The following is a 340,570-nucleotide window of genomic DNA, read 5'->3' as shown; positions in this document are numbered from 1 at the left end:
ATCCTGTTACCGATCTAACTAATCTAGGTACCCTCACCTTTGAAACTTCTCGCGATACCGTTAACGGTACATTGGAAGCTATTTCTGATTTAGCAAGTGCTGATATTGGTGGTACTGCGGGTTCACTGACTGGTGTAGTCGGTACATTAATTAGCAACGGTTCAACTGCTTCTGGTCTGGTTCAGCATATTGCTGGTGACCTCACTGATGTTGGTGGCCTCATCGGCGGTGTGACTGGTGGAATCGGTGGTGGTGAAGGTGGCCCTCTTGGCGCAATCACTGGCATCATCGGTGGTATCACTGGCGGTATTGGCGGTGGTGAAGGCGGTCCTTTAGGTGCAATCACAGGAATCATTGGCGGCATTACTGGCGGAATCGGTGGTGGTGAAGGTGGCCCTCTTGGCGCAATCACTGGCATCCTTGGTGGCATTACTGGCGGTATCGGCGGTGGTGAAGGCGGTCCTTTGGGCTCAATCTCTGACATCCTTGGTGGTATTACTGGCGGCATCGGTGGTGGCGAAGGTGGTCCTTTAGGCTCAATCTCTGGGATTATCGGTGGAATCACTGGCGGTATCGGTGGTGAAGGTGGTCCTTTAGGCTCAATCTCTGGGATTATCGGTGGCATTACTGGCGGTATTGGTGGTGAAGGTGGTCTAAGTGTGATTACAGATATTCTTGGAACCATTAATAATGGTGCAAATAGCGGAGACGTTATCGCAGGAATTGCTCAACCGATTCAAACTGTCATTAGCAATGGCAACATTGCAGTAGACACATTACAAGATCATGTCAGTACCCTATTCAGCGATGGTTCATTAGAGAGCATCAATAATCTAATTAGCGTCAGTGTTGGAAATGGAGATTACAGTCTTCATGGCAGCGTAGACGGAATTTTAGATGCATTGACTGGAACCGTCACTTCTGGCATCGCTGTGGGTGAACCAAATCCAAATGGTGGTTCTTTAACAGATCTTGTATCTCTTCAATCGCCACTCAGCAGTCTTACAGATCATCTATTCAGTTCAGTGAATCACTTCTAAATAGATCAACTAAAAAGCCGCTGATATGAGCGGCTTTTTTTATATTTATTATTTAATTCATATTCGATCAAAAAATCAGGCACAAAAAAACCGCAATTAAGCGGTTTCTTCTATTAAGTTGGTGCGCTCAGAGAGATTCGAACTCCCGACCCCTTAGTTCGTAGCCAAGTGCTCTATCCAGCTGAGCTATGAGCGCATTACTTATGTGCCTATTTAGGCGTGTGTTACTTTAAATCTTTACTTGGTGCGCTCAGAGAGATTCGAACTCCCGACCCCTTAGTTCGTAGCCAAGTGCTCTATCCAGCTGAGCTATGAGCGCTTTAAGTAAAGTGGCGGTGAGAGAGGGATTCGAACCCTCGGTACAGTTACCCGTACGCATCCTTAGCAGGGATGTGGTTTCAGCCACTCACCCATCTCACCGTAACACGAGCGCAATAATACAAACTAAAACCACATTACACAAGGGATGTTCCTGTTTTTTTCTGCTTTTTAAGCTCAATCAAATGTTTTTTAACCAATTTCCACATTTTTTCAGCATTTTTTGGTTCAACGCTTGTTAATATAGTGTTCTCTCCTTTATTCAGATCGGAGCAATAAACAGAATCTTGCAATCTTTGACGTGCAGTTAGAGTTTGAATGACTTATGCTAAACCGATCTGCCAGATGTGAATTGAAACGATATGACTAAAAATTGGGCCGATCCCGAAGCAAAAGCAGAAGCGCAACGTTACGATAATCCTATTCCTAGCCGAACTCTTATTCTCACTACATTAGAACAATTACAAACTGCACAGTCCCATGCAGAGCTGGTTGACCACTTTAATATCCCCGATCAAAAAAGCATTGATGCCTTGAATCACCGTTTAAGCGCCATGGTTCGTGATGGTCAACTTATGAAGGATGGTTTTAAATACCAACCTGCAACCGATCTGCCAACTCATGAAGCAACGGTCTATATCAATAGTAAAGGTCTAGGTACTGCCAATATTGCAGGTCAGGACGATATCCTTTTACCTGAACGTGAACTTCGCCTAGTTTTTAATGGCGACCGCGTTAAAGTGCGTCAGACCTCAGTTGATCGTAAAGGTAAACCTTGGGGCTTTATTAGCGAAGTGGTACAACACCGCGTTAAACAAATTATTGGTAAATTGTCTGAACATGAGGGTGAATACTTTATTCAACCAGCCAATCCAAACCAGCATCAACCTATTACTTTAGAAAAAGAATTGATTGAGCATGCCAATGCTAAAGTTGGTGATATGCTCCGTGTTGCAATTGATGACTATCCAACACGCGAAGAACTGGCGACAGGCCATATCGTTCAATCAATGGCGGATAAAGCAGATACTGAAATCATCATTCCACAAACGATTCTAGAATTTGGTCTGCCTTACGAATTTCCAGAAGCTGTGGTGAAAGAAGCAGAAAGCTTTAAAGAACCATCCGCAAAAGATCTTAAAGGGCGTGTTGATCTACGTGATCTACCATTGGTTACTATTGATGGTGAAGATGCACGTGACTTTGACGATGCCGTATTTGCAGAAAAACGTGCAGGTGGTGGTTATCGTGTTGTCGTTGCAATTGCGGATGTTAGCCATTATGTACGTTTAGACTCTCCATTAAATGAAGAAGCAGAAGAACGTGGTACATCGGTTTATTTCCCGCACTTTGTATTGCCTATGCTGCCAGAAGCGCTATCAAATGGCTTATGTTCTTTAAATCCACATGTTGATCGTCTGTGTATGGTCTGTGATTTAAAACTTTCTCGTGCAGGTAAAGTCACAGGATATGAGTTCTACCCTGCGGTGATGCATTCCAAAGCTCGTCTGACTTATACCCAAGTAGGACAATATTTTGAGGGGGCAACCAATGCGATCCCTGAAGATAAGAGCATTCATAAGTCACTTAATACGCTCTTCCAGCTTTATCAAACACTAAAAGGCTTACGTGCTGAACGTCATGCAATGGAATTTGAAACCGTTGAAACCTACATGACCTTTGATGAGTTAGGCGGAATCAAGGAAATTTTGCCACGTACACGTAATGATGCGCATAAACTCATTGAAGAATGTATGCTGCTGGCCAACGTTGCTGCAGCAGAATATGCTTTAGAGCATGATATTCCGATGTTGTATCGTGTGCACGAAGCACCAGAGTTTTCACGTATTCAGAAAGTGCGTGACTTTGTGAAATTGCTTGGTCTGCCATTCCCTGAACAGCCAACTCAAGCAGATTATCAAGCCGTCATTGAAGCAACCAAAGATCGTTTAGATGCGCCAAGTATCCACGCGGTGCTATTACGTTCGATGATGCAAGCCTACTATGGTGCGAAGAATGCAGGACACTATGGTTTGGCATATGAAGCCTATACCCACTTCACGTCACCGATTCGTCGTTATCCAGACTTATTATTACACCGTGCAATCAAAGCGTATTTAGACAAAAAAGTGTATCCACTGTCAGGTGCAGCATTAGATGATGCGGGTGAGCATTTCTCCAAGACAGAACGTCGTGCTGATGAAGCATCACGTAGCGTCACCATGTGGTTGAAATGCCACTATATGCAACAGCATATCGGTGATGAGTTTGTCGGGGTTATCAGTGCAGTCACTGAGTTTGGACTATTCGTGACTCTGAAAGACCTCTATGTCGACGGCATGATTCATGTCAGTCAGTTAGGTGATGACTTCTTCATTTATGATCAGGCCAGTCAAAGCTTAGTCGGTCAAAATCGTGGACAGTCATTCAGCCTTGGTGATGAAGTGAAGATTCAAGTTGCGGGTGTGAACTTGGAAGAACGTAAAATTGACTTCCAACTGGTACAACAGCTGACACATTTGGGTCGTGTAATTCGTCAAAAAGCACCACGTACTGCGAATCCTTCTAGCTCGAAGCGTGCTTCAACAACTGAAGAAGTATTTGGCAAACAGCCCTCTACTCAATCTAAAGTTAGTGAAGATGGTGAAAAGCCTGTACGCAAGAAAAAGGACAAGAACAAACCAAGTTCTTATACCAAGAAGCCTGCAAAAAAAGCGTCTGCCAAGCCTGAAAGCAAAGACAAGGCCAAGAAAAAAGTGAAAAAGAAAAAGTCGAATGCGAAAGCAAAGGCTGAGTAATTGATAAAAGATAAGGGAGCTTCGGCTCTCTTATTTTTTGTTATATAATGAATAGATAGACTATTTTTAAATATAAATAAAATCCAAATGACTTACGCCCGCATCACCAAATATTATTACCACCATTACTTTTCTATTCTCTTTTTCTTTCTCACAATCGGTGCTGCTATTTCTGTATTTTGGAGTGATTTTTCACCTAGCTTTACAGTAGAAATTGTCGCCTTAATCATTGCATGTTTTCTCTATGCCTTACTCCTCATTTATTTTCTCTACTTGAAAAAAAGACAGGAATGGGTGATTCCTAGACAATGGCAGAAAGTACGAAAACAGCCTAAACATTATGCTTTATTTATTTTCCCTTTATTCATTATTCCCGTACTCTGGCTCAACTTAGCCGGTACGCTTCCAATGATCTGGACATATACGCTAGGAAAACCCCAAATCATAGAAATATCAGCACAAGCAGTAAAAAAACGCTCTAAAAATACCGATTTTTATTCTTTTCAAACAATATATTCAGGGATCCCTATTTTCAGAATTACATCAAAACAATATGCAATGTATAGGGATCATCAACTCAAATTAAAGCTATCTACCCGTCACAGCACATTCGGTACATATGTAATGTCGATTGATGAAATCCAGGTCGCAACGCAAAACCCAACGAATAAATAATCAATCAACCTTGATTTCTCCCCTCCGAAGCCCTACATCTATAACTATGTTTAAAGATGAATATGGCAAAAATACAATGACACTCCAGCAAGCAACACTTCCTGTTCCTCAATTTGATCAAATTCAACTTGCCGATTTAAAACAACAGATCGAACAAACCATTCAAAACGGTCAAAATTTCTTAAATCAACTCAATGAAGTCCCGCAGGGCTCTGAAGCCCAACTGGCAACATTGACTGAAGTTGATCAACTTGAAAATAACATGAGTGAAGCATGGGGAATTTTGTCGCATCTCAATGCTGTGATGAACAATGCGGAAACCCGTGAAGTGTATCAAGCTCTATTACCGAGTTTAAGTGAGTACTATACCCAGCTTGGTCAACATACGCCGCTGTACCAAACATATCAACAGATCCATGATAGTGCTGTATTTCAAACGCTGAGCGAAGCACAACAAAGTGCGATTAAACTGGCTTTACGTGATTTCAAACTGTCAGGTGTTGCACTCGAAGGCGAAGCTAAAAAACGTTATGCCGAAATCTCAGCACGTTTATCTCAACTTTCTTCTGACTTCTCCAACCATGTACTCGATGCTACCCAAGCTTACTTCAAGCCGCTAACAGAAGCGCAACTTAAAGGCTTACCGCAAAGCAGTGTTGAACTGTTAAAACAATACGGACAACAACGAGAGCTTGAGCAAGCGGTTGCCACACTCGACTTCCCTGCTTATTTTGCCATTTTGACCTATGCAGAAGATCGTGAGTTGAGAGAAGAGCTGTATAAGGCTTACGTTACCCGTGCCTCAGAACAATCCGACCAAACTGAATTTGATAATACCCCAGTGATGGAAGAAATCCTGAGCTTACGTCAGGAAATGGCTCAGTTGCTAGGTTTCAACAATTATGCAGAATACTCACTTGCAAGCAAGATGGCACCAGATGTTGAAACAGTAAATCAATTCTTAGTCGATTTGGCAGAACATGCGCGTACACCAGCGCTCGCCGAAATTGAAGAGCTCAAAAGCATTGCACAACAAGAGGGTATCGAGGAACTCAAACCTTGGGATGCAACCTACTATTCTGAAAAGCTGAAACAACAACAGTTCAATCTTTCTCAAGAAGCACTAAAACCGTATTTCCCTGCACCGAAAGTGGTTCAAGGTTTATTCCAGATCGTACAACGCCTTTACGGGATCCAGATCATCGAACGTCAGGCTCCTGTGTGGCAGAATGATGTGCGTTATTTTGAAATTGAAGATCAAGGCCAAGTAGTCGGTGGTTTCTATTTTGATTTATATGCCCGTAATGGCAAACGCGGCGGTGCATGGATGAGCGGTTTCCGTTCTCGTGTTCAAACAGCCAATGGCCTGCAAAAACCAATTTGCTATATGGTATGTAACTTCACCCCACCAATTGGCAATCAACCTGCGCTGCTGACCCATGATGAAGTGATTACGTTATTCCATGAGTTTGGTCATGGCTTACATCATATGCTCACAGAAGTAGATAACATCTCGGTTGCAGGTACTCATGGTGTGGCGTGGGATGCAGTAGAGTTACCAAGTCAATTTATGGAATTCTGGGCGTGGGACAATGAAAGTTTAGATGTACTCAGCGAGCACACTGAAACCAAACAAACATTACCGCAAGAATTGCTATCTGCATTGTTGAATGCTCGTTTCTTCCAATCAGGCATGCAAACCTTGCGTCAGATTGAATTTGCATTGTTTGACCTGAGCATTCACCGCCAAGCACCAGCCTTAAACAGTCAGCAAATCCAAGCTACACTGGACGATATTCGCGATAAATTTGCCGTGGTTCCCGCTGTAGCTTATAACCGTTTCCAACACAGCTTCAGCCACATTTTTGCAGGCGGTTATGCTGCTGGTTACTACTCGTATAAATGGGCAGAAGTTTTAGCCAGTGATGCATTTGATCGTTTCGAAAGCGAAGGTATTTTTAATACCGAGACTGGAAAAGAGTTTAGAAAGTTTATTCTAGCAGTTGGCGGAAAAGATACGGCGCTTGATGCGTTTCGCAATTTCCGAAAAAGAGAACCAAAAATAGATGCATTATTACGTCATCAAGGTTGGACGAACACCGATAAAACCGCTTAAACTACGTCATTATTGTTCACAGGGTGTAATTAACTGACATGAAAAGACAGTTCATCGCGGGCGCAAAATGCCCGAAATGCGGGGCCTTAGATCGTGTCGTTAAGATCATCACTGTGGATGACGAGTGGATTGAATGTATCGAATGTGCTTATAGTGAAAAACGCCCAACCCATGTGGAACAAGCGCAACCCGCTGAGCCAGATGAAATTGGGGTGATACAATTCAAACCTCGTCATTTTGACTAGAAGGTTAAAAGTGATGTCCACATACCAAACAGAAAATTCCAAATTATTATGGATGATAATTGGTGGAATTAGTATTGTCGTGGTGCTGTTCCTTGCGGTCCAATGGTTCTTAGCTCAAAAAGATCAGCAAGCCACAACATCCGCACCGACTCAGCCTGTGGCTGAAAAAACCGTTGCCCCAGTAGCAACTGAAGCAACGGCAACCGTTGATGAAGTAACAACGGCGAGCAGTGATGTCGCTGCACCGATCCAATTGGTTGAAGAATCGATTGTAAAAGCGCCACTCCCTGTAAATGACAGTTTGGCAAAAGAAGAAATTGCCAAACTGGATGATATTCATCAACAACTTCAAGACCAGCAACATGATTTGAAACAGCAGAATAGCGATGTGGATACTTTGCTCAAGCTCAAAGAAGATCAAATCAAACTTTTAGAAGCCCAGATTGCAGCTCAAAATCATTCTTAAACTTTAAAAAGCTTTAACCTCGGTTAAAGCTTTTTTATTGCCAGCATCTTTAATCCAGAACCTGTTTGGACGCTGATCTTAGTTGAATTGGTTTCTGAAGGGTTTGAGCAATCAAAATCCCCAGCAAGGTTAAACCACCGCCAATATAATGGAACATCTGTAAATGTTCTCCCAGCAAAGCCACCGCAATCAATGCCGTAAATAAGGGCAATAGATTCATAAAAATACTATTTCGATTCGGTCCTAAATGTCTCACCCCCTCTATCCATAAATACGACAACAATACTGAGGAGAAAATACTGGCGTAGACAATCAGTGGAATGGTCTGTTGGTTCAGTTGCATCTGCGAAGCGGGCAAAAATATAAAAAATGGCAAGACATAAACAATCGCAAAACTGGATTGCACAAAATTCGATTGCCAGGCAGGGATTGGCATTTTCCAACGTTTCAGTAACACACCATATAAGGCATAGCCTGCTGCCGCAATGAGCATCAAACCATCACCCAAATGTACGCCTTGCTTCCAGATATCGGTAATTGAACCATGGCTCAGCAAATACAAGATGCCATAAAAAGATAAAGCGCCTCCAAACAACATGCCATAGCTCAGCCGGTCTTTCAGCATCGCACTACTTAAAATCATGGTGAGTAAAGGAATCAAGGCGGTGACAATCGCCATATTGGTGGCTGTGGTGGTGGATGCTGCCTGATAAGACAAGAACTGGAATAGAGACACGGACAGAAAACCTCCCAATGCCAACTGTTTCCAATACTGTTTGATGGTGTGTCGATTGTTCCAGACTGGAATCAGCACAAAGGTACTCATCACGGCGAGTGCCAACACCAGACGATAAAACGTAATCGCGACAGGCGAAATGGCATGACTGGCCATTTTAGACACCACCACATTGCCCGCCCAAAATAAAATCGCGAATAAGGGATAAAAATAAGCTTTCTGAAACATAGGCTAGACCTCTACATTGCGGTATCGATCATGCTAAAAAATAATCAATTTATTGTTTCTCGACAATAAGACGACTACTATCGAGAAATAGACAACTTATTTTTGGACATTGCACACATGGGGAAAAACTTTGAACATGGATTTGTAGATTATCCAGTCTATGCATTTTCAGAAAACTACCCCCATGGCCATATTGAGGACTGGCATAGCCATGATCGAATCCAGTTGATTCATACCCTATCAGGCGTGATTCGAGTACAAACCCACGAAGGCATCTGGATTACCCCACCTGGACGTGGCGTGTGGATTCCTGCACATAAACCGCATGCCTTACTCAGTAGCGGTGATGTCAAAGCCCGAGGGATTTTTATAGAAACCTCAGCACAACCCCATCTGAGCTCCGAATGTCGTGTTGTTGCCATTCCTGCTTTACTACGGGAGCTGATGAGTAGCGCAATGCAGATCAAAACAGCCATCCAGCCTGAAAGTCGCGATGAAAGACTACTGCAATTGATCTTAGACGAAGTTCGGGTATTACCTGCCCTTGCCTTTAATTTGCCAGACCCTCAAAACCCACGCCTGCAACAGCTCTGTCAGCAAATCAAAGACAATCTTAGTTTCAACTGGAATCTGGAAGATACAGCTGAACAACTGCATATCAGCAGTAAAACGTTAGCGCGACATTTTCAAAAAGAGACTGGACTGCATTTTTCCCATTGGGTTCGTCAAGCCAAACTGATGCAGGCCATGATTGATTTGGCCCTGAACAAACCGGTTTTAAATGTGGCCTTAGACTTGGGCTATGACAGCCCCAGTGCCTTTAGTGCCATGTTTAAACGTGAAACCAGCATGACACCGAGTGATTATCTTAAACAATTCTCTGACACACTCAGTTGAGTGTCCCGAGCATAGATTGAGTGAAGAATCTCATTCCTTTCATCCTCACAGCAGCATAAAATAAGCGCAATCTCCCAATACCCGAATCGCTATGGATGCTCAACCCACCAATCGCAACCTGATGATGGCGATTGGTTGCCTTACTCTTTCTGCGCTGCTTTTTTCTGTGATGGGGATTTGTATCCGTTATGCTTCACATACAGTCGATAACTACACCATTGTGTTTTTCCGCAATGTAGTGGGCCTGATCCTGTTTTTACCTTTTATCTTCAAGCAAGGAACTCGCTTTGTAAAAACAGAAAAACTATGGATGCATACCTGGCGTAGTGTTGTTGGGCTTGCTGCCATGTATGGTTTTTTCTATGCCATTGCGCATTTAAAACTTTCCAATGCAATGGTCTTTACCTACTCCTCTCCGATTTTTATTCCTCTGATTGCATGGTTATTTCTCAAAGAAAAAATCACCACTGCAATGCTCTGTGCTGCGGGTCTTGGCTTTATTGGAGTGTTCTGTGTGGCTAAGCCTGATCAAGGTTTATTGAACTGGATTTCAATCGTTGGCATCAGTTCGAGTTTATTGGCATCGATGGCCTTTGTCACCGTGCGTGCACTGACTCAAACCGAGCCACCTGAACGGATCGTGTTCTATTTCTGTTTTATTGGTTCATTGCTTTCCGTGATTCCGATGTTTTGGGTATGGCGACCTTATCATTTACAGGAATTATTGTTTTTGATCGGTGCAGGTGTACTGGCCAATGTCAGCCAGATTTTTATGTCTCATGCTTATCGTCTTGCCCCTGCTGGGCAGATTGCACCCGTCAACTATATCGCAATTATTTTTGCAGGACTTTGGGGCTTTTTACTGTGGAATGAAGTACCTGATTTATACAGTGTGATTGGTTTTGGCATTATTCTCTCAGCAATTTTATTATGTAGTCCTCTGACACAAAGAGATAAGAAATGGCGCTTCAAAGGTTAAGAATACGTTCACTCTTTTCGATAAACTCATAACAATCGCAATGCGGACAATTCAAATCGATGAACATAACAAATACTATTTTTGCAAATGAATCCCCTGCAATGATCTTAGCCTTCGAAAGAGCTCAACAGACCTTTAAATACTTTTGGCGGGAGCTGTATTGGGAATATCGCAGAATTGTTCCTGCTTTTGATCTTGCTTATGTTAAATGTGCCTTTACACAAGAACAGATTGATTCGCCCGACTCACCCCGAGTTGAGTATATGTGGATCGACCAAATTGATTTTGATGGAACGACTATTTCGGGTCAGTTGATGAATCAACCAAACGAGATCAATAATGTACAAGCAGGTGAAAATGTAGCACGGCCCTTTGAAGCTATCGTGGATTGGATGTTTCTCACTCAAGATCAAGTCTATGGAGGCTTTACAATTCAAGAATATCGTAAGCAATTAAATGATGCTGAGCGAAAAGAATATGATGAGGCTTGGGGAATAAATTTTGGCGATCCCAATAAAATCTTATATGTCTATGATCAAGAGGCACACCCAGAGAACTTAATTGAACACCCCATGTGTGGGAAAATGTTGGATAGTTTCTTAAACTTTATCCAAAGCAACCCAACCGTACTTCATGAAAAAGATGAATGCGGTAATCAACTATTACACCGCGAAGCCATTGCGGGTAATTTCTTATTCATTCAAGCATTACTCGAACTGAAACTAGATACATCAACTCTAAATAACCAATCTATGACCGCCTTAGACCTCGCGCATAAAATGGGATGGGAAAATATTACACACGTATTAGAATAGCTTGCATCTCCATATAACAACTGCTGTTTAATATACAGAAATAAAAAAAAGCAGCCTAAGCTGCTTTTTTTTGGTTTCAATAATTAGTGCTTATACCAACCAAACATCTGGAAGATATACGGTGCATAGGTCACCAACACCAACGATGAGAACAAGACGATAATCGGCAACAACCAACGCTCATAGCGGAAGTAGAAACTGGTGTATTTCTCTTTCGCTTCCTTATCGGCGGCCGAGACCTCTTCATCCCCGACGGAGAGTCGCGTCAGCAAGTGGTTCAAGGCAACAGGCGGTGTTACATAACCCAATTCGAATGCCACCAATACGATCATCCAGAAGTGAATCGGATGGATACCATTCTCGTAAGCAACAGGTGCAACCGTTGCAGCAACTAAGATCACCGCACCGAATGGATCTGTTGTCATCCCAATAATCGCAAGTAACAACGCAATAAAGGCAAGTGAAATATAGATATTGCCCAAGTGCGCTGGCAATAACTCAACCACTTCTGCACGTTCGATTAAGCCACCGACACTTGCAGACAATGCCATTAATAGAATTAATGCACCGATATGCCCAACTGTTTCTGAGGTTGCAAAACGTAATGCTCCACCAAAACCAAAGCTCTTACTACTGTGTGGATCATGTGATTTCAAGAACTCAGATTTTTTCTCATGCTCACGAACCAATGCTTCATGCTTCGCATCCACCACTGGTGCAGGTGCAAGTTTTGAGGCAAATAACTTGTCAAACAAGATCATTGCAATCAACACCAACGGCAAAATCATTGGCGCAGTAAATTCATTGATTGACGTATCTAAAGCAAGCTTATAGAACATCACCACAGCAAAACCAATGATGATATATGGGATCACAGGCACACATGCACGTAACATCCCTGGCACAGCGATTTTAGGTGAGTTCACACGGAACTTTTCCTCTGCAAGAATCAGAGAAACACCCAAGAATATGAAGGCTGTTAACCAGAAGACATAGATACCGTGATCAAATAATTCAGTCGATGTCACATGACGGCTGTCGAGCATCGAGATCAAGATAACCAATAGACATGGACGAATCACCACACCTAAAGAACCCGACATTGCCGATACAGCTAAGGCATATTGACGACGAGCACCCGAGTTCCAGACTTCTTTATAGATGATTGCACCCGCTGCAATAACGAAAATACCCGAAGCACCTGTGTATGCTGTTGGAATCGCTGCTGCAATCAAGATTAACCAAGTTAAGGTTTCTGGCGCCAAGTTCCACGGACGTAAGATATTTAAGAATAAATCCATCACACGTGTTTGGGTCAGTAACATACCTGCCCAAATGAACAAGGCCAGATTTAAGAAAATACCAGAGAACTCAACCAAGATACCCAAGTAAATCCCTTGCCCCATTGGATAATCCATGAAGAAGGTAAATACAATTCCTGTCACCAAAGACATAAACGCATACAGAGGAACACTCAGTAGCGCTAAACCAAAGTTACCCTTCGGTTGTGCTGTTTTTGGAATAAAGATGAATTGGAAAATACTGATAATGGTCAGTGACACAAATAGTGCAATCCACAACCAATACAAAACTGCCGTTTTACCCGCAACCTCAACCCCAGAGTTCAATACTGAATGGTATTGGCTAATTACCGAATAACTGAGTAAAGCATTACCCGCAACCATCAATGCCGAATAGACACGGAAGTCGATTCTAGTTTTTGGTGCACGTAAACCAATGTGGTGATAACGCAAAGATGCTGTAATTGAAGCAAACAACACCATGATTAATAAAATAACAGTTTGGTTTTCAGAACCTAATTTAAAGATCCCGAAGAAAGTGGTTTCAACTTTACGATAAGTACGAATACTTGGATGCGCTTCCAAGTGCTTCATTGCTTTATCATAGAATTGGTATTTTTCTTCACACTGCTGCTGTGCGGCCAATAAAGACGCACGAACATCAGCTTCAGAAGCCGCACCAAACATACTTGCAAATTCATCGGCAGCATTGACTTTCATCTGCTCTTGAACTTGTGCATCAATGTTTGGATGTCGATCACAAGATGGTTTTTCAGGTTCCGCACGTAAAAACGAATATTGCATCCCTGTTGTTTGATCACCGTAAAGACGCTCCCCCATACGAAGCATCTGACCGTGAATCATTTCGCCTGTACCAATAAGCAACGTCATTAGCAACAAAGCAAGAATAATGAAGGTTGATATCCAATCATTCCAGATATAGCCTAATCGGGCTAATCCAGTCTTATTCTCTTGATCATTTTGCATGTCTATTCCAATTTATTGTTATCAACATCCATCCAAAGATGTTGAATCATGCGCTGTCCTTGGTTGATAGATAAATGAATTTACCCTTTGAATCACCAATCCCTTTTAAACCGCTTAAATTTGCAGCAAACTTTTATAAAAAAGAATGACTGCAATCACTTTTTTGTTGGTTGTTTTTATCAATTTATCTGTTCTCTCGAGCGCTCTCCATTTTTATCACTCTGCTGATTACAAATTTCGCGCCCCAAATTGCCTTTTTACAGCTGCCCTTTAGAAAGATGAATCCGATCTTAAAGCAGGCTACTCCATCTTTTCCGTCTATTTATAGCATAACTGGTTCGATCTCAAAATGTTATTTTAATCACATAATAATCAACGCTAGTCTAAATTCACCTATAGTTATTGGTTCACTCGATATTCACTACTATAACCAGAGTTCAATAGTATTTACTTCTGCACAAAATAAGCACCCTAAGGTGCTTATTTTTTCTTTAAGCTTCGCTAGCTATACCAGCCAAATAATTTAAAGCTATAAGGGACATAGGCAATGATCAGAATTGCAGGCACCATCACCAGTAACGGTAAAATCCAGCGTTCATAGCGATAGAAAAAGGACAGATGACGAACTTCTGCATCTGCTTCGGCCACTTCTGCATCCCCTATCGATTGTCTCGCCAATAAATGATTCAATGCAACTGGCGGCGTTACATAACCTAGCTCAAATCCAATCAATGCAATCATCCAGAAGTGCACAGGATCAATGCCATATTGATAAGCTACTGGTGCAACAGTTGCAGTAATAAGAATAACCGCCCCAAATGGGTCCATAATCATCCCCACAAAAATCATCAACAGCACGATCAGCGTGATCACCACATAGGTGCTGTTAATATCTTGCGGGAAAGTTTCCATGATATGAATCTGTTCAAGGAAACCACCGACACTCACCGAAAGTGCCATGAGGATCACCAAAGCCCCAATATGTCCAACGGTCTCACTGGTCGATGCATGTAATGCTTTACCGAAAGAAACACGGCGCACAGGATTCCGCGGATCATCTGCAGGGTTGATCGGCGCAGCAGGTTGAGAACCATCCGCAGGAATGATGTAACTGTTCAAAGTACTATCCCAATGCCCAACGGGTGCTAAGGGTGCAGGTTCTTTGCGCAACTTATCAAAAAGCACCATCAATAATAAAATCACTGGCATCATTACAGGTGCAGTAAATTCATTTAGATCTGTGGCCAAAGCATGTTTATAGAACAGCCAGATCAAAATAAAAATCACGATATAAGGTGATACTGGCACAAAAGCACGTAACGACTTAGGTAAGGCGATTTTGAGTGGTGCAACTCTAAATTTCTGTTCGGCAAAAAACAGCGCAATCACCAAGAATAAAGTTGAGGTTAACAGGAAGGTATACATGCCATATTTATACAGCAGGTCAGTGGTCACTTCTTTATTTAATGACGCCACAACCACGATCAATAGACATGGACGAAGCACCACCCCAAGCGAACCTGACAGTGCAGTTGCAGCCAAAGCAAATTGGCGACGCCCACCTGCATTCCAGACTTCTTTATAAATAATTGCACCTGCTGCAATGACGAAAATACCTGATGCACCCGTGTAGGCGGTCGGCAAAGCCGCAGCAATTAAGATTAACCAAGTTAATGTTTCAGGGGCGAGATTCCAAGGTCGCAGAATATTTAAGAATAAATCCACAATCCGGGTTTGTTTTAACAACATCCCCGCCCAAATAAACAAGGCTAGATTTAAGAAAATATTCGAGAACTCAACCAACTGCCCTAAGTAAATCCCTTGCCCCATTGGATAGGCCATAAAGAAGGTAAAGGCAACTCCAGTGATAATCGCCATATAGGCATAAAGTGGCACGCTTAGGAAGGCTAGACCAACACTCCCCCCTTCTCGAGTTGGTGTAGGGGACTTAATCAACTGATACAGACTAATCAGGGTCAGTACCGCAAATAAAATCATCCATAACCAATAAATCAGCGTCATTTCAGGGCTGATCGGAACACCAGAGTTCATCACAGATCGATATTGACTCATCACCGATGAAGTCAATAAACCATTTCCAATCAGCATCGCAATGCTGTAGATACGGAAATCAATTTTCGTCGCTGGGCTGCGCAAACCAATATGATGGGTCTTTAATGTGGCACTGATGGCCGCAAACACCACCATAATCACCAAGAATAAAGCACGGTTTTCTGTACCAAACTTAAAGATGCCAAAGAAGCTGGTTTCAATCTGACGATAGGTCCGCACACTCGGATGTGCCTCGATATGCGTCATTGCCTTATCATAAAATTGATATTTTTCATCACATTGCTGCTGTGCAGCGATCAAGGAAGCGCGTACATCTGATTCCGAAGCCACGCCAAACATACTGGCAAATTCATCGGCTGCATTAATCCGCATCTGCTCTTGAACTTGTGCATCGATATTGGGATTTCGGTCACATGTGGGTTTTTCTGGTTCGGCACGAAGGAATGAATACTGCATTCCAATCGCAGGATCACCATATAAACGTTCGCCCATACGTAATAACTGACCATGGATCATCTCTCCAGTACCAATAATCAGTGTCATGAGTAATAAGAAAAGGATAACAAAGGTTGATATCCACTCGGTCCAAATATAACTCAATAGACCTAATCCAGTTTTTTTCTGTTGATTATGCTGCATATCTATTCCAGTTTATTGTGATCAACACCCCTCCGAAGATGCTGAATCTTGCAATGTACATGGTTGATAGAGAATACATTTATTCCCTGTATAACCAATCCCTCTGTACCCACTGAATTATTATTAAGCGTCTTAATCAAATGATCATGTTGTTGTCGTTTTTATCTTTTTTATCAGTAAATAACCTAAACCACAGAGCAGTCCACCAATCGCACCAATCAAATGTGCTTCGGTGAGGACTGGACTGCCAATTAATTGAGCAGTCCCTGTTTGCCCAAAGGTATTCTCCCAAATCAGTTTTGCCGCAATCAAGGCTAAGACCAAAATTGCAAATTTTCGCTCATTCTTATATTGCAGATACACCACACCGACTGCAGCATAAAGACCATGCAAGACCCCTGAAAGCCCAGCATAAGCATCAATATAAGGTAGGTAGAAATAAAAAATTAAACTAATAAAGGGAGGTAACACGAGCAATAATGCACCTAAATGCCAATTGCGAACATGAGGAAAAATAAAAGGTAAACAGGCAAAAGCCATCATATTCAGTAGAAAGTGAACCCATCCTACATGAACCCAATGCGCAGTCCATAAGCGCCAAAACTCGGTGAGTAAACTTGGACGCCAATAAATAAAATGATCAGCAAAAACTTGTAGACAAGCCGATATGGAAATACATATCGCAATCAAAATAATTTTACTTACCCATATTTGATCTTTCATAGGCTGACCGCCTCCTAAAAAAACAGACCTTTTACAAGTTTAGATAGTTCATCTGTAAAAGGTCGTTTAATTCAGGTTACTCCGCTGGAGTTTCTTGTGCTGGTGCCGCCTGGTCTGATGCTGGTGCAGCTTGATCCTGCGCAGGTGCTGCTTCACCGCCGTCAAACAATGAATCCAACTCAGCTGAGCTTTCTTGTTTGTCATCCCAGAATGAAGTTAAGCCTTCGTCACTGGCTCTTACACCTGTATTTTCAGTCCAATAACGATCTGCGATACCACGAACCATCAAACCGGCCATTTTATCAATCAATCGGAACTGTGGATTTGCTGGTTTATCTTCACCTGTTGCCGCAGCATATGAACGGAAAGCATCGCGTAGCTTGGCATCATCACCACTGGCCTGTGCGGCAACGGCATATAAAGCATGTGCTAAACGAACACCCTTCTTCTCACCAATGGCCATAGACTGCTTCATGGTTGCATAAGGTTCCGGCTTACCGTCACCTGCACCTGGTAATAAGGTCCAGATGACTGCACGGGTTGCCATTGGTGCACCCCAGAATTTCTCATTGTCTAAACACGCCATACCACGTTCAACAATACCTGCAATATCTTTAGGTACATTGATCGCACCACCAGAGTTAATATCGTTGGTCATGGCTTGTAAACCACTCACCATACCAAGTAAATAAACAGTTTGGTCTAGATCATTACGCATGGTTGGGCATGAGTCACCCAATTTATATTTGTATTTAGTTTCCCAACGATTCGCAAACAGTTGATAGCCTGCATATTGACGCTCAGCAGCAATTCCTGCCCAACGTTTCTGTTCAATACGTGCATCTTGTGCTTCTGAAACCTGACCTGCTTTAGACGCACGTAAGTAACGCAACTCTGCTTCTAAAGCTTGATTCTCAGCACAAACGCCCGCTGCGGTATATAACAATACCGCCATGCGGGTTGGGTCAGCACCCATATCTTTGGTTGACATCACGGCAGGGGTTAAAGCATTCCCTGAGTTACACACCATTTCAGCGTCATCCATTGCTAAAATTGGTGGAACAATATGGTTTTCACCAAAACCAAGTGCGACATTCGCACCCGTTTTAATCACATATGAACATCCTGATAGCATTGATGTTGCCAATACAGCAACCGCCACACCTTGTCCAATTTTTTGGAGTTTAGACATACTTCCTGTCCCTCTAATAATTTGTTTTTTCCTTTTAGCTGTACATTATCAGATGCATAACCTGAATTAAAGAGTAATTGCTCTAATTTTAACCTAGACATTTTGACACAAATCACAGAGGAATGAATTGACACTTAAGCGGCTGAACAGAAATTTCAGGCAAAAAAAAGTAGCATTGCGACGGTTCAGCACATGCTACTTATTAACTGGTAAAATCGTGAAACTCTTTATATTTTAGTTTTGTTGAAAATAATCCTTGAGTAACGTTCCAGCTCTTCCTACAACAATCGCCATAACGATTGCAATTACTAGAAACATCCACATTGAAATCTCCATAGAGACCTCCTACACTTACGTATCTACTTTTGATAGATACTAGATTGGCGTTCACCATCGATATTCACGGGAGAGTGATATATTGATGACACTTTCAATCTCTTTCTCTTGGTCACGACAACTTGACGTGATTCAAGAAATTCCCTGAGTAAAGTTCCTGCTCTTCCTACTACAATCGCAAAAATGATTGCGACCACCAGAAACGACCATGTTGGAATTTCCATTTAGGACCTCCACCACCCTTTACGTTGGTGTTTGTACTTTAACGAAAATAAATCGGACTTGATCGCCAGATTGTCTGACAATCATAATTTTCACCATTTTTTAGAGTATTTAATCTAACAATTTAAACAAGGCAAACCTTAATTTTAATTAAATCATTGAAATTTATATTCTTATTAATTTTATACAGTTGTAGAATTGTCGAACAATCATCCCAGTTTTGCGCGTAATTTTAGCTTTTTCCATTGCGAATGTGACAATTGATCCCACCAAATAATACAATTTTTATGCTTTTTCTGAGAAAAATAGAGCGCGATATAAAGTTGGTGATCTAGTATTTTAATGATCTGTCTACGCTGGATCTTTAATTGGGGGTCATAAAATTCGAACGAACATTCTTGATGATCCAAGTATTCAAAACGTCTAATTTGAGGTCGTTTCAAAAAGAAAAACCAAGCAAAGCCCATCATGCCAAAGCACAGTAGCCAAATCCATAAGACAAGTAAGGAATAGGTTAAACTAAGAATGGCAATGAAAATCAAGAGCTGCAATATCATCGCAAAACGACTGCGTTGCAGCTCGAAAACACCATTAGCCATGGACATAGTGTTTTAATTTTAAAATAAAATCTTTTAATTCTGCACGAGGTGGTTCCCCTACCTCCATAAACCAATCCAATAAATCTGGATCTTCTTGATCGACTAACTCGGCAAATAATGCCTTTTCAGCAATATCAGCTATCAGGTAGTGGTTTTTAACATAAGGATCAAAATACACATCGATTTCTTTTAAACCGCGACGCGCACGATACACAACCTTACGCTCTTCCAGTGTCATTTCATCAGACATTATTGGCTCCGCAATGCAACAATTTTCCCATAGTGTACCCGATCTCCCCAATGAAGTTCTGAGAGATTTTTCTCAAGTGACCAAATACATCAATCAAATTGAGCATTGATCACATTGTTCACTATTTTCAATTTCTTGTATGGTGATGAAGATGATTTAAATCCAACACACTAGGGAAAAATAACAAATGCAATCAGGTGCTATTCGTCCAATTCCAAACATGCTGCCACGCAAACTGTTTACATCAGACCACGAAGCATTCCGTGAAACCGTGCGTAAATTCTATGAGAAAGAAGTTGTTCCAAATATTGAAAAATATGAGAAACAACAACATGTAGATCGTGACTTATGGAATAAGGCAGGTGCACTTGGCTTACTTTGCACGACCATGCCAGAGCAATATGGTGGTTCAGGTGTCGATCGTCTCTACAGTATGATTCTGATCGAAGAACAAGCCTATGCCATGGATTCAAGCACGGGCTTCTCTTTGCATTCAGATATTGTTGCCAACTATATCAACAACTTCGGCAATGAAGAGCAAAAGCAACACTGGTTACCGAAAATGGCAACAGGCGAAGCTGTCACAGCGATTGCGATGACTGAACCTGGTACAGGTTCTGACCTACAAGCAGTTCGCACGACAGCCGTATTGGATGGCGATGAATATGTCATCAATGGTTCTAAAATCTTTATTACCAATGGCTATCTTTGTGACATGGCAATTGTGGTGTGTAAAACAGGCAACAATGAAAAAGGCTCAGCCAATTTATCTTTGCTGATTGTAGAAGCGGATCGTGCTGGTTTTAGCAAAGGCAAACCTTTGAATAAAATTGGGATGAAAGGTCAAGATACCTGCGAATTGTTCTTTGATAATGTCCGTGTACCGAAAGAAAATTTACTAGGTATGGAAGGCATGGGCTTTATCATGTTAATGAAAGAGCTCGCTTGGGAACGTATGCTGGTCGCAATTATCTGTCAAGCAGGTGCTGAAGCAGCCTTTGCACATACCGTGCAATACACCAAAGATCGTAAAGCATTCGGCAAAGCAATTAGTACCTTCCAGAATACTCGCTTTAAACTGGCGGAATTGCGCACTGAAATTGATTTCTGTCGTACCTATCTCGATCGCTGTATGGAACTACAGCTTGAAGAAAACTTAGGTGTGGATGCGGCTGCAGCTGCGAAATACAAAATTTCCGACATGTTCTCAAAAGTTGTAGATGACTGCTTACAACTACATGGTGGTTATGGTTATATGCTGGAATATCCAATTGCCCGTGCTTATATCGACAACCGTGCCAATCGTATTTATGCAGGTACCAATGAAATTATGAAAGAACTCATTTCCCGCACGCTCTAAATATCAATACAACAAAGCGATCGTGCCCGATGCACGATCGCTTTGTTATTTATTTCGATTCAGGTTTTTCAGCCGTTTGAACAGGCTGCGGATTCATCCTTGCCATTAGCTGCTTAACTTTAGGGTTCTCAATGTATTGTTGCATGGTGGTATTCAGTGCAGTACGTGCATTTTGTGTGGTGAAATGTGCGACTTCACTGCCAACTTCACTGGCTTTCTTTGCCCAAGCCTTGCCTTCTACAGATTGATAAAAGGTCAATGCAGCTTGTAACTCTTTCTGGCTAAAACTTTCCACATAACGTTGCACGATAAATTGCTTACGCTGTTCACTATTCAGATTTTTGCTCAAATCGGTATAAAAACTTTCGGGTAAGTCTTTTGGCAAACGCATACGAATTTGCTCTAAAATCATTTTATCGGTGTTTTGTAGTCCTTGCTCGGTACCATCAACGGATACCAGTTTTTGCGCAATCGCTTCTTTTTGTTTTACGTCATCGGCAAACACCAATGTACTGAATAATAATGTCCCTAAGATGATGATTTTTTTCATCGTATTATCCCTAATCAAAATTTTCTAATGTGCTCAATATACGCGATATTGATCGAATTTAAAGCCTGATTGCAAATAAAAAACCCCATGCTTATGCATAGGGTTTTTCAAGAAACTCAATAAATAATTACGACACTAGCTTTGGCTTACGATCGACTTGCTCACCACGTTTATGGAATTGTAGAACGACATCGTTGAATGATGCATCTTTTAATTCTTTACGATCTGCAAGGTAGTTATTGGTGATTTTCCACGGTGCTTTTTTACCTTGTTTTGGCATCACATCTGCTGCACGAGCAATATAACCAGAAGACATTTTACCCATAATGGTATCTTGTTCACGCAATGCTGGATCTGCATGGGCAATGACTTCATCATAGCCATTTTTATCCATATGGTTCAGCAAACGACAGATATAATCCGCAGCAATATCAACTTTCAATGTCCAAGATGCATTGATATAGCCAATGATCATCGCCATATTAGGTACATCACTGACCATCACACCTTGATACAGCATGTGTTGTGAGGTATCCATTGGCTTGCCATCAATTGTACCTTTTACGCCACCCAAGATTTGGATTTCCAAACCTGTCGCTGAAATCACAATATCAGCTTCAAGGTGTTTACCAGACTTCAACTGGATACCATTGGCAGTGAACTTCTCAATTTGATCTGTTTCAACATTTGCCTGACCTTCACGTAACGCCTTGAATAAGTCACCATCTGGCACGACACATAAACGTTGATCCCAAGGATTATAGCTTGGTGTAAAGTGTTTCATATCTACTTTACCCTTCAACTGTAATTCAATACCTTTCAACAATAAGCGACGAACTGTTTTCGGATACTTTTGCGCTAATGCATAAATACCACGTTGCATACCAATATTACGTGCACGGGTAAATTTATAAGCGGTTTCCTCAGACATAAATTTACGGGTTTTTTCATAAATAAAGTCAATTGAAGGAATCGTCGCAATATAAGAAGGAGAACGCTGTAACATGGTCACATGCCCTGCACCACCTTTCACCATTGAAGGAACAAGGGTAATTGCGGTTGCACCACTACCAATAATAACGACTTTCTTACCTGTATAATCTAGGTTTTCAGGCCAGTGTTGTGGGTGGATCAATTGGCCTTTGAAATCTTCTTGTTTTGGAAATTTCGGCGCATAACCTTGATCATAGTTGTAGTAGCCTGTACAACCCATCACAAAATTTGCTGACCAAGTTTGCTTTTTCTTGTTGCTGTCTTCAATTTCAACAGCCCATTTTTTCTTTGCAGAATCGTAGTTTGCAGAAAGGACACGATGACCAAAATGAATTTTATCTTTTAACTGATTTTCACTGATCACATCGCTTAAATAGCCCTTGATCTCGGCACCGCTTGCCAATACTTTGTCTTTTGCCCATGGTTTAAAATTAAAACCAAATGTTGACATATCCGAGTCAGAACGAATACCAGGGTAACGGAATAAATCCCAAGTCCCACCGAAGCTATCACGACGTTCTAAGATTTCGAATTTACGTTGTGGACAGTTCTTTGAGAGATGCACAGCTAGCCCAATCCCAGAGATACCTGCACCAATAATTAATACATCAACTTGCTTTTCCATTTTTTTTATACCCTGTATAAACCATGACTTTATTAAAGCACAAATTTGACAATACGCAATGTCAAGTTTGGTCATTCATCGGTTTTTTCATATCACTTCGGGACATTTTTAGAAAAAAGAGCGCTAAAAAATCCTGAGATTTCTGCTTGGATTTCGTTCAGTATAGGGTTTGCTTTCATAGATGAATAAAATTATCTGTACTCACTGAATACTTATAAACATGCTTTATTCAATATCTACAGGGAGACAACTTTTAAGGAAAAAGCTCAGGATAAGAGATGATGTAGAAATAGATGTATTAGCAATTTTAGATCGTAGCTTTAATTTCAAATAGAAAATGCCATTTATATCCTAGAATAAAAATAGCTTCATCAAAAGCTCATCTATATATTCTACGTTATTTTTCAAGGCTTTTGATTCCACCCCATAAGGTTGAAAACCAAACTTTTGATAAAGCTTAATTGCTGGCTGATTATCATCAGCGACAATAAGTAAAATTTGTTCTAGATATTTTTTACTATGTTCAATAACAGTCGTGAGTAATCTATCTGCCACTCCCTGTCTTTGAAATTCCGGTTCAATAAATACACTTGATAAATAAGCCTTATGAGCAAGCTTTGTTGCGACCTCTCGGGTTAAAGTCGCTAAGCCAATAATTTTATCATTGTAGTAAACGCCAAAAACTGTTGAACTAGATAAGCAATTTTCAAAGAAACTTAAGGGCTTCACCACTTCTATACTATAAGTAGAACCAAACATTTCAGGGGCTTTTGCTAAAGCTGAAAGCCTGATCGCTCTAAAGTCATTCAGCTCATTCACACTTAGAATTTTAATCTCAATATTTAACATACTTGTCTATTTGAATTTTTATAAGAACGCGACTTAATTTAGCATATCAACCAATTGGCCAAACCCAAATTAATTAAAATGATAAATAAAAAAGGCCGGTTATTACACCGGCCTTTTTTGGAACAACTGACTGTTCTACACGTAGAAGTATTATTTTACTTCACGGTCAACGAGTTCAACGTAAGCCATCGGTGCAGCATCACCTGCACGGAAGCCCGCTTTAAGAACACGAAGATAGCCGCCGTTACGTTCTTTGTAACGAGGGCCAAGAACGGTAAATAATTTACCAACAGTTGCTGCAGAACGAGTACGAGCAAACGCTAAACGACGGTTTGCTACTGTATCGTTTTTAGCTAAAGTGATTAAAGGCTCAGCAACGCGGCGAAGTTCTTTCGCTTTAGGTAAAGTTGTTTTAATTAACTCGTGCTCAACTAAAGCATTTGTTAAATTTTGGAACAACGCCTTACGGTGGCTGCTGGTACGGCCTAATTTCACACCACTATTACGATGACGCATGGTGATAGTCCTACTTAATTAACGGCTACGATAGGCAAAACGGTCATCCATACGGAGACTAGCTGGTGGCCAGTTCTCTAAACGCATGCCGAGTTGTAAACCTTTCGAAGCCAAAACATCTTTGATCTCTGTTAACGATTTTTTACCTAAGTTAGGAGTTTTTAACAACTCAACTTCAGTACGTTGAACAAGATCACCAATGTAGTAAATATTTTCTGCCTTCAAACAGTTAGCAGAACGAACAGTTAGCTCGAGATCATCTACTGGACGAAGCAAGATTGGGTCAACTTCTTCGCGAGGCTCTTGAGCAACAGGAGTTTGATCTTTCTGAAGATCAACAAAAATTGCAATTTGTTGTTGCAAGATTGTTGCCGCTTTGCGGATTGCTTCTTCTGGATCAACAGTTCCGTTAGTCTCAAGATCAATCACTAACTTATCAAGATCGGTACGTTGTTCAACACGAGCATTTTCTACTGTGTATGAAACACGCTTGATTGGACTATAAGAAGCATCTAACTGTAAACGACCTACAGGACGTGTTTCACCTTCAGGGAAACGTGAGTCAGATGTTTCATAACCACGACCTTGAGAAACTTTAAGGCGCATTTTCAATGAACCTGTAGAACTCAAAGTACCGATTAAATGATCAGGGTTAACCACTTCAACATTATGAGGTAAACGAAGGTCAGCTGCAGTTACGTCACCCGCCCCTTGTTTCTCTAATGTCAAATATGCTTCGTTTTGATCGAACAGCTTAATAGACAATCCTTTTAGGTTCAGCAAGAGCTCGACGATGTCCTGCTGCAAGCCTTCTAAAGTACTGTACTCGTGCTCGACACCTTCTATTTCTACTTCAACCACAGCAGCGCCAGGTAAAGAAGACAATAGAATGCGACGTAAAGCATTACCTAGAGTATGACCAAAGCCACGCTCTAAAGGTTCCAGAATCACTTTTGCCGAGGTCCCGCTCACCGCTTCGACCTTGATCGCTTGCGGAGTTAGAAACTCGTTTGCAGTACGCGTCATTTATTGCTACCTCAAGGATTATTTAGAATACAATTCTACAATCAAGCTTTCGTTGATTTCAGCAGGTAAATCAGAACGATCTGGTGCAGCTTTAAACGTACCTTCTAACTTAGAATGGTCAATTTCCATCCAAGCAGGGATACCACGTTGAGCAGCTAATTCAATTGCGTTTTTAATACGTAATTGTTGTTTAGCGCCTTCGTGTACTGCAATTACATCACCAGCTTTAACTTGGATAGATGCAATGTTAACACGACGACCGTTCAAAGTGATGCTACGGTGAGATACTAACTGACGAGCTTCTGCACGTGTAGAACCAAAACCCATGCGATAAACAACGTTATCAAGACGGCTTTCAAGCAATTTCAACAAGTTTTCACCTGTTGCGCCTTTCACACGAGCAGCTTCTTTGTAGTAGTTACTAAATTGACGCTCTAACACACCGTACATACGACGTACTTTTTGTTTTTCACGTAATTGTAGTGAGTACTCTGATTGTTTGCTACCACGAGCTCCGCCATGTTGGCCAGGAGCTTTAGCATGTTTTTTAGTCTTAACGTCAAACGGTTTAACGCCAGATTTTAATTGCAGGTCTGTCCCTTCGCGGCGAGAGAGTTTGCATTTTGGACCAATATAACGAGCCATGAATGTTTCTCCTTACACGCGACGTTTTTTAGGTGGACGGCAACCGTTGTGCGGAATTGGAGTCACATCGGTAATGCTGTTAATTTTATAACCCACTGCACCTAATGCACGAACCGCAGATTCACGACCAGGACCAGGACCTTTTACAAGGACGTCCAAGTTTTTCAAACCGTAATCTAAAGCAGCTTTACCAGCAACTTCAGCAGCTACCTGAGCAGCAAACGGCGTTGATTTACGTGATCCACGGAAGCCTTGTCCACCTGAGGTAGCCCAAGCCAATGCATTACCTTGACGATCGGTAATCGTAACAATGGTGTTATTAAAAGAAGCGTGAATGTGTGCGACACCTTCAGAGACGGTACGAGTGACCTTCTTGCGTGCGCGAGTATCTTTAGCCATCTTTTAGCTTCCAGAAATCTTATTTCTTAATCGGTTTGCGCGGACCTTTACGGGTACGTGCGTTAGTTTTGGTGCGTTGTCCACGGACAGGCAAGCTGCGACGATGACGAAGACCGCGGTAGCAGCCTAAATCCATTAAACGTTTAATGTTCATGGAAATTTCGCGACGTAAATCACCTTCGGTCGGAACCTTAGCAACTTCTGCACGAATCGCATCAAGCTGAGCATCATCTAATTCACGGATTTTTGTAGTTTCAGCAATACCAACAGCAGCTAAGATATTCTTAGAAGTGTGGCGACCTACACCAAAAATATACGTGAGAGAGATAACAGCATGCTTGTTATCCGGAATGTTTACACCGGCAATACGAGCCATTCAATTTTCTCCAAAAAGGCAGTCAAGATAATCAACCGCCCCACAAAAATCTTGAGGGGCGGATAATAACCTAATTAGCCTACTGAAATCAACAGGTCTTAATTAAATTAACCTTGACGCTGCTTATGACGAGGTTCTGCGCTACAAATTACGCGAATAACCCCATTACGACGGATAACTTTACAGCTACCACAAATTTTCTTTACAGAAGCTTGTACTTTCATGATGAAACCTTCTAAGTGCGCTTATCCCTTAGGATGAGCAGTCGTTTTTCTCATTAACGTTTGATTATCATATTGATGCGAAGTAAGGTGCGCTTGGAGTTGCGCCATAAAGTCCATTACGACTACGACGACAATCAATAAAGATGTTCCACCCAAATGGAATGGAATACCAAACGAACTTTGCAATACCATAGGCATTAAACACACTACAGTAATGTAAATTGCACCAATGAAGGTCAAACGGTTAAGAATATGATCTAAATAACGAGCCGTTTGCTCACCTGGGCGGATACCAGGCACATATGCCCCGCTACGCTTTAAATTCTCTGAAACTTCTTTCGGGCTAAAAACTAGCGCAGTATAGAAATAACAGAAGAAGATAATTAACGCGCCAAAGAGCATTAAATACAACGGCTGTCCAGGCGATAACACCAATGCCAGATCTTGTAGGCTGCGCTTCACAATCCCTGCATTTGGATCAGCACTTCCTAACCATTGTCCCAAGCTCGCTGGAAATAATAACAATGAGCTTGCAAAAATCGCTGGAATTACACCTGCCATGTTAATTTTTAACGGCAAATGTGTTTGCTGTGCAGTAAATACACGACGACCTTGCTGTTTTTGTGCGTAGTTCACTGGGATACGACGTTGTGCTTTTTCAATAAACACGATCGCAGCTAAAACGGCTAATGAGAGTAAACCGAATACAGCTAAACCAATTAAGCTACCCTGACCATTCTGTACAGACGTAAACGACTGAATCACAAGATTTGGCAAACCTGCCACAATACCTGCGAAAATGATCATCGAGATACCATTACCAACACCACGTTCAGTAATTTGCTCGCCCAACCACATCAAGAACATCGTCCCAGCAACTAACGAAGTTACTGCTGGAACGTAGAATGCTAGGCCTGACGTTAAGGTAATACCTTGACTAATCAAGCCAGCACACATCCCTACACCTTGCACGAGTGCAAGAAATAAGGTGCCGTAACGCGTATATTGATTGATCTTACGTTTGCCTTGCTCGCCTTCTTTTTTCAAAGCTTCTAGCGAAGGAACTACCGTAGACATTAACTGCACGATAATCGATGCAGAAATGTACGGCATAATCCCCAACGCCAGAATCGACATGCGTTCTAATGCACCACCAGAGAACATGTTAAATAAACCTAAGAAGGTACCTTCATTAGCTTTAAAAAACTGTGCTAGCGCTACATTATCAATCCCCGGCAACGGAATATGCGCTCCTAGTCGAAAGACCAATAACGCGCCAATCAAAAACATTAATCGACGAATAATTTCACGGTATTTCACATGAAATGGTTGGCCTTTCATCATGTTTACATGACCTGAAGAACTAGGAGTCATAGACACTCGAGATTACTCCTCGACTTTACCGCCAGCAGCTTCAACAGCAGCTTTAGCGCCTTTAGTCAACACAACACCTTTAACAGTGAATGCGCGAGTGATTTCACCAGAAAGAACGATGCGAGCACGAATTTGGTCACGACGAACAACATTCGCAGCTTTTAAAGTTTCAAGGCTAACAACATCACCTTCAACTTTATTCAACTCAGACAAACGTACTTCAGCAGTTTTCAAAGCGATTTGGCTAGTGAAACCGAATTTAGGCAAACGACGATATAACGCAGTTTGACCGCCTTCAAAGCCTGGACGAGTACCACCACTTTTACGTGAGTTTTGACCTTTGACACCACGGCCACCAGTCTTACCAACGCCAGAACCGATACCACGGCCTAAACGACGGTTATCACGCTTAGCACCTTCTGCAGGTGCAAGTTCATTTAAACGCAGAGTCATGGCTTATTCCTCTACACTAACCATATAGTAAACTTTGTTGACCATACCACGGTTAGAAGGCGTATCTTGCACTTCTACAGTATGACCAATACGACGCAGACCTAAACCCTTAAGGCAAAGTTTATGATTTTTTAAACGATGCGAAGAAGATTTAGTCTGGGTAACTTTAATCGTTTTCATGATTGATTACCCTTGAATTTGTTCTACTGAAAGACCACGTTTCGCAGCGACTTTCTCAGGAGAAGTCATATCACGCAAACCTTTGAAAGTTGCGTTTACTACGTTAGCAGCATTTGTAGAACCATAACATTTAGCAAGTACGTTATGTACACCTGCAGCTTCAAGAACAGCACGCATAGCGCCACCAGCAATTACGCCAGTACCTTCTGAAGCAGGTTGCATGTATACACGGCTTGCGCCATGACGAGCATTCACAGGGTGTTGTAAAGTAGTACCCGCAAGGTCTACAGTAATCATGTTACGACGAGCAGCTTCAAGTGCTTTAGAAATAGCAGCTGGAACTTCACGTGCTTTACCACGACCAAAACCTACGCGACCATTACCATCGCCCACAACAGTTAATGCTGTGAAAGAGAAGATACGACCACCTTTAACAACCTTGGCTACACGATCAACGGCAACCAGCTTTTCAACGAGACCTTCGTTTTGTTCAACTTTCGCCATGATTAGAACTCCAAGCCGCCTTCACGAGCAGCATCAGCCAAGGCTTTGATACGACCATGATATTTAAAACCAGAACGGTCAAATGCAACTTTGGTAACACCAGCTGCTTTAGCACGTTCTGCGATCAAAGCACCAACTTTCGTAGCTGCATCTACATTACCTGTAGTACCGCTACGTAAAGATGCATCTAAAGTTGAAGCTTGCGCTAAAACTTTTCCACCATCTGCTGAAATAACTTGCGCATAGATGTGACGCGGCGTGCGGTTTACACACAAACGAGTCGCACCCAATGCACGAATGTGCAAGCGTGTGCTTTTCGCACGACGCAAACGGGTTTGTTTCTTTTCGTTCATAAGAACCTCGCGCCTTATTTCTTCTTAGCTTCTTTACGAAGAATAACTTCATCCGAATAACGAACACCTTTACCTTTATATGGTTCAGGAGAACGGTATGCACGGATTTCCGCTGCCACTTGACCTAACAACTGCTTGTTTGCTGACTTCAAAATGATTTCAGTCGCAGTTGGAGTTTCCGCTGTTACACCTTCAGGTAAAGCGTAGTCAATCGGGTGTGAGTAACCAAGGTTAAGGTTTACAGAAGTACCCTTAACCGCAGCTTTATAACCAACACCAACAAGCTGTAACTTACGTTCGAAGCCTTCGCTAACACCTTTTACAAGGTTGTTCAATACAGCGCGAGCAGTACCAGCCTGCATCCAAGCGTCTTTCGACTCTTTAGCTGGAGCAAGTTGAAGTTTACCTTCTTCCTGTTTTAGCTCGACCAGCGCATGCAGGTTGAAAGACAATGTACCTTTGCTGCCTTTCACTTCGACCTGCCGGCCGTTCTGAGTAACTGTTACACCATTAGGTACAGTTACTGGGGCTTTAGCCACACGAGACATGAGGAATCACCTATTAAGAAACAAAAGCAATAACTTCACCACCAACGCCCGCAGCACGTGCAGCGCGATCAGTCATGATGCCTTTGCTTGTAGAAACAATTGCAATACCTAAACCTTGCTTAACGCTAGGAATTTTATCTTTACCGCGATATTGACGTAGACCTGGACGGCTTACACGCTTAACGGTTTCGATAACTGGTTTGCCTTCGGAATATTTTAAAGTAATTGTCAAAGTAGATTTTGTTTCTTCAGAAGCAACTTCTACATTTGAAATATAACCTTCTTGTTGAAGTACGTTTGCAATAGCAACTTTCAACTTAGAAGAAGGCATAGAAACAGTTTGTTTCTTAGCCATTTGTGCGTTACGAACACGTGTTAGCATGTCGGCAACGGTATCTTGCATACTCATTTAGTCGCTCCTTACCAGCTTGCCTTAACAACGCCTGGTACATCACCCTGCATTACTGTGTCACGTAATTTGTTACGGCTTAAACCGAACTTACGGAAGTAACCATGAGGACGACCAGTTAAACCACAACGGTTACGAAGACGTACTGGAGATGCGTTACGTGGCAATGCCTGTAACTTTAATGTCGCTTCGAAACGTTCTTCGTCACTTGCATTTACATTAGCAATCGTTGCTTTTAATTCAGCACGTTTTGCAGCGTATTTAGCAACTGTCTTTTCGCGTTTCAATTCGCGATTAATCATACCTTTCTTAGCCATATCGACCTCTTATTTGAACGGGAAGCCGAATGCACGCATAAGCGCACGGCCTTCGTCATCGCTACGAGCAGTTGTCGTAATAGTGATGTCTAAACCACGGATACGATCAATCTTGTCAAAATCGATTTCAGGGAAAACGATTTGCTCTTTTAAACCCATAGAGTAGTTACCACGACCATCAAATGATTTCGAAGAGAAACCACGGAAGTCACGGATACGAGGGATTGCGATCGAGATCAAACGATCCAAGAATTCGTACATTTGGTCGCCGCGTAAAGTAACTTTACAACCGATCGGCCAACCATCACGGATTTTGAAACCAGCGATTGATTTACGAGCAAGTGTCACAACTGGTTTTTGACCAGCAATGAGTTGCATATCAGCAACAGCGCCATCTAATAATTTCTTATCAGTCGCAGCTGCGCCTACACCCATGTTAAGGGTGATTTTTGTGATGCGAGGAATATCCATCACATTCTTAACGCTAAGTTCTTCTTGTAACTTTGCTTTAAGTTCGTCGTTGTAACGTGCTTTAAGTCTGGCCATTGCCTTTTCAACCTATTACTTCGCTACCGCCACTGATTCACCATTTGATTTATAAACACGAGTTTTCGCGCCATCAATCACTTGGTAACCAATACGGTCAGCCTTTTGGGTTGTAGCATTAAAAATTGCCACGTTTGAAATATGAAGCGTAGCCTCTTGAGTAACGATGCCGCCTTCAGCGCCAGTTACACGGTTTGGCTTTTGATGCTTCTTCACTAAGTTAAGGCCTTCGACCTTAACTCGATCTTCAGAAACTGACAAAACGATACCTTGTTTGCCTTTTTCTTTACCTGCGATCACAATTACTTGATCGCCTTTTTTAATCTTAGCCATGATTGCCTCTTATAGAACTTCAGGAGCCAATGAAATGATTTTCATGAACTGTTCAGTACGAAGTTCACGAGTCACTGGTCCGAAGATACGAGTAGCAATCGGAGCTTTGTTGTTGTTCAAAATAACAGCTGCGTTATCGTCGAAACGAATAACTGAACCATCTGGACGACGGATGCCGAACTTTGTACGAACAACTACAGCATTCATCACGTCACCTTTTTTAACACGTGCGCGTGGAATTGCTTCTTTTACAGTAACTTTAATAATATCGCCAACTGAAGCATAACGACGGTGTGAACCACCAAGTACTTTAATACATTGTACGCGGCGTGCACCACTATTGTCTGCTACGTCGAGCATACTTTCGGTTTGAATCATTGCCCTACTCCAAAACCGAGCATCACCGGTCACAATTTCGAAAGGCTCAAAGAGTACTCGAAATTGTCCGATGATGCAACAAGAACGTCTAATTACTCAGCAGCAGCTTCAACTACTTCCACTAAAGTCCAAGCTTTAGTTTTAGAAATTGGGCGGCTTTCTTTGATGGTTACCAAGTCGCCTAATTTAGCAACATTGTTCTCATCATGAGCGTGTAATTTAGTTGAACGGCGGATTGATTTGCCGTACAACGGGTGTTGAACGCGGCGTTCAATAAGCACAACAATAGACTTGTCCATTTTGTCGCTTACGACTTTGCCGGTTAACGTGCGGACTGTTTTTTCACTCATTGTCCGTTCCCCTGTTTTTCGGTAAGGAGTGTCTTAATACGAGCAATTGTCTTACGAGCAATTTGCACTTCATGCGATTTGCCTAGTTGACCAGTTGCTTTCGCCATACGAAGACGGAATTGGTTAAGCTGTTGCTCATCAAGCAAAGCTTTCAACTCTTCTACCGACTTTTCACGTAGATCTTTAGTTTTCATTACATCACCGTCCGAGTCACTATAGTGGTTTTAAACGGGAGTTTAGCAGCAGCTAAAGCAAAAGCTTCACGCGCTAACTCATCGCTAACACCTTCAATTTCGTACAGGATCTTACCTGGCTGGATCTGACAAACCCAGTATTCCACGCTACCCTTACCTTTACCCATACGTACTTCTAATGGTTTTTCGGTAATTGGTTTGTCTGGGAATACGCGGATGAAGATTTTACCACCACGTTTGATACGACGGCTAATGGTACGACGTGCAGCTTCAATCTGACGCGCAGTCATACGACCACGTTCAGTTGCTTTAATTGCAATCGAACCAAATGATACTGTACTACCACGATGCGCTAGACCAGTGTTACGGCCTTTGTGCACTTTACGGAATTTGGTACGTTTAGGTTGCAACATGGATTATTCTCCCTTGTCAGCAGCACGGTCACCGCGACGACCACGACGCTCTTGACCTTCACCACGACCACGACCACGTTTAGCTGGACGCTCTTCAGCAGGAGCAGGGTTCATGACTTGTTTCATGCCACCTAAGATCTCGCCACGGAAAATCCAAACTTTAACACCGATCGTACCGTATGTTGTTTCTGCGCGCATAGTTGCATAGTCGATGTCAGCACGAAGCGTATGCAAAGGTACACGACCTTCACGATACCACTCAGTACGAGCAATCTCTGCACCACCTAAACGGCCAGAAACTTCAACTTTGATACCTTTAGCGCCAGCACGCATTGTGTTTTGAACCGCACGCTTCATAGCACGACGGAACATAACACGCTTTTCTAATTGAGAAGCAATCGCTTCAGCAACTAAACGTGCGTCCAAGTCAGGGCGATCAATTTCATTGATGCTAACTTGAGCTGGAACACCCATAATGTTGGTGAGTTCGCGCTGTAATTTCTCAATATCTTCGCCTTTTTTACCGATAACGATACCAGGACGAGCAGTGCTAATTGTTACTTTAGCAGCGCCTGTAGGACGTTCGATAAGAATATTGCTGATCATCGCGTTTTTAAGTTTTTTAGTTAAAAACTCACGAACTTGAAGATCTTTAAGCAAGTATTCAGCGTATTGTTTCGGACTCGCATACCAGTTAGCGTTATGACGTTTCACAACACCTAGGCGGATACCGATTGGATGAACCTTCTGACCCATATCAAACCCCTACCTTAACGGTGATGTGACAAGTACGCTTAGTAATACGATCTGCACGGCCTTTAGCACGTGGCATGATACGTTTAAGGCTCATGCCTTCATCAACGTAAATCGTAGTTACTTTAAGGTCATCAACATCTAAGCTGTTGTTGTGTTCAGCATTCGCGATTGCAGATTCAAGTGCTTTTTTAACGAGCACAGCTGCTTTCTTGTTGCTGAAGTTCAAAATGTCTATCGCACGTGCAACCGACTTACCACGGATCAAATCAGCAACTAAACGTGCTTTTTGTGCCGAGATAGCGGCACCGCGTAATTTAGCAGTTACTTCCATCATAGCACCTATTAACGTTTAGACTTCTTATCAACACCGTGACCACGATAGGTACGAGTTGGCGCGAATTCACCCAATTTATGACCAACCATGTGTTCAGTAACAATTACTGGAACGTGGTTACGGCCATTGTGAACAGAAATTGTTAAACCAACAAAGTCTGGAAGGATCATTGAACGACGTGACCAAGTTTTGATCGGCTTACGGTTGTTAGCAGCAATCGCAGCTTCAACCTTAGCGAACAAATGCGCGTCGACGAATGGACCTTTTTTTAATGAACGAGGCATTATTCAGATTCCCTTACTTGACGCGACGGTCGCGAATAATCATCTTAGTCGTACGCTTATTGGTACGTGTCTTGTACCCTTTAGCTTTTTGACCCCATGGACTTACAGGTTGAATACCTTTACTACGTCCTTCACCACCACCGTGTGGATGGTCTACTGGGTTCATCGCCATACCACGAACGGTAGGACGAATACCACGCCAGCGCGCAGCACCAGCTTTACCCAATGAACGAAGGTTGCTTTCTTGGTTAGAAACTTCACCAATTACAGCACGACATTCAACATGGACTTTACGCATTTCACCAGAACGTAAACGAACGATAGCGTAAGAACCATCACGACCCAACAACTGAACTGAAGTACCAGCAGAACGTGCTAATTGAGCACCTTTACCGATTTTAAGTTCAAGGTTATGCAGGGTAGAACCGATTGGCATGTTACGAAGTGGTAAGCAGTTACCTGGACGAATTGGAGCATCGTTACCAGATTGAACTTTATCACCAGCACGTAGGCCTTTAGGCGCAATGATGTAACGACGTTCACCGTCAGCATATTTCAATAAAGCAATATGAGCTGTACGGTTAGGATCGTATTCAATACGCTCTACAGTCGCAGGAATACTGTCTTTGTTACGTTTAAAGTCAACAATACGGTAGTTTTGCTTATGACCACCACCCACGTGACGTGTAGTGATGTGACCATTGTTATTACGACCACCAGTACGTTTTTTAGCTTCTACCAACGGTGCATAAGGAGCGCCTTTGTGAAGATGGTCATGAACCACTTTCTCTACAAAGCGACGTCCTGGAGACGTTGGCTTACATTTTTGAATTGGCATAATTCTCGTCCTTATTCCGCTGCGTTTTCAGCGGTATCGCCCAAGTCAGCCATTTCTACATCTTGGCCAGCTTTCAGGGTGACGTATGCTTTTTTCACATCAGAACGACGTCCTAATGTTTTACCAAAGCGTTTTGTTTTACCTTTAGTGATCGTTGTATTGATTTTTACAACTTCAACACCAAAGAGCTGCTCAACTGCTTTCTTGATTTCAAGTTTGTTTGCATTTAATGCAACTTTGAACACTTGAACACCAGCAGTATCACCTAAAACTTGTGCTTTTTCTGAGAATACTGGTCCTAATAGGACTTGATAGATACGTTCGTTGTTCATCCGAGTTCTACCTCAATTTTCTTAGCAGCAGCTACAGACATTACAACTTTATCAAATGCGATCAAGCTAACAGGATCAATAGCAGTAGCATCAACCACATCAACGTGTGGAAGGTTGCGAGCTGCGAGATACAAGTTCTCATCTACAGCATCTGTAATGATCAATGCGCGAGTTGCATTCAAGTCTGTAAGTTTTGCAAGCAAGTCTTTAGTTTTTGGAGCTGCAACAGCAAACTCTTCAACTAATACAAGACGATCTTGGCGAACAAGTTCAGCTAAGATACATTGCATTGCACCGCGGTACATCTTACGGTTTACTTTTTGAGACCAATCTTGTGGGCGAGCAGCAAAAGTTTTACCACCACCAACCCAGATTGGGCTACGAATAGAACCCGCACGAGCGCGACCAGTACCTTTTTGACGGAATGGCTTTTTACCACCGCCAGAAACATCTGCACGTGATTTGTGAGCACGAGTACCTTGACGACCACCAGCCAAGTAAGCTGTAACAACTTGGTGTACAAGAGCTTCGTTAAATTCACGTCCGAAAGCAACTTCAGACAATTCAACAGCAGAGCCGGAAACAGTTTTTAAATTCACAGTATTTCCCCTCAGGCCTTGATGGTAGGACGTACAACAACGTCACCGCCAGTTGAACCAGGAATAGCACCCTTAACAACTAAAACAGAACGTTCAGCGTCAATAGATACAATTTCAAGACCTTGAACTGTTACGCGTTCGTCACCTAAGTGACCAGCCATTTTCTTGCCTTTGAACACGCGACCAGGTGTCTGGTTTTGACCTGTAGAACCTAATACACGGTGAGATACAGAGTTACCATGAGTAGCATCTTGCGTACGGAAATTCCAACGTTTAACACCACCTTGGAAACCTTTACCTTTTGACTGACCAGTTACGTCAACAATTTGACCAACTGTGAACAGATCAACACCGATAGAAGCACCCACTTCACGGCCTTCAAGCTCAGCTTCAGTAACACGGAACTCTTTAACTAAACGACCAGCAGCAACACCCGCTTTCGCGAAGTGACCTTTCTGAGCGTTAGTTACGCGCGATTCGCGACGTTCACCAGTAGTTACTTGAATTGCTTGATAACCATCAGTTTCAAGTGTTTTGATTTGCGTAATGCGGTTTGGATCGACTTCGATAACTGTAACAGGTACAGATACACCAGCATCTGTAAAGACGCGAGTCATACCACATTTGCGACCGACTAAACCAATAGCCATGTGCATAAACCTCTAAAAAAGCGGCCTAATTAACTTAGAAAGTTAATCAACCGAAAGCCTTAACCCAAAGCGATCTGAACATCAACACCAGCAGCAAGATCTAACTTCATCAATGCATCAACAGTTTTATCTGTTGGTTGAACGATGTCGATCAAACGCTTATAAGTGCGGATTTCGTACTGATCACGAGCGTCTTTGTTGACGTGTGGTGAAGTAAGAACGTTGAAGCGTTCGATGCGAGTAGGCATCGGAATTGGACCACACACTTGTGCGCCAGTACGCTTAGCGGTTTCTACGATCTCTTGAGCAGATTGATCAATCAGACGATGATCAAAAGACTTCAAACGGATACGAATTCTCTGGTTAGACATACCAGTAAACTCCAAGCCAAATATATAAAGAATCACCCATGACGCACCTCACCATTCTGGTAAGTGTCAAGGGCAGTGAAAATCACTAAGGTCATGATCGATGCCACGACTGTAATGCGTTAACTACTTTCTTCGTAGTAAACGCCCTCCATTTGAGGGTCGCTCATTATAACGATTGTTTAAGTCTTATGCAATTCTTCTTTTCATTTTTTAAGCAATCAATCCAGCTATGCACTCACAACATAATCGATTGCCTGATTCAGCAAACGATTGCCCTGTTCAAATTTACTTTTGATGGTTCTTTTTAATTCAGATATCGGTTGTACATATTCACCATTAAAAACCGCCATATCCTCTTCATTCTCAATCAGCAGCGCCAAGGTCTGTGGTGTCATTTCTGGATGAAACTGAAACCCAAGAACATTACGTCCGATCTGATACATTTGATTTCGGCAGACTTTATTCTCGGCTAAACGCACCCCACCCTTTGGAATTTCAAAAGTTTCGCTATGCCATTGCAAAATATTCAATTGCTCTGGAATTTGAAAGTAATCCTCAGGCACATGCGAGGCACGCCCCACATCCATCCAGCCTAATTCTTGGTACGGATTACGACTCACGGCTGCCCCCAAGGCATTGGCAATTAACTGACCACCCAAGCACAACCCAATCGCAGGTTTACCCGCAGCCAAATAACGTCGTAACCATCTTTTTTCGAGCTTCAACCAAGGATAATTTGCTTCATCATTCACACTCATGGTTCCCCCCATAATAATCAGCAGATCAACTTCATCTACTCGCGGTAAGGCTTCCAACTCCAAGGGTAAATCGACGGGTAATGCAAAAAACTCAGTTGCGGTAATTTTTGCTTTATGTGCTTTTAAAAAGTCATAGCAACTGCCAAAACCTTCACCAGCAATGTGCTGAAAATAATGCACTCTTAAATGCGACTTCATGCGCTAGAACCTATTTATCGTTAGAATGATAATTAGTCTTAGCAAAAATAAAGCCAGTTTTGAGCAATCGTATTAATCCGTACCGATTCTGTACAAAAGCAGCGCAACACTAGCGGCTTGGTTGATTTTCTCTTAACCTAAGTCATTATATTTATTTAGCCCATGCCCCATGACAACACACAATAAAGCACAAACCAATCTGATTCATGCACCACGCCAAGCCCCTCAATACATTGAAACCGTTCAGCCTCCCTTATTTCGTGCATCCACCATTATTTTTAAAAGCACGGCGCACCTTTTTGACCGCCATTGGACCGATGCTTATGACTATAGTTATGGCACACACGGCACCCCGACGACGTTTACATTAGGGGACAATATTGCGCAAATTGAAGGCGGACGTTATTGCTTGCTTGCACCAAGCGGTTTATCAGCGATTAATCTCGTGAATAGTGCCATTTTAAGTTCAGGGGATGAGGTTTGGGTTGCCGATAATATTTATGGCCCTAATCTTGAGCATTTAAATCATCTGCAAGATCGTTATGGCATCACCGTTAAAATTTATAATCCAATTGATGCCAATAGTTTTCAACCGACTGAAAAAGCGAAACTGATTTGGCTCGAAGCAGCAGGATCAGTCACTTTAGAATTCCCCGACTTAAAGAGCTTGGTTAAAAAAGCACAACAGGCCAATGTACTCACCGCACTGGATAATACATGGGGTGCAGGACTGGCTTTCAATGCTTTTGATTTCTCAGATGAGCATCTCACTGTTGATATTACAGTTCATGCACTGACCAAATACCCAAGCGGTGGTGGCGATATCTTAATGGGTTCTGTGGTCACGAATGACCAAGCACTTCATCACAAACTCTATCGTATGCATGCCATCCAAGGAATTTCAGTTTCAGGTGATGATACGGCACAGATCCAACGCAGCTTGGCACATATGTCTTTACGCTATGAACAGCAAGCGCAAAGTGCACTCACCTTGTTAAATTGGTTAAAACAACAACCACAATTTAGCCAAGTCCTGCATCCAAGCGATCCAGATGCAGCAGGCCATCAATTCTGGACAGAAATTTGCAGCACTGGCAAAAGTGCAGGCTTGGTCAGTGTTATTTTCAAACCAGAATATGATCTGGCCGCAATCCGAAAGTTCTGCGACAGCCTAACGCTGTTTAAACTCGGATTTAGTTGGGGCGGTCCTGTCAGTCTGGCAATGTTGTATGACTTAAAACAAATGCGTACTTTGGAAAATACACATTTACAACAAGGTTTATTGGTTCGCTTCTGTATAGGACTAGAACATCCAGAAGATTTAATTCAAGATATTCAAAACGCATTAAAACAGCTCGATTGAGATTAAAAACAGGTGAAGAATGAGTACACCAATCGTTATTGCAAAAAAAACCACTGATACAACACAAGATATTGTTTTACATTCTAAATTTGCAAACCGACATGGTTTGATTGCAGGTGCGACAGGAACCGGTAAAACCGTAACCCTTAAGGTGATGGCCGAAAGCTTCTCTCGTATTGGCGTACCAGTATTTCTTGCCGATGCCAAAGGTGATGTATCTAGTCTTGCCAAAGCAGGCAGCAGCAATCCTAAATTTGATGAGCGTCTAAAAAGCTTACAACTAGATGCAATTCCTTTTGCAGCATCTCCCGTTATCTTTTGGGATTTATTCGGTCAGCAAGGCCATCCAATTCGTACCACCATTTCAGAGATTGGTCCCTTATTACTGGCACAAATGCTGAATCTGAATGACACCCAAGAAGGTGTACTTTCAGCGGTGTTTCGTGTTGCTGATGATCAAGGTCTTTTACTGATCGATTTTAAAGATCTGAAAGCCATGCTGACTTATGTCAGTGAAAATGCTGCCAGCCTCAAAGCCGAATATGGCAACCTTTCCCCTGCCAGTCTAGGGGCAATTCAACGTAATCTACTGGCTTTAGGTGATCAAGGCGGTGAACAGTTCTTTGGTGAGCCAAGCCTTAATATTCTCGATTTCATTCAAACTGACACCAATGGTCATGGCTATATCAACATCTTGGCTGCAGATAAGTTGATGAACACCCCGAAGTTATATGCCACTTTCCTGCTTTGGATGATGTCTGAACTATTTGAGCAGTTACCTGAAGTAGGCGATATGGACAAGCCCAAATTGGTATTCTTCTTTGATGAAGCGCATTTACTATTTGATAATGCCAGTCCTGCTTTGCAACAAAAGATTGAACAAGTGGTACGTTTGATCCGCTCTAAGGGTGTGGGGATTTATTTCATTACCCAAAATCCACTGGATTTACCAGAAAGTGTTTTAGGGCAACTAGGTAACCGTGTACAACATGCCTTACGTGCATTTACCCCTAAAGACCAAAAGGCAGTCAAAACCGCAGCAGATACTTTCCGTGCCAATCCAGAGTTTAAAGTCGATCAAGCCATTACTGAACTTGCAGTCGGTGAAGCATTGATTAGTTGCCTAGATGAACAAGGGACGCCACAAATTGTGGAGCGCGGTTGGGTGATGCCTCCTTACTCCTCCTTTACCCCGATCACGCCTGAAGAACGTCAAGTCATTATTGGGCAAAGTATCGTGGCGGGTGTCTACGACCAAGCCATTGACCGGGACAGTGCTTATGAAATGCTGCAAAAGAAAGTATTACAACAATCCCAAGAAAAAGAGGCAGATGAGTTAGCCAAACAGCAAAGCAAGGAACAAGATGCTTTGGCCAAGCAACAAGCCAAAGAGCAAGAACGTTTTGCCCGTGAGCAACAAAAAGCCGCAGAAAAGTCACAGCGTGATCGCGAGAAGCTCACCCAAGATATCGTCGGTACTTTTGCCAAGAGTGCCGCGCGTAGTTTAGGTGGGACAACTGGACAAAAAATTGTTCGTGGCTTACTCGGTTCATTATTCGGTAAAAAATAAATCCATATTCATTTGTAAATTAAGGGATAATAAATTATCCCTTAATTTTTTTATGGCTTTTATTTAAATATGCATTGCAAATACACCTTATAAGATGTATTTTAAATACATCTTATAAATGATAGCCAAGAGAGATCAAGCATGACTCCACAGCAAATTGACCTAGTAAAAGCCACTGTTCCTGTCCTACGCGAAAATGGTGTTGCACTGACTGGATACTTTTATAACCGCATGTTAGGTAATCATCCCGAATTAAAAGAAACCTTTAACATGGGACACCAACGTAGTGGGGCTCAAGCACAGGCACTTGCGGGTGCAGTTTTGGCGTATGCAGAAAATATTGAAGACCCTTCTGTGCTTTTGCCTGTGGTTGAAATGATTGCGCATAAACACGTGAGCTTGAATATTCAATCCCCTGACTACGGCATTGTCGGTGAAAACCTTTTGCACTCGATTAGTGAAGTCCTCAATATTTCAATGGAAGATCCATTGATTGCTGCATGGGCTGCCGCTTATGGTCAATTAGCTGATCTATTTATCAGTACTGAAAAAGCCATTTATGATCAACACCAACAAACCCAAGGCAGTTGGTTAGGCTGGCGTAATTTCAAAATCGCCAAAAAAGTGGTGGAAAGTGATGAGATTACCTCGTTCTACCTTGCCCCTGTAGACGGCGGCGCATTACCGCATTATAAAGCAGGCCAATATATTTCAGTCCGCGTGTTTGTCCCTGAACTCAACTTAAGACAACCGCGTCAATATACGCTTTCGACTAGCCCACAGGCAGATTATTTGCGTATCTCAGTGAAACGTGAAGATGAAAAAGGTGAACTCGCTGGTGGTTGGGTATCCAGCACATTACATGGTCTAGCTGAAGGTTCTGAAATTGAAGTGTCTGCACCAACTGGTAATTTCTATTTGATCGATAGCAGCAAGCGTAATGTCTTTATCAGTGGTGGTGTAGGATTAACCCCAATGATTGCGATGCTAAATCAGTTAGTGACATTGGATATGCCGCAACCCGTGAATTTCATTCATGCCTGCCGCAGCAGCCAAGTGCATGCCATGAAGCAGCATATCCAAGAGCTTAAAACCAATTATCCACGTTTAAGTACATTTACAGCATATGAGTTTCCACACGAAAATGACAGCCTTGGTGAAGACTACGATGTTGCTGGACGTTTAGATTTAAGCAGCATCGATGCGGCACTATTACCCGCCAATGCCGATTATTATTTATGTGGGCCAATGCCATTTATGGTAGCGCAACATCAGGCACTGGTTGCTCGTGGTATTCCTGCTGCCAACATTCACAGCGAAGCCTTTGGCACAGGTGGCGTTAAACTCAGCTAAGCCACACTACATTTTGCATGGGGCTAGTCTATGTTAGACTAGCCCTTTCTATTTCTTGCACTAGATTGAGTGAAACCACATGCAACTCAATAAGTTTACTGATTATGCACTCAGAATTTTGATGTATGTCGCTCGTCCGAGTGATGTACCTTATACGATTGCAGATATCGCAGAAGACTTACATGTGTCGCAAAACCACTTGGTTAAAGTCGTGCACTTCATGGGTAAACAACATTGGATTGTGACCATTCGCGGCAAAGGCGGTGGCCTGCGCCTCAATCCGGAAGCCAAGAATCTGAAATTAGGTGCGATTGTTCGAACCTTACAAGGAAATCATCAAATTGTTGAATGTAATACCCCTCCTTGTGTACTTCGAGCCAACTGCGGACTAAAAGGAATTTTAGATCAAGCCTTAGAATGCTTCTATCAAAGCCTAGATCAATATACGCTTGGCGAAGTCGTCCAACAGGGTATTATCCCCTCTTCCACACGCTCAAATATCGACTTTTTAGAGCTTATTCAGAAAGCTTAAAATCACATACAGATGAAGGATTCGCACGAACGCCTCACATCCTTTATAATGGTCGTTGCTATTTCTATTCAAAAGTAAGCTTCTATGCGTCGCAGTGAAAAATCGAAAGATACCAAAGCCAGACTCGCACCTAAACAAAAAATCAGTTATGAAAAAAAGGCTGACCCTGCATTAACTGAATATGCAGTACAGTCTTTAACTTGGTTACGCCAAGCTGAATTTTTGATGAGTGCGCCGAAACTGGCTTTATGCGTAGAAGACACAGGTTATGAAATCGCATTTGCTGGCCGTTCCAATGCAGGTAAATCAAGTGCAATCAACACTTTAACCAATCAAAAGCAATTGGCACGTGCTTCAAAAAGACCGGGGCGCACCCAAATGATCAACTTTTTCAGCTTGGGCAATCCAGATCAGCGCTTGGTCGATTTACCTGGCTATGGTTATGCAGCGGTTCCTGAAGCAATGAAAATCGTTTGGCAGAAAGAACTCGAAAATTATCTAATCCACCGTAAAAGCTTACAAGGCTTGGTGCTATTGATGGATATTCGCCATCCTTTACAGCACTTTGACTTGATGATGCTAGAATGGGCGCATTCACGTCATTTATTTGTACATATCCTGCTGACCAAGGCAGATAAGTTGAACCGCGGCCCTGCCAATGAAGTTTTATTTGATGTAAAACAGCAATTGAAGAAAATGAAACTCGATTTCTCAATTCAACTGTTCTCATCGCTCAATCGCATTGGCTTAGAAGAACTGGCAACTGTCATGGCAGGTCGTTTGAATTACACCCTTGATCAACCAGCAGAATTTGACCTCAGCCAAATCCCAGAAGCCTCAGAAACCGACATTCAAGAATAAAAAGTGCATTTTATGCATCAAGTTGCATAAAATAATTTTTAATTGTCCCGAATTGCTAAACACAAACACTAGGTAGTTTTCATATACTGCTTAGTGTTGGTTCATTGCACTATCGATTAGGACTAAACGATGAAATTACTATCATTTGTGAAGAACAAAGTTCTTGGTTCTTCGATTGACTATAAAATCCTCCCACGCAAAGTAAAGTTTGACTGGGAAAATACGCCAGTGGATTGGATTCCAAACCAGCCTTTTGCCAGCTATTTTATTAATGAAATTAACAATATTTTACCTGCTGGTGAGTTTTGGTTTTGCCGTTTATATAACAAAGTCCTTCCAAAAATTACCGATGAAAAATTAAAGCAAGACGTCCAAGCCTTTATTCGTCAGGAAGCAATGCATGCCGTTGCACATACCTCTGCCAATAAAGAATATTTGACGCAACGCAATATTGATATTCAGCGCAACCTCGACATCATGGATTTCTTATTCACCAAGGTCTTGGCTGACAAGCCTTTCGATAAAGAAATTCCAAAAGCACTCGAGCATCAGTGGGATTTATTCCGTCTCGGTGTGATTGCGACTGTTGAACACATGACCTGTGTACTGGGCAAATATGCACTGTACAACAAGCGTTGGGAAGAACTCGGTGCAGATCCAGAAATGATCGATCTGATCAAATGGCATGGCTCTGAAGAAATTGAACACCGTACTGTTGCATTTGATCTCTATCGCCATTTGGGCGGTGGTTACATCGCACGTTACTACATGAGTGTTGCCGTTATTATCGGTGTACTTGGTCTATGGGTCGATGGTGCAGCACATATCATGAGCCAAGACCCTCGTTTTTCTGACAAGAAACCAAGCTTATTTAAACCATGGATCTGGATCGAATGGTCGAAAATCGCATTAAAAGACGCTAAAATCTTGCCAGGTCCTGCATGGTTGGTTGCACAACAGATTGATTACCTCATGCCTTGGTATGACCCGGTCAAAGAAGGCAATACCCAAGACGCTGTGAATTATCTGAATAATTCGCCTGCCGCAAAGCGTGCCTTGCAACAAGCCGCTTAAAATTTAAAAATAAAAAAAGCAGGAACTCTCTCCTGCTTTTTTTATGCCTATAAAATTAACTAGACTCAGCTTCCGCCTGTTTCGCATAACGATCAACCACCACACTGATCATCATGTCACCTTGCACATTGACTACCGTACGCACGGTGTCTAAGACACGGTCAATCGGCAATAAAATCGCAATCGCTTCGGCAGGTAAACCAACTGACTGTAACACCATGATCATGGTGACCATCCCTGCACTTGGAATCCCCGGCGCACCTAAGGATGCAATCATAGCAGTCAAACAAACAATCAACTGTTGGGTCAGGCTCAAATCCAGCCCCATCAAGTTGGCAATAAATAAAGCCGCTGCTGCTTCATAGAGTGCCGTACCATCCATATTCAGTTGTGTACCCAATGGGATCACAAAGCCAGCCGTTTGCGGACGCACACCCAAATTTTCCTGCGCACACTTCATACTCAGCGGCATGGTGGCAGAACTAGAACTGGTGGCAAAAGCTGTGACTAAGGCTGTTCTCGCTCCTCTAAAAAAGGTGATTGGATTCATCCGCCCAAAAATCCATAACAAAGCAGGTAACACCACCGCTCCATGGAAAATGGTCGTACCGGTCACTACCGCAGCAAACTCAACCAAACGGCTGAGTACCGACAAATCTTCGGTGGCAATCAACTTTGCCAAGAGTGCAAAAATCCCAATCGGCGCAAGCTTCATCACCCAACCGACCAACATCATCATGATGTCAAAAAATTGCTGACTGATGTTACGAACCAAGGCGAAGCGCTCGCCACCTTTAACCAAAGCCACGCCCAGAAATAAGGCAAATACCACCACCGCCAACACATTGCCTTCACTAAATGCCTTAAATGGATTGATTAAGGTATTTTGAATAAAAGTGCTAAAGAAACTCGATGGGGTTAAGGTATCAGGGGTTTGATGACTATCCATCGCAGCTTGGAATAATTGAATATCCACCCCTTTACCCACCTCAAACAGATGCGCACAGCTAATCCCTAGAATTAAAGCCAAGGTGGTGGTGGTCAAACAGCTCAATGCGGTAATTTTCCAGACTCGACCAAATTGACCGCCCGCCTGTAAATTGGAAACCCCAACTACAATCGAGCTAAAAATCAGTGGAATCAGCAACATTTTCAACAAACCAATGAAAATGCTACTTAAAATACCCAGTCCATAAAGGCTGTGTTCAACAAATACCGTCTGCGGATAGGCCAGCAACAGAAAACCAAAGGCCACACCAAGCACAGCTGCAATTAAAATTTGTGTATTTAGATTCATTGTGAATGGATAAAACATTTTAACTTAGCCGTACTATGGCATGCTCATGTTGAAGAATCGAGCAATTTTTTGTCACATGCTTATGATAAAAAAAGCCATCAGAATGATGGCTTTAGTGTTGATTCATTTTTCACTGGGTTTCGATTTCTCTGAGCCGAATCAAACCTTCTTGCACAGTGCTACACACCAGCTGTCCATTTTGCCACATCCGCCCAAAGTTCAAGCCACGGGAACTGGCACTGATAGTCGCTTCCATATCATAAAGCATCCACTCATCTGCACGCAGCGGACGATGGAAGTAAATAGTGTGGTCGATACTGGCACACTGTAAATTCGGAGAAATCCAAGACAAACCATGTGGACGTAACGCCGTGGTCATTAAGGTAAAATCTGAGTAAAATGCCACAATCGCCTGATGCAGCGAGATTTCATCTAAATTCGCTGGAATCGCATCATGGGTCCGAATGTAATGTGCATAGAACGGCGCTTCTGGCTGCGGTTGAAACGGATTAATCAACTGCGTCGGTCTGATTTCCACATGACGCTCACGCATAAAACTGGCGCGTACATTCTCTGGGACAAAATTAATCAGGCTTTCTTTCAGCTCGTTCTCAGACTTTAAGGTCTCTGGTTCAGGATACTCTGGCTCTTTATGTTGATAATTCAAGCCTTCTTCGGGATTGGCAAAAGAGACCATCGCAGAGAAAATGGTGCGACCATGCTGGATTGCCCGAACTTGGCGACTGGCAAAACTTTTACCATCTCTGAGTGGATCAACTTCATAAATGATCGGTGCATTAACATCGCCACCATACAAGAAATAGGCATGTAAAGAATGTGCAGGACGATCCGTGGTATATGACGCGGCTCTTAATGCTTGTCCAAGCACTTGCCCACCGAACACTCGCTTGCCTACCAAATTGCGGCTATTGCCTCGGAAAATATGTTCTTCTAACTTTTCCAGAGTCAACAGTTCTACCAATTCTTGAGTTAACGCATTCATGTAATAGCCTTCCAACATCAATGAGGAGAGATCAACCAATCCATTCAGGGTTGATAATTTTGATTGTGCCACAAATTCAAATGACAATGGTTAGGATAAAATGATTCATGCGTCACGATAATGATGTATTGATTATCTTAATATGTATTTATAGCGGCTAAAAATACGATTTTTAACGATAAAATCTACCAAATACGCTATATTTTGTCAGAAAATAACATACCGTTTCATGTAAGAATATCGCAGAATGTCGTGTTCATCATGACTCGATGTCAGGATTATTATTTAGGAGTTTGTAATGTCCAAGACTGGATTTGGTCAAATGTATCGCCAACTTTCGAGTAAGTTACTTGACCTTGTGGTAACCCCACATGTTCTTGGTGAAGTTCCTACAGAATCCACCACAACAGAGCAAAACACAACCGATTCAAATAAGTTAGTTTGCTATGTTTTACAAAATTATTCACGTAGTAATGCATTGGTGGTTGATGGTGAAACCCGTCGTCTCAATTTAAAACCAGCCTTAGACCCATTGAGTTTTGGGAGCTATCAAGAAAAAAATTCAGTCTTGTTTTTACATCATAACGAAAACAATTTTTTTAATACTCAAACTTTCCCACCTCGCTTGTTACAACTGGTTGAAGCCTTAGAACAACAAACTGATATTGATATTCAGCTTGTACCTGTGACCGTACTTTGGGGCCGTTCGCCAGACAAAGAAGACTCTTGGTTCAAATTATTATTTTCAGATACTTGGGCAACACCAGGGACAGTTAAACAACTGATGAATATTGGCTTGCATGGTCGCCAGTCTTATTTAGAGTTCCATGAGCCTCAATCTTTGCGTGAGTTGGTAGATTATGCCAAGACCAACCATCCAAATATCTCGCCTGCAACCTATATTGCAAGTTCTTTAGATACCTATTTAGATCAACAACGTGAAGTGGTGCTTGGTCCTGACTTATCAGACCGTCGCAATGTGATGCAATCGGTAGTGAAGTCAGCTGAGGTACAAGATGCCATTCGTCGTGAAAGTATTCAGCATAAAATCAGTATGCTCGAAGCTGAACGTCGTGCCATTGGCTATGTCAATGAAATCGTGTCTGACTATTCGGCATCTGCAGTACGTTTTGCCGATATGGCCTTAACCCGTTTATGGACACAGCTTTATGACGGCGTAGAGGTACATAATTTCAGTACCGTACGTGAGCTCGCAAAAGACTACGAAATCGTTTACACCCCATGTCACCGTAGCCATATCGACTATTTACTATTGTCTTATGTGATTTATAAACGTGGCTTGATGATTCCGTATATTGCCGCAGGTGATAACCTCAATCTACCATTTGTGGGTCAGTTATTACGTGGTGGTGGTGCATTCTTTATTCGCCGTTCTTTCCGCGGCAATGCACTTTATACTTCTGTATTTAAAGAATATTTATACAGCATTTTATCGCGCAATACGCCCATCGAATACTTTATTGAAGGTGGTCGCTCACGTACAGGTCGCTTACTCCCACCTAAAACTGGGATGCTAGCGATGACCATTCAAGGTCATTTACGTGGTCCTGCAAAGCCGATCGTCTTTGTACCGACCTATATTGGTTATGAGCGCCTGATGGAAGGCTCAACCTATGTTGGCGAAATGCAAGGTCAACCGAAAGAAGCGGAATCCATTTTTGGTATCGTGAAAACCTTACGTAAAATTGAACGTATCTTCGGTAAAGTGCATGTCAACTTTGGCGAACCTGTATTTCTGAATGATATTTTAAAACAACAAGGTGCAGAGAATATTCAGGCGGATACCGCAAGCACCACAGAGATTTCCAATGTCGTTGCAAGCTCAGCCAATCTGATTTTAGAAAACATCAACCGCGCTGTCGTCATCAACCCTGTGTCATTACTGTCGTTAATTCTATTGGCAACACCAAAGCACACTTTAGATGAAGAAATCTGTGCTAAACAGCTTGATATCTACCGTGACTTGGCAACACAACGACCATATGATGAGCGCACGCAAGTGACCTCATTGTCAGGTAAAGAGATTATTGCTTATGGTCTCAAACTCAAGTTAATCAAACGTGTACAACATGTGTTAGGCGATATTATTGCGATTGAAGATAATCAAGCGATATTGCTGACTTACTTCCGCAACAATATTTTGCATGCCTTTGTATTACCGTCATTGGTGGCTTCGCTGGTTGAGCACAATGGTAAAATTCACAAGAATGATTTAAGTAATGTGATCCGTACCTTGTATCCGTTCTTAAAAGCTGAATTATTCATGAAATGGGAAGCTGCTGATCTACAAAAGCAGATTGATAATTATATCGATGCCTTGGTTCAGATTGGTTTGATTTTCCAAGATCATGACGGCAATTTATTCAGTCCAACGCCAAATAGTGAAGAACATCAAAAGCTTGTCACTTTAGCTCTACCAGTAAAGCAAAGTTTAGAACGCTATTACATGACACTGGCACTGATTACTCAGCGCGGTTCAGGCAACATTTCAACCAAGCAAGTTGAAGAGCTGAGTCACCTCTTAGGTCAACGCTTATCTGTGCTGTATGAATTCAACTCACCAGAATTCTTTGATAAAGCCTTATTCCAAAGCTTTATTAAGGTCCTCACTCAACAAAATTATATTCGTAATAATGAGCAAGGTTTCATTGAATATGATGATAACTTCAGTGAAATGGCCGCAGGTGCACAGTTGGTCTTAGATGAGACAACGCTACAAATGTTGCAGCACATCACTACATTTAGTGATGAGGAATTGGCTGAAGCATTAGAGGCTATGGCATCTCAACAAGCCAAACGCCGCTTAAAACGCAAAAAAGCTTAAAAGCAGAATAAATCCTCCCCAACCCTCCTTTTTCAAAGGAGGGGGTTTCAGAAATCTAAAATCATCTGAGATTCTCAATAATTCCCCTCTTTTTAAAGAGGTGTTAGGGGAGACTTTAAATCAGTCATCACAGAATTATTATTCACTGATCAATATTACAAACTTCGGTTGCCTTTTTTAATACGCTAACGACACTCTAAATACTTCGGATCATCCAAACATCTAAGGCGTTTAATCAGCGAAACAAAATACGCATCATAATAACCAGAGTCGACATAACGATTCCGAATTTTGACCACCATCGCGTCATAGCCCTGTTTCTCATAACCAGAGATATCAGCCCAGTAATAGGCTGGTAAATGATTTTCCCATTGAATGGCTTGTGCAGCAAGCACATTGCTGTTGCGTACAAACCAAGATCGTATTTGATGACCAAAGCCTGCTGGGTAGACTTGTGGTCGAATCACGATATTCATCGCAAAATATGCCATAGGAAAGTTAACGACCTGCGTGTCTGCACCAAACTCTTTTTTCAAGTTATACGGCAATATCCCATAGGCAGGTGCAGCCAAAATATCAATTTTTTTCTGTTTGAAGGATTCCACCGCATTGGAAAAATCGACATAGACAGGTTTAGCACCTACACTTTGCACCAAGGCTTGCTGTGGTGGATTATTCTCCAAAATACCAATAGTTTTATTTTTTAATTGAGACACCTTATTGATCTGTTGCGTATTCATGATCATATAAGCTGTACCGATCGGGATCATACCCAGCATTTCATAATCTGCCCCGACCATACGCTTTTCCACATTGCTATTATTTAAAAGCTGTAAAAAGACTCTGGCAACACGATTATTGGGAATCAAACCAATCCCCCCCGTTGTCCCCATAAAACGATTATAGCGATAGGTATTAAAGTTGGATGCCACCAAGCCTGAACATTTACGTTGGTCAAAAGCTTGTATCGCCTCATTTTCATTCTTAAAAGTTTGAAAATTTAATTGAACTTGATTCTGTAGCGCATACAAACGGATATCTTGTAGACGACGACTGATATCACCCTTTGTACTTAAAGGATCAAATACGCACCAAGATTGCTCAACAGCCCAGCTAGTGGTTGTGATCAACCCGAATAAGATCATGCAAATTATTTTTCTCATGTATCACCTTTACGCCTCGCCGCAAACCCATGTGCTTAATTTAGGCGGTTCCTTTCAGGAATCTATTGGTATTTATAATTCAAAATACATACCAACTCTTTAAACTTTCTTTACAGTCTAATCTAATTATTTTTCATTACTATGTACCAATAAAGCCGCTGCATAGTCATTAAAGCAAATCAAATGGTCAAATTTAAAATCAATCTCAACTAATCGTGTCGCGTAAATTCGCTTGCCAGTGTGTTGTTCTGATACTAGTTTTAAGGGTTTTACATGAAGTTGCTGTTGAAACCACCATAATATTTCGTGCATTGGTAGTGGTGTATTATTGCTAATGATATAACTTGCTTCAACTTTAGCTAAATTAACTAATAGCGCTAAAAACTTTGCTAAATCATCAATATGAATGCGATTACTAAAATGGATTGCGGGATAAGTTAGACTCTGTTCTGCCATTTTTTTGAGCCGGGCGATTGAAGTCCCGTAAATACCAGTCGGGCGAACAATAATACTCTGCTGCGGATAATGCGCTTGCCAAAGTAATTCCATCTCCCGAAGAATGCGCCCTTGCTCATCAGCAGGCTGTATCAGCGATTCATCATCAATTCGCTCTCCTGCATTTTCGCCATACACCCGAGTCGAGGACACCACGACAATACGTTTTACGGGATGTCCTTTGAGTGCGTTAACAATGGGCAGTACACTGTCGAGATAGGTTTGCTGATAGGCCGCTATACCACTCTGTGCAGGGGCCAATATCACATACACCATATCAACAGGTGGCAGTTTACTTAAATCCAGCTGATGAATATCCTGAATATAATGCGTCGCGTAACAATCTGTTTTTTCACTGCGACTAATTGTGCTAATGTGGTGACCTTGCTCAAATAAGTGTTTAGCGACACGCTGAGATGTTTTACCATAACCAATAAATAAAATATGCATACACACCTTTGAGCAGAGATGACATCAGTTCAGCAATTACAAGGCGTTGGTGCTGCCGCAGCGACCCTCTTAGAAAAGCTTCATATTTTTAGCACGGATGATTTGTTATTCCATCTTCCCCGTGACTATGAAGATCGTAGCACTATTATTCCAATGAATCAGCTGATCGTTGGACGAAGTTACTTGCTTGAAGGTGAAGTCCGTTCTGTCGATTTCCCTCCAGGAAAAAAGAAATCCCTCGCAGCTCTGCTACAAGATGATTTTGGCAAGGTAACCTTGCGCTTTTACCATATTTATAAAGCTCTGACTGATCGCATCCAAATGGGGCAACGATTACGGATTTTTGGTGAAGTTCGCGTTGGTGCACGGGGTTTGGAGTTGTATCATCCTGAAATTCAAGTAATCCAGCAACATACTGCTTTACCCAAGACACAACTCACTGCGATTTACCCCAGCACTGAAGGTTTAACTCAACCCAAGCTGCGTGAATACGTCCGCCAAGCCTTGCAGCATCATAGTGATGACTTACCTGAATTACTGCCCAGCAAATACAGCAATGGCTATGAGCTTAAACAAGCGCTCCATTACATCCACGAGCCGCCGCTTAATGCCAATATGCTGCAACTCAATCAAGGTTCGCATCCTGCACAACAACGCCTGATTTTTGAAGAACTGGTTGCCCACCAAATCAGTTTACTCACCCGACGTGCCTATATTCGGCAAATTTCTGCACCTCGCTTTAGCAGCAGTAAAGTGCTGGCAAAGAAGCTCTTGGAAGGCTTGCCCTTCCAAATGACCAATGCACAAAAGCGGGTGTCCAAAGAAATTTTACAAGATCTGAAACAAGATCAGCCGATGTTACGCTTGGTTCAAGGCGATGTCGGTGCAGGCAAAACCTTGGTAGCAGCAGTAGCAGCCTGTCATGCGCTAGAAGCGGATTGGCAAGTGGCGCTTATGGCACCGACTGAGATTTTAGCTGAACAGCATTATTTAAACTTTAAACGCTGGTTTGAGCCTTTAGGTATTCAAGTCGCATGGCTGTCAGGCAAACAAAAAGGCAAAGCCCGAACCCAAGCTGAACAACAGATTAAAGAAGGTCATGCCCAACTAATTGTGGGTACCCATGCCTTGTTCCAAGATACCGTGGGATTCTCCAAACTCGGCTTGGTCATTATCGATGAGCAGCATCGTTTTGGCGTCGACCAGCGTCTTGCCTTAAGAAATAAAGGTGCCGATCAATTTACCCCGCATCAATTGGTCATGACCGCAACACCGATTCCTCGTACTTTAGCCATGAGCGCATATGGGGATTTAGACACCTCGATTATTGATGAGTTACCCCCTGGGCGAACCCCGATTCAAACCGTAACCATTCCCCTAGAGCGTCGTGAACAGGTATTGCAACGCATCGCCAGCAATTGTCGTGAAGGTAAACAAGCTTATTGGGTCTGTACTTTGGTAGAGCAATCCGAAACGCTAGATGCGCAAGCGGCTGAAGCCACCTATCAAGAAATTAAAGAACGCTTTCCAGACATCAACATTGGTTTGGTTCACGGCAAAATGAAGGCCGATGAAAAACAAGCGGTGATGCAAGCGTTTAAAGACAATCAATCCCAACTGTTAATTGCCACCACCGTGATTGAAGTCGGGGTCGATGTCCCTAATGCGTCGATCATGGTGATTGAAAATGCCGAGCGCTTGGGCCTTTCCCAATTACATCAATTACGTGGACGGGTTGGGCGTGGTGCAACCGCCAGTTTTTGTGCACTACTGTATAAAACCCCATTATCGCAGAATGGGCAGGAACGGCTTTCGATTTTACGCGAGAGCAATGATGGCTTTGTGATCGCAGAAAAGGATTTGGAAATTCGAGGTCCGGGAGAATTACTCGGCACCAAACAAACCGGAGATATTGGCTTTCGCGTGGCACGTTTAGAACGTGATGATCATTTGCTTACTCAAGCACATTATGTGGCAGAGCAAATTCTAAAGGACTATCCACAACATGCCGAAGGACTACTCAAGCGCTGGCTGCCTGAGGCCCCAAGATATGCCTATGTTTAAACGACTTGGCACATCAGCACAGCAGCTTTTTGATTATTTTACGCCTTGTAATCTTTGTGATATCGGCATGAAGCGTCAGTTTGGTGTATGCCACAGTTGCTGGCAACAACTGCCTTGGTTGAAGCAAAGCATTGAACGTAACCAGCAACAAGTCTTGGTTGCTTGCCATTATCAATATCCAATTGATCGCTTGATTCAACAATTCAAATACGAGCAGAAACTGCATCATCAGAGAATATTAGATGGCCTGCTATTACAACTCAGACTTCCTAAAGTACATGCGATTGTACCGATGCCTATTTCGATTGATCGCCTAACAGAACGTGGTTTTAATCAAGCCCTGCTATTGGCCAAGACACTAAGCGCTCACCTGAATGTTCCCGTGTGGCAGCCAGTACAACGCTTGGCTCAACACTCACAAAAAGGCTTGTCACGCTTAGAGCGTATGGAAGATATTGAGCAACAATTTGTGGCAGCACCGCCTAACTCAATTCGTTATCGCAAAGTCCTTATTCTCGATGATGTCCTGACCACAGGCAGTTCAATTCGTGCTTTATCTAAGGTACTGACCCAACTCGGCTGCCAACAAATCTATAGTGCCTGCATAGCAGCCGCACAAGTACAACAAACTAATTCATTTGATTTTGCTGACACCACGGAATCACAATTTCTTTCGTTAAGGGCGCAAGTAAAGTAAATTGATCATCTAAATCAATCCATTTCATTTCTGCGATTTCGGCTGCAATTTGCGGTGGCTGTTTTAATTCAACGGCATACACATAACTTACCAAAACATGATCGGGTTCATTGGCTGCAGCTGTTTCGAAACGACCAATGAATTGTTTCAGCTCACATTCACAACCAATTTCCTCCAAAATCTCACGTTGCATCGTGATTTCAGGTGCTTCATCCATTTCCAATTTGCCGCCCACTTGCATAAATGCATGTGTGTTTTGCTTGCGTACTAATAACAATTGATTTTGTTCATTCAAAATCACGGCAGCCGCGACGGTGATAATTTTCACTCATTGATCCTCAAGCCTGAATTTCAGCAGTCGACATCCATTTCGGTGTCGCTGGCTGATAATTTGAAAATGCCGTAAGAATATCCTCAATTTGTTCCGCCACAATCAACTTATCGACAAAACGTTCCTGACTAAAGCCGCGCTCAACAGAGCCCTGAATCATCTGGATCAAACCATCATAGAAGCCGTCAACATTTAAAAATGCGCATGGTTTCTGATGGATTCCTAACTGACTCCAGGTCCATTGCTCAAAAATTTCTTCCAGTGTTCCAGCACCACCCGGTAAAGCCACAAAGGCATCGGATAGCTCAGCCATTTTAGTTTTACGCTCATGCATATTTTTAACGATATGCAATTCAGTTAAGCCCGTATGTGCTAGTTCTCGATCGACCAAAGCATCGGGAATCACCCCGATAACTCGCCCACCTGCCTGTAATGCACTATTGGCGACCACTCCCATTAGACCAGAACGGCCACCACCGTAAACCAAGGTTTGACCTTGTGCCGCAATTGCCTGACCCGTTGCCTGCGCCATTTGCTGATAAATGGGATCATTACCGAGAGAAGAACCACAGAAAACACATATAGAATTCATACAATTAAAACCGTTTTATATAACTGTCATGCTGATAAAGTAGGCTATGTAACAAGATTTTTGAGAAAATAACGTTTAGGCAAGTGTTTTTCGTTTCATCCTTGTCTAAAATACACCCTGCTTTTCGGTAAACGACCGAAAACATTACACCGACTGCGCGAGGAAAAAAGACATGCTTGAAGCCTTTTATGCCACAGAGCGCGGTAGTCTAGAAGATGCAACCATCAACGGAGGTTTCGATCTCCACCCCGAACTGGTCTGGATTGATCTCATCGCCCCTTCCCAAGAAGAACAACAATGGGTTCTGGATGCGTATGACCGAAACTTACCGACCCTAAAGTCGCTTGAAGATATTTCCTCATCTGCACGATTTTACCGTGATGATGATGGAATTTTGCATATCAGTACCTATTTTTTAACAAAGAATAAAAACTTTCAAGTCGATGGTGATACTGACGACTCCTTACCCATGTTAGCAATGGTACAAACGGTTGCATTTATTTTGCATAAAGATCGCTTATTTACCATGCGTGGTGAAAAGTTGGTTGCCTTCCGTGCCTTTCGTGCCCGCGCGCGTCGTAATGACTATGATATGGATTATAAAGATCCCACATGGATATTGCTTGGCCTACTTGAAGCGAAACTAGATGAGCTTGCGGATATCTTGGAAGATATCCACAAGGACTTAGAACGATATTCCACGGAAGTTCTGAATAATCATCATCGCGAGAAAATTTTAGACCTTGATGACATGATTACGCGCTTAGCCCAGCAAGAAGATATGCTGGGAAAGGCGCAGCTGTGTTTAATTGATTTACGTCGTGTCTTGACCTTTTTAGCACGTCCACGTGCATTAGGCAGTCACATTTATGATGCCGACATTCGCGAGTTGAGTGAAGACGTTCGCTCTCTAGTCGAACATGATGCATTCTTATTCCAAAAAGTAAGATTCTTACTGGATACCACTTCTGGATTCATTAATACTGAGCAGAACGACACGATTCGTCGATTCTCGATTTTACCCAGTATGCTTGCGCCCCCAATGCTGATCGCGAGTATTTATGGGATGAACACCGATGTGCTACCCTTTGCGCATGGCAGCCTCAGTTTTTGGATTGTGATTGGTATTCTGATGGCCTTCCTCGTCTTGCCAATGTTTTACTTCCGTTGGAAAAAATGGATTTAATAAAAAAGCACCTGACGGTGCTTTTTTATTTCGACAAGATTTTGATCAAATTAATTTTAAATCATCTTGTAAATGGCAAGCTTGGATGATTTTCAACATCTTCTCAGACACATTTTTAAAGTGCAGACCTTTATTTTCAGGGGTTTGACGCAACCATTGCACCAACACCGCCAAAGATAAAGTATTGCCTTGTTCAAGCTGGGCCAAATCAACAACCAAAGGAAAATTCTGATGTTGCTGAATATGCTTTAAACCAGCCTGATAGATCTGTTCTGCATTTTCAAAATTAATTGTCTTCGACACAATTAATTGCTGATCAATATATTGAATCACCCGTCACCTACTTATTTTTTGCTAACAGCAGCATCTGCATCTGGTTTAAATGTTGCAATCGCTTTATTGATGTCACCACCATTACGTTGAACCGTTGCCGCAAACTGATTACGGAATTGCAAACCAAGGTCAATACCAGACACATTGATATTACGTACCTTCCATTGATCACCTTTGTCGGTTAACTGGAACGATACTGGAATTTTTTCACCATTGTGCAAGAAGTCTAAAGTAACCACAGGGTTTTTACTGTTGGTCGATTTAAACGGACGCATCGTGTAGCTTTCGTTGGTATATTTAGCGAAAGCACCACCATAGTTCTCAATAATGACCGCACGGAAGTTTTGTTCAAACTGAGCACGTTGAGCAGCATTGGTGTATTGGTTATTCGCATACGTCCCTAACACAATACGGGTAAATGCTTGTGAGTCCACATATGGGTCAAGATTCTGACGAATAATCGTTCTGACCAGAGCTGGATTATTCTGTAATTTTGCATTATCTGCTTTTAAACGAGTAATCAAGCCATCAGCTACGCGCTTAACAAAATCAGGTGGGGTCTCTGTTGGTGCTGCAAATGCTGCACTTGCAAGCATTGTTGATAATACGCTTGCTGTTAGAGTTTGTTTCAATAATGTGTTCACTTCAATCTCCTAACCTGAATTACTCAACAAAAGAGGGTTCTGCTTCAGTCGCCGCTGGCTTTGAAGCTGGACTTTCTGTCGCTGTTGAGCTCGATGTGGCTTTACCAGCACCACCAGTAATAAACTTACTGATTAAATCTTCTAAATCCATTGTACCTTGGGTATTTGAAACTACATCACCACGTTTTAAGTAGTTCACACCACCACCTGGGACAACTTTCAAATATTTCTCACCCAATAGACCATTGGTTGCAACCATAATATAAGCATCTTCATCAAGGCTGGTGATGGAGGTCATGTTAGCAATAAGTTGCTGTTCCATTTCTTTTTGTTTCGCAGCATCAGCTTGTTGATAATCAGCGCTATAGCGCAATTCTTCAAGTGCATTCTTTTGCACTTCTTTCAGTTGCTCTGGGCTAAAACTGGTCAACTTACCATCTAAATCAAATTTTACAGTTGCCAAACGTGTCACTGGATCAAGGGTAATCGATTCAACACGGCCAATGGTTACACCACTCATGGTGACTTTCGCGCGTGCTTTTAAACCGTTTACGTTATCAAACTGCGCTGTCATGCTGTAGCTATCACGTAAATTAGTACCGACTAAACCACTGACTTTCATCGCAAGAAAAAATAGAGCGATACCGAAGATAATGACAAAAATACCTACGGCCAGCTCACTAGTACGTGATTTCATTAAATCCCTCCGAACATGACCGCAGTCAACACGAAATCAAAACCTAATACACAAAGTGAAGAATATACGACCGTTCTGGTCATTGCAGTCGCGATACCTTCTGGCGTCGGATCACAAGCATAACCTTGATAGACCGCTACCCATGTACAAATTAAAGCAAATACAATACTTTTGACGATGGTGCCGTTAAAAACATCATGCCAGAATTGTACGCTACTTTGCATACCGCCCCAGAATGAGCCTTCATCCGCACCCAAGAAATCAACACCCACCATCTTGCCACCAATAATACCAATGGTTGCAAAGATCACAGTCAGCATCGGAAGACTGACAATTCCCGCCCATAAACGTGGCGACACGATTTGTCTGAGCGGATCAACTCCGATCATTTCCATGCTGGCAAGTTGTTCACTTTGTTTCATGGAACCAATTTCAGCAGTTAATGCTGAACCGGCACGACCTGCGAAGAGCAATGCAGCAACCACGGAAGCCAATTCACGCAATAGTGTCAATGAAATCGCAGTACCTAGCATTGCCTCACTACCAAAGGTGACCAGAATGCTATACATCTGCAAACCAAGAACAGCACCAATAAACAAGCCAGAAACAGCGATAATCAGCAGGGACATCACCCCGACACGATACATTTGGTAAATAAAGCGCTGAAATCCACCTTTCGATGGCATGGAAAATAAAACTTGCAGAAGCATCAGTGCCGCAGCACCAATCCCCTTTATCCGCTCAATAACGAGTCTACCTAACCAGGCAATCGCATTCATGGACGAACCTCGTTATCTAAATATGCTTGGTGAGTAAATTGATATTCGACAGGTCCCTCAATCGAACCTGTTAAAAACTGGCGTACAAATGGTGATGCATGATTTTTTAATTGTTCAGGCGAACCTTCACCCTGAATTTTGCCTTCAGCAACCACATAAATATAATCAGCAATCGATAAGGTTTCTGCAACATCATGCGAGACGATAATCGTGGTTAAATCTAAAGCATCACGCAAAGAACGGATTAAGCGGGTTAAAACCCCCATCACGATCGGATCTTGGCCTGCAAATGGCTCATCGTACATAATCAATTCAGGGTCTAACGCAATCGCACGTGCCAAAGCAACACGACGGTTCATCCCGCCTGAAAGCTCTGATGGCATTAACTGCTCAGCTCCACGCAAACCCACAGATTCGAGTTTTAACGCAACTAACTCTGCAATAATATGTTCAGGTAATTTGGTATGTGCGCGGATGGGAAAAGCGACATTTTCATAGGTCGACATATCGGTAAATAATGCACCGCTCTGGAATAGCATTCCCATACGTGCACGTGCAGCGAATAATTCTTGACGCGACATTGTCGCAATATCTTTACCGTCGAGCAGCACTTCACCATGATCAGGAAGTAATTGGCCACCAATCAAACGTAATAAAGTCGTCTTACCCGTACCAGACGGTCCCATAATTGCAGTAATTTGACCACGTCGAATTTTAAGACTGATATCGTCATAAATGACGCGTTCTCCTCGATTAAAGCTCAAGTTTTTAACTTCAATTAAGGCTTCGGTATCGAGAGGAGATTTGTTATTCATAATGGCATTCATTCCTGCACTTTTTATGCACGCATACTATACACTGAAACATTAAACGCTTGTTTTTATTTTGATAACCGATGGTACGAAGATTATTTAATTTATGTAGTTATTCTTCGAATCAGTTTGGCTAGTGGTATGTTGAGAATTGACATTAAAAGCATCAGAGTGACTGGTATCAAAAAGTGCATAGGCAAAGAACAAGCCATTACAAAGCATCAGAATGACGAATAGACACGGCAGTCCTTCACTACACATGAAAGACCACATTTGACTCAAAAGACTTTTATTTTGCTTAACCCTATTCATTTCTTATATAAAATTTGAATTAGTACACATTTTTTAGATTTTACATGACTAACACAAAATAAAAAAGCCAGTTTTTCAACTGGCTTCTTGTTTTCATCGGTTTTTAACGATTAAAAATCGTTTTTGCGACGACGGTCACCACCGAAAGTTTCTTCACGTGTACCGCGTGCTGGGCTATCTTCACCAAACTTACGTTTTGGACGATCTTCACCACCGAAGCTGCGTTTTGGACGATCTTCACCACCGAAGCTACGCTTTGGACGGTCATCACCACCGAAGCTACGCTTACGGTCGCCAAAACCACCTTCACGTTGAGCAGGACGATCACCAAAATCACGTTTTGGACGGTCGCCGAAGCTACCTTCACGACGTGGTTTGTAATCTACACGATTGCCACGGTTGTCATCATTCGAATCAAAACGCGGTTTATCATTGAAACCACCTTCACGACGTGGGCGATCAGAGTTGAACTCGCGACGTGGACGGTCTTCACCACCAAAACTACGCTTTGGACGGTCTTCGAAACCACCTTCACGACGTGGACGATCAGAGTTGAACTCGCGGCGTGGACGGTCTTCAAAACCACCTTCACGGCGTGGGCGATCTGAATTGAATTCGCGGCGTGGACGGTCTTCGAAACCACCTTCACGGCGTGGACGATCTGAATTGAATTCGCGACGTGGACGATCTTCACCACCAAATGATGGACGTTCGCCACGAGGCTTGTCATCGAAGCTACGACGTGGACGGTCATCACCACCTTCACGGCGTTTGAAATTGCTTTCGCCTTCAAAACGACGACCACCGCCGAAACCGCCACGACCGCCATCACGGCCGCCACGACCACGACCACCGCCATCACGGCCACGACCACCACCATCACGACCTGAACGCGCAGGAGGTGGAGATGGCTCAAGACCTTCAATTTCAGATACATTTAAACGTGCATCTAAGTAATCTTCTAACGCACGGATTTTACCACGCTCGCGGTAAGTCGCTAAAGTAACGGCTTGACCTGTACGACCAGCACGACCTGTACGACCGATACGGTGTACATAGTCTTCGTTTTTCATCGGTAAACCGAAGTTAATTACGTGTGAAATTGTTGGTACGTCTAAACCACGTGCTGCAACATCAGTCGCAACTAAGATTTTTGCACGACCTTCACGAATGCTACGTAAACGACGGTTACGAACGGTTTGTGGCATTGCACCGTGCAACGCAACAACTGAGTGACCAGCTTCAGCTAATTCTTCAGCAAGCATATCTGTATCTTCTTGCGTGCTTGCGAATACAACAGCTTGATCTACTGATTCGTCAGACAACCAATGCGTAAGTAATTTTTTCTTGTGTTCGAAACCATCAGTCCAATGCAATGTTTGCGTTACATCAGTATTGGTACTGTGACCAGTTTCAATTGCAATACGTTGTGGATCATTCATCATGCGTTCAGCAAGACGGATAATACGATCCGCAAATGTTGCAGAGAACATTAATGTTTGTTTACGGTTTGCTGCTAATTCACCAATTGCCTCTAGATCTTCAGAGAAACCTAGATCAAGCATACGGTCAGCTTCATCAACAATTAATGATTCAACTTTATCAAGTTTAATTTGACGACGGTTTACAAGATCAAGTAAACGACCTGGAGTCGCAACGACAACTTGTGCACCTTTAAGCTGTTGAATTTGCTTACCAAAAGGCATACCACCCATGATTGCAGCAATACGAACACCTTTCATGTGACGTACAAATGCAATTGCGTCTTGGCTCACTTGTTGAGCCAATTCACGCGTAGGAGAAATAACTAAAATTGTAGGCTGAGTGACTGCTTTCATACGGTCTTTAAAAGAAACAAATGCTTCTTCGCCCGCTAACGCATTTAACGTAGGTAATAAAAATGCGGCAGTTTTACCTGAACCAGTTTGGCTCGAAACTAATAAATCTTTCCCTTCTAATGCAGCGGGAATTGCTTGTTCTTGCACAGGAGTTGGTGTAGTAAAACCTAAACCTTCAAGCGCTTGTTGTAAGGTTTCGTGTAAAGAAAATTCGGCAAAAGTTTTGCTCATAGAGAGTTTCACCCTAATGGGTGCTCCATTTTAATAAATGCTAAAAAATAGACATCGGCAACAAGCGGCAAAGCGACTCAAGCTGAAAAATAGATGAAGTTCAGCGGCGATCCGAATAACGACGATGTGGACTTAACGCACGCTTGATTACTGCTTCAACCTGAAGAATCGCTAAGCGATTTGGGCGCAAGATGTGGTCCTCTCTACGGACAGCGTGCGCTAATAATGAATAGAACTGAATGTTCAGGTAATGAACTGGAATTTAAGTGCGTGGGCGGATTATAGCAGAATAATTTTAAAAGTCACCCTTTTTAATAGGTTTTTCTATTTCATCCTCTTTATTATTTGTATCCAGACGATAATAACGACCTCAAAACAACATATTTAAAATAATTTATATTTCAATATAAACATAATTATCAGCAAGTTGAAAACTTATTATGCCTTACTCTTTGGTTAACATTCTTATTGTACAGTTAAACTAAGATTGATAGATCCCTGCTTTACTTTATTAAGAGTATCCAGTATTTGTTTCACATTTGCAGCAACTTGATCAGGAATCTGATCCGTCAAAAGTACCCGACACTTCAAATTCGAATAAAGCTGAAATCGCTGCCTAATCTTTAATTCTTCTTTTGCTCGAACAGGATTCAAGTAAGCTCGATTCATTTGCCTTGCTACAATTTCTTGAACACATGTTTCCAATGCGAGTGAAGGTAACATTAAAAAAGTAAAAATATGGCTCTCTATTTCATCTTTGATTTTCATATAGTCTTGTTGAATATCATGGGGATAGGCCATAAATCCAGAGGAACATACAATGATCATTATTTTATTCAAATCGTATTTTATTTGAAGCTGCATAAAAAGCTGAATGTTACGCGCTGCATATTCTTTTTAACCATGTTGAATAATGTACTGAGTAATATCTCCTTCACTTTGCATAAAATATTCATCTAAATCATAGTAGTCAAAACCAAACTCCGCCGAGAGCAACTTGGCTGCAGCAGTCTTACCAGCACCACCTGGACCAATAAAATAGATAAGCAATTGATTTTACCTTATTTCGAATAACGCATAAAAAAGCCCTCAAATATTGAGGGCTTTTTTAGAATTCGGCAAATTATTTTGCAGCATCGCCCCAAGCAGGAACTACGGTTTGCATCAATGGCTTTAACATCTTGAGTGAACAAGCAATAACTTGACCATTATCCAATGAATCATTGCCACCACGAGCATCAACAATAACACCGCCCGCTTCTTTCACAATCAACTCACCTGCAGCGATATCCCATGGCTTTAAACCAAGCTCAAAGAAACCATCAAAACGACCTGCAGCAACATAAGCCAAATCAAGTGCAGCTGAACCACCACGACGGATTTGTGCGCCAGATTTAGTCACTGCCAATAATGAAGCAAAATGTTGTTCAGCATAAGAAACGATTTCGCCATTACGCTTTGCACGGTATGGATGACCAACAGCAAGGAAAGTGTTTTCTAAGCTTTCTTTTACATTGACACGGATACGGCGTTGGTTCATCACTGCACCGCGACCGCGGCTTGCAGAGAATAATTCATCACGCACAGGATCATAGATCACACCGTGTTGAGTAACACCTTTGTGCTGTACAGCAATAGAAATACAAAAATGTGGGAAACCATTAATAAAGTTTTGTGTGCCATCTAAAGGATCAATCACCCAGCACCAATCTGCATCGTGACCTTTACCTTCTTGCATACCAAACTCTTCGCCAAGGAAGCTGTGGTTTTTATAACTTTTACGGAGGGTATCAATTGTAAGTTGTTCCAAGTAACGATCGACACGCGTTACTGGACCATCGATGCCTTTTTCTTCAACTTGCAAATCGAGTTTATGACGATTTTGATGTGCCTTTAAAAGCTCTTGACCAACTGTTTGAGCCGCACGCGCAGCCATAACCACCATAGGTTCCATTGAACACCCACTACAAATTTGAAGATTTTGACAAAGAATAATGCATAAAAGCGCGTATATTCTAGCAAATATAAGCGCTTTTAGGGGAAAAATGTTGCGAAAAATTATTTTCGCTTTTACATGAGCTTATAGATTAAAACCAAGCCTGCTCAATTGAAGTTAAAATTCCCTGACTATCTAAACCACAATCTTGCAACATTTGCTGATGCGTTGCCTGATGTAAGAAGCTATCTGGCAAACCAATATTCAAAATTGGCTTAAGAATCTTCGCATGTGCTAAGAACTCATTCACAGCACTCCCCGCACCAGCCATCACGGCATGTTCTTCTACCGTTACAAACAGTTGGGTCTTTGGAGCCAAATCACGAAGCATTTGCTCATCTAAAGGCTTCACAAAGCGCATATTCACCACACGCACACCCATCGAGTGTTTGTTCGCAAATTGCTGAGCGGCTTCTACCGATGCTGCAACACGACTACCAAAAGCAAGGACACTGATCTGCTGTTCAGCATCCATATTAAATTCAGCAACGATTTCAGCTTTACCAATTTCCATCGCTGTCATTTGCTGTTGAATCTCAACGCCTGTACCCACCCCACGTGGATAGCGCACTGCCGTTGGCCCTTTGTAGAGATAAGCGGTATGCAGCATTTGGCGGCATTCGTTTTCGTCTTTCGGTGCCATGATCACCATGTTAGGTACGGTACGCATATAGGCGTAATCATAAGCACCAGCATGGGTTGGGCCATCTTCACCCACTAAACCAGCTCGATCAATACCAAAGGTGACATCCAGATTTTGCAAGGCAACATCATGAATCAATTGATCATAACCACGTTGCAAGAAAGTTGAATAAATCGCAACAACAGGTTTAAGACCTTCACATGCCATACCTGCAGCTAAAGTCACTGCATGCTGTTCTGCAATGGCAACATCAAAGAAACGCTCAGGATATTGCTGCGCAAATTGAACCATGCCAGAGCCTTCACACATCGCTGGGGTAATCGCGAGTAAACGATCATCTTGCGCTGCTTCATCACATAACCATTGCCCAAAGACATCTGAGTACTTAGGAGGCGATTTTTTTACGGGTGCTGCTGCTGGAGCAATCTTGGTAATGGCATGATAGGTAATCGGATCGGCTTCCGCTGGCGCAAATCCTTTCCCTTTTTTCGTATAAATATGAACCAGACGTGGACCTTTACGCTTTTTAAGCGCATGGAAAACTTGCGCCAACTGATCCACATCATGACCATCAAATGGCCCAAAATAATCAAAACCAATTGCTTTAAATAAATTATCAGCTGCATCTGTCGCAGATTGGTGTAAACGAGAGTTATATGTCCACTTCGGATGCGGTTGAACATAGGCTTCGCCTTGTTCATTTACATTGACCAATTGACCTGTTTCCCAAATCGCGGCCAAGTGTTTCGCAAAACCACCTGTACTACAAGAGATCGACATATCATTGTCATTTAAGACGACGATCAAGTCTGCATCATGCGCAACCGCATCATTCATGGCTTCAAAAGCCATGCCCGCTGTCATTGCACCATCGCCCACAATTGCCACAACATCGCACGGATCGTTCTGATAACGACGCGCTAAGGCCATACCCAGACCTGCCGAAATTGCAGTCGAAGAATGTCCAACACCAAAGGTATCAAACTCAGATTCTTCACGCGCTGGAAATGCAGCTAAACCATCTTTACTACGAATCGTGGTAATTCGATCACGACGACCTGTCAGCACTTTATGAGGATAAGCTTGATGGCCCACATCCCACACTAAACGGTCATCTGGTGTATTAAAGCAATAATGCAGCGCAACAGTCAGTTCGACTACACCTAAATTTGCACCAAAGTGACCGCCACTTTGCCCTGCTGCATACAAAATATATTGACGTAACTCATCTGCAACTTGTACAAGTTGGCTTTGCTCGAGCTGACGTAATTGTTGCGGATGATCAATTCCATCTAACAATGGCGTAACAGGGCGTTGAGTTGGAATTTCGGTATACAACATAATGTGGCAAAGCCTTTTTAAGCCTGGCAAGTCCGAAGCTGGGTTTTAAATGGGGGCAATCATACAATTAAATACGATCTACCTTCAATCAGCCACACGTGCGAATGATGTAGTGCTGAACATTCTCATGCAAATTTTAAAGAATGACCCTTAGATTATCCTGAATTATGTCACTGTTTATCAACCATTATTGTGTGCTTTGTATGAAAAAGAAAAAGTTATGTGAAAAATCAGAAATTCCAGTTCACGCAATCTTCAAACATTAGGCTATACTCGAACTGTTTTTATTATCATAGTGAGCTCTCTGTGCCGATTGAATTTATTGCAACATCAAAGCTCCCCACCGCTTTTGGTGACTTCAATATTTCCGTGTTTCAAGACCCTGCAACAGGTGAAGAACATGTGGCGCTATCTAAAGGTTTAGAAACAGCTCCAGACCAGCCTGTACTCGTGCGCATCCATTCAGAATGCTTAACAGGCGATGCTTTCGCTTCACTCAAATGTGATTGTGGACCGCAACTACAAGCCACACAAAGCTTGATCAATGAAGCTGGTCAAGGCGTGATTCTTTATCTTCGTCAAGAAGGCCGTGGTATCGGTTTAACCAATAAAATTCGTGCTTATGCCTTGCAAGATCAAGGACATGATACGGTTGATGCGAACCTGTTATTGAACTTGCCTGCTGATGCGCGTCGATATGATATGTGCAGCATTATGTTGGATCACCTTCAGATTAAAGAAGTGAAACTACTGACCAATAACCCGCTTAAATTAAAAGCCTTGACTGATCTCGGCATCAATGTGGTTGAGCGTGTTCCATTAACGGTAGGTCGCAATCCTTTCAATGAACAATATTTAAAAACCAAACGTGAGCGTATGGATCATCTCTATAAAAAAGATGACTTTTAATTCATTTTTCAAAACGTTTAAAAATAAATCAGTTAAAGGGTTTTTATTGTAAAAAATAAAAAACCCTTACTTTTTTTATGGGTTTTATGTTTTGATATAAGCAATCCCTAGATCACTTTCAGAGGATCATCATGCAGCATCCAACTTCAGTTGATATTCAACGTGTTCGCGAATTTTTACTCGATCTACAGGCACGGATTTGTGCAGGACTAGAGCAACAGGAACGTGCAGGCGGTGGTACCGCGGAATTTATCATTGATGATTGGCAACGAGCCGAAGGTGGCGGCGGTCGCTCTCGTGTTTTGCAAAATGGTGAAGTGATTGAAAAAGGTGGGGTCATGTTCTCCCACATCAATATCAGTAAACTTCCTGCCTCTGCGACGGAACGTCATCCACAAATTGCTGGGGCGAAAGCACAGGCACTGGGCGTGTCTTTGGTAATTCATCCGAAAAATCCAAATATCCCAACCTCACATGCCAATGTTCGCCTATTTGTGGCTGAGCCTGAAGGTCAAGATCCAGTGTGGTGGTTTGGTGGTGGTTTTGACTTAACCCCATTTTATCCAGATGAGCAAGATGTTCAAAACTGGCATCAAACCGCGTATGACTTATGTCAGCCTTTTGGCGAAAATGTCTATGCTGAACACAAACAATGGTGTGATGATTATTTCTACCTAAAGCATCGTGATGAACAACGTGGTGTCGGTGGTTTATTCTTTGATGATTTAAATCAGTGGGACTTTGAAACCTGCTTTAAATATATCCAAGCAGTGGGCAATGGCTATTTAGCAGCGATCTTGCCGATTTTTGAAAAGCACCGTGAGCAGCCGTATACCGAAGCGCAGCGTGAATTCCAACTGTATCGTCGTGGTCGTTATGTTGAATATAACTTGGTTTATGACCGCGGTACCTTGTTTGGCTTACAAACTGGTGGTCGTATCGAATCAATCTTGGTGAGTTTGCCAAATCTTGCAGGTTGGTCGTATCGCCCTGAGTGGGATGAGGACTCAGCAGAGAAACGTCTCACTGATTATTATCTAAAACCTAGAGATTGGTTAGGTTTGAATGCCTAACTATCTAAAAGCCAAAGCAACCATCTGCTTTGGCTTTTTTCTTAATCTAAATGCATCCGATACTCAATAATCCCTGGCCTTTCTGCAATCCAGTCATAGAGTTTCTGTGCCGTATGATTCGTTTCCTGTGTATGCCAGTATAAGCGATCACACTGATGTTCCCTCGCTTGTTGCTGCACATATTCGATTAATTGCTTTCCGATCAACTGCCCCCTTTGTGCTGGTGAAACAAATAAATCTTCTAAATAACAATAGTTATTTTTCGCCCAAGTTGAACGATGAATAACGTAATGTACAAAACCTAAAAGCTGATCTCCTTGTTTTGCAACTGCACAATAGACAGGCTCAGTTTGGTCAAAAAAACGTTGCCATGTGGTTTGTGTGACGGCAATAGATAGTTCCACCTTGTAAAAATTCTGATAGGCCAGCCAAAAGGGTATCCACTGTTGATAGTCATCTTGTTGCACAGGAATCACTTGGATGTCTCGATGCTGCATGAAGTTTTCCTCAAATTTTATAGTCTTGGAAATGAGAGTTCGTAGTGTAGTTTTGATTGTGGATGGTTTATAAGGTACAGTTTTGATCTATTTGACAGTACCAGTTTACTCGAAATGAAAAGTTCATCTGTTGCTCATTTCCCCCATCTCGTCTTAGCACAAGGCAACATTAAAGACGCCTTATATACGGCCTTACATACGGCCATTCTAGATGGCAGGCTGCATGCTGGAGCAAAGCTTCCTTCAAGTCGTGCTTTAGCAGAAATGATGTCCATCTCTCGTAATTCCGTTTTAGCAGCATTAGAGCGCTTATTAGATGAAGGTTATCTCATCACCAAACCGAGTTCTGGAACCTATGTCAGTGCAGTCATCCCCGACCAATTCATTCAAGCACAAGCTCAACCTACCATTCATTCTTCAATAACAGCTCAAAACTTAGATATTAATCAAGATCTGGCACAACATCTTAAAACTTGGCAATTACAACAAGCATCACAAGAAAAAAGAGTGTTTCATGTAGGAGTCGGATGTGTTGATCTTTTCCCACACCGACTTTGGGGGAAACTCCTAGGCCGAGCTTGGCGGCAGTCATACCATCAATTGGGGCAAACGCATGACCCTCGTGGTTACTTGGCTCTACGACAGGCAATTTGCAACTATGTTCGTTCAACACGCGGCTTGAATTGCACAACACAACAAATTTTGATTGTGAACGGCACCCAACAAGCGATCCATTTAACCGCTTTCGCCTTATTGCAGAAGCAGGATCAGGTCTGCATGGATGAACCTGGTTATGATGCAGCTTTAGCAGTTTTTCAGAGTTTTGGGGCAAAAACACAACCTATTTTAAGTGATGATGAAGGGATGAATATTCCAGACATCATTCAAAATCATGCACAAAGTAAATTGATTTATACAACACCCTCACACCATTTTCCATTAGGCGGTACATTAAGTTTAAAGCGCCGTTTAATGCTGTTGGAGTGGGCTGCGCAACAGCAAAAATGGATTTTTGAAGATGACTATAATAGTGAGTTTCGTTACGGCTCTCGTGCTATTCAAGCCCTACAAGGATTAGATCATCAGCAACGTGTGATTTACTCAGGAACATTTTCCAAAATGATGTTCCCCGAGTTTCGCTTAGGCTTTATGGTGATACCAGAGGCATTAATCGAGCTATTTAGTCTTGCAAAGAAGCAAATCGACAGCCAATGTTCTTATTTAGAACAAGTTGCTTTAAGCCTTTTTATCCAAGAAGGCCATTACGCACGGCATGTTCGCAAAATTCGTAAAGCATGTTATGAACGTCAACAGGTCTTGATTCACGCGATCCAGACCTATCTTGCAGATATTTTAACGATTCAGCCTACAGACTCTGGCATTCATTTACTCTGTTGGTTAAATCCAGATTGGACGGAACAAGAATTTATTGCTTACTGCTTAAATGTTGATTTGGCGGTTCAACCCCTTTCTCGATATTGCCAAACTGATGCTTCCCAAAGCGCAGTCTTATTTGGTTATGCGGCGCATCAACCTGATGAAATTTGGCGCAATATCCAAAAGCTGGCTGAAGCCATCAAAGTATCCATGATCTGATTGCGATCAGATCAATAACTTTATACACTTCAGCTATTTTCTTCAGTTAATCGTCGCACAATGACCAAACAATTTGCTGTAATTGGAAATCCGATTGAACAATCCCGCTCACCTGAACTTCACCATGCATTCGCAGCAAAAACTGGGGTCGATCTACACTATAAAAAAATCCTTGCACCCTTAGATGGCTTTGAAAGTGTTGCCAAAGATTTCTTTGCACACAATGGTGTAGGTATGAATGTGACTGTACCGTTTAAAGAACAAGCCTTTGTTCTTTGCGACCAATTGACTGAACGCGCCAAGATCGCCAAAGCTGTCAATACGTTGTGGATGCAGGACGGCAAACTGTATGGCGATAATACCGATGGTCAAGGCTTAGTTGCAGCAATTCAGGCATTGGGCTGGGAACTAAAAGAGAGTCGTATTTTAATTTTAGGGGCTGGCGGTGCAACCCGCGGTGTCATCTACCCTTTGGTACAGGCAGGCGCAAAACTGATTATGATCGCTAATCGTACCCTTACCCGTGCTGAGCAACTCGTTGACGATTTAAAAGATGCTGTGCCGCACGCAGAACTTAAAGTAACAGGCTTAGACCAACTCGCTGGTGAGTTTGATGTTGTGATTAATGCGACATCTGCGAGCTTAACAGGTGATGTCCTACAACTGCCTGAAAGTTTAGTGTTCCATCACGCTTATGAAATGGCTTATGGCAAACCATCTAGCTTTCTAGATCAGGCCAAACAACGCCAAATTCCATCTACTGATGGTTTCGGTATGCTGGTCGGTCAAGCGATTGAAGCATTCTCGATCTGGAATGGGGTAAAACCAGAACTAAAAGACTTTTTATAATCGCCAAAGCCCAAAATAAAAAACCTGCACTTTGCAGGTTTTTTATTGGGATAAAGAAATTATTTAACTGTCAGCATCTTCTGATACACCTCTTTGAAAATCTCATAATCAATAAATTCGTTATGCTCGATTTTTAAAGACTGAATTGATTTTTCAGACAATTTATTCTTACGGGCATCCACATACACTTGCCCTAAGATATTTGCGGTTTGTCCAAGTAAGACTTTTTCCTCACTTGAAGCGCCATTCTCTTGTTCGAACTGGATTTGATATTGTTTGGCAAATAACTGCTGTGGCTGCTTATACTGCGCTTGTAGCTTTTTCCACGCTTGGCGATCTGTATCACCACGCATAGCATCCAATACAATACGATTCACTGCTTGACCCAATTTGTCATCAAACTGATCTTCATTTTCAAGATGATGTTTCTTCTGCAAAGCTTCTATGCTTTGCAGGGCTTTCCCTTTTGGATTATAAACCTCTTCATTGGCATACCAGTATGCATATACAGTGGCAATTTCTTGCAGCTCCTGGCTTGAAGAACGCTGTACAACCTGTGGTGTGCTTTCCGTTAGTTTGGCAATAAATACCGCTTTATAGGTTTGATCATAGGCATGCGTTGCATCATAGCGTTGTTCCGCAATGACTTTGAGTTGATCTTCCAAAGTCATGGTATATGGTTCTGCTGAACGTTCTTGAACCCCTGCTTGACCTAATTTCTCAGAGAAGCTATTCACTGCTTGTTCCAACATCGAGCCTTTGCTTGCTTCTGACCAACTCTTCGCGCGTTTCAATTGTGCCTGATCAATTGGGGTGGCTTTGCCATAATTTGAAATCAACATATCGGCTTTGACACTAAAACGTGACTTCAATTCAGATAAGCCATAGTTCAAATCATAATCGAGTTTAACCGCACGACCTTGGGCATCCAAGCCGACATCCATAACAAATGGATTGCGTTTTTCAACTGGTGGCAAAGCTTTTGCAATATCCGCTTGGTGCTTGATCCAAAGCGCTTTAAAGGCCTGATCATCAATAAATTGATTTTGATCATATGCAGCAAACTGTTTTTCGACCGCTTGTAATTTAGTGATATAACTCAAGAAACCAGATTCTGCTTTCTGCTCACCAAAGACATCAATGTCATACATACTTTGGCAATACTGCGCATCGCCATATGTGGTTTTTGGCGTATTTTGCAGGGCTGTACATTGCTCCTCGGTTAAACCTGCCTGCTCGTCTTCAGCGACTGTGGCATCGACCGTACTATCCGCAGCAGCCTCGGCATAGGCCTTCTGCGCTGCTTGTGTTACATCTTCCGCCGCATCTGCGCTCTCATCGGCATAATCTTCTTCGGCATCCTCCACACCAAAATGTTTATTCACCAACCGATACAGTTCTTGGCTAACCACACTGGCATCATCAGCCGAATCTTTTTTATCCAACAATGAAGCGGTTTTTCCTGATTTAGATGAACTTGCAGCATCAACTTCATTGGCAATCAGTTTTTCAAGATTCTCTTCTTTAATATTGAGAACACTTTGCATGAAGTATTTTTCATTGACTTTGCTATACAAATTCGCTTGTAAAATCAGCTCTTCAATCGAGCTTTTTAACCGAATCTTCTCGACCACACCGGCTGCTTGATCAGCAGAAGAAACTGGTAAGGCTTGAATGTTATTTTGATCTGCAAGACGATAATAGACGGCGCCAGAAGCTTTCACATATTCAGCAAATTTCTTGTAATCGACTTGCTTGAACATATCCTGATACTTGGAAAAATCTAAATACGCCAGATTATTTTGACTATCTTTATTGACCAAATACGGCATCAAAGCAAAGTAATTGATATAAAACTTATAGTTATTTAAATCTAATACCATCGGCACTTTAGCTTGAACCAATAAAGTTGGTTTTTCATAACGTGCGGTTAAATTAAATGAACCCATTTTCTGACGATAATGCACTGAACCATCATATTCAAATTGCATGTCATTCAGAACATTGGCCACGATTTGGGTGAACTTATCCACCTTGGTCTGACCATAGCTTTTTTGTTCTTGTGCAAGCGCAACATACAGCGCCTGTTTCTGTTTACTGTTTAAATTGACCTTTTGATCTCGTAAATATTGATCAACCTTTTGCTTGAGCGCTGCATCTAAAGGTGCATTGTCTGCTTTGGTATTTGTGTTATTTTGCTGTGGTTCAACATGAATATTAAATTTGCCACGGTAATCATAGCTTGGATATTCATACATCGCATTAATACTATTGATTGCCTTCTGTTCCAGATTGGTCGAAGCTGTATTGGTTTTAATGACATGTTGTGAACATGCCGAAAGACTCAGACCCATTAAGCATAAAGTTAAATATTTTATACGCATAGCTTTACCAAACACCTTTATATCATTATATTTTCAAGTATAAAATTGAGTACTTTTCACGTTTAAAATCAGTTTTGAGACCAATAGAAAAGTGATTTTTTTACAAATCTTCCTTTTAGGAAATTCGCTTTTCTGACATTCTTTTCCCTAGTGGTTATCAATGTATTTTTATCACCATTGTGAATAATCAAAGTATCGAAACAGATAATCCAAAATGATTCAAATACAGGATTAAGATTATGCCAGCTTATAAAGCCCCGCTCCGTGACATTCGTTTCTTAATGAACGAAATGTTAGATTATCCAGCACATTACCAAACTTTGACAAGTGGTCAAAATGCGGATGCTGAAACGGTTGATATGATTCTTGAAGGTGCAGCAGATTATTGCGAAAACGTACTTTCTCCGCTCAATCAATCAGGTGATGAAGAAGGTTGTACCTTTAACAACGGCGAAGTGACAACACCAAAAGGTTTTAAAGAAGCTTATGACCAATTCGTCATGGGTGGTTGGCAAGGTCTTTCTTATCCAGAAGAGTTTGGTGGTCAAGGCTTACCAATGTCTTTAAACCTGATCAAATCTGAGATGATGGGGACAGCTAACTGGTCATTCACCATGTATCCGGGTTTAAGTACTGGCTGTATGAACACGATCATGCAGTTTGGTACAGATGAGCAAAAAAATACCTATATGCCTAAATTGGTTGAAGGGACTTGGTCAGGCACGATGTGCTTAACTGAACCGCAATGTGGTACAGACTTGGGGCAAGTTAAAACTAAAGCAGAACCTGCTGCTGATGGTACATACAAAATTTCTGGTACTAAAATCTTCATCTCTGCAGGTGAGCACGATTTAACAGATAACATTATTCACATCGTACTTGCGCGTCTTCCAGATGCACCAGCAGGTACTCGTGGTATCTCTTTATTCATCGTACCTAAATTCATTCCAACTGCGGATGGTGGTGTAGGTGAACGTAATACTGTTTCTTGTGGTTCAATCGAACACAAGATGGGGATCAAAGCTTCTGCAACTGCAGTGCTTAACTTTGACAATGCAACAGGTTATCTGATCGGTGAAATCAACAAGGGTTTACATGCAATGTTTACCTTTATGAACACTGCGCGTATCGGTACAGCAGTTCAAGGTATTGCACATGCTGAACTTTCTTTCCAAGGTGCTTTACCTTATGCGAAAGATCGTATGTCTATGCGTGCCCTTTCTGGTAAAAAAGAACCTGAGCGCGTCGGTGATGCGATTATTCATCACGCTGATGTTCGTCGTATGTTGTTAACGCAAAAAGCAATTGCTGAAGGCGGTCGTTCAATGATCTATCATGCTGCTAAACTTGCAGACAAAATGACAGATGCATTGGTAAGTGGCGATCAAGCAGCGTATGAAGCTTATGATGACAAACTTGGTTTCTATACACCGATTCTTAAAGGCTTCTTAACTGAACTTGGCTTAGAAGCTGCAAACCACGGTATGCAAGTATACGGCGGTCATGGCTATATCCGTGAATGGGGTATGGAACAAATCGCACGTGATGCGCGTATCTCAACCTTGTATGAAGGTACGACAGGCATTCAAGCACTGGACTTGATTGGCCGTAAAGTACTTTTAAGCTCAAAAGGTAAAGTCGTTCGTGACTATACTGCTGAAATCTTGAAGTTCTGTGCTGCACATGCACGTAACAAGTACCTTCGTCGTTTTGCTTGGGACTTAACTAAGCTTTGCGCACAATGGAATACCCTAACTGTCCGTATCATGCTTGCTGCACGTAAAGACCGTGACATCGTTTCTTCAGCGTCGGTTGATTTCTTGATGTTCTCTGGCTATGTGATGATGGCTTATTTCTGGGCGCAACAAGCAGTGGTTGCTTCTGAGAAATTAGAAGCGGGTGACGGAATCGAAACACCTGAATTCTATAAAGCAAAAATCAAAGTTGCAGATTTCTACTTCGACCGTCTATTGCCACGTGCGCAAGGTCATGCAGAATCTATGGTATCAACCTCTCGCACTTTGACTTCACTTGCACCTGAACACTTCAGCTTCGATTACTAATCGGAACTGCAATAAAAAAGAGCGCTAAATGCGCTCTTTTTTATTTTGAATACAGATTATTTAATCAACTTTCTTAAATACATAGGCTTGTTCTGGGAATGGATACTCTTTAAAGAACTTACGATTCCGCCCATTATCGCCATTCCAGATCTTATCCAGATCCATCACCAAGTCTTGATTCGGACTCACTTGATAATACAAGTTAACATCCGCAGCATCACAGCGAATCATAATTTCATTCAGTTCTTTATGCACATGCCACTGTACTTGCTTACAGGTCTGCTCAATCTTGGCAATATTACGTGACGGATCTGAGCCAAGGCGGCTAAAACTGGTATTGGTCCAGAACACAGAACCATCATCCATTAAATTCAGGATATATTCTGCTTCTTTCTCATTATTGACACAGCCTGCAAAGGCATCACTACAAGGGATACGTGCATGATAACGACCCGCATACACCAAATCGGCTTCTGAAGGTTTACTCAAATTATTTTTACGGTCCGCAGAATACGGCAATGTTGCTTGGCCTGCTACTTGGGTTAGCGATAGCCCTTGCGCGTCAGATGCAAGCTGTTCTTCTTGTTCATCTGCAAGCACTTCACTCGTTTCACCACTCGGTTGCGTCTGGGGTTGTTGCTTTACTGGTTCTGGATGATGGCTATCACAAGCACTCAAACCCAAAATCAATAGAAGTCCTACACTAACATGCTGTAAGAATAACCTGAACTGCATATCCTAAATCTCTAACATCAACATCATTATCGCGTGCTTTTCATGAACTCGTCCTAAACTTCGGAAAATATAGGGATCATTTAAATGTTCGTCTATTCCCCAAAAGGGTAATAGCCAATGCGATAGGACTGAAATAGTAAATTGACAAAGCAGGATGCTTTAATTCGGTGCATTTTAGGCGATGCTGTCGGTTTTTCCATCAATGATTTACACAACTTAACTAATCTCCCATCTGTTTAAACTTTAAAAAGAGCAGTTCGCCCCTATTTCTTAATTAACAGCAGCTCAAACTAACACTATTTATTATTTTCACTGTTGTTTCATGAATTTAAGGAGAAAAACTCGATGGCCAACTCTGGTTTATATCGCTCAAACCAACAAAGCATGATCGCTGGTGTAATGGGCGGTATTGCGGAACGATTTGGTTGGAACGCAAATTTATTACGTCTGATCTTTGTTGTGATCTCACTCATGAGTGCAGCCTTCCCGGGTATTTTGGTGTATCTGATTTTATGGCTGGTCATTCCGAAACAGCAGCAAGCGCGTATTGATCACGTACAAGGCTATTCACAACCTGTAAAAACAGTGTATGAAGACCAAGGCATAAAACGTTAATTTTCGGTTACCTTTTTGGTCGCTACGGTTGAAATTACCCCTAATCCAACCGTAGCTTTTTTTTATCTAAATTCAGACCTGTCGATTCAACTGCTGTTGCAAGGCCGCAATCATATCGGCACGACTGATAATCCCGATTAAACGATGTTCCTCAACTACAGGAATATAGTTAAATGATTTCTCGACAAAATACGGCACCAAATCCTGAATCGGTTGTAACGGACTTACTGTCACAACTTTATGGCTCATAATCTGTCTGACATAGTGCTGCCAAGAGTTTCGTGGATCTGTTGCACCTTTAAACCACTCCACCACTTCATATAAGGCCAATGTCCCAACCAAATGCTCATCGGCATTGACGACTGGTAAACTCATTAAATTCACGGCTTTAAACTTATCTAAGGCCTGATGAATATCATCATGCTCATGCAGTTTAATCACATCTCGGCTCATAATATCTTGGCAAACGAATGAGTTAATCAAGCGCTCGTTGGCATGCGATTGTGCTTCTAAAATGATTTTTTCTAAATCGTACTGACTAATATCCAATAGCTCAGTGTGATGCTCAAGCGCATATTCAATATCTTTTGGTTGAATTGAGACTTTCTGGGTGGGTGTCGGGTCTTTAGATCGCTCATTTACATGTGCTGTGATTGGATAATGACGGCCAATCAAACGATTAAAAAACACTGCAAACACAAGCAATAAAATCGAATTAAGCAGAACTGGATACAAGATAAAATGAAAACCTAAGCGGTGTACAGCTTCGCCTCCTAAGACAGCAGTAATCGCAACTGCGCCACTTGGTGGATGCAAGGAGTCTGTGGTCATCATCACAAAAATTGCCAATCCAACAGCAACACTAAAAGCACTGGTCAGATCAGGCAGATATTGCGTACAGGCAACACCAATGAATCCTGCCAGTGTATTCCCCACAATAACATTCCAAGGCTGCGCCAACGGACTGTTGGGGACTGCAAATAGCAGCACAGAAGATGCACCCATCGGGGCGATATACCACGCATTCATGCCACCTAGGACATACCAGCTAATCAAGGAGGAAATCGCCAAACCACATAAAGCCCCGAGACCAGAGAGCATCCTCTCTTTTAAAGGCAGGACTTTATAATTCGGTTTTAGAAAATTTAGCCAGTCTGATTGGGTCAAGCTCACAATGCACCTTGCTGGATTTGCGTGGTTCTACTCGATGCAGCAGTATACGCCTACTCAGGCTTAAGGTGTATTTAAATTACAGTTTTAAATCATGATAAAAGCTGCTCAAGCTCAATTTAAATATTCTTTTAGCTGCTCCAATCGCTCTGCATATTTTTGCATCGGGCAGAACTCATACATCGGTGAGCCGATATAAGCACCTGCATTACGGCACTCTTGATCCACAAAATTTTTCCAGAGTTGCTGCGATTTCATAATGTCGTTATATCGTTCAGGCTGCTTATATTGCATGCTCTGAATTTTAATTTGATCCAGCAATTGTACGATCTGTTTGGTATAGAGTGTTTTAGCCCTTGTACTACAGATTTCCACCACTGCATTATTGATGTTACCCAACTTTAATTCTTGAATGGTTTCGTCAACACATTGGCTATAGGGATCAGTGGTTTTATCCTGTACTTTGGCAAAAGCATGAGCGCTCAAACACGTCATTGCAAACACTACAACGGTGAACATTAATTTAGTCATGGATCTGCTCTTTTGTTGTTCTCATATTTTTTATCATAATCAAAAAATCACGCTCATACTGATTTTTATGCTCCCATACTCTACGAATATTGGTCACCATGACATCCATTTTTCAAAAAACAGAAATCACCTCAAATGAATTTTTCATTGAGATAACGCCAATAACGTTTCGGCAGATATTGCACATGTAATTTGATATTTTGGCGTGCTTTAATATTGATACTATTAAAATAATCTTTCCAAAGCTGATCGTATAAAACTTCCTGCTCATCAAGCTGCAACTGGAAGTTTTGGCTACCGCCATTTTGAATATTGCGATCGATCTCATTTGCATCCATATAGACTTCATGGACATCGAGCAGATCATAATAGAGTCCATATTTACGTTGCTCATCATAAATCAGCCAACGTTGATCCTGATAACGACGCCTAAAATGCGGCTGAATCAAAGGCAATACATTAAAATCGGGACGAACTAAACTTAAAAATAGCCCATCTGTGGTTTTCTTAAACCGTACAAAAGCCTCCATCCGATGCTTTTCACGCCCTACTTTTTTGGTCCATTGAGAAATGGCCAACACACTCGGATGTAAATAGTCTTTTTCTATAGAATGCTGCTGTTGAAAGACATAAATACAGTAATTAAATACATGCTGGTAGGCATCAAGTGACTCAGATAGAAAAGCAAAATAAATCTGCTTTAATGCAGCTTTAGACAGTTTTCGTTGTAAAGCAGACCAAACCCGTTGTGCATATTGCTCATGACTCGGAACCTCAATGACTTCAGAAAACAAGCCATGTTGTGCGCCATCCAATAAACTGAGCTGCACCTGAAACTCTTTAAACTGAAAGGCACGAAATACGCAGCTTAGCAAGCCTGCCATTGAACCATCAAAATAATAGCTCAGTTGCTTATTCAACATTGTTAAAACCCTAAACTCAACTGAGGTGAAAGCGGCTTGATATATTTAGATGAGCCTTGGGTCAAAATCTGCTGACGAATAAAGCCAGCTGAAAGTTCTTTCTGAAAGCGAGGACTGTCTTCACAACGAATAAAATATTGTGCACGAGAATAAGCGACACCTAACTGTTTTAACAGGTCGATGTGGATTTTGCCAAAACGACGCGCCTGTACAATTTTCTTGGCTGATTTCACCCCGATACCCGGCACACGCAAAATCATGGCGTAATCAGCACGATTTAAATCCACAGGAAAATGCTCTGGATGCCGCAATGCCCAACTGAGTTTCGGGTCGACATCCAAATCCAAATGTGGGAATCGCTCATTCACAATTTCATTGACCTGAAAACCATAAAAACGCATCAACCAATCACTTTGATAAAGCCGATTTTCTCGTAGCAACGGTGGTGCAGAGCCAACCGCAGGCAAATAATTATTCTCGGTATTAATCGGAATATAGCCTGAGAAATAGACCCGTTTTAATTTAAATTCTTTGTAATGTCGATCTGCCATAAACAGCACATCTTGATCCGTTTCCTGATGCGCTCCCACCACCATCTGCGTAGTCTGCCCTGCGGGGACATATTTCGGCACATGCTTGATAATCTGACGTTCATCTTTAAGCTGAATCAAGCGATCTCGAACCAGCCCCAAATCTTTTTGTACTTCTTGATGCGACTTTTCAGGGGCAAAGGCTTTTAAACCGACCTCGGTTGGCATTTCCAGATTGATGCTCATTCGGTCGGCATACAGACCCGCTTCATGAATCAATTCAGGTGAAGCTCCCGGAATGGTTTTAAGATGAATATAACCATTAAAATTTTCTTCCAGGCGTAGTTTCTTGACCACCTGCAGCATGCGCTCCATAGTGTGGTCGGCTGACTTGAAAATACCTGAGCTCAGAAATAGCCCTTCGATATAATTACGGCGATAGAAATTAATGGTCAGGTCAACCACTTCCTGTACAGTAAATGCAGCCCGTTTCACATCATTGGAACGGCGCGACACACAATAGGCGCAATCAAAAATACAGACATTGCTAAATAGAATTTTCAGCAAGGAAACACAGCGTCCATCCTCGGTATAGCTATGACAAATCCCTGCCCGACTTGCATCACCTAGACCTTTGTCTTTATTTTTACGGTCACTGCCACTAGAGGAACAGGACACATCATATTTGGCAGCGTCCGCAAGAATCTGGAGTTTTTCACGAATGCGATCAGACATTTCAAACGACCTGAAGAAAACAGAGAATATCGTTTAAAAATTAACATTTCAAAGTTGTGAAATTAAGAGCATGTGAGATGCAATACGTCATGAGCTGACGTATAGTTGTGAATCGAGGATTTGTTATGATCAAAAATTAAGATCATTCAATGCAATAGCTTGATTAACTCTACAACCTAAATATAAGCAATTGAAATAAATAAAGATTAAAACAGAATGAACCCCATACTTCAAAAACTTGCGCAACCATTCATTCAAAAACTTATTGTCAGCAAAGCACAAATTTGGCGCTGTTTGATCCAAACACCCTTCTATGCAGGTATTCCCATCTATTTTATATTGGTCGTTTTTTTTGCACCTGATCATTACTTTTCCATAGAAATATTCAAAGTATTCTATGAGATACTCTTGGTTGTCCTGTACATTGCATTGATCTATTTCATTCTTGTTTTTCTTCCAACCTATTTTGTGCAGCTGTTACTACGAAAATACCAAGTGCTGCATTTCTTTTCCATTATGGCTTATGCCCTTTTATTTACTGTTGTTGTCCCTAGCCTAATCATCATTTTAAACACAGCCCAAATCAATATTGTCCCATTCAGATTCTTTGTTCTTCTCTGTTTTTTCTCTCTTTCATTTGCTGTGACGAATTGGATGCTATTAGTCAGAACAGCAAATAAATCTAAAAGCTGTTCAAAGCTGAAATTCCCCAACTAGCCTTTGCCACTCCTCTACAAAATCCTTATACTTAAGCACAATTTTTGTTTGATTCCAGTGGATGCACCATGAGTCGTGCTATATCGCATATTGATACATTTCAGGGCTTAATTCTTGCCCTACAAAACTATTGGGCGGAGCAAGGCTGCGTCGTATTACAACCATATGATATGGAAATGGGTGCAGGTACTTTCCACACTGCAACCTTCTTACGTGCATTGGGGCCAGAAACTTGGAACGCGGCTTATGTTCAACCATCACGTCGTCCGAAAGATGGTCGTTATGGTGAAAACCCGAACCGTTTACAACACTACTATCAGTTCCAAGTAGTACTTAAACCAAACCCAGACAATATCCAGCAGCTTTATCTCGATTCATTAAAAGCAATCGGGATTGATACCCTAACTCACGATATTCGTTTCGTGGAAGATAACTGGGAATCTCCAACGCTTGGCGCATGGGGCTTAGGTTGGGAAGTTTGGTTAAATGGTATGGAGGTGACTCAGTTCACTTACTTCCAGCAAGTTGGTGGTATTGAATGTTACCCAGTGACAGGTGAGATCACTTACGGCTTAGAACGTCTGGCGATGTACCTTCAAGGTGTAGACTCAGTTTACGATCTGGTTTGGACCAAAGGTCAATTCGGTACCGTAACCTATGGTGATGTATTCCATCAAAACGAAGTTGAGCAATCAACCTATAACTTTGAATACGCGCCAGTCGACAAAATGTTTGAATTGTTTGACTTCTATGAAGCAGAAGCGTCTCGTTTAATCGAAGCTGAATTGCCACTTCCTGCTTACGAGCAAGTGATCAAAGCATCACATTGCTTTAACTTGTTGGATGCACGTGGTGCAATTTCGGTAACTGAACGTCAACGTTATATTTTACGTGTCCGTACTTTGGCGCGTTCAATTGCACAAAGTTATGTGGCTGCCCGCGCGAAACTTGGTTTCCCAATGGCAGAACCACATTTGCGTGATGAAGTATTGGCTCAACTTAAAGCACAAGTTGAAGCAGAAGCAGCCCAAGCTGAAAAAGCGAAGGAGAATAAATAATGACAAAGCATACTGTTTTATTCGAACTTGGCTGTGAAGAACTTCCACCAAAAAGCTTAAAAACATTGCGTGATGCACTCAAAGCAGAAACCGAAAAAGGCTTAAAAGATGCTGGCTTAAACTTCGCTGCTATCGAAGCCTATGCTGCACCACGTCGTTTAGCATTGAAAATTGTTGATATCGATGCTGCTCAAGCAGACACGCAAAAACGTTTTGATGGCCCTGCTGTACAAGCGGCTTATGATGCTGAAGGCAAACCGACCAAAGCACTTGATGGCTTTATGCGCGGTCAAGGCATTACGGTTGACCAGCTTTCGACTTTCCAAGCAGGTAAAGTTGAAAAAGTTTGCTTCTTGAAAGATGTCAAAGGTCAAAGTCTTGATGCTTTGCTTCCACAAATTTTACAAACTGCATTGGATAACTTACCAATCGCAAAACGTATGCGTTCAGCGGCAAGCCGTACTGAATTCGTACGTCCAGTAAAATGGGTGGTGTTACTGAAAGATGATCAAGTGGTTGAAGCAACCATTCAAGATCACAAAGCAGGAAATGTGACTTATGGTCATCGTTTCCATGCACCTGAAGCCGTGACTTTGGCGCATGCAAATGACTACTTGGCAACTTTAGAACAAGCCTATGTAGTTGCGAACTTCGAAAAGCGTCAAGCGACGATTCAAGCACAAGTCAAAACATTGGCAGATGAAGTCAATGCGACTGCAATTGTGCCAGCAGACTTGCTTGATGAAGTAACCAGTCTGGTTGAATGGCCTGTTGCTTTACGTGCGACCTTTGAGGAGCGTTATCTGGCTGTTCCTCAAGAAGCTTTGATTACCACCATGCAGGATAACCAGAAGTATTTCTGCTTAATCAATGCACAAGGTAAATTGCAGCCTTACTTCATTACCATTTCAAATATTGAGTCGAAAGATCCGATTCAAATTATTGAAGGGAATGAGAAAGTTGTACGCCCTCGTTTGTCTGATGCGGAATTCTTCTTCTTACAAGATCAAAAGCAACCGCTTGCGTCGCGTAAAGAAAAATTAGCCAATATGGTGTTCCAAGCACAATTGGGCACACTTTGGGATAAATCTCAACGTATTGCTAAATTAGCGGTGGCCTTGTCTCCAATGACGGGTGCAAATGTGGCTGATGCTGAGAAAGCAGCGTTACTTGCGAAATGTGACTTAACCTCTGAACTTGTAGGTGAATTCCCAGAACTTCAAGGGATTGCAGGCACGTACTATGCACGCCTTGAAGGTGAGAATAACGAAGTTGCCGAAGCTTTAGGTGAACAGTATTTACCGAAATTTGCTGGTGATGTATTACCGCAAACCAAGACGGGTACAACCATTGCCCTTGCGGATCGTTTAGACACATTAGTGGGTATTTTCGGTATTGGTCAAGCACCAACAGGTTCTAAAGATCCATTTGCATTACGTCGTTCTGCAATCGGTATCTTGCGTTTAATCATCGAAAATGAACTTGATGTGACCATCGAAGAGCTGGTGAATTTTGCCTTGCAAGGTTATGGCGACGTTGTTAAAGATCACGATAAAACCCGTGCGGATGCTGTTGCATTCCTTGAAGGTCGCTACCGTGCCAAGTATGAAGACCAAGGCGTTGCGGTTGATGTGATTCAAGCGGTTCAAGCACTTGCACCAAAATCTCCTCTTGATTTTGACAAGCGTGTGACTGCGGTCAATCATTTCCGTACCTTACCAGAAGCGGCTGCATTGGCTGCGGCAAATAAACGTGTTGCCAATATTCTTGCTAAAGAAGCGTCACCAGAAGGTGCTGTAGTTGAAGCCAATCTGGTTGAAGCTGCTGAAAAAGCACTTTATGCAGAACTTCAAGCATTGACGCCTGTGGTTCAGCCTTTACTTGCTGCGCGTAACTACACAGAAGCATTGTCTAAGCTTGCTGCGCTTCGTGCACCAATTGATGCCTTCTTTGAAGGTGTAATGGTGATGGCAGATGATGCAGAGTTAAAAGCGAACCGTTTACGTTTATTGGCTCAGTTGCGTGATTTATTCACGGCAATTGCAGATGTAAGTGTGCTGCAGGGTTAAGCTCTAAGCATATCTTCAATAAAGGGATCTTTGATAGATCCCTTTATTTTTACTTTAATTCACTTACACAAGTGCTTTAATCTCATCCAAACACTTTGAAGGTTCAAATAGTAAGAAATCATAATCTGCAATTTCCTGAATATAAAATGGGTCATTTTTTATTATTTCTTTAGCTTCTCGTATAGATGAACCCAATATTAAAATTACACCACCCACCCTATTCTCACGGCGTCCAGATGCTAAAAATTTCTTTCGCTCATAATTATCCTGTAAAAATTGAACATGCTCATTTAGAAAGGAATCAACCTCGTTCAATGGTTTCTTATAAGTTAAAGTCACAACAATCATTTTTTCTGCTAAACCCCAATTAATTATTTCTTTCCATCATACTCTTTAGGATTATCGAATCTCATTATTTATACATAACTGTATCAATTTCATATCATCCCCACTCTTTTCTTCATTCCAACGATAAGATATAAAATCTCGATTGCGACAATATCGCGGAAAGGACAGACAAGATGATGAATAAAGTACAACTATTATGTGTTACGACTGCGCTAGTGGCATCGTCTTCGCTTTGGGCAGCAGACACAACTAGCACCACAAGCAATGCTTCTAATGCTGTCCCTGAAAAAGCCATGCCCTATGGCGACAATCCAAGCTTAGGTCGTATCTTGTTATATAAAACAGGTAAAGGCATGCAGAATTTGGGCGACTCAATCCAAGGTGCATCTGATAACACCTCACAAAAGATCAGTGAAAGATGGCAAGACACCAAGAAATATACAGAAGAACAATCTGAAGTTGTTCAAGCACAAACTGAAAAAGCCAAGCAATACACAGCCAAGAAATGGCAGGACACCAAAGATGCGGTGGTGGGCACCAATGAAGGCAATGTCCCGATCGAGCGTGCTGAACTGAGTCAGTCTTCAAAAAATTAAACCCAAAAACCTCTACACCGTAGAGGTTTTTTATTTCTTCAAATACATCTAGCCTGATCATCTGAAATATCATTTTCTAAAGACTGCGCTGTTATAGTGATTTGAAAAATAGGCGTTAAATTTACAGTGTACGCTCAAAACATTCATTGAACTTCACGGGTTTTGCCGACACACTAAATCGCATAAATTCATCGGACTGGAATTTTGCACATGACGCAACGCACTTTCAAAATAATTCTTCTTTCCTGCATCAGTGCACTCAGCTTTACTGCTTGCTCAGCACTTTCTACACAGAAAAATGGCACACAAACATTACAGCAAGTGAAGAACATTGGTGCCACACCATCCACTGAAGGTAATATTGCAAAATTGATCAAACAAGACCAACACTGCAACATCGAATTCACGGGATATTTTGATGGCGGTCAGGCGGTTGAACATTGGAGCTTTAACCAAAATGGTTTAATTTCAGCAAGCTCTACCACTCAACACTATAAAGATAAAACGCTTGCTCAACCAACAACCGCAACCGCCTTTGATGTGCAAGATGCCACTGTTCAAGCCAATTTTCACAAACTACAAAGTAACTTTAGTGCGGATAAGCTAGCACAATGTCATTAAGCCTATAAAAAACTCGTTGCATCTATCTCTAGCTGCAACGAGTCATGGCTTTTTAAACTATTTTTGGATCGATCTTTAAACTATAAAATCATCTTAATTTGAACTGAGTCCGCTGGTTGCAGACAGTAAATCAATACGTGGGAACACCAAACCAGTTCGCGTATCGGTAATTGGCTTACCTGTTACTTTCAAACGATTTACGGTTTGATCGATAGTCTCTGATGGTGTCACGCCATTGGCACGTAATAATGCGATTGCCCCTGCAACATGAGGTGCTGCCTGTGAAGTTCCACCTTGAGTTTCCCCACCCGCAGTAATCATTGCGCCTGGTGCCAATAAAGTCACCAATGAGCCACCATTACTAAAGCATGTGATTTTATCTGCTGCTGTGGTTGGATCAGAGCATTTCAAAGGATTGCCCCAAGACACACCACCAATATTACTGTCATACACCGCGCCTACGCGTACTGCACCTTTCACACAGGCAGGCGAAGAAATCCCATCAGCGAAGGCATCATTACCCGAAGCGACTACAGGTACAACACCTGCTGCACGCGCATTGGCAAAAGCCGTACTATAGCTGCTATTGCTACATTCAGAGGTATATTTGACCCCAGGTACACCCAAGCTTAAATTAATCGCTTTAATGTTATAGGTTTGTGCATTATTTACCGCCCAGTTAATGCCTGCCAGAATATCACTGTCATAAGCGGTACTTGCCCATTGCCCTTGTGATCGAACTTTTCTAAACACATCAATCCCAATAATTTTGGTTTTAGATGCAACTTTGGCAACAATCCCAGAAACGTTACTGCCATGTCCATCATCATCCAAGCTATTGTCATCAGGTGCGCTATCAAAGGCATAGACCACACGACATGTTGAAGCTGGGGTATTGACTGCGGTACAGCCAAAGTCAGCATGTTTATAATTTACCCCAGTATCAATCACCACTACACTCGAACCCTCCCCTGTAAAGCCATTTGTGACCGCTTGAGGTTGATTAATTAAAGGTAGACTTTCCATTGTGGTCGGGACATTTTTACGGTTTGGATAAACACCCTTTACCGTCGGATCATTTAACACTTGCGCTAAGGTTTCACGATTTTGAATACGATATAACCCTAAAGGCAAGCCATTAAACTCACGCAAGGTCTGAAAACCTGCTGCGTTGCTAAATTTATTTTTAAACTGGCTTTTACCATCCGCAATCAGGCTACGTTTTTCTCGCCCTAAAGTGGTGCTTGTTGCACTGCTATCGTATTCAATCAGTAAATCATTTGAATCATTGTCGACTAAGGCATCAATATTAATTTTGCCATTCGACACTTTATTTAATGCTGCGGTGCTGAGTCGTTGTTTGAGTTGGACAGCATCGAGCGCTGCGGCAGAGGTTGTGGTGGTATAAAAAGCACACAAGCTTAAAAGTAGTAAGGTTTTATTGTTCACTATTGATCTCCATCGTTCTTGGATAAAGAACGGTTCTTAATATCTGTTTTTCTTGGATAAAAGAAGCCCAGACGATTTAAAGTTTTTTAATTTCATTGGCTGGATCAGTGTCAGGATCAATCGGTTGTATCGAAGGATCGCTTTTGGTGTCATAAAATTGGGTATCTTTTTGAGTTGTCTCCAATTTTTTCAACATATGTGATGTGGTATGTTCGGTTGTGTTCACCTCCTGTTTGCTTAAAACGGTTGAAATATTCCCTGAATGATCAGGGCTGATCTGATAAATTGCGGTATCATCCGTTGAACTGGTTGGTTCAGCAGGTTCAAAGTAGAAAACCACCACGCCCAGTGCAATCAATACAATTAAAAATGCTGCAATCTGTTTCATTCATATTCTCCAGCGCTTTATTTACTGGCCATTACTTGGTTTTCAATTCTTTTTCTATAAATAATGCGAATACAATTTAAGATTCACTTTATATTTCACATATATCTTTAAATAAAATACGATCTGAATCGTGGGTTTATCAAAAAATATAGCGGCATCATGGTGTTTAATCTTGTGCTTCCTGGTGCAAAATTTCTACGCGCAGCAAACACGATGAAAAAAGTGAAATAACTAAAAAAGTGCAATCACAATTTCATATAGTTATACCAAGCAATAAAAATGCCATTTTTTTGATCTTTTTTGAATCGGTTTAAAGCTATTTATTTATTCATAATTTTCATATTCATTTTGCTAAAACATAACCAGAAGAGTAGCTATATTATTACCATTACTTTTCTCAAAATTGATTTACTACAATAATTTATATTAATTAAAAAACTATACTTTTCACGTGCTTATCAGTATAAATGATCTCCACAATTTCTCTCCAGATTGTTTTCAAGCTGTAATCTGGTTGTAACGTTTGATGAAAATCACACATTTCTGTTTTTTTGCTCGCTATGATGCAGTTGCGTTAATGAAGTACCCCAATACGGTACATCGCTTAAGGAAATCGCAATGAAAAAAATGATCAAAACAGCTATCGTGACAACTTCTATCCTTGCTTCTGCTTCAGTTTTTGCACAGAACGTAGGCGCAAATGCCAGTGGCTCAGCTCAAGTCAATGTACAATCAGGTGGCCTACTTAAAGGCGTCACAGGTGCAGTGAAAGGCACAGCACAAGGCGTCGGTCAAGTGGCTCAAGGTGTTGGTCATACTGCACATAATGTCGGTCATGCTGCTGTAAATACAGGTGTTGCAGCTACGCATCAAACAGTTAATGCGGCAACAAATGTTGGCTCTAAAGTCGCGAATAAAACAGGCGAAGTCGTAAAAAATACCAAAGACTATGCTGTAGACAAGGCAGTTGATGGTAAAGAATTCGCTGCAGATACGACTGCAAATGTAAAACAGCGTATTGCGGATAAACAGGCAACTTCAAAATCTAAATCATTGAATTTGGAAGCACAAACCAATGCCAAAGCACAATTGAATGGCAAAGCAGCTGGTGTAAATGCTCAAACAGGTTTGAATGCTGATAAAAAGAACCTGCAAACAGGTGCAAATGTAGGTGTTAAAGTGTTAGGCGTAAATGCCAACGTCAATACCAATGCAAAAATTGGTGCGAATTAATAGTCAGTAAGATATAAAAAAGCCCTTTGAACATTCAAAGGGCTTTTTTATTGTCATCGCAATGTTCAGCAAAGTTGTAGCTTGGTTTGCTCGTCCGCATTATTCTCAACGAATTGAGTAAAGCCAGATGCATCACAACTTAAAGTCAGTTGTTTATAGCTCAAACTATAAAAATCTGCATAGTGTTTAAATACCAACGGCGATTGATCCAGTGCAAAGGGTTCACCCTCTTTGACCAATTTATGAATTCCACGATCATTCATACTCAATAAATAATATTCATCATTCAATCTGAGCTTCACCAAGCTATTGGCAGTTAGGTTTAATGGCAATAGATAGGTTGGATTGGCCACAATAATCTCAGCGTTATAACTTTCTAATTTCAAGCTTGCCAAATTAAAGACCAAAAACTGATTCTGCACATTCACCACATTGGCAGCTTGTGTCTCGGCATGTTGTGCAAAATGCAGATGTACGCCCAGCTTATTTAAATTCTGTTCAGTGCCTTGTTTTAGCTTAAACAGCTGCTGTACCAGTTTTTGTTTAAGTACCGCATCAAAATAACGCTCATCTAAAGCAATGTCGTTCTGTTGCAGTATTTTTAATAAAGCTTGATGATGGCGCGGCAACAAAGCATCCAACACATGTCGATAATAGAACTTGCTTTGCTTTTTAACCTCTCGAACCCGCTGATAGAAATAAGTGATTTCAAATGGTTTAACCACAAAATCATTCAGCAACTGAGAGCTTGCTAAAACAGAAAGTGCTTCATGGCCTGTAAATGGCAAATGAATCACATGCATTTTAGGCAATAAAGGTTGGATCTTTAAAAAATGCTCTTTGTCTTCTGCATAGTACGGATCGTAGACAATGATGTACTCACGCGATGAATCGACTTCATCGGCCTGAATTTGCATATCTTGATGGATAGACGCATCAAAAAACTCAGCATAACGGCGATCCTGTACCACATCAGGGTCAATAGAATACTGCGGTACAAAAGCCACGATCTTTTGCATATTCAATAAATTTGAATACTTGATCGCAGCATAGCCACCCATTGAGCCGCCATAGCCGACAATGCCTTTAAATTGCTGCAAAATCGGTTGAATCTGCTGCTGCATCTGCAACATGCTACTTTTCGGAAACCATGATTTTTGCTTCGGCATAATGCCGATCACATTGTATTGATATTTTATTAAGGATTTTTCAGCATTAATTGACATGCCTTTAGCACGACTAATCAAGTCGCCAAACGAAATCACTAAAGTGTCACTTGAACCTTTTAAAAAAATAACGCGAATGTGCTCATCTTCAAATATTATTTGCTTATCCATGCTCACACTGAAAAGTTGATCCTAGGTCTGTAGCAAAAAGTCACCAAATGATGGCTTTGCCAAACCATAATTGCGGAGTATCTTATTTTATAGAGATAAGACAGATTAAAAAGCGCAAAAAATGACACAATCCTTACATCCTGCTGCTCAAAAAGGCTTTAGTTTAGGGGCTGAACTGTACCAGCAGGTTCGTCCCAGTTACCCGCAAGAAATAGCGGTTTGGCTGCAAGATCGGCTCCAAATAGATGAAAGTTCCACTGTTGTTGACCTCGGTGCTGGGACTGGCAAATTCTTACCCTACTTGATTCAGACCCAGGCAAAAGTGATCGCGGTCGAGCCTGTCACTGAAATGTTACAGCAGCTTCAACAAGCCTATCCGACAGTCGATTGTCTGCAAGCATTCAGTAGCGAACTACCATTCGCCGATGCGTCAATTGATGCCATTCTCTGTGCGCAATCGTTCCATTGGTTTGCCAATATCGAAACACTCAATGAAATGCATCGGATACTTAAGCCATCAGGTCATCTAGGGCTGATCTGGAATCAACGCGATACTACTGTCGATTGGGTCAAAGCCTTGGCTGATGAAATTGCCCCTTTGGAAGGAGATACCCCGCGTTATCATAGTGAATTATGGAAACAGGCCTTCGAAGGACAATCCTTATTTAAATTGGATGGATTAACCACCTTTCAGCAAGTGCATCAGGGCACTGTCGAACAAGTGGTGAGTAAACGCTTGCTGTCCACCAGTTTTATCGCCGCGATGCCCTCCACAGAGCAACAACAGTTAAAAGCAAAGTTTGAACAAATTGTATTTGATTTTACAGGCTTAACTGCGCAAGATCAGATTAGTTTCCCCTATACCACTTTTGCCTACCATTTTCAGAAAATACCCAACTAATTCTTGAACGAGCTCTGCTATGCCTAACCTAAAAACCACATTTGCCATCACCTATGTACTCAGTTCAGTACTGATGCTCAGTGCTTGTAATAAGGACAAAGAGCCAACTGTAAAGCAACAACAGCAAAGCAGCGCAAGTAATGATGCAATTGGTCAACTGAATCAAACCCCGATCAAGCAATTCCCTGCCACAGCAGATGATGGACATGATATTGCGGTATTGGATGACTATGATCATCGCTTTACTGACATGAGCGACAGTATGGAAATGGAGTTGGCCAAGATGAAAGAAGCCAATAGCCTCACCCCTGAATTCGAGCAGCAACGTCAAAAAGATAATGTAAACTCAGCCTTAAAAATGCTCAAAGAACTGGAACTCAAAACTGAACAGGGGCGCTATATTCAAGGTTTACTTTATGATTATTGGGAACATCAAGCCCAAGTCTTGGAACACGCCAATACTGCTCAAACGACAGATGCAAATCAGCAGGTCAATCAGCTAAATGAATATCTACACGCACAAAGCCAATTGCATCATTGGAGAAATGCGCAAACAGCTGAAAGCAAAATGCAAGCTGAATAATTGAAATAAATAAAAAGGGGCTGATGCCCCTTTTTCATTGCAAATTTATTGTTAAATATTCTGTTTTTCAATCCAGTGAATGGAACTCACACGAAATAACTCACATGCGCCATCACCCACTCCACCTGGGGTTAAAGACGATTTCCATACCAAGTCCTTATCTCGGACCTCGACCAACTCACCTTTGAGTTGAACCAAGTCACCACGTTTCACTTGCTTGATTTGTTTGGCAATCTCTGGATTGGCAGGAATAATATGCATATTGGACACCAGTTTGATCGCTTGATCGGGTGGCACAGGCAGTGTATTCATTTTCCAATTCAAATAACGGTCATATTGACGTACATCAATCGTCCGTGCGATCGCAGGATCAGTAAACAGCCCCAAACTCACCGCATAATCGATCGGAGAAAATTTGGCTTGCTCATCGTCATGATAGACTTTTGAACCGAGAATACGGAAATTACCATCAAAAGGTTTTAACACCGAAATCGATTGATATTCCACAACAGGCGCTAAGCCATTGGCAATGTTATATTCTGCCTGACCGGTTGATGCATGTGTTTGCCCAATTGCAGCCACCATGCATAAACTCATCCATAGACGTTTTTTCATGGCTCGATTATCCTCGAAAATATTAGAAAAGCCTTTCTCTTGATAGTATGCTGAGATGGTGAAAAAAAGTGCTTTTTTTGGTAACAGTCAAACTCACTTTAGTCATATTTTTGTGCTGTTAGTAAATTATCCTTTTTATTAAAACCAACGAATGGATCTCTATGATTTACCAATTTTACCAACGTCACATCTTTCCCCATTTGCTCAATCAGGTCATGCAAACCGCCAGCTTGATGGACCGACGTCGTGAATTATTACTTCCACTCGAAGGTGAAGTACTCGAAATTGGTTTTGGTACAGGGCTCAATATTCCGTTTTATGGCAATGTTGATTCAGTGTACGCCTTAGAGCCCAATCCTGATATTTATCAATTGGCCGTTGACCGGGTACAACATGCACCTTTCTTTATTAAGCATGTGCAATCCAGTGCAGAGAAATTGCCTTTCGCAGATGCATCTTTAGATCATATTGTGTCGACGTGGACACTGTGTAGCATTGCTGATCTTGAACAGGCCTTAGCCGAAATACATCGGGTACTCAAACCAACAGGCACCTTTCATCTGGTTGAGCATGTCAAACATCCAAACTCGACAAAAATCCAATCTTTGCAAACGCTGCTGACTCCAATTCAAAAACGTATTGCCGATGGTTGTCATCTAAACCGAGACATTGAACGCCAGCTCTTGCAAGCCAAATTTAAATTCAGCGAAAAACAATATTTTGATGCAGAAGGTATTCCTACCATCGCACAAACAATGCTGTTAGCGCGTGTACAAAAATTTGAAATACCTCATTGACCTTCAAAATCGATTCGCAAGGTCTCAAAACGAATACGCCCTTCTGTGACCGCTTGAGCAATCGCTTGCTGCCCTTTGCTTAAGCGTGCACCACCGCTTTTAATATCCAGTAAAATCACTTCAATATCTTCGGCTGTGCCATCGCCATCTCGAAAGTCGGTATAACCATCAAAAATAACGTAGTCGACAGGATCACCTAAAAACTTGGCATCGCTGGGTAAATAACGAAACTCTGGTAGGATCGGTGCAAACTGCTCCGCCATTTTGCCTTTCAATACCGCACGGCTGGTATTCACACTGCGCTTCTGCGCATCAAGCAAAGCCTGCTTATGTTCTAACTCTAGTTCAGCAATATATTTTTCATACTCAGCCTGAATCCGACCATTACGGGTGCTGGATAAAATAATCGTGGTGATCACGACACCAATACAACCACCAATCAGCATCGCCAACCAAACCGACATAGCAACTTTCCTATTCTTGAATGCAGCTATTTAACTGCAACATTAAACTTTTGTCATGTGTAACACACTTGACCGAAAAAGATGCTAAGGTATAAACGAATACGAGAGCCTAGTTAATAAATCTAATTTCATGAAAACCATATTAATCGCAAATCAAAAAGGTGGCTGTGGCAAGACCATGACAGCTATTACATTAGCTGCAGCACTATCTCAAAAAGGGTATAAGGTTGCGCTGGCTGACGCTGACAACCAAAAATCGTCTTTGCAATGGCTCAAGCAACGTCCTGAAACCGTCACAGGCATTCAGAGTCTGGATTGGCGACATGAAAAATCGATCGGTGAAGCGCCAAAGAATTTAGATTATTTAATTATCGATGCACCTGGTGCACTTTCAGGTGAACATGCAGAGCAATTGGTCAGCGAAGCGCATGCGATTGTGACACCGTTGCAACCATCGTTCTTTGATATTGACAGTACCCGTCGCTTCTTAAAACATTTACAAGACATTAAACGTATTCGTAAAGGCAAAGTGCAAATCCTATTGATTGCCAATCGTGTCAAACCGAACAGTGCCAGTTCCAAAGATATTCAGGACTTCTTTAGCAAGATTGAGCAAGATCCTGTGGCATGGATTTCAGAACGAAGCGCCTACGGTACATTGGCAATGCAAGGGCTGAGTGTGTTTGATAAAACCCAGAAAAATTTTGTCAGTATCCAAAGCCAATGGCAGCCTGTTTTAAACCAGTTGGTCGATGATCCAAGCGAGTGGTTCTAAGGCTTTGCAAAGAAACGTAATCTTTTGATATCAGATATTAAAACAGGGAAATGAAAATTTCCCTCGCCTACTTTTTCAGTTAAGATGGTTTTATTCAATTTCTAGCACTTGAGAAATACTATCGTGCAACAATACGCTCCCATATTACAACGCGTTTTGCTGTTTGGACTGTTCTTTGTCCTGCTCTTTTTGGGATTCAGTATTCTCAAATACTTTATTGTCCCTGTTCTTTGGGCCGCAATTATTGCCTATATGACTTGGCCCTTATATCTATGGGTACAGCGTCGTTTCTTTGGTGAAAACCGACCTACACTGAATGCCACCCTGATGATTAGTTTGGTCATTATCGTGATTGGTGTGCCATTTATCTGTGCAATCTTTATGTTGCAGCTTGAAGGTCGTAATTTATATTTTAATTTACAGCGACAACTGTTTTCAGGTCATGTTCAAGTTCCTGAATTTATCAAAAATCTACCAATTATTGGCAAAGACATCAGTCGTACTGTCAATGAACTGAGTAGTGATCCGAACAGTATTACCAAGAATATTGCTGAATGGATTCAGAGCCATCTCAGCTATGGGCGTTTTGTGTTGAGCGAGATTAGCCGTAATTTGGTCAAACTCACATTTGCACTGATGACTTTGTTCTTCTTCTACCGTGATGGACAAATGATTTTGGCACAAGTGAGTCGTGCCTTGGAAATGGTGATTGGTCCACGTGTGCATCATTATTTAGATACCATTTCGGAAACGACTCGTGCTGTCGTATACGGCGTTGGTTTAACTGCAGTTGCACAAGCCCTATTAGCTGGCCTCAGCTATTTTGTTGCAGGCGTTCCAAATCCAATGCTGTTGACCATGGTCACCTTTATCTTGGCGCTAATTCCTTTTGGAACACCTGTTTCATATCTTGGGGTAGGCCTGTGGTTATTTGCTCAAGGGCAAACCATGGAAGCCATTGGTGTTGTGGTTTGGGGTGTGGTGATTGTGAGTAGCTCGGACAATGTGATTCGCCCATTGGTAATTTCAGGCGCGACCCAGATTCCATTTATCTTGATCATGTTCGGGGTATTAGGTGGTATTGCCAGCTTTGGTCTGGTCGGCCTATTCATTGGCCCAGTGATTTTAGCCATTCTGTTGGCGATCTGGCGTGAATGGCTGCATGAAAACGTCGATGAGCCTGTTGCGGCTTTGGAAGCTCCTCCCGAAACCAAGTAGGTTTGTTTTGTTTAATTTTTTGTCATGAATTGATTAATGTTGCTTGCGAGATATCGCTTACTTTGTTTGAATCGTCAAATAAAGATAATTTATAAGGATATCTTCGCAATGACTTCAATGCTTCAAAAAATGTCTCTGCTCGGCTGTCTGAGTTTCAGTCTCGCAGCCTGTTCTTCAGTTTCTCTCGATAACAATGCGGCTAAAATCCAGACCAAGACCAGCACAACGGATCAAAAGCAATTGATCCAAGTCTATCAAGTCGATGCCAATGGTATTGGTGCTTCAATCGGAACGGTTGCTTTTCAACAAACGCCTAAAGGTTTATTAATTACCCCTGCGCTTTGGAAACTTTCTCCTGGCGAACATGGTTTCCACATCCATGAGAACCCATCCTGTGAAGCTGCATTAAAAGATGGAAAAATGGGGGCAGCCTTGGCAGCAGGCAGTCATTTAAATCCTGAAAAAGTCGCGCATCATGGTACGCCTGAAACGGGCCACTTAGGTGATTTACCGGTATTGGTGGTGAATGAAAAAGGCTTTGCAACCACACCTGTGATTGCGCCACGTTTAAAACTGGCTGATATTCAAAATCGTGCGATCATGATCCATGTTGGTGGAGACAATTATTCGGATACACCAAAACCATTAGGTGGTGGTGGTGACCGTATTGCCTGTGGTGTGATTAAGTAATCTAAATACTGTGGGTATCTCTCAAGTTATCCACAGTTGCTTTGCTTTTAGTCATTTTTTATATGTTCTTTAATAATCTCATCATAACAAAATACAACTGAGCACGAATTTTGCATCTTATCTATTATTTGAAAAATCATGCAAATATTGATGCTAAAAAATAGTGCTACTTGTTGGTTAACAATGCTTTCCTTTGGGAAATTTATTTGTATGATGAATCCAGAACATATTAAAGAATAAGAATCGTGAAAAATTTATCCCGCCTGTTCAATCGCTTTCGCTCCAACTCAATTGTTCTTTATTGCCTACAAATCTTGATTGTACTTTGCGGTACAACATTAGGCTTATATCAGCTTGGATTCGGGCAACTGATTGTTCCTGTCACCTTAGGCGCAATTGCGACCGCACTGACCGACTTTGATGATCGTCTCAGTATCCGTTTACGCAATCTGATCTATGTCTGCGTGCTGTTCTTTACGGTCAGTACTATTTTAGAGTTTCTCGCCCCCTATAAATTTTGGTTCATCGTCTATCTCAGCCTCTCCAGTGCAGCGCTGGTCATGATGGGTGCACTTGGGCAACGCTATGCCACCATTTCCTTTGGTACGATTTTACTGTCGATCTATACCATGTTCGGTCTAGGTGAATATCCAGCTTGGTATCAGCAACCGAGTTATTTTGTATTGGGTGCCTTGTGGTATGGACTAACTTCAATCTTATTTTTTGTTATTCGCCCAACCTTACCTTTACAAGAAAAGATCTCTACTATTTTTCAGGATATTGCTGAATTACTTCAAGCCAAATCACGTTTATTCGACCCAGATAATATTGATAATGTCGAAACACTGCTATTCGAACTTTCTCAAAAAAATAGCCAAGTGGTCAGTAGCCTGAATCAAGCCAAAAACTCCTTACTGACGCGCTTAAAAGCGTCTCGGGTTAACAACACCAGTATTTATTGGCTGAACTTATATTATTTTGCCCAAGACATGCATGAACAGGTCACGTCCAGCTATCTGCATTATGAAAAAATTCATCAGAATTTTAGCCGCAGTGATTTAATTTTCCGTATTCAAAAAAATATGCAGCTTCAAGCCTTGGCGTGTCATGATTTAAGCCAAGCAATCTTACATCATCAAAGCTATCAGCCCCGTGAATCTGCCAGTAAGGCATTAGAAAATCTAGAATCGTCAATGCATGATTGGGTGCAACAACATCCCCATAATCTTGAAGTTAAAAATCTGGAATTGATCCTCAATAATTTAAAAAGTGTGCACGAGCAGTTTGCTCAACTGAAACTCAATCAAAATATTGAACAGCTTTCACCGCAGCAACATCAGGATCATTTGAACTTACTCGATGATGATATTCAGGGCGTTCAAGATCTGATGTTAAAAATCAAACAACAACTCAGCCCGCAATCGGCGCTGTTCCGCCATGCCGTCCGTTTGGCTGTGATCTTTGCAGTAGGTTATGCCATTTCCTTATTGCCTTTTGCCCAAAATGGCTACTGGATTTTACTCACCAGTTTATTTGTTTGCCAAATCACCTACTTTGCCACCAAAAGCCGTCTCAAGCTCAGAACCATCGGCACTTTACTCGGGGTGTTATTAGGTATCCCCATTCTTTATTTGGTACCAAGTATTGAAGGTCAATTGCTATTAACCGTCATCTGTGGGGTCTCATTCTTCTATTTAAGACAAAAGAAATATGCACTTGCCACGGTTATGGCTACTTTGATGGTGTTATTGATTTTTAATTTAAAAGGTGCAGGTTTTAGTATTATTCTGCCACGCATTATTGACACTTTTATTGGCTGTGCGATTGCTTGGCTGGCGGTCAATTTCATTTGGCCCGATTGGAATTTTCGCAATATCTCCAGCAACATTAAGAAAAATAATCAAACCACCTTCGATTATTTTCATGTAGTGGTACAGCAGTATCATCAAGGACGTGAACTCGATCTGGAATACCGAACCACTCGACGTGCAGCACATAATGCCCAGATCGAGCTGTCGAATATGATCTCAAGTCTAAGTACCGAACCTCAGCCTAATCAAGAACTCATTCAGCATGCCTTTCGCTATTTGGTCTATAGCCATAGCCAACTCAGTTATGTCTCAGCCTTGGGACATCAACGGGAAAAAATTGAAGATCAGGCGTTGTTAGAACTACTGGATAAAATTGAGAATTTGCTCAAGCAAAGTCTGATCGAACAAGCCGCTATTCCGCAACAGCAAGTAGAACGCTTACTCGAAGATATTGATATCCTCAATCAACAGCATCAGGTCTCCGCAAAGCACCCGTTGCTGTTAAAACAAATGAGTCTGTTACTCGAAACTTTGCCTGAGTTAGTCCTATTAAAAAATAAACTGCTCGCCTTAGAAATTAAGTAAGCAGTCAGTGGGATAAAGTTAATTCAACCCGTCTTGCTGACGTGCCCGCATATGTTGTTTCAAGGCATGACGTGGTGAACTAAACCAGAATAAAATCAAGATCAGACTTGCTAAAGCAAAGGCCCAAATATGGAAATGCGTATACAGCACACGAACCAATTCAATCACGACAAAATAACTGATCATCATCAACATTGAGACTGCCGCTGCGACTGTTCCTTTTGATACTTCAGATGACATCAATGCAAAACGGTACATCACCGAGAAGCTAATCCCCTCACCCAAACTGATTAAGGTCATACCAATCAATAAACAAGGCACCAAATAGCTTTGCCAAATAACACCGAGCAGCAAGAATGCAGTACCCAATAACATGATCGGCAAACCAAACAGAATGGTTTTACCTAGCGGGAAACGATCAATAATCTTGATCAGGATGATATTGCCTGCAATTAAGCCAAAGAACACAGGAAACTGTGCCAAACCATATTGCACACTGCTCAATTTCAGCTCATCTACCAAAATGATTGGCGATAAAGCAATCCATAACATCAACGGCATCCCCACCATCGGTAAGGCAATGCTTAGACCCAAGAAACGACGGTTACTCAATACCTTTTTAAAGTCATCAAAGATATAGCTAAAAGGCTGCTTCGGCTGTTTACGGCTTTCCTGTGTAGCTGGCATAAATTTTTTTAAGCCAAACCAACTTATAAAGGACACCGCAGCAATGGCAACGAAACCCCAATGCCATGACACATAATCAATCAGAAATGCCCCCAATACTGGACCAAGTAAAGGTGCCAATAGGGAAATATTCGCCATTAGTGCCATAACTTTGATCGCATCACGCTCTTCAAAAGTTTCTTGAATGGCTGCATAACCGACCGCAGAAATGACGCTCAGCCCCATTCCCTGCAAGAAACGCAGCGTTAGGAATTGTTCAATATTGTGCGTCAATAAAATCAGCAAACAACACAGTGTAAAAAATGCCACACCGGCCAAGAGCACTTTTTTACGCCCGAGACGATCCGAAAGCGGTCCCAACAGCCATGCGACACTGGCACCACCCAACAAATAAAATGACATTGACGACGGTGCCCACGTTGCACTGACTGCAAATTGTTCTGTAATCGACAACATCGCAGGTTGAATCAAGTCATTACCGATATAAACTGAAAATTCGAATAGCACTAAAGCTAAAGGAAACATGAGCGTTATACGGTTTAACGTCATGTTCTGATTATTCGTCATCATGTTTTATTCACAAAAATAACCAACTCGTGTTCGTCCCATTTTTCAAAACGAAAAAGGGATCATCACCACAAGATTTTATGGCTTAGATTTAAATTAAATTTTGATTTCATGCTGTGAGAAAGCATGTGATAAATGTGAAAACACCGTATTCACTAGGTGTATATAAGAAAAACAATTTATTTACGTGAGATTGGTAAATATTTTACCGTTTGGCTAAATTGCCACGCGCAACTGTAGCACTTTTTCAAAATGACCGCAATTTAAACAGCCGATAACGCTCATATTGAGATGTGCATAACCAAAAAGTTATCCACATCTTTGCCGATATTTTATTCACTGTTTGATGGTGCATCGAATTATGGGCATAACTCGAATTGGAAAGTTTCGGTATTCTCTCCTCGGGCACATTGATAGCTTTGCTTTTTATTGACCACTTTCCAAACATCTTGATTTCGTTTCAATTGGTATTCTGTCCGTACCGCGATCACAGAATCATCTAATTGTGCTTGCTCAACCGTGACCTGTGCATCGGTTGGATTCTCGGCACTATTGAATTGCTGATCTATTTTTAAATTACTGTCTGCATGAAATAGGTCGGGCTGATCCGATAAGATCGCATGCATCACCGTACTCTTTTGCACGGCTGCTTGTTGCTGCGATGGTGCTGTTGGTTGATTACATGCTGTCAGGAATAAAGCAGATCCCAAGATCATCGCAATTTTATACATTTTGTACCCATCCAATCCATTTAGCTCATTTATGCTACTATGCAAAACTGAATGGCCGCGCAACAAAATGTATGTGGCGTGCATTATATTTGTTGTCATCATTCAAGATGATGATCATAACAAATGATTAAAAAAACACAGTTTATAACATCAAAATCACCTTACTTTGGACATGCCGATATGTCAGATTTAGCGAAAAATTTAAGCATTATTTTAATCTTGGGCAGTACGTTGGCTGCTTGTTCCAAACATCCAGAAGGTGCAGCAAGCGATGCAGCTGTGGCAACTGAAAGTGCTGCAATGGACAGCACTGCTGTTCAAGAAAATGCCGTTCAAAATCCAGAACAACTGGTTAGCAATCAACAGAGTGCTTTGGAACAAAATCGTCAATTGGTCAAAAGCGCACAATTGCAATTTGAAGTAAAAGATGTGTTAAAAACCACATCAGCACTAGAACAGCAGTTATTGCAATACAATGGTTATATCGAAGAAAAACAGATTAATTATCAAGTCAGTGACCGATCTGAGCGTGATCGTATTGATGGCAGTGTCGATATTTATGAAAAGATCACCCCCACAGTCCAGCTCACAGTACGTATTCCCAATGCGCAGGTAACTACCTTCTTAAATAATTTATTACCACTCATGCTGAACTTTAATAGCCAGAGCTATGAAGCCAAGCGTTATGAATTAAAATTGCTCGAAGAAAAACTGAATACTGCCAATCAAAGTAACAGTGGATCAAATGCGGTGAACAATCAGCTACAGCAACTGACCAATTTAGAAGTTAAAGACCGCTTGGCTTATAGCACCATTCGACTGGAATTCTTCCAGCAGTCACAAGTGCGTAAAACGCATGATCTGAATATCAATCGTATAGCCACCTTAGACAGTGATCCGTTATTCAGTCGGATTTGGGAAGCGATTAAAGTGGGCTTGTACGGCTTTAGAGAAACCATCATTTGGCTGGTGATGCTGTGGCCGCTGTATGTAGCGATTGCGATTTTATGGGGCATTCGTCGTTGGTATAAGACTAAAAAATCTAAAGCTGAATAGTACAATTATTGATTTTTGATCAATAGTATTTTGCTCATTTATGCATTTTTACTCATGAATAGATTTTCTAAAATGCTTTCCAGTTTTTAGAGATTTATTTTTGAGTAATCGCATGAGCAATATTTTAATTATTAATGGCGCCAAACAATTTGAACATTCGAATGGTGAGTTGAACGACACCCTGACCGAGTTTTCTCAAGCACATCTAAGCACCTTAGGCCATCAGGTACAAGTCACCCGAACGGACAGTGACTATGACATTCAAGCCGAAATTGCCAAATACCTATGGGCAGATGTGGTGATTTACCAAATGCCAGGTTGGTGGATGGGTGCACCGTGGACCATGAAAAAATATATCGATGATATCTTCACCATCGGACATGGCTCGCTTTATGCCAGCGATGGCCGTAGTCGTTCAGATGCCTCTAAAAAATATGGCTCGGGTGGTTTAATCCAAGGTAAAAAATACATGTTGTCTTTGACATGGAACGCACCGATGGAAGCCTTTACCGATCCAGACCAGTTCTTCCACGGTGTTGGCGTGGATGGCGTTTACCTACCTTTCCATAAAGCCAATCAATTCTTGGGTATGGACTCACTACCAACATTTATTGTGAATGATGTGATCAAGGCGCCAAATGTGCCAAGTTATATCGAAGCGTACAAAGCACATTTAGACCAACTTTTTGCAGCAAGCCATTAAGTGAGAAAATAAGATGCTAACCATTATTGCTGAAATTTATACACATGCAGGTGCTGAACATCGCCAAGCGGTATTAGATGCATTTGAAAAAATCATTCCAACGGTACTGGCAGAAGATGGTTGTCATGGCTATGAGCCTTTGATTGATCATCTTCCTGCAATTGAGATGCAAGCAATGAATGAGAATACGATTGTCATGTTAGAGAAATGGCAGAGTACTGCTCATTTAGAAGCCCATATGCAAACTGCCCATATGCAGCAACATTTTGAAGCGACCAAAGACCATGTTGCCGATGTGAAAATCCGTATTCTCAACAGTGGGATTTAACAGATAACCCCATACAGCTGAGTCCGACAAAATATGAAATCATTAAATATTTAAGTCGAACCCAGCGGATGAATAAATGCATGGTTCTACTGATAGTAATGCTGTTTTAAATGACGGCTATAATCTGTTAAATACGCTTCCAAACTGGTACGACGATCCACCTTCTGCATCGATTTTTCTGCCAATTGCTCTATCTTGCTTTGCAACAGTTGAAGAATCGCAGCTTGTTCCGCTTGGGGTAGCTGTGCTTTTTCTTGCTGCTGCTTTTTAATCGCCAGATAATCTTCTGCCCAATGACGTAATGAATCATTTACATCCACTTGCGCAAACAAATCGGTAATCAATAATTCAGGCATCTGTTCTTGGGTCGCCAATTCAGCTGACATCAAGCCACGAATCGAATAAAACACTTTTTTATAAGTAAAGTTATCTGCTGTTTGCATCACTTTCATGCCACCATTCGCCAATGATAAATAGTGGTGATACAGCGCGCTATAGTCGATTCGCTCAAGTAACCCATCACGGAAGACCTGCCATTCTGGGAAGACATTAAAATAGACAATATGTGCTCTGACCCACTCCAAAACAGTAGGATTACTTTTTGCCAATAACCCAAACATTTTATCGAGGTCATAAGAGACAAAATCAAAATCGCCATCCATGATCTCGATCAAGTCACGATGCTTTTTATAATCAAAATATTGGTCTTTACTCGGTAGATGAAAACCGCGTACATCGTAGTCACTATCAGGACTGGCCATGCCCCATAAACGGCTGCCACTTTCAATATAAAATAATGGGATATCTTGGCGTTGTTGAAATAGTTTTTCGATTTCGTGATGGATATTCATTGCAATGACTACATTATTTAAAAATTTATACTTGTGAGAGACAATACTATTTTTTATCGTACTCATTCATTTGATTTTAAAAAAATTATCGTTTGATAAAATCAAGCTCTATTCAATATAACAAATAGGACCATGCATGCAACTGACTTATGCGGGACAGGTTTTCTTGGTGGTGGTTGCGATCTTGTGTGTTTGGTCTTTTGTACTGACAAAGTTTTGGCTAAAACGTTTAGCTAAGAATCGTGACAGCAGTAAGTTTGAATTTGCTTATTTATTTGTGGTGGTGTTTAGCATCAGCTCCCTATTTTTCTCTTTTACTTATTGGGTGTCGCAAGCTGTATATGGCTTAGCAACCAAACCGAGCTATGATGCAACCATCGTGAGCTATAGCTCTGAATGGGTCGATACCGAACGTACGGATTCCAATGGGCGTAAATACAAAACCAAAACCTTAATGCATACGGCTCAGGTTCAATTCAAAGATGATCAAAACAGAACATTAGTCTTGGATAATTCAGTCCGTTCAGGTGATGTGCCTGTAGTCGGAGATCATATTCAGGTCGTTTATGAGGCAGGTGATCATTCTGCTCAGGAAAAGAGTTGGCGCACAGGTCTACTGTTTGCCGCTACCCTATTTATGCTGTTTATTATGGGCTATATCTTGGTCATGATTATTGCCTATGCTTTGAATCGAAACATGGATCCTTATAAAGCCTTTGCTAACGTCTTAATTTTTAGAATTACCCTTCCACTCGGCACAATGGCGATGTTTGGGATGCTGTCTTATTCGGTTTTTGCTTATTTCTTTTTAGGCAATCCACAGAATATACCTGTCTGGGCTGCTGCGATTTGTGGCTTCTTTTCACTCTGTCTTTTACCGCTGATTTATCATATTTTGACAGGTTGGAAAGCGTATAAAAAATAAAAAAAATGAATATCGTTCAAATAAAGGAATGGAAAAGGAAATAGATCACTCCCAACCTAAACAAGATTGAGGCATGAGTTTTGGGATGTAGCCCCAAAGTTAAGAAAGATTGGGGGGGGGAATAGAGAATTTACTTTAAAGTTGAGCAAGGAACATCAAATATTCTTTTATCTTGACGGGATAATAAACTTTCCCATTTTTGTTGTTTTTTACTAAGCCAACCATAGAATTCTGTATAAACATCCCCTTTTAAGTTCAATGCATCTTTATATTTATCTGAAAGTAAGAATTTTCCCATTACACATAGGGAATTAATTTGGGTGATCCCTATATCTTTTTCGAAGTCATCATTTTCACCAGAATCATTTAAAAGCCTTTTAAAAAACATTGCTTTGGATATTGAGGAATCATAAATACTTTTTGTTAAGTCAGATGGTTGTTGTTGTAATGCTTTCGCATAAACAACACTATCAAAACCAATTAAAATAGGAAGCAATGGTATTTGCAATGCAAGTTGTTCTTTTGGAGGTGTTTTATTACTACAACCACTAGAAAGTAATAAAAGACATATGAGTATAATTTTTTTAGCAGCTAACATATTACTTGAACCTGTATCAGTACCTGAGGGTATAAATAATTGATTTAAAAATCACTCGCAAACCTCTACAAAATTCTTAGCAGTCTTATCTTTCCTATCACGCAGTTTGATAATTTTTTGTCTTTCATTATAAAGATTATGAACATCATTTAAGGTTTCATCTTTAAGATCTTTTTTGTATTGCCCTTCAATATTGTTTACATAGTTTTCCATGAAAACAGTCATCCAACACACAGTGTTAAGATCTCCATAGTCATAACCATTTTTCTCCAAACCTTCAATCCAATCAGGATACTCTTCGTTTAAAAGACTTCGAGCCGTTTCTAACTTAACATATGTATTGTTAAACAAGGAGTTTTTCAATGCTGGCTCAGTATTTACGTTTTTATTGGCTTCAATAAACAACCTATAATTGTCTGTTGCATAATTTTTTAAATCTACTTTCACATAATTATCAATATCTTCTTTATCTGTCGATGCCTTACATGAAGTTAAAAAGATACAGGAAAGTACCAATATTGGTAGTAAAGTAATTTTCATAGTGAGAAGCGGTTTTTAGGTGGTGTGTATAGGTAACTCTGAATATATTGAGATACTGTTGCTCTATCATATGGGCGACCAAAGACATTTTGATACATGTATTCGTTGATTCCATATGGTCCATTGTTAGTAAAGGTCGCCAAAGCATTGGCTGCCAATACTGGTTTACTGGCATTGGATAGTGCTATATCTATAACTTTACCAAAACTCTTTTTAGCAATTGCCATACGAGCAGTAAAACTATCTTTTGCTAATTCTGTAATCATCTTAGCCCCCTTATTCCTTGAGTGTTTCTGAGCATAAAGTGTGAACTTTAAATACATCATTGTATGGAATGAATAACGTTCTAATACTGCATCTGTAAATTGACGTAGATCATACTCAAGGCCGAAACGAATAGCCAAATCATGTTCAAAAGGATAATTTTTCTTTACCCAATCCCATTGGGCTTGGTTCATCATAAAGGTGTAAGGCACTGTAGTATGGTAGTTAATTACTTTAACAATGCTATTGCATAATAATGGGTCTAGTAGTTCATCAGCATGACATACCTTAATTTCATTATCTAGAGATGGAATTAGAGTTGGTGAAAAAACTTTATCTTGTGACATTTTTGGCCCTTACTATAGTGATGGTAGCGGCTGAGATGCATCAATTGTTTGAAACTCCACTTCATCAGGGCTATTTGCATTGATTATATGGGTTTTACCTTCTTTATCTGTCCATCCTGTTTCAACTTCACCAGTACTTTTATAAATAATAGAGTATGGAATATCATCAAATATTTCCTGTGTTTGTTCATCTTTTAATTGGAATTGAATTCCATATTTTGTTGAACTATCTTCTACAAAATTATTTTGTAATGCTGCTATTGTTTTTACTGAGGAATATGATGAACTAGAATAATTAGCTCCTTGGCTTTCCCCTACAACATGAGATTGTTTCGGTAAAATTTTAGCACCACAAGTAAGCTGATCACCGACATAAGCAACAGCTTTGCCATCAAGAATAATATGATCATGACTTTTAATAATCTTTGACCAACATTTACATTTAGGGCAAAAATGACCATCACCTGCTACCAAAAATAAGTTACCCATTTGAGAGGTTCTCATTTGGGTTGCAGAAATGATACCACCATGATTTGTCATCGAGTTATGAATTGCAAAGCCTACAGCCATGATTGTCTCCTAAGAAATTTAGTCATGACTGAGAAAACCTTGAGGAATTTCTTGATCAGCATACAAACGATACTCAAATACAGATTGTAGGCTTTCGATGATTTCATCACCATTTTCTAAACGGCTACCAACAAGTGCAATGTCATATCCTTCAATTGACCCTGCCTCGCCAGCACCCGAAATAATTTTAGAAGTTGTTCCATCCTCATAAATGGCTTCATCACCAACAACAGCAATAAGATGACCTTGTACTTTAATTTTTTGATTAATCATCGCTCTGATTAATCCACCATTTTTTGTTTTAGAACCATGTGTCGCTGCAAAGAACTTTTTATGCTTCTGTTTATTCATAAACTCTTGTTCAGCAGCAATACGTTCATGAATTTCCTCTATAGATAAATTGGATACTTCATCTTGAGATAAATGTTTTTTAGGATTCACTTATATATCCTCATTCTTATTTAATTGAACAATTAATATTAAATACATTATTTTTCTTTATTTATTCAATAAAAACCATATACAACACTTATAATTGGCATGTAATGTCAACAAATAATGATAATTAAGTTTATATATTTACATTTTGTATTATAAGAAAAAGTACAGCATTAACTTTTGATTTACAGAAAATAAAAAAGCGCATCTTTCGATACGCTTTTAGCAAAACTTCTTTTATCTAATCAAGCATTAAAGATCAAATAATTTGCCTGGGTTCATAATCCCATTCGGGTCAAATGCCAACTTCAATGCTTTCATATATTCAATTTCTTCAGGCGAACGTGAATACTCTAAATATGGCTTCTTAGTCATACCAACACCATGCTCGGCAGAGATCGAACCATCATATTTTTTCACGGTATCAAATACGTATTTATTCACCACCTGGCACTTGGCAAAGAATTCATCTTTGGTCAGATTTTCAGGTTTTAAGATATTTAAATGCAAGTTACCATCACCAATATGACCAAACCAGCAAATCTCAAAGTCTGGATAATTGTCAGCAACAATCGCATCAATTTCCGCAATAAATGCAGGTACATGGGTAATTAATACAGAGATATCGTTTTTGTATGGAATAAACGGCGCAATCGACTCTGAGATATCTTCACGCAAACGCCATAAGCTTTGAGCTTGTTCTAGACTTTGGCTCATCACGCCATCAATTACCCAGCCTTGTTCCATACAATGCTCAAAAATCTGCATTGCCTTGTCCATGATTGGTTCATATGGTGCTTCAAATTCCAATAACACATAGAACGGACATTGCGTTTCAAATGGACGCTGTACATGACCGCGATCCAACACTTTCTGCATTGCCAATTCACCAAAGAATTCAAAAGCAGTCAGGTCAATTGCGTTTTGGAAGGCATGTAATACAGGCATCACTGCTTCAAAGTCAGGCACACCCAAGACCATGACTTGTAAGTTTTGTGGCTGACGCTCAAGCTTGATTTCAGCTTCAGTGACTAAACCAAGTGTACCTTCACCACCAATAAACAAGTGTTGCAGCGAATAACCTGTCGCATTCTTAATCATGCCTTTGTTTAAACGCAGCACATCACCTTTACCTGTCACCACGGTTAAACCGAGTACCCAGTTACGGGTCATGCCGTACTTGATGACTTTAATACCGCCCGCATTGGTACCAATATTGCCGCCAATCTGGCTTGAACCTGCTGAAGCAAAATCGACTGGATAATACATGCCTTGTTCTTCGGCATAATTCTGTAATTGCTCAGTCACCACACCTGCTTGAACACGGACCATACGATCTGCTGGGAAGAACTCAAGAATCTGGTTCATCTTGTCAAAGCTAATCACGATCTCGCCATTGGTTGCCACAGCACCAGCAGAAAGGCCTGTACGACCACCTGATGGGGTAATTGCGACATTAAATTGATTGGCTAGTTTGACAATGGCCTGAACTTGTTCAGTGCTTGAAGGGAAAGCGATGACTGATGGGTTCGGATCAAAATGTTTGGTATGATCTCGCCCCCAATTTTCCAAACTGTCGGCATCGGTTTTAATTCGGTTTTCACCCACAATTGCCGTTAATTGGGTCAATAACTCAGGTGTTAAAGCGACTGAAGCATTCATCGTTTACAGGCCTAGCAAGAAGTAAAGATAGAGCATTTGAATAACAACACAATATTTTTCAATATCTTAAAATGCAGTATTCAACATATAGAAACTCGGCAGAACAGCGCAAACCTGATGTTTTCAGATTTGACTATCAGATCTCTGCATTTTACATAGAAGCAGGCATGGGATAAAGCTTAGGATAAAGATACTGTAATAACAAAATGTGTATAACCAATAAAATTCAGCTTCAACTGAAAAATTATCAATAATTCTGCTGTGCTAATTTTAAACCAAATATTTATATCTCAAAGCTCTATGCTATAGTACTGCAACTAAATTTTGGCCTTTGTAGCGGAGCCGTAATGAGCCAACATCTATCACTACCTAAAGACAAAATCCGTTTCCTTCTGTTAGAAGGTGTGCATCAAAATGCCATCGATACTTTAAATGCAGCGGGTTATACCAACATCGATTATCACAAAACTGCGCTTGAAGGCGAAGCTTTAAAAGAAGCAGTTAAAGATGCTCACTTCATTGGTATTCGTTCCCGTACGCAATTAACTGAAGAAATCTTTGAAGCTGCGAACAAATTGATCGCAGTCGGTTGCTTCTGTATTGGTACAAACCAAGTCGATTTAAAAGCGGCGATGTCTCGTGGTATCCCTGTATTCAACGCACCGTATTCAAATACACGTTCGGTTGCAGAATTAGTTCTTGCTGAAACAATTCTGTTGCTTCGTCGTGTACCTGAAAAATCGAAAGATACACATGCGGGCGGTTGGAATAAAGCTGCGGTGGGTTCATTTGAAACTCGTGGTAAGACTCTAGGTATCGTCGGTTACGGCTCGATCGGTTCACAACTTTCTGTATTGGCAGAAAGCTTAGGTATGAAAGTGATCTATTTTGATGCTGTGACTAAATTACCTTTAGGTAATGCACGTCAAGTTGGCTCTTTAGATGAACTTTTAGCAACTGCGGATGTGGTAACGCTACACGTTCCAGATGTTCCGTCTACGCGTAACTTCTTCAAGAAAGAACAATTCGCGAAAATGAAAAAAGGCTCAATCTTCTTGAACGCAGCACGTGGTACATGTGTGGTAATTGAAGATTTAGCAGATGCAATCAAATCAGGTCACATCGCGGGTGCAGCGGTTGACGTATTCCCGAAAGAACCAAAAGCCAATGGTGAAGAGTTCCTATCTCCACTTCGTGGTTTAGACAACGTGATCTTAACCCCACACGTGGGTGGTTCGACCATGGAAGCGCAAGCAAACATCGGTTTAGAAGTAGCTGAAAAATTCGTTGCGTATTCAGATAAAGGTATGACTCTTTCTGCGGTAAACTTCCCAGAAATCGCATTACCACTTTCTGATGGTCAGCACCGTTTGCTGCATATCCACAAAAACGTTCCAGGTGTGTTATCGAAGATCAACACATTGTTCGCTGAACAAGGCATCAACATCTCTGGTCAGTCATTAATGACTAAAGGTGATATTGGTTACTTGGTGATGGATGTTGACGCATCTGCATCTCAAGAAGCACTGGACACATTGAACCACGTTGAAGGCACGATCCGCGTTCGCGTATTGTTCTAAGCAATATTTAGAATAATGTCGAAAAAGCCACAGTTGATGCTGTGGCTTTTTTATGGGCGTTTGACTTATTATGTGAATATTATACCAACTGTTAAATAATAAAATGTCTACCCCAATGCTGAAAACACCACTGCATGCTTTATTGCTGTTGATGATTGCCATGTTGTGTGTGCAAGGCAGTGGTTCCTTGGCCAAAATTCTATTTCAAAGCTTTCCTGTATTAACCGTTTCCGCTATGCGCCTATTTTTTGGTGCGATCATATTGGCGGTGATTTTTAAAATCTGGACCATCAATTTTAAAGTGGTGCGCTGGAAAGCCATTCTCACTTATGGGATGGCACTTGCAGGCATGAATGCGCTGTTCTATTTATCACTAGAACGCTTACCGCTAGGCCTTGCCGTTGCCTTTGAATTTATTGGTCCCTTAAGTGTCGCGCTGTATCATGCTCGACAGAAATATGACTTCATCTGGGTTGGCTGTGCCATTCTGGGCTTAATGCTGCTCTTTCCTTTGCAACAGGCACAACAAGGTCTCGACATGCTTGGTGTATTCTTTGCTGTGAGTGCGGGTGCGTGTTGGGCCCTATATATTATTGCGGGGCAAAAACCGTCAGGCATCTCAGGCAATCATACCGTTTGCTTAGGCATGTCGATTGGTATGCTCTGCTTGCTGCCTTTTGCGCTATTTTCAGGCGCCATCGATCGGGTGTTTGAACTACCAAATTTATACTATTTTATCGGGCTTGCGATATTAGCCAGTGCCTTACCCTTTACCTTAGAAATGATTGCGCTGCGTAGTTTAACCCCGCTGAGTTTTGGCACCTTGATGAGCTTAGAACCTGCGGTTGCTGCCCTTTCAGGCTTTATCTTCCTTGGTGAAATGCTGCTTTGGAATCAATGGTTAGCGTTGGGCACCATTATTATTGCTTCGATTGGTTGTACCTTTACGACACAACAGGCTCGACAGCAAAAAGAGGCAAAATAAAAGATGTTGTCTCAAAATCAGAAAAAAACTCTCGCTTATCTTGGAGATCTTAGATGAAAAATCTCCAACTGGTCGCCGTGCTGTACATGGTATTGTCCATGCTGTCTTATCAGATCAGTGCATCCTTTGCCAAGCAATTGATTGCCACGCTTGATCCATTGACGGTGACAATTTTAAGACTGTGTTTTGCAACCATTCTGGTCGCGATCATGTTCCGTTCATGGAAAATCATTTCCAAATTGAAAGAACTGAAATGGCGAGATCTCCTCTGTTATAGCGCAGCATTGGGCTGTATGAATATTCTGTTCTATACCTCTTTGGGTAAGTTACCTCAAGGGATTGCGGTGGGCTTAGAATTTATCGGTCCACTCGGCTTAGCATTGCTGTCAATTAAACAGCGCAGTGATTATATTTGGGTGGCATTTGCGATTTTAGGCATTGCTTTAATGGTGCCTTGGCACGATGCTCATGCACAGCACTTTTCCTATATTGGCGCAGCCTGTGCACTAGGTGCAGGATTCTTCTGGGCCTTATATATTTATTATGGACATCGGGTCGTACAGCAAAATATTGGCATGCATGCCTTGACCATTGCCATCGGTTTATCTGCACTGACCTTACTTCCTTTTGGTCTATGGAATAACGCGCCTGTACTGCTAGATACCCAGTATTGGGGCAAAGCCCTCGTGATTGCCCTAATGGCAACTGCAATTCCTTATGCCTTGGACTTAATGGCACTCAAACGGCTGACCAAACTGAGCTATGGGACACTTTCCAGCCTTGCGCCTGCATTGGCGGCCTTAGCTGGTCTGGTGCTGTTACATGAGCGCATTAGCTTGATTCAATGGGTGGCATTGGCCTGTATTATGGTGGCTTCGATTGGTGTTACCTTACGCGGAGGGAAAGCATAATTTTTTAAGGAAAGTCATTAGTAACGGAAGATTGATATGGAAATTGATGAAGAACTCACTCTAAAAAAAATACAAATATTCTTGGCTTTTATGCGCTGTGGAAATCTTTCCAAAACAGCAACTGAAATGCAGCTCAGTAATGTCAGTATTCATAAAGCCTTACACTCCTTGGAAAGTGCTCTACGTTGCCCACTTTTTAAAAATGAAGGTCGTAATTTAATTCCGTTAAAAAGTGCTTATGTATTTGAGGAACGTGCGCAAAAAATCGTACAGGACATTTTTATTACGGTGAATAAAACCAGAGAAGCTGCGGGCTTTGCAGCAAAAGTTCTACATTTAGGTTCTCTTTACTCTTTAACCGTAAAAACGATTCCCAATGTGATTAGCGGACTTAAATTAAGACGTAGTGAGCTCGATATTCAATTACTTCTTAGCTCCAATCAGGATCTGGTTAAAAAGCTTAAAACGACAGAGCTTGATGCCATTATTGTGGCACTCAATGAAACAACGCAAGACGATGACTTTGAAATTTTGCCTATGTTCTGTGATGATATTTTTTTAGCGGTAAATAAAGACTCTAAATATGTTGATTTTGAGGAGATTGATCTCAGTCTACTCAAAGAAGAAACTTTTTTAACTTTAACGCAAGGCTTTGCCACCCATAATGACAGTGATTTCATTTTTAAAAAGGCTGGTTTTTCACCTAAGGTTGCCTTACAGCTTAATGATATCTTTACTTTAATTAGTATGGTCAGTTCAGGCGTTGGTTTTGCACTTTTGCCCGGTCGTATTTCTGCGGTATATGAAAGCTCAGTTAAACTTATCCCCTTGAAACAGCAATATCATCTGCAACAGGACATTGGGTTGGTCTTTCTAAAAAGTAAGGAACGTGACCCCAATTTGCTGGCATTAATTGCAGAATGCCGGATGTTTGCCTCTCATGTACAAAAATGAATAATAAGCAACTTATAACAAATGAATAAGTTGCAAATATTCATGCTTTATCACTTATCCAAAAATCGCATTTACCGTCAGAAAAAATACTGAGGGCCCAAGTAAACAACCGAGACCTGTATAAAAGGTTGCCACTAATGCACCATAGGGAACTAATCGAACATCTGTACCTGCCAATCCTGCTGCTGTACCACTTGTTGTCCCAGCTAGCCCACCAAATACCATGGCTGAACGTGGACTTTTTAGATACATGAATTTTGCAAGCAATGGTGTGCCGACCATAAAGAACACCGATTTGATGAGTCCAATTGCAATCGAAAGCGCGATCACATCAGAACTTGCACCAATGGCTGTTCCTGTAATTGGACCGACAATATAAGTCATAGCGCCCGCGCCAATCGTGGTCATGGAAATCGGATCTCTATATCCCATCATCCAAGCAACCATTGCACCAATTACAAAAGGAACAATACAGCCCAGCGTAAGCGCAATTAAGCCAATTTTTCCTGCTTTTTTGACTTCTTTAACATCCACTTCAAATGCAGTAGATGCAATTGCCAGATCACGGATCATTGCACCGCCTAATAGAGCGAAACCAGAGAATATAGCAATATCAGAAATCCCTTTTGTACCTTGTGTATACACCCCCGCAAAATAGGCCACAACAAGTCCCAAAGTAATTGCGATTGCAGAGCTTTGTAGTTTTCCTTTGGTCAAATATTTTGAAAGCAAGTGAGATAAAAACATCATCAAACCTGTGACCGCTAGTGCAGTCACCAAAGCATTTTTGGTGAGTACCGTAATTAAGTCTTCCATTCTTTAAATCCTTTTGTTATTCATTATCGTGATGCGGCTTTAAGCTACTTTTTCAGTTCCTTCTATTGTCCACTCATAGGTTTCATAATCACCACTTAATCGATTCAAATAACGAATGACTAAAACCGTCCCGACCAAAGAAGCAACAGAAACAATCAGACCCAACATACCTCCCGATAAAGCTGCAACCACATTTTGTCCCGCTGACATCGCCACCACAATTGGAATATACATACCGGACCAATATAAGATTCCAAATTGTGTTACCTGCGGTAAATAACCCTTTTTTGCTAATAGCTCTTTAGAGAGAATCAAAAGAATCATAGAAATGGCCACACCACCCACATTGGCTTTTACCCCAATAAGGACACCTAAGGTATTGCCAAGATAATCACCGAGTAAATGACAAATCGCTAAAATTGCTGTTCCATATATAATCATTGTAAATCCCTCATATCCTTGGATTACTTACGTTTTTTAAATCACATTCCCATAGAAATCTGACTTTCCTGTTGTTTTTGCATTGCCATTTGAATGCTATCGATGCGCGTTCCCTGAAATGACAATACGGCTCCTTCTTGAAAAGTTCGACGTGCAAGTGTCGTCAGTACCGTTCCGGGTAAAGCTTCAATCTGCAATCTGACACCTCGCTCCCATGCCGCCTGAATAGTGCTTTCCCAATCTACCGTGCGACTCATATTAAAAGCCAAGTCTTTACCAATCTGTTCTGGCTTACCAAGCGTGCGCGCCGTGGTACCACTTAAATATCGAATTTTAGGCTGCTTTAAAGTCACTCCCTCCATAGACGCTGCAAGCTGCTCAGCTTGCTGACTTAATAATTCACAGTGCGATGGCACCGATACATCTAATTTTTTTGCCACTACGCCTTGTTGCTTCGCCAAAACTGCAACTTGGTTCATGGCTTCAAAGCGACCTGAAATAACGATCTGATTATGTGCATTAATATTGGCGACAAAAACCTGTGGCGTTATTTCATAAACTTGTTTCACCCACTTCTCAACAGATGTGCGATCTGTACCGATTAATGCGGTCATGCCATATCCCGTTGGATAGGCGTTTTGCATGAGTTCACCACGATAGGCAACCAAGCGAACAGCATCTTCATAGCCTAAAACCCCTGCTACAACTGCAGCCGACCATGCACCAATCGATAGACCTGCGACATAATCAGGCTTTAACTTTTCGGCAGTTAATAGGGCTGAACTCACCACACCCGAAATCAGTAAACATAGCTGTACTGAACGTGTCGATTGCAATGCAGCCGAACTGTCCAACAACAAGACATCTTCTTTAAGTGCATCCGAGGCACGCCCAAGGTGTTCTTTAACCAGAGCGGTTTGAGGTAATTCGTGCAACATATTACTTCGTTGCACACCTTGTCCCGGATATACCCAAATCGAAGCCATGATATCTACTCCCTAATTCCATGGATTTTCGACTAAAACAGCACCATCAGGACGCTTCAATAGAACTTTCCCCCTATTCCCAGCCCATTCTCTTAACGCTAGACCACCTTTTGGCAGTTGTAGCTGTATATCCACATTCAGCCCTGCTTGCTGAAAAGTTTCGAGTAACTCAATTGCCTGCTTTTTGGCAAAAGGCTGTTCAGTTCTCATCAACAAATCGATGTCACTGTACAGAGTGACTGTTTCAATACCCGTTGCCAGCTCAAATCCGAAACTTCCTGTATATCCCCAATACCCTGAAAAGCTCTTCATGATGCTGGAAATACGCTGCAAACGTTCTGCCAAGTGTTCAAACTGCTCTATCCTTAGCTCAGTCAGCGCTTCGGGTTTAAGTTGTCTAGTAATGGCAGATCGTGGCATTTGAGTAGCATAACGTTGATGACGGAATTGCCCTCTTACGCCCACCGCGACCTGATCAACAGGAGTGATCGCCCGTCGTACCACAACAGGATCACCTCGCAGTAACACCTCTTTCACCCATAAAGGAGCATCATCAGCCAAGCAATCGACCGTCATGCCCCACAGTAAATCATGGGCTTCAGGATCAAGTTTCATGACCATTGCTCACGCAATAATTCACGCACCTGTTTAGACATCTGACGATTTTGACCATGAAGCCTTTGTTCCAGCCCTCTAGACGGTTCAGCATGAATCTCTTTAAATGCCTGTTCAACAGCCAGCTTTGCGAATGAAAGATCATCATTTGTCGGTTGTTCAGGGTTTTCAACAGATAACAGTTCAGATAACAAACCCAGTGTTGCATAACTCTCGATGTCATACGCCATTGGCGGAATGCTTGAGGCTAATTGTTCTAACTCATCAACCGACCGCAGAGTAACGCGTGCGGCAGATTCTTTACCCATTGCATGCACCATAACACCTGAGTCTTTTAAGGCAATAATACGATTGGCTTGGTAACCATGCGCCAAGAAAGCACCTGACATCGACTTCCCAACCAATAAACTCACAATAGGATGACCTGCCAATCTGGCTCTGGCATAGCTGTCTACTGCACCTGCTAAGGCTTGATGAATACCCAACAATTCTTCACGGCGTCCATAAGCCTGACTAGGCACATCCACCAGACATAAAATGCCACGTTTAGTTTCAGCGTCTGCATCGGCTTGAATCACTTCATCGACGACTCTTGCCAAACTCCAACCCTCAAGCAATCCAACTTCACCTTGTCTTGCACGCGGGAACAGATTATTGCTGTCTGGGACAACTGCAATGACCCGTACAGCTTGTTGACCAAGCTGACCATCTGCAACCAAAACAGAAGCAGGAAAGTCTTCAACCAATTTAAAACCCTGCGTGAAGGCCTTAAACCAAGCTGCACCCCGAGTAGACGCTTTTAATGTATCAATGGCGATATTCATGCTTGCTCTCCTTGATACAAAGCCTGAACCTGTGTTGGTGTGATCTGCTCAGTGGTATCGACCTGTTGTAGCTGTGCTAAATAGAATGAGTAATTTGAGCTCCGATGTTGAAGAGGCAAACCTTGCTGCAAATAATCAATCACTTGCTGACGGATTTTATTGCGGTCATCATCCACATAAGCATCGGCCAAACCACTGGCGAAGCGCTGATTACCACCTGTAACACTCCAAATAAATGGGCGATCTTTGGCGTTATATTCTTGTATGCCAGCTTCCTGTTCAATCACTTGCGGGCCATTCAGTCCCAATCGTCCTTCTTGCGTCATCACAATATAACTGCATAATCCGGCAGCAATCGACATACCACCAAAGCATCCAACACTTCCAGCAACCACAGCAATCACGGGTTGATACTGGCGTAAATTCACGATTGCAGCCTGAATTTCAGCAATTGCAGCCAAACCCAGATTTGCCTCTTGTAAGCGAACACCACCTGTCTCGAGTAGTAAAATTGCAGCAGTGGGAATACCATTAAGGTTATCTTCAACGGCAAGCTCTAAAGCGCCCGCAATTTTGGCACCACCAACTTCACCCAAGCTTCCACCTTGGAATAAGCCTTCAATTGAAATTAAAACCACTGGCTGTTCTTGAATAGAACCTTTTGCAATCACCACGCCATCATCGGCTTGCGGGACAATATTCTGCCGAATCAACCAAGGTGACATGACGCGTGCAAATGGATCAAGCAACTCTCGGAATGTGCCCTCATCTAACAATGCTTTGGCACGTTCCCTTGCGCTGAGTTCAATAAAATCCTGTTTATTTAACAAGCTCTCGATATCAGTCATGCATAATCTCCTCTAATGCTTGTTCCAGACGTAAGCGAACGACGCCGGGGGTTGCACCAAAGTCATGAATATCAATTTTGACCGCTGGCGGTGTCTGTGCAGTAAAAATTCGTTCAAATAGATTGTGCCAACGTGCCGCACTACCATCTACCGAAGTGACGACATGAATAGAAGCTTTCCCTTTCTCGCCAGGTTCCATCAAAATTTCTAAATCACCCGAGCCCACACATCCTACTAACGCTTTTTTTACAGGTGGCTCTGTCGCCACAAACTCAAAATGAAGAGCTTCCATCATCAAAATCCCTCTTTATTTTTTAAAGTTGACTGCTCAACATGATCTATAAACAAGGTTGCTGCCAACAAATCTGCGGCACCGCCGGCAGAAGCTTTCATACGAAGCAGATCAATCTCTAAAAGATGCAAAGCACGTCGGCCTTCCAAGCTTGAGCTTCCGCCCAAATCCAGTACTTGCTGTGCCCCTTGTTGCATACGCTTTAAACCCGATATTCCCGAGCGATAAAGCACGCAGGTATCGGTCAGGTCAGTCATCATGGCAAGCAAGGCATCTAGACGAGCGAACGCTTCTTTCATCGGTTTACTGCGACTTTGATAAAGCTGCTTTAAACCAAAATTCACAATCGTTGGAAAACCTTGTTGTGCCTGTTCTTTGGCACCTAAGATGCCTAATTTCTTCTGAACCTGCTGACCATGACTTAAAGCCTGCTCAGGAATAAAACGATCTTCAAGCTGGGCAAGCTGACCTGCTAACTGACATAGCTCAACAGCCGATACATATTGTTGATTGGTACGTGCCAATGCTGCCGCCGTCACCATTAAACCCAAGGCCCAAATTGCACCGCGATGTGTATTGACGCCACCTGTTGCCAACATCATGACTTTTTCACCTTGGCGACCAATTTCACCAATGTCTTCACGCAGAGCTAAACAAACTTTTCCGTGATGCGCTGCGGCTTGGGCCATTGCCTCGAACATGGGCTGTAAGCTTTTTGCAGAGCGCTCCATTAATTCCAAAGTCAGGTCATCATGTGCACCACTACCACGGCGATCAACCAAGGCGGGTTTAGGAGTCAGATTAACTTCATCAATCAGAGCATCTACCGCCATATCTGCCAGAAGCTGACTATCGCTTAGTGTTTGATATTGAACTTGTGCCATCATTACCAACTCCTGAATTTTGCAGGGGGTTGATATAAGCCATCGGACCATGTCACCAAGTCGGCAATATTTTTCGCAGCTAACAGCTCACGTGTTGCATCGGTGCGGCGAATACCTAAATCTTCTGGGAATACCACTAGACCTTCGCTTCTTAAACGTGCTGTTGTTTTAGGGTCCTGAGTTAAACCAATACTGGTCACGCCTGCAACCGCAGCAATCATGGCTTGGCGCTCTTCTTGGCTGCTTGCTTTATATAGATAAGCAATGCCTTCTTCGGTCAGAAAATGCGTGACGTCATCGCCATAAATCATGATCGGTGCTAAAGGTAGACCTGCTGTTTTAGCCACATCAATCGCATCAAGGCGTTCCACAAAAGTTGGTTTTCCACCTTCTTGGAAGGTTTCGACCATTTGTACAACCAGTTTTTTTCCACGTGTCAAATAGGTTTCTGTTTCATTGGCACCTTGCAATCGCATATCTAACCATGCAGGGGTATCGTGGCGACGGCCGCGAGGATCATGGCCCATGTTTGGTGCACCACCGAAGCCAGCCAAACGCCCCTTAGTGACAGTCGAAGAATGTCCCATACCATCGACTTGCAATGTTGCACCAATAAATAAATCAACTGCGTATTGACCTGCCAGCTGACACATCATGCGGTTGGAGCGTAACGCCCCATCACGGCCTGTAAAGAAAATGTCTGGCCGAGCAGCGACATATTTTTCCATACCAAGTTCAGTACCAAAGCAATGTACGCTTTCAACCCAACCTGTCTCAATCGCTGGAATTAAAGTTGGATGAGGGTTCAGTGTCCAGTTTCGGCAAATTTTTCCTTTTAAACCTAAAGACTCACCATAGGTCGGCAAAATCAGTTCAATTGCCGCTGTATTAAAACCAATACCATGATTGAGAGACTGTACATTATGCTTTTCATAAATCCCACGAATCGCCATCATCGCCATGAGCACATGAACGGGTTTGATATGTTTTGGATCACGGGTAAAGAGTGGTTCGATATAAAAAGGCTGATCTGCCACAACAACGTAATCAACCCAAGAAGCAGGAATATCGACACGTGGTAACTCTGATACATCATCGACCAGCTCATTCACCTGAACAATCACAATCCCATCGCTAAAAGCTGCAGGTTCAATAAGTGCTGGGGAATCTTCCGTACTTGGGCCTGTGTAAATATTGCCTTGACGGTCTGCCATAAAGCCTGCCGAGAGCACCACATTTGGAATAAGATCGACCACCAGACGTGAATACAATTCGATATAGGTATGAATCGCACCAACTTCCAATAAGCCATCTTCGATGAGTTGGCTAATACGCAAACTCTGAGGGCCAGCAAAAGAAAAATCCAGTTTTCGCGCAATGCCTTTCTCAAATAGGTCAAGATGTTCTGAACGACCTACGCTCGGCATGATCATATGCAGATCATGTAAAACATCTGGATTGGTTTGCGCTAAGGAGCGCGATAGGAAATCTGCCTGTTTTTGATTATTGCCTTCGAGGACAACTTTATCGCCCGGTGTAATCAATGTTTCCAAGACTTTAATAATGTCTTGAGTTGGAATGACCACACCATCGGTATATTGGTTTGCCATGTCCAGCTTTAGCTGTTTAGTATGACGCCGTTTGGTCCATAACCGTTCTTTATTCTGAACTGAGCCTTCCATGTGTGCTTACCTATAGATCACAGTTTTATTCTGAATCTATAAAAACGCTTTATGGAATTTTGATCAATCAACCTACAGCATCGATTATTAACTTGAAGTTAATGATTATTCAGTAATAGTAGGACTTAAATCTTTATTTATTAAAATATTTACGATGTTCCAATCAAAATCTGATAGCCCAAGCGACAGATTAAAATACTCACCAATATCAAGAATAAAATACGGATAAAGCCACTGCCGTATTTTAGAGCCAAACGTACACCCAATAACGAGCCTGCAATATTGGCAACCGCCATCATCATTCCCAAGGCAAAAAGCACATGACCTGTGGGAATAAAGAAACTGAGTGCTGCCAGATTGGTCATGAAGTTGCCGATTTTAGATAATGCCGAAGCATGTAAGAAATCGACCTGTAAAAAGCGAATAAAAAAGAAAATAAAGAAACTGCCCGTCCCCGGGCCAAAAATACCGTCATAGAAACCAATCGCTAGACTACCCATCGCAGCCAGCACCAGTAACTTTGGCGTGATTTTTTGATCGACGTGCACTTGCCCGAATTGCTTTTTCATAAAGGTGTAAATCGCAATCACGATCAGCATGACCAAAACAATCGGCCTTAGGATATGGGTTGGCACCAAAGATACACAGGCCGCCCCAATGAATGAGCTGATAAAGGCAAATAGTGCAATCACACCAAGTAATGACCATTGCAATTTGACACGGCGTACAAATGAAAAAGCCGCAGAACCCGTTCCGCAAATGGAGGCCAGTTTATTAGTTCCAAATAAGGTGGCAGGTGCTGTTTGTGGTAAAGCTCCCATCAATGCAGGAATCTGAATCAAACCGCCACCACCGACGGCAGCATCAATGGTTCCTGCACAAAAAGCAAAGAACACTAAGGTTAGAATCAGTTCCCATTCCATTGACGATACTCTTATAAATTTAACAAGCGTTTTGGTACTAGACGTTTTTTATCGGTGATTTCAGCCAAACCTAGACAACGTTCACCATCAAAAACTAACACTTCAGCAGCAGCCTCATGATCGATATTGCTTTCCTGACCGTTACCAAAATACTTTTCACGACCTTCAGGCAATTGCACCCGAGGAAAATGCTCAACTGGTGAATAGACTGACAGTAATAATGCATCCCGCTCTTCCAAAGAAAGGCTTTCGAGATATTCAATGGTGTAACTTGGATTAATCTCAAAGTGCCCTGTTTGAGTACGATGCAATTTAGTTAAATGCCCACCACAGCCCAAAGCCTCGCCAATATCCTCACCTAATACACGGATATAAGTGCCTTTTGAGCAAGTCACATCCAATGTCAAACTATCTTCAGTAAAGCCAAGTAAGCTTAAGTTATAAATGGTGACTGGGCGTGCCTCACGCTCAATCTCAATGCCTTGACGTGCCAACTCATAGAGTGGACGACCTTCGCGTTTCAAGGCCGAATACATCGGTGGCACTTGCTGAATATCACCACGAAACTGTGCCAGAACTTGCTCAATATCTGCTTCTGTTAAAGCGGGTACTTCTCTCTGCTGGAGAATTTCACCTTCAACATCACCTGTCGCTGTGGTTTGCCCTAATTTGACCGTGGTTTGATAACGCTTGGTTGAATCCAATAAATAATGTGAAAACTTGGTCGCCTCACCCAAACAAATTGGCAATAGCCCTGTTGCCAATGGATCGAGCGCACCTGTATGTCCCGCTTTTTGCGCATTAAAAAGTCGACGCACTTTTTGCAGCGCAGTATTAGAACTTAAACCTAAAGGCTTATTTAATAGGAAAACACCGCTTAAATGGCGATAAGAACTTTTTTTCATAAAAGAAAAGTCAAAGCATAAAGGCCTATTTTAGCAAAACTCGGCCTAGGATTTAAAAAAGGATTGGCTTTTAGCCGCAAACAGACATAAAAAAATGCGCCAAAGGCGCATTTTTTTGCTTTAAAACAAAGTTAAAATTAACCTTGTTTACGAGCTGGTAACTTTTCACGAATACGTGCAGCTTTACCAGACAACTCGCGTAGGTAGTAAAGTTTAGCACGACGAACGTCACCACGACGTTTCACTTCGATTTTAGCAACGATTGGAGAGTGAGTTTGGAAAACACGCTCAACACCAACACCGCTAGAGATTTTACGAACTGTGAAAGCAGAGTTCAAACCACGATTTTTCTTCGCGATTACAACACCTTCAAATGCTTGAAGACGTTCACGTTCACCCTCTTTTACTTTAACTTGAACGATAACTGTATCGCCCGGTGCAAAAGCAGGGATGTCTGATTTTAACTGTGCATTTTCAACAGCTTGAACTAAAGGATGTTTACCACTCATGTGGAATCTCCAATATGTGCGGGAGAGAAGAGGTCTCTGACACCGCTGGGAATAGAGGCTAAAGCGCATATCTCCCGTTTAACTTTCCCTTTAGAGCAAAATTGCCTTAAAGAGCCTATTTTTAACTTAAACCAAGTTTAAGTAAAACTCGAAGCAACGCTTCTCGTTGGGTGCGAAGACAAACTGATACCAGTTTAACCTTTCGAATCTTTTAGCCATTTAATTTGCTGTTTGCTCAACTCTACTTTTTCCACCAATTCTGGTCGACGGTCTAAAGTACGTTGATAACGCTGCAAAAAACGCCATTTCTCAATATTGGCATGATGTCCTGATTTAAGTACCTCAGGCACATCCAGCCCTTCGAAACAATCAGGCTTTGTATATTGCGGACAATCCAATAAACCATCCACAAAAGAATCTTGTATCGCCGATTGCTCATCAGACATGACATTTGGCAATCGACGAATAATACTGTCGAGCAATACCATGGCAGGAAGTTCACCACCCGATAATACGTAATCCCCAATTGACCATTCTTGATCAACATAATGCTGGATTAAACGCTCATCGACCCCTTCATAACGCCCACACAATACAATCAAACCATCATAATCAACGAATTGTTGTACTGCCTGTTCGTTTAAGGTTTTGCCTTGCGGTGACATATACACCACCGGGGCATGGACACAGCCTGCTTGCATTGCAAGTTGTTTAGCATGGGTAATTGCTTGTGCCAAAGGCTCAGCCATCATCACCATACCAGGACCACCACCGAACGGACGTTCATCCACTCGTTTATAGTTGCCCTCAGCAAAATCTCGTGGGTTAATGCAAGTCACTTGCACGATGTCACGCTTTGCTGCACGCCCGCTAATCCCGTGCGCTGTAATCGCTTCAAACATTTCAGGAAACAATGTGATGACTGCAAAAAACACCGCAGACTCCTTTATTTTCCTGCTGCGCTACCTTCCCCGAAAGGATTAGTAGTCTACGCCCCAATTGACGTAAATACGACCAGCTTCAAGATCAACGCGTTGTACCACATCTTTATGCCAAGGAATCATTCGCTCTTCAGCATCAATGCTATCAGGTGTCGCTTTTACGACCATGACATCATTGGCACCAGTTTCAAACAGTTCATAGATTTGACCGAGATTGACTTCTTGTTCTTCATCATCAAGACCTAACACCGTTAGACCTTTAAGATCAGACCAGTAATACTCGTCTACATCTGCTTTTGGAAGCTGAGATTTGGCAATCCAGATATTTGCGCCAACCAGATTTTCTGCACCAGTACGATCATTTACGTCCTTTAATGCAACAACCAAGCCTTTGCCATGTGGTTTCCAACGTTTTACATCAATAGTTTGCCAACCTGCCTTGGTCTCAATGTACCAAGGAAGGTAGTCAAACATATTGCTCATAGGTTCTGTATTAGAGTAAACCCAGAGCCACCCATTCAATCCATAAGCTGAACGTAACTGTCCAATCTGAATACGATCTTCTGGCACATTCTGTGTCGATGTCATGGGCTACCTACTACAATTATGCAGTAGTTGCAGCTTTTTTAGCTTGAGCAGCTAAAGAAGCAACGCGATCTGAAGGTTGAGCACCTTGTGCAACCCAGTGAGCAAAACGGTCAGCATCTAAACGAACTTTTTCAGCTTTACCTTGTGCAGTTGGGTTAAAGAAACCAATACGCTCGATGAAACGACCATCACGTGCATTGCGGCTATCAGTTACAATGATTTGATAGAATGGACGTTTTTTTGCACCACCGCGCGCTAAACGAATAACAACCATGAGAACAACCTTATAATTTTTACGGATTATCCCTGCGCCGACCATCGGCAACACTTCAAACCCCTTTCATAGAGGGCGATATTCTACGTTATATTTGCCTCGAAAGAAAGATTAAATTTTGGGTTATCCACAGCTCTGAATTTAATTTATAAAAACTGCTGAGTTACCAGTCTTCTGCATTATTACCACAGCTTGATGCCGTAATATTTGCAGCCGTTTTGGTCTTACACTTAAGGCCTGTGCTGGTTAATAACAAGGAATAATTCCTCGGACTTTGGCTCACGGCTTTTAATGACCATGCCTGAGTATTGACCGTTAAGCTTAATGTGAATTTTTGGTTACCACTCGTTGCTGTCAAAGGTAAAAGTAAGGTGGTGTTGGTCGCGCTAGGTACGGAATAGTAAGCACCTTGATTCGTCGCGGTTCCTTTCAGCACAAAACCATCATAACTAAAATTGCGTGCCCGATGTTTTTCCAAAAGCTCTGCAACTTTAAGTATTTCTTGTTGTGCTGTAGATAAGTCTGCACGGCGGATATAAGTGTCATAACTTGGAACCGCAATCGCAGCAATAATTGCCACGATTGCAACCGTAATCATCAGCTCAATTAGAGTAAAGCCTGTGCAACGTTTCCTCGCTATACAAGAACGCTTAGTAGACTGAAAGTGGTAAGAAACACGAGGTCGTACCACTTCCGAATCGGCACATCGACATAACTGCATTTTATTCATTACGTTCATACCAAGTGAGTGGTACTAATTGGCGGCGCATGGTATTCATTGGAAGTTTACTATTCCCAATTTTATCTTTTGCATTGGGATTCAGTAACTGACGTGTCAGACCATTTTTGTCACTTAAACCAATTCCGGCACCTACCATCGAGTCCACAATCCCATGCCCTGCACCAAAGCTCATAGTTACGTCTTTGACATCTTGTTCACAGACACCAAACGGTAAGCAGAAACGTTGAACTGTGGTTGCGCCATTGGCCTGAATTTTACAACCATTGCCTATAGTCGTATTCGGATTATAAACACTGGCATAAAGGCTCTTATTCATCACCACCATCTCGCTTAAGACCTTACTACCTGTTTGATTGGTGAGATTCACTTCATTACCTTGTGCATCAAGCTCTTTTCCAACCACGGTATTGGCCTGTGCATACCAACCATTAGGCAGCATCGCTTTGACTTGTACTAGATTTTTCCCTTTCAAATCGCTCGCAGTCAGCATCGCTTTAAGATCAGTTGGTAAGAGTTTAGGCGTGCTATTCCCCGTAGCAGTGAAATTTCTACGTATGACATCCTGATCAAAGAGGTTGTAAATTGTACTGCTTGAGCTTTTATCACTAAATGGAAGACTACGATTTCCCGATGCAATACTCACCACGGCAAGCGGTTGTTCATAACCATAAACACTAAAGTTTGGTGCTTCATAGAAACGACTACTACTATCTTTAAATAGCACAGTATAAGCTCCACAACTACCAGCTTTTGTACCAAAGTCCTTACTTAAATCCACACGCCAGACTTGGCCACCAAGGTCACCAAAGTAAAGATGGTCTGTAATGCCATCGCCATCGCGATCAACCGCATTGATACGACTAACAACGCTATATAGATCTTTCATTTTCAATCCATAGTTCGCATCATCTGGATTACATGATGTGGCTTGGCTATCTCCTCCTGCATACCAAATTAAATCGCCATTATCGGCATCAAACATATACACCATACGCCCTTTGGTCGCACCCGTAATCGTAGGTGCTGCCTTTTCATACTCCATGTCATAGCCGCCACCCACCAACATCACACGTTTTGCTGCACCGTTATACATAATGGTGGTGATCGTCGGTTTAGACCAACTTTGCCCCATGGAGGCTAATGCGGCATGAGTTGTAGTTTTATAGGTCCCATTCGATTGCAAACTAATAATACGGTTATTATCTGGGTCGATATGGAATTTGAGTTTTGGCTGGGTGATATCATTTAGATCCAAGGCATAATAACTACGCCCTCCCATACGTAAACCGCCATAGGCTATTTGCTTTCCTTTCGCGAGAACCTTACTGTCTTTTTTAATTTCACCAACCGTTGCAATGACCTCACTACTGGTACTACCGCTACTCACTGCTTTCATGCCATAGACATATTCACTATACATTGTCCATGCACCATCAATCCCATAGGCCATATTGGCTTTTACACCCGATGGTTTTTCCAAAAATGCTTTGCTTTGCTGTGAATTTTCGAGCATCTCATTCGGCACAAAGGCAAACATTTCCTCACCAGTTTTGGCATCAACCACATGTAAAAGACCTTGAGTGGTGCCAAACAACATATAGTCTTTGCGTTCTTTCACACTATTGTCTGTATTAAAAACGGCTTCCTGAGTCAATTTAATCGGAGTTGAATGTAGATTCATGCCCACTTGCCAATTAGTACGGTTTGTCTCAGTTAAATCAGCAGTTGTTGCGGCATTGCCTACGTTATAGCCCAACAAATTCATCAACAAATAGCCTTTTGCATCTGTAAAAGCAGAACTTCCAGAACCACATTGAATATCTAGATATTTCTTATCAATCGTTTTCAACCCACCCACTTCTGTAAATTGATACGTTGTCGTATTTCCAACTTGTTGACAATCTCGGTTAATCAATATTTTACGTTCTGTAATAATGGGTTTAGTTGGATCTGAATTATCCGTCTTGTTTTTTAAATTTTTAAGTTTGGCCAGTACCCCTCCCTTATTCCAGTCTTGTACATCGTAGCTTGTTGAGCTGGTATCCCATGCGTCTTTGAGCTTATTAATCGAATTATCAGTTTCTACATAATACTTTTTAAAGTTCCCAAACCAACTGGCTTTTTCCGTTGGCTCAAACATACTTTTATAGACTTCATTACTCATCCGATACGGTGTAAGCGGATCTTCAGGTAGTGTTTGTAAACCAATTGGGTCACCATCTGTTACCCCTAAATCATCATGAAAATCCTTGATACTTTGCGCGATATTTTGGCTATTCGCAGCGTTATACCAACCACCACCGCCGATCACGCCCCAACGTGCCATATTTTTAATATCTTCTGGATTTCTTGGTAATAAACGGTCTAACAGACTGGTAATCCCTGTGGTTAAACCACTGCCGATCAAACTATTCGGCAATAAACCATCTAAAAGTGCTCCCGTGGCGCCCAATAAATCACGCACTGCTTTCGGTACAATACCTGTTAACAGTTGATCCTGTGCCACATTGGTACTTGAGATTTGAGTTAGGCCTTTGGTATCAGTACTATTTTCCTGTCCCGCAATATATGCTGGAAGTTGTAAAAATGAGCGATCCAAACCGATCACTGCAGTTTTAATTGGGTTGGCTTTTAATGCCCGAATGTCACGTGCATAGGCACCAATACACTGCCATGTTGCAAAATCAGTATTATCATTTGAGTTTTTATTATTTCCTAACGTCGTAGATCTCAAATCTGTTGAATTACATCGAAAGCCCCAACTATCATTCAAACGTCCATCTTTATATTGCACACTTAGAGTCTGGCTATTATCCAATGAACGCGCCATCAAGCGTTCCATCGCAACTTTAGTCGCATCAGATTGACTACCTTGAGGTTGCAATAAAGAGTCTGTTAAAGTCGGGGCAATGGTTGGTACTCCACCTGCAATCACCATTAATCCATTGGCATCACATTGCGGCGCGGTTGATGGTGCTTGATAAAAATTACCATTACTTTTAATCAGTGGATTAATACTACTATTATTATTTTGGCTATCACTAAAACCACTATATTTGGCATCTACATCAGCACGATATTCATAGAAAATTTCTTGCTTACCCACTTGCAAAACACCTAACAAGTTTAATAAATTCCCATCAACTTTTTTATAGCCATTGGTATTTAGCAGACCAGCATATTTCCAATCAGCACAGGTCATGCCATCGGCTTTCCAAGTCTTACATTCATAATCAGTCCATAATAATGGTGCGCCAAATAACCCTAATAAAGCATTACGTTTAGCATATTGTCTTGCACCTGTCCCCTTGGTGGTATTCCCCAACAAATAGGCGCCTGTTTCTGCATAGGTACTTGCCATTGGATTATTACCACCAAGTCCCAACATCGTGAGTACATCATTTAAGGCATTATTGGTATTTTCCAGATTTAATAGTTCACTCACCGCATCAAGTGGGTTACTTAAAATTTTCCCTAGGGTGGCAACCACATCATTCAACAAACCAGTGATTAGCTTCGGTGCAATCGAGAGTAAGCTTTGCAAATTGAACTCACCCTTTGAATCCATATTTGAGCTAGCGATATAGTCAATCATATGCTGGCGATGCGTTTTCGTTTTCCCGTTATACAAATAAGTATCACTAAGTAATTTGGGTTCAAATACAATTGCACCAGCACGATCATTCACGGTTTGGTTATAAGGTGAAATAGATAACCCGACCATGGTGCTATCAGGAATTTGATCTATATCAGGCAGACCAACCTCACCTTTTTTACCTTTCAAAACATCGGTGAGCGCCATACGGACACGTGAATTTTTATCATAGCAACGATAAATCCCTACCGTAGATGAATTGGTAATCGATTTAAGCAAACTAATATCAATCAGCGGATCACAAGTTTCACGGATATATTGTTCAGCAGATAAACCTGTTTTTACTCCCAATAAACCATTGAGTAAGTTATCTAGTAACTTAACCGTTGCATCCGTAGTGACTACCGTACAAGACTGACGTGGGAATGGATAAGCCGTACTCGGCTGCTCTGTTTTAATCTCAGCAATGGAATCTAGTATTCCTTGGCCTTGTCCATTACCGAGTAGCCCTTTCAAGATCAACTGATTCACTAAATCAGTTGCCTCTTTAGTTACATTGATCAAATCTGTTTGACCTGCGACTTTAATCCCCAAATTCAAACCATTTTTGCCTAGTACATCGGTAACCCCTTGATCGATACACAAGGGATAATCTTTCACCAAGTCCAAAAGACCTGCACCGCCCATACTACGAGACTGATCGACCATCAACATGAGACGTTTTTTATTGCCTGCTGCTGGTTGGTAAATCTCAATATCACTGGCAGAAGCCACTGATGAAAAAATCAAAAAACTAGATGCGATCGTACAACTCAACAATAATGCTTTGGTTCTGTGTTCTTGTAGATGCTCATGTTTAAGCTGTTTTTTTATCTTATTATTATTCATGACCTTTCTCCCTTATGAACTCGAAGGTTCAAAGTCAGACAAGAAACGATATTCTGCGACTTGTATGTTATATATCGGTTTTTCTGTATTTTGTTTTAAGCAAGTAGCAACATCATTTGCGCCGTTGTTATCAATACTTTTGGTTAAACAGCCCTTTTTAATATCGTTATCTGCAGTAAACAGAGCATCAGAGGTGAGTAAGCCCTGCATGACAGATACAACATAGACACGTAAGCGAATATTATTTTCAGTTTTTGCACCCAACACCTCTGTCCCACGGGACAAATCTGCAAAAGGGACTGTAGATCCGATTTCTCTTTTAATATAAACCTGTGTAACCACTTGTTTACGACCACTCGACTGAGATGCTGTATCATTCGTGGCATTGCTAGGATCAACTTTACAAGCACCACTATTGCTTGACATCGGCTCAAAAGTCGTACTATTTAAGCGGTAAGCCGCTTTACTTAATGCAAATGGTTCTGAACCCGAGAAACAAAACACCAATTCCGCATTTTTGTTATTTTCATTTTTAAAGAACCCGACAACGCCATTGGCCGAAGCCAAATTCTGCTGCGTATTTGGATCTTGAAAATACATCAGTGCAGCATCTGCATTTTGCGCCAATAGCGTTTGTATTTGATGATTACTCACCAACTTGAGTGAACTGATACTTTGACGGATCGCCAATGTCCCCACAATCGTGATCATGAGTACGATCATCAATACAACGATCAATGTTGAACCGCGTTGAGCATATCTCATGTGCCAGCCCCCCCATTTGTGCAACTTGTGCTTTTACTACTGTCACAGCCTTCTGAAACCCACCCCATCGCATTTCTTAAAGCAATCGTTTGATCAACGACCTGTCGTAAATAGTTATCCTGAGAAGCTGGCGTGAGATTGACTTTTGTTCCAAGAATCTGGAATGGCTCTTTATTTCTTTGTTTAATGACTGACTGATTGCCAGTTTTATCATCAGAGCGAACTAAAACGCCAATTTGAATCGCATGGACATAAGGACGAACCGTCTGTGTTACTCCATCTACATTCTTTTTGGCGGCCGTCAAAGCCATATAGTTTTTAACATCCGTATAGGCCAACATGCTGTTCGCACTGTTGAGATCTCCATCCATATACCCCAAACGAATTTGGAAAAGATCTACATTCGGCAAAATCACCTGACTTGTACTCCAAGCGAGCTTCAAACGATCTGTTGTGGTTTTGCTATCAAGTACTGCTTGCGTATATTGTGCAGCCTGACAACGTAAAGATTGACGTGCATCCGTTGAGGTCGAACCAACATAATAGCGCTGTACCACAAAAGTTCCGCTTGCAACATCCTGTCCCGAGCAATCAATCCCACCTTGAGGTGCCTGATAACGAATCAGCAATTGGTCATTGGTTAGTCCAGTAACATTGGCATTACCAAAACTAGCAATCTGATTATTCGAGAAACAATCCGTACAATTCAGGTCAATTTTTTCACCCACATTATTTGAGCTGAGCAAAATTCCTGCATAACTTGTTTGATCATTAATCGCAGGCATAGGTGAACTGAGATTGGCCTTACGAATATCATCCACAATGAAATTTAAACCCAGACTGGCATTATCTTGGATATGTGCCATCGCTTTTTGTAGCTTATAACTGGTGATCCCTGTAATAAAAAGTTGAATCGCAGCAGCGACAATCAACAAACCCAATGTCAGTGAAATCATCAGCTCGATCAGGGTAAATCCTGCCTGACCCTTACTATGTTTTAGATTTAAGAGGCCTATTTCCATTTCAATATGCCTCCAAGAACAAACAATGTGATCCAGAAACATAAGCACCGTCTTTAATACATGCTGCGATGCCTTGATCACCTGCTAAATTAGTCTGATCCCACGCGACATAAATACATTGCCGGTTATTTCCTGTTGGGCATTGATCGACAGCAAGGTTCATCCCATTATTTTTTGCTTCCAGTGCCGCATTCTGTAAATCTTGTAGGGCAATTTTTTCAGGTTTGTCTGCTACCATTGAAACATCAGTTTTAGGAACTTCGACTGCTTTAACCTTATATTTTCCTGCACGAGTTGCTTGTGGATTCGCTCTCATACGTTCTGCAAGATCCCGCGCGATAGTTGTGGCCAAGACCTGTTTATTCGCTTCAAAACTGGAATCAATTGCTCTTAACTGCAAAGCAGCAAAACCCAATACACTGATTGCCAATAAAACAAGAGCAACCAATACTTCCACCAGCCCGACACCGCTATGCTTTTGAATATTCATGTGCAAGCTCCTTCTTTAACTGTTGTATCTCCAATCACCCCGACCTGAATACAGTAAGAAAGATTTTCCCGTTCTAAAATAAAATTCTTTTGTGCTGCAAGGCTGCCATTTCGTCTAAAGCTAAGATTGGTCGAGGAGCTATTGGCACTGGTCACACCATGATCTAAACGTGCAATAAAGATTCGTTGTGTTTCTGCTTTTGGAATGGCAATGGCTGTAGCACAATCGTCGTCGGATAAAGAGGCTAAACAGACTCCCGTACTTTGTCGTAATAAAACAGCTTGACTACGGGCTTCTGAAATTTTCATCACCAGTTCACGTGCTGAAGACTCAAGCTTTTGTCGGCTATACATGGTTGCAAATGAAGGAGCTGCCATTAAAACAATGATGGCTAAAACAGCGATCGTGATAATGAGCTCAACCAACGTAAATCCTGAGATAGGAAACTGTCGAGTATTACTCGATCCTATCGCAAGACGAGAAGCTAGGCTTCGAGTACGAAGATGAACAAAGCTATGCTTTGTCTGAGTGCAAGATGGAGAGCTACGCTCGAAGTTGAACGGGTGATGTTGGACAACACTCGACCCTATCATAAGACAAGAAGCTGTAGCGCGAGACTGTAAGTCATCATGTGCTTGTTGCATACAGTCCTCCATATGCACAAATCTTTTTGTTTTAACGAACATTTTGATTAATTTTTTATTAAGCATTGATTCTACAAATTATTTTTATAAAACCCTTACAGGTCTTTAATTTTAAATCAGTAAAATCAAATCGTTATATTAAGAAGATGAACGTTATTTTCGTGATTGTTTTCATGTTTAATACCAATTTCCGTCTAAAATGCACCAAAATCCACCTTTAAGAGATAAAAGGTAGGTAAGGGCAGATAAATGATAAATGGGTCACATTCATTAATTATTGTTGTTAAAAATATTAAATAGTTCACAAAATCAACTGCCATTAAAAAAGCAAACACTGAGGTTTGCTTTTTTTATAATAATCAGGAAAAGAAATCAACGACCATCCCAGTTAGAGGTAGGAGTCAAACCACAACCTGAGGCACGATGTTCCCAGAATTTTTGCCCTTCACTATTTAGACAAATATCCCCATCCTCCTCCATACTTCCCATAGGTACCGCTCGTAATTCCCACGTTGCAACATTAGCATTTGCTGCTGTTAATAATCGGCCACTAGAGTCCCTTACCGTAATCGAATAGAGTTGCTCTCCTGTCTTCGGATAATTGGCTCCACCAATATTTACTATTGTGACATTGCGATAACTTCCATTTACCACTTTATATTTTGCTAATTGATTCGCCATTTCAATCATATAAGACTGTACATTAGCCCTATTGGTTCTTTTGACATATTTTTGGTAAGAAGGGTAAGCGATTGCTGCTAAGATCGCAATAATCGCGACAACAATCATAAGTTCAATCAAAGTAAATCCATATTTATGCTTCATTACCAATTCTCCCCCCCCGCACCACAACCTATCTCATCAGGATGTTCTAGATCAGATCCTGGATCAGTGTTGATATTATCAGGACTGATTGTTCTGCATTTCAATCCTGAACTAGTTATTAAGAAAGAAAAATTTCTAACATCACTACTAACCGCTGTAATCGCCCAAGATTGTCCAATTGCATTGGTTGAGTTTAATGGAGGATTACCGTTGCTTCCGTCCAGAATAGTGACCGTATATTGTGTTGTTGCACTTTGTAACGGCAAAGTGAGTACTTGTACTATTGGATCAAAACTATCAATTAAAGACCCGAAAGGCAATGGATATAAATAACTAGCATTAAACCCCTTATAACTAAAGTTTCTAGACTTATGCCGCTCTAATTGCTCAGCAAGCTTCTGCATTTCCTGCTGCGCCTGTGCTGCAATGGCTCGGCGTGTAAAATGCTGATAACTTGGAATCGCAATTGCCGCTAGAAGAGCAATGATCATAACCACTGCCATCAATTCAATTAAGGTAAATCCTCGATTGAACTGATAGCCCAAAGTGCATGAGCGTGGATTCTTCATAATCATGTTAATTGGCCTTAGCATAGCGTTCGTACCACCGATTTGGAATAAAACGCATATTCCCCCCAGCAAAAATAAATTTCTGGTTTGTGTTACATGCTGCACCACGGCAACCGACTCCAATATCATCTGGGTCTGGCACAACGACAGATTTAGTACTTCCTCCATCAACAGAACCAACATTTAAACTGACAATCCCAGCACCAAGATTATAAATATAATTTGCATCTTCAGCGCAAACACCTGTTGGCAAGCATAAGCGTTGCGTAAAACTATGTCCTTTAACCCCTGCACCACAGCTCGATGACGTCCCGTTATTCGACGCATCATACATAGTGACGTATAAGTTTCCTTCCATAGCGATTAATGGCGAAAGCCCTTTTATTATACTTGCACCTGCATTATCACGATCGTCTGGATTAATTGATGTTGGATTAAATTTTTTGTCAAAGCGGTAATACCATCCCCCCCAACCTGTATCAGCATTTGCAACAGCACCTTTCACTTGCACATCATCATTGTCACCTCGTGCAAGAGCGGCGTTACCAATATATTTTAATTGGCTCGTAGATGCTGTCGATGCATCTGTTGCAGCCAACGTTCTGGCTGCAATATGTGTTTTTGGATAAAAAATACCATCTGGGTGAATATCATAATCATAAATCGCATACACACCATCATATTGTAAACCATCTGAGTTTTGTTGCCCTGTTGCAACTGGTGAATCAGTCGTTGCTAACAATGGTGAGCTTTTGTTCCCAGAGATGAAACTTACTACAACAACATCTGCTCCTTCTTTACGATATGAGCTGTGATGTGCTGTAAATACAGGGGATAGATAGAAGCGAGGACTCGTACCATCACTTTTATGTAAATTCAGAATTTTTGTGCCTTGTGTCGTAAATGCATCCTTACTACGTCCAAAATCGATACGGAATGCTTGACCGGCTAAATCGCCAAAATAAATGTGATCAACCATCCCATCATTATTACGGTCTACCGTTTTAATTTCACTGACAACACTGTATTTCAAATCATTATTAATTAAATGGGGCATTGCAGCTGTGGTAGATGTTTCAGATCCAGATGCTGGTGTTTCAGGATCGGGGTCTGCATTAGCATCGGCATACCATAATAAATCACCATTATCTGCGTCAAACATATAAACACCCGCACCACGTTTATTGTCTTGCTGATAGTTATACCTCTCATACCCGTCATAACCCGTACGGATACCATTTACCCATAAACCATCTCCATTATTTCCTCCAGCATCATACCCGCCACCAACAAACATTACTAACTTACGCTTTCCTTTCCAATTCACGTAATCTAGTTTTGGTTTAGACCAACTCTGCCCCATATTTGCAATTGCAGAGAAATCTTTTCCTTCAGGGTTACTCTGGGAATATACTTTGCCTGTGTTCGGGTCAATATGAAACTTAAGTTTAGGATTCTCAATATCAGTCAAATCCAAAGCATAATAGCTACGTCCCCCCATACGCATACCACCATATACCCACTGCTTCCCGTTTAGGTTTTCTTTTTCTTCTTTGGTGGAGCCAATGACATTACGTACTGCGCCTTGAACTGTTAGCTTTCCAGAACTATCTGTAACATAAACGGTATGTGCAACCCATTCACCATCCATCCCATAATAAAGCGCATTTTTCCCACCCGATAAATTACCCGCATTTTGCTTAAACGTTTCAGCCTGACGCTCAATCATTTCACTCGGGACAAAACTAAACTTCTCCACGCCAGAGTCAGCATCAACAACACTCAATAATCCCTGTGTTGTACCAAACATCACATAATCATGACGACCTGTTGTACTGATCTCAATTTTTTTAGTCGTGGCATTTCGAGTCGCTACAGACTTACCTTCTTGGGTTAATAATATAGGTAAGGAATGATAAACACTTCCCATTTGACGTAATGTCGCACTATTATTTGTTAAAGCTAGTCCGTCAGTTGCTGTATCAGAGTTAATATTATATCCCAATAGAGCCATTAACCCCCGAACACGACTGGCGTTATCAGTTCGCGTTTTTGCATTGGTAGTATAGGTATAATCGATATGATTTAAGTCAAAGGTTCGACTGATTTGTTCACCATCAGCTTTTGTACCGTCAAATACATAATCTGTTAATAACTTACGACCAGCTGTGGTACTTTGCTGATTTTGATTATTTGTTGTGGTAACTGTACCCAGTAATAACTGACTTAACGCTCCACCTTTTTTATAAATAGGCGTATTTTCAGGGTAAGTAATGTCTGAGTTAGCCCACTGATCCGTCAAATCTTGTAACTTACTTCTTAAAACAACCGTATTTGTAGCTCCTCCATTCGGATTTGAATAAACGCCATTATTCACAACATAATATTTCTTGACGTTTCCAAACCATAGTTGCTGTGTATCTTCTTTTTTAATCTTTGGTTCAAACTGAGGAAAATAAGCATAAGGCTGAATAATTTCAGGATTTAATGCATCCATAGGAACGGTAGATGAACCTGTACTCATACTCGGTATATCTTTATTAAGCTCCTTAATAAATTTATTTATACTCTCTACAACAGCCTCTGAGTTTGTTCCAATAACCCAACCACCTCCCCCCAATGTACCCCAATCTTTAGCATCTTGGACATCTGAACCAGCAGTTCCAGAAAAAGTGCTACCAAAGCCAACCATAACCGTTTTGATCGTTAAACCAAGAGGGTTTTTTGTTGGATCAAGGAGCGCCCTCGCATAATTACCTATGCATGACCAACTATTGATATTATATCTGTATGGGCCTCTATTGCCTAATGAGCTATTTGCACAACTAAAACCCGCACCTTTAGTGGATAAAGACTTGGTCATTAAATTATAGGCAGTACCAGTTTTACCATCTCGACCAACCTCTGTACCACCAGCGTTAGGTTCACCATCAGTTAGAAAATAAATTCCCTGCCCACTACATTCTTTTTTAGCCTTCGCAGACTCACTATCTCCTAATTGAGCTTGAATAGATGCAGGCGCCTCATAAACATTACCATTCTTTGTGTTAGATGCTGATTGCAACCACCCTGAATATGTATTTGGATCAAGTTTTGCTCCACTGTAATAGTTACCACTATACTGCCCTACTCTCCCTGAACCAGTCTTAGTATATTGACTAGAATAGGGATAACTCTTAGTCCATTGCGACCCCCATGTGGTACATGTATTTCCATTCCATGCTTGACATGTCAAATAATAATTATCGCTTGGATCAACAAAATAAATTTGAAAGTTCCCACTTTCATCCAAGGTTGTTGTACCCATTATATATGCTCCTGCTTCCGCATAAGCATAGGCAGTTGGTGTACCCCCTCCTGTCTTCATACCTTTTATTTCTGCAAGCAATGTATCCCTATGCGTTTCATCCCTCATTTTAGGAATATTTTCCCATATAGAGATACAATCACTATAATCACCATATTTGCAATCTGTATTTGTATTTGTGATAAACGGACTTGTAGTTTTATAACCATTAGGTTGATTTGATGTTTCTGTTGTCCAGCTTAAACAATCATAATTATCAGCGTATGGTGGCTTACACTCAATATAGAACCTAGTTTTAGTATAGATAGGTTTTCCTTTTTTATCAGTTCCAGTTTGAATATTTCGATTATAGGATTGCCAACGTGGTTTTTTAAAAAACTCTCCTGTTTGTACTTCTCTGCCCGTTTTTTCCCCTAAAGCCTTTGCTGGTATACTAATGCGACCGTTATCACCTTCAAAAACAGATAAACCCATAACAATTTTATCATCCACCCTTGGAACAGTAGGAGTTCCAGATAGCACATCTGTTAGGCCTTTCTTGAGAATACCTAGACGGCTATTACTAGTGTTACTAGTGTTATTCCCAGCCATATCCCATGCCATACTACCGGACAAATCAAGCATCATCATCAAAGTAGTCGCGCCAGTACTATCCTCAGGAATCTTATAAATCTCCAAATCTGCTGCATAAGTCGTTGTGCAAATAAAAGTCGTAATCGTCGCTGTCACGATTGTTACTTTAAACTGGTTTAACCAATAAAGTCTCTGTGCCCCTGATTGTGCATCATCTGGGTAAACCTTTTTAATTTCTAGTTTTTTCATGATTTGTTCTCCTTATGAGGATGCACGTACAGTTTTTATGGTGTATTCCATTTGCTGGGTGCTATATGGAACATTTTTTTCAGACAAACAATCTGTAACGGTTTTATTGGTTTTTAAGGCTTCATCAACAAAACTGGTATAGTTCGTTAAACAACCGTTAATTTCTGAACTAGAATGATCACTCAAATTAGGTAAAATAGAGGTGGCTGTAATTGCAACTTTTTGAATACCTGTACTTTTTGAGCTTTCCTTATCATCCCCCTCCATCATATGCTCCCAGTCTCGATCATTTGATGCGGGTCTCACCGAAACCTGTGTCATTACAGCATTGCGCCCACTTAAAAAGTCCATTTGACGATTGATTTGGCAAAAACCATTTTTTCCTTCTTCTGTGTTATTGATTGTGCCGTTATCATTCCAATAGGAAACACTTGCAATTCCACTACCAGAAAAATTATTACTCACATTGCCACGAATACAGAACACTAGCTCCTTCCCTTTATTTTCAGGCCTTAACGCATAATTCAGCATCCCTTGCCCAATACGCATGTTTGTGAAAACGACTTCATCATCTGTTTGATTTTCTAAAGTAAAGAAAACAGAATCACTTGTTTGCTTTAAGAGCGCTTGAGCTTGAGCATTGGTCGCAATTTTGAGGGAAGTAATGCTTCCTCGTATCGCCCAAGTTCCTGCTAAGGTAACTAAGACCAGCATTACCAACACAACGATTAACACCGAACCAACTTGTGATTTCATTTTGATTTGATTCATATGATCGTCCCTCTCACTCAATTCCGAAACCATTACGGATCGCAATAGTTTGTGTGACTACATTACGGAGATATAGCTTATTGTTATTATCACCCTTCAACTTTGCATCAATATTTAGAACGCTATAAGTTCGATTTGCATCAAAAAATTGATTCTGACCAACCACATCTGTGGAACGCACTAATACACCAATTTGTACAGATACAATTTGTGGTTTTTTACCTGTTAACGCTCGATAATCTTCGATATTCATATAGCTAAAGCAGTCTAAACGACTATCTTGCTTCAGATCTGTCACAACACTGCTTGCATCTGTTTCCGTTATGGCATCGCAATCAGAATTCGCGCCATCATAAGCAACGCCTAAACGCACACTGAAATGATCAACTCTGGGTATGATAATTTCACCGTTTCCAGCTAAACCTAAACTAGTATTTTCCTTCGCTTCTTTCTCGTTATAACGTGCAGCTTTACAGGCCAAAGCCAAAGGTTGATTAGGATCATTACGATTAGTATCGGCGCGTAAAAAATAGCGCTGAACAACATAAACATTTTCAGGCAAACTTGTGCCTTCACAATCAAACTGATTTGGGGTATTGACGCGATATTGAATAACCAATTGGTCACTGCCTAATATATGATCATCAGCATCCTTGATATCTAAGTTTGTAGGGCCAATTGCACCACGAGTTAAAAGGTTTTCATCGATAGAGAATGCAGGGGGAGAACTTGCTAAATTCGCTGAAATATTTCGCTCAGATAACACGATCCCCCCATACAAAACGTTATCATCAACAAAGGGTACTGAAGAGTTTAAGTTGGCCAACCGAATATCATTGACCATTGTCCCCAAGCCAAAAAGGGTGGTATTTTGTAAATTCATCATCCCTTGCTGAGTGGTAATACTCCGTTGACTCGTTAGAAAAAGCTGTATTGCAACTGCGCTCACAAGCAATCCCAACGTTATTGCTATCATCAGTTCTATTAAAGTAAATCCTGATTGAGACTCTCTAGCATAAGATCTTTTTTTACTAAAGGGCTCAATATCAGCAGAAACAGTTCGGCCTTTAAAAAAATTTATTTTTTTCATATTAAAATGCCTCCATTACAAGACATTTGGCTCCAGCCACATAAACACCCGTAATCGTATTAACACATTGGCTGACATTAGTTGCTGTAATCGTTGTGTCTCCCCAAGCCACGTAGATACAATTTAAAGAACTACCAATACAATTCGCCACAATAATGGTCTGCCCTTGGTTACGTGCTTTAGCCAAAATTTCTGTAGCATCATGTTCCGCCATCACTGTAGGACTACATAGCGGAACTGCAAATTTATTAGCGGATTTATCTTCTAACTCATTTGTGTTGATACAACCTGTTTCATCTGTTGTTTTTGCATTAACTGCTGCTTCGTAGTCCCCTAAAGCCGTTCGATTCACACGCATTCGTTCTGCTAGGTCTCTTGCTGTATTAATCGCTACTGATTGTTCTGTCGCTTCTTGTGCTGCATCCATTGCGCGAAGCTGTAATGCGGAAAATCCTAAAACGCCTAGCGCCAAAATTACTAAAGCCACTAGCACTTCAATTAAGCCTACCCCTTGTTGAGAAATCCTTTTCATGAGCAAGTTCCTGATGTAATACCGTCTACAGTGCCAAATTTAGACACTGTAATCGTACGACTTTCTTCGATATCTGCATTACAAAGCGTAAATACTAATGGGACTATTGCTTCTACTTTACTCGGGTTAGCATTCGTCGGTGGATTCAATTCCAGACTATCAGCCTGATTTTCATCAAAATTTTCATTTGCAACCATTTTTGTTCGCTGTTTAGCTATTCCTAAACCGGTAAAAGTCACATCTATTGCATCACTAGTCATTTCAATATCATCATGCGGTGAAATCCAGAAAAGGGTTGCTGAAGTATTTAGACAAGATGCTGGTGATGGCGGACATTCAAACTTAATCGTAATATTCTTGCCTAATGAAATGGCTTGTCCTCGCGCCTCTCCAAATACCAAAGCCAACTCTTTTGTTGTTGTATCCAATTGCTTCTTTGCAACCAAATTACCAAATGATGGGATAGCCATCATCGCAACAACAGCCATAACCGCAATTGCCACCATCAACTCAATTAAGGTGAATCCCCGAGTTTTCCCCATTTCCCCAGCACCTAATTATTAAAATTCACTACTCTATATTAAATTGTATTTTTACAGAACCAATACAAAGCAGATAAGCACCAAAAAAAAACGGATGGAGTGCAATCCATCCGTTTCCAGTTCACATTTTTCTAATAAAATTAGGCTTGTATCACTTGGATACGCAACTCTTTTGGTAGACTAAAAGTAATATTCTCTTCACGTCCTTGTAGTTCTTTTGGTGGCGTCGCACCCCAATCTTGTAAGCGCTGAATCACTTGTTTAATTAAAATTTCGGGCGCAGAAGCACCTGCGGTGACACCAATTTTACTCTCTGCTTTAAACCAATCTTTTTCGAGTTGATCCGCATTATCGACCAAATAAGCAGACTTACCCATACGTTCAGCCAACTCACGTAAACGATTCGAGTTTGACGAGTTCGGAGAACCAACTACAAGAACCACATCACATTGTTCAGCTAGATCACGCACTGCATCCTGACGGTTTTGGGTGGCATAGCAAATATCATCTTTACGCGGGCCTTGAATTTTTGGAAATTTAGTTCGAAGTGCATCAATCACTTTAGCCGTGTCATCAATTGAAAGCGTGGTTTGCGTGACAAAAGCGACTTTTTCAGGATGTCTTACCATTAAAGCATCAACATCTTGTTCATCTTCAACCAGATAAATCTCACCACCTCTAGATTTATCATATTGCCCCATCGTACCTTCCACTTCTGGATGACCTTCATGTCCAATCAGGATAGCTTCAGTCCCTTCACGTGCATATTTGGTCACTTCAATATGCACTTTAGTCACTAATGGGCAGGTCGCATCAAATACTTTTAAACCACGGCGATCGGCTTCTTGCTGTACCGCTTTCGATACACCATGTGCACTAAAAATCACAATGGAATCATCAGGAACCTGATCTAATTCATCGACGAATACAGCACCACGCTGCCGTAAATCATCGACCACAAATTTGTTGTGTACGACTTCATGGCGTACATAAATAGGTGGGTTAAAACATTCCAGTGCTCGATTGACGATTGCTATAGCACGGTCAACTCCAGCACAAAAGCCTCGTGGATTGGCCAACACGATTTCCATAACATCCTCTCTCATGATCTGAATTTTTACACCAAACTATTTCGTTTAATGACACGCTACACTACAATAGCCAAGATATTTTATCATATTCAGGAAAAATATCATGTCGGGTCTATTGTTTGTCGTTTCTGCAGCCTCAGGAACAGGCAAAACATCTTTGGTCAAAGCCCTACTCGATCGAGTCAGCAACTTACACGTTTCTGTCTCACACACTACACGCGGTCAACGCCCTGGTGAACTTGATGGTGTTCACTACCATTTTACCAATAAAGAAAGCTTTTTAGCACAAGTTAATGAAGGCGGTTTCATCGAATACGCAGAAGTTTTCGGAAATTATTATGGTACCTCTCAAGCCAAAGTCAAAGAACAACTGCTACAAGGACATGATGTTTTACTCGAAATTGACTGGCAAGGTGCTGAACAGGTTCGTCGACTTTTTCCTGAATCAAAACAAATCTTTATTCTCCCTCCAACACAATATGATTTAAGGCAACGTCTTTCAAATCGTGGTACAGATTCTGTTGATGTCATTGAACATCGTTTAAGTTGTGCAGTTGAAGATATGCGTCATTTTGCCAGTTTTGACTATGTTATTATTAATGATGATTTCAATAAAGCGGTACATGACTTAGAAGCAATTATCGCTGCAAATCGTTTGGTTACTTTGCAACAAAGTGTGCGTCATCAACAATTAATCGAAAACTTGCTTACCCTTGATCGTGAATAACTTGAGTCTAGGCTAAAAGCCTTTTATACTACTCAGTCTTTTCAAATGTAATGTTCAAACGAGACAACTTATGGCACGTGTAACCGTTGAAGATTGTTTAGACCATGTAGATAACCGCTTCGAGTTGGTACTGGTGGCGAGTAAACGTGCACGTCAATTAGCACGTCAAGGCATGGAACCCACTGTAGAATGGGACAATGATAAGCCAACAGTGGTTGCGCTGCGTGAAATTGCAATTGGTCATGTGACTAAAGAAATTTTAAAACAACGCGATCAAGACTACCAAACATCAAACCTTGATATGGTACTGTCTACAAATTCACTAAACTTAGAAGGTTTTACTTTCTAAATCGAATTTGTTATGCGTAAAGCCCATTGTGAAGACTCTGGGCTTTTTTCTTTCTTGCAAAATTCAATGCATATTGATAAAAGCAATATCCGTCATTGAAAAAAATTACGAGTTTTTATAATGAACAAATTGACAAGTTTCTCAATTTGCTTTTCATTAGAAGATAAGCGTAATGTTTGCGAACACTTGCGATCAGTGTAAGTTTTCAATGGGATCAAATCTGGTTTTACGACATTTAATTCGCATTGAATAGGTGAACCATCAACGTAATATATCTTTATATCGTTGAAGTATCAGCAGACATAGCATTTCTGAATTTAGGTTATAAAAGGTGTTATATGCCAGGCGAAGAGGTCAGCCAAGCCAAGCAGCAGCTCAGAGCAATTATTGAGGCCTATCTTAATGATAGTGACGTTCAACGAGTACTTGCGGCCTGCGATTTTGCTGATTTAGCCCATAGTGGCATCACCCGTAAAAGTGGTGAGCCTTATGTGTTGCACCCGATTGCAGTAAGTTGCATTTTGGCGCATATGCGTCTTGATGCAGATACACTAATGGCGGCCTTACTACATGACGTGATTGAAGACACTGAATTTACCAAAGACGAAATTGGACAGAAATATGGCTCAGTGGTCGCAGAATTGGTCGATGGCGTCACCAAACTCAGCCATTCCAGTGATAAAGAATATAACAAAGCTGCATCCTTCCGAAAAATCTTGCAAGCAACGCTACAAGACCCTCGTGTCATTATTATTAAATTAGCTGATCGCTATCACAACATGACCACCTTAGGCGCATTGCGTCCAGATAAGCGTGCTCGTATTGCACAAGAAACGCTGGATATTTTTGTACCCATGGCTCGTCTGGTCGGTATGAATGAGATGGCGGATAACCTTGAACATCTATGTTATCAAAATCTTGATTTAGACATGTTTAATGATGTGCAAACTGCACTGCTTGAAACCAAGCCGAAGCGTTGCGAATATCAAGCGGTTTGGGAGCAAAAACTTTCTGAACTGCTAAAAGCCTACGACCTCAAAGGCCGAATCAAAAAGAAAAACAACAACATCGAGTTACTGCGCCATTTTATTAAAAATGAAATCGACTTAAATGAACTCAGTCACAGCCATGCCTTTGAAATTATTTTACAAAGTATTGCAGACTGTGACCGTCTAGTTGACGCACTGAAAGACAATTTCCAAGTTCTACAATATAGCGATCATATTCGCCGTCCTTTACCTGGTGGCAACCAATCACTCATGATCCAGTTGAAAGGTGAAAAGACCACACTTTCATTGACGATCCAAACTGAGCTAATGCGTAAAGCAGCGCGTTTTGGTGTAGTGCTTGGCGAAAATGCACCGCAAGCCTGTCGCTCGGCCATTCAAGCGTCTATGCAAAACTTAAATACCCTAATTGATAGTGGCTGTGCCAAAACCACCTTTAGTGATTTGCTTGATTATCTTCACCAAGAAAAAATTTGGGTCTATACCCCGCATGGGCAATTACATGAATTACCACAAGGCGCAACCGTAGTTGATTTTGCCTATTCAGCTAGCCTATTTTTAGGTAACCACGCGGTTGGCGCCAAAGTCGATGGTGAAATTCGCCCTCTATCAACACCATTACACAGTGGACAAGTGGTTGAGATCATTACCGATGTTTTAGCAACTCCAAATCCAGACTGGCTCAGCTTCATTAACACGCAGAAAGCACGTCGTGCACTGCAAAACATGCTTAGAGAGCAGGATATTGATGAACAGCGTTTAGTTGGTCAGCAAGCGCTAAACCGTGCATTAAAACTATTCCAGCGCTCAATTGATGATCTATCGCCAACTGATTGGACAAATGTGCTGGAGTGGCGTCATTTAAGTAGTAAAGATACCCTGTTCGAACAGATTGCGGTGGGTGATCTATTACCACAACTGGTCGCAAATCATTTATTTGCTCAGGATTATCATTCACAGCATCATGAAGCATCTGATCGTCTGATTTTAGGTACAGAGGGCGTTGATGTAAAATATGCGCATTGCTGCAACCCAGTCTTAGGTGATCCAATCCAAGGACACCTCTCTCGACGCGGTTTGATCGTGCATCGCTCACGATGTCGTAATTTATTACATGAACAGCACCTTCACCCAGAAAATATCATGCCATTGCATTGGCAATCCGAAGAAATTGATGATGTCCGTTTCAGTGCTTATTTATGTATTCACATGGCAATGAACGATGAGCAGATCTCTGATTTAATCTATCAATGCCGTAAAGCCAAAACGGGGGTAGAAATGGTTCATTCACAAGACCAAAAAACCTATGTCAACATCGTAGTCAGTAACCGAAATCAAATCGCCCAAATTATCCGAGATTTACGCATGAACTTTGGCTTCCCTCGTATTGAACGTCTAAATATGCCCATCGTACAGCCTGAAGTCGCAAAATTGGCAACCACCCATTAAATACAAGCACAGCTGTGAAATGAATCTTTAAAGCATTTCATCGACATAAAAGTTCTAATAAGATATCCATGCAACTGCGACTAAACAGTACTCAAGACTTTCGCGCCTGAATTTTTGTGTTAAAGTCGCATGGTTTAAGATAGAAAAAACAACCTAGGAGAGCTAAATGTCACGCCAAGTTATTCATACTGAACACGCCCCTGCTGCTATCGGAACATATTCTCAAGCAATTCTTGTTGGCAATACACTCTACCTTTCAGGTCAGATTGGTTTAGATCCGTACAGTATGGAACTTGTAGAAGGCATTGAAGCTCAAATCCGCCGCGTATTTGATAACCTTAAAGCCGTATGTACTGCGGCTGGTGGCAGTTTAGCCGATATTGCCAAACTCAATATCTTTTTAACCGACTTGTCACACTTCCAATTAGTAAACCAAATTATGGGCGAATACTTTGCGCAACCCTACCCTGCACGTGCAGCGCTTGGTGTTGCCAGCTTACCAAAAGGTGCTTTGGTGGAAATGGATGGGATTGTAATTATTCCATAAGCACTTTTTTAAATTTATATTTATCAAAAAGTTATAAATCATCAAAAATATCGCCGATCAGGCGGTATTTTTTTATTCAAATTCCCAATAAGAATATACTCATTGTTGGAATGAAATTCATTGACAAACGATAATAATTATCAATAATATCAATTATCGCATTTATATTTGTGGCTCACTCCCATGTATGTTTGTTTATGTCGTGGAATTACAGATCAGGATATCAAAGACGCCGTTGCAAATGGCGCTGAGAGCTATCGTGAAATCCGCGACCTACTCGATCTAGGAACATGTTGTGGTCGTTGTGCTCCAGAAGCCCGTGCTATTATCAGCGATGAACTTGCTGAAATCGTCGCACGTATTTCTATAGCTGCCTGATTTATCTTCAAAATTATTCCTCCAATTCAATTCGTGTTTTACGACTCCACCGCTTCCTGTAGAACTTAAAAAGTTCCTCATTTAAGCGGTTTTTTTATAAAAATCATAATCATATCAGGATGTTTTTGATTGTGATTTTCATTTGCCGTTCTATAAATTACTCGCCAGATGCTTCTTTGTTGATTAAGATAAGATAAATTGCCTTAGCAACTAGGGCATCGTGTGGTGTTTTTGGAGTAAGCGCAATGAAAGGCAATCGCGAAGTTATCAATCAGCTGAATCAGGTGCTGTACCATCATTTAACTGCGATCAACCAATATTTCTTACATTCTCGTATGTTTAATGACTGGGGAATTGAGCAACTCGGTTCAGCCGAATATAAAGAATCTATTCGTCAAATGAAACATGCTGATAAAGTGATTGAGCGTATTTTATTTTTAGAAGGCTTACCGAATTTACAACATCTAGGCAAGCTCTATATTGGTCAACATACTGAAGAAGTTCTGAACTGCGATATCCGTAAGGTCAAAGAAAATATTGAAGCAATTAAACAAACTGTTGAACTTGCTGAAGCAGAACAGGATTATGTGACCCGTGATTTGGTCCAAGAAATTTTAGAGAAAGAAGAAGAGTACTGGGATTGGCTCGACACCCAACTTGATCTGGTTGAGAATGTAGGTATCGAAAACTATATTCAAAGCCAAATCTAATTCTTCTCTTCAACCCAAACTATTTATTGGGTTAAATCAAAAAAAGCCCTGATTAGGGCTTTTTTTTATCTCGCTTACTTATTCATTTCATTCACTTCTGGCAGGCTGAGTGTTTGTCCATACAGCTGCTGTAAAATAAAGAGTTGCTGTTCTGCTTCTTCAAACTTGTGATTATAAACCAGTACCTGTGCATACTTTTTCAGGTTATAAGGGGTTGCTTTATTTTTGACGAAAGCATCAATCCACTCCAAATCCGTATTAGACATTTGAGTTTGAGGTTTTAGATTGATCCATTCTAGTCGCTGCTGAAATTGCGTTAGCAGCAGAATTTTAGAACTTCCCAATATCTCTACTGTTGGTTGCTGCTTTTTAAAAATTAAACGACTGTTTTCCTGAAATAGCTTGTAATCACGCCAGATCAATAACAACAGTACGATACCAATCAGCCAGATTACGCGAATGACATTTGTATTTAAAGTCACTGCTTTTAGCTGAGGTGTTTGTGCTTGAACTAGACCTAATAAAAAGCCCATAGGCAGTAGGAAATACGCATAACGTTGCGGAAACTCCAGCATGGCATGAATCAAAATTGCAGCAACCATCATAATTGCAATCACCGAAGTGGTGTCTTTGGCATTTCGGTCTAACCAGAAAAACCAGACTGCCATATAGCCAATAATCAATAACCCAAGTGGCAAACCATTCCAGACCAAGATATCCAACAAAACATTGTGCGCACTGATCACCCACTCATGTGAAGGATGTAAATTAAAAATACTAATCTGCGCGATACTTGTTTGATTCCACCCATAACCCAGCCAAGGCTGCTCTTTTAGTGCCAAAAGCATCTGTGTCCAGATATCAAAGCGTAAATAGCCTGAACTCGCCCGTTCAGCCAAACTGGTTGTTTGGATGACTTCAGAGTTTGAGAGCGTTTCAATGACATTTGTGAGTAGTGGCAAACCCCACGCTGCAATCACAAAAAAACCAATGCACCAAATCCAAAGCTGAGGAAAGTTGAAACGTGGTTGCTGCTTGTATTGTTTATACATCCAATAAAACAGAATAAATAAACAGACTACCCATGAGGTTCGAGACTGAGTTAAAGCAATGGTAAATAGGATCAATAGACTTGTTGGTAACAACCAGAATGATGCCACAACTCTTTTCTCATATAGATATAACGCCCCCATTAAGCCCATGATCAAAAAGGTTGCCAAGTGATTTGGTTGACCAAAGTTTGCATAAGGGCGATCGCCTTTTAATTGCATCACCCCATTAATAACGCCACCTAAGCCACACCATTGCACAATTGCCATGACACTACAAACAATTGCAATACCAAATAGCAGCTTAGAGGTCTCTTGTATCAGCAGTTCACGCTGATCCGCCTGCACCGAAAGGTTATAACCAAGCACGATCATCAACCAAAAAGCGAATACATACAATGAACTTAAAAGTGCTGTACTAAAGTCATTCACCAACCCAAAGCCCCATTGTAGCAACGGAACCGCAATAATCGGTGCAATCCAGAGTTGTACTCGTGGGATAATAATTTTTTTATTGAGAAAAACAGCAAGTAAAACTAAGCCAGCGGCAAAGCTAGCAAGTTCCCCTGAAAAAGTCACCCAAGGATAAGTATGAAATGGAGACAGCCAAGCAAAGCTAATCAGCGCGCTGGCAAGAAAAAAGCATAAAAATTGCATAAGGTATCTTAGAAAAGCACTTATCTCTATAATACAGCAAAGTACTTTATACAGCTTAAACAAGTCAGATAAACTATACTTCTAAACTAATCTAAGACCACACTGATTATATTTCTATTTAAGAAAATTATTTATAAGATTGAGTTTTTTTATACAACCATACACATTAGAATACACTTATATTATCAATACTTTATCGATATGAAAACCGAGTCTAAAAACAAAAACATGTCACATCTTTACGCTACGATTAACAACAAGATCACAACTAAGCAATTAACCATTGCAGTGATTGGCTTGGGCTACGTCGGTCTACCGCTGGCCTTGGCCTTTGGTAAAAAATTTAAGGTTATTGGCTATGACACTAATCAAAAAAGAGTGAGTGAACTCACAAATCAACAAGACTCTACTTTAGAGATCAGCCGCACAGAACTTGGTAATTTGTCTAATCTTCATATGAGTTCTGATCCAGATGAACTCACGGAATGCGATATTTTTGTCGTCACAGTACCGACACCAATTGATCATTTTAAACAACCCGATTTAAATCCCTTAATTCAAGCGTCAACCACAATTGCAAGACATTTAAAAGCTGGCGATATTGTGATTTATGAATCCACAGTCTACCCTGGTGCGACCGAAGAGGTTTGTGTTCCAATATTAGAAAAATATTCACAACTCAAGTTTAATCAAGATTTTTTTGTAGGTTATAGTCCCGAGCGTATCAATCCTGGCGATAAAAGCAAAAGTGTTACGACCATTAAAAAAGTTACGTCAGGTTCAACACCAGAAATTGCCGATTTAATTGACCAAATTTATTTAACTATTATTACCGCAGGCACACATAAAGCTGCCTCTATCAAAGTGGCGGAAGCGGCAAAAGTAATCGAAAACACACAACGTGATGTTAATATCGCCCTCATCAATGAGCTTGCCCTTATTTTCAATAAACTTGGCATTGATACTGAAGAGGTATTGCAAGCTGCATCGACCAAATGGAACTTTTTACCTTTTCGTCCAGGACTCGTTGGTGGACATTGTATTAGTGTAGACCCGTATTATCTTACCCATAAGGCCCAATCTATTGGTCTACATCCAGAAATTATCTTAGCGGCGCGTCGATTAAATGACCGTATGGGTGAGTATGTTGCGACACAACTCATCAAAGAAATGGTTAAACAAAAGATCCAAGTTGTCGGGGCAAATATTCTAGTGATGGGACTGTCATTTAAAGAGAACTGCCCAGATATTCGCAATACCAAAATCATTGATCTGATTCAATCACTCAAAGAGTATGATTTGAACCTTGATGTCTATGATCCTTGGGTTGATCCATCAGAAGTCATTAAAGAATATGGCTTGGAACCTGTTCAAACCCTTCAACCAGCTCATTACGATGCGATTGTACTGGCTATTGGGCATCAACAATTCAAGAGCATGAGTTTTGAGGAACTTCAGGCTTTAGGTAAGGAGAACTTTGTTCTTTATGATCTCAAATATATCCTCCCTCCTCACCAGTCCAATCTCAGATTATAATTTAAATACCTCTACATACTGAGGGTAAAAACTTTTGGGAAATCTGTGGTGATGCACACTCCCAGTGTGCTGATCGATTACTCGCATAATTCATCATCGCAAATACCAGCGTTTTACCAGCCACCCCAGCACTCATTCCTGTTGTTCTAAATGTAAACTCATATGCGCACAAAGCTCCTGTATAGCTTACATTGCCTCGAACACTCTGCACATATCTAGCATTAATCATACCAGACGAACTTAATCCCAATTCAGCTAGAGTAGTTGGACATGTACCACTCTCACCATATTTTTCAAGTAACGCAGCCTTAATTGTATTTGCCATGTTAAGTGCTTCTGTTACCTGTGCACGGGCCATATAATTTTGATAAGCTGGGATAGCGATGCTCGCTAAAATACCAACAATAGCCACAACAATCATAAGTTCAATGAGTGTAAATCCTTTGGCTTTTAGCATAACAAGCCCCCTTAAATACTATCTTTTATTTATGTATTCAAGAAACATGCCACAAAAAATAACAATACATATCAACAATTTAATATTAACCCACCAAAAAAAATGCCAGATTTTGTCATATGCTGACATACACAATCATTTTATATTAGGAAATGTTTATTAAAATAATTAAAACTCAAGAAACTCTTACAAAATAAGAAAATATTCAATATGATACTAAAAAATAGGTCTTCTTTCATACAAGCTTCTAATATGAGTAGAGTTTAGCTCCATATAGGAAGTGTATTTTAGAACTTTATTCAAAATATATTTCTCTATTAAGTACCTGGCTAATTTATGAATCAAAAAAAAACAATATTAGTACTGGCGTCAACTTATCCACGTTGGCCTTCTGATCCAGAACCAGGCTTTATTCACGAATTATGTAAAAAACTCACATTAACATTTAACGTTATCGCCCTAGTTCCCGACTCAGTAGAGGCAGATCCAGATGGGTTATTCGAGGATGTAAGCATTATACGCTATAGATATGCCCCAAAAAAATTACAATCATTAGTTAATAATGGAGGAATTGTTAATAACCTAAAAATGTACTGGTGGAAATGGCTTTTGGTACCAGGGTTCTTAATTGGGCAGTATTTAGCAATTAGAAAAATATTAAGAAGTAATAGTGAGATTGATCTAATTCATGCACATTGGCTTATTCCTCAAGGCTTTTTTGCCCACTCCTTTTCCAAGCGCTTCAATATTCCATTTGTTGTTACGTCACACGGTGGAGACTTATATGGTTTACAAGGTAAATTTTTAACTCATCTAAAAAAGCAAATTGCTGAATCTGCAGATGCAATGACTGTTGTAAGCCATGCAATGCAAGATTATTTGAAACAACAAAATATTTACCCAATAAATTTAAGTACAATTCCTATGGGAGTCGACTTACATAATCGATTTACCCCGAATTCTCAGATCAATAGAGAAAGCAATCATCTCCTTTTTGTTGGTAGATTAGTTCCTAAAAAAGGTGTTCACCTTTTGCTTGAAGCACTTCCATTAATACTCAAGCAAAAGCCAGGAATTCGGTTATCTATTATCGGATTTGGTCCTGAAGAACAAAATTTAAGAAATAAAGTACATGAATTAAAAATTGACAACCATGTCATTTTTTTAGGCGGGCTCTCACAAGCGCAACTTCCAGAGTTCTACCGAAAGGCAACTCTTTTTGTAGCACCATTTACTCGTGCTGCAAATGGAGACCAAGAAGGCTTACCAGTTTCTCTGATGGAGGCCATCGGATGTGGATGTCCTGCTGTTGTAGGTGATGTACCAGGTATTGAGGATTTATTGGGTACTGATATTAAGGACATGGTTGTAGATTCTCAAAATATTGAGCAACTCGCGTCTACAATTTTATTCACTCTAAATAATATAGATTTGGCCAACCAAAGAGCAATGTACATTCGTGAAAATGCTCTAAATTTTGTCGATTGGCATAGTGTCGGTCAGGCTTATACTAATATATTAACAAATTCTCTTAACGACTTTAAAAAAATATAGCTTTTACTATAATTTATGCAGTAGAAGCTCTAATTTATTAATAATCACAGCCCAATCATCAACTGGTATTTGAATAGAAATCGGTTTTTCAATTTGATGTGCTATTTTAGATACTAAGTCTTCTTTATCCCCCACTTTAAATAAACAGTCAGGATAATCAATGAATACATCTTTCATTGCCCCTACATCAGCTACAACAACCGATAAATTACACGCAAGCATCTCATATGCTTTTTGTGGAAAACAATACTGTCCGAATGGCGTATCGAGAATAGATATTAATCCAATATTTAACGCTCTGAATAATATTGCGATATCCGAATGAGCAAGTGATCCCAAATAATGTACTTTAGCCCCTGTAGGAGGTGGCATTTCTTGGTCATAAGGACCAGCCAAAACTAAATGCACATTATCATATTTTTGCTCAATAGTTGACCATGCTTCATATATCGCTCCGATACCTTTATCTTTGTATAAACCACCTGCAGTCCCAATGAGTATTTTACTTTCTGGTAAACCTAGATGTTTTCGAGCTTCCAATCTCTCACCTAATTTAAAAACACTCAAATCCACAGTACTTGGCATAGAAAAAATTTCTCCAGTAGCTAAATACTCATATTTGATTAAATCAGCCAAAGGTTGGCTTGTTGTTGTTATCAAATCTGCACTACGCACACCATATCGCAACAAATTTTTCATACCTGGTATTTTCGCTTGACCAAAACCCTCAAAATTATCATAAAGATCCGCAACAAATGGTATATTAAGCTTTTTTGCACACCATGCGCCTATAGCAATATGGGGAATATCAGATGCGGCGATAATAAGGTCAAACTGAGTATCTTTTAGTTTTTTTAAAAGTAAAAATGGGTAGCCAAATATACCTATTTTTCTAAAACCTACATAACTTTTTGAATGCCAAGTCAATGATTTAAGGTCATTGGACTCAGACCAAGTCCTCTCCTCATGAGATTGATAGCTCAGACAGAAGCATTCAACCTGATGCCCTAATAAAGAAAGTTGATTCGGTATCTCATATAAACGAGCATATCTGTCCAAAATGACATCTTTAGACATATATTGTCGTTTACATAAGAATGCAATTTTCAATTATTTTTCTCCAAAATTTTATCAGCCGCATTTAGAGCAGCACCTACGACTTGATCCATGTTGTAATAACGGTATTCAGCTAAACGTCCAACAAAAGTGACATTTTCCTCTAAATTTGCAAGATCCTGATATTTTTTAAATAATTTCTCATTTTCAATACGAGGAATTGGATAATACGGATCACCATCAGCTATTGGATATTCTCTAACAATTGAAGTTGCAGAGTGATTCTGTCCCGTTAAATGCTTAAACTCTGTAATACGGGTAAAATCAAAATCATTTGGATAATTCACAGTACCTACACTTTGACTCCACTCTACTTTGTCTAAATGTTCATGTTCAAAGCGCAATGATCGATACGGTAACTTCCCAAATTTAAAATCATAAAATGCATCAATTGGTCCTGTATATACGATATGATCAAACTCATATTGCATTAATACATCTTTGAACTCAGTTGCAAGCTTCACTTGAATATTAGAATGATCCAACATGTTCTCAAACATTTTCGTGTAACCATATAATGGCATCGCTTGATAGGTATCGGTAAAGTAACGATCATCAGTATTCGTACGTGTTGGAATACGAGCCGCTACCCCAGCTTTTAATTGTGATGGTTCTAACCCCCACTGCTTCTTTGTATAATTTAAAAAGAATTTTTCATACAAATCTCGCCCTACAGAATTGAGAACTACATCTTCACTCGTTTGTATGGGATTTCGAACTTCTCGTACTTTTTCGAAATATTCAGTGGCTTGTGCTTCTGTGAGTTCTAAGTTATAGAGCTGATTTAAAGTATCTCGATTTATAGGAAATGGATATTCTTGCCCATTAACCACGCCGCGAACCCGATGCTCATAATTTCTCCACTCAGTAAATTTTGAGAGATAATTAAAAATTCGTTCGCTATTGGTATGGAATATATGTGGACCATATTGGTGTATTAAAATCCCATGTTCATCCTTTACATCATAAGCGTTACCTGCGATATGCGGACGTTTATCTATAACTGTAATACAATGCCCTGCTTCAGCAAGCTCTCGTGCTATTACTGCACCTGCAAAACCTGCACCTATGATGAGAATATTATTAACCATAAATTAACCCTCTCACTTTTCTATAAAATATTTTAAAATATTCATAAAAAACAAAGAAAAAAACATTATGAAATAAAATAATAAATATAAAATACTTGATTTTTGATTTCTTGTGCAACTCAGACATAAAATATGCTTTCCATGGTGCAGTTAAATAACCGATTACTGAAAAATTGGAAAACTCTATTAAATTTGATTGTAATGATGCATTGAACCCTGCTGAATGTGATAAATTAGAAAAAGCAGTAGAAAAGTCATCTTTAATACACATCAAATTAGTATAAATTAGTTGTTTAACAGATTGTTCAACATAGTCAAATTTAAAGTTAATTTGATTATTCAACTCAAAAAAATCAAGCAAAAACTGCTCAGCACCAGCCTTTATTCGTTTCCGTGAATCTACTTGAAAATCGGACTCATCATCCGTAAATGTAAAGAAATAATTATCATCCATTTTTTTTATTTTTTGTAAACTACGCTTTGGCTCAGTAAATAAAAATTCAAACAATGAAATACATTGCATAACATAAAAATATAAATAGTATGATTTTTTATTATTAAATAAAAAACCTTTCTTTTTACTATGTTTATTTACCATCCCAACATACAAACCCATAACATCAATAGAATTATCATTAAAAATTATATTTAATGAATCTTGAATACTCCCTTTCCAACCAAGATCAATAAAATAAACATTTTTATTGAAACCATTTGACGCAAGGTACTCTTTAACAACTAAGGCATCTTCCTTTAATTTTTCATTAAAATCTCTATGATGAGTCAAAAAAAAGTTAATTTTCTTTTTATGTAGCCAAACTGATTTTCCTCGCAATGATTCTGGACAGGGCAAATCAATCCGAGAGAAAAAATCATCACAATACATTGTTTCAAAAAAAAGCCTCTCATAACTTTTAGAAAAATAAACTTCTGGCAAATAAACCAACTGTCTAGAAATACGAGTATAAAATGTTTCATAATGCTCATCTTGATTAAAAAACAGTTCAAACGCAAATTTAAACAAATAAGAATCTCTTGCACCAAAAACAATATTCTTTCCTTTTATATTATTATTTATGTAATGAGAAAAAATATAAGCTATCTTCCCACAAAACTCATACCCTAGTTTGTAGTATAAATCTTCTTGAATTGGAGATTTAAAACAATCTAAAAAACCATGACTTTCACGATATTGAGCAAAACCAACATGCACAACTGAAACCCCCAACCTCTTAGGCACATTAATATCAGAGTGAATATTATCACCATAATGAATTATTTCTGACAATTCAATTTCATTATGTTGTGCAATGAATTTGAAAATATTTCCACTTGATTTTGTTAAACCAATTTCAGAAGAAATATAAATCAAACTTATACTTATTTTATTTTTTTTTAGAATTTTTTTTATTATATTACCAGTAAGATACATATCAGATACAATACAAATACGTTTTTTTTCTAAAATTAGTTCATTGAGTTTTTTTATATTTTTCTCTAATGGATATATGACACACAACTCTATTTCAATCTCTTTCCGTAGAACCTCTTTAGGGTTTTTAATAAAAAAACCTAGCACTCGATAAATATCAAAAATATTAATATCTTCTTTCTTATTTTTTTTTAAAAAACGAGAAAATTTTTCAGAAAAAACTCTCAATACTTTAAATGTAAAAAATACGTTTAAAAAAAATCTAAATTTTACAACTCCTGTACTTTCGACAAGAGTGAAGACATCTTTAGGATGGTTTAATTTTCTTGTTACCAGTGTATCAAACAAGTCAAATGAGTACAATTTATTCATTTCAAGCAACTATCAACTTATTCTAGAATTTTCTGACGTAAGATTTATTATATCCAAAGTTAATTTTTAACTTTCTAACAACATGATTAAGCCATCGCTTAGGTAACATTAACCATTCAATCATAAGAGGGTGAATCCAATTAGGTAATTTATGAAAAAAAGGATCATTAGGTTTTGATTGTGGATCAAGTTTTCTAACATACAAAGCAACATCTGTCCAAAATACTGGAGAAAAATAAAATCCACCATGAATACAAGACCATAAACCGCCAGAAGCGGCTCTCAATCTTAAAGGTGTCATTCTATTATTAGCTATCAATTTTTGTAAAGTTTCTTGAATAGATTGCTGCCTATTTTTAAAAAGCTCAGGGTGTACATAAGAAGCAGATACAGAAAGTCTATCCATATCATGCTGATACCATACAGCTACCACATTATTACTTTTAATCCATTTAATTTCTGCATTTGCTGAAATTGTACGCATCCATTTTTCATCCTCTACAATAGAAATCTCTTCATCCCATTTTAAATATTTAATAATTTTATATTTATAAATTGATATTAATGGTAATCCTACGAAATTTTCACTTAATGTCGCAACACAATAATCTTCGACATCTATTGGCTCAAGTACCTGATAACGAGTATTATCATCTTCGACAGCTACAGAATAAGTCGATAATTCTGCATCTGACTGATATAATTCCAAATACTGCTGATAAGCTACATCAGGATATAAATAATCATCATCATCTAAAAATCTAACTAACTCACCTTGAACTAAAGATAGACCATAGTTTCTTGCTTTAGATACATTGCCATCTTCTATTTTATAGTATTTAACTAAAGTGTGTTGAATACAATTTCTAGTATCAAAAGCTAATCCATTTTGACCATTCAACACAACGATAATTTCCGTCTGAATTTTTATATCATCAATTAAAGCACTTTTAATCGCTCGCTTTAAAAGTTCTGGGCGACGACCTGCACTAGGAATAATTATAGATACTCTTATAGTCATTTGTAATTTTCCTTATGAATTTGCTTATAACCTTTCAAAAGTAAAGACCACCTATAAATATCATTCCTAATACGGTTATAAACTTTCCAAAAAACACCTTGTTTATATATTCTTTTAAAAAAATTTTTCTCTTTTAGATAAAATACTTTTCGCTCCATTTCAATATGACTATTTTTTAGATCTTTAGGATGCTGAAGTAAAGCAGAATAAAGAAAATCAACATTATAATCTTTAAATAAATTATACCAAGCATCTGCTACTTCAAAACCATGCTTATGTTTATCCAAAATAAATTTAGCCAATTTTCTATTTACAATGTAACAACATGTCCGGAATAGGAATTTCATAGAAAATTTTGGAATATAAAAAATGTTACTTTCTAATTCTTTGCCTATAATATATTTTTCGAAATACAATCCATCTTGCCCACCACATAACATAAACTCATTTATAAATGAGTTTTCTATCATAGAATTTAGCTTTCTTATATCCTCATCACAACCAGTAACATCGTCTTCTAAAATCAAGCAATAATCTTCACCTTTTTTTAAAAACTCCTCTAATGCTTTAATATGACTTAATGTACATCCAACCTCACTTGGTGTAATCAAATTTTTATGGTTATTAAAATATTTTTGAGCATAAGAAAAATATTCTTTTGCCGATAGTTCTTTTCCATTTACAGCCTTGATCCATTGCATTTTTGGATAACTTTGAGGAAATCGTTGTGCTAATTCAGCACGTCGTTGAGTATCTTGTTCGAGTGAAATAAGGTAGATTTCCATATTTTACTCCTAATTCGTGAGAAATATTTTATACAAGATATCATCTACTTTTATAATATTTTTATTTTCTTCATATAACTTTTTAACATGTATGTACTCTAACTCAGCATTATGGTCTTTGGTTACTACCTGATTCATCCGCTCTTCCGACATATTTCTATAAAGTTGATTATTTGGTGTTTTATAAAAAGTGAATCCTGTAATATAAATTTCTTTAGGTTGACAATTAAAAACCGTATTTATAGCAATCAGACCAGTTGTCGGTCCAAAGGGAGGCAAAATAGCTTTTACATTTTTATCGTATAAACCTTTAGTTACTTGTGTAAATTTGTATTTCCATTTTGTTGTTCTTAAAAAATACAATAAATTTGATAATGCATAATCAGAACATGTATAATTATATGCATAGACTACCCTACCCACCTTATTTTCATTCCATAATTCTACAGTAATAGGGCTACTTCCATCACAATTCTCTTTCACATAAAAAGCATGAAATAAGAAATCTGTTTTTGTTCCAACAAATTCCTGTTGTTTTTCTATTATTTCAACACCTTTATTTGTTCGTACAACAACATCAAAGCTATCAATATACTCACCTAACTTTTCCTGTAAAACAGAATCTGCACCACCAATAATAGCAATTCGTTTATCTTTGAACCAAGTTTCATCAAAAGAAATCAGTATATCTCTCGTATAAAAAGCTGCTTGAAACATATTAATTTTTCTTACAATCATTTTAGCAATACGATGAAGAATCATTTAGTCACCCTTGACTATTTCAAGTTAAATATTTTTGAAGCTCTTTTATATTTTTCACACTTTGTATGGCTTTAATGTCTACCCAATTTTTCCAGTTTTGCATTTCAGTCCAACCATATACAAAGATAAAATCCAACCCAGCTTTGGTTGCTGCCTCATAATCATATCTACTATCACCCACCAGTAAAGCCGATTGCTTTATATTTCCATTTTGAGCTTCTCGGGTAAGAATTTCATCCTTTGTATCTGGACTACCAAATATTCCTCCATCAAACAACTCCGTCAACCCGCGCATAGCAAATATTTCTCTTAATTCCTGTTGATCACTACCAGATACAACTAGCCAGTTGGCATGTTGTGTTTGTTGTCGTAAGGTATGCAGATTTTCTGCAATCTCACATTGTAGTAACTCTTTCCTAACTTGTTTAGCATATTCGCTTAATAATTGTTCTACATCTAAATCAATAGGATTTTCCGTTAACTTAGGTACTATCTTATCCATAAAATATTCAAATTTTTTATAACGGGAAATACCCCCATTTTTAATATGATAATTTACGAAAGCTTGTGCAGCAGTTTTACCATAGGGCAGAGCGCTTTGATAAAAAGCTTTTGTCTTGATTATATTTGAATTAAGGAGAACTCCATCACAATCAAATACAATGGTCATATTATATTCTTTAATCATAAAGTTCTCATGTTACGCAAAGCTTCTTCAACTTGTAAAACATCTTCTGGAGTGTCAACAGCAAGACTGCCTGATTGTGTTTCCACCATTTTAATTTCTTTTCCTAATTCAAAAAATCTCAATATTTCAATATCTTCACACTCTTCTAATTCACTTTTTCGACCAAAGTTGAAATAACTTTTAAGTTCATCATAAGTAAATGCATAAATACAAACTTGTTTTTTATATTTTAATGGCTTATTCCTAATATCCTTATATGCTGGTACTATTGATCTAGACATATACACTAAAATATCATTTTCATTTGTAATGGCTTTAGGAATATTAATATTACCAACGTTCTCTTTTTTATTATCAATCCATGTAAAACCATTAATAATATTATTAAAATATTTTTTCTTCGCTTCTAATATTTTTAATATATCATCTGGACTAACTAAAGGTTCATCTCCCTGAACATTGATATAAATATCTGCTTCTATTTTTAAAGCAGCTTCAGCTATACGATCTGTACCTGTTAATGCTTCTTTTGAGGTAAGAATTACATTAAATTCTTCTGCAATTACGACCTCGCAAATTCTCTGATCTTCAGTAGCGATATAAACATTTTCTTTACCAACAGCTTTAGCAGATAACTCTGCCACCCAAATAATCATTGGTTTACCTAGTAAACTAACAAGAGGCTTTCCAGGAAAACGACTTGAATCATATCTTGCAGGAATAATAACAACACTTCTCATCAGAATCTCACTAATCTAAAAACCATATAATGATAAAATTGTAATGTCATACTTTGTATTAGTTAATGAATATAAATCGACATAACTGGGGCTTTTTTTGTAAGATTTTAGCACATTATTCATCTCTAAACTTCTAGGGTCATCTGCACCATAACCATCAAAACCAGCTAAAAAAACTTTAGATGCTTTCCCACTTGTAATAATAGCTAAAGCATATGCTACAACCATTGATGTTGGTAAAACACAATAATCATTATGAAATTTGAAAGTATCTTTTTCTACAGTCAACCCAAAGTCTAGAACTTGTTTATCTTTAAATGCATCTTGAATATTTTTAGGCAACATCGAATAAGGTGTAATTAATGGCTGTGGCAATGCTGCATGAATACTACAATCAGCAAGCAACCGAATTGGATGGCAAGCAACACGATAATTGATTAACTCTGCCGAAATTGAAATCTGCGTATTTAATGCTAAAACAATTGGCTTATATTTGTGAATATATCGTTCTAATGCAGCTTTATGCTCAATTACACTCGGACCTGTGCCCAAAATTAGAATATCTTGATCTTTAAATACTTTTTCCGACGACCATGTACCTTTCGGATCACCTTGGTAAAAATGGCGGGCCGCATCCAAAGTATTTAAGCTAAATTTTTTCCCACCTTCACAACGCAAGTATTCTATAACTGCTAAAACATCTTCTTCACTATACCTTGAATCACTCAACATCTCCTGTATATAGGTTGGATGAATTCCATATTTTCCTGCTAAATAATAATATGGATTTGTACCCCAACCATACTTTTGCTGCATTGGTTTAAAATAGTCTTTAAGCAACTGCATTAATGGAATAATATTTATAGTCTGCTTTCGCCTTTCAGATAGTTCTATTGCCAGTTCCTCAGTTCTAGCATTACCAGGCCCTCGCCCCATTCCTGTTACAGTGGAATCAATCCATGTGACCCCTACACTTAATGCACATAACGTATTAGATAGTGCTAACCCCATATTATCATGTGTGTGAACGCCCACCCCCCCATCCCATTCACTACGCAGCCATTCAATAATTTGTAAAGTCTGAGTTGGGTTCATACTACCCATAGAATCTGCAAAATATAATACGTCCAAAGGATAAGATGATGCCTCTTTAGCTAATGCTTTAATCTCATTTTCTGTTCGATCAGCAATCTGCATAAGATTAAAACCAACGATATATCCTTTCTGTTTTAACCAATTTGCAGCAGGCAATGCTTCTGAAAACTCATGTATATGACTAGCAATACGCACAATCGAGACAGAAGATTTACTAGCAGGATTTGGAAATAGTTTTTGTAATACATTCTTTTGTTCATTAACACCAACCAATTCACTAGCATTCACCATAACCGCAATTTTTAATTTTTTTGGAATATTTAAACTAGCGATAAACTCATCTGTTGTATATGCACAAGCACCTTTAAATCCCCCATTGATTAAAGAACGCAATCCGAGTTCTATCACATTTATACCGGCAGTAGACATTGCTTCCAAGTATTGCTGAATTAAAGGTTGCGAGAAGTTCCAGGAATTATAATAACCTCCATCACGAAGAGTACAATCTAAAAAGACTAATTCAGACATCCAATTACCCCTTAAATGCATTATGATTTTTTATATTTCCTTTTGATAAATAAATATTTTCACCTCTATACCATTCAGTCAGAAACCCATCTGTATTACTATAAAAGCTTCGACTACATCCTTCTTTTATGCGATCATGTAGTTCTACTATTAAAGCATCTACTTGATTTATCCATGTGCTTGTATCAAAAAAAACCTCTTTTTCTGCCCCCTCAATATCTATTTTTAAAATATCTATTTTATCTAAATTATATTTACTTAAAATATCATTTACTGTGAATGCCTGTACATCATGTTCAATTTTCATATTTTTACTCTCATGATTTAAATCTTCTGTCATGAATCCCCAGTCCCCCAGTCCCGCATTACACAAATTAATTCTTGTATTTTTATCCCATAAAGCAGCTTCAAGTGGGATTATATTAGGATAATTTTTTATATTTTCACATAACAAATTAAAGTTGTTTCTTTCTGGTTCTAGTGCAATAATTGTTGTATTGGGAAATTTTTCAGAAAAGTAAATTGAAGTCAGCCCAATATTGGCCCCAGCATCTACAATCACTTTAGGCTCAATGATTACATCAAACTTATACTCATCATCTACAAATATTTGTTTATACACCCAAACATCTGATGATGGCATTCTTAATTTAACCGAAAATTGATGCAGATTACTTTTTAATTCAAAAAAAGATTTTTCTTTCATCATTTTTGCTTTGAATAAATTTAAAAGACCTTTTAGACCTACTATATTTATATAATCAATAACTCTGTCAGTGTATCCAAACATATTTCCACCTCATTAGAAAATAACTCAAGATATATCCACACAACAACTAGATTACTCCACTGTTTTAGTTAGAGCATTTGTTTACTTCCAATGTACTCCTTCACTAATTGCTATCAGTGAATATATGGTTTTCATAAAATGTATTTTACCTCTACCATTTTCGCCAACGAATAAGTTTAAACTTGTTGCAAACTCACGCCTGTGCTTATCTGAAAAAAGTGTCAATTTTTTAGATTGAGTTATTTGAGTATAACGTTCCTGACTAAATTATAATGTGAGTATCCGATCACACTTAGCCACCGCACTTTCTCTATGTGCGATAATTACCATAGTCATCTTTCCATTTAAGCTCTGAATCGCTTCATTTACTGCTTTTTCCGTTTCAACATCAAGCGCACTCGTTGCTTCATCCATAAATAGAACCTGTGGATTTTTATACAATGCTCGAGCAATTCCTACACGCTGCCGCTGCCCACCAGATAACATTACACCTCGCTCCCCAACAACTGTGTCATAGCCTAGTGGTAATTGATTCATTATAAAGTCATGCAATTGAGCTTTTCTTGTAACACTCTCGACCTGTAACCGATCAATCTGGCTTTTGTTCACACCAAACGCGATATTTTCAGCAATCGTTTTATCGGCTAAATAAATACTCTGTGGTACGTAGCCGACTATCCCATACCAAGCTTGAATATTTTGTTGTGTGAGATCAATCTCATCTACAAATATTTTGCCATTCTGGGGATGAAGTAACCCCAACATTATATCCATCAGTGTACTTTTACCACTGCCACTCTTTCCTACAATACCTAAACTAGTATTTTTTTTAATTTCTAAGCTAAAGTTATTAAATACTGGCTGTTCAGGTCGATTAGGATAAGCAAAGCTAATATTTTCCAGTCTGATTAAATTTTTAAATTCAAAATGTTGACGGCTTCCAACTTCTACTGCCTCATCTAGATCATTTTTTTCTAAAGAGAATTCTAGTCTGAGTACAGATAACACCTGTTCTGAAAATTTAATTTGAGAAATTGAACGATATATATTTTGAGCTGCTGGTAACATACGATAAGCAGCAAAGCCATACAAACCTAATACTGGTAAGATATGAGTAACCTCTTTACCTGAAGCTGCTAAGATCATGGCTAAACCAATTAAACAGCCATACCCTACGGTTTCAATAATATTGAGTGGGACTTGTCCTAATGTATCTCTTGTTGCAATATGTCTTGCAAAAATTCTTGACGACTGTTCAAATTGATCAATATAGCCCTGTTTAGCATTATTAATCACAACATCTTTGATACCTGCTAATGCTTCATGACAAGCTTGATAACGTTGCTTATTTGCTTGAGTGAACTCTAGGCCAATGTGAGTTAATTTTTTACGCACTGCAAGATAAATTACTGAGTAGAACAAACTGAGTACAAATGCGGTAGCCACAGCCATCAATGGATCATAAAGTAGTAAAATTCCGATCATCGCCAATAACACTACACCATATGACATAAGCGTCAAGGCAGGTAAAATCATAGTCCAAATCAACTGATCAACTTCGGATAAAATATTTTTAATAAGTGTTGTGCTATTACGCTGGATAAAAAACTCATAATTTTGTTGTAAATAAATTTTGAGCAGCCTTGTAGCAAAATAATGACGCTGTAAACTAGCGAACCGATTTACCGCATATTGAGTAATCACTTTAAAAATAGTTGAAAAAACAACAATTGTTAAAGATAAAAAACCCAAATAAATAATAAAGTTTTGCTTATTCTCAGCGCCTGTTAAGTCATATATTTCTTTCAAAAAATGATTTGTTTCCACCACATCAGGATTCGATAAAACAGCGAGAAAAGGCATGATCGAAATAACACCCGCTGACTCAATAAAAGCCATCCCCATGACTAAAACCAAGACATAAATGACTTTACGCTTGTCTAAGGGTGATAAAATTTGCCAAAGCTGCTTTAAACTATCTAACACAATCAGACCTATTTCTCTTTATACATGAGCGCAGTAATTTGCTCTGAAATTAAGCCCATCAAAAAGATCATAACACTGCCTGTATAAAGTAGTGCGCTCATATTAGTGAAACGATGAAACTCATAAAGTGTATAGCCATACCAACTTGTAGCCATTAAAAATAAAATGACAGCAATAGGTAAGAACATTTTTAGAGGTGAAAATAAAGTTGCAATCTTAAAAATAATGAGAAAAAAGCGCACTCCATCTTTTACCGGATTAATATGACTTTTCCCTATTCTTTGTGCTGCATGAATTGGAACATATGCTACAGAATAGCCTGCTCTAAAGAATGCCATAGTACTGGTCGTCGGATAAGAAAAGCCATTCGGTAACAAATAGAGAAATTCTCTAAATTTTTCTGCTCGCACTGCTCTAAAACCAGAGGTCAAATCCTCAACTCGATGCTCAGTCATATAAGTTGCAAGATGATTATATAATGTATTGGCAATTCCTCTCCCAATACTTGCTTGTGAACCTTTTTGTCTTGCACCAACAACTAAATCATAACCTTGTTCTATCTGCATCAACAGGTGCGGAATATCATTTGGATCATGCTGCCCATCGGCATCCATAAAAATAATCACATCACCTGAAGCAGCCCTAGCACCAGTTTTAATTGCTGCCCCATTCCCCTTCGAATACGGATGAGAAACAACTTTTGCACCAGCCAGTTCTGCGAGCTCTTTGGTACAATCTGTTGAACCATCATTAACAACAATGATCTCATAAGCAAGACTAAGTTGCTGAATTCTTGAAACAGTTTGCCCTATTGCCCCTGATTCATTTTTAGCAGGGAGAACAATACTCACTTTAGTTTTATGAATCATTATTTATAGCCCAAATCATGTTCTAGCCTAATGTTTAAATTATTAAATATATGAGCAATATGCTTATTCTGCTGCAACTCAGAGGATATGTACTTATCTTTTACCTCTTGTAAGAAATGATAAGCCATTTCATGATTATCAACTTGAGTAAATTCCATAGACATAGCTATCGCTGTTTCGGCATTATTATAAATTTTTAATGATTCAAGAAAAGTATCATATCCTTTCTGATAATTATGATTTGATAGATATACTTTACCCTCTAAATATAAAAATAATGCTCGCCAATTATTTTCTCTCCAAGATGATTGTGGATCATTCTCCATAGTTTTTAAAACATCTATCATTGACTTGCTGTACATTTTTACTCGTTCATTATCTGCTCGAATCTGTTCAACAAAATATCTTAAATCTAAAGCGGCTTGAGGTTCAGGGCGTTGTTTAATAATTGTATTTTTCATCCATAAAAAATCATTTGTAGATAACTGATCCATATCTAGTTTTTGTCTCATAAGTCGGACTGTAAGCAGACTGCTATCCGGTCTTTTCTCTAATGTTTGGACTATCAGTTGATTTGCTTTTTCATTTTCACCTTGTGCTAATAAATAGCGTGCAAAATCCACTTGTGCTCTTGGTGAATAAGGATTATTTTGTGCCCAATAAATTTTTAAGCGATTTGTGTCTGACCATAAAATAGCTCGCTGTAATGTCATAAACGAAAAGATCAGAATTATTAAAATAGCGATACCAAATGCTAATTGTGGCTTTATAACGTTTGCAAGCCAGTAAATACTTGCAGCAAAAGGTAAAAAAATAAAAATTCCTGCTGCATAATTACGGTGCTCAAAATAAAGTTCTAAACCTAGGAATGTAGATTCCATCCAATGTGCAGCGAAAAAAAATAGAATAGCTAATGCATAAAGTGGATACTTGGTCTTAAAAAATATCGCTGATAAAAAAAGAATACTCAGAAAAATAATAGAATATAGCGTTGAAATAGGATTAGTTAAAAATCGTGAAACTTGATAACCATCCTGATAAAGACCTTGTCCCTCAATTTGAGGTATATATAATCGATAAAGATACTCTGTCACAATCCTGGCTTCACTCATTAAACGCTCTAATTGATTAAAATTTCGTGCAGGCCAAGGGTTTTCAGAGAAATTAATCTCCTTTAAAACAATATATGCAATAAGTATAGAGGGTATACCCAAACACACAAAACGCCACTGCCATATAGGTTTATTTTGTTTTTCTGGACTACAAAATTCTATAACTAAAATTAGTAGAGGGAGTAAAGCCCCATTTTCTTTACTAAATGTTGCTAAAATAGTTGCTAATCCTATAGATATTGTCATCCAGGCATAGGATTGTATTAACTTCGTGCTAAGTAATGTACGTCCATATAAATACCCCCATATTCCCAATAAACTAAACAAAAGAGATAATTGTGTCATACGTTGTACAACATAAAGTGTTGTTGAAACAAACATAGGATGCAATAACCATAGACTCATCGCTAATAAGGCTATCCACTCACTTTGTTTTTTTTCATATTGGTATTGCCTGAGAATATAAAGCATCACAACATATAATATTAGCCCACATAATAAATGTACGACTAAATTAAATAACTTAAAAGGAAAAGCATTCCCCTCTACCCAACTAGGTGCATTAATCCAAAAGCTTGCTAATGAGATAGGACGTCCTGTTGGGCCAGAAAAACCATTGAAAATAAATTGCTTTGCATTTTCCCAACTAGAGATATCTCCATATCTCGTCATATCTCCAAGATTCGGAATATCATCAAATAAAAAACCACCGTTTAAACCAGTGCTATAAACCAATATTGTAGAGATAAAGATAAACGTAATACTAAAAAGTGTTTTTTTATTTGCAATCATCATTCATATTCTATATGTATATAAAAACACCCCTAAACAGGGGTGTCTTTATAAAAACTAATGTTTAAGATTAGTTTACGCCTTTAGGAACATATTTATCAGCTAAGGTACCACCAGTTTTTTTCAATGATCCATTACCTTGAACACTTAATATAATAGTCTGACTGTCGATTTGTTTAGAAACACCACCTGTTTTATATGTAACAGTCATTTGACATCCAGTAGCCACATCGCCTGTAGCAGTACTTGTTACATTTCCGCTCACTACAACAGATTGAGTATATTTACCGCCTAAACTACTATTTCCACATACGCCTGTTTGCATACTATCAGCAACTTCAGTTTTTAAACCACCTGCTAATGATACACCTTCAGATGCTTGAGAACGAGCGATATAGTCCTGATATGCAGGAATCGCAATTGCAGCCAAGATACCAATGATCGCCACAACGATCATCAATTCGATAAGAGTAAAACCCTTTTGCATTGTGTTCATAACATTTCTCCAATGGATATTTTTTTATAAGCTTTTTTCAGCTATTTAGTAATTAGCATGTTTTATGCCAGTCCTTAGCTTAGCTAATTTTAACCTAAAAAAACAGGGACTTAAAAAAAATTCATGTTGGATAAAATGAGAGCAATTCAGACATTTTAAGAAAAAAAATGACAAATAACGTCATCTTTACTGCTTAATTATTCATTTTTTTTGCTAATGAATTTGATTACTTTCTACTTGTATGTAAATTGAGCGACTCAATTCACAGAAAATTTATTGATATTTTTTTTACCGCTTATCAGAAGATATTTGGCACAATCGACCGATAATAGATTAAATGTACAGAACATTCTGCACATTAATAGATTTTAAACAAAACAACAAGCCCTATTTTTAAATGACAAGGCAGTGTTTTAATTTAGAATAATCGGCTCATTCGGCAATTCATTTTGATCGTTCAAATCTGTTTTCACATAATACTGGTCTAGCACCTGTCCAATTTCCACAACACCATTATTCACGGCTTGTAAATATTGCTTTTGAGCCAATAACTGCACAATGCTTTGACAGATCCTATTCCAAGTTTCAGTCGGTGTGGCATTTTTTAAACCACGATCAATCACAATTTCGACTTTACGTTCGCATAGATTGAGGTATAGCAATACACCACTATTCAGTTCAGTATCCCAAACTCCAAGCTCGGCAAACAGTTGCTGAGCGCGTAAACGGGTATTTTGATGGTAGGCTTGCGAACAGGGAATATGCCCTTCGATCACCACCTGAATCTCCCCCACATGCCCCTTTTCCGCTTGCTGTACCGCTTTGGCAATCTCGGCTCGATCTTGCTTACTAAAGTACCGATGTGCTGATGAGACATAGAGGAAATGCTTAAACCAACGCTTCAAACTTGGCTGTACATGCTCATCTAGTTTAGGCTGAGTAATAATCTGTGTTGTATCTGTCTTGGTTACCATGAGCCTGATGCTCCTCCCCCGCCAAAGCTACCGCCACCGCCGCTATAACCACCGCCACTGCCGCCGCCAAAACCACCTCCGCCGCCACCGCGACCACCACCCGATAGAAAGGCTTGGAAAATCAGTTGCGCCAACGAGGTGATCAATAAAAAGAAAATCCCGACACCGAGTAATAGACTCATCACCAGACCTGCACCGTTGACCAAACCCGCAACGGTTGCCGCCACAGCTGCAGTGGAAGCACTTAAACGATTACCGACAATAAATGATCCGACTACACCTGCGATCAAGATAAACAGCGCCATAGTTAAAGTATTGTCTTTGGCTTGCTGTGCTTGTATTGCTTGCTCATGCCGATCTTTCAATTCTTGTGCGGCTTGCTGCGCAATCTCTGGGTCTAAATTGACGATACGACTGATTTCATCTAATCCCGCAGAAATACCTTGTGCGTATTGCCCCTGTTTAAAGTAGGGTGTGATTTGATTACGGATAATTCGACTCAGCACCACATCAGGCAGTACGCCCTCCAAACCATAACCCGTCAAGATCTGGATATTACGATCATTGACTGCAATCGCCATCAATAAGCCGTTATCACGTTTTGCTGAACCAAGCTGCCATTTTTCACCCGTTCTCAAAGCAAAATCAAAAATGGCTTCCTGCCCAGTGGTTGGTACGATAATCACCCCGATTTGCGCTTTTCCTTGCTGATACAGACTGAGAATTTTCTGATTGAGTTGCTGCATTTCAGCAGCACTCAATACTTTGGCCTGATCAATCACAGGTTGATTTAAAGTTGGCAAACCACGAATCGATTCGCCCTCTGCCATGTCATTAGCCACTTGGGGCAATGCAGGCGTTTCAGCATTTGGCGAGGATGGTGTAGTGGTCGTTTTATTCTTTTGCTGTTCTTGGATAATTTTACCCACAACAAGCACATCACTTTGATCGGTTGCGGTCGCGACTTCAGCCCAAACCGTATGTTGGAAAAACAGTGTCGCAAAAATAATAGTTAAAACAGGCAAAATGCTCTGTTTCAAGTTCTGCTTCAACATGTTCAACATACAGCGACTCCTCACAGTTCAAAACAATTTCAGATATTAATTAAATGAAACTGTTGGCGCTTGCTGTGCAGACTGTTCCGCTTTAAAGTTTTCTTTGGTTTTCATGCCAATGACTTTAGCCGTCAACGCTTGAGGGAATTGACGTACATAGCCGTTATAATCTTGAACCGTAGTAATATAACGGTTACGCGCTACCGCGATACGGTTTTCAGTCCCTTCAAGTTGTGCTTGTAAATCACGGAATTGCTCATTGGCTTTTAAGTCAGGATAATTTTCTGAAACCGCAATCAAGCGCGATAATGCCCCCGTCAATTGGCTTTGCGCTTGTTGGTATTTCTCAAATAGCGCTGGATCTTCCAACACTTCTTTATCAACTTTTAAGCCCGCAACATTAGAACGTGCTTGTGTGACTTCAACCAAAACCTGCTCTTCATGTTTGGCATAACCTTTCACTACATTGACCAAATTCGGCACAAGATCGGCACGGCGTTGATATTGGTTTTGAACTTCAGACCAAGAAGCAATCACAGCCTCATCTTTGACTTGCAAGGTATTATAACCACAACCGGTAAATAACAGTGTGCTTGCCAATACACTTGCCAATGCGGTTTGTTTGATGATTTTCATAAAAATTTATCCTCAAGTTTTTCTTTATATTTTTGCGATAATTCATTGTAATGAGATTTTTTGTCGGCTGTGTAACATTTATTAACGTTGCTTTATCTGAATTTAAATAAAAAAGGCATTACTCAAGAATCTTGATGTAATGCCATGCTAAGCAACTTTGATGGTATTGGATGATGATTAACTATAAATTTTAGAAGCAGTTTCTTCTTGGAAACTTGCCATACCATATTCATCTGCCATGCGTGCTTTCCAGTAATTCACCAATGCAGTGTAATCGTGTTTGGCAGGATGAAAATCAGCTTGATAATAAGATAAATACTCAGGAATCAACTGTAATAGCATTTTACTCAGTAAATACATACCAAACAGATTGCCACCCAATTTCGGCAAGCTTTTCCACTTATCTTGCCAGATTAAACGTGTGGTGGCATAAAACGTCAGGCTGGCAAAGCCTGTCGTCACACTCCGCATCAGTAAACGGCGAATACGATCATCACCATATACTTCTTGGTAAACATCAAATGCCACCGAACGATGCTCGATTTCTTCAATTGCATGCCACACCCAGAGTTTCATCGCATCATCATCTAGCGTACTGAGAATCTCTGGGTGTTTTAAAATATAACCGCCTAACATCGCTGTGAAATGTTCGAAAGCGCAAGTTAAGGCCAATTGCAATTTCGGGTGAATATTTCGCAGCATATCATCCCGTTTTGCCAACCATGCCTGAAAACGATCCAGATTATAATCCTCACGTCGCCAAGCATCGTTAAACTCGGTATGTGCTTTGGAATGCATCGCCTCTTGCCCAATAAAAGCCGCAATCTGCGCCTGTAATTGTGGATCTTGCACTTTATCTCGAACATTGCGAACACTATTCACAAAATACTGTTCTCCAATTGGAAATGTTGAAGACAGTGCTGTTAATAGATGTGACATTACTGGAGAATTTGCAAAATAATGACGTTTGATTTTTTTCGGATTAAATTGCAAACGTCGTACTGTAATCCCTAATGCTTTAGGGCGGTTTAAATAGGTTTTTTCCACATTCACATTTGCAAGAGCCATCTCGATTGCCTGCATCATTTCCTAGACTGAGTTCGAGTATTGCGCTGGGAAAATGGCAAAGACAGGGCAAAAAAGCTTATAAAGTTTGCCAAAACTACCAAAATGATGATTGGTCTATGACGATGAAATCGGTGCGACACATTCTTCTTGTTTAATTTTTCTCAAGCTCCATATGGCTGCAATAAACAGTCCGCCCATGATGGCGACCACACTATGAAAAGCCAATAACTGGGCCTGAGCCATCGAATAATGCAGTGTTTCAACGGTCCATTGAATGATAAATGCAGTCAGTGTCCCCAATACCGCGATCCCAAAAGTCAATCCAAGTTGTCTGAGCATATTTAAAATTGCCGCAGCAAAACTGGCATCGGCCTGCGATACCGCATGTAAGCTCAAGGAACTTGAACTGGGTACAATCAATCCAATGCCTGCACCCATCAGGCCACTTAAGCCAATAAACAACAGATAAGATGAAGTGCTCTGGAAACTGACCATCGCGATCAATGCAACGCCTGAGATCAGTAAACCGATCCGAAGCAATGACAATGCTCCACAACTTTGCTGTAAACGGCCAAAGCAAATAGAAACCAGCGCCTGCATCAGAAATTGCGGAGCGATCAACCAACCCGCTTGCGCTGCACTTAAATGAACTTGTTCCTGATAAAATAAAGCAAAGACAAATAAAGAGCTATAGCCTGCAAATCCCAATAAAAATGAAATCAGGTTAAAACGCAAAAAAATGCGGTTACGAAATAAATGACGTGGCACCAGAGGGTGCAAGACTTTATTTTGATGTCGAATAAAAATCAGAGCAAAGACAATCGAGATGAGAAAACTAAAACTGATCAAATAACCGATATGGGCCTGCTGTACCATGATAATGCTATAGGTCAATGTTGCGATTGCAATCACGCTATAAATTAGCCCTAAATAGTCAAAACTTACTTTTTGCTGGCTTAAATCTGGTTCAATCCCTTTCCAGCCTAAAAACAAGGCCAATAATCCAACGGGTAGATTTAACCAAAAAATACTCTGCCAGCCTAGATAATGCACCATAAGGCCACCCATTAGTGGCCCAACAATCAAGGCAAAAGCACTGAATGAACTCCAGTTACCAATTTCTCGTGCCTTGCGATTGGCTTGGGTAAAGTGATGTACGATGATTGCAAGGGTTAAAGGAATCAGCATCGCCCCCGCAACGCCTTGGATCACTCGCCCAACAATCAACAAGCTAAAATCTGGCGCAGCGGCACAAATCACCGAACCAAAAATAAAGATCACGACACCCGCCAACCACAGACGTTTGCGCCCTAACCATTGACTTAAAGCTCCCACCGCCAGCATTAAACTCGACATACTCAGTGCATAGCTATCAATCACCCATTGTAAATCGGCAAGATGACTATTGAACTGGGTTTGAATTGCGGTTAAAGCCAGATTGACACTGCTCAAATCGACCAAGCAAAGAAAGGTACTGGTATACAGCGCAGCAATTAACAGCCTGTCATTGAGTTTCGATGTCATTATTTTATCCACTCAGCACAACAAAAATGAGAATTATTATCATTAATAGCATAGCAATTTATTGACTGCTTGTTAAAGTTTTATTTTCTTTGGGCATAAGACCAAATACCGTCAACCATCTACAAAATAAAAAAAATGCCCAAGCACTTGGCTTGGGCATTTAAAACTTAAATACTGAAAGAGAGCTTACACGCCAAGGTAGTCCAAAATACCTTCAGCTGCTTGGCGACCTTCCCAAATTGCAGTCACAACCAAGTCAGAACCACGTACCATATCGCCACCCGCAAAGATTTTTGGATTCGAGGTCTGGAACTTAAACTCTTGTTGTTCAGCCGCGACCACACGACCTGAACCATCTAGTCCAACATTTGCAGTGCTAAACCAATCTGCTGGACTTGGACGGAAACCAAATGCAAGTAATACTGCATCTGCTGGCAACACTTCCTCAGAACCTGGAATTGGTTCAGGGCTACGACGACCACGACTGTCAGGTGCACCCATTTGTGTGGTTACAACCTTAACGCCAGTCACTTTGCCATTTTCACCAACAATTTCAATTGGCTGACGGTTGAACAGGAATTTCACGCCCTCTTCATAAGCATTCTTCACTTCACGTGCAGAACCTGGCATGTTGCTTTCATCACGACGGTAAGCACAGGTCACATCATGTGCACCTTGGCGTAATGAAGTACGGTTACAGTCCATCGCGGTATCACCACCACCTAGAACAATTACTTTTTTACCGTCTAGATTGATGTATTCGCTTGGATCTTTTTCCCAACCTTGACAACGATTCACATTGGCAATCAAGAAATCCAGAGCATCATGCACACCATTGAGATCTTCACCTGGGAAACCACCTTTCATATAGGTGTAAGTTCCCATTCCCATAAATACAGCATCGTATTCAGTCAGAAGTTGTTCAATCGTTACGTCAACACCAATCTCGGTATTTAAACGGAACTCAATGCCCATTCCTGTAAAGATTTCACGACGACGTTTCATCACATCTTTTTCCATTTTAAATTCTGGAATACCAAATGTGAGCAGACCACCGATTTCAGGGCGTTTATCAAATACCACTGGTTTTACGCCACCACGCGCAAGAATATCTGCACAGCCTAAGCCTGCTGGACCTGCACCAATGATCGCAACTTTTTTATCAGTCCATTTAACCCCAGACATATCTGGGCGCCAGCCTAATGCAAAAGCCGTATCATTAATATATTTTTCAGCATTACCAATGGTCACTGCACCAAAACCATCGTTTAAGGTACAAGCACCTTCACACAAACGGTCTTGTGGACAAACACGACCACAGACTTCTGGCAAGGTATTGGTTTGGTGGCAAAGTTCAGCCGCTTGGAAAATTTGCCCTTCTGCAATCAGCTTTAACCAGTTTGGAATGTAGTTATGTACAGGACATTTCCATTCACAATACGGGTTACCACAGCCTAAACAACGGTGGGTCTGATTCGCAGCCACTTCCGCAGTAAAAGGTTTATAAATTTCCACAAACTCTGCCTTGCGGACAGTAATATCTTTTTTCTCTGGATCTTGGCGTGCTACATCCAGAAATTGAAAGTCATTATTCAGGCGCTCTGCCATGTCTCTCTCCGTGGGTAGGCGCAGCGATGTCCCTCATCTCTGCACCTGCCTATGTCTATGCAGTCGTGGAATTATTGTGGATCGGCTTGGGTTGTTTTCAAAAGCGTTTGTAAATTAGCAGCTTTTGGTTTCACCAGCCAGAACTTACGACTATAGAAGTCGAACTCATTACGGATCTTGTAAGCCCATGCACTACCCGTCTCTTGAATATGTTCGTCAAGAATACGCAGTAGGTTTTCTTTGTGGTCTTCCATCGCCTCTGTAGAGATACGATTTAGATCAATAAGTTCGTGGTTATAGTAGTCGACAAAGTCATTATCAAGGTCAAGTACATAAGCAAAACCACCGGTCATACCTGCACCGAAGTTATGACCCACTTTACCTAATACTGTTACCACACCACCCGTCATATATTCACAACAATGGTCGCCCGCACCTTCAATCACAGCAAATGCGCCTGAGTTACGTACCGCGAAACGCTCGCCCGCAGTTCCCGCAGCAAAGACTTTACCGCCAGTCGCACCATATAAGCAGGTGTTACCAATGATCGCAGTATTTTGCGTTTGGAATGGCGAACCTTTTGGTGGGAAGATCGATACTCGACCACCCGCCATACCTTTACCGACATAGTCGTTGGCATCACCTTCCAGTTTGATATGCAAACCACCCGCATTCCAAACACCAAGCGATTGACCTGCTGTGCCGACAAGGTTCATCACCACTGGGCTGTTTTCCATACCCAAGTTGCCATAACGACGTGCAATTTCACCTGAGATACGTGCACCAATCGAACGATCACAGTTACCGACGGTGAAGTTGAATGAGCCACCAGCACCTGCTTCAATTGCCGGTAACATCTCTGCCACCATTTTCTCCGCCAACACACCTTTATCGAATGGTGCATTACCTTGAACTTGGCAATATTGTGCCTTGCCTTCAGCAGAAGGATGCGACGTTAATAGTGCACTGAGGTCAAGATGTGCGTGCTTATCTGTTTCACCAGGTAAAACTTCAAGTAAATCGACACGACCAATCAAATCTTTCAATGATGCAACACCAAGTGCAGCTAACCATTCACGTGTCTCTTCAGCAATAAACTTGAAGAAGTTGATCAGCATTTCTGGCTCGCCAATATAATGCTCTTGACGTAAATGATCTTGTTGCGTTGCAACACCAGTCGCACAGTTATTTAAGTGACAAATACGCAGGTATTTACAACCTAATGCAATCATCGGTGTCGAACCAAAGCCAAAGCTTTCAGCACCTAAAATTGCTGCTTTCACCACGTCTAAACCTGTTTTCAAACCACCATCAGTTTGAACACGGACTTTACCACGCAAATCGTTCACACGAAGTGCCTGATGTGCTTCACTTAAACCCAGTTCCCACGGTGAACCCGCATGGTGAATCGATGAAAGTGGCGATGCAGCGGTACCACCGTCATAGCCAGAAATGGTAATGAAGTCGGCATAGGCTTTTGCAACACCTGCTGCAATCGTTCCAACACCTGGCTCAGATACCAGTTTGACCGATACCATTGCTTGCGGATTGACTTGCTTCAAGTCAAAGATCAATTGCGATAAATCTTCAATTGAATAAATATCATGGTGCGGTGGCGGTGAAATCAAGGTCACACCTGGTACTGAGTAACGTAAACGCGCAATTAAGCCATTCACTTTACCGCCTGGTAACTGACCACCTTCACCTGGTTTTGCACCCTGTGCAACCTTAATCTGCAACACTTCAGCAGAAGTTAAGTACGCAGGAGTGACACCAAAACGACCAGATGCAATCTGTTTGATTTTCGAGTTACGAATCGTGCCATAACGCGCAGGATCTTCGCCGCCCTCACCTGAGTTTGAACGACCGCCAATGGTATTCATAGCAATTGCAATTGCTTCATGCGCTTCTGGTGATAATGCACCTAAAGACATACCCGCAGAGTCAAAGCGTGGCAAAATATCTTCAATCGTTTCAACTTGATCTAATGCAATCGAATTTGTTGTTTTTAACTTAAATAAGTCACGGATCGTTGCTACAGGACGGTTGTTGACTAGTTCTGCATATTCTTTAAAGTCAACATATTGACCAGAACGTACCGCTTTGTGCAATGAATTGATCACGTCAGGGTTGAACGCGTGGTACTCTTTACCAAATACGAATTTAAGCAAACCACCTTGATCAATCGGTTTACGATGCTGCCAAGCTGTGGTTGCTAGTTTTTTCTGATCTTTCTCTAAATCTGCAAATGTTGCACCTTGAATACGGCTCGGTACACCAAGGAAACATTTGTCCACCACTTCAGATGATAGACCGACCGCTTCGAATAACTGACCACCGCGATAAGAGGCAACGGTAGAGATACCCATTTTAGAAAGGACTTTGAGTAAGCCTTTTTCCATCCCTTTACGGAAGTTTGCTTGGGCCTGAATTGGATCACCCAATAACTCGCCTTTTGCAACCAAATCATTGATCACATCATAAGCCAGATATGGATAAACCGCTGTCGCACCAAAGCCAAGCAAAACTGCAAATTGATGTGGGTCACGTGCAAAACCAGTTTCAACTAAAATGTTCGCATCGGTACGCAAACCCGTTTTAATCAAATGATGGTGTACCGCACCTGTTGCCAATGCTGCGTTTGCAGGTAAGAAGCCTTCACGGAAATTTTTATCCGTTAATACGATTAAGGTTTTACCATCACGTACAGCCTGTGCTGATTCTTCACAGATACGTGCGATTGCTGCTTGCAGCCCTTCAGCTTCAACATAGTTCAGATCAATATCTACAACGCCATAACCTTCGCGCTCTTTTTCAACATCGCGAAGCTGCTGCATTTTTGAATTAGACAATACAGGGCTTGAAATGATGATACGGTCTGCATGCTCTGGACCTTGCTCGAACACATTCTGTTCGCGGCCCAAACATGTTTCCAATGACATCACGATCGATTCACGTAATGGATCGATTGGTGGATTGGTCACTTGTGCAAACTGCTGACGGAAGTAATCAGAAACATGGCGAACTTGACGAGACAATACTGCCATTGGCGTATCATCACCCATTGAACCCACTGCTTCCTGTCCACTTTCAGCGATTGGACGTAACAGTTGATCGCGCTCTTCAAATGTCACCATAAACATTTTCTGAGCTGCTTTTAATGCATCGCCAGTTAAGCCTTGATCAAGCAATTGCTCTTCAAGCTGTGGATTGGCTTGTAAACGAATCGCATGATCACGCAACCATTCACGATATGGACGCATATTTTTTAAGTGATTGCTGACATCTTTAGTCTCAAGCACTTTGCCTGTTAAAGTATCAATCACTAAAATTTGACCTGGACCAACGCGGCCTTTAGACACCACATCTTCAGGTTCATAGCCCCATACACCAATTTCTGATGCAAGCGTGATGTAATCATTCTTGGTGATCACCCAACGTGCTGGACGTAAACCATTACGGTCAAGCATACAGATCGCATGACGACCATCTTGAATCACAAGTCCTGCTGGACCATCCCACGCTTCCATATGCTTAGAGTTAAACTCATAGAAAGCACGTAAGTCAGCATCTAAAGTCTCAACGTTTTGCCATGCTGGTGGAACCAACATACGTAGTGCACGGAACAGGTCCATACCACCACCAACCAAGATCTCAAGCATGTTATCCAAGCTTGATGAATCCGAACCAGTACGGTTCACAATTGGATTTAACTCAGTTAAACCTGGTAGTAATGGGTTTTCAAATTTTGGTGTACGTGCCAATGCCCAGTTACGGTTTGCAGTAATGGTGTTGATTTCACCATTGTGCGCCAAATAACGGAAAGGCTGTGCCAATGGCCAACGTGGTAAGGTATTGGTCGAGAAACGTTGGTGGAATACCACAATATGTGATTTTAATCGCTCATCCGCCAAGTCAGTATAGAAGTCAGCAATGGCCGCTGGCATCATCAGCCCTTTATAGGTGATAACAGTCGTTGCTAAAGTCGTTACATAGAAAAGTGGATCATTTTGTAATTGTTGTTCTGCACGACGACGAGCCAAGAAGAGCTTACGATTAAACTCAACTTCAGTTAAACCCATCGGGCAGTTCACGAGGATTTGTTCAAATGCAGGTAAGGATTGTAGTGCAATCTCACCCAAAGCATCATTATTGGTAGGTACAACACGCCATGCTGCAACAGTTAAACCTTCAGCAGCAATTTCTTTATTCAAAATATTTTTGGCATTTTGTGCTAAAGCAGGATCAATATTTAGGAATACCGTACCAGCAGCAAAAATCTCAGTCAGGTTACTGCCTAATTTCTGTGCTTCTTCACGGAAAAATTGTTTTGGCATCGCCAATAACAATCCGCAACCATCTCCTGTCTTACCATCCGCGGCAATACCACCACGGTGCGTCATGCAACTTAAACTGTGAATCGCAGTTTCGACCAGATGATGGCTTGAGTCACCCTTCATATGGGCAATCAGACCAAAACCACAGTTATCCTTAAACTCATCAGGCTGATATAAACCTTGAGCGGGAGCTACAGTATTAGGCGATGGCATGTGCATAGCGTACCCTTCTTTCAACATGGCTCTTTCGAGCAACAAACAATCAATTCATTTTCTGCGATATTGCCGATTAACTCATACAAAGTTCAATGCTTCGCGAAAACATTTTTCATGGCGAATTTGCAATATACGTCTTTCCTTTACAAGATTGCACCCTATAAAGTGTTTTCAGTTATTACACCTTCACCTAGGTTTGTAAAGCACAAAAACTTTCCATTTCACCCAATTAATGAACTGTTTAGCACAAAACAGGGCAATGAGCAGACAAATTAGCACCACGAAAAAGCAAAAAACATGCCATATATGCATGTTTTTACTAAATCATTAAAAAAGTTAAAATAACATCAAGATACGCAGAAGAATGCACTCATTTTTGCGCACAAAAATGCACCAAAAACTTCCACGATGCTATAAAAAGAACCACAAACGCACAATTATGGTGCGGTACTAATTAAAAGGATCACTCACTTCACGCTTTGAAGCATCTGAATTTTCTTTTATTTTTTCAGCAGTTGCAGGTGGTTTTGGTGCCGATTGAGTCTGTTTTACATTGACTACATTACCCTGCGCATCACGCTGTGTAACTGTGGTCTTCACCGCCGATGGTTCCGTGCTACGTACAGCAGTTGTACTCTGAGACGCGCTGCTTCCCATCAGTAAACTCTCATCTACCCTAGGCAATGCCGCTGGTCTTAACTGAACTGCATAAAGTTGATTGGTTGCTGACTTCATTTCGTCAGCACCTAGATCGTTCACTAAGGCCGTATAACTTGAGAATTGATGAGCCGTTGGCTGAACAGATTCTGGTAGGGCTAGATTTAATTGTGCAAATTGGCGGCTTGCATCTTCAGCACTACCAAACACACCATACGCAAGCACATATTGCTCAACCTGATCTTCACCACTCAAACGAAAATACACGAACTTTCTGCGATCTTCACGGTTCAATAGAAAATTTTTAACAATCGCTTCGTCTGAACTACGGAAAATTTCCATGGTCCATCGCTGCTGATTTTCTTTAATAAATTTAGTGCCGCGAAATTCAGGTGCATGATCATTGGAAACAACGACACGCGTGGTTAAATCCAAGGGCTTAACTTCGTCCGAAAGAGCGCCTAAATGAGCTGTCGCAGCAACCTTTTCTGGCTGAATTTGGACTTGGGTTTCGGTTTGGGATGGCTGCTCTTCTTTGACCAACACCTGACTATCGGTAATACCCCAAAATATCAATGCAGCTATTAAACAAGCGACGGCAAAAACCAGCCAGCTATATTGTTGAATATTTTGCCAAATTGATCGTGATACAGCCATGCTTTTCCCAAATGATTAATTATGCAGATTGATTTGCAAGAATAGATTGTTTCATCAGCTCAACATCAAAATCTTTGGTAATCACTGCTTGCCCTAATTTCTTCAATAAAACCAAGCGCAATTGACCATTTAAGACTTTTTTATCGTGCGACATATAAGCCAAGAATTCATCTAATGGAATTTTCGGACATGATATCGGTAAATGAGCACGTTGAATGATATTTTTTGTACGTTGCACATCCTCCACAGAGATCCAACCTAAACGCTGCGACAAATCTGCAGCCATCACCATCCCTGTTGCTACCGCCTCACCATGTAACCAGGTACCATAACCTAGATAGGATTCAATTGCATGGCCGAAAGTATGCCCAAGATTGAGCAGCGCACGCTCACCCTGTTCTTTTTCATCATTGGCTACGATACGTGCTTTATGCGCACATGAACGAAAAACTGCTTCAGCCAATAGATTTGCATCACGAGCAACCAAAGCATCCATGTTTTGCTCTAACCAAACAAGAAAATCAGTATCGCCCAATAAAGCATATTTAATCACTTCAGCCAAACCCGCAGACAGTTCACGATCAGGCAAGGTATCCAGTTGCGCCATATCTGCTAGTACCACTTGTGGTTGCTGGAAAGCACCCAACATATTTTTACCTAAAGGGTGATTAATTCCCGTCTTACCACCGACACTAGAATCCACTTGTGATAATAACGTGGTGGGCACCTGAACAAAATTCACACCGCGTTGGAAGCAAGCCGAGGCAAAACCCGCCATATCACCAATCACGCCACCACCTAAAGCCAATACCGTACAATCACGGTTAAACCCCGCTTCGAGCAGAGCATCGAAAATTAAATTCAAGTGCTGGATATCTTTATATTTTTCACCATCAGGCAAAATGCATTGCGCCACTTGTTTATCCAACTGGGTTAATGCATTCACATAATGTTCGAGATATAACGGTGCAACAGTGGTATTGGACACTAACATGACTTGTCGGCCATGTAGATATGGCTCAAGTAAGCTTTTAGGGTCTAAATGACTACCAATAAAGATTGGATAACGGCGATCACCTAACTCAACATGTAACGTTTGCATAAACTTAAACCAACCAGAGACTACTTAACTTGTTTAGATAAAATGACGTGTAAAATACGTTGCGCTAAATCCCGTGCTGCACCTTGATTTGTTTCAATTATATAATGTGCAACCTCGCGATATAAAGGATCGCGGATCGTCAGTAGATCACGTAATTTTTGCTCTGGATTTTCGACTTGTAATAATGGGCGATTTTTATCGCGATAGGTTCGCTGTAGCTGTAGCTCTACAGGCGTATAAAGATAAACAACGATACCACGTTGTTTTAAAAATTCACGATTCTTCGCTTGAGTAACAACTCCACCACCGGTCGCCAACACTAATAATGGACGGGAAGTGAGATCATTTAAAACATTGGTTTCACGCAAACGAAATCCAGCTTCCCCTTCTTTTTCAAAAATCCATGGAATGGTCGCGCCTGTTTTGCGTTCGATCTCATGATCGCTATCAATAAAATCTCGGCCTAACAATTCTGCTAAATGTCGGCCAACTGTTGTTTTCCCTGCCCCCATCGGCCCTACCAAATAAACATTTGGTAGGGTTTCAAACGCTTTGCTTGGCAACGCGCCACCTATATTCATTGCAATTATTGAAAATATATTAATGATTTCTAGTCAAAGTGTCATTAACAATTCTCGGCGTCACAAAAATAAGCAGTTCACGTTTATTATCCGTTTTCATATCTCTACGGAATAATCGCCCGATATATGGTAAATCACCCAAGAAAGGCACTTTCACTTGAGAAGTGATATTTTCCTGTTCAAAAATACCGCCGAGAACCACCGTTTCACCATTATCGACCAATACATTGGTATCAATTTGATTTTTATTGATGGTAAGTTGCCCAGTCGGTGTTGGTGTACTTTGCGAGTCTTTGGTAATGTTCAACTTCATCATGACTTTACCCTCAGGCGTAATACTTGGGGTAACATCTAGACTTAAGGTTGCATCAATAAACTCGGTTTTCGGCACTGCATTGGCGCCACCACCCGTAGAAGAGGTATAAGGAATTTTCTTACCTGATTCGATTTTTGCAGGCTGCTTATCTGCAGTCATGACTTTAGGTGTTGAAATCACCTCACCATAACCATCCGCTTGAACAGCTGATAACTCCAGATCCAACATAAAATCAGATAAACTAATCAAACCAAAAGCAATACGACTTGCACCAGGTGTCACCGCACCTAAATCCACATTGAGGTTATCAGGACGCTCAATTTCATATTTCCACCCCCCCGTATTACTGTCCTTAGTCGGTTTTCTCAAATCCCATAATGTCTGATCACTACCACCAACCAAAAGATCATTATTATTTGTAATTCCTTGCGATAAAATCCCCCACTTCACCCCCATTTCTCGGGTAAAATCGGTACTAGCGCTGACAATCCGTGCTTCAATCATCACTTGCTTAACCGAGACATCAAGTAAATCCACCATTCTACGGATTTTATCAATATTCTGGGCAGTATCATTAATAATCAGGGTATTGGTTCGTGTATCAGCAACTGCACTGCCTCGTGAACTCAATAAACTTTCCAAAGCTAAAGCATCTGTATTTGCATTTGCCGCTCTACTCCCTGATGCACCCTTACCATCACGGGCATCCTCTATTAATTTCAATATATCAGCAGCTTTAGAATAACTTAGTTTAATGTACTCAGTCTGAATCGGTGCTAGTTTCACGCTTTGCGCAATCGCTTTAGCTTCTTCTTCTTCCGCCTTAATCAGTTCAGATACTGGTGCAATCCAGATTACATTACCATTACGGCGTTTATCCAGATTTTTAGTTTTGAGCACAATATCGAGGGCCTGATCCCATGGCACATCCTTAAGACGCAGTGTGATATTGCCTTGTACCGTATCTGCTGCCACCATATTAATACTGGTAAAATCAGCCAATAGTTGTAACACTCGACGTACTTCAATATCTTGAAAATCTAAAGAGATTTTATTCCCAGTATACGTTTGTGTCTTGGCTTTGGCTGGAGAATTATCTATAGGGCGTTTCAGACTAATAGTGAGCTTATTCTCTGCCTGATAAGCCATATACTCATAGCTACCCGCAGATTGAATGGTAATGACGCCATTGCCTTTATCATTATAAGCATCAATACTGGCCACAGGTGTTGCAAAATCATTGGTATTTAAACGACGGGCTAAATGTGTCGGAATTTTATTCCCTGCTGTACGCACGACAATTTTACTGCCTTGTTGTTGCACATCCACAGGAGTATTATTCCCCAGCAAATCAATCACAACCAAGCCTTCACCTTGGTTGCCTCTTTGGAAACCAATATTTGACACACCTTGCTGTACCTGGCGCGCAGCGGCAGCAGGTGTATTTATAGCAGCAGGTTTGGCTGAGTTAATTTTAAGAACAAAGGTATTGCCTTCAACACGTGTAGTAAATGCACCCGCATCTTTTAAATTCACAATCACACGTGAACGCTGATCATCCGATGCAACCTCAATCGAACTCGCTTCAGCGGTTGATACTGGAATCGAGTTTTGCTTTAGACCCTGTTGTGACTTATCAAAGTCCAGAATCAAACGAGCAGGTTGTTCAAGTTGATAAGCTTGCGGTTGTGGTGGAAGGCCATTAAACATCACACGAATTTCCGTGCCTTGATCACCCAAACTCATTGGTACGATATTGGTCATACTCACTTGCGCTGATGCCACTTGCATCACCGCAATCGCAATCGCACCCATAGAAAATTGACGGAATGCATGATTCATGGTCTTCGCTTCCCCAAATAAAGAATCTTTAAACTGTTTTTTCATTTTTATTCCCTTAATCTTACGGCGCTGGTCCAATTAAAACGAGTGTACGAGGTCTCTCGACATAGCCTTCTCGACCATCAGGTACAATCTCCACCAAATCGATTTGGGTTGGGCTAATTTTAATAATACGCCCTTGATTCATCCCCAAATAACTTCCGACCTGCACACGTTCAATTTGACCGTCTGGTGTCTGAATCAGGGCAATGGTATTGCTGGTTTTACCACGCAGACTACCCTTCATATTCAACGATTCCAGCGCATAACTTTCTAAAGGCTGTGGCTGGCGATTAAAATTCGGATAAACCCGTTTCCCCGCCATAATCTTCAATTCAGCAGCCAATGAGCTTGGCATAAATGGACTTTTAAGCTGATGGGCTGAGTAGTTAAACAGAGGCACAGGGGTAAAAACAGGTGCGGGCTCAATCGGCAAAGGCGGCTGATTACGAATGTCTGCCATCTTTTGATTCACTGCATCAATACGTGAATCACACCCAACCAAACTCGCTCCAATGAATAAACCCAGTAATAATTTATAATTTTTCACTACTATTTCCCTCCTTGTGCAGGTGGAGTAGTTGCTGCTTTAGCTGTACCAACAGTATTCTTTGTTTGCTCATCCGCCCCAACATAACGATATGTTTTTGCTTTAACGCTATAGTTCACCACAGGGATATCAGATTTCTTTTGGGTATCGGCTGTCGCAACAACCGTAAAATCATGCAAAGTTACAATTCGTGGCAATGCTGCAATACCCGTCACAAAGGCACCAAAAGCATGATAATCACCTGTGGCATCAATACTGATTGGCTGCTCAATAAAAAACTCTTGTTTGATTTCATTTTCTAAACGAATATTTTTAAATTTCAGTCCTGAATTCACACCGGTTAAGTTGATATCCTCAACCAAACTCGGAATTTCAGTTTCTTTCGGTAATTGCTCTAACTGTTGATTAAAGTTGGCTTCCATTTCTTGCAATTGGGCTTGATATTGTTGCAAATTACGTAACTTTGAATCTTTTTCTTTAAACTCATTCAACAAGCTCTGTTCTTTAGCCTGTTCATTGGTAATCGATTCAAGTTGTGACTTAATCACCACAAAATAACCCAATGCTGCAACCGCCAAGAAAACAAAAATCCAGCAGGTAATTTTGACCGATAATGGCCAACTGCCATAGTTATTCATATCCAGCGTATTAAATTGCTGGAAGAATTGGTCTACCGTCATTTTCTTTTTCTTCACAGCAACGGTGTCTTGATTTAAATCATCCGATTTATCTAACTTCATTTTGTCACCCCTACTGCCCCTGATGCTGCAACGTCTGACGTTGGTTCAGCCTCAGCAGTTGTCCCGATTTCACCTAAATCTACAGTGACAACAAAGCTTCCATAATTTTCCTCAACCCGAGGCACCAAAGAACTTGCTGTTTTGTCTTTATTTTTGTTTTCATCCACGGCAAGGAAGGAATTCATAAAGGCATTGCGATACCAAGGAGAAGCTTCTAGATTACGTAGAAGTTCAGCCACCGTATTTGGGCTTTCAGCTTTTCCTTCAATCGTGAATTTATCCCCTATACGACTAAACTTGGTTAAGTACATGGTTGGAGGAGTGACCCGTACCAACTCATCAACCAAACGTACCGTAACAGGACGTTGTCCTTGTAAACCTTGAATCAGTTTCATGCGTTCAATAATCGCATTACGTCGTTCTTGTAGGCCATCCAATGCTTTTAATTGAGTATCTAAATTCTGATTGGTACTCACAATCAGTTGATTGGCTTGTTCCTGATCATTCAATTTATGATCAAAATATATCCATCCCGAAAAAACTGATGCAACCCCTAATGCAGCAACCCCAACACAAAATGCGACAAACTGTTTCTTTCTTTGTTCTCTTAGCTCATCACGCCAAGGGAGTAAGTTAATCTTTGCCATTAATCAAAACTCCTCAATGCCAAACCACATGCAACCATCAAAGAGGAAGCATCGTTTTCAATTTTTTTAATATCAATTTGGGGAGAAAAACCCATTTGTAGGAATGGATTGGCAATGGTGACACGATAACCGAGTTTTTGTTGTAATAGCTTAGCTAGGCCTGGAATATTGGCATTCCCACCAGCCAGTAAAATATGATCAATTTCATTGAATTGAGAAGATGAAAAGAAGAATTGGAGTGAACGTGCGGCTTGTTGTACGACGGCGTCCAAGAAAGGTTCTAGGACTTCTGTGTCATAGTCATCGGGCAAGGTTCTTTCTTTTTTAGCACGACCAGCTTCTTCAAAAGAAAGGCCATAGCGACTTTGTACATCTTGGGTCAATTGGCGGCCACCAAACACTTGCTCACGTGTATAGATGATCTTGCCTTTTTGCATGACAGATAAGGTCGTCATAGTATGACCAATATCCAAAATGCCCACCGTATTTGCGCCCATTGGTAATGTATCTGCAAACACACTGAACGCACGTTCCATAGCATAGCTTTCAACTTCTGCAATTTTTGCAGTTAAACCCGCCAGTTCAAGCACTTCTACACGCGTGTCTACATTCTCGGTGCGCGTTGCAACCAAGAGCACATTTACCCGGTTTGGATTGGCCAAACGATCAGGTAAAACTTCAAAATCTAGGCTCACTTCATCTAATGGGAACGGAATGTATTGCTCAGCATCCATACGAATTTGAACTTCTCGTTCTTCATCCGTCATGTCAGCATCCATCTCGATGATCTTATTAATGACCATCGATGTTGGTACTGCAATCGCAACATTCATGGTGTGAGGATTTGCAAGGTTTACCACTCTCTCAAGCGCATCCCCTACCGCCTCTGGATTCAGTATGCTTTTTTCAACCACGCTGCTTTCAGGCAATGGCATCACTGCATAACTTTCAACCCAATATCTACCGTTCTTTACAGAGAGCTCCAATAATTTAACAGTTGTCGAACTAATATCGACACCCGTTAACCCCTTATTTGGTTTACGATATAACCTGAGCACAGTACTTTCCTATTTATTTTTTTATCCCCAAAAATACAACACACTAATTTGTTTTGGTCTTTAATTGCTACGGATACAATAACTCATCTAACAATCCGCATGTCTAAAGGATATACTGACCACAATTAGTTTGCCATTCGCTCTTATTAAAACTTACTTATTATGAAAAAGCTATCCAGTTCTGGTATTGTTCGCCCATTTTTTTTGATCATTATTATTATCTTAGTCTCACTTCCAATGGGATTTTATGGCATGTATCTCTATCTCGCACCTTCATTGCCAGATATGAGTTCACTTAAAAAAGCGCCTTTACTAAAACCATTGCAAGTTTACACGGCAGATAATCAGTTAATTGCAGAATATGGCGGAAAATTATCCATTCCAGTTAAGTATGAGCAGATTCCTCCAACCTTTATTCATGCTTTTTTAGCAGCGGAAGACTCATCCTTTTTTGAACATAATGGTATTAGTTTTAAAGGGCTTGGGCGAGCACTTACTGAATCTGTTACAGGGTCTGATGTCCAAACTGGGGGCTCAACCATTACCATGCAGGTGGCAAAGAACTATTATTTAAGCCCAGATCGAACACTTCGACGCAAACTAACTGAAGTATTTTTGGCACGAAAAATCGAGCAAAACTTAACAAAACAAGAAATTCTAGCTGCTTATGTGAATAAAATTTTCTTAGGTAAAAATGCCTATGGTATTGCTGCTGCAGCACGTGTCTATTACAACAAAAATATTGGCGAGCTGACCACAGCACAAATGGCAATGATTGCAGGTCTACCGAAGGCACCTTCAAAATACAATCCAGTGGTTAATCCTGAACGTGCACTTGAACGTCGCAACTGGATTTTAGGACGTATGCTACAACTGGGCTATATCAACCAAAATCAATACCAACAAGCTGTTGCAGAACCCATCAACTTAAATATGATTGATCGCTCGGTCAGCAATGTATTCCCCTATGTCGGTGAAATGGTTCGTTCAGAACTGGTCGAACATTTTGGTGAACAAGCAGTTGACTCAGGTTATAAGGTATACACGACTGTTGACAGCAACCGTCAACGTTATGCAGAGCAATCCATTCAAGATGGCTTAGAGGCTTATGATCGTCGTCATGGCTGGCGTGGTCCCGAAGCACATGACAAACCACTCAAACAATTTATTGCTTATGCAAACACTTATCCTGCCCAAGTAATCAAGGTCAATAACAATTCTTTTGATGCCTTGATGCAAGATGGCTCAACAGTAACGGTCAACTGGTCTGGGATGTCATGGGTTCGCCCATACCGCAATGCCAATAGTGTCGGTGGTGCACCATCCAATGCCTCACAAATTGTCAAAGTCAAAGATATTATCCGTCTACGTCCAAATGAAGGCAAAACGGTTTGGTCTTTGGTTCAAGTTCCAAAAGTCCAAGGACAGCTTATTGCAATTAATCCCAATGATGGTGCAATTGAAGCCGTTGTGGGTGGATATAACTTCTATCAATCTAAATTCAACCGCGCAATACAAGGTTGGAGACAACCTGGTTCTACCATTAAGCCTTTTGTCTACGCATTGGCTTTGGAACGCGGCATGACCCCATACAGCATGGTCAATGACAGCCCAATTACCATTGGTAAGTGGTCTCCAAGAAACTCTGATGGTCGCTATTTGGGTATGATCCCTTTACGTCGTGCGCTTTATTTATCCCGTAATACCGTTTCAGTGCGTTTATTACAAAACGTTGGGATTGAACGTACCCGTCAACTATTTATGGATTTTGGTTTACAAGAAGATCAGATTCCACGTAACTATACCATTGCGTTAGGTACACCGCAGGTACTGCCAATTCAAATGGCAACAGGTTATGCAACTTTTGCCAATGGTGGTTATCGTATTCAACCGCACTTTATTACACGTATCGAAGATGCGGCGGGTAAAGTGATTTATGAAGCAAAGCCTGAGTATGCGTGTATTCCATGTATCAGCAATCCAAATACGAATACCGAACAGCAAACAGTGAAAGCTGATGAATCTAAAGACAAGGTGACAGAAGTTAGCAACCAAACTTTAGATGAAGTCTCTGCTGCTTCTGAAGCACAAATAATGCCTGCTGATGCGGCACAAACAGCAAAAGCCAATAGTGATTATCGTCAAGCACAACGTATTTTAAAATCAAGCTCTGCTTACGATATGGCCAACATCTTACGGGATGTAATCCAACATGGTACTGGTCGAGCTGCACTTAAAATTGGTCGTGATGATCTCGGTGGTAAAACAGGAACAACCAATGATGCTAAAGATGCCTGGTTCGCAGGTTTTAATGGGAACTTAGTTGCAATTGCTTGGGTCGGTTTTGACCAACCGCGCACACTGGGTCGTCGTGAATATGGGGGTGTTGCTGCACTTCCAATCTGGACCAACTTTATGGGTAAATCTTTAAAAGACACCCCATCAGCTTGGGTGCGTTTGGATAAAGAAGCGAAAGATCCAATCTCTCGTGATAAGTTACAAATCCAGCAAAGCGAAGATAAAAAAGAGTATCGTGCCTCTCCACCATTGGCACGCCCACTTTATCGCCCTGCACCACCTGCACCAGTTCGCTCAACACAAAATGATTTCTCAGACCTCCCTGGAACAACGCCAGTGACTGATGAGCAGCCTATTGTCCCAGCGAAAAAACAACCGCCTGCAATGGGTTCAAATTCACAGAATCCACCACCAAAAGAAAAGGATGGGATTGAGCATTTGATCAATCAAATCCAGTAAAAAAGAAAGAAGCCATCACATTGATGGCTTCTTTCTTTTTTGGAATAGATAAATCTGAAAGGCGGCAGTCACTGCAAATTGCTGCACTTGCTCAAGTACTTTGCGTCGTTCAGGGTTTGCTTTATAAGCATAAGGCGTCATCGCAATTAAATTCTTTAATGCTTGTTGATCCAACTGTAGCAGTGCTTCAACAACCTGTGCCTGCTTTAACTCAAACTGAGCATCTAGCTGTTCTACAAATTTTTGTGGTTCATGCAAATTCACTTGCTCAAACAATGCCTCACGTAAATCATAAAGATGTTTAGGTGCAGGTGTTGCCACAATTAAATAACCATCATCACGCAAGACTCTGACGATTTCATCTTGTGGAATCGGACTAAATAGACTGGTACAAATGTCAATGGAATGATCTTGCACGGGTAAGGTTGCACCTGTTCCCACCACCCATATAACCTCTGCATTTAACTTTGCTGCGCGCTGGACAGCTGTTTTGGCAATATCCACACCGATACACTGTTGGGTATGTGCTTGCATAGCACTGGTGTAATACCCCTCACCACAACCAATATCTAAAATGGCTTGAGGTTTAAGTTGCTGTAGAATTTCAACTACAGCTTGCTGCAAGGGCTGATAAAAACCTGCTTGCAAAAATTCACGGCGTGCCAGCACTGACTCAGGGGTATCCCCTGGGCTTTTACTGTGTTTATGCTGCACCACATGTAAATTGACATAGCCTTGTTTGGCTACATCATAGTGATGTCCTTTTTCGCAACGCCAAGAATTCTCAACCAAATTCAAGGATTGGCGACAAACAGGACACATCAACAAACTCATCTATTTTCTCCAAACATAAAAAAAGCTGGTCAATACCAGCTTCTTTCTTGAATCTTGGTTTAACGTAATTTTAAGGTCATTAAGCCTAACACGACGAGGAAAATCGTGATAATCCAGAAACGAATCACAACCTGAGTCTCTTTCCAGCCTTGCTTTTCATAATGATGATGCAAAGGCGCCATCAAGAACACACGCTTATTCCGCATCCGTAATGAGCCGATTTGCAAGAATACAGAAATCGCCTCCATCACAAACACACCACCCATAATGGCAAATACGATTTCCTGACGAACCATCACCGCAATGGTACCAAGCATCGCACCAAGTGCCAAAGCACCGACATCGCCCATAAAGACTTGAGCCGGATGTGCATTGTACCAAAGGAAGGCCAAACCAGCACCAACCATGGCAGAACAGATCACCACCAGTTCAGAGGTATATTTTACATAAGGAATATGCAAATAATTGGCAAAACGAATATCACCAGATAAGTAAGCAAATACGCCTAAACCCGCTGCGACCATGACAATTGGCATAATCGCCAAACCGTCTAAGCCATCGGTAAGATTCACCGCATTGGATGCGCCATTGATCACCAGATAAGTAAATGCAATAAAGGCTAAACCTAACGGCACAGCTGAAAGCGGGATAGAAAGATTCTTAAAGAATGGAATCAACAAATCCAACATATTGGCTGTATGCTCGATGCTGTCCTGTTGTTTTGCAATCACATATAGTGCAATACCAGCTCCCAAAGAGGCAACTGAGGTCCAGAAGAATTTTTTGCGTGCAGGTAAACCCGCATTGTCCTTATAACGAACTTTAATCCAGTCATCCGCCCAACCAACAGCACCAAACACCACCATGACACCCAGTACAATCCAAACATATGGGTTAGATAAGTCAGCCCACAGCAAGGTACTAATCCCAATGGAGAGTAAAATAAGAATCCCGCCCATGGTTGGGGTTCCCATTTTTTTGGCATGGTTTTCAGGCGCAAAAGAACTCACAGCCTGACCATATTTTAATGCTTGTAATTTACGAATCATCACTGGTCCTAAAACCAGTCCGATCGTCAAGGCCGTCAGTAAGCTCAACAAAGAGCGCAATGTTAAATAACGAACAACCTGAAACGAACTGTTATAGTCCGCCAATTGCTCAAATAACCATAACAACATTTAAATTTTCTCCATCAAGTCAGCCATCAACGTTTCCATATGGGTATAACGAGACCCTTTGAATAGGAAACTCATTGACTGGGGTTGATGTGTTTGGACTAAATTAATTAAAAACGGTAATGCTTCTGCCTGTGTTGCAAAGGCATGTAACTTTTCTGAATGAGATGAACCTTGTTGCGCTGCTTCAGCGAATTCACCGACGACAACCAGATGCTCTAACGGTAACGATGCCAAGTCTCGGCCGAGATCATGATGCTCTTGCCAGCTACTGTCACCTAGCTCACCAATATCTCCCATCACCATGACTTTTAAGCCTTGCTGCTGCAAGAGCACCTGTGCTGCTGCACGCATGGAGGTTGGGTTGGCATTATAGGTATCATCAATAAACAGGTGATTCTGCTGCTGAATAAAGTTCAAACGACCTTTGGCACCTTGTGCCTGCTCTAAGCCTTGCACAATATCATCCAATGCAATACCAATCGCTAAAGCAAATGCGGTCGCTGCTGCTGCATTCTGTACATTATGCGCACCCGCGAATGGTAAATTTACCGAACGTTTGCCTTGTGGAGTATGCAAATGAAATTGTGCCGATTGAGGATGAAGCTGAATATCGGTCGCAAAGACATCACCACCTTCACCAAAGCTCAGAATCGAGTGTGCCTGTGCATTTGCACGAATAGTGGCTGCAAAATCATCTTGTGCAGGCACGATCGCAGTGCCTTGAGGCAAAATATGCGCATAGATTTCTGATTTAGCGCGGCAAATACCTTCACGTCCGCCAAACTCACCCAAGTGCGCTGTACCAATATTTAAAATCCCTGCCACATGTGGCTGAACCAGATTGGAGGTGTAATCAATTTCACCTTGATGGCTAGCACCCAGTTCCATTACGGCATACTGATGTTCAGGACGCAGCTCAAGTAACATCATCGGGACACCGAGATCATTATTCAGGTTGCCACGGGTAATTAAGGTCGGCGCCAAGCGAGATAAAATACTACCCAACATTTCTTTGGTGGTAGTTTTGCCACTACTGCCTGTTAACGCAATCACTTTCAATTGAGGATTATGTTGGCGACGATAAGCACCCAACTGCCCCAAAGCCAAACGCGTATCTTTTACGATCAACTGTGCAATATCCGCATCGACAGGATGATCAACAATCACAATTTGGCACCCTTGTTCAGCGACTTGTGCGACAAAATTATGCGCATCAAAACGTTCACCCTTTAATGCAAGGAAAGCATCGCCAGCTTCTGCATGACGCGAGTCCGTTAAAATACGTTTAATTTCACCTTGTGGAATATTCTGTTGAAACCACTCGCCTTGGGTCGCTTGCTGTAATTGTTCTGCGGTCCAAGGTTGTAATGGAACAGTACTGGTCGTTGAAGTATGCATACGCTTTATTTACCTTTTAACCTTATTGCGCAGGATAGGCTGAATCGACAGGATGTGGCTGTGCATCAATCGCAGACTGCACTTCAACCACATCATCAAACCAATGGCGAACCCCATCAATTTCCTGATAGTTTTCATGTCCTTTGCCCGCGATCACCACAATATCACCTGCTTGGGCTTGCGCCACCACAAATTTAATCGCTTCACGACGATCATGAATTTCATGCATCTCATGTTCTGCGAAATTGATGCTTTGCTTCATATCCGCAAAAATCTGTTCAGGATTTTCAGTGCGCGGATTATCCGAAGTAAGCACAACGGGATTGGCATGATCAAGTGCAGCTTGCGTCATGAGTGGACGTTTGCCACGATCACGATCGCCACCGCAACCAAATACCGCCCATAATTGTCCAGTCACATGACGTTTTAAGGTCGTCAGTACTTGGATCAAAGCATCAGGTGTATGCGCATAATCAACCACAAATAGACGCTCAGCATCTTGAATGACTTGCATACGACCTGGTGCACCTTGGAGCTGCGGTACAAACTGGACTAAGTCAGCAAGCGTAAAACCTGCATATTCAGCAGCAATCAGGCTGGCCAATAAGTTCTCAACATTGAACTGTCCGAGTAATGGACTTTGAACCACATAGTGACCCGTAGGAGCGATTAATGTAAAACTTGCTCCACTCAAGCGATATTGCAAATCCACAATATGATAATCTGCTGTCGTCTGAGTCAAAGAATACGTCAGAATTTTAGGTTGTGCCGGATTCGCCTTTGCAGCATTCAACATGAGATGTGCATGTGCATCATCCAAGTTGATCACTACAGCTTTTAATGTCTTGAATTTAAATAATAAAGCTTTGGCTTCAGCATAAGCTTCCAAAGTACCGTGATAATCCAGATGGTCACGACTTAAATTACTGTACACCGCAATTTCAAGCTCACAACCATTAAGACGCCCTTGCTCCAAACCATGTGAACTGGCTTCCAGTGCGACAAAGCTCGCGCCTTGTTTGGCATAGTCATGTAACGCATGCTGTAGTTGCAGTGCATCCAAAGTGGTATGTGTGGATGGGGTTAAATTTGGCAGAATACCGTTACCTGTCGTCCCCATTACTGCACAGCCTTTACCTTGTGAACTAATCAGCTCCGCAATGAGGCGTGAAATCGTGGTTTTGCCATTGGTTCCTGTCACCGCAATACCACGTAAAGGCTGAACAGGATCAGTCGCTTGTAAATACTGCTTCTGCCATTCGCCCATTTGATAACGGACATCAGCACAAACCCATTCGTTTGCGAGACCCAATGGTGCCTCACTGATTACGGCCAATGCACCTGCATCCAAAGCATTTTGTGCAAACTGGCGTGTTTTTTCAGGTTGGCTATAGCTATTTAAAGCAATAAAAATTTGCCCTTTCTCAACCTTGCGGCTATCCAAAGAAAAACCCTGAAAAGGTTGGGTATACCAAGCCGCATCTATGCTGATCGGGTGTATCTGTTGAAAACGAATCGACATAATTTACCTACGGATTGGATTTTATAGAAGTATCAAGTGGTTTATCTAAAGGCACATTCAAAAGGCGTAAAGACTCTTGCATGATACGCGCAAATACAGGTGCCGCTACCAAGCCGCCGTAATAACGACCTTGTGGGTTTTCAACCACGACAATCATGGCTAAACGCGGATCACTGATTGGCGCAACCCCTGCAAATAAAGCACGATACTCACTGTTTGAGTAACCTTTACGGTCTGCACGTAATTTATGGGCTGTTCCTGTCTTACCCCCAACGCGATAGCCAGGAATTACCGCTTGTTTCGCTGTACCACCAGGCATGGTCACTTGTTCAAGCATGGTCAGTACTTGATCGGCAATTTTAGGACTCAATACCTGTGTGCCTTCTGGGGCCTTATCCAATTTCCGCAAACTCAATGGCATTTGTACGCCATGATTTGCCAACATGGCATAGCCTTGTGCCACCTGCAAAATTGTTGCGTTTAGACCATAACCATATGCCATCGTTCCCAACTGCGATGGATTGAGTTTATCGCCAGAATAAAGCAAACCAGAACTTTCACCTGGAAATTTCACCGCTGAACGATGGCCGAAACCTGCACGTCTAAAGAAAGATGGAACGGTATCTTTTGGTAAAGACAGGGCAATTTTTGCCGAACCGACGTTCGAAGATTTAATAATGACGCCTGAAACGGTTAAAGCACCATAGTTATGTGTATCACGAATGGTATGCCAACCTAGGCGCATCGATCCCGGTGAAGTATTAACAATCGTATTTGGCGTGTATTTACCGCTTTCCAAGGCAGCAGCCACTGTAAATGGCTTCATGGTTGAACCTGGTTCAAACATATCAATCGCGCCACGGTTACGCATCGCATCTTTATTGCTGAGACCATTCTTATCGTTCGGGTTATATGACGGCCAACTGGTCATCGCCAAAATTTCACCCGTTTTGACATCAACCGCAATTGCTGTTGCAGAGCGAGCGTTATTGGCCACACCCGCAGCAGTCAGTTCACGATACATAATATATTGCAAACGTGAGTCGATACTCAGGGTGACATTTTCACCTGATTCAACTTCTTTAATGACTTCAGAAACTTTCAGACGATTACCCTTTTTATCGCGGATAATTTTCTGCTCGCCATCCATGCCTGACAACTGTTTATTCAGTTGCATTTCCAAACCTTCAATCCCCACCCCTTCACTATTGGTCAAACCAATAATCTGTGCATTCGGCTGCGGTTGTGGGTAGTAGCGTTTATAACTTTTCTCTGCATAAACGCCTTGGAAATTACGCTTGGTAATCAAGTCAGCTTGTTGTGGTGGAATTTCTTTTTGCAAAACTAAATAACGTGAACGTGGACGTGCCTGCATTTGTTTCTTTAAATCTGCACGATCTACACCCACTGCATCTGCCAATTCATCTAGGTTCAAGTTTTTATCAGGCAATTGACGTTTTAATTTACGATTATTCGGGTCTTTTTTGAGTTCTGCCGTGATGTCATCAAATTGCTGTTTGGTTTCCCAATAATCCCTTGGGTCCATCACAATTTTCATGATCGGGGTACTAATCGCCAAAGGTACGCCATGGCGATCACTAATCACACCACGCATCGCCTCTAAACGCTCAGTCCTTAAAATATTGGCATTGGCCTTATTTTGCAAAAAGTCTTTATTGACCACTTGCACATAGAACGCACGCGCAATCAACACAACAAAACAAAGGAGTACCGTTCCCCAAAGCAGATAAAATCGCCACATATCCAAAGCAAGGGTCGGTCTTTCAGAAATAGACTGCTGTTTTTTTCGTATTGGTTTACTTCGCTTATCTGCCATACAGCATGCCTTATTTATCTTGCTTTGAAGTCATAGGTAAAGAAATCACAACCGTCTGCGTGGCTGGAGGTGAGAACATACGTAGTTGTGTGACTGCGCGAGAACCAATCTGTGCGGTTGCACCAAAGGTTTGCTGTTCAATCAATAAACGCCCCCATTCAGCGTTTAAATCATCTCTTTCACGCATATATGCACTCAAGTCGCGATAATCATGACGGTATTCAAATACTTGGAACACCACCATCATCGCACTTGTAAACACCAATGCAACGAGTACAGCATACACAACGACCTTTTTCAGTCCTTTTCTGCTGCTTGGTTTAACGTCGTCATCATTCTTGTTGTTCATTCTCAGCCTTTTTGCTCTAAACGCTCAGCCACACGCAGCCATGCACTACGCGAACGAGGATTTGCTTTTACTTCTGCTTCACTCGCACGAATACGAGAAACTTTCTTTAAACGTCGAGTATCGACCTGTGCTTGAGGCATCCCCCAGCCAGTGTCTTCAGCCAAACTCGATTCTTTTTGAATAAACTGCTTGATTAAACGATCTTCCAAAGAATGAAAGCTAATCACTGCCAGCTGTGCAGTTGGTTTTAATAATGTGACAGCTTGCGGTAAAAATGTCTCGATATCATCGAGTTCTTTGTTAATAGCAATACGAATCGCCTGAAAAGTACGCGTTGCAGGATGCTTATGCTTTTCCCATTTTGGATGTGCGGTTTTAACCACTTCTGCCAGTTGGGCAGTCGTTGTCATTTCACCTGCCAGTTTAATGGCTTTGGCAATCCGACGGCTATAACGTTCTTCACCGTATTGGTAAATAATATTTGCGAGTTTTTCTTCTTCAATTTCAAGCAACCACTCAGCTGCTGTTAGACCTTGCGAATTATCCATTCGCATATCCAGCGGCCCATTTTGCATGAAGCTAAAACCACGTTCAGCTTGGTCCAGTTGTGGTGATGAAACCCCTAAGTCAGCCATAATGCCATCAACTTCAGTCAGACCAATTTGAGCTAACTCGGATTGAATATCTGCAAAACTGGCATGAATAATTTTAAAACGTGAATCTTCTTGTTCTAATTGTGCTGCAACTTCAAGGGCTTGCGGGTCTTTATCGAAGGCGTAAACACGTGCATTTTGGTCTAATTTTGAAAGTAACAACTTGGTATGCCCACCACGACCAAAGGTCGCGTCGACAAAAATACCAGTATCGCGACCTGCCAATACGCCATCAACGGTTTCATGAAGTAAGACAGAAATATGCGACATAAGAAATGAATCAACAGCTGAAAATGTAACTGCACATTATCACCTTGTTTTATGCCAGCACCAAACGACTTTTTGTAGAGAATTCTTAACTTTTCATAGATAAAACCGTTTTCTTATCATTTTTCACTCAATAAAAAAGCAAACACCTTCGGTATTTGCTTTTCGATCGTTCTCTTTAATCTCAGTAACAACTAGATTTATGGTTTTTCCGCATAAATCTGGTCAAAAATCGCACCATTCACAAAATGTGTTTTTTGTGCTTTTGCCCAACCACCAAACACATCATCAATCTTGAATAGTTTAATCTTTGGAAATTGTTGCGCATATTTAGCAGCAACCTGTGGATTACGTGGACGGAAATAATATTTCGCAGCCAGCTCTTGCCCTAAAGGCGAATAAAGGAAATTTAAGTAACCACGCGCCAATTGACGGTTGCCATTTTTATCTACGGTTTTATCAACGATTGCCACAGAAGGTTCAGCCAAAATCGAAATTGAAGGATACACAATTTCAAATTTATCTTTCCCTAAGCCTTGAGTTGCCAATAATGCTTCATTTTCCCAAGACAACAACACATCACCAATGCCGCGTTCAGCAAAAGTGGTGAGTGAACCACGTGCACCTGAATCCAAGACTTTGACATTTTGATAAAGCTTTTTCACCAATTCACGCGCCTTGGCATCATTACCACCCGGCTGTTTCAATGCATAACCCCAAGCCGATAAATAAATCCAACGTGGTGCACCACCGGTTTTTGGATTTGGAGTGATAATTTCCACACCTGACTTGGTCAAATCATTCCAGTCACGAATATTCTTTGGGTTGCCTTTACGCACCAAGAACACCACCGTTGAAGTGTAGGGTGCCGAATTGTCTTTAAATTGTTTTTGCCAGTCTTTACGAATTAAACCGGCATTGGCAATTTCATCAATATCATTGGCCAATGCGAGCGTTACGACGTCTGCCTGTAAACCATCGATGACTGAGCGCGCCTGTTTACCCGAGCCACCATGCGACTGCTTGAAGTCAACATCTTGCCCTGTTCTCTTTTTCCAGTACTGACCAAATGCTTGATTGTATTCTTGATAAAACTCACGTGTTGGATCATATGACACGTTTAAAAAAGTAGTTGCCGCTTGTGCTACACCATTTAAGCCCAACGCCAACAATGCTGCTGCGATGACAGTTTTCATTTATTGTTTACTCATTTCGCCCCGTTTGTCACCACTATATTTCTTTAAAAATAATTTACAATCATATAGTTATATCAATAAATTTATTACTATTCTATTTTTAAGATATAGTACTAGCGCGTATTTTTTGTATTAAAACAATACTCAGCCTTTTATTTTATGGCAAAATGAGAAAAATTATCATTCTCCACTTTTTCTACACATTTGCTTGCTAAATTCAACTTGCACACAAAGTAGCCATTTTGCTATAAATACATGTCAAGATGTGTCAAATTTTAAGATTTTTGTAAAAAGTGTGACGTAGTTATACTTTTTTATTAAGATTTATGTTTAAATCGTATTATTAAAGCAATACTATAGTTGTTTGGTTAGTCTTGTAGACTCAGAATCATGAAGGGGATGTGAGCAATGCGAGCATTAAAATTGAAAAAAGCACTATGCTTAAGCTTATTTTTAGCAGCTTCTGTTCAAATGGGGCATGCGGCAGCAATTAAAGAAAGCAATAACATAAAAACAATTGATAAATCATCTTCAAGCTTAATTGTTAAAGCGCTTGACCAGCAAAAACGTAATACCGGTTTATTACCATCGTCAGACGATGAGTTAAAAATGTTGAATACGATTCGTACCACACCAACGCAAACGTTCTTTGCCAGTCAACATGAACGTTTTTCACGTTTCGTTCAAACCATATTCCAGCCACATACTTCTTAAATTTTAAATATGTGCCCCTTCACATGTTTAAATCAAGCCTAGTCATGCTGTGACTAGGCTTTTTCGTTATAATAGTTTCAATTTAAATTTAAGCTCCGATCATTTATGAAAGTTCGTACCCGTATTGCGCCGTCTCCTACAGGTTTTCCACATGTAGGCACAGCTTATATTGCGTTATTTAATCTATGTTTTGCCAAACAGCATGGCGGTGAGTTTATTTTACGTATTGAAGATACGGATCAACTTCGCTCAACGCCTGAATCTGAAAAGATGATTTTAGATTCTTTGCGTTGGTTAGGTCTGAACTGGTCAGAAGGTCCAGATGTGGGTGGCCCACATGCCCCTTATCGCCAATCAGAGCGTATGGGTATTTATAAGCAATACGCGCTTGATTTGGTTGAAAAAGGTCACGCTTTCTATTGTTTTGCAACCGCAGAAGAACTTGATCAAATGCGTGCAGAACAACAAGCGCGTGGCGAAACACCTAAATATGATGGCCGCGGCTTAAAATTATCACAAGAAGAAGTACAACGTCGTCTTGCTGCTGGTGAGCCACATGTCATCCGTATGAAAGTACCAGAGGAAGGCATTTGTAAAATTAATGACTTACTCCGTGGTGAAGTTGAGATTCCATGGGCACAAGTTGACATGCAGGTGCTGCTCAAAACGGATGGTTTACCAACCTACCACCTTGCCAATGTTGTGGATGACCACTTAATGGAAATCACTCACGTGTTACGTGGTGAGGAGTGGTTACCATCTGCACCCAAGCATCAATTGCTGTATCAATATTTCGGTTGGGACATGCCAACATTGTGTCACATGCCATTATTGCGTAACCCAGACAAATCAAAACTGTCTAAACGTAAAAACCCAACCTCAATCAACTACTATCGTGATATCGGTGTTTTACCAGAGGCATTATTAAATTATTTAGGTCGTATGGGCTGGTCAATGCCTGATGAACGTGAAGTATTCACCCTAGAAGACATGATTCAAAACTTTGATGTACAGCGTGTTTCGCTGGGTGGACCAATCTTTGATGTTGAAAAACTCAACTGGCTCAATGGTCAGTGGATCAAAGGATTGACGCCAGGACAGCTTTTAGATCGTTTATTGGCATGGAAAAGTGATCGTCAAACCCTTGAAGATATCGCTGCTGCGATTCAACCGCGTATCAACTTGCTCTCTGAAGCCGTGAATTGGGCTGGTTTTTACTTCAACCATATGCCACAAATCAGCAAAGAGCAGTTTGAAAGCAAAAAATTGACCGAAGAACAAGTTCGTCAGAGCCTACAATTTGCAATTTGGCGTTTAGAAAGTCAGTTTACTTGGAATAACGACACTGTCAGCCAAACCTTGATGGACTTGGCGAATCAGATGGAAATCAAATTACGTGATTTCATGCCAGCCTTCTTTATTGCGATTGCAGGTTCGACCAGTTCAACACCTGTCATGCAAGCGATGGTTACTCTCGGCCCTGATTTGACTTTTGCACGTTTACGTCACGCCCTAGAACTTGTCGGTGGACCAAGCAAGAAAGAGCTAAAAGTTTGGGAAAAGCTAAATGAATCACTAAAATTGCCGAAAAATGATGCAAATAGTGAGACTTAATTCAGTTTAATGATTGACGTGTGAGCGCATTCCCCCTAATATTGCGCTCACACATTCTGGGGTCATAGCTCAGTTGGTAGAGCGCTACAATGGCATTGTAGAGGTCAGCAGTTCGATCCTGCTTGGCTCCACCAGATTCTCGAAATCGCAATGCTTTTCCGAGATGAAGTTAGGCTTTCAGTCATGTATGTGTTGCCTCATCTGTCCCTATCGTCTAGAGGCCTAGGACATCGCCCTTTCACGGCGGTAACCGGGGTTCGAATCCCCGTAGGGACGCCATATTCTCGAATATAATAATTATATTTTTCTAATAATCTTTCTCAAGCAGATTGCACATTTTCGAATTTTCCATAAAATAGCCGCTTCTCTATGCTTGGACAAATTGTCGTATGCAATCTTCCAACTCAAATGCGAATTCAGAACCAACAACGCTAAAGCGTGCCATGAGCACTCGCCATTTAGTCATGCTTTCTTTAGGTGGCGCGATTGGTACAGGTCTGTTTTTAGGTTCTGGCGAAGTTATCGCTCAAACCGGCCCTGTGGGTGCAATTATTGCCTATGTTTTAGGTGGCTTAATTGCTTATATGGTCATGCTCTGCTTAGGTGAGCTTGCAGTACACATGCCTGTTGCTGGATCTTTTGGTGCATACGCTCAAAAATATATTGGTCCAGGCACAGGTTATATGATTTCTTGGGTCTACTGGCTCACATGGACCGCAACTTTAGGTACAGAATTTACCGCTGCGGCCTTGCTGATGCAGGAATGGTTTCCACACATTTCCATGTGGATCTGGACCATTATCTTTGCAGTCACCATTTTGGGATTAAATCTCACCTCAACCCGAATGTTCGCCGAATCCGAATTCTGGTTAGCCTTAGTTAAAGTAGTCACCGTCATTGCCTTTATCATTCTAGGCTTGATGGCTATTTTTGGTTTCATTCCATTCCAAGGCTATGAATCAGCACCACTATTTCACAATTTGACCGCACACGGTTGGTTCCCGCAAGGGCTTATTCCAATCTTTACCACCATGTTGATTGTGAATTTTGCCTTTTCTGGCACAGAATTGATTGGTGTTGCTGCAGGTGAAACCAAAGACCCTGCTGAGAATGTTCCAAAGGCAATCAATGCCGCGATCTGGCGTTTATTGATTTTCTTTGTCGGCACAATCGTGGTGATCAGTGCTTTACTTCCATTCCAAGTCGCCGGCCTAGGTGGTGAAGGGGTGAGTAGCAGTCCTTTCGTAACGGTATTTAACTATATTGGTATTCCTTATGCCGACGACATTATCCGTTTCGTGATTATTACCGCACTCCTTTCTGCTGCAAACTCAGGTCTTTATGCTGCATCACGTATGATGTGGTCTTTATCAGATCAGCGTCAGTTACCAAGTGTATTCTCGCGCTTATCAAAAAGTGGCACCCCGATTATTGCATTGGTCGTGACCATGTTTGGTGCGATTCCTGGTCTGTTATCAGAGCACTTTGCCCCTGAAACGATTTTTAAGAATTTATTAGGTGTTGCAGCATTCACCATGGTCATTGTCTGGATGAGTATTTGCTGGAGTCAATTTAACTTTAGACGCCAATGGTACAAAGCGGGCCATACCGCAAAAGACTTAAAATTTGCTGCACCGCTTTATCCTATCGTACCCATCTTAGGTTTTATCTTCTGCTTTATTACTGGCTTAAGTATGGCGGCAGATCCTGAGATGCAAGCAGGCTTTATCGGTTGTTTACTGTTTATTGCTGCATGTTATCTAAGTCATTATGTTTTCTATCGAAACCGTAAATAATCAGATCTCAGAAAAAATGCAGCTTAAGCTGCATTTTTTATATCTACCAATAAACCATTTGTTTGATGATTTTTTCGCTTAACTGCTTATTTTTGATTATTTATTCTGCAATATGTTTTATTTTTAGACACTTATTCACTTTTTTTAAATTTTATTCAGAAAAGTGTTTGACACCCTATCTAATTCACCCTAATATACGCCCACCTCTGAAACGTCCCTATCGTCTAGAGGCCTAGGACATCGCCCTTTCACGGCGGTAACCGGGGTTCGAATCCCCGTAGGGACGCCACTAAATTCGAGGAAAAGCAAAGATAAAATCTTTGCCGAGAATTTAGGCCTAGCGATCAATATGTTTTACATACGACGCTCAGGTAAATTTCCTCAGATATGTCCCTATCGTCTAGAGGCCTAGGACATCGCCCTTTCACGGCGGTAACCGGGGTTCGAATCCCCGTAGGGACGCCAAATTCTGAAAAAGCCACTGCATTGACAGTGGCTTTTTTATTGCCTATTCACTGCCAATACCGACCTGAACTTCTAGACGTCCAGACTGCACACGTAGGCCACGGATCTCGAATTGATCAACCAGTTGTTGTACCAACTCACGACTTTCCTGCAAGATATTTAAACCTGGTAAAATACTAAAATCGGTCAGGTTCAATAACTTATCCACCATCCACGAACGGTTATTAATGAAATCAATAAAACCCGCTTCTTCCAGATCGATATACCACAAGCGATGCCCTTCTTTTTGAATCCCTGGGACATCACGAATCAGATGATTGATCAAGAATGGAATCGGCAAAGAATTAATTAATTCAAAACTGACATTGCCCACTCGACGTGCAGCCCAATTGGTTAAGGTGCCGCCATGGCGAATTTGTAGATCAAGATGCTCATCGACTTGACGCAGACGCAAATACTTTTCCTGCCCAATACGACACTCTAAGACATTAAATTCGAGCGAAAGTCGATACAGAAAACGATGATAGTGTCCATCGAGTTCAATATGGAACCGATCATTACCACATTCAATTTTAATATCATCAATTTCGCTGCGATCCATTCTTTTACGAATTTGATTATTCAACAGCATTTCTGGTAAATATAAGGTGAGACTGCTTTTCCCCAATGATGTTCTTGCCATCGCCAAAGCAACCTGACGTGCGACCTCGCTCGTTTCTGACACCATATCGCGTACCGTATTACGCACTCCTTCAACACCGCGCTTGGTCTGGTGTGTGACATGATCTAAGGCATCTAGTGCAGCATCTGCCACACCTGCAATGTTACGAGAAGTATCGCTGGCAAATTCCACCGCATCTTGTGCATGTTGCAATGTTTTATTAATTAGTCGACGTGATAATGATGGTTTATCATCAGATGAAGATACATCTGCTGGCATAATATCGAACATCGCCTTTTTATCATCTTGTCGATTCAAGATGCTCTCCCTCTTCCCTTTGCTACTGGCTCATTTTTCTTATGAGCGTCGATCTGCTTTCTGAACTTATTAGACGTTTTTCTGTAGATTAGCATGCTCTGCACAGCAATTTGCTTATTTTTGTTGCACAGCTTCAAATTATTTATTCTTCCAATTCATTTCATCTTTTTCAGAAAACGCTACCACTCATCAACTTGCTTCAGTTGTTGTTCATTCTCAATTGCTGTAACGAGAATCTGACTCGAACGCAACGTTTTATACTGCTCTAATGTGGACTCAAGTCGCTGCACTTTCTCCTGCCCACCACCAAAATTCGAGCATTCACGTAACGCCACCCAAGCCGCTTGCATTTGATCAAATTCATTCCCTTTTACCAGTTTTAGCGTCATCCAATCAGCGAGATCCTGCACACGTTTTTGTATTTCAAACTGCAAGGCAAATAATCCACTACTTAAAGCCGATCCATCCAATAATCTCAATCCGTTTCGTACTTGCTCAAACTGCTGGCTTTGTTGTTGCAGATATGGAGCTAAAACCTCCTGATTGAACCAGACGGCAAAAGTAATCATCTCCTGAACAACCACATCACGTTGCGCATAGAGTGCATTGCGCTCAGGATGTTGTTTATTCAAACGGATGTCTCCTAAATACGCCATCAGCCCTTGTTCCAGAATCATCTGAATATGCCCCAGATCAAAAGCAGGCTTTGGCTTCGATTCAATTGGAGTCAATTGAGCAAGCAATTCCTCATGGTGAACAGGTTGCTGTAATAGACACAAAATCTCTGCATTCTGCTGCATGGCTTGCCATAAATAAGTCAGCGGTAGATCAGCTAGCCCTGTATTGGCCGTACCTTGCTCCAGAAGATGCTGCCAGGCGACTTGCATCGTGTTTTGCTGAACTAAGCTTGAGAGCACACACTGTACTGTTAAAAGCTGCGGTGCGGTTGCAATCACCTCCTGACTAAAAGGAATATGCGATGGCTTAGCCCCAAAAATGCTATTTAAGGATTTCCCTAGTGAATTTAGGCCACGTCCCATATCTGCCAATAGATTGCTATTTGAAGCTCGTGTCCGCAGTATCGACTCAGGTAATAACAAACTGACCGCACGCTGTAATCGTTGAGTCTGGTTGTTCTGGTCAATCGGTTTCAGATGATGGAGTAACAAATGCAGCGCATATTCAACATCACTCAACTGTGGCTGATATTCAGGCTGATTACGACTCAACAGACAATCAATATAAGCATAAAAGGCAGTTTCATTACGCTGTTGCGATTGTTGTGCCGCCCATTCATAGTATTCAATTGCTTGACTGTATTGTGCTGCCCCTGCGTAGGCTTTGGCTAGCGCAATCGCATGTTGCGCACTTGGATAATGCTGTTGAAAGTAATGCAAAAGATCAATTTTCGGTTGTTGATCCAGACAGCGATCCAACTGACGTAGATAGCCATTGATATGTTGCTGATTCGGCTGAGTCTCAATGAAATTCAGACGATAGACCAAACATTGCTCATACCATGCATACTTACGCGCATGCGACTCATAAGCACTCAGCAGCTCATCTTCAATCAACTGAATCAATTGGCTGGCATAGAGAATGTCTTCATCATCCTCATGCCTGAATTTCCATTGCTTGGGTAAAGTCACCTTAAATAAACGTAGTAGGAAGTGCGCACTGAGATCAGGGCTTTGCATCGTCACCAACATCAACTTATCTTGGCTGGATAAATGTTCTTTGCCCTTCTGAATGCGAGATAAACGCAACTTTAGAATCTTGGTGCTTAACATGCGTTTCCTTTCGCATTATTCAACCCACTCATCTTGCAACTTAGCAGACTGCCCTGACTTTTGCGAATGGCTTTAGACGAGCTGTAGCAAGCTTTTCAAGCAAATGTAAAAATCGACTTTGTGGCATCACAAACAACAAAATAAGTAAATTTATGTATTTGAAAGGCTCAAGATTTTTGCTTTTGCATAATTTTCGCTAAAATGGACAAAACAGAATAGGAATCCTCTATGCAATACCGTTGCCCTAAATGTCAAAGCGTGAAAATTATGCCTGCCAGTCAGGGTGCCAACAGCCCTCGCCCTAACGTACCCAAAAGTTTGGTGCTTCTGGTTCCTGCCATTTTTATTTTATTAATTTTGGTCTTGATTAGCGTTGCGATGTGGATTTTTGGCAATGGTGCAGGCCAAGGTCTGCAAATTGCGACCGTCGTGGTGTTTGCGATCTGTGTGATTGCAGGGGTTTTATTCTGGCGTGATCTACCTGATTTTAAAATTTCAATGCAAGCGTTTATGCAGGCACAAAAACATTGGAAATGCCGTGACTGCAACAACGAATGGCAGAATTAATCATTATTCCAAAACAAATCTTCACATCAGCTTAATGCTGATGTGAAGGATCATGTTCAGCTTTCTCATCGTGTTGATGGGTATGCTGACAATTCATTTCTTCATCATCTTCAATTTGCAAGGTCACTTCAGCAATGCCATGCTCATGCGATAACATCTCAATCGCAGCACGGTGCAATTGATTACGATCAGCTCTCGGTGCAAACAGATGCACAATCAAATGAATATTCTTCGAGGTAATCGCCCAGACCTTTAACTGATGGATACTCTCAACCCCATCCAATCCCAGTAGATCATTGCGCAGCTTTTCAATATCGACCTCTTCTGGCACACCTTCCAACAAGATATTGATACTCTGCTTGAGCAGAATCCATGTTCTCGGCAATACCCAAAAACCAATCGCAACTGCAAGAATGGTATCGACCCAGTACCAATTGGTGAAATAGATCACCACAGCACCCACAATGACAGCCACTGAACCTAATGCATCACTCAGCACTTCTAAATATGCACCTTTCATATTCAGGCTTTCAGCCGCACTAGACATTAACAATTTCATGGAAATTAAATTAATAATCAGGCCCAAACTCGCCACAATCAACATACCGACACTTTGAATTTCAGGCGGTTGCGTAAAGCGCTGGTAAGCTTCGTACAGAATGTACATTGCCACAAAAAACAGCATCGAGGCATTAAATAAGGCTGCCAAAATCTCAAAACGCTGATAACCAAAAGTACGTTTGTTATCTGCTGGACGTTTGGCAATTTTAATTGCCACTAAAGCAATCGCTAATGCAGCGGCATCGGTAAACATATGTGCTGCATCGGACAGTAACGCCAAACTCTGGGTGATTAAACCCGCAACCACTTCAACCACTAAGAAAGTTGAAGTCAGTATCAACGCAATGGTGAGTTTTTTGATATTACCTTCAGTGACCGCTGCATGACTATGGTCATGCCCTTGATGTCCACCCATGTTGGACTCCTTATCATAATTGAATAAGACCTGTTGCAGTCTTAAAGTCAGCCAAGGCGAAAATCGCTTTGGCTGGTTCAGATTCTTCTTAATAAAGTGCTTCATTAAGAAGATAGCATAAACAGATTAAATTGCACTTTCCTGACGTTTGCTCTGTTTGGCTTCATTCATCCAACGATACACCACGGGCAAAATCAGCAGGGTCAGCAAGGTGGATGAAATAATCCCGCCAATCACCACGGTTGCCAGTGGGCGCTGAACTTCTGCACCCGTACCTGTGGCAATTGCCATCGGGATAAAGCCAAGCGATGCGACAAAAGCAGTCATCAAGACAGGGCGTAAGCGTAATACCGCACCATGCCAAGTAGCGTAATGAACATCATATTGCTCTCGTAACTCTTTAATAAAGCTCAGCATCACCAGACCATTCAGCACGGCGACACCAGAGAGCGCAATAAAACCGACACCTGCCGACATCGACAAGGGAATATCGCGTAGCCACAGCGCCACCAAACCGCCCGATAGGGCAAATGGTACGCCACTAAACACCAGCAAGCTTTCTTTAAAGTTATTAAACACCGCCATCAACAGAACAAAGATCATCAGCAACGCCAATGGCACCACAATCTGCATTCTGGCTTTTGCCGAGGCCAGATTTTCAAACTGACCGCCATAACCAAGCCAATAACCGCTTGGTAATTTTTGCTGAGATAATTTTTGCTGCATCTCACCCACAAATGAACCCAAATCACGATCGCGTACGTTGGTGGTGACCACAACACGGCGCTTGCCATTTTCACGGCTGACTTGTGCCAAGCCTAAAATGTTCTCCACTTTTGCCACGTCTTGCAGTTTGATCAAACCACCATTCGGCAGTTGAATCGGTAACATCGCCAATTGCTGCGGCGTACGCATCCCATCATCCAAACGCACCACGAAATCAAAACGACGGTCACCCTGTAATATCTGCCCAACACTTTGCCCACCAATACTTGCAGCAACCAAATCCTGAATGGATTTCACTGATAAACCGTATTGCGCAGCCAATGCATGGTCGATATCAACATTAAGTAAAGGTAAACCATCAGTTTGCTCAACCTTCACTTCACTCGAACCTGTGATGGTTCTCAAGGTTTGAGCAACTTTTTCTGCTTCTTGGTTCAATACCTGCATATCATCACCAAAAATTTTCACCCCAATATCACTACGTACACCTGAAATCAGTTCGTTGAAACGTAATTCAATTGGCTGAGAAAACTCACTGTTGTTACCTGGAATTTTCTCCACATAGGCCAACATTTTGGTCCGAAGCTCGTCGATGGTTTCCGATTTATCGGGCCATTGATCACGCGGCTTTAACAAAACGATTGCATCAGAAATATTAGGCGGCATCACATCCGTTGCCACTTCGGCTGTACCCGTACGTGCAAAGATTGCTTTGATCTCAGGAAACTCTGCGAGTAATTGCTTCTCAACACTTTCCTGAATCTTCAGTGACTCTTCAATTCCGGTACTTGGTGCACGCATCAACTGTAACGCAAAGTCACCTTCACTCAGTTGTGGCGCAAACTCACTACCGACACGCGAACCAATCGCAGCTGTGAGTATCAAAATAGTCACTGCACCCGCCACCACCACATAGCGGAAAGCATAGGCTTTATCCAGCAAGGATTTATAACCGCTTTTTAATGCCGCCATCCAACGGCTTTCTTTTTCTTTTACCTCACCCGTGACAAATAAAGCCACCGCAGCAGGAACAAAAGTCACTGATAAAATAATGGCGCCGATCAATGCCAAGACCACGGTCATTGCCATTGGATGGAACATTTTCGCTTCTACACCTGCCAGTGCAAAGATTGGCAAATACACCACCATAATGATGATTTGTCCAAAAATCAGCGGACGTCTTGCCTGTTTTGCCGCCAAGAAGACTTCGGTAAAACGTTCAGAACGGGTCAGGAGTCGACCTTTATGGTGTTGAGCCTCTGCCAGCCGTCGGATACAGTTTTCGACAATCACCACCGCACCATCGACGATAATCCCGAAGTCCAATGCGCCTAAACTCATCAGGTTGGCACTGATTTTTTGCTCCGCCATCCCTGTCAGGGTAAACAGCATGGATAAGGGAATAATACAGGCAGTAATCAATGCCGCACGGAAGTTACCTAAGAACACAAACAGGATCACAATCACCAAGATTGCACCTTCGATCAGGTTTTTCGCCACCGTCTTAATGGCTTTATCAACCAAGTTACTGCGGTTATATACCGTTTCGACCACCACCCCTTCAGGTAATGAACGTTTGATTTCCTGCATTTTGCTGTCGAGTGCTTGAGCGATGGATTTACTGTTCTCACCCATCATCATCATCGCGATACCCAGTACGGTTTCTTCACCGTTATAGGTGGCACCCCCTGTTCTCAGATCATGTCCAATCGAAACTGTTGCAACATCGGCAACACGGATCGGCAAACCATTCTTGGTGCTGACCGTGACATTCTCAATGTCTTGTACGGTTTTCAACATCCCCGGAATACGTACCGTCAGCTGTTGTCCATTTTCTTCAATAAAACCCGCACCGCGGTTTTCATTATTTTCAGTGAGTACAGTTTGCAAATCGGTTAAGGGAATTTGCAGTTGTTGCAAACGTTTCAGGTCTGGAGAAACCACATAGGTCTTGTTATATCCCCCAATGGTATTGATTTCAGCAACACCCGGCACACGTTGTAATTGAGGACGAACAATCCAGTCCTGAATTTCACGCAGGTCCATGGCCTGATAAGGCGTACCATCGGCCTTTTTGGCATTCGGTTCAGCTTTGATCACCCATTGATAGATCTCGCCTAGACCAGTTGAAATCGGTGACATTTGTGGATCAATATCATCAGGCAAAGCACTCTTGGCTTCCTGTAAGCGCTGGTTAATCAGCTGACGCGCCCAATAGATATCGGTACCATCTTTAAAGATCACCGTGACTTGGGACAAGCCGTAACGGGAGATGGAACGGGTTTGTTCCAAGTTCGGAATACCCGACATGGCATTTTCAATCGGATAAGTAATCCGTTGTTCAACCTCAGGGGCAGTGAATCCTCCCGCCTGACTGTTAATCTGCACCTGCACGTTGGTAATGTCAGGTACGGCATCAATCGACAGTTTTTGGTAGCTATAAATACCGACCCCGATCCATGCCACCACAAACAGCATGACCCAAATCGCATTGCGGATTGAAAACTGAATAATCCGATCAAACAGGCCTTCCGCGGGAGGAAGCTGCAACTTATCTTTAGTGTCCATGCTCAGCCTCTCCCTTCTCGATCTCAGATTTCAAAAGGAAACTGCCTTGACTGACATATTGTTGCTTTTCAGTCAGACCCGATTGGATTTCCACCCACTGCCCATCACTTGAGTAATTACCTAGTTGTACAGGTGTTGGAGTGAAATGCATTTGGTCTTTCTCTTGCTTAGCGACAAAAACCGTGGCTTTACCCTCGATCTGCTGAATCGCCCCTTTGGCAACACGAAGCACAGGCTTCTTGTCCGTGCCATCTAATAACACGTTTACCATCAAATTAGGTCGAAGTTCTTTGGCTGGAGTTAACACTTTAGCACGCACCTGCAAACGACCTGTCTGCGTATCTGCTGCTGTGGTCAAAGTCTGGATTTGTGCTTTAAAGCTATTATTGGTTTGCAGCGACTTAAACTCAATCTGCTGATCCGGTTGGACATTGATGTTATTGACGCTTGGTAAAATAAACTCAATCCAGAGTTGATCCAGCTGATCAATCACAAATAACTGCTTATCTGCGGTAATTTGCTCTCCCACCACAATATCTTTCAGACTCACCACACCGCTTAAAGGTGCAGTCAAGACATAGCGACCCTGACTACCACTAGATGCACCCAAGGCAGATAACCGGCTACGTGCAGCTTGTACCTGAATCTGTGCCTGACGATAGGCATTGTAGGCACGTTGATAATCCTGACGTGCAGAAACCCCTTGTTCCCAAAGTTGTTTTTCACGTTGATAATCTTGCTGTGCAAGCGTTAAAGCTTCTTGTGCAATACTTAAATTAGCCTGCTGATCTACCAGATCAGGGATAAATAGAGTGGCTAAAACTTGCCCTTTCTTGACTTGTTGGCCAAGTACCGCATTAACACTTTCCACACGTCCGGCAAAGGTTGCTGAAACATGCGCTTGCTGATCGGTATTGGTCACCAGTTTTGCTGGGTAAGCAAATTGCTGTCCGACTTCACCCACACCAACCTGAGCCAGCTTAACCCCATATTCAGTCATCTGTTTTGGGCTGAGATTTAAGCTACCTTCCTCACTTTCAGCCTGCCCAGCCTCACCTTCTGTATGTCCTTCCTCACCTTCGCCATGACTATCAGCTGCTGCATCACCGCTGGCTTTGTTCTTGCCAGTGAAAAATAATAACGCGCTCAGGACTAAGCCAACGGCGATAACCAGAATGACCCAAAACCACTGCTTTTTAGATTTATTTGTCGACATTATTCTGCTCCTACTACAGCGGGAAGGTTATTGGTATCTTTCCAGAGGGTTTGATTAATCTGATTTAAGGCATCACTTGAACTCACCATACTCGGCTCAATTCCCAGTGCTAAACTTTCTGCATCAATTTGCTTTTGCCATGCACTCTTAAGTAACTGCACTTTATTTAAACGTTGATCCTGCAATTGCATGGTGGCTTGCTGCACATCGGTAATGGCATATTTACCGACTTTGAAACCGAGCAACATTTTCTCTTGTACCGTTTCAGACAATGGAATTTGTCGTTGATTGACGAGATCGAACTGTTGTTTCAATCCCGCCAACTCTGCTGTTAAGGTCTGAATCGCATTCAAGTTTTGCTGTTTGTAAAACTGTTGCTGTTTGACCAGTAAATCTTGTTTGGCATTGGCAATTCGCAATGAATACTGTTGACGATTGAAAATATTCAACGGGATATCGATGCCCACTCGGAACTTGTTATCGGTCGAATTGGTTTCTGCGCTTTTACTTTGCACCATGCCTAAATTGACGGTTGGATTTGGTCGGTTGGATACTTTTAAATAATCGATATTGGCTTTTTGACGCACGATATCGAGTTGAATAGCACGCTCAAATAAATTGTTCTGCAAATAATCTTGCAAATCATTTTGTTGTGGCCAGACATTGCTTGCCTGAGTAGAGAAGCGGTTATCGGTACTGCCCCACAGATTTGCCAATTGACGCTTTGCAGTGGCTAAAGAGAGCTCGGTTTGTTGAAACAACCGTTGATTTTCAATATGCGCCATCAATGTACGATCTAAATCGACCTGCGCAATGCTGCCCGCTTTGAGTCTTAAGCGCGTTGCATCCAAAGTGTCCTGACTGGTTTTTAACTGTGCCTGAACCACATCATGTTCCAGCTCTAGCACCACGACTTGCGACCACAGATATTTAACTGCTAACTCAAGTTGCGCATTGTAGAGTTCCTGATTAAGGCCCACTTGAGATGCTTGTACATCGGCAAGCTTAACCGCAGCACGACGTTGACCAAAAATGTCTAATTTTTGTGAAACACCAAATTCCAACTCTTTGTCTTTGCCTGACCTAAAGTCGGTTTGCTGAATAGAAATACTTGGATTCGACCATAACCCCGCTTGTTTCACATTGGCCTCAGCGATTCCTTGCTGCGTTTGCCACACCCCTGTGCCTGCCTGATATTGTTTCACATCCTGCAAGATTTGCTCAAAATTCAGATTACGTTGTGCAGCCTTGGTTGCAGGCTGATTTGCATCAAGTAAAGATTCTGCGGCAATGGATGGACTCAAAATAGCAGTGCTTAAGGCTAGTGCCAACACTGACCACTTCAATGACAATTGAGTACGATTTTTTCGCGTATGCTGCTCAACTGCATGAATACGCTGATTTAAACTAGAAGACATATAAAGCCCCGCAAAGTAATAAGAATGCGGTGGGCTATTTTTCGGCTACCCCACCTATAGCGGGGTTGATAAAGGCGGCGGATTTAGCCCTGAAAGATGTGGAGACTGATAGAAGTTGGACCAGTAATATTTTTGTTCTACGTCCTGACTGTGCAACATCGGTTCATTTACACGTTGCTGAACTTCAGCCACCACCACATGAAAACAAGATGGCAGATGGTCATGATGATCTTGCAAGCTTAAAGGCATCGGTAAATCTGCTGCGACTTTATCAAAGACAGCACCTTGTTCAGAACTGTGTGTCTTTTCAGCAACATGATGCCCAAAATGATTCAATGTACTGTATTCACTGACCCTCTCATGCGCGCAAAATGCTGCCGCCACATTCCAGAAACTTTGGAACATGAACAAACTCAGCAAGACGGTCACGAAAACAGTTGAGCGTTGCAACAGCACACCCTTACAGTAAATTGCATAAAGGCACTATAGCAGGCTATGCCAATGTAATAAAATTACAAAACAATTTTCAGTCAATTTCTCACTGATTTAAAACGTTTTTTGATTCTCATTCATGATAATAATGTTCTCTGTTACGGGTATTTTATGTATAAAATCTTCTCTCTTTGGATCTTAGCCATGGCATTAAGCGGATGCGCAACCAGCCTACTTTCCACAGCCTTACCCAATGAAAGCTCACAGGTTCAAACCACCACACTGAAAACCGATCAGATTCTGGCGCTTGGACAAGCCATTCAAAATGAAAAAAGCCAAGGCCTGATCTTTATTGGAAAAGATTTCAATTACTTAATGACCGATGGTAGTACTGAACTCCTAAAGCTTTTGCATGCCATTCCAGCCGAGCAACGCAGCTTTAGTCATTCTAGCCCACTGGTACTGACCATGGATGACCCGAATCATTTTCGTGGCGTATTACAAATTCGCTATCACACCCGTATGGTGGATCTCAATCCAAAGCAAAAAGAATTATTGAAATCCTTGGGTTTTAGGCAAAATTTTGACTTGATTCAAAATCAAGAAACTGCGCCTTATCCTTATATCAATGTGTTTTTTAAAGGGCAGCTGTATCAAGCACTCGATCAGCAAAAAATCCAACAAAAATTGGCACAGCCCTATCCAATTACCTTACAACAAGAGACCACCATCACCACCAAACATCCAGTCAAACGCGCAACCCGTATGGTGCTCTATCCTTTGGCAATGGTCTTCGATGTGATCACTGTTACACCACTGCTGATGTGGTCTGATCTACGAGGTGATTTTAATAAATAGACACAAATAAATGGGTACACCTCAATAAGCCAATGACCTAAACAATCAGGTATTGGCTTATTTTTTATAGCATTTCTCCCTGCTATGGAATACACAAATAGAACAATAGCTGCAAAGAAAAAACATATATTAAAAACATAATAATGAAAAACTTAGCTCAAGGAGTTGCATGATGAATATTGCAAGTATCAAACAGCGGTTGCATTCCTATTGTTCTGGTTTGGTTCAACAGAACATCATCTCTGAGTCTGAACGAGAAATTCATAAAGCCGAGTTTTTTCAAACATTGGCACACCTTGAACACGAACAAGATAGCCACCTCTTTATTTCAGCCAATGACCGTAATGCGGTTTGGTATTTCCTGCGTGCGGCCCTGCGTGGTAATGCAGATGCGGCTTTTAAACTAGGTGAAAGCTATTTGCATGGAGAACTCGGTTTAGATAAAAATTACAGCAAAGCACAATATTGGCTAGAACGTGCGGCCAACTTAGGACATCCTGAAGCGAAAGCCTATTTATATACAGCATTCAGCGAATTGGCTTTTTCTTAAGCATAAAAAAACCAGCTCGAAAGCTGGTTTTTTGATTTACAGGAATTAACCTGTAATCTTTTTATATTTAGAACGTTTTGTTGCTGCCGCATCACCTAAACGTGACTGACGGTATGCTTCATATTCAGCATAGTTACCTTCGTAGAACTCAGGCTGTTCATTTTCAAATGACAAGATATGCGTTGCAATACGGTCAAGGAACCAACGGTCATGCGATACCACCATAACTGTACCTGGGAATACAAGAATTGCATCCTCAAGTGCACGTAAAGTTTCGATATCCAAGTCGTTTGATGGCTCATCCAGTAAGATAACGTTTGCACCCAACTGTAAGATTTTCGCAAGTTGTAAACGGTTACGCTCACCACCTGATAATTCGCCTACACGTTTTTGCTGATCTTGGCCTTTAAAGTTAAAGCGACCAATATAAGCACGCGATGCAATTTCGTATTCGCCGATTCTCAGGATATCCAAACCGCCAGAAACTTCTTCCCAAACGGTTTTATTATTATCCAAAGTATCACGGATCTGACCCACGTAAGCCACTTTAACTGACTCACCTAAAGTCACAGTACCCGTATCTGGTTGCTGTTCGCCAGTCATCATACGGAATAGCGTGGTTTTACCCGCACCGTTCGGACCGACAATACCAACAATCGCAGTTGGTGGTATTGTAAAGGTTAAGTCTTTATAAAGCAGACGACCATCAAATGATTTGCTGATCCCTTCAACTTCTACAACTTTATTTCCTAGGCGCGGACCAGGTGGAATATAAATTTCAGAAGTTTCGTTACGTTGTTGGAACTCACGTGAGTTAAGTTCTTCAAAACGCTCCATACGCGCTTTGTTTTTCTTTTGCTGACCTTTGGCATTTGAACGAACCCATTCCAGTTCTTTTTTCAATGCCTTGGCAAAAGATTCTTCTTGCTTGTTTTCTTGCTCTAAACGCGCATTCTTTTGTTCTAACCAAGAAGAATAGTTACCTTGATAAGGAATACCCATGCCACGGTCAAGTTCAAGAATCCACTCAGCGACGTTATCTAAGAAATAACGGTCATGCGTAATCGCAACGATTGTGCCTGGGAAGTCTTTCAAGAAACGCTCTAACCAAGATACTGATTCAGCATCTAAATGGTTCGTCGGTTCGTCAAGAAGCAACATATCTGGCTTAGAAAGCAATAAACGACATAATGCAACACGACGGCGCTCACCACCTGAAAGCAATGATACATCTGCATCCCAAGCTGGAAGATTCAATGCATCAGCAGCAATTTCAAGCTGGTTATTCAGGTTATGCGCATCCCAAGCATGGATGATTGATTCTAATTTTTCCTGCTCTTTTGCAAGCGCATCAAAATCTGCATCAGGCTCAGCATATTCAGCGAAAACTTGATCAAGACGAGCTAAAGCATCAAGTGCTTCACGTACGCCATCTTCAACGTTACCACGAACGTCTTTGGTTGGATCGAGTGGCGGTTCTTGTTCTAAGTAGCCGATCTTGATTCCTGGTTGTGCACGAGCTTCACCTGAGAAATCTTTATCTACGCCAGCCATAATACGGAGTAAGGTTGACTTACCAGCACCGTTCAAACCAAGCACACCAATTTTTGCGCCTGGGAAAAATGATAAAGAGATGTCTTTTAAGATTTCGCGCTTCGGCGGAACCATTTTCGACACTCGATTCATCGTATAAATATATTGGGCCACGCAGGACTCCTCAAGAAAAACGAATACATCGCAAAATAGCGAATAAAATAATCGGCGTATTATACGCTGAAAATCCAATTGACTTGAAGTTAAGATGACATTTGTTTGTCTGGATCAAAGAATTTTCTTTTGCAAGACATTACAGGTTTGAATTATTTCGTCATTTTCAAAAACAATTACGACCGATAAAGACTCGCTATATCATTAAAATCACTATCAAGCGCAAAAATTATGCACCATTTTGGATAAAATATACGCTAGACTCGATCAATATTTAACACACGTAGATGATGTAATTATGACTTATAAAGATGAAACTTTAGCCATTCATGCGGGGTATTCACCAGAAGCAACCACCAAAGCAGTGGCGGTGCCGATTTATCAAACCACCTCATATGCCTTTGATAATACGCAACATGGGGCAGATTTATTTGATCTTAAAGTTCAAGGAAATATCTATACCCGTATTATGAATCCAACCACGGCCGTACTTGAACAGCGTATAGCTGCTCTCGAAGGTGGTATTGGGGCATTGGCTTTAGCTTCTGGTATGGCTGCAATCACTTACGCGATTCAAACCATTGCCGAAGCAGGTGACAATATCGCGTCAGTGTCTACCTTATATGGTGGGACTTATAATTTATTTGCTCACACACTGCCAAAGCAAGGCATTGAAGTCCGCTTCTTCGATTATCAAAATCCTGAAGCATTGCGTCAGATTATTGATGAAAAGACTAAACTGGTCTTTGTTGAATCGATTGGTAATCCCCTTGGCAATATTATCGACCTTGAAGCGATTGCCAAGATTGCCCATGAGTATGGCGTGCCTGTTATTGTTGATAATACCGTAGCGACACCTGCCTTATTAAAGCCATTTGAATTTGGTGCGGATATTGTTGTGCATTCTCTGACCAAATATATCGGCGGACACGGTAACAGTATTGGTGGCGTGATTGTCGATAGCGGCAAGTTTCCTTGGGGCAAATATCCTGAACGCTTTAAAGCTTTAAATACACCTGACCCAAGCTATCATGGCGTGAATTATGTCGAAGTATTGGGTGAAGCCGCTTTTATTGCGCGTGCGCGCGTGGTGCCATTACGTAATACCGGTGCGGCAATTAGTCCATTAAGCGTATTCTTAATCCTACAAGGTCTGGAAACCTTAAATCTGCGGATGGAACGTCATACCGAAAATGCCATCAAAATTGCCGAATATTTAAAACAACATGCAAAAGTGAAGTGGGTAAATTATGCTGGTCTAAAAGACCATCCACAGCACCATTTGGCACAAAAGTATGTGAAAGGTAAACCTTCCGCAATCCTTTCTTTCGGTGTTCAGGATGGTCTGGCAGGCGGCACCCGCTTTATTGATGCATTACAGCTGTTTACCCGTCTGGTAAATATCGGAGATGCCAAAAGTCTAGCTTGCCATCCAGCGACGACAACCCACCGCCAACTCAATGCAGAAGAGCTCAAATCAGCAGGCGTCAGTGAAGACTTAGTGCGTTTATCTATAGGGATTGAGCATGTCGATGACCTGATTGCCGACCTCGAACAGGCCCTTGCACAAGTTTAATTTGAATGAAATCAATAAGCCCCTGAATAGGGGCTTATTTTTTGTGCGAAATCACAAAATTTTTATTGCTTTTTCAACTATTACAAGACCTTGTTTTAGAGCTTTTACTCTAAAAAAGACATTATTTTTCAAATATTTACACTAGACAAACAAAAAATATCGGTTAATATTACACCAAAATAAAGTGCAGTGTTTAATCGTAATAAGAAGGCATTGCAAACAACAGCGTGATTAATGTAGGTAACTTACATGAATGCAAAACTCAAAAAACTTTTTCAGCAAAAAGTCGACGGTAAAACAATCATTGTCACTGGAGCATCAAGTGGTATTGGTTTAACGGTTTCAAAATACCTTGCTCAAGCAGGTGCCCATGTCTTATTGCTCGCTCGTACCAAAGAGAAGTTAGATGAGGTCAAAGCTGAGATCGAGGCTGAAGGTGGAAAAGCGACCGTATTTCCATGTGATCTCAATGATATGGAATCTATTGATGCAGTTTCAAAAGAAATCTTAGCAGCAGTGGATCACATTGATATTCTTGTGAATAACGCAGGACGTTCAATCCGTCGTGCAGTACATGAATCCGTGGATCGTTTTCATGACTTTGAACGTACCATGCAGTTAAATTACTTCGGTGCAGTACGTTTAGTCCTGAATATTTTACCGCACATGATGCAACGTAAAGATGGCCAGATCATCAACATCAGCTCGATTGGTGTACTTGCCAATGCAACACGCTTCTCAGCTTATGTGGCATCTAAAGCTGCGTTGGATGCATTTAGCCGTTGTTTGTCTGCCGAAGTGCATTCACACAAGATTGCGATTACCTCTATCTATATGCCTTTGGTGCGTACACCAATGATCGCACCGACCAAGATCTATAAATATGTACCAACACTTTCACCTGAAGAAGCAGCTGATTTAATTGCTTATGCAATCGTGAAGCGTCCAAAAAAGATCGCGACCAATTTAGGTCGCCTTGCTTCGATTACTTATGCCATTGCACCAGACATTAACAACATTTTAATGTCGATTGGTTTCAACTTGTTCCCAAGCTCTACCGCGTCTGTCGGTGAGCAAGAGAAGTTAAATCTGATTCAACGTGCTTATGCGCGCTTGTTCCCAGGCGAACACTGGTAATCTTTTTAGCTAAATTCAGAAAAACAGCCAATCTTTTGATTGGCTGTTTTTTATTTGAAGGAAGCTCTAACTAGCTTGATTGATCCAGTCGGTAGTTTTACGGATCGCTGCTTCTAAATTTCCCGTCGAAATCTGCCAACGCTGTTGAAACTGCGTCAATCGTTCTCGATCCAGCTGTTCTGTTCTTAGAAAACTCAGCATTTCCGTAGACATCTCTAATTTATTTGCCAACCATTGCCACTTTAAAATAAGCCTTAGCAGTCCAACTGGTACATGTCTAGTTGGTGCACTTACCTGTAGTTGATCTGCAATCATTTGAGTGAGTTGATGCAAAGCCAGATTGTTTTCACTCACAGCCAACATCACTTGATTCGACAAAGCCATATCCACAGAAGCACTGACCATTATCCGACATAGGTCATCGACACGGATTAAAGGTAGATAATGCTGAGCTGTTGCAGGGATGGCACTCATTTTTCTCCGTTTGAGCAAATCAATCATTTGTGCGATTGGCTGATTCGTGGGAATTTCACCAGATACATCATCGCCAACAACTGTTGCAGGATGAATGATGATCCAATCTACGGATAGCTGCTGTGCACGTCGTATCCATGCAAAATGCGCTTCTATCTTCGATGCTTCATAAGCCCCCAGATGCTGATACACAGATTGCCATTGGGTACGCTCAGGTTGTTCAAGACAAATCCCAGCCTGCTCTAAATGACTCGTGATCGTCAACATATAACCCGAAACATGTACTGCGCGCTTCAAAGCACAATGTTGCTGAACACAAGTCAATAAATTCAATGCACCCTCAACATTTACGGCCCGCGCTTGTTGCATACTCAGGTTCCACGCAAACAACGCACTACTATTATATAAAGTATCCACTGCGCTTAGTTTTTTCCAATCTTGCTCGCTGATGGCAAGCTTAGCCTGTGTCACATCACCTTGAATAAAGCTCAATTGATTCAAGGACACACCTTTTTGACTGAGCCAATTTGTGAGTACGGGTTGTTGTTTAGCTTGATTCCGGACTATGGCAAAAACCCTATGTCCTTGTTTTAATAATTCTAAAATTAAATAACGGCCAATAAATCCTGTCGCACCTGCGACCAATGCGACTTGTTGATCTTGCTGAGTTTTTAAGTTGTTATGCGCCATCTCATATGCTCTTTTGATTGAATGTAGGCATAAGCTAAAGGATGGAGTACACTCAATGGTCAAGTCATTTTTTAGACATCTTCAAGAATAATAAGGATGATCGCCATGTTAATTGGACAATTGGCAAAACAGACGGATTTAAGTCGGGATACCATTCGCTTTTATGAAAAAATGCAGTTGATCCAGTCCATCACCTGTAATAATGGCTATAAAGATTATTCAGAACAAACCCTACAACAGTTACAACTGATTCGTACCGCAAAAAATCTTGGATTCTCACTCAATGAAATTAAGCAGATTTTAGCGATGACAGCCCAAGATGAAATCCCTGCCCCACAAGTACAAAGCATTTTCCAAGACAAGTTAGATTTGATAGATGAGAAGATTGCACAGCTTCATCAAATCAGAACGATGTTAAGTCGATTTACTCAAGGTGAAGCGTGTCCATTGAGAAAAGATTGTCCGATTCCAGACCTCAACCAATTGCTTTAAAAACTTTCTAGAATGACCGCAACCGCCCATGTGTATAAACTAAAACTTATCCACAGCCTTGCTGCATTAATCATCAGTAACGTCTATTAATTTTGTTTCTAGCATATTTTCTGAATCACTTATTTCCAATGCGATTGCCACGCTCACCTTTTAAGACAAGCACTCCATGTCTTGAATTGAAAATAAAAAGATGAAAATCCTAAAATGCCTTCATTACAATCCATTTACATAAAATTAGCCTGTTCTTGTTCCTAGATTGTCTCCTGATACAGCTCAATTAATTGCTTTTAAAAACATTAAATTTTCAATATTGACCATTCTGACATTCTTTATCTGTCAATGATTTAGCTAAAAAACCAGCCTTATTCTCCCTATCTAAAAATACATTCATAAAAAGCATACAAAATAGTGTCATTTTCATGCTTCTTTAGCGGTATATAACATTCTGTAAAGATTCAGTTACAGAATCTTGCTTGGTTGAAAAGGAACATATATGAGTCAGACATATAGCAAGGAAGAAAAAAGAAGTCGTATCAAAGGTATCGTCGGTGCGGCATCAGGGAATTTAGTTGAGTGGTTCGATTTCTATATTTATGCCGTTTTTGCTGCCTATTTTACCCATGCATTGACCGCTCCAGATATGGATCCAACCACCAAAGCCATTTATGTTTGGGGGGTGTTTGGCGCCAGCTTTTTCATGCGCCCAATCGGCAGTTGGCTATTCGGACGTATTGCTGACCGCCAAGGCCGCAAACAATCAATGGTCATTTCAATTTGCTTAATGGCACTCAGTTCATTCCTGTTCGCAGCCTTACCGACTTATGATCAAGTCGGGATGTGGGCACCCTTTTTACTGCTCATGGTACGTTTACTGCAAGGCCTCTCCGTCGGTGGCGAGTATGGTGCTGTTGCAACCTATATGAGTGAACTCGGCTTAAAAGGGCAACGAGGCTTCTTTGCATCATTCCAGTACGTCACGCTTTCAGGTGGTCAGTTACTTGCCAGTTTACTCGGGGTGATCTTGCTCGGGTTTATGACTGAACAGCAATTGAATGATGGTGGCTGGCGTATTCCTTTCGTCATCGGCGGTATTGCTGCATTATTATCTTTGTTCGCCCGTAGTCGTTTAGAAGAAACCTTGTCACATGAAGATGCTGAACGTGAAGAATCGGGTAGCTTAATCGCCTTGCTTAAACAGCATTGGAAAACGTTCTTACTGGTTGTCGGCTATACCTCTGCGGGTTCACTGACCTTTTATGTAGTGACGGTTTATTCAAAAACCTACCTCACCAATATTGGTATGGATGGCAAAACCGTTGGCTTTATCATGACCACGGCGCTATTTGTCTTTATGTTGGCGCAACCTTTATTTGGTATGTTGTCAGATCGCATTGGCCGTCGTGCTTCCATGTTGGCATTCAGTTTACTCAGCGCCATCTTTATTTATCCGGTCATGGTCACCGGTATGCGCAGCTTTGCTGACTCCCCTGTCATCATCACCCTGTTACTGATTTTCTTGATGATGTTGCTGAGTTTCTATACCTCGATCAGTGGTTTGGTCAAAGCTGAAATGTTCCCGCCGCATGTCCGTGCATTAGGTGTAGGTTTCTCTTATGCAGTGGGTAATGCCTTATTTGGGGGTTCTGCACCTTCAGTGGCGTTATTATTTAAAGATGCAGGCATTGAAAATACCTTCTTTGTCTATGTCATTATCATGCTATTAATCTGTTTCATGTGTAGTTGGGCCTTACCGAAAAAGCCTGAATATCTGGAACATGATCACTAAATAAATTGTGCCCGAAATCTAAACCACTTTTGTAAAAGCAAAGGTGGTTTTTTTATTTTGAGCGTTATTGCACATAAGGATTGAAATTCACAAGCTGCTTAAAGCCACTCTGCACTAGCATGGCAGTACGAGATCGAGGACGTTGCTGTGCTTCCTGTTGGGTAAATTTAATCATGATCTGATTAAAATCAAGACGAGGGTATCTTTGCTGTAATTGCTGTCTAAACTGTTCTGAAAACTCAAAACCACGGCTGCCGATGACGTCACAACTGGCCGCTTGCTGCAGCAAATGCGCTTCTATCCCCTCATCGCGTCCAACATAAGGATTCATATGCATACTGATCACATCAAACAGTTGATCTGCACGAGGGACTAGCCAACCTTGTTCGAGCGACCAATCTCTTGCAGCATAAGCGCCCTGTCCTGCAAAACAACGACAATGTTGATGATGCTGATAATGTTGTTCAGTCATCCCTAAATCATGCAATAAGCAGGCAACTGCTAATAATTCATCATCACGTTGCATGTTTTGCATCTTGGCAAAAGCAATGGCATAACACCATGTACGAAGACAATGATTTTGCAGAGACGTTGAGCTACAGGACTGCATCTCCTCTAAAGCCCGTTGCACATCTACGCTATCAGGCAAGATAAGATCATCCAGACACAATTCATGTTGAACAGTCGGTCTGTTGTGATTCGCCAAACTGTACATTTTTATACTCTGTTTTAACACAGGAAAAAGGCTATGGTGCAACAGCAGCATACGATCTTTTAAGGATAAATCCCCTGAAGTCTGCGCCATCCAAGCGTGTCGACCAATTTGCATTTTCACCTCTTTTTTAAAAATTAGAGTAATTGCTCTAATTTATGTTGTACTGCAAAAAACGACCGAAGTCAAAATCAAGTCATTTCATTTTGATTGTTCTCAGCACAGTATTTTTTAGAACGTTGGTGATTAAATCTACCGCTGCCATCTTCTGTTATCGCTCTAAATTTGGCTACTTTTCATTAAAACCATCATTTTTCTATGACAAATTTTCCAGAAAAATTAAACAAAATGCTCGTTTCTCGGCCTGTTTGTTTAGTTTTTATCCTTAATCTTAAGAACCAATTAAGTTTTTATGCATAATGGTCGGCGCTTTAATTTTTATTTTTGGTGTATTTTTAACACTTTTTTATGTCAAGAGGTTACAACTTTAGGGAGTAAATAATGCTGACGCTGATAGGTATTCTAATTATTGTGACAATTGTTGCGCTACTGATGTCTGGTAAAACCAGTCCAATTGTTGCGATGTCGATTGTTCCTCTTATTGGCGCGCTCATTGCTGGTTTTTCGATTAGCGAGATTTCTGGTTTCTTTGAAGCCGGTCTAGCCAAAGTGACCAAAGTGGCGACCATGTTTTTATTCGCCATTTTGTTTTTTAGCATTTTAAAAGAATTACATGTCTTTGACCCCATGATTAAACGCATGGTGCAAATGACCCGTGGCAATGTCGTGATCGTTGCTGTGATGACCACCCTGATTGCTGCGATTGTGCATTTAGATGGTTCAGGCGCTGCCACTTTTTTAATTATTATTCCAGCCTTATTACCACTTTACCGTAAATTGGGCATGAGTCCCTATCTGATGCTATTACTCATGGCAGGCAGTATGGGCGTAATGAATATGGTGCCATGGGGCGGACCTTTGGGACGTGCTTCAGCTGCGACAGGTTTAGATGCTGCCACACTCTGGCATAGTCTGATTCCCGTTCAAGTGGTGGGTGTTGCAGGGATGATGGTGTTTGCCGTATTTATGGGTTTACGTGAGAAAAAACGTATTCTCGCAGCACAAGCTCTCGGTACCACGCCTTTTGAACAAGACTGCATGGCCAAAGACCTGGCCGAAGATGTTCAGGAAGATGCCAAACCAAAGAATCTATGGTTTAACCTCGGTCTGATCGTTGCTGCCATTATTTGTTTAGCTTTTGGTCTGTTCTCTGCACCTTATGTGTTTATGATTGCCCTTGCCTTGGTCTTGATCGTCAACTTCCCGCAGCCGAAAACACAAATTGAAGTCATTGGCCGTCATGCACCACAAGCTCTAAGCATGGTTGCCATTATTTTTGCGGCAGGTGCCTTCCTCGGAATCTTGTCTGAGTCAGGTATGTTGCAATCGATTGCCCTAGATCTCATTAAAATCCTACCAAGTACATGGATCGGGAGTTTGCATATTCTGGTGGGAATTTTGGGTGTACCAATGGACATCTTTACCAGTACCGATGCCTATTACTTTGCGCTATTACCGATTGTGCAAGAAGTTACCGCTACCGCTGGGGTGAATGCTGATTCGGTCGTGTACGCCATGGCGATTGGCAACAATGCAGGAACCTTTGTAAGCCCATTCTCGCCAGCAACTTGGCTTGCAGTTGGACTGACAGGCACCGATATGGGACGCCATTTGCGCTATTCATTTGGCTGGATCTGGTTATTCAGCTTCTTTACCTTAGGCGCTGGCTTCTTACTTGGTCTTTATTAATCCTTACCAAAATAAAAAAGCATACTCAGGTATGCTTTTTTATTGCCTGCATACTTCATCACCCACCTAAATCGCGCATCCGCTTTCCGATTACAGTTTGGTTTTTAACAACTCATCTAACCAGTCAATAAAATCCTGAAAATATTTAGGACGATATTGGCGGTCGGTTAACAATAGACTGACAGGTAACTGTAAACTTGGAATATCGGTAAATAATTGCTGTAACTGTCCTTGCTGTACATAAGGCGCTGCATCAAATTTAGGAATTTGAATCATGCCAATGCCTGCTAAACCTGCCTGAATATAGGCCTCAGTATTCTCAACCAATAAACGATAAGGCATTTTGACTCGATGCGCTTGGAATAAAAGCTCACTCCACTCTCGATAATGTTTAGCGACATGGTAATCCACGGCGAAGTGCTGTTGTAGTTCTTCAAAACGTTGAGGTTCGCCAAACTCTGCCAAATATTGCGGTGCTGCCACAGTCCATATTTCGGTTTGGCTAATAGGACGAATCAGCAGATATTCATCCTGAACTTGTCCGACACGTACCACACAATCCAGCTGTTGCTCAATCAAATTAGAAAAAACATCACTGCCATTCACCAACACTTTTACTTTGGGGTAACGTTGATAAAATTCAGATAGATGAGGAATCAAAACTTGTGTAGCTAAGCGTTTCGGCATACCAATGCTGATCTTCCCTTCCTGACTACGCACATGGGTTTTAAAACGATTCAGCTCTTTTAACTGTGCCACCAAACGCATGGCTTCATCGTAAAATAAACTCCCTTCATGGGTTAAAGCCACTTTACGCGTGGTGCGATAAAACAGTAATACCTCATACTCTCTTTCCAGTGTTTGAATCGCATAAGTCACATTGGAACGCGGCAAACCCAATTGTACTGCAGCTTGTGCAAAAGACTGCTTCTCTGCCACCAAACAAAAGATTCTTAAACGATCAATCTTATCCATTTTATTGTTCAACTTTTTTGCACAATCAGTTCAATACTAACAACTATTTCAAACAAATAAATTCAATTAGTATGTTTTTTATGCAAAACAACATCAGGACAAATACATGTCACAACATCATTTAAATGGAAAAACCGTACTGATCACAGGCGGCGCAAAAAACTTAGGCGGTTTAATTTCACGCAAGTTTGCTGAACAAGGTGCAAATTTACTGATTCATTACAACAGCGCTGCCACTCAAGCCGATGCCGAACAAACCTTAAAAGACGTACAGGCACTCGGAGCAAAAGCAGCGTTGGTACAAGCTGATTTATCCGATATTCAAACTATTGAGCAGTTGTTTATCACTGCTAAAGAAAACTTTGGTGGCGTCGATATTGCGATTAATACCGTAGGCCGTGTGCTGAAAAAACCATATTTAGACACCACCGAACAAGAGTTTGATGGCATGAATGACATCAACAATAAAATTGCCTATTTCTTTATTCAATCGGCAGGTCGCCATCTGAATGACAATGGAAAGATCTGCACTATCGTAACCAGTTTACTTGCAGCGTATACGGGACTTTATTCAACCTATGAAGGCTTAAAAGCACCCGTCGAGCATTATACCCGTGCCGCATCCAAAGAGTTTGGTCAACGTGGCATCTCCGTTACTGCGGTCGCACCAGGCCCGATGGATACGCCATTTTTCTACGGTCAGGAAGCACCAGAAGCCGTGGCCTATCATAAATCAGCATCTGCTTTAGGTGGCTTAACCAAGATCGAAGATATTGAACCTTTGATTCGCTTCTTGGTGACAGATGGCTGGTGGATTACTGGACAAACCATTTTTGCCAATGGTGGTTATACCACCCGTTAAGTCGGATACTAACAACGGTTTGGGCATTCAAGCGCAATGCCCAAACCCATTAAGGTAAGAAAAACACCAAAGCATAGAAACAGGCCAAACTCAGGATAATGGTCAATAAGGTATGTTTCACCTTATACGCAATGATGACAGTTAAAATCGTGGCCAAAAAATACGGATTCAATAACGTCGAACGGAATGCGCCCTGCTCATCCATAAACACGATCGGCGTTGCAATCGCAGTCAATAAACATGGGGCAGAATACTGTAAAGATTGTTGAAACCATTTCGGTAAGCGCAACGGAATATTCGGTTCTAGCAAAATATAGCGGTTCATAAACACCACTAAAGCAAGAATAATCAAAAGGAACCAAGTCATGCCACACGCTCCCGTAAATTCTGTAAACACGTCGCGGTTAGCATCCCGATTACCCCTGCCAAGATCGCGGCACTTTTAATCCCTAGACTCAGAAAAACTAAGGTCAACAGCACAGATACCAACACACCGACCAACGTATTTATGTTTTTAATAAACGGAATCACGATGGCGATAAAAGTCGCAACAATAGAAAAGTCCAAATGATATTGATCAAGATTCGGCACCGATGAGGCAAGCAGCACGCCACAAACGCTAAACAAGACCCAACACAGATAAAAACAGCTTCCTGCACCCAATAAATAGTAAATATAGTGTTGTTGCTTTTTAATACTTACCGCAAATAATTCATCAGTCAGCAAAAAGCCCAATAGCAAGCGATGTTTTAAAGGTTGTTTGGAAATATCTTCACGCAGGTACAGGGCATATAGATAATGCTGTGTGGTGATCAGGAAGACTGAAATAATGATGGTCAATGCAGGCGTTCCTGCCATTACTAAACCTAAGGTCATCAACTGCGCTGCACCTGCAAACACCAAAGCCGACATACCAATCGCTTGTGCAGTACTCAGCCCAGCCTGAATCGCCATCGAGCCTGCCAATAGCCCCCACGGCAATACTGCAAAACACAGCGGTAGTATTTTAATCACCCCATTGAGAAATGCCCGTGATACCGTCATTGGCCTATCATCGGTTATGCTTTCACTTAACATCAAAATCACAATTGCTCATAAAAGACCCTATCACTATGCCAAAAATTGATAAGAGAGAATTGTATAAAATTGCTGTTTTATTTGAGATAAGAAATATAACCACCAGGGGTAATACCAAATGTCTGACGAAAATGACGACTAAAATGACTCTGATCCGAAAAACCACATTGTTGTGAAACTTCAGATAACAGCAGCCCCTGTCTTAACAGTTTTTGTGATTTTTGCAACCGAGCCTGTACCAACCATGCATGCGGTGATAGCCCGACGTGTTTTTTAAATTGGCGTAAGAAATGCCATTGGCTGAGATTAGCCATTTCTGCAAGTGTAGCCAATGAAAACTCTTGCTCAGGCATACTCGCCATCAGCTCTTTGATATTGAGGATACGTTGCTTGGCATTACTCAGATCAGTAATCTGCGGTTTCACCTAACTATATTTCGATACCAACCAGGCAATGGTCGAAAGAAACAAGGTCTGTTTTAATAAAGTGTTATGCGGTTGTTCCAATAAATCGAATAACAGGCGGAATTGCTGCGCCAACCCTTCATCATGCAATACTGCCTCTCTAAACCACGGTGCTGTGCCATGTATAGACGTGAGATCTCGTGTCAATTCATGAAATACTTCTGGGGTTGGATAGATGGCGCGATAGCGCCATCCCGTTTCTACAGCAGAAGATCCGGTATGGACCTCATCGGCATTAACCAAAATAATATCGCCCTGTGGTGCAACATGATTGCCCCCTGTGCGATAGAAACGTTGTGCTCCCTCTTCGATCACGCCGATACAAAATCCTTCATGAACATGCCGTGAGAATTCCTGCTGATAGTAACTTGCTTTCAGCATTTCTAGACCACCTAGTTCTTCTAGATGTAAGTAATCGACTTGTTCACGAGGTCTTCGCGACATCACGACCTCCTTTGAAGTTTTTGCATCTGGTCAGATTAACGTGATTCAGATAGATGTATAGAACAAAATTGCTTTTTGTTGATTTTATCTGAATTCCTACATACTTTCTTAATTTACAAAGAATGCGATGATTGAGCTAAGTGACATACAGATCTCCACGCTCTGAACAAAACACAATAATATGCTCAAAATAAAAGCCTCCGAAGAGGCTTTTATTCATTTAATTAATTACTTAGAACCTTTAATCCCGGCTTGTAATAACAAGGCACCTAAACCACCAATTTTTTGCTCTTGTGGTTTTTCAGTTTTTGGCTTGTTATTTTGTGGACGCTTAAAGTCACCCTCTTTACGCGGAGGACGTTGGCCTTGTGGTTTACGATCTGAACGTTCAGTACGATCTTGTTGCGGACGTTGCTGACGTGGTGCTTTCGCCGGTGCAGAACCTTCAGCACGCATACTCAAGTTAACACGATTACGTTCCACGTCCACTTGCATCACACGTACTTGCACAATTTGACCTGGTTTCACCACTTTATGTGGATCAGAAACAAACTCATTGGCAAGTTCAGAAATATGCACGAGACCATCTTGGTGTACACCCACATCCACAAAGGCACCGAAGTTGGTCACATTGGTGACTACACCTTCAAGTTGCATGCCTTCAGTCAATTGCGCAACTTCGGTAATGTCTTCACGGAATTTCGCAGTACGGAATTCTGGACGTGGATCACGACCCGGTTTTTCCAATTCAGCCAAAACATCCTGAATAGTCGGTAAACCAAATTTGTCATCTACAAACTCATCAGCCTTCACTTGGCGAATGATTTCAGTGTTACCAATAATGTCTTTTACCGTGGTTGCTTTTGCCGCAACAATTTTTTCCACCAAGCCATAGCTTTCAGGGTGAACTGCAGACGCATCTAATGGTTCAGAACCATCTTGAACACGTAAGAAACCTGCAGATTGTTCAAAGGTACGTTCGCCCAAACGCGGCACTTTTTTCAAAGCTTGACGGTTATCAAAACGACCATTTTCTTTACGGTATTCAACAATTTGTTGCGCAATCGCTTTATTTAGGCCAGCAATATAGGCCAGAATCGCTGGAGAAGCGGTATTCACATCCACACCTACAGCATTCACACAGTCTTCAACCACAGCATCCAATGTTTTTGCCAAACCAGCTTGGTTCACATCATGTTGATATTGACCTACACCAATCGATTTAGGGTCAATTTTTACCAACTCGGCCAACGGATCTTGTAAACGACGTGCAATTGAAACTGCACCACGAATTGAAACATCCAACTCAGGTAACTCTTGTGAAGCCAATTCACTTGCAGAGTAAACAGAAGCACCCGCTTCACTTACAGTGATACGTGTCAGTTGCAGATCAGTATTAGCGGCCATCATTTCTGCAACCACAGCTTCAGTTTCACGGCTTGCGGTACCATTACCAATCGCAATAAGTTCCACGTGGAACTCTCGACATAAACGAGCAAGTTCTGCAATAGAACCCTCTTTGTCTTCTTTCGGTGCAAATGGATAAATCGTGCTATGCGCAAGAACATCACCTGCATTACTTACCACTGCTAGCTTCACACCTGTACGAATACCAGGGTCAACACCCAAAGTCGTACGACCACCAGCAGGTGCTGAAAGTAATAAATGACGTAAGTTTTCAGCAAATACATCCATTGCTTCAGCTTCAGCAGCCAAACGTTTATCGGTTAATAAGGAATGTTCGATTTGTGGACGAATCTTGCCTAACCAAAACAGTTTAGCTGTTTGCTTTAAATAATCTTGACGCGTTTGTGGTTGAATTTGTTCAAGATTGTATTCAGTTTCAATACGAGCCAATGGTGCATCATCTTCACCATCCACTTTCAAACCCAATACATTTTCTTGACGACCACGTAGCATCGCCAATAAACGATGTGAAGGGACTTTATTAAAGTTTTCTGAGAATTCGAAATAATCACGGAATTTTTTACCAACTTCTTTTTTCTCTTCAGAAGCCACCGCGCTTTTCAATACCGCAGTTTTAGCAAAAGTCTTTTTTAATTCAGTGGTTAATGCAATATTTTGTGCCCAGTCATCAATCAAGATATGCTGAATCGCATCAAGTTGGCTTTCTGCATCTGGGTAGTCTTCATGACTAAAACCAGCCAAGGCTTCAGTTGGATCAACTTGGTCTGCAATAATTTTTTCAGCAATAGCGCCAAGACCTGCTTCTTTTGCTTTAAATGATTTACTGGTACGTTTCGGGCGATACGGTGCGTAAATTTCTTCTAATGCATTTTTAGTCTCAGCTGCATTTACACGCGCCAATAAATCATCGCTTAATTTATCTTGTTCTTGTAAAGATTGGATCACCTTCTCACGACGCTCAAATAAATCACGTAAATAAGTTAAACGTGTATCGAGTTGACGTAATTGCGTATCGTCTAAGCCTTGCGTGACTTCTTTACGGTAACGTGCAATAAAAGGAACGCTAGCACCTTCATCAATTAAACGAATAGCAGCTTCTACTTGGTTTGGACGTACGGCAAGTTCATTTGCCAACTGCTGAACTAAGTCAGTCATCGTGATTGATTCCACAAGGGTTAAGTCTAAAAGCACTGATTATAAAGTTCATGGCTATAAAATCCACCATTGTTTTTTTGAATATTGTGCAAGTAGTTTATGCAAATCGCTGAATGTTTCTAAAATACCAAGATTTTTTCGCCTAAATATTGAAAAATAGATTGATTGTCATCATTTTGCCTGTATATATTTGGTATCTATCTCTTGATTTTATTGGCAATATTTGTTGCTTTATAACATAGCCAAAACTGTGCAATGAATCGTATACTCAAAGGTCTATTGATATTTCACAATCGCATTGCATAAAGACGATGACAATAAACGATAAAGGAGCACATCATGAGTTTAGTTGTACCTGCCGAATCGACGGAAACTGTACACCATGAGACAGACCGGGTCGAACGCATCTTAGTGGTCGATGACGATGTGCGCTTGCGTACGCTGTTACAACGCTTTTTAGAAGACAAAGGCTTTGTGGTAAAAACTGCCCATGATGCAACTCAAATGGACCGTTTACTGCAACGTGAATTGTTCTCGCTTATCGTGCTCGACTTTATGCTCCCTGTCGAAGATGGTTTAAGCATTTGCCGTCGCTTGCGCCAGTCAAATATCGATACACCGATTATTATGCTGACAGCACGTGGTAGTGACTCTGACCGTATTGCAGGTCTTGAAGCAGGCGCAGATGATTATTTACCAAAACCATTCAACCCAAATGAATTACTGGCACGTATCCGTGCAGTATTGCGTCGTCAAGTGCGTGAAGTACCTGGTGCACCAAGCCAACAAGTTGAAGTGGTGAGCTTTGGTCCTTGGTCTTTGGATTTATCAACCCGTACTTTAACTCGTGAAGGTCAAGTCGTTACTTTAACGACTGGTGAATTTGCGGTACTGAAAGCACTGGTTCAGCATCCTCGCGAGCCACTGACACGCGATAAGTTGATGAACTTGGCACGTGGTCGTGAATGGGGTGCAATGGAGCGCTCGATTGACGTCCAAGTTTCTCGTCTACGTCGTTTAATTGAAGATAACCCTGCTCGTGCACGTTATATTCAAACCGTATGGGGCGTGGGCTACGTTTTTGTTCCAGATGGTGCTGAATAAGCTTAGGAAATTAAACGTTGAAACTTGAACCAATTGATCCACAAGAATTTACGGATTTCGCGGCTTATTCTGAAAGACCACGAACCAAATGGGAACGTTTTTTAGATAAAATTAAACCGCGTTCCGCAGCCATGCGCACCACCATTCTCGTGTTGTTCATGGTGTTTTTCAGTCTGTTTATGTCCTTGTGGTTCTTTTGGCGCACACTTTATCTTCCTGAGTTACAACAACACGCCCGCTACCTCGCGATTGAATTAGAATTGGTCAATAATCCAGATATTCGAATTTTACATCGCGAGAGTGAAGTTGATGTCGATACTTGGTTAAAGAATCGTATTGGCATCGAATATGTAACTGACCCAAACGAATTTCCTCGAGTTGAAGATAAATTCTTAGCGGAACTGTTTACCAATCAAATTGAGTCCAAACTGGCTAAAGAGTTAGGTGTAGAAAACGTCACGGTTTATTTTAAATTTAAACCGATTCCACGCATCTGGATTCAAACGCCAGAGATGAACGGGAACTGGGTTAGAGAACCTTTAAAAACCTATACCAACTATAGTGTTGAACTGATTGCCGGCTGGTTGTTTGGTGTTCCAATTGTATCATCCATCATTATCTTAATTTTGGTTCGGCAAATGAACCGACCTTTGCGTCGCTTACAAAATACAGCCAACAATTATAGTAAAACCGGCAAGGCGCCTTATCTCGACACCAATCATGGGCCACTCGAAATCCGTCAAGTGAACCAAGCTTTTAACCATATGGTGTATACGCTTGAACAAACCGAACGTGATCGTCAGATTATGTTGGCGGGTATCTCCCATGATTTGCGCACACCATTGACGCGTATTCGTTTGACCGCAGAAATGCTCCCTGATGAGTTCTTCCGTGAAGGTCTGATCTACGATGTAGATGACATGGACGCGATTCTAAACCAGTTTATTTCCTATATGCGGGATGGCTCTGATGAAGAACTGACAGAGACCAACCTGAATACGCTGTTGCAAGAACTGGTGGTCCAATTCAAACCGCTGGACATTCGTTTTGAAGCGCAAGAGTTGCCCATCATTCCAGCACGAAGCTTGTCTTTAAAACGCTTGATTGCCAATTTAATTAATAATGCCAAACGTTATGGTGCAGAACCGATTGAACTATCTGCCAGCCATGTCGATGATCATATTATGATTACGGTTGCCGACCATGGTGATGGCATTCCACCTGATCAAGTGGAAGAGTTAATGCAACCTTTTGTTCGTGGTAATTCGGCAAGAACGATTCAAGGCAGTGGTTTAGGCTTAGCAATTGTGAAACGTATTGTCGATATCCATCAAGGGCAGATTAACATTCGTAACCGTGAGCAAGGTGGCTTGGAAGTGGTGATTTCCCTCCCCATTCCTCCAGCGCCCAGTGACGAACCACAAAACAATGCTATCGACAAAATAAAGCAAACCCTAACAGGGCATTTTTAAAGTGATCAATCAGCATCCTCTTATCATCTATGCAGGACTCTTCGACTAAAGTCTTCAGCCCAATTGATGTTGGAATGATTGCTTTCGTTCGGTTTCACACTGATTCAAGCCCAAAAATTGTCCTTCCCTAATGTTCCTTTTCTGTATGAATTCAAGCAAATATCACACAGAAAATAAGCAACTGGAAAGCAGATGAATAAAGCGTATGCAGCTGTATTAGACCTTAGCCTTATTTCAATTCACTTTTCATGTTTTAGCGCTAAACTCCATATCCAATGAAAAGCAATATTGAGAATGGATGATGTCTTTAAGTCGTATTCGTCTTGCAGCACTGCATGACAAAGTGATGAGTGCAGAGCAGGCAGCTCAGTTTATTAAAAATGATATGACGGTTGGTATGAGCGGTTTTACCCGTGCAGGTGAAGCGAAAGCAGTCCCACAAGCATTGGTTGAACAAGCCAAAAAAAATCCGTTAAAAATCACATTAATTACGGGCGCGAGTCTCGGCAATGACTTAGACAAACAATTGACGGAAGCAGGGGTCCTTGCTCGTCGTATGCCATTCCAAGTCGACAATACTTTACGTCGTGCTATTAATAACGGCGAAGTGATGTTTATCGACCAACATTTGTCTGAAACCGTTGAACAAATGCGTAACCAGCAACTAAAACGTCCTGATGTTGCGGTGATCGAAGCGGTTGCCATTACCGAAGATGGTCATATCGTGCCAACCACGTCTGTCGGTAACTCAGCAAGTTTTGCGATTTTTGCAGAAAAAGTAATTGTCGAAATTAATACCTCGCTCAGCGAAAATTTCGAAGGGCTACACGATATTTATATCCCGACCTATCGCCCTACCCGTACACCATTGCCTTTAACGCAAGTGGATGACCGTATTGGTTCAACCGCGATTCCAATCGATCCAGCAAAAATCGTGGGTATCGTATTCAATGACACAGCAGATTCACCATCAACTGTGACTCCACCTGATGCTGAAACTCAAGGCATCGCCAATCACCTGATTAAATTCTTTGAAAAAGAAGTCGCAGAAGGCCGTTTAGCGAAAAACTTAGGTCCATTACAGGCAGGGATTGGTTCAATTGCCAATGCAGTTTTAACAGGACTTAAAGATTCGAATTTCGAAGATTTAGTCATGTACTCAGAAGTTCTTCAAGACTGTACTTTTGAACTGATTGATGCGGGCAAAATGAAGTTTGCTTCTGGTAGCTCAATCACCTTATCAGCACAATGTGGCGAGCGCGTTTTCGGTAATCTTGAACACTACAAAGATAAATTAGTACTTCGTCCTCAAGAGATTTCTAACCATCCAGAGATCGTGCGTCGTTTAGGGATTATTGGCATCAATACGGCGCTTGAGTTTGATATTTACGGTAACGTGAACTCAACCCACGTTTGCGGTACCAAGATGATGAACGGTATCGGTGGTTCAGGTGATTTTGCCCGTAATGCACACTTAGCGATCTTCGTGACTAAATCGATTGCCAAAGGTGGTGATATCTCATCAATCGTGCCAATGGTCAGCCATGTCGATCATAACGAACATGATGTTGATATTTTAGTGACCGAAGTCGGTCTTGCTGATCTTCGCGGCTTAGCACCACGTGAACGTGCCCGTGTGATTATCGACAACTGTGTACATCCACTGTATCAAGGTGCACTTAACGATTACTTTGACCGTGCATGCGAACGTGGCGGCCATACCCCACACATTCTTCGTGAAGCCTTATCTTGGCATGCCAATTTTGAAGAAACAGGCAATATGTTAGCACCTGCAGCTGTGGCGAAGTCTGCTTAACGCCCATATTATTTTTTATGGACCTTCCTTCTCTGGTAAGTCAAAAAGGTCTTTGCATCACGCAAAGACCTTTTTTATTGCCTGAATATCAAGCCATCTTGTTATTTTAATTAAAATTATAGAAAATCGATCATCCAATAAAAATCAAACCAAATACAATGAAAAAAATTACGCTATGGCTATTCGTTATATCACTCATTCTGATCAGCCTTGTAATATTCACAACCTTAATCAAAAGCCCGCATACAAGCCCTTATTTCATCACCATTTCAGGTAATCAATTACAGGAACGGGTAGACTTAGCTCCCGATCAACTTTGGTTTGATATGATTGCCAAAGGCAATGATCCTATCTCGAGTATCTCTTTTGAACTCAAGAATAAAAATATTACTGGTTGGATTGATCTCAACCTAAACTCAAATGTTGCCATTTTTCAACGGCTCGACGTTCAACAAGACCACGTTCCTTGGTCTGTTTATACGACCTCTACGTCAGAGAAAGCTATTGGAAGCTATCAAATTGATCAGCAAACATCACAGCAGAACTTAAATCTTCAGTTTCACAATACGCCTATTCGTTACCAGCTTGAGGATTCAGAACAACAAATCGTACAACTCTCTGGTCAATTACAATTTAAGCTCCCTTCACACTGGCCTGTTTTAAAATCCAAGCGTTTCCCTCAACTCCCCATACAAGGACAATTTATTTTCGATGAACAACCTTATCAGCTGATTCGTATGAATAGTGCCGTTTCTCAGCACTCTGCTCTTCATGACCCGATTTCTTATCAATTCAGCTTAAAACATCAAGATCAATGGATTGATTTCACTTTTCAACAAGACAGCACATCCTCTCAACCACTGGTACAAATCACAACTCACGATCAGCTTTATCAACTTAAGTCCCCAGCACCCCAAAACCTTTGGCACGAAGATGATAAAAAGATTGTGATTCATGCCAAGAATATTTTGCTTCAAGCCAAGTCCGGGCAAACTAAATCATTAAATATCAATCTTGTTATTCCTAAAAATTACGCTCACCTCAGCATAAATCATCAAGATGCAAAGCTCATTCCTACCAACTCTGAATTACTGGCTGAAGCTAGAAATGAACAAAAGATTTACCAACTCAGCTTTGTACAACAACATCAGCTACTTACACTCGAGCTCATTGAAGAAATGCAGGGTAATTTCAGTTTAAAATTCATTACGGAAGATGGAGAACAATACTTTTGTGGTAATACCTCAACAGCCTGCCCAGGTTTAACCATTGAGCCAAGCAAACAAACTTTCTTATTCAATCAAGTTAAATTAGGGTCGCATCTGTTGAATGGAAGTCTTTTTATCGCTGGCGTTTTATAGCGGCTTATTCCGACATGATTTTTTTATTTTCCTATTCTGATGCAGCTAAGCGCCCAACTCTCAGCAAAATTGGAAAGCTAATCCCAATCGGCTGCTGTATCTGTAAAATGTCTTGTAAGCTCGCCAAAGGATTGACATGCAACTGATCTTGATAATGCTTTACTGCAGACCAAGTATTGAGATAGTCCCACAACTGCGGCCCTGTCCAACCTAACTCGATCTGCAACTGCGGCATCGCGATTTCCTCAAAGGGAAATGGAATCGTTTGATAATGTTCATCAATATAACGTCGCTCTGCATCCCAAAAGCCCTTTAAAGTCTGATGATAGAGCTGATCAATTCGCTGATTTAAATCTGTATCATCTAACTGAATTAAGCCATAACCAATTACGGCAAAAAGACCATCTGCTTTCAGAGTTCGCTTCACTTCTACATAGAATTTTTCAAAATCAAACCAGTGAATCGCTTGGGCAACAGTAATTAAATCAAAAGACTGATCTGCAAATGAGGTCTGCTCTGCGGCTTGTTGTAAATACCGCACATTGGGTAATGCTGGGGCCTGATCTAGTTGATTTTGACTGAGATCAGTTGCAACCACTTGCTGAAAATAAGGAGCGATCAGTTGAGTCAGTTGCCCCGAACCTGCCCCACAATCCCACGTAGAGTCCAAGCCATTGAGCTGCTCTATTAAGCAGTTTACTAACGTTTGCGGATAAGTTGGCCGTGCCTGTTGATAAAGTTCACTTTGCTCAGAAAATAAATCTTTCATACTGGTCTATTCTTAAAATTTTTGACATCCCCCAACATAACAAACTTTTTGACTTAGAATTGTTCAGTAAAAGTTCAATCTTATAGCACTTGTACAATTCGGTAGCTGGCCTGTGCAATTGGTGTGAGCTGATCACGCATCTGATAGACTTTGACATCATATGTTCCCGCTTGCCATCCATTCGATGGTGTTGTGCTGACCCAATTTTGAGTAACATTTTGAGTGACTCGACGCGGTGTAAATAACAGCACTTCCCCTGTATCTCGATTGAGCCAACGAATAAAGATTTGCTCATCCGTGGGTGATTGCCCCATCGTATCGAAATGAGCAAAGACCTCTTGGAACTGATGTACTTGATGCAGATCTTCTGAAAGCTGTGGCATTACTGGCGTTAAGGCAAGTACCAGCCTACCAGACAATGCTTGCTCATCATTTTTTGAGCTTAACTCTTCTAAAGCACGCTGAGCAAATACCTTTTTATTCTGAATCATTGAAAAGTCTTGTCTCGGAAAAGCCTTTTTCAAATAATCACCCACCTGCTGCTCGGATGCCATTTCAATGATTTTTGCAATCTGCTGATGTTGATGCTCAGAAAATGTATTTAAATGTTCAGTATTTGCAGCAAGCCCTTGCGACGTCAAAACCGCGACATCTTGAGGATGATTTATTGAGGTTACGTCAGGTTTTGCTGTTTTCGTTATTTCTGGCGCGATAGAAGGTGACATCACCTGTTTGTAATCAGAAATCAAATACCCCAACCCGAATCCAAGCATTAAAAAAAGTAAATAAAGCCACTTTTCCACAATATCTTCTTCCAAAAATAAAGGTGACAAAGCCACCTTTAATCTTATTAATTCCTTAGATTTAAGAATTTAATTACAGCTGAACAAAGTCCCATTCATATCTAAACTACCATTCTTGGTTGTAAACGCCCCACCTTCACTCAGTACTTTTTGTTGAGTAAAGCCCGTCCCAGTGAGCATTCTCAATGTTGTTGTTCCTTGGCAAACATTGGTATAAATATTAGTACCGACTTTCGCAATACAACCATCTGCCGTCACTTTTACAATATTATTGCTACTAAGTGCACATTGAGCCGTAATTACGGTTGTTGGGGTATTCGATGATTCACACGCAGAACAGTTATTATTATTTTCACATGCATTTGCAGTGGAGTCTGATTTACAGGTATAGGTCACACCATTTTTAATAATCGTTTTAGAATAAGAGGAATTCGTACTGATATTACCATCACCACCTCCTCCACAAGCACTGAGTAAAATACAAAGTAATGAGGCAAACCCTAATTTCATGTTATTCAACATCGTAAAACCCTTATCGTTCTATTAATAATTTAATGTATTTAAAAGCCTTATTTTTGACTTTATATTTAATGATTTACATCTAAATGCAAACGCACAAATCTTAGCTTAAAGTACTGAGATGAATCAAATCATTTGAACAAACAATAAAAAAAGCCCCAAACTTTCGTTTGAGGCTTTTTGAATATGGTGGCGAGACCCAGGATCGAACTGGGGACACACGGATTTTCAATCCGTTGCTCTACCTACTGAGCTATCACGCCAATGGGGTGTATTAAGCCGTATCTCAGCTGAATAGTCAATAATTATCATGAGCTTTTGATTTGAATGCACATTTTTCAGGCAATCAATTTTCAGGCAAAAAAAATCCCTGATGGGATCAGGGATTGAAAATACAAATTTATGGTGGCGAGACCCAGGATCGAACTGGGGACACACGGATTTTCAATCCGTTGCTCTACCTACTGAGCTATCACGCCAAAGTGGGCGTATTAAACAATGTTTGTCTAAGCCCGTCAAGCAAATTTGTGGATTTTTCTCTTAAGCGCTTAATTTTGCTCCAAAGCAGTACGCTAAAGCTTAGATTTTGCCAAGATGTGATAAACAGCGATGGATTGCCCCACAACCTGGTTCAAACTGTTTAACCCCTTGCTCTTCTTCCATACGGCATACCTCTTCAACCAAGCGTTCTGCAACCCCACGCCCGCGATTGGCTGGATGTACCACAATATATTCCAAAACACGGCTTTCACCTTGTCCTGTCGCCCAAATTGCACCTATAATTTTGGTGTTAAATTCAGCAGTGTAAACTGTGGTATATTGCTGGAGATTTTGTTCAAGTTGTTCCATTGCATCTTGCCCATCGCCAAACTCTGGGCTGGTATCGTAAAGTCGCTCTAGCTGAGTACGAATTCCTAGATTATCCAGAGAACTGTAAGCATGTACGGTAATAGGCATTGATTAACCCTCCTGAGCAAACTATGATGCTGTCACTTTTTCGTCACAGCGAAACTATTGGTTTTTAATTCAATCATTTTTGACGTTTTTTGAGGAACGTGTCCATGACGCAACGTATCAGTGAAGTGGTAAGAAATACCAACGAAACAAAAATTCGAGTTCGTCTCAATCTCGATGGTACTGGTCAAGGCACACTCAACACTGGAGTTCCATTTTTAGACCATATGATTGATCAAATCAAGCGTCATGGTCTATTTGATATCGACATTCATTGCGATGGCGACCTAGAAATTGATGACCATCACACCGTCGAAGACTGTGGAATCACCTTGGGGCAAGCGTTTGCACAAGCTTTAGGTGATAAAAAAGGCTTACGTCGTTATGGGCATTTTTATGCGCCATTAGATGAAGCACTGTCTCGTGTTGTGGTTGATCTATCTGGCCGTCCGGGTTTGTTTATGGATATTCCATATACACGTGCCCGCATCGGAACCTTTGATGTCGATTTATTTTCAGAATTTTTCCAAGGTTTTGTCAATCATGCGCTGATGACATTGCATATTGATAACCTGAAAGGCAAAAATAGTCACCACCAGATTGAAAGTGTGTTTAAAGCTTTGGCACGTGCATTGCGTATGGCCTGTGAAATTGATCCACGCGCAGAAAACACCATCGCTTCGACTAAAGGTAGTTTGTAATGACCCGTATTGCTTTACTTGATTATGGCATGGGCAATCTACACTCTGCGGCAAAAGCCCTAGAGCATGTTGGTGCGACGGTTGATGTCACCAACGACCCTAAACTGATTGCCAAAGCGGATAAAATCGTTTTCCCTGGTGTCGGTGCCATGCGTGACTGTATGCAAGGCATGCGTGAAGCTGGAATTGATGAGGTGGTACGTCAGGCTGCTTTCAACAAACCTGTGCTCGCAATTTGTGTCGGTATGCAAGCGCTACTACAAAGTTCGGAAGAAAATGGTGGCGTCGAAGCACTGGGTATTTTTGAGGGAGTGGGAAAACACTTTCCTCAAATCCCAAATTTAAAAGTACCGCATATGGGTTGGAATCAAGTACATCAACTTGATCCAGAGCATCCGATGTGGAATAACATTGAGCAAGATGCACGTTTCTACTTTGTACATAGCTATTATGTGGAGCCAACCGATTCAGCAATTATTGCAGCGACCTGTGATTATGGCGTGAATTTCTGCACGGCGATTCACAAAGATAATTTGTTTGCAACGCAGTTCCATCCTGAAAAAAGTCATACCGCTGGCCTACAGCTGTTAAAGAACTTTGTGGAATGGAAGATTTAAGTCCACCTAATGCAGATCAAGTTTTTCGTTATCACTTGGTCTGCAACTCATAAAATAATTTAAGCTTTAATTTTGCAATTTTTTCTTTATTATTCTAAACGATACATTTTTCAATTTTTACAATCCCATAAAAACACCTAGATAGGAATAACAATGAATTTATCTACACAAAGCGTGGATCACCCACTGAGTCCCAAAGGTCGTTTTGGCCGACTATCCTATGCAGCTTGGACATTTTTAAGCTCAATCATCGCGATGATTATCATTGTAATTATTGGATTCTCTTCTGGGATATTAAATGGTCAAAACGCTGAAATTCCAGATTTCCCATTAGCTGCGATGATAATATTCGGAATAATTTATATTATATTTTTATATTTATCTTTCGTTTTTATCATTCGCCGCCTACATGATAGAAATCTTAGCGGATGGTTATCACTATTATATATCGTTCCTTTTCTGAACATCTTGTTTATGATCTATTTATTCTGTGTAAAAGGTACAGAAGCAACGAATAATTTTGGCCCAGTTAGAACAACAGCTGGATGGGAAAAAATCTTAGGCTGGATTTATATTTTATTAATAGTCGCTAGTTTGGTTATTGCTATTGTTACTGTGATTGCAATACCTAGTAATCAAGAAATCACATTAGAAAAGCAACAAACTCAGATTGAGCAACAGATCAGTCAAGCTTAATAAATACATCATTGTTACTAAGCCAAGTTTCGACTTGGCTTTTTTATTGTGACAAAACCCTTTAAGCTCAATCAAACGCTTTGAGCTTTTAATGCAAATGGATACGCCTCAACACACTCCCCTTTTAAGCAAAGAACAAATCCGCGCATTGCCTGTATTTCAAAATCTAAGCACAGATCGTATCTTGGTGATCCAAACGCTTGAACAATGTAAGACAATTCAAGCTGAACTCGCGTCTATTCAAGTTTTTGGTTTTGATACTGAATCCAAGCCAACGTTCAAAGTTGGAGAAAAATCGACGGGACCCCACCTGATCCAGCTCGCAACGCCAAACAAGGCTTATTTATTTCAAGTCTGTAATGAAATATTAGATTTTCTCAAACCGATTTTCGAAAATGAACAGCAACTCAAAGTGGGTTTTGGACTGAAGAATGATGCGCATATCTTTCGTAGTAAAGGTATTCAACCTAATGCCATGATTGACCTGTCCAAGAGCTTTGCAAGTTTTGGTTATCGCAGCCAAGTCGGTACTCAAACGGCAATCGCGCTGCTTTTTCAGCGTTATTTCGCCAAAAGTAAAAAAATCAGTACTTCCAACTGGTCGGTTAAAAATCTTAGTCCACAACAAATCAATTATGCCGCCGCAGATGCCTATGCAGCACTGCTTTGTTTCGAGCAACTGTATCAGCAACAATTACTCACAACACAATTATTGCAACAAATCAGGAGAATACTGGCAGGTTTAGCAGACAAGGCTTAGCGATTGATCAATATTTTGCTAATATGTAGCCAATTTAAACTCTATGATGATGCAAGGAGCGAAAGCATGCTAATCATCCCAGCAATTGACCTGAAAGATGGTAAATGTGTCCGTTTGAAGCAAGGACGTATGGAAGACGATACCGTTTTCTCTGAAGACCCTGTGGCAACTGCACAACATTGGGTGGATGAAGGCGCACGTCGTTTACATTTAGTCGATTTAAATGGTGCTTTCGCAGGTACGCCAATTCATAAACCAGTGGTTGAAGCGATTGCGCGTGCACAACCTGAACTTCCAATTCAAATTGGGGGTGGTATCCGTTCACTTGAAACCATCGAACACTATTTGGAAGCTGGCGTTTCTTTTGTGATTATCGGTACCAAAGCCGTGAAAGAGCCAGAGTTTGTTGACCAAGCATGTAAACGCTTCGCAGGTCATATCATTGTCGGGATTGATGCCATCAATGGCATGGTGGCAACCGATGGTTGGGCCAATGTGACTGACGTAAAAGCGACGGATCTGGCTAAACGTTTTGCCGATGCAGGCGTATCCAGCATTGTTTATACCGATATTGCACGTGATGGCATGATGCAAGGTGTGAACGTTGAACAGACCGTGAACTTGGCCAACTATTCAGGCCTGCCTGTGATTGCTTCTGGCGGTGTCACCAATCTGGATGATGTACGCAATCTAAAAGACAAAAAAGGAATCCTCGGTGCGATTACAGGTCGTGCCATCTATGAAGGTACTTTAAGTCTTCGTGAAGCGCAGTTATTGTTAGACCAACAATCACTCTAATCATTTCAGGCTCTAGTTATTGTAACAATCGCTAGAGCTTTTTTTCCTTGGGTGCTATGCTTGCCCCAGTTCAAATAAAACCCCTATCTTCTTACATGATGCTTACGCCACCTTAAGTTTTACATTTCCTATGTATTAACTCATCACTGTCTAGTGATGTGGTGTAGTCGTGTGTCTGTATATCACATCACTAGCCTTTAAAAATTCCTAAAAAATAGGCTATTTCTATGTTTTCCAATATTCGAGCGCAATGGTTCTCCAATATCCGTGCGGATATTTTGGCTGGACTGGTTGTCGGTTTAGCACTGATCCCAGAAGCCATCGCCTTCTCTATTATTGCAGGGGTCGACCCCAAAGTCGGTTTATATGCTTCATTCTGTATTGCCGTGGTGATTGCTTTCGTTGGTGGTCGCCCCGCCATGATTTCAGCCGCAACGGGTGCAATGGCTTTGCTCATGGCCAGTTTGGTTAAAGAGCATGGCTTACAATATCTGCTGGCTGCCACCTTGCTCACGGGTGTATTGCAAATTATCGCGGGCTATCTAAAGCTAGCGAAACTTATGCGTTTCGTGTCTAAATCTGTAGTGATTGGATTCGTCAACGCATTGGCGATTTTGATCTTTATGGCGCAACTGCCTGAACTGGTCAATGTCACATGGCAGGTCTATGCCTTGGTGTTATTGGGTCTGATCATTATCTACCTATTTCCGCTGATTCCGAAAATCGGTAAATTATTGCCTTCACCCTTGGTCTGCATCATCACGGTGACTTTGCTGGCAATCTACTTCGGCATTGATATTCGTACAGTAGGAGACATGGGTTCATTACCCGATACGCTTCCCGTGTTCTTAATTCCTGATATTCCCCTTAACTTTGAAACCTTAAAAATCATCTTTCCTTATGCTGTTGCTTTGGCTGCAGTCGGTTTGCTTGAGTCGATGATGACGGCGACGATTATTGATGAAATGACCGATACTCCAAGCGATAAATTTCAAGAATGCAAAGGTCAGGGTATTGCCAATATCGCCTCAGGTTTTATGGGTGGCATGGCAGGCTGTGCCATGATTGGGCAATCGATGATTAATGTAAAATCAGGTGGATTGACTCGATTATCGACCTTTTCAGCGGGAATATTCCTCCTCATCTTAGTCGTATTTATCAGCGACTGGTTAAAGGTGATTCCCATGGCTGCCTTAGTTGCCGTGATGATCATGGTCTCGATCAGTACCTTTGAATGGAAATCCATCAGTAGTTTTAGCAAGAATCCAATCAGCAGTAATGTCGTGATGCTTGCAACAGTGGTTGTGGTCGTTGCAACCCATAATTTAGCCTTAGGCGTGCTTACAGGCGTGTTACTGTCTGCTTTATTCCTTGCCAATAAATTAGAGCAAGATATTCGAGTTGAGCGATATTTTGAAAATCAGGCACGCGTTTATAATCTGAAAGGTCAAATTTTCTTTAGTTCTTCAGAAAAATTTATGCAAAGTTTTGATTTCAAAGAGGATGTAAAAGAAGTCATTATTGATTTGACCCATTCACATATTTGGGATGTCACTTCAGTGGCAATGATCGACAGTGTGGTGCAAAAATTCCAGCGCAAAGGCGTACACGTTATTGTGCGAGGTTTGAATGAAGCCAGCTCGATCATGATTGATAAATATGGAACTCATCAAAGCTCAAGCTAAGTCTGCATAAATAGCCACGAACTCTAAAAGTGCTTAAGTAATCCAGCTTAAGCGCTTTTTTTAGAGTTAATAAATTACGTTTCGGACAAAATGAACAGTGCTACTTCCTTGATTGAGATAACGATAATTGACAGAACTCTCAAATAAAAGCGACTCACCTGCTAGAAGCACTCGATTTTCTTGTTCAAACGAAATCGTCAATTCGCCATCGACAATATAAATCAACTCTTGCCAGCCTTTTTGATCTGGTTCAGCCTGATAGATCTCACCCACAGCCAAAGACCATGTCCATAATTCGACTTGTGTCTGGGTTGACACAGCAGCCAACAGCGTGGCATGACTTTCAGCCTGTTGACCCTGCCAAGCCAAGGTATTGACGATGGCAGATTCACTCAGCTCAGATGGGCTGACCAGCTTTTTAAAATCGACTGTTAAAGCCGTTGCAATCGCATCAAGTTTAGCCAGACTAATATTGACCTGTCCTGTTTCCAAAGCAGCAATGGTACGGCGACTGACACCTGCTCGATCTGCCAAATCTTGCTGACTAAGCTGACGTTCGGTACGAAACAGACGAATATTCTGTCCCACATCTTGCAATACCGTCTCTGAATGACTCATGCATTCCTACAGTGAAAATAAAAAATATGTGTAATATATTGCACAAAGCCAACAAGCAATGCAATATGTGCAGTATATTGCACGTTACTCATGAGGATGGCTGCGTTGACCGCTTTGTCTCAATCTCCTAAAGCCGCACAATTCGCGCTTATTTTTATTACCATGATTTGGGGTGGCACCTTTCTAGCGGTGCAATATGCCCTGAATTTTAGTAGCCCCATGTTTTTTGTTGGCTGCCGTTTTGCAGTCGCGGCTTTGGCAATCTTCTTAATCTCGCTCAAATCCATGCGTGGCCTAACCCTAAAAGAGGGCTTGGCAGGTACAGCCATCGGAATTGTGATCGCAATTGGCTATGGCACTCAAACCATTGGTCTACAAAGTATTCTGAGTAGCGAATCCGCCTTTCTTACCGCACTGTATGTGCCCTTAGTGCCCATTTTAATGTGGGTGATCTTCCAAAAGATGCCCTCAGTGATGACTTGGGTCGGTACAGCACTGGCTTTTACTGGTTTAATCTTGTTAACAGGCAACGGCTTTTCCAGCATCAACTTTAGTTATGGACAAGTACTTACCCTAATTTGTGCCTTTGTGATTGCGCTCGAAATTATCCTGATTGGTTATTTCGCGGGGAAAGTCAATCTAAGACGAGTCACGGTCATTCAACTGGCGGTCGCTTCATGCTTATCTTTTGCCAGTATGCCTTTGGTTGGTGAACACAGTATTCCTAACTTTTCATGGGGATTGCTGATTATTGCAGTGGCACTCGGCTTAGCCAGTGCATTAATTCAATTTGTGATGAACTGGGCGCAACGCATGGTGGACCCAACGCGCGCAGCGATTATTTATGCAGGTGAACCCGTTTGGGCAGGTGTGATCGGGCGTATTGCCGGAGAACGTTTACCATTACTGGCCTTGTTTGGAGGAGCATTGGTGGTGCTTGGAGTACTCGTCAGCGAATTAAAATTTAAATTCTTTGCGAAGAAACAACGACCAGAAAATTAATAGATAAAAGTGCACAACAGTTTTAGTTCAATAAAATCTATTGTGCGCTGAGATCACTAAGCTGGAATTTCTTTTTGATTCGCAGCAACAGGACTATTGCCAATCTGCCACACGTACGGCAAAGGCGCTTGATTGACTTCCCAATCTCCAATCACTTTCTGTTTATAGACCAATGGGTTGTGTGATGCGACCACACGAGCATTGCGCCAAAAACGGTCCAACTGCTTGTCGCTGCTACTTGCCGATGCACCCAGGGCATTAAACAGCTCGGTGCTCAGATTCAAGACCAACTCCGCAATCACCACTTGCCCCTGTGCCGATACTAATTCAGCACGCTCATTAGCCTCCAACTCAGCCTGCTCATCATTCTGAAAATGTTGTAAATACGCAGCATCCAAAGCTTCAGCAGTAGTTAATGCAATACTTTGCGCCGCATAAGCTTGTGCAGACGCTTTGCCAATCACTTGCAGGATTTGTGCATCTTCACGCACCAAACTGGCATTGCCATGACTATAAATCCGCGTCCGCTGACGCACTTCCTGCTTAAAGGTCTGCACTGCACTGTGTGCAATCCCCGCCAAAGTCGCGAGATGTACCACCTGATAAAATGCAGTTTGATATTTAAATCGGTTTTCAAACACCAAAATGTGATCTCGGGGAATTTCTACATTGTTTAAGGTCAAAGTTCCGCTGCCCGTGGTTTTTTGCCCAAAGCCATCCCAATCATCCACAATATCAATGCCTTCTGCTTGCGTAGACACCGCAGCAATCACATGCTGATTGGTGGTTTCATCCAAAGCAAAAAGATCAATCCAGTCTGCGAAAATCGTGCCTGTGGAATAATACTTCTGACCATTGATACGGAGTTTGCCATCTTGCGTTACCTTGACACGAGTCACCACATCTCCGATTTCAACTTTACCAATTTCTGTCCACGCATTCCCCACAATCTCACCACGGACAAAGCGCTCAAACCAGAGTGTCTGTGCTTCAGTTTTTTGTGCATTTAAGCGGTCTTCGACAAAGGCAAAATGCCCCCGTAAAGCCTGAACCACATTGGAATCTGCTTGAGCAAGTTCAATTAATAACTGAAATAGCTGCTTTTGCGAAACACCATCACCACCAAAAGCCACAGGTACACGTACTGCACCAAAGCCAGCCTGTTTTAACCATTGAATCGGTTCATAGGGCAAGGTTCGGCTTTTTTCCCGTGCTAAAGCACCTTCCGCAATTCGTTCGAAGATCGGACGGAACTTGCCCGCCACCTGTTCATAATGCGCACCCAAGGAGAGATTTTGATTCGTTTGACTGGTCATAATACTACCCTCCTAGCTCCACGCATGACGTGGCAGTGCCACACCATTCAAATAATAATTACCCACTAAATTGTATTTCCAACGTACTGGATCATGCAGGGTATGCGTGCGTGCATTACGCCAGTGCCGATCTAGATTCAACTCGGATAAGGTGGAACGGGTACCAGATAACTCAAATAATTTATTGGCTGCCAAGAGTGCGATTTCAGTGGTTAATACTTTCGATTCAGCCGTGAGTAAAGTTGCTTCTGTTACGGTATCTTCGTTTGGATTCGCCAAAGCACGATCAATCGCCTCACCTGCCAAAGCTAAAACTGCCTCTGCGGCACGCAATTTAATTTTTAGCTCGCCAATATTGCTAATGGTATAGGGATCTTCACTGGCGTGTTCCACACCTGAATCAATCCAAGGACGGGCATACTCACGCACATAGCGGATGGTTTCCTCAATGGCCCCACGCGCAATACCTGCATCGACAGCGGACTGAATAATTTGCGAAATTGCACCCGCTGCTGTTGGACGTTCAAAAGCCTGATGGATCGGCACTACATATTTTAAATCGACTCGAACATGATCCAGCTGCACGCTACCACTGGCCGTAGTGCGCTGACCAAAGCTGCTCCAGTCATTCACAATGGTCAAACCAGGCGTATGTTGCGGGACCAATGCTGCAAATACTTTGCCATCGTCACTCACAGCAACCACTGGAATCCAATGTGCCAATAAAGCACCTGTGGCAAAGAATTTCTGACCACTAATTAGCGCATAATCCTCTTTAAATTCAATTTTAGTGGTCAAATCTGCGACGGTTTTCGAGTTTTTTTCAGAGAATGCATTGCCTAAACGCTTGCCTTGCAGTACTTGTTCGAAGAAGAATTGCTGCTGTTCCAATGACGCATCCAAACGGATATGTTCTAAAAAGGCCCAATGATTTTGTGCAATTTGCCCTAAAGATGAATCTGCGCTGGAAATAATGGTCACCACCTCAGCAAGGGTTTTATAGCTCACCCCAGCACCACCGAACTGTTTCGGAATATTGATCCCCCACAGACCAGAGGCAGAATATTGTTGAATTTCCTGTAAGGGCAGCTTGCGCTCATGGTCACGTTTTGCTGCCTCTTTGGCAAAAGCAGCTGCTAGGCGATGGGCCACAGCGATGGCTTCTTGATCTGAAGCAATCACATGTGCTGGCGTATTATTCAAGTAAAAATCTTGCGGAATACTCTGTGCATCTTCCAATTTTATTTCTATTTTTGAGGTCATTATAAATACTCATTTTCCAGTTATAAAAAATAAACTAGCACTATTTTTATTGCATATTTATAAGTTAAATTTAGAACCTAATCTTTTTATTTAAAATAAACCCAGACCATTACTTATTTATTTAAAAAACAATTTAAAATCAAAAAGAAACAATCCTCTAAGCCTGACTTAGGCACCAACAAATTTCTCTCAATTAAAGAATAAAGTTTTGAATTTAATAAAAAATAATTTTTCAAACTACAATCCAAAATCACGTTAAATAGATTCATGATAAACATTTATTTTTTTATGATTAATCAATTCAATCTTTTTTAATTAAGATCAATAAAAATCTTTAATTTAGTAAAGAGCAATGAGCAAGCAAATTAGATTTAATGCCTTTGAAATGAACTGTATTGCGCATCAATCGCCTGGGTTGTGGCGTCATCCACTAGATCGCTCGACTGAATATAAAGACCTCGAATACTGGACCGATTTGGCCAAAATATTAGAACGTGGCAAGTTTGATGGGGTTTTTATTGCCGATGTGTTAGGCATTTATGATGTTTATCATCAATCAGCACAACATGCGCTCACAGGTGCCGTACAAGTTCCCGTCAATGATCCCCTACAGATTGTGCCTGCTATGGCGGCAGTCACCAAACACTTAGGCTTCGGTCTGACGACTTCAATTTCATTTGAACATCCTTATCCCTTTGCACGGCGCATGAGCACCTTGGACCATTTGACCAAAGGCCGCATTGGCTGGAACATCGTCACCTCATACTTGGAAAGTGGCTCAAAGAATTTAGGTCTTCAAACCCAAGTCAGTCATGATCAACGTTATGACATCGCTGATGAATATTTAGAAGTTCTCTATAAACTTTGGGAAGGTTCTTGGGAACAAGATGCTGTGCTGCGTGATAAAGAAAAAGGCATTTTTGCAGACCATCGCAAAGTCCATCCCATCAATCATCAAGGTCAATATTTTAGCGTTCCCGGCATTCATATTTGCGAACCTTCACCACAACGTACCCCTGTGCTCTATCAAGCAGGTGCATCTAGTCGTGGGCAGTTATTTGCCAGCCAAAATGCTGAATGTGTGTTTATTTCTGCACCGACCAAAGCCGCGGTGAAAAAACTGGTACAAGGCATTCGCTCCAACCTCGTTGAACAAGGCAAAGATTCTCATTCGATTTTGATCTACACCATGCTGTCGATTGTGGTGGATGAAACCGATGCAAAAGCCCAAGCAAAATTCAAAGAATATCAAAGCTACGCCAGCTATCATGGCGGCTTAACCTTGGCATCAGGCTGGTCAGGGGTCGACTTCTCGCAATTCCATGCAGAGGACAAAGTTGAATATATTCATACTGATGCGATTCAATCCATGCTCGACTCTTATGTAAAAGCCGATCCGAATCGAATCTGGACCATTGAAGAGATTGCCAAATTTATTAGTATCGGTGGCAATGGCCCAATCTTGGTGGGCTCAGCCACAACTGTGGCCGATCAACTACAGGCATGGACGGAAGAAACCGATATTGACGGCTTTAACCTGGCCTATATTTTGGCGCATCAGACTTTTGAGGATGTGGTGGAATATCTGGTGCCGGAACTACAGCAACGTGGCGTGTATCCAACTGAATATACCGAAGGGACGTTGCGTGAGAAACTATTTGGACAAGGTCCATTGCTGACAGAACAGCATCGAGGAGCAAGCTATCGCTATCATGCAACAGCGAAAACCAATAACAATAGAGAACTCGCTTAGGTTAATACACCACCCAGCGAGTTCTGGCCGGCCTTAGTCTTGATACATCGGCTTATTGTCATTTAAGGCAATCAAACCACGGATGGCACGATAAACAATCCAGATCCATGCACCAAAAATTACCGCAAAGGCAAAAGTGGTTGCAGAAACCGCAACGCCGGCAAAAGCCGTGCCGTTATCACCGGTAAAGAACAGGAACGAAAACGGAATAAAGGCAATAATATTCCAAGCCAAATACCACCAGAAAGTGCGGATTTGCCAAGTAAAGTGGCTTTCAAAAATCGAACCCTGTACATCACTGCGTTTTACATAGTTAATGATCAAGGCAATAATTGCCAACAGACCACCAGTAAAAATCGCAATGATATAAAGTACATACAGCACCAAAGTCAAAGTACGATTTGGATCTTGATCAACGGAATAATTCATTTTTATTTAATCTCCAGAAACAAACTCCCTCAATCAATAAAACACATTGAGCGGAGAAATTAACCAACATATCAATAGTATATGGAAGACTATGGTACAGAAATAAATCTTACGAAACGGTTGTTTTTGTGTTTTATGTCTCAGTTTTTGCTGAGCAAGCCAACCACCGCACCATCCACCCAAAGAATCCACGATATGCAAAGTCTGCTCTGGAATACGTCGATTGCCCAACTGAGCTGCTTCTTTATCTTGTGCATAGAGCCAATAACTCAATACATTCATCAAGCTAACAAATAATAAAGTATACGGCGGCAGCAATTTACTAAAGCTTGCGATCAGCATAAAGACAATATAAATCACGATACCAATCTGCATCGCAGACCAGAGTTTCGACGGTTGAGGCTGACTCGGACGAGCACGATGTTCAATCACCTGCGATGCTTTTAAATACGTCGCCTGTTGAGCGCGATAACGGCCGCGCTCATCCAGAATCACCACATATTCCAAGGCACAACCGACCAAGGGTCGCGGCCCTGTGCGAGCAAAGTCTTTGATATGGATAAAGACACGATCTTTTGCTGTGTCATTGGGTTGGATAAAGCCATAGCCTTTATCATCAAACCACTCAACTAAACGACCTTGATCTCGCATGTCTGTTTCCTAAGCTGTGATTCGTTGTAAACGGTCTTGTAACATCATGCGCATTTCCAGCGGATCTTTTTGCAAAATATCATCACCTGTGCGCCCTTGCTCGGCATTTTTCTGCGCCACTTGTAAACGCATACTCCAGAAACGGCACGCCGCCATCGCCAAGAAGATATTTAAACAAGCTAACTCATCAACGGTCAGTTGACGAATGCTTTGATAAGCTGCAAGAAAGGCATCGGCCTTGGCTGAATCTAAATGCGCTTGTGGATAGGCAGTACAGAAATCATTGATACTAATCGCAATATCAAATAACCATTCATCTTGATTCAATTCATAAAAATCAAGAATACCCTGTAGTTGATCGCCTTCAAACAAGGTGTTATCTCTGAATAAATCTGAATGAATAAAGCCCGTAGGACGGTCTGGATGCTGTTGGGTAATTGCCGCAAACTGCTGAAACACCTGAGCTAATAATTCCTGATCTTGCGCATTCATTTGTGGCTTAAGTTGCTCAGCGACATCTGACCAATATTGATGATTACGATTAAAATCACGTTCTAAAGGAAAGCCTTGTAAGGCCAAATGCAATTTTGCCTGTGCTTGTGCAATCGCCTGAATTTGGATAATGCTGGCGTCTTCCGGATGCTCACCCATCAAGCGCGGCGCAATTTGCGCAGGTTTATCTGCAATACTATGAATGGCCTGACCACTATGCTTTAAAGGCACCGCCACAGGCACACCTGCCTCACCCAAACAATCCAGTACAGGTACCAACTCACCTGCGCCTTCAGCATCTAATTCTTCAAAAACCGTTAAAACATATTGTTTCTGTGATTGATCCACCAAAAAATAATTGGTGTTTTGAATACCGCCTTGGATTGGAATCAGGTCAATCACCGCTAAACCATAAGGCTCAGCAAAGGCTTGAACTTCTTCTAAACTCAACGGGGTATAAACCGACATGGAAAACCTGCAAAAAATAGCTGTGAAGTTTGATAGAATACCTGTTCCCTCCATGAAGGTGTAGCACCCCTTTCTTTATTGGCGATTTTTTGGAAAATTTTATGCTCGCAAAACGTATTATCCCTTGCTTAGATGTTGATAATGGTCGAGTCGTCAAAGGCGTTCAATTCCTTGATATTCGTGACGCAGGTGACCCTGTTGAAGTCGCCCGTCGTTATAACGAACAAGGCGCCGATGAAATTACCTTTTTAGATATTACTGCTACCCATCATGGACGCGACACTACTTACCGTACCGTAGAACGCATGGCCGAAAGCGTTTTTGTGCCCTTAACTGTGGGTGGTGGTGTCCGTAAAGTTGAAGATATCCGTTTATTGTTGAATGCAGGTGCCGATAAAGTCAGTATCAACTCGGCTGCCGTGTTTACTCCTGAGTTTGTCCAAGAAGCTTCACAACGCTTTGGTGCACAATGTATCGTGGTTGCGATTGATGCGAAAAAAACCGGTGAGAACAAGTGGGAAATTTTTACCCACGGCGGTCGTAAACCAACAGGCATCGATGCGATTGAATGGGCGGTGAAAATGGCCGACTTCGGTGCAGGCGAACTGCTGATTACCAGTATGGATGCCGATGGTACTAAAGCAGGTTATGACATTGCCTTAATGCGTCAGATCAATGATCGCGTCAATATCCCGACCATCGCTTCGGGTGGCGTAGGTAACTTACAGCATTTGGCCGATGGCATCTTAAAAGGCGGTGCAGATGCAGTACTTGCTGCTTCTATTTTCCACTTTGGTCAACACACCATTCCAGAAGCAAAACAATATCTTGCTGAACAAGGCATTGAGATGCGTCTTTAATTAGATGAGCCATAAAAAAACCTCTCAAGCGAGAGGTTTTTTTATTTAAAAATAGCTGTATACAGATAAAAAAATACCTTGCTGAGCAAGGTATGGAAACTGCGTTATACAACGCTAGAGGGTAAGCACAATATCATCATTTTGAACAAATTCTGAGCATTTAAAATGCTTGAGCTAAATTAGCGAGAAAATGTGCAAAGATATTGACATTAAAAACCAATTTTATTGACAATTCACGACATACCCCTATTTTTGTCGTCATGATTTGTCAATAAAAGCCTGCTCAGCCCACTAGATCAATCGAATTTAAGCCACCGATTCTTGCGATTGTTTTTGCGGTTGCTCAGCTACAGGTGCTTCCACCAATTTTGGTTTTTGCTCGACCCATTTTGCAGGAAAAACGGATTCAATCGCTTGCGTCAATGCTTTAGACAAAGCTGCTGGCAAAGCAATACCTAATGGATTTGCCTCTTTTAAATCCGCAGAAGACACCACACGAGTACCCATCACATAATCAAACCATGGACGCGTCACACACCAGTTGGCATCTTGGTTTGAATTCATATGATGATCATAATGCCAAGGAATGGTTCGTTTTGCCCAATCAGGCTCTAAATGCGCACGACGATGTACATAATAATAGTTGCCTGCACTATACAGCGCCGCCAAAGACATGCCTTTTGAAATTGGATAAAACGCCACACTGGCAACGCCTGCCACGACAGCTAAGGACATGATTTCATTACGGGTACGCCAATGCTCCACACCCTCAACATAGCAATCATCCGAAAACTGCTGTTTACGTACTTCACGATGGTGCGCCCAGTGCGATTCCATGCTTTTCGGCACAGGGCTATAACGTGGCTGCCCCGGACGATGTACCCCATGCAAAATGTATTTATGTGCAAACCATTCAAAGGCATTTGCAACAGCCAAACCTGCGATAAAACCCTTAATCATGGTTTTCTCCAAATGTTTCCTTATTTTTATTAAAGATATAAATTTTTGTAGGCGAAGTATTGACGATACGATATATTTATATTGACAAAACACGACAATATCAGGAGTGGACAGGATGTCTCAACTCAAGAACTATACAGGCTCTGTTTTTGGTGGTTTGGGGCATTTATTAAAAGCCTATTGTGAAGCAGAGAACATCCATATTCCTGAACAATTACAACAGGTTCAAAACCTAGAGCGCTTTGATTATGTGATTTGGCGGGATCTGTTAGAAGATCTAAATCGACTACATCCAAATAGTGGTCTAGGCTTGGAAATCGCAGCCTATGTACAACCCAAACACTTAGGCATCATTGCCTATTTGGCTTTATCTTGTGAAAATCTAGGTGAAGCTTTGGCACGCTACCATGACTTCCATCGCCTGATTTATGATGGCAGCCCTTTGGTGGTTGAATTTAATCACCCTTATGCATCGATTCGTTGGGAAGCCCCTGAACCACATCCGACCCAGTTGACCGATGAAATCGCGATTGCCTTGATGGTGCAGTTCCTGAAACTGTTTATGTCGGGTGACACGATTCATCTGCATGAAGTGCATTTCGTCAATGCCGCACCCAAAAACATCAGCATTTATGAGCAATATTTTCACTGTAAAGTCCGTTTTGAACAGCCCAAAACCCAATTATTATTGCCCGTCAGCGAAGCTTTTAAGCCACTTAAAACAGGTGATCACACCTTACAACAACTGTTGTTACAGCAAGCCCAAGCCTTGCTAGATAAATTGCCCAATTCAACCCAATTGGATCAGCGGCTACAACATGCCATTTTGACAGGCCTACAAAAAAACCAATATCAAATCGATTTTATCGCCGAAAAACTGGGTCTGTCCGTACGCCAATTACAGCGACATTTACAACAACAAAACACCACCTTTCAGGAGCGGGTGCAGCAAGTACGTTTTATGCTGGCGACCGAATATTTAAAAGATCCTCATCTGAGTTTGCAAGAAATTGCGCTACTGCTCTGTTATTCTGAACAAAGTGCTTTTCAGCGAGCTTTTAAGATTTGGACGGGGCAAACCCCGCAACAGTGGCGAAACAACAACATAACTTACAATTCGTAATAAAAATACTGACGAACTAACGGTTTCGCAACTGACCGATTTTTTTGCCCGTTTTATATAAGAGCCTATATACCTATGTGAATTAGTTCACAATTTTTTCACGAGGGTTAAACATATCCATAATAAATTTTGGATGTTTGCTTTTTTTATTTTTTATAACTGATGTGGTGATAACAATGAACAAATATTTAGCAGAATTTCTCGGGACCTTTTGGCTTGTTTTTGGTGGTTGTGGTAGTGCTGTGCTTGCAGCTGCATACCCTGAACTTGGCATTGGTTTCTTAGGTGTTGCATTGGCATTTGGTTTAACTGTTTTAACAGGTGCTTACGCTTTCGGTCATATTTCTGGTGGTCACTTTAACCCTGCTGTCAGTGTAGGTTTATGGGTGGGTGGACGTTTTAACTCAAAAGACTTAGTTCCTTATATCGTGTCTCAAGTGATTGGTGGTGCGCTTGCAGCATTCGTGCTGTATATCATCGTACAAGGTCAAGCAGGCTTTGCAGGTACAGGCGGTTTCGCAACCAATGGTTATGGCGAACTCTCTCCAAACCATTTCTCTGTTGCGTCAGCATTCCTGATTGAGGTTGTTTTAACTGCGTTCTTCTTAATCGTGATTATGGGAGCAACGGATCGTCGTGCACCTGCTGGTTTTGCGCCAATTGCAATCGGTTTAGCTTTAACATTGATCCACTTGATCAGTATTCCAGTCACCAACACATCTGTTAACCCTGCACGTAGTACGGCAGTTGCGTTATTTGCTGAGACTGCAGCAATCAGCCAACTTTGGTTGTTCTGGGTTGCACCAATCATCGGTGCCATCATTGGTGCAGTGATCTACAAATTCGTGGGCAGCGAGAAAGACTAAGCGCATACATCCCCAAAAAAAACCAGCCTCTAACGGCTGGTTTTTTATTTATAGAAACGGATTTTCAATGTCCTGCTCAGGCTTTCTGTCAATTTGTTCAGGAAGTTGTTCTTTCTCCAAAGCGGAAACCACATCATTAATAAAGCTTTGCAATGCCTTTGCCGTTTTCAGCCCTGCCTGATCTTTGGTAATCTGTAAATTGCCATATAAGCTCACGCAATCGACCTGATTTTCCAAAGTCAGATCATAAATTGCTGAAGATTCATCACCCTGTTCAAAAGGCTTAAACATCTTTTTTCTCTCATTGTTGTTGTCTATCCCACAACATGATCCATGCAGGATGACTTTGCAAGATGTTCTACATTATCTCAACATTTGTAAGAAATACTGCAGCAATGCATTTACCAATTGATTGATCAAGGCTTGTTTGGTCTCTTCATCAATTTGTGGGAATTTGCTTTCAGCGGCCTCAGTTTGCTGTGAAGTAAATTCACGTTGCTGCACTTGAATGGCATCCGTGTTAGCTTCTTCCACACACTGACTCTGTCCATCCCAATGCGAATAACTGATGTCTTTATTCGGCTTCACTTGCACTGCAGAAAGTGGCAATTGATAAACATTACGCTTCTGTTGTTCCGTCAATTGAGGGAACAAGTTGATGCCAAGTTTCTCTTCCAAATAGCAAACACTGACCACTTTGACCTGCTGAGAATTATTATTTGGCGCATAGTAAGCACCAATAATCCCTTGCTTGGGTAAATACACCGCTTTATATACCGCAGTCGGCACAATCACGCCCTTACCAATAGTTTTCAGGCGTTTACCTTCAAATACTGGCCCTGTCAGTACATAGGCATCTTTATGTTGTTTGGTCACAATTGAACGTACCGCTTCTTCTAACTTACGCCAAACTTCCTGATTATTTTTAGGTGCTTGCGGAACCATATTGGCTAAAGAAAAGCTGTCGTACTGTGCCGCAGTATTATTCATATCACCATTGGGTGCCATATGCCCACGGTCATAGCCCGAACCGCGATAGTCAGACAACAAAGCACGATGAGCGGGCTTTACTCGTGTTTCTTCATGAAAATTATCTTCACGTTTAATCTTGATACTTAAACGTTCAGGTGTCAGATATTCTGCCGACCAAAGTGGTGTCTTGGAAATACCTGAATACATCACATTAAAATCATTAAAACACAAGGCATAGCTGTCTTTTTTTAAGCTGTCTTTGCTTAATAACGGTGGAACATCACGATAAAATTGCTTTAAACAAGCACCATTACTGGATTGAAATGGCATCAACTTCGAAATTTTTTCACTACCAAATGCGATCGCAAAACTTCCTGTCGCGACCAAAGCCAACACCATCTTTCCAATATTTTGGCTCAAAAAAGCAAATGGTGTTTTACTCTTTCGAGTTGGTCTCTTTGCCATAACTACATCAAAATCAATATGAACGCGCAGCTTAACAACTCAAAAGCCCTGTGTATATTGAGTTTCAGCCCAGAGCGACACTTTATGTCGCAAATCTGTACACTTGATCTACAGACAATAAAAAAGGCACGCTCAGGTGCCTTTTTTATACGTTTTTCTTAAATTTCGATCTGACTGCCTAACTCCACCACACGGTTGGTTGGAATCTGATAGAAGTCACTGACAGGACTGGTATTACGCTGCATCGAGATGAATAACTTTTCACGCCATGGTGACATGCCATCACCCACGGTATGCACAATACGATCACGTGAAATGAAGAAACTCATTTGCATCATATCGAATTCAAAACCAAGCTCCTTATAGGCTTGTTCTAATGCATTTGGTACATTCGGCTGATCTTTAAATCCGTAGTACATATAAATTCGATAAAAATGCTCATCCAGTTTTTCAACTTTTAAGCGATCTGCTTCAGCTACATACGGAATATCTTGAGTATAGACCGTGACCATCACATTACGTTCATGCAGCACTTTATTGTGCTTGATGTTGTGTAACATCGCATGCGGCACAATATTCGGTGTACCTGTTAAGAAAATCGCTTCGCCTGGTACGAAATGGGTTTCTTTGCTCATACCAATACTTTTGATAAACAATTCAATTGGCAAAGCATTGGTTTCCATACGATTATAGACAATTTCTCGACCACGCTTCCACGTCATCAAAATGGTATATACCACCACACCAATCAAGATCGGCACCCAACCGCCTGAGAGGATTTTCAATGAGGTTGAACCCACAAAAATTAAATCAATAATCAGGAATGGCACCGCAAATAACGCCACTTTCCACAATGGCCAACGCCACACCCCATAGGCCAAAGTCGAGATTAAAATCGTTCCGCAGAGCATGGTCATCGTTACCGCTACACCGTAAGCACTTGCCAATTCTGCACTGCTTTCAAACAGTAAAATCAAGATCACTACCGAGATAAACAGCACCCAGTTAATAAAAGGCAAATAAATCTGACCTTGTTCTACATCCGAGGTATGGTGCACGGTTAAGCGCGGTAAATAGCGTAATTGAATGGCTTGATTCGCCATCGAAAATACACCTGTGATTACTGCTTGCGAGGCAATCACTGCTGCTGCAGTTGCCAAGCCAATCATTGGGAATAAAGCCCAATCTGGTACTAATAAATAGAACGGGTTTTCAATGGCTTTGGCATCGCGTAATAGCAATGCACCTTGACCTGCATAATTCAGCAATAAACATGGTAACACCACCAAGAACCACGCCAGTTTAATTGGCACGCGCCCAAAATGTCCCATGTCTGCATACAACGCCTCACCACCGGTCATGGTCAGAATCACCGCACCCATCGTGATAAAAGCAACTGTCGGTTGATCAAAGACAAAATGGAACGCCCAATACGGATTGACCATCATCAAGACATAAGGCGTCTGGATAATGCTCCAGAGGCCAATCAGACCAATAGATGCAAACCATAACAGTGTAATCGGACCAAAGAATTTCCCCATAGTGGCGGTACCATGCCGCTGCACCATAAATAATGCCGTGAGGATACCTAAAGCAATCGGAACCAACCAACGATCTAAAGCAGGCGTCACCAGACTCAAACCTTCAATCGCAGACAGTACTGAAATTGCGGGGGTAATGATCCCATCACCAAAGAACAGTGATGCTCCGATAAAGCCCAATGCAATCAGAAAGATTTTATTTTTATTACTAAAAACCGAGGAACGCAGGTTGAGTGCGAGCAGTGACATGATCCCGCCTTCGCCATTGTTGTCCGCACGCATGATCATTGAGACATACTTAAAACTAATCGTTAGGTTCATACACCAGAAGATCAGTGAAAGAATACCTAAAATCGAACCTTCACTGATATCAACATGTCCTGTGACAAAGCATTGCCGTATTGCATAGAGTGGGCTTGTTCCAATATCCCCAAATACCACCCCTAATGCTGCCAGCGTCATCGCGGGCAATGCGGCTTTTTTTGCAGTACTTTGCATATGATGTTGTCTTCAAAATTGAACGTTATATGGCGCAATATTATCACTAGCCAAAAAGTTTTTCTGCAAATCTGTTCGACTACAACTTGGCAGCGTGCATTTTTTTGGGTACTATCGCACACCTTGGTGAGGTGTCCGAGTGGCTGAAGGAGCACGCCTGGAAAGTGTGTATACGTTTGCGCGTATCGAGGGTTCGAATCCCTCTCTCACCGCCAAGATTCTGTTTTAAAAATACCGAAACATACCTAAAAGGCTTAAACTACAATGGTTTAAGCCTTTTTTAATGTTCTTTTACATCCTTGGCTATCCTTGTACTCCTGAAACATCATGGGGGACAAGTGGGGGATGATTTGGTTATACTATAAATCGTCCCCCAAATCCTAAAGAAATAGCTAAAAATGCTGACAGATGCACACGTTAGAAAAATAAAGCCGCTTGAAAAGAAAAAGCGTTATGCCGATGAAAAAGGGCTGTACCTTGAGGTCACGCCTTCAGGTGGAAGATTCTGGCGATTGAAGTATCGCTTCAACGGTCGTGAAAGTACTTTAACCATTGGAAGCTATCCTGAAACCTCACTAGCTCAAGCTCGCCGTACCCGTGATGAAGCTCGTATACAGCTTTATAAAAATATTGATCCTAATGCCATAAAAAATAACCGCCTTCAGCAAATTGATGAAAGTAAGCTATTTAAAGTTCTTGCGATGGAATGGATGGAAGATCGTAAAGCCGTCATTAAAGAAGCAACCTATCTACGTGATTTATCTGTTTTTAAAAAAGACATATTCCCTGCATTGGGTAACATGCCCATTGATCAAATCAAGGGGAAAGATGTACTCGCATGTGCTAAAAAAATTGAAGCACGTGGTGCTCAAGAAATGGCGAAACGCTCTATCCCTTTAACTGGACGTATTTTCCGTTTTGCGATTCGTAAAGGATTGATTGAGAATGATCCAACACCTCACCTTCACGAAGCCTTAAAACCTCGTAAAGTGAAGCATATGGCTAGATTGGATATTTCGGAGTTTCCTCCTTTTCTTGAACGCATGGATCGTTATCATGGTAATCCTGTGATCAAAACTGCGATTCAGTTTATGACTCTAACTTTTGTACGGACTGCTGAACTCAGAATGATGGAATGGAGTGAAATCGATTTCGACAACAAGATATGGCGTATACCAGCCGAAAGAATGAAAATGGCTTTGCCTCATCTCGTTCCATTATCTACGCAAGCAATTGAACTACTAAAGAGCTTATTACCACTCACAGGCAAAAAACAGTATGTTTTTTATAACCACAGCACAGCCAACCCTATGAGTAGTAATGCAATTTTGTGTGTAATCCGTACAATGGGCTATAACGGGAAAATGACTGGACATGGTTTCCGTGGACTTGCTTCTACAACCTTACATGAACAGGGCTACATGCATGATGCAATTGAAATTCAATTAGCTCATAGGGTTGGTAATGCTGTATCGCAGGCTTACAACCATGCTCAACATTTAGAATATCGAACCAAGATGATGCAGGACTGGTCAGATTTTATTGATAGTTTACGTAATAAAACTGTGCCTTTTCCTAAACATAAAAGAGCTTAGATCGAAAGCCACGCTCTTACCAAAGTAATAGAATTAATATTAGAATTTAGGATTTATATACGAAAGGGATGTTATTTCTTTACCACAGTATGAGCATTTATAGATTCCTCTATATGAAGGAGCTAGATTTAAATGCTCATGTTTTTTCAAGATCTTGTTTTGCTTTTCGCCTATTAGGACATAATTATGCCCCAATATATTCGTACAACTCATCTTTGTCATTTTTTAGAAACCAAAAATTAATTTTTCAACAATATCATATTTATAATTTATTCAAACATTTATAAATACCATCTAAAACTTTCAAATATCTGATATTCTTCCTAGCACTGTGCAATCATTCAGATGAATGATTATAGAAGTAATATTATAAGGGTTTTGAGATTTCATTATTGGTTTACTCCACCAAATTGTGCATTAGAATAAGGTGTACTACCTTCCCCCCAAGAAATCAAACGTCCTTCAAACTCAGGTACTAAAAACTCAATAAATTGATTTAAATCATGATTATAAATTTTGGCATCCTCTGACTGTTGGGTATATTTTTTATAGCGTTCTTTCCATTTACCCGAACTATCTCTCTCATTCAATAAGTTAGCTTTTCCAGTTACTTTTAAAGTAAGCATAAAATGCTTAATGTAAGCTGGATGATGTTCCATCAAGTTATGAGCCACACTCACCATATCATTAATATTATTACCTACAGCATAGCCAAATTTTGCACTTAAAATTGAGTTAACCACTGTTTTATAGGGCGCATGTAAAAGATATTTAGGAGTACTAATTCCCATTAGCCCAAGCTCCTTACGAATAGAGAACCACTCATAGTTGAATTGATTGTCAGTAAGATAATGAGTTTTTATCCATAGTTTAGTAAACTCGACCAATAATTCAGATTTAGTTTTTGATGGAACTTGTGTTTCAAGATCAACCTGTTCTAGTGATTCGATATATTTTTGAACTTTTAGTTTATCTTTTTGATTCTTACTCTCTTGTAAATAACTATGTCGTAAGCCTAATTTTTGCTTTAACTTTCGATATTCAGCTTCATAATCAAAAAAGTATATTTGCTTTGTAAATTCGTTATGGACTAAATTCTGAAACTCAATGAACTCTTTATTCCATTTATTAACAATCTGATTATTCTGTATTTCAGGCTTTAGATAATGACACTCTAAAGTAAAAGCTTTTGATTTAATTGATTGCGCGACTGTAGAATCATTTACTACAAATGCATTTGCATTATTGTTGTAGTAAATATCTTGCATTGACTGCTTCTTCGCTTTTTCTGTTGGTTCAAAATGATTAAAAATCCATAGTAAGCAAGCATTGTTATCTTGATAAAAAATCTTACGATCAATAATCACATTCAAAAAAGTTGTAGAAAGTTGTCCTTCAAAAACAACTAATTGCTTTTTATATAACGAAGATACATCTGGTCTACGCCATTGCTTTAGGTCAATGCTTTTACGAACTTGTTCAATATGAATATCACTAAAAGATTCATCTACTTGTAGACTCTTATATATATTCTCTTTTAGCAATTTATGTTGTTGGGTTTCTTTCGCAATCTGATACTTTAAAGCAGTTTTTTCTTGCTCCGATAGCTTTTTAATATGCTTTACAGGACACTTGAAGTTTGGGGTATTTTCCAACTCAGGAATATGTCTGAAAAAGAATGTTGCCGAAGTGTTGATCTGCATGTGATCTGTACGTCTAGCGAGGGTTACAGGTGATTGACACCAAGCACATGTAAAATGAGGCTTGGTTTTATTCCTTTTATATTGCTCCCTTATTTGACTACGCCATTGTGTAAGTTCCATTTCAGATTGTTGAAAGAATACATCAACATCAATCCACATATTTTGATCGGTATCAATGATATGAATTAACTTCATGTACTCTCCCAACTATTACTTAAATTAGCTTAACAAGCTCTCAATCAGATCGAAGCGCTTATCTTTAATCATAATAAATTTACATTGTCCTTCTGATAAATTAGCCCATAGCTCCCCAATTTGGCGATCATCCTTAGCAGCTTTCCATTTATCAGCCCCTTTATATTCAACCACTAAAATTTTTCCATTAGGTAGTTTACATATAAAATCTGGATAGAAGCGACCATTTCCCTTTTGCAAGTAAAAAGAACAGCCTTCTTTACGAACTAAGTTTCTCACCCAAAACTCAATATTTCCTTTAACTGCTTGCTGATCCAACCAACATGCACAAGCAAACTCTTCACCACTATCAAAAGCCCCAATACGGCCATAATAATGTTTGTTAAATGCATAATATCCGTATTCACCATTATCATCGCGAGAAGGTGCATAAACATTTGGATGGAAATTAAACTGATATTCTTGTTCGTTTGAGACTGTTATTTGATGAAGCTCATCATTGCCAAATAAGAAATTTTGGTAAGCATCATTAACAGCTTCCTTTCGTAAAATATTAATTCTTTTTTCAATCAACTGACGAATTATATATTTCTGAGTATTTGTTCGAGCCAAATCAAAATCATCTTTACTTAACAAATCATTTAGCCACGCAAGAACAAAATTTCGTTTAGCCTCATGAGTTAATGATTCTTCTAAGATATTCTTACATAACCAAGTTGCTAATTTGACTTCATCCCAATTTTCAGGTTTATACACCAAACCTAAATCTCTCTGAAGTTTTGGAAGAAAAGTAACTTTTACCTTACCTTTAGTCTCATCAATATCTAAAGTTCCAAAATCATTTGAAGCATAAGCTGAATTTAAAATTGAAATATCATCATGCAAAACTTTTGCATCTACTGTTGTTAAATTCCAAGGATATTCAAGAACTTCTGGATCATCAAATAATTGAAGCTCGCCCTGAACCGATAATGCTAATAGTGGGACTTTAAACTCTTTACCCAATTCCGCAGGTGTCTGAAAATATTCGATAGATTGACGGCTAACCTCGGCCCCTTTCTCAATCTGCTGCACTGACTCTAGTTGTGAAACAGTTTTCGTTAGTTCCACAGTCTCTTCTTTAGTCAACGGGGTAATAATCGTCAATTCATTGGTTTTATTATTCCATTCTACTTTCTTTTTTACCGTAGGTGTAACAGACTTTAAATCTGGCTTTTCAGGTAACGGAATTGTTATTGGTTTCACAATAATTTTAGAATTTCCAAAGTCCAAACGAGCTTGCTCACCCGTACCTGCTTTAACAAATTCAGCCGCTTCTTTAGTATCAAAACCAGCCCCTTCAACTAGGCTATCTCTCAAAGTTTCAGCGGTGTCAGAAAAACTTTTTGATACAACATAAGCATAAGATTGATTTAACTGTTCACTCTGTCTATGTGATGCATTTGGCTGTCTAAGAATACGCCCTAATAATTGCTCAACTGCTGTACTTGATTGCACAGAAGCCATACTCACTAAAATATAAGCAAATGGGCAATCCCAACCCTCAGCTAAAGCTTTTTGAGTAATTACATACTTAATTTTACAAGCCTTATCTAAAATTCCTTTAGGATACTTTGCTGTAATTTCTTCAAGTTCTTTCTCATCTCCTGTAGCAAGAGCGATCTGCTCTCTTGGAATATTCTGATTATTTTCTAGTTCATTAAGTACAGCATAAATATCCAATGTTTCACGAACTTTACTTTTTGCTTCAGCCTGAATAAGTACTATCGGTCTCAGATATTCAAAACCCTGTCTCTGTTCTTCTAACGCTATATGTTCTAAAGACTCTCTTTTATGAATCGCATATGCTAAGCATTGTTGCCAATTTGATTCTGTTTCTAAAACAATCGGCAATTTAATCATTTGTTCTGCTTTTAATTCAGCAGCAGAGACGCTATGTAAAACATTGGTTGGAGTTCTCACTGTATCTGGTGTTGCTGTAAGCTCCATAATGCCACTTGGCTTAAAACGAGCTAACATATCAAAAGCAAGTTCAGTACGACTATTATGTGCTTCATCAACAATAATAAAAGGGCGATGTAATCTAAGAACGTTAGCTAAAGAATTTGGAACTATTAGATCACTCCCTTCTCCCTCTGTTAATAATTCTGACTTTTGTTCTTCTGTTAGATGCTCAAAATGATGCATTAGCGCACCATTATTTTGATAAACTTTTCTACTTTCTTCTTCTTCTACTTGAAAAGCTTGGCGTGTAGCAACAATAACAACTGTTGAAGTTAAAAGCGTTGAACGAGTAATGCTTTTTGCTTCTTCAATATCCATGACTGTGACTTCACCTGCTTCACGTAATGCTGATGAATATGGATGCTGTTTATTTTTTAAAGCAGTAATAGTTTGTTCACGTATCGTCTTACTTGGAACTAACCACAAGATGATACTTTGAGCTACTCTCAAAAAATGTTTATTTATTAATGCTACACTTTTACTTGCCAACCATGTCTTTCCCCCACCCGTCGGCACACGTAAACAAAAATAAGGCATCTCACTATTAAACCCATTTAATGCATTATAGGTTTGCCCCTTACCCCACAATCGTTCTGTAGTCACATAAAAGGCCGTAGATGCGTTTGCAAACTCATGACAGACTTGAAAATACGCTTTTACACTGTCTAATACTTGATCTTGATATTCTTTAGCAATATACGCAGTCATAGCTTAAACCTCTAAAGCATATGGTGTTTGTTTAAATACAATATTTTCACGTTTAGCCTTGCCCCCTAAACGATTAGCAGCCGCATAAATCACTTTAACTCCTTCAAACTTCGGAAGAACATCAAATACTTGCTTTGTAAGAATATTGCCACCTTGTTCGGTAAGATCTTTTAAAATTCCATTATAAAGTAGATAAATTGCACGACCTTCATAAATTCCCAGTAAAGGAGAGTCCGCTTTTCCTGTATAGCCCGTACCTGTTTCACAAAACCATACAAATTCAGCCAATTGCGAGAATGAAACATCATTGCGTATATGACCACTGGCATTAAACAATGGTTCTTGTGAAAGCTTACAGAATTGAAAACTACTACCCAACCCTTCTATATCTTCCCCATTCCTATTTATATAACCTTTAGTTACTCTTTTAATTCTTTCAAAAGTGACTTTTGTAGCAATATTTTTATCCATTTCAACTAAAATAAACTTTCTATTACTTCCAAAATTTGCATTGAGTTTTAATACTGCATGTGCTGTTGTACCCGAACCCGCAAAGCTATCCAGCACTAACCCATCTTTTGGAGTCACATAATCTATCCATCTTGCTAAAACATCACTATCTTTTGGATAATCAAAAATTTCTTTTTTAAAAATATCTCTCAATTCATTTTTTGCCTGTAAGGCACTTCTATAAAAGTAGCTTCCAGCAACTTGCACTGCGGACTCATCATCAAATTCGTCCTCACTTGTTTGTATTAAGTATGTCTTTCTTATAGGTGGCTCACTATGATCCTCTCTAAAAACAACCTTTCCTAATCCTATCTGTTCTTGCATTTTTTCTAAAGTACTATATCTCCAACCATTCGGCGGAATAGCACAAGGTAAGCCTGTAACAGGATGAATAACATTATATTTAGGCCCATCAGGTTTTGGCCATGACATATTGTCGTCACGCCAAATTCCTTTGTTATCAACTTTGGAATACCTTGAATGCTTTTTGGAAGGATGATCTTTCGCTAGATTTTTGTAAAATTTGGATAGGTCTTTTTCAATTGAAGCATAATCATTCTTGTATAACGTTCTTAATCGATTTAGCTCTATAAGAATTTCATCAGCGCCAGGTTTCTTCTCCCGCCATTTTATATTTTTCTCTTTGAGTTTATTTTTATTTCGAGCGTAAATAAGAATATATTCATGCCCTACTGATACATATTTTGCATCATTTTTTCTCCCTTTTTCCCAAACTAACTGACATATAAAGTTATTTACACCCCAAATTTCATCCATAATTAAACGTAAATTTGCTACTTCATTATCATCTATTGAAATTAAAATTACGCCTTCTTCCTTAAGAAAGCTTTTCAACATAGATAGTCGAGGATACATCATACATAACCAACGATCATGTCGATCTAGCGTTTCGCCCTCTTTCCCCACAATCTCCCCTAACCACTTACGGATCTCAGGACTGTTTACATTGTCATTATAGATCCACCCTTCATTCCCAGTGTTATATGGAGGATCAATATAAATACAATCAACTTTTCCTGCATAGCGTGGTAAAAGTGCCTTCAATGCATGTAAGTTATCCCCTTGAACTAAAAGATTGCCGCCCTGTTCATCCTCATTGCATGAAAGTCCAGCCACAGGTTCTAGTAATCGATAAGGAACTTCTTTATGGTGCTTTTCAACTGCTTCTTTTCCTATCCAATTTAAAGTAGGCATTAAGTAATCCCAAAAACATAAACTCCGCAATTGGCATAGATTACCATTTTAAAAAGACTCAACCCTAGATTTTTACTCACGCCTTCTCATAAGTGTGACAACCTCTGACGTGCTAATCAATTTGGTCTATTTTAGTTTCATTGAATTAAACTATCTGTATTATGGCTCTGCATATGAATCGATACCTGAGATAAACCAGCCCGTTCAAATCGATATCTCATATATCTAGAAATATCATCTTCGTGTGAGGAAATGATTAATTGCCTATCTTTTAACTCGCAACGTAATAAGTCAGTTAAAGATGCAATATTGATTTCATCTAAGGATTGCACAGGATCATCAATTAAAACTAAAGAGTTCTCGGAATAAACTCTATTTAATGATAAGAAAAAAGCTAGACTCAATGCAGCCAATTGACCAGAACTCATTGCTAGTGTCGCATCATGGTCAGAACTTTCCGCAGTACAGAAGCGAATTTGCTGCCCTTCTGCATAGTCTATAAACAGTCCTAGACCACGTTGATAATTTTGTATTAAGCGCCCACTATAGATATGAAATATTAATTCAATATTAGCGATAATTCTTGAAGAGTAATCACGTTCAGTTTCAATTAGTGTTTTTTTCAACCTAATTATTTTAGCTTTTGCATTTAAGTTTGCATTATATAAATCACTCTTTTCCTTTAACAATTTTTTCGTCTGCTGAAGTTCAAAATCCTTAAAGTCTTTAAACTTTTTATTTACATAGTTTTTCTTATGATTTAAATCATCTTCCAGTAAGTCATAGAAATCTTTATGTTTCTCAAAAGTTACACTTATAGCTTCCTCCCACCCTACAGGTAGAACATCTCCTTCTATTTTTTTTAAACCTCTTAAATTAGAAATAATTTTATCTTTTCTAATTTCCAATTCAATATCATCATCTGTATATTCAGAAGAATAACTTATTGCCATTTTCTCAAGACGAGAACTCAAAACGTTCAAGGTTTTAAAAAAGTTTTGGCTTATATTTAATTTGGTGAACAAATTAATATTAAAATCTTTTAAAAAAGCATCTTTTTCTTTTATATATAACTCTTTAATCAACTTTAACTCAGAAGAAATAATCAGATAGACCTTACTTAGATCTTCTGTTGAACTTCCAATTTCTTTTGAATATAAATCTGAAATCACCCTTATATTTTCAATAAGTTTTTCTACACTTCCCCAATCTACCCCACATAAAGCGCATATAGTTCCATCCTCACCAAAACTTTGTTTATGTTTTTCAAATAAATCCTCTCGCATTTTATTAAGCTCTAATAACTTCGCTTTTTTTTCTGAGAGCAATGCTAATTTCTTATCTTTCTCAATAATATTTTCTTTAAGTTTATCTGAAATAAACACCCCTAAAGAACTTAATTTTGTAATTTCCTCTTGAGAAATAGCATTAAAATCCTTATCCAATATTAATAAAATTTGATCAACCTCTAAGAGTCTTTTATTAATCAATTGAAGATTATCAAAATTACTTATATGCTTACCTATAGATACAAGCAGCAACAAAGAACTATCATTATCAATGATAAATTTTTCAATAGCTGAATTTTGATTTCTTATGCGTATATCTTCTTTTCTTTTACAACACTCTATTAATAGATCAATTTCTTTTATAAAATTATTATAATTTACATCAGCCTCTTGTAAAAAAATTTCTTCATCATCCCATTTTGGAGATGTTCTTTGTGTAGATATTTTTTTATATATAACATCATATTCATTTTCAGAAATATTTTTTTCCAAGATATTTTTTAACTTAGCATCTATCTCATCAATTTCTACCTTTTGTACTTTTTCCTGTTTTGTTAATTTACTTTCGACTTTATTACAAATATCAATACGTTTCTTTATTTCAGTTGTTTTTATTAGTTCTTCCAAAGCCTTCTTACGATCAGTGATTTTTTTCGAAAAAATAAATTGACTCTGACCTTGGTGTAAATAATTTAACATTGAATAGTTAGAACAAAAACTTTCACCAAAAAACTGTTCAAAAAAATTATTTTCTAACTTATTCTCAGTAGGTTCAGAGTTAAAATCATCTAATTTATATAAACTAAAAATATCAAAATTATTAGCTTTATTATTAATTTCGACTTTTAAATCATTGACAAACCCCATTCTAACAAAAAACAGTTTTTCATCATCATGATCATTCATCAACTCTACTTTAATTTTTAAATCAACCTCACCACTTTTTTTGTTCCAATATAGATTATCTTTGAACTTCTTTTTTGTCTCAACCATCACAAGCTTATAAAGATCTGATATTCTAGATATTTTTCCTGTAAATAACAATTCAATAGCATCAAAAGTAGATGTTTTTCCATACCCATTTGGACCTTCTAAAGTAATCAATGAAGACTTATTGAAATCAAATTCTATCTTTGTAAATGCTTTAAATGCTTGAATCTGAAGCTTTGATATTTTCCAATTCTTCACTTAATAACTCCGCTATAACTTCATCAATACTATCTGCTTCATATTTTCCAATCAAATCATAGGTTTTGACTAAATTTTCAGCATTTACTTTTTCACTTACACTATCAAACAGATTTTGAAATGATTTACTAAATTTTGGAATTTCTAGAAATGGAAATTTAATAAACAATCTTGTAACCAAACTATGGAATGAAGGTTTTAGAGGATCTTTTTTGTATTCATCAAACTCATCCATTTTCTTAATTTGGCTCTTAAAATCCTCATAACTTTTTCCAAGAAGTAGTTTTTCTTCAGCATCTGAATAATAAAAAAAATATTTTTTGAAGTAAAAAGGGTTTTCTTCTATTTCTAAAACTTGTTCTTCTATTTCATTAAAATCATTTAAAAAATTAACTTTGTAAATAATAATTAAATCACAATTTTTCTTAAAAGCAGGTTGCTTTTGCATTTCATCTGGAAGAGATTCATTGATTAGCTTATGAATACTTTCAACAGATAATAGCTGATCTAAGACATGTACAATTAAGTACCTTTGAGCTCCACCATTTTCTTTAATGAAAAAATTTGTATTATCTGAAGACTTTTCTAAAATAAATCCTGAATCTTTCACAGCTTCGTGCATAATTTTTTTAAGCATTATTTAACTCGCTTTGCGCTGCATTGGTACAAATTACTTTTACTGGAAGCTCTTTTAATATATGATTTTCAGCCTCAATATCATCGATAGTGATTCGTGTTACACTGTCATTATAAGCATTAATTTCAATATTTTTGTGAACTTCACTACCTGATATTAAAATATTGTACTCATATAAAATTTTTACTAATAAATTATTACTACGAAGTTGTTCTATCAATTTAGTTTTAAATGATTCAGCACGTCTATCTTGCAATTTCAAGGCTGTAGGTAAGTATTTTTTTAACTCTTTAGAATAATGAGGAAGGTCAACCAATACAATACTAGCTGAGATATCGGTAATAATTTCAGCATAAGTACTTACATCATCATTCCTTATTTGATCAGAAGATGATAAGCGGATAGATTGTTTTATATATTCTAACTCAGCATCATCCATTTTATAAATATGCTTAAAAACCTCATTAAATAAGCCTATTTGTTGTATTGTAAAATATTCATTACTCTCACATACATAATTTTCCAAAGTATCAGCAAAAAGATTTCGCAACCTTCTCATCTCATATGGAAGATCCTGTACTAAATTAAAGTCTGTAATTAAAATTTCTAAAATTAAATCACTTTCAATTGTATTTTCATAAGCCGCTCTATTCTGACTTGTTCCCTGATGGATCAAGGAATGAATTTCAATAACTTTTGAAGTGATCATTTCTGATAAATAATGATATTTCTGCTCTACAAGTAGCAAAGAGTTTTCCAAAGAATTCTTATTCAAATATTCTTCTATTTTTTCTTTAATTACTCTCTCAATTCGATCTAATTTACAATAAGAATCTTCATCATATTTATAAAATTCAACTATTGCTTTTTTCTCATTTTCATAATCACTAGAATCATCAATTTCATTAGCGATATGGAAGTATCTTTTTGTATTAGGACAACAATCTATACATATTTTTGATGACTTATTTAATGCTTTTTCAAATGCAGATCTATAAGGTGATGCCTTAGCCTTAACTTGATGAACCGATATTGCAATGCCATCCGAATAAATGGCAAAGTCATCAGTACTATCCAGCTGTAAAGCAAATTTCTTAACTTCTTTCCCCTCGAAGCTTTCATCCAATAGAAGCTTAATCGAATGAAAAAGTGCTATCTTTCCTTGATAGACGAAGCCTCCCCAAGATGATATTGCACTGTCAGGCAGCTCCTCTGTCATATAAAACCCTATTATTTATAAATTTTATTTCTTTCTAATATACATGAAATCTATTTTTTTGCAAAAAACTAAACTACTTCAAATTTGGGAGCTTTCGCCCCCATAACTATCGACTTGCTAACCTTCGCTCAATCCATTGATTCACCTCAAGTGCCGACCAACCAACACAACTCACACTCAACTTAATTGGCTTAGGAAATGTTGCATCGTAGCACTTAGATTGAGGGTTAAGTTTTTCATATATAACTGAACGGCTTACGCCCGTAACTGCAATAACTTCTTTAATCCTAATAATTTGGTTCATGTGAAACATCTGATCATCCGATAAATACATTTAATTTCTCCTACTACTATTAAAAATCGAACCAAGCTTAGAAAATGGGCTAATTCACTGCCCTCACACTTCGTTGTAAACCTTGCTGAATATCCTGTACAAATCCTTCCCCCTGATTCGGTCTAGACTTAGCTCTAGTTTTAGTTTCTGCTTGAGCATGCTCAGCTTCAGAAGCTTCCTCCATATAAAACTCCTCCACTAAATCTAATCCTTCCTCACTATTCACTTCAAACCTAGCATTGCTATAACCTTGCAGTGCCATCTGATCTAAAGCTGTTTGATTAAAGCCGCTCTGCTTACTTTGTTGATCTATATCCTTTGCCGTTTGAATGGCGTGTTGAAGATTGACACCATCACGTAAAGTTAAATCCACGTAATACACAGGGGTTCGATAGCTTTGTGTGGTGGACTTACCTCTCAAAGTCAATTGCAGTGGCAAACACGAAAGCAAGCCATTAGAAGCAGCATGGTAATAACTCAGTCGTGCTGCTAAAGTCCGAATGCTATTAAAACCAGTGGTTCTGAAAATAAATGTTCCAAGTTCATCTGATTCATCTAAATTGACATGCAAACGTCCATAAGGCTTACAGTTGCCACCTTGTGCTAATGAGCATAAATCAGGCGATGGACATGGATGTTGTTCTACACCTTGATTAGTCAGACGTTGACAAGTTTCTCCATTACCTACACAAATGGGGCGACCTGTTTGGCGGTCGAATAAATTGTACTCAGCCCGTAAATTGAGTTCAGGATCATTAAAGATCATTCGTACTGGAATGGTTCTGAGTTTTTGGTTTTGTGCTTTGGCTCTGAGCTGTTCATCTAAGGGGTGTTTGATCCATCCCTCCTTACCTTGGATTTGACTGGTAATAGTAAATTGGTCATCTTTTTCAGGCAGACGTTTACCGTTCTTTTCGACCACTTTACCAATACTGATTCTGCCAAGTATTGGCGGTGTAATTGCTAAACCTTTAATCATGTTGTTTGTCCTATAAATAAAATTTTACTGCATACCCCTTGTTATGTAAGTAAACAGAAATATGAAAAGCTACGACTTCGCAAAAACCGCCATTGTTGGTCTACCGCTCCTTCGGGAGTCGGTAGATCGGGGGTGGTTTTTTTGCGCTTTTGGGAAGAATGGATATTTCATCTATATAGTTAGCGATATAGACGCTTGGTTTCGATAGGGTCAGTCATCATCGCTATAGATTTGAAAACGTCGTGTCCCAACTTTGTTTTGTGGAAATTGCTCAAGCATTTCGGGATGAAGTTTGAGTACAGCCTTACTGTCTAAAGTAATGGAGTCTTTAGATCGCTTCCATGTCACTGAGCCAGTGGCAAAAGTCGCTCGTTCTGCACCCTTCATCAACATTTGAATTTGATGTTTGGTTTCATCAAAGTTGTTTTGGTGGATTTCAATGTGATGCTTCTCTTTCAACAATTGGCTAAATAATCGATTGGCCTGTTCATTTTGACTGAGGTCTTCCACGGTTAATGGCATATGCTGTGGGTAGAGCTGCTGAATGGCTCTGGCTGCTGATTCACTGGCATCGACATCAGGCGGTGTATCTTTTTCGACACATTCCCAAAAGTAACGTTCAGCATTGATAATGTGTTTGATCACGGTTTCACTGCGTGTGACTTTATAGATACGAGTTTCATGTCCACAGATCAGCACACATATATGTGCTGCCTGTTTACCTGTCACAGCCAATTGATGTTGTACTTGGCAGAGTACATATAAAGGCACACCATCTCGCCATAACTTTGCACCGTGTTCACCTGCTGTTTTGCATTCTAAAATTTGGACTTGATCACTGCCTACCACGGAGTAATCCAAATTAGCCAACATAAAATGTTTATCCGCTTCGGGATGTTGCAGCACTGCATTGATACGACGGACTTTGTTTTTGGTGTGCATGCTGTAGTATTCAGCGACCAAAGGTTCAAGTTGTTTACCCCAATATAAAGGGGCATGTCCTGCACTTTCATCTTCAATCGACTGTTTGACTCGTCCTGTCTTGATCATCCATAGTTCAAGCATCGACATATAGGGATTGAGTCCACAGGCTGCGGCGCAATCACTGCTGCCGATACCTTGACGACGTACTTCTAACCATTCTGCTTGAGTCATATTTTTGGTATTGACTAGCCGTTTTGCAGTAAACAATTTTGGTGCAATAAAAGGCGTACTTGCCTGTTGCATAGATGGGTTTAAAATTGCGGTGTTCATATTGAAGTCCTGATTTTAATGAGAGTATTTGATTCAAATGACAAATTTCGGGCATAAAAAAACCACAGCCGAAGCCATGGTTTAATTATTTTTAAAATTTAATATTTCGTTTTAAAATGCGGTTTTAGGTCTAACTTTCCATGAGTGAAAAATGTATATTTCGCACTATGCAATCATGCTGAGAGCTTGTTCTAATCCTCGTTGCTTGATCGATGCACCTGTACCGAACCACGCTGAATCGAGTCGGTGATCGGTACTCATTGCACGACGTTCATGGTCGATAAATTCAGTGATCGAGCACAGTAATCCATAGGCGGTATCTTTGGCTGAAGAGAGGTTTGCTCCTCGTCCCTGACCATTAAACATCTCCATGACTTTACTCATCGACTTGGCATTCGGTTCAGATTTTTCCTTGCCCTTGGCTTGTGCTTGAGTGGCGACATCCCGATAGAACTGAATAATGTTGTCTTCTTGGTCAGTGATGCTCATCGTGGTGTTATTAAACACAGCATCGAAATAAGCAGCTGCTTCATACTGGGTGACTTTACGTTGACTGAGTTGTTTCATCTCATACATGTGCTCATCCCATCCACGGACTGAAATACCCAATTGCTGTTTGACCTTATCTGCATCAAACTTGGTACTGTGGGGAACTTTAACCACGCCTGTACTGCTATTTTGTCCTTTTAGTGCAATCGCCAACGTGTTATTACACACCACTCGAATGGATGTAAATTGTGCAGTGGTGGCGAGTGTTCCATCACAAGCCGTAGCCAAAAGAATATAACCATTGCTAACATCTTTACCTTTGAGCGATGAAGTTTGTCCTGTGCGTGCCAATGCCCAGAATTTCTTTCCACCTTTGAGTACGCCTGCTGTTTCAAGTTCAAAACCTGATTGCTCAGTCAGGTCACGATAGAACTCCAAAATCTCTCTCGGTTGGACTTCCTGAAAGCGTTGGCTGACGACTGATAGTGGTGCATGGGTATCAGAGCGATATAAAACACGTTGTTCTTCATAGGGCATGATAATTCTCTGTCCTCGTTCATTCTGTGCCATATAACTGACATTAGAGGATTCAATCCGCCAGTTCATTCCTGCCTGTTGCGCCCAGACTTCTATCGGTTGATTTTGGGTGAGTTGATTGCCTAGTCCATGCCAAGGGGCCTCACCAACATACGCCATTTGTTCAATTTGATGTGCCATCGTTTTATTCCTTCTAATTTGAAAATGAAATTTGAATATGTGTTAATACTGACAATCTTTAGTGCAAAAGATGACTTGGAAACTTTTGATAGCAGTTGTGGCAAAAGCACAAATTTTGCGGTGATGGTGCACTTTGTTCAGTGAATGAATTCAATACACTGCCGAGTACTGTTCCTGCTATTCCACCGACTATAGGTGGCAGATTGAAAGACTTTGCTACCGTAGCTCCCAATGCAGCTAATGTGGCTGGTGTGCCAAGACTAGATAAAGCTGTATTGGATTGTTGTATACTTGCTTCAACCAACATCACATTCGTTGAATGACAAAAGGGACAGCTCAAGCTCATGGCTCGACTCCTTAAATTTTGGGCACAAAAAAGCCCGCTCGATGGCAGGCTGTGTTTTCATATTTTCATGGGTGGCTCAAATAAGCTTCATGATTCTCATTAGGATGTTATGTAACTAAAATTATTTGGAATGACGAAAAGTACAGATTTCCTCTCTAAAATATAATTTTATTTTAATAGAATAAATTACAGAAAGTGAGGTAATATTTTTATAACCATTTGAAATTATATGATTAAAATGTCAAAAAATCTTAACATCTACGAACGGACAATAATGTCCTTATCAGAATATCGTACTATATCTTCACATCTAACAGCTCTTGGAAAAATTAAAATTATTTCTGATGATGAAGTTATTACTACAATGATTAGGTATGTTGCTTATGATTTACAAGAACGACATAGAAATAAGTATTCGAACAAATCAACTCCTGTATCTTTGGAACGCTGGAATAATCAAATTGTTCAAAACCTAATTCAATATTGTAATTATATGGTTGGCGAAAAAAAACCTGAATGGCAACTTTTAGCAGAACGCAATGGTTGGACTCCACCTAATTAGTGCCAACGCAAACTTACATCATTTGATTTGTCTCATATTTTTGCTTAGGTTCTTATAACCTTGATTGACTAAACCCACCCTTAATTTTATCATTCAACTGCTGACAGAGGTGGTCCCACATGTTTGAACAACTAAAAGCTTATTTATAAGTGATACTCTGCTCTAGTTAAGCTACCTTATTTTGTTGTGGTAGCTGGTCATAGTAAAACTCATCTGGAGTCATTTTGTCCAGACTCGAATGAGGTCGTTTCAAATTATAAAATTCAAAATATGCGTTTAATTGCTTCTTCGCATCCAAAACATTGCTGTAGGCTTTGAGATACACCTCTTCATATTTAACGCTCCGCCATAATCGTTCAACCATCACATTATCAACCCATCGACCTTTACCATCCATGCTGATTTGGATGTCATTTGATTTCAATACATCAATAAATGCATCACTGGTAAACTGACTGCCTTGGTCTGTATTAAATATTTCAGGTCGACCATATTTTTCAATAGCTTCATTTAATGTTTCTATGCAAAATGTAACCTCCATACTAATCGATACTCTATGCGCAAGTACCTTGCGGCTATGCCAATCAATCACAGCACATAAATAAACAAAGCCTTTTGCCATAGGGATATACGTTATATCCGTAGACCACACTTGATTACTGCGCTGAATAGCCAATCCTTTGAGCAGATATGGATATTTGCGGTGAGCTTGATTAGCCTGGCTTAAATTTGGTTTGCAATATAACGCATTAATGCCCATTTTCTTCATTAAAGTACGTGTATGACGTCGTCCTATATGATGTCCTTGACGATTCAACAAATCACGCATCATACGGCTACCTGCAAAAGGGTATTGCATATGTAACTCATCCATACACCGCATCAGCTTCAGATCTGATGCACTCACAGGTTTTGGGCGATAGTAATAACAACCACGGGAGACTTTCAGCAGCTGAGCTTGCTTAGATACTGAAATCTGAAGTGAGTCATCGATTAACTTTTGTGGTTGAAGCGGCCCAGTTTCTTCAACACACCTTCTAAAAAATCAATTTCTAATGCCTGCTCACCGATTTTTGCATGTAGTTTTTTTAGATCGATGGGTGGTTCTGTTGGAGCTTTTGATTGATCGAAAGCTTGCGAGGAAGCTGAAATCAGTTGATTTTTCCAGTCGATAATTTGGTTTTGATGAACATCAAATTCAGCACTCAATTCAGCAAGTGTTTTTTCTGCTTTAATCGCAGCAAGTGCTACCTTAGCTTTAAAATCATTTGAATGATTTCTTCTTGGTCTACGTGCCATAAAATACTCCATATATTGATGTTTATAACATCATTTGGGGAGCAAAATATCACTTATAAGTGTTGTTCAAATTTCCTGATCCACCTCTCTATGCCATAGCGAATGATGAAGACTACAAAAAAGCGCAGCAATTACGCCATGCGAAAAGCTTAAACCAAAGACTGAAAGCCAAACAGCTTATTCGAAAATTGATTCATAAGTTCAGTAAATTATTGGTAATCAGAATTGATTTTGCAATTTATCGAGAATTTAAAATCACACTTGAGCTTCTAAAAAATTACCTGAGAATGTTCATTAAACAACTCCATACCCCAAATAATGCAGTTCCCCCAATTGTCGGTTTTATTTGGAAATTAGAATATGGGATTCAAAAGGGCTATCACTATCATTTTATCTTTTTTATGGATGGCAATATCTATAAGCAAGATACCTACTTTGCGGATCTACTTGGCAAATTATGGAAAAATATTACCCAGAACAAAGGGTCTTACCATAGCTGCAATCACGATAAGGCTTTTTATCAAAAACTTGCAATTGGGACACTTGTGCATAATGATCAGGAAAAAATTGACGCACTAGACCAGTTAGTTGTCAACTACCTCACTAAAACCAGTCAATTCATCATCGAAAAGAGTCAAGTCAAACAACGGACTTTTGGCTATAGCACTCGCAACCTTGAAAGAAGCAATGTTGGAAGACCCCGTAAGCTTCTCCTAGAGACCATAGTAACTTAATTCAAAATATTCAAATCATGCTCTCAGTCAGCCTTAGAGAGCATTGCTTCCCTATTTAAAAAACGAGATTACAATGAACATTTCAATGCAACCTACCAATACGACAGAAAGTACCAATCTACCTTATTTTTGTATGGGTGAGTTCAACCTATTCAATATGCACAGCGTTTCGGGAATCGCTACGAATCCGAGTTATTTGCCTTTCAAGGAAAAATTTAAAAAAATCAGTCGAATCTCTACTCAATACTATGTCAGTAATACTCCGCATACAGATCATGTATTTGAACTACTACTGAGCTTTCAACCAATTAATGTTCAATTACGAGAACACTCACTATTCAAAATCAGTCAAAGTGTAAAGGCTGTGCATCAGGCATATGTAAATTTGGGTTACAATTCAGATGGACCTATTAATCCAATGCTGCTACACAATGAATACTATGTTGAGCAGATAAAACCTGTTGTAGATGCATTCATATATGAATTGAAAAAGCATTCAACCAGTAAAAATGCAATCGCTGATCGTGATAAGCGTATTGCATTAATCAAAGAAATACGTAAAGAAAATGTACCTGTGATGAAAAAGTTATTCAAAACTCATCAACAATTTAATCTAAATCATTTTACTTATGTGTTCCACATGAATGAGCATGAACTGTTTAAAGCAAATAAATCTGTGGAAAATGCTTTGAACCAAAAAATGCGCAGCATCATCAATCAGTTTCATGAAAAACATCAATCAGAAATTTTAGCATTATTTTTTTGTATACAACGTGATTTATCTGATAACTATGTCTTAAATGTGTATTGTGCGACAGAGCGAGAATGCCAGCCTTTATCAATGAAAGATTGCATCAGCTTTCGTGATAATGGCACTCTTAATTTTGCACCACTTTCGAAGATCACCATGAGTATTTTTGAATTTCAAAATTCAATGAATATTCAAGGTGTAGACGGTATAAATGAAAAGATATGGAAAGTCATTTTTGGACAACAAGTTGAAAAATACAAATATGTCTATTATGAATCTGAATTCGTATCACCAAAATTCATATACATAGAATGTGATAGCAGAAATTGACGAGGAAGGGCTTTTGCCCTTCTTTTACTTTTACTTTCCTAGATTCCTAAAACTGTTTGATATGGCTTGAATCCCTCCAATACAACAGCAGCAACTAAGTTATTAAATGGCTCACTATTGCCATACGCCATCCATTGATCAAGTGCCTCATAGTAGGCTAAGCGATTTTCGACAGTAATCACACTCGGTGGATAACCTGCTTTCATCAATTCAAGATTCATCAACAATCGAGATGTACCTCCACTCCCATGCACAAAAGGATGGATACCCACAAAATCAGCATGAACTTTGGCTGCTCGTTCAACCGGATGTAATTTATGAGCTTCTTGATTATACCAATCTATAAATTGAGCCATTTTGTCATTGAGCAATGTGTGATCTGGAGGATTGGTAGTAGCACCTGAGATTAAGACATTTTGCTGACGATATCGACCTGCATTCTCATCATCAATATTTTTTAAAATCAATTGATGAATATTACGAATTTGCCACTCTGAAAACGGTTCTTGTTTTTTAATAATATCTTCAACGTACAAAATTGCATCACGATGGTTAATCGCTTCAAAATGCTCCCTTAATGCCTTCCCACCTACTGTAATCCCCTCTAGAACAACTTTAGTTTCTAATAAGGTTAAGGTATTACCTTCGATCGCATTCGAGTAATAAGTCCAGCGTAGGATCAAGTCTTCATGTAGATTTTTAACAATTGCAGGTGAAAGAGGTCGATGCTGATCTAATTTAGCTTTTAAATCATCAATGATCTCAAACATAGTTTAAGCAACCTCTATTTAATAAGCCTTGTGATGCATTATGAATGCTCAATATAGTGATTTTAGGAGCTATTAAGAATCAACTTAACTTATAGAGCTATGCTTGTTAATAACTTCTGAAATCTCATATTGCATGATTCTCTCACAGGTAATATCTTCATCATTAAATAAAACTATATTGTCTCCAAAGCCAAATGAGCTTTTAAATATTACTCCTGCATATCCGCAAACGGCTTTAAAAAACTCGCAAATAAATTGAGTAGGGATATAATCTAGATTAGTTCTTGCAGGTAAGACAGGCAGTGATAGCTCGTAAGAAAACTTTTCTAATAATGCCGTATAATCCAGCGCTTCTTTCAACTCGGTATCATTAAAAAATAGAAAGGTTGCCCTTTCTCTAGGATTCGTTAAATCTAAGAGTTTGATTTGATTATTTAACCTAAAAGTTGCAATGCAAATCTTGGCACCTTTACTTGGTCTAACTTCAGCAATACATGTATCAATATTATTTGACAAATATAAATAAGGTATCCCAACAGGATTAGCTCTCCCTGCAGAAGCTAAGTTGACTGGTGGCTTCTCCATTTCCGATGCTGTAAGCATGGTCTCAGATAATCTGGCTCTAAAAAGGGCATCCCCTTGGCTATATGTGGAAAGTAGTGTTTCAGTCAACTCAAAGAAAACTCTAGAACCATCACCTTTTGAGAAAATTTCTTTGTATATATGTGTTTGCGGAAAGAATCTGTTGAGCTTAACAATTTCATCCTTAAAAGAAGCCCACCCATATGTACATAAATCAGTATAAGAATATTTATATTGATTACTTAATAATTGCTGATTATCTTTGAATATCTGATTCAACAATGTATTTTTATCATTTATCCTTTCATTAAATATTGAAAAATGCTGCTGTAAAGCATCAACCAAACTTAGCCCATCAGACTCAACCACATCGAAAGCTTTTGTTAATGTTTCAAAGTGCTCAGAAAGAAGTCCTGTATCAATTAACTGCACCCCTTCACTTCGACAAAAAGAACATCGGCTTAAAGCGCCCCCATGACATTCATTTAAAATAAAGTGTTTTAATTGATTATCGTTAAAACAGTTAGCACAACAGGCACTCATTCTACGAACCTTTCTCATTGTTTAAATAATCAACAAGGGTTTCAATATGATGTTTAATACAAATTTTTTTAACTTGCCCTAAACCAGGGAAATGTCGTTTAATATTTAATGTTATAAATTCCGAAAGTGCTGTAGTTTTAACAAAAGGAACTGAGCCAGTTTCTATGTCTTTAATTAAAAGCTGTAAAGCACTTAAAAATTTGGCCCCTGGTTGTGCAGGAGTTCCATCTTCGTAAGATAGATAATGCCTAATAAACATTTCGTTAAATCGCTTAGGATCAATATAAGAAACGTGTATCGTCACAACATATGCCGGTCCACCAGACTCTGAAAAGTCTTGTCCAGTAATTGTGTAGTCACTAAAGCCTACAACCAAATTTTGATACGGTTTATTATAGTATGTGTGCAATGCTGAAAAAGAAGACTCTTCAGGATAATCAGCGTTCCGTAGTTGACTTCTAAAGAAATCACCGCACAATACCACGTTGTGCAATAATATCAATACGTTAGGTGAAATATCATGATTAACAAATGTAAGTACAGCTTCTTTTGACTCTTGAATTACCTGCTGATCAATTCCTCTAGTAACAAATAGCGCATATTCTCCCAACGCTTTAACCTCTGAAGGTACTCCATCAATACTATCATGCAAAATAAAACATGGTATGTATTGCAGATCAGAACCATGATTTAAACTATCAGTAATATTTTAAAATTGACCCTTAAACTCACCAATAACAGGATTAATAATGATAAGTGGTTTAATATTATTGGTATTTAGCTCTAAAACCGCTCGTCTAAGTGCTGATAAATCTTCTCGAACAGGCTCAATAACAGGGCAAAAATGATTTTGCAATGAAAGAGAGGCTAGCTCTCTCAAAGCTAAAAACTCATTGAGTTTCCCTCTCAAGATCGGATAATACATACAACCCCTCATTATTATTAAAGTACTTTATCAATGCATCCATTTCACTTTTTCTGAATCTATAACTAATAGCTGCATTTGCTAAAGAGTTTGGCAAATTATTGATCAGTCTATCATTATTTTTCCTAGATTTTTTTAGAATTTTAATATATTTATTGCTCAATGTTTTATCATCCGCAACACTCTCTATTACTGAGAGGCATCCGTGATACAATAAAGTATTAGGTAAGTTAATTTGCTCACCAGTTAGCAATTCTGCCAACTCTTTATACTCATGTTGCCTCAAAGACTGCATTAATAGCGTTTTATTTATTGGGTTGGTTCTATTTTGTGCTTTACGTACCATTTTGAGGGTACACCTTTCACTAAGCTCTAAAATACCAACACCAAATGGTGCCAACTCTAATACTGCCTGTTGAAACTTAGAAGAGCAAACGACATACACCTCATCAAAAAGTTGCGTATACGACTCTAATTGATCAGCCAACCTAACTAATGAGTCATAGTCTGTTTTAATCTCATAACAAGTCGACTTACCATTCAGAATGACGCAATCTGCCTTATTCACGCCAACTCTAAATTCCGTTAACATTGTTGCAGTATTTAACGAGTGCCTACCAAGTAATATTTTTTTTACAATTAAGCTCTTATAGTAATATTCGTTTTGATAGTGATTTTGCAAATAGCTAAACGCATGCTGGTAAAAATCTCTAAGTGAAATCTGGTCGTCAGAGCAAAAGTATTTGCTGGCAATTTTTTCAACATAGGAAAAATTACCATTAGAAATTTCATTAAGAACACTGCTATTAAACACTTTAGCAATAGCCCTACTATCCAAGCTCATTGATTGCCAACCATTGATAACACCTCGCTAAATTTTCTCTTGAAATGATAAACCCTAAACATTTGTAAGTCATCCCGTAACAAAAATTCAAGCCCCAAATAAAGCTCTAACCAGTTGTTAACTTACATTAGGCATAAAACTTGTTAAATAGCCTCAATAGAAGCCCCCTAGGTAGAATGTATTTGATATCACAACTCTTGATGATCAGTAGACTCATTACGGGACTATGGCGCATGTAGCTTCTTAGAGATACTTTTTTTTAAATAGTTATCTTGCCCCGCTCTCGATCATAAATAGAAATCTTACTTTTCCAAACAATAATTTTCCCTACTAAGCCAATAGTTAATTTATATTTTCTATTTTCAAAACTAATAAATTATGCATTGACAACATGAGCTAAATCATTAGTTTACAATCGCTATAAATGACAGGATATGTGTCGTCTAAATTTAATAATTTTTAAAGACTGGGGGACGATTGGGGGATAAAATAATATTTATATTTTTTTAATTTAATTTTATCAATAATTTAACCTTAAAATATGACTCCCTCTCTCGCCAGAATTTTTATTCATGTGATTGCATGAAATGAGAAAGCTTAAATCGAAGGGTTTAGGCTTTTTTTTTACATTATATCTCTTTTGATATAGCCTGAAATAAAAAGCATCATCCTCCTATAACTGTTGAAATATAGCTTTAACAGAGCTAACTAACCATTTCCTAGCCACTATATCATCACTACGCTTAAACCAGTTCAAGCTCACTTTAAAAGAGTCAATGGCAAAAGGTAATTCAAACATTTGGACATTACCATGCGCTAGATAGTGCCGAGCTGCTCGCGATGGTAATGTCACCAACATATCTGAACTCTGCAAAACGCCTTGTAAAACACTAAAGTGTGGAACCTCTAAACGAATGCGTCGCTTTAAATTCATTGTTTTTAAATACTGCTCAACCTGGATATGCCCTGTTGATGATTTAATGGCAACATGATCTTCCTGCAAATATTGTTCTAACGTTAGTTGCTGCTGTAGCCTTGGATGGTCAGCTCTCGCAATACATACATATCTTTCTTCAAATAAAGTACGTGTTTCTATTTTAGGCATTATGGTCTGCGTACTATTAAATACGGCCAGATCTAAAAAGCCATCAATAAGCCACTGTTCGACTTTAGACGACTGAATCTCTTCAATCTCAATTTGAATATAGGGCGCTGTTTTCTGCAAAAAAGCCATAAGACTTGGTAAAAGACAAATCTCCCCTGCATCAGACAGCCCAATTCTGAACGTTTTATTTGAATTTTCGGGATGAAATTCCTGTGCTTGAGCAATCGCTGACTCAATATTAAAAATTGCTTGATGAAAAATCGGATAAAGCTCATGCGCAACTTTTGTCGGTTCGACCCCACTTCGGCTTCGAGTAAACAATTCATCATTTAACTGACGGCGTAAACGGTTCAAATTATACGTTACAGAAGGCTGACTCAAATTTAATTTATCAGCAGCCTTACTAATATGACGAGACTCATAAATACAGACAAAAACTTTAATCAAACCTAAATCCATGGTTCTGATCCTTTAAATATACTAAACAAAAACTTTAACTGCTTTGTTTAGCGTTTAGTTCCTTTTATAGGAATAAAAATGCTTAATTCTTATGAAGATATACTTGAATTTAGCATTACACCTTTAGTTCGATTACAAATACCGATGGCAATAACACTTAAGGTTGCTAGCACACAAGGAATGGCGAGCGCGATGAAATTATACTCGATGGGTAAATGCAAACTTAAAAGCCAGCCGCATAAGATTGGGCCTAAAATCGCCCCAATACGACCTATACCTAGAGCCATACCAATCCCCGTACTGCGAATTGGTGAAGGATAAAACTGAGCCATATAAGCTAGCAATAAAATTTGCCCACCAATAGACGCGGCTCCTGCAATGGCAATACAGAGATATAAAATGACCATGGGTAAAGCATAGCTCAGCAAGTAAAGTGAAATTGCACCCGCCAAGAAGAGTAAACAAATGACCTTGCCCAGATGAAAACGATCAGCAAAGTAACCACCACCGATGGCACCCAGCATCCCACCCAAGTTTAGCGCTAGTAAAAAGACTAGACTGGTTGATAAATCATATCCAGCCTCAACCATGAGTTTTGGTATCCAGTTACCGAGCGCGTAAACCATGAGTAAAGCCATAAATACACTCAGCCAGAAAAATACAGTGACTAAAGCACGATTCTCGGTAAATAGAGCAACCAGAGGTCGAGCGGCTGTTTGTTGATTTTCTTGGTGTAAGACGATGCTCGTATGATCAGTTATGTTGTGTTCTGGTGCTAACTGTTGAAGTAAATTACGGACCTCTTCCCATTTTTTTTGGCGAATCAGATAATCAATTGATTCGGGTAAAAATTTCCAAATAATAGGTAATGAAATGAGTGGAATACCCGCCAAAACAAACATGATTTGCCAACCAAATTTAGGAACCAACCACATGCCTAAAAGCGCTGAGCTCATACCACCAATTGCATAGCCACTAAACATGAGCGATACCAAAGTTGAACGTAATTTCTTTGGGGCAAACTCAGTCATTAAAGCAATAACATTTGGCATTACGCCGCCTAAACCAAGGCCCGCAATAAAACGATAAATGGCAAACTCTTTAGGGCTATTGGCAAAGCCACATAACACGGTAAAACCACTAAAAATGAGAACACAAAGCATAATTAAACGCTTACGACTAAAACCATAGGACTCTAATTTGTCGGCCAGGCTACCGAAAATCATGGCACCAAACATCATGCCAAATAATGCAACACTGCCCAGCAATCCAGCAGTCATACTATCTAACTGCCAATGTTGCATAAGCTTGGGTAATGCAACGCCATAAATGACTAAATCATAGCCATCAAAAATAATAATCAGTGCACTCAGCAAGATTACACGCCAATGCAAGGGTGTTAATCTTGCATCATCAATCAATTGATTTGCATTTAGTTTTTCCATAATTGCTTTCCTTAGCAAATTGTGTGTAAAACAAAAACTTATTTAAATGATCGCCATTACTAATTGATGTAGTTGTTGCTTTGCATCTGCAACATCCTGTTCTAGATCGTGTTGCCATAACCAGTCAAAACGATGTTCAAGATGTTCACCAATTTCGGCAAATGTGGGGTACTGATTCGAATAGCACTCATAAATTTCGCCAGACTCACGAGAAGTTTGCTGAACACGACAAGCACGTTTTAAACGGAGCTTTTCATAAACTGAAGACACATCAGTTAACTGATCTGTTTGTAAGTTTTTTGTCGACAATAAGGCAGCAAGGATTAATGCATCTTCAAGACCTTGCCCTGCCCCTGCTCCTTGGTGAGGTAACATGGCATGTGCAGCGTCACCCATGACAATGACATGACCAGAGGTACTTTGATAAGTCGAAAGTTCTTCAATTTCATGTAAGGCCCAAATGGTGGGCTGTTCAATTAAACCGAGTAATGTCTGGCAGCTTTCACTCCAGTCTGAAAAATCGGAAAGCATTTGAGCTGTATCGACAGGCTTAGTCCACGGTGTATCGGCTGGTAACATCGTATCTTCACGGTTTGAACAGAAAGCAACGATATTAATTTGCTCCCCCTTACGAATAGGGAACGTTAAAATATGTTTTTCTTTGCCCAATAACATTTGCGGAATATCTGCTAACTCTGTATCGCCATTTATTTGCTGCAAAGCTTCTTTAAATGTAGCGTGAGAAATAATGCCACGATATGCCCAAGTTCCTGAAAAACGTGGATGAACTGATGGTAAATCGTGAGTAGCTAAAACATATTGGCGAGCCACAGAGCGGATACCATCAGCCCCGATTAAATAATCACATGCATGCTGACTGCCATCATTAAAGTGCAAAATCACCTGATCATTTTGTTCTTCAATCGCCTCAAGGCGTTTAGAAAAGTGAACATTTTGCGTAGGCATGTGAGGAATAATGGCATCAAGGAAGTCAGCACGATGAACAGATGACTGCCCTACACCTGTCGCGATAGATGCAGATAAATATTCATCGGTATAGCCATTGCGCCATTGAAACCAAACATCTTGAAAGGGTGGCGATACCTTATCTGCAATTGCGTGATATTCGTTGGCTAAACCTAGCAGTTCAATCGCTTTGACTGCATTGGCACCAAAAGAAATCCCAGCCCCAATTTCAGAAAACTGAGGTGCTGATTCAAACATCTGGACATCTAAATGAGCGTATTTACTTAAATTACTTGCTAAAGCCAGACCAGCAATACCACCACCAACCACGGCAACTCGAATATGTGTATTCATGTGTTTGTTCCTTAAACATCATTATCGTTTTCACATATTCATTTTTGAGAAGTTAGCTTATAAAGTCCAATTAGTATTTTTTTTGTTCAATTATTTAAAAATTAAATAACGCCCTTCTTTCATAAGAAAGTTATGTTAGAAATCGATTGTAATCCTCTTACTTTTTATATTAATGGTAAAAATGACTTCATCCTCTATCAGTTAATATTCACTAATTTTCCATTTACTCCAAGTATTTATTTAAATAGATTTTTTATTTCCAAGGAATTGCTCTCAAGAAGAATAATCAATTAAACAAATAACGATTTTCGCTGCTTAGCTCGCAGTATTTACGATTAGCCCGTTATATCTGCTACCCTACCTCTTTTACATTCCTACTTTTCACTATGCTCAGTTTATTTGTTTACGGGACTCTAGGGCCCAACCGTCCCAATGCCCATATCATGGAAAATATTGGTGGTATGTGGGCAGAAGCACATGTATTTGGCACACTCAAACAACAAGGCTGGGGAGCTGAACTCGGCTTTCCGGGCATTGTGCTCGATCAAACAGATCAAAAGGTATCTGGCTTTGTCTTTTTCTCAGATAACCTAGAACAACACTGGCAAGCACTGGATGAATTCGAAGGTACAGGTTATCAACGTGTCCCTGTTAAAGCACACTTAAACACAGGTGAAGTGATTGATTCCTTTGTCTATGCACTCAATACTTAAGCTGAAATTGGCGAAAATTCGACAATCAAATTAAATTTATCTGATTGCTCATTTTTTCGCTTGTTTTTTTAATTAGATTCTGTAGAATTCTCGCCACGTTGCCGGCATAGCTCAGTTGGTAGAGCAACTGACTTGTAATCAGTAGGTCCACAGTTCGAATCCGTGTGCCGGCACCATTTCTCGCTTTACTCTCGTTTTTTCCCCATCATTTTTTCAAAATGCGAAATATCCGGATTTAATAAATCCCATTCATTTGCATGGCTCACAAAACATTCTGCTTGCGGTTGATACAAATTTGGATCATCCAATGTTCCTGCACGGATTGAAATCATCTCAGGCACGAGTTCTGGTAGGCCAAACATTTGCGAACCACAGTTTGGGCAAAATGCACGGCGGATCGGCTTGCCTGATAAACCCAAAGACTCAAAATATTTTAATTCACCTTCGATTTTAAGTTCAGATTGGTGAAAGAAGGCAATCGGTGCATAAGCACTGCCTGTGGCTTTTTGACAATCACGACAATGGCAATTAAAACGATAACGTGGCGCAACTTCCGCCTGATAGCTCACTGCCCCACACAGGCATGAACCTTTATATTCATTTGGCATCTTGTTCTCACTTTTTTACTGCACTGATTTGAATATAACGTACTAATCCATCTTGGTAGAGTTTTCGGCACAACTTGGCAGTCATATTTATTTTGAGTTGAGCCAAATCAAATGCTGATTTTTCAATTTTTCGTGTTTCGATATATTCCGCAAAACCATTCAACACCGGCTCAGAAAAATCCTGAATTTGAATATCAGTAAAACCATGCTGCGCTAAAGTCTGCCCCAGCTGCTGCTGATCCATCACATGCTGCCAATTCACATCGGCACTTTTTAACAGATAGCGATATTTTTGTTTTTGTAGAACAGAACACTGCTGCCAATTATCCGACCACATCAGGGTGTGAAACGCGATCCGACCTTTTGAATTCAAAACTGCAGATGCTGAATTGAGAAATGAATTCAAATCACTGTGATAAGCCGCATCTATACACAGCACCACATCAAATGAATTCAAAAGTTGCAGTGCTTTTAAATTCAAAAAAGAGCCACAATGAATTTGAACCTGCGGTAATTGTTTTTGAATTCGTTTGACACAATCAGGCTGCAACTCAACTGCACTGAGTTGTTGAATCTGATAATGCTGGGTCCAGTGCAACAAACTGGCACCTTGTCCACAGCCTAGATCTAAAACATGATCTGTGGATTTCAGTTGAATCGATTGCGCAATTTGATCGGCCAGACTTTGGCAGGCCTGTGGATAATGATCATGTTGGCCTTGCCAAAAACCTAAATTACTCCAAGCAAGCCATGCATCATCACCGAGTCTTTTAGCATCAATCGCATATTTATGCCCTATGACTTTCTCGATCAGCGCTTGCTTGAAGGTGGCCATGCTTAATAACCGAGTTCAGGTGCAACTTTGACTTTTGGTTTTAATCCAACAAATGGAACGGCTGCACCTAAGATTTCAGAAATATGCATCGCAGAGGTCACAGCAGATTCTAAGATCGGCAAACCATCACACGACCATGAACCGCAATAGAATACTTTACGGTTTAAATCCAAATGACGTTGCTGAATTTGTTTATTCAGAGCGACCGTTTCTGAGTCAACCACCGCACGGGTGAGTTTGACTTTAGAAATGATTTTCTTCGGATCGATATCAATCACCGGACACCACGTCTGGAACACGGCATTTTTACCCACCAAGCTTGGTTCAATCGCATTGATCCACACGGTAAATTGCTGACGGGTAAATTTACGATCCATCATATAGCTCAATACTGCCCAATCTTTACGGCGTTGTGGCATCACAATTGGATCGGTATGAATCACCAAATCGCCCTGTTCAAAGCGGAATTTTTTCAGTAAGGCAATATCATCGGCAAATTGCGGCTGCTTGAGAAAATCTTCAATCACTGGGGTTGGTGTCGCAATCACCACACGGTCAAATAATTGGCTTTCACCCTGTGCATTTTCCACCAAAACTTTTTCGCCCTGCTCTTCAACTTTTTGAACAGGCGAACCACTATGAATTTCAATGCCTTCAATCAAGCGATTGACCAGTGCAGGCGTTCCACCTTTCATTCGTAATAAGGCTTCACCTTCCGTCAACTGACGAATAAATTCCAATAAAGGTTTGGCTGGCCATTCACCAATGGTTTTAGGATGGCAAGTACAAATGGTATACAGCACTGGCATTACTGTGCCATGCCAAAACACTTCCTCAATATGATATTGATTCATGAATTCAGCTAGTGTGATGTCTTGATTATCCGATTTAAAGAATTGATGTACCGCAGTCTTCAGTTGCAACATGCCTTTGACCAAGCGCCAGCCATATTGCTGAATGCCTTTGCGGTTATTAATAATCGGGAAATTGCCGATACGGCTACGTGAAGTGGTGAGCCATGTATCTGTTTTATCTTCAAACAACCAACTGCAAGCCATAAAAGTACGGACAGGGAAAGTTTCTATGCCCAAGTAGCTTGCCAAACTTAAAGTATTTTGCCAAAGCTTTGGATTCATTACGCGTAGTGGGGCATCAATAATACCACCATCAAAATCAATACTATGACTATCCATGCCTCGCCCTGCGAGTGCTTCGAATATAGTTACCTTATGCCCTGCATCATGTAGGATTCTGGCTGAGGCAAGTCCTGCCATTCCACTGCCAATAATTGCAATATCCAAAATTATGTCCCATCAGTTGATGATTTTTCTTGATTATGACCGATAGTTAAGCGAAACGCGGTATTAAAAAATACCAGATTGAAGGCTTCTGCCAGACTTTTGTCGTAATATCGTTGTTGGATTCTTGTTACATTTTATCACAAATTGCGTTTGTATCTTAACATAATGAAAAAATTAGACTTATTACATTTTAGGACATAAAAACATACAGAACATTCTATATTTTTTCATTTTCAGCGCTTTATAGCCTTTGCAAAGCCCAATATTAGTGCTATTTTTATTAAACAATAACGAGAACAAAGTCACATAACAAGCTGAATAATTATAAGTGACATAATATTAAAAAAATCAATAGAGGACCCTTACAGCGAAAGCCTATCACTTTAACGGAGTGATAGGCTTTCTTATATAAGCAACTGATTTAAATTGCAATTAAGCTTGCATTGAACCAAATTTACCGCTATTGAAATCACGAACAGCCTCAACGATTTCCGCTTTGCTATTCATGACAAAAGGTCCATAACCTTCAATCGGTTCATTCAGTGGCTGACCAGTCAAAATCAGGAATTTACTGTCCTGTTCGGCCTTGATGCTAAAGTCAATTTCTTCACGGCTCAGCACCACCAAACTCGGTGCTTCTATGCTTTGGTTCTCATTTAAGACCACCTGACCAGAGAGCAATACCAACAATGCGGTATGGCCTTCGGTCGCATAAAAGCTATGTTCCTGATCTTTTACAATCGTACCATCCCAGACATTGACTGGACTAAAGGTAGTTGCTGCACCTGCGGTGTCTTGGTATTGACCTGCAATCACTCGCATCTCACTACCCGCATCATCCAATTTAATGTGCTGAATTTGATCGGCTTCAATGGCTTGATATTTTGCTGGCGTCATTTTGGAATGCGCTGGCAAATTAACCCACAACTGAACCATTTCAAACAAACCACCTTCATGGGCAAACTCAGGCGAATGGAACTCTTGATGCAAGATACCACCACCTGCAGTCATCCATTGCACATCACCAGCTTTGATGGTTCCACCACCGCCACTTGAGTCTTTATGCGTCACTTCACCTTGATAAGCAATGGTCACGGTCTCAAAGCCACGATGTGGATGCGAACCGACTCCATGTTGTGCTGTGGTTGGATCAAAACGGTATGGTGCAGCATAGTCCAACAAGAGGAATGGGCTGAGGCTTTGGCCTAAACGGTCATAGGAAAACAAGTTATACACTGGGAAACCATCACCGACCCAGTGCATGTGTTTATTTTGATACACACCCAGAATTCTTTTCATTTGGTTTCTCCTATAGAGTAGAAGTTCTGTTCTTGGGATCTATTTTACGCCTCAAGCAGGTGTGCTTATAGCCTCAGAATGGCAACACATTATTCTACATATAGGACAATTGAAAATTAAAAAGTGAATCAATCCCTAAACCTTATCAATCATCCTATTTTTGATATTGTTTATCTCATTTTTTGCGCTTCATCTACATGAAAAATTTAACTAGCATAATTTCAAGCACTACGGAAATTCACTTTCTTTTCCGTATTCTTTTTACAAAAACACGAGGATACAACAATGGCTAAAGATTATATTCGCCTAGACAAAGACAACGCAGCCGTACTTTTGGTCGACCACCAAGCTGGCCTCCTTTCATTGGTTCGGGATATTGATCCAGACAAATTTAAAAACAATGTTTTGGCATTGGCAGATGCCGCAAAATACTTCAACTTACCTACAATTCTCACCACCAGCTTTGAAAATGGCCCAAATGGTCCACTGGTTCCTGAACTGAAAGAACTGTTCCCAGATGCCCCTTATATTGCTCGTCCAGGCCAAATCAATGCGTGGGACAATGAAGACTTTGTTAAAGCGGTCAAAGCTACAGGTAAAAAACAATTGATTATTGCCGGTGTGGTCACGGAAGTCTGTGTCGCATTCCCAGCCTTATCTGCACTGGCAGAAGACTTTGAAGTATTTGTGATTACCGATGCGTCAGGTACCTTTAATGCGCTCACTCGCGATGCGGCGTGGGATCGTATGTCACAAGCAGGTGCACAACTGATGACCTGGTTTGGTATGGCCTGTGAACTGCACCGTGATTGGCGCAATGATATCGAAGGCTTAGGTGCTTTATTCTCGAATCATATTCCTGATTATCGCAACTTGATGACCAGTTATTTCACCAACACTGCAGAAAAATAAACCGTCATATCAAGATTAGCAGGGGTCTGTTGATATTTCCGCCATGTCTTGCGTTATCAGCTAAAACGACATAAACAAGGCATGAAATGCAGGTAATGGTCTTCCCCTTACCAAGTTTCATAACGCAGTTTAGGGAAGTTTTAGCTATAACCCTACGGGACAGAGACACTTTTTGCCGCTACTGTGTTATGCCTTATTCATTTAGAATAACTAAATCTCATAAGGCATGCCTTGTATCGTCTAAAAAATGTCTTCTGTCGCAAGCATCTGTGAAATGTCAACAGCCCCCTAGTTAATGCTATTCTAATCTTGTCATATTTATCGGATTCGCTTTGCCTTGATCAACTCATTTGATGACTTTCATTATTTCTATTTGGTGGTGAAACACGGCGGATTTAGTGCGGCTAGCGAAGCTGAGAATATCAGTAAATCCAAACTTAGCCGTCGCATCATTGAACTTGAACATAAATTTAATGTCAGCCTGATCCAACGCACCACCCGTCATTTTAAAGTCACGGATTTAGGTCAAGAGTTTTATGAAGAATGCTGCAAAGTGATTGCACAAGTCGAATGTGCCGAGAATGTCCTGCTCAAGCAGAAAAATGAACCACAAGGTATGGTCAAAATCAGCTGCCCACCGTTAATGATGCATTTCCAAATTCGGAAATTACTCAATCAGTTTTTAAAAGCCTATCCCAAAGTTGAAATCTCTTTAGAATTGACCAGCCGTCGTGTCGATGTGCTACATGATGATATTGATATCGCGATCCGTACCAGTTTTGAACCGAATCAAGATTCCAGTCTCATTGTCCGCGATGTGATTCGAACCGAGCATTGTCTGGTGGCGGCACCAGAATTACTACAAGACAGAACCATTCAGCATTATTCAGAATTACAGCACTATCCGAGCGTGGCCTTGGGTATTCAAAAACATCAATATTATTGGCATTTATGTCATGTCCACAGTGATGAAAGCGTGGATGTACCTTATCAACCGCGGGTCAAAAGCAATGATTTGGCTGGGGTTTATTATGCGGTCCATGATGGTTTAGGCATTGCAGATCTACCTTATCTCACGGTGCAAGCAGATATCCAAAAAGGTAAACTCATTCACTTATTACCCGAATGGAAGTCCAATCGGGGCACCGTACAGTTAGTCTATGCCTCGCGCAAAGGTCAACGCTTGGTGGTGGAAAAGCTGATCGAGACCCTGATGGAAGGCCTGAGAGAGTTGGCAAAAACTGACAGTGGTTATTCTTTATAGTGCAGTATTAGTAAAGCACCGAATTGTGCTGTTTCACTTTGGCAAATTTTTGCACCAGAAAATCGATCAATAATTTCATTGATGGCAACAATCCACGTCTAGAGGTATAGACCAAGTGAATCAGCTCGGGTTTAGGCTGCCATTCAGGCAATACATGAATCAAACGCCCTTGTTTAATGTCTTCAGCCACCAGCAACTCTGGTAATTTTGACACGCCCAAACCTTGCAGCGTGGCTTCTCTGAGTGCGGTTAAATCCGTGGTGGTGAGACGCGGATGGCACTGGACTTTTTGTTCTTGCTGATCCTTTGAAAATAATTGCCAATAATATTCAGGCGCAAAGGATTCCATCATGAGCACGGGAAATTGGATCAGTTGTTGCGGCTCGCTAATTGAATAAAACTGATGTAATAGGTCTGGACTTGCAACAATAAACTGCCGTGCCAAAGCCAACTCGCGCACAATTAAATCGCTGTCCGGCAAAGGTAAAGGACGAATCCGCACAGCCAAATCAAATCGTTCATTAATTAAATCCACACGGCGATTGGTCGCTTCGACATGCAGACTGATTTTCGGATACAGCCGTAAAAACTCATTCAACATTTGACTGATATTGATATGCAACAAATTGGTCGGGCAAGACAGCTTGATCAATCCACGCGGCTCGGCCGTTAAAAATTCGATTGCTTCTTCGGCAGCTTCAGCTTCAATCAACATGGCCTTGCAATGCTGATAATAGATTTTACCCACCTCGGTAATCGACACCTGTCGGGTGGTTCGATTGATCAGCTTCACCCCGAGTCGATCTTCCAATTCGGCAATACGACGGCTCAGTAAAGACTTGGTCACCATTAATTCTTGGCTGGCTGCTGAAAAGCCACCACTATCGATCACTTTCACAAAAAAATATAAGTCATTTAAATCTTTCATGTTATTTGCTCGACCCGTCAATGATAACCATAATTGTTCTTTTGACATGACAATATATCCTATTTCAGATATTTTTCAGCCATCGTCCTGTCTATATTATCAATTATACCCCCTAAGACAAGATGAGGATACAACAATGACAATGCCAGCAAACTTCAATGGTCAAGCACCTGTTATCGATGTCAATGATGCCGTGATGTTATTGATTGACCACCAAAGTGGTTTATTCCAAACCGTCGGCGATATGCCAATGCCTGAATTACGTCAACGCGCAGCAGCCTTGGCTAAGATTGCCAGTTTAGCCAACATTCCTGTGATTACCACCGCGTCTGTACCACAAGGCCCCAATGGCCCTTTAATTCCAGAAATCCATGCCAATGCACCTCATGCCCAATATGTGCCACGTAAAGGTGAAATCAATGCATGGCATAACCAAGACTTTGTCAATGCAGTTAAAGCGACAGGCCGAAACACCCTGATTATTGCAGGAACCATTACCAGCGTGTGTATGGCCTTCCCAGCCATCAGTGCTGTTGCGGAAGGCTATAAAGTCTTTGCCGTGATTGATGCTTCTGGAACCTATAGCAAAATGGCAGAAGAAATTACCCTAGCCCGTGTGGTGCAAGCCGGTGTGGTCCCGATGGATACCGCAGCAGTGGCATCAGAAATCCAGCGCACGTGGAACCGTGACGATGCATTGGAATGGGCGCAGATCTATACCCAGATTTTCCCAGCTTATCAGCTTCTGATTGAAAGCTATAGTAAAGCCCAAGAAGTGGTGACCAACCACGAAACCTTGGACTCTGCACGATAAAAAATTTCCCCAACAAAAAAGGCATAAAACTCAGTTTTATGCCTTTTTTATGTCTGTTACTTCGATCTAAAACGGTAAATCATCGTCTAAATCAGCAGGTGCTGCCGCAGCTGGTTGTGGTGCTGCTTTTGGTGTATTAAAACCATTACCTGCTTGAGGGCTACCTGCATAATTGCCACCAGCTTGACCATAACCACCTTGGTTGTTGTTATTGTTATAACCAGTATTTTGGTAACCACCACCTTGGTTATTATTGTTGTTAAAACGTGGTTGGTTAAAGTCGCCACCGCTCTGCTCGCCTTGTTGACGGCTATCCAGCATCTGCATTTGATCGCCACGAATTTCAGTGCTGTAACGCTCTTGACCATTTTGGTCTGTCCATTGACGAGTACGTAATGAACCTTCGATATATACTTTTGAACCTTTACGGAGATACTGTTGTGCAATTTCACCTAAACGGTTGTGCAACACGATACGGTGCCATTCTGTTTGCTCTTTACGCTCACCCGTACTTTTATCCATCCACGATTCACTGGTTGCAATCGAGAATTGAGTTAATGATCCACCATTTGGAAAGGTTTTAGTTTCTGGATCTTTACCTAAAGTACCTACTAAAATAACTTTATTCACACCACGCATTAGCTGTCTTCATCCTATATATTTCTATGTTTTACTTTATAAGAGTTATGATTAAATGGCTACCTCTTTGCCAATCAAGTGCGTTAAATCTTGTCGCCCAGCATCATCAATGCACTGTTTATCGACTTTAATATACGCAACTTGCTGTTCTGGCATCACCACGACTTCTTCAATACCACGAATCGCCAACAGTTTTGAAGTCCATTCATCTGTTTGTATTGCCTGAGGTAAAGGCAACACAATAGAAGACAAATATCTCGGCTGAGCCAGACCAAAACTAATCAGCAGCCATATTATAGCAATCCCCGTCAGCACACTCCACCCGAGTGCAGTATTCTGTAACATCAAAAGCTGCCCACCCAAGGTCCCGCCAAAGAAGGCACCCAAGAACTGGCTACTGGCATTGACGCCCATCGCAGTGGCTTTGGATTGGATCGGAGCTGCTTTGGATAACCAAGAGGGTAATAATGCTTCCATGACATTGAAGGCGACAAAGAATAAACCGAGTCCTGCCAGCAATACATATTTAGACTCATAACCAAAGATTAGAATCAGCAAACCGCCGATAAGCCCTGCAATCGCAGTAAGAAAAATACCGCGCATTTTGCGATATTTTTCCGCAATGATAATGCTTGGGAAGGCAAAAAACAGGCTGATTACCAATAATGGTAAATAGACTAAGCCATGCTTTGCTAAAGGAATTCCTGCATATTCGATCAGCTGTGAAGGCACATAAATAAACATCGCAGTCAACAATAAATGCAGTGCAAAGACCGAGACATGCAGACGATTTAACTCGCCCATTTGGATGACTTGCTTGAGCTGATTCAGATAACCTTGCTGATAGTTGCGATGGTGTCGCGTAACTTTAGGGACCAGCAAGAGCATTGCAATCGCAGCCAAGCCCATAATCGTGGTCACAAAAAATAAGCCCGAAATGCCGACTAAACTGGTCAGCCACGGCCCTAAACTAAAGGCCACCACAAAAGATAAACCAATACTCATGCCCATTACAGCCATGGCCTTGGTTCGCTGTTCTTCACGGGTGACATCGGCCAGTAATGCCATCACCACCGCAGATACCGCACCTGCGCCTGCAATCGCACGACCAATAATCACGCCATAAATCGTGTCGGATAAACCTGCGATTGCACCACCAATTGCAAATAACAATAAGCCCAAAACAACCAAAGGCTTACGGCTAAAGCGATCGGCCAATAAGCTAAACGGAATCTGTAAAATTGCTTGGGTTAAGCCATATACCCCAACCGCAAGACCAATTAAGGTAGGTGTGGCATATTGATAGGATTGTCCTGCGACTGAAAACACAGGAATAATCATGAACAAGCCCAACATGCGCAAGGCAAAAATGCTACTTAAGGCAAAGGTTGAACGACGTTCTAAAGCATTCATTGTTGATAAGACACTATAACTGGCTCAGCGAATTATAAGCCATTCGCCTACAAAGGTTGTAAGTTAGATCATGAAAAACACAATCTTTCTGCAGAGAAAAAATAAAGGAGCGATGTTCGCTCCTTTATTTACACTAGCTGATCAAGCTGAAAACAAGCTTAAGAGGCTTGTTGTTCTCGCTTGCTATACTGAATCGAAGCCAACACCGCCCATACAATAAAGGCTACACCGATCAACCCCGTAACCACTTCAGGTACATGTAAGCCTGTACCGCTGGCAATCATAATAAATGCCAGTGCACCAATCGCATAATGTGCACCATGCTCTAAGTAGATATACGCATCCAAAGTGCCTTTTTCCACCAGATAAATGGTCATTGAACGGACAAAGATCGCACCAATTGCTAGACCCAGCATGATGATCACCACATCACTGGTAATCGCAAATGCACCGATCACACCATCAAAACTGAACGATGCATCTAGCACTTCAAGGTAGAGGAAACCACCAAAACCAGCTTTTACCACCCCCGAAGCTGCACCACTTGAGTCATGGCCAATAGCATTGCCATTTTCATCAATCTCAGGCTCACCACCCAATAAATGACTCAAGACCTGTACCCCGATATACACCACGATGCCCCAGATTCCGGCCATGGTCACAGCCAAACGAGCAGACTCATCGACATTCGCCGCCATGATGATCATCGCGATCAAGGCCAAGAATACCGACATGGCAGGCACGTTAGCCAAATGGGCTAATTTTGCTTCCAACCATTTAAACCAATGGGTTTCTTTACCATCGTCAAAGAAGAAGTTTAAGAACACCATCAACAAGAAGGTACCCCCAAAGGCTGAAATTTCAGCATGATGGGCCATCAAACGCTCTGAATAAGTCTTCGGATCATTCAGAGCCATTTTAGCAACTTCAACCATGCCCATATCGGCGGTTACCGCGACAATCACCACTGGGAAGATTAAACGCATCCCAAATACGGCAATCAGGATACCCACGGTCAAGAAGATCATTTTCCAAAAATGATCCCAACCACGCAGCACTGAGGCATTCACCACCGCATTATCGAAAGAAAGAGACACTTCCATCACCGCTAAAATGGCAGTAATGGTCAGTGCTTTTAGCATGGTGGCAACACCCGCTTCAGGGCCATGCGTATAGCCCCAGTAAGCCGAAAGTGCTAAACACACAATCGTAAAAAATATTGAGAAACGGAAATGCTTCATGAGCAGCCTTTTATCCAAATGTAGAGTGATAAAAATGTGCTTATTGTAGGCGAGTTTTGCCCCAAAAAGAGAAAAGATTGTTGGACTTGTTTGGCAAAAAAACCATCCAGACCAGACTCTGCTATAGTACGAACAGATTTATTTTCGTGTTTTAAACAGGTTCAAATCCATGACGTTTTCTCAAGAAGTTTGGCAACGTAATCAAGATTTATATCAAAAAATATTAGCGCTTCCGTTTAATCAAGAACTTGCAGCGGGCACACTCGATCGTTCAGCCTTTTGTCATTATGTGATTCAAGATGCACATTACTTATTGGCCTATGGACGTGCCCTTGCTGTGGCTGCCGCAAAAGCTTATGAAGCTGATGATGTGATTCAATTTTCTGAAGCAGCAAAAATCGCCATTATTGTGGAACGCAGCTTGCACAGTGATTTTATGCAGGAATTTGAGATCAGCAAAACCGAGTTTGAAAGCACACCGCTGACTTTGGCCTGCCATCATTACACCTCATTCTTGACGGCAACGGCATGGTCAGAAAGCTATCCTGTGATTTTGGCGGCCTTACTGCCATGTTTCTGGATTTATGCCGAAGTGGGTAAAGATATCGTCAGTCAATCCGTTGCCAACAATCCTTACCAAGCATGGATCGATACCTATGCAGGAGAGGAATTTAATACCGCGGTACGTAATGTGATTGCGACGGTTGATAAAGTGGCAGCCCGTTGTGATGAAGATACCTTAGCCAAAATGCATGCAGCCTATAGCATGGGTGCAAAACTGGAGTGGTTGTTCTGGGACAGTGCCTATCAACAACGTCAATGGTTAGGTCTGGATCAAGCCTAAACACCTAGCACCCTGAGTCGTATTTTATCCAGACATAAAAAAGCCCCAATTAAGGGGCTTAGTCGTATATCGTATCGTCCGATATACTGTATGAGGCTCATCTCAAACTGAGTGCATTAAAGCATAAATCAGTTTAAATGCCTACTTTTATTGCTGGGTTAAAAAACATTCACCACGATTAAAGCAATCAATGCAGGTACAGCCTGAATATAAATAATCTTTTTACTCGCGGTGAGCCCACCGTAGATCCCGGCAATCAAGACACAACCTAAAAAGAAATTGGCAATCGCAATGGCATATGTTACAGGTGCTAGTAATGACCAAAAGAGGCCTGCTGCAAGGAAACCATTATACAACCCCTGATTTTGTGCCAACACTTTGGTCAGTTGTGCTTTTTCCAGACTATTGCCAAAGGCCTTTAAACCATAGGGCTTGTCCCATAAAAACATTTCCAGCACCAAAATATAAACATGCAATACTGCAATTAGCCCGATCAATACTTGTCCCAACATGCGATTTTTTCCTTTTTATTGTGTTTGAATTTAATTGGATCAGTCGCAAAACTGACCCCGTATTTTTACAATGATGGTGTTAACAACACTTTACCTTGACGCGCGCCTTGAGTTGCTTTCAATGCCGCCGTTTCAATCTGATCGAAACTAAAAATGCCTTCAACAGGTAAAATCAGTTTTTTCTGCGTCGCAAGTGTCAGTAGTTCTACAAACAAAGCCTTTTTACGCTCTGCTGGCATTTCTTTATTGACCACACTGGCCCAGAAACCCTTAACCGTGGCTTGTTTAAAAATCAGATCACCCGATGAGATCTGCATAGTCTCGCCAGTCATACTACCAAACGAAACCAATAGACTATTTTCACTGAGTAAATTCAACATTTCCCCGCTGGCACTGCCACCAATTGAATCCACCCCAGCAATTAATGGCTGATCCGCATGAATCGCTTTTACTTGTCGTTTCCAATCTGGCTTATCCGTCGCAACCACATGCTGAATCCCCAAGGCCTGCATTTCCGCAATCGCATCGCTACGACGAACCAAATTAATCACTTGTAGTCCACGTGCTTGAGCAATCATGGCAACCGTTTTCCCTACCGCACCATTAGCCGTATTTTGAATCAGCCATTGACCTGCTTGTACATTAACAAAATCGAGCAACATCAAAGCACTGATCGGCATCCCAATTAGCTGTGCTGCGGTCTGATCATCAATCGCATCATTTAAAGGGATGATACTTGCTGCTGGTGCGATAAAATATTCTGCCCAACTGCCATGTACCCCTGCGACCGCAACGCGCTGTCCTAATTTACTTGCATCGACACCGTCACCCACTGCATCGACAATACCCACCGCTTCACTGCCACCAATCGCAGGCAAGGTTGGCTTATAACCATAGCTACCACGTACGGTCCAAACATCATGATTATGCATAGGAGACATGATGGTTTTAATACGAACTTCACCTGCTTTCGGCTCAGGCTGAGGCATATCACCCAACTGCAACACATCGACGGGTTCACCAAAACTGTGATGGATAATACTTTGCATGTTTTATTCCTTAATCGGCTGGAGCAGTTGTTGAGTGGTTTCTAAAGCTAAATGTAGTGGTGCTTTGTCTTGAGCCAACTTGGTCATCAAGGCGGCACCCAGCCACAGTTGATACATCACTTGGGCCGTTTTGAGTGGGTCAAGATGGGTAGGAATCGAGCCTTGTTGTTGCCCTTCTTGTAATAACAACGCCACACGTTGTGTTAATCGATGCACACCGAGGTTGAGAATTTGGCGCATGTCTTCAGATAAATCTGAAACCTCTGCGGCCAATTTCACAATCAAACAATTCTCTGCCCAACTACCATGAACAGGGTCATCAATCCACGCCTGCCATAACGCCATCAAACGCGCATAAGCACTTTGTTCGGTCTGCTGCCAAAGCTGCTCGACACGGATTTTATAATCCGCCATGTATTGTTCCAGTAAGGCACAACCAAATGCCTCTTTAGAAGCAAAATAATGGTAGAACGACCCTTTCGGGACATCACAGGCTTTGAGAATCTCTTGCAAGCCAACACCAACAAAACCTTTACGTAATACCAATTCAAAGCTGGTATCCAAAATATGTTGTCGCGTGGCTTCACTTTTATTTGATCGTTTCATCGTCACACTATAAATCAATATTAGACCAGTCGTCTAGTAAATTATGTATTTTAATAAGTGATCAATTTTTACATGGTAATCTGAGGCATTGAATGCTAAAAATACTAGGCGCTTAGCGTGCGATAAATGTGAACCAGTTCATTAACCGTCACAATTTGTCGTTTTAATTATTTTTATACCACTTGAACGATTTTAAATCGCTATCATATACACGTTTTCATATTCAGCTTATTGAGATGTATTTATGAGTCAAAGTCATATCCGTATTCGAGGCGCACGTACCCATAATTTAAAAAATGTGTCACTCGATATTCCACGTGACAAGTTTGTGGTGATTACGGGACTTTCTGGCTCTGGTAAATCATCATTGGCCTTTGATACCTTGTATGCCGAAGGTCAACGTCGCTATGTCGAATCGCTTTCGGCTTATGCGCGCCAATTCCTGTCACAAATGGAAAAACCAGAAGTCGATTCGATTGAAGGTTTATCGCCTGCAATTGCGATTGAGCAAAAGTCGACTAGTCATAACCCACGTTCAACCGTCGGTACCATTACTGAAATTTACGACTATTTACGTTTGCTCTATGCCCGTGTCGGTACACCTTACTGCCCTGAACATGATCTGCCGATGGTGGCACAAACCATTTCAGAAATGGTCGATGCAGTAAAAAGCCTTGAAGAAGGTACAGCCCTGATGTTGCTCGCTCCTGTGGTACGTGAGCGTAAGGGTGAATACACCCAACTGTTTGAACAGCTGCAAGGTCAAGGCTTTGTGCGTGCGCGTGTCGATGGTGAAATCATTGATATCGATACTCCACCTGAGCTGGACAAGAAGAAAAAACATACCATTGAAGTGGTGGTGGATCGATTTAAAGTACGTGATGATCTCGGTAACCGTATTGCAGAATCGTTTGAGACCGCATTACGTCTAGGTGGTGATATTGCGGTGTTATCGTGGATGAACGGCGAGCATCCCGAGCGTGTCTTCTCAGCAAAACATTCTTGCCCTGAGTGCGATCGTGCCGTGGCTGAACTTGAACCACGTCTGTTCTCATTCAACAACCCATTCGGTGCCTGCCCTGTCTGCGATGGTTTAGGAACGCGTAGCCATTTCAGTGCTGATAAACTGATTCCAAATCCTGAAGTTTCAATCAGCCAAGGTGCAATTCGCGGCTGGGACAGACAGCGCCCGTATTACTACACCATGCTGCAAAAAGTGGCTGATCATTTCAATATTGACCTCGATCAACCGTGGAACACATTAGATAAAGACACCCAGAAAAAATTCTTACAAGGCTCAGGCAAAGAGAAAATCGATCTGAGCTATATCGATGAACGTGGTCGTAAACACAGCCGTGTGCAAGCCTTTGAAGGGATTTTGCCGCATTTGGAACGCCGCTACCGCGAAACTGAATCGAATTATGTACGTGATGATTTAGCGCAATACTTATCCAATGCAGCATGTGATGCCTGTGGTGGGTCACGTCTGAATGAAATTTCTCGCCATGTGCGGGTCAAAGACAAAACCATTGCCCAAATCACTAAGATGTCAATTGGCGATGCGGAAAACTATTATCAAGACCTGAACCTCGAAGGCGCCAAAGGTGAAATCGCCGATAAAATCTTTAAAGAGATTCGTGAGCGTTTACACTTCTTGGTCAGTGTTGGTCTGAACTATCTCAGCTTGGCACGTTCAGCTGAAACCCTTTCAGGGGGTGAAGCACAACGTATCCGTCTGGCCTCACAAATCGGTGCAGGCCTCATGGGCGTGATGTACGTACTGGATGAACCATCGATTGGTCTACATCAACGTGATAATGATCGCTTATTACAAACCCTAATTCGCCTACGCGATTTGGGTAATACCGTGCTTGTGGTTGAGCATGATGAAGATGCGATTCGTGCTGCTGACCATATTATTGATATCGGACCAGGTGCGGGTATTCATGGCGGTGCCGTGATTGCTGAAGGTACTTATGATGAGTTGGCCAATCATCCTGACTCTCTCACAGGTCAATATCTGTCTGGTAAATTGAAGATTGAAGTACCAAAACAACGTACTCAATCGCCACGTCCAGATGAAGTCATCAAGTTGTCTGGTGCAAGCGGGCATAACTTGCAGAATGTGGATTTGACCATTCCATTAGGCATCATGACCTGTGTCACAGGGGTTTCAGGTTCAGGTAAATCAACGCTGATTAACCGTACCTTATTACCTTTGGCTGCGACTCAGCTGAATGGTGCAACCACGCTGACTGCGGAAAAGTTTGATTCGATTGATGGCTTACAACATTTGGATAAAGTGGTCGATATTGACCAAAGTCCAATTGGGCGTACCCCTCGTTCAAACCCTGCAACTTATACGGGTTTATTCACGCCGATTCGTGAATTATTTGCGCAAACGCCTGAAGCCAAAGCGCGTGGTTATAGCGCAGGTCGTTTCTCGTTTAACGTGAAAGGTGGGCGTTGTGAAGCCTGTGAAGGCGACGGTATGATCAAGGTCGCGATGCACTTCCTACCTGATATGTATGTGCCATGCGATGCCTGTCATGGCAAGCGTTATAACCGCGAAACCTTAGAAGTCGGTTATAAAGGCAAAAACATTTCTGATGTACTGGAAATGACGGTGGAAGATGCCGCGGAATTCTTTAGTGCTATTCCTGTGATTCATCGTCGTTTAGATACTTTGACCCAAGTCGGGCTTGGCTATATCCGTTTAGGACAAGCAGCGACAACCCTTTCAGGTGGTGAAGCACAACGGGTGAAGCTGGCACGTGAGTTGGCAAAACGTGATACAGGTCGAACCTTATATATCTTGGATGAACCGACCACAGGTCTGCATTTCCATGATATTGCCAAGTTACTCGACATTTTGTATGAGCTGCGCAATAAGGGCAATACCATCGTAGTGATTGAGCATAATCTGGATGTGATCAAAACAGCCGATTGGGTGATTGATCTAGGCCCTGAAGGCGGTTCGGGTGGTGGTCAAATCATTGCCGAAGGAACCCCTGAGCAAGTGGTGAAATCTAAAATTTCACATACAGCGAAGTTCTTAAAACCTTTGTTGAAGTGATCCTTCTTATAAAGGATTAGCATTTTCGAGCAGGATTAAGTACACAAACTTAATCCTGTTTTTGATTCAATATTTCAAGATACCTAAAGCAAAATAAGCATCACACCTTTCGCACAAGCGTTAAGTCTCTACAATATTCTTCCCTTTTGCCTTCGCTTTGAGCAGTGATTGATCGGCTTTTTCTAATAACTCTAACCAGCTATTTGCCCCAATCGCAACACCAATACTGACCGAAACATGAATCGACTCAGCTACATTCGGGATCACAATCCTTTCCTTTAAAATAGCCGAACGAATACTCTCTGCCACCACTTTGGCAGCGGTCATCTGAATATTCTCGATCACCACCAAGAACTCATCACCGCCATAACGCACAATTAAGTCAGATGCACGAACATTATGTTTCAGTTGATCAGCAATCATGCTAATCACCTGATCACCGACAATATGCCCATACTGATCATTTACAAACTTAAAATTATCAATATCAATCGCAATCACACAAGTCTGAGACAAAGCCTCAGGCTTGGATTCCAGAAGCTGAATATATTCATCTAAAGCCAACCGGTTTGCGACCCCCGTTAATACATCAGAATTTGCAATCTGCTTGAGTTGCAACTCCATAGCATCGCGCTGTTTTAACATCCCTTTTAATTTATCAATCGCTTCAAACAACGAGAAAAACTCTTCCTTATTATTTTTACCTGAAGGAAGTTCATCTGAAGTTCCAGATAAGCGCAAAATCATATCACGGGCATGGATCAGTGGACTAAACACCTTGCGCTTGGCATAAATCATGGTGAAAATTGCAATCAATAAAGACAGACTCGAAATAATTAAAGTAAAAATAAACTGCCGCTTTGCGAATTTATTTTCATTCACTGCAACTTGGATGCTGTAATCCAGAATATAGTTTTGCAAGTCCATGACTGGCGTAAATTTCCCCACCATTCGTTCTGTCAATTGTGTCCCTGACAGAAAGTAGGCTTTATTATTTTTACTTTCATCCAATAAGCGCGCAATAATCGGTAATCCTTTATCTAAAAACTCCGTTTTAACACGACGATATAAGTCTACATATTCAAGCGTCTTCGACTGTTCAGGCTGGATCGTATCAATTAACTCCCACAGATAGATCGCTTGATGTTGTGTCTGTAATGAGCGTGCTCGATTTTCATCCGAAATTTTTTCCCCAAATGTCACCGGTGCCATAACATTAGATGCAACTCTACCAGCCTGATCACGCATATCGGTGAGCACCAAAATTGAGGTGAAATAATTCGACATCTTGCTGTTTTTGCTATTGGAACGAACCAATAACCACGTTAAGAACTCACGGCTTTCATCCCAGACACTAAACATGGATAAAATCGCATGATCATATTGCTTGGATGTTCGCTCGGCATGTGGCGTGCTGGCATAAGCATCAACAATGGCGCGTGCTGCAGCCAATTTAACTTTTAAATCAGTTTCCAGTTCATAAGCAATCAGCCTAAACCCGTTTTGTTTTAAGACCTCAATGCTGTTATCAATTTCTGCATCAACAATCTTGCGATACTCGAATAACTCTTTTTGATTTTCCAATAACACATTCGGTTCGCTCGACATCACCTTATTGGAAGGTGCACGTTCTCTGGAAATTTTATTGGCTGTTTTAACTAATGTGCGAAGGCAGGTAATTTCATTGAGTGTTTGTTCTGATTTTATATATTCTTGATAACTATTAATAATTAAAGGGATGGAGAGATAAAAAATCGAAAAGATAATGACTATCATGCAGAAAAAGAGACGACGACTAATCTGCTCAGAACGTAATTTCGAGCTTTTTAATTCACGCCCCATTCATACACCTTGTACTTTTCAAAAACGATCTCAATTGATTTTTAAACAGAACTTAATTTTACCTGAATTATAAAACCCACTACCACGCTTAAACCGAGGTTTTTGGTTACATTAATCGCGACTGACTTTATTAAATCGTTATTTCAGTCCCGCAATTACTTTTCAAAATTGATTATGAGAATGATTTTTATTTAATTAAATTAATCTAAGTATTTTATATCATTAAAATAAATATTTTTAAATCTAGACCAAGGTTCAATAGAGAATCGGAAATCAAAGCAGTTTTTTCTGAATGACCTTATCTAAAATGATCTTAGAATTAATACTCATAATGCCTTTAATCTTATTCAATTTATTAATAATGAATTGTGAAAACGCATTCAGGTCTTTGGTCGCCACATGCAGCACATAATTCGATTCGCCTGTAATCACATAGGCATTCACGACCTCTTCAAAGTCCTCAATCTGCTTTAAGAAAAAATTATGATCACTTTCAGTAAGTTGAATCAATTTTATTTCAACTATGGCCTCAATTTTAATACCTAATTTTTCATAATTGAGCCTAGCTTGGTACTTCTCAATAATGCCATTGCTTTCCAAAAGCTTGACCCGTCGATGACAAGCAGAGGGTGAAAGATTCACCAGATCGGCCAATTCCTGATTACTCAGGCGTGCATCGTTCTGCAAGAAATTTAGAATTTTAAGATCAATCGCATCAATATTCATATTCGGAAATTATTCTAATAATTTAAATATTATTGAAATCATATCCTAATTTTCAACTTTATCTACTGGTTTTATCGGATAAAAAACAAAAATTGCAGTGATAAAATTTAACAGTGGAATTCAATAAACATAGGGATGTAATTCAATATGGTGACACAAGAACAATGCCTTTATTGGGATAAACAAGACGAGCTCAACGCATTTAAAAATGAATTTGCCTTGCCTAACAATGTGATTTATCTAGACGGTAACTCTTTAGGTGCAAGACCGAAGCAATCTTTAAATTATGCGCAGCATATTATTCAACAAGAATGGGGTGAAGATCTCATTAACAGTTGGAATAAAGCAGATTGGTGGGGCTTACCGACCCGTTTAGGCGATAAAGTCGGACAACTGATCGGGGCCAATGCTGGCGAAACCGTGATTTCTGATTCGACCACCTTAAATTTATTTAAAGTGTTATCCGCTGCAGTCAAAATTCAGGCCGAGAAACATCCACAACGTAAAATCATTGTCGCGGAAAAAGACGCTTTCCCCACCGATATTTATATTATCGAAGGCTTTATTGACTTGATCAATCAAGGCTATCAGGTCGAATTGATTGATGGCCCCGCAGGTTTAAGCGAAATTTTAACGACTGATGTCGCTGTTGTGGTGCTGTCTCATGTCAATTATCGCACTGGTTATTTCTATGATATGGCCGCGATTAATCAGCAAATCCATGCCAGTAATGCCTTAATCATCTGGGATTTATGCCACTCTGTTGGCGCTGTACCGATGGATCTCAATCAAACGGACAGTGATTTTGCCATTGGCTGTACCTATAAATATCTCAACGGTGGTCCTGGCTCGCCTGCATTACTCTGGGTCAATCCCAAACATCGGGATCAATTCTGGCAACCACTTTCTGGCTGGTGGGGACATCAAAAACCCTTCGCCATGGCTCAGCATTATCAGCCAGCCAACAATATCCGCCGTTATCTGTGTGGTACTCAGCCGATTATTTCCATGAGTCTGATCGAATGCGGGGTGGATATTTTCCTGCAAGCCAACATGCAGAAAATTCGTGAGAAATCGCTTAAATTAACCGACCTATTTATTGCGTTGGTTGATCAGGAATGTGCCGAGTATGGTTTTGAGCTGATCACCCCGAAAGCACATCAATATCGCGGCAGCCATGTCAGCTATCAACATCCACATGGCTATGAAATTATTCAGGCACTGATCGCCCGTGGCGTGATCGGAGACTATCGTGAACCTGAAGTTTTACGCTTTGGCATTACCCCACTCTATCTGGGATTTGAAGATATCTGGCATGCGGTGCAACATCTCAAAGCCATCATGCAGCATCAGGAATGGAACAATGAAAGCTACCTGGTACGGGGTGAAGTGACCTAAGTCGTCACTTTCGGATTGAGCTGATGGCTAGGAGAGGCCGATGAATAATTTTGATAAGATTCAAGCACGTGAAGCAGGACTACATAAAAAATTATCCGCCAAGCAGATGGCAATGATTGCAATTGGTGGTGCGATTGGAACGGGCCTGTTTATGGGGAGCAAATTTGCGATTAGCTTTGCTGGCCCTGCTGTCATTTTGAGTTATGCCATTGGCGGGCTGATTGCCTTTGCACTGATGGCATGTCTCGCCGAAATGACAGTGCAACACCCAACTTCAGGCTCATTTGGGGCTTATGCTGAACATTATATCAGCCCCTTGGCGGGTTTCTTGGTGCGCTACAGTTATTGGGCCTGTATCGTACTGGCGGTTGGTACTGAGATCACCGCCGTCGCAGACTACATGAAAATGTGGTTTCCCGATCTGCCCGCATGGATCTGGATCGTGTTTTTTTCAGGTACATTGCTTGCAGTGAATGCTTATAGCGTCAAGGCATTTGGACTGGTGGAATACTGGTTCTCCACCATTAAAATTTTTGCGATTATCGTGTTTATTCTGTTGGCAATCGGTATTCTGACTCAAAACACGCAGCAAAGTCACCATGTTGTGAGTAATCTGACTGGACACGGTGGCTTCTTTCCCAATGGATTCAGTGGCGTCTGGATTGGGGTGATTATTTCAATTTTTAGCTATTTAAGTATTGAAATGATTGCCGTCGCTGCAGGTGAAGCCTCGAACCCAGAAAAAGCGGTTAAATACGCCTTTAAAAGTACCGCACTGCGTCTAATTTTATTCTATTTACTGTCCCTGTCTTTAATCGTGGCACTGGTTCCATGGACAGAACTGATTGGCAAAGAGGCCAGCAGCCCCTTTGTGACCGTGATGAAAATTGTCGGGATTCCATATGCAGATAGCATTCTCAATTTCATCGTGATTGTTGCCGCCCTCTCTGCCATGAATAGCATGCTGTATATTTCAACCCGAATGCTATTTAGCTTGTCACGGGCAGGCGATGCACCTCAAATCTTCGGTAAAATCCGTCCCAATGGCGTGCCCATCAATGCGCTGTTTTTATCCGCGATGGGGATTGCTGTTGCCAGCGTGGTGTATACCATCAATCCGGAATCGGCTTTCCCCATCATGATTGCCTTATCCATGTTCGGCGCATTATTTACTTGGGGCAGCATCTTTGTGACCCATATCTGTTTTAGACGGCATATTGTGAAAAATGGCATTGGATTAAAATACAAAATTCCAGCCAGTCAGTTCATTTCACTGTTTGGTTTATTCAGTATTCTGAGCATTACCCTCACCACCTGGGTTACTGCCGAATTTAAATCTACGCTACAGTTTGGCATTCCCTTCATTGCGCTGTTAATCATTTTTTATATGCTAAAACGCAGCTCGGCAAAGCTCGATTTAAGCACAAACACCGAAGCTTCTGAGTAAACACACCATGAAGCTTTATGATAATTCTCGAACGGTTGCAAATGAGCAGGCTATTCTGATGGAGTTTCAACAGCGTAGTCGGTTGAGCTATCAGCAACACCCCTGTATTCAGGATATTGCCTATGCTGAGACGGCTCGATCCTGCTTAGATCTCTTTCCTTTAGCGCAGGCACACAAAACCGTCGTGTTTGTGCATGGCGGCTATTGGCAATGGTGCAATAAATCCGATTTTGCCTTTATCGCCACGGATGTTGTTGCCAACAATATGCAGTGTGTCTTGCTTGAATATGACTTGGCCCCGCAACGCAGCATCGGCGAAATCGTCAAGCAAATCCAACAAGCACTTGATTTTATCCAACAACAAGCATGGAGCACTCAAGACATCATACTGGTTGGGCATTCTGCAGGAGCTCATTTATCTGCATTAATGCTCAAGCATCCGGCTGTAACTGAAGCCGTTTTATTGAGTGGCATTTATGATCTCATGCCCATTCAACAGACCCATTTAAATACAGCATTGAATCTCTCGGAACACGAGATTCGACAATATAGTCCCATCCTTGTCGAGACCGCTGTCCAAAAGCCCTATGCCATTTTCTGTGGCGCACAAGAGCTCGATGAGTTGATCGGGCAAAGTCAGTCGTATTTTCATCAAAGGAAAGCCATCGACCCAGACTTTGTCTCCTTCCAACTACTTAATAACACGCATCATTACAACATCTTAGATGAATATTTTCATCGGAGATTAACTACTCATACTTAAATCTATACATGGACGTATTTAAAAATGGTTAAGTTCAAACTTCAATACCATCGGGTTTTTATTGCCCTGAGTTTCGCACTCTGCTCTTCGGCATTTGCACAGATTGAATTGATCAATCAAGATCAGATTTTCACTGCGCAGGACAACTTTAAACTGACCAGTGCTGGTAGTCTCAGATTGCAAGCCCTGAATTTCGATCAGTATCAGCCATCCAATGCAGCACAGAAATATCGTCGCAATGGCTATAGCTCAACCAGCAGGATTTATCTCAATACCGACTATAAAATCAATGATGATCTGCATTTGATTACGGGTTATCAGAATTTTATTAATCCAGCCAAAATTTTAGATTGGGATGGGCATTATCAAAACAATGATGAGCGTCTGACCACAGAACAAGCCTATGCGGGAATCTCGAGCCATCGCTATGGCACTTTAAAATATGGAAAAATTTATAGTCTGTATTACGATGTGGTCGGGAGTAAAACCGATCTTTGGGACTACAGTACCTTGGCGCAACCACAAACATGGAGCCCTTTTGCTTATTTCGATGGGACTCAAGCGGCCAGTAAGACTTTAAGATATGAGAAAAAAACGAAAAATATTGATTTTTATGCGGCTTATTTATTTGAAGATCACACTAGTCTTAATCCGCTCCGTTATCAACGCAAAGCGGGGCAAGAAGCCGCTGTCGATATTCACTTAAATAAAAACTTAAACTGGGCGATTTCATGGAAACACAACAAAGCTCAGGTGCAATCTGATCATGCAACATCTAAGCTCTCTCAAGACATGCTTGCGACTGCCCTATTCTATTTTGATGGGACATGGATGCTCAGTACAGGTGCAGGCTGGTATAAAAATCTATTGCCTAATTTTGATGCATTCAATCAGGCCTCCACCCAATCAGTTGAAAACCTGTTAGACACTGAGGCTTATGGACTTGAATATTATGCAGGCTATCATGTCGACCTTGACCATCATGGTATGCAATACATTCAACCTTATCTGATGGGGAATTATTTAAAATATCGGAGCGGCTACGATTTCTCTCGACGCGATCATGGCATTGGCGTGGCAATCCGTTTCAATCATGGTATTGGCTTTGACTATGAGCGCCTATATACCCAAGATAGCAACCATACGCCGGACATGCATTTATTTCGCTTACGCTACGAGTGGTAATCACGAAATTTAATGCACTCATATGGGCAAAACGTTTTGAGTCTCATTACACATCACCAGTGATCTAAACGTTTTGCCACTAAACTTCTACTTTAAATAAAATCAATCATATTTCACTTGGGTTATGCGCTTGATTTTCCACGCTTGAATGCATTTAAAAATCGAAAAAAACTATCCCAAGTATATAAATTATCAATTTTACAAATTACTTTCCAAAGCACATAATTTAAGCATACAGAGATTGCAGAATTTAAACCTCTAACCCTCTAGGATGTTTTCTCCCCCAAGCGAAACATCCTTTCTCAGCCCAGCTTTCCCCAAAAGCTGGGTCTTTTTTTGCGTATTTAATGGGCTAACAATCCCAACTCTTGCAAGGCTTGATACACAATCACTTTGCGTGCATCTGCATGTTCAGGCTGACTCATTTGCATATTCAGTGAGAAGGCTGTGATCTTGCCATTTGGCTGTTCAATCCAGCCTGTCCACCATCCCACTTGCGGGCTGACATCCATACCCCAACCACTTTTGGCATAGATTTTGGTTCCCTGAATCTGATCCACCAATAACATCGCTTTGACTTGTTGCTGTGTCGGCTGGTCAAAGGGCAATTTCTGTTTTGCCAGCGCATAGGCAAAGCGAACTTCTTCTATGGGAGTGATTTTTAAGGGGCCAACTAACCAGAAATTATCGACTTGTGTCCCGATATTTTTATTACCATAACCCACACGCTTTACTTCACGGGTCATCAGTTCCAAACCAATACGTCTTGCCAATTCTTGATACACGGGTACCGCCGATGCCTGCATCGCCTCAGCTAATGTGAGGTCTTTTTCCCAACTGCTGAATGCCCGCTTTTTACCATCCCATTTAAATACTTCATCTGGTGTGGTCTTATGATGCTGTATTCCGATCAAGGCGTTTAACATTTTAAAGGTTGAGGCAGGAATATAGCGCTGTTCTGCACGATCAAGATCATTGCCAAATTTTTGAATTTTCTTGCCATCATAAATCACCAAAACACCATTGGTTTGGGCACTCTGGAATAAACTTGAGATCTGCTGCTGCTCATTTTTTTGTGTCGAGAGCTGTTGCTTTTGTTGGCTAAAACTTTGACAAGCAGTCATGGGAATTGCAAAAAAGATGGCTGTAAAAAAGGCCAGACATTTTAATTTTTTCGACATCATCATAAAGCTGGAAAAGTAGAATAATCTGTCACTATAAGTGTTTTGTCTCCGTTGTTCTGTAGTGTTATTTTCATCAATACTTTGTAAAAAAACAGACAAAAAAAAGCTCAGCCTTGGGGAAAGCCGAGCTAGTAAAACGATGATGTAAAAACATCAAAAAACTCAAAAGAAAATGTTATGAGATATTTAAATGCAAATTAGATATCCCTTGCTTTGTATTATGTGAATTGGCTCTCACAAAGTAAAGTTGATTAAATAGATCGGGTTTATCGTTACAATCGATTTTGTTGATTGTTCATTAAAAATCAGATTTATTCGATGCTTTTGGTTTATATTAACGCGCAGTCAATAATATGAAATTATGCAAAGCAGGTCGCATAAAAACAGTAGAACAATATTTCAATACACACTTTTATCGTCAAAATTATGACAATAACAAGAATGATTTAAATGAAAAAACCGATCACAATGATTGAATAAACCAATTGAAATATTTAGGGATGACATTATTATGACATCACTTATCTTGTTAAAAAATAAACTTATCTATTTGTTAGATATGTATTTTATAAAAGGTTGACAGCGTTTTTCTTAATTGTTCATTTATTATACACTGCATGATCGGTATTTGTTCATTTATCGGAAGCCCAAATTTATTACATTGACTTCATACTTTGTTACAATACAATGGCTCCAACTTTACTCTTTCTTGTTTTAAAGCTGGAAATTATTATGAAAAAACTCGGTTTAGCCACTGCTTTAGTTTTAGCCATGACCGGTGCTCACGCATACCAAGTAGAAGTTCAAGGTCAGTCTGAATTCATCGATGCAAAAAGCAACAATGACAAAGACTTCACTGGTGCTGCTCAAGGTACTTACTACTTCAAAAATGTAGATGCTTCTAAAGGTCCTTTAGCTGAAGCTGCATTCTTAAACCAAGCGTCTAATGTTTCTGTAGCTTATAGCTTTGCAGAATTAAGCGGTGACGAAGTTGCAACTGTGAAGAACAATTCTTTCGGTGCAAAAGGTGAAGCTTACCTTCCAACTCCTTACTTACCTGTGTATACAAGTGCTGCATACAGCCACTCACAAACTAAGTCTGAAGGCGAAAAAGACAATGGTGACCGTTTCGCATTAGAAGTCGGTACTATGCTTACTCCTAACTTCTTAGTTGCTGTTGGTTATACTAACATCGCTGACCAATTTGCTTTAGACGCAAACAGCGTTCTTTCAAATGGTATTGCTAAATCAGTAGCTCAACCATTAGTTATTGGTGAAGACCAAGATGCGATCACTGCGCGTACTAAATACGTAGGTAACATCGATGGTACAAACATGGCTGTAGGTTTTGAAGCTGGTCTTGTTTACGGTGACTTCCAAGCATACGAATTGAAAACTGACGTATATGTAACTCCTAAGTTAAGCGTTGGTGCTTCTTATGCTGAAGCAAACTTCAGCTCTAACCCAGCAAATGAAGACAACTTCTCTGCAATCAATTCTGCTTGGGGTGCGAACGTAAACTACTTCATCACTCCAGCAATTGCTGTAGGCGCAACTTATGTTAACGCAAATGCGAAACATGAAAGCACTGATACGCAAACTATTGGCTTAAACGCGAAGTTCCGTTTCTAATATTGGATTTATGTTCTACATAGAACACTCTATTCATAACAAAAAACCAGTTCTGATGAACTGGTTTTTTGTTTTCTGATCTTCAATAAAATTAAAAATCGAATTTGTCATTCAATCTCTTACATCTTCTTATCTTCAATATTTAAAGCACTAATTGCCAATACCGCTTGGGTACGGTTTTGTACGCCCAGTTTACGGAAAATTGCGGTGACATGTGCTTTGATTGTGGCTTCTGAAACTTCTAATTCATACGCAATTTGTTTATTCAATAAACCTTCTGCCACCATCATCAACACACGGAACTGCTGTGGCGTGAGTGATTGTAAACGTTCAGCTAAAGCCGTTTCATCTGCCGCACGTGGATCAAAGCCCGCATGGGTCGGTAAGTTTGGCGGTAACCAGATCTCACCTTCTAAAACATGCTTAATCGCTTCACCAATATGACTTGGATGTGAGGATTTCGGAATATAGCCCATTGCACCATGCGCAATCGCACGCTGAATAATCGACACCTCTTCATGTGCTGAAACCACAATAATCGGAATCGCAGGATATTGTGCACGCACATACACCAAAGCGGAGAAACCAGAAGCACCGGGTAGATTTAGATCCAGAAGGACCAAATCAGGTTCTGCACCGTGTTCTAAACGTGCATAGAATTCATCTACATCTGCAGTCTCTTGGATCTGCGCCTGAGGCAAACTATAACGAACCGCTTGAATCAAAGCATGTCTAAATAAAGGATGGTCGTCTACAATTAAAATATTCATAAGCGCTTAAGCTATCTGCAAGTACGTCACTGTACGATGTTTATTTAAATTCAATCCGCTTAAGCCTATTTTCAATTCAAGGCTAGGTCAAGCACAAGGTACGATTTATTTCCTTTTCCCGCAAAATAAATCAAATATTGATATAACTTGATTAAAATCATCTTTGCATAAAACAGATTCAAAAATCTTGAATAGAAACAGAAAATTAACGACCTAAAATTTGATATTTATTGTGATTTATCGACATATCTTTAAAAAAGATAAGCTTGCAGCATTTCCTTATTTTACAGCTTGGCATGCGGTGTAGATAAATAAATAGCAATTCGAAATGATCTTTTAGGCCGTTATTATGTCCAATCACAATACCCTCTCAACTCCGCTTAATATTGTTGCAGTATCTGGTGGTTTAAATAGCCCATCAAAAACAGAAAGCTTAGTTCAGGCGATTCTGGATGAGCTTTCGGAAGCAATTAATATTAAAGTACATTTCGTCAAGCTCAGTGAAATTGGACCTTTATTGGGTGGCGCCATTTATCGTAATCAACTACCTCAACGCGTACAAGATGATTTGGCAGCAGTTGAAGCCGCAGATGCATTGATTGTGGGTACCCCTGTTTATCGTGCTTCGTTTACAGGTTTATTTAAGCATTTCTTCGACTTTGTTGAGCAGACCGCTTTGGTTGATGTACCTGTGTTACTCGCCGCTTCAGGTGGCAGTGACCGTCATGCCCTGGTGCTAGAACATCAATTACGCCCTTTATTTAGCTTTTTCCAAGCACAAACCTTACCGATTGGGGTCTATGCTACTGATCGTGACTTTACGCCTGAATATACGGTAAAAAGCGAACAATTGTCTGATCGCGTCACTCTCGCTGTGGCACGTGCCTTACCAATTTTAGAATGGGCACCAGCCAAAGGCCAACGTGCAGCGGCCATCAAAGCCAAAACTGAGCAAGCCAATCAGAATCTCGGCATCAACAAACAAATCGAACAAGCCGAAGTCTTACCATCTGCGGCAGTGCCGAATCTGGATGCAGCTGAATCTCGCTTACACCCAAAGTCAACCAAGAATTTAACCCACGTCGCATAAACCATATCTGTTATGGAGGATACAACGATGACAACAACAGCATCCGCAATTAAATTTGCCTACTGGGTTCCCAATGTGAGTGGCGGTCTCGTTGTAAGCAACATTGAACAACGTACTGACTGGAGCTATGACTATAATGTGCGTTTAGCACAAGCAGCGGAACGCAGCGGCTTTGAATATGCCCTCACACAAATCCGTTTTACCGCTGGCTATGGCGCAGAAAACCAACATGAATCCGTAAGTTTTAGCCATGCTTTATTAGCAAAGACCGAAAAACTCAAAGTAATTGCAGCAATCCTGCCAGGCCCTTGGAAGCCTGTACTCGCGGCTAAACAGCTGGCCACTATTGACTACCTCACCCAAGGGCGTATTGCGATTAATGTGGTCAGTGGCTGGTTCCGTGGCGAATTTGATGCGATTGGCGAACCTTGGCCTGAGCATGATGAACGTTATGTTCGTTCGGAGGAATTTATTCGTACCCTCAAAGGTATCTGGACAACTGACAATTACAGCTTTGATGGCAAATATTACCAATTCCATAATTACACGCTTAAACCGAAACCTTTGCAAAAACCTTATATCGAAGTGTTTCAAGGCGGCAGTTCCCGTGCAGCACGTGATATGGCCGCGCGTGTATCAGACTGGTATTTTACCAACGGCAATAGCGTTGAAGAAATCAAGAAGCAGGTTGATGATGTCCGCAGTAAAGCAAAGTTAGCCAACAGACAAGTCAAGATTGGGGTCAATGCTTTTATTATCGCACGTGATACTGAGGAAGAAGCCAAAGCAGTACTGAATGAAATCATTGCTCAAGCCAACGTCGAAGCGGTGAATGCCTTCGGTGATGCCACCCGTGAAGCTGGTGCAGCAGCCCCTGAGCGTGAGGGCAACTGGGCAAAATCGACCTTTGATGATTTAGTGCAATATAACGATGGCTTTAAAACCAATCTGATTGGCACACCACAGCAAATTGCAGAACGTATTGTGGCCCTAAAAAATGTGGGGGTTGATCTGGTTCTTTCTGGTTTTCTGCATTTCATTGAGGAGGTTGAATATTTTGGAGAAAAAGTTCTCCCCCTCGTCCGTCAACTTGAACAACAACAGGAGCATCATCTCGCAGCAAAATCAGCGTAGTTTTCAGCATTAAATAAGAAGAAAAACAAAAGAAATGGCAAATACTCCCCAAGGCTCGGCTTGGGGCTTTTTTTATTTTAGCGAGTCTCAATTTCTCGCATGACAGTTTCAACCGAATAACGGCACCACTGCGACAGTTGCTCAATAAATTCATTCAATTGTGATGGATTAAAGTGGCTAACAATCATATAACAGGCATTGCCGAGAATTTTAAAACACTCATCTACCTGTTCATATTGTTTGACTAAGTGCTCAACCTCAATAAAAGCTTGCTGATCATTCATAAACAGTTGGATGAATTGTTGATGTTCGTATTTTATCGCGACGGTGTAATTTTTGATAATACCTGCATCCATTAACTGTGCAATACGAGCACCCACCGCCTGCCCAGTACGATGCACTCGCTGCCCAATTTCTTTATGGCTTAAACGTGAGTCTTGCTTCAGCAGTTCAATAATTTTTAAGTCGATGGGATCAAGTTCAATATTCATTTTTCATTACGAAAGAAAACCAGCAACAATGCTTTCATTTGAATATAGCCGATTTCTCAGTTTCACCCTACTCTTGTTTTATCTTAATGTTGGACGTAAAAACAATGAAACAAGCCTTACTGATTATTGATGTTCAAAACGACTATTTTAAAAATGGCAAAATGGAATTGGTCAATCCAGACCTTGCTCTGGCGAAAACCAACCAATTAGAAGATCATTTTATTCAAAATAATTTACCAATTATTTATATTCAGCATATTAATCCTGCCTCAGCCAGTTTTTTTCAGGAAAATACCGTCGGTGTTGAATTACACCCACAATTGAAAGTCACCAATCAATCACTGATTGTCGAAAAGCATTTCCCCAATAGCTTTCTAGAAACCAATCTTCAAGCCATCCTTGAACAGCATCAAGTTGAACAGTTAGTGATTACAGGCATGATGACCCACGTCTGTATTGACTCTGGGACACGTGCAGCGAAAGAGCTTGGCTACCAACCCATCTTGATCGCTGATGCCACTGCAACCCGTGATCTGGAACATGAGGGTAAAATCGTCAAAGCAGCAGATGTGCAAACGGCGTTCTTATCTGCACTGGGTTTCTTTGCCACTGTACAAAACACGGCAGATTTTTTAGGAAACCATTAAATCATAGAGCTCTTTCAAAAGCCGAAAAAGGATCAATCATTGGTAAATAATTAGTATTGAAAGTCCCTTCTCCCTTTGAGATGAGGGCTGTGAGTCTGCAAAAGAATGAGGGGAATTCTTCATATAAATCCTCTCCCTAGCCCTCTCCTTTAAAAAGGAGAGGGAACTTTCATTGCGAATTCAACACAGCTTAAAAAATGACTTATGCAAGAAATCTAATGCAGATAAAAAAAAGAGCGTTCAATCGAACGCTCTTTTCACATTTGAATCGGGTTTATCGGTTTGGATAAACTGTAGCAATCAAATGATCAACTACAGCGGGTTCAGCAAGGGTCGAGGTATCACCTAAACTATCCAATTCATTGGCAGCAATCTTTCTCAAGATGCGTCGCATGATTTTACCTGAACGGGTTTTTGGCAAAGCGGGTGCCCAATGTAGTGCATCTGGGGTTGCCACAGGGCCAAGTACTTTACGTACCCAATTCACCAGCTCTTTACGTAGCTCCTCAGATTCAGCCACATCAGCTTGTAAAGTGACAAAAGTACAAATCCCCTGTCCTTTAATATCATGCGGCATACCCACCACCGCAGCCTCTGCAACTGCTACATGCGAGACTAAGGCACTCTCAATCTCGGCTGTCCCTAGGCGATGGCCTGATACGTTGAGGACATCATCGACACGCCCAGTAATCCAGTAGTAGCCATCGGCATCACGACGTGCACCATCACCAGTGAAATAGTAGTTTTTAAAGGTCGAGAAATAGGCTTCAATAAAGCGTTGTGGATCGCCCCAAATGGTTCGCATTTGACCTGGCCATGAATCTTTAATCACCAAATTACCTTCGGTTGCACCTTCAAGCTCATTGCCCTCGCCATCCACCAAGGCGGGTTGTACCCCAAAGAATGGACGTGTCGCGGAACCTGGTTTTAAGGCTGTTGCACCCGGCAATGGTGAAATTAAAATACCGCCAGTTTCAGTTTGCCACCATGTATCGACAATTGGACAACGACCTTCACCGACCACTTCATGATACCAATTCCACGCTTCTGGATTGATTGGCTCACCGACCGAACCAAGTAGGCGCAAACTACTGCGGTTACTTTCACGGACATAAGCATCGCCTTCACGCATCATGGCGCGAATCGCAGTTGGTGCTGCATATAGAATGGTGACGTTATGCTTATCAATCACATGACCTATACGTGCCCATGTTGGATATTGTGGAATCCCCTCAAACATCACCGTGGTGGTGGCATTACTGAGTGGACCATAGAGTAAATAACTATGGCCTGTAATCCAGCCCACATCTGCGGTACACCAATACACATCATCTTCACGCAGATCGAAGACTTCTCTAAAGGTGGTGTTCACATAGACCAGATAACCGCCTGTGGTATGTAACACGCCTTTCGGTTTACCTGTAGAACCCGAGGTGTACAGAATAAAGAGTGGATCTTCGGCCTTCATCGGTTCTGGAGGACAGTGTTCGTCTACTTCCATGATGGCAAGGTGATACCAAACATCACGTGGCGCATTAAACTGAATTGGATTACCTGTACGATGTACCACGATGACGTTTTCAACACTACTGGTGCCATCAATATCTAAAGCTGCATCCACGTTTTCTTTCAGTGGCAGTAACTTGCCACCACGCATTCCTGCATCCGCAGTAATCACCAGTTTTGCTTGACAGTCTTCAATTCGGCTTGCCAAGGAGTCTGGTGAAAAACCACCAAACACCACACAATGCACTGCACCAATACGCGCACAAGCAAGCATGGCAATTGCCGCCTCAGGCACCATAGGCATATACAGCACAACCCGATCGCCTTTGCGAATACCTTGTTTCTTTAATACATTGGCAAAACGACAAACTTCATCATGCAATTCAGAAAATGAAATGATTTTATGACGCGAAGGGTGATCGCCTTCCCAAATAATGGCAGGTTTTAATGGATTATCTTTAAGATGACGATCTAAGCAATTGGCTGAGACATTCAACTCACCATCAGCAAACCATTCGATTTTGAAATTATCTTGATTAAAACTGGTATTTTTGACCTGTGTAAATGGTTTGATCCATTCAATCTTGCTGGCTTCCTCTGCCCAAAATGCTTCAGGTTGCTCAATCGAATGCTGGTAACGTTTGAAATAGTCTGCTTCAGAGATTCTTGCCGTTTCTTTGAATTTATCAGGCACTGGGTAGATTTCTTTCATAGCTCACTTCCTTGGTTTTTTATCTCATACCTTAGATGTTCTCATCTATTACACGGGTATGTTTTGTTCTCACTTGCAGTATTGACACCATTTACAAGCGCAAACAATGCGGCTTTGGTCGTAGAAATGTCAGGGCTTTTAATCTTTCAATCTTGTCTTCGTTTTAGGCTAAAATAGCAAAGCCGACGCTTTTACGATCCATTTCTTTTCAAAAATTTACTCAAAATAATTTAAATTTGAACTGCTTGTCTATGCTTTTTGTTCTTAAAATAAGTGATTATTTTGATCATTGCCAAAAGCTTAAAAGATTTAATAATCAGAAAAATAGGAATGCACTATGTTTGACCCTGTAATAACGACCCAAGTACAACCAATCAATGACCATCCACTTTCTCCTAAGGGTCGTTTTAACCGTCTCAGCTATTTAGGTTGGTACGGTTTGCTCAGTTTGGCTTGTCTGGCTGCATTTATCTTGATCTTTGCCTTTGCTGGTATTTTTGCAAGCAGCAACATCGATGATGCCATATTTAGTGCGTTTTCAGGCATGTCTGTCTTTGCCATGATTGCAGCATGGTTGGGTGCCTTTTATTTACAAATCGTGCTTTTGATTCGTCGCTTACATGACTTAAATAAGACTGGCTGGCTATGCTTGCTGTTATTGGTGCCGGTGATTCAGCTGCTATTTACCTTATATGTCTTGCTTGCACCAGGAACGCCGCATCGCAATGACTATGGTGATGTTCGCCCATCTCGTGGCTGGGAAAAATTACTGGCATGGCTCATGATTCTGCTCAGCCTATTCATGATGTTTACGATATTCATTTTTGCTTATTATTTTGCTAGCCCAGATTTATGGGAAGCCCCAACCCAAATCATTCAAAATACGACCGAATATTTTTAAACGACCGTATTCAGCGAATTGATTTAATCATCATGGGAAACAAAGACTGAATTTTGCATGCGTGTTGGCAATAAATTCATTATGATTGCTTCCCTCATTTACTCCTTCCTTTGCGAAATAGAGATCTTGCTGTGGCAAACGAACAAACAACATTGACTGAAGTGGCAAAAGATACGGGTGCGCTGATTCATCAAGCCAGCACCAAGACCACTGAAACAGTCTTGGCCCATACTGAAAAGTATCACGATGCCTATACCACCATTGATAAAATCATGGACAGCTTTTGGGAGCGTATTCCCTATATCGGTATCGCAATTACAGTTTTCATTATCTTTTGGTTACTCACCAAGTTGTTTAAGCTCTTTATTCGCAAGACTTTAGAAAATCGCAGCTATACCCGCCAAAACCTAGTATTGGTACTGAATCGGGTCGGTAGTACCTTTATTATCTTCTTTGGCTTCTTGATTGCGTTGGTGATTGCCATCCCGGGCTTTACCCCAAGTCAATTGATTGGTGCACTCGGTATTGGTTCGGTTGCGATCGGTTTTGCTTTCAAAGATATTTTTCAAAACTTACTGTCAGGGATTCTGATTTTAATCAGCGAACCGTTTCGTATCGGGGATGATATTGTCGTCAATGGCTTGGAAGGAAACGTCGAGGATATTCAAATCCGAGCAACCTTCTTACGTTCACCTGATGGCCGCCGTATCGTAATTCCCAATGCCACGGTGTACACCAGTGCAGTCACAGTCAACAATGCCTATCAACGTCGTCGTTGTGAGTTTGTGGTCGGTATTGGCTATGAAGATGACATGCAAAAAGCCAAGAAGATTATTCTCGATATTCTGGATCGTAATTTAAATGTACTGAGTCAACCCGGCTTCTCGGTCAACGTTACCGCACTGGCAGACTTCTCAATTAATTTAACAGTACGCTGGTGGGTCAATACCACTGAAACCACCACCTCAGCCTCTATCAGTGAAATCCAAGAATTGGTGGTGACTGCTTTTGATGAAAAAGGAATTTCAATTCCTTATCCAGTGCAGGAAGTCAAAGTCTATCGTGGTGATCAATCTGAGCTGAGCGATGCTTTAGACAAATAATCGCCCTAAAATATTCGATACGGCTGTTTCAGTTCGCAAAATTCGGTTGCCTAAGCTCATCGCTTGGCAGCCGTTTTTTATGAGTAGATCGACCTCATAAGGAATAAATCCTCCCTCTGGGCCAACGATCAAACTACAAGGCTGTTGAATTGCATACGGCATTTGCTGCTCTGCATAAGGATGCGCCACATAAGCTGGCTGTTCTGCGCTGATCAACGTCGGTAAAACATCTTCAACAAAAGGTTTAAAGCGTTTATACAGCTGGATTTCGGGTGCAATGGTATCGCCAGCCTGTTCTAAACCCAAAGTCACATAATCATTCAGTTGCTGTAAAAACGGGGTTTGCCAATAGCTTTTATCTACGCGATAACTATGAATCAGGCTAATCCGTTCCACCCCCAATGTCACCGCATCCATAATGATGCGACGTAATACTTTAGGACGTGGCAAGGCCAGAATTAGATGCACGGGAAGCTTTGCAGGAACCGCTTCAGTTTGAACTGGACGAACCCTAATGCATTCTTCGCTGATAGCGACCACCTCAGTTAAGTAGCGCTGACCTGCACGAATCCCCACTTTTAAGGTATCGCCAACATTAAGCTGTAAGTGCTGAGCTAAATGCTGTAATTGTCTGGGCTGGCTAATTTGCCATACATCCGCTGAAGCACACTGTTCGGTTTCAAGTAAAACGATATTCATGACGATACGGTTTGCTGTAAATAGTGATCAAGACACTGAATATGCTGCTGTAGTGAGCCTTTATTTGCTTGTAGAACCCGCTGAGCCTGCGTAACCAGTTGCTGAGTCTGTGCATCAGCCCCTAGGCAGGCTAATAATTGCTGCCCCACCTGTGCTGCATCCTCTCCAATCAGAATCCCTTGCTGACCCACAAACTCATCCACAATGGTTTGAAAATTGAAATAACGCGGACCAATCACTGTCGGTACATTCAACACCATCGGCTCTAAAATATTATGCCCACCGCCTGGCTCATTCAATGAACCACCAACAAAACAGGCTTGGCTCAAGGCATACCAGAGCCACATTTCACCCATACTATCCGCAAGGAAGACTTGGGTATCCACTTGGATAGATTGCTGCAGACTACGGCGTTGAGTTTTTAAATTTAAACTTTGGCAAACTTGGTATACCTCATCAAAACGTTCTGGATGACGCGGCACCACAATACAGAGCAAATTCGGATTTGAATTTAAATGTGACTGCAATTGTTTGAGTAAACTTTGTTCTTCGGGCGCATGCGTACTGGCCAAAGTAATAATCTGACGATCAGCCAATTGCCAATCTTGTTTCAACTGCTGTGCTTGTTGCAGATACTGTTCTGGTGCTGAAATATCAAATTTAATATTGCCAACCACCTGACTTTTGGCTTGTTCTAAACCTAATTCAACATAACGTTGCTGCGTTGACACATCTTGTGCCAATAGCCAAGTGAGTTGTTGCAGCATCGGTTGAGTTAAACGACGGACCTTGCCATAACCTTTGGCCGATTTTTCGGAAAGACGCGCATTCAATAAAATACAGGGAATCTGTTGCTGTTTTGCTTGGGCAATAAGATTTGGCCAGATCTCTGTTTCAACCAATGCCAATAGTCGCGGTTGATACAGATTAAAAAATTGTTTTAATAATGCTTTTTGATCGACAGGCAAATATACCGCCTGAAATAAATCGAGATAAGGGGCTTTTAAAAATAGGGATTTGGCACGCGCTTGCCCTGTCTTGGTGGTATTGGTCACTAAAACTGGATGGCCTAATTTTAAATAATGTTCTATTAAAGGTTGAGCCGCGTTGGTTTCACCAACAGATACCGCATGGAACCAAATCGCATCTAAATTTTTAGGAGGCTGAAACGGCCCAAAACGCTCAATACATTCCTGTTGAAACAGCGCATCACTTTCAGCCCGTTGTTTGATTTTCCAGCGGTACAACGGCTTGATACAAGCCAGTAGAACGTTATACCAAAACGGTGTTTGCTGTGCTACTGTGTTCTGCGCCATCCGAGACCATAATTGACAATGTGATTGCTGCTCATTATGCGGAATTTAAAACAAAAACTCATGCGATTTTGGTAAATCACATGAGTCATTTTTTAAGTTTTAAAACAGATTAAGCTTCTAACTGCTCAAAGGCAGGATAATCAGTATAACCCTCAGCACCGTCACCATATAAAGTTTGTGGTTGAAGCGGATTTAAAGGCAAATCATGTTGCAAACGTTCAAACAAATCTGGATTGGCAATATATTGTTTACCAAATGAGACTGCATCGGCTTGGTCTGTCGCCAAAATACGTTTCGCAGAATCCGCGGTTAAACCTTCATTGGCAATCCACACGCCTTTAAATTTCGAACGAAGTTTCGGTAATACACTATCTGCAGCTTCATATTCACGCGTGAAAATAAAGCCAATATTGCGTTGATCTAATTGCTCAACCACATAACCAAACGTTGCTACTGGATTTTCATCGCCCATATCATGTGAGTCGCCACGTGGGGCAAGATGTACGCCGACTCGACCAGCACCCCATACTTCGATGAAGGTATCGACAACTTGTAGTAATAAACGCGCACGGTTTTCAATTGAACCGCCGTATTCATCATCACGATGATTGGTGCTACTTTGTAAGAATTGATCAATCAGATAACCATTGGCTGCGTGTAATTCCACACCATCAAAACCAGCAGCTTTGGCCTGTTCAGCGGCATTTCTATATTGCGCGACAATTTCTTGAATTTCTTCATGCGATAAAGCACGTGGTGTCACAAAAGGACGCTTGGGACGAAGTAAGCTCACTTCACCCGCAGGTTGAATCGCACTAGGTGCCACAGGTGTATCACCATCCAATAAGTCTGGATGTGAAATACGACCGACATGCCACAGCTGAACCACAATTTTTGAACCTTGTGCGTGTACGGCTTCAACAATTTTATGCCATGCCTGCGCTTGTTCTTGTGACCACAAACCTGGCGTATTGGCATATCCCGCTGCTTTTGGGCTTATCACGGTTGCTTCGGTAATAATTAAGCCCGCATTGGCACGTTGTTGGTAATATTCCACCATCAAATCGTTTGGAATACGCTGCGCACCACTACGCGCTCTCGTTAAAGGAGCTAAAACCAAGCGGTTTTTAATCGTGAAATCACCTACTTGCAAAGTAGAATTTAGTTCAGCCATGATCGCCTCAACTTACACTTCTTCGATTTAAAGTGCTTGTTTTAAATGTTCGATATATTGCTGAATCAAAGCTTCATTGCGCGTGAAATAAGACCACTGTCCATATTTCTCAACCTTAATCAAACCTGCCTGTTGCAATACAGACAAATGATTCGACATGGTCGATTGTGCAACTTTTCCTAAACGTTCGATGTGCCCTGCACATACGCCCCGTTCAAAACTACCACCACATTGCTCAACGGGTAGAAATTGCTCAGGCTCTTTTAGCCATTGCAAAATCTCTCGACGTAATGGATTGGCTAAGGCTTTGCTTATAACATCAATATCCATAGACTCACCACGTTTCTCAAGCGGCAACGCTTTGTTCAGCACCTGAAACCAGTATATCGAACTTTTTAAATATTAATATCCATTTTTTTCGATATTAATATCATATTTTTTCGATTACCTGACCGATGCTGAACGAGATTGCCGTTTTAATTGGATTAAAACTTATAAACCTTGTTTCAAACTTGCTTCGATGAACTTATCCAAGTCACCATCTAACACTGCTTTGGTATTGGAATTTTCCACACCTGTTCGTAAGTCTTTAATACGTGAGTCATCGAGGACATACGAGCGAATCTGACTTCCCCAACCAATATCTGACTTCGAGTCTTCTAAGGCTTGAGCAGCTTCATTACGTTTGCTCATCTCTAACTCATAGAGCTTGGCACGCAATTGCTTCCACGCATGGTCACGGTTGGCATGTTGTGAACGTTGGTTCTGACACGCCACCACAATACCAGTCGGTGCGTGAGTTAAACGAACTGCAGAATCAGTTTTGTTAATGTGCTGACCACCCGCACCCGAAGCACGGTAAGTATCGGTACGAACATCAGATGGATTGATATCAATTTCGATATTGTCATCAATCTCAGGGGAGATAAATACCGCAGAGAATGAAGTATGACGGTTGTTGTTACTGTCAAATGGTGACTTACGCACTAAACGGTGTACGCCACTTTCGGTACGTAACCAACCATAGGCAAACTCACCATCTACACGGATGGTTGCTGATTTAATCCCAGCCACATCACCATCTGACACTTCCATCAATTCAGCTTTAAAGCCATGGCGTTCGATCCAGCGTAAATACATACGCAATAACATCGACGCCCAATCCTGTGCTTCAGTACCACCTGAACCAGATTGAATTTCAAGGAAGCATGGATTTGGATCCATTGGATTACTAAACATACGGCGGAATTCAAGATTACCTAAGGCCTGTTCAGCACTGTCTAATTCTGCTTGAACATCCAACAATAAACTTTCATCATCCGCTTCAACCGCAAGGTCAAGCATGGCTTTGGCATCATCCAACTGTTCAGCAAGACGATCAAATACACCTAATGTGTTTTCTAAACTGCCCTTTTCTTTTGCGATGGCCTGAGCACGGCTTTGATCATTCCAAATCGCAGGGTCTTCTAATTCTCTTAAAACTTCTTCTAAACGCTCAGCTTTTAGATCGTAGTCAAAGATACCCCCGTAGTGTTTGGCTACGATCAGATAAGTCTTTCAATTGAATTAAATACGGATTAATTTCCACGCGTCTTTTCTCACACTATTTTTTCACTTAATCCACTATTTTAACATAACTGTTTTAGTCGACACAGCTATGTCATTTTGAATACATTTATTTATTAAAATTGATTTTTTAAATTACTTAATTTTATGCCTGAAATGTTTAGTCAGATTTCTGCGACCCTAGTTTTTGTATAAAAATTAGACCAATTACACTAAAACACACAATCTCTCCTAAGTTTTAATAAATCAAAACATTGATTTTTTATTAAATAATATCAATAAGATAAAATGTCAAAATTACAAGTCAATTACATTCGTACTGTTCGATTACCTTATCAAGATTGACGATATTGAAAATTACTCTAGACTCAAGTTGTAACAAAACATGTATCAGTGTTTAACACTTGGTTTAAATCTTAATGAGGAAACAACCATGAAAAAATTAGCAATTGCATCAGCACTTTTATCTGCAATCGCAGTAACAGGAACTGCTCATGCTTATCAAGCTGAGGTAGGTGGTTCTTATACCTATAAAGACCAAGATCGTTTTGGTGACAATGATCGTTTCAGCGTAGACGGCAAATATTACTTTAACCCAGTACAAACACGTAATGCACCTCTTGCAGAAGCAGCGTTCCTTGACCGTGCGAGCAATGTAAAAGCACAATACGCGCATGAAAAAGATGATGCATTCAAAAACAACCAATATGGCGCAGGTATTGAATACTTTGTTCCAAACAGCGATTTCTATTTAAGCGGTAATATTGGCCGTGAAGAAATCAAACCGAATTCTAAATATGCAACTGACGAAGACAAATTAAAAATCAACCATTACTCAGCAGAAGTCGGTTACTTACCAGCACCAGGTTTATTGGTTGCTGCGGGTGCGAAAACTGTTGACGTGAAAGATGGCGACCGTGAAACTAGCCCAACACTTCGTGCCAAGTATGTGACTAAAGTTGGTCAAAATGACGTGAACTTAGAAGCATATACTGCTTTTGGTGACAATAAAGAAGTGAAGTTAAAAGGTGATTACTTCATCGACAAAACTTTAAGCGTTGGTGTTGATTATCAGAAGCTTGATTATGACAACACTTTCATCAACTCAAATGAATGGGGTATTTCTGCGAAGAAATTCTTCAACCAACAAGTGAGTTTAGAAGGTCGTGTAGGCTTCGGTAACGATAAATCATATATTGATAATGACTACACTTCATTCGGTATTCGTGGCGCATACCGCTTCTAAGACTTGAACAGAAGTTTGTAACATCGGAAACGCCCTGAATCATTCAGGGCGTTTTTTATTGCTCCCCATTTTCTTATCATTTTCAATCCTCCACTTTTGTTTTTCCCCAGCTTAATCCTGTATTTAAGAATTGACGCTTAGCTATTTTTGAATACACTACTTCGTGTAACAAAATATGTATTATTTTTAATCGGGGGAAATTCGAATGAAAAAACTAAGTCTTCTTGCGACACTCATAAGTGCTTGCTTTGCCATCAATGCCCATGCTTATCAAACTGAAGCCAACGGTGCATATGAACATATCAACATGGATGATGGGAAAGGCAACAGTGCAGTCATCAGCGGTAAATATTATTTTAACCCTGTACAAACCCGTAATGCACCCTTAGCAGAAGCTGCTTTCTTAGATAAGGCATCGAATATCGGTGGCGGCTATGCCTATAGCAAACTGAAAGATGACGAAGATCTCGGTGACTTACAATTCAATATTATCGGCCTTCAAGGTGAGTTCTACGTCCCTAACTCACAATTTTATCTTTCTGGTGCCTTACATCGTACCAATGTCAAAGCAACAATTAATGGCTTAGGCTCTCATTCCGAAAATGGTGATGGCTATAGTCTTGAAGCAGGTTTCTTACCAATCAATGGATTACTCCTAGCAGTGGGTGTTGCAGATTTATCGGATAGCCTAAATCCAGTTCAGGTTGCGCAATACGGCTTTAGCAATACACTTTCAAACGCTGCAATTGTGTCTGGCGAAAATGACAATACCGCTGTTTCTTTACGCGCGAAATATGTTTCGCAGATTGGCGGTTACTATACCAACTTTGAAGCACTGAGCTATATCGGTGATGAAACAACCTATCGCCTAGGTGCTGATCTTTATTTGGATACAACCCTCAGTGTCGGCATCTCATTTGCAGATTCTACCGCTGATGATTCAGACAGTGTTTTCAATATTCACGCGCAAAAATTCTTTACGCCACAATTTGCTTTAGGCGTCGGTTATACCACAACAGATGGTGTTGATTCTTATGGTCTCAACGGTACTGTCCGCTTCTAATCAATAGTGTAAACGATTAAAAAAATCCGCTCATCAGAGCGGATTTTTTATTGTTTTAAATAAGCGATTTGCAATTGTAGACGGGTGTTGCCATTAAAGACATTCCGTTCCAAGGTATACACCAAATCGACATAACCCAACATTGGATTAAATTCAAAACGGTCCATCGCATTAAATGCAATCGCATCTACGGAATGTGACCCGACCGCCAATTTGAGTTTTAAATGTTGCTCTTTAAGCCAACGATAATCGATCACTTTGAACCGCCCCTCAAATTGAGGCAGTGGAAACTTCTGCCCCCAGGGCCCAAGTTGCTCAATCCAATCCAAAGTCCCTAAATGTAAATCTGAATCACCCAGCTCGCCATCAGTCCATAACGTTGCCGTGAATAATTCATCATCCATTTCGGCAATCGCTTGGGTGAAAGCCGTTTTGAATGCAGCAAAATTTTCTTTCTTCAGGGTTAAACCCGCGGCTGCAGCATGCCCGCCAAAATGACTGACCAGATGTGGATAGTGTTCTGCAACTTGCTCAATGGTATCGCGAATATGAATCCCATCAATCGACCGTGCCGAACCTTTAATATGAATCCCATCTTCATCTGGAGCAAATACCAGACTTGGACGATGAAATTGCTCCTTTAAACGTCCAGCCACAATGCCAATCACACCTTGGTGCCATTGTTCATCAAACATTACCAATGCTGCAGGTAAATGCTCTGTTTCTAACTGAATATGTTGCAATGCACTCAGTGCTTGCTGCTTCATTTCAGTTTCAACTTGACGGCGTTCGATATTAAGCTGATTCAACTGTTGTGCAATCGGATAAGCGGTTGCCATATCAGCCGCAAGTAAACACTCAATGCCGATACGCATGCTTTCCATTCGACCTGCTGCATTGATTCGCGGACCAACTACAAAGCCTAAATCTTGTGCACGTAAACTGGCTGCGTCACGTCCTGCAATATCCAGTAAGGCTAAAATACCTGCACGACATTGATGTTGCTGAATCCGCTTTAATCCGGCATCAATCAAGATACGATTGTTATAATCCAAACTGGCGACATCGGCATAAGTCCCTAATGCGACCAAGTCGAGATACTGGGTCACTTTACTGCTGCTTTTGCCTTGCTGGCTGCGCGAACTGGCCAATTTCGCCAATACATAAAAAGCCACGCCCACCCCAGCCAAAGCCTTACTTGAAAACCCACAACCAAGTTGGTTCGGATTAACCACAGCCTCAGCACTCGGTGTCGGTTTGGTGGTTAAATGGTGATCGGTAATGATCACCTGCATACCTAACGCTTGAGCCGTGTCCACACCCGCATGACTCGATATACCATTATCCACCGTAATCAACAGATCTGGTTGATAGCTCTGCTTTGCCAATTCAGCAATGGCGGGCGTAAGTCCATAACCATACTTAAAACGATCAGGCACCAGATATTCAACTCTAGCTCCCATATCTTGCAGAACAAGAACCATTAAAGCGGTACTGGTCGCGCCATCGGCATCATAGTCTCCCACAATCACGATCTGTTTTTGCTGATCAATCGCTTGATCGATCAACGCAACTGCATCTGCTAAGCCTTTAAGCTCTGGAGATAGCAAGTGCTTGAGTTTGAGTTCCAGCTCTTGCTCAGACTGCACACCACGCCTTGCTAAAATTTCGGCAATAAAAGCAGGCACGCCCTGAAACTGTTCAGGGCGTGTAAGCAGTGGTCTTTTTTGAATTTGAATCTGCGTCATTTATGGCATCAAACGTTGTATAGTCCAAAGATCGTTTTGTTTTTCATAACTTAAACGATCATGTAAGCGATTTGGTCGCCCCTGCCAGAACTCATAATAATCTGCTTCTAAGCGATAACCTCCCCAAAATTCAGGCTTATCCAGTTCATCTTGAGCCTGAGCTTGCAGCGCTTGAAAGCGTTGTTGCAATAACTCACGACTTTCAATCACCCCGCTTTGTGGAGTACTGATATGCGCAGCAATCTGACTGTCACGCGGGCGTTTATGGTAGTAATCCGTCGATTCTTGTTCAGAAATCTTGATGACCTTGCCGCCAATGCGGATCTGGCGCTCTAAACTTGGCCAGTAAAACAGCAGTTCAGCATACGGATTGTCAGCTAAGTCTAAACCCTTTTGGCTGTCATAATTGGTATAGAAATCATAACCTGCTTCTGTCGCACCACGTAATAATACGGTACGCACATGCGGACGCCCTTGAGCATTTGCCGTGGCTAATGACATTGCATAGGGTTCATGTAAATTGGCAGCTAATGCATGATTAAACCAATTCAAAAACTGTAAATGCGGCTGTACGCTGATCTGGGCTTCATGTAATTCACCCTGCTCATAGCTCAAACGCAGCTCACTCAGGTCTTTAATGACATCACTCATATGGCTCCCCCTTAAGCAGCTTGGGCTTGAGCGCGTACTGCATCTGCTAAATGATTCGCCAAAGCCTCAACCTCTTGCTGCTGATCACCTTCCACCATGACACGAATCACAGGCTCAGTACCTGACTTACGAATCAACAAACGACCACGACCTTTCAATTGCTGTTCAGCCTTTTCAAATTCTGCAACCAAAGCTGGAATTGAATATGGATCAATCATGTGTTGTAGACGAACATTGACCAGTACTTGCGGGAATAACACAAAACCTTCAACCAACTCATGCAGTGCTTTGCCTTGTTCTACCATCACGGTCAACACTTGTAACGCTGCAATAATCGCATCACCTGTTGTGCTCTTATCCAAAGTGAGAATATGACCTGAAGGCTCACCACCTGTGACCCAATTCTTTTCTTCTAGGGCTTGCAATACATAGCGATCACCAACTTTAGCACGAACAAAGCCAACCTTAGCTTGTTCTAGGGCCAACTCGAGAGCCATATTACTCATCACGGTACCTACAACACCCGCTGGCTTATTCTTCGCCTGTGTCGCAAGAATATAAAGAATATGGTCACCATCAATCAATTGACCATTTTTATCCACCATGACCACACGATCAGCATCTCCGTCAAAAGCAATACCAACATCTGCCTGATGTTCTAGCACTGCTTTTTGTAGTTGTTCTGGGTGGGTTGAACCACAGTTTTCATTGATATTTAAACCATCAGGTTCGTTAAATAATGGAATAACTTTGGCACCTAATTCACGGAATACCGAAGGCCCCACGCTATACGCTGCGCCATTGGCACAGTCCACTACGATTTTTAAATTACGTAAGTCAAAGTGGTACGGGAAAGTTGATTTACAGAATTCGATATAACGACCATTAGCATCTTTTACACGAACACTTTTACCCAAGTTTGCAGTGTCTTCAATCACTAAGTCTTTTTCGAGTTCCTGATTGATTTCATCTTGCAAAGTATCAGGTAACTTCTTACCTGCACTTGAGAAAAATTTAATGCCGTTATCAAAATAAGGGTTATGTGATGCTGAAATCACGATCCCAGCATGTGCGTGTAATGCGCGAGTTAAATGTGCAATGGCAGGTGTTGGAAGCGGGCCCAATAAATGTACATAAACACCCGCAGCATTCAGACCTGCCTGTAAAGCCGCTTCTAAAATATAACCAGATAAACGTGTGTCTTTCCCCAACACCACAATCGGTTTATTTTTAGGACTATTTCTTTTTAATACTTTCCCTGCAGCAAAGCCAAGTTTTAATGCGAACTCTGGGGTAATTGGCATTTGCCCAAATTTGCCGCGAATTCCATCAGTACCAAAATAGCTCATCTTTTACTCACTTTCTTATCTTTTATATGGTGTGGAACCATATCTTTCTTCATCTGATTCACTTTACACCAAAACGAAAAAACCGTCAGTGGACTGACGGTTTTTCTGTCAACAAAATTACCAAAAATCAACCAACTCGATAGTTTGGCGCTTCCTTGGTAATTGTCACGTCATGAACATGTGATTCTGACATGCCTGCTGAAGTAATTTTCACAAATTTTGCATTTTGACGAAGATCTTCAATCACAGATGAACCCGTATAACCCATTGATGAACGTAAACCACCCATCATTTGATGTACGATGTTACCCATTGGACCTTTGTATGGCACTCGACCTTCGATGCCTTCTGGTACCAACTTTTCCGCACCTGCTTTAGCATCTTGGAAGTAACGGTCAGCAGAACCAGATACGCCCGCCATTGCACCCAATGAACCCATACCACGGTATGCTTTGTAGTAACGGCCTTGGAAGAATTCAACTTCACCTGGTGCTTCTTCTGTTCCAGCGAGGAGTGAACCGACCATAATCGTGCTCGCACCTGCGCCAATTGCTTTCGCCATATCGCCAGAGAAACGAATACCACCATCTGCAATCAAAGGAATTTGATCTTTCAGTGCATTTGCAACACTATCAATTGCAGAAATCTGTGGCATACCAATACCTGCCACAATACGTGTGGTA

At 40.9% G+C, this 340,570-nt stretch carries 319 protein-coding genes, 11 tRNA genes and 5 pseudogenes (1 of these 335 only partly in view); 110 read left to right on the top strand and 225 right to left on the bottom strand.

What is annotated here, in order from left to right; translation table 11 throughout:
* A pseudogene (locus F885_RS21110) lies at positions 1-1,040 on the top strand (beta strand repeat-containing protein); the annotation flags it as partial.
* A 119-nt stretch (positions 1,041-1,159) separates the two neighbouring features.
* Here the strand turns inward: F885_RS21110 and F885_RS07170 are convergent.
* The 3 genes from F885_RS07170 to F885_RS07180 form a co-directional block, all read right to left on the bottom strand.
* Positions 1,160-1,236: transfer RNA gene (locus F885_RS07170), tRNA-Arg, on the bottom strand.
* A 46-nt stretch (positions 1,237-1,282) separates the two neighbouring features.
* A tRNA-Arg gene (locus F885_RS07175) sits at positions 1,283-1,359 on the bottom strand.
* 11 nt (positions 1,360-1,370) lie between these two features.
* Positions 1,371-1,460, bottom strand: a tRNA-Ser gene (locus tag F885_RS07180).
* Between the two features lie 260 nt (positions 1,461-1,720).
* Here F885_RS07180 and rnr point away from each other — a divergent pair.
* The 5 genes from rnr to F885_RS07205 all read left to right on the top strand — a co-directional run bounded on the left by rnr (position 1,721) and on the right by F885_RS07205 (position 7,658).
* A complete protein-coding gene (gene rnr, locus F885_RS07185; protein ID WP_005201167.1) occupies positions 1,721-4,156 on the top strand; it encodes a ribonuclease R in 2,436 nt (811 codons plus the stop codon).
* Positions 4,157-4,243: 87 nt separating this feature from the next.
* Positions 4,244-4,831 (top strand): hypothetical protein, encoded by a 588-nt coding sequence (locus F885_RS07190; protein WP_004804153.1) that lies wholly within the window; start codon positions 4,244-4,246, stop codon positions 4,829-4,831.
* A 76-nt stretch (positions 4,832-4,907) separates the two neighbouring features.
* Positions 4,908-6,947 carry a M3 family metallopeptidase gene (locus F885_RS07195; protein WP_032859515.1) on the top strand — a complete coding sequence of 680 codons (2,040 nt, stop codon included), beginning with the start codon at positions 4,908-4,910 and terminating at the stop codon, positions 6,945-6,947.
* Positions 6,948-6,985: 38 nt separating this feature from the next.
* A complete protein-coding gene (locus F885_RS07200; protein ID WP_004657752.1) occupies positions 6,986-7,192 on the top strand; it encodes a YheV family putative metal-binding protein in 207 nt (68 codons plus the stop codon).
* Between the two features lie 10 nt (positions 7,193-7,202).
* Complete coding sequence (locus F885_RS07205; RefSeq protein ID WP_081400777.1) at positions 7,203-7,658, top strand: hypothetical protein; 456 nt, start codon at positions 7,203-7,205, stop codon at positions 7,656-7,658.
* 49 nt (positions 7,659-7,707) lie between these two features.
* Here the strand turns inward: F885_RS07205 and F885_RS07210 are convergent, their stop codons facing one another.
* A complete protein-coding gene (locus tag F885_RS07210; RefSeq protein ID WP_005318026.1) occupies positions 7,708-8,622 on the bottom strand; it encodes a DMT family transporter in 915 nt (304 codons plus the stop codon).
* 117 nt (positions 8,623-8,739) lie between these two features.
* Here F885_RS07210 and F885_RS07215 point away from each other — a divergent pair, with 117 nt between their 5' ends.
* From F885_RS07215 to F885_RS07225, 3 genes are all read left to right on the top strand, one after another.
* The gene (locus tag F885_RS07215) at positions 8,740-9,519 is read left to right on the top strand and encodes an AraC family transcriptional regulator (RefSeq protein ID WP_005318024.1); all 780 of its coding nucleotides are present in this window, start codon (positions 8,740-8,742) and stop codon (positions 9,517-9,519) included.
* 91 nt (positions 9,520-9,610) lie between these two features.
* On the top strand, positions 9,611-10,498 hold the full coding sequence (locus tag F885_RS07220; RefSeq protein WP_005318022.1) for a DMT family transporter: 888 nt from the start codon (positions 9,611-9,613) through the stop codon (positions 10,496-10,498).
* A gap of 59 nt (positions 10,499-10,557) precedes the next feature.
* The gene (locus F885_RS07225; RefSeq protein WP_005318020.1) at positions 10,558-11,313 is read left to right on the top strand and encodes a YegJ family protein; all 756 of its coding nucleotides are present in this window, start codon (positions 10,558-10,560) and stop codon (positions 11,311-11,313) included.
* An 83-nt stretch (positions 11,314-11,396) separates the two neighbouring features.
* Here F885_RS07225 and F885_RS07230 read toward each other — a convergent pair whose 3' ends face one another.
* The 7 genes from F885_RS07230 to F885_RS07260 form a co-directional block, all read right to left on the bottom strand.
* Positions 11,397-13,601 (bottom strand): TRAP transporter large permease subunit, encoded by a 2,205-nt coding sequence (locus F885_RS07230; RefSeq protein WP_004804146.1) that lies wholly within the window; start codon positions 13,599-13,601, stop codon positions 11,397-11,399.
* A 501-nt stretch (positions 13,602-14,102) separates the two neighbouring features.
* Positions 14,103-16,313 carry a TRAP transporter large permease subunit gene (locus F885_RS07235; RefSeq protein WP_005318017.1) on the bottom strand — a complete coding sequence of 737 codons (2,211 nt, stop codon included), beginning with the start codon at positions 16,311-16,313 and terminating at the stop codon, positions 14,103-14,105.
* Positions 16,314-16,457: 144 nt separating this feature from the next.
* Positions 16,458-17,036 (bottom strand): rhombosortase, encoded by a 579-nt coding sequence (gene rrtA, locus F885_RS07240; protein ID WP_004804143.1) that lies wholly within the window; start codon positions 17,034-17,036, stop codon positions 16,458-16,460.
* A 76-nt stretch (positions 17,037-17,112) separates the two neighbouring features.
* On the bottom strand, positions 17,113-18,228 hold the full coding sequence (locus F885_RS07245; RefSeq protein ID WP_005318014.1) for a hypothetical protein: 1,116 nt from the start codon (positions 18,226-18,228) through the stop codon (positions 17,113-17,115).
* A gap of 359 nt (positions 18,229-18,587) precedes the next feature.
* Positions 18,588-18,788: a hypothetical protein gene (locus F885_RS07250; protein WP_004804140.1), complete on the bottom strand. Its 201-nt coding sequence runs from the start codon at positions 18,786-18,788 to the stop codon at positions 18,588-18,590.
* A 207-nt stretch (positions 18,789-18,995) separates the two neighbouring features.
* Complete coding sequence (locus tag F885_RS21265) at positions 18,996-19,385, bottom strand: hypothetical protein (RefSeq protein WP_005318011.1); 390 nt, start codon at positions 19,383-19,385, stop codon at positions 18,996-18,998.
* Positions 19,378-19,635, bottom strand: a complete 258-nt coding sequence (locus tag F885_RS07260) for an FAD assembly factor SdhE (protein ID WP_005297131.1) — start codon at positions 19,633-19,635, stop codon at positions 19,378-19,380. Before F885_RS07260 ends, F885_RS21265 begins: the two co-directional genes overlap by 8 nt.
* 187 nt (positions 19,636-19,822) lie before the next feature.
* Here F885_RS07260 and F885_RS07265 point away from each other — a divergent pair, with 187 nt between their 5' ends.
* Positions 19,823-20,995, top strand: coding sequence for an acyl-CoA dehydrogenase family protein (locus F885_RS07265; RefSeq protein ID WP_005318008.1), 1,173 nt, complete (start codon positions 19,823-19,825; stop codon positions 20,993-20,995).
* A 49-nt stretch (positions 20,996-21,044) separates the two neighbouring features.
* On the opposite strand, the gene F885_RS07270 is transcribed toward F885_RS07265, so the two are convergent.
* The 32 genes and pseudogenes from F885_RS07270 to F885_RS07420 all read right to left on the bottom strand — a co-directional run bounded on the left by F885_RS07270 (position 21,045) and on the right by F885_RS07420 (position 38,670).
* On the bottom strand, positions 21,045-21,545 hold the full coding sequence (locus F885_RS07270; RefSeq protein WP_005318005.1) for a DUF2059 domain-containing protein: 501 nt from the start codon (positions 21,543-21,545) through the stop codon (positions 21,045-21,047).
* Positions 21,546-21,672: 127 nt separating this feature from the next.
* The gene (locus F885_RS07275) at positions 21,673-23,163 is read right to left on the bottom strand and encodes a flavin-containing monooxygenase (RefSeq protein WP_004804131.1); all 1,491 of its coding nucleotides are present in this window, start codon (positions 23,161-23,163) and stop codon (positions 21,673-21,675) included.
* Positions 23,164-23,514: 351 nt separating this feature from the next.
* Entirely contained in the window at positions 23,515-24,012 is a 498-nt protein-coding gene (locus F885_RS07280) for a GNAT family N-acetyltransferase (protein ID WP_005317999.1), read from the bottom strand.
* Between the two features lie 150 nt (positions 24,013-24,162).
* Positions 24,163-24,528, bottom strand: coding sequence for a 50S ribosomal protein L17 (gene rplQ / locus F885_RS07285; protein WP_004641032.1), 366 nt, complete (start codon positions 24,526-24,528; stop codon positions 24,163-24,165).
* An 18-nt stretch (positions 24,529-24,546) separates the two neighbouring features.
* Complete coding sequence (locus tag F885_RS07290; protein ID WP_004804125.1) at positions 24,547-25,554, bottom strand: DNA-directed RNA polymerase subunit alpha; 1,008 nt, start codon at positions 25,552-25,554, stop codon at positions 24,547-24,549.
* 18 nt (positions 25,555-25,572) lie between these two features.
* Entirely contained in the window at positions 25,573-26,199 is a 627-nt protein-coding gene (gene rpsD, locus F885_RS07295) for a 30S ribosomal protein S4 (RefSeq protein ID WP_004657698.1), read from the bottom strand.
* A 12-nt stretch (positions 26,200-26,211) separates the two neighbouring features.
* Complete coding sequence (gene rpsK / locus F885_RS07300; RefSeq protein WP_004281491.1) at positions 26,212-26,598, bottom strand: 30S ribosomal protein S11; 387 nt, start codon at positions 26,596-26,598, stop codon at positions 26,212-26,214.
* 19 nt (positions 26,599-26,617) lie between these two features.
* On the bottom strand, positions 26,618-26,974 hold the full coding sequence (gene rpsM / locus F885_RS07305; protein WP_004804122.1) for a 30S ribosomal protein S13: 357 nt from the start codon (positions 26,972-26,974) through the stop codon (positions 26,618-26,620).
* Between the two features lie 107 nt (positions 26,975-27,081).
* Positions 27,082-27,198, bottom strand: coding sequence for a 50S ribosomal protein L36 (rpmJ, locus tag F885_RS20735; protein ID WP_000867907.1), 117 nt, complete (start codon positions 27,196-27,198; stop codon positions 27,082-27,084).
* 21 nt (positions 27,199-27,219) lie between these two features.
* Complete coding sequence (secY, locus tag F885_RS07310) at positions 27,220-28,539, bottom strand: preprotein translocase subunit SecY (protein WP_171061115.1); 1,320 nt, start codon at positions 28,537-28,539, stop codon at positions 27,220-27,222.
* A gap of 45 nt (positions 28,540-28,584) precedes the next feature.
* Entirely contained in the window at positions 28,585-29,025 is a 441-nt protein-coding gene (gene rplO, locus F885_RS07315; RefSeq protein WP_004804120.1) for a 50S ribosomal protein L15, read from the bottom strand.
* Positions 29,026-29,028: 3 nt separating this feature from the next.
* Positions 29,029-29,205 carry a 50S ribosomal protein L30 gene (rpmD, locus tag F885_RS07320; RefSeq protein ID WP_004804119.1) on the bottom strand — a complete coding sequence of 59 codons (177 nt, stop codon included), beginning with the start codon at positions 29,203-29,205 and terminating at the stop codon, positions 29,029-29,031.
* Positions 29,206-29,211: 6 nt separating this feature from the next.
* The gene (gene rpsE, locus F885_RS07325) at positions 29,212-29,709 is read right to left on the bottom strand and encodes a 30S ribosomal protein S5 (RefSeq protein WP_004657688.1); all 498 of its coding nucleotides are present in this window, start codon (positions 29,707-29,709) and stop codon (positions 29,212-29,214) included.
* 2 nt (positions 29,710-29,711) lie between these two features.
* The gene (gene rplR / locus F885_RS07330; protein ID WP_004775881.1) at positions 29,712-30,062 is read right to left on the bottom strand and encodes a 50S ribosomal protein L18; all 351 of its coding nucleotides are present in this window, start codon (positions 30,060-30,062) and stop codon (positions 29,712-29,714) included.
* 14 nt (positions 30,063-30,076) lie between these two features.
* The gene (gene rplF, locus F885_RS07335) at positions 30,077-30,610 is read right to left on the bottom strand and encodes a 50S ribosomal protein L6 (RefSeq protein ID WP_004804118.1); all 534 of its coding nucleotides are present in this window, start codon (positions 30,608-30,610) and stop codon (positions 30,077-30,079) included.
* Between the two features lie 13 nt (positions 30,611-30,623).
* Positions 30,624-31,019, bottom strand: coding sequence for a 30S ribosomal protein S8 (gene rpsH, locus F885_RS07340; RefSeq protein ID WP_005317991.1), 396 nt, complete (start codon positions 31,017-31,019; stop codon positions 30,624-30,626).
* A gap of 11 nt (positions 31,020-31,030) precedes the next feature.
* On the bottom strand, positions 31,031-31,336 hold the full coding sequence (gene rpsN / locus F885_RS07345) for a 30S ribosomal protein S14 (protein ID WP_004641050.1): 306 nt from the start codon (positions 31,334-31,336) through the stop codon (positions 31,031-31,033).
* A 9-nt stretch (positions 31,337-31,345) separates the two neighbouring features.
* Positions 31,346-31,882, bottom strand: a complete 537-nt coding sequence (rplE, locus tag F885_RS07350; protein WP_004804116.1) for a 50S ribosomal protein L5 — start codon at positions 31,880-31,882, stop codon at positions 31,346-31,348.
* 15 nt (positions 31,883-31,897) lie between these two features.
* Entirely contained in the window at positions 31,898-32,215 is a 318-nt protein-coding gene (gene rplX / locus F885_RS07355; protein WP_004804115.1) for a 50S ribosomal protein L24, read from the bottom strand.
* A gap of 9 nt (positions 32,216-32,224) precedes the next feature.
* A complete protein-coding gene (gene rplN, locus F885_RS07360) occupies positions 32,225-32,593 on the bottom strand; it encodes a 50S ribosomal protein L14 (RefSeq protein ID WP_004657680.1) in 369 nt (122 codons plus the stop codon).
* Positions 32,594-32,685: 92 nt separating this feature from the next.
* The gene (gene rpsQ / locus F885_RS07365; RefSeq protein ID WP_004657679.1) at positions 32,686-32,943 is read right to left on the bottom strand and encodes a 30S ribosomal protein S17; all 258 of its coding nucleotides are present in this window, start codon (positions 32,941-32,943) and stop codon (positions 32,686-32,688) included.
* Complete coding sequence (rpmC, locus tag F885_RS07370; protein ID WP_000849927.1) at positions 32,940-33,137, bottom strand: 50S ribosomal protein L29; 198 nt, start codon at positions 33,135-33,137, stop codon at positions 32,940-32,942. The genes rpsQ and rpmC overlap by 4 nt, the downstream gene beginning before the upstream one ends.
* Positions 33,137-33,550, bottom strand: coding sequence for a 50S ribosomal protein L16 (gene rplP / locus F885_RS07375; protein ID WP_004657678.1), 414 nt, complete (start codon positions 33,548-33,550; stop codon positions 33,137-33,139). Before rplP ends, rpmC begins: the two co-directional genes overlap by 1 nt.
* Positions 33,490-34,306 (bottom strand): annotated as a pseudogene (rpsC, locus tag F885_RS07380) (30S ribosomal protein S3). The gene rplP and the pseudogene rpsC overlap by 61 nt, the downstream one beginning before the upstream one ends.
* A gap of 1 nt (position 34,307) precedes the next feature.
* The gene (rplV, locus tag F885_RS07385) at positions 34,308-34,637 is read right to left on the bottom strand and encodes a 50S ribosomal protein L22 (protein ID WP_004657676.1); all 330 of its coding nucleotides are present in this window, start codon (positions 34,635-34,637) and stop codon (positions 34,308-34,310) included.
* An 11-nt stretch (positions 34,638-34,648) separates the two neighbouring features.
* On the bottom strand, positions 34,649-34,924 hold the full coding sequence (gene rpsS, locus F885_RS07390; RefSeq protein WP_004641066.1) for a 30S ribosomal protein S19: 276 nt from the start codon (positions 34,922-34,924) through the stop codon (positions 34,649-34,651).
* A gap of 13 nt (positions 34,925-34,937) precedes the next feature.
* Entirely contained in the window at positions 34,938-35,762 is an 825-nt protein-coding gene (rplB, locus tag F885_RS07395) for a 50S ribosomal protein L2 (RefSeq protein ID WP_004804114.1), read from the bottom strand.
* Between the two features lie 11 nt (positions 35,763-35,773).
* A complete protein-coding gene (gene rplW, locus F885_RS07400) occupies positions 35,774-36,094 on the bottom strand; it encodes a 50S ribosomal protein L23 (protein WP_004641070.1) in 321 nt (106 codons plus the stop codon).
* Positions 36,091-36,693: a 50S ribosomal protein L4 gene (rplD, locus tag F885_RS07405; protein WP_004804113.1), complete on the bottom strand. Its 603-nt coding sequence runs from the start codon at positions 36,691-36,693 to the stop codon at positions 36,091-36,093. The genes rplW and rplD overlap by 4 nt, the downstream gene beginning before the upstream one ends.
* 11 nt (positions 36,694-36,704) lie before the next feature.
* The gene (rplC, locus tag F885_RS07410; protein ID WP_004775888.1) at positions 36,705-37,343 is read right to left on the bottom strand and encodes a 50S ribosomal protein L3; all 639 of its coding nucleotides are present in this window, start codon (positions 37,341-37,343) and stop codon (positions 36,705-36,707) included.
* Between the two features lie 59 nt (positions 37,344-37,402).
* On the bottom strand, positions 37,403-37,714 hold the full coding sequence (gene rpsJ / locus F885_RS07415; protein ID WP_000070912.1) for a 30S ribosomal protein S10: 312 nt from the start codon (positions 37,712-37,714) through the stop codon (positions 37,403-37,405).
* Positions 37,715-37,941: 227 nt separating this feature from the next.
* Positions 37,942-38,670: a type 1 glutamine amidotransferase gene (locus F885_RS07420; protein WP_004804112.1), complete on the bottom strand. Its 729-nt coding sequence runs from the start codon at positions 38,668-38,670 to the stop codon at positions 37,942-37,944.
* A gap of 169 nt (positions 38,671-38,839) precedes the next feature.
* Here F885_RS07420 and F885_RS07425 point away from each other — a divergent pair, with 169 nt between their 5' ends.
* The 6 genes from F885_RS07425 (at position 38,840) to F885_RS07450 (ending at position 45,423) form a co-directional block, all read left to right on the top strand.
* On the top strand, positions 38,840-40,033 hold the full coding sequence (locus F885_RS07425) for a PLP-dependent transferase (protein WP_004804111.1): 1,194 nt from the start codon (positions 38,840-38,842) through the stop codon (positions 40,031-40,033).
* 19 nt (positions 40,034-40,052) lie between these two features.
* Positions 40,053-41,603: a helicase HerA-like domain-containing protein gene (locus F885_RS07430; RefSeq protein WP_004804110.1), complete on the top strand. Its 1,551-nt coding sequence runs from the start codon at positions 40,053-40,055 to the stop codon at positions 41,601-41,603.
* A gap of 141 nt (positions 41,604-41,744) precedes the next feature.
* Positions 41,745-42,956, top strand: a complete 1,212-nt coding sequence (hmpA, locus tag F885_RS07435; protein WP_005317980.1) for an NO-inducible flavohemoprotein — start codon at positions 41,745-41,747, stop codon at positions 42,954-42,956.
* 79 nt (positions 42,957-43,035) lie between these two features.
* Positions 43,036-43,488, top strand: a complete 453-nt coding sequence (locus tag F885_RS07440) for an RrF2 family transcriptional regulator (protein ID WP_005147145.1) — start codon at positions 43,036-43,038, stop codon at positions 43,486-43,488.
* An 84-nt stretch (positions 43,489-43,572) separates the two neighbouring features.
* Entirely contained in the window at positions 43,573-44,349 is a 777-nt protein-coding gene (gene yihA / locus F885_RS07445; RefSeq protein ID WP_005185270.1) for a ribosome biogenesis GTP-binding protein YihA/YsxC, read from the top strand.
* 129 nt (positions 44,350-44,478) lie between these two features.
* Entirely contained in the window at positions 44,479-45,423 is a 945-nt protein-coding gene (locus tag F885_RS07450; protein ID WP_005317976.1) for a metal-dependent hydrolase, read from the top strand.
* A 55-nt stretch (positions 45,424-45,478) separates the two neighbouring features.
* Here F885_RS07450 and F885_RS07455 read toward each other — a convergent pair whose 3' ends face one another.
* On the bottom strand, positions 45,479-46,720 hold the full coding sequence (locus F885_RS07455; protein WP_005317972.1) for a dicarboxylate/amino acid:cation symporter: 1,242 nt from the start codon (positions 46,718-46,720) through the stop codon (positions 45,479-45,481).
* 130 nt (positions 46,721-46,850) lie between these two features.
* Positions 46,851-47,723 (bottom strand): acyl-CoA thioesterase, encoded by an 873-nt coding sequence (locus F885_RS07460; protein ID WP_005317970.1) that lies wholly within the window; start codon positions 47,721-47,723, stop codon positions 46,851-46,853.
* 298 nt (positions 47,724-48,021) lie between these two features.
* Between F885_RS07460 and plsB the strand changes: the two genes are divergently transcribed.
* The gene (plsB, locus tag F885_RS07465; protein WP_005317967.1) at positions 48,022-50,568 is read left to right on the top strand and encodes a glycerol-3-phosphate 1-O-acyltransferase PlsB; all 2,547 of its coding nucleotides are present in this window, start codon (positions 48,022-48,024) and stop codon (positions 50,566-50,568) included.
* A gap of 185 nt (positions 50,569-50,753) precedes the next feature.
* Here the strand turns inward: plsB and F885_RS07470 are convergent, their stop codons facing one another.
* A complete protein-coding gene (locus F885_RS07470; RefSeq protein WP_005317965.1) occupies positions 50,754-51,731 on the bottom strand; it encodes a putative solute-binding protein in 978 nt (325 codons plus the stop codon).
* A 126-nt stretch (positions 51,732-51,857) separates the two neighbouring features.
* Positions 51,858-52,676 carry an NAD-dependent epimerase/dehydratase family protein gene (locus tag F885_RS07475; RefSeq protein ID WP_005317962.1) on the bottom strand — a complete coding sequence of 273 codons (819 nt, stop codon included), beginning with the start codon at positions 52,674-52,676 and terminating at the stop codon, positions 51,858-51,860.
* A gap of 18 nt (positions 52,677-52,694) precedes the next feature.
* Between F885_RS07475 and recG the strand changes: the two genes are divergently transcribed.
* Both recG and F885_RS07485 read left to right on the top strand, forming a co-directional pair.
* Positions 52,695-54,740, top strand: coding sequence for an ATP-dependent DNA helicase RecG (gene recG / locus F885_RS07480; RefSeq protein WP_005317959.1), 2,046 nt, complete (start codon positions 52,695-52,697; stop codon positions 54,738-54,740).
* On the top strand, positions 54,733-55,437 hold the full coding sequence (locus F885_RS07485) for a ComF family protein (protein WP_032859477.1): 705 nt from the start codon (positions 54,733-54,735) through the stop codon (positions 55,435-55,437). Before recG ends, F885_RS07485 begins: the two co-directional genes overlap by 8 nt.
* Here F885_RS07485 and F885_RS07490 read toward each other — a convergent pair.
* Together F885_RS07490 and F885_RS07495 are read right to left on the bottom strand one after the other, a co-directional pair.
* The gene (locus F885_RS07490; protein WP_005317953.1) at positions 55,370-55,765 is read right to left on the bottom strand and encodes an NUDIX hydrolase; all 396 of its coding nucleotides are present in this window, start codon (positions 55,763-55,765) and stop codon (positions 55,370-55,372) included. The two genes, F885_RS07485 and F885_RS07490, sit on opposite strands and share 68 nt — an antisense overlap.
* 10 nt (positions 55,766-55,775) lie before the next feature.
* Positions 55,776-56,360 (bottom strand): LOG family protein, encoded by a 585-nt coding sequence (locus F885_RS07495; RefSeq protein ID WP_005317951.1) that lies wholly within the window; start codon positions 56,358-56,360, stop codon positions 55,776-55,778.
* A 172-nt stretch (positions 56,361-56,532) separates the two neighbouring features.
* On the opposite strand from F885_RS07495, the gene F885_RS07500 reads away from it, so the two are divergent.
* On the top strand, positions 56,533-57,546 hold the full coding sequence (locus tag F885_RS07500; protein ID WP_004657647.1) for a magnesium and cobalt transport protein CorA: 1,014 nt from the start codon (positions 56,533-56,535) through the stop codon (positions 57,544-57,546).
* Positions 57,547-57,591: 45 nt separating this feature from the next.
* On the opposite strand, the gene F885_RS07505 is transcribed toward F885_RS07500, so the two are convergent.
* The 9 genes and pseudogenes from F885_RS07505 to dxs all read right to left on the bottom strand — a co-directional run bounded on the left by F885_RS07505 (position 57,592) and on the right by dxs (position 67,172).
* Complete coding sequence (locus tag F885_RS07505; RefSeq protein ID WP_004657643.1) at positions 57,592-57,879, bottom strand: STAS domain-containing protein; 288 nt, start codon at positions 57,877-57,879, stop codon at positions 57,592-57,594.
* 11 nt (positions 57,880-57,890) lie between these two features.
* A complete protein-coding gene (locus tag F885_RS07510) occupies positions 57,891-58,523 on the bottom strand; it encodes an MlaC/ttg2D family ABC transporter substrate-binding protein (protein ID WP_004804079.1) in 633 nt (210 codons plus the stop codon).
* Positions 58,524-58,542: 19 nt separating this feature from the next.
* Complete coding sequence (gene mlaD / locus F885_RS07515; protein ID WP_004804077.1) at positions 58,543-59,220, bottom strand: outer membrane lipid asymmetry maintenance protein MlaD; 678 nt, start codon at positions 59,218-59,220, stop codon at positions 58,543-58,545.
* On the bottom strand, positions 59,220-59,999 hold the full coding sequence (gene mlaE, locus F885_RS07520) for a lipid asymmetry maintenance ABC transporter permease subunit MlaE (protein WP_004804075.1): 780 nt from the start codon (positions 59,997-59,999) through the stop codon (positions 59,220-59,222). Before mlaE ends, mlaD begins: the two co-directional genes overlap by 1 nt.
* Entirely contained in the window at positions 59,996-60,814 is an 819-nt protein-coding gene (locus tag F885_RS07525) for an ABC transporter ATP-binding protein (RefSeq protein WP_004804074.1), read from the bottom strand. Before F885_RS07525 ends, mlaE begins: the two co-directional genes overlap by 4 nt.
* Before the next feature lie 419 nt (positions 60,815-61,233).
* The gene (locus tag F885_RS07530) at positions 61,234-63,192 is read right to left on the bottom strand and encodes a DEAD/DEAH box helicase (RefSeq protein ID WP_005201239.1); all 1,959 of its coding nucleotides are present in this window, start codon (positions 63,190-63,192) and stop codon (positions 61,234-61,236) included.
* Positions 63,193-63,657: 465 nt separating this feature from the next.
* Positions 63,658-64,242: pseudogene (locus F885_RS20905) on the bottom strand (shikimate kinase).
* Positions 64,243-64,315: 73 nt separating this feature from the next.
* Positions 64,316-65,146 (bottom strand): inositol monophosphatase family protein, encoded by an 831-nt coding sequence (locus tag F885_RS07540; protein WP_005201241.1) that lies wholly within the window; start codon positions 65,144-65,146, stop codon positions 64,316-64,318.
* A gap of 133 nt (positions 65,147-65,279) precedes the next feature.
* Complete coding sequence (dxs, locus tag F885_RS07545) at positions 65,280-67,172, bottom strand: 1-deoxy-D-xylulose-5-phosphate synthase (RefSeq protein ID WP_005317943.1); 1,893 nt, start codon at positions 67,170-67,172, stop codon at positions 65,280-65,282.
* Positions 67,173-67,478: 306 nt separating this feature from the next.
* On the opposite strand from dxs, the gene ribA reads away from it, so the two are divergent.
* Both ribA and hemF read left to right on the top strand, forming a co-directional pair.
* Positions 67,479-68,081 carry a GTP cyclohydrolase II gene (gene ribA, locus F885_RS07550; RefSeq protein WP_004804065.1) on the top strand — a complete coding sequence of 201 codons (603 nt, stop codon included), beginning with the start codon at positions 67,479-67,481 and terminating at the stop codon, positions 68,079-68,081.
* A 131-nt stretch (positions 68,082-68,212) separates the two neighbouring features.
* Positions 68,213-69,154: an oxygen-dependent coproporphyrinogen oxidase gene (gene hemF / locus F885_RS07555; protein WP_005317940.1), complete on the top strand. Its 942-nt coding sequence runs from the start codon at positions 68,213-68,215 to the stop codon at positions 69,152-69,154.
* A gap of 41 nt (positions 69,155-69,195) precedes the next feature.
* Here hemF and F885_RS07560 read toward each other — a convergent pair whose 3' ends face one another.
* Positions 69,196-69,651 (bottom strand): GNAT family N-acetyltransferase, encoded by a 456-nt coding sequence (locus tag F885_RS07560; protein ID WP_005317938.1) that lies wholly within the window; start codon positions 69,649-69,651, stop codon positions 69,196-69,198.
* A gap of 114 nt (positions 69,652-69,765) precedes the next feature.
* Here F885_RS07560 and pdxR point away from each other — a divergent pair, with 114 nt between their 5' ends.
* Both pdxR and aroE read left to right on the top strand, forming a co-directional pair.
* Entirely contained in the window at positions 69,766-71,247 is a 1,482-nt protein-coding gene (pdxR, locus tag F885_RS07565; RefSeq protein WP_005317935.1) for a MocR-like pyridoxine biosynthesis transcription factor PdxR, read from the top strand.
* Between the two features lie 60 nt (positions 71,248-71,307).
* Positions 71,308-72,096: a shikimate dehydrogenase gene (aroE, locus tag F885_RS07570; RefSeq protein WP_005317933.1), complete on the top strand. Its 789-nt coding sequence runs from the start codon at positions 71,308-71,310 to the stop codon at positions 72,094-72,096.
* Between the two features lie 59 nt (positions 72,097-72,155).
* Here the strand turns inward: aroE and F885_RS07575 are convergent, their stop codons facing one another.
* Positions 72,156-74,480 carry a hypothetical protein gene (locus tag F885_RS07575; protein ID WP_005317930.1) on the bottom strand — a complete coding sequence of 775 codons (2,325 nt, stop codon included), beginning with the start codon at positions 74,478-74,480 and terminating at the stop codon, positions 72,156-72,158.
* 239 nt (positions 74,481-74,719) lie between these two features.
* Between F885_RS07575 and F885_RS07580 the strand changes: the two genes are divergently transcribed.
* On the top strand, positions 74,720-76,543 hold the full coding sequence (locus tag F885_RS07580; protein WP_004804056.1) for an acyl-CoA dehydrogenase C-terminal domain-containing protein: 1,824 nt from the start codon (positions 74,720-74,722) through the stop codon (positions 76,541-76,543).
* 60 nt (positions 76,544-76,603) lie between these two features.
* Here the strand turns inward: F885_RS07580 and F885_RS07585 are convergent, their stop codons facing one another.
* On the bottom strand, positions 76,604-77,278 hold the full coding sequence (locus F885_RS07585; protein WP_004804055.1) for a hypothetical protein: 675 nt from the start codon (positions 77,276-77,278) through the stop codon (positions 76,604-76,606).
* Between the two features lie 345 nt (positions 77,279-77,623).
* On the opposite strand from F885_RS07585, the gene F885_RS07590 reads away from it, so the two are divergent.
* Positions 77,624-77,893 carry a PspC domain-containing protein gene (locus F885_RS07590; RefSeq protein ID WP_004804053.1) on the top strand — a complete coding sequence of 90 codons (270 nt, stop codon included), beginning with the start codon at positions 77,624-77,626 and terminating at the stop codon, positions 77,891-77,893.
* A 72-nt stretch (positions 77,894-77,965) separates the two neighbouring features.
* On the opposite strand, the gene F885_RS07595 is transcribed toward F885_RS07590, so the two are convergent.
* The 4 genes from F885_RS07595 to F885_RS07610 form a co-directional block, all read right to left on the bottom strand.
* On the bottom strand, positions 77,966-79,066 hold the full coding sequence (locus F885_RS07595) for an HPP family protein (protein ID WP_005317924.1): 1,101 nt from the start codon (positions 79,064-79,066) through the stop codon (positions 77,966-77,968).
* 111 nt (positions 79,067-79,177) lie between these two features.
* Positions 79,178-79,594: a lysozyme inhibitor LprI family protein gene (locus F885_RS07600; RefSeq protein ID WP_005317922.1), complete on the bottom strand. Its 417-nt coding sequence runs from the start codon at positions 79,592-79,594 to the stop codon at positions 79,178-79,180.
* A 131-nt stretch (positions 79,595-79,725) separates the two neighbouring features.
* Entirely contained in the window at positions 79,726-80,517 is a 792-nt protein-coding gene (locus F885_RS07605; RefSeq protein ID WP_005317919.1) for a TIGR03915 family putative DNA repair protein, read from the bottom strand.
* Positions 80,518-80,519: 2 nt separating this feature from the next.
* Positions 80,520-81,782: a putative DNA modification/repair radical SAM protein gene (locus F885_RS07610; RefSeq protein ID WP_005317916.1), complete on the bottom strand. Its 1,263-nt coding sequence runs from the start codon at positions 81,780-81,782 to the stop codon at positions 80,520-80,522.
* 785 nt (positions 81,783-82,567) lie between these two features.
* Between F885_RS07610 and glyQ the strand changes: the two genes are divergently transcribed.
* A complete protein-coding gene (glyQ, locus tag F885_RS07620; RefSeq protein WP_004775941.1) occupies positions 82,568-83,557 on the top strand; it encodes a glycine--tRNA ligase subunit alpha in 990 nt (329 codons plus the stop codon).
* Entirely contained in the window at positions 83,557-85,626 is a 2,070-nt protein-coding gene (gene glyS / locus F885_RS07625) for a glycine--tRNA ligase subunit beta (RefSeq protein ID WP_005317908.1), read from the top strand. Before glyQ ends, glyS begins: the two co-directional genes overlap by 1 nt.
* A 63-nt stretch (positions 85,627-85,689) precedes the next feature.
* On the opposite strand, the gene F885_RS07630 is transcribed toward glyS, so the two are convergent.
* On the bottom strand, positions 85,690-85,974 hold the full coding sequence (locus F885_RS07630) for a YciI family protein (RefSeq protein WP_005185387.1): 285 nt from the start codon (positions 85,972-85,974) through the stop codon (positions 85,690-85,692).
* A gap of 173 nt (positions 85,975-86,147) precedes the next feature.
* On the opposite strand from F885_RS07630, the gene F885_RS07635 reads away from it, so the two are divergent.
* Together F885_RS07635 and F885_RS07640 are read left to right on the top strand one after the other, a co-directional pair.
* Positions 86,148-86,570 carry a hypothetical protein gene (locus tag F885_RS07635; protein ID WP_005317905.1) on the top strand — a complete coding sequence of 141 codons (423 nt, stop codon included), beginning with the start codon at positions 86,148-86,150 and terminating at the stop codon, positions 86,568-86,570.
* A 210-nt stretch (positions 86,571-86,780) separates the two neighbouring features.
* Entirely contained in the window at positions 86,781-87,191 is a 411-nt protein-coding gene (locus F885_RS07640; RefSeq protein WP_005317902.1) for a hypothetical protein, read from the top strand.
* A 93-nt stretch (positions 87,192-87,284) separates the two neighbouring features.
* Here the strand turns inward: F885_RS07640 and F885_RS07645 are convergent, their stop codons facing one another.
* Positions 87,285-88,640, bottom strand: coding sequence for a S8 family serine peptidase (locus tag F885_RS07645; RefSeq protein WP_005209142.1), 1,356 nt, complete (start codon positions 88,638-88,640; stop codon positions 87,285-87,287).
* Positions 88,641-88,716: 76 nt separating this feature from the next.
* Entirely contained in the window at positions 88,717-89,028 is a 312-nt protein-coding gene (locus F885_RS07650; protein WP_005201261.1) for a hypothetical protein, read from the bottom strand.
* A 618-nt stretch (positions 89,029-89,646) separates the two neighbouring features.
* On the opposite strand from F885_RS07650, the gene F885_RS07655 reads away from it, so the two are divergent.
* Positions 89,647-90,261, top strand: a complete 615-nt coding sequence (locus F885_RS07655; RefSeq protein WP_005317898.1) for a hypothetical protein — start codon at positions 89,647-89,649, stop codon at positions 90,259-90,261.
* 65 nt (positions 90,262-90,326) lie between these two features.
* Here F885_RS07655 and F885_RS07660 read toward each other — a convergent pair whose 3' ends face one another.
* Positions 90,327-91,598, bottom strand: a complete 1,272-nt coding sequence (locus F885_RS07660; protein WP_005317895.1) for a hypothetical protein — start codon at positions 91,596-91,598, stop codon at positions 90,327-90,329.
* A gap of 121 nt (positions 91,599-91,719) precedes the next feature.
* Here F885_RS07660 and F885_RS07665 point away from each other — a divergent pair, with 121 nt between their 5' ends.
* Positions 91,720-92,499, top strand: a complete 780-nt coding sequence (locus tag F885_RS07665) for a class I SAM-dependent methyltransferase (protein WP_005317891.1) — start codon at positions 91,720-91,722, stop codon at positions 92,497-92,499.
* A gap of 19 nt (positions 92,500-92,518) precedes the next feature.
* Positions 92,519-93,082 carry a hypothetical protein gene (locus tag F885_RS07670; protein WP_005317889.1) on the top strand — a complete coding sequence of 188 codons (564 nt, stop codon included), beginning with the start codon at positions 92,519-92,521 and terminating at the stop codon, positions 93,080-93,082.
* A 51-nt stretch (positions 93,083-93,133) separates the two neighbouring features.
* Here the strand turns inward: F885_RS07670 and F885_RS07675 are convergent, their stop codons facing one another.
* Complete coding sequence (locus F885_RS07675) at positions 93,134-93,697, bottom strand: hypothetical protein (protein WP_004657571.1); 564 nt, start codon at positions 93,695-93,697, stop codon at positions 93,134-93,136.
* A 161-nt stretch (positions 93,698-93,858) separates the two neighbouring features.
* Between F885_RS07675 and F885_RS07680 the strand changes: the two genes are divergently transcribed.
* Complete coding sequence (locus tag F885_RS07680) at positions 93,859-94,494, top strand: class I SAM-dependent methyltransferase (protein ID WP_005317885.1); 636 nt, start codon at positions 93,859-93,861, stop codon at positions 94,492-94,494.
* On the opposite strand, the gene F885_RS07685 is transcribed toward F885_RS07680, so the two are convergent.
* Positions 94,488-94,958, bottom strand: coding sequence for a Holliday junction resolvase-like protein (locus tag F885_RS07685; protein WP_005317883.1), 471 nt, complete (start codon positions 94,956-94,958; stop codon positions 94,488-94,490). The genes F885_RS07680 and F885_RS07685 overlap by 7 nt on opposite strands.
* A gap of 130 nt (positions 94,959-95,088) precedes the next feature.
* Between F885_RS07685 and F885_RS07690 the strand changes: the two genes are divergently transcribed.
* The 4 genes from F885_RS07690 (at position 95,089) to yccS (ending at position 100,037) form a co-directional block, all read left to right on the top strand.
* Positions 95,089-95,733 (top strand): ParA family protein, encoded by a 645-nt coding sequence (locus F885_RS07690; RefSeq protein WP_004657565.1) that lies wholly within the window; start codon positions 95,089-95,091, stop codon positions 95,731-95,733.
* Between the two features lie 123 nt (positions 95,734-95,856).
* Positions 95,857-96,951 carry an AI-2E family transporter gene (locus F885_RS07695; RefSeq protein WP_005201278.1) on the top strand — a complete coding sequence of 365 codons (1,095 nt, stop codon included), beginning with the start codon at positions 95,857-95,859 and terminating at the stop codon, positions 96,949-96,951.
* A 108-nt stretch (positions 96,952-97,059) separates the two neighbouring features.
* Positions 97,060-97,641: a superoxide dismutase family protein gene (gene sodC / locus F885_RS07700; RefSeq protein ID WP_005317879.1), complete on the top strand. Its 582-nt coding sequence runs from the start codon at positions 97,060-97,062 to the stop codon at positions 97,639-97,641.
* Between the two features lie 245 nt (positions 97,642-97,886).
* A complete protein-coding gene (gene yccS / locus F885_RS07705; RefSeq protein ID WP_005317875.1) occupies positions 97,887-100,037 on the top strand; it encodes a YccS family putative transporter in 2,151 nt (716 codons plus the stop codon).
* An 18-nt stretch (positions 100,038-100,055) separates the two neighbouring features.
* On the opposite strand, the gene craA is transcribed toward yccS, so the two are convergent.
* Both craA and F885_RS07715 read right to left on the bottom strand, forming a co-directional pair.
* Positions 100,056-101,291, bottom strand: coding sequence for a chloramphenicol efflux MFS transporter CraA (craA, locus tag F885_RS07710; protein ID WP_407636630.1), 1,236 nt, complete (start codon positions 101,289-101,291; stop codon positions 100,056-100,058).
* A 359-nt stretch (positions 101,292-101,650) separates the two neighbouring features.
* A complete protein-coding gene (locus F885_RS07715) occupies positions 101,651-102,022 on the bottom strand; it encodes a hypothetical protein (protein ID WP_005201284.1) in 372 nt (123 codons plus the stop codon).
* 180 nt (positions 102,023-102,202) lie between these two features.
* Between F885_RS07715 and F885_RS07720 the strand changes: the two genes are divergently transcribed.
* From F885_RS07720 to F885_RS07730, 3 genes are all read left to right on the top strand, one after another.
* On the top strand, positions 102,203-103,078 hold the full coding sequence (locus F885_RS07720; protein WP_005317869.1) for a DUF4349 domain-containing protein: 876 nt from the start codon (positions 102,203-102,205) through the stop codon (positions 103,076-103,078).
* 112 nt (positions 103,079-103,190) lie between these two features.
* The gene (locus tag F885_RS07725) at positions 103,191-103,781 is read left to right on the top strand and encodes an NAD(P)H-dependent oxidoreductase (RefSeq protein ID WP_004804006.1); all 591 of its coding nucleotides are present in this window, start codon (positions 103,191-103,193) and stop codon (positions 103,779-103,781) included.
* Between the two features lie 13 nt (positions 103,782-103,794).
* Positions 103,795-104,109 carry a putative quinol monooxygenase gene (locus tag F885_RS07730; protein WP_005317865.1) on the top strand — a complete coding sequence of 105 codons (315 nt, stop codon included), beginning with the start codon at positions 103,795-103,797 and terminating at the stop codon, positions 104,107-104,109.
* 86 nt (positions 104,110-104,195) lie between these two features.
* On the opposite strand, the gene F885_RS07735 is transcribed toward F885_RS07730, so the two are convergent.
* Positions 104,196-104,960: a nucleotidyltransferase domain-containing protein gene (locus F885_RS07735; RefSeq protein ID WP_032859469.1), complete on the bottom strand. Its 765-nt coding sequence runs from the start codon at positions 104,958-104,960 to the stop codon at positions 104,196-104,198.
* Positions 104,961-105,096: 136 nt separating this feature from the next.
* On the opposite strand from F885_RS07735, the gene F885_RS07740 reads away from it, so the two are divergent.
* The gene (locus F885_RS07740) at positions 105,097-105,885 is read left to right on the top strand and encodes a hypothetical protein (protein WP_005317859.1); all 789 of its coding nucleotides are present in this window, start codon (positions 105,097-105,099) and stop codon (positions 105,883-105,885) included.
* A gap of 130 nt (positions 105,886-106,015) precedes the next feature.
* Here F885_RS07740 and F885_RS07745 read toward each other — a convergent pair whose 3' ends face one another.
* The 6 genes from F885_RS07745 to F885_RS07770 all read right to left on the bottom strand — a co-directional run bounded on the left by F885_RS07745 (position 106,016) and on the right by F885_RS07770 (position 110,304).
* Positions 106,016-106,483 carry a hypothetical protein gene (locus F885_RS07745; RefSeq protein ID WP_005317856.1) on the bottom strand — a complete coding sequence of 156 codons (468 nt, stop codon included), beginning with the start codon at positions 106,481-106,483 and terminating at the stop codon, positions 106,016-106,018.
* A 51-nt stretch (positions 106,484-106,534) separates the two neighbouring features.
* A complete protein-coding gene (locus tag F885_RS07750) occupies positions 106,535-107,023 on the bottom strand; it encodes a hypothetical protein (protein ID WP_005317853.1) in 489 nt (162 codons plus the stop codon).
* A complete protein-coding gene (locus F885_RS07755) occupies positions 107,020-107,634 on the bottom strand; it encodes a hypothetical protein (protein WP_005317850.1) in 615 nt (204 codons plus the stop codon). The genes F885_RS07750 and F885_RS07755 overlap by 4 nt, the downstream gene beginning before the upstream one ends.
* Before the next feature lie 12 nt (positions 107,635-107,646).
* A complete protein-coding gene (locus tag F885_RS07760) occupies positions 107,647-108,204 on the bottom strand; it encodes a PAAR domain-containing protein (RefSeq protein ID WP_005317847.1) in 558 nt (185 codons plus the stop codon).
* An 18-nt stretch (positions 108,205-108,222) separates the two neighbouring features.
* Positions 108,223-108,645: a PAAR domain-containing protein gene (locus tag F885_RS07765; protein ID WP_005317844.1), complete on the bottom strand. Its 423-nt coding sequence runs from the start codon at positions 108,643-108,645 to the stop codon at positions 108,223-108,225.
* A gap of 249 nt (positions 108,646-108,894) precedes the next feature.
* Complete coding sequence (locus F885_RS07770; RefSeq protein ID WP_005317841.1) at positions 108,895-110,304, bottom strand: FAD-binding oxidoreductase; 1,410 nt, start codon at positions 110,302-110,304, stop codon at positions 108,895-108,897.
* A gap of 347 nt (positions 110,305-110,651) precedes the next feature.
* Here F885_RS07770 and serA point away from each other — a divergent pair, with 347 nt between their 5' ends.
* From serA to F885_RS07790, 4 genes are all read left to right on the top strand, one after another.
* A complete protein-coding gene (gene serA, locus F885_RS07775) occupies positions 110,652-111,884 on the top strand; it encodes a phosphoglycerate dehydrogenase (protein ID WP_005297305.1) in 1,233 nt (410 codons plus the stop codon).
* Positions 111,885-111,987: 103 nt separating this feature from the next.
* Positions 111,988-112,869, top strand: a complete 882-nt coding sequence (locus F885_RS07780; protein ID WP_032859465.1) for an EamA family transporter — start codon at positions 111,988-111,990, stop codon at positions 112,867-112,869.
* Between the two features lie 53 nt (positions 112,870-112,922).
* Positions 112,923-113,780, top strand: coding sequence for an EamA family transporter (locus F885_RS07785; RefSeq protein WP_005317836.1), 858 nt, complete (start codon positions 112,923-112,925; stop codon positions 113,778-113,780).
* Between the two features lie 36 nt (positions 113,781-113,816).
* Complete coding sequence (locus F885_RS07790) at positions 113,817-114,734, top strand: LysR family transcriptional regulator (RefSeq protein ID WP_005317831.1); 918 nt, start codon at positions 113,817-113,819, stop codon at positions 114,732-114,734.
* A gap of 54 nt (positions 114,735-114,788) precedes the next feature.
* Here the strand turns inward: F885_RS07790 and madM are convergent, their stop codons facing one another.
* The 29 genes from madM to ispH form a co-directional block, all read right to left on the bottom strand.
* Entirely contained in the window at positions 114,789-115,550 is a 762-nt protein-coding gene (madM, locus tag F885_RS07795; protein ID WP_005317828.1) for a malonate transporter subunit MadM, read from the bottom strand.
* A 39-nt stretch (positions 115,551-115,589) separates the two neighbouring features.
* Complete coding sequence (gene madL, locus F885_RS07800; RefSeq protein ID WP_005317825.1) at positions 115,590-115,991, bottom strand: malonate transporter subunit MadL; 402 nt, start codon at positions 115,989-115,991, stop codon at positions 115,590-115,592.
* Between the two features lie 41 nt (positions 115,992-116,032).
* A complete protein-coding gene (gene mdcH / locus F885_RS07805) occupies positions 116,033-116,977 on the bottom strand; it encodes a malonate decarboxylase subunit epsilon (RefSeq protein ID WP_005317822.1) in 945 nt (314 codons plus the stop codon).
* Between the two features lie 12 nt (positions 116,978-116,989).
* A complete protein-coding gene (locus F885_RS07810; protein WP_085946071.1) occupies positions 116,990-117,598 on the bottom strand; it encodes a malonate decarboxylase holo-ACP synthase in 609 nt (202 codons plus the stop codon).
* Positions 117,589-118,416 carry a biotin-independent malonate decarboxylase subunit gamma gene (gene mdcE / locus F885_RS07815; RefSeq protein WP_005317816.1) on the bottom strand — a complete coding sequence of 276 codons (828 nt, stop codon included), beginning with the start codon at positions 118,414-118,416 and terminating at the stop codon, positions 117,589-117,591. Before mdcE ends, F885_RS07810 begins: the two co-directional genes overlap by 10 nt.
* Entirely contained in the window at positions 118,413-119,264 is an 852-nt protein-coding gene (locus F885_RS07820) for a biotin-independent malonate decarboxylase subunit beta (RefSeq protein WP_005317812.1), read from the bottom strand. Before F885_RS07820 ends, mdcE begins: the two co-directional genes overlap by 4 nt.
* Entirely contained in the window at positions 119,257-119,556 is a 300-nt protein-coding gene (locus tag F885_RS07825) for a malonate decarboxylase subunit delta (RefSeq protein ID WP_005317810.1), read from the bottom strand. Before F885_RS07825 ends, F885_RS07820 begins: the two co-directional genes overlap by 8 nt.
* Before the next feature lie 2 nt (positions 119,557-119,558).
* Positions 119,559-120,443, bottom strand: coding sequence for a triphosphoribosyl-dephospho-CoA synthase (locus F885_RS07830; RefSeq protein WP_005317805.1), 885 nt, complete (start codon positions 120,441-120,443; stop codon positions 119,559-119,561).
* A complete protein-coding gene (gene mdcA / locus F885_RS07835; RefSeq protein WP_005317802.1) occupies positions 120,443-122,122 on the bottom strand; it encodes a malonate decarboxylase subunit alpha in 1,680 nt (559 codons plus the stop codon). The genes F885_RS07830 and mdcA overlap by 1 nt, the downstream gene beginning before the upstream one ends.
* A gap of 149 nt (positions 122,123-122,271) precedes the next feature.
* The gene (locus tag F885_RS07840) at positions 122,272-123,045 is read right to left on the bottom strand and encodes a sulfite exporter TauE/SafE family protein (protein WP_005317799.1); all 774 of its coding nucleotides are present in this window, start codon (positions 123,043-123,045) and stop codon (positions 122,272-122,274) included.
* Between the two features lie 11 nt (positions 123,046-123,056).
* Positions 123,057-123,950, bottom strand: coding sequence for a tRNA pseudouridine(55) synthase TruB (gene truB / locus F885_RS07845; RefSeq protein WP_005317796.1), 894 nt, complete (start codon positions 123,948-123,950; stop codon positions 123,057-123,059).
* A gap of 137 nt (positions 123,951-124,087) precedes the next feature.
* Positions 124,088-124,459: a 50S ribosomal protein L19 gene (rplS, locus tag F885_RS07850; RefSeq protein WP_004803988.1), complete on the bottom strand. Its 372-nt coding sequence runs from the start codon at positions 124,457-124,459 to the stop codon at positions 124,088-124,090.
* A 194-nt stretch (positions 124,460-124,653) separates the two neighbouring features.
* Positions 124,654-125,394 carry a tRNA (guanosine(37)-N1)-methyltransferase TrmD gene (gene trmD, locus F885_RS07855; protein WP_005317792.1) on the bottom strand — a complete coding sequence of 247 codons (741 nt, stop codon included), beginning with the start codon at positions 125,392-125,394 and terminating at the stop codon, positions 124,654-124,656.
* 45 nt (positions 125,395-125,439) lie between these two features.
* Positions 125,440-125,988, bottom strand: a complete 549-nt coding sequence (gene rimM, locus F885_RS07860; RefSeq protein WP_004803983.1) for a ribosome maturation factor RimM — start codon at positions 125,986-125,988, stop codon at positions 125,440-125,442.
* A 16-nt stretch (positions 125,989-126,004) separates the two neighbouring features.
* The gene (rpsP, locus tag F885_RS07865; protein ID WP_004660208.1) at positions 126,005-126,262 is read right to left on the bottom strand and encodes a 30S ribosomal protein S16; all 258 of its coding nucleotides are present in this window, start codon (positions 126,260-126,262) and stop codon (positions 126,005-126,007) included.
* 163 nt (positions 126,263-126,425) lie between these two features.
* Positions 126,426-126,860: a type IV pilin protein gene (locus tag F885_RS07870; RefSeq protein WP_407636629.1), complete on the bottom strand. Its 435-nt coding sequence runs from the start codon at positions 126,858-126,860 to the stop codon at positions 126,426-126,428.
* A gap of 124 nt (positions 126,861-126,984) precedes the next feature.
* Positions 126,985-131,487: a pilus assembly protein gene (locus tag F885_RS07875; RefSeq protein ID WP_005317786.1), complete on the bottom strand. Its 4,503-nt coding sequence runs from the start codon at positions 131,485-131,487 to the stop codon at positions 126,985-126,987.
* 12 nt (positions 131,488-131,499) lie between these two features.
* Positions 131,500-132,252: a pilus assembly PilX family protein gene (locus tag F885_RS07880; protein WP_005317783.1), complete on the bottom strand. Its 753-nt coding sequence runs from the start codon at positions 132,250-132,252 to the stop codon at positions 131,500-131,502.
* Positions 132,249-133,274 carry a PilW family protein gene (locus tag F885_RS07885; protein WP_005317780.1) on the bottom strand — a complete coding sequence of 342 codons (1,026 nt, stop codon included), beginning with the start codon at positions 133,272-133,274 and terminating at the stop codon, positions 132,249-132,251. Before F885_RS07885 ends, F885_RS07880 begins: the two co-directional genes overlap by 4 nt.
* A gap of 1 nt (position 133,275) precedes the next feature.
* Positions 133,276-133,764 (bottom strand): type IV pilus modification protein PilV, encoded by a 489-nt coding sequence (pilV, locus tag F885_RS07890; RefSeq protein WP_005317777.1) that lies wholly within the window; start codon positions 133,762-133,764, stop codon positions 133,276-133,278.
* Positions 133,761-134,408: a GspH/FimT family pseudopilin gene (locus F885_RS07895; protein ID WP_005317774.1), complete on the bottom strand. Its 648-nt coding sequence runs from the start codon at positions 134,406-134,408 to the stop codon at positions 133,761-133,763. Before F885_RS07895 ends, pilV (F885_RS07890) begins: the two co-directional genes overlap by 4 nt.
* 372 nt (positions 134,409-134,780) lie before the next feature.
* The gene (locus tag F885_RS07900) at positions 134,781-135,233 is read right to left on the bottom strand and encodes a type IV pilin protein (RefSeq protein WP_005317770.1); all 453 of its coding nucleotides are present in this window, start codon (positions 135,231-135,233) and stop codon (positions 134,781-134,783) included.
* Positions 135,233-135,802, bottom strand: a complete 570-nt coding sequence (locus F885_RS07905) for a type IV pilin protein (protein ID WP_032859512.1) — start codon at positions 135,800-135,802, stop codon at positions 135,233-135,235. Before F885_RS07905 ends, F885_RS07900 begins: the two co-directional genes overlap by 1 nt.
* 7 nt (positions 135,803-135,809) lie before the next feature.
* A complete protein-coding gene (locus tag F885_RS07910; protein WP_005317764.1) occupies positions 135,810-139,931 on the bottom strand; it encodes a pilus assembly protein in 4,122 nt (1,373 codons plus the stop codon).
* Between the two features lie 12 nt (positions 139,932-139,943).
* Positions 139,944-140,702 carry a hypothetical protein gene (locus tag F885_RS07915; protein ID WP_005317761.1) on the bottom strand — a complete coding sequence of 253 codons (759 nt, stop codon included), beginning with the start codon at positions 140,700-140,702 and terminating at the stop codon, positions 139,944-139,946.
* Positions 140,703-140,715: 13 nt separating this feature from the next.
* A complete protein-coding gene (locus tag F885_RS07920; protein ID WP_005317758.1) occupies positions 140,716-141,792 on the bottom strand; it encodes a PilW family protein in 1,077 nt (358 codons plus the stop codon).
* A 1-nt stretch (position 141,793) separates the two neighbouring features.
* Entirely contained in the window at positions 141,794-142,324 is a 531-nt protein-coding gene (pilV, locus tag F885_RS07925) for a type IV pilus modification protein PilV (RefSeq protein ID WP_005317755.1), read from the bottom strand.
* Positions 142,321-142,866, bottom strand: a complete 546-nt coding sequence (locus F885_RS07930; RefSeq protein WP_005317753.1) for a pilus assembly FimT family protein — start codon at positions 142,864-142,866, stop codon at positions 142,321-142,323. The genes pilV (F885_RS07925) and F885_RS07930 overlap by 4 nt, the downstream gene beginning before the upstream one ends.
* 140 nt (positions 142,867-143,006) lie before the next feature.
* The gene (ispH, locus tag F885_RS07935) at positions 143,007-143,957 is read right to left on the bottom strand and encodes a 4-hydroxy-3-methylbut-2-enyl diphosphate reductase (protein WP_005317749.1); all 951 of its coding nucleotides are present in this window, start codon (positions 143,955-143,957) and stop codon (positions 143,007-143,009) included.
* A 103-nt stretch (positions 143,958-144,060) separates the two neighbouring features.
* Between ispH and gmk the strand changes: the two genes are divergently transcribed.
* The 6 genes from gmk (at position 144,061) to bfr (ending at position 149,124) form a co-directional block, all read left to right on the top strand.
* Positions 144,061-144,684 (top strand): guanylate kinase, encoded by a 624-nt coding sequence (gene gmk, locus F885_RS07940; RefSeq protein ID WP_004803956.1) that lies wholly within the window; start codon positions 144,061-144,063, stop codon positions 144,682-144,684.
* Between the two features lie 70 nt (positions 144,685-144,754).
* Positions 144,755-145,033, top strand: coding sequence for a DNA-directed RNA polymerase subunit omega (gene rpoZ / locus F885_RS07945; RefSeq protein ID WP_004803954.1), 279 nt, complete (start codon positions 144,755-144,757; stop codon positions 145,031-145,033).
* A 338-nt stretch (positions 145,034-145,371) separates the two neighbouring features.
* The gene (locus tag F885_RS07950; RefSeq protein ID WP_005317743.1) at positions 145,372-147,489 is read left to right on the top strand and encodes a RelA/SpoT family protein; all 2,118 of its coding nucleotides are present in this window, start codon (positions 145,372-145,374) and stop codon (positions 147,487-147,489) included.
* A gap of 166 nt (positions 147,490-147,655) precedes the next feature.
* Positions 147,656-148,036 carry a RidA family protein gene (locus F885_RS07955; protein ID WP_004657462.1) on the top strand — a complete coding sequence of 127 codons (381 nt, stop codon included), beginning with the start codon at positions 147,656-147,658 and terminating at the stop codon, positions 148,034-148,036.
* 183 nt (positions 148,037-148,219) lie between these two features.
* Entirely contained in the window at positions 148,220-148,414 is a 195-nt protein-coding gene (locus F885_RS07960; protein WP_005317738.1) for a bacterioferritin-associated ferredoxin, read from the top strand.
* Between the two features lie 245 nt (positions 148,415-148,659).
* On the top strand, positions 148,660-149,124 hold the full coding sequence (bfr, locus tag F885_RS07965; RefSeq protein WP_004803950.1) for a heteropolymeric bacterioferritin subunit Bfr: 465 nt from the start codon (positions 148,660-148,662) through the stop codon (positions 149,122-149,124).
* A 74-nt stretch (positions 149,125-149,198) separates the two neighbouring features.
* On the opposite strand, the gene F885_RS07970 is transcribed toward bfr, so the two are convergent.
* A complete protein-coding gene (locus tag F885_RS07970; RefSeq protein WP_005317735.1) occupies positions 149,199-150,830 on the bottom strand; it encodes a PglL family O-oligosaccharyltransferase in 1,632 nt (543 codons plus the stop codon).
* A 228-nt stretch (positions 150,831-151,058) separates the two neighbouring features.
* On the opposite strand from F885_RS07970, the gene tviB reads away from it, so the two are divergent.
* Positions 151,059-152,366: a Vi polysaccharide biosynthesis UDP-N-acetylglucosamine C-6 dehydrogenase TviB gene (gene tviB, locus F885_RS07975; protein ID WP_050560232.1), complete on the top strand. Its 1,308-nt coding sequence runs from the start codon at positions 151,059-151,061 to the stop codon at positions 152,364-152,366.
* A gap of 1 nt (position 152,367) precedes the next feature.
* Here the strand turns inward: tviB and F885_RS07980 are convergent, their stop codons facing one another.
* The gene (locus F885_RS07980; protein ID WP_005317730.1) at positions 152,368-152,823 is read right to left on the bottom strand and encodes a pilin; all 456 of its coding nucleotides are present in this window, start codon (positions 152,821-152,823) and stop codon (positions 152,368-152,370) included.
* Between the two features lie 336 nt (positions 152,824-153,159).
* Between F885_RS07980 and F885_RS07985 the strand changes: the two genes are divergently transcribed.
* Complete coding sequence (locus F885_RS07985; protein ID WP_005317727.1) at positions 153,160-154,377, top strand: glycosyltransferase; 1,218 nt, start codon at positions 153,160-153,162, stop codon at positions 154,375-154,377.
* Positions 154,378-154,383: 6 nt separating this feature from the next.
* Here F885_RS07985 and F885_RS07990 read toward each other — a convergent pair whose 3' ends face one another.
* The 29 genes from F885_RS07990 to F885_RS08125 all read right to left on the bottom strand — a co-directional run bounded on the left by F885_RS07990 (position 154,384) and on the right by F885_RS08125 (position 189,659).
* Positions 154,384-155,454 carry a glycosyltransferase family 4 protein gene (locus tag F885_RS07990; protein WP_212749839.1) on the bottom strand — a complete coding sequence of 357 codons (1,071 nt, stop codon included), beginning with the start codon at positions 155,452-155,454 and terminating at the stop codon, positions 154,384-154,386.
* Between the two features lie 29 nt (positions 155,455-155,483).
* A complete protein-coding gene (glf, locus tag F885_RS07995) occupies positions 155,484-156,584 on the bottom strand; it encodes a UDP-galactopyranose mutase (RefSeq protein WP_005317720.1) in 1,101 nt (366 codons plus the stop codon).
* Complete coding sequence (locus F885_RS08000) at positions 156,577-158,388, bottom strand: HAD-IA family hydrolase (protein ID WP_005317717.1); 1,812 nt, start codon at positions 158,386-158,388, stop codon at positions 156,577-156,579. Before F885_RS08000 ends, glf begins: the two co-directional genes overlap by 8 nt.
* A gap of 22 nt (positions 158,389-158,410) precedes the next feature.
* The gene (locus F885_RS20325) at positions 158,411-159,409 is read right to left on the bottom strand and encodes a glycosyltransferase (RefSeq protein ID WP_005317715.1); all 999 of its coding nucleotides are present in this window, start codon (positions 159,407-159,409) and stop codon (positions 158,411-158,413) included.
* Positions 159,406-160,194 (bottom strand): glycosyltransferase family 25 protein, encoded by a 789-nt coding sequence (locus tag F885_RS08005; protein ID WP_005317713.1) that lies wholly within the window; start codon positions 160,192-160,194, stop codon positions 159,406-159,408. The genes F885_RS20325 and F885_RS08005 overlap by 4 nt, the downstream gene beginning before the upstream one ends.
* 9 nt (positions 160,195-160,203) lie before the next feature.
* Positions 160,204-160,956: a glycosyltransferase family 29 protein gene (locus tag F885_RS08010; RefSeq protein ID WP_005317712.1), complete on the bottom strand. Its 753-nt coding sequence runs from the start codon at positions 160,954-160,956 to the stop codon at positions 160,204-160,206.
* A 19-nt stretch (positions 160,957-160,975) separates the two neighbouring features.
* On the bottom strand, positions 160,976-161,644 hold the full coding sequence (locus F885_RS08015; RefSeq protein ID WP_005317708.1) for an HAD family hydrolase: 669 nt from the start codon (positions 161,642-161,644) through the stop codon (positions 160,976-160,978).
* Entirely contained in the window at positions 161,641-162,384 is a 744-nt protein-coding gene (locus F885_RS08020; RefSeq protein WP_005317705.1) for a 3-deoxy-manno-octulosonate cytidylyltransferase, read from the bottom strand. The genes F885_RS08015 and F885_RS08020 overlap by 4 nt, the downstream gene beginning before the upstream one ends.
* A gap of 15 nt (positions 162,385-162,399) precedes the next feature.
* The gene (locus tag F885_RS08025; RefSeq protein WP_005317702.1) at positions 162,400-164,007 is read right to left on the bottom strand and encodes an aldolase catalytic domain-containing protein; all 1,608 of its coding nucleotides are present in this window, start codon (positions 164,005-164,007) and stop codon (positions 162,400-162,402) included.
* A 4-nt stretch (positions 164,008-164,011) separates the two neighbouring features.
* Positions 164,012-164,797 carry an FkbM family methyltransferase gene (locus F885_RS08030; RefSeq protein ID WP_005317699.1) on the bottom strand — a complete coding sequence of 262 codons (786 nt, stop codon included), beginning with the start codon at positions 164,795-164,797 and terminating at the stop codon, positions 164,012-164,014.
* A 267-nt stretch (positions 164,798-165,064) separates the two neighbouring features.
* A complete protein-coding gene (locus F885_RS08035; protein WP_005317695.1) occupies positions 165,065-166,783 on the bottom strand; it encodes an ABC transporter ATP-binding protein in 1,719 nt (572 codons plus the stop codon).
* Positions 166,784-166,791: 8 nt separating this feature from the next.
* Positions 166,792-167,652 (bottom strand): glycosyltransferase family 2 protein, encoded by an 861-nt coding sequence (locus F885_RS08040; protein WP_005317691.1) that lies wholly within the window; start codon positions 167,650-167,652, stop codon positions 166,792-166,794.
* Positions 167,652-169,559 carry a hypothetical protein gene (locus F885_RS08045; protein ID WP_212749838.1) on the bottom strand — a complete coding sequence of 636 codons (1,908 nt, stop codon included), beginning with the start codon at positions 169,557-169,559 and terminating at the stop codon, positions 167,652-167,654. Before F885_RS08045 ends, F885_RS08040 begins: the two co-directional genes overlap by 1 nt.
* A gap of 67 nt (positions 169,560-169,626) precedes the next feature.
* Positions 169,627-170,043: a pilin gene (locus tag F885_RS21250; protein WP_407636628.1), complete on the bottom strand. Its 417-nt coding sequence runs from the start codon at positions 170,041-170,043 to the stop codon at positions 169,627-169,629.
* A 422-nt stretch (positions 170,044-170,465) separates the two neighbouring features.
* The gene (locus tag F885_RS08055) at positions 170,466-171,026 is read right to left on the bottom strand and encodes a TPM domain-containing protein (RefSeq protein ID WP_005317683.1); all 561 of its coding nucleotides are present in this window, start codon (positions 171,024-171,026) and stop codon (positions 170,466-170,468) included.
* Positions 171,020-172,090: a TPM domain-containing protein gene (locus tag F885_RS08060; RefSeq protein ID WP_005317680.1), complete on the bottom strand. Its 1,071-nt coding sequence runs from the start codon at positions 172,088-172,090 to the stop codon at positions 171,020-171,022. The genes F885_RS08055 and F885_RS08060 overlap by 7 nt, the downstream gene beginning before the upstream one ends.
* 36 nt (positions 172,091-172,126) lie before the next feature.
* Positions 172,127-172,717, bottom strand: a complete 591-nt coding sequence (locus F885_RS08065) for a LemA family protein (protein ID WP_005317678.1) — start codon at positions 172,715-172,717, stop codon at positions 172,127-172,129.
* 177 nt (positions 172,718-172,894) lie between these two features.
* Positions 172,895-173,785 (bottom strand): metal-dependent hydrolase, encoded by an 891-nt coding sequence (locus tag F885_RS08070; protein WP_032859504.1) that lies wholly within the window; start codon positions 173,783-173,785, stop codon positions 172,895-172,897.
* A 114-nt stretch (positions 173,786-173,899) separates the two neighbouring features.
* Positions 173,900-175,309: an MFS transporter gene (locus F885_RS08075; protein WP_005317672.1), complete on the bottom strand. Its 1,410-nt coding sequence runs from the start codon at positions 175,307-175,309 to the stop codon at positions 173,900-173,902.
* 186 nt (positions 175,310-175,495) lie between these two features.
* Positions 175,496-176,917, bottom strand: a complete 1,422-nt coding sequence (locus tag F885_RS08080) for a glutamate synthase subunit beta (protein WP_005185515.1) — start codon at positions 176,915-176,917, stop codon at positions 175,496-175,498.
* A gap of 71 nt (positions 176,918-176,988) precedes the next feature.
* Entirely contained in the window at positions 176,989-181,467 is a 4,479-nt protein-coding gene (gltB, locus tag F885_RS08085; RefSeq protein ID WP_171068213.1) for a glutamate synthase large subunit, read from the bottom strand.
* A 453-nt stretch (positions 181,468-181,920) separates the two neighbouring features.
* Positions 181,921-182,784: a hypothetical protein gene (locus tag F885_RS08090; protein WP_005317664.1), complete on the bottom strand. Its 864-nt coding sequence runs from the start codon at positions 182,782-182,784 to the stop codon at positions 181,921-181,923.
* A gap of 19 nt (positions 182,785-182,803) precedes the next feature.
* Positions 182,804-183,886 carry a 3-dehydroquinate synthase gene (gene aroB, locus F885_RS08095; protein ID WP_005317661.1) on the bottom strand — a complete coding sequence of 361 codons (1,083 nt, stop codon included), beginning with the start codon at positions 183,884-183,886 and terminating at the stop codon, positions 182,804-182,806.
* A 20-nt stretch (positions 183,887-183,906) separates the two neighbouring features.
* The gene (gene aroK / locus F885_RS08100; protein WP_005201348.1) at positions 183,907-184,467 is read right to left on the bottom strand and encodes a shikimate kinase AroK; all 561 of its coding nucleotides are present in this window, start codon (positions 184,465-184,467) and stop codon (positions 183,907-183,909) included.
* A gap of 19 nt (positions 184,468-184,486) precedes the next feature.
* A complete protein-coding gene (pilQ, locus tag F885_RS08105) occupies positions 184,487-186,670 on the bottom strand; it encodes a type IV pilus secretin PilQ (protein WP_005317656.1) in 2,184 nt (727 codons plus the stop codon).
* Between the two features lie 16 nt (positions 186,671-186,686).
* Positions 186,687-187,214 carry a pilus assembly protein PilP gene (locus F885_RS08110; protein ID WP_005317654.1) on the bottom strand — a complete coding sequence of 176 codons (528 nt, stop codon included), beginning with the start codon at positions 187,212-187,214 and terminating at the stop codon, positions 186,687-186,689.
* 2 nt (positions 187,215-187,216) lie between these two features.
* Entirely contained in the window at positions 187,217-187,954 is a 738-nt protein-coding gene (locus F885_RS08115) for a type IV pilus inner membrane component PilO (protein WP_005317651.1), read from the bottom strand.
* Complete coding sequence (locus F885_RS08120; RefSeq protein WP_005317648.1) at positions 187,951-188,601, bottom strand: PilN domain-containing protein; 651 nt, start codon at positions 188,599-188,601, stop codon at positions 187,951-187,953. Before F885_RS08120 ends, F885_RS08115 begins: the two co-directional genes overlap by 4 nt.
* The gene (locus F885_RS08125; RefSeq protein WP_004803903.1) at positions 188,601-189,659 is read right to left on the bottom strand and encodes a pilus assembly protein PilM; all 1,059 of its coding nucleotides are present in this window, start codon (positions 189,657-189,659) and stop codon (positions 188,601-188,603) included. Before F885_RS08125 ends, F885_RS08120 begins: the two co-directional genes overlap by 1 nt.
* Positions 189,660-189,821: 162 nt before the next feature.
* Between F885_RS08125 and ponA the strand changes: the two genes are divergently transcribed.
* On the top strand, positions 189,822-192,416 hold the full coding sequence (gene ponA, locus F885_RS08130; RefSeq protein ID WP_005317646.1) for a penicillin-binding protein PBP1a: 2,595 nt from the start codon (positions 189,822-189,824) through the stop codon (positions 192,414-192,416).
* Between the two features lie 15 nt (positions 192,417-192,431).
* On the opposite strand, the gene F885_RS08135 is transcribed toward ponA, so the two are convergent.
* The 8 genes and pseudogenes from F885_RS08135 to F885_RS08170 form a co-directional block, all read right to left on the bottom strand.
* Positions 192,432-193,250 carry a putative RNA methyltransferase gene (locus tag F885_RS08135; protein ID WP_005317643.1) on the bottom strand — a complete coding sequence of 273 codons (819 nt, stop codon included), beginning with the start codon at positions 193,248-193,250 and terminating at the stop codon, positions 192,432-192,434.
* Between the two features lie 59 nt (positions 193,251-193,309).
* On the bottom strand, positions 193,310-194,428 hold the full coding sequence (mraY, locus tag F885_RS08140; protein ID WP_004803897.1) for a phospho-N-acetylmuramoyl-pentapeptide-transferase: 1,119 nt from the start codon (positions 194,426-194,428) through the stop codon (positions 193,310-193,312).
* Positions 194,429-195,826, bottom strand: coding sequence for a UDP-N-acetylmuramoyl-tripeptide--D-alanyl-D-alanine ligase (locus F885_RS08145; RefSeq protein WP_005317641.1), 1,398 nt, complete (start codon positions 195,824-195,826; stop codon positions 194,429-194,431). It abuts the gene before it with no gap.
* Between the two features lie 22 nt (positions 195,827-195,848).
* Complete coding sequence (locus tag F885_RS08150; protein WP_005317638.1) at positions 195,849-197,348, bottom strand: UDP-N-acetylmuramoyl-L-alanyl-D-glutamate--2,6-diaminopimelate ligase; 1,500 nt, start codon at positions 197,346-197,348, stop codon at positions 195,849-195,851.
* A 3-nt stretch (positions 197,349-197,351) separates the two neighbouring features.
* Positions 197,352-199,185: pseudogene (gene ftsI, locus F885_RS08155) on the bottom strand (penicillin-binding protein PBP3).
* Positions 199,186-199,195: 10 nt separating this feature from the next.
* Entirely contained in the window at positions 199,196-199,534 is a 339-nt protein-coding gene (gene ftsL, locus F885_RS08160; protein WP_004803889.1) for a cell division protein FtsL, read from the bottom strand.
* A gap of 2 nt (positions 199,535-199,536) precedes the next feature.
* Entirely contained in the window at positions 199,537-200,457 is a 921-nt protein-coding gene (rsmH, locus tag F885_RS08165; RefSeq protein WP_004803887.1) for a 16S rRNA (cytosine(1402)-N(4))-methyltransferase RsmH, read from the bottom strand.
* Positions 200,458-200,654: 197 nt separating this feature from the next.
* On the bottom strand, positions 200,655-201,650 hold the full coding sequence (locus F885_RS08170; protein ID WP_004803885.1) for a sulfate ABC transporter substrate-binding protein: 996 nt from the start codon (positions 201,648-201,650) through the stop codon (positions 200,655-200,657).
* 471 nt (positions 201,651-202,121) lie between these two features.
* Between F885_RS08170 and F885_RS08175 the strand changes: the two genes are divergently transcribed.
* The 7 genes from F885_RS08175 (at position 202,122) to F885_RS08205 (ending at position 206,239) form a co-directional block, all read left to right on the top strand.
* A complete protein-coding gene (locus F885_RS08175; protein WP_374755504.1) occupies positions 202,122-202,364 on the top strand; it encodes a DUF4179 domain-containing protein in 243 nt (80 codons plus the stop codon).
* Positions 202,365-202,469: 105 nt separating this feature from the next.
* Positions 202,470-203,978: a glutamate--tRNA ligase gene (gene gltX, locus F885_RS08180; protein ID WP_005317633.1), complete on the top strand. Its 1,509-nt coding sequence runs from the start codon at positions 202,470-202,472 to the stop codon at positions 203,976-203,978.
* A gap of 58 nt (positions 203,979-204,036) precedes the next feature.
* Positions 204,037-204,112 (top strand) — tRNA-Ala (locus F885_RS08185).
* 69 nt (positions 204,113-204,181) lie between these two features.
* Positions 204,182-204,257, top strand: a tRNA-Glu gene (locus F885_RS08190).
* 110 nt (positions 204,258-204,367) lie between these two features.
* Positions 204,368-205,774: an amino acid permease gene (locus F885_RS08195; RefSeq protein ID WP_004803879.1), complete on the top strand. Its 1,407-nt coding sequence runs from the start codon at positions 204,368-204,370 to the stop codon at positions 205,772-205,774.
* A 213-nt stretch (positions 205,775-205,987) separates the two neighbouring features.
* A tRNA-Glu gene (locus tag F885_RS08200) sits at positions 205,988-206,063 on the top strand.
* Between the two features lie 100 nt (positions 206,064-206,163).
* Positions 206,164-206,239 (top strand) — tRNA-Glu (locus tag F885_RS08205).
* Between the two features lie 43 nt (positions 206,240-206,282).
* On the opposite strand, the gene F885_RS08210 is transcribed toward F885_RS08205, so the two are convergent.
* Together F885_RS08210 and F885_RS08215 are read right to left on the bottom strand one after the other, a co-directional pair.
* The gene (locus F885_RS08210) at positions 206,283-207,218 is read right to left on the bottom strand and encodes a hypothetical protein (protein WP_005317630.1); all 936 of its coding nucleotides are present in this window, start codon (positions 207,216-207,218) and stop codon (positions 206,283-206,285) included.
* Positions 207,219-207,397: 179 nt separating this feature from the next.
* Positions 207,398-209,008 carry a hypothetical protein gene (locus tag F885_RS08215; RefSeq protein WP_005317627.1) on the bottom strand — a complete coding sequence of 537 codons (1,611 nt, stop codon included), beginning with the start codon at positions 209,006-209,008 and terminating at the stop codon, positions 207,398-207,400.
* Positions 209,009-209,236: 228 nt separating this feature from the next.
* Between F885_RS08215 and F885_RS08220 the strand changes: the two genes are divergently transcribed.
* Positions 209,237-209,575: a hypothetical protein gene (locus F885_RS08220; protein WP_005317624.1), complete on the top strand. Its 339-nt coding sequence runs from the start codon at positions 209,237-209,239 to the stop codon at positions 209,573-209,575.
* 31 nt (positions 209,576-209,606) lie between these two features.
* Here F885_RS08220 and F885_RS08225 read toward each other — a convergent pair whose 3' ends face one another.
* From F885_RS08225 to F885_RS08245, 5 genes are all read right to left on the bottom strand, one after another.
* Complete coding sequence (locus tag F885_RS08225; RefSeq protein ID WP_005317621.1) at positions 209,607-210,551, bottom strand: cation diffusion facilitator family transporter; 945 nt, start codon at positions 210,549-210,551, stop codon at positions 209,607-209,609.
* A 126-nt stretch (positions 210,552-210,677) separates the two neighbouring features.
* Positions 210,678-213,845: an efflux RND transporter permease subunit gene (locus tag F885_RS08230; protein ID WP_005317620.1), complete on the bottom strand. Its 3,168-nt coding sequence runs from the start codon at positions 213,843-213,845 to the stop codon at positions 210,678-210,680.
* Entirely contained in the window at positions 213,835-215,061 is a 1,227-nt protein-coding gene (locus F885_RS08235; protein ID WP_004803870.1) for an efflux RND transporter periplasmic adaptor subunit, read from the bottom strand. The genes F885_RS08230 and F885_RS08235 overlap by 11 nt, the downstream gene beginning before the upstream one ends.
* Positions 215,061-216,479: a TolC family protein gene (locus F885_RS08240; protein ID WP_005317618.1), complete on the bottom strand. Its 1,419-nt coding sequence runs from the start codon at positions 216,477-216,479 to the stop codon at positions 215,061-215,063. The genes F885_RS08235 and F885_RS08240 overlap by 1 nt, the downstream gene beginning before the upstream one ends.
* Positions 216,480-216,533: 54 nt before the next feature.
* Positions 216,534-216,929 carry a cation efflux protein, CzcI-like gene (locus F885_RS08245; protein ID WP_212749837.1) on the bottom strand — a complete coding sequence of 132 codons (396 nt, stop codon included), beginning with the start codon at positions 216,927-216,929 and terminating at the stop codon, positions 216,534-216,536.
* A 153-nt stretch (positions 216,930-217,082) separates the two neighbouring features.
* On the opposite strand from F885_RS08245, the gene F885_RS08250 reads away from it, so the two are divergent.
* Positions 217,083-217,769, top strand: coding sequence for a YidX family protein (locus F885_RS08250; protein ID WP_032859453.1), 687 nt, complete (start codon positions 217,083-217,085; stop codon positions 217,767-217,769).
* 172 nt (positions 217,770-217,941) lie between these two features.
* Positions 217,942-218,319 carry a tetratricopeptide repeat protein gene (locus tag F885_RS08255; RefSeq protein WP_005317608.1) on the top strand — a complete coding sequence of 126 codons (378 nt, stop codon included), beginning with the start codon at positions 217,942-217,944 and terminating at the stop codon, positions 218,317-218,319.
* A gap of 45 nt (positions 218,320-218,364) precedes the next feature.
* Here the strand turns inward: F885_RS08255 and ettA are convergent, their stop codons facing one another.
* A complete protein-coding gene (ettA, locus tag F885_RS08260) occupies positions 218,365-220,026 on the bottom strand; it encodes an energy-dependent translational throttle protein EttA (RefSeq protein ID WP_005317605.1) in 1,662 nt (553 codons plus the stop codon).
* A gap of 298 nt (positions 220,027-220,324) precedes the next feature.
* Between ettA and F885_RS08265 the strand changes: the two genes are divergently transcribed.
* Both F885_RS08265 and F885_RS08270 read left to right on the top strand, forming a co-directional pair.
* Complete coding sequence (locus F885_RS08265) at positions 220,325-221,602, top strand: O-acetylhomoserine aminocarboxypropyltransferase/cysteine synthase family protein (RefSeq protein WP_005185598.1); 1,278 nt, start codon at positions 220,325-220,327, stop codon at positions 221,600-221,602.
* Between the two features lie 249 nt (positions 221,603-221,851).
* A complete protein-coding gene (locus F885_RS08270; protein WP_005317602.1) occupies positions 221,852-222,739 on the top strand; it encodes an SDR family NAD(P)-dependent oxidoreductase in 888 nt (295 codons plus the stop codon).
* A 66-nt stretch (positions 222,740-222,805) separates the two neighbouring features.
* Here F885_RS08270 and F885_RS08275 read toward each other — a convergent pair whose 3' ends face one another.
* Entirely contained in the window at positions 222,806-223,903 is a 1,098-nt protein-coding gene (locus tag F885_RS08275) for an SDR family NAD(P)-dependent oxidoreductase (protein ID WP_005317600.1), read from the bottom strand.
* A gap of 105 nt (positions 223,904-224,008) precedes the next feature.
* On the opposite strand from F885_RS08275, the gene F885_RS08280 reads away from it, so the two are divergent.
* Together F885_RS08280 and F885_RS08285 are read left to right on the top strand one after the other, a co-directional pair.
* Positions 224,009-224,395, top strand: coding sequence for a MerR family DNA-binding protein (locus F885_RS08280; RefSeq protein WP_004803851.1), 387 nt, complete (start codon positions 224,009-224,011; stop codon positions 224,393-224,395).
* Between the two features lie 493 nt (positions 224,396-224,888).
* Entirely contained in the window at positions 224,889-226,181 is a 1,293-nt protein-coding gene (locus tag F885_RS08285) for an MFS transporter (protein ID WP_004803848.1), read from the top strand.
* A gap of 64 nt (positions 226,182-226,245) precedes the next feature.
* Here the strand turns inward: F885_RS08285 and F885_RS08290 are convergent, their stop codons facing one another.
* Positions 226,246-227,010 carry an HD domain-containing protein gene (locus F885_RS08290; RefSeq protein WP_005317597.1) on the bottom strand — a complete coding sequence of 255 codons (765 nt, stop codon included), beginning with the start codon at positions 227,008-227,010 and terminating at the stop codon, positions 226,246-226,248.
* 384 nt (positions 227,011-227,394) lie between these two features.
* Between F885_RS08290 and F885_RS08295 the strand changes: the two genes are divergently transcribed.
* Positions 227,395-228,702 carry a CitMHS family transporter gene (locus F885_RS08295; protein ID WP_005317596.1) on the top strand — a complete coding sequence of 436 codons (1,308 nt, stop codon included), beginning with the start codon at positions 227,395-227,397 and terminating at the stop codon, positions 228,700-228,702.
* A gap of 90 nt (positions 228,703-228,792) precedes the next feature.
* On the opposite strand, the gene F885_RS08300 is transcribed toward F885_RS08295, so the two are convergent.
* Entirely contained in the window at positions 228,793-229,677 is an 885-nt protein-coding gene (locus tag F885_RS08300; protein WP_005317594.1) for a LysR family transcriptional regulator, read from the bottom strand.
* Positions 229,678-229,783: 106 nt separating this feature from the next.
* Here F885_RS08300 and F885_RS08305 point away from each other — a divergent pair, with 106 nt between their 5' ends.
* A complete protein-coding gene (locus F885_RS08305) occupies positions 229,784-230,539 on the top strand; it encodes an SDR family oxidoreductase (protein ID WP_005317592.1) in 756 nt (251 codons plus the stop codon).
* Positions 230,540-230,588: 49 nt separating this feature from the next.
* Here F885_RS08305 and F885_RS08310 read toward each other — a convergent pair whose 3' ends face one another.
* From F885_RS08310 to F885_RS08320, 4 genes and pseudogenes are all read right to left on the bottom strand, one after another.
* The gene (locus F885_RS08310) at positions 230,589-230,906 is read right to left on the bottom strand and encodes an AzlD domain-containing protein (protein WP_005317589.1); all 318 of its coding nucleotides are present in this window, start codon (positions 230,904-230,906) and stop codon (positions 230,589-230,591) included.
* The gene (locus F885_RS08315) at positions 230,903-231,616 is read right to left on the bottom strand and encodes an AzlC family ABC transporter permease (protein ID WP_032859502.1); all 714 of its coding nucleotides are present in this window, start codon (positions 231,614-231,616) and stop codon (positions 230,903-230,905) included. Before F885_RS08315 ends, F885_RS08310 begins: the two co-directional genes overlap by 4 nt.
* Before the next feature lie 77 nt (positions 231,617-231,693).
* Positions 231,694-232,524 (bottom strand): annotated as a pseudogene (locus F885_RS0120170) (AraC family ligand binding domain-containing protein).
* Between the two features lie 228 nt (positions 232,525-232,752).
* On the bottom strand, positions 232,753-235,107 hold the full coding sequence (locus F885_RS08320; RefSeq protein WP_005317581.1) for a Tex family protein: 2,355 nt from the start codon (positions 235,105-235,107) through the stop codon (positions 232,753-232,755).
* A gap of 339 nt (positions 235,108-235,446) precedes the next feature.
* On the opposite strand from F885_RS08320, the gene ompR reads away from it, so the two are divergent.
* The 4 genes from ompR (at position 235,447) to F885_RS08340 (ending at position 240,860) form a co-directional block, all read left to right on the top strand.
* Positions 235,447-236,211: an osmolarity response regulator transcription factor OmpR gene (gene ompR, locus F885_RS08325; protein WP_004657337.1), complete on the top strand. Its 765-nt coding sequence runs from the start codon at positions 235,447-235,449 to the stop codon at positions 236,209-236,211.
* Positions 236,212-236,228: 17 nt separating this feature from the next.
* The gene (locus F885_RS08330) at positions 236,229-237,683 is read left to right on the top strand and encodes an ATP-binding protein (RefSeq protein WP_005317579.1); all 1,455 of its coding nucleotides are present in this window, start codon (positions 236,229-236,231) and stop codon (positions 237,681-237,683) included.
* A 301-nt stretch (positions 237,684-237,984) separates the two neighbouring features.
* Complete coding sequence (locus tag F885_RS08335; RefSeq protein ID WP_005317576.1) at positions 237,985-239,499, top strand: acetyl-CoA hydrolase/transferase family protein; 1,515 nt, start codon at positions 237,985-237,987, stop codon at positions 239,497-239,499.
* Positions 239,500-239,657: 158 nt separating this feature from the next.
* Positions 239,658-240,860, top strand: a complete 1,203-nt coding sequence (locus tag F885_RS08340; RefSeq protein WP_005317575.1) for a hypothetical protein — start codon at positions 239,658-239,660, stop codon at positions 240,858-240,860.
* A 31-nt stretch (positions 240,861-240,891) separates the two neighbouring features.
* Here the strand turns inward: F885_RS08340 and F885_RS08345 are convergent, their stop codons facing one another.
* The 6 genes from F885_RS08345 to F885_RS08370 all read right to left on the bottom strand — a co-directional run bounded on the left by F885_RS08345 (position 240,892) and on the right by F885_RS08370 (position 243,908).
* On the bottom strand, positions 240,892-241,629 hold the full coding sequence (locus tag F885_RS08345; RefSeq protein ID WP_005317574.1) for a class I SAM-dependent methyltransferase: 738 nt from the start codon (positions 241,627-241,629) through the stop codon (positions 240,892-240,894).
* 80 nt (positions 241,630-241,709) lie between these two features.
* Positions 241,710-242,387: a hypothetical protein gene (locus tag F885_RS08350; RefSeq protein WP_228253479.1), complete on the bottom strand. Its 678-nt coding sequence runs from the start codon at positions 242,385-242,387 to the stop codon at positions 241,710-241,712.
* 114 nt (positions 242,388-242,501) lie between these two features.
* Complete coding sequence (locus F885_RS08355) at positions 242,502-242,954, bottom strand: hypothetical protein (protein WP_005317565.1); 453 nt, start codon at positions 242,952-242,954, stop codon at positions 242,502-242,504.
* Positions 242,955-243,138: 184 nt separating this feature from the next.
* Positions 243,139-243,214 (bottom strand) — tRNA-Phe (locus F885_RS08360).
* Between the two features lie 140 nt (positions 243,215-243,354).
* Positions 243,355-243,430: transfer RNA gene (locus F885_RS08365), tRNA-Phe, on the bottom strand.
* A 100-nt stretch (positions 243,431-243,530) separates the two neighbouring features.
* Positions 243,531-243,908, bottom strand: a complete 378-nt coding sequence (locus F885_RS08370) for a GNAT family N-acetyltransferase (RefSeq protein ID WP_004657331.1) — start codon at positions 243,906-243,908, stop codon at positions 243,531-243,533.
* Between the two features lie 104 nt (positions 243,909-244,012).
* Between F885_RS08370 and hisB the strand changes: the two genes are divergently transcribed.
* The 6 genes from hisB to F885_RS08400 all read left to right on the top strand — a co-directional run bounded on the left by hisB (position 244,013) and on the right by F885_RS08400 (position 249,162).
* Entirely contained in the window at positions 244,013-244,606 is a 594-nt protein-coding gene (hisB, locus tag F885_RS08375; protein ID WP_004803817.1) for an imidazoleglycerol-phosphate dehydratase HisB, read from the top strand.
* The gene (gene hisH, locus F885_RS08380) at positions 244,606-245,223 is read left to right on the top strand and encodes an imidazole glycerol phosphate synthase subunit HisH (protein WP_004803814.1); all 618 of its coding nucleotides are present in this window, start codon (positions 244,606-244,608) and stop codon (positions 245,221-245,223) included. Before hisB ends, hisH begins: the two co-directional genes overlap by 1 nt.
* Before the next feature lie 153 nt (positions 245,224-245,376).
* On the top strand, positions 245,377-245,919 hold the full coding sequence (locus F885_RS08385; RefSeq protein WP_004803811.1) for a DUF805 domain-containing protein: 543 nt from the start codon (positions 245,377-245,379) through the stop codon (positions 245,917-245,919).
* A gap of 91 nt (positions 245,920-246,010) precedes the next feature.
* Positions 246,011-246,679 carry a 3'-5' exonuclease gene (locus F885_RS08390; RefSeq protein ID WP_005317562.1) on the top strand — a complete coding sequence of 223 codons (669 nt, stop codon included), beginning with the start codon at positions 246,011-246,013 and terminating at the stop codon, positions 246,677-246,679.
* A 66-nt stretch (positions 246,680-246,745) separates the two neighbouring features.
* The gene (gene hisA / locus F885_RS08395) at positions 246,746-247,477 is read left to right on the top strand and encodes a 1-(5-phosphoribosyl)-5-[(5-phosphoribosylamino)methylideneamino]imidazole-4-carboxamide isomerase (protein WP_005317559.1); all 732 of its coding nucleotides are present in this window, start codon (positions 246,746-246,748) and stop codon (positions 247,475-247,477) included.
* A 227-nt stretch (positions 247,478-247,704) separates the two neighbouring features.
* Positions 247,705-249,162, top strand: a complete 1,458-nt coding sequence (locus F885_RS08400) for a SulP family inorganic anion transporter (RefSeq protein WP_005317556.1) — start codon at positions 247,705-247,707, stop codon at positions 249,160-249,162.
* 66 nt (positions 249,163-249,228) lie between these two features.
* On the opposite strand, the gene F885_RS08405 is transcribed toward F885_RS08400, so the two are convergent.
* Positions 249,229-249,780 (bottom strand): helix-turn-helix domain-containing protein, encoded by a 552-nt coding sequence (locus F885_RS08405; protein ID WP_005317554.1) that lies wholly within the window; start codon positions 249,778-249,780, stop codon positions 249,229-249,231.
* A gap of 96 nt (positions 249,781-249,876) precedes the next feature.
* On the opposite strand from F885_RS08405, the gene F885_RS08410 reads away from it, so the two are divergent.
* On the top strand, positions 249,877-250,782 hold the full coding sequence (locus F885_RS08410) for a DMT family transporter (RefSeq protein ID WP_005317551.1): 906 nt from the start codon (positions 249,877-249,879) through the stop codon (positions 250,780-250,782).
* 56 nt (positions 250,783-250,838) lie between these two features.
* On the opposite strand, the gene F885_RS08415 is transcribed toward F885_RS08410, so the two are convergent.
* The gene (locus tag F885_RS08415) at positions 250,839-252,098 is read right to left on the bottom strand and encodes an acyl-CoA dehydrogenase family protein (protein WP_005317548.1); all 1,260 of its coding nucleotides are present in this window, start codon (positions 252,096-252,098) and stop codon (positions 250,839-250,841) included.
* Between the two features lie 12 nt (positions 252,099-252,110).
* Entirely contained in the window at positions 252,111-253,361 is a 1,251-nt protein-coding gene (locus F885_RS08420; protein WP_005317546.1) for an SfnB family sulfur acquisition oxidoreductase, read from the bottom strand.
* Positions 253,362-253,713: 352 nt separating this feature from the next.
* Between F885_RS08420 and F885_RS08425 the strand changes: the two genes are divergently transcribed.
* On the top strand, positions 253,714-255,114 hold the full coding sequence (locus F885_RS08425) for an LLM class flavin-dependent oxidoreductase (protein WP_005317543.1): 1,401 nt from the start codon (positions 253,714-253,716) through the stop codon (positions 255,112-255,114).
* Positions 255,115-255,147: 33 nt separating this feature from the next.
* On the opposite strand, the gene F885_RS08430 is transcribed toward F885_RS08425, so the two are convergent.
* Genes F885_RS08430 through F885_RS08440 form a run of 3 tightly spaced genes read right to left on the bottom strand, consistent with a single transcriptional unit; the run spans position 255,148 to position 257,154 of the window.
* On the bottom strand, positions 255,148-255,543 hold the full coding sequence (locus F885_RS08430; RefSeq protein WP_005185677.1) for a DUF4870 family protein: 396 nt from the start codon (positions 255,541-255,543) through the stop codon (positions 255,148-255,150).
* 33 nt (positions 255,544-255,576) lie between these two features.
* Complete coding sequence (locus F885_RS08435) at positions 255,577-256,194, bottom strand: DUF1294 domain-containing protein (protein ID WP_005317540.1); 618 nt, start codon at positions 256,192-256,194, stop codon at positions 255,577-255,579.
* Positions 256,195-256,203: 9 nt separating this feature from the next.
* Positions 256,204-257,154 carry a homoserine kinase gene (locus F885_RS08440; protein ID WP_005317537.1) on the bottom strand — a complete coding sequence of 317 codons (951 nt, stop codon included), beginning with the start codon at positions 257,152-257,154 and terminating at the stop codon, positions 256,204-256,206.
* Between the two features lie 101 nt (positions 257,155-257,255).
* Here F885_RS08440 and hisF point away from each other — a divergent pair, with 101 nt between their 5' ends.
* Positions 257,256-258,014, top strand: a complete 759-nt coding sequence (hisF, locus tag F885_RS08445; protein WP_004659983.1) for an imidazole glycerol phosphate synthase subunit HisF — start codon at positions 257,256-257,258, stop codon at positions 258,012-258,014.
* Positions 258,015-258,320: 306 nt separating this feature from the next.
* Here hisF and F885_RS08450 read toward each other — a convergent pair whose 3' ends face one another.
* The gene (locus tag F885_RS08450; protein ID WP_005185684.1) at positions 258,321-258,974 is read right to left on the bottom strand and encodes a sterol desaturase family protein; all 654 of its coding nucleotides are present in this window, start codon (positions 258,972-258,974) and stop codon (positions 258,321-258,323) included.
* Positions 258,975-259,089: 115 nt separating this feature from the next.
* Between F885_RS08450 and F885_RS08455 the strand changes: the two genes are divergently transcribed.
* Both F885_RS08455 and aqpZ read left to right on the top strand, forming a co-directional pair.
* Entirely contained in the window at positions 259,090-260,097 is a 1,008-nt protein-coding gene (locus F885_RS08455; protein WP_005317534.1) for an AraC family transcriptional regulator, read from the top strand.
* A 176-nt stretch (positions 260,098-260,273) separates the two neighbouring features.
* Complete coding sequence (gene aqpZ / locus F885_RS08460; RefSeq protein WP_005317531.1) at positions 260,274-260,963, top strand: aquaporin Z; 690 nt, start codon at positions 260,274-260,276, stop codon at positions 260,961-260,963.
* Between the two features lie 48 nt (positions 260,964-261,011).
* On the opposite strand, the gene F885_RS08465 is transcribed toward aqpZ, so the two are convergent.
* From F885_RS08465 to F885_RS08475, 3 genes are all read right to left on the bottom strand, one after another.
* Positions 261,012-261,254, bottom strand: coding sequence for a hypothetical protein (locus F885_RS08465; protein ID WP_005317528.1), 243 nt, complete (start codon positions 261,252-261,254; stop codon positions 261,012-261,014).
* A 72-nt stretch (positions 261,255-261,326) separates the two neighbouring features.
* A complete protein-coding gene (locus F885_RS08470) occupies positions 261,327-262,400 on the bottom strand; it encodes a DNA/RNA non-specific endonuclease (RefSeq protein ID WP_005317525.1) in 1,074 nt (357 codons plus the stop codon).
* Between the two features lie 158 nt (positions 262,401-262,558).
* Complete coding sequence (locus F885_RS08475) at positions 262,559-264,439, bottom strand: potassium transporter Kup (protein ID WP_004657295.1); 1,881 nt, start codon at positions 264,437-264,439, stop codon at positions 262,559-262,561.
* Between the two features lie 125 nt (positions 264,440-264,564).
* On the opposite strand from F885_RS08475, the gene F885_RS08480 reads away from it, so the two are divergent.
* Together F885_RS08480 and F885_RS08485 are read left to right on the top strand one after the other, a co-directional pair.
* A tRNA-Ser gene (locus F885_RS08480) sits at positions 264,565-264,654 on the top strand.
* Between the two features lie 183 nt (positions 264,655-264,837).
* On the top strand, positions 264,838-266,034 hold the full coding sequence (locus F885_RS08485; RefSeq protein ID WP_005317523.1) for a tyrosine-type recombinase/integrase: 1,197 nt from the start codon (positions 264,838-264,840) through the stop codon (positions 266,032-266,034).
* 389 nt (positions 266,035-266,423) lie between these two features.
* On the opposite strand, the gene F885_RS08490 is transcribed toward F885_RS08485, so the two are convergent.
* The 11 genes from F885_RS08490 to F885_RS20725 all read right to left on the bottom strand — a co-directional run bounded on the left by F885_RS08490 (position 266,424) and on the right by F885_RS20725 (position 280,821).
* Positions 266,424-267,932 carry a DUF6035 family protein gene (locus tag F885_RS08490; protein WP_005317520.1) on the bottom strand — a complete coding sequence of 503 codons (1,509 nt, stop codon included), beginning with the start codon at positions 267,930-267,932 and terminating at the stop codon, positions 266,424-266,426.
* 24 nt (positions 267,933-267,956) lie between these two features.
* Positions 267,957-270,644, bottom strand: coding sequence for a DEAD/DEAH box helicase family protein (locus F885_RS08495; RefSeq protein ID WP_005317517.1), 2,688 nt, complete (start codon positions 270,642-270,644; stop codon positions 267,957-267,959).
* Positions 270,645-270,647: 3 nt separating this feature from the next.
* Complete coding sequence (locus tag F885_RS08500) at positions 270,648-272,369, bottom strand: site-specific DNA-methyltransferase (protein ID WP_005317513.1); 1,722 nt, start codon at positions 272,367-272,369, stop codon at positions 270,648-270,650.
* Positions 272,370-272,506: 137 nt separating this feature from the next.
* A complete protein-coding gene (locus F885_RS08505; protein WP_005317510.1) occupies positions 272,507-274,846 on the bottom strand; it encodes an ATP-binding protein in 2,340 nt (779 codons plus the stop codon).
* Positions 274,803-275,483, bottom strand: coding sequence for an ABC-three component system middle component 1 (locus F885_RS08510; RefSeq protein WP_005317507.1), 681 nt, complete (start codon positions 275,481-275,483; stop codon positions 274,803-274,805). Before F885_RS08510 ends, F885_RS08505 begins: the two co-directional genes overlap by 44 nt.
* Positions 275,476-276,702, bottom strand: coding sequence for an ABC-three component system protein (locus tag F885_RS08515; RefSeq protein WP_005317504.1), 1,227 nt, complete (start codon positions 276,700-276,702; stop codon positions 275,476-275,478). Before F885_RS08515 ends, F885_RS08510 begins: the two co-directional genes overlap by 8 nt.
* 106 nt (positions 276,703-276,808) lie before the next feature.
* Positions 276,809-277,036: a helix-turn-helix transcriptional regulator gene (locus F885_RS08520; protein ID WP_005317501.1), complete on the bottom strand. Its 228-nt coding sequence runs from the start codon at positions 277,034-277,036 to the stop codon at positions 276,809-276,811.
* A gap of 49 nt (positions 277,037-277,085) precedes the next feature.
* Entirely contained in the window at positions 277,086-278,015 is a 930-nt protein-coding gene (locus F885_RS08525) for a recombination directionality factor (protein ID WP_005317498.1), read from the bottom strand.
* A 210-nt stretch (positions 278,016-278,225) separates the two neighbouring features.
* Positions 278,226-279,269: a YqaJ viral recombinase family nuclease gene (locus tag F885_RS08530; RefSeq protein ID WP_005317495.1), complete on the bottom strand. Its 1,044-nt coding sequence runs from the start codon at positions 279,267-279,269 to the stop codon at positions 278,226-278,228.
* A 165-nt stretch (positions 279,270-279,434) separates the two neighbouring features.
* A complete protein-coding gene (locus tag F885_RS08535; protein ID WP_005317492.1) occupies positions 279,435-280,475 on the bottom strand; it encodes a DUF932 domain-containing protein in 1,041 nt (346 codons plus the stop codon).
* A gap of 58 nt (positions 280,476-280,533) precedes the next feature.
* The gene (locus F885_RS20725) at positions 280,534-280,821 is read right to left on the bottom strand and encodes a hypothetical protein (RefSeq protein ID WP_005317490.1); all 288 of its coding nucleotides are present in this window, start codon (positions 280,819-280,821) and stop codon (positions 280,534-280,536) included.
* Positions 280,822-281,095: 274 nt separating this feature from the next.
* Between F885_RS20725 and F885_RS08540 the strand changes: the two genes are divergently transcribed.
* Complete coding sequence (locus F885_RS08540) at positions 281,096-281,383, top strand: hypothetical protein (RefSeq protein ID WP_005317488.1); 288 nt, start codon at positions 281,096-281,098, stop codon at positions 281,381-281,383.
* A 166-nt stretch (positions 281,384-281,549) separates the two neighbouring features.
* On the opposite strand, the gene F885_RS20720 is transcribed toward F885_RS08540, so the two are convergent.
* Positions 281,550-282,694, bottom strand: a protein-coding gene (locus F885_RS20720; RefSeq protein ID WP_085944219.1) for an IS3 family transposase whose coding sequence is annotated in 2 segments (ribosomal slippage) — positions 281,550-282,430 and positions 282,430-282,694 — 1,146 coding nt in all. Because the reading frame shifts where the segments join, the coding sequence is not laid out codon by codon here.
* Between the two features lie 47 nt (positions 282,695-282,741).
* Between F885_RS20720 and F885_RS08555 the strand changes: the two genes are divergently transcribed.
* Positions 282,742-283,416: a YagK/YfjJ domain-containing protein gene (locus F885_RS08555; protein ID WP_005317485.1), complete on the top strand. Its 675-nt coding sequence runs from the start codon at positions 282,742-282,744 to the stop codon at positions 283,414-283,416.
* A 73-nt stretch (positions 283,417-283,489) separates the two neighbouring features.
* Complete coding sequence (locus F885_RS08560) at positions 283,490-284,497, top strand: hypothetical protein (RefSeq protein ID WP_005317483.1); 1,008 nt, start codon at positions 283,490-283,492, stop codon at positions 284,495-284,497.
* 38 nt (positions 284,498-284,535) lie between these two features.
* Here the strand turns inward: F885_RS08560 and F885_RS08565 are convergent, their stop codons facing one another.
* The 8 genes from F885_RS08565 to salA form a co-directional block, all read right to left on the bottom strand.
* Complete coding sequence (locus F885_RS08565) at positions 284,536-285,267, bottom strand: Fic family protein (RefSeq protein ID WP_005317481.1); 732 nt, start codon at positions 285,265-285,267, stop codon at positions 284,536-284,538.
* 84 nt (positions 285,268-285,351) lie between these two features.
* Positions 285,352-286,392, bottom strand: coding sequence for an RES family NAD+ phosphorylase (locus F885_RS08570; RefSeq protein WP_005317479.1), 1,041 nt, complete (start codon positions 286,390-286,392; stop codon positions 285,352-285,354).
* Between the two features lies 1 nt (position 286,393).
* The gene (locus tag F885_RS0120160; protein WP_228253478.1) at positions 286,394-287,044 is read right to left on the bottom strand and encodes a sce7725 family protein; all 651 of its coding nucleotides are present in this window, start codon (positions 287,042-287,044) and stop codon (positions 286,394-286,396) included.
* A 57-nt stretch (positions 287,045-287,101) separates the two neighbouring features.
* Entirely contained in the window at positions 287,102-287,317 is a 216-nt protein-coding gene (locus F885_RS21240) for a sce7725 family protein (RefSeq protein WP_005317476.1), read from the bottom strand.
* Complete coding sequence (locus F885_RS08575) at positions 287,283-288,161, bottom strand: sce7726 family protein (RefSeq protein ID WP_005317475.1); 879 nt, start codon at positions 288,159-288,161, stop codon at positions 287,283-287,285. Before F885_RS08575 ends, F885_RS21240 begins: the two co-directional genes overlap by 35 nt.
* A gap of 673 nt (positions 288,162-288,834) precedes the next feature.
* A complete protein-coding gene (locus tag F885_RS08580; RefSeq protein ID WP_005317472.1) occupies positions 288,835-289,725 on the bottom strand; it encodes a LysR family transcriptional regulator in 891 nt (296 codons plus the stop codon).
* 89 nt (positions 289,726-289,814) lie between these two features.
* The gene (locus tag F885_RS08585) at positions 289,815-291,170 is read right to left on the bottom strand and encodes an MFS transporter (protein ID WP_005317464.1); all 1,356 of its coding nucleotides are present in this window, start codon (positions 291,168-291,170) and stop codon (positions 289,815-289,817) included.
* 42 nt (positions 291,171-291,212) lie between these two features.
* A complete protein-coding gene (salA, locus tag F885_RS08590) occupies positions 291,213-292,490 on the bottom strand; it encodes a salicylate 1-monooxygenase (protein WP_005317461.1) in 1,278 nt (425 codons plus the stop codon).
* A gap of 386 nt (positions 292,491-292,876) precedes the next feature.
* Between salA and F885_RS08595 the strand changes: the two genes are divergently transcribed.
* Together F885_RS08595 and F885_RS08600 are read left to right on the top strand one after the other, a co-directional pair.
* Positions 292,877-293,203 carry a gamma-glutamylcyclotransferase family protein gene (locus F885_RS08595; RefSeq protein ID WP_005317459.1) on the top strand — a complete coding sequence of 109 codons (327 nt, stop codon included), beginning with the start codon at positions 292,877-292,879 and terminating at the stop codon, positions 293,201-293,203.
* A 100-nt stretch (positions 293,204-293,303) separates the two neighbouring features.
* Positions 293,304-293,379 (top strand) — tRNA-Thr (locus F885_RS08600).
* Between the two features lie 9 nt (positions 293,380-293,388).
* On the opposite strand, the gene F885_RS08605 is transcribed toward F885_RS08600, so the two are convergent.
* The 4 genes from F885_RS08605 to F885_RS08620 all read right to left on the bottom strand — a co-directional run bounded on the left by F885_RS08605 (position 293,389) and on the right by F885_RS08620 (position 297,246).
* Positions 293,389-293,811 carry a GFA family protein gene (locus F885_RS08605; RefSeq protein WP_005317455.1) on the bottom strand — a complete coding sequence of 141 codons (423 nt, stop codon included), beginning with the start codon at positions 293,809-293,811 and terminating at the stop codon, positions 293,389-293,391.
* Between the two features lie 7 nt (positions 293,812-293,818).
* Positions 293,819-294,646 carry an SAM-dependent methyltransferase gene (locus F885_RS08610; protein WP_005317452.1) on the bottom strand — a complete coding sequence of 276 codons (828 nt, stop codon included), beginning with the start codon at positions 294,644-294,646 and terminating at the stop codon, positions 293,819-293,821.
* 2 nt (positions 294,647-294,648) lie between these two features.
* A complete protein-coding gene (locus tag F885_RS08615) occupies positions 294,649-295,947 on the bottom strand; it encodes an FAD-dependent oxidoreductase (RefSeq protein ID WP_004803715.1) in 1,299 nt (432 codons plus the stop codon).
* A 432-nt stretch (positions 295,948-296,379) separates the two neighbouring features.
* Positions 296,380-297,246, bottom strand: coding sequence for a pirin family protein (locus F885_RS08620; protein WP_005317449.1), 867 nt, complete (start codon positions 297,244-297,246; stop codon positions 296,380-296,382).
* A gap of 285 nt (positions 297,247-297,531) precedes the next feature.
* On the opposite strand from F885_RS08620, the gene ycaC reads away from it, so the two are divergent.
* Positions 297,532-298,158: an isochorismate family cysteine hydrolase YcaC gene (gene ycaC / locus F885_RS08625; protein WP_004657244.1), complete on the top strand. Its 627-nt coding sequence runs from the start codon at positions 297,532-297,534 to the stop codon at positions 298,156-298,158.
* A 337-nt stretch (positions 298,159-298,495) separates the two neighbouring features.
* On the top strand, positions 298,496-299,422 hold the full coding sequence (locus tag F885_RS08630) for a LysR substrate-binding domain-containing protein (protein WP_004803710.1): 927 nt from the start codon (positions 298,496-298,498) through the stop codon (positions 299,420-299,422).
* A gap of 7 nt (positions 299,423-299,429) precedes the next feature.
* Here the strand turns inward: F885_RS08630 and F885_RS08635 are convergent, their stop codons facing one another.
* Entirely contained in the window at positions 299,430-300,350 is a 921-nt protein-coding gene (locus F885_RS08635; RefSeq protein ID WP_032859490.1) for a LysR substrate-binding domain-containing protein, read from the bottom strand.
* A gap of 136 nt (positions 300,351-300,486) precedes the next feature.
* Here F885_RS08635 and F885_RS08640 point away from each other — a divergent pair, with 136 nt between their 5' ends.
* A complete protein-coding gene (locus F885_RS08640; RefSeq protein ID WP_005317441.1) occupies positions 300,487-301,164 on the top strand; it encodes a hydrolase in 678 nt (225 codons plus the stop codon).
* A gap of 66 nt (positions 301,165-301,230) precedes the next feature.
* Here F885_RS08640 and ssb read toward each other — a convergent pair whose 3' ends face one another.
* The 3 genes from ssb to F885_RS08655 form a co-directional block, all read right to left on the bottom strand.
* Positions 301,231-301,803, bottom strand: a complete 573-nt coding sequence (ssb, locus tag F885_RS08645) for a single-stranded DNA-binding protein (protein ID WP_005317438.1) — start codon at positions 301,801-301,803, stop codon at positions 301,231-301,233.
* A gap of 51 nt (positions 301,804-301,854) precedes the next feature.
* A complete protein-coding gene (locus tag F885_RS08650; RefSeq protein ID WP_005317435.1) occupies positions 301,855-303,216 on the bottom strand; it encodes an MFS transporter in 1,362 nt (453 codons plus the stop codon).
* A gap of 158 nt (positions 303,217-303,374) precedes the next feature.
* Positions 303,375-304,457 carry a DUF475 domain-containing protein gene (locus tag F885_RS08655; protein WP_004657231.1) on the bottom strand — a complete coding sequence of 361 codons (1,083 nt, stop codon included), beginning with the start codon at positions 304,455-304,457 and terminating at the stop codon, positions 303,375-303,377.
* Positions 304,458-304,626: 169 nt separating this feature from the next.
* Between F885_RS08655 and tenA the strand changes: the two genes are divergently transcribed.
* Positions 304,627-305,301 (top strand): thiaminase II, encoded by a 675-nt coding sequence (gene tenA, locus F885_RS08660; RefSeq protein WP_005201544.1) that lies wholly within the window; start codon positions 304,627-304,629, stop codon positions 305,299-305,301.
* 158 nt (positions 305,302-305,459) lie between these two features.
* On the opposite strand, the gene F885_RS08665 is transcribed toward tenA, so the two are convergent.
* The 3 genes from F885_RS08665 to F885_RS08675 all read right to left on the bottom strand — a co-directional run bounded on the left by F885_RS08665 (position 305,460) and on the right by F885_RS08675 (position 307,468).
* Positions 305,460-305,813: a DUF1304 domain-containing protein gene (locus F885_RS08665; protein ID WP_005317432.1), complete on the bottom strand. Its 354-nt coding sequence runs from the start codon at positions 305,811-305,813 to the stop codon at positions 305,460-305,462.
* 65 nt (positions 305,814-305,878) lie between these two features.
* A complete protein-coding gene (locus F885_RS08670) occupies positions 305,879-306,862 on the bottom strand; it encodes a zinc-binding dehydrogenase (RefSeq protein ID WP_005317429.1) in 984 nt (327 codons plus the stop codon).
* Positions 306,863-306,865: 3 nt separating this feature from the next.
* A complete protein-coding gene (locus F885_RS08675; protein WP_004803684.1) occupies positions 306,866-307,468 on the bottom strand; it encodes a TetR/AcrR family transcriptional regulator in 603 nt (200 codons plus the stop codon).
* A 244-nt stretch (positions 307,469-307,712) separates the two neighbouring features.
* Here F885_RS08675 and uvrA point away from each other — a divergent pair, with 244 nt between their 5' ends.
* Complete coding sequence (gene uvrA / locus F885_RS08680; protein ID WP_005201547.1) at positions 307,713-310,544, top strand: excinuclease ABC subunit UvrA; 2,832 nt, start codon at positions 307,713-307,715, stop codon at positions 310,542-310,544.
* Positions 310,545-310,664: 120 nt separating this feature from the next.
* On the opposite strand, the gene F885_RS08685 is transcribed toward uvrA, so the two are convergent.
* Both F885_RS08685 and gigD read right to left on the bottom strand, forming a co-directional pair.
* Positions 310,665-312,386, bottom strand: coding sequence for a GGDEF domain-containing protein (locus F885_RS08685; protein WP_005317425.1), 1,722 nt, complete (start codon positions 312,384-312,386; stop codon positions 310,665-310,667).
* 273 nt (positions 312,387-312,659) lie between these two features.
* Positions 312,660-313,112, bottom strand: coding sequence for an Lrp/AsnC family transcriptional regulator GigD (gene gigD, locus F885_RS08690; RefSeq protein WP_004657217.1), 453 nt, complete (start codon positions 313,110-313,112; stop codon positions 312,660-312,662).
* Positions 313,113-313,259: 147 nt separating this feature from the next.
* On the opposite strand from gigD, the gene kynU reads away from it, so the two are divergent.
* The 4 genes from kynU to F885_RS08710 are packed head-to-tail and all read left to right on the top strand — an operon-like array spanning position 313,260 to position 317,905.
* Positions 313,260-314,510, top strand: a complete 1,251-nt coding sequence (kynU, locus tag F885_RS08695; RefSeq protein WP_005317421.1) for a kynureninase — start codon at positions 313,260-313,262, stop codon at positions 314,508-314,510.
* 40 nt (positions 314,511-314,550) lie between these two features.
* On the top strand, positions 314,551-315,957 hold the full coding sequence (locus F885_RS08700; RefSeq protein WP_005317419.1) for an amino acid permease: 1,407 nt from the start codon (positions 314,551-314,553) through the stop codon (positions 315,955-315,957).
* A 7-nt stretch (positions 315,958-315,964) separates the two neighbouring features.
* On the top strand, positions 315,965-316,720 hold the full coding sequence (locus F885_RS08705) for an alpha/beta hydrolase (RefSeq protein ID WP_005317417.1): 756 nt from the start codon (positions 315,965-315,967) through the stop codon (positions 316,718-316,720).
* Positions 316,721-316,744: 24 nt separating this feature from the next.
* Entirely contained in the window at positions 316,745-317,905 is a 1,161-nt protein-coding gene (locus F885_RS08710; RefSeq protein ID WP_005317415.1) for a porin, read from the top strand.
* A 344-nt stretch (positions 317,906-318,249) separates the two neighbouring features.
* Here F885_RS08710 and F885_RS08715 read toward each other — a convergent pair whose 3' ends face one another.
* Complete coding sequence (locus F885_RS08715; RefSeq protein WP_005317413.1) at positions 318,250-319,092, bottom strand: OXA-286 family carbapenem-hydrolyzing class D beta-lactamase OXA-303; 843 nt, start codon at positions 319,090-319,092, stop codon at positions 318,250-318,252.
* Positions 319,093-319,776: 684 nt separating this feature from the next.
* On the opposite strand from F885_RS08715, the gene omp33-36 reads away from it, so the two are divergent.
* A complete protein-coding gene (gene omp33-36, locus F885_RS08720; protein WP_263974988.1) occupies positions 319,777-320,721 on the top strand; it encodes a porin Omp33-36 in 945 nt (314 codons plus the stop codon).
* A gap of 119 nt (positions 320,722-320,840) precedes the next feature.
* On the opposite strand, the gene F885_RS08725 is transcribed toward omp33-36, so the two are convergent.
* Positions 320,841-321,491 (bottom strand): response regulator, encoded by a 651-nt coding sequence (locus F885_RS08725; protein ID WP_004657203.1) that lies wholly within the window; start codon positions 321,489-321,491, stop codon positions 320,841-320,843.
* A 349-nt stretch (positions 321,492-321,840) separates the two neighbouring features.
* Here F885_RS08725 and msuE point away from each other — a divergent pair, with 349 nt between their 5' ends.
* Both msuE and sfnG read left to right on the top strand, forming a co-directional pair.
* Complete coding sequence (gene msuE / locus F885_RS08730) at positions 321,841-322,581, top strand: FMN reductase (protein WP_005185815.1); 741 nt, start codon at positions 321,841-321,843, stop codon at positions 322,579-322,581.
* Between the two features lie 27 nt (positions 322,582-322,608).
* Entirely contained in the window at positions 322,609-323,715 is a 1,107-nt protein-coding gene (sfnG, locus tag F885_RS08735; RefSeq protein ID WP_005317411.1) for a dimethylsulfone monooxygenase SfnG, read from the top strand.
* Positions 323,716-323,792: 77 nt separating this feature from the next.
* Here the strand turns inward: sfnG and F885_RS08740 are convergent, their stop codons facing one another.
* Entirely contained in the window at positions 323,793-324,206 is a 414-nt protein-coding gene (locus F885_RS08740; protein ID WP_005317409.1) for an Lrp/AsnC family transcriptional regulator, read from the bottom strand.
* Between the two features lie 104 nt (positions 324,207-324,310).
* On the opposite strand from F885_RS08740, the gene F885_RS08745 reads away from it, so the two are divergent.
* Positions 324,311-324,853 carry a cysteine hydrolase family protein gene (locus F885_RS08745; RefSeq protein WP_005317406.1) on the top strand — a complete coding sequence of 181 codons (543 nt, stop codon included), beginning with the start codon at positions 324,311-324,313 and terminating at the stop codon, positions 324,851-324,853.
* Between the two features lie 274 nt (positions 324,854-325,127).
* On the opposite strand, the gene acs is transcribed toward F885_RS08745, so the two are convergent.
* A complete protein-coding gene (gene acs, locus F885_RS08750) occupies positions 325,128-327,071 on the bottom strand; it encodes an acetate--CoA ligase (protein ID WP_005317405.1) in 1,944 nt (647 codons plus the stop codon).
* 337 nt (positions 327,072-327,408) lie between these two features.
* On the opposite strand from acs, the gene F885_RS08755 reads away from it, so the two are divergent.
* On the top strand, positions 327,409-327,972 hold the full coding sequence (locus F885_RS08755; protein ID WP_005317403.1) for a DUF805 domain-containing protein: 564 nt from the start codon (positions 327,409-327,411) through the stop codon (positions 327,970-327,972).
* A 131-nt stretch (positions 327,973-328,103) separates the two neighbouring features.
* Positions 328,104-329,075, top strand: coding sequence for a mechanosensitive ion channel family protein (locus F885_RS08760; protein ID WP_004803649.1), 972 nt, complete (start codon positions 328,104-328,106; stop codon positions 329,073-329,075).
* On the opposite strand, the gene F885_RS08765 is transcribed toward F885_RS08760, so the two are convergent.
* From F885_RS08765 to prfB, 5 genes are all read right to left on the bottom strand, one after another.
* Complete coding sequence (locus tag F885_RS08765) at positions 329,064-329,774, bottom strand: 16S rRNA (uracil(1498)-N(3))-methyltransferase (protein ID WP_005317400.1); 711 nt, start codon at positions 329,772-329,774, stop codon at positions 329,064-329,066. The two genes, F885_RS08760 and F885_RS08765, sit on opposite strands and share 12 nt — an antisense overlap.
* The gene (locus F885_RS08770) at positions 329,771-331,090 is read right to left on the bottom strand and encodes a 3-deoxy-D-manno-octulosonic acid transferase (protein WP_005317398.1); all 1,320 of its coding nucleotides are present in this window, start codon (positions 331,088-331,090) and stop codon (positions 329,771-329,773) included. The genes F885_RS08765 and F885_RS08770 overlap by 4 nt, the downstream gene beginning before the upstream one ends.
* Before the next feature lie 109 nt (positions 331,091-331,199).
* Complete coding sequence (locus F885_RS08775) at positions 331,200-332,264, bottom strand: alkene reductase (RefSeq protein ID WP_005317396.1); 1,065 nt, start codon at positions 332,262-332,264, stop codon at positions 331,200-331,202.
* Positions 332,265-332,291: 27 nt separating this feature from the next.
* The gene (locus F885_RS08780; protein WP_032859433.1) at positions 332,292-332,594 is read right to left on the bottom strand and encodes an ArsR/SmtB family transcription factor; all 303 of its coding nucleotides are present in this window, start codon (positions 332,592-332,594) and stop codon (positions 332,292-332,294) included.
* 162 nt (positions 332,595-332,756) lie between these two features.
* Positions 332,757-333,852 (bottom strand): peptide chain release factor 2 gene (prfB, locus tag F885_RS08785; protein WP_096089470.1). Its coding sequence is split into 2 segments (ribosomal slippage): positions 332,757-333,779 and positions 333,781-333,852, totalling 1,095 coding nucleotides; the frame shifts between segments, so codons are not numbered across the junction.
* Positions 333,853-334,263: 411 nt separating this feature from the next.
* Here prfB and F885_RS08790 point away from each other — a divergent pair.
* The gene (locus F885_RS08790) at positions 334,264-335,076 is read left to right on the top strand and encodes a putative porin (RefSeq protein WP_005317392.1); all 813 of its coding nucleotides are present in this window, start codon (positions 334,264-334,266) and stop codon (positions 335,074-335,076) included.
* Between the two features lie 205 nt (positions 335,077-335,281).
* The gene (locus F885_RS08795; protein ID WP_005317390.1) at positions 335,282-336,139 is read left to right on the top strand and encodes a putative porin; all 858 of its coding nucleotides are present in this window, start codon (positions 335,282-335,284) and stop codon (positions 336,137-336,139) included.
* A gap of 47 nt (positions 336,140-336,186) precedes the next feature.
* Here F885_RS08795 and recJ read toward each other — a convergent pair whose 3' ends face one another.
* The 4 genes from recJ to guaB form a co-directional block, all read right to left on the bottom strand.
* A complete protein-coding gene (recJ, locus tag F885_RS08800; RefSeq protein ID WP_005317387.1) occupies positions 336,187-337,887 on the bottom strand; it encodes a single-stranded-DNA-specific exonuclease RecJ in 1,701 nt (566 codons plus the stop codon).
* A complete protein-coding gene (gene pdxH, locus F885_RS08805) occupies positions 337,888-338,538 on the bottom strand; it encodes a pyridoxamine 5'-phosphate oxidase (RefSeq protein ID WP_005317384.1) in 651 nt (216 codons plus the stop codon). It abuts the gene before it with no gap.
* 11 nt (positions 338,539-338,549) lie between these two features.
* A complete protein-coding gene (glmM, locus tag F885_RS08810) occupies positions 338,550-339,887 on the bottom strand; it encodes a phosphoglucosamine mutase (protein ID WP_004803629.1) in 1,338 nt (445 codons plus the stop codon).
* A gap of 127 nt (positions 339,888-340,014) precedes the next feature.
* Positions 340,015-340,570, bottom strand: partial view of an IMP dehydrogenase gene (guaB, locus tag F885_RS08815; protein ID WP_004803627.1) — the 3' portion only. 911 nt of this gene lie beyond the right edge of the window; the window shows 556 of its 1,467 coding nt (coding positions 912-1,467); its start codon lies off the right edge, out of view; the stop codon is at positions 340,015-340,017.

This window comes from Acinetobacter higginsii (assembly GCF_000369845.1).
Lineage (GTDB): Bacteria > Pseudomonadota > Gammaproteobacteria > Pseudomonadales > Moraxellaceae > Acinetobacter > Acinetobacter higginsii.
Note: the sequence above shows the minus strand (reverse complement) of the source record. Positions and strands in the feature narration are given on the sequence as shown.

Excerpts from the sequence above, each read along its gene's own strand:
- rplC (WP_004775888.1), bottom strand. The coding sequence starts at position 37,343 with ATGGCTATTGGTTTAGTCGGTCGCAAATGTGGTATGACTCGCGTCTTT.
- F885_RS07455 (WP_005317972.1), bottom strand. The coding sequence starts at position 46,720 with ATGAATCTAAATACACAAATTTTAATTGCAGCTGTGCTTGGTGTGGCC.
- F885_RS07225 (WP_005318020.1), top strand. The coding sequence starts at position 10,558 with ATGAACATAACAAATACTATTTTTGCAAATGAATCCCCTGCAATGATC.
- rplR (WP_004775881.1), bottom strand. The coding sequence starts at position 30,062 with ATGAACGAAAAGAAACAAACCCGTTTGCGTCGTGCGAAAAGCACACGC.
- rpsS (WP_004641066.1), bottom strand. The coding sequence starts at position 34,924 with ATGCCTCGTTCATTAAAAAAAGGTCCATTCGTCGACGCGCATTTGTTC.
- kynU (WP_005317421.1), top strand. The coding sequence starts at position 313,260 with ATGGTGACACAAGAACAATGCCTTTATTGGGATAAACAAGACGAGCTC.
- F885_RS08410 (WP_005317551.1), top strand. The coding sequence starts at position 249,877 with ATGGCTGCGTTGACCGCTTTGTCTCAATCTCCTAAAGCCGCACAATTC.
- F885_RS07495 (WP_005317951.1), bottom strand. The coding sequence starts at position 56,360 with ATGAATTCTATATGTGTTTTCTGTGGTTCTTCTCTCGGTAATGATCCC.
- ftsL (WP_004803889.1), bottom strand. The coding sequence starts at position 199,534 with ATGAACAACAAGAATGATGACGACGTTAAACCAAGCAGCAGAAAAGGA.
- gltB (WP_171068213.1), bottom strand. The coding sequence starts at position 181,467 with ATGCCATCGCCTAATACTGTAGCTCCCGCTCAAGGTTTATATCAGCCT.
- F885_RS07640 (WP_005317902.1), top strand. The coding sequence starts at position 86,781 with ATGACGCAACGCACTTTCAAAATAATTCTTCTTTCCTGCATCAGTGCA.
- F885_RS08420 (WP_005317546.1), bottom strand. The coding sequence starts at position 253,361 with ATGACCTCAAAAATAGAAATAAAATTGGAAGATGCACAGAGTATTCCG.
- F885_RS08315 (WP_032859502.1), bottom strand. The coding sequence starts at position 231,616 with ATGTTAAGTGAAAGCATAACCGATGATAGGCCAATGACGGTATCACGG.
- F885_RS08595 (WP_005317459.1), top strand. The coding sequence starts at position 292,877 with ATGCTCAGTTTATTTGTTTACGGGACTCTAGGGCCCAACCGTCCCAAT.
- glf (WP_005317720.1), bottom strand. The coding sequence starts at position 156,584 with ATGGTTAATAATATTCTCATCATAGGTGCAGGTTTTGCAGGTGCAGTA.
- F885_RS07960 (WP_005317738.1), top strand. The coding sequence starts at position 148,220 with ATGTATGTTTGTTTATGTCGTGGAATTACAGATCAGGATATCAAAGAC.
- F885_RS08700 (WP_005317419.1), top strand. The coding sequence starts at position 314,551 with ATGAATAATTTTGATAAGATTCAAGCACGTGAAGCAGGACTACATAAA.
- F885_RS08430 (WP_005185677.1), bottom strand. The coding sequence starts at position 255,543 with ATGAATTATTCCGTTGATCAAGATCCAAATCGTACTTTGACTTTGGTG.
- mdcA (WP_005317802.1), bottom strand. The coding sequence starts at position 122,122 with ATGGAAGGCTCAGTTCAGAATAAAGAACGGTTATGGACCAAACGGCGT.
- F885_RS08090 (WP_005317664.1), bottom strand. The coding sequence starts at position 182,784 with ATGGCTGTATCACGATCAATTTGGCAAAATATTCAACAATATAGCTGG.
- F885_RS08665 (WP_005317432.1), bottom strand. The coding sequence starts at position 305,813 with ATGTTGGGACAAGTATTGATCGGGCTAATTGCAGTATTGCATGTTTAT.
- F885_RS07230 (WP_004804146.1), bottom strand. The coding sequence starts at position 13,601 with ATGCAAAATGATCAAGAGAATAAGACTGGATTAGCCCGATTAGGCTAT.
- F885_RS07880 (WP_005317783.1), bottom strand. The coding sequence starts at position 132,252 with ATGAGATATGCTCAACGCGGTTCAACATTGATCGTTGTATTGATGATC.
- ponA (WP_005317646.1), top strand. The coding sequence starts at position 189,822 with ATGAAAAAGCTATCCAGTTCTGGTATTGTTCGCCCATTTTTTTTGATC.
- F885_RS07810 (WP_085946071.1), bottom strand. The coding sequence starts at position 117,598 with ATGGTCATGAAACTTGATCCTGAAGCCCATGATTTACTGTGGGGCATG.
- F885_RS08045 (WP_212749838.1), bottom strand. The coding sequence starts at position 169,559 with ATGATGATTGCAAATAAAAAAACACTTTTTAGTATTACGTTTATCTTT.
- F885_RS08520 (WP_005317501.1), bottom strand. The coding sequence starts at position 277,036 with ATGTATTTATCGGATGATCAGATGTTTCACATGAACCAAATTATTAGG.
- F885_RS08495 (WP_005317517.1), bottom strand. The coding sequence starts at position 270,644 with ATGACTGCGTATATTGCTAAAGAATATCAAGATCAAGTATTAGACAGT.
- F885_RS07460 (WP_005317970.1), bottom strand. The coding sequence starts at position 47,723 with ATGAATGCGTTAACTCAAGAATTGGTAGAACTGTTGACTCTGGAAAAG.
- F885_RS07760 (WP_005317847.1), bottom strand. The coding sequence starts at position 108,204 with ATGGCTGTAGGCTTTGCAATTCATAACTCGATGACAAATCATGGTGGT.
- secY (WP_171061115.1), bottom strand. The coding sequence starts at position 28,539 with ATGAAAGGCCAACCATTTCATGTGAAATACCGTGAAATTATTCGTCGA.
- F885_RS08755 (WP_005317403.1), top strand. The coding sequence starts at position 327,409 with ATGTTTGACCCTGTAATAACGACCCAAGTACAACCAATCAATGACCAT.
- hisH (WP_004803814.1), top strand. The coding sequence starts at position 244,606 with ATGACCCGTATTGCTTTACTTGATTATGGCATGGGCAATCTACACTCT.
- F885_RS07195 (WP_032859515.1), top strand. The coding sequence starts at position 4,908 with ATGACACTCCAGCAAGCAACACTTCCTGTTCCTCAATTTGATCAAATT.
- F885_RS08240 (WP_005317618.1), bottom strand. The coding sequence starts at position 216,479 with ATGTCTTCTAGTTTAAATCAGCGTATTCATGCAGTTGAGCAGCATACG.
- rsmH (WP_004803887.1), bottom strand. The coding sequence starts at position 200,457 with ATGTCGCATATTTCTGTCTTACTTCATGAAACCGTTGATGGCGTATTG.
- hisF (WP_004659983.1), top strand. The coding sequence starts at position 257,256 with ATGCTCGCAAAACGTATTATCCCTTGCTTAGATGTTGATAATGGTCGA.
- F885_RS08485 (WP_005317523.1), top strand. The coding sequence starts at position 264,838 with ATGCTGACAGATGCACACGTTAGAAAAATAAAGCCGCTTGAAAAGAAA.
- F885_RS07280 (WP_005317999.1), bottom strand. The coding sequence starts at position 24,012 with ATGTTAAATATTGAGATTAAAATTCTAAGTGTGAATGAGCTGAATGAC.
- F885_RS07720 (WP_005317869.1), top strand. The coding sequence starts at position 102,203 with ATGTCAGATTTAGCGAAAAATTTAAGCATTATTTTAATCTTGGGCAGT.
- F885_RS07540 (WP_005201241.1), bottom strand. The coding sequence starts at position 65,146 with ATGGAACCTATGGTGGTTATGGCTGCGCGTGCGGCTCAAACAGTTGGT.
- F885_RS08055 (WP_005317683.1), bottom strand. The coding sequence starts at position 171,026 with ATGGTAACCAAGACAGATACAACACAGATTATTACTCAGCCTAAACTA.
- F885_RS07605 (WP_005317919.1), bottom strand. The coding sequence starts at position 80,517 with ATGTTGAATAAGCAACTGAGCTATTATTTTGATGGTTCAATGGCAGGC.
- rpmC (WP_000849927.1), bottom strand. The coding sequence starts at position 33,137 with ATGAAAACTAAAGATCTACGTGAAAAGTCGGTAGAAGAGTTGAAAGCT.
- F885_RS07525 (WP_004804074.1), bottom strand. The coding sequence starts at position 60,814 with ATGAATAACAAATCTCCTCTCGATACCGAAGCCTTAATTGAAGTTAAA.
- salA (WP_005317461.1), bottom strand. The coding sequence starts at position 292,490 with ATGAATACACATATTCGAGTTGCCGTGGTTGGTGGTGGTATTGCTGGT.
- dxs (WP_005317943.1), bottom strand. The coding sequence starts at position 67,172 with ATGTTGTATACCGAAATTCCAACTCAACGCCCTGTTACGCCATTGTTA.
- F885_RS08470 (WP_005317525.1), bottom strand. The coding sequence starts at position 262,400 with ATGGCAAAGAGACCAACTCGAAAGAGTAAAACACCATTTGCTTTTTTG.
- F885_RS07425 (WP_004804111.1), top strand. The coding sequence starts at position 38,840 with ATGACAACACACAATAAAGCACAAACCAATCTGATTCATGCACCACGC.
- F885_RS08525 (WP_005317498.1), bottom strand. The coding sequence starts at position 278,015 with ATGATTAAAGGTTTAGCAATTACACCGCCAATACTTGGCAGAATCAGT.
- rpsE (WP_004657688.1), bottom strand. The coding sequence starts at position 29,709 with ATGGCGAAAGTTGAACAAAACGAAGGTCTCGTTGAAAAGCTGGTTGCC.
- F885_RS08740 (WP_005317409.1), bottom strand. The coding sequence starts at position 324,206 with ATGAATATTGAACTTGATCCCATCGACTTAAAAATTATTGAACTGCTG.
- F885_RS08440 (WP_005317537.1), bottom strand. The coding sequence starts at position 257,154 with ATGTCGGTTTATACCCCGTTGAGTTTAGAAGAAGTTCAAGCCTTTGCT.
- F885_RS07870 (WP_407636629.1), bottom strand. The coding sequence starts at position 126,860 with ATGATTACGGTTGCAATCGTGGCAATTATTGCTGCGATTGCGGTTCCA.
- rplN (WP_004657680.1), bottom strand. The coding sequence starts at position 32,593 with ATGATTCAAACCGAAAGTATGCTCGACGTAGCAGACAATAGTGGTGCA.
- rimM (WP_004803983.1), bottom strand. The coding sequence starts at position 125,988 with ATGACATCGACACAGAATGTGCCAGAAGATCGTATTCAGATTGGACAG.
- rpsJ (WP_000070912.1), bottom strand. The coding sequence starts at position 37,714 with ATGTCTAACCAGAGAATTCGTATCCGTTTGAAGTCTTTTGATCATCGT.
- craA (WP_407636630.1), bottom strand. The coding sequence starts at position 101,291 with ATGACGAATAATCAGAACATGACGTTAAACCGTATAACGCTCATGTTT.
- F885_RS08225 (WP_005317621.1), bottom strand. The coding sequence starts at position 210,551 with ATGGGTGGACATCAAGGGCATGACCATAGTCATGCAGCGGTCACTGAA.
- F885_RS08675 (WP_004803684.1), bottom strand. The coding sequence starts at position 307,468 with ATGAAACGATCAAATAAAAGTGAAGCCACGCGACAACATATTTTGGAT.
- F885_RS07585 (WP_004804055.1), bottom strand. The coding sequence starts at position 77,278 with ATGCAGTTCAGGTTATTCTTACAGCATGTTAGTGTAGGACTTCTATTG.
- rpsD (WP_004657698.1), bottom strand. The coding sequence starts at position 26,199 with ATGGCTCGTTATATTGGTCCAAAATGCAAACTCTCTCGCCGCGAAGGG.
- aqpZ (WP_005317531.1), top strand. The coding sequence starts at position 260,274 with ATGAACAAATATTTAGCAGAATTTCTCGGGACCTTTTGGCTTGTTTTT.
- F885_RS08400 (WP_005317556.1), top strand. The coding sequence starts at position 247,705 with ATGTTTTCCAATATTCGAGCGCAATGGTTCTCCAATATCCGTGCGGAT.
- F885_RS08640 (WP_005317441.1), top strand. The coding sequence starts at position 300,487 with ATGACAATGCCAGCAAACTTCAATGGTCAAGCACCTGTTATCGATGTC.
- F885_RS07785 (WP_005317836.1), top strand. The coding sequence starts at position 112,923 with ATGAAAAATCTCCAACTGGTCGCCGTGCTGTACATGGTATTGTCCATG.
- F885_RS08005 (WP_005317713.1), bottom strand. The coding sequence starts at position 160,194 with ATGGAAATCTACCTTATTTCACTCGAACAAGATACTCAACGACGTGCT.
- rrtA (WP_004804143.1), bottom strand. The coding sequence starts at position 17,036 with ATGAAAGATCAAATATGGGTAAGTAAAATTATTTTGATTGCGATATGT.
- F885_RS08725 (WP_004657203.1), bottom strand. The coding sequence starts at position 321,491 with ATGAATATTTTAATTGTAGACGACCATCCTTTATTTAGACATGCTTTG.
- F885_RS07955 (WP_004657462.1), top strand. The coding sequence starts at position 147,656 with ATGTCACGCCAAGTTATTCATACTGAACACGCCCCTGCTGCTATCGGA.
- F885_RS08025 (WP_005317702.1), bottom strand. The coding sequence starts at position 164,007 with ATGTCTGAATTAGTCTTTTTAGATTGTACTCTTCGTGATGGAGGTTAT.
- F885_RS08020 (WP_005317705.1), bottom strand. The coding sequence starts at position 162,384 with ATGAGAAGTGTTGTTATTATTCCTGCAAGATATGATTCAAGTCGTTTT.
- F885_RS07680 (WP_005317885.1), top strand. The coding sequence starts at position 93,859 with ATGATTTACCAATTTTACCAACGTCACATCTTTCCCCATTTGCTCAAT.
- F885_RS08305 (WP_005317592.1), top strand. The coding sequence starts at position 229,784 with ATGTCACAACATCATTTAAATGGAAAAACCGTACTGATCACAGGCGGC.
- F885_RS07825 (WP_005317810.1), bottom strand. The coding sequence starts at position 119,556 with ATGGAAGCTCTTCATTTTGAGTTTGTGGCGACAGAGCCACCTGTAAAA.
- F885_RS08145 (WP_005317641.1), bottom strand. The coding sequence starts at position 195,826 with ATGCATACTTCAACGACCAGTACTGTTCCATTACAACCTTGGACCGCA.
- F885_RS07660 (WP_005317895.1), bottom strand. The coding sequence starts at position 91,598 with ATGGATAAGCAAATAATATTTGAAGATGAGCACATTCGCGTTATTTTT.
- pilV (WP_005317755.1), bottom strand. The coding sequence starts at position 142,324 with ATGAAAAGGATTTCTCAACAAGGGGTAGGCTTAATTGAAGTGCTAGTG.
- plsB (WP_005317967.1), top strand. The coding sequence starts at position 48,022 with ATGTCCAAGACTGGATTTGGTCAAATGTATCGCCAACTTTCGAGTAAG.
- F885_RS07475 (WP_005317962.1), bottom strand. The coding sequence starts at position 52,676 with ATGCATATTTTATTTATTGGTTATGGTAAAACATCTCAGCGTGTCGCT.
- gmk (WP_004803956.1), top strand. The coding sequence starts at position 144,061 with ATGTCGGGTCTATTGTTTGTCGTTTCTGCAGCCTCAGGAACAGGCAAA.
- F885_RS08655 (WP_004657231.1), bottom strand. The coding sequence starts at position 304,457 with ATGAAGCATTTCCGTTTCTCAATATTTTTTACGATTGTGTGTTTAGCA.
- rplX (WP_004804115.1), bottom strand. The coding sequence starts at position 32,215 with ATGGCTAAGATTAAAAAAGGCGATCAAGTAATTGTGATCGCAGGTAAA.
- recG (WP_005317959.1), top strand. The coding sequence starts at position 52,695 with ATGACATCAGTTCAGCAATTACAAGGCGTTGGTGCTGCCGCAGCGACC.
- F885_RS07900 (WP_005317770.1), bottom strand. The coding sequence starts at position 135,233 with ATGAAGCATAAATATGGATTTACTTTGATTGAACTTATGATTGTTGTC.
- tviB (WP_050560232.1), top strand. The coding sequence starts at position 151,059 with ATGTCACATCTTTACGCTACGATTAACAACAAGATCACAACTAAGCAA.
- F885_RS08355 (WP_005317565.1), bottom strand. The coding sequence starts at position 242,954 with ATGTTGAATAACATGAAATTAGGGTTTGCCTCATTACTTTGTATTTTA.
- F885_RS07985 (WP_005317727.1), top strand. The coding sequence starts at position 153,160 with ATGAATCAAAAAAAAACAATATTAGTACTGGCGTCAACTTATCCACGT.
- F885_RS07190 (WP_004804153.1), top strand. The coding sequence starts at position 4,244 with ATGACTTACGCCCGCATCACCAAATATTATTACCACCATTACTTTTCT.
- F885_RS08345 (WP_005317574.1), bottom strand. The coding sequence starts at position 241,629 with ATGAAAGATTTATTTTCTGAGCAAAGTGAACTTTATCAACAGGCACGG.
- F885_RS08670 (WP_005317429.1), bottom strand. The coding sequence starts at position 306,862 with ATGCAAAGTATTATCCATCACAGTTTTGGTGAACCCGTCGATGTGTTG.
- glyS (WP_005317908.1), top strand. The coding sequence starts at position 83,557 with ATGACAAAGCATACTGTTTTATTCGAACTTGGCTGTGAAGAACTTCCA.
- F885_RS07875 (WP_005317786.1), bottom strand. The coding sequence starts at position 131,487 with ATGAATAATAATAAGATAAAAAAACAGCTTAAACATGAGCATCTACAA.
- F885_RS08300 (WP_005317594.1), bottom strand. The coding sequence starts at position 229,677 with ATGGATAAGATTGATCGTTTAAGAATCTTTTGTTTGGTGGCAGAGAAG.
- F885_RS07450 (WP_005317976.1), top strand. The coding sequence starts at position 44,479 with ATGAAATTACTATCATTTGTGAAGAACAAAGTTCTTGGTTCTTCGATT.
- ompR (WP_004657337.1), top strand. The coding sequence starts at position 235,447 with ATGAGTTTAGTTGTACCTGCCGAATCGACGGAAACTGTACACCATGAG.
- hemF (WP_005317940.1), top strand. The coding sequence starts at position 68,213 with ATGCAGCATCCAACTTCAGTTGATATTCAACGTGTTCGCGAATTTTTA.
- F885_RS07530 (WP_005201239.1), bottom strand. The coding sequence starts at position 63,192 with ATGAGCAAAACTTTTGCCGAATTTTCTTTACACGAAACCTTACAACAA.
- F885_RS07440 (WP_005147145.1), top strand. The coding sequence starts at position 43,036 with ATGCAACTCAATAAGTTTACTGATTATGCACTCAGAATTTTGATGTAT.
- F885_RS07905 (WP_032859512.1), bottom strand. The coding sequence starts at position 135,802 with ATGAAGAATCCACGCTCATGCACTTTGGGCTATCAGTTCAATCGAGGA.
- F885_RS07610 (WP_005317916.1), bottom strand. The coding sequence starts at position 81,782 with ATGTCTGATCGCATTCGTGAAAAACTCCAGATTCTTGCGGACGCTGCC.
- hmpA (WP_005317980.1), top strand. The coding sequence starts at position 41,745 with ATGACTCCACAGCAAATTGACCTAGTAAAAGCCACTGTTCCTGTCCTA.
- F885_RS08705 (WP_005317417.1), top strand. The coding sequence starts at position 315,965 with ATGAAGCTTTATGATAATTCTCGAACGGTTGCAAATGAGCAGGCTATT.
- F885_RS08605 (WP_005317455.1), bottom strand. The coding sequence starts at position 293,811 with ATGCCAAATGAATATAAAGGTTCATGCCTGTGTGGGGCAGTGAGCTAT.
- rplV (WP_004657676.1), bottom strand. The coding sequence starts at position 34,637 with ATGGAAGTAACTGCTAAATTACGCGGTGCCGCTATCTCGGCACAAAAA.
- F885_RS07200 (WP_004657752.1), top strand. The coding sequence starts at position 6,986 with ATGAAAAGACAGTTCATCGCGGGCGCAAAATGCCCGAAATGCGGGGCC.
- F885_RS21250 (WP_407636628.1), bottom strand. The coding sequence starts at position 170,043 with ATGCAAAAGGGTTTTACTCTTATCGAATTGATGATCGTTGTGGCGATC.
- F885_RS07420 (WP_004804112.1), bottom strand. The coding sequence starts at position 38,670 with ATGAAGTCGCATTTAAGAGTGCATTATTTTCAGCACATTGCTGGTGAA.
- madL (WP_005317825.1), bottom strand. The coding sequence starts at position 115,991 with ATGATTATATATGGAACAGCAATTTTAGCGATTTGTCATTTACTCGGT.
- rpsN (WP_004641050.1), bottom strand. The coding sequence starts at position 31,336 with ATGGCTAAGAAAGGTATGATTAATCGCGAATTGAAACGCGAAAAGACA.
- pilQ (WP_005317656.1), bottom strand. The coding sequence starts at position 186,670 with ATGAAAAAACAGTTTAAAGATTCTTTATTTGGGGAAGCGAAGACCATG.
- F885_RS08135 (WP_005317643.1), bottom strand. The coding sequence starts at position 193,250 with ATGAGTTTGTTGATGTGTCCTGTTTGTCGCCAATCCTTGAATTTGGTT.
- F885_RS08425 (WP_005317543.1), top strand. The coding sequence starts at position 253,714 with ATGAGCAAGCAAATTAGATTTAATGCCTTTGAAATGAACTGTATTGCG.
- F885_RS07950 (WP_005317743.1), top strand. The coding sequence starts at position 145,372 with ATGCCAGGCGAAGAGGTCAGCCAAGCCAAGCAGCAGCTCAGAGCAATT.
- F885_RS08010 (WP_005317712.1), bottom strand. The coding sequence starts at position 160,956 with ATGATTCTTCATCGTATTGCTAAAATGATTGTAAGAAAAATTAATATG.
- F885_RS07575 (WP_005317930.1), bottom strand. The coding sequence starts at position 74,480 with ATGCGTATAAAATATTTAACTTTATGCTTAATGGGTCTGAGTCTTTCG.
- F885_RS08070 (WP_032859504.1), bottom strand. The coding sequence starts at position 173,785 with ATGGCTCTTGCAAATGTGAATGTGGAAAAAACCTATTTAAACCGCCCT.
- F885_RS08500 (WP_005317513.1), bottom strand. The coding sequence starts at position 272,369 with ATGCCTACTTTAAATTGGATAGGAAAAGAAGCAGTTGAAAAGCACCAT.
- F885_RS08030 (WP_005317699.1), bottom strand. The coding sequence starts at position 164,797 with ATGTTTGGATACACTGACAGAGTTATTGATTATATAAATATAGTAGGT.
- F885_RS08115 (WP_005317651.1), bottom strand. The coding sequence starts at position 187,954 with ATGAAGTTAGATAAATCGGATGATTTAAATCAAGACACCGTTGCTGTG.
- F885_RS08490 (WP_005317520.1), bottom strand. The coding sequence starts at position 267,932 with ATGAAGTTAATTCATATCATTGATACCGATCAAAATATGTGGATTGAT.
- mraY (WP_004803897.1), bottom strand. The coding sequence starts at position 194,428 with ATGTTGTTATGGTTATTTGAGCAATTGGCGGACTATAACAGTTCGTTT.
- F885_RS08685 (WP_005317425.1), bottom strand. The coding sequence starts at position 312,386 with ATGGGGCGTGAATTAAAAAGCTCGAAATTACGTTCTGAGCAGATTAGT.
- F885_RS08565 (WP_005317481.1), bottom strand. The coding sequence starts at position 285,267 with ATGTTTGAGATCATTGATGATTTAAAAGCTAAATTAGATCAGCATCGA.
- F885_RS08475 (WP_004657295.1), bottom strand. The coding sequence starts at position 264,439 with ATGCAAAGTACTGCAAAAAAAGCCGCATTGCCCGCGATGACGCTGGCA.
- F885_RS07685 (WP_005317883.1), bottom strand. The coding sequence starts at position 94,958 with ATGTCGGTTTGGTTGGCGATGCTGATTGGTGGTTGTATTGGTGTCGTG.
- rplB (WP_004804114.1), bottom strand. The coding sequence starts at position 35,762 with ATGCCAATTCAAAAATGTAAGCCAACGTCTCCAGGACGTCGCTTTGTA.
- hisA (WP_005317559.1), top strand. The coding sequence starts at position 246,746 with ATGCTAATCATCCCAGCAATTGACCTGAAAGATGGTAAATGTGTCCGT.
- rpsQ (WP_004657679.1), bottom strand. The coding sequence starts at position 32,943 with ATGAGTGAAAAAACAGTCCGCACGTTAACCGGCAAAGTCGTAAGCGAC.
- tenA (WP_005201544.1), top strand. The coding sequence starts at position 304,627 with ATGACGTTTTCTCAAGAAGTTTGGCAACGTAATCAAGATTTATATCAA.
- aroK (WP_005201348.1), bottom strand. The coding sequence starts at position 184,467 with ATGAATATAGGTGGCGCGTTGCCAAGCAAAGCGTTTGAAACCCTACCA.
- F885_RS07485 (WP_032859477.1), top strand. The coding sequence starts at position 54,733 with ATGTTTAAACGACTTGGCACATCAGCACAGCAGCTTTTTGATTATTTT.
- F885_RS07675 (WP_004657571.1), bottom strand. The coding sequence starts at position 93,697 with ATGAAAAAACGTCTATGGATGAGTTTATGCATGGTGGCTGCAATTGGG.
- serA (WP_005297305.1), top strand. The coding sequence starts at position 110,652 with ATGAGCCAACATCTATCACTACCTAAAGACAAAATCCGTTTCCTTCTG.
- F885_RS07910 (WP_005317764.1), bottom strand. The coding sequence starts at position 139,931 with ATGAAAAAACTAGAAATTAAAAAGGTTTACCCAGATGATGCACAATCA.
- F885_RS08295 (WP_005317596.1), top strand. The coding sequence starts at position 227,395 with ATGCTGACGCTGATAGGTATTCTAATTATTGTGACAATTGTTGCGCTA.
- F885_RS08710 (WP_005317415.1), top strand. The coding sequence starts at position 316,745 with ATGGTTAAGTTCAAACTTCAATACCATCGGGTTTTTATTGCCCTGAGT.
- F885_RS21240 (WP_005317476.1), bottom strand. The coding sequence starts at position 287,317 with ATGTATTATCCGATCTTGAGAGGGAAACTCAATGAGTTTTTAGCTTTG.
- F885_RS08390 (WP_005317562.1), top strand. The coding sequence starts at position 246,011 with ATGCAAATGGATACGCCTCAACACACTCCCCTTTTAAGCAAAGAACAA.
- rpmD (WP_004804119.1), bottom strand. The coding sequence starts at position 29,205 with ATGAAAACGATTAAAGTTACCCAGACTAAATCTTCTTCGCATCGTTTA.
- F885_RS08310 (WP_005317589.1), bottom strand. The coding sequence starts at position 230,906 with ATGACTTGGTTCCTTTTGATTATTCTTGCTTTAGTGGTGTTTATGAAC.
- F885_RS08370 (WP_004657331.1), bottom strand. The coding sequence starts at position 243,908 with ATGCCTATTACCGTACATGCTTACAGTTCTCTGGATAATCTAGGAATT.
- F885_RS08320 (WP_005317581.1), bottom strand. The coding sequence starts at position 235,107 with ATGACTGACTTAGTTCAGCAGTTGGCAAATGAACTTGCCGTACGTCCA.
- rpsP (WP_004660208.1), bottom strand. The coding sequence starts at position 126,262 with ATGGTTGTTATTCGTTTAGCGCGCGGTGGTGCAAAAAAACGTCCATTC.
- F885_RS07980 (WP_005317730.1), bottom strand. The coding sequence starts at position 152,823 with ATGCTAAAAGCCAAAGGATTTACACTCATTGAACTTATGATTGTTGTG.
- F885_RS07830 (WP_005317805.1), bottom strand. The coding sequence starts at position 120,443 with ATGATGGCACAAGTTCAATATCAAACACTAAGCGATAGTCAGCTTCTG.
- F885_RS08250 (WP_032859453.1), top strand. The coding sequence starts at position 217,083 with ATGTATAAAATCTTCTCTCTTTGGATCTTAGCCATGGCATTAAGCGGA.
- F885_RS08530 (WP_005317495.1), bottom strand. The coding sequence starts at position 279,269 with ATGAACACCGCAATTTTAAACCCATCTATGCAACAGGCAAGTACGCCT.
- F885_RS08795 (WP_005317390.1), top strand. The coding sequence starts at position 335,282 with ATGAAAAAACTAAGTCTTCTTGCGACACTCATAAGTGCTTGCTTTGCC.
- F885_RS07790 (WP_005317831.1), top strand. The coding sequence starts at position 113,817 with ATGGAAATTGATGAAGAACTCACTCTAAAAAAAATACAAATATTCTTG.
- F885_RS07895 (WP_005317774.1), bottom strand. The coding sequence starts at position 134,408 with ATGCAACAAGCACATGATGACTTACAGTCTCGCGCTACAGCTTCTTGT.
- pdxH (WP_005317384.1), bottom strand. The coding sequence starts at position 338,538 with ATGAGTGATGTCATTAAAGACCTGAGTGAGCTGCGTTTGAGCTATGAG.
- F885_RS07820 (WP_005317812.1), bottom strand. The coding sequence starts at position 119,264 with ATGACTGATATCGAGAGCTTGTTAAATAAACAGGATTTTATTGAACTC.
- F885_RS08230 (WP_005317620.1), bottom strand. The coding sequence starts at position 213,845 with ATGGACACTAAAGATAAGTTGCAGCTTCCTCCCGCGGAAGGCCTGTTT.
- F885_RS07755 (WP_005317850.1), bottom strand. The coding sequence starts at position 107,634 with ATGTCACAAGATAAAGTTTTTTCACCAACTCTAATTCCATCTCTAGAT.
- mlaD (WP_004804077.1), bottom strand. The coding sequence starts at position 59,220 with ATGAAATCACGTACTAGTGAGCTGGCCGTAGGTATTTTTGTCATTATC.
- F885_RS08415 (WP_005317548.1), bottom strand. The coding sequence starts at position 252,098 with ATGACCAGTCAAACGAATCAAAATCTCTCCTTGGGTGCGCATTATGAA.
- glmM (WP_004803629.1), bottom strand. The coding sequence starts at position 339,887 with ATGAGCTATTTTGGTACTGATGGAATTCGCGGCAAATTTGGGCAAATG.
- sodC (WP_005317879.1), top strand. The coding sequence starts at position 97,060 with ATGACTTCAATGCTTCAAAAAATGTCTCTGCTCGGCTGTCTGAGTTTC.
- F885_RS07500 (WP_004657647.1), top strand. The coding sequence starts at position 56,533 with ATGCTTGAAGCCTTTTATGCCACAGAGCGCGGTAGTCTAGAAGATGCA.
- F885_RS07770 (WP_005317841.1), bottom strand. The coding sequence starts at position 110,304 with ATGAATGCTTCAGTCGCTTTAACACCTGAGTTATTGACCCAATTAACG.
- truB (WP_005317796.1), bottom strand. The coding sequence starts at position 123,950 with ATGAAAAAAAGTTCTTATCGCCATTTAAGCGGTGTTTTCCTATTAAAT.
- F885_RS07630 (WP_005185387.1), bottom strand. The coding sequence starts at position 85,974 with ATGATTGTTGTGACTTTAACTTATAAGAAACCATTGAACGAGGTTGAT.
- F885_RS08290 (WP_005317597.1), bottom strand. The coding sequence starts at position 227,010 with ATGCAAATTGGTCGACACGCTTGGATGGCGCAGACTTCAGGGGATTTA.
- F885_RS08065 (WP_005317678.1), bottom strand. The coding sequence starts at position 172,717 with ATGAAAATCATCAAACAAACCGCATTGGCAAGTGTATTGGCAAGCACA.
- aroE (WP_005317933.1), top strand. The coding sequence starts at position 71,308 with ATGACCAAACAATTTGCTGTAATTGGAAATCCGATTGAACAATCCCGC.
- rplS (WP_004803988.1), bottom strand. The coding sequence starts at position 124,459 with ATGAGTGGTAAACATCCTTTAGTTCAAGCTGTTGAAAATGCACAGTTA.
- F885_RS08255 (WP_005317608.1), top strand. The coding sequence starts at position 217,942 with ATGAATATTGCAAGTATCAAACAGCGGTTGCATTCCTATTGTTCTGGT.
- F885_RS07730 (WP_005317865.1), top strand. The coding sequence starts at position 103,795 with ATGCTAACCATTATTGCTGAAATTTATACACATGCAGGTGCTGAACAT.
- F885_RS08535 (WP_005317492.1), bottom strand. The coding sequence starts at position 280,475 with ATGGCACATCAAATTGAACAAATGGCGTATGTTGGTGAGGCCCCTTGG.
- F885_RS08635 (WP_032859490.1), bottom strand. The coding sequence starts at position 300,350 with ATGAAAGATTTAAATGACTTATATTTTTTTGTGAAAGTGATCGATAGT.
- rplO (WP_004804120.1), bottom strand. The coding sequence starts at position 29,025 with ATGACTCTGCGTTTAAATGAACTTGCACCTGCAGAAGGTGCTAAGCGT.
- pilV (WP_005317777.1), bottom strand. The coding sequence starts at position 133,764 with ATGAATATTCAAAAGCATAGCGGTGTCGGGCTGGTGGAAGTATTGGTT.
- mdcH (WP_005317822.1), bottom strand. The coding sequence starts at position 116,977 with ATGGCTTCGATTTGGGTATATCCGGGACAAGGTGTGCAACGAAGTAAT.
- F885_RS07780 (WP_032859465.1), top strand. The coding sequence starts at position 111,988 with ATGTCTACCCCAATGCTGAAAACACCACTGCATGCTTTATTGCTGTTG.
- F885_RS07650 (WP_005201261.1), bottom strand. The coding sequence starts at position 89,028 with ATGAAACAGATTGCAGCATTTTTAATTGTATTGATTGCACTGGGCGTG.
- F885_RS08465 (WP_005317528.1), bottom strand. The coding sequence starts at position 261,254 with ATGTTTAAGCCTTTTGAACAGGGTGATGAATCTTCAGCAATTTATGAT.
- ispH (WP_005317749.1), bottom strand. The coding sequence starts at position 143,957 with ATGGAAATCGTGTTGGCCAATCCACGAGGCTTTTGTGCTGGAGTTGAC.
- F885_RS08170 (WP_004803885.1), bottom strand. The coding sequence starts at position 201,650 with ATGAAAACTGTCATCGCAGCAGCATTGTTGGCGTTGGGCTTAAATGGT.
- gigD (WP_004657217.1), bottom strand. The coding sequence starts at position 313,112 with ATGAATATTGATGCGATTGATCTTAAAATTCTAAATTTCTTGCAGAAC.
- F885_RS07220 (WP_005318022.1), top strand. The coding sequence starts at position 9,611 with ATGGATGCTCAACCCACCAATCGCAACCTGATGATGGCGATTGGTTGC.
- F885_RS08540 (WP_005317488.1), top strand. The coding sequence starts at position 281,096 with ATGTCCTTATCAGAATATCGTACTATATCTTCACATCTAACAGCTCTT.
- mlaE (WP_004804075.1), bottom strand. The coding sequence starts at position 59,999 with ATGAATGCGATTGCCTGGTTAGGTAGACTCGTTATTGAGCGGATAAAG.
- F885_RS08000 (WP_005317717.1), bottom strand. The coding sequence starts at position 158,388 with ATGAATAAATTGTACTCATTTGACTTGTTTGATACACTGGTAACAAGA.
- F885_RS07930 (WP_005317753.1), bottom strand. The coding sequence starts at position 142,866 with ATGGGGAAAACTCGGGGATTCACCTTAATTGAGTTGATGGTGGCAATT.
- F885_RS08435 (WP_005317540.1), bottom strand. The coding sequence starts at position 256,194 with ATGCGAGATCAAGGTCGTTTAGTTGAGTGGTTTGATGATAAAGGCTAT.
- F885_RS07210 (WP_005318026.1), bottom strand. The coding sequence starts at position 8,622 with ATGTTTCAGAAAGCTTATTTTTATCCCTTATTCGCGATTTTATTTTGG.
- F885_RS08765 (WP_005317400.1), bottom strand. The coding sequence starts at position 329,774 with ATGAATATCGTTTTACTTGAAACCGAACAGTGTGCTTCAGCGGATGTA.
- recJ (WP_005317387.1), bottom strand. The coding sequence starts at position 337,887 with ATGACGCAGATTCAAATTCAAAAAAGACCACTGCTTACACGCCCTGAA.
- F885_RS08560 (WP_005317483.1), top strand. The coding sequence starts at position 283,490 with ATGAACATTTCAATGCAACCTACCAATACGACAGAAAGTACCAATCTA.
- F885_RS08275 (WP_005317600.1), bottom strand. The coding sequence starts at position 223,903 with ATGGCGCATAACAACTTAAAAACTCAGCAAGATCAACAAGTCGCATTG.
- F885_RS08335 (WP_005317576.1), top strand. The coding sequence starts at position 237,985 with ATGTCTTTAAGTCGTATTCGTCTTGCAGCACTGCATGACAAAGTGATG.
- F885_RS07840 (WP_005317799.1), bottom strand. The coding sequence starts at position 123,045 with ATGGAATGGGAACTGATTCTAACCTTAGTGTTCTTTGCTTTTTGTGCA.
- F885_RS08650 (WP_005317435.1), bottom strand. The coding sequence starts at position 303,216 with ATGAATGCTTTAGAACGTCGTTCAACCTTTGCCTTAAGTAGCATTTTT.
- F885_RS08585 (WP_005317464.1), bottom strand. The coding sequence starts at position 291,170 with ATGGAAAAACTAAATGCAAATCAATTGATTGATGATGCAAGATTAACA.
- F885_RS08175 (WP_374755504.1), top strand. The coding sequence starts at position 202,122 with ATGGGGCATGCGGCAGCAATTAAAGAAAGCAATAACATAAAAACAATT.
- F885_RS08265 (WP_005185598.1), top strand. The coding sequence starts at position 220,325 with ATGACTTATAAAGATGAAACTTTAGCCATTCATGCGGGGTATTCACCA.
- gltX (WP_005317633.1), top strand. The coding sequence starts at position 202,470 with ATGAAAGTTCGTACCCGTATTGCGCCGTCTCCTACAGGTTTTCCACAT.
- F885_RS07915 (WP_005317761.1), bottom strand. The coding sequence starts at position 140,702 with ATGAATCAAATCAAAATGAAATCACAAGTTGGTTCGGTGTTAATCGTT.
- F885_RS07590 (WP_004804053.1), top strand. The coding sequence starts at position 77,624 with ATGGCCAACTCTGGTTTATATCGCTCAAACCAACAAAGCATGATCGCT.
- hisB (WP_004803817.1), top strand. The coding sequence starts at position 244,013 with ATGACGCAACGTATCAGTGAAGTGGTAAGAAATACCAACGAAACAAAA.
- F885_RS08120 (WP_005317648.1), bottom strand. The coding sequence starts at position 188,601 with ATGGCAAAGATTAACTTACTCCCTTGGCGTGATGAGCTAAGAGAACAA.
- F885_RS08285 (WP_004803848.1), top strand. The coding sequence starts at position 224,889 with ATGAGTCAGACATATAGCAAGGAAGAAAAAAGAAGTCGTATCAAAGGT.
- F885_RS08770 (WP_005317398.1), bottom strand. The coding sequence starts at position 331,090 with ATGGCGCAGAACACAGTAGCACAGCAAACACCGTTTTGGTATAACGTT.
- F885_RS07635 (WP_005317905.1), top strand. The coding sequence starts at position 86,148 with ATGATGAATAAAGTACAACTATTATGTGTTACGACTGCGCTAGTGGCA.
- F885_RS07260 (WP_005297131.1), bottom strand. The coding sequence starts at position 19,635 with ATGTCTGATGAAATGACACTGGAAGAGCGTAAGGTTGTGTATCGTGCG.
- rplW (WP_004641070.1), bottom strand. The coding sequence starts at position 36,094 with ATGAACAACGAACGTATCTATCAAGTCCTATTAGGACCAGTATTCTCA.
- F885_RS08515 (WP_005317504.1), bottom strand. The coding sequence starts at position 276,702 with ATGACAGAGGAGCTGCCTGACAGTGCAATATCATCTTGGGGAGGCTTC.
- F885_RS20325 (WP_005317715.1), bottom strand. The coding sequence starts at position 159,409 with ATGACTATAAGAGTATCTATAATTATTCCTAGTGCAGGTCGTCGCCCA.
- F885_RS08040 (WP_005317691.1), bottom strand. The coding sequence starts at position 167,652 with ATGATTCATAAAACTAAAGTGAGTATTGTTCTCCCTGCTAAAAATGAA.
- F885_RS08280 (WP_004803851.1), top strand. The coding sequence starts at position 224,009 with ATGTTAATTGGACAATTGGCAAAACAGACGGATTTAAGTCGGGATACC.
- F885_RS07430 (WP_004804110.1), top strand. The coding sequence starts at position 40,053 with ATGAGTACACCAATCGTTATTGCAAAAAAAACCACTGATACAACACAA.
- mdcE (WP_005317816.1), bottom strand. The coding sequence starts at position 118,416 with ATGAATATCGCCATTGATACATTAAAAGCGTCTACTCGGGGTGCAGCT.
- F885_RS08715 (WP_005317413.1), bottom strand. The coding sequence starts at position 319,092 with ATGATGATGTCGAAAAAATTAAAATGTCTGGCCTTTTTTACAGCCATC.
- F885_RS08015 (WP_005317708.1), bottom strand. The coding sequence starts at position 161,644 with ATGATTAAAGAATATAATATGACCATTGTATTTGATTGTGATGGAGTT.
- F885_RS07265 (WP_005318008.1), top strand. The coding sequence starts at position 19,823 with ATGCAATCAGGTGCTATTCGTCCAATTCCAAACATGCTGCCACGCAAA.
- omp33-36 (WP_263974988.1), top strand. The coding sequence starts at position 319,777 with ATGGCTCCAACTTTACTCTTTCTTGTTTTAAAGCTGGAAATTATTATG.
- rpoZ (WP_004803954.1), top strand. The coding sequence starts at position 144,755 with ATGGCACGTGTAACCGTTGAAGATTGTTTAGACCATGTAGATAACCGC.
- F885_RS07290 (WP_004804125.1), bottom strand. The coding sequence starts at position 25,554 with ATGACGCGTACTGCAAACGAGTTTCTAACTCCGCAAGCGATCAAGGTC.
- F885_RS08405 (WP_005317554.1), bottom strand. The coding sequence starts at position 249,780 with ATGAGTCATTCAGAGACGGTATTGCAAGATGTGGGACAGAATATTCGT.
- F885_RS08745 (WP_005317406.1), top strand. The coding sequence starts at position 324,311 with ATGAAACAAGCCTTACTGATTATTGATGTTCAAAACGACTATTTTAAA.
- F885_RS08580 (WP_005317472.1), bottom strand. The coding sequence starts at position 289,725 with ATGGATTTAGGTTTGATTAAAGTTTTTGTCTGTATTTATGAGTCTCGT.
- madM (WP_005317828.1), bottom strand. The coding sequence starts at position 115,550 with ATGGAAGACTTAATTACGGTACTCACCAAAAATGCTTTGGTGACTGCA.
- F885_RS07665 (WP_005317891.1), top strand. The coding sequence starts at position 91,720 with ATGACACAATCCTTACATCCTGCTGCTCAAAAAGGCTTTAGTTTAGGG.
- msuE (WP_005185815.1), top strand. The coding sequence starts at position 321,841 with ATGTCCAATCACAATACCCTCTCAACTCCGCTTAATATTGTTGCAGTA.
- uvrA (WP_005201547.1), top strand. The coding sequence starts at position 307,713 with ATGAGTCAAAGTCATATCCGTATTCGAGGCGCACGTACCCATAATTTA.
- F885_RS08060 (WP_005317680.1), bottom strand. The coding sequence starts at position 172,090 with ATGTTGAACATGTTGAAGCAGAACTTGAAACAGAGCATTTTGCCTGTT.
- F885_RS07250 (WP_004804140.1), bottom strand. The coding sequence starts at position 18,788 with ATGGAAATTCCAACATGGTCGTTTCTGGTGGTCGCAATCATTTTTGCG.
- F885_RS07670 (WP_005317889.1), top strand. The coding sequence starts at position 92,519 with ATGCCTAACCTAAAAACCACATTTGCCATCACCTATGTACTCAGTTCA.
- F885_RS08455 (WP_005317534.1), top strand. The coding sequence starts at position 259,090 with ATGTCTCAACTCAAGAACTATACAGGCTCTGTTTTTGGTGGTTTGGGG.
- rpmJ (WP_000867907.1), bottom strand. The coding sequence starts at position 27,198 with ATGAAAGTACAAGCTTCTGTAAAGAAAATTTGTGGTAGCTGTAAAGTT.
- F885_RS08620 (WP_005317449.1), bottom strand. The coding sequence starts at position 297,246 with ATGAAAAGAATTCTGGGTGTGTATCAAAATAAACACATGCACTGGGTC.
- F885_RS07920 (WP_005317758.1), bottom strand. The coding sequence starts at position 141,792 with ATGAAAAAAATAAATTTTTTTAAAGGCCGAACTGTTTCTGCTGATATT.
- F885_RS08075 (WP_005317672.1), bottom strand. The coding sequence starts at position 175,309 with ATGACATCGAAACTCAATGACAGGCTGTTAATTGCTGCGCTGTATACC.
- F885_RS08340 (WP_005317575.1), top strand. The coding sequence starts at position 239,658 with ATGAAAAAAATTACGCTATGGCTATTCGTTATATCACTCATTCTGATC.
- F885_RS07235 (WP_005318017.1), bottom strand. The coding sequence starts at position 16,313 with ATGCAGCATAATCAACAGAAAAAAACTGGATTAGGTCTATTGAGTTAT.
- rpsH (WP_005317991.1), bottom strand. The coding sequence starts at position 31,019 with ATGAGTATGCAAGATACCGTTGCCGACATGCTAACACGTGTTCGTAAC.
- F885_RS07715 (WP_005201284.1), bottom strand. The coding sequence starts at position 102,022 with ATGTATAAAATTGCGATGATCTTGGGATCTGCTTTATTCCTGACAGCA.
- F885_RS07990 (WP_212749839.1), bottom strand. The coding sequence starts at position 155,454 with ATGTCTAAAGATGTCATTTTGGACAGATATGCTCGTTTATATGAGATA.
- rnr (WP_005201167.1), top strand. The coding sequence starts at position 1,721 with ATGACTAAAAATTGGGCCGATCCCGAAGCAAAAGCAGAAGCGCAACGT.
- F885_RS08510 (WP_005317507.1), bottom strand. The coding sequence starts at position 275,483 with ATGCTTAAAAAAATTATGCACGAAGCTGTGAAAGATTCAGGATTTATT.
- F885_RS07600 (WP_005317922.1), bottom strand. The coding sequence starts at position 79,594 with ATGACTAAATTAATGTTCACCGTTGTAGTGTTTGCAATGACGTGTTTG.
- F885_RS08780 (WP_032859433.1), bottom strand. The coding sequence starts at position 332,594 with ATGGATATTGATGTTATAAGCAAAGCCTTAGCCAATCCATTACGTCGA.
- F885_RS08790 (WP_005317392.1), top strand. The coding sequence starts at position 334,264 with ATGAAAAAATTAGCAATTGCATCAGCACTTTTATCTGCAATCGCAGTA.
- F885_RS21265 (WP_005318011.1), bottom strand. The coding sequence starts at position 19,385 with ATGGCTAATGGTGTTTTCGAGCTGCAACGCAGTCGTTTTGCGATGATA.
- F885_RS07560 (WP_005317938.1), bottom strand. The coding sequence starts at position 69,651 with ATGCAGCATCGAGACATCCAAGTGATTCCTGTGCAACAAGATGACTAT.
- sfnG (WP_005317411.1), top strand. The coding sequence starts at position 322,609 with ATGACAACAACAGCATCCGCAATTAAATTTGCCTACTGGGTTCCCAAT.
- F885_RS08270 (WP_005317602.1), top strand. The coding sequence starts at position 221,852 with ATGAATGCAAAACTCAAAAAACTTTTTCAGCAAAAAGTCGACGGTAAA.
- F885_RS08610 (WP_005317452.1), bottom strand. The coding sequence starts at position 294,646 with ATGGCCACCTTCAAGCAAGCGCTGATCGAGAAAGTCATAGGGCATAAA.
- rpsK (WP_004281491.1), bottom strand. The coding sequence starts at position 26,598 with ATGGCTAAAGATACTCGCGCACGCAAGAAGGTCACTCGTACCGTCTCT.
- F885_RS08385 (WP_004803811.1), top strand. The coding sequence starts at position 245,377 with ATGAATTTATCTACACAAAGCGTGGATCACCCACTGAGTCCCAAAGGT.
- ssb (WP_005317438.1), bottom strand. The coding sequence starts at position 301,803 with ATGCGTGGTGTGAATAAAGTTATTTTAGTAGGTACTTTAGGTAAAGAT.
- rplF (WP_004804118.1), bottom strand. The coding sequence starts at position 30,610 with ATGTCTCGTGTGGCTAAAGCCCCAGTAACTGTACCTAATGGTGTAACA.
- F885_RS07275 (WP_004804131.1), bottom strand. The coding sequence starts at position 23,163 with ATGGAAAAGCAAGTTGATGTATTAATTATTGGTGCAGGTATCTCTGGG.
- glyQ (WP_004775941.1), top strand. The coding sequence starts at position 82,568 with ATGAGTCGTGCTATATCGCATATTGATACATTTCAGGGCTTAATTCTT.
- F885_RS07885 (WP_005317780.1), bottom strand. The coding sequence starts at position 133,274 with ATGGAAATAGGCCTCTTAAATCTAAAACATAGTAAGGGTCAGGCAGGA.
- F885_RS07725 (WP_004804006.1), top strand. The coding sequence starts at position 103,191 with ATGAGCAATATTTTAATTATTAATGGCGCCAAACAATTTGAACATTCG.
- F885_RS20725 (WP_005317490.1), bottom strand. The coding sequence starts at position 280,821 with ATGAGCTTGAGCTGTCCCTTTTGTCATTCAACGAATGTGATGTTGGTT.
- rplE (WP_004804116.1), bottom strand. The coding sequence starts at position 31,882 with ATGGCCAGACTTAAAGCACGTTACAACGACGAACTTAAAGCAAAGTTA.
- ycaC (WP_004657244.1), top strand. The coding sequence starts at position 297,532 with ATGGCTAAAGATTATATTCGCCTAGACAAAGACAACGCAGCCGTACTT.
- F885_RS08235 (WP_004803870.1), bottom strand. The coding sequence starts at position 215,061 with ATGTCGACAAATAAATCTAAAAAGCAGTGGTTTTGGGTCATTCTGGTT.
- rpsM (WP_004804122.1), bottom strand. The coding sequence starts at position 26,974 with ATGGCTCGTATTGCCGGTGTAAACATTCCGGATAACAAGCATGCTGTT.
- aroB (WP_005317661.1), bottom strand. The coding sequence starts at position 183,886 with ATGCAAACGTTACATGTTGAGTTAGGTGATCGCCGTTATCCAATCTTT.
- bfr (WP_004803950.1), top strand. The coding sequence starts at position 148,660 with ATGAAAGGCAATCGCGAAGTTATCAATCAGCTGAATCAGGTGCTGTAC.
- F885_RS07740 (WP_005317859.1), top strand. The coding sequence starts at position 105,097 with ATGCAACTGACTTATGCGGGACAGGTTTTCTTGGTGGTGGTTGCGATC.
- F885_RS07735 (WP_032859469.1), bottom strand. The coding sequence starts at position 104,960 with ATGAATATCCATCACGAAATCGAAAAACTATTTCAACAACGCCAAGAT.
- F885_RS08575 (WP_005317475.1), bottom strand. The coding sequence starts at position 288,161 with ATGAGCTTGGATAGTAGGGCTATTGCTAAAGTGTTTAATAGCAGTGTT.
- rplP (WP_004657678.1), bottom strand. The coding sequence starts at position 33,550 with ATGTTGCAACCTAAACGTACCAAATTCCGTAAAGTGCACAAAGGCCGT.
- F885_RS07745 (WP_005317856.1), bottom strand. The coding sequence starts at position 106,483 with ATGTTAGCTGCTAAAAAAATTATACTCATATGTCTTTTATTACTTTCT.
- acs (WP_005317405.1), bottom strand. The coding sequence starts at position 327,071 with ATGAAAGAAATCTACCCAGTGCCTGATAAATTCAAAGAAACGGCAAGA.
- F885_RS08215 (WP_005317627.1), bottom strand. The coding sequence starts at position 209,008 with ATGTTAAGCACCAAGATTCTAAAGTTGCGTTTATCTCGCATTCAGAAG.
- F885_RS07750 (WP_005317853.1), bottom strand. The coding sequence starts at position 107,023 with ATGAAAATTACTTTACTACCAATATTGGTACTTTCCTGTATCTTTTTA.
- F885_RS08775 (WP_005317396.1), bottom strand. The coding sequence starts at position 332,264 with ATGGCTGAACTAAATTCTACTTTGCAAGTAGGTGATTTCACGATTAAA.
- F885_RS08150 (WP_005317638.1), bottom strand. The coding sequence starts at position 197,348 with ATGTCGATTCGTTTTCAACAGATACACCCGATCAGCATAGATGCGGCT.
- F885_RS07215 (WP_005318024.1), top strand. The coding sequence starts at position 8,740 with ATGGGGAAAAACTTTGAACATGGATTTGTAGATTATCCAGTCTATGCA.
- F885_RS08570 (WP_005317479.1), bottom strand. The coding sequence starts at position 286,392 with ATGAGTGCCTGTTGTGCTAACTGTTTTAACGATAATCAATTAAAACAC.
- F885_RS07970 (WP_005317735.1), bottom strand. The coding sequence starts at position 150,830 with ATGCAATTTTTATGCTTTTTTCTTGCCAGCGCGCTGATTAGCTTTGCT.
- F885_RS07245 (WP_005318014.1), bottom strand. The coding sequence starts at position 18,228 with ATGTCTAAACTCCAAAAAATTGGACAAGGTGTGGCGGTTGCTGTATTG.
- F885_RS07270 (WP_005318005.1), bottom strand. The coding sequence starts at position 21,545 with ATGAAAAAAATCATCATCTTAGGGACATTATTATTCAGTACATTGGTG.
- F885_RS07690 (WP_004657565.1), top strand. The coding sequence starts at position 95,089 with ATGAAAACCATATTAATCGCAAATCAAAAAGGTGGCTGTGGCAAGACC.
- F885_RS07580 (WP_004804056.1), top strand. The coding sequence starts at position 74,720 with ATGCCAGCTTATAAAGCCCCGCTCCGTGACATTCGTTTCTTAATGAAC.
- F885_RS08195 (WP_004803879.1), top strand. The coding sequence starts at position 204,368 with ATGCAATCTTCCAACTCAAATGCGAATTCAGAACCAACAACGCTAAAG.
- yihA (WP_005185270.1), top strand. The coding sequence starts at position 43,573 with ATGCGTCGCAGTGAAAAATCGAAAGATACCAAAGCCAGACTCGCACCT.
- rplQ (WP_004641032.1), bottom strand. The coding sequence starts at position 24,528 with ATGCGTCATCGTAATAGTGGTGTGAAATTAGGCCGTACCAGCAGCCAC.
- F885_RS07470 (WP_005317965.1), bottom strand. The coding sequence starts at position 51,731 with ATGAGAAAAATAATTTGCATGATCTTATTCGGGTTGATCACAACCACT.
- pdxR (WP_005317935.1), top strand. The coding sequence starts at position 69,766 with ATGAAAAGTTCATCTGTTGCTCATTTCCCCCATCTCGTCTTAGCACAA.
- F885_RS08450 (WP_005185684.1), bottom strand. The coding sequence starts at position 258,974 with ATGATTAAGGGTTTTATCGCAGGTTTGGCTGTTGCAAATGCCTTTGAA.
- F885_RS08220 (WP_005317624.1), top strand. The coding sequence starts at position 209,237 with ATGCAATACCGTTGCCCTAAATGTCAAAGCGTGAAAATTATGCCTGCC.
- F885_RS07655 (WP_005317898.1), top strand. The coding sequence starts at position 89,647 with ATGAAAAAAATGATCAAAACAGCTATCGTGACAACTTCTATCCTTGCT.
- F885_RS08080 (WP_005185515.1), bottom strand. The coding sequence starts at position 176,917 with ATGGCAGAGCGCCTGAATAATGACTTTCAATTTCTGGATGTAGCACGC.